Source organism: Burkholderia sp. MSMB617WGS (assembly GCF_001532025.2).
In the GTDB taxonomy this organism is placed as follows: Bacteria; Pseudomonadota; Gammaproteobacteria; order Burkholderiales; family Burkholderiaceae; genus Burkholderia; species Burkholderia savannae.
Map to the genome: position 1 here is coordinate 1,369,418 of NZ_CP013458.1, position 461,373 is coordinate 1,830,790.

The 461,373-nt window shown below is 67.2% G+C and carries 395 protein-coding genes, 1 tRNA gene, 23 pseudogenes and 1 riboswitch (2 of these 420 only partly in view); of the genes and pseudogenes, 165 read left to right on the forward strand and 254 right to left on the reverse strand.

What is annotated here, in order from left to right; translation table 11 throughout:
- From WT60_RS26600 to WT60_RS26635, 8 genes and pseudogenes are all read right to left on the reverse strand, one after another.
- A protein-coding gene (locus WT60_RS26600) for an SUMF1/EgtB/PvdO family nonheme iron enzyme (protein WP_060356182.1) crosses the window boundary here: on the reverse strand, window positions 1–964 show its 5' portion. It extends 20 nt beyond the left edge of the window; 964 of the gene's 984 nt are visible here — the first part of the coding sequence; it begins with the start codon at window positions 962–964; its stop codon lies off the left edge, out of view.
- Window positions 965–979: 15 nt separating this feature from the next.
- Window positions 980–1,672 (reverse strand): 1,6-didemethyltoxoflavin N1-methyltransferase, encoded by a 693-nt coding sequence (locus WT60_RS26605; protein WP_038745328.1) that lies wholly within the window; start codon window positions 1,670–1,672, stop codon window positions 980–982.
- Window positions 1,669–3,366 (reverse strand): WD40 repeat domain-containing protein, encoded by a 1,698-nt coding sequence (locus tag WT60_RS26610; RefSeq protein WP_060356181.1) that lies wholly within the window; start codon window positions 3,364–3,366, stop codon window positions 1,669–1,671. Before WT60_RS26610 ends, WT60_RS26605 begins: the two co-directional genes overlap by 4 nt.
- Complete coding sequence (gene ribA, locus WT60_RS26615; RefSeq protein WP_052145026.1) at window positions 3,363–4,007, reverse strand: GTP cyclohydrolase II; 645 nt, start codon at window positions 4,005–4,007, stop codon at window positions 3,363–3,365. The genes WT60_RS26610 and ribA (WT60_RS26615) overlap by 4 nt, the downstream gene beginning before the upstream one ends.
- Before the next feature lie 18 nt (window positions 4,008–4,025).
- Window positions 4,026–4,228: pseudogene (locus WT60_RS35405) on the reverse strand (hypothetical protein); the annotation flags it as partial.
- Between the two features lie 31 nt (window positions 4,229–4,259).
- Window positions 4,260–5,888 (reverse strand): efflux transporter outer membrane subunit, encoded by a 1,629-nt coding sequence (locus WT60_RS26625; protein WP_236860932.1) that lies wholly within the window; start codon window positions 5,886–5,888, stop codon window positions 4,260–4,262.
- Window positions 5,885–8,995 carry an efflux RND transporter permease subunit gene (locus WT60_RS26630; RefSeq protein WP_038744921.1) on the reverse strand — a complete coding sequence of 1,037 codons (3,111 nt, stop codon included), beginning with the start codon at window positions 8,993–8,995 and terminating at the stop codon, window positions 5,885–5,887. Before WT60_RS26630 ends, WT60_RS26625 begins: the two co-directional genes overlap by 4 nt.
- Window positions 8,992–10,089: an efflux RND transporter periplasmic adaptor subunit gene (locus tag WT60_RS26635; protein WP_059641333.1), complete on the reverse strand. Its 1,098-nt coding sequence runs from the start codon at window positions 10,087–10,089 to the stop codon at window positions 8,992–8,994. The genes WT60_RS26630 and WT60_RS26635 overlap by 4 nt, the downstream gene beginning before the upstream one ends.
- A gap of 150 nt (window positions 10,090–10,239) precedes the next feature.
- Here WT60_RS26635 and WT60_RS26640 point away from each other — a divergent pair, with 150 nt between their 5' ends.
- Complete coding sequence (locus tag WT60_RS26640; RefSeq protein WP_038744919.1) at window positions 10,240–10,938, forward strand: metalloregulator ArsR/SmtB family transcription factor; 699 nt, start codon at window positions 10,240–10,242, stop codon at window positions 10,936–10,938.
- A 56-nt stretch (window positions 10,939–10,994) separates the two neighbouring features.
- On the opposite strand, the gene WT60_RS26645 is transcribed toward WT60_RS26640, so the two are convergent.
- Window positions 10,995–12,749, reverse strand: a complete 1,755-nt coding sequence (locus tag WT60_RS26645) for an amidohydrolase family protein (RefSeq protein ID WP_060356631.1) — start codon at window positions 12,747–12,749, stop codon at window positions 10,995–10,997.
- Window positions 12,750–13,467: 718 nt separating this feature from the next.
- On the opposite strand from WT60_RS26645, the gene WT60_RS26655 reads away from it, so the two are divergent.
- Together WT60_RS26655 and ftsH are read left to right on the forward strand one after the other, a co-directional pair.
- A complete protein-coding gene (locus WT60_RS26655; RefSeq protein ID WP_060356661.1) occupies window positions 13,468–13,983 on the forward strand; it encodes a BCAM0308 family protein in 516 nt (171 codons plus the stop codon).
- A 55-nt stretch (window positions 13,984–14,038) separates the two neighbouring features.
- Complete coding sequence (gene ftsH / locus WT60_RS26660; RefSeq protein ID WP_038744916.1) at window positions 14,039–16,006, forward strand: ATP-dependent zinc metalloprotease FtsH; 1,968 nt, start codon at window positions 14,039–14,041, stop codon at window positions 16,004–16,006.
- Between the two features lie 49 nt (window positions 16,007–16,055).
- Here the strand turns inward: ftsH and WT60_RS26665 are convergent, their stop codons facing one another.
- Window positions 16,056–16,655: a rhomboid family intramembrane serine protease gene (locus WT60_RS26665; RefSeq protein WP_038744915.1), complete on the reverse strand. Its 600-nt coding sequence runs from the start codon at window positions 16,653–16,655 to the stop codon at window positions 16,056–16,058.
- Between WT60_RS26665 and WT60_RS34765 the strand changes: the two genes are divergently transcribed.
- Both WT60_RS34765 and WT60_RS26670 read left to right on the forward strand, forming a co-directional pair.
- Window positions 16,642–16,956 (forward strand): hypothetical protein, encoded by a 315-nt coding sequence (locus WT60_RS34765; protein WP_157131076.1) that lies wholly within the window; start codon window positions 16,642–16,644, stop codon window positions 16,954–16,956. The two genes, WT60_RS26665 and WT60_RS34765, sit on opposite strands and share 14 nt — an antisense overlap.
- A riboswitch (TPP riboswitch) is annotated at window positions 16,924–17,030 on the forward strand. Its footprint overlaps the gene before it by 33 nt.
- A gap of 89 nt (window positions 17,031–17,119) precedes the next feature.
- Entirely contained in the window at window positions 17,120–17,956 is an 837-nt protein-coding gene (locus WT60_RS26670) for a DMT family transporter (RefSeq protein ID WP_038744914.1), read from the forward strand.
- A gap of 173 nt (window positions 17,957–18,129) precedes the next feature.
- On the opposite strand, the gene WT60_RS26675 is transcribed toward WT60_RS26670, so the two are convergent.
- Window positions 18,130–19,287 (reverse strand): TauD/TfdA family dioxygenase, encoded by a 1,158-nt coding sequence (locus WT60_RS26675; protein ID WP_060356632.1) that lies wholly within the window; start codon window positions 19,285–19,287, stop codon window positions 18,130–18,132.
- 35 nt (window positions 19,288–19,322) lie between these two features.
- A complete protein-coding gene (locus WT60_RS26680; RefSeq protein WP_059582846.1) occupies window positions 19,323–20,117 on the reverse strand; it encodes a methyltransferase domain-containing protein in 795 nt (264 codons plus the stop codon).
- A gap of 560 nt (window positions 20,118–20,677) precedes the next feature.
- On the opposite strand from WT60_RS26680, the gene WT60_RS26685 reads away from it, so the two are divergent.
- The 6 genes from WT60_RS26685 (at window position 20,678) to bcmE (ending at window position 25,886) form a co-directional block, all read left to right on the forward strand.
- Complete coding sequence (locus WT60_RS26685) at window positions 20,678–21,157, forward strand: NUDIX hydrolase (protein WP_038744911.1); 480 nt, start codon at window positions 20,678–20,680, stop codon at window positions 21,155–21,157.
- Window positions 21,154–21,609 (forward strand): nucleoside 2-deoxyribosyltransferase, encoded by a 456-nt coding sequence (locus WT60_RS26690; protein ID WP_038744910.1) that lies wholly within the window; start codon window positions 21,154–21,156, stop codon window positions 21,607–21,609. The genes WT60_RS26685 and WT60_RS26690 overlap by 4 nt, the downstream gene beginning before the upstream one ends.
- Before the next feature lies 1 nt (window position 21,610).
- The gene (locus WT60_RS26695) at window positions 21,611–22,597 is read left to right on the forward strand and encodes a thymidylate synthase (RefSeq protein WP_060356633.1); all 987 of its coding nucleotides are present in this window, start codon (window positions 21,611–21,613) and stop codon (window positions 22,595–22,597) included.
- Between the two features lie 15 nt (window positions 22,598–22,612).
- On the forward strand, window positions 22,613–23,353 hold the full coding sequence (locus WT60_RS26700; protein WP_038744908.1) for a class I SAM-dependent methyltransferase: 741 nt from the start codon (window positions 22,613–22,615) through the stop codon (window positions 23,351–23,353).
- 236 nt (window positions 23,354–23,589) lie between these two features.
- Window positions 23,590–24,390 carry a bifunctional hydroxymethylpyrimidine kinase/phosphomethylpyrimidine kinase gene (gene thiD / locus WT60_RS26705; protein ID WP_038744907.1) on the forward strand — a complete coding sequence of 267 codons (801 nt, stop codon included), beginning with the start codon at window positions 23,590–23,592 and terminating at the stop codon, window positions 24,388–24,390.
- 65 nt (window positions 24,391–24,455) lie between these two features.
- Window positions 24,456–25,886, forward strand: a complete 1,431-nt coding sequence (gene bcmE / locus WT60_RS26710; protein WP_060356634.1) for a thiamine pyridinylase — start codon at window positions 24,456–24,458, stop codon at window positions 25,884–25,886.
- Between the two features lie 78 nt (window positions 25,887–25,964).
- Here the strand turns inward: bcmE and WT60_RS26715 are convergent, their stop codons facing one another.
- Together WT60_RS26715 and WT60_RS34770 are read right to left on the reverse strand one after the other, a co-directional pair.
- Complete coding sequence (locus WT60_RS26715; protein WP_060819989.1) at window positions 25,965–26,774, reverse strand: class I SAM-dependent methyltransferase; 810 nt, start codon at window positions 26,772–26,774, stop codon at window positions 25,965–25,967.
- A 214-nt stretch (window positions 26,775–26,988) separates the two neighbouring features.
- Window positions 26,989–27,465 carry a hypothetical protein gene (locus tag WT60_RS34770; RefSeq protein WP_186448660.1) on the reverse strand — a complete coding sequence of 159 codons (477 nt, stop codon included), beginning with the start codon at window positions 27,463–27,465 and terminating at the stop codon, window positions 26,989–26,991.
- 703 nt (window positions 27,466–28,168) lie between these two features.
- Here WT60_RS34770 and WT60_RS26725 point away from each other — a divergent pair.
- The 6 genes from WT60_RS26725 to WT60_RS26750 all read left to right on the forward strand — a co-directional run bounded on the left by WT60_RS26725 (window position 28,169) and on the right by WT60_RS26750 (window position 32,948).
- Window positions 28,169–28,588 (forward strand): archease, encoded by a 420-nt coding sequence (locus WT60_RS26725; protein ID WP_038744901.1) that lies wholly within the window; start codon window positions 28,169–28,171, stop codon window positions 28,586–28,588.
- A 13-nt stretch (window positions 28,589–28,601) separates the two neighbouring features.
- Window positions 28,602–30,035, forward strand: coding sequence for an RtcB family protein (locus WT60_RS26730; RefSeq protein ID WP_059670332.1), 1,434 nt, complete (start codon window positions 28,602–28,604; stop codon window positions 30,033–30,035).
- A gap of 57 nt (window positions 30,036–30,092) precedes the next feature.
- Entirely contained in the window at window positions 30,093–30,353 is a 261-nt protein-coding gene (locus tag WT60_RS26735; RefSeq protein ID WP_038744900.1) for a hypothetical protein, read from the forward strand.
- 141 nt (window positions 30,354–30,494) lie between these two features.
- The gene (locus WT60_RS26740) at window positions 30,495–31,199 is read left to right on the forward strand and encodes a hypothetical protein (RefSeq protein WP_038744899.1); all 705 of its coding nucleotides are present in this window, start codon (window positions 30,495–30,497) and stop codon (window positions 31,197–31,199) included.
- A 198-nt stretch (window positions 31,200–31,397) separates the two neighbouring features.
- Complete coding sequence (locus WT60_RS26745) at window positions 31,398–31,679, forward strand: GYD domain-containing protein (RefSeq protein WP_231751981.1); 282 nt, start codon at window positions 31,398–31,400, stop codon at window positions 31,677–31,679.
- 48 nt (window positions 31,680–31,727) lie between these two features.
- Entirely contained in the window at window positions 31,728–32,948 is a 1,221-nt protein-coding gene (locus WT60_RS26750; protein ID WP_226383214.1) for a CapA family protein, read from the forward strand.
- Window positions 32,949–33,014: 66 nt separating this feature from the next.
- On the opposite strand, the gene WT60_RS26755 is transcribed toward WT60_RS26750, so the two are convergent.
- The 4 genes from WT60_RS26755 to WT60_RS26770 form a co-directional block, all read right to left on the reverse strand.
- A complete protein-coding gene (locus tag WT60_RS26755; RefSeq protein WP_060356637.1) occupies window positions 33,015–35,825 on the reverse strand; it encodes an Hsp70 family protein in 2,811 nt (936 codons plus the stop codon).
- 3 nt (window positions 35,826–35,828) lie between these two features.
- The gene (locus WT60_RS26760; protein WP_038744896.1) at window positions 35,829–37,676 is read right to left on the reverse strand and encodes an Hsp70 family protein; all 1,848 of its coding nucleotides are present in this window, start codon (window positions 37,674–37,676) and stop codon (window positions 35,829–35,831) included.
- Complete coding sequence (locus WT60_RS26765) at window positions 37,673–38,248, reverse strand: DUF2760 domain-containing protein (protein ID WP_059641298.1); 576 nt, start codon at window positions 38,246–38,248, stop codon at window positions 37,673–37,675. Before WT60_RS26765 ends, WT60_RS26760 begins: the two co-directional genes overlap by 4 nt.
- A gap of 437 nt (window positions 38,249–38,685) precedes the next feature.
- Window positions 38,686–39,447 carry a fumarylacetoacetate hydrolase family protein gene (locus WT60_RS26770; RefSeq protein ID WP_060356638.1) on the reverse strand — a complete coding sequence of 254 codons (762 nt, stop codon included), beginning with the start codon at window positions 39,445–39,447 and terminating at the stop codon, window positions 38,686–38,688.
- A 576-nt stretch (window positions 39,448–40,023) separates the two neighbouring features.
- Here WT60_RS26770 and WT60_RS26775 point away from each other — a divergent pair.
- Both WT60_RS26775 and WT60_RS26780 read left to right on the forward strand, forming a co-directional pair.
- Window positions 40,024–40,491: a ProQ/FinO family protein gene (locus WT60_RS26775; protein ID WP_038744893.1), complete on the forward strand. Its 468-nt coding sequence runs from the start codon at window positions 40,024–40,026 to the stop codon at window positions 40,489–40,491.
- Between the two features lie 61 nt (window positions 40,492–40,552).
- Window positions 40,553–40,882, forward strand: coding sequence for an H-NS histone family protein (locus WT60_RS26780; protein WP_038744892.1), 330 nt, complete (start codon window positions 40,553–40,555; stop codon window positions 40,880–40,882).
- A 211-nt stretch (window positions 40,883–41,093) separates the two neighbouring features.
- On the opposite strand, the pseudogene WT60_RS35410 reads toward WT60_RS26780, so the two are convergent.
- Window positions 41,094–41,252 (reverse strand): annotated as a pseudogene (locus tag WT60_RS35410) (ISNCY family transposase); the annotation flags it as partial.
- Between the two features lie 234 nt (window positions 41,253–41,486).
- On the opposite strand from WT60_RS35410, the gene WT60_RS34775 reads away from it, so the two are divergent.
- Entirely contained in the window at window positions 41,487–42,023 is a 537-nt protein-coding gene (locus WT60_RS34775; RefSeq protein ID WP_186448661.1) for an IS21 family transposase, read from the forward strand.
- Window positions 42,024–42,033: 10 nt separating this feature from the next.
- On the opposite strand, the gene WT60_RS26795 is transcribed toward WT60_RS34775, so the two are convergent.
- The 14 genes and pseudogenes from WT60_RS26795 to WT60_RS35415 all read right to left on the reverse strand — a co-directional run.
- On the reverse strand, window positions 42,034–43,134 hold the full coding sequence (locus tag WT60_RS26795; RefSeq protein ID WP_060356639.1) for a phage late control D family protein: 1,101 nt from the start codon (window positions 43,132–43,134) through the stop codon (window positions 42,034–42,036).
- Window positions 43,134–43,559 (reverse strand): phage tail protein, encoded by a 426-nt coding sequence (locus tag WT60_RS26800; protein ID WP_060356640.1) that lies wholly within the window; start codon window positions 43,557–43,559, stop codon window positions 43,134–43,136. Before WT60_RS26800 ends, WT60_RS26795 begins: the two co-directional genes overlap by 1 nt.
- A gap of 17 nt (window positions 43,560–43,576) precedes the next feature.
- Window positions 43,577–46,456 carry a hypothetical protein gene (locus WT60_RS26805; protein ID WP_059641283.1) on the reverse strand — a complete coding sequence of 960 codons (2,880 nt, stop codon included), beginning with the start codon at window positions 46,454–46,456 and terminating at the stop codon, window positions 43,577–43,579.
- A 2-nt stretch (window positions 46,457–46,458) separates the two neighbouring features.
- Window positions 46,459–46,575: a GpE family phage tail protein gene (locus tag WT60_RS26810; protein ID WP_009914998.1), complete on the reverse strand. Its 117-nt coding sequence runs from the start codon at window positions 46,573–46,575 to the stop codon at window positions 46,459–46,461.
- 8 nt (window positions 46,576–46,583) lie between these two features.
- The gene (locus WT60_RS26815) at window positions 46,584–46,928 is read right to left on the reverse strand and encodes a phage tail assembly protein (protein ID WP_059641280.1); all 345 of its coding nucleotides are present in this window, start codon (window positions 46,926–46,928) and stop codon (window positions 46,584–46,586) included.
- A 57-nt stretch (window positions 46,929–46,985) separates the two neighbouring features.
- Window positions 46,986–47,495 carry a phage major tail tube protein gene (locus WT60_RS26820; protein ID WP_014696837.1) on the reverse strand — a complete coding sequence of 170 codons (510 nt, stop codon included), beginning with the start codon at window positions 47,493–47,495 and terminating at the stop codon, window positions 46,986–46,988.
- Between the two features lie 15 nt (window positions 47,496–47,510).
- The gene (locus WT60_RS26825; protein WP_059641277.1) at window positions 47,511–48,683 is read right to left on the reverse strand and encodes a phage tail sheath protein; all 1,173 of its coding nucleotides are present in this window, start codon (window positions 48,681–48,683) and stop codon (window positions 47,511–47,513) included.
- Window positions 48,684–48,739: 56 nt separating this feature from the next.
- Complete coding sequence (locus tag WT60_RS26830; RefSeq protein ID WP_059641275.1) at window positions 48,740–49,408, reverse strand: tail fiber assembly protein; 669 nt, start codon at window positions 49,406–49,408, stop codon at window positions 48,740–48,742.
- Window positions 49,409–49,424: 16 nt separating this feature from the next.
- Window positions 49,425–51,758: a phage tail protein gene (locus WT60_RS26835; RefSeq protein ID WP_060356641.1), complete on the reverse strand. Its 2,334-nt coding sequence runs from the start codon at window positions 51,756–51,758 to the stop codon at window positions 49,425–49,427.
- A gap of 10 nt (window positions 51,759–51,768) precedes the next feature.
- Complete coding sequence (locus WT60_RS26840) at window positions 51,769–52,323, reverse strand: phage tail protein I (protein ID WP_059641269.1); 555 nt, start codon at window positions 52,321–52,323, stop codon at window positions 51,769–51,771.
- Window positions 52,316–53,221, reverse strand: coding sequence for a baseplate assembly protein (locus WT60_RS26845; RefSeq protein ID WP_060356642.1), 906 nt, complete (start codon window positions 53,219–53,221; stop codon window positions 52,316–52,318). Before WT60_RS26845 ends, WT60_RS26840 begins: the two co-directional genes overlap by 8 nt.
- A complete protein-coding gene (locus WT60_RS26850; RefSeq protein ID WP_060356643.1) occupies window positions 53,218–53,580 on the reverse strand; it encodes a GPW/gp25 family protein in 363 nt (120 codons plus the stop codon). Before WT60_RS26850 ends, WT60_RS26845 begins: the two co-directional genes overlap by 4 nt.
- On the reverse strand, window positions 53,577–54,257 hold the full coding sequence (locus tag WT60_RS26855) for a phage baseplate assembly protein V (protein ID WP_059641262.1): 681 nt from the start codon (window positions 54,255–54,257) through the stop codon (window positions 53,577–53,579). Before WT60_RS26855 ends, WT60_RS26850 begins: the two co-directional genes overlap by 4 nt.
- Window positions 54,182–54,412, reverse strand: a pseudogene (locus WT60_RS35415) (hypothetical protein); the annotation flags it as partial. The gene WT60_RS26855 and the pseudogene WT60_RS35415, both read right to left, overlap by 76 nt.
- An 18-nt stretch (window positions 54,413–54,430) precedes the next feature.
- Here WT60_RS35415 and WT60_RS26865 point away from each other — a divergent pair.
- Window positions 54,431–55,207, forward strand: a complete 777-nt coding sequence (locus tag WT60_RS26865) for a site-specific DNA-methyltransferase (RefSeq protein WP_060356662.1) — start codon at window positions 54,431–54,433, stop codon at window positions 55,205–55,207.
- Window positions 55,208–55,367: 160 nt separating this feature from the next.
- Entirely contained in the window at window positions 55,368–55,763 is a 396-nt protein-coding gene (locus WT60_RS26870; protein WP_076830964.1) for a hypothetical protein, read from the forward strand.
- A 31-nt stretch (window positions 55,764–55,794) separates the two neighbouring features.
- On the opposite strand, the gene WT60_RS26875 is transcribed toward WT60_RS26870, so the two are convergent.
- The 13 genes and pseudogenes from WT60_RS26875 to WT60_RS26935 all read right to left on the reverse strand — a co-directional run bounded on the left by WT60_RS26875 (window position 55,795) and on the right by WT60_RS26935 (window position 62,234).
- On the reverse strand, window positions 55,795–56,262 hold the full coding sequence (locus WT60_RS26875) for a phage virion morphogenesis protein (protein ID WP_082744901.1): 468 nt from the start codon (window positions 56,260–56,262) through the stop codon (window positions 55,795–55,797).
- Window positions 56,259–56,675 carry a phage tail protein gene (locus tag WT60_RS26880; protein ID WP_006027252.1) on the reverse strand — a complete coding sequence of 139 codons (417 nt, stop codon included), beginning with the start codon at window positions 56,673–56,675 and terminating at the stop codon, window positions 56,259–56,261. Before WT60_RS26880 ends, WT60_RS26875 begins: the two co-directional genes overlap by 4 nt.
- Window positions 56,668–56,943 (reverse strand): Rz1-like lysis system protein LysC, encoded by a 276-nt coding sequence (gene lysC / locus WT60_RS34970; RefSeq protein ID WP_222430148.1) that lies wholly within the window; start codon window positions 56,941–56,943, stop codon window positions 56,668–56,670. Before lysC ends, WT60_RS26880 begins: the two co-directional genes overlap by 8 nt.
- A pseudogene (lysB, locus tag WT60_RS35420) lies at window positions 56,864–57,220 on the reverse strand (Rz-like lysis system protein LysB); the annotation flags it as partial. The pseudogene lysB and the gene lysC, both read right to left, overlap by 80 nt.
- Window positions 57,217–58,029 carry an N-acetylmuramidase family protein gene (locus WT60_RS26895; protein ID WP_059641255.1) on the reverse strand — a complete coding sequence of 271 codons (813 nt, stop codon included), beginning with the start codon at window positions 58,027–58,029 and terminating at the stop codon, window positions 57,217–57,219. The pseudogene lysB and the gene WT60_RS26895, both read right to left, overlap by 4 nt.
- The gene (locus WT60_RS26900; RefSeq protein ID WP_004524440.1) at window positions 58,026–58,298 is read right to left on the reverse strand and encodes a phage holin family protein; all 273 of its coding nucleotides are present in this window, start codon (window positions 58,296–58,298) and stop codon (window positions 58,026–58,028) included. The genes WT60_RS26895 and WT60_RS26900 overlap by 4 nt, the downstream gene beginning before the upstream one ends.
- Before the next feature lies 1 nt (window position 58,299).
- The gene (locus tag WT60_RS26905; RefSeq protein ID WP_004553021.1) at window positions 58,300–58,644 is read right to left on the reverse strand and encodes a putative holin; all 345 of its coding nucleotides are present in this window, start codon (window positions 58,642–58,644) and stop codon (window positions 58,300–58,302) included.
- A gap of 14 nt (window positions 58,645–58,658) precedes the next feature.
- On the reverse strand, window positions 58,659–58,865 hold the full coding sequence (locus tag WT60_RS26910; RefSeq protein WP_010112635.1) for a tail protein X: 207 nt from the start codon (window positions 58,863–58,865) through the stop codon (window positions 58,659–58,661).
- Window positions 58,862–59,113, reverse strand: a complete 252-nt coding sequence (locus tag WT60_RS26915; RefSeq protein ID WP_004524437.1) for a hypothetical protein — start codon at window positions 59,111–59,113, stop codon at window positions 58,862–58,864. The genes WT60_RS26910 and WT60_RS26915 overlap by 4 nt, the downstream gene beginning before the upstream one ends.
- A complete protein-coding gene (locus tag WT60_RS26920) occupies window positions 59,113–59,592 on the reverse strand; it encodes a head completion/stabilization protein (protein WP_060356645.1) in 480 nt (159 codons plus the stop codon). Before WT60_RS26920 ends, WT60_RS26915 begins: the two co-directional genes overlap by 1 nt.
- Before the next feature lie 99 nt (window positions 59,593–59,691).
- Window positions 59,692–60,381, reverse strand: coding sequence for a terminase endonuclease subunit (locus WT60_RS26925; RefSeq protein WP_060356646.1), 690 nt, complete (start codon window positions 60,379–60,381; stop codon window positions 59,692–59,694).
- Window positions 60,378–61,391 (reverse strand): phage major capsid protein, P2 family, encoded by a 1,014-nt coding sequence (locus WT60_RS26930; RefSeq protein ID WP_060356647.1) that lies wholly within the window; start codon window positions 61,389–61,391, stop codon window positions 60,378–60,380. Before WT60_RS26930 ends, WT60_RS26925 begins: the two co-directional genes overlap by 4 nt.
- 33 nt (window positions 61,392–61,424) lie before the next feature.
- The gene (locus tag WT60_RS26935) at window positions 61,425–62,234 is read right to left on the reverse strand and encodes a GPO family capsid scaffolding protein (RefSeq protein ID WP_060356648.1); all 810 of its coding nucleotides are present in this window, start codon (window positions 62,232–62,234) and stop codon (window positions 61,425–61,427) included.
- Between the two features lie 144 nt (window positions 62,235–62,378).
- On the opposite strand from WT60_RS26935, the gene WT60_RS26940 reads away from it, so the two are divergent.
- Both WT60_RS26940 and WT60_RS26945 read left to right on the forward strand, forming a co-directional pair.
- The gene (locus WT60_RS26940; protein ID WP_060356663.1) at window positions 62,379–64,148 is read left to right on the forward strand and encodes a terminase ATPase subunit family protein; all 1,770 of its coding nucleotides are present in this window, start codon (window positions 62,379–62,381) and stop codon (window positions 64,146–64,148) included.
- A complete protein-coding gene (locus WT60_RS26945) occupies window positions 64,145–65,200 on the forward strand; it encodes a phage portal protein (protein WP_060356649.1) in 1,056 nt (351 codons plus the stop codon). The genes WT60_RS26940 and WT60_RS26945 overlap by 4 nt, the downstream gene beginning before the upstream one ends.
- Before the next feature lie 43 nt (window positions 65,201–65,243).
- Here the strand turns inward: WT60_RS26945 and WT60_RS26950 are convergent, their stop codons facing one another.
- The 18 genes from WT60_RS26950 to WT60_RS27060 form a co-directional block, all read right to left on the reverse strand.
- Window positions 65,244–65,600: an addiction module antidote protein gene (locus WT60_RS26950; RefSeq protein WP_060356650.1), complete on the reverse strand. Its 357-nt coding sequence runs from the start codon at window positions 65,598–65,600 to the stop codon at window positions 65,244–65,246.
- A gap of 2 nt (window positions 65,601–65,602) precedes the next feature.
- Entirely contained in the window at window positions 65,603–65,899 is a 297-nt protein-coding gene (locus tag WT60_RS26955) for a type II toxin-antitoxin system RelE/ParE family toxin (RefSeq protein ID WP_006027262.1), read from the reverse strand.
- A 645-nt stretch (window positions 65,900–66,544) separates the two neighbouring features.
- A complete protein-coding gene (locus tag WT60_RS26960; protein ID WP_059641242.1) occupies window positions 66,545–67,660 on the reverse strand; it encodes a DUF3396 domain-containing protein in 1,116 nt (371 codons plus the stop codon).
- Window positions 67,661–67,674: 14 nt separating this feature from the next.
- Complete coding sequence (locus WT60_RS26965) at window positions 67,675–68,412, reverse strand: VRR-NUC domain-containing protein (RefSeq protein WP_060356651.1); 738 nt, start codon at window positions 68,410–68,412, stop codon at window positions 67,675–67,677.
- A complete protein-coding gene (locus tag WT60_RS26970) occupies window positions 68,409–68,942 on the reverse strand; it encodes a PAAR domain-containing protein (protein WP_006027265.1) in 534 nt (177 codons plus the stop codon). Before WT60_RS26970 ends, WT60_RS26965 begins: the two co-directional genes overlap by 4 nt.
- Before the next feature lie 102 nt (window positions 68,943–69,044).
- A complete protein-coding gene (locus WT60_RS35425) occupies window positions 69,045–69,326 on the reverse strand; it encodes a BrnA antitoxin family protein (protein WP_226383203.1) in 282 nt (93 codons plus the stop codon).
- Window positions 69,327–69,400: 74 nt separating this feature from the next.
- Window positions 69,401–70,054 (reverse strand): AAA family ATPase, encoded by a 654-nt coding sequence (locus tag WT60_RS26980; protein WP_009914986.1) that lies wholly within the window; start codon window positions 70,052–70,054, stop codon window positions 69,401–69,403.
- An 89-nt stretch (window positions 70,055–70,143) separates the two neighbouring features.
- Window positions 70,144–70,350, reverse strand: coding sequence for an ogr/Delta-like zinc finger family protein (locus tag WT60_RS26985; protein WP_004532731.1), 207 nt, complete (start codon window positions 70,348–70,350; stop codon window positions 70,144–70,146).
- Window positions 70,347–70,613 carry an ogr/Delta-like zinc finger family protein gene (locus WT60_RS26990; RefSeq protein ID WP_059641237.1) on the reverse strand — a complete coding sequence of 89 codons (267 nt, stop codon included), beginning with the start codon at window positions 70,611–70,613 and terminating at the stop codon, window positions 70,347–70,349. Before WT60_RS26990 ends, WT60_RS26985 begins: the two co-directional genes overlap by 4 nt.
- A 15-nt stretch (window positions 70,614–70,628) precedes the next feature.
- Window positions 70,629–72,422, reverse strand: a complete 1,794-nt coding sequence (locus WT60_RS26995; RefSeq protein ID WP_059641234.1) for a replication endonuclease — start codon at window positions 72,420–72,422, stop codon at window positions 70,629–70,631.
- Window positions 72,422–72,544 carry a hypothetical protein gene (locus WT60_RS35430; protein WP_006027270.1) on the reverse strand — a complete coding sequence of 41 codons (123 nt, stop codon included), beginning with the start codon at window positions 72,542–72,544 and terminating at the stop codon, window positions 72,422–72,424. Before WT60_RS35430 ends, WT60_RS26995 begins: the two co-directional genes overlap by 1 nt.
- Before the next feature lie 83 nt (window positions 72,545–72,627).
- A complete protein-coding gene (locus WT60_RS35435; RefSeq protein WP_236860887.1) occupies window positions 72,628–74,025 on the reverse strand; it encodes a hypothetical protein in 1,398 nt (465 codons plus the stop codon).
- 10 nt (window positions 74,026–74,035) lie between these two features.
- Window positions 74,036–75,445: a DNA cytosine methyltransferase gene (locus WT60_RS27020; RefSeq protein ID WP_186448606.1), complete on the reverse strand. Its 1,410-nt coding sequence runs from the start codon at window positions 75,443–75,445 to the stop codon at window positions 74,036–74,038.
- Between the two features lie 252 nt (window positions 75,446–75,697).
- Window positions 75,698–75,916, reverse strand: coding sequence for a hypothetical protein (locus WT60_RS34975; protein ID WP_006027273.1), 219 nt, complete (start codon window positions 75,914–75,916; stop codon window positions 75,698–75,700).
- Between the two features lie 157 nt (window positions 75,917–76,073).
- A complete protein-coding gene (locus WT60_RS27035; protein WP_006027274.1) occupies window positions 76,074–76,211 on the reverse strand; it encodes a hypothetical protein in 138 nt (45 codons plus the stop codon).
- A 227-nt stretch (window positions 76,212–76,438) separates the two neighbouring features.
- Window positions 76,439–76,660: a hypothetical protein gene (locus WT60_RS27045; protein WP_009897093.1), complete on the reverse strand. Its 222-nt coding sequence runs from the start codon at window positions 76,658–76,660 to the stop codon at window positions 76,439–76,441.
- A gap of 212 nt (window positions 76,661–76,872) precedes the next feature.
- Entirely contained in the window at window positions 76,873–77,373 is a 501-nt protein-coding gene (locus WT60_RS34010; RefSeq protein ID WP_144411887.1) for a hypothetical protein, read from the reverse strand.
- The gene (locus WT60_RS27060; protein WP_059641219.1) at window positions 77,370–78,239 is read right to left on the reverse strand and encodes a dATP/dGTP pyrophosphohydrolase domain-containing protein; all 870 of its coding nucleotides are present in this window, start codon (window positions 78,237–78,239) and stop codon (window positions 77,370–77,372) included. Before WT60_RS27060 ends, WT60_RS34010 begins: the two co-directional genes overlap by 4 nt.
- Before the next feature lie 379 nt (window positions 78,240–78,618).
- On the opposite strand from WT60_RS27060, the gene WT60_RS27070 reads away from it, so the two are divergent.
- A complete protein-coding gene (locus WT60_RS27070; protein ID WP_059641215.1) occupies window positions 78,619–78,957 on the forward strand; it encodes a DUF3693 domain-containing protein in 339 nt (112 codons plus the stop codon).
- Between the two features lie 629 nt (window positions 78,958–79,586).
- Here WT60_RS27070 and WT60_RS27075 read toward each other — a convergent pair.
- From WT60_RS27075 to WT60_RS27090, 4 genes are read right to left on the reverse strand one after another with little or no spacing between them, the layout of a single operon-like run.
- The gene (locus tag WT60_RS27075) at window positions 79,587–80,825 is read right to left on the reverse strand and encodes an MFS transporter (protein WP_059645659.1); all 1,239 of its coding nucleotides are present in this window, start codon (window positions 80,823–80,825) and stop codon (window positions 79,587–79,589) included.
- Between the two features lie 12 nt (window positions 80,826–80,837).
- Complete coding sequence (locus tag WT60_RS27080) at window positions 80,838–82,403, reverse strand: carbamoyltransferase C-terminal domain-containing protein (RefSeq protein ID WP_082758429.1); 1,566 nt, start codon at window positions 82,401–82,403, stop codon at window positions 80,838–80,840.
- 11 nt (window positions 82,404–82,414) lie between these two features.
- Window positions 82,415–82,771: a nitroreductase family protein gene (locus WT60_RS27085; RefSeq protein WP_082717418.1), complete on the reverse strand. Its 357-nt coding sequence runs from the start codon at window positions 82,769–82,771 to the stop codon at window positions 82,415–82,417.
- Window positions 82,768–83,700 carry a LysR family transcriptional regulator gene (locus WT60_RS27090; RefSeq protein ID WP_038744889.1) on the reverse strand — a complete coding sequence of 311 codons (933 nt, stop codon included), beginning with the start codon at window positions 83,698–83,700 and terminating at the stop codon, window positions 82,768–82,770. Before WT60_RS27090 ends, WT60_RS27085 begins: the two co-directional genes overlap by 4 nt.
- 164 nt (window positions 83,701–83,864) lie before the next feature.
- Here WT60_RS27090 and WT60_RS27095 point away from each other — a divergent pair, with 164 nt between their 5' ends.
- The 4 genes and pseudogenes from WT60_RS27095 to WT60_RS27110 all read left to right on the forward strand — a co-directional run.
- Complete coding sequence (locus WT60_RS27095; protein WP_038744888.1) at window positions 83,865–84,326, forward strand: cupin domain-containing protein; 462 nt, start codon at window positions 83,865–83,867, stop codon at window positions 84,324–84,326.
- Between the two features lie 52 nt (window positions 84,327–84,378).
- Entirely contained in the window at window positions 84,379–85,182 is an 804-nt protein-coding gene (locus WT60_RS27100; protein WP_052145019.1) for a glucose 1-dehydrogenase, read from the forward strand.
- A 26-nt stretch (window positions 85,183–85,208) separates the two neighbouring features.
- A complete protein-coding gene (locus WT60_RS27105; RefSeq protein ID WP_060356653.1) occupies window positions 85,209–86,180 on the forward strand; it encodes an aldo/keto reductase in 972 nt (323 codons plus the stop codon).
- A gap of 274 nt (window positions 86,181–86,454) precedes the next feature.
- Window positions 86,455–87,251 (forward strand): annotated as a pseudogene (locus WT60_RS27110) (IS3 family transposase); the annotation flags it as partial.
- 45 nt (window positions 87,252–87,296) lie between these two features.
- On the opposite strand, the gene WT60_RS27115 reads toward WT60_RS27110, so the two are convergent.
- From WT60_RS27115 to WT60_RS35590, 13 genes and pseudogenes are all read right to left on the reverse strand, one after another.
- Window positions 87,297–88,145: an alpha/beta fold hydrolase gene (locus WT60_RS27115; RefSeq protein ID WP_060356655.1), complete on the reverse strand. Its 849-nt coding sequence runs from the start codon at window positions 88,143–88,145 to the stop codon at window positions 87,297–87,299.
- Entirely contained in the window at window positions 88,142–89,062 is a 921-nt protein-coding gene (locus tag WT60_RS27120) for an alpha/beta hydrolase (protein ID WP_038744885.1), read from the reverse strand. Before WT60_RS27120 ends, WT60_RS27115 begins: the two co-directional genes overlap by 4 nt.
- 66 nt (window positions 89,063–89,128) lie before the next feature.
- Window positions 89,129–90,034, reverse strand: a complete 906-nt coding sequence (locus WT60_RS27125) for an NAD(P)/FAD-dependent oxidoreductase (protein WP_059643847.1) — start codon at window positions 90,032–90,034, stop codon at window positions 89,129–89,131.
- A gap of 81 nt (window positions 90,035–90,115) precedes the next feature.
- The gene (locus WT60_RS27130; RefSeq protein ID WP_038744883.1) at window positions 90,116–92,347 is read right to left on the reverse strand and encodes an alpha/beta fold hydrolase; all 2,232 of its coding nucleotides are present in this window, start codon (window positions 92,345–92,347) and stop codon (window positions 90,116–90,118) included.
- Complete coding sequence (locus WT60_RS27135; RefSeq protein WP_059643852.1) at window positions 92,344–93,312, reverse strand: phosphotransferase family protein; 969 nt, start codon at window positions 93,310–93,312, stop codon at window positions 92,344–92,346. The genes WT60_RS27130 and WT60_RS27135 overlap by 4 nt, the downstream gene beginning before the upstream one ends.
- Window positions 93,309–94,481, reverse strand: coding sequence for an acyl-CoA dehydrogenase family protein (locus WT60_RS27140; protein ID WP_060356656.1), 1,173 nt, complete (start codon window positions 94,479–94,481; stop codon window positions 93,309–93,311). Before WT60_RS27140 ends, WT60_RS27135 begins: the two co-directional genes overlap by 4 nt.
- Complete coding sequence (locus WT60_RS35440; protein WP_236860933.1) at window positions 94,474–96,870, reverse strand: SDR family NAD(P)-dependent oxidoreductase; 2,397 nt, start codon at window positions 96,868–96,870, stop codon at window positions 94,474–94,476. Before WT60_RS35440 ends, WT60_RS27140 begins: the two co-directional genes overlap by 8 nt.
- Before the next feature lie 795 nt (window positions 96,871–97,665).
- Window positions 97,666–99,042: pseudogene (locus WT60_RS35445) on the reverse strand (polyketide synthase); the annotation flags it as partial.
- Window positions 99,039–109,991 (reverse strand): non-ribosomal peptide synthetase, encoded by a 10,953-nt coding sequence (locus WT60_RS27150; RefSeq protein ID WP_060356658.1) that lies wholly within the window; start codon window positions 109,989–109,991, stop codon window positions 99,039–99,041. The pseudogene WT60_RS35445 and the gene WT60_RS27150, both read right to left, overlap by 4 nt.
- Window positions 109,988–113,545, reverse strand: coding sequence for an SDR family NAD(P)-dependent oxidoreductase (locus tag WT60_RS27155; protein WP_038744878.1), 3,558 nt, complete (start codon window positions 113,543–113,545; stop codon window positions 109,988–109,990). The genes WT60_RS27150 and WT60_RS27155 overlap by 4 nt, the downstream gene beginning before the upstream one ends.
- A complete protein-coding gene (locus WT60_RS27160) occupies window positions 113,542–118,224 on the reverse strand; it encodes an SDR family NAD(P)-dependent oxidoreductase (RefSeq protein WP_236860934.1) in 4,683 nt (1,560 codons plus the stop codon). Before WT60_RS27160 ends, WT60_RS27155 begins: the two co-directional genes overlap by 4 nt.
- Complete coding sequence (locus WT60_RS27165) at window positions 118,221–123,302, reverse strand: amino acid adenylation domain-containing protein (protein ID WP_236860888.1); 5,082 nt, start codon at window positions 123,300–123,302, stop codon at window positions 118,221–118,223. Before WT60_RS27165 ends, WT60_RS27160 begins: the two co-directional genes overlap by 4 nt.
- A 321-nt stretch (window positions 123,303–123,623) precedes the next feature.
- Window positions 123,624–123,749 (reverse strand): hypothetical protein, encoded by a 126-nt coding sequence (locus tag WT60_RS35590; RefSeq protein ID WP_257790886.1) that lies wholly within the window; start codon window positions 123,747–123,749, stop codon window positions 123,624–123,626.
- 1,169 nt (window positions 123,750–124,918) lie between these two features.
- Here WT60_RS35590 and WT60_RS27180 point away from each other — a divergent pair.
- The gene (locus WT60_RS27180) at window positions 124,919–125,830 is read left to right on the forward strand and encodes an AraC family transcriptional regulator (protein ID WP_235363998.1); all 912 of its coding nucleotides are present in this window, start codon (window positions 124,919–124,921) and stop codon (window positions 125,828–125,830) included.
- A 437-nt stretch (window positions 125,831–126,267) separates the two neighbouring features.
- On the opposite strand, the pseudogene WT60_RS27185 reads toward WT60_RS27180, so the two are convergent.
- Both WT60_RS27185 and WT60_RS27190 read right to left on the reverse strand, forming a co-directional pair.
- Window positions 126,268–127,452, reverse strand: a pseudogene (locus WT60_RS27185) (type VI secretion system Vgr family protein); the annotation flags it as partial.
- A gap of 150 nt (window positions 127,453–127,602) precedes the next feature.
- Entirely contained in the window at window positions 127,603–128,694 is a 1,092-nt protein-coding gene (locus WT60_RS27190; protein WP_059646534.1) for an IS5 family transposase, read from the reverse strand.
- 4 nt (window positions 128,695–128,698) lie between these two features.
- Here WT60_RS27190 and WT60_RS27195 point away from each other — a divergent pair, with 4 nt between their 5' ends.
- Window positions 128,699–130,108, forward strand: a complete 1,410-nt coding sequence (locus WT60_RS27195) for an amidase (protein ID WP_060355732.1) — start codon at window positions 128,699–128,701, stop codon at window positions 130,106–130,108.
- A 536-nt stretch (window positions 130,109–130,644) separates the two neighbouring features.
- On the opposite strand, the pseudogene WT60_RS27200 reads toward WT60_RS27195, so the two are convergent.
- Window positions 130,645–130,752: pseudogene (locus WT60_RS27200) on the reverse strand (transposase); the annotation flags it as partial.
- A gap of 84 nt (window positions 130,753–130,836) precedes the next feature.
- Here WT60_RS27200 and WT60_RS27205 point away from each other — a divergent pair.
- The 3 genes from WT60_RS27205 to WT60_RS27215 are packed head-to-tail and all read left to right on the forward strand — an operon-like array spanning window position 130,837 to window position 133,190.
- Complete coding sequence (locus WT60_RS27205) at window positions 130,837–131,265, forward strand: transposase (protein ID WP_231752061.1); 429 nt, start codon at window positions 130,837–130,839, stop codon at window positions 131,263–131,265.
- 32 nt (window positions 131,266–131,297) lie between these two features.
- Complete coding sequence (gene tnpB, locus WT60_RS27210) at window positions 131,298–131,606, forward strand: IS66 family insertion sequence element accessory protein TnpB (protein WP_348982041.1); 309 nt, start codon at window positions 131,298–131,300, stop codon at window positions 131,604–131,606.
- A 30-nt stretch (window positions 131,607–131,636) separates the two neighbouring features.
- On the forward strand, window positions 131,637–133,190 hold the full coding sequence (locus WT60_RS27215) for an IS66 family transposase (RefSeq protein ID WP_059584212.1): 1,554 nt from the start codon (window positions 131,637–131,639) through the stop codon (window positions 133,188–133,190).
- Window positions 133,191–133,225: 35 nt separating this feature from the next.
- On the opposite strand, the pseudogene WT60_RS27220 reads toward WT60_RS27215, so the two are convergent.
- A pseudogene (locus WT60_RS27220) lies at window positions 133,226–133,354 on the reverse strand (hypothetical protein); the annotation flags it as partial.
- Between the two features lie 65 nt (window positions 133,355–133,419).
- On the opposite strand from WT60_RS27220, the gene WT60_RS27225 reads away from it, so the two are divergent.
- Both WT60_RS27225 and WT60_RS35760 read left to right on the forward strand, forming a co-directional pair.
- Window positions 133,420–134,507 (forward strand): IS3 family transposase gene (locus WT60_RS27225; protein WP_100185219.1). Its coding sequence is split into 2 segments (ribosomal slippage): window positions 133,420–133,681 and window positions 133,681–134,507, totalling 1,089 coding nucleotides; the frame shifts between segments, so codons are not numbered across the junction.
- Window positions 134,508–134,645: 138 nt separating this feature from the next.
- Entirely contained in the window at window positions 134,646–134,894 is a 249-nt protein-coding gene (locus WT60_RS35760; RefSeq protein WP_317135481.1) for an SET domain-containing protein, read from the forward strand.
- Window positions 134,895–135,022: 128 nt separating this feature from the next.
- Here the strand turns inward: WT60_RS35760 and WT60_RS27235 are convergent, their stop codons facing one another.
- A complete protein-coding gene (locus tag WT60_RS27235) occupies window positions 135,023–136,039 on the reverse strand; it encodes an AraC family transcriptional regulator (protein ID WP_060819968.1) in 1,017 nt (338 codons plus the stop codon).
- Window positions 136,040–136,057: 18 nt separating this feature from the next.
- Window positions 136,058–136,510: a GNAT family N-acetyltransferase gene (locus WT60_RS27240; protein WP_059646546.1), complete on the reverse strand. Its 453-nt coding sequence runs from the start codon at window positions 136,508–136,510 to the stop codon at window positions 136,058–136,060.
- A 535-nt stretch (window positions 136,511–137,045) separates the two neighbouring features.
- Between WT60_RS27240 and WT60_RS27245 the strand changes: the two genes are divergently transcribed.
- Genes WT60_RS27245 through WT60_RS27255 form a run of 3 tightly spaced genes read left to right on the forward strand, consistent with a single transcriptional unit; the run spans window position 137,046 to window position 139,760 of the window.
- Window positions 137,046–137,891, forward strand: a complete 846-nt coding sequence (locus tag WT60_RS27245) for an ABC transporter permease (protein ID WP_059646543.1) — start codon at window positions 137,046–137,048, stop codon at window positions 137,889–137,891.
- Entirely contained in the window at window positions 137,878–138,732 is an 855-nt protein-coding gene (locus tag WT60_RS27250; protein WP_059646540.1) for an ABC transporter permease, read from the forward strand. The genes WT60_RS27245 and WT60_RS27250 overlap by 14 nt, the downstream gene beginning before the upstream one ends.
- Complete coding sequence (locus WT60_RS27255) at window positions 138,729–139,760, forward strand: extracellular solute-binding protein (protein WP_059646537.1); 1,032 nt, start codon at window positions 138,729–138,731, stop codon at window positions 139,758–139,760. Before WT60_RS27250 ends, WT60_RS27255 begins: the two co-directional genes overlap by 4 nt.
- A 762-nt stretch (window positions 139,761–140,522) precedes the next feature.
- Here the strand turns inward: WT60_RS27255 and WT60_RS27260 are convergent.
- From WT60_RS27260 to WT60_RS27270, 3 genes are read right to left on the reverse strand one after another with little or no spacing between them, the layout of a single operon-like run.
- A complete protein-coding gene (locus WT60_RS27260) occupies window positions 140,523–142,076 on the reverse strand; it encodes an IS66 family transposase (RefSeq protein WP_059584212.1) in 1,554 nt (517 codons plus the stop codon).
- 30 nt (window positions 142,077–142,106) lie between these two features.
- Window positions 142,107–142,415 carry an IS66 family insertion sequence element accessory protein TnpB gene (gene tnpB, locus WT60_RS27265; protein WP_348982041.1) on the reverse strand — a complete coding sequence of 103 codons (309 nt, stop codon included), beginning with the start codon at window positions 142,413–142,415 and terminating at the stop codon, window positions 142,107–142,109.
- 32 nt (window positions 142,416–142,447) lie between these two features.
- Window positions 142,448–142,876: a transposase gene (locus WT60_RS27270; RefSeq protein WP_231752061.1), complete on the reverse strand. Its 429-nt coding sequence runs from the start codon at window positions 142,874–142,876 to the stop codon at window positions 142,448–142,450.
- A 32-nt stretch (window positions 142,877–142,908) separates the two neighbouring features.
- Here WT60_RS27270 and WT60_RS35450 point away from each other — a divergent pair.
- Window positions 142,909–142,998 (forward strand): annotated as a pseudogene (locus WT60_RS35450) (PKHD-type hydroxylase); the annotation flags it as partial.
- A 254-nt stretch (window positions 142,999–143,252) separates the two neighbouring features.
- On the opposite strand, the gene WT60_RS27275 reads toward WT60_RS35450, so the two are convergent.
- The 7 genes from WT60_RS27275 to WT60_RS35595 form a co-directional block, all read right to left on the reverse strand.
- On the reverse strand, window positions 143,253–143,600 hold the full coding sequence (locus WT60_RS27275; RefSeq protein ID WP_231751999.1) for a LysR family transcriptional regulator: 348 nt from the start codon (window positions 143,598–143,600) through the stop codon (window positions 143,253–143,255).
- Between the two features lie 68 nt (window positions 143,601–143,668).
- Window positions 143,669–144,448, reverse strand: a complete 780-nt coding sequence (locus tag WT60_RS27280) for an ATP-binding cassette domain-containing protein (RefSeq protein ID WP_059670082.1) — start codon at window positions 144,446–144,448, stop codon at window positions 143,669–143,671.
- 12 nt (window positions 144,449–144,460) lie between these two features.
- Window positions 144,461–145,213, reverse strand: a complete 753-nt coding sequence (gene modA / locus WT60_RS27285; protein ID WP_059646555.1) for a molybdate ABC transporter substrate-binding protein — start codon at window positions 145,211–145,213, stop codon at window positions 144,461–144,463.
- A 17-nt stretch (window positions 145,214–145,230) separates the two neighbouring features.
- Complete coding sequence (gene modB / locus WT60_RS27290) at window positions 145,231–145,905, reverse strand: molybdate ABC transporter permease subunit (protein ID WP_059646558.1); 675 nt, start codon at window positions 145,903–145,905, stop codon at window positions 145,231–145,233.
- A 75-nt stretch (window positions 145,906–145,980) separates the two neighbouring features.
- Window positions 145,981–146,973, reverse strand: a complete 993-nt coding sequence (locus WT60_RS27295) for an LLM class flavin-dependent oxidoreductase (protein ID WP_060356095.1) — start codon at window positions 146,971–146,973, stop codon at window positions 145,981–145,983.
- A gap of 49 nt (window positions 146,974–147,022) precedes the next feature.
- Window positions 147,023–147,316, reverse strand: a complete 294-nt coding sequence (locus tag WT60_RS27300; RefSeq protein WP_059646564.1) for a DUF2325 domain-containing protein — start codon at window positions 147,314–147,316, stop codon at window positions 147,023–147,025.
- Window positions 147,277–147,411, reverse strand: a complete 135-nt coding sequence (locus tag WT60_RS35595) for a hypothetical protein (RefSeq protein WP_257789118.1) — start codon at window positions 147,409–147,411, stop codon at window positions 147,277–147,279. The genes WT60_RS27300 and WT60_RS35595 overlap by 40 nt, the downstream gene beginning before the upstream one ends.
- Before the next feature lie 29 nt (window positions 147,412–147,440).
- On the opposite strand from WT60_RS35595, the pseudogene WT60_RS27305 reads away from it, so the two are divergent.
- Window positions 147,441–147,569: pseudogene (locus tag WT60_RS27305) on the forward strand (ferredoxin family protein); the annotation flags it as partial.
- A gap of 225 nt (window positions 147,570–147,794) precedes the next feature.
- On the opposite strand, the pseudogene WT60_RS35455 reads toward WT60_RS27305, so the two are convergent.
- From WT60_RS35455 to WT60_RS27315, 3 genes and pseudogenes are all read right to left on the reverse strand, one after another.
- Window positions 147,795–147,981, reverse strand: a pseudogene (locus tag WT60_RS35455) (integrase core domain-containing protein); the annotation flags it as partial.
- A 221-nt stretch (window positions 147,982–148,202) separates the two neighbouring features.
- Window positions 148,203–148,688: a YbaK/EbsC family protein gene (locus WT60_RS27310; protein WP_038744870.1), complete on the reverse strand. Its 486-nt coding sequence runs from the start codon at window positions 148,686–148,688 to the stop codon at window positions 148,203–148,205.
- A gap of 99 nt (window positions 148,689–148,787) precedes the next feature.
- Window positions 148,788–149,762 carry a cysteine synthase A gene (locus WT60_RS27315; RefSeq protein ID WP_038744869.1) on the reverse strand — a complete coding sequence of 325 codons (975 nt, stop codon included), beginning with the start codon at window positions 149,760–149,762 and terminating at the stop codon, window positions 148,788–148,790.
- Between the two features lie 187 nt (window positions 149,763–149,949).
- On the opposite strand from WT60_RS27315, the gene WT60_RS27320 reads away from it, so the two are divergent.
- Window positions 149,950–150,438: an adenosine-specific kinase gene (locus WT60_RS27320; RefSeq protein WP_081989383.1), complete on the forward strand. Its 489-nt coding sequence runs from the start codon at window positions 149,950–149,952 to the stop codon at window positions 150,436–150,438.
- Between the two features lie 460 nt (window positions 150,439–150,898).
- On the opposite strand, the gene WT60_RS34790 is transcribed toward WT60_RS27320, so the two are convergent.
- Complete coding sequence (locus tag WT60_RS34790; protein WP_186448670.1) at window positions 150,899–151,327, reverse strand: hypothetical protein; 429 nt, start codon at window positions 151,325–151,327, stop codon at window positions 150,899–150,901.
- Between the two features lie 166 nt (window positions 151,328–151,493).
- Between WT60_RS34790 and WT60_RS27335 the strand changes: the two genes are divergently transcribed.
- The 6 genes from WT60_RS27335 (at window position 151,494) to irlS (ending at window position 160,354) form a co-directional block, all read left to right on the forward strand.
- Window positions 151,494–151,775, forward strand: a complete 282-nt coding sequence (locus WT60_RS27335) for a hypothetical protein (protein ID WP_060356094.1) — start codon at window positions 151,494–151,496, stop codon at window positions 151,773–151,775.
- Window positions 151,776–152,116: 341 nt separating this feature from the next.
- The gene (locus WT60_RS27340; RefSeq protein ID WP_060356093.1) at window positions 152,117–153,484 is read left to right on the forward strand and encodes a TolC family protein; all 1,368 of its coding nucleotides are present in this window, start codon (window positions 152,117–152,119) and stop codon (window positions 153,482–153,484) included.
- 24 nt (window positions 153,485–153,508) lie between these two features.
- Window positions 153,509–154,969 carry an efflux RND transporter periplasmic adaptor subunit gene (locus WT60_RS27345; protein WP_060356092.1) on the forward strand — a complete coding sequence of 487 codons (1,461 nt, stop codon included), beginning with the start codon at window positions 153,509–153,511 and terminating at the stop codon, window positions 154,967–154,969.
- A gap of 73 nt (window positions 154,970–155,042) precedes the next feature.
- The gene (locus WT60_RS27350; RefSeq protein WP_060356091.1) at window positions 155,043–158,276 is read left to right on the forward strand and encodes a CusA/CzcA family heavy metal efflux RND transporter; all 3,234 of its coding nucleotides are present in this window, start codon (window positions 155,043–155,045) and stop codon (window positions 158,274–158,276) included.
- Between the two features lie 6 nt (window positions 158,277–158,282).
- Complete coding sequence (gene irlR / locus WT60_RS27355; protein WP_060356090.1) at window positions 158,283–158,966, forward strand: heavy metal response regulator transcription factor IrlR; 684 nt, start codon at window positions 158,283–158,285, stop codon at window positions 158,964–158,966.
- Window positions 158,963–160,354, forward strand: coding sequence for a heavy metal sensor histidine kinase IrlS (gene irlS / locus WT60_RS27360; protein WP_059646581.1), 1,392 nt, complete (start codon window positions 158,963–158,965; stop codon window positions 160,352–160,354). The genes irlR and irlS overlap by 4 nt, the downstream gene beginning before the upstream one ends.
- Window positions 160,355–160,486: 132 nt before the next feature.
- Here irlS and WT60_RS27365 read toward each other — a convergent pair whose 3' ends face one another.
- Together WT60_RS27365 and WT60_RS27375 are read right to left on the reverse strand one after the other, a co-directional pair.
- Window positions 160,487–160,759 (reverse strand): DUF4148 domain-containing protein, encoded by a 273-nt coding sequence (locus tag WT60_RS27365; protein ID WP_038744862.1) that lies wholly within the window; start codon window positions 160,757–160,759, stop codon window positions 160,487–160,489.
- A gap of 335 nt (window positions 160,760–161,094) precedes the next feature.
- Window positions 161,095–162,315: an ISL3 family transposase gene (locus tag WT60_RS27375; RefSeq protein ID WP_085740685.1), complete on the reverse strand. Its 1,221-nt coding sequence runs from the start codon at window positions 162,313–162,315 to the stop codon at window positions 161,095–161,097.
- Window positions 162,316–162,814: 499 nt separating this feature from the next.
- On the opposite strand from WT60_RS27375, the gene WT60_RS27385 reads away from it, so the two are divergent.
- The 3 genes from WT60_RS27385 (at window position 162,815) to WT60_RS27400 (ending at window position 166,757) form a co-directional block, all read left to right on the forward strand.
- A complete protein-coding gene (locus WT60_RS27385; RefSeq protein ID WP_060356610.1) occupies window positions 162,815–163,063 on the forward strand; it encodes a hypothetical protein in 249 nt (82 codons plus the stop codon).
- Window positions 163,064–163,391: 328 nt separating this feature from the next.
- Window positions 163,392–164,843: an MFS transporter gene (locus tag WT60_RS27390; protein WP_060356540.1), complete on the forward strand. Its 1,452-nt coding sequence runs from the start codon at window positions 163,392–163,394 to the stop codon at window positions 164,841–164,843.
- Window positions 164,844–165,494: 651 nt separating this feature from the next.
- Window positions 165,495–166,757 carry an acyl-CoA dehydrogenase family protein gene (locus WT60_RS27400; RefSeq protein WP_038744860.1) on the forward strand — a complete coding sequence of 421 codons (1,263 nt, stop codon included), beginning with the start codon at window positions 165,495–165,497 and terminating at the stop codon, window positions 166,755–166,757.
- Window positions 166,758–166,844: 87 nt separating this feature from the next.
- Here the strand turns inward: WT60_RS27400 and WT60_RS27405 are convergent, their stop codons facing one another.
- The 3 genes from WT60_RS27405 to WT60_RS34795 form a co-directional block, all read right to left on the reverse strand.
- A complete protein-coding gene (locus WT60_RS27405; RefSeq protein ID WP_059582318.1) occupies window positions 166,845–167,168 on the reverse strand; it encodes a hypothetical protein in 324 nt (107 codons plus the stop codon).
- 295 nt (window positions 167,169–167,463) lie between these two features.
- Window positions 167,464–168,177, reverse strand: a complete 714-nt coding sequence (locus tag WT60_RS27410; RefSeq protein ID WP_059582322.1) for an isoprenylcysteine carboxylmethyltransferase family protein — start codon at window positions 168,175–168,177, stop codon at window positions 167,464–167,466.
- A 213-nt stretch (window positions 168,178–168,390) separates the two neighbouring features.
- Window positions 168,391–168,738 carry a hypothetical protein gene (locus WT60_RS34795; protein WP_186448610.1) on the reverse strand — a complete coding sequence of 116 codons (348 nt, stop codon included), beginning with the start codon at window positions 168,736–168,738 and terminating at the stop codon, window positions 168,391–168,393.
- Window positions 168,739–168,810: 72 nt separating this feature from the next.
- Here WT60_RS34795 and WT60_RS27420 point away from each other — a divergent pair, with 72 nt between their 5' ends.
- From WT60_RS27420 to WT60_RS27435, 4 genes are read left to right on the forward strand one after another with little or no spacing between them, the layout of a single operon-like run.
- Window positions 168,811–169,842 (forward strand): sugar ABC transporter substrate-binding protein, encoded by a 1,032-nt coding sequence (locus WT60_RS27420; protein WP_052145016.1) that lies wholly within the window; start codon window positions 168,811–168,813, stop codon window positions 169,840–169,842.
- Window positions 169,839–171,692 carry a sugar ABC transporter ATP-binding protein gene (locus WT60_RS27425; protein WP_060356541.1) on the forward strand — a complete coding sequence of 618 codons (1,854 nt, stop codon included), beginning with the start codon at window positions 169,839–169,841 and terminating at the stop codon, window positions 171,690–171,692. The genes WT60_RS27420 and WT60_RS27425 overlap by 4 nt, the downstream gene beginning before the upstream one ends.
- Window positions 171,689–172,768: an ABC transporter permease gene (locus tag WT60_RS27430; protein ID WP_038746782.1), complete on the forward strand. Its 1,080-nt coding sequence runs from the start codon at window positions 171,689–171,691 to the stop codon at window positions 172,766–172,768. Before WT60_RS27425 ends, WT60_RS27430 begins: the two co-directional genes overlap by 4 nt.
- Window positions 172,761–173,738, forward strand: coding sequence for an ABC transporter permease (locus WT60_RS27435; protein ID WP_060356542.1), 978 nt, complete (start codon window positions 172,761–172,763; stop codon window positions 173,736–173,738). Before WT60_RS27430 ends, WT60_RS27435 begins: the two co-directional genes overlap by 8 nt.
- Before the next feature lie 150 nt (window positions 173,739–173,888).
- On the opposite strand, the gene WT60_RS27440 is transcribed toward WT60_RS27435, so the two are convergent.
- The 7 genes from WT60_RS27440 to WT60_RS34800 all read right to left on the reverse strand — a co-directional run bounded on the left by WT60_RS27440 (window position 173,889) and on the right by WT60_RS34800 (window position 181,529).
- Entirely contained in the window at window positions 173,889–174,758 is an 870-nt protein-coding gene (locus WT60_RS27440) for a hypothetical protein (protein ID WP_100185449.1), read from the reverse strand.
- Window positions 174,759–174,847: 89 nt separating this feature from the next.
- The gene (locus WT60_RS27445; RefSeq protein ID WP_060356543.1) at window positions 174,848–177,508 is read right to left on the reverse strand and encodes a TonB-dependent receptor; all 2,661 of its coding nucleotides are present in this window, start codon (window positions 177,506–177,508) and stop codon (window positions 174,848–174,850) included.
- Between the two features lie 114 nt (window positions 177,509–177,622).
- Window positions 177,623–178,627 (reverse strand): FecR domain-containing protein, encoded by a 1,005-nt coding sequence (locus WT60_RS27450; RefSeq protein WP_060356544.1) that lies wholly within the window; start codon window positions 178,625–178,627, stop codon window positions 177,623–177,625.
- A complete protein-coding gene (locus WT60_RS27455) occupies window positions 178,624–179,133 on the reverse strand; it encodes a sigma-70 family RNA polymerase sigma factor (RefSeq protein ID WP_060356545.1) in 510 nt (169 codons plus the stop codon). Before WT60_RS27455 ends, WT60_RS27450 begins: the two co-directional genes overlap by 4 nt.
- A gap of 891 nt (window positions 179,134–180,024) precedes the next feature.
- Entirely contained in the window at window positions 180,025–180,849 is an 825-nt protein-coding gene (locus WT60_RS27465) for an anti-sigma factor (RefSeq protein ID WP_059582355.1), read from the reverse strand.
- Window positions 180,846–181,367, reverse strand: a complete 522-nt coding sequence (locus WT60_RS27470; protein WP_038746811.1) for a sigma-70 family RNA polymerase sigma factor — start codon at window positions 181,365–181,367, stop codon at window positions 180,846–180,848. Before WT60_RS27470 ends, WT60_RS27465 begins: the two co-directional genes overlap by 4 nt.
- 15 nt (window positions 181,368–181,382) lie before the next feature.
- Window positions 181,383–181,529 carry a hypothetical protein gene (locus WT60_RS34800; protein ID WP_060820438.1) on the reverse strand — a complete coding sequence of 49 codons (147 nt, stop codon included), beginning with the start codon at window positions 181,527–181,529 and terminating at the stop codon, window positions 181,383–181,385.
- Between the two features lie 443 nt (window positions 181,530–181,972).
- On the opposite strand from WT60_RS34800, the gene WT60_RS27480 reads away from it, so the two are divergent.
- Together WT60_RS27480 and WT60_RS27485 are read left to right on the forward strand one after the other, a co-directional pair.
- Entirely contained in the window at window positions 181,973–182,902 is a 930-nt protein-coding gene (locus tag WT60_RS27480; protein ID WP_059582366.1) for a helix-turn-helix transcriptional regulator, read from the forward strand.
- A 160-nt stretch (window positions 182,903–183,062) separates the two neighbouring features.
- A complete protein-coding gene (locus tag WT60_RS27485; RefSeq protein ID WP_038746816.1) occupies window positions 183,063–183,767 on the forward strand; it encodes a fumarylacetoacetate hydrolase family protein in 705 nt (234 codons plus the stop codon).
- A 145-nt stretch (window positions 183,768–183,912) separates the two neighbouring features.
- On the opposite strand, the gene WT60_RS27490 is transcribed toward WT60_RS27485, so the two are convergent.
- Together WT60_RS27490 and WT60_RS34015 are read right to left on the reverse strand one after the other, a co-directional pair.
- Entirely contained in the window at window positions 183,913–184,137 is a 225-nt protein-coding gene (locus WT60_RS27490; RefSeq protein WP_038746973.1) for a GDCCVxC domain-containing (seleno)protein, read from the reverse strand.
- Complete coding sequence (locus WT60_RS34015; protein WP_145986885.1) at window positions 184,134–184,484, reverse strand: hypothetical protein; 351 nt, start codon at window positions 184,482–184,484, stop codon at window positions 184,134–184,136. Before WT60_RS34015 ends, WT60_RS27490 begins: the two co-directional genes overlap by 4 nt.
- Window positions 184,485–184,539: 55 nt before the next feature.
- On the opposite strand from WT60_RS34015, the gene WT60_RS27495 reads away from it, so the two are divergent.
- Entirely contained in the window at window positions 184,540–185,448 is a 909-nt protein-coding gene (locus WT60_RS27495) for a CPBP family glutamic-type intramembrane protease (RefSeq protein ID WP_348982046.1), read from the forward strand.
- Between the two features lie 191 nt (window positions 185,449–185,639).
- On the opposite strand, the gene WT60_RS27500 is transcribed toward WT60_RS27495, so the two are convergent.
- Both WT60_RS27500 and paaK read right to left on the reverse strand, forming a co-directional pair.
- Entirely contained in the window at window positions 185,640–186,311 is a 672-nt protein-coding gene (locus WT60_RS27500) for a MarC family protein (protein WP_038746822.1), read from the reverse strand.
- Window positions 186,312–186,631: 320 nt separating this feature from the next.
- Window positions 186,632–187,969 carry a phenylacetate--CoA ligase PaaK gene (gene paaK, locus WT60_RS27505; RefSeq protein WP_060356547.1) on the reverse strand — a complete coding sequence of 446 codons (1,338 nt, stop codon included), beginning with the start codon at window positions 187,967–187,969 and terminating at the stop codon, window positions 186,632–186,634.
- A 270-nt stretch (window positions 187,970–188,239) separates the two neighbouring features.
- Between paaK and WT60_RS27510 the strand changes: the two genes are divergently transcribed.
- Window positions 188,240–189,325, forward strand: a complete 1,086-nt coding sequence (locus tag WT60_RS27510) for an ionic transporter y4hA (RefSeq protein WP_038746828.1) — start codon at window positions 188,240–188,242, stop codon at window positions 189,323–189,325.
- A 464-nt stretch (window positions 189,326–189,789) separates the two neighbouring features.
- Here the strand turns inward: WT60_RS27510 and WT60_RS27520 are convergent, their stop codons facing one another.
- Window positions 189,790–190,761 carry a LysR family transcriptional regulator gene (locus WT60_RS27520; protein ID WP_038746831.1) on the reverse strand — a complete coding sequence of 324 codons (972 nt, stop codon included), beginning with the start codon at window positions 190,759–190,761 and terminating at the stop codon, window positions 189,790–189,792.
- Window positions 190,762–190,782: 21 nt separating this feature from the next.
- Between WT60_RS27520 and WT60_RS35460 the strand changes: the two are divergent.
- The 5 genes and pseudogenes from WT60_RS35460 (at window position 190,783) to WT60_RS27545 (ending at window position 195,184) form a co-directional block, all read left to right on the forward strand.
- Window positions 190,783–191,046: pseudogene (locus tag WT60_RS35460) on the forward strand (hypothetical protein).
- Window positions 191,047–191,106: 60 nt separating this feature from the next.
- On the forward strand, window positions 191,107–192,285 hold the full coding sequence (locus WT60_RS27530) for an HPP family protein (RefSeq protein ID WP_060356548.1): 1,179 nt from the start codon (window positions 191,107–191,109) through the stop codon (window positions 192,283–192,285).
- A 127-nt stretch (window positions 192,286–192,412) separates the two neighbouring features.
- Entirely contained in the window at window positions 192,413–192,826 is a 414-nt protein-coding gene (locus WT60_RS27535; RefSeq protein WP_038746834.1) for a MarR family transcriptional regulator, read from the forward strand.
- 31 nt (window positions 192,827–192,857) lie between these two features.
- Window positions 192,858–194,789: a chloride channel protein gene (locus tag WT60_RS27540; protein ID WP_060356549.1), complete on the forward strand. Its 1,932-nt coding sequence runs from the start codon at window positions 192,858–192,860 to the stop codon at window positions 194,787–194,789.
- Window positions 194,790–194,869: 80 nt separating this feature from the next.
- Complete coding sequence (locus tag WT60_RS27545) at window positions 194,870–195,184, forward strand: hypothetical protein (protein ID WP_060356550.1); 315 nt, start codon at window positions 194,870–194,872, stop codon at window positions 195,182–195,184.
- Window positions 195,185–195,473: 289 nt separating this feature from the next.
- Here the strand turns inward: WT60_RS27545 and WT60_RS27550 are convergent, their stop codons facing one another.
- Together WT60_RS27550 and WT60_RS27555 are read right to left on the reverse strand one after the other, a co-directional pair.
- The gene (locus tag WT60_RS27550) at window positions 195,474–196,205 is read right to left on the reverse strand and encodes a LytTR family DNA-binding domain-containing protein (protein WP_060356551.1); all 732 of its coding nucleotides are present in this window, start codon (window positions 196,203–196,205) and stop codon (window positions 195,474–195,476) included.
- Between the two features lies 1 nt (window position 196,206).
- A complete protein-coding gene (locus tag WT60_RS27555) occupies window positions 196,207–197,217 on the reverse strand; it encodes a histidine kinase (protein WP_038746976.1) in 1,011 nt (336 codons plus the stop codon).
- Between the two features lie 593 nt (window positions 197,218–197,810).
- Here WT60_RS27555 and WT60_RS27560 point away from each other — a divergent pair.
- The 3 genes from WT60_RS27560 to WT60_RS27585 all read left to right on the forward strand — a co-directional run bounded on the left by WT60_RS27560 (window position 197,811) and on the right by WT60_RS27585 (window position 200,440).
- Complete coding sequence (locus WT60_RS27560; RefSeq protein WP_060356612.1) at window positions 197,811–198,353, forward strand: hypothetical protein; 543 nt, start codon at window positions 197,811–197,813, stop codon at window positions 198,351–198,353.
- Window positions 198,354–198,618: 265 nt separating this feature from the next.
- On the forward strand, window positions 198,619–199,227 hold the full coding sequence (locus tag WT60_RS27565) for a pyridoxamine 5'-phosphate oxidase family protein (protein ID WP_059582384.1): 609 nt from the start codon (window positions 198,619–198,621) through the stop codon (window positions 199,225–199,227).
- A gap of 943 nt (window positions 199,228–200,170) precedes the next feature.
- Window positions 200,171–200,440, forward strand: a complete 270-nt coding sequence (locus WT60_RS27585) for a hypothetical protein (RefSeq protein WP_317135480.1) — start codon at window positions 200,171–200,173, stop codon at window positions 200,438–200,440.
- 137 nt (window positions 200,441–200,577) lie between these two features.
- On the opposite strand, the gene WT60_RS27590 is transcribed toward WT60_RS27585, so the two are convergent.
- Together WT60_RS27590 and WT60_RS27595 are read right to left on the reverse strand one after the other, a co-directional pair.
- Window positions 200,578–201,327, reverse strand: a complete 750-nt coding sequence (locus WT60_RS27590; protein WP_059582394.1) for a DUF6683 family protein — start codon at window positions 201,325–201,327, stop codon at window positions 200,578–200,580.
- Window positions 201,328–201,507: 180 nt separating this feature from the next.
- Complete coding sequence (locus WT60_RS27595; protein ID WP_059646651.1) at window positions 201,508–202,011, reverse strand: GFA family protein; 504 nt, start codon at window positions 202,009–202,011, stop codon at window positions 201,508–201,510.
- A 240-nt stretch (window positions 202,012–202,251) separates the two neighbouring features.
- On the opposite strand from WT60_RS27595, the gene WT60_RS27600 reads away from it, so the two are divergent.
- On the forward strand, window positions 202,252–203,553 hold the full coding sequence (locus tag WT60_RS27600) for a UDP-N-acetylglucosamine 1-carboxyvinyltransferase (protein WP_038746860.1): 1,302 nt from the start codon (window positions 202,252–202,254) through the stop codon (window positions 203,551–203,553).
- A 60-nt stretch (window positions 203,554–203,613) separates the two neighbouring features.
- Here the strand turns inward: WT60_RS27600 and WT60_RS27605 are convergent, their stop codons facing one another.
- The 8 genes from WT60_RS27605 to WT60_RS27640 form a co-directional block, all read right to left on the reverse strand.
- Entirely contained in the window at window positions 203,614–204,381 is a 768-nt protein-coding gene (locus WT60_RS27605) for an ATP-binding cassette domain-containing protein (RefSeq protein WP_038746863.1), read from the reverse strand.
- Window positions 204,382–204,445: 64 nt separating this feature from the next.
- Window positions 204,446–205,159 carry an ABC transporter permease gene (locus WT60_RS27610; RefSeq protein WP_038746864.1) on the reverse strand — a complete coding sequence of 238 codons (714 nt, stop codon included), beginning with the start codon at window positions 205,157–205,159 and terminating at the stop codon, window positions 204,446–204,448.
- Entirely contained in the window at window positions 205,156–205,845 is a 690-nt protein-coding gene (hisQ, locus tag WT60_RS27615) for a histidine ABC transporter permease HisQ (protein WP_038746867.1), read from the reverse strand. The genes WT60_RS27610 and hisQ overlap by 4 nt, the downstream gene beginning before the upstream one ends.
- Before the next feature lie 557 nt (window positions 205,846–206,402).
- Window positions 206,403–207,518 (reverse strand): porin, encoded by a 1,116-nt coding sequence (locus tag WT60_RS27620; protein WP_060356552.1) that lies wholly within the window; start codon window positions 207,516–207,518, stop codon window positions 206,403–206,405.
- Window positions 207,519–207,570: 52 nt separating this feature from the next.
- Window positions 207,571–207,984 (reverse strand): DoxX family protein, encoded by a 414-nt coding sequence (locus WT60_RS27625; protein ID WP_038746872.1) that lies wholly within the window; start codon window positions 207,982–207,984, stop codon window positions 207,571–207,573.
- 186 nt (window positions 207,985–208,170) lie between these two features.
- Entirely contained in the window at window positions 208,171–209,541 is a 1,371-nt protein-coding gene (locus WT60_RS27630; protein ID WP_060356553.1) for a cytochrome c, read from the reverse strand.
- Window positions 209,541–211,154, reverse strand: coding sequence for a GMC family oxidoreductase (locus tag WT60_RS27635; protein WP_038746878.1), 1,614 nt, complete (start codon window positions 211,152–211,154; stop codon window positions 209,541–209,543). Before WT60_RS27635 ends, WT60_RS27630 begins: the two co-directional genes overlap by 1 nt.
- Window positions 211,154–211,669: a sugar dehydrogenase complex small subunit gene (locus WT60_RS27640; protein ID WP_038746880.1), complete on the reverse strand. Its 516-nt coding sequence runs from the start codon at window positions 211,667–211,669 to the stop codon at window positions 211,154–211,156. Before WT60_RS27640 ends, WT60_RS27635 begins: the two co-directional genes overlap by 1 nt.
- A 178-nt stretch (window positions 211,670–211,847) precedes the next feature.
- Here WT60_RS27640 and WT60_RS34020 point away from each other — a divergent pair, with 178 nt between their 5' ends.
- From WT60_RS34020 to WT60_RS27665, 4 genes are all read left to right on the forward strand, one after another.
- A complete protein-coding gene (locus WT60_RS34020; protein ID WP_059669955.1) occupies window positions 211,848–212,204 on the forward strand; it encodes a hypothetical protein in 357 nt (118 codons plus the stop codon).
- A 1,338-nt stretch (window positions 212,205–213,542) separates the two neighbouring features.
- Window positions 213,543–215,150 (forward strand): S8 family peptidase, encoded by a 1,608-nt coding sequence (locus WT60_RS27655; protein ID WP_081989496.1) that lies wholly within the window; start codon window positions 213,543–213,545, stop codon window positions 215,148–215,150.
- Between the two features lie 767 nt (window positions 215,151–215,917).
- Window positions 215,918–218,704, forward strand: coding sequence for a magnesium-translocating P-type ATPase (mgtA, locus tag WT60_RS27660; RefSeq protein ID WP_060356555.1), 2,787 nt, complete (start codon window positions 215,918–215,920; stop codon window positions 218,702–218,704).
- A gap of 71 nt (window positions 218,705–218,775) precedes the next feature.
- Window positions 218,776–219,519, forward strand: a complete 744-nt coding sequence (locus WT60_RS27665; RefSeq protein WP_038746891.1) for a transporter — start codon at window positions 218,776–218,778, stop codon at window positions 219,517–219,519.
- A gap of 275 nt (window positions 219,520–219,794) precedes the next feature.
- Here WT60_RS27665 and WT60_RS27670 read toward each other — a convergent pair whose 3' ends face one another.
- Both WT60_RS27670 and WT60_RS27675 read right to left on the reverse strand, forming a co-directional pair.
- Complete coding sequence (locus WT60_RS27670) at window positions 219,795–220,205, reverse strand: DNA-binding protein (RefSeq protein WP_082759488.1); 411 nt, start codon at window positions 220,203–220,205, stop codon at window positions 219,795–219,797.
- A 53-nt stretch (window positions 220,206–220,258) separates the two neighbouring features.
- Complete coding sequence (locus WT60_RS27675) at window positions 220,259–221,677, reverse strand: PLP-dependent aminotransferase family protein (protein ID WP_038746896.1); 1,419 nt, start codon at window positions 221,675–221,677, stop codon at window positions 220,259–220,261.
- A gap of 177 nt (window positions 221,678–221,854) precedes the next feature.
- Here WT60_RS27675 and WT60_RS27680 point away from each other — a divergent pair, with 177 nt between their 5' ends.
- Both WT60_RS27680 and WT60_RS27685 read left to right on the forward strand, forming a co-directional pair.
- Window positions 221,855–224,179, forward strand: coding sequence for an FdhF/YdeP family oxidoreductase (locus tag WT60_RS27680; protein WP_060356556.1), 2,325 nt, complete (start codon window positions 221,855–221,857; stop codon window positions 224,177–224,179).
- A 12-nt stretch (window positions 224,180–224,191) separates the two neighbouring features.
- A complete protein-coding gene (locus WT60_RS27685; RefSeq protein WP_060356557.1) occupies window positions 224,192–225,100 on the forward strand; it encodes a bestrophin family ion channel in 909 nt (302 codons plus the stop codon).
- 75 nt (window positions 225,101–225,175) lie between these two features.
- Here WT60_RS27685 and WT60_RS27690 read toward each other — a convergent pair whose 3' ends face one another.
- From WT60_RS27690 to WT60_RS27700, 3 genes are all read right to left on the reverse strand, one after another.
- The gene (locus WT60_RS27690; RefSeq protein WP_060356558.1) at window positions 225,176–225,823 is read right to left on the reverse strand and encodes a hypothetical protein; all 648 of its coding nucleotides are present in this window, start codon (window positions 225,821–225,823) and stop codon (window positions 225,176–225,178) included.
- Window positions 225,824–226,113: 290 nt separating this feature from the next.
- Complete coding sequence (locus tag WT60_RS27695; protein WP_186448612.1) at window positions 226,114–227,427, reverse strand: Nramp family divalent metal transporter; 1,314 nt, start codon at window positions 227,425–227,427, stop codon at window positions 226,114–226,116.
- Between the two features lie 130 nt (window positions 227,428–227,557).
- The gene (locus WT60_RS27700) at window positions 227,558–228,814 is read right to left on the reverse strand and encodes an oxalate decarboxylase family bicupin (RefSeq protein WP_038746910.1); all 1,257 of its coding nucleotides are present in this window, start codon (window positions 228,812–228,814) and stop codon (window positions 227,558–227,560) included.
- A gap of 284 nt (window positions 228,815–229,098) precedes the next feature.
- On the opposite strand from WT60_RS27700, the gene WT60_RS27710 reads away from it, so the two are divergent.
- A complete protein-coding gene (locus WT60_RS27710) occupies window positions 229,099–230,688 on the forward strand; it encodes an ABC transporter substrate-binding protein (protein WP_038746912.1) in 1,590 nt (529 codons plus the stop codon).
- A 235-nt stretch (window positions 230,689–230,923) separates the two neighbouring features.
- Here WT60_RS27710 and WT60_RS27715 read toward each other — a convergent pair whose 3' ends face one another.
- Window positions 230,924–231,538, reverse strand: coding sequence for a 2OG-Fe(II) oxygenase (locus WT60_RS27715; protein WP_060356560.1), 615 nt, complete (start codon window positions 231,536–231,538; stop codon window positions 230,924–230,926).
- Window positions 231,539–231,695: 157 nt separating this feature from the next.
- Window positions 231,696–235,025, reverse strand: a complete 3,330-nt coding sequence (locus WT60_RS27720; RefSeq protein ID WP_236860936.1) for an autotransporter domain-containing protein — start codon at window positions 235,023–235,025, stop codon at window positions 231,696–231,698.
- Here WT60_RS27720 and WT60_RS35465 point away from each other — a divergent pair.
- The 10 genes and pseudogenes from WT60_RS35465 (at window position 234,913) to WT60_RS27770 (ending at window position 243,465) form a co-directional block, all read left to right on the forward strand.
- Window positions 234,913–235,338, forward strand: coding sequence for a hypothetical protein (locus WT60_RS35465; RefSeq protein ID WP_236860942.1), 426 nt, complete (start codon window positions 234,913–234,915; stop codon window positions 235,336–235,338). The two genes, WT60_RS27720 and WT60_RS35465, sit on opposite strands and share 113 nt — an antisense overlap.
- Before the next feature lie 226 nt (window positions 235,339–235,564).
- The gene (locus WT60_RS27725; protein ID WP_038746922.1) at window positions 235,565–236,455 is read left to right on the forward strand and encodes a MurR/RpiR family transcriptional regulator; all 891 of its coding nucleotides are present in this window, start codon (window positions 235,565–235,567) and stop codon (window positions 236,453–236,455) included.
- 20 nt (window positions 236,456–236,475) lie between these two features.
- Complete coding sequence (gene ddpX, locus WT60_RS27730) at window positions 236,476–237,045, forward strand: D-alanyl-D-alanine dipeptidase (protein WP_060356613.1); 570 nt, start codon at window positions 236,476–236,478, stop codon at window positions 237,043–237,045.
- A 130-nt stretch (window positions 237,046–237,175) separates the two neighbouring features.
- Window positions 237,176–238,777, forward strand: a complete 1,602-nt coding sequence (locus WT60_RS27735; protein WP_060356562.1) for an ABC transporter substrate-binding protein — start codon at window positions 237,176–237,178, stop codon at window positions 238,775–238,777.
- Between the two features lie 20 nt (window positions 238,778–238,797).
- Window positions 238,798–239,868 (forward strand): ABC transporter permease, encoded by a 1,071-nt coding sequence (locus WT60_RS27740; RefSeq protein WP_060356614.1) that lies wholly within the window; start codon window positions 238,798–238,800, stop codon window positions 239,866–239,868.
- A gap of 43 nt (window positions 239,869–239,911) precedes the next feature.
- Window positions 239,912–240,853: a nickel transporter permease gene (gene nikC / locus WT60_RS27745; RefSeq protein WP_038746928.1), complete on the forward strand. Its 942-nt coding sequence runs from the start codon at window positions 239,912–239,914 to the stop codon at window positions 240,851–240,853.
- Entirely contained in the window at window positions 240,843–241,736 is an 894-nt protein-coding gene (locus tag WT60_RS27750) for an ABC transporter ATP-binding protein (RefSeq protein ID WP_186448618.1), read from the forward strand. The genes nikC and WT60_RS27750 overlap by 11 nt, the downstream gene beginning before the upstream one ends.
- Window positions 241,733–242,500, forward strand: a complete 768-nt coding sequence (locus WT60_RS27755; protein ID WP_186448620.1) for an ABC transporter ATP-binding protein — start codon at window positions 241,733–241,735, stop codon at window positions 242,498–242,500. The genes WT60_RS27750 and WT60_RS27755 overlap by 4 nt, the downstream gene beginning before the upstream one ends.
- Before the next feature lie 51 nt (window positions 242,501–242,551).
- Window positions 242,552–242,659 (forward strand): annotated as a pseudogene (locus tag WT60_RS35470) (LysR family transcriptional regulator); the annotation flags it as partial.
- A gap of 470 nt (window positions 242,660–243,129) precedes the next feature.
- Complete coding sequence (locus WT60_RS27770) at window positions 243,130–243,465, forward strand: type 1 fimbrial protein (RefSeq protein ID WP_038746934.1); 336 nt, start codon at window positions 243,130–243,132, stop codon at window positions 243,463–243,465.
- Window positions 243,466–243,620: 155 nt separating this feature from the next.
- Here WT60_RS27770 and WT60_RS27775 read toward each other — a convergent pair whose 3' ends face one another.
- From WT60_RS27775 to WT60_RS34805, 4 genes are all read right to left on the reverse strand, one after another.
- Window positions 243,621–244,493 (reverse strand): LysR substrate-binding domain-containing protein, encoded by an 873-nt coding sequence (locus tag WT60_RS27775; protein ID WP_038746937.1) that lies wholly within the window; start codon window positions 244,491–244,493, stop codon window positions 243,621–243,623.
- Window positions 244,494–245,239: 746 nt separating this feature from the next.
- Window positions 245,240–246,127, reverse strand: a complete 888-nt coding sequence (gene blaPEN-bpc, locus WT60_RS27785) for a PEN family class A beta-lactamase, Bpc-type (protein WP_038746943.1) — start codon at window positions 246,125–246,127, stop codon at window positions 245,240–245,242.
- Window positions 246,128–246,336: 209 nt separating this feature from the next.
- Window positions 246,337–247,305 carry a peptidoglycan DD-metalloendopeptidase family protein gene (locus tag WT60_RS27790; protein ID WP_060356564.1) on the reverse strand — a complete coding sequence of 323 codons (969 nt, stop codon included), beginning with the start codon at window positions 247,303–247,305 and terminating at the stop codon, window positions 246,337–246,339.
- A gap of 174 nt (window positions 247,306–247,479) precedes the next feature.
- Window positions 247,480–247,743, reverse strand: a complete 264-nt coding sequence (locus tag WT60_RS34805) for a hypothetical protein (RefSeq protein ID WP_186448621.1) — start codon at window positions 247,741–247,743, stop codon at window positions 247,480–247,482.
- A gap of 175 nt (window positions 247,744–247,918) precedes the next feature.
- On the opposite strand from WT60_RS34805, the gene WT60_RS27795 reads away from it, so the two are divergent.
- Window positions 247,919–248,830 (forward strand): LysR family transcriptional regulator, encoded by a 912-nt coding sequence (locus WT60_RS27795; RefSeq protein WP_059669963.1) that lies wholly within the window; start codon window positions 247,919–247,921, stop codon window positions 248,828–248,830.
- Window positions 248,831–249,643: 813 nt separating this feature from the next.
- Here WT60_RS27795 and WT60_RS27800 read toward each other — a convergent pair.
- Window positions 249,644–250,798, reverse strand: a complete 1,155-nt coding sequence (locus tag WT60_RS27800) for a porin (protein WP_059669964.1) — start codon at window positions 250,796–250,798, stop codon at window positions 249,644–249,646.
- Window positions 250,799–251,241: 443 nt separating this feature from the next.
- Here WT60_RS27800 and WT60_RS27815 point away from each other — a divergent pair, with 443 nt between their 5' ends.
- Together WT60_RS27815 and WT60_RS27820 are read left to right on the forward strand one after the other, a co-directional pair.
- Window positions 251,242–252,390, forward strand: a complete 1,149-nt coding sequence (locus WT60_RS27815) for an OpgC domain-containing protein (RefSeq protein WP_038746955.1) — start codon at window positions 251,242–251,244, stop codon at window positions 252,388–252,390.
- Between the two features lie 64 nt (window positions 252,391–252,454).
- On the forward strand, window positions 252,455–253,300 hold the full coding sequence (locus tag WT60_RS27820) for an alpha/beta hydrolase-fold protein (RefSeq protein WP_060356566.1): 846 nt from the start codon (window positions 252,455–252,457) through the stop codon (window positions 253,298–253,300).
- Here WT60_RS27820 and WT60_RS27825 read toward each other — a convergent pair.
- Entirely contained in the window at window positions 253,272–254,282 is a 1,011-nt protein-coding gene (locus tag WT60_RS27825; RefSeq protein ID WP_060356567.1) for a delta(1)-pyrroline-2-carboxylate reductase family protein, read from the reverse strand. The genes WT60_RS27820 and WT60_RS27825 overlap by 29 nt on opposite strands.
- 603 nt (window positions 254,283–254,885) lie before the next feature.
- Complete coding sequence (locus WT60_RS27835) at window positions 254,886–255,284, reverse strand: carboxymuconolactone decarboxylase family protein (RefSeq protein ID WP_060356568.1); 399 nt, start codon at window positions 255,282–255,284, stop codon at window positions 254,886–254,888.
- Window positions 255,285–255,695: 411 nt separating this feature from the next.
- Here WT60_RS27835 and WT60_RS27845 point away from each other — a divergent pair, with 411 nt between their 5' ends.
- Entirely contained in the window at window positions 255,696–256,586 is an 891-nt protein-coding gene (locus tag WT60_RS27845) for an alpha/beta fold hydrolase (protein ID WP_059669967.1), read from the forward strand.
- Between the two features lie 46 nt (window positions 256,587–256,632).
- Here the strand turns inward: WT60_RS27845 and WT60_RS27850 are convergent, their stop codons facing one another.
- Both WT60_RS27850 and WT60_RS27855 read right to left on the reverse strand, forming a co-directional pair.
- Window positions 256,633–257,742: a potassium channel family protein gene (locus tag WT60_RS27850; RefSeq protein WP_038744149.1), complete on the reverse strand. Its 1,110-nt coding sequence runs from the start codon at window positions 257,740–257,742 to the stop codon at window positions 256,633–256,635.
- 187 nt (window positions 257,743–257,929) lie between these two features.
- A complete protein-coding gene (locus WT60_RS27855; RefSeq protein ID WP_038744147.1) occupies window positions 257,930–259,258 on the reverse strand; it encodes an FAD-binding oxidoreductase in 1,329 nt (442 codons plus the stop codon).
- Window positions 259,259–259,490: 232 nt separating this feature from the next.
- Here WT60_RS27855 and WT60_RS27860 point away from each other — a divergent pair, with 232 nt between their 5' ends.
- Entirely contained in the window at window positions 259,491–260,345 is an 855-nt protein-coding gene (locus tag WT60_RS27860; protein ID WP_038744145.1) for a helix-turn-helix domain-containing protein, read from the forward strand.
- A 649-nt stretch (window positions 260,346–260,994) separates the two neighbouring features.
- On the forward strand, window positions 260,995–262,668 hold the full coding sequence (locus WT60_RS27870; protein WP_038744142.1) for an ATP-dependent helicase: 1,674 nt from the start codon (window positions 260,995–260,997) through the stop codon (window positions 262,666–262,668).
- Between the two features lie 125 nt (window positions 262,669–262,793).
- On the opposite strand, the gene WT60_RS27875 is transcribed toward WT60_RS27870, so the two are convergent.
- A complete protein-coding gene (locus WT60_RS27875) occupies window positions 262,794–264,350 on the reverse strand; it encodes a methyl-accepting chemotaxis protein (RefSeq protein WP_082759479.1) in 1,557 nt (518 codons plus the stop codon).
- 231 nt (window positions 264,351–264,581) lie between these two features.
- Here WT60_RS27875 and WT60_RS27880 point away from each other — a divergent pair, with 231 nt between their 5' ends.
- The gene (locus WT60_RS27880) at window positions 264,582–266,096 is read left to right on the forward strand and encodes an MDR family MFS transporter (protein WP_038744140.1); all 1,515 of its coding nucleotides are present in this window, start codon (window positions 264,582–264,584) and stop codon (window positions 266,094–266,096) included.
- A gap of 34 nt (window positions 266,097–266,130) precedes the next feature.
- Here WT60_RS27880 and WT60_RS27885 read toward each other — a convergent pair whose 3' ends face one another.
- Window positions 266,131–267,354: a hypothetical protein gene (locus WT60_RS27885; protein ID WP_145986889.1), complete on the reverse strand. Its 1,224-nt coding sequence runs from the start codon at window positions 267,352–267,354 to the stop codon at window positions 266,131–266,133.
- A 342-nt stretch (window positions 267,355–267,696) separates the two neighbouring features.
- On the opposite strand from WT60_RS27885, the gene WT60_RS27890 reads away from it, so the two are divergent.
- From WT60_RS27890 to WT60_RS27930, 8 genes are all read left to right on the forward strand, one after another.
- Window positions 267,697–268,266, forward strand: a complete 570-nt coding sequence (locus WT60_RS27890; protein ID WP_038744211.1) for a GNAT family N-acetyltransferase — start codon at window positions 267,697–267,699, stop codon at window positions 268,264–268,266.
- Between the two features lie 27 nt (window positions 268,267–268,293).
- On the forward strand, window positions 268,294–269,151 hold the full coding sequence (locus tag WT60_RS27895) for a MerR family transcriptional regulator (RefSeq protein ID WP_038744137.1): 858 nt from the start codon (window positions 268,294–268,296) through the stop codon (window positions 269,149–269,151).
- A 124-nt stretch (window positions 269,152–269,275) separates the two neighbouring features.
- Window positions 269,276–270,259 (forward strand): sulfonate ABC transporter substrate-binding protein, encoded by a 984-nt coding sequence (locus WT60_RS27900; RefSeq protein ID WP_059582495.1) that lies wholly within the window; start codon window positions 269,276–269,278, stop codon window positions 270,257–270,259.
- Window positions 270,260–270,414: 155 nt separating this feature from the next.
- Entirely contained in the window at window positions 270,415–271,071 is a 657-nt protein-coding gene (locus tag WT60_RS27910) for a lysoplasmalogenase (RefSeq protein ID WP_060356569.1), read from the forward strand.
- A gap of 239 nt (window positions 271,072–271,310) precedes the next feature.
- Entirely contained in the window at window positions 271,311–272,900 is a 1,590-nt protein-coding gene (locus WT60_RS27915; RefSeq protein WP_060356570.1) for an NAD(P)/FAD-dependent oxidoreductase, read from the forward strand.
- A gap of 26 nt (window positions 272,901–272,926) precedes the next feature.
- A complete protein-coding gene (locus WT60_RS27920) occupies window positions 272,927–273,856 on the forward strand; it encodes an SDR family NAD(P)-dependent oxidoreductase (protein WP_038744131.1) in 930 nt (309 codons plus the stop codon).
- Window positions 273,853–274,767, forward strand: a complete 915-nt coding sequence (locus tag WT60_RS27925) for a metal-dependent hydrolase (RefSeq protein WP_059582496.1) — start codon at window positions 273,853–273,855, stop codon at window positions 274,765–274,767. Before WT60_RS27920 ends, WT60_RS27925 begins: the two co-directional genes overlap by 4 nt.
- Before the next feature lie 11 nt (window positions 274,768–274,778).
- Window positions 274,779–275,714 (forward strand): alpha/beta fold hydrolase, encoded by a 936-nt coding sequence (locus WT60_RS27930; RefSeq protein ID WP_038744127.1) that lies wholly within the window; start codon window positions 274,779–274,781, stop codon window positions 275,712–275,714.
- Here WT60_RS27930 and WT60_RS27935 read toward each other — a convergent pair.
- The 3 genes from WT60_RS27935 to WT60_RS27945 all read right to left on the reverse strand — a co-directional run bounded on the left by WT60_RS27935 (window position 275,672) and on the right by WT60_RS27945 (window position 278,179).
- Window positions 275,672–276,229, reverse strand: a complete 558-nt coding sequence (locus WT60_RS27935; RefSeq protein ID WP_038744125.1) for a putative glycolipid-binding domain-containing protein — start codon at window positions 276,227–276,229, stop codon at window positions 275,672–275,674. The two genes, WT60_RS27930 and WT60_RS27935, sit on opposite strands and share 43 nt — an antisense overlap.
- Before the next feature lie 265 nt (window positions 276,230–276,494).
- Window positions 276,495–277,349: an arylamine N-acetyltransferase gene (locus WT60_RS27940; protein WP_059646713.1), complete on the reverse strand. Its 855-nt coding sequence runs from the start codon at window positions 277,347–277,349 to the stop codon at window positions 276,495–276,497.
- Between the two features lie 116 nt (window positions 277,350–277,465).
- Complete coding sequence (locus tag WT60_RS27945) at window positions 277,466–278,179, reverse strand: hypothetical protein (protein ID WP_060356571.1); 714 nt, start codon at window positions 278,177–278,179, stop codon at window positions 277,466–277,468.
- Between the two features lie 486 nt (window positions 278,180–278,665).
- On the opposite strand from WT60_RS27945, the gene WT60_RS27950 reads away from it, so the two are divergent.
- Window positions 278,666–278,890 carry a hypothetical protein gene (locus WT60_RS27950; protein ID WP_038744118.1) on the forward strand — a complete coding sequence of 75 codons (225 nt, stop codon included), beginning with the start codon at window positions 278,666–278,668 and terminating at the stop codon, window positions 278,888–278,890.
- Between the two features lie 197 nt (window positions 278,891–279,087).
- Here the strand turns inward: WT60_RS27950 and WT60_RS27955 are convergent, their stop codons facing one another.
- Window positions 279,088–280,389: a cystathionine gamma-synthase family protein gene (locus WT60_RS27955; protein ID WP_038744117.1), complete on the reverse strand. Its 1,302-nt coding sequence runs from the start codon at window positions 280,387–280,389 to the stop codon at window positions 279,088–279,090.
- Between WT60_RS27955 and WT60_RS35765 the strand changes: the two are divergent.
- Window positions 280,369–280,565, forward strand: a pseudogene (locus WT60_RS35765) (hypothetical protein). The gene WT60_RS27955 and the pseudogene WT60_RS35765 overlap by 21 nt on opposite strands.
- A gap of 16 nt (window positions 280,566–280,581) precedes the next feature.
- Window positions 280,582–281,061, forward strand: coding sequence for an Lrp/AsnC family transcriptional regulator (locus WT60_RS27965; RefSeq protein WP_038744207.1), 480 nt, complete (start codon window positions 280,582–280,584; stop codon window positions 281,059–281,061).
- Between the two features lie 210 nt (window positions 281,062–281,271).
- Here the strand turns inward: WT60_RS27965 and WT60_RS27970 are convergent, their stop codons facing one another.
- On the reverse strand, window positions 281,272–282,756 hold the full coding sequence (locus WT60_RS27970; protein WP_038744115.1) for an amidase: 1,485 nt from the start codon (window positions 282,754–282,756) through the stop codon (window positions 281,272–281,274).
- Window positions 282,757–283,256: 500 nt separating this feature from the next.
- Between WT60_RS27970 and WT60_RS27975 the strand changes: the two genes are divergently transcribed.
- Window positions 283,257–283,691, forward strand: a complete 435-nt coding sequence (locus WT60_RS27975; protein WP_038744113.1) for a universal stress protein — start codon at window positions 283,257–283,259, stop codon at window positions 283,689–283,691.
- A 198-nt stretch (window positions 283,692–283,889) separates the two neighbouring features.
- On the opposite strand, the gene WT60_RS27980 is transcribed toward WT60_RS27975, so the two are convergent.
- From WT60_RS27980 to WT60_RS28060, 16 genes are all read right to left on the reverse strand, one after another.
- Entirely contained in the window at window positions 283,890–284,720 is an 831-nt protein-coding gene (locus tag WT60_RS27980) for an OmpA family protein (RefSeq protein WP_038744111.1), read from the reverse strand.
- A 67-nt stretch (window positions 284,721–284,787) separates the two neighbouring features.
- Complete coding sequence (locus tag WT60_RS27985; RefSeq protein WP_060356572.1) at window positions 284,788–287,253, reverse strand: YadA family autotransporter adhesin; 2,466 nt, start codon at window positions 287,251–287,253, stop codon at window positions 284,788–284,790.
- Between the two features lie 569 nt (window positions 287,254–287,822).
- Window positions 287,823–289,226 carry an MFS transporter gene (locus tag WT60_RS27995; protein ID WP_038744203.1) on the reverse strand — a complete coding sequence of 468 codons (1,404 nt, stop codon included), beginning with the start codon at window positions 289,224–289,226 and terminating at the stop codon, window positions 287,823–287,825.
- A gap of 35 nt (window positions 289,227–289,261) precedes the next feature.
- Entirely contained in the window at window positions 289,262–290,509 is a 1,248-nt protein-coding gene (locus WT60_RS28000; protein WP_038744108.1) for an FAD-dependent oxidoreductase, read from the reverse strand.
- Window positions 290,502–291,467, reverse strand: coding sequence for a VOC family protein (locus WT60_RS28005; protein WP_059582507.1), 966 nt, complete (start codon window positions 291,465–291,467; stop codon window positions 290,502–290,504). Before WT60_RS28005 ends, WT60_RS28000 begins: the two co-directional genes overlap by 8 nt.
- Before the next feature lie 16 nt (window positions 291,468–291,483).
- Window positions 291,484–292,974, reverse strand: coding sequence for an aldehyde dehydrogenase (locus tag WT60_RS28010; protein ID WP_060356573.1), 1,491 nt, complete (start codon window positions 292,972–292,974; stop codon window positions 291,484–291,486).
- Window positions 292,975–292,995: 21 nt separating this feature from the next.
- Window positions 292,996–293,811: an aspartate dehydrogenase gene (locus WT60_RS28015; protein WP_038744102.1), complete on the reverse strand. Its 816-nt coding sequence runs from the start codon at window positions 293,809–293,811 to the stop codon at window positions 292,996–292,998.
- Window positions 293,804–295,477, reverse strand: coding sequence for a thiamine pyrophosphate-binding protein (locus WT60_RS28020; RefSeq protein ID WP_059582509.1), 1,674 nt, complete (start codon window positions 295,475–295,477; stop codon window positions 293,804–293,806). The genes WT60_RS28015 and WT60_RS28020 overlap by 8 nt, the downstream gene beginning before the upstream one ends.
- Entirely contained in the window at window positions 295,470–296,267 is a 798-nt protein-coding gene (locus WT60_RS28025; RefSeq protein ID WP_038744098.1) for an SDR family oxidoreductase, read from the reverse strand. The genes WT60_RS28020 and WT60_RS28025 overlap by 8 nt, the downstream gene beginning before the upstream one ends.
- Window positions 296,264–297,118 carry an IclR family transcriptional regulator gene (locus tag WT60_RS28030; RefSeq protein ID WP_038744096.1) on the reverse strand — a complete coding sequence of 285 codons (855 nt, stop codon included), beginning with the start codon at window positions 297,116–297,118 and terminating at the stop codon, window positions 296,264–296,266. The genes WT60_RS28025 and WT60_RS28030 overlap by 4 nt, the downstream gene beginning before the upstream one ends.
- Window positions 297,115–298,011, reverse strand: coding sequence for an alpha/beta fold hydrolase (locus WT60_RS28035; protein ID WP_060356574.1), 897 nt, complete (start codon window positions 298,009–298,011; stop codon window positions 297,115–297,117). The genes WT60_RS28030 and WT60_RS28035 overlap by 4 nt, the downstream gene beginning before the upstream one ends.
- Window positions 298,012–298,027: 16 nt before the next feature.
- Window positions 298,028–298,555 (reverse strand): cupin domain-containing protein, encoded by a 528-nt coding sequence (locus WT60_RS28040; protein ID WP_038744200.1) that lies wholly within the window; start codon window positions 298,553–298,555, stop codon window positions 298,028–298,030.
- A 31-nt stretch (window positions 298,556–298,586) separates the two neighbouring features.
- Entirely contained in the window at window positions 298,587–299,357 is a 771-nt protein-coding gene (locus WT60_RS28045; protein ID WP_038744092.1) for an SDR family oxidoreductase, read from the reverse strand.
- Window positions 299,354–300,421, reverse strand: coding sequence for an aromatic ring-hydroxylating dioxygenase subunit alpha (locus WT60_RS28050; RefSeq protein ID WP_060356575.1), 1,068 nt, complete (start codon window positions 300,419–300,421; stop codon window positions 299,354–299,356). Before WT60_RS28050 ends, WT60_RS28045 begins: the two co-directional genes overlap by 4 nt.
- Window positions 300,422–300,455: 34 nt before the next feature.
- Entirely contained in the window at window positions 300,456–300,767 is a 312-nt protein-coding gene (locus tag WT60_RS28055) for a recombinase-like helix-turn-helix domain-containing protein (RefSeq protein WP_038744087.1), read from the reverse strand.
- 1 nt (window position 300,768) lies between these two features.
- Window positions 300,769–301,086: a non-heme iron oxygenase ferredoxin subunit gene (locus WT60_RS28060; RefSeq protein ID WP_038744084.1), complete on the reverse strand. Its 318-nt coding sequence runs from the start codon at window positions 301,084–301,086 to the stop codon at window positions 300,769–300,771.
- A gap of 434 nt (window positions 301,087–301,520) precedes the next feature.
- Between WT60_RS28060 and WT60_RS28070 the strand changes: the two genes are divergently transcribed.
- Window positions 301,521–302,609 carry a porin gene (locus WT60_RS28070; RefSeq protein WP_038744082.1) on the forward strand — a complete coding sequence of 363 codons (1,089 nt, stop codon included), beginning with the start codon at window positions 301,521–301,523 and terminating at the stop codon, window positions 302,607–302,609.
- Between the two features lie 309 nt (window positions 302,610–302,918).
- Here the strand turns inward: WT60_RS28070 and WT60_RS28075 are convergent, their stop codons facing one another.
- Both WT60_RS28075 and WT60_RS28080 read right to left on the reverse strand, forming a co-directional pair.
- The gene (locus tag WT60_RS28075; protein WP_038744080.1) at window positions 302,919–303,869 is read right to left on the reverse strand and encodes an IclR family transcriptional regulator; all 951 of its coding nucleotides are present in this window, start codon (window positions 303,867–303,869) and stop codon (window positions 302,919–302,921) included.
- 78 nt (window positions 303,870–303,947) lie between these two features.
- The gene (locus WT60_RS28080) at window positions 303,948–304,574 is read right to left on the reverse strand and encodes an alpha-ketoglutarate-dependent dioxygenase AlkB (RefSeq protein ID WP_038744079.1); all 627 of its coding nucleotides are present in this window, start codon (window positions 304,572–304,574) and stop codon (window positions 303,948–303,950) included.
- A 132-nt stretch (window positions 304,575–304,706) separates the two neighbouring features.
- On the opposite strand from WT60_RS28080, the gene WT60_RS28085 reads away from it, so the two are divergent.
- The 3 genes from WT60_RS28085 to WT60_RS28105 all read left to right on the forward strand — a co-directional run bounded on the left by WT60_RS28085 (window position 304,707) and on the right by WT60_RS28105 (window position 307,816).
- The gene (locus WT60_RS28085) at window positions 304,707–305,291 is read left to right on the forward strand and encodes a malonic semialdehyde reductase (RefSeq protein ID WP_038744198.1); all 585 of its coding nucleotides are present in this window, start codon (window positions 304,707–304,709) and stop codon (window positions 305,289–305,291) included.
- A 60-nt stretch (window positions 305,292–305,351) separates the two neighbouring features.
- Window positions 305,352–306,515 (forward strand): metallophosphoesterase, encoded by a 1,164-nt coding sequence (locus tag WT60_RS28090; protein WP_038744077.1) that lies wholly within the window; start codon window positions 305,352–305,354, stop codon window positions 306,513–306,515.
- Window positions 306,516–307,099: 584 nt separating this feature from the next.
- Window positions 307,100–307,816 (forward strand): MgtC/SapB family protein, encoded by a 717-nt coding sequence (locus WT60_RS28105; protein ID WP_038744074.1) that lies wholly within the window; start codon window positions 307,100–307,102, stop codon window positions 307,814–307,816.
- Window positions 307,817–307,836: 20 nt separating this feature from the next.
- On the opposite strand, the gene WT60_RS28110 is transcribed toward WT60_RS28105, so the two are convergent.
- Window positions 307,837–308,556, reverse strand: a complete 720-nt coding sequence (locus WT60_RS28110; RefSeq protein WP_060356577.1) for an autoinducer binding domain-containing protein — start codon at window positions 308,554–308,556, stop codon at window positions 307,837–307,839.
- Between the two features lie 73 nt (window positions 308,557–308,629).
- On the opposite strand from WT60_RS28110, the gene WT60_RS28115 reads away from it, so the two are divergent.
- The 3 genes from WT60_RS28115 (at window position 308,630) to WT60_RS28130 (ending at window position 310,801) form a co-directional block, all read left to right on the forward strand.
- Window positions 308,630–309,073: a DUF4902 domain-containing protein gene (locus tag WT60_RS28115; protein WP_038744070.1), complete on the forward strand. Its 444-nt coding sequence runs from the start codon at window positions 308,630–308,632 to the stop codon at window positions 309,071–309,073.
- Between the two features lie 217 nt (window positions 309,074–309,290).
- Window positions 309,291–309,902: an N-acylhomoserine lactone synthase BspI1 gene (gene bspI1, locus WT60_RS28125; protein WP_059582528.1), complete on the forward strand. Its 612-nt coding sequence runs from the start codon at window positions 309,291–309,293 to the stop codon at window positions 309,900–309,902.
- 86 nt (window positions 309,903–309,988) lie between these two features.
- On the forward strand, window positions 309,989–310,801 hold the full coding sequence (locus WT60_RS28130; protein WP_038744193.1) for a hydroxymethylglutaryl-CoA reductase: 813 nt from the start codon (window positions 309,989–309,991) through the stop codon (window positions 310,799–310,801).
- Here WT60_RS28130 and ribA (WT60_RS28135) read toward each other — a convergent pair.
- Window positions 310,764–311,417: a GTP cyclohydrolase II gene (ribA, locus tag WT60_RS28135; RefSeq protein WP_038744066.1), complete on the reverse strand. Its 654-nt coding sequence runs from the start codon at window positions 311,415–311,417 to the stop codon at window positions 310,764–310,766. The genes WT60_RS28130 and ribA (WT60_RS28135) overlap by 38 nt on opposite strands.
- A gap of 176 nt (window positions 311,418–311,593) precedes the next feature.
- On the opposite strand from ribA (WT60_RS28135), the gene WT60_RS28140 reads away from it, so the two are divergent.
- On the forward strand, window positions 311,594–312,058 hold the full coding sequence (locus WT60_RS28140; RefSeq protein ID WP_038744064.1) for a CBS domain-containing protein: 465 nt from the start codon (window positions 311,594–311,596) through the stop codon (window positions 312,056–312,058).
- 201 nt (window positions 312,059–312,259) lie between these two features.
- Here the strand turns inward: WT60_RS28140 and WT60_RS28145 are convergent, their stop codons facing one another.
- Complete coding sequence (locus WT60_RS28145) at window positions 312,260–312,601, reverse strand: DUF4148 domain-containing protein (RefSeq protein ID WP_038744062.1); 342 nt, start codon at window positions 312,599–312,601, stop codon at window positions 312,260–312,262.
- Window positions 312,602–313,122: 521 nt separating this feature from the next.
- Here WT60_RS28145 and WT60_RS28155 point away from each other — a divergent pair.
- The gene (locus WT60_RS28155; protein ID WP_038744060.1) at window positions 313,123–313,521 is read left to right on the forward strand and encodes a GreA/GreB family elongation factor; all 399 of its coding nucleotides are present in this window, start codon (window positions 313,123–313,125) and stop codon (window positions 313,519–313,521) included.
- Between the two features lie 248 nt (window positions 313,522–313,769).
- On the opposite strand, the gene omp38 is transcribed toward WT60_RS28155, so the two are convergent.
- Window positions 313,770–314,894 carry a porin Omp38 gene (gene omp38 / locus WT60_RS28160; RefSeq protein WP_038744058.1) on the reverse strand — a complete coding sequence of 375 codons (1,125 nt, stop codon included), beginning with the start codon at window positions 314,892–314,894 and terminating at the stop codon, window positions 313,770–313,772.
- Window positions 314,895–315,481: 587 nt separating this feature from the next.
- Here omp38 and WT60_RS28165 point away from each other — a divergent pair.
- The 3 genes from WT60_RS28165 to WT60_RS28175 all read left to right on the forward strand — a co-directional run bounded on the left by WT60_RS28165 (window position 315,482) and on the right by WT60_RS28175 (window position 317,695).
- Window positions 315,482–315,898 carry a YXWGXW repeat-containing protein gene (locus WT60_RS28165; protein ID WP_038744056.1) on the forward strand — a complete coding sequence of 139 codons (417 nt, stop codon included), beginning with the start codon at window positions 315,482–315,484 and terminating at the stop codon, window positions 315,896–315,898.
- A 380-nt stretch (window positions 315,899–316,278) separates the two neighbouring features.
- Complete coding sequence (locus WT60_RS28170) at window positions 316,279–316,584, forward strand: helix-turn-helix transcriptional regulator (RefSeq protein WP_038744054.1); 306 nt, start codon at window positions 316,279–316,281, stop codon at window positions 316,582–316,584.
- A gap of 49 nt (window positions 316,585–316,633) precedes the next feature.
- On the forward strand, window positions 316,634–317,695 hold the full coding sequence (locus tag WT60_RS28175; protein ID WP_038744052.1) for an alkene reductase: 1,062 nt from the start codon (window positions 316,634–316,636) through the stop codon (window positions 317,693–317,695).
- A 283-nt stretch (window positions 317,696–317,978) separates the two neighbouring features.
- On the opposite strand, the gene WT60_RS28185 is transcribed toward WT60_RS28175, so the two are convergent.
- Window positions 317,979–318,458, reverse strand: coding sequence for a GNAT family N-acetyltransferase (locus tag WT60_RS28185; RefSeq protein WP_038744190.1), 480 nt, complete (start codon window positions 318,456–318,458; stop codon window positions 317,979–317,981).
- Between the two features lie 172 nt (window positions 318,459–318,630).
- On the opposite strand from WT60_RS28185, the gene WT60_RS28190 reads away from it, so the two are divergent.
- Window positions 318,631–319,242 (forward strand): LysE family translocator, encoded by a 612-nt coding sequence (locus tag WT60_RS28190; protein ID WP_038744186.1) that lies wholly within the window; start codon window positions 318,631–318,633, stop codon window positions 319,240–319,242.
- Here WT60_RS28190 and WT60_RS28195 read toward each other — a convergent pair.
- From WT60_RS28195 to WT60_RS28260, 12 genes are all read right to left on the reverse strand, one after another.
- Window positions 319,239–319,772 carry a GNAT family N-acetyltransferase gene (locus WT60_RS28195; RefSeq protein WP_145986890.1) on the reverse strand — a complete coding sequence of 178 codons (534 nt, stop codon included), beginning with the start codon at window positions 319,770–319,772 and terminating at the stop codon, window positions 319,239–319,241. The two genes, WT60_RS28190 and WT60_RS28195, sit on opposite strands and share 4 nt — an antisense overlap.
- Before the next feature lie 148 nt (window positions 319,773–319,920).
- Window positions 319,921–321,123 carry a porin gene (locus WT60_RS28200; protein WP_060356578.1) on the reverse strand — a complete coding sequence of 401 codons (1,203 nt, stop codon included), beginning with the start codon at window positions 321,121–321,123 and terminating at the stop codon, window positions 319,921–319,923.
- Between the two features lie 249 nt (window positions 321,124–321,372).
- Window positions 321,373–322,311, reverse strand: coding sequence for a helix-turn-helix domain-containing protein (locus WT60_RS28205; protein WP_059582582.1), 939 nt, complete (start codon window positions 322,309–322,311; stop codon window positions 321,373–321,375).
- A gap of 91 nt (window positions 322,312–322,402) precedes the next feature.
- On the reverse strand, window positions 322,403–323,023 hold the full coding sequence (locus WT60_RS28210; protein ID WP_060356579.1) for a DUF3156 family protein: 621 nt from the start codon (window positions 323,021–323,023) through the stop codon (window positions 322,403–322,405).
- Window positions 323,020–324,510: an APC family permease gene (locus WT60_RS28215; RefSeq protein ID WP_059582554.1), complete on the reverse strand. Its 1,491-nt coding sequence runs from the start codon at window positions 324,508–324,510 to the stop codon at window positions 323,020–323,022. Before WT60_RS28215 ends, WT60_RS28210 begins: the two co-directional genes overlap by 4 nt.
- A gap of 140 nt (window positions 324,511–324,650) precedes the next feature.
- Entirely contained in the window at window positions 324,651–325,997 is a 1,347-nt protein-coding gene (locus WT60_RS28220) for an aspartate aminotransferase family protein (RefSeq protein WP_038744043.1), read from the reverse strand.
- Window positions 325,998–326,034: 37 nt separating this feature from the next.
- Window positions 326,035–327,537: an aldehyde dehydrogenase family protein gene (locus WT60_RS28225; protein ID WP_038744041.1), complete on the reverse strand. Its 1,503-nt coding sequence runs from the start codon at window positions 327,535–327,537 to the stop codon at window positions 326,035–326,037.
- 480 nt (window positions 327,538–328,017) lie between these two features.
- Entirely contained in the window at window positions 328,018–328,728 is a 711-nt protein-coding gene (locus tag WT60_RS28230) for a helix-turn-helix transcriptional regulator (protein WP_059670566.1), read from the reverse strand.
- Between the two features lie 485 nt (window positions 328,729–329,213).
- Entirely contained in the window at window positions 329,214–330,065 is an 852-nt protein-coding gene (locus tag WT60_RS28235; RefSeq protein WP_038744035.1) for an SDR family oxidoreductase, read from the reverse strand.
- Entirely contained in the window at window positions 330,062–330,907 is an 846-nt protein-coding gene (locus WT60_RS28240; RefSeq protein ID WP_038744033.1) for a molybdenum cofactor biosynthesis F family protein, read from the reverse strand. The genes WT60_RS28235 and WT60_RS28240 overlap by 4 nt, the downstream gene beginning before the upstream one ends.
- Before the next feature lie 409 nt (window positions 330,908–331,316).
- Window positions 331,317–332,264: an aldo/keto reductase gene (locus tag WT60_RS28245; RefSeq protein ID WP_060356580.1), complete on the reverse strand. Its 948-nt coding sequence runs from the start codon at window positions 332,262–332,264 to the stop codon at window positions 331,317–331,319.
- Window positions 332,265–332,797: 533 nt separating this feature from the next.
- On the reverse strand, window positions 332,798–333,481 hold the full coding sequence (locus WT60_RS28260; RefSeq protein WP_100185401.1) for a DsbA family protein: 684 nt from the start codon (window positions 333,479–333,481) through the stop codon (window positions 332,798–332,800).
- A gap of 95 nt (window positions 333,482–333,576) precedes the next feature.
- On the opposite strand from WT60_RS28260, the gene WT60_RS28265 reads away from it, so the two are divergent.
- Window positions 333,577–334,476 (forward strand): LysR family transcriptional regulator, encoded by a 900-nt coding sequence (locus tag WT60_RS28265; protein ID WP_060356581.1) that lies wholly within the window; start codon window positions 333,577–333,579, stop codon window positions 334,474–334,476.
- A gap of 353 nt (window positions 334,477–334,829) precedes the next feature.
- On the opposite strand, the gene fliD is transcribed toward WT60_RS28265, so the two are convergent.
- The 3 genes and pseudogenes from fliD to WT60_RS28290 form a co-directional block, all read right to left on the reverse strand.
- Window positions 334,830–336,368, reverse strand: coding sequence for a flagellar filament capping protein FliD (fliD, locus tag WT60_RS28270; protein ID WP_059581691.1), 1,539 nt, complete (start codon window positions 336,366–336,368; stop codon window positions 334,830–334,832).
- A 330-nt stretch (window positions 336,369–336,698) separates the two neighbouring features.
- Entirely contained in the window at window positions 336,699–338,003 is a 1,305-nt protein-coding gene (locus tag WT60_RS28280) for a Zn-dependent hydrolase (RefSeq protein ID WP_282558684.1), read from the reverse strand.
- 385 nt (window positions 338,004–338,388) lie between these two features.
- Window positions 338,389–340,309, reverse strand: a pseudogene (locus WT60_RS28290) (ABC transporter substrate-binding protein); the annotation flags it as partial.
- Window positions 340,310–340,456: 147 nt separating this feature from the next.
- Here WT60_RS28290 and WT60_RS28295 point away from each other — a divergent pair.
- Window positions 340,457–341,365, forward strand: a complete 909-nt coding sequence (locus WT60_RS28295) for a LysR substrate-binding domain-containing protein (protein WP_038744020.1) — start codon at window positions 340,457–340,459, stop codon at window positions 341,363–341,365.
- A gap of 383 nt (window positions 341,366–341,748) precedes the next feature.
- On the forward strand, window positions 341,749–341,883 hold the full coding sequence (locus WT60_RS35475; protein ID WP_231752032.1) for an HHHH-motif protein: 135 nt from the start codon (window positions 341,749–341,751) through the stop codon (window positions 341,881–341,883).
- A gap of 97 nt (window positions 341,884–341,980) precedes the next feature.
- On the opposite strand, the gene WT60_RS28300 is transcribed toward WT60_RS35475, so the two are convergent.
- The 3 genes from WT60_RS28300 to WT60_RS28310 form a co-directional block, all read right to left on the reverse strand.
- Window positions 341,981–344,248, reverse strand: coding sequence for an ATP-dependent DNA helicase (locus WT60_RS28300; RefSeq protein WP_060356582.1), 2,268 nt, complete (start codon window positions 344,246–344,248; stop codon window positions 341,981–341,983).
- Window positions 344,245–345,936 carry a VRR-NUC domain-containing protein gene (locus WT60_RS28305; RefSeq protein ID WP_059581698.1) on the reverse strand — a complete coding sequence of 564 codons (1,692 nt, stop codon included), beginning with the start codon at window positions 345,934–345,936 and terminating at the stop codon, window positions 344,245–344,247. The genes WT60_RS28300 and WT60_RS28305 overlap by 4 nt, the downstream gene beginning before the upstream one ends.
- 262 nt (window positions 345,937–346,198) lie before the next feature.
- Window positions 346,199–346,684, reverse strand: coding sequence for a hypothetical protein (locus tag WT60_RS28310; RefSeq protein ID WP_059581701.1), 486 nt, complete (start codon window positions 346,682–346,684; stop codon window positions 346,199–346,201).
- 64 nt (window positions 346,685–346,748) lie between these two features.
- On the opposite strand from WT60_RS28310, the gene WT60_RS34810 reads away from it, so the two are divergent.
- Both WT60_RS34810 and rbsK read left to right on the forward strand, forming a co-directional pair.
- Entirely contained in the window at window positions 346,749–346,919 is a 171-nt protein-coding gene (locus WT60_RS34810; RefSeq protein WP_186448622.1) for a hypothetical protein, read from the forward strand.
- Between the two features lie 94 nt (window positions 346,920–347,013).
- Window positions 347,014–347,946, forward strand: a complete 933-nt coding sequence (gene rbsK / locus WT60_RS28315) for a ribokinase (protein WP_060356583.1) — start codon at window positions 347,014–347,016, stop codon at window positions 347,944–347,946.
- 34 nt (window positions 347,947–347,980) lie between these two features.
- On the opposite strand, the gene WT60_RS28320 is transcribed toward rbsK, so the two are convergent.
- The 3 genes from WT60_RS28320 to WT60_RS28330 form a co-directional block, all read right to left on the reverse strand.
- Complete coding sequence (locus WT60_RS28320) at window positions 347,981–348,952, reverse strand: nucleoside hydrolase (RefSeq protein WP_038744011.1); 972 nt, start codon at window positions 348,950–348,952, stop codon at window positions 347,981–347,983.
- A gap of 571 nt (window positions 348,953–349,523) precedes the next feature.
- Complete coding sequence (locus WT60_RS28325) at window positions 349,524–350,870, reverse strand: LLM class flavin-dependent oxidoreductase (RefSeq protein WP_059670550.1); 1,347 nt, start codon at window positions 350,868–350,870, stop codon at window positions 349,524–349,526.
- Window positions 350,871–350,986: 116 nt separating this feature from the next.
- A complete protein-coding gene (locus WT60_RS28330) occupies window positions 350,987–351,331 on the reverse strand; it encodes a DUF3088 domain-containing protein (RefSeq protein ID WP_038744008.1) in 345 nt (114 codons plus the stop codon).
- 585 nt (window positions 351,332–351,916) lie between these two features.
- On the opposite strand from WT60_RS28330, the gene WT60_RS28340 reads away from it, so the two are divergent.
- From WT60_RS28340 to WT60_RS28355, 3 genes are all read left to right on the forward strand, one after another.
- Window positions 351,917–352,801, forward strand: a complete 885-nt coding sequence (locus WT60_RS28340) for a metal-dependent hydrolase (RefSeq protein WP_060356585.1) — start codon at window positions 351,917–351,919, stop codon at window positions 352,799–352,801.
- Window positions 352,802–352,924: 123 nt separating this feature from the next.
- Window positions 352,925–353,422: a DUF6632 domain-containing protein gene (locus tag WT60_RS28345; RefSeq protein WP_060356618.1), complete on the forward strand. Its 498-nt coding sequence runs from the start codon at window positions 352,925–352,927 to the stop codon at window positions 353,420–353,422.
- Between the two features lie 584 nt (window positions 353,423–354,006).
- Entirely contained in the window at window positions 354,007–355,323 is a 1,317-nt protein-coding gene (locus tag WT60_RS28355) for an acyl-CoA dehydrogenase family protein (protein ID WP_060356586.1), read from the forward strand.
- Between the two features lie 384 nt (window positions 355,324–355,707).
- Here the strand turns inward: WT60_RS28355 and WT60_RS28360 are convergent, their stop codons facing one another.
- Complete coding sequence (locus tag WT60_RS28360) at window positions 355,708–355,998, reverse strand: H-NS histone family protein (RefSeq protein ID WP_060819919.1); 291 nt, start codon at window positions 355,996–355,998, stop codon at window positions 355,708–355,710.
- Between the two features lie 150 nt (window positions 355,999–356,148).
- Here WT60_RS28360 and WT60_RS28365 point away from each other — a divergent pair, with 150 nt between their 5' ends.
- Complete coding sequence (locus WT60_RS28365) at window positions 356,149–356,391, forward strand: helix-turn-helix transcriptional regulator (protein WP_038743998.1); 243 nt, start codon at window positions 356,149–356,151, stop codon at window positions 356,389–356,391.
- 521 nt (window positions 356,392–356,912) lie between these two features.
- Here the strand turns inward: WT60_RS28365 and WT60_RS28375 are convergent.
- From WT60_RS28375 to WT60_RS28415, 6 genes are all read right to left on the reverse strand, one after another.
- Complete coding sequence (locus WT60_RS28375) at window positions 356,913–358,298, reverse strand: amino acid permease (RefSeq protein ID WP_038744173.1); 1,386 nt, start codon at window positions 358,296–358,298, stop codon at window positions 356,913–356,915.
- Window positions 358,299–359,033: 735 nt separating this feature from the next.
- Window positions 359,034–359,894 carry a CmcJ/NvfI family oxidoreductase gene (locus WT60_RS28385; RefSeq protein ID WP_059581738.1) on the reverse strand — a complete coding sequence of 287 codons (861 nt, stop codon included), beginning with the start codon at window positions 359,892–359,894 and terminating at the stop codon, window positions 359,034–359,036.
- A gap of 15 nt (window positions 359,895–359,909) precedes the next feature.
- Window positions 359,910–360,674: an SDR family NAD(P)-dependent oxidoreductase gene (locus WT60_RS28390; RefSeq protein ID WP_060356587.1), complete on the reverse strand. Its 765-nt coding sequence runs from the start codon at window positions 360,672–360,674 to the stop codon at window positions 359,910–359,912.
- A gap of 685 nt (window positions 360,675–361,359) precedes the next feature.
- On the reverse strand, window positions 361,360–362,568 hold the full coding sequence (locus tag WT60_RS28405; RefSeq protein ID WP_060356589.1) for an MFS transporter: 1,209 nt from the start codon (window positions 362,566–362,568) through the stop codon (window positions 361,360–361,362).
- A gap of 115 nt (window positions 362,569–362,683) precedes the next feature.
- On the reverse strand, window positions 362,684–363,703 hold the full coding sequence (locus tag WT60_RS28410; protein ID WP_038744170.1) for a VTT domain-containing protein: 1,020 nt from the start codon (window positions 363,701–363,703) through the stop codon (window positions 362,684–362,686).
- A 243-nt stretch (window positions 363,704–363,946) separates the two neighbouring features.
- Complete coding sequence (locus tag WT60_RS28415) at window positions 363,947–364,987, reverse strand: zinc-dependent alcohol dehydrogenase family protein (protein WP_038743984.1); 1,041 nt, start codon at window positions 364,985–364,987, stop codon at window positions 363,947–363,949.
- 235 nt (window positions 364,988–365,222) lie between these two features.
- Between WT60_RS28415 and WT60_RS28420 the strand changes: the two genes are divergently transcribed.
- The 3 genes from WT60_RS28420 to WT60_RS28430 all read left to right on the forward strand — a co-directional run bounded on the left by WT60_RS28420 (window position 365,223) and on the right by WT60_RS28430 (window position 367,556).
- The gene (locus tag WT60_RS28420) at window positions 365,223–366,062 is read left to right on the forward strand and encodes a universal stress protein (RefSeq protein ID WP_038743982.1); all 840 of its coding nucleotides are present in this window, start codon (window positions 365,223–365,225) and stop codon (window positions 366,060–366,062) included.
- A gap of 163 nt (window positions 366,063–366,225) precedes the next feature.
- On the forward strand, window positions 366,226–366,723 hold the full coding sequence (locus tag WT60_RS28425; protein ID WP_038743980.1) for a universal stress protein: 498 nt from the start codon (window positions 366,226–366,228) through the stop codon (window positions 366,721–366,723).
- Window positions 366,720–367,556: a universal stress protein gene (locus WT60_RS28430; protein ID WP_059646765.1), complete on the forward strand. Its 837-nt coding sequence runs from the start codon at window positions 366,720–366,722 to the stop codon at window positions 367,554–367,556. Before WT60_RS28425 ends, WT60_RS28430 begins: the two co-directional genes overlap by 4 nt.
- 379 nt (window positions 367,557–367,935) lie before the next feature.
- Here WT60_RS28430 and WT60_RS28435 read toward each other — a convergent pair whose 3' ends face one another.
- Complete coding sequence (locus tag WT60_RS28435) at window positions 367,936–368,394, reverse strand: universal stress protein (protein ID WP_038743976.1); 459 nt, start codon at window positions 368,392–368,394, stop codon at window positions 367,936–367,938.
- A gap of 568 nt (window positions 368,395–368,962) precedes the next feature.
- Here WT60_RS28435 and WT60_RS28450 point away from each other — a divergent pair.
- On the forward strand, window positions 368,963–369,610 hold the full coding sequence (locus WT60_RS28450; protein WP_038743971.1) for a response regulator transcription factor: 648 nt from the start codon (window positions 368,963–368,965) through the stop codon (window positions 369,608–369,610).
- A 99-nt stretch (window positions 369,611–369,709) separates the two neighbouring features.
- Here the strand turns inward: WT60_RS28450 and WT60_RS28455 are convergent, their stop codons facing one another.
- Together WT60_RS28455 and WT60_RS28460 are read right to left on the reverse strand one after the other, a co-directional pair.
- Window positions 369,710–369,946 carry a hypothetical protein gene (locus WT60_RS28455; RefSeq protein ID WP_038743969.1) on the reverse strand — a complete coding sequence of 79 codons (237 nt, stop codon included), beginning with the start codon at window positions 369,944–369,946 and terminating at the stop codon, window positions 369,710–369,712.
- 60 nt (window positions 369,947–370,006) lie between these two features.
- Complete coding sequence (locus WT60_RS28460) at window positions 370,007–370,297, reverse strand: DUF1488 domain-containing protein (protein WP_038743967.1); 291 nt, start codon at window positions 370,295–370,297, stop codon at window positions 370,007–370,009.
- Window positions 370,298–370,502: 205 nt separating this feature from the next.
- On the opposite strand from WT60_RS28460, the gene WT60_RS28465 reads away from it, so the two are divergent.
- On the forward strand, window positions 370,503–370,952 hold the full coding sequence (locus WT60_RS28465; protein WP_038744168.1) for a hypothetical protein: 450 nt from the start codon (window positions 370,503–370,505) through the stop codon (window positions 370,950–370,952).
- 225 nt (window positions 370,953–371,177) lie between these two features.
- Here the strand turns inward: WT60_RS28465 and WT60_RS28470 are convergent, their stop codons facing one another.
- The gene (locus tag WT60_RS28470) at window positions 371,178–371,366 is read right to left on the reverse strand and encodes a DUF2964 domain-containing protein (RefSeq protein WP_038743965.1); all 189 of its coding nucleotides are present in this window, start codon (window positions 371,364–371,366) and stop codon (window positions 371,178–371,180) included.
- Window positions 371,367–371,726: 360 nt separating this feature from the next.
- Between WT60_RS28470 and WT60_RS28480 the strand changes: the two genes are divergently transcribed.
- The gene (locus tag WT60_RS28480; RefSeq protein ID WP_038743963.1) at window positions 371,727–372,476 is read left to right on the forward strand and encodes a cupin domain-containing protein; all 750 of its coding nucleotides are present in this window, start codon (window positions 371,727–371,729) and stop codon (window positions 372,474–372,476) included.
- A 343-nt stretch (window positions 372,477–372,819) separates the two neighbouring features.
- Here the strand turns inward: WT60_RS28480 and WT60_RS34040 are convergent, their stop codons facing one another.
- The gene (locus WT60_RS34040) at window positions 372,820–373,023 is read right to left on the reverse strand and encodes a hypothetical protein (RefSeq protein WP_145986892.1); all 204 of its coding nucleotides are present in this window, start codon (window positions 373,021–373,023) and stop codon (window positions 372,820–372,822) included.
- A 158-nt stretch (window positions 373,024–373,181) separates the two neighbouring features.
- On the opposite strand from WT60_RS34040, the gene WT60_RS28490 reads away from it, so the two are divergent.
- Window positions 373,182–374,348 carry an FAD-dependent monooxygenase gene (locus WT60_RS28490; protein ID WP_060356590.1) on the forward strand — a complete coding sequence of 389 codons (1,167 nt, stop codon included), beginning with the start codon at window positions 373,182–373,184 and terminating at the stop codon, window positions 374,346–374,348.
- 680 nt (window positions 374,349–375,028) lie between these two features.
- Window positions 375,029–375,346, forward strand: coding sequence for a DUF4148 domain-containing protein (locus tag WT60_RS28500; protein WP_060356619.1), 318 nt, complete (start codon window positions 375,029–375,031; stop codon window positions 375,344–375,346).
- 275 nt (window positions 375,347–375,621) lie between these two features.
- On the opposite strand, the gene WT60_RS28510 is transcribed toward WT60_RS28500, so the two are convergent.
- The 14 genes and pseudogenes from WT60_RS28510 to WT60_RS28580 form a co-directional block, all read right to left on the reverse strand.
- Window positions 375,622–377,565 carry a collagenase gene (locus WT60_RS28510; RefSeq protein WP_060356592.1) on the reverse strand — a complete coding sequence of 648 codons (1,944 nt, stop codon included), beginning with the start codon at window positions 377,563–377,565 and terminating at the stop codon, window positions 375,622–375,624.
- 234 nt (window positions 377,566–377,799) lie between these two features.
- The gene (locus tag WT60_RS28515; protein ID WP_052144992.1) at window positions 377,800–378,834 is read right to left on the reverse strand and encodes an acyltransferase; all 1,035 of its coding nucleotides are present in this window, start codon (window positions 378,832–378,834) and stop codon (window positions 377,800–377,802) included.
- An 830-nt stretch (window positions 378,835–379,664) separates the two neighbouring features.
- The gene (locus WT60_RS28525; RefSeq protein WP_060822893.1) at window positions 379,665–380,219 is read right to left on the reverse strand and encodes an acetyltransferase; all 555 of its coding nucleotides are present in this window, start codon (window positions 380,217–380,219) and stop codon (window positions 379,665–379,667) included.
- 524 nt (window positions 380,220–380,743) lie between these two features.
- Window positions 380,744–381,371 (reverse strand): annotated as a pseudogene (locus WT60_RS28530) (chemotaxis protein CheC).
- Window positions 381,364–381,732 (reverse strand): response regulator, encoded by a 369-nt coding sequence (locus tag WT60_RS28535; RefSeq protein WP_038743949.1) that lies wholly within the window; start codon window positions 381,730–381,732, stop codon window positions 381,364–381,366. Before WT60_RS28535 ends, WT60_RS28530 begins: the two are co-directional and overlap by 8 nt.
- 10 nt (window positions 381,733–381,742) lie before the next feature.
- Window positions 381,743–383,137, reverse strand: coding sequence for an ATP-binding protein (locus WT60_RS28540; protein ID WP_060356595.1), 1,395 nt, complete (start codon window positions 383,135–383,137; stop codon window positions 381,743–381,745).
- Window positions 383,138–383,603: 466 nt separating this feature from the next.
- Window positions 383,604–385,049, reverse strand: a complete 1,446-nt coding sequence (locus WT60_RS28545; protein ID WP_186448666.1) for an MFS transporter — start codon at window positions 385,047–385,049, stop codon at window positions 383,604–383,606.
- A gap of 211 nt (window positions 385,050–385,260) precedes the next feature.
- Window positions 385,261–386,094 (reverse strand): aldolase/citrate lyase family protein, encoded by an 834-nt coding sequence (locus tag WT60_RS28550; protein ID WP_052144989.1) that lies wholly within the window; start codon window positions 386,092–386,094, stop codon window positions 385,261–385,263.
- Window positions 386,084–387,157: an Ldh family oxidoreductase gene (locus WT60_RS28555; RefSeq protein WP_052144988.1), complete on the reverse strand. Its 1,074-nt coding sequence runs from the start codon at window positions 387,155–387,157 to the stop codon at window positions 386,084–386,086. Before WT60_RS28555 ends, WT60_RS28550 begins: the two co-directional genes overlap by 11 nt.
- Complete coding sequence (locus WT60_RS28560) at window positions 387,154–388,536, reverse strand: AMP-binding protein (protein WP_161788628.1); 1,383 nt, start codon at window positions 388,534–388,536, stop codon at window positions 387,154–387,156. The genes WT60_RS28555 and WT60_RS28560 overlap by 4 nt, the downstream gene beginning before the upstream one ends.
- Window positions 388,533–389,225, reverse strand: coding sequence for a hypothetical protein (locus tag WT60_RS28565; RefSeq protein ID WP_145986894.1), 693 nt, complete (start codon window positions 389,223–389,225; stop codon window positions 388,533–388,535). Before WT60_RS28565 ends, WT60_RS28560 begins: the two co-directional genes overlap by 4 nt.
- An 8-nt stretch (window positions 389,226–389,233) precedes the next feature.
- Entirely contained in the window at window positions 389,234–390,304 is a 1,071-nt protein-coding gene (locus tag WT60_RS28570) for a hypothetical protein (protein WP_052144987.1), read from the reverse strand.
- A gap of 40 nt (window positions 390,305–390,344) precedes the next feature.
- Window positions 390,345–391,916 (reverse strand): hypothetical protein, encoded by a 1,572-nt coding sequence (locus tag WT60_RS28575; RefSeq protein WP_186448623.1) that lies wholly within the window; start codon window positions 391,914–391,916, stop codon window positions 390,345–390,347.
- A 12-nt stretch (window positions 391,917–391,928) separates the two neighbouring features.
- A complete protein-coding gene (locus tag WT60_RS28580) occupies window positions 391,929–392,639 on the reverse strand; it encodes an AraC family ligand binding domain-containing protein (protein ID WP_082759486.1) in 711 nt (236 codons plus the stop codon).
- Between the two features lie 239 nt (window positions 392,640–392,878).
- Between WT60_RS28580 and WT60_RS34045 the strand changes: the two genes are divergently transcribed.
- The gene (locus WT60_RS34045; RefSeq protein ID WP_145986895.1) at window positions 392,879–393,172 is read left to right on the forward strand and encodes a hypothetical protein; all 294 of its coding nucleotides are present in this window, start codon (window positions 392,879–392,881) and stop codon (window positions 393,170–393,172) included.
- 173 nt (window positions 393,173–393,345) lie between these two features.
- Here WT60_RS34045 and WT60_RS28585 read toward each other — a convergent pair whose 3' ends face one another.
- From WT60_RS28585 to WT60_RS28600, 4 genes are all read right to left on the reverse strand, one after another.
- Window positions 393,346–393,561, reverse strand: coding sequence for a hypothetical protein (locus WT60_RS28585; protein ID WP_145986896.1), 216 nt, complete (start codon window positions 393,559–393,561; stop codon window positions 393,346–393,348).
- 758 nt (window positions 393,562–394,319) lie between these two features.
- Window positions 394,320–394,709, reverse strand: a complete 390-nt coding sequence (locus tag WT60_RS28590) for a DUF488 family protein (RefSeq protein ID WP_038743932.1) — start codon at window positions 394,707–394,709, stop codon at window positions 394,320–394,322.
- A gap of 291 nt (window positions 394,710–395,000) precedes the next feature.
- On the reverse strand, window positions 395,001–396,203 hold the full coding sequence (locus tag WT60_RS28595) for an amino acid aminotransferase (RefSeq protein ID WP_038743930.1): 1,203 nt from the start codon (window positions 396,201–396,203) through the stop codon (window positions 395,001–395,003).
- A 32-nt stretch (window positions 396,204–396,235) separates the two neighbouring features.
- On the reverse strand, window positions 396,236–397,621 hold the full coding sequence (locus WT60_RS28600) for an amino acid permease (RefSeq protein WP_060356600.1): 1,386 nt from the start codon (window positions 397,619–397,621) through the stop codon (window positions 396,236–396,238).
- Window positions 397,622–397,947: 326 nt separating this feature from the next.
- On the opposite strand from WT60_RS28600, the gene WT60_RS28605 reads away from it, so the two are divergent.
- The 3 genes from WT60_RS28605 (at window position 397,948) to WT60_RS28615 (ending at window position 401,821) form a co-directional block, all read left to right on the forward strand.
- The gene (locus WT60_RS28605) at window positions 397,948–398,415 is read left to right on the forward strand and encodes an Lrp/AsnC family transcriptional regulator (RefSeq protein WP_038743926.1); all 468 of its coding nucleotides are present in this window, start codon (window positions 397,948–397,950) and stop codon (window positions 398,413–398,415) included.
- Between the two features lie 1,032 nt (window positions 398,416–399,447).
- Window positions 399,448–400,512, forward strand: a complete 1,065-nt coding sequence (locus tag WT60_RS28610; RefSeq protein WP_060356601.1) for an S-adenosylmethionine:tRNA ribosyltransferase-isomerase — start codon at window positions 399,448–399,450, stop codon at window positions 400,510–400,512.
- 4 nt (window positions 400,513–400,516) lie between these two features.
- Window positions 400,517–401,821 (forward strand): NAD(P)/FAD-dependent oxidoreductase, encoded by a 1,305-nt coding sequence (locus WT60_RS28615; protein WP_060356602.1) that lies wholly within the window; start codon window positions 400,517–400,519, stop codon window positions 401,819–401,821.
- A gap of 295 nt (window positions 401,822–402,116) precedes the next feature.
- Here the strand turns inward: WT60_RS28615 and WT60_RS28620 are convergent, their stop codons facing one another.
- Window positions 402,117–403,580, reverse strand: a complete 1,464-nt coding sequence (locus tag WT60_RS28620; RefSeq protein WP_231753805.1) for a radical SAM protein — start codon at window positions 403,578–403,580, stop codon at window positions 402,117–402,119.
- A 302-nt stretch (window positions 403,581–403,882) separates the two neighbouring features.
- Window positions 403,883–405,355, reverse strand: coding sequence for a hypothetical protein (locus WT60_RS28625; RefSeq protein WP_226377310.1), 1,473 nt, complete (start codon window positions 405,353–405,355; stop codon window positions 403,883–403,885).
- Between the two features lie 638 nt (window positions 405,356–405,993).
- Here WT60_RS28625 and WT60_RS28630 point away from each other — a divergent pair.
- Together WT60_RS28630 and WT60_RS28635 are read left to right on the forward strand one after the other, a co-directional pair.
- On the forward strand, window positions 405,994–406,824 hold the full coding sequence (locus WT60_RS28630; protein WP_059581801.1) for a hypothetical protein: 831 nt from the start codon (window positions 405,994–405,996) through the stop codon (window positions 406,822–406,824).
- 642 nt (window positions 406,825–407,466) lie between these two features.
- Window positions 407,467–407,988 (forward strand): hypothetical protein, encoded by a 522-nt coding sequence (locus tag WT60_RS28635; protein WP_038753203.1) that lies wholly within the window; start codon window positions 407,467–407,469, stop codon window positions 407,986–407,988.
- Window positions 407,989–408,075: 87 nt separating this feature from the next.
- Here WT60_RS28635 and WT60_RS28640 read toward each other — a convergent pair whose 3' ends face one another.
- Entirely contained in the window at window positions 408,076–408,696 is a 621-nt protein-coding gene (locus WT60_RS28640; protein WP_038753201.1) for a hemolysin III family protein, read from the reverse strand.
- Between WT60_RS28640 and WT60_RS28645 the strand changes: the two genes are divergently transcribed.
- A complete protein-coding gene (locus tag WT60_RS28645; protein ID WP_145986897.1) occupies window positions 408,691–409,086 on the forward strand; it encodes a hypothetical protein in 396 nt (131 codons plus the stop codon). The genes WT60_RS28640 and WT60_RS28645 overlap by 6 nt on opposite strands.
- An 84-nt stretch (window positions 409,087–409,170) precedes the next feature.
- Here WT60_RS28645 and WT60_RS28650 read toward each other — a convergent pair whose 3' ends face one another.
- Window positions 409,171–410,268 (reverse strand): branched-chain amino acid ABC transporter substrate-binding protein, encoded by a 1,098-nt coding sequence (locus tag WT60_RS28650; RefSeq protein WP_059581812.1) that lies wholly within the window; start codon window positions 410,266–410,268, stop codon window positions 409,171–409,173.
- A gap of 172 nt (window positions 410,269–410,440) precedes the next feature.
- Window positions 410,441–410,878, reverse strand: a complete 438-nt coding sequence (locus WT60_RS28655; protein ID WP_038753195.1) for a hotdog fold domain-containing protein — start codon at window positions 410,876–410,878, stop codon at window positions 410,441–410,443.
- Window positions 410,879–410,993: 115 nt separating this feature from the next.
- Here WT60_RS28655 and WT60_RS28660 point away from each other — a divergent pair, with 115 nt between their 5' ends.
- Window positions 410,994–411,608 (forward strand): TetR/AcrR family transcriptional regulator, encoded by a 615-nt coding sequence (locus WT60_RS28660; RefSeq protein WP_038753194.1) that lies wholly within the window; start codon window positions 410,994–410,996, stop codon window positions 411,606–411,608.
- Between the two features lie 128 nt (window positions 411,609–411,736).
- Here the strand turns inward: WT60_RS28660 and WT60_RS28665 are convergent, their stop codons facing one another.
- Window positions 411,737–412,555 carry a hypothetical protein gene (locus WT60_RS28665; protein WP_038753192.1) on the reverse strand — a complete coding sequence of 273 codons (819 nt, stop codon included), beginning with the start codon at window positions 412,553–412,555 and terminating at the stop codon, window positions 411,737–411,739.
- A gap of 375 nt (window positions 412,556–412,930) precedes the next feature.
- On the opposite strand from WT60_RS28665, the gene WT60_RS34050 reads away from it, so the two are divergent.
- On the forward strand, window positions 412,931–413,407 hold the full coding sequence (locus tag WT60_RS34050; protein WP_145986898.1) for a hypothetical protein: 477 nt from the start codon (window positions 412,931–412,933) through the stop codon (window positions 413,405–413,407).
- A 500-nt stretch (window positions 413,408–413,907) separates the two neighbouring features.
- Here WT60_RS34050 and WT60_RS28680 read toward each other — a convergent pair whose 3' ends face one another.
- From WT60_RS28680 to WT60_RS28705, 5 genes and pseudogenes are all read right to left on the reverse strand, one after another.
- Window positions 413,908–415,632 carry a tannase/feruloyl esterase family alpha/beta hydrolase gene (locus tag WT60_RS28680; RefSeq protein WP_060356620.1) on the reverse strand — a complete coding sequence of 575 codons (1,725 nt, stop codon included), beginning with the start codon at window positions 415,630–415,632 and terminating at the stop codon, window positions 413,908–413,910.
- A pseudogene (locus tag WT60_RS34820) lies at window positions 415,629–415,967 on the reverse strand (hypothetical protein); the annotation flags it as partial. The pseudogene WT60_RS34820 and the gene WT60_RS28680, both read right to left, overlap by 4 nt.
- 100 nt (window positions 415,968–416,067) lie before the next feature.
- The gene (locus WT60_RS28695) at window positions 416,068–417,831 is read right to left on the reverse strand and encodes a feruloyl-CoA synthase (protein WP_236860937.1); all 1,764 of its coding nucleotides are present in this window, start codon (window positions 417,829–417,831) and stop codon (window positions 416,068–416,070) included.
- A gap of 110 nt (window positions 417,832–417,941) precedes the next feature.
- Window positions 417,942–418,229 (reverse strand): annotated as a pseudogene (locus WT60_RS28700) (aldehyde dehydrogenase family protein); the annotation flags it as partial.
- A gap of 151 nt (window positions 418,230–418,380) precedes the next feature.
- Entirely contained in the window at window positions 418,381–419,208 is an 828-nt protein-coding gene (locus WT60_RS28705) for a p-hydroxycinnamoyl CoA hydratase/lyase (RefSeq protein WP_038753182.1), read from the reverse strand.
- Window positions 419,209–420,189: 981 nt separating this feature from the next.
- Here WT60_RS28705 and WT60_RS28710 point away from each other — a divergent pair.
- The 3 genes from WT60_RS28710 to WT60_RS28720 all read left to right on the forward strand — a co-directional run bounded on the left by WT60_RS28710 (window position 420,190) and on the right by WT60_RS28720 (window position 422,078).
- Window positions 420,190–420,274: transfer RNA gene (locus WT60_RS28710), tRNA-Leu, on the forward strand.
- A 579-nt stretch (window positions 420,275–420,853) separates the two neighbouring features.
- On the forward strand, window positions 420,854–421,435 hold the full coding sequence (locus WT60_RS34055; protein WP_145986899.1) for a hypothetical protein: 582 nt from the start codon (window positions 420,854–420,856) through the stop codon (window positions 421,433–421,435).
- Window positions 421,436–421,661: 226 nt separating this feature from the next.
- Window positions 421,662–422,078 carry a DUF1801 domain-containing protein gene (locus WT60_RS28720; RefSeq protein ID WP_038753179.1) on the forward strand — a complete coding sequence of 139 codons (417 nt, stop codon included), beginning with the start codon at window positions 421,662–421,664 and terminating at the stop codon, window positions 422,076–422,078.
- A gap of 48 nt (window positions 422,079–422,126) precedes the next feature.
- Here the strand turns inward: WT60_RS28720 and WT60_RS28725 are convergent, their stop codons facing one another.
- Window positions 422,127–422,543 (reverse strand): cupin domain-containing protein, encoded by a 417-nt coding sequence (locus tag WT60_RS28725; protein ID WP_059582721.1) that lies wholly within the window; start codon window positions 422,541–422,543, stop codon window positions 422,127–422,129.
- Window positions 422,544–422,987: 444 nt separating this feature from the next.
- A complete protein-coding gene (locus WT60_RS28730) occupies window positions 422,988–423,470 on the reverse strand; it encodes a MarR family transcriptional regulator (RefSeq protein WP_038753175.1) in 483 nt (160 codons plus the stop codon).
- Between the two features lie 551 nt (window positions 423,471–424,021).
- Between WT60_RS28730 and WT60_RS28735 the strand changes: the two genes are divergently transcribed.
- Entirely contained in the window at window positions 424,022–424,918 is an 897-nt protein-coding gene (locus tag WT60_RS28735; protein ID WP_060356607.1) for a helix-hairpin-helix domain-containing protein, read from the forward strand.
- Here WT60_RS28735 and WT60_RS28740 read toward each other — a convergent pair.
- The 3 genes from WT60_RS28740 to WT60_RS34060 all read right to left on the reverse strand — a co-directional run bounded on the left by WT60_RS28740 (window position 424,888) and on the right by WT60_RS34060 (window position 429,223).
- Window positions 424,888–427,725, reverse strand: coding sequence for an AMP-binding protein (locus WT60_RS28740; protein ID WP_060356608.1), 2,838 nt, complete (start codon window positions 427,723–427,725; stop codon window positions 424,888–424,890). The genes WT60_RS28735 and WT60_RS28740 overlap by 31 nt on opposite strands.
- A gap of 386 nt (window positions 427,726–428,111) precedes the next feature.
- A complete protein-coding gene (locus tag WT60_RS28750) occupies window positions 428,112–428,333 on the reverse strand; it encodes a hypothetical protein (protein ID WP_038753207.1) in 222 nt (73 codons plus the stop codon).
- A gap of 122 nt (window positions 428,334–428,455) precedes the next feature.
- Complete coding sequence (locus tag WT60_RS34060) at window positions 428,456–429,223, reverse strand: hypothetical protein (RefSeq protein WP_145986900.1); 768 nt, start codon at window positions 429,221–429,223, stop codon at window positions 428,456–428,458.
- A 206-nt stretch (window positions 429,224–429,429) separates the two neighbouring features.
- Between WT60_RS34060 and WT60_RS28760 the strand changes: the two genes are divergently transcribed.
- The 3 genes and pseudogenes from WT60_RS28760 to WT60_RS28770 all read left to right on the forward strand — a co-directional run.
- Complete coding sequence (locus tag WT60_RS28760) at window positions 429,430–430,068, forward strand: response regulator transcription factor (RefSeq protein ID WP_038753166.1); 639 nt, start codon at window positions 429,430–429,432, stop codon at window positions 430,066–430,068.
- Window positions 430,069–430,128: 60 nt separating this feature from the next.
- Entirely contained in the window at window positions 430,129–430,407 is a 279-nt protein-coding gene (locus tag WT60_RS34825; protein WP_059582737.1) for a hypothetical protein, read from the forward strand.
- Window positions 430,408–430,444: 37 nt separating this feature from the next.
- A pseudogene (locus WT60_RS28770) lies at window positions 430,445–430,936 on the forward strand (transposase); the annotation flags it as partial.
- A gap of 199 nt (window positions 430,937–431,135) precedes the next feature.
- Here WT60_RS28770 and WT60_RS28775 read toward each other — a convergent pair.
- Genes WT60_RS28775 through WT60_RS28790 form a run of 4 tightly spaced genes read right to left on the reverse strand, consistent with a single transcriptional unit; the run spans window position 431,136 to window position 436,733 of the window.
- On the reverse strand, window positions 431,136–432,248 hold the full coding sequence (locus WT60_RS28775) for a Rieske 2Fe-2S domain-containing protein (protein ID WP_060355569.1): 1,113 nt from the start codon (window positions 432,246–432,248) through the stop codon (window positions 431,136–431,138).
- Window positions 432,249–432,272: 24 nt separating this feature from the next.
- A complete protein-coding gene (locus WT60_RS28780; protein WP_059644483.1) occupies window positions 432,273–433,973 on the reverse strand; it encodes a tryptophan 7-halogenase in 1,701 nt (566 codons plus the stop codon).
- 58 nt (window positions 433,974–434,031) lie between these two features.
- Window positions 434,032–435,117 (reverse strand): monodechloroaminopyrrolnitrin synthase PrnB family protein, encoded by a 1,086-nt coding sequence (locus WT60_RS28785; protein ID WP_060355568.1) that lies wholly within the window; start codon window positions 435,115–435,117, stop codon window positions 434,032–434,034.
- Complete coding sequence (locus tag WT60_RS28790; RefSeq protein ID WP_060355567.1) at window positions 435,117–436,733, reverse strand: tryptophan halogenase family protein; 1,617 nt, start codon at window positions 436,731–436,733, stop codon at window positions 435,117–435,119. The genes WT60_RS28785 and WT60_RS28790 overlap by 1 nt, the downstream gene beginning before the upstream one ends.
- A gap of 890 nt (window positions 436,734–437,623) precedes the next feature.
- On the opposite strand from WT60_RS28790, the pseudogene WT60_RS35480 reads away from it, so the two are divergent.
- Window positions 437,624–437,905, forward strand: a pseudogene (locus WT60_RS35480) (transposase); the annotation flags it as partial.
- 159 nt (window positions 437,906–438,064) lie between these two features.
- Here the strand turns inward: WT60_RS35480 and WT60_RS28805 are convergent.
- Entirely contained in the window at window positions 438,065–438,664 is a 600-nt protein-coding gene (locus WT60_RS28805; RefSeq protein ID WP_060355566.1) for a LysE family translocator, read from the reverse strand.
- Between the two features lie 591 nt (window positions 438,665–439,255).
- Here WT60_RS28805 and WT60_RS28810 point away from each other — a divergent pair.
- The 4 genes from WT60_RS28810 (at window position 439,256) to WT60_RS28825 (ending at window position 442,507) form a co-directional block, all read left to right on the forward strand.
- Window positions 439,256–439,684: a transposase gene (locus WT60_RS28810; protein ID WP_231752061.1), complete on the forward strand. Its 429-nt coding sequence runs from the start codon at window positions 439,256–439,258 to the stop codon at window positions 439,682–439,684.
- Window positions 439,685–439,716: 32 nt separating this feature from the next.
- The gene (tnpB, locus tag WT60_RS28815; RefSeq protein ID WP_348982041.1) at window positions 439,717–440,025 is read left to right on the forward strand and encodes an IS66 family insertion sequence element accessory protein TnpB; all 309 of its coding nucleotides are present in this window, start codon (window positions 439,717–439,719) and stop codon (window positions 440,023–440,025) included.
- Between the two features lie 30 nt (window positions 440,026–440,055).
- Complete coding sequence (locus WT60_RS28820; protein WP_059584212.1) at window positions 440,056–441,609, forward strand: IS66 family transposase; 1,554 nt, start codon at window positions 440,056–440,058, stop codon at window positions 441,607–441,609.
- An 88-nt stretch (window positions 441,610–441,697) separates the two neighbouring features.
- A complete protein-coding gene (locus tag WT60_RS28825) occupies window positions 441,698–442,507 on the forward strand; it encodes an IS5 family transposase (RefSeq protein ID WP_060356789.1) in 810 nt (269 codons plus the stop codon).
- A gap of 181 nt (window positions 442,508–442,688) precedes the next feature.
- Here the strand turns inward: WT60_RS28825 and WT60_RS28830 are convergent.
- From WT60_RS28830 to WT60_RS28850, 4 genes and pseudogenes are all read right to left on the reverse strand, one after another.
- A pseudogene (locus tag WT60_RS28830) lies at window positions 442,689–443,183 on the reverse strand (transposase); the annotation flags it as partial.
- Window positions 443,184–443,344: 161 nt separating this feature from the next.
- The gene (gene hpaI / locus WT60_RS28835) at window positions 443,345–444,139 is read right to left on the reverse strand and encodes a 4-hydroxy-2-oxoheptanedioate aldolase (protein ID WP_059670539.1); all 795 of its coding nucleotides are present in this window, start codon (window positions 444,137–444,139) and stop codon (window positions 443,345–443,347) included.
- Entirely contained in the window at window positions 444,108–445,451 is a 1,344-nt protein-coding gene (locus tag WT60_RS28840) for an MFS transporter (RefSeq protein ID WP_038753809.1), read from the reverse strand. The genes hpaI and WT60_RS28840 overlap by 32 nt, the downstream gene beginning before the upstream one ends.
- A 177-nt stretch (window positions 445,452–445,628) precedes the next feature.
- Window positions 445,629–447,176 carry an altronate dehydratase family protein gene (locus tag WT60_RS28850; protein ID WP_060356539.1) on the reverse strand — a complete coding sequence of 516 codons (1,548 nt, stop codon included), beginning with the start codon at window positions 447,174–447,176 and terminating at the stop codon, window positions 445,629–445,631.
- 38 nt (window positions 447,177–447,214) lie between these two features.
- Between WT60_RS28850 and WT60_RS34065 the strand changes: the two genes are divergently transcribed.
- From WT60_RS34065 to WT60_RS35770, 6 genes and pseudogenes are all read left to right on the forward strand, one after another.
- Complete coding sequence (locus WT60_RS34065) at window positions 447,215–447,733, forward strand: hypothetical protein (protein ID WP_145986902.1); 519 nt, start codon at window positions 447,215–447,217, stop codon at window positions 447,731–447,733.
- Window positions 447,734–447,885: 152 nt separating this feature from the next.
- Window positions 447,886–448,854, forward strand: a complete 969-nt coding sequence (locus WT60_RS28860) for a LacI family DNA-binding transcriptional regulator (protein ID WP_038753852.1) — start codon at window positions 447,886–447,888, stop codon at window positions 448,852–448,854.
- Between the two features lie 81 nt (window positions 448,855–448,935).
- Window positions 448,936–449,940, forward strand: a complete 1,005-nt coding sequence (locus tag WT60_RS28865; RefSeq protein ID WP_038753815.1) for an alpha/beta hydrolase — start codon at window positions 448,936–448,938, stop codon at window positions 449,938–449,940.
- 454 nt (window positions 449,941–450,394) lie between these two features.
- Complete coding sequence (locus WT60_RS28875; protein WP_059578468.1) at window positions 450,395–452,062, forward strand: alkaline phosphatase family protein; 1,668 nt, start codon at window positions 450,395–450,397, stop codon at window positions 452,060–452,062.
- A gap of 142 nt (window positions 452,063–452,204) precedes the next feature.
- Window positions 452,205–453,695 (forward strand): cytochrome c peroxidase, encoded by a 1,491-nt coding sequence (locus tag WT60_RS28880; RefSeq protein WP_226383195.1) that lies wholly within the window; start codon window positions 452,205–452,207, stop codon window positions 453,693–453,695.
- Between the two features lie 467 nt (window positions 453,696–454,162).
- A pseudogene (locus tag WT60_RS35770) lies at window positions 454,163–454,476 on the forward strand (H-type lectin domain protein).
- Window positions 454,477–454,870: 394 nt separating this feature from the next.
- Here WT60_RS35770 and WT60_RS28890 read toward each other — a convergent pair.
- Window positions 454,871–456,211 (reverse strand): chloride channel protein, encoded by a 1,341-nt coding sequence (locus WT60_RS28890; protein WP_060356537.1) that lies wholly within the window; start codon window positions 456,209–456,211, stop codon window positions 454,871–454,873.
- Between the two features lie 347 nt (window positions 456,212–456,558).
- Here WT60_RS28890 and WT60_RS28900 point away from each other — a divergent pair, with 347 nt between their 5' ends.
- The 4 genes from WT60_RS28900 (at window position 456,559) to WT60_RS28915 (ending at window position 460,683) form a co-directional block, all read left to right on the forward strand.
- Entirely contained in the window at window positions 456,559–457,275 is a 717-nt protein-coding gene (locus WT60_RS28900; protein WP_038753823.1) for a GntR family transcriptional regulator, read from the forward strand.
- A gap of 104 nt (window positions 457,276–457,379) precedes the next feature.
- Window positions 457,380–458,177, forward strand: coding sequence for an SDR family oxidoreductase (locus WT60_RS28905; RefSeq protein WP_060356536.1), 798 nt, complete (start codon window positions 457,380–457,382; stop codon window positions 458,175–458,177).
- Between the two features lie 72 nt (window positions 458,178–458,249).
- Window positions 458,250–459,182, forward strand: coding sequence for a 3-keto-5-aminohexanoate cleavage protein (locus WT60_RS28910; RefSeq protein WP_060356535.1), 933 nt, complete (start codon window positions 458,250–458,252; stop codon window positions 459,180–459,182).
- Between the two features lie 196 nt (window positions 459,183–459,378).
- Complete coding sequence (locus WT60_RS28915) at window positions 459,379–460,683, forward strand: MFS transporter (protein WP_060356534.1); 1,305 nt, start codon at window positions 459,379–459,381, stop codon at window positions 460,681–460,683.
- A gap of 45 nt (window positions 460,684–460,728) precedes the next feature.
- On the opposite strand, the gene codA is transcribed toward WT60_RS28915, so the two are convergent.
- Window positions 460,729–461,373, reverse strand: the 3' portion of a protein-coding gene (codA, locus tag WT60_RS28920) for a cytosine deaminase (RefSeq protein WP_060356533.1). Its footprint extends 612 nt past the window's final position; the window shows 645 of its 1,257 coding nt (coding positions 613–1,257); its start codon lies beyond the right edge, outside the window; it ends in the stop codon at window positions 460,729–460,731.

Genomic DNA, 461,373 nt, shown 5'->3' on the forward strand with positions numbered 1-461,373 from the left:
GGAAGCCCATTGCGTAGATGTCGCGCTGATAGCGGCCGTGACGGCGCGCGCAGCGCGCGAGATCGCCGAAGCGCGTGAAGCTGCCGCCGCGCGCGATCCGGTAGCTGCCTTGCGTGACGGCGAGGTCGTCGTCGATCGGCGCGCCGCCCGGATACGGGCGATAGTCGTCCGCGACATATTCCTCCACGTTGCCGGCGAGATCGTCAATGCCGAACACGCTGCGGCCGAGCGGGAAGATGCCGACGGGCGTCGTCGACAACGGTCCGGCCTCGACCGTGTTCGCCGCGCGCGGATCGAACGCGTCGCCCCACGGATACTCGACGCCCGCGCCGCCGGACGCCGCGTACTCCCATTCGGCCTCGGTCGGCAGCCGGAAGCGCCGCCCGGTCGCTTCGCTCAGCCAGTGCGCGTACGCATCGGCCGCCTCGGCGGGCACCGTCCAGACCGGATGGTTCGCGCGCTCGACCGGATAGACGCCGAACGTCCACGACGTCGGCAGCCACGGCGCGTCCGTCTCTTCGAGGAAGAGCCGGTATTCGAGGTTCGTGACCGGATAGCGCATCATCCGGAACGCGGCGAGCTCCGTCGTGTAGCGCGGGCACTCCTTCGCGATCCACTCCTCGATCACGCCAACGCGCTCCCATTCGGCGACGACCTGCGGCACCCGTTCGGGCTCGGTGCCGAGACGCGCCTGCGCGGCGGGCACGTCGCACATCGCCGGATCGAGCGGGCGGATTCGCGTGTCGCCCGCGAATCCGAGCAGCGTGCCCGCCGCGTAGCGCCGCTCGAACGGCGCGTCCGGGTTCTGCGCGATCGCGCTCCACTGCTCGGGCGCGGCGCGCAGCAGGTCGAGATGCGTCGAAAACACGGTCGCGCTCGTACGCGCGACGAACAGGTTCTCCGGCAGCGCCATCGCCGCGCGGTCGCTGAGATAGTTCGGGTTGTCGGCCAGCTTGAGCGTCATAGGCATCAACTCGCGTCAGTCGGTTCGGGTTTTGCGAACCGTCAGCACCAGGTAGTGCAGGCCGGCCTTCGGCCGCGGCACGCGGTGGCTGCTGACGGGCGTGAAATGCGCGGCGGCCAGCAGTTCGACGAGCTCGGGCTCGGTGAACTCGCGGTAGAGGCGCTGCGCCTGGTTTGCGTACAGCCGCCCCGGGCCGTCGGACTCGAACACCGAGATCGTGAAAAGCCCTTCGGGGCGCAGCAGCGCATGAACGCGCGCGAGGTACGCGCCGTACGCGTCAGGATGCTGATGGTGCAGGCAGCCGTTGTCGAGCGCGCCGTCGAAGAGCGCCGCGCCTTCGAATTCGGACACGGCGCGCGTCACGAAACGCACGCGCTCGCCCCAGCGCTGCGCGAGTTGCGCCCACTCCGGCGGCTCGACGAGATCGACCGCCGTCACCTGGTGCCCGTGCTCGAGAAAGTACGCGGTGTCCCGGCCGCGGCCCGCGCCCGCGTCGAGAATGTCGGCCGGGCGGCCGAGATGCTCGTGCAGGATCGCGCTCGCCGGGCGCATCGCGGCCTCGTCGGTCCAGACGTCGCGCCCGTCGTGGTAGCTCGACACGAAATCCGAGCGCAGCACCGCCGCGTACTCGCGCGGCGCGGCGAGCGGCCCGTCGACGGGCGCGATGGTGCGCTGCGCGTCGATGTAGTGCGGTTCGGCGGCGCTCATGCGCGCTCCAGCGGGATGCGATAGACGTTGCCGTCGTACGAGCTCGCGAGGAACGCGCGCGCGGCCGGGTCGTAGGAGAGCGACGACACGCCCGCGGTCGTCACGCGCACGTCGAGCGCCCAGCGCTTCTCGATCCGGTCGTAGACGGCGACGCGGCCGTTGTAGCTGCCCGTCGCGACGTGGCGGCCGTCGGCGCTCGCCGCGACGCACTTGATCGAGTGCGTGTGCGGCGTCGCGATCACGTCTGCGTGATGGTCGGGCGACCAGATCCGCAATTTCAGGTCCCGGCTCACGGACGCGAAGTAGCCGCCGCCGAGGCCCGCGCAGCCGTTCGCGATCTTGTCGTGCGCGCGCTTGAGCTCGAACACCGGCTCGAGCGTCGATGCGCTATACCAGGTCGCCGACGCATCGGCCGCGACCGAGAAAATCTGATCGTCCGAGACCGCGATGCCCTTGACCGCGTTCGCGTGCAGCGGCAGGTCGGCGACGTGCGTCGCCTTCGTGCCGTCGATCCGCAGCACGATGCCTTCGCCCGTGTACGCGCCGATCACCGCGTGCGCGACGCCGTCGCGCTCGAACGACGCGCCGCAGTTCAGCGGCGAACGGTGCTGGTGCAGCTCGCGGCCGCTGCGCGCGTCGAATACCTTGCCGAGCTGGCCGCCCGTCAGGATCAGCTCGCCCGCCGGCGTGAGGAAATTGCACAGGCTGCCCGTGCGCGCATGCTCGCGCTGGTCGACACGCACGATGCCCGCATCGCCGATCGTCCACAGATGGCCGTCGACGGGCTCCACCGCGTTCACGCCGTGCGTCGGCGGCAGTTCGGCCGCGTCCCAGTGCTCGGTCTTCCAGTTGTAGCGGCGATAGCTCGAATGGAACGTCGAGAACACGATGTGCTCGTCGCCTTCGAACGAGCACGAGCGCGGCCACACCTCGGGCGGCAGCGCCGCGCCGCCGAGTGCTTCCGGCTGGCCGGACGCGCCGATCCTCCAGAGCCGCATCGTGCGGTCGTACGACAGCGACACGAGCAGGCCCCGGTCGCCGTCGAGCACGAGCCGCTTCACGCCCGCGTCGTGCGCGTCGATCGTCGCGCGCGCGCCGTCGACGCCGATCGAGATGATTTCGCCCTCGTCGTTGCCCGCGAAAATGCGGCCGTCGGCGGCGATCGCGATCGTGTCGGTTTCGATGCCGTCGAGATCGATGTCGGCGACGAGGCCGTTCTTCGCGAGCGACCAGCGCTTGATCGTGCCGTCGTCGCTCGACGACACGATCTCGTCGGTGCCGCGCATCCATTCGACGGAGATCACGTCGGCGGCGTGGCCGCCGAACGTGTTCAGCAGCTTGCCGCTGAAGTTGTAGACCCGCACGCGATGATCGCGCGACGCGGTCGCGACGAGCGGCTTGTCCGGATGGAACGCGCTCATCTCGACGTCGTCTTCCTGGTCGGCGAACACCGCGACGAGCCGCAGATCGGGCACGGTCCAAAGGCGCGCGCTGTAATCGGACGACGACGTGACGACGTACGCGCCGTCCGGCGAGAACGCGCCCTGGTTCGCGAGATGGTCGTGCATCGCGCGGGCGAGCGGACGCTGGGTCTTCGCGTCCCACAGGATGACCTGGTTGTCGTAACCGGCAGTCAGAACGTATTGGTCGCGGTGCGCGGCAATCCCGCTGATCGGTGCGCGGTGAGTGATCATTGCAGTTCCTGGCTGAGGTTGATGGCGTGACGGTGGTGATCGATCTTCGCGCGCAGGTAGCCCTGGTTCGTGTGGTTGACGAACACGCCCGTCTGCCGCACGCGCTTGATCTGGATGCCGTGCTTCTCGATCTGCGAAATCTTGTCCGGGTTGTTGGTGACGAGCGAGATCTCGCTGACGCCGAGCGCCTGCAGCATCTGCGCGGCGACGCGGAAATCGCGCAGGTCGTCGGGGAAGTTCAGCGCGCGGTTCGCGGCGAACGTGTCGAGCCCTTGCGAGATCTGCAGGCGGTATGCGTCGAGCTTGTTGTACAGCCCGATGCCGCGGCCTTCCTGACGCAGATAGAGCAGGATGCCGCCTTCGCGGCCGAACATCGCGACCGACTCGTCGAGCTGCTCGCCGCAATCGCAGCGCGCGGAGCCGAACACGTCGCCCGTCAGGCACTCGGAATGCACGCGCACGAGCGGCGCGTCGGTGAGCGGCCCGAAGACGAGCGCGAGATGCTCGGCGCTGTCGCAAAGGCCCTGGAACGTCACCATCTCGGCCTCGTACCGCTGCTGGTCGGTGCGCGGACGGATGGGTACGTTGACGCGCGTACGGACGGACGCGCTCAGCGTTGGGGGGATACGACGATCATTCATGCTGTGCCTCAAGGTTATTCAACATTGAGATACGCATCGCGAAGAACACGGAAGTCTTGTTGCTTTGTTGTTATGTCTGCTGGGTGAATCGATTTCCGTTTTGTTGCTGTCTCTCGGGTTCTAGGCGAGCTCTTGATTGGCTGCTGCGTCCGATTGTGCAAAAGCTTCGCCGATTGTGCATCCGTACCGATTACGGTATCGCCGGTCATTGTTCGATTCGTATCGCCGTCTCTTAATTGGTTGCGTGCTCAACTAATTTTGGGTGGACAAAATCGCTACCGCCATCGCCGCCGCGGGCGCCGCCGCACGTCCGTAGTCGACGGGCGCATCCGCTGGGCGCGGCGTGTCGCCCGCGCGCTCGATCCAGCCGCCGCCCAGCGCGCGGTACAGATCGACGAGGTTCGTCCAGCGCGCGAGCCGCGCGCTGATCAACTGCTGCTGCGCCGTGTACAGATCGGTCTGCGCGGTCAACACCGACAGATAGCTGTCGACGCCGTTCTTGTAGCGCAGGTCCGACAGATCGTAGCGGCGCTGCTGCGCGTGCTCGTTGCGCTCGAGCGCCGCGATCTGCTGATCGTACGTGCCGCGCGCGGCGAGCCCGTCCGACACCTCGCGGAACGCGCTCTGGATCGCCTTCTCGTAGTTCGCGATCTCGATGCGCTTCTGCACGTGCGCGAGATCGAGGTTCGCGATGTTCTGCCCGCCCTCGAAGATCGGCAACGCGATGCTCGGCGCGAACGACCACGCCGCCGTGCCGGCCTTGAACAGGCCGCCGAGCGTCGGGCTCGCGGTGCCGAACGCCGCCGTCAGCGAGATCTTCGGGAAGAACGCCGCGCGCGCCGCGCCGATGTTCGCGTTCGCCGCGCGCAGCGCCTCCTCGGCCTGCATGATGTCGGGGCGCCGCGTCAGCAGATCGGACGGCAGCCCGGCCGGCACGTCGGTCAGCAGGTTCTGCGCGTTGAGCGGCAGGCCGGCCGGCAGATCGTCGGGCAGCGGCTCGCCGATCAGCAGCACGAGCGCGTTGACCGCCTGCGCACGCGCGCGCGCCTGCGCCTGCTGGTTCGCGAGCGCCGTCTCGACGACCGTCTGCGCCTGCCGCAGATCGAGCTCCGAGCCGGTGCCGTTGTCGAACTGCAGCTTCGTGAGGTCGTACGACGCGCGCGCCGTCTTCAGCGTGTTCTCCGTGACCTGCAGCAGGTCGTCGGTCGACAGGAGCGAGAGGTACTGATCGGCGACGCTCGCGACGAGCGAGATCTCCGCGGCCTTGCGCGCCTGCGCGGTCGCGAAGTATTGCGCGAGCGCCTGGTCCTTCAGGCTTTGCACGCGGCCGAACAGGTCGAGCTCCCACGACGCGGACACGCCGACGTTGTAGGCGCGCGAGATGAGCGGCTGGCGCGTCGTCGACACGCCGGCGGGATAGCGCTGGATCGAGCCCGTGCCGGTGCCGTCGAGCGTCGGGAACAGGCCGGCGCGCGTGATCTGATACTGCGCGCGCGAGGCCTCGACGTTCAGCACCGATACGCGCAGATCGCGGTTGTTCCTCAGCGCGATCTCGATGAGCCGCTGCAGGCGCGGATCGACGAAGAACTCGCGCCAGCCGATGTCGACGGCCGACTGGCCGTTCGCGCTGCGCGCGCCGGACGCGGCGCCCGGCTGCGCGGCGTAGACGCCGTCGGTCGGGAACGCGCCCGACACGGGCGCGGCCGGACGCTCGTAGCGCGGCGCGAGCGTGCAGCCCGTCGCGAGCAGGGCGGCCGCGACGGCGATCGAGCAGGCCGCCGAGCGCGTGATCGAGGCGGCCGCGCCCGGCGCGCGGCGGTGGCGGCGCGCGTTCGGCGCCGTATCGTTGGGAAAGCGATGCATCGTGTCGTTCATGGTCATCGGATTGCCGCGAGGAGTTGCGCGCGCTCGCTGCGCATCGCCGCGCCGTGGTCCTTCGCGACGAACGTGTAGACGGTGGGGAGCACGAACAGCGTGAAGAGCGTGCCGACCAGCATGCCCGTTGACACCGTGATGCCGATCGCGAAGCGGCTCGCCGCGCCGGCGCCAGCCGCGAACACGAGCGGCACGAGGCCCGCGACCATCGCCGCGGTCGTCATCAGGATCGGCCGCAGCCGCACGGCCGCCGCCCGCTCGATCGCGGCGCGCCGGTCGAGCCCTTCGTGGCGCTGCAGATCGTTCGCGAAGCTGACCATCAGAATCCCGTGCTTCGAAATCAGGCCGATCAGCGTGACGAGCCCGATCTGCGTGTAGATGTTGAGCGTCGCGAAGCCGAGGTAGAGCGGAGCGAGCGCGCCGCAAATCGACAGCGGCACCGACACCAGGATCACGAGCGGATCGCGCAGGCTCTCGAACTGCGCGGCGAGCACGAGGAAGATCACGATCAGCGCGAAGCCGAACGTGACGGCGAGCCGGTTGCCTTCCTGCACGTACTGTCGCGATTCGCCGAGCCAGTCGATCGAGAAGCCGGACGGCAGCTTCTGCGCCTCGAGGAACGCGACCGCTTCGCCCATCGTCACGCCCGCCGCTGGCACGGCGGAAAACGTCGCCGAATTCATCTGGTTGAACTGGCTGAGCGCGTTCGCCTGGCTGCCGTTCGTCACGTGGATCACCGTCGACAGCGGGATCATCTGGCCGGAGCCCGTCTTCACGTAATAGCGGCTCAGCATCTCCGACGACAGCCGCTCGCCGCGCGACACCTGCGGAATCACGTCGTACGAGCGGCCCTTGAAGTTGAAGCGGTTCACGTAGTTCTCGCCGACGAGCACGGCGAGCGTGTCGGCGATGTCCTTCATCGTCACGCCGAGCGTGTTCGCCTGATTGCGGTCGATCGTCACGCCCACCGCGCGGCTGTCGAACGTCAGATCGCTGTCGACGACCGCGAAAAGGCCGCTCTTTTGCGCCGCCGCCTTGATCCGCTCCATTTGCGCGTAGAGATCCGCGAAGCTCGACGGCGCGCGCAGCACCATCTGGATCGGCAGCCCGCCGCTCGACGCGGGCAGCGCCGGGAGCTGGAACGCGAACACGCGGTCGCCGCGGATCTGGTCGCCGCGCGCCTGGATCAGCGCCTGCAGTGTCGACGCGCTGCGCGTGCGCTTCTCCCAGTCGACGAGGTTCACGCCGGCGAAGCCGAGGTTGCTGCCGCCGTAGCTGTTGAGGATGAAGCTCGTGTCGGCTTCGGGCAGCGTGCGGAACACGCGCTCGATGTCGGGCGCGTAGCGCTCCATGTAATCGAGGTTCGCATACTGCGGCGCCTTCACCGCGACCATGATCGAGCCTTGGTCCTCCTGCGGCGCGAGCTCGCGCTTCACGCCGGAGAAGAGCAGCACGATGCCCGCCAGCACGCCGACGCCGATCAGGAGAATCGCCGGCCGCGCGGCGAGGCTCGCGTGCAGGCCGCGCTGATAGACGCGCGTGACGCGCTCGAGCGTGTGCTCGATCGCCTTCGCGACCCGGCCTTCGGACATCTTGCTCGTCAGGAGCAGCGAACCGAGCATCGGCGACAGCGTGAGCGCGACGATCCCCGACACGAGCACCGCGCCCGCGAGCGTGAACGCGAACTCCTTGAAGAGCGAGCCCGTGAGGCCGCCCATCAGCCCGATCGGCGCATAGACGGAGATCAGCGTCGCCATCATCACGAGCACGGGCGACGCGATCTCGCGCGCGCCGATCAGCGCCGCGCGCACGGGCGGCTCGCCTTCCTCGATGTGCCGGTGAATGTTCTCGACGACGACGATCGCGTCGTCGACGACGAGCCCGATCGCGAGCACCATCGCGAGCAGCGTCAGCAGGTTCAGCGAGAAGCCCGCCGCGAGCATCAGCGCGGCCGAACCGACGAGCGACAGCGGAATCGTCAGCACCGGAATGATCACCGCGCGAAACGAGCCGAGGAACAGGAAGATCACGACGACGACGATCGCGATCGCCTCGGCGAGCGTCGAGCGGACCTCGGCGATCGACGCGTTGACGAAGCGCGCGCCGTCGAACATGTTCGCGATCTGGATGCTCGCCGGCTTGTTGCGCTCCATCGCCGGCAGCACCGCGCCGACGCCGCGCACGATTTCGAGCGGATTGCCGGCGGGCGTCGCGTTGACCGCGATGTACACCGCGCGCCGGCCGTTCATCAGCGCGCTCGAGTTGTAGTTCTCGCCGCCGATCTCGACCGTCGCGACGTCCTTCAGCCGCACGAGCCCGCCGCCGTTCGGATCGTTCTTCACGACCATCCCGTTGAACGCGCCGACGTCGGTCAGATCGGTGTTCGCCGAGATATCGGCGATCGTGAGCGATCCCTTGACTTGACCGGGCGCCGCCTGCACGTTGTTCGCGCGAATCGCCGCGGCGACGTCGCCGGCGGACAGCCCGTGCGCGGCGAGCCGCGTCGCGTCGAGCCAGACCCGCATCGCGAGGTTCTGGCCGCCGAGGATCTCGGCCGACGCGACGCCCGGCACGGTCGTCACGAGCGGCTGCGCGACGCGCACCACGTAATCGGTGATCTGCGGGATCGACAGCGTGTCGCTCGCGAAGCCGAGGTACATCACGGCGGTCGGCGCGTCGGTCAGCTTCGTGATCACCGAGTCGTACGCATCCGCGGGCAGCTTGTACTTGACCTGCTGGACCTTCGCCATCACCTCGGTCATCGCACGGTCCGCGTTCGCGTTCAGGCGCAGCCGCGCCTTCACGACGCTCTTGCCCTGCGTCGTCGTCGACGTGATGTATTCGATCCCGTCGGCCGTCGCGATCGACTGCGCGATCGGCGTCGTCACGAAGCCCTGCATCAGATCCTGCGACGCGCCGGGGTAGTCGGTCTCGACGCTGATCGTCGCGCTCTCGAGCGCGGGATACTGGCGCACCGGCAGCGACATCAGCGCGCGCAGGCCGACGAGCAGGATCAGCAGGCTCATCACGAGCGACAGCACCGGGCGGCGGACGAATACGTCCGTGAAGCGCGCGCGGGTTGCGCCCGAATCGTGAGGCGTGCCGGCGTTCATTGCTCGGCTCCCGACGATGCGCCGTCCTCGAGCGCGACCTTCACCTTGTCGCCCGCCGCGAGCCTCACCTGGCCCGACGTGACGACCACGTCGCCCGGACGCAGGCCCTCGGCGATCGCGATGCGGCCTTCGGCACGCCGGCCGGTGCGCACGGGCTGCAGCCGCACGACGCCGAGGCCGTCGCGGCCCGGCTTGCCGACGACGAGCACCGATTCGCCGCGCTGCGACGTCTGCACCGCGGTGTCGGGCACCGTCAGCGCGCGCTCGCGCGGCGGCAGCTCGAGCCGCGCCTGGATGTACATCCCCGGGCGCAGCAGGTGACCGGGGTTCGCGAGCGTCGCCTGCACGGCGACGTTGCGCGTGTCGGCGCCGACCTGCGGCTCGATCGCGCTCACGCGGCCGACGAGCGTGCGATCCGGATACGCGTCCGTCGTGATCGACACGTTCTGGCCGAGGCGCAGCTGGCTCAAGCTCTTCTGCGGCACCGTGAAGTTCGCGTACAGCGTGTCGAGATCGGTCAGCGTCGCGATCGCGTCGCCCGCGTTCAGGTATTGGCCGAGGTTCACGCGGCGCAGGCCGAGCACGCCGTCGAACGGCGCGCGCACCGCCTTTTGCGTGATCACCGCCTGCGTCTCGCGGATGTCGGCCGCGGACGCGTCGAAATCGAAGCGGTGCTGGTCATAGATATTGCGCGGCTCGGCGCCCGTTAGCGCGAGCGCCTGCGAGCGATCGAGCTGGCGCTTCGCGAACGCGGCCTTTGCCTGGATCGACGCGAGCTTCGCGCGCTCGGGCTCGTCGAAGAGCTGGACGATCAGTTGGCCCTTGCGCACCGTCGTGCCGGCCTCGAAATGCAGCGCGACGACGCGACCGGCCACTTCGGGCGCGAGCGTCACCTGGCGGACCGCGTCGAGCGAGCCGACCGCGTCGATCGACACGCGCTCGGGCGCGGCGCGCACGGCGACGGCGGAAACCGTCAGCGCGGGCGGGGGAGCGGGGGGATGATCGGCGGCCTGCACGCGGCTTTCCCGCCACAGAAACAGCCCGCCGAAAATGAACGCCAATAGCGCCAATGCAAGCAATAGCCGACGGCCCATGGAAATCTCTCAGTCATTTTGTAAGAATCGGGGACATGATTTGTCTGACAACGGAATAAGTCAAGAATATCCTTGGTTTATTTGGGTGATTGGCGTGGCCGGCTTGCGTTATCGTTGCATTGCGCAAGCCCAACATTTGATAATGCAGCGATGGACGATACTTTTTCGAAGCAGGAAATCCCGGTTTCCGAGCGCGTGCTGAACGTGCTGAAGCGCCGCGGCCCGTTGCAGGCGGCCGAGCTCGGCGCGTATCTCGGCACGACGGCCGAGGCCGCGCGGCAGCAGTTGAAGAAGCTCGAGGCGGACGGGCTCGTCGAGGCGGAGAACGTCGCGCAGGGCGTCGGGCGGCCGGCGCGGATCTGGCGGCTCACGCCGCTCGGCCACGGCCATTTCCCGGACGCGCACGCGGACATGACGGTCGACCTGATCCGGATCATCCGCACGACGCTCGGCCAGCCGACGCTCGATCTGCTGATCTCCGCGCGCGAGACGGAGATGCGCCGCACGTACACGCAAACGCTCGAGGGCGTGACGGACCCGCAGACGCGCATCGCGCGTCTCGCGGAACTGCGCGACCGCGAAGGCTACTTCGCCGAATGGTCGCGCGCGCCCGACGGGGACGGCTGGCTCTTCATCGAGAATCACTGCCCGATCTGCGCGGCCGCCACCGCGTGCCAGGGCTTCTGTCGCTCCGAGCTCGAGATCTTCCGCGAGATGCTCGGCGATGCGCTGACGATCGAGCGCATCGAGCATATTCCGGTCGGCGCGCGCCGCTGCGCGTACCGGATACGGCCATGCGCCGCCGGGGAGCCGGATGCGGAAGGGCGCGCGCCGTCGCGCGACGAATGACCGGGCGCGTCGCGATTCCGCCCCGCGCCGTCCTTCGCGCCCGGGCGGCCTGACGCCTAACGCGTCGCGGCCCGCAGGAAATGCCCGGCGCGCCGCGTTTCGCCGAAGCCGTCGGCGAACGCGCCGTCGCGATACACGACCTGCCCGTTGACGAGCGTCGCCGCGACCGCCGCGCCGCTGCGGTTCACGAGCCGGCGCAGCCCGCCGAACACGCTCATGTCCGCCTCGTGACAGGCGTCGACCGACGCGTCGAGATGCGCGGGATCGACGATCGCGACGTCCGCCCGATCGCCGACGCGCAGCGTGCCGGCGTCGATCCCGAAGTACCCGGCGAGCTCGCCCGTCAGGCGATGCACCGCCCGCTGCACCGACATGAACGGCCGCCCGGCGCGCTCGGCCTCGCGCACGCGGCGCAGGAAGCGCACCGGCGCGTTGTAGAACGCCATGTTGCGCAGGTGCGCGCCCGAATCGGCGAAGCCGATCTGCAACGCGGGATGCGCGGCGATCTGGTCGAGCACGTCCGCGCGGTGATTCGCGATCGTCATGCACCAGCGCACCTTTTGCCCGTGCGCGACGACGAGGTCGAGGAACGCGTCTGCCGGATGGATGCCGCGCTCGTCGGCGACCTGGCCGAACGACTTGCCGACGACCGACGCGTCCGGGCACCCGACGATCCGCGTGTCGTGCAGATCGCGCGTCCAGAGCCTCAGGTCGAGCCCCTTGCCGACCTGCTTGCGGAACTCGCGCCGGTAGCCTTCGTTCTGCAGCAGCCTGTTGCGCTCGAGCGCGTCGTTCAGGTGCAGCGCCGCGCGGCCCGCGCCGAATTCCTCGAAGATCACGAAATCGATCCCGTCCGCGTAGACCTGGAACGGCACCGGCAGATGCTGCCAGACGAGCTCGCCGCGAAAGAGCGCATTCGCGAGCCGCACGCCGTTGAGCAGCACGTCGACGGTGCCGCGCGGCGCGGCCTTGCTGTCCGCCGCGACGAGGAGCGACGTGCGCAGCGGCTTGCGCACGAAGTAGCCGCAGCTCGCGGCCATGAAGAGCAGGCCGTTCAGCGGATTCGTCGTGTTCGGCGCGCTTTGCAGCACGCGGCCGCGGCGGCGCAGCACGCGGTTCAGCCGCCGGTATTCACGCCACGTCGCGAACGTCGACGGCAGCGACTTCGACCGGTAGCGCTCGCCGTCGAGCTTGTCCCACGGCGTCGTCATCGACGACAGCCCGACGAAGCCCGCGTCGAGCGCGTCGTCGAGCAGCCGCTCCATCCTTTGCAGTTCGGCCTCGTGCGGCCGCACGCGGTCGTCCACTGCGCGCCCGAGGCCGAGCACGTGCGTGCGCAAGTCCGAATGGCCGAGGAACGCGGCGACGTTCGGGCCGAGCGGCAGCGATTCGAGATGGCGGACGTACGCGGCCGCGGTGTCCCAGGTCTTCGCGCGCGACAGCACGGCGAGCATCTGCTCGCGCGGCAGCGCCTCGACGCGGCTGAAGAGATCGGTGCAGTCGAGCGCGTCCGCGTGAACCGTCGACAGCGAGCACGAGCCGAGGAAAACGCTCGTCACGCCGTGCCGCACCGATTCGGGCAGCCCCGGCGACACGAGGATCTCGGCGTCGTAATGCGTATGGATGTCGACGAAGCCGGGCAGCACCCATTTGCCGGCCGCGTCGATCACGTCCGCGCCATCGGCCGCGAGCGGTGCGTCGGACACCGTCGCGACCCGGCCGTCGCGGATGCCGAGGTCGCGCGCGCGGGGCTCGGCGCCCGTGCCGTCGAACCATAGGCCGTTGCGGATGATCGTGTCGTAGCGCGCCATCTTGAGGTGTCTCCGTATCGTGTTCTGGACGCACGGGCGGCCCGCACGCGATGCTTGAGCCGCGATGCGAGTTGCGCGTCGCGCGTTGGCTTGCGCCGGGCATCGGCGTTCGTCGTCAAAACGTTACATTGATTGATGTCAAGATGAATTGCAATCGAGTATTGCCTCAACTGCGAGCGGCGGCCCGCAAGCGTCGCTCGCGCCGATGACGGGCGTTGCCGAAAGGATCAGACACGCCTCTCGAGGCGCGATCGCGTATTGCGGCGCGTCACCGTGTCGTCGTTCGGCGTCTTCCGTCGACATCCGCGCGATCGTCCAGCGGGCGCCGCCGGCAAGCGGCGCGAATTGCCGTGGCCATGCTGCGCCACGGCAATCGCGGCACACGCGCGGCCGTTCACGAACGGCGGCGACGCGCGATATGCCGCCCCCCACGACATATGGCGCCCCGCGATCCGCCCAAGCGCGCCGTTCGCCTGCCTGGGCCGATCGTATCGGCCTTCGCCCATTGGCTACGGTTCTGTACCAATCGGTGCGCGCGAGGCGGCAAGATTTCGTCAAGCGTTGATCGGCGTCAACCGCACGTGCGGGCGATCGCCGATGCTCGCTCATGTACGTCGCGCCCCGGCCGCGCGCCGCCATTCCCACGATGCAAGCGCATGCCGCCGACGAGCGCCGGGCGCCGCACGCGAAACGTACGACATATCGACAAGGAAAGACGATGATCTACGGATCGAACGAACTCTATGCGGCGATGAGGCTGCGCCGTGATCGGGACGCGCCGCGCGCGCACGCGGCGCACGGCTACGGCGCGCCGGCTCGCCTGAAGAGCGGCATGGGCTGCACCGAATGCGGCGCGCTGTACGACGGTGGCCGCTGGACTTGGCATGCGGCGGCGGGCACGCTGCTGCAGATCGTGTGCCCCGCGTGCCGGCGCATCCGCGAGCGCGCGGGCGCGGGCGAACTCGTGCTCGAAGGCGGCTATTTCGCGCGCCATTGCGACGACATCGTCGCGCTGCTGCGCCATCGGGCGGGCGGCGAGCGCCACGACCGGCCGTTCGAGCGCATCGTGTCGATCGACACGCGGCCCGCAGGGATGACCGTGCGCACGACGGGCTCGCACCTCGTCCACCGGCTGAGCGAGGCGCTCGTGCGCGCGCATCGCGGCGAGCTCGAAATCGACTATCGTGAAGGAGAGGACGTGCTGCGCGCGCACTGGATGCGCGACGCCGCCTAGCGCGTGCGCGTCCGCCGACCACTTCGTACCGCCGAACACACGCCGAGGCATCCCGATGAAGAGCGAAACCGGATACTTGGGCTTCGTCGTCGTGCTCGTTTTCATGGTGCTGCTCGCGCTGCAGCTCGCGACGCTGAGCGCGCCCGCGACGCAAATCGCGTACAGCGACTTCCGCAAGCTCGCGACGGCCGCGCAGGTCGACGATCTCGAAGTCAGCCCGACGCGGATCACGGGCGTCCTGCGCAACAGCACGGCCGCGGCGGCGCTGCCCGCGTCCGACGCCGACGCGATCAAGCGCGCGGGCGCGCCGTGGCGCTTCACGACGAGGCGCGTGACCGACGAGCGCCTGATCGACACGCTCGCCGCGACGGGCACCCGCTACCGTGGCGCGGAGGACGACACCTGGATCGGCACGCTCGCGTCGTGGATCGTGCCGATCGCGGTGTTCGCGATCGTCTGGAACGTGATGTTGCGGCGCCCGCGCGGCGGGCTGCAGGACTGGTCGGGCGTCGGCAAGAGCAAGCCGCGGGTTTACGTGGAGGCGAAGACCGGCATCGATTTCGACGACATCGCCGGCATCGACGAGGCGAAGGCCGAGCTCCAGCAGATCGTCGCGTTCCTGCGCGCGCCCGCGCGCTATCAGCGGCTCGGCGGCAAGATTCCGAAGGGCGTGCTGATCGTCGGCGCGCCCGGCACCGGCAAGACGCTGCTCGCGAAGGCGGTCGCGGGCGAGGCGGGCGTGCCGTTCTTCTCGACGAGCGGCTCGTCGTTCGTCGAGATGTTCGTCGGCGTCGGCGCGGCGCGCGTGCGCGACCTGTTCGAGCAGGCGCAGCAAAAAGCGCCTTGCATCATCTTCATCGACGAGCTCGACGCGCTCGGCAAGGTGCGCGGCGCGGGCATCACGTCGGGCAACGACGAGCGCGAGCAGACGCTCAACCAGCTGCTCGTCGAGATGGACGGCTTCCAGGCGAACTCGGGCGTCATCATCATGGCGGCGACCAATCGTCCGGAGATTCTCGATCCCGCGCTGCTGCGCCCCGGCCGCTTCGATAGGCATATCGCGATCGACCGGCCGGATCTGACCGGGCGGCGGCAGATTCTGTCGGTGCACGTGAAGCACGTGAAGCTCGCGGCGGACGTCGATCTCGGCGAGCTCGCGTCGCGCACGCCGGGCTTCGTCGGCGCGGATCTCGCGAACATCGTCAACGAAGCGGCGCTGCACGCGGCCGAGCTCGACAAGCCGGCGATCGAGATGTCGGATTTCGACGAGGCGATCGACCGGACGATGACGGGCATGGAGCGCAAGAGCCGCGTGATGAGCGAGCAGGAGAAGGTCACGATCGCGCATCACGAGGCCGGGCATGCGCTCATCGCGCAGACCCGCGCGCACAGCGATCCGGTGAAGAAGGTGTCGATCATTCCGCGCGGAATCGCGGCGCTCGGCTACACGCAGCAGGTGCCGACCGAGGATCGCTACGTGCTGCGCAAGAGCGAGCTGCTCGATCGGCTCGACGTGCTGCTCGGCGGGCGCGTCGCCGAGGAGATCGTGTTCGGCGACGTGTCGACGGGCGCGGAAAACGATCTCGAGCGCGCGACCGAAATGGCCCGGCACATGGTGGCCCGATACGGGATGAGCGAGCGGATCGGCCTCGCGACGTTCGGCGACGCCGACAGCCGCGGGCTGCCGCCCGTCGTCTGGCAGCCGGGCGGCGAGCGCTGGAGCGAGAGCACCGCGACGCGGATCGACGACGAGATCCAGCGGCTCCTCGCCGAGGCGCACGATCGCGTGTCGCGGACGCTGAAGGAGCGGCGCGACGCGCTCGAGCGGATCGCACAGTATCTGCTGAAGCACGAAGTCGTCGATCACGAAATGCTCGTGCGGCTCGTGAACGACGAGCCGCTGCTGGACGACTCGGCGGCGGGCGGGGGCGCGGCGAAGCGCGGCCGCGACGATTCCGGCGCGCCGAAGCTGGCGACGCAAGCCGGCCCGGCGAACAAGGCCGATCATTCGGTGCCGCAGTGACGGCGCGGCAGGCCGTGCCGCCCGTCGCGCGACAGAGTGCGGGCCGCGCTCACTCGATCGGCCACTCCCTTTTCGGCCGCGTCCAGAACAGCATCAGCACGAGCGCGCCGAGCATCCCGCCCAGATGCGCGAAATGCGCGATGCCGCTCGCCGCGCCCGCGACGCCGAGCAGCAGCTCGATGCCCGCGTAGCCGAGCGCGAACACCCACGCGGGCATCGGAATCGGCGGAAACAGCAGCACGACGCGGCGCGACGGATACAGCAGCGCGTACCCGGCGAGCACGCCGAACACGCCCGCCGACGCGCCGATCGTCGGCGCGGCGCCCGCCGCCGTGTAGCGCGCGACGACGAGCTGCGTAAGCGCGCCGCACACGACGCTCGCGACATAAAGCGTGCCGAAGCGCGCGCGGCCGAGCGAGCGCTCGACGTCGCGGCCGAACATCACGAGCCCGAGCATGTTGAAGAGCAGGTGCGACAGCCCCGCGTGAAGCATGCTGTACGTGATGATTTGCCAGAGATGGAACGCGGGCACGGCGGCGCCCGCACCGTTACGCGGCGGCCACAGCGCGAACAGCGAGAGCACGCGGTCGGGATCGGCGAGCTCGACGAAGAAGCCGATCAGGTTCAGGACGACGATGGCAAACGTCATGGCGGCCGCGGGCGAAAGAAGTGGGGGCGTCGGCGTTCATTATGCCGGCATCGCGCGGCCGCAGCCTGCTCGCCGCGCGCTTGGCGACATGCGCGGCATCGGTCGTGCGTCGCGGTCGGCCCTGTTGCTCCATTGCTCCATTGCCACGCCGTCCCATTGCCACGCCGTCCCGTCGCCCCATTTTCCCGCGTCGACCGACACGCTCGCAGACGGCGAACGAATCAACCCGCGTCGGCTTGTCGGCCACCGGGTTCTTGCCGATAATAGCGCGGCCATCAGGGGGAGCCGGGCGATCGGCTGAGAGGTTCCGCGCAAGGAACGACCCCTAAACCTGATCCGGGTAATGCCGGCGTAGGAATGAGGTCCGCCATGATTTGTCCGCAATCCGCCCGCCGCCGCGCCGCAGCGGGGCTTCCTGCATCTTGCGCGTCTTGCGCGTCCCCCGCTGCGTTCGCCGCGCGCCGATGACGCCGTCCGTCATCGCGCTCGTGCTGTTCGCGGCGATCCTGCACGCGACCTGGAACGCGCTGCTCAGAAGCGGCGCGGATCGTCTGCGGAGCATCACCGTGATGAGCTTCGCGACGACCGCCGCGGCGCTCGTCTGCGCGGCGCTGCTGCCGCTGCCCGCGCGCGCGAGCTGGCCGTACCTGGCGGCGTCCGCCGCGTTGCAGGTCGGCTACAGCGTGTTTCTCGCCTACGCGTATGAAGGCGCGGCGCTCAGCCAGGTCTATCCGGTCGTGCGCGGCGCGGTGCCGCTCCTCGTCACGCTGGGCGGCTACGCGTGGGCGGGCCAGCGTCTCGGCGGCGCGCCGCTCGCGGGCATCGCGCTCGTGTCGGGCGGCATCGCGAGCCTCGCGCTCGGCCGCTCGCGGATTCGTTCGCGCTCGTTCGCCGCGGCGCTCGCGACCGCGCTCTTCATCGGCGGCTACGTGACGGTCGACGGCGTCGGCTCGCGCGTCGCGGGCCATCCGCTCGCGTACGCGGCGTGGATCTTCATCGCGTATGGCGTCGCGATGCCCGCCGTGTTCCTCCTCGTCGGCGGCCGCTTGAACGCCGGCTTCACGCGCGCCGAAACGTTGAAATCCGCGGCGGGCGGGCTGATCTCGCTGATCAGCTACGCGGCGGTCGTCGACGCGCTGTCGCGCGGCCCGGTCGGCCCGATCGCCGCGCTGCGCGAGACGAGCATCGTGTTTTCGGTGCTGATCGGCTGGGCGTGGTTGGGCGAGAAGCCGAGCGGACGGCGCTTCGTCGCGTGCGCGGCGGTGGCGGCGGGCGCGGCCTGCCTCACGTATCCCGCTTGATGCATTCAGGCTCGCGCGATGCGAGCCGGCCGGCGACATCCGAGCGGGCATGCGCGCGCGGGCCGTCTCATGCCGTCTCATGCGCGCGCAGGCGAGCGCGGGGTTCGGCGCTTCGGCGGCCGCGACGGCCATGCGAACAGCGCCGCGCGCGCATCGACGACGCGCCGCCGCGCTCAGCCCTCCGCGCGCCGCGCGGCCGCGGCGATAAACGCCTCGCGCGCCCGCAGCTCGCCTTCCTTGAAATATCCGCCGCGCAGCGTGCGCACGATCCCGGGTGCGCCGAAGTCGCCGCGTCCGTGAAAGATCCGCCGGTTGTCCCAGACGACCATGTCGCCCTGCGTCCATGTGTGCAGATACGATCGCCTCGTCGCGACGAGGCGCGCCTTGAGCGCGTGATACGCGCGGAAGAACGGCATCAGATCGTCGAAGCCGATGCCGTCGAAGAACATCTTCGTCGGATTGTTGATCAGGCGCTCGACGCAACCGTCCGGCCGCAGCCGGACGATCGGCGTCCGATGCTCGTAGCGCTTGCGCGCGTTCGGATATTCGGCGCGATAGACGACGTTCGTGTGCGCGAGCCGATCGAACATGTCCGGCGACGCGTCGCGCAATTCGGACAGCACCGCCCAGCCGTCGACGAACCGCGTGCAGCCGATTTGCTCGCGCGCGCAGCGCGGATCGACGTCGAGGCCGAACAGGAACTGGTAGTCGGGCGGCGGCGAGCAGTACGGAATGTCGGTGTGCAGCGGCAAGGCCTTCGTGCTGAACGACACGCTGTCGGTCGCGTCGTCCGACTTGATTTCGAGATCGAAGAATTCGCCGAAGTACGACGGATCGAGAAAGCCCGCGAGACGCTCGCGAACCTCGTCGAAAGGCCGCGTCGCGCCGCCGTCCGCTTTCAGCACGACAAGGCCCGACTCGAACAGACGATTCAGCGCGAGCCGCAGCGCGGCGTCGCTTTCCAGCACGTCGGCGAGGCTGAAATGGCTCGACGCCGGCGCGCCGCGCTCGGGCCACGGCGTCCAGGGCGGGCCGGCTTGCGCGTCGGCCGCGGAATTTCCGTCGCGGTAGTCGTCGCGCGCGAGCCGGTCGAGCGCGTACGTGCTCACGTGCGCGTCCTGCCAGACGATCCGCAGCCCGTGCGCGCCGAGCGACACGCGCTCCGGCCGGATGCCGGGCGCAATCGCGCCCGGATCGAAATGGCGCTGCCGGCAGTGGCCGTTGAAGCACTCTGCGCACTCGCAGGCCTGGCGCAGCCACACCCAATGATAGCGGCCCGTTCCGCCGGTTTCCCAGTCGATTTGCAGATGATCGGAATGCGATGTCAGCATGTCGGCTTCTCCTGAATGACCGTCGAACGGGCGGCCTATCGGCGCTGCGCGACGAAGAGCCCTTGCAGCAGGCTCCCTTCATCGACGAAGCGGATCTTGCGCCGCCAGCGCTCGACGATGTGCTCGGCGTCGGGTGCATCGATCGACGGATCGCGCGACGCGACGCGCGCCTCGTAGCGATGCAGATCGTCGGTCAACTGGCGCCGCGCGTCGTCGCTGACGTCGGTCGCGGTGAGGACGTCGAAGCCCGCGTCCTCGACGATCCGCGCGTACTCGTCGATCGTCCTCAGGTCGTAGCCCGACACCGACACATATGCGTCGAACGCGAGCGACGCGCGGCCGCGGCAGAAGTCGGTGATGTACAGGCGGCCTTGCGGCGCGAGGAGCGCGTGGCAGCGCGCGAACAGCGACGCCTTGTCGTGCACGTACATCAGCGCGTCGCGCGAATAGATGATGTCGAAACGCTCGCCGGCAAGCGCGTCGCCGTGAATGTCGCCGTTGACGAAGCGCACGCGCCCGCGCGGATCGAGCGCCGGCTGCCGGGCCGCCGCGAGCTCCGTCATCCGCGGCGCGGTGTCGAGCCCGACGATCGTCACGTCGTAGCGGCTCGCGAGATGGAACGCGGCGCCGCCCAGGCCGGAGCCCACGTCGAGCAGATGCATGCCGGGCTCGATCGGCATCTTGTCGGCAAGCATCGTCCTGAATCCTTCGATGCCGCCGGGGCTTTGAAACCCGTCGCCGTAGATAATTTCGGATCTCAGAATATTGCGCGCGTTTGAATAGCGCTGCGCCTCGTATTGACTGGACAGCCCGTCCGGATGCGTTTGCATAATCGATCACCTTTTTTGTGTTTCAGTTGCGTGACGATGAGAGTTCCATATCGGACGACGATACGGAGTGGTGCGGCGTTACGGATTACCGCAAATGCAGGCTGATTCGAAACCGGATGTGCCGACGGCGTGCGAAAGCGAGGCGATTACCGCGCCGCGCGGCAGTCGGGCGCGGCGCAAACGTATGGCGGGGCGCTTCGTCGATTGATGCGCGGAATCGGCAACGGTTAATAGGTATAGCAACGGCCGGTTTCATTTGTCAATCGACCAGCGCAATAAGTATGGAATGCGGCCGAATAATCAGGGGGCGGCGATTTGGTTAATAAAATCGCATTCGAGCGAATCGTCAGGGTTGTGTTAGGCTAGGCGCTTTGCGAAATTTCCGAAAACGGAAAGGCCGCTGAATCGCGAATCGAAAATATTCATTCGCAAAATCCGAGCAAATTCGAGCGGATTGTTTCATCCATTAATCACCGAGGCGGCCGATTACCGTCGTTTTGCGCATGCGGGCCGAACGAACGGCGCGCGAAGAGAGAGGGCGAAGATGCGGAGCATCGACGATGACTGATCCGAAAGGCACCGGCCGCGCGGCGGCGCTCGCGGCGCCGCGCGTCGCGGTGATCGCCGTCACGTTTCGCGGCGACGAAGTGATCCTCGTTCAGCGCGGCAAGGAGCCGCAAAAGGGCACGTGGGGCTTTCCGGGCGGCTCGGTCGAGCCGGGCGAGAGCCTGCGCGACGCGGCCGCGCGCGAGCTGTTCGAGGAAACCGGCGTGCGCGCCGAGATCGGCGAGCCGTTCGACGTCGTCGAGGTGATCGGCTTCGATCCGGCCGGCCGGCATCATCACTACGTGCTGATCGCGATGCTGTGCCGCCATGCCGAAGGCGCGCTGCGCCCGGGCGACGACGCGGCGGATTGCCGCTGGGTCCGCGTGCCGGACGGCGTGCCTCAATTCCCGGGCGTCCTCGCGGACCACGTCGCGCGCGTGGCGCTGCGAGCGCACGCCCTCCATCATTCCAACCGAAAGGAAGACAGCCGATGAAGCGTATGTTCTTGGGCGGACCGTTCAAATCCCTGGTCGACAAGCACACCGGCGTGATGCCGGAAGAGAGCATCAACCTGTTTCGCCACGTGATCGATCATTTCGAGGCGCGCGGCTGGGATGTGCACTGCGCGCACCGGCGCGAGCACTGGGGGCGCGAGTTCATGACGCCCGCCGTGTGCACGAGGACGGACTACGAGCAGATCAGCCTGTGCGACTACTTCGTCGCGTTTCCGGGCGCGCCGGCGTCGCCCGGCACGCACATCGAGCTCGGCTGGGCGTCGGCGCTCGGCAAGCCGATCGTGCTGCTGCTCGAAGCCGACAAGGAATACGCGTACCTCGTGCGCGGGCTCGACGAGATCACGCACATCGAGCGCGTCGAATACAGCGGCGGCCGGATCGATCCGGCCGCGATCGAAGCCGCGATCGACCGCATCGGCGCGAGGGTCTGACATGCGGCGCTATCCGGGTCTCAGCGAGCTCTATCTCGCCACGTTGAGGGACGTCTGCGGCGCGTACGAATACCGGAGCGCGCCGCGCGGGCACGCGGAGCGCGAAATCATCGGCTACGGCGCGCGCATCGACGATCCGCGCGCGCGCTTCTGCCGGCACGCCGCGCGCAGGCAGAACGTCGTTTTCAACTATGCCGAGGCGCTGTGGTATCTGTCCGGCCGCAACGATCTCGCATTCATCGAGCACTACGCGCCGTCGATGGCGCGCTACAGCCCCGACGGCAAGCATCTGCCCGGCACCGGCTACGGCGCGCGGCTGCTGCATTACGGCGAGCGTTCGCTCGACCAGATCGAGCGCGCGCTCGACATCCTGTCGCGCGACGACGCCGAGAGCAAGCGCGTCGTGCTGCAGATCTTCAGCGCCGACGAGGATCTGTACCGGCGCAACGTCGACGTGTCGTGCACGCTCGGCCTGCAATTGCTGCTGCGCGACGCACGGCTGCACGCGGTCGCCTTCATGCGCGCGAACGACGCGTACATCGGGCTCCTGAACGACGTGTTCTCGTTCACGTTCCTGCAGGAATACCTCGCGTCGCGGCTCGGGTGCGAGCTCGGCACGTACTCGCATCACGTCGGCTCGATCCACGTGTACGACGACAACCTGCCGCGCGTGCAGGCGCTGCTCGACGAATGCGACGCGACGATCGTCACGAACGAAGCGCCGCCGCGCATGCCGGCGGGCACCGGCCCGGCGACGATCCGGCGCGTGCTCGACTACGAAGGCCGGATTCGCGCCGGAATGCCGCTCGCCGCGCTGCAGGACGTCGATCTCGATCCGTACTGGCGCGACGTGCTCGGCCTGTTCTGGATCTATCGCGAAATCAAGGCCGGCAATCCGCCGCCCGACGACGCGCTCGCGCTCGTCGGCCCGTTCCATCGCGCCTATCTCCTGAACCGCTGGGACATGGCGTCCGCCTCGCTTCAATAACGCACGAGGACCCCGATGAAGACCGACTGGACCGAACACGAGGTTTCGCAGCGCTTTCACGCATACGACGACCGGATCGAGGAGCGCTTCGGCTACCGCCCGCTCATCGCCGAGCTCACGGGCACGCACGGCACGGCGATCCGCGTGCTCGACTACGGCTGCGGCGGCGGCAAGGTATCGCGGCGGCTCAAGGCGGCGGGCGTCGAGCACGTGACGGGCGTCGACATCGCGCCGACGATGATCGACAGCGCAAACGCGGCCGGCACCGGCGCGGGCCTGCAGTACGCGCACATCGACGGGCCGTCGCTGCCGTTCGCCGGCGCGAGCTTCGATGCGGCGATCAGCTGCTTCCTGTTCATCAACATCGCGGAGCGCGCGGAGCTCGCGCGCGTCGCGGCCGAGGTGCTGCGCGTGCTGAAGCCGGGCGGCACGTACTACGTCCTCGACACGAACCCGCGCACGACGGGCGTGCAGTATCCGACGTTCCGCAACGGCGAGCCGGGCATCGTCTATCGCGACGGCGACGCACGCCCCGTCTATCTGCGCGTGCCGGGCGAGGGCGTGTTCGACGTCGTCGACACGCACTGGGACATGCCGACGTACCGCGAAGCCCTCCAATCGGCGGGCTTCGCGCTTGCCGCGACGATGGAACTCGGCTTCCGGGCGGACGAGGCGGGCGGCGCGCCCGGCGCGCATGCGCACGCGGACGGCAGCAAGCCGTTCGTGCTGTTCAAGGCGACGAAGCCGCCGCGCTGAAGCGGCCGCCGCGCGGGGCCGTGCGCGGCGCGGCGTTCGATTCGCGGCCCGCACGGCCCGGCGCGCAGGCTTGCGGCCGAACGCCGTCGCCGCGCCCGCTCGCCGGCCGCGGCCGCGCGGAACGACACAAGCACGCGAGCATCGCCCGCGCGGCCGGACGAAAGGGCGGCGCGGCCCGCCGAAGCGCGCCGCGCCGCGCGACTATCGATGACAAAACGACACAATCACGAGGGAACATGATCGCGAACGTACTGACGATCGCCGGCACCGACCCGACGGGCGGAGCGGGCATTCAAGCCGATCTCAAGGCATTCTCGGCGATGCGCGCGTACGGGATGGCGGCGATCACCGCGGTCGTTGCGCAGAACACGGTCGGCGTGCGCAGCTTTCGCGCGCTCGATCCGGCGTTCGTCGCCGATCAAATCGACGCGGTGTTCGACGACGTCGCCGTGCACGCGGTCAAGATCGGCATGATCGCGACGGCGGCGATCGCGGAGGCGGTCGCGGCGGCGCTCGTCAGGCATCGCGCGGCGCCCGTCGTGCTCGATCCGGTGATGGTCGCGAAAAGCGGCGACCGGCTGCTCGATCCGGACGCGGTCGATGCGATCCGCGACAAGCTCGTGCCGATCTCGACGCTGATCACGCCGAATCTGCCGGAGGCGGGCGTGCTGCTCGACCGAGGCGAGCCGCGCACGCTCGCTGAAATGCACGCGGCGGCGGCCGAACTGCACGCGCTCGGCCCGCGCTGGGTGCTGCTCAAGGGCGGCCATTTGCCGGGCGAGCGCAGCGTGGATGTGCTGCGCGGCCCGGCGGCCGCGACGGTCGAGCTGTCCGCGCCGCGCGTCGCGACCAAGAATGACCACGGCACCGGCTGCACGCTGTCGGCCGCGATCGCCGCGCTGCTGCCGGCCCACTCGGTCGAAGACAGCGTGTGCCGCGCGAAGGCGTACCTGAGCGACGCGCTCGCCGCGTCGGGCAGGCTCGACGTCGGCCACGGGCACGGCCCCGTCCATCATTTTCACGCGCTATGGAATTGACGCTCGCGCCGCTTGCCCGCGGCAGCGCGCGTCGGTTCGCACGATTCATTCGACAAGGATTCATCATGCGTCGCCTTTTGTATTGTTTCATGATCGTTCTGGGCTTTCTGTTCGCGGCGCCTTCGCACGCAGGCAACGCGGCCGCCGTCGCGCAGTTGACGGTCGCGCTGTATCCGTGGGTGCCGCGAGTCGATCAGTTCAAGTCCGCGATCGAGACCGAATGGAAGAAGGTGCAGCCGGCCGTCGCGCTGCAGTTCGTGTCCGCCGACGACTGGGACGGCGGCTACAGGAAAAATCCGCCGGCGAACGTTGACGTCTACGTGTACGACGCGATCTTCTTCGATTACTTCCGCAGCCAGAACTGGCTCGAGCCGCTCGCGGCGAACGAGATCCGGAACATCGACGATTTTCTGCCGTACGCGATCGACGGCGTGAAGGCGGGCGACCGCTACTACAGCATCCCGCAGCTCGGCTGCGCGAACGTGCTGTTCTACCGGAAGGACGACGCGGCGCTCGCGGCCGCGACGACGCTCACGCAAGTTCGCAGCGCGCTCAAGCAATGCACGTTCACGAGCGAGATTCCGCCGGACAAGCGCGGGCTGATGATCGACATGTCCGGGCGCACGACGAACGCCGCGCTCTATCTCGACGCCGCGCACAGCCGCACGGGCGCGTATCCGCTGCCGCTGCCGTGGAGCGCGAACGACCTGGACGGCGATGCGCTCGCAAGCCTGCGCTCGCTGATGGCGATGTCGAGCTGGCCGAACGCGACCGCCGAGCTCCCCGGCCAGTACGACCGTTCGGTGTGGTTCAGCGACGGCGACGGACGCGCGGTGATCGGCTATTCGGAATCGATGTCGGCGATGAGCGAGGCCGCGCGGCAGAATCTCGACTTCAAGTTCCTGCCGTTGTCGGACGAGCCGCAGCCGCCGCTCTTCTATGCGGACGTGATCGGCGTGAACACGACGACGCATGCGCGCGGCACGCGCGCGCTCGCGGTGCAGCTCGCGAACGTGATCGCCGCGTCGTCGACGATGGTGCAAAGCGTCGGCCCGGACGGCAGCGGGGTGCCGCAATATCTGTTCTCCGCGCGCCGCAGCGTATTGCAGACGCTTGCGCAGCGCTATCCGCTCTATCGGAAGATGGTCACGCTGCTCGACGCGCGCCAGCCGGTGATGTTCAAGATCGATGCGCAGTCGCGCAACTGGCTCGCGTCGATGAGCGCGCCGATCGCGCAGAGCGCGCGCGCCGACTATCCGTGCGGCTGCGACATCGACACCGCGTTGCCGATCGCCGACTATCGCGGCGCGCAGGCCGTGTGCCCGACCGTCTGCGCGGCGCAGGGCGGCTGGAACGGCCAGTGGACCAATCAATCGCCGGCGGCGCCCACCGGCACGTCCGCATGCGGATGCAACGCATGCCCGACTTCGACGTCCGCAAAAATGCCGCGTTCATTGGCAACCCGCATCGACCGCGCGGATCGGGCGAAGCGGTGAAGAGCGCGTCCGGCCGTGCCGACTGGGCCGGCCGGACGCCCGATGCGCGCGACGCCGGCTACTTGCCGACGCGCGCGCCTACAGTTGCGCCCACGCGCACATCTGCCCGAAGAACTCGACCTGCGCGCGCGATTCGTGGACTTCGCATTGCAAGTCTCCGCTCAGCCGGTCGAATTCGAGCCGCTTGCCGTTCGCGAGCACCGTGGAGTCGGGATCGTTCGACAGCGCCCGCAGCATTTCCGCGAGCCACGAGCTGAGCTTCATCGCGGTCCCGCCGTCGACCGGCACCTCGTACGACATTCTCGGCAGCGGCAGCCCCGCGGCCGCGAACAGCTTGACCATCCGGTGCGCGACGTCGGACGACGGGAACGTCCGCTTGCCGCGCTCGAGAATCTCGTTCGCCACCGAGTCCCACAGATTGATGGCCGGCATCGACATCGGCTTGCGCACGAAGTCCGGCTCGTGCAGCGCGAGATATCCGCCGGGCTTCACGAAGCGCGCCGCGTGACGAATGAGCTCGGCCGCGTGCAACTGGTGGATCAGCACGTAGCGGGCGACGACGACGTCGAAGCTGTGCGCGCCCTCGACCTGATCCAGGCCGCACGCGCGAAAGCGGATGTTGTGCAGCCCCGCTTGCTCGGCATTGGCGGTCGCCGCGTCGATCGCGACGTCGCTCGCGTCGATCGCGACGACGGTGCCGGTCGGGCCGACCGTCTCGGCCGCCAGCATGCTGACGCCGCCCGTCCCGCAGCCGACGTCGAGCACGCGCATCGAAGGCCGAAGCCGCGCGGACTCGAGCAGACGCCGCGTGACGGGCTTCAGCATTTCCGACTGGAAATCCAGCCGGCGGAGTTCTATCGGCGAGTGGCCCAATGCGTATTTGGACATGGTGGGTCTGATCTCCTCTTATTGATTCGTGGGCGGTGGCGGAAGCGCCGGGCGTTGCGCGGCGTGTTTCGTTGATGCGGCGCGTGCTTGCTTGCGGCGAACGGCCGGCGCAGACGCGCGCGCGGACAGCGCGGCGCGTCCTTTGCCGATCCGAAGCCGCCGTGCCAAGCCGATTCCCGGCGACGGCGGGGCGGCGCAACGCGATGCCGCGCCGTCACGCGGCTGCGCCGCGACCGGGCAGGCAATCGGCGCGCGCGCAGGCGGCGTCGATCGCGGTGCGTGCATCCGTGTCGCACCGCGCACGCCGCGAACCGTGACGAAACGTCGTTGATGCCGGCCGTTCGTTCAGACGCTCGCGCGCAAGCGCCGATGTCCCGTTCGACCGATCAATCGGGCCGCTTCGCGAAACGGCTCGCGAGATCGTTTTCTGTCCGGCAACGCCTGATGTCGTCGATACCGCCGGTACGGCTAGCGAATCGATGCGACCGTTCTTTTCCGACACCGTGCGAATTCGCCGCGGCGCGCGTGTTGAAACCTCGCGCTTCGTGGCGAATCCTGCCTTGATAGCACGCGCATACGCGCGCGCAAAGCACGAAGCTTCGGAGGCCGGTCGATAGCCGAGCGATCTCGCCCCGACACGCGAACGCGCGCGTTGCGCGACTGCCCACGAAAGTTGACGATTCGTCGGCATGCGCACGCATTGTTTCGGCGTCGCCGCGAGCGACCTCGCTTTCTATTCGCGGATCGTGGCGGCATGCGCGTCCGCATCATCGATGCGACGGACTTGATGCGACAGACGCGTTGCGCGAGCCAAGCCGTACGAGCGAAGCGAACATTGGCGCAGCCCGGCCGCGTCGGGGCGAGCGTCTTCGAGTGTATTTCGTCACGCGGGCGTCTAGCGTCGAAGCGCGATCGCCGCGAGCGTCGCGGACAGCGCGCTCATTCGCGCAATCGCCGCGGATGAAGGCTGCCGACACGAACCTTGCGCCTGCGCGCGCAAAGCCGCCGCAATCGCGCTTCCGGCCCCGCTTGGCCGGCATTGAACCGGCGAATCCGACGATCGCCGGCGCCTCGCATTCGTTGGACAAGAGAAGAGGTGCGCGCCGCTACGCGGCGATTTCACGCCGGCCGCGCCGGCCGCCCCGGCGATGCGCGTCTGCGTCGATTCGCCTCGGCCCGCGCATCGGCACGGGCCGAATGCAGGCGCCCGGCGATGCGGTCGCTATCCACTTGCCGATGATCGCCGCGGCGCTCGCGTCCGCGCTCGCCGGTTTCGATTCCGAGCGCGCGGCCCCGGCGCGGCGATTGACGCAGGTCAAGGCCCGTGCGGGCGTCGCGCCTAGGCTTGTTTCGCATGCAGTCAGTGCGGCGGGGCACTCGAGGAGCGACGCGAAATGACCGCATTCTGGGAACATTTCCAGCATGGCGCGGATATCGGCGTGCGCGGCGTCGGCGACACGCTCGCGCAGGCTTACGAGCAGGCCGCGCTCGCGCTGACGGCGATCGTCGCGAATCCGGCGTCGATCCGGCCGCTGCGCGACATCGAGATCGCCTGCGCGGAGACGGACCGCGAATTGCTGCTCGTCGACTGGCTCAACGCGATCGTCTACGAAATGGCGGTGCGCAAGATGGTGTTCGGCCGCTTCGACGTGACGCTAGCCGAAGACGGCCTGCGGGCGCGCGCCGCGGGCGAGCCCGTCGACGTCGCGCGGCACCGGCCGGCGGTCGAGCCGAAGGGCGCGACCTACACCGCGCTGCGCGTGGACCGGCTCGACGACGGCGCATGGATTGCCGAATGCGTCGTCGACGTGTGAACGGAGCATGGCGATGGACTTGACCCGGCTCGAGCAGCACGGCGAATTCGAATGGCACATTCCGCCTGTGGGCGCGATGCGCGTGCCGGGCATCATCTATGCGGACCGCAAGCTCGCCGCCGGCATGGACGACAAAGTGTACGAACAGGTCTGCAACGTCGCGACGCTGCCGGGCATCGTCGGCGCGTCGTACGCGATGCCGGACGCGCACTGGGGATATGGCTTTCCGATCGGCGGCGTCGCGGCGTTCGACGCGCACGCGGGCGGCGTGATCTCGGCGGGCGGGGTCGGCTTCGACATCTCGTGCGGCGTGCGCACGCTGCACACGGGGCTCGAGCGCGAAAACATCGAAGCGGTGAAGAAAAAGCTCGCCGACGCGCTGTTCGCGCACGTCCCGGCGGGCGTCGGCAGCACCGGGAGGCTTCGGCTGTCGGCCGCGAAAACCGACGACATGCTGACGGGCGGCGCCGCGTGGGCCGTCGAGCAGGGGTACGGCGCGCCGCTCGATCTGGAGCGCATCGAAGAGGGCGGGATGGTGCGGCACGCGAAGCCGTCCGCGGTGTCGGCGCTCGCGAAAAAGCGCCAGCGCGACGAGATGGGCACGCTCGGCTCCGGCAACCACTACCTCGAAGTGCAGGAGATCGCGGACATCTACGATCCGGCGTGCGCGCAATGCTACGGGCTGCGGCCCGGGCAGGTCGTCGTGACGATCCACTGCGGATCGCGCGGGCTCGGCCATCAGATCGGCACCGAATTCCTCAAGGAGATGGTGGTCGCCGCGAAGCGCCACGGGATCACGCTGCCCGATCGCGAGCTCGCGTGCGCGCCGATCCTGTCGGAGCTCGGCGAGCGCTATCTGGGCGCGATGCGCGCGGCGATCAACTGCGCGCTCGCGAACCGGCAAATCCTCACGCATCTGGCCCGCGAAGTCTTCGCGAAGGTGCTGCCCGCCGCGCAACTGACCCTGCTTTACGACGTGTCGCACAACACGTGCAAGATCGAGGATCACGTGATCGACGGCCGCCGCCTGCAACTTTACGTGCACCGCAAGGGCGCGACGCGCGCGTTCGGGCCCGGCCATCCGGCGCTGCCCGACGCGCTGCGCGACGCGGGCCAGCCGGTGCTGATCGGGGGTAGCATGGGAACGGCGTCGTACGTTCTCGCGGGCGCGGACGCGGCGGGCGGCGAGCGCGCGTTCGGTTCCGCGTGCCACGGCGCGGGACGCGCGATGAGCCGCTTCGCGGCCGCGCGGCGCTGGCATGGCCGGGCGCTCGTCGACGAACTCGCGGCCCGCGGCATCCTGATCCGCAGCCCGTCGGAGCGCGGCGTCGCCGAGGAGGCGCCGGGCGCTTACAAGGACGTCGGCGCGGTCGTCGACGCGGCCGCCGAGGCCGGGCTCGCGCGCAAGGTCGCGCGGCTCGTGCCGATCGTCTGCATCAAGGGTTGACGCATGGCGTCGGCGCGAAGCGAAGCAATCGATCTGAACCGGAACGGGAGAAAAGCCATGTCAACGAAGCTCAATTCCGCATCGCCCCCCGCCACCGCGACCGAGATCCGCGATATCGTCGGGCCGATCGAGGACGACGTCATCGCGAAGATCCTCGACATCGAGCCGACGAGCGCCGAGGTGCTCGACGCGTACACGTGGTTCAGATCCGACGAGCGGCTGCAGTTCCGGCTCGATCGCGAACCGCACGGCCGGACCGCGCGCGTGCTCGAGATACTGGAGCGCGAGGAGGCGGACGGCGACGACATGCGCCGGTGAATCCGTCGCGTTCGCGCGCAGGCGGCGACGCCGGAAGGCGCGGCGACGCAGGCGCCCGTACCGCGCGAGGGCGCTCGCGCGACCGATGCCGTCATCCGAAGCCGTCATGTCATTCATCGTCGGAAACGCAGGCGAATCGTCATGGTCAAGGCGAACCGTAACTTCCGGACCACGTCCGCCGGGCAACCGGCCATTGCGGCCATTCCTGCCGTCGCCCGCCCGCGCGCGCCCGACAAGCCGCCGCGTCAGCGGGCGCTGCGGGCGTTCCTGTCCGCGCGCGTCGGGCTCGCCTGGGCGCCGGTGCGCACGGAGCTCGCGCAACGCTTTCCCGAGCTGTCCGACGTCCCGGCGAGCCTCGTGGCGACGCACACGTCGACGAAGCACGGGCGCGTTCGCGTCCATGCCGCGCATGGCGTCGTCGCGCTCGAGGAGGCGGGCTGCGCGTTCTACGTTCACCCCGAACTCGGCACGCTGATGCGCAACGCCGCGCTCGCGTCGCGCTTGCAGCACGAGAAGGAGCGCGAAGCGCGCCGCGCGGAGGAGCTGCACGCGCGAATGCGCCCGGTGTCGGCGCACACCCAGGCGCACAAGATCGGGCCGACGTGGTATCTGGTCGAGCTCGACTATCTGCCGTTTCCGCGCCGCGAGGCCGCCGACCCGGCCGCGCGCCACGCGCCCGAGCACGCGACCGTGTTCGATGCGGTGCTCGGGCGCGTCGTCGACGCGTCGGACCGCTTCGACCTCGAACACATCTACGGCCGCCGGGGCGTGTACGGCGCACGCAGGCGCGAACTGTCGTATCGCGAGTTGCGCGACCTCGGCCTGCTCGCGCCGGCCAGGACGTGATCGGCGAATGCCGCGTCGGCGCGGCATTCGACGTTCGGCGTTCGGTGTTCGGTGTTCGGTGTTTGGCGTTCGACGTTCGGCATGCAGCAGGCGGACGCGCCCGGACCTTGATCGTGATCAACGGACGCCCGCTCCGATGCGCAATGCTTCAAGCATGTCGATGCGCGCGAGGAGACGATGATGCCGGACTTCGTATTGTTGACGCGTTTGTCCCCGGAAGGGCTCAAATCGCCGTCGAGCATGGAGGCGCTCGAGAAGCGCGCGGTCAAGGAGATCGAGCAGGCGTGCCCGGGCATCGAATGGCGGCACAGCTACGCGATCCTCGGGCCGTACGATTACCTCGACGTGTTTTCCGCGCCGGACATCGCGACCGCGTTCAAGGTGTCGGCGATCCTGCGCACGCTCGGACGCTCGCACGCGGAGGTATGGGCCGCGACCGAATGGCGCGCGTTCAAGGAAATCATCGATTCGATCGGCTGATGCGGGCCGATCCACGCACGAGCGATGCGCGACGAGCGGCGTCGCTCGATGCTCGGCGGCCGGCGTCGCCGGGCGATCCGCAACGGGCTGTTTCCTCGGAGGAGCGCGCGCCGGGCCGGCGCGCGCGTTGATGCGATGAATGAAGCCGACGACACGCCGCCTGACGGCCACGTGCGCCTGTTTCTCTGCGGCGACGTGATGACGGGCCGCGGAATTGACCAGATGCTGCCGCATCCGAGCGATCCCCAACTGTACGAGCGCTATTGCCGGTCGGCGCGCGATTACGTGCGCCTCGCCGAACTCGCGAACGGCAAGCTGCCGGCGCGCGTCGATTATGCGTATCCGTGGGGCGACGCGCTACCGGAGCTCAATCGCATGCGGCCGCACGCGCGGATCGTGAATCTGGAAACGGCGATCACGACGAGCGACGAGCATTGGCCGGACAAACCCGTGCTGTACCGGATGCATCCGCGCAACGTCGACTGCGTGTCGAGCGCGCGCATCGATTGCTGCGTGCTCGCGAACAACCACTCGCTCGACTGGGGGCGCGCCGGCCTCGCCGACACGCTCGACACGCTGCATCGGGCCGGCATCCGGACCGCCGGCGCGGGCGGCGACGACGCGCAGGCGGCCGAGCCCGCCACGCTCGCGCTCGCGAACGGGCGGCGCGTTTGCGTCTACGCGTTCGCGGCCGAGACGAGCGGCGTGCCGCCGTCGTGGGCGGCGACGCTGCGGCGCAGCGGCCTCAACTATCTGGCGAATCTGTCGCCCGAGCGGGCGACGCAGATCGGCGAGCGAATCGCCGCGCGGCGGCGCGACGGGGATCTCGTCGTCGTCTCGCTGCATTGGGGCGGCAACTGGGGCTTCGAGATCGGCGGCGACGAGCACGCGTTCGCGCATCGGCTCGTCGACACGGGCGCGGCCGACGTCGTCTACGGCCATTCGTCGCACCACGTCAAAGGCGTCGAGATCTATCGCGGGCGGCTGATCCTTTACGGCTGCGGCGATTTTCTGAACGACTACGAAGGCATCCACGGCCATCAGCAGTTCCGCCCGGACCTCACGCTGATGTATTTTCCGGTGCTCGATGCGGACAGCGGGGCGCTCGTCGAGATGTCGGCTGTGCCGATGCAGATCCGGAACCTGCGGCTGCAACGCGCGCCCGCCGAAGGGCGGACCTGGCTGCACGCGGTGCTCGAGCGCGAAAGCCGACGGTTCGGCACGCACGTGTCGGCGTGCGACGCCGACGTGATGCATCTGCATTGGTGACGCGGTTCGAGCGGTCCGCCGCGCGGCTCCGGTCGAAAAGCGCATGCCGCCGGCCGCCCCGATCGGTCAGCCGGCGACGAGCTTCAGCCCGGCCGGCAGCGATTCGCCGAACGCGCGGCCGGTGTCCGCGTTGTCGAGCGTCACGACCTCGCGCACCATCCGCAGCCACGCATCCGGCGCGTTGATCGCCGCGAGCCGGCGCACGACCGGCTCGCGCACGTCGAGCGCAAGGTCGTTGGTCCGGTCGCCCGTCATGCGCGCGATCTGCACGGCCGCGAACGCGGCCGGCTCGACCTTCTTCCAGTCGATGGCGAGGATCGCGTCCAGCCAGCGGCTCGCCACGTCAGGCGGCACCACGCCGTGCGCGCTGCCGTACAGCGGCCGCCGCGCGCCGATGCGCCCGATCGCCCACCAGCACTGGTGATTCTCGGCCGGCCGCCGCAGCCGTTCGAGCAGCCGCTCGCCGAGCTCGATCTTGCGCTCGACGGCGACGCGCTCGAGCGACGCGGACAGACGCACGATGTCCATGTCGCCGATCTTCGCGGGATCGAACGGCAGCTTCGGCCGCTTCGCGCCCGCCGCCTCCTGCAGCCAGGCCATCGCGTCGAGCGCCTGGCGCTGCGCATCGTCGTCGAGCCCGCCCGCCGCGCGCCGCCAGAGCGTCCACCATTCCGACCAGACCTGCCCCTCGTTCACGTACTGGATGCCGTCGTCGAACAGCGTCCAGAGCTGCGCGACGCGCCAGTCGTCGAGCGGATAGCCGAAGCCCGGCCGCACGCAATAGCCGGCGAGGTTCAGCCAGACGCGCTCGTGGTCCGCCGAGCGCCGCCGCCGGCCCGCGCGCTCCCACAGCGCGCCGAACAGCTCGCGCAGGAGGGCGATGTCCCAGTTCTCGCGCGCGCCTAGCAGTTGCTCGAGCTGCGCGCGCAGACGCCGGACTTCCTTCGGATCGACGTTCGCGAGCCGCGCGCCGAACGAGCGGTCGATCAACTCGATCGCCTTGTCGAGCGACGGATGGCGCGACGCGTCGGCCGCGTCGCCTTGCGCGCGCTCGCGCCGCAACTGGAATTCGAGAAGCCAGCGTTGCGACGGGTCGTCCGTCGCGATGCAGTGCATGTCGAGCGTGCCGACCTCGGTGAGCGACGTCGTCAGCTTGACGAGCCGCTCGCGCGACCCGCCCGCGTCCTGCTGCCGGACGACCGTCGCGACGGGCGGCAGCCGCACGAAGTCGCCCGCGCCGAGATCCGCGAGCTCGCCGGGGCGCCACGCATGGTCGGAAACGGTCGAGACCAAATGGAAGCGCACCGGATGGCCGAGCCGCAACGCGAACGTGCGATCGTCGAGGCGCACCTCGTGCCCCTCCGCCGTGCCGCGCGGCAGCACGCAGACGCCCCGCGACGCGCGCGCGCCGTCGTCGCCGTCGTCGTCGACGACGAGAAAGTAGCTGCGCGGCGAGCCGCCGCCGATCCTCGGCGCCCGCCCGGCGCGCGCGAGCCCGTACGCGACCGCGCCGCGCGCCACCGCGACGTCCGGATGATCGTTGTGCAGCACGTGCAGCGGCTGGCCGCGCCAGTCGCCGAGCACGCCCGCGAGGCGATCGGCGAGCGCCTGCGAGCGGAACACGCCGCCGTTGAGCAGCAGCGTGTCGGGTATCGGCAAACCCGCATCCGCCGCATCCGTTGCGCCGGCCTTCGCCGGCGCGCCGAGCGCGTCGCGCGACTGCGCGGCGAGCCGGTGCAGGAACGCCGCGACGTGCCGCGTGACGGCCGGATCGGCGGCATAGGGCAGGCCGAATTCGACGAGCGCCGCGCGCGAGCGCCGCGGCAAATCGTCGGGGCGGCCAGCGGGGAAGAATCCGTCGACGACGATCCGCTCGACCTCGTCGCGGCTCAACTCGGTCTTGCGCGCACCGCCGACGAGCCGCGCGCCCGAGCCGAGCAGCGTCACGCCGACCGCGTCGGGCGCATCCGCGTCGAGCAGGCGCTCCTTCGCCGCGCGGCACCGCTCGACGAGCTGCGACAGGCTCGCCGCCGACAGGCGCGCGCCGTCCTGCGCGATGCGCGTCTCCGCAACGCGCGCGAGCGCGAGATCCATGTTGTCGCCGCCGAGCATCAAGTGATCGCCGACGCCGATGCGCGTCAGTTGCGGCTCGCCGCCCTCGACGTGCACCTTGACGAGCGTGAGATCCGTCGTCCCGCCGCCGACGTCGCACACCAGCACGAGCCGCGTTTGCGCAAGCTCGTCGCGCAGCGTGTCGCGATGATGAAACAGCCAGTCGTAGAACGCGGCCTGCGGCTCCTCGAGCAGGCGCAGCGCGGGCAGCTTCGCGATCCGCGCCGCTTCGAGCGTGAGCGCGCGCGCGCCGTCGTCGAACGATGCGGGCACGGTGAGCACGACGTCCTGCGCCTCCAGCGGCGCGTCCGGAAAGCGGCGGTTCCACGCGGCGCGCACGTGCGCGAGATAGCTCGCGCTCGCCGCCACCGGCGACACCTTGTCGTCGGCGTCGGCCGCGCCCCACGGCAGGATCGGCGCGAGACGATCGACCGACGCGTGCGACAGCCAGCTCTTCGCGCTCGTCACGAGCCGGCCCGGCACCTGCGCGCCGAGCGCGCGCGCGAGCGTGCCGATCACGGCGGGCGGCGCGCCGTCGGCGTCGGCCGCTTCGGCGTCGCGCCACGGCAGCCGCAGATCGCCGGGCGCGAATTCGCCCGGCACCGGGTGATAGCGCGCCGACGGCAGCAGCGGCCGCGCGCCGAACTCGCCCGGCGCGACCAATTGGTCGACGTCGAGCACGCGAATCGCGTCGCCGCCTGCCTCGACGTACGCGACGACGGTGTTGCTCGTCCCGAGATCGATGCCGACGATGAACTGTTTCATCGGTTACGCATTCGCGCCGCCGCGCACGTCGAATTCGACTTTCCAGCGCTCGTTCGCGCCGCTTTGCACGGCCTCGAGCTCGAGCGTGCCGGCCTCCGTCACGCGCGCATGCAGCTTCACGGGCACGATTTCGCCGGGCGTGCGCCCCTCGGGCGGCAGCGTGGCCTCGATCGCCTCGAGCTCCTGGAGTTCGTCGGGCGACCAGAAATCGAGCAGCGTGCCGACCTGATCCTGGCGGCGCACCGACGAACCGAAAAAGCGGAAATGCACCGGTTCGCCGACCACGAGGCCGAATTCCTGCGGCGGCAACGCGGCGTCGGAGCCTTCCTCCATGCCGAACGGCGCGACGCACAGCGCCTGGATCGGCGGCTCGAGGCCGGGCACGGCGGGCATCGCCGATTCGACCGCGATGTAATACGCGCGCGCCGTGCCGCCGCGGATGCGTACGCCTTTGCCGCGCTTCACGTAGCCGTAATACGCGGCGCCGCGCGCCACCGCGAGGTCGAGATCGGCGCCGCCGAGCAGCCGGGCGGGCGCCGCGCCGTCGGTGGCGAGCCAGCCGTTGAGCGTGCCGAGAATACGCTCGACGAGCAGCGGCGACTTGAACACGCCGCCGTTGAACAGCACGGCGGTCGGATGCAGGAAGCTCGCCGACGCGTCGTGCACGTCCCGCAAGCCGTCGAGTTCCGCGAGCGCCGCCACCTGCCGGCCGAGAAACGCCGCGAGGTGCCGCGTGACGCCGGCATCCTGCGCGTACGGCAGGCCGAGCTGCGTCAAGCCCGCGCGCGTGCGGCTCACGGGCCGCGCAGACGCGTCGACTTGCGGGAAGAAGCCTTCGAGGATCGTCTGCGTGAGCTCCGCGCGCGTGAGCTCGGTGCGGATCGAGCCGCCGATCAGCTTCGAGCCGCGGCTCGGCACGACGAGCGGCGCGGCGTCCGTCGACGGATCGCCGAGCAGCGTCTCCTTCGCGGCGCGGCACGCGTAGGTGAGGGCGCGCAACTGCCACGGGTCCGCCTGCGTGCCTTGCGCGGCAAGCTTGCGCGCGACCACGTGCGCGAGCGCGAGATCCATGTTGTCGCCGCCGAGCAGGATGTGTTCGCCGACCGCGACGCGATGCAGCTCGAGATTGCCGTCGCGCTCGACGACCGCGATCAGCGACAGGTCGGTCGTGCCGCCGCCGACGTCGACCACGAGGATGATGTCGCCGACCTTCACCTCCTTGCGCCATCCGCCGCCGCTTTTCTCGATCCAGCTGTAGAGCGCCGCCTGCGGCTCCTCGAGCAGCGTCATGCGCGCATAGCCGGCCGCCTGCGCGGCCTCGGCCGTCAGCTCGCGCGCGGCCGGATCGAACGATGCGGGAATCGTGACGGTGACGTCCTGCTGATCGAACGGCGCATCCGGATGCGCGTGGTTCCACGCGTCGCGCAGATGGGTCAGATAGCGCACCGAGCTTTCGAGCGGCGACACGCGCGCGACTTCCGGCGGCGCGTCGCTCGGCAGGATGCCCGCGCGGCGATCGACGCCCGGATGGCACAGCCAGCTCTTCGCGCTCGATACGAGGCGAATCGGCGTGCCCGCGCCGCGGCTGCGCGCGAGCTCGCCGACCGCGAAATCGCGCTCGGGCGCCCACGGCAGCGCGAGGTCGCCCGGCGCGAGCTCGCTCGGATGCGGCAGGTACAGAAAGGACGGCAGCAGATTCGGCGACTCGATCGCGCCCGGCGCGGTCAACTGCGCGATGGGCAGCACGTCGAGACGGGTTTTCTCGCCGTCGCTCGACGCGAGATCCACGTACGACAGCGCGCAGTGCGTGGTGCCGAGATCGATGCCGATCGAATAACGCGGCTCGCTCATAGCTCCACCTCGGCAGGAGCGATGACCGACGCGTCGTGGCCCGGGTTCAGCTTCGGCAGCCGGACGGCGTCGACGCGCCAGCCGCGATGGCTGATGCTGCCGCTGAACGGCGGCTTGCCGACGACGTTGCCCGTCAGGCGGATCGCGGTCGCGTCGAAGCCTTCGCCGATCGTCACGCGCGCGCCTTCGGCCTCGTCGCGCACCGGGCGAATCGCGAAGTGCTCGCGCAGCGTGGCGCGGCAGCCGTCGTGCACGAGGCGCGCGGCGGCGCCGATGTCCGCGTCGGAATAGCCGGCGATGTCCTCTTCGACGAAGTCGATGAGGCGCGCATCGCGCTGGAGCAGCCCGAGCAGCTGGAGCGCCGCGTCCGGGGTCGCTTCCTTGACGATCTCGCGCGCGGGCGCCGCCGCGGGTTGGGGCGGCGCGACGGGCGCCGCAGCCGGCGCCGCGGGGGCTTCGCCGTCGCGCAGGCGGCGTGCGCGGCTCGCGAGCTCGCGGTCGCCGAGCACGGAGAAGAACAGGCCGAAGGCGAGCGAAAGCCGGCCGGCGAATGAAATGTTCGGTTCGGTCATGAGGAGAAAGCTCCATTGGGCCCGCCTGAACGGCGAGCTATCCTGCCGGACGCAGGGCGGGACGAGCCGCGAGCGGGCGTCGCGCATCCTGTTCCGGCATCTCGTATCTGAGCCCGACGGGCGCAAAACCCGTATTTTGCCTTGATCTGATGTCGAGCCGGCCAAGGCACGCATGCAAACGGTCGCTTTTTGCGAATTTTTCGCGCCGATCACGCACGGGAACGCATGCGGCGCAAGGCGCGGGCGGGTGTCGGCGCGGCTTCGGCGCGGCTTCGGCGTAAGTCAGCGCGATCCCATGCAATTCGGGGCGATTCGGGGCGATCCGGGGCGAGCGATCGCGCAGCCGAGCCGTTTCCGGCGCGGCCGCCTTCGTCGAAAGCGCGCAGCATGCCCGGCGGATGTCCTCCGAGGGCGCGCGCGTCGGGCTTGCGCTGCGCTTATGCCAGCTTCACCGAGACGCTGCCGAGCTCGCCGAACCGCACAGTCAACGCCTTGCCGAGCGGCACCTCGATCACCCCCGCATACGATCCGGTGGTCACGATCTGTCCCGCGTGGAGCGTTTCGCCGCGCGCCGCCAGAAAATTCACGAGCCACAGCAAAGGCTTGAACGGATGCCCGTCCGGATGGCGGCCATCGGCCGCCCGGTCGACGCCGCCCTGAAACTCGAGCGCGATGGCGTCGAGCGGCGCGTGGAGGCCGTCGCGCACGACCGGGCCGACGCACAAGCCCTGATTGAATTGCCCATCCGCGAGCAGCTCCGGCACGGTCGCGCGCGACGGCTCCGCGTACCGGCAGCCGAGCACCTCGAGCGCGAGCCGGACCTCGCGGATCGCGGCGCGCACCTCGTGCTCGTCGTAAGGCCGGTCGCGCGGCGGCAGATCGCGATCGAGCACGAACGCGATTTCCGGTTCGATCCGGACCGTCCGCGCATCGGCGACGGCCCGCAACGGCTCGGCCGACGCATGGATCGTCGACGCGAAGATCGGCGCGACGACGACCCGGCCCGGCGGCGGCAGCGCGCATTTCCATCCACCGATCGGCTCGCCGAGCAATTCGGCGACGCGTTGCTGGATCGCGAGCGCCGTCTCGATGTCGTCGGGACGGCACGCATCCGACAGAAGCGCGCCGGCAACGCCGGCGCGGCGGGCCGCGACCAGATGCCGCGCGGCGCCGTCCACGCGTTCGGGAGTGTTTGTCATGTCGTTCTCGCGAAGAAAAGGGCGGCAAAGGGAGCACGCCGGGATCGGCGCAACGGAAGCGATGATAACGGTTTCATCGCGATCGCATCGCCCGGCGGCCGCGCGGCATCGAGGCATTGCATGATCGATGCGCTCGCGGATCGATCCGCCAGCCGGCATCGCGGACAACCCGACACCGGCTGGCGCGCCGGATGTGTGCCGCGCCGGCTCGTCGCCATGCCATCCTGATGCGCGCGGGCCTGCTGCCAATAGGCACCGCTCGGCGCCGTTCGGCGCCGTTCGACGCGGCTCCACGCCGCACGCACGACGGCCGCTAGCGCTACGGGGCGCCCGCCGTCACGGCTTGTTCCGCTACGCTCTCGGCGTGCAATCCCCGGCCTCGGCGGCCACGCGAGACGCGCGCTGCATGCGGCCCCAACGTCGGCGGCGAGATCGCCTCTCCATCGGCCTGACGCCCCGGCGCTTTTCGCCGGAAACCGCCGCCGTCGCCGGCATGAACGCCCGGCGACGGAATTGCAAAAACACCCGGCCGTCGGCTGCTACAATCTCGGCTTATTTTTCAGTGGGCTGGAAGTTATGGGCTTTGAGCAACTTGCATCGTTGCGCGATCAACTTGCGAGAGACGCCGCGCGGGAGCGGTCGGAGAAGAAAGCGCAGAAGCGGGACACCAAACCGGCGGCTTCGCCGAGCGCGACGGACCCGGTGGTGCTGACGATCGCGAAACTCCAGAAGCGCTTTCCGCTGGCGTTTCCGCGCAATCCTGCGCCGAAGGTGCCGTTGAAGGTCGGCATTCTCGAAGACCTGATCGGCCAGGCGCAGGCGCTCCGGTCGAGCGAGGCCGAGTTGCGCGACGCGATGAAGACTTGGTGTCGCGGGAACCGCTACTGGACGTGCCTCGTCGAAGGTGCCGTGCGCGTCGATCTGGCGGGCGGCGAAGCAGGGCAGGTATCGGCCGCCGATGCGAAGCGCGCGCGCATGCTGAAGGGGCGTCGCCCGGCGAAGCCCCGGCCGCAACAGGCCAAGCCCGAGCAGGCTCCACAATAGCGACCGACATCCGCGTGCCCGCCGAACGGTGGGCAGCGCATCGATTGAAGACACACATCACGTGACGACCAGCAAAATTCAGACGCTGCAAAAGCAGCTCGGCCACCTCAATTTGCTCCTCGAGGAAGCGAAGAAGAAAGAGAAGGCCGACGTGCTCGCCGCCATTCGGGAACAGGTGAAGCAATACGACATCACGGAGGTGGAGCTGCTGCGGGCGGCGGGCTTCGTGAAAGACAAGCCGAAGAAATTGCCGGCGAAATACTATGATCCGTCGTCGGGCAAATCCTGGACGGGCCGCGGCGCCTGCCCGAAATGGCTGACCGGCAAGAACCTCGACGACTATCTGATTCGGCCGGAGCCGGAGCCCTGGTGGCCTGGGGAGAACGCATAGACGGCGGGGGCCGCACGCGGCAGGCAGCGCCGAGCGCCGCGGTCCGGCATCGTTCCAAAGCCGTTGCTTGCATTCGCCGTGAAACCCGTGGCCTGCGGCCGCGCGACGATTGCTCGTCTTCGCACGCCCGATGCTCCCGCGCAAGACATTCGCGCGGCAGTGCGATGCCGTCCGTCGACGGCGTCGTGACCTCGAAAGAAACTGCGCACCCGCGCTGTCGACCGACCAGCCGGCGAATCTGCCGCGTCGTCAGCCCGAGCCGCTCAGCCGCGCGCCACGGCTTGAGCTTGCCGTCCGCCACGTCCTGAATGGCCTTCTTGGATCGATCCAATTCTCGCATCGTCATGATGATCCGTTCCGTCGCTGCCATCGAAGCCTCCAGCGCTGGATTCCCAGCGGCCGATCAGCTTACGACGGGGCGAAAAGCGGACATCTGAACTTGGCCGGAAGCGGACATTACAACTTAATTACTATAGCTATTTATGTCGATAATTTACCTTATGTCAAATTGGATCGCTAGCTGAACCTGTCGGACCTGTCAGGTTGATTCACGAATTTGTAAACATATTTACAAATCGTTACAGAATCCCACGCAGTCCACATAATGAATCCCACCGCGCCCCGTCATGGGACGGTCTCCGACTTTCTCGCGCTTACAGACGGCCTCTCCATCCGCCAAATTGCCGAAGCGCTTCGTTGCTGTACGCGTAGCGTCCGCAACTACTTGGCCGGCCGCTCGCCGATCCCGTGGCATCGCGTCGAAATACTACGCCTGCGCCAAGTCGAGATAGACGCAGCCCAAGCGGCCGCGCAACAATTTATCAGCGAAATTCCCGTGGAGTCGACGATCGGGCCGGACGTATCCGCTCCTGACGTGACACCCACCGAAATTCTCGCTTGGGTCGGCGTTCATGCTCCGCACTACCTGTCCAGCCAGAGAAGCTTTCGCCAGTACGTTCGTGGTTGGAACGTTGTAGACAAGATCCGAAACTCAAAAGCGAAAGGCACGTTCGCCGCCGTGCTGACGAAATGGCGCGTGCTCGTCGTCGATCTGCCGCGCTCGTGGAAGTCATGGCGATCGGGCGGCGTTTTCGCGGACACCGATCCGCCGGCCTACCGCTGGCGCAGCAACTCGTCCTGATCGCCCTACGCTACTTGCCGGAACGCCGGAAATGCGACCTGTGCCTGTCGGTCGTCGGATCGTCGCGCATTTCGAGCTCGAGCGCGGTCGTGAATCCAACGTCGCCGATCGCATGCGTCGCCTTCTTCACGAGCCACGGCGTCTCGTCGATTTCCGGCTTGAAGCCCGACACCGTAACGGGCATCTCCGGGAACAGCTCGGCACGGCCGCGCGCGAGCGTGTAGCTCATCGTCGCCTGGCTGCGCTGCATCCGCTTGAACTCGGCTTGCGCGGCCGCACGCGCTTCCGCCTCCGTTGCGTAATCTTCCGGCAGCACCTTCACGTTCTTGTTGTTCTCGCCCCCGACGATGACCGACTTGCGCTTCGCGCGGCCGGTCGAATGGTAGTGCGCGCGCACGGCTGCGTAGTTCTCGCGTTCGGACACGTGGTAGCGATGGCTGTCGCCGCTCGCGCGCGTCAGTTCGAGCACGTCGAGCTTCTTCCCGCTTGCCGTCTGACCGGTGCCGATCGGCATGAACAGCAGGCGTAGGTCTTTCACGTTCATCACGGCGTCATAGCGTTTCGCGAGGCGCGTGAGAAACGACATGTCCGATTCGTGCGTCTGGTCGATGTGTGCGATCAGGATTTTCGCGAGCGCATCGCCGACGGTCGGCGCGAGCGAGTAGCGGCCGGCGATCGCATGCACGATCGAGCCGATCGTCTGCCGATGCCAGCTCTTTTCGCGGCGCTCCTGCATGCCGCTCGTCATCGCGGCCGAGCGCGCGCGCACGGTAATGATGTCCGGCGCGCCGCTGTGCTCGACTTCGTTCACGACGAAGCTGCCCTTGTCGACGAGCGGCTCGCCGGCCCATCCGATCGACGCCTTGATCGTGGCGCCGCGCTTCGGAATGTCCAGATCGTTTTTCGAGTCGTCGAGCACGATATCGATCGTATCCGCCTCGTCGGAGCGCGACTCCGAAATCGACAGCGACACCAGCCGCGGCGCGAACAGGCGCGACAGATCGCGGCCACCCACCGAAATGCGATAGTCCGGTTGCGGATGCAGGCGTGCGACGCGCGGCGCGTCGTGCGATTCCGGCCGCGTGGTGCGTTCGTTCGTCGACGTAGCCATCAGCGCTTGTCCTTCCGCGCGTTCTTCTCGCGCGCCGTGCGCAGCACGTCGTCGTCGACGCGCTCGATCGTGAGCTGAAACTCGATGCGCCGCGGCGTGCCGTCCGCCGTGTGATAGCTCTGCGTCTCGTTCAGCTCGGCGATGACGTACGCGCCGTAGACGTTGCCGGCGCCGTCGACGAGCACGTACGCCTCGCCCGTGTCCGCCATCGCGGCGAGCTCGCGAATCGAAGCGATCGAACCGAACGTCTCGGGCGCGACCAGGCCGTTCAGCGTGATCGTGTCATCGCCGACGCCGGCGAACTGGCGGCCGTCGCGCGCGCCGACGCGCGAGCTCGTCGGATGCTTCCACGTGCGCCGGCGCTGCAATTCGCGGAACGGCGCGCTCGTGAGACTGAAAACGAATTGGTCGAGGGACATGAGCATGCGTGACTCCGTGTGCGTCAGTCCGACAGGCGCGAGCCGATGCGCGACTGCTTCGCGCGCTCGCGGCGATCGAGTGCGGCCTCGACGGCGCGCGCGATCGCGTGCGGGTCCTGCCCGGCCTGCGGGTAGATGTTGATGACGATCGGCGACGCCGGGGTGGCCGCCGAAGATGCGGCGGTTGCCGCCGCAAGCGGCGCGCGGCGATCGATCGGCACGGTTGGCTGCACGAGTGGCGCGATTGGCTTGGCGAGCGCCGCGCCGGCGGCGAGCACGGGCGAGCCGAACGATGCAACGACAGCCGTCGCAAGGCCGAGCGCCGCGTTCGCGACGCGCCGCTGCTCGCTCTCCATGCCCACCGCCGCGCCCTCGCTCACGAACCCGCCGAGCGTGGCAAACACGCGACTCGGGCTGTGGATGCCGAGCTTTTCCTTGAACCACGCGACGGTCGAATCGGCGACGCTCGAGATCGTGTCTTTCACGTTGCCAAGGCCGTTCTTGATGCCGTTGACGAGCCCGTCGATCAGGTGGCCCCCGATTTCGGTAAAGCGCGCGCCGATGTCGCCGAACCAGTCGCCGATGCTCACGAGCTTCGATTTCACGCCCTCGACCGTTGCGTCCCATTTCGACTTGATCCAGTCGCCGGCCGTGCCGAACGCGCCCTTGATCGTCTCCCACAGGGCGGCGAACTTCGGTCCGAGCGTATCCCAGTTCTGCCAAACGTAGACAGCCGCGATGGCAAGGAGCGCGATGAAGGCGAGCAGCGGATTGGCGAGCGCGAGGCGGCCGAGCACCATGATGGCCCGACCGAGCATCGCGAGCGCGCGGCCGGCCATCGCGACACCTTGGACGAGACCGACGCGCAGCAGCGCAGCGAGGATCGAGAGCCCGCGTCCGAGGACAAGCCCTGCACGCGAGACAGCTATGACGCTGCGCACGGCTGCGCCGCGCATGAATCCGGACATGACGTGCAGCCCACGCCAGAGCATCCGCGCGCCGCGAGATGCGAGCGAGAAACTTCGAACGACGCTGCCGCGCAGTAGCGATGCGAGCCCGCCGAATACGGTACGCAACAGCCCGCCCTTCATGCCGAGCGTCGTCATGCTGAACCGCACGACGGCGAGCGGGCCGAGCACGCCGGCGAGAACGATCGTGAACGTGCCGAGCACCACGAGCAGCGCCGCGAAGCCGGCAGCGAGCGCGATGATGACCTTCGTCGCTTGCGGATGCGCCTGAATCGTCTTCAGCAGTTTGTCGGCGAGCTCGCGCGTCTTGTCGAGCGCTGCGTTGTACATCGGCGCGATGCGCTCGCCGATTTCGTTCAGCAGGTCGCGCAGCTTCGCGCGCGCGTCGAGCTCCTTGCCGGGCGTCTGTTCGGACGCGAGCTTGTGCATTTCGTCGATGCCATACGCGCCCTTGTTCAGCCGCTCGTTCTTGTGAATCTGGTCGCGTTGCAGGTAAAACGTCGAGTACAAGTTGGCCGCGCTACGATTGGTAAACATCGAAGCGATTACGCTGAGCACCTGCTTTTCTTCGGTGATCCCCTTCTTCTTAAGCGCCGGCAACAGCGTTTGTTCCAACCATTCAAGCGGCGACGCCTTGAACTGTTCCGAATTGAGCAGCGCTCCGTCCGCAAAAGCCTTGACTCGTCCGAGCTTGTCATATTCGACCTTCTTCCGGTCGAGCAAACCCAATGACATCAGTTTGCGCGAGGCGCGCACCGTCGTGCGCCCTTCGATCAGGTTCTGGTAGCCTGACATAAGTGCTTGACCGACCGAATTTCCTCCCATTTCCTGAACCAGCGGCTCTAACTGGAAGTAGAAGGCGTCCGGGCGCATCTGCTTCGCGGCGACACCGCCACGCTGGATGACGTTTCGCCACTCGTCGCCACCGACGCGGCCGCCCGTCGCGGACAACACCTTCTGCACGTAATTGGCTTCGCGTTCGAACGTCGCTTTGTCCTTTGTGCCGTTGCGCAACTCGATGACCTTCAGCATGTTCATGAACTTCTCTTCGTTCGCGTGCGCATCCTCCGCGCCGAACATCGCCTCGTTCGAGAACTTCATCTTCGCGAGGGTCGGCATCACCATCTGCGCGTGATGCTCGTCCGCGAAGATCGACAGTGCGTCGCGCATCAACGTCATGTTGTCCGACGTGCTCACGCCCATCATCTTCATCGAGCGCACGTACTTCTCGGCGTCCTTCGTCGCCTGGTCGCCGAGGCCAAGCGCCGTGATGCGCGCACGCTCGTTCTGGATCGTCTTCGTTTCGTCGAGCGCCTCGCGCAGATCGCCGAGCGCGTGCGCGCCGGTCGAGCGCGCCGCGTAACCGCCGATCGCCATGCCGCCGGCGACGCCCTGTAGCGCCTGCATCTTGCCGCGCGCCGCGCCGAGCTTCTTCTCGCGCTCGGCCATGGCTTCGAGCTGGCGTGTCTGCGCCTGCATCGCCGCCGTGGTCTGCGCGATGTTTGAGCGCAGCGTGCGCTCGTGCTCGGCGAGCTGGCGCGTGTCGATGCCCGTGCTCGCGAGCTGCGCGCGCAACTCACGCACGCGGGCGGACTGCTTCTCGTGCTCGATCGACAGCCGCGCCGCGGACTGCTTCGCCTTCTCGAATTTGTCGATCATGTCGCGCGACGGCGGGCCGAACGCACGCAGCGAATCCGCCAGCCGCTTCACGCGCGCCTGCGCCCGGTTGAGCTTCTCCGCGGTCCCGACGAGCCCGGTTCGCATCTCGCGGAACGAGGCGACGGCCTTCTGCTGCTTGCCGAGCTCGGCGAGCTCGCCGCGCGTCTGCTTGAGCGCCTGCGCAAGCCCCTTGTTGCTGTTCAGCACGTTCTTCAGGGGCTTCGTGAAGTTGTCGATCATGTCGAACATCACGCGCAGTTTCAGGGCGTTGTCCATCGTCACTCGTTTCCGCTACGTATCCGGGCGCGCTCGCGCCAGTCCATCAGTTCGGCCAGGGAGAAGCCGTCCATCACGGCCGGCGTCCATCCGCCAAACACCGTCGCGATATCGGCCATCGCGTCTTCTACGCGGGCCGGGATTCCATGCTCGCTTTCAGCGCCTTCGGCATCAAAAAACCGGCGAAGATACCCCCCAACGCCACGAGGTCGGCCGGGTCCATGCTGGCCACGTCGAATTCGGTCAGCGTCGGCGTGCTGATGCGCGGCAGCACCTTGCGCAGCGCGTCGACATCGAGATTCACGAGTGCGGCGAGCGACGTGCCGCGCAGCGCGCCCGCGGCTGGCTTGCGCAACGTCACCTGCGTAATGGTCTGCCCTTCGCGCTCGATCGGTGTGTCGAGCGTGTGCGTGTTCTCGTCGGGCGCGGCGTGGCCCGTCGTTTCGATGTGAGCGGTGTCGATGGTCGTCATGGTGTTTCCTGGGTTGGATGTGAAATTGGAATGGCCCGCGCTCGACGCGGGCGTCGATTACAGGCCCATCGCGCGGCGAAGGTCCGACGCGAGGTCCATGCCGTTGATCTTCTCGACCGCGTTCACGAAGTCGAGCTCGATGAGGTCGCGCCCGTTCACGGTCAGCTTGTAGTAGCTGGCGTTGGTCGTGATCTTGAATTTCGTGTCTTCCTTCGCCTTCGCGGTGCCCATGTCGATTTCCTCATGTCGGCCCTTCACGACCACTTCGATCTGGTCGTGCTTCTTGCTGTCCTCGCGCCGATAGCCGCCGGCGAAGCGCAGCAGCACGCCGTCGTGCTGCACGGCGCCGTACTGTTCGAGCACTTCGACCATGAAGCCGCCGCACGTCCATTCGAGCTGAAGCTCTTCGTTGCCGAAATCGATCTTCACGGGGCCAGTCATGCCGCTGCCCTGCCACGCTTCCATCTTGCGCTTGAGCTTCGGAAGGTTGAGCTCTTCGACTTCGCCGACGAAGTTCGCGCCGTTGTGAAAGACGTTGAAGCCCTTCAGTTTTCGAGGCATACCCATTGCGTTTGACTCCTGTTAGCCCGCCACGCGCGCCGGGAAATCGGCGAGGAAGCGGTCGGTGATGCGCTGGCGCAGCACCAGATTTTCGAGAGGGGGAACCGGCGTGTAGTCGTAATCGATGTACGCCTTGCCGGACGCGAGAATGTCGGCCGTGTTCGGCTCCGGATCGATCCACGCGCTACCGCCGATCAGGTAGCCGTTCGCGACCTGCTGCCGGAACCAGCCGTTGATGCTTTCCACGATGTCGCGCGCGAGCGACGGATTCAGCGGGCCGTCGACGACGGGCATCTGCGCTTCGGCGATCGAGTCGGCGGCGACCTGCGCCGTGCGCGTGTAGTTCTCGAATGCGAACTTCGGATCGTCCGAGCACGTGCGCGAGCCCCAGAACCGGAAGCCGTTGCGGTTCACGAGCGTCGTCACTTCGTGCTCGTTCAGGTAGCCCGCATCGGTCGCCGGGTCCTGCAAATCCCACGACACGTCGGCGCTGATGCCGGACACGCCGTTGACGACGACATTCGAAATCGTCTTGTGCCAGCCGATGTCGTTGTCGATCTTCGCGCGCAAGCCGGCGGCGATCGCCGGCGCCGGAATGACGGCCGTCGAATTCGTCGTGTCGTCCCAGCCGAGCCAGTCCGGCCAGATCACCATGATTTCGCGTTGGCCGAACTGCTTGCGGTACGCGGCGGCTTCTTCCTTCGTCTTGCAGCCGGACGCCGACACATAGGCCATCGCGCGCAGCGACTGCGCGGTCGCCGCGAGCGCGGCCGCGACCGGCTGCGTATCGAGGCCGGGCGCCGCAAGAATGCGCGGCTTGACGCCGAGCGCGGCCTGCGCGGCGAGCAGCGCCTTGATGCCCGTGTATTTGCCTTCCGGCGTCACGGTGCCGATGACGTTCGAGGTCGTCTCCGCTTCGTCCTTGCCTTCGGCGACGCGCACGACGACGGTGAGCGGCTTCGTCTGCTGGCCGATCGCGTCGAGCGTGCGACGCAGCGTGCCTTTCTTGCCGGCCTTGCCGAGCGCGGCGACGACGTTCGTCAGCAGCACGGGCGTATTCAGCGGAAACGCGCTCGCGTCGGCGTCGGCCGCCGTGCAGACGACGCCGAGCACGGCCGTCGACACCGAGCGAATCGGTCGGCCGCCTTCGTTGATTTCGATGACGCGAACGCCGTGGTGGTAATCCTGCGGCATGGTGTGCAGCTCCTGTTACGTAAAAATCGGGAGGATTCCCGGTGATCGATGCGGCGTCACGCCGGGGTGCGTTCGGTGTACAACTGCGCCGCCGGTTGCGTTGCGTCGTCGGCGGGCGGCATGCCTTCGGGCGCGATCGGCTCGGGCGCCGGCGGCACGTACGGCGCGGGCGTGTCGGGCCAGGCGATCGCATCCGGGAACATGTCTTTCTGGATCGCGGCGACGAGCGCCATCTGGTAGGCCGACCACGCTTTGAAGTAGTACGTCTGCTCGTCGTCGAGCTGGCCCGCCGCGTACGCGTCGGCTTTGCCGAGGTTCTCCCGGCGCGCGATCGCCAATCGCCGCTCGAATTCGGCCATCGCCGCGTCGCGCTTCTCGCGCGCGATCAGCTCGGGCGGCACGGCCCACGCGCCGTCGAGCCACGCGTGACGCTCGGACGGGCGCGGCTCGGTCGCGAGGCCGAGGTCGGCGGGCGTCTTGCCCGCGATCGCGATTTCGGCCGGCTCGCCCGTGTCCGTCCGATAGCAGACGCGGCCGCGGTAGTCGGGCAGCAGGAACCACGCGCCGTCGCGGTAAAACGGCCACGTGGTCGGCGTGCGCGCGGGCGGGGCGTCGAGCGTCGCGGACGCCGGGATCAGCCAGCGGCCGTCGTTGCGCGGATCGGCGTCCGGCTGGCTGCTGCTCAGGTATTCGCCTGTTGCCGGGTTGTAGTGATGAATCAGCATGTCGTGTCTCTCGTGGTTAGTAGGCGCGAATCATCGCGAGCAGCGCGACGTTGCGCGGGCGGGATTCGTCGCCGCCGTCGCCGTTGATCGCAATCGCGTGCGAGTGGCCCCCGGCGGCGCCCACTCCGACGTTGTGACCGTGATTGCCAACGCCGGGGATTTGGTGGTTGTGCCCGCCTGCTACCGCCGTGTGATACCGACGGCCAGTAGCGAAATCGCTGATTGCCATCGGGTAAGTCGAACCGACGGTCGACCCTGCGTAATCGTTGCCAAGGTCGTGACTGTGGTCGCCGCCCCACGTGGTTGAGCCCCCGTGATCGTGCCCGCCTTGCCCATCGGTCCATGCGTTGTGCGCGTGGTCGCCGACCGCGCTTGCGCTCGCGCCGTGCGCGTGAAAGTGGTTCTGGTCGCCCTGGAACGCGCCAATCTGGCGGCTCGCGTCGACGCCGCCGCGCGCGTCGGACCAGCATCGAATGAATTCGCCGCGCAGCTCGGGCAAGCGGAACGTCGTCGCGCCGTCGCCCGTCGAGAAGCAGCCCCACCGATCTTGTGCCCACTCGGCGTCGGACACGAGCGCGCCGCTCGCCTGCGCATATGCCCATAGCTCCGGGTAGTCGGCCCGGTTCACGAGCACGCCGTTTGCCTTGAGAAAGCCCGGCCGCACGGTCGTCCGCGGCTCGAACACGATCTGACCAATGGTCGTCGTCGACAGGACGGACCGAACCCATTCGGTCGTCGCGAGACGCGTCGAACGATCGGCGGCCGGCGGCGTCGGGCCGGTGACGGGCTGCTCGAACACGGCAAGCGTCGGCGAGAAGCGCACGACGACGCTCGTGTTGCACGTCACGCCAAACTCGCCGTCCGCCGCGTGATAGAGACCGGTATCCGGCGCGCCGTCGTTGGCGAACGTGAGCGACGGCACGGACGGGCTGCCTTCGGCGAGCACGAGCCGCTTGCCCGGCGCGAACGACACATCGCCGGCCAGCGTGCCGCCCTTGCTCTTGTCGAGCGGGTCGAGGTTGCCTTCGTGCCACGCGATCCGCCCGTCGATGCGGAACGTGTGGTCGGCAAAGATGTATTGATATGACGATCCCGACGGCGACCACCAGCCGGTGCTGACCTGGTTCGCGTAGAGATAGCCGTCGACCGGACCGAGCTTGATATGCCCTTCGTTTGCCTGCCGCCCGACTTGGAGATCGTCGGCGATGTTCACGGCGCCGCCGAAGACCGCGCCCGCTCCGCTGCCGTCGACGATCACCTGCCCCGTCGTCAGCGACCACGAGAACGGCCGATAGTCGTTGAAGCCGCCGTCCGCGGTGCCCTTCGGCGTCGATAGCAGATACACGCTCCATCCGTCGTTGCGGATGAACGCGCCGTAGCCGTCGCAGACCGCGCGGAGCTGCCCGCCGGCGCCGTCGGCGTCGATCGCGCGCGCCGTGACGCCTTCCGTCGCGTCGATGCCGCCGCGAACCTGCAACGCGGCCTTGCCGTCGTCCGCGCGATCGCCGATCAGCACGCGGCCGCCCGACGTGAAGCGCGCCACGCGCTTCTGCTTCGCGTCGCTGCCCGTGTCGTTGCTCGCGCCGTTGTTCACGCAAACGTCGACGTATTCGGTGCCCCATGCGCCGCCGTCGAATCCGGCGCGCAGCGTCGCGACGTGGCGCATATCGTGTTCGGGTAACGACGGATCGCCGAACGTGCCGAACAGGCGAACCTTGCTCACCTGGCCGGGGGCCGCTGTCTTCGGCGACACGTCGAGCTGCGCGGCGCGATCGTCGGCATCGGCGACGACACGCACGCGGCCGTCGAACGTCGCGCCCGACAGTGCGGCGTAACGCCGCTTCGCCGTCTTCGGCGTGACGGCGCGCGTGTCGTCGTCGCCGGCGTCGACTTCCGCCTGCGAGGCGAGCTCGACCACGCCCTTGCGCTCGGTCGTCGCCGGCGGATTCAGGAACGTCGCCGGCCCGAACTCGAGCTTCGTGGCGTCGATCGTCTCGAACACCGTATCGGCCGCGAGCAGCATCATCGCCGCGGGGGACTTTTCGAGAATCGGCGTCTCCTGCACGTAGACGCCGAACAGCACGCCGTTGTCCAGGTACAGCCCGAACGCGTACAGCGAGTATTGATCGTCCGTGTCGTCCTGAATCACGACGTGGACCGTATCCGGCGCCACGTTGTCGCCGCCGAACGTCGTCACGCGCTTGCGCTCGCCCGGCAAGGCCTTCATGCCGCGATCGAACGCGAACGGCGCGGCGCCGAGCCCGATTTCGACGACGCGCTGCGCGGCCGTGCCGGTGTGGCCGTCGGCGACCAGCGCCGCGCGGCCGGCGTCGGTGATGTGGATGTGCATTCCAGCCATGTCAAATATCCGTGAGGGACAGGCGGCGATACACCGCCGCGCGCGCGCCCGCGCCGATGCGCTGCGTGCCGGTCGCGCTGAAACCCTGCGTGAACGTGTAGTGCGCCGTGCCGCGCTTCGCCCGGTCGACTTCGGCGATGATGTCGGCGACGTATTCGGCGGTCGCCGGGATGCCGTCGCGCGCGCCGACCGTCAACAGGATTTCGAACGTGCCCGGCCGGCCCTTCGGCGTCTTCTCGAACCACTCGCGCATCACGACGTTCGCGCCGAACGACGCGCACACGTCGCGCACGGCGGCGGCCGTGCCCTTCTTGCGCGCGATCCGGATCGCCGCTTTCACGCGCGCACGCTTCACCTGTTCGGGCCAGTAGTCCTTCCACGTCTCGACGCCGAGGTGCCACGCGAGCCACGGCAAAAACCGCAGCGGGATCGTGTCGGGGTTCATCAGCGTGCCGATGTCGACCGGGATGTCGCTGATACGCGCGTTCGCCTCCGCGAGCCGGCGCTCGAGCGCGGTCGCGTTCGGGGGCAGCAGCGAGGTTGCCAACTTAGTCATCCGCGACCCCGCCGTCGATCAGTTCGATTCCGGTGCAGTACGGCGCCTGCTCGGGCGTCACGGGGACGCCGCCGGCGGGCGAGTCGAGCAGTACCTTCTGCACGCCGGCGACGCGCATCGCGGCGTGCAGGCCGTCGACCGTGATTTCCATGCCGATGCGCCGCATGTCCGCCGCGAACTTCTCGGTGCGCTTGCGGGCTTCCGCGAGCGCGACGCCGCGATCCGGACCGGAGAAGAAGCGCAGCGTCGCGCGGATCGCGTACAGCACGACTTTCGCGCTCTGCACGATTACCTGGTCGGTTTGCGGGCGCACGCCTTCGAGCGCCGCGCCCACGATGCTGATGAGCGCGTCGCTCGCCGTGCCGTCGCCTTCGCGCGACAGCACCGTGACGACCATCACGCACGGTTCGGGACTGCGGGCGGACGCGGACAGCACGCGGCCGTCCGCCGCGCGCGCGTGGAACACATACGCCTCTTCGGGGCCGGCGACGGAGAAGCCGCGCGGCGCGAGCTGCACGCGTTCGCGCAGACTGTCGTCATCCTCATAGACCGCATCGATACCGTTCTCCGGATCGGCCGCGGTGATCACGAGCCGCTCGACATCGAACAGCGCGGCGATGTGTTCGAGCGTCGTGCCGCGCGCATACGCGAGCAGCACGCCGCGCGACTTGTCGTTGATGAGCTGGCGCAGCAGCACTTCGCGATACGCGTTCTCCTGGAGGACGCGCGTCATGGGCTCCGATTCAAGTTCGAGCGTCGCGGCGATTTCCGCCTGGAATTGGACGGGATACAGCGACACGAGCCGCGCTTTGCGTTCGGCGAACAGCGTCTCGAAGTCGAGCGGCTCGACGATATCCGGCGCCGGGAGCTGCGAGAGGTCGATGGGCGTACTTCTCACGGTGTTCCTCCGTTCGTCATCGGTGCGCGCAGCGAGACGAGCTCGTCGCGCTCGTCGGTCCAGCCTTCGATGTCGACGAACTGTCGCCCGGCGAACGCGTCGCCGGCCGCCGCCGAAAGCTGAACGCGCGTGACCGTCATGCGGGGTTCCCATCGCATCAACGCGGTTGCGATCGCCGCGTACAGGCGAATCCGGGTCGCGCCGTTCGCCGGCGCGTCGATCAGGTCGGGCAGCGCCGAGCCGAACGTGCGGCGCTGGATGCACGAGCCGAGCGGCGTCGAGACGATTCGGCCGATCGACTGCGCGAGGTGGTCGAGCCCGGACATCGCGCGGCCCGTTTCTGCGTTCATGCCCCTCATAGCGGCGGGCTCACTTCGGCCGATTCGCCGCGCGCCTGGTGCGTGTGGTGCGGCACGCTCTTGCCCATCGAGCGCACTTCGCCCGTGAAATCGGCGGCGCCGTCGATGCGCATCACGTTGCCGCCGCCGGCGCTGCCCGAGCCCGTCATGCCGGACTCGAACGTGAGCGATCCTTTCACGAGCAATGCGCCCGTGCAGGTGGTCTGTTCGGCGTCGAGCGTGACTGACGCGGCTTTCACGATCGCCGATTCCGTCTCGACCGTGACCGACACGGGCGCGACGACGCGCACCGTCGCGCCGGCGGGCAGCTCGGCCGTGAGCGCGTGTGCGTCGTGGTCGTAGCTCACGCGTGCGCCGTCCGCATAGATTCGGGTGTGGGTGTTCGGCCGGTTGTCGGGGGCGGGGAACGCGTCGGAGAAAACGCCGCGCAGCACGACGCCTTGCGCAAGGTCGCCCATCGCGCCGAGCACGACGACTTGCTCGCCCTTCGTCGGCGGCAACCATTCACGCGTCTTGCCAGCCGCGGGCGTGAGCCAGGGAATCCAGTTTGTTTGCAGGCCGTCGTCGTCCGATTCGCCGACCGACACGCGGCAGAGGCCGGCCGCGTGATCGACATCGAGAATCGAGCCTTTGCGCACGGCGTTGCGTGCTTGCCGTTGAATTTCGTTCGCATCCATACCGGCAATGGTGCCGGTCGCCCGCGCGGGGCGCGAGCGTTCGCCTTTGTCGTGCCGCCGGGTACAGCGTGCTCGTGATCCGCGCGGCGAATCGTGCGTCGACAATGGCCGCTCGATACACACGACGACGCGTGCGGCTCGTGCCGCGCGCGCATTTTTACGTTCGCAACACGATGACGATTCAACCTACCGATGCCGCGCCCGCGGCCGATCTTGCTCCGCTACTCGACCGACTTCACGCAACGGATGCGCTCGCGCTCGCGCGCATGCTGCCCGACGCTTCAATCGATATGGTGTTCACCGATCCGCCGTATTCGTCCGGCGGGCTGCACACGTCAGCGCGCACGCGGCCGCCGAGCGAGAAGTACATCAACAGCGGCGTGAAGGTCGAGTACGAGAATTTCGACAGCGACAACATGGACCAGCGCGCGTGGGCGTTCTGGTGCCATGCCTGGCTGAGCGAATGCCGCCGCGCGTTGAAGCCGGGCGGGCTGCTCGTGAGCTTCATCGACTGGCGGCAGCTTCCGACGCTCACCGATGTCGTGCAGGCCGCAGGCTTGATCCTGCGCGGCGTCGCGGTATGGGACAAGACGCCCGGCCGCACGCGGCCGAGGCGCGGCGGCTTCGCGCAACAGGCCGAATTCGTCGTATGGGCGAGCCGCGGCGCAATGCGTGACTGCGATGTGTATCTGCCGGGCGTGTTCCCGTGCCGCTTGCCGTTGCCGAAGCAACACGTCACCGAGAAGCCGCTCGATATAGCGCGCGAGGTCGTGCGGCTCGTGCCGGCCGGCGGTGTCGTGTGCGATCTGTTTGCCGGTTCCGGCACGTTTCTCGTTGCGGCGCGCGAGGCGGGGTTGCATTGGATCGGGGGCGAGACGAACGCGGCTTATCACGCGATCGCGTCCAAGCGGCTCAGCGCCGCTGACATTTTGATGACGCAGGCGCTATAGCAGCTACGCGCGCAAATGCGGCATGCTGCGAGTCCGACCAATCAGCTTCCTCGCTCGTGCAGCACTTAGAATTATTCTCCGAATTGCGCAAGCGTCTCTACCCTGACCCGCAGACGGCGGACTCGGGAAAGAACGTCGGCAACAGCAAGGAGAATGAAAGATGAGAGATTTCAAAGCGGGGGGCGATATCAACGTTGGGGGCAACGTGTACATCCACGACCAGTCCTCACAACCAAAGCTCCTCGTCCTGTGCACAACCGAAGAACTGTTTGAAGAGCGCGAGCATCGTAAGGCCCTGCTTTCCGACGAGAGATGGCGAAAGACCAAAAAAATCGGGCTCTTTTGGTTAATTGCCGGTAGCTGCTTGGCGCTCGCAGCAGTGTACTTCTATGTCGTTGGCAAGGAGAAAATTGTGCCTCTGCTGCTCGGATTGGGAGGATTGGCGCTCGTGCTCGTCACATCCAAAGTGACAGATGAGCCTACCGAATTTGAACTGCGTCAGCTCGGAGCATTGAAAGAGATTCACCATATTCTGCGCGAACGAGGCGTTGAATAGAATCGGTGCATCGTTTCGGCGCTATCACTCCTCATCGATTCAGATAACGTAACAATCGATCGCGCACGAGCTCACGATCGGCATCCGCGAAACCGAGCACGACGCGAACCGGATACTGCGCGAGCGGCCCGCCCGGCTCCACGGGCGCTTTCTGGCCCTCCTGGTGGACACGTGCGATGCGCGACAGTCGATCGTTGAAGCCGATCGCGAGGCCCGTGTTGTCGACATCGATGCGCAGATAGCGCGCGGTGCGCAGCTTCCGGAACATTGCCTCGCGCTTCACGCGGCCGGCCTTCTCGCGCAAGCGCTTGCTGCCCGCCTTCGCCTTCCGCGGCGCATACGCGGACCCGTCCGGATTCCGCTGCGCGGCCACGCGCGATTGCTGCGCGCGCCGCAGATCGCGGCCGAGCTCGCGCAGCAGTTGACGGCGGGCCGCCGGCGACAGCTTCGCGAGCAGCCCGCCCGCCCACCGTTCGAGCGCCTGAAGATCGTCCGTCATGAGAGCCACTCGTCGGCTGCGTCGTCGATGTGCTCGACCGTCCGGTTGCCGGCTGCGTCGGTTCCGACCACGACGCTTTCCGACAGCTTCACTTTGAGCCCGAGGTCGACGGCATTGTTTGACAGGATGTCGGCGACGAACGTCATGCCGTTGCGGCGCTCGTCCCGATTCGTCACGAGGTCCGGCTGATTCGCGCGCGCCCATTCGACAACGGCGATCATCACGTCATCCGGGTTGCCGATGAAGTCGCGAATGATGATCTCGCACTCGTATTCATAGTCGAACGACGCGGTTCGCGTGCCCGTCGCCTCGATCCGGCCCTCGTTGACGAACACGAGCAACTGGTCCGGCGAGGCGTTGAGCTGCGGCAACGCGGCCACGAGCGCCGCGCGTAGGCTACTCGGCTTATTCATGGCCGTCCGTCCGCCGCACGCGCGCCTGACACGTCGCGATCATGTCGACTTCGGACGCGCAGCGCGCCCACGCCGCGCGCGCGACGTGCAGCGCGTCGCTGAGTTCACCGTTGGTTCGCGGCGCCATCGCCGGCATCGTGCACGGCGTCACCGCCGCGCATTCGTTGAGCGAAATCGTCGGCGCCATTGAGGGCGGGGCTTGCGTGCAGGCGCACAACATCGTCAGGCAGAGCGCCAGCAGCCCAGGCGCGCACGGCGGCGTTTTCATCGATCAGTCTCCGCAGTTCGTTTCGATAGGTCGCGAGCGTCGCGTCGACGCCGGCGCGTGCGCGTTCGAGTTGCGCGCGCTGCGCGTCTTTCGCCTTGGCATCGGCCAACAGACGCTCGATGACGGCGGCGCTCGCCTGCGCTTCGTGTTTCGCGCGGCGCGCGTCGTCGGTCGCCCGGTCGAGCTGCGCGCGCAGCGCGCGGCCGTGCTGGCAACTCGCGACCAACGCAATCAGCGCGATCAGCGCCAGCCACGGCGTCAGGCGCGCGAAGCTCATGCGGCCGCCTTGCCCGCGCCGGCGTACTTCGCATACGCGCGGTCGAGCTTCACGTCATACAGGTTGATCGCGAATTCCGGGCCGTTGTAGCCTTCCGCGAACGCCGCCCACTTCCGGGCACGAAGCGCGACCAACAGTTTCTTATCGGCCGCGACGTACCGCACGAACGCGTCAAGGTGCTCGGCTTCGCCCAGCTCCATACGGGACACGAATTCGTCGACGCTCGCGTAGTTCAGGCGCTTCCAGTGATACGCCATGATCTGGAACGCGCCCCAACTCGCGGACTCGTAAGCGGATGCCGCGTCGATGCGCGCCGCGGTGTCGAGCCGCACGTATTCGGCGGCGCCGCCCTGGTAGCCGCCGCGCTTCGGATTGACGACGCCCGGCCAACGCGCGGCGGCCGCATCCGCCGCTTCCTTGCCGACATTCACGACGAGCCGCTGATACATGACGTGCCGCTCGAACAGGATCTTCGGCCGGCCGTCGTCCAGAAAGCCGACGCCGCGGGACTCAACTTCGTTGACCGCCCGCACGCACGCGACGGACACGCCGAGCGTCGCGGCCGCGCGCGCGAGGTCGGCGTCCGTCAGGTGCTTGGGGTCGCGCTGCCCGCTGGCGAGCACCCGGTACGTTTTCGGTCCGGCGATGCCGTCGACGACGAGACCCGTGGTCGCCTGCAACGTCTGAACGGCGCGCTCGGTCTGTTCGTCGTAAAGGTGCGACACGTCGACCGGGTAGCCGGCGCGCACGAGGCGCTGCTGCAGCAGCCCGACTTCCGCGCCGTGATCGTTGAATCGAAGGATGTTCACGCTTCGTCACTCCGTAGAAGGCGCGCGACGTTGCCGCGCGCGAGGTACACCAACACGGCGAGCAGAACCGCGAGCGCCGCGTGAAAGAAGCCGGTCGGCTTCGGATGAAACAGCAGTTCGATCGCCGAGCCGCCGGAAATCGCGACGATCACCCAGGCTGCCCACGCGACGTGGAAGCGATGCCGCGCGCCGTTCTTGCGGTAGGTCAGCACGCGCACGATGACGGCCAGGTGCGCGGCGAGCGCGACGAGTGCGGACGAGACATGCACGTCAGTCTCCCTTGCGAAACAGCGCGAACAGGTCCATGCCCTTCACGCGCTCGATCAGCGTGAGCGTGACCGCGATCACGAGCGCGGCCGCGAAGAACGCGGCGACGCCCGTCGAGCGGATCGGCACGGCGTGGATGATTTCGGGCGCGGCGAGGTAGCCCATCACGAGCGAGATGAGCATGTACGCGGCGCGCTTCGCGAGGCCGAGGTCTTTCGACGTGACGACGACGAGCGCCGCGCCCGCGAACGCGCCGATTAGCGCGTCGCCGTCGACGCCCGGCGCGATGCCGGCGAGGCCGACCGCGGCGAACAGCGCCGCGGCCGAGGTGGTGTTCGGTTCAGCCATTCATTCGGCTCCGGTCAGTCAAACAGTTGCAATAGCGGCGTGGTCGTCTCGATTGCGCTGCGCTCGGGCATCTCCACGACGGTTCCCATCGGCAGCACGACGCCGAGCTCGGCGAGGCCGGGGTTCGCTTCGAGCACGGCTTCAACCGTGCCCGCCGTGCTGCCGTAGTGCCGCCAGCACAGCGCGTCGAGCGTCTCGCCTTGCAGCGCCGCGATCTTCATTGCCCGAGCGCCTGCCCGTCACGATCGAACAGGCCGAGCACGCGCGGCTTGAGCCGGGCTCGCCGGCGCGCGATCACGGCGGCTCGTATGGCCGCCTCCGCGCCGGTGCGATCCGAGCAATAGGCAATCTCAAGCCAGAACAGGCCAGCGACGCGCTGCTGCACCTGGCACGCGCCGGCGCAGAACAGCTTCCCGCCGCGCACGCGGGACTGCGCAAACTGACGAATGCGGTACAGGGGGCGGGCCATCAGATCAGCTCCACCGTCGAGCGCGCGAGGCCGAGGATGTCGCTGATGGCCCATCGCGCGGCGCGGCGTGCGTCGTCGACCGTCGCGGCCAGATCGGCCGCGACCTGGCCGCCGCTCTTCGTCGTGTCGTAGCCGCGGTACTTCTCCGTCACGTCCGCGTGCGTCAGGTGGTACACCGCGCGCCGGTAGCGGGCCACGTGTGCCGATTCGCCATCGATGCGCGGCGCCGGCACGTCGGCGAGCGTCGCCGCACCCGCCGCGCGCTGCCGGGCGCGCCACGCGGCAAGCTCATCGTTCACGGTCAGCATCGCGTCGCGCGCGGCGTGCCGCAGCCGCTCGCCCGTCACGGTGCCGTCGAGGCGCATCGCATCGCGCAAGGCGGACAGGTCGATGTCCGGGAAGAAGCCGTCGTTCGTCAGCGCGCCGTCGATCGGTGTGGCCGCGACGGCGGGCGCGGCAGTGGCAACAAAGCTGTTCATGGTCGATTCGGAATGAGGTGGCGGTGGACCGGCGCACAAGGCCCGTCACCGTCAGGCGGAGGACCTGGGCGCCGGTGCCGCCATGCCGAGGTGGGCTCTTTACGTGCCGTCGGCGCCGTCGCCCTGACGGCCCGCGGCTTCGACCTGCTTCGTCAGTCGGTCGATGTCCTTTTTCACGCCAACGCGATCGTTCAGCGCGACCGCGCGGCGCAGATAGTCGAGCGCGCGCGCCGGCGCGTCGGCCTGCGTCGCGTAGCCGAGCGCCTTGCATAACTTCGCGCGCACCTGGTCGTGCATGTCGGCGTCGCGCGTCAGATCGTCGACGAGCTCGAGACTCGCCGCGTCGAACGTCCCGTCGTCCAAGAACGACGACAGCGCGGCGTCGGCGAACTGCTCGGCGACGAGCGACGCGAGCGAGCGCTCGAACTGGTCGGGCAGCGTCAGGCCGTGCGAGAGCGCATAGGCCGCGATCGCGAGCGCGCCGTCGAAGTCGCCCGCGTCGATGCGCCAGACCATCACGGTCACGAGCACGTCGTCCTGCGCGCCGCGGCCGCCGCTCAACACGCCCGCCACGTAGTCGCCGTACTCCGGCAGCAGCTTGCGTTTCAGCTCGACTTTCCGCTCGATCGATTGAATGCCCTTGAGTGCGCGGCGGTCGATCGCCAGCTTCGCGAGCATCAGCTCATAGGCGGTCGCGCCTTTCATCGTCTCGCCGGGCGACGCAGCGGCCGCCGCGCGCGCGGCCGAGACGCGTTCGAAGTGCGCGCGGGCGGGCGTGTTGATCGTCATGCGGTCACCAGTTCGATGTTCTCCGCGACGCAGCCGCAGCCGAAGTCTTCGACGACGTAGGCGTCGTTCGACGATTCGTAGTTCTCGATGCGGTCGCGTTCCGGCACTTCCTTCAACGTGCGCCGACGCGCGCCTTCCTGGTAGTAGATGGACAGGTTTGAGAGCTTCGTCACCATCAGCGCGCGTTTCGGGAAGAACGGCACGCGCACGGCGGGCAGATTGCCGATGCGCTTCTGGCTCACGATCAGGTCGGCCGCGAGCCGCTCGGTCGGCGCCTGCGTCGCGTTGACGATCGGGAAATACTTGTCGTGCAGCAGCTCGCGGCCGCAGATCGCGACAAGGCCCGTGTCTTCCTGAAACCACGGGTCGATCATCGACGAGACGATGTCCATCACGAGCGCGTCGAGGTTCTCGTAATCGCCTGCCTTGCCGACGAGCACCTTGCCGGCCTGCTTCGCGCCTTCGTGCAGCACGCGCTGCGTCGCGCGTTCGCGGTACTGTTGGAGCCAGCCGATATTGACGTCCTGCAACAGCGGGTTCGCCTGCCGGTCGGTTGTCGCGGCCGCCTTCACGCCGTTCCAGCCGATCATGATGCGGTCGAGCGCTCCTTGGTTGAGGATCACGTCGCGGATGCGCTGCTGGAAGTCCGGGAATTTCGCCCACATGTCGAGCTTGCGATACGGAATCGCCGTGTCGTAGTCGGTCTTCTCGCAACGGTAGCGGTTGCTGTCGAGCGCCGTCGGGTCGATCGGTTGACGCGCGGCCTTCGTGGTGTCGGTGCGGCTCGCGATCGGGCCGGACACCGACAGGCCGAGCTTTTCGCCTTCGAGCTCGGTCACGGGCAACACGTTGATGCGCGCGAGAAACTCGCTCGATTCCTGCATTTTGGTTTCGAGCTTCTGTTGCACGGTCGGCTCGACCGCGAATTTCGTCGACACGTCGCCCGTGTCGTTCAGCTTGGCGATTTGCGCGGCGTACTTTTCATACGCCTTGCGCGTTTCCTTTCTCATCGGGGAATGCTCCTGTGTGGTGTGCGGGATGGGTCAGCAGTCGGTGACGAGCTCGCCCGTCGAGCCGGTCGACGGCGGGCGCTGCGGCGCGCCGTTGTCGGTGTTCGACAGCTTCTCGGTGAGCGCCTCGACGGCGGCGAAGGCTTCGTCGGCGCGCTTCTTCGCGTCGGCCGCCGCGCTCGTGGCGCTCGCAACGGTCGTGCTCAGCGTCGCGACTTCGCGGCCCGTGTTGTGCGCATGGGTCGCGATCTGTTCGACGGCTTCGCGCACGTCGGCGAAGCGCTCGTCGTCGTTCTCGCGGTTGCGGGCAAACAGGCCTTTGACCCATTCCTTGAGGCCGGCCGTTTCGGTCGCGCCTTCGAATTCGATCGCCGTTTCGCACGCGGGCGAATAGAGGTTGTTCGAGCGCTTCGCGGCGAATTGCAGCGCTTCGGTGCCGAGGCTCGCCGGGTCGTCGGTCGCGGCGAGCCCGACGAGATACGCCTCGCCGATGTCGGCGAAGTCGGGGTTGATTTCGATCGACGTGAAAATCTTCTGGCGCTTCTTCGACAGCGCGACGAGCTCGTCGGTCGGGTCGATCTGCGCAAACAGCGCCATCTTCCCTTTCAGCGGGCCGTCTTCGATTTCGGCCGTTTTCAGCGCGATCACGTCGCCGTATGAACCGAACGGGTTGGTGGACGACAGCGGCGCCCAGCCCTTCAGGTGTTCGAGATTGACGCGTGCGTTGTACAGCGTCGGGTCGTAGTGCTTCGCCATCTGCGAGAGCCACTCGCGTTTGATCTCGCGGCCGTCGACGGTCGCGCCTTCCACTGCGACGCGGAAGAATTTCGTTTTGCTTGCCATAGAGAGGGTCGAACGTGGGTTGAGTGAGCGTGGTTCTCATGTTCGGCGTTCACGCGCTACGGCTCAACGAGCGGCGTTTGTGGATCACGCCGGTACAGTCCGCTGCGCGTGCTCGCGCGCACGCGGCGGCCTACGCTTGGCCGCATGCTAGAAACTACGGACTCCCATCAGCTCGAAAACGACGTGCGCAAGGTCGCGCGCACGCTCTATTGGCAAGGCTGGCGCCTCTCGTCGATCGCCCGCCATCTCGACGTGAAACCCGCGACCGTCGCGTCGTGGTGCCGCCGCGAAAAGTGGAAGGATGCAACGCCCATTGAGCGCATCGAGGCGTCGCTCGAAGTGCGCATGATGGTGTTGATCGCGAAGGACAAGAAGGACGGCGCGGACTACAAGGAAATCGACCTGCTCGGCCGGCAGGTCGAGCGGCTCGCGCGCGTGCGCAAGTACGACGAGACGGGCAAGGAATCGGACCTGAACCCGAAGATTGCGTCGCGCAACGCCGGCCCGAAACGCCGCGCGCCGCGCAACGAAATCAGCGAGGAACAGCACGAGCGCATCGTCGAAGCGTTCCGCGAATCGCTGTTCGACTATCAGAAGGTCTGGTACCGGAACGGCGATCAGCGCACGCGCAACATCCTGAAGTCGCGGCAGATCGGCGCAACGTGGTACTTCGCGCGCGAAGCGCTCGTCGACGCGCTCGACACCGACCGCAACCAAATTTTCCTGTCGGCCAGCAAGGCACAGGCGCACGTCTTCAAGCAATACATCACGCAGTTCGCGCGTGACGCCGCCGACGTCGAGCTCACGGGCGATCCGATCATCTTGCCGAGCGGCGCGACGCTGTACTTCCTGGGGACGAACGCGCGTACCGCGCAGTCGTACCACGGCAACTTCTATTTCGATGAATACTTTTGGGTGCCGAAGTTCCGCGAGTTGAACAAGGTAGCGTCGGGCATGGCGATGCACAAGCGCTGGCGCAAGACCTACTTCAGCACGCCGTCGAGTGTCACGCACGAGGCGTTCGCGTTCTGGAGCGGCGCGCACGCGAACCGCGGCCGCGCCGCGAGCGATCGCATCCAGATCGACACGAGCCACGAGGCGCTCGTGCGCGGCATGTTGTGCGAGGACGCGCAGTGGCGGCAGATCGTGACCGTACTCGACGCGATCGCGGGCGGCTGCGACCTGTTCGACATCGACGAGCTGCGCCGCGAATACAGCGCCGAGGAATTCGCGAACCTGCTGATGTGCCACTTCATCGACGATTCGCTGTCGGTGTTCAAGCTGTCGGACCTGCAACGCTGCATGGTCGACTCGTGGGAGGAATGGGCGGACGACTTCTCGCCGCTGCTGCTGCGCCCGTTCGGTCATCGCGAGGTGTGGGTCGGCTACGATCCGGCGCTCACGGGCGATTCGGCGGGCCTCGTCGTCGTGGCGCCGCCGCGTGTCGACGGCGGCGCCTTCCGCGTGCTCGAACGCCACCAGTTCCGCGGCAACGATTTCGAGGAACAGGCCGCGGCAATCGAAGCGATCACGCAGCGCTACAACGTCGGCTACATCGCGATCGACACCACGGGCATGGGGCAAGGCGTCTACCAGCTCGTGTGCAAGTTCTTCCCGGCCGCCGTCGCGCTGAACTACTCGCCCGAGGTGAAAACCCGCCTCGTGCTCAAGGGCCAGTCCGTCATCCGCAACGGCCGCCTGCAATTCGACGCGGGGTGGATCGATCTGGCCGCCGCGTTCATGGCGATCAAACAGACGATGACGGCGAGCGGCCGCCAAGCAACCTACACCGCTGGCCGCAGCGAAGAGACGGGCCACGCCGATCTGGCGTGGGCCTGCCTGCACGCGATCGACCGCGAGCCGCTCGCCGGCGGCGGCGGCAATTCTTCTTCTTTCACGGAGTTTTACTCATGAGCAAGCGCCGATCGCGCGCGCCGCGCACGTTCGCGGCCGCGCCCAATTCGAGCGCCGGCAGCGCCACGCCGGCGCGCGCCGAGGTTTTCACGTTTGGCGAACCCACGCCCGTTATGGACCGAGCCGAGATTCTCGATTACGTCGAGTGTTGGTCGAACGGCGAGTGGTTCGAGCCGCCCGTCAGCTTCGCCGGCCTGGCGAAATCGTTTCGCGCGAGCACGCACCACAGCTCGGCGCTCTTCTTCAAGGCGAACGTGCTCGCGTCGACGTTCCGCCCGCACCGCTGGCTGTCGCGGCACGCATTCGAGCGGTGGGCGCTCGACTTCCTGACGTTCGGCAACGGCTACCTGGAGCGCCGCCGCAACATGGTCGGCGGCACGTTGCGATTCGAGCCCGCGCTCGCGAAGTACGTGCGACGCAAGGCCGATTTCAGCGGCTTCGTGTACGTGAACGGCTGGCAGGATCGGCACGAGTTCGAGCCCGGCAGCGTGTTCCAGCTCGTGCGGCCGGACATCAACCAGGAGGTCTACGGCTTGCCGGAGTACCTGAGCTCGCTGCACTCGGCCTGGCTGAACGAATCGTCGACGCTGTTCCGGCGCAAGTATTACGAGAACGGCAGCCACGCCGGCTTCATCCTGTACATGACGGACGCCGCGCAGAAGCAGGACGACGTGGACAACATGCGCGACGCGTTGAAGAACGCGAAGGGGCCGGGTAACTTCCGCAACGCGTTCATGTATGCGCCGGGCGGGAAGAAAGACGGCATTCAGCTTATTCCCGTGTCCGAGGTCGCGGCCAAGGACGAGTTTTTCAACATCAAGAACGTGACGCGCGACGACCTGCTCGCCGCGCACCGCGTGCCGCCGCAGTTGCTCGGTATCGTGCCCAGCAATTCGGGCGGCTTCGGCACGCCGGACACCGCCGCGCGCGTGTTCGGGCACAACGAAATCAGGCCGCTACAGGCCCGCTTCGCCGAGCTGAACGACTGGCTCGGCGACGAGGTTGTGACGTTCGACGATTACGAGATTCCGCCGGCACCGGTCGCGGCGTAGCGCGCAGGCCAGTGCAACGCCGCGCATCCGGCCGTCGATGGCGTTACGCGTGCGCAGCCGTGCGAACGCGCGAGCGTACACGCGTTGTTGCCGGCGCGGGCACCGGCGCAGGTTCGGCCGGCGCAACGGTCAGGTGCAGCCCCAACGCGCCCACAACTTTCATGATCGTTGCGAATTCCGCGTTCCCACCTTCCGACAGCGCGCGGTAGAGCGCTTCACGCTTCACGCCGGACTCGCGCGCGAGCGCCGTCATGCCGCGCGCCTTCGCAACGTTCCCAAGCGCGGCTTGAATCAGGCGCGGATTTCCATCCTCGAACGCTTGCGCCAGGTAGTGACGAATCGTTTCTTCGTCCTTCAGGTACTTCGAGCCGTCGAACTCGGCCAGTTCGCTGATTTTCATACTCAATCCTCCAGTTCGCCGGCGATTTGCTTCGCTAGCTTGATGTCCTTCTTCTGCGTCGACTTGTCCCCACCGCACAACACCACGACGATAATTTTTCCGCGTCGCACGAAATAGGCCCGATATCCCGGCCCCACATCAATCTTCATTTCGTTGACGCCGTCGCCGACTGCGCGCCATTGGCCGAGATTGCCAAGCTTTGCCCGCTCGATGCGCAGGTTGATCGCCGCGCTACCGACCGGGTCGCGAAGCCCGTCGAGCCATTTGTCAAACTGGGGGGTCGTCAGAACTTTGAACATGCGAGAATTGTAACCCATAAGGGACAATTCAGCTACGGCTGTGAAGGAGTGGCTCAAGTCGCACAAGCCGGTGTAACGAAGCGCATTCGCCACGCGAAGGGCCGCGCACCGGGCAACCGGGCGCGGCCCTTTTTGCGTCTGACGAGCGCGAGCTGCGGAGTCGCTCGGTGCGACGGCGCATAGGGCATCCCGTCGCTGTCCCATTCGTGTCCCGACTAGCGTCCCGTTGTCCCGTCTGGCGTCCCATTGTCCCGAACACTGTTGCCGCGCGGCCGCGAAAGCGGTATAGGGCGAATCCGTCGGTGCGGATAGAGGGCCTACAGCGGCTTGGCGTTGGCAGGGTGGCCCGCGTTCGGGTCGAGCGCCGCGAGCGACTCTGCAAGGCCATGACGCGGCTGCACGGGGGCGTTTGAGGGTCCGGCCCGCCCGCACCAGCAGGCCGCCGCGGCGGCCTTTGCGCGGTCCCCCTCCTCGCCCGCGGTCTTTCTTGATGGGGCACATTTCATGCATTCGCCGCCCACCGCGCGAGTGCCTACTGGCGCGGGCTTCCGGCGATTTCGCATCGTGGCAAATTCGTGCGTTTTCATGCACTTTCATGCGGAATTTGGCACCACTACTGCGCCTTGCGCAACGATGCCAAATGCGTCAGGGGGACGGCGGTAGCTTCGGCGTCTTGTGCAGCGCTTCCCAATAGCCGTAGATGCGATCGGGATCGATATCGAATCGGTGCAGCCAAGCCTCTGTCGAGACTTCGGTGTTTAAAAGCGGCGCGGTGCTACTCGGCGTGCCGCTCTGAAGCGTGCCAACGGCATCGGCAATGAGTGGACGCAGCGCCTGATTCACGAGTACATATGCTGGCGGCGGTTCGGGCGCTTGCCCCTTCTCCCCTGCGATTCCCGTTTGCGGTGCCACTCCTGCTTGAATGAGCAAGCCGTCGTTACCGTAGGACCGCAGCCCGAACCAATCGGGAGGGAGAGCCAGACTCTGCCGGCCGCCGAGCTCGCGTACCATATCGGCATTGATTGCCGTGAGCCAGTCGACCGTTTTGATACGGTTCGTGAGTCGGCGCACGCCTCTTCGAACTGGGTCGCCTACATCGAGCCCCGGACCATAGCGACGGGCCAGAAAATACTCCGACGCCTCGTTTGGATCGCGCCGCAGCAGTGACAGATTCACCGCATACCCGGCGTGCCCGTGTACGGCGTCCAGATCGTCGGCCGCTTGTGCGAAAAGTGGCTGAAAAACATCCGGGCACAACGTCAGGAACGCCGGCGGGACTGAGAACGACAGCACATCGAGCCCGCGATTCAGCGCTGCTTGCCAGTCTTCGAGACAGAACGTCACAAACTCCATCGCCCCCGCGCCTTCTTTCTCTTCCGCATCTGACAACCCGACGACGAGTAGATCATCAGACGGAATGTCCTTCGCGAGCGAGGAAAACGACGGAGCTTTTTCAATCGCCGTCGGTTGCTTCCCCTCCTGATACAGCCAGCGGAGTGGCGTGCCCTTCGATGGTTCGCGTCCTTGCGATTGCTCAAGTGCGCGCTGATATGTGCGAAGCGCAGCGTCGTAGCGTTCGAAGCAGCGAGTTAGCGCCTCGCGCCTCTGCGGCGTGTGCCCGTCTCGGAAGTACAGTACGCCGCGGACGGCCAAAATCGCGCCCACGATCTTGCGTTGATGGTTTGGCTCAAACAGCCCATAAGGGAGTGATCCGGCCCGGCCCGGATCATTCGCCCATGCGGCCAGTTCATCTTGCGTCATTGCCATAGTTCGAATCAGGGAAGCGGTAACGGTACGGGGGGGATCGGCGGCATCAGCGGCATGATACCGCCCGACGACGGCAGCTTGTCGCCGAACATGTCTTCCAGACTGGGTTGCTTTTGAGCGGAGGTCGACGGCTGCGATAGACGATCCGCATCGCCGCACCGGCAATCTTCCGGCCCAATCGCCGCAAGCTTTCGGTCATCGCCGGCGATATCCAGATACGCCTCGCGCTGGCCCTTCGAAAAGTCGTCGGGCGGAAACTTCATCTCGACGACCTGCTTAATGTTGGACTGGATCGGCGGCTGGCTTGGATCGTTCACGATCACGACATCAGGCCGGCGGAAGTACGTCTTCTTCGCTTGCTTGTATGAGTCCATGCCGCCCGGAAAATACTTCTGAATCCATGCGGGCAACCAGCTATGCGGCGTGAGCGAGTCGGCACTACTCATCACGGGCGCGGGGGGAGATTGCCGCATGTCGTAAGTGACTTCCGGAAGGTACTGCGTCGGCGCGCCGGTCAGCCCTTTGGCGACCAAGTTTTTCGCCTTCAGCCGTTGCGATACGCATGCCTGGCGCAAAATCTTGCCGTCCGTCGTCGCGACGCCGACACGGCTGCAACGGCAAATCGCATCACATAACACAGCATGATCCTGCGGCGACAATTGCCCGCGGCTCAACCCAACTCGCGTGGTTTGGCCTTCGCCCGTCGACATGCCGCCGACGGCGTTGCTTGTTCCGTAGTCGCTCATGCGGGGCTCGCGCCCGAGTTGGTGAACGTCAGCGACGAAACTTCGTCACTGTCGAGCCAGCTTGTGAATCCGTTCGCGTCGGTTTGGCCGTGGACGGTCCGACCGTCCGCGGACGTGATCGTATATGCGTGATTCGCGAGTGGCTCGCGTGTATGGTCATCGAGCAACTGGAAGCGGCCGCGATACGGTTCATTCGGCGCCGAGCGCGCCTGCGCGATGACGCTCTTTCCGCCGCCAATCGGTGAACCCTGGCCCGCGGTGGGCGCAACCGTTGCGGTGCCTTGCGAAGCGATCAGCGTCGCACCGCATGCCGTCTTGTCGCCATCGGTCGCGACCGGCCGGTCGCCGAACGTCATGTTGAGTCCGCTTTTCACGCTCACGATCGGAAAGATTCCGCCGCAGCGCGGGCACGTCACCATATCACCGAGCAGCGCGATTGCCTTGCCGTAAGCGGTATTGGCCGTGTTACAGCCGACGACGCGGCCGCCGTGCGTCGTCGTGTCGCCTTCGCAGATGAATGCAAATCCCATGTTGACAACCCCCGGAGTATTTCGCAGGGAATGTAGCATGTACTCCAGAGCACCAATCCTGTCAGTTTTGTCAGGGCTGCTGCGCTCATGATGCGAGCGTCGTCAATCGCGCATCGTCCCGTCAACGAAGCGCGACGCGCCCAAGGCGAGCACGGCGTTTCGCGATATACCCATTGCATGCGCCGCACGGTCGACGCGCTCGAGCAGTTCGGCATCGATATCCATGCTGATTTTTTTCTTTCTCGGCCGGCGCGGTGTCGTCGGGCTCTGCGGCTCGACTGTTACAACAGGCGGTGCCGCCGGCCGCGCGTCAGGTGCACCCGAAATGAATGCGGCAATCGCCGCCTCGCCTTGAGAAAGCGTCGGTCTTTTCGTAATCGACATGTCAACCCCTATCTATTAACTATCCTCTCGATACCATGTCGATATCCTTTCGATATCGACATGATGTCTTTTCACTAGCTCGCGAGCGCCCCGCTTGCTCGCAGCACGGCATCCTGCACACGCTCGATTTCTGCACACGCTACGGTGTCGCGGCGCGGCATTTCTTCGACGTGCAACCCGGCCGCGCTCGCGTTCGAGAACGCTTTGCGACGATGCAGACGGCACGGCAGCAATTCGATGCCCGCGTAGCCTGCGATGATCGACTCGGCATCGCGATTGTCCGCCCCTTGCACATCCGCGGCGTTCAGAAAAGCGAATGCGCGCAGCTCGCGCACTGCGCGAGCCTCATCGAGCAATTTCGCCATGTCATCGAGCGCCCACACGTCGAAGGATCGCGGGAGAACCGGAATCAGCACCGCGTCGGCGACGGTCAGGGCCGCCCGGAACGCGCCGGAGTCGCGCCCGCCAACGTCGATCACGACCTGATCGAACTGCACGCACTGCTGCAGCACTTGGGCCCGCAACGACGGGCCGTCCGCATAGGCCGACGCCGCGATCAACGGCCGGCCCGTGTGCGCGCGAGCCGTGATCGCCGACAGGCTCGTTCGCTGACTGTCACCGTCGACGAGCCAGACGCGCGCGCCGTCGAGCGCCAGACCAATCGCGAGCTGTACCGCAGTCGTCGACTTTCCGACGCCGCCCTTCGGGTTCCCCACTGCCAGAATCATCAATCACCCCTATCTCTGTTCGATATCGAATCGATATCGACTCGATGCCGTTTCGACACCATGTCGATACCGCTCCACTTCGCAGCAGCTCAGACAGCGAGCCGCATCTGTTCGCCGACGCGCTCGCGCCGCTGCACGGGCGCCGTCGGCGTCATTTCGAGCCGTGCGCGGTACGTATGGCCGCACACTACGTCGTCGCACTGGTAATCGATCTCCCACGCCAGCGCGGACTTCTGTTCCAGCACGCGGGCGATGCCGCGCGCGCCGCAGTGAGGGCAAGCAATCGTGAATCTCACTTCGCCGCCTCCATCAGCCGGAGCGTCGTGCGCGAATCGACGAAGCCGCGCAGTCGATCCGATGGCCGCACATCGAGCGCGACGTCGGGCCGCGGCCGCGCCGGCGGCGACAGCGAGAACAGGATTTCGAGACCGGCCGGCGTTCGAAAGCCGCATTCGTCGCACACGAAGTAGAGGCGGCGCAGCGTCGCCGACATCCCCTCCGTGTGGCGTGCCTCGATTTCGCCCCCGCAGCACGGGCATTCGATCGTCATATGCGTCATAGGGTTTTCCTCGCTCTACAGGTTCCGATGACCCCGTTTCGCGCCGTTCCCTACCCCGCCGGCACCGATCCGTACAGCTTCCGCGGCTATCTCGGCCACCCCTGGCCGATCGTCCCGCGTACAGTTATTGACACGAGTCCAAGGGCGGGCGGCTCCGCCGCCACGCCGAACGACCCGCCACTCGTGCCGCGTCGACGGGACGAAAATCTTCGTCTCGCGCGAGTACGAGCAGAGCCCATCGACGATGTGCGCAACGCCGAGCGCCTCGACGCCGTGCGGCACTCGCACCGGGCCGATGCCGTACCGCCCTTCGCGCTGCTCGATCGTGTGCCGGACATAGACCATGCGCGCCTCGCCCGCGATGCCGCCCATTGCACGCGAGTACGCCGCCCAATCCGCCGGCCGCTCGTCTGTCTTTTGCGCGGCCGCCCATGCAGCGCGGATTTGCGGAGACTCTGCCTCGCTCGGTAGGTCCTCTTCCTTCACGCGACGCAGCTCGCGCCATACGCCGACCGGCGCCCCGCCGAACTGCTGAAACTGGCGAATGCCCCACAGCGCCGCCCACGCCTCAACGCGCTGCGATGGCGTGATTTCGTCGCCGTCCCACATATCCGCCTGAATGACGTAGCCATCATTCGTCTTGTGCTCGCCGACCGCGTAGCCGTCGATGTTCTTCGAGATGTACTTCGCGACGTAGCCGACAGCCGACCCTTTCGCCTTGTCGATCACTTCAAACCGAACGCGATGGAGCTGCGCGCCCGGCTCGTCGCTGGAATCCCGCAGCCCGTGTTTGCGCATCACCGCGCAAAACCGCTCCACCTTGTCGCTGAACACGAGCCCATGCCAATGCGGGCAGCCGTCGTGGTGGGGCTCCGCAACGCGCATGCCGAAAAACACGATGCCTTCGCGCTTCAGCTCTGCGCGGATGCGCTGCCACACCTTGCGCAGATAGGCTTGCGCTTCCCGCGGCGACGCATCGGCGTACACCGGGTTCGGTTCGACTACGCCCCCTGTCGTTCGGACGCAATGAAATCGGCTCGGGCAAGTCAGCGTGAACATGACACCGCGAAGCTTCGCGTCGTCGGCGAGTTCTTCCAGGCCGCGCAGACGCGTGAACAGCTCGCCGCGCTTCAGTGCCTTGTTCGAAATGCCCTTGGCCGCCAGTTCGGCAAGCGTGAATTGCTGACCGTTCTCGTTCTCGACCGTCACGGATTTGAGCGTCCGGTCGTTGCGGCGATTCTGCGCGACGCGGCGCCGCACCGCGTCGTCGCTGGCGTATGGCTCGGCTTTGCGATGAACGTAATGCAACCGGATGTTGCTATGTTCCAGCGCGCGGATGTGCTTCTTGCGCAATTGTCGCCGCCACCACAACTCGCAGCGCACGCGTGCGACGCGTTCGGCCGGATGCTCGAAATTGGGTATGTCGACGCCATACATCGCGCACGCATTCTCCGCGACAATATGCGCGTCAAGTACCGACAGCCCGTGCGACCGCAGCGAGACATCGTTTGCAATTCGACGGGCTTTCAGACAGATTTCGAAATCGTTGGCGTCCGGCCGGACAGGGAAACTGTCGGGGGCGTGCTCGTCGAGAAACTCGCGAATTGCACGCGCAGCTTCCGACACGTCGAACATACGATCCGCGACCTGCTGGTCGGGCCGTGCAAACTTCACGGCGCTCGCATGGCCGGCCGCTTCCGCGTGGCTCAGCGCGCGCCGATACCAACGCGCCGGCAGGCGCTTCGCGGCGGCCTTCGCTTCGGGGATTCCGGGCAGGAAATCCGCTACGTCGTACGCGTAGATCCACATTATCGAGCCCTCGCCGCTGCCGTCGCGAGCTGTTCGACGAGCTCGATTCGCTCACCGATCCAACGCATCACGGACACCGCCATGCTGTTGCCGAGCGCCTTGTAGCGCGGGCCGTCTTCCACGTACGCTGTCCACGAGCCGTCCAGATTGGGCGCAAAAAGGTCCGGATATTTTCGGCACCGTTTGGCGCTCGGCCGCGCCCGCATTACACGCGTGCCTCTGCCGGTGCGTAGGCCTGCGCGCGGTAAAGATTGACTTCGAGCCGGAGCACCTGAGCAGCACGCACGACGCGCTCGATAGCGTTGAGGCCGTCGTCGGCGTCGACTTCATCGTCCCCGATGATCGTCGTGTAGACGGTCGCCAGCGTTTCGGCCATGCGCTTTGCGACGTATGCTTCTTCATCCGGTGCGTCGGCCTGCGCGGGTTGCGGGGCGGCGTAGAGCGCGCGAATTTCGTGATCTGCTGCGTACTCAGGCGCTTGCAGGCGCTTCGCGGTTTCTTCAGAGCAGTTGCGCCATTGCCCTGCCGGAAGGTCCGCGACGATCCGGTATTGCCACTGAGCCACCGCCTTCGCAGCGGGCGATGCTGCCGCGCGGGCTTGCCAAGCAGACCAGTTCCGAAGCATCCGGAACAACCATTCCCGGTCGATTTCATCTGCTGCATCGACATAATGCTCGCAGAAAGCCTCGAACGCCGCCCGCTCGTCGGCCGGCGCTGCTGCCGCCGTAGCGGGGGAGCTAACGAGGGCCGCGAGCTTCGGGAACCATGCGCCGATAATCGGCAGCAGGTCGTCGCCGGGCCGCGCGTCGAATTGACCGGGGTGCGCCTGAATGTAATTGAGGGCAGGCACCAGACTGTGCATGCATTGCTCGAAGCGACGCGCCCATGAGTCCGACGTTGCGCCTTCCGCACCTGTCTCATTGGCAGAGGTGGCGACCTGCACACTGAACACTTCGCCTTCGAGTGGCTTCTTCGGTTCCTCGGAGCCGAGCACACCGCCGCAAAGTGCAGCCTTCGCGATGCTGCCGTCCTCGATCATCGTTATGTCGTCGTCGCGCTCGCTATACAGCCAGTTCACTGGCTCGCCACTCACCGTGTCAAAGTCCTGGTGATCGCGGTCGATGTAGAAATGGTGGCCGTTTGCGTAGAAGCGAAGCGCATCGAGCACGGGCTGCGGCAGCGCTGCTACGGGCTGCGAGGATGTGGCACCTGAACATGCTTCGTCGAGACGACCGGTGTAATACCAACGGAATGCGTCCGCTGAATCGGGATGGCAATACTCTCCTCCCCATTCCTCACGGGATAGGTCAAAACCCGCCGCGCTTGTTTGTCGCTCGAAATCTCCGCGCCAATCTGCATGCTGTTCAGCCTGCGCCGTGAGCGGTGCGGGCTGCTCGATAGGGGACGCGGCGATCAGGTCGAGGTCGTGCGCGATGCCTTGCAGGATTTCGACGTCTTCCTGAATCCGTTCTGTCTCGGCGCTTGCGCCGCCTTCTCGCTGGTCGATGATGTCGAGCTTGAGCAGAATTTCATGCGCGCATTGGCTCAGCATGCGGCTGTGGTCCGTCAGCGCATCAGTGCGGCTCTGTTGTTGGTCGTTCATGGTGGTGTCCTCAGGTAGTCAGTGATTGGACGAGCTCGATTCGCGAACCGATCCAGCGCATAACAGGTACGGCCATGCTGTTGCCGAGCGCCTTGTAGCGCGGGCCGTCTTCCACGTACGCTGTCCACGAGCCGTCCAGATTGGAAGCAAAGAGGTCCGGGTATTTTCGGAACCGTTTGGCGCTCGGCAGCGCCCGCATTACACGAATGGGAATCCGCGTGTAGTCGTCCGGGAAGCCTTGCAGGCGCTCGCATTCGCGTGGCGTCAGCCGCCGCACCGTCGACCCGATCATCGCGTGCGCCTTGTCGCTTCCGCCCTGGCTTGCCCGAAGCGCCGGCGTGACGCCCTCCGACAACTCCGGGAGATTGGCGCCGTCACGTCCGCGCAAACTCAACGCGACGGCCGCATGTCCGCCGCCGAACCCCTCTCCGCGCAACGTGCCCGCGATTTCGCCGATACTGAACGACGTGTCGCCGCCGGCCTTGCAATCGAAGGCGATCACCGGCTCACTGGTAGCTGCAAGCGTGAAGCACGGATCGGTCGATTGTGGGTTCGACCGATTACTAGGGTTTGTCACCTGCTGAAGGTCATACGCACGCGCGACGAGCGGTACACCGCGGCCAGTGCCATCTTCGCTCGCGTCATAGCCACTTCCCTTCAACGTATGTGCAACGAGCGTTTCCGTCTCGAAGTCCTGCCGGCTCATCCCGCCCGCATTCAGGCAATACGATACGTCGCCCGTGCTTGCGATCAGTCCGCCGTCGTACTCGAAGTCGGTTCCGGGTCCGCCGCCGCTCTGAGGGCGTGCGCTAAGGCAGGCGGCAACACCTTCCCGCGCTTTGCGGCGCGGCGCCGGATACCCGAGCATGCCTTCGCGCTCAAAAAGAACCGCTGCGGCACGTCGCCAGTCTCCAAGATGTCCGACAACGAAGACACGCCGTCGTCGTTGAGGGACGGCGCGAGGGTGTGATTCCACTCGGACGTACTGAGCGTCAAGAACCCGGTATGCGAACCCATACCCGAGTTCTGCCAAGCCCCCGAGGAAGGTTCCAAAATCCCGTCCGCCGTTGGACGACAGGACACCGGGGACGTTTTCCCAGACCAGCCAGCGGGGAGCGTAGCGGCGAGCAATCGCAAGATAGGTGAGCATGAGGTTGCCACGCGGATCGTCCAGCCCCTTTCGGAGTCCGGCGACGCTGAATGACTGGCAGGGAGTTCCTCCGACGAGAAGATCGATAGCTGCATCAGGCCATTCCTTGAAACGCGTCATGTCCCCGAGATTGGGCACCGTTGGGTAGTGGTGGCGCAAGACAGCGCAGGGAAACCGCTCGATTTCGCTGAACCATGCTGGCCGCCAGCCGAGCGAATGCCATGCAACCGTAGCCGCCTCGATGCCTGAACAAACGGAGCCGTAGATCATTCGCAGAGCCCGGATGCAGACGCGCACGGGGCCGGTGGCTCGGCGAAGGCGGTCGAAGCGCTCATGCGTCTGCCACCTCATGCAAATGAATCAAGTAGTCAACGACCGGATTCCCGGTTGGCGTCTCCGTCCCCGCACGCGCCAGATCAATCGCGATATGCGCCGGAATTGACGCTCTACGCCAATACCTATAGAGCCCACTTTTCCTACCCGCCAAAATCTGGCGCATCTTCGGTGCGTCTTCCATCGTCATCACCCGCGAAACCACGTGTAGCGCGCTGCGGCGAATGGCCCGAGCCATTCGGACTCTCCCTCCGGATCGATGCGCAATGTCGATCCAGCCGGCGAGCGATTCGGTGCGTCGAGCGAGCACGCCGCGTCTTCGCTGCGGAACGGGTTGCCCTCATCGAGCGCCGCCCACGTGAACGTCTCCCGGTCGCTGTACGGACTTGTGTTTGAGATTCGGATCATAGTCACCCCCTCACGCGTGGACGCCGCAACGCATCCAGCCTGTGAACTCGAAAAAAAACGGGGCGCTTTGGAAGCCGCCCCGCCCAAAACTCGCCGTGCTATCCGAGGCCGAAAGTTTGCACGGCGAGTGACCACACGACAGCCCGGCTGCCGCGTGCTAAGCGCACGAAACCGGGCGAATCTCCTGCTGCACCGGCTGTTCCGGCTCGCCATGTACACCGCACCAGGCAATGACCGCGACGAGCGAAATCAACCAGATCGCCCAAAGCGGCAACGTCTTCTCGTTCCTTTTCATCCGCACTCCTATCGCTGAGTCGACCGACGCCGCGCGAGCTTCGCGAGCAGCGGTCGTAATTCGTTCATCGCATTGGCCGCCGCTTGATCGCCACGCGCCGTACGCGGTGGGGTGTACACAACAAAAGTCGGCACGCAAACGCCCGCGCCTATCCCAAGTTCCGCGAGGTCTTCGAACAGCGCTTCTCGCCGTTCAGCGACCCCGCGCTCATTCGATTGCTCCATGCCCTACCACCGATGCGAAGCAAGCTGTAACGCTTCATCGCGCGTCATCATGACCGTTGTGTCGCTCGCGTCCGGCTGCTCGCACCAGTGATATTCCCGGCAACCCGACGGCGTTTTCACGATGAAGTAGCCGCCGCGCATATACCGCTCAAAGAAAGGGCCGACTTCGACCACCCCCGGCGCAACGACGCGCGGCTGTGCTTGCGCGATATCGAAATCAGTCACGCGAGCCTCACAATCGAATGCACCCGCCCGATGCGCTTCAACGTCGCGCGTGGTCGATCGACATCAGCCGCATCGCTCGCGCGACGGCGTGCCATCTGCTCCGCGTTGCTCGCGCGAATCGCTCGCCGAATCGCAGTCGCTTCCGCCTCTTGTTGATTAGGAATGCTATAGACAATAGCCATTTCATCATCCCTCGATTGAATTCATTCGCGTCAGGAGCTGGCGTCCGCCGTCGCGCGGCTCGCCTTCAGTTGCGCGATATACTCACTGACTTTCGACAACCATTCAGCGGAAGCAGGCACACCATCGAATCCGCCTTTCGAAATCCACTTCAGGAAATAGGACAGTTCTTCGATCGGATCGCGCCGGTTCGTTCCGCCAAATCGCCTATGAAAAAGCTTGATCGCGCAGGGGCTTGGGACCCGATCACTACCACTATCGACGCGCAGTTCGAGCCACCCATATTCGATGCAGAACTGGTTGAATGTCTCGGCATCGCTCATGCGGACACACCGCGCGAATTCCGCAGATGTGCACCGCGTTTCGTGATTGGCGTCAGAAATGAGGCAGGCGCGATTTACCGCCGCATTGGCGCATACACCATTCACGATGCTCGCGACGTTCGAAACTGGTTCCTCGACAACGGCTTTACCGACGAAATCGGCATGGCGCACATTGCCGTGGAAGACTGCGATCACGTCTTTCGTCGTCATGCCTGACCGCCTTCCGTCGCTTGGTCGATATGCTCGATCGCGCGATTTGGATCTGACGTGCGCCAATCCGGCCACACGCGGCCTTCGTTCTCTGCCAGCTTCGCCGAAATCGCGGCCGTGATCTGCTCGGGCGTCGCATCGGTACGCCATGCACCATCGAGCCCGAGCAGAATCACATCGACCCATTCACGCAGATCGTCCGGCGCAGCCTCGACTTCCGCCAATTCCTTGCGAATGTGATTGCACACGCCGGCTGTGCGGCGCCCCGGCCCGAACGTGTGCTCCGAGAACGCGCGCTGCCGCCGCAGAAGCGCATGCATGTCGAACTCCGACTTGATCAGCATGCCGCGCGACTGTCCGGCATGACTTTCGACCACGCGTCGCAGCGCCGCCACGTCGTCGGGCGACAGTTCGCGAATAGGCTTGATCACGACGACGGTTCGGCCGCCATCGCAATCACCCACATCTAACCCAATCCTCGCAACGGCAAGTGCGTTCGCCGCGCGGGCCAACACATCACCGCGCACTTCGTCCCACGCCTGGCGCCGCGATACCACGCCCGCGTGGCGAATCGCGACATCCCATAGCTCGCACTGGTGCTCCGACAGCAACGCCTTGGCGTTCTCGATGATCCGATCTGCGCAGGTCAACTCGCGACACAGCGCATCGACGCTGCCACCGTCAATCGCCGCTTGCCGTTCGTTGGCACGCGTGATGCCCTCTCCGATCACGGCGTCACGCTCGTTCATGTTCGCCCATTCCATCTTCTGGTCGAACGTGGCAACTGAAAGTGCGCTGCGGATGATGATGTGCGCGACGCGCAACTCGTCGCGCAGTTCGTTCATGATCGTCTTCATGCCGCCCATCCCCCGCGGACCGCGACCGGCGTTCGCGTCCACTTTTGGACTAATCCGATCATTGCGTCCATGAACGCACGGAAATACGGCTCGATCGTCTGGCGCACCAGCGCCGAAGGTGTAAGCGTTTGTTGCAGCGAAACGTGCATTTGACTTCCCCTTTCTCAACCCCTTGAACGGTTACGGCTTGAAAGTCGACCGGCGGCTGGATAGCTAGTCCAGCACCGGCGGGGTTGGGAACCGGCTGCCGAGTCGACAGGCGGAGAATAGTCTCATTTGATGAAACGTGTCAACTGATGATACGTCTCATGCACAGTGACAGTTGCATCTGGTGAAGCGTCGCAGTACCTTTGACGCCGGGTTGACTTTGATTCGATAGGGGTTGTCTATGAAAACGACAGTCGATTGGCTCGACGCGGTGAAAGCTCGCCTCGACCTTCCCTCCGATTACGCAGCAGCGAAAGTGCTGGGAGTGACGCGTGGCGCGGTCAGTAAGTACCGCAACCAGCAATCAGTGTTCGACGAGAAAACAGCTATCCGCGTTGCGGAAATTCTGGGCGTCGATCCGTTCGAAGTGATCGCCACCGCGCATGCCGAAAGCTCGCGCGACGATCGCACGAAGGCAATTTGGGTTCATGCATTGGAAGTTTTTTCCAAGGGCCTCCAGGGTTTTCGGTGGCTGGCGCTACCCGCTAACGCTTGCGGGGCCTTGGTCCCGCAGGTGTAACGCCAGCTAAAGTTAGCGATCCCTTTTTACCTTATGTCAAATTATCGACGTAAGGTCCAGCGAACCACGCGCACCCGTTGGTTTGCATGAATTTGTTCCAAAAATTTGCGTAAATTTGTTCCAAGCCATATTGGTCGCCCTTTCGCGCATCATGCCGGCAGCCGACTTCACTCGGAGAAGGCCTTTGGGGATCAATGAAACGGAAAGTGCACTTAAGGGTAATCAGGTCGCCTTTATTGGGGCCGCCGTGGTGGCTTTCAGGCATGACAAGGGTTAGGGCCAGCCCCTCTCGAGTCGCCCATTAGCAGGTCCGGTGTCAAGCAACCGCTCCCCTCGACTGCCTGAACAAACGATTCCCGGATTCTTTTAATGACCGGATGTGGTTGCCGATCACGCCCGTTTCTTCATTCCATCGACGGATCGCGCGAGACACCCATCAGGATCAAGCGATTGGCATACAGAGATTGCCTGTCGGCCTAGTGGTTTCACCACCCCAGAAGAACGTTCGCGCCACAACGTGTGCAATGGAATCGCGCAGGACTGTGGTTGCCGGCTAACCGGTACCGACCAAATCCGCAGCTGGCGCGCGTTGCGGAGCCCATATAGTCGCTTCTCAGCCTGTAGGCTGCCTAATCAGGTGTGCTGCCTGCCTGTGTACGAGACAGGACGTCAGTGCACGTGAGCATTGCGTAGGCTGCTGCTGCAAGTCCAAATGTTCCTGACCCGATGAATGTTGTTGCGAGGCCAAAGCGTAGGGCAATCCATGCCCCGATCACTGGTCCGATCACTAGAGCAGCCAGTTGTAAGCTTCGCCCCGACGTTGAAAACACGCCAAGTGCGTCGCGTGGCGCTTCTCGTTGCATCGAGATGGAGTAGCACATTACACCACCGCCGTAGCAGAAACCATTGACGTACCAAAGAGCGCACAACACAACGAGGTTCAAATTCGTGGTGAGGAGGGCTAGCAAGCCTGCTACAACGACCGTACCGCTGAAGCCGGCTAGGAAGGCCGCCATCGATTTAGCTTCGCTAATACGCGCCAGTACCTTTTTCAATAATGTGGCACAACTGATTGCACCGATTGCGGTGAAACTGACGATCGTGCCAAACGCGGCAGCAGGCAATCCGTGATCGCGTAGTAGCACGACCACGATCGAATCGTACATGCCAAGGATTGCCGAAAACGTCAACATCAGGCCAAGTGAAGTCGCCAGCGCAGGGTGTTCGGCCAAGACGCGACGGACTAGCTTGAAGTCCGGATAGCGCCGCTGCGCTTGCCTTGCTACGTCCCGCCAGCCCACGGTTTGGGCGACGACGATTGCGCAAACTGCGGACGCAATCGCCAGACAAGCCGTCAACGCGAACCCGCCTCGAGAATGCAAAGCGAACGACAGTCCTGCGCCGAGCAGAGGAGACAGGATCTTCGTACACTGATCAACGACGGAGGTCAGCGCGACGGTTGAGACGATCTGTTCATCGGATAAGAGACGCCGGATCACGATCTGTTCAGCCGGTATCGTGCCGAGATTACTGATACCTTTGATCAATACCCAGGCAACGAAAACGCTCTCATTGGGAGCAAACGCAAGTCCCAGCGACGTTACGAGACGAGCGAGTGCACTAATGACCATGATCAACGCGGGTGACTTCCGATCGGCGAGAGCGCCGATGAAAGGTCCCACAAGCAATCCAGGAAGTCCGTACAATGCGGCGGTCAGGCCTAGCATGCTGGTGTTCGCGTGATAATGAAACGACATCAGCGAAAAGATCAACGTGAAGTCGACCCAAACAGCGATGGAATTGAAGATACGTCCGAAGAAGAACGGCGGATAACCTCGAACCGAGAATAAGGCAATAGTCGAACGCATAAGCTCCACGCTTCAAAGCGGTTTGTTCTTGACGTACAGTTTGTCGTTCACCACAAAGCCGTCCAGTCCCGTCTCGACAGCATATCGTGCGAGATCGCTGGTCCGGTTGATGAAACCTGCGCCATTGAAGTTCAGTGATGTGTTGCATAGTACGCCGGTTCCGGATTCCCTCTCAAACGCCTCAAGCAAAGCATGAATCCGAGGATTTTGGCTGGGATTGACTGTTTGGGGGCGAGCGGAACCGTCGACATGCGTGACAGCCTGTAGGTCGTTATGTTTGACCCGTGCAAAATACAGCATGTGCGGACTGGGCGCATGCAGGTCGAAGTGATCTTGCGCGCACGCCTCCAGGCAGATTGGAGCGATCGGCCGGAACGACTCCCGGCGTTTGATCGTGTTCAGACGGGTGAGCGCAGTCTTCGCAAACGGAGCAGCCAGGATCGAACGATTTCCCAGTGCTCGCGGGCCAATTTCCGCCCTGCCGCTTGCCCATCCGAGGATAGAGCCTTGGTTTAATAGTGCGGCGACCTCACGATAGCCCATCACCTCTTGACGCCAGCCATCGATGTTGTCCAGATCGTCGATAAATGCTTGACCTCGATACACATCCCATTCGATTTTCGCGTGGCCCGTCAATGCAAGCTGAGCGTCAACCGCAGTGCCGATTGCCGATCCGACATCGTTCGGACACGGAGGTACAAACACATCGGGAAAAAGGCCACTATCCACCCAAGCTCGATTCCAATCGCAATTCAGCCCACATCCGCCACTAATCAACAGCGGAATCGTTCGATTGACAAGTGGCCTTATGCGCTCGAGGAAACGCTCAAAAATGCCATCTGATAGCGCACGTGCGAGATTTTTGAATGCAGGATGCTCAACGCCAATGTTGAAATACTCGGATTCTGCGAACTGTCTTTTGTCGAGCGCATCAAGCGTCAGGGTACTCGACAACATATTCGAAACGAACTCGCGCTCGCCTCTCGATCCATCCGCGCGTTGGCCGAATGCAGCGAGTGCCATCATTTTGCCCGCATCGCCCAATCTGACCTGCCCACTGCGAAAATTAAAGGTAGGATCGGCAACACCATATGCGAACGCATATCGAATACCTGGGTAAGGCATGACATCGCACAGTCGTTCGATATTGACATATTCATCTACAAAGTAAAATGAGCCGATATATCCTTCCCAGACCAATACGTAGCACGCTTGCCCTTGAGGAAACGGCGACATGCCGTAAGCACACATGATATGCGAGCGCTCGTGAGAGTCCGTTATCCGACGAATTTCGTTGCCGAAAAATGAGGCTGGCAAAACCTGCGGCCGAGCGAGACCCAGATAGCCACCGCCAATTGGCGCACCTTGATCAGGCCGAATCCCTTTGCTCCACCCGCTCACGGCAATCACATCCGGGATCCGATCAACTGCTCTGCAAGCGTCGATCAGCAGATCGACATCGACAGGGGCATAACGCGGATTGGTATCTTTTTCCGCTTCATACGAAAATTTCAGGACGCCATTTTCAAGGCTCGCAATGTGCCCGTCGTGTCCAGGCTTAAAGCCGAGAATGAGCATGGGAATGTCTCTCAGGACGCGTTTCTGAGCTTTTCGACAGCAGTCAGCACCTCGGGGGCGAAAGGCGTATCGGCCCCCTCGCCAGCCCCCACAAAAAACAGTACTGATTCATTGATTTCGTCCACGGCCAGCAGACGATTGATTTCTCTGTCAAGGAAGTAGCCTGTCAGCCAAGATTTCAGGCCAAGGCCGGTAGTTACGAGCTGGAAAGTCTGGGCAAGGCAGCCCATATCCAAAAGCGCGACGCGGTAGGCACGGGAGTGCGGGTACTTCCACCACATCTTGTCGAAACGGGACCAAACAACCGGAGCCGGTACATCGGCAGTCAGGCGAACCAACGCGATTGATGATTTGACAAGGCGCATCATGTCGACTCGCTCCCCAATGGGAGCGGCGCAAGCTCCGGGTGTTCGGCTAGTCGCGTAGCTAGAAAATCCATCAACAGCCGGTTCCGTCGCGGCAGATGCGTTCGCTGCGGCATGCACAGGTAGAGCCCGTACCGGCAGGTCGCATGCTTCGTCAGCAGCGGCACGAGCCGGCCCTCGCGCACGTGCGCGTGGACCGAATAACCGAAGAACTGGCCGATCGCGGCGCCGCTCAGCACGATGTCGAGTTCCGCGTCGATGTCGTTGGTCGCGATGAACGGGCGGACCTGTTGCGTATCGACGCGGCCGTCGACGAGGAACTCCCACGGAAACGGCTTGCCCGTGCGCGGATACAGGAACGCGGTGCAGCGGTGCTCGCGCAATGCATCGATCGTGCGCGGCTCGCCGTGGCGGCTCAGATACGCCGGCGCCGCGCAGACGACCAGTTGCAGATCGGCAACCCGCCGTGCAACCAGCCCGCTGTCGGGCAAATCGCCGGTCCGCACCGCGATGTCGATGCGCTGCTCGACGATATCGGCCATGTCGTCGCTGACGATCAGCTCCGCGGTGACGCCCGGCTGCCGATCGCAAAACTCGCCGAGCAACGGCGCGAGAAAGCGCCGCGCCAGCGAGTAAGGCGCCGCGACGCGGATCGTGCCGACCGCTTGCGCGCGATCGTCGTCGAGCATGCGCAGCGCGGTCTCCAGTTCCCCAACCGCGCCGCGACATTGCGCGAGCAGGCGCTCGCCCTCGGCCGTCAGCGCGATCCGGTGCGTCGAGCGCTGGAACAACCGCACGTTCAGCAAAGCTTCCAGCGCGGCGACCTGCTTGCTGACCGCCTGCGGCGTCATGCCGAGCTCGCGGGCGCCCGCGCTGATCCCGCCCGCGACCGCCACGCGGACGAATACCGTCAGCGCCTTCAAACGATCCATTCGGTACTCCCGTCGAACCCGGAACGTCCGGGTGTCCATCAATGGCGTCGAGACGCCGGTCGGTCAAGTTGAATCGGTTTCAACCAAACCGGCGCTATTCGCATGCCGATCCGCTTCGCACAATGACGCTGTCCTGAACGATCCGCCCGAACGGGCCGCACGCCATGAAGCCGCGCTTGTTTTCCGTCGCTTTCCGGGCCGCCACCGCGGCCGCGTCGATCATTGCCGGTACGTCGTCGCCCGCGCTCGCGCAAGCGTCCGACGCCCGCCCCCGCGCCGCCGAAACGGTGCTATTGCAAACCACGCACGCGTGGGACGGCTCGCCGTATCGCGCATACCCGATACATCAGCCGGAAGTGACGGTCGTCCGCTACACCCTCCCGCCGCACGCCGTACTGCCCTGGCATACGCATCCGTCGATCAACATCGGCTACGTGCTGTCGGGCCACCTGACCGCCGTACGCCGAAGCGACGGCAAGCGGCTGGCGCTCGGCCCGGGCGACGTGGTGCCGGAAATGGTCGATGGCGCCCATCGCGGCGAGACCGGCAACGAGCCCGCCGAGCTAATCGTGTTCTATGCCGGCACGCCCGGCGCGCCGCTGACGATCCCGGCCGGCGAAGACTGAGCGCCGGCCAGCCGGCCGGCCCGTTTCACCCTGACGTGGAGCAACACCCATCATGTCCGATTCACGCATCTTATCAACCCCTTCTACCCCGACGCGGCCCCGGCTCGACGGACGCGTCGCGCTCGTCACCGGCGGCGGCACCGGCATCGGCCGGGCGGCCGCGCTCGCGTTCGCGCGGGATGGCGCCCGCGTCGTCGTCGCCGGGCGGCGCGCGGCCCCGCTCGACGACACCGTGCGCGCGATCGCCAAGCGCGGCGGCGAGGCCTTCGCGATCGCCGTCGATATCGCCTCGGCCAATGGCGTGCGCGCACTCGTCGACGCGACGGTCGAGCGCTACGGCGCGTTGCACGCGGCATTCAACAATGCCGGCACGGAAGGCACGTTCGCGCCGATCGTGGAGCAGACCGAAGCCGACTTCGACGACGTGATCGACACCAATCTCAAGGGCACGTGGCTGTCGATCAAATACGAGATGGAAGCGATGCTCGCGCACGGCGGCGGCGCGATCGTGAATACGTCGTCCTGGCTCGCGAAGGGCGCGCTGGCCGGCTCGTCGACCTATTCAGCGAGCAAGGGCGCGCTCGATGCGTTGGTGCGCGCGGTCGCGCTCGAAGGCGGCCCGCACGGCATCCGGATCAACAACGTGAACCCCGGCATCATCGATACGCCGATGGCGCGCCGCTTTGGCGACGACGAGATGTTTCGACCGTTCGCCGCGTTCACGCCCGCGCGGCGGATCGGCACCCCCGAGGACGTGGCCGACGCGGCCGTCTGGCTGTGCAGCGACGAAGCGCGTTTCGTGACCGGCGAATCGATCCTCGTCGACGGCGGCTATACGATCGGCGGCATGCGCTGACCGCTATCGCCACACAGGATGAACCGATGGAATACGTGAGACTGGGAACCACCGGGCTGAAGGTATCGAAGCTGTGCCTCGGCTGCATGACCTACGGCGATCCGTCGTGGCGGCCGTGGGTCGCGACCGAGGACGCGGCTCGCCCGTTCATCCGCGCGGCGCTCGATGCGGGCGTGATGTTCTTCGATACGGCGGATATCTACTCGAACGGCGAGAGCGAACGCATTCTCGGGCGCGCGCTGCGCGACTTCGCGGTGCGCGACGACGTGGTGATCGCGACCAAGGCGTTCTTTCCGACCGGCGACGGCCCGAATGCGCGCGGGCTGTCGCGCAAGCATCTGTTCGCGAGCATCGACGCGTCGTTGCAGCGTCTCGGAACCGATTACGTCGATCTCTACGTCGTCCACCGCTTCGACCCGGACACGCCGATCGACGAAACGCTCGAGGCGCTCGATGACATCGTGAGGAGCGGCAAGGTCCGCTATCTGGGCGCGTCGTCGATGCACGCGTGGCAGTTCATGAAGATGCTCGCATTCCAGCGGCATCACGGCCTCGCCCGGTTCGCGTCGATGCAGAGCCAGTACAGCCTGATCTGCCGCGACGACGAGCGCGACATGCTGCCGCTGTGCATCGAGGAAGGCATCGCGTATACGCCGTGGTCGCCGCTCGGCCGCGGGCTGTTGGCCGGCTCGCGCGATGCCGGGACGACGCGCGCCGCGACCGACCGGCAGATGGTGTCGTGGTACGACGGCCGCGACGCGGTCGCGGCGACCGTCGAAGCGGTCGGGCAAGTAGCGCGGGCGCGCGGGCTGCCGCCTGCGCGGATCGCGCTCACCTGGGCGCTGCGGCGGCCCGGCGTCACGGCGCCGATCGTCGGGTTGTCGAAGCCGCATCACGCGGCCGATGCGCTCGCGGCGCTCGACCTGACGCTCGACGATCGCGAAACCGCGTTGTTAGAGGCAGCGTTCGACGGAACGGTCGGACCGGTTCAGTGGTGACGATGCTACGCATCGCCGTCGCTACAAAATGGTAGTCCGTGTGGGACGTGTTGGAGGCAGCCGAAAAAGCGCTCTGTTGCAATAGCGGGTCGCCCGGGATTCACGAATAATCGATCACATATCGACATAAATGTCGTGTGATTCTTAAAGAGAATCACGCGTCTCCACGAACGTAACCGGTGGAGCGACCCCACGTATCTGAGAACACGAGGACTCTCTTAAAATAACGGATAGTCTTGTGCCTATCAGTAAGCCTAGTCATGACGTGGAAAGCATCGAAATTCTGACCGAGCCGGAGCGCCGTCGTCGGCGCACGGCGCAGGAAAAAATCGCCATCGTGCAGGAAACACTGGAGCCGGGAGCATCGGTGTCGGCCGTGGCGCGTCGACACGGCGTCAACGCCAACCAGGTGTTCGGCTGGCGCAAGCAATACCAGGAAGGCAGTCCGGCGGCGGTGAAGGCAGGCGAAACCGTTGTGCCGGCATCTGAGCTGGCCGCCGCCATCAAGGAAATCAAGGAACTGCAACGGCTACTCGGGAAGAGGACGCTGGAGGTCGAAATCCTGAAAGAAGCCGTGGACTGGGGCCGCTCAAAAAACCTGATTGCGCGCTCGCCCTTGCTGCCAGGGGACGACCGATGAAGACGGTCTGCGAAGTTCTCGGCGTGGCGCGCTCTGCCGTGGTGGTGAAGCAGGCGCGTTCGTCTGACTGGCGCGATGGCCGCCGTGCCCGCCCGACTGACGATACCGGGTTGGTCGAGGAAATTCGGGGGCATGTAGCGCACCTGCCGATCTACGGCTATAGGCGTATCTGGGCGCTGCTGCGTCGTAGTCGAGAGCAGACCGGCGCACCATGCGTCAACGCCAAGCGCATGTATCGGGTTATGCGCGAGTACCGGTTGCTGCTGCGCCGCCCTGGCGTGCGGCGAGACAAGCGGCGCCATGACGGCCGCGTTGCTGTGGACCGCAGCAACGCCCGCTGGTGCTCCGATGGCTTTGAGTTCCGGTGCGACGACGGCATGCCGCTGCGCGTAACGTTCGCGCTGGACTGCTGCGACCGGGAGGTGATTAACATGATGCGTATATCTGGAGGTGTTGCGTTCCGAGCCTTGGTGCGATCACTTCCGCACGTCACATGAATCTGTGAATGGCTGATGCACCGGTGTTGCTAACGGTGTTGCCAACGGGGTTGCGGCGCAACGCAGCGCATCCGTCAATTCCTCGCTGAGAACCGAAAACAGTTGCTCAGCATTGCCATGTATAAAAAAGTGATCGCCGGGAAGGATCTCGCCGCGAAAGCCGCCGGTAGTGTAAGTGCGCCACGACTCCACCGCCTCCGCGCTGCCTGGTTCGCCACTGCCTCCCAATGCAACGATCCGGCAGTTCAGAGGGGGATGCGGTTTTGCCCGGTAAGTCTCCACCGCCTTGAAATCGGCACGAAGAATCGGGAGTAGCAATGTGATCACTTCGGGATGAGCGAGAATTTCAGGCGGCGTGCCGTTCATGCGTATCACCTCGTCGAGAAATTGATCGTCCGGCAAATCGTGGATCGGCCGTCCCTTCGTAGGCAGATGCGGAGCGCCGCGGCCGGAAACGATCAAACACCTCGGCTCCCGCAGGCGGCGGGCCTGGATGCGCCACGCCACCTCGAACGCCACGCTGGCGCCCATACTGTGGCCGAACAGGGTATAGGGCCGGTCGAGTAGCGGCGCGATCGCCTCCGTCACCTCGTCGGCGATCAGGTCCACCCGATATAGCAACGCATCGCGGAAACGGCGGCCTCGCCCAGGCGGATGCAGCGGACGGACGTCAACCGTCGCCGCAAGCCGTGCCTGCCAGCCGCGGAACACGGATGCGCCGCCGCCCGCATAAGGGATGCAGAACAACCGCTGCATGGCGTTCCCGGCCGACGATGACGGCTCGATCCAGCGGCCGGCGCCGGCTTTCTCCGTCAATTCGAAGCTCACGGCACCACCCTCCGAATAAAGTCGGTTGCCTCTTTTACGGCCGCCTTCGCTTCGGGCAGATAAGGCGTCAGCGTAGGCCAGGCGTGCGGAACCCGATGCCAGACCTTGAAGTCCACCGCGACGTTGGCAACGCGGGCCTTTTCCGCGACCCGTGCGGCGTCGTCCAGCAATACCTCCGTGTCGCTCGCCTGGACGAACAAGGGCGGCAAACCCGAATATTCGCCATAGAGAGGTGAAGCAATAGGGTGATCAGCAGCTGTGCCGCCCAGATAGTACTGGGAAAAATTCGCTACGGCGGCCGCGCTCAGCATGACATCGGCTTCGTCATTCGCCTTCAGGGACGCGCCGGTCGCGGCCAGATCCGTCCACGGAGAAAATAATACTGCGCCAGCCGGCAACGGATCGCCGGCATCGCGCAATGACAGCAACAGAGCAAGCGCGAGCCCCCCGCCGGAGGAATCCCCACCGATGACAATCCGGTCTGAAGATGCGCCATCGGCGAGAAGTTGCCGATAGGAGGCCAATGCATCCTCCACCGCGGCGGGAAACGGATGTTCCGGAGCAAGCCGGTAATCCAATGAAAAGGTACGCGCATCCGCCCCTTTGGCCAACGCACCGGCAATCGTTCGATGCGTGCGGGGAGAACAAAAGCAATATCCTCCGCCATGCAAATAAATGACGATGCGGCGAAGCGAGTCGCGGCGAACCGGATCCGCCGGTTCGATCCATTCGCCGCATAGCGGCCGTGCGGTCATTTCGCGTACGCGCCAGCCCCGGGGAGGTTTCACGCCACGGCTGGACCATTTGGCGCTGTGCGCTCGCATGTCGTGAGCGGACAGCGCCGGTTTTCTGGTCAGGGACTTGGTCGTTTTACGCGATAGCCAGGAAAAGCACCAGTTTTGCCAACTCACGATCATGTTCCCGGTAGATGAAGAAAAATCGGTTGCTCGAAAAGTTGTAGTCCGAATGGATTCTCCTGCGCATCAGGGAATGACCAGCTTTCGATGCGCGACGATGCCCGCGAGCGCACCGCTGCCCACGGCGAGCGCCACGCTGCCGCCTCGCTGCGTGGCGTCGCCGCATGCAAACACGCCCGGCACGGAAGTTTCCATGGATTCGTCGGCACGGATATAAGGCCCCAGCGGCCCGTCTTCGATCGCACACCCCAATTGTTCCGCGACCGGACTCGACAGATGGGTGCGATTCATGGTGAACAGGCCATCGAGCACGATGCACCGTCCGTCGGCGAGCTCGACGCTCGCCGTATCGACGATGCGCGTCACCCGTTCGGGCTCGATCGCGACGCCTCGCTCGGCCAGCGCGTCGCGTTGCTCGTCGTTTGGCTCAAATGTTCCGTTGGTCAGGAGCACGGTCTTGCCCCAGTCCGGCATCAGCAGCGCCAGCAGAGGCGAAATCGAGCCGTTCCCGAGCACGCCGATGCGCCCCTGGTCCAATTCGTAGCCATGGCAGTACGGGCAGTGGTATACACTGCGCCCCCATCGTTCGGCCGCGCCTTCCAAATCCGGAATCTCGTCCACCACGCCGAACGCGAGCACCACGCTGCTCGCGTTGAAGTGCTGCCCCAATGCACTTCGAAAAACAAAACCGGCATCGGTGCGTTCAGCGTGAATCACGGTGTCTTCCAGCCACTGCACGTTCGGATACGCAAGAAGCTGCGCCTTGCCGTTTGCCGCGATCTCTTCGGGCGGACGCCCGTCCTGCCCGATCAAGCCGTGCGAGACCAGGGAGAAGCGGTTGCGGCGCAAGCCGGCATCCACCACGAGCACACGCCGACGCGCACGGGCAAGCTGCATGGCGGCCGATTGTCCCGCATAGCTGCCACCGATCACGACGACATCGAAGCGCGTCGAGGAACGTTCCGTATTCATGAATGATTCATCCTTTGACAAGGGGAAAACCGCGTTTGAGAAAAGCGGATGCGCGGCACCGGGCCGCACTGCCCGCGAGCGTCAACCTTCCCGTTGACGCAGCCAATGCCCGATCCGCTCGGCCAGAACTTCGACGGCGGGCTCGGCCATCATCGACAGATGGTCGCCGTCGATGCAATCCACATGGACATTGCGGCAGAGCTCAGTCCAGCCATAGGCGGAATCGCTTCTGTCCCAGCCGTCCTCGGGGTGCGCGCGGGCGGCGCGAAACAGCGCGAGCGGAAACTCGGCCCGCGCGGACGGCGCATAGGTCGCGCGCCGCGCGGCGGCATAGACCGCGAAAGCTGCGGGCGTGACATGGATAGCGAAGCCCGCGTCGTTGGCGCGAGACGCGAGCCTCGCGACTTCGGCTCGCAAACCCGCATCGCCGACATCCCCGCGTGAAGTCAGCCGATGTGGGGCGAGCGTGTCGAGCAGGATCACCACCGCTGCCCGGCCGCTCGCCTGCAAGCGCAGCCCCATCTCGAACGCCACCCACCCGCCGAACGAATGGCCGACCAGCACGGCCGGATCGTCGGCGTCCGACAGACTGGCCAGATGGTGCTCGGCGAGCGCTTCGACGCTCGGCAGCGGCGCTTGCGCGCCGTCGAGTCCCGGCGCTTCAAGGCCGTGCAGGCGCCAGCCGTTCGGGCCGCCCAGATGCGCGGCGAGGCGAGCGGCGTACAACGGCGAACCGGGGTTGCCGGGAACGAAGAAAATCCGTGGTGCACTGGAGGAGCCGGCGTTGCCCGCGAGGTTGTCGGCGAGCGCCTGCGCGATCGCACCCAGGCGAGCGTCGTGCAATAACTGAGTCACGGGCAAGCGCACCCCGGTTGCGTTCGCGATGCGATGCAGGAAGTCGACGGCGAGCAGCGAATGCCCGCCGAGATCGAAGAAGCTATCGTCGAGCCCCGCCTGGCCGCCGAACAGATCGCGCGCCAGCGCGACGACCACCCGCTCTTCCGGGGTTTCAGGCGCGCGCGACGCGGCCGGCTGCGCGACGGCGAGCGGGATTGCCGGATCTTCGAGGCGCGGCAGGCCATCGTCCGCCGCCAGTCGCGCCGCCGCTTCGCTCAACAGCGACGCCAGCCCGGCCGCCGTTGCGTCGTCGATGAAGCGCCGGTTGTACAGCAAGCGCGCGATACCGTCAGGCGAGACGCGCAACAGCAACGGATGATGCGAGCGCGCCCCACTGCCCGCCTCGGCCGCGACGGATATACCGGCATCGGCGGGCGCGTCTTGCTGCGGCAGATGCTCGACCACCACCAAGGTATCGTAAAGACGCGTGGCAACGGCGGCGGCCCGATGCACTTCGGCGGACGACAGATATTCGAACGGGCGCTGCTCGCGCTGCATCGCCTCGATCCGGTCCAGCAACTCGCCGACCGTCGCCATATCGGTCATCCGCACATGCAGCGGAAAGGTCGAGATGAACGGCCCGACGATGCGCTCAACTCCCGCAAGCGTCGCGGGACGGCCGTGAGTGGTGACGCCGAAGACCACGTCGTCGGTCGCGCGAAACGCGCGCAGGATCAGCGCCCATGCGGCGAACACCGTAATCGCGAACGCGACTCCGTGGGAGCGCGCGACGTCGAGGAGCGCGCTCGCGTCGATGTCCGTGACCTCTGCGAAGCCGTCGCCCGACGCGCGCCGCGCCATCGGGGACAGGCGGGGCAATGCGCTGAGGCGCTGACGCCAGAACGCGGCCGCGACCGCCGCATCCTGCGCGTCGATCCAGTTGACGTAATCGCGTAGCGGCCGCGCCGGCGGCACTGGCCGAACACCCTCGTAGCATGTGAGCAGATCCGAAAGCACCACCGCGATCGACCAGCCGTCAGTGATGAGATGGTGGTGAGTCCAGACGACCCGGTATGCGTCATCACGCAGCCGGATCACGGCGAAGCGCCACAGCGGCGCGCGGTTGACAGCGACGCCTCGCGCGCGATCCTCGTCCAGCCAGGCCGTCAGCGCCTGCGGATCGTCCGCGTCGTCAGTGTTTCGCCAGTCCTCCCACGCCAGTTCGGGCTGAATCCGCTCGAACACCACCTGCACCGGCTGCTCGGCGTCCCATGCGAAACAACAGCGCAGGCTCGCGTGAGTCTCGGCGGTGCGCTCGACGGCCGCGAGGAAACGGTTGCGATCGAGATGCCCGCGAACCGACAGCACGGTCTGCTCGATGAACAAGCCGCCCTTGATCGCGCCGTGCGCGCTTTCGAGCAGCATCCCGCGCTGCGACGGCGCGAGTGCGTGAATGTCCTGAACTTTCGCCTTCATAGCCGTGCGCTCCCGCAAACTTCCGATGCGCGGCTCAGCAGCCAGCGCACGATCAACCGACTGCGCGGCACGCGCTGCCCGTCGCGGCGGTGGCGCAGCGCGAGCTGCTGCGTGACCACGGCGAGTCGCAGCAGGCCATAGGCATACCAGTACGCCGGTTGCGCCACCTCGCGCCCGCCGGCCTCGGCGTACAGGTCAACGAGTGCCTCGCGAGTCGGAGCGCCCGGCGCGCAGCTCGGCCCCGGCGCATCGAGACGCAGCAGCGGCGGATCGCGACTCTCGATCCAGTAGGCCAGCGCGATCCCGAGATCGGCGAGAGGATGGCCGATGGCGGCCAGCTCCCAATCCACAACCCCGACCACCCGCGCCGGATCGCCCGGATCGACGAGGGTATTGTCCAGTTTGAAGTCGTTGTGCAGGAATGCCGCCGGCGATGCATCAGGAAGCCGTTCCGTCAGCCACCGCGCGACCGCCTTGAAGTCGCCGTCGGCGCCCGCGGCTTCTTCCTCGTTCCAGCGCCGTCGCCATTCGCCGAGGCTTCGGCGCAGATAATCGGGCGGCCGCTCGGCCGGCGCGATTTCGACGGCATGCAACGCGGCGAGCGCGGCGATGAAATTCTTGGCGAGGCGGCGCACGATGTCGGGCGAAAGCGGCCCGCACGCGGCCGGCAAGACGCCGTCGAGCCGTTCGACCAGCAGCAACGTCGAGCCGTCGTCGGCCCCGCCGCCAACCGCGAGCGGCTTCGGCGCCAGCGGAAAATGCTCGCCGATTCGCTCCAGGACGCCGAATCGGCGCTGCGCTTCTCTCGGCGCTCCCGCAGGCAGCAGGTAGGCAATCACGTCGCGATTGCCTGTCTGCACGAGAAAAACCTCGCTGGCCCGTCCGCCGCCGATGCGCGTCGCCTGAGCGGGGCCGCCGGGGCGGCCGAGCGCCGCCATCGCACGCTGCGCGATTTCGGCGCTCATCGGGCTTCCCCCCGAAACGCGGCCAGTGCATGGCGCGCCACGAGCGCCTTGTGGACTTCGTCGGGACCGTCATAAATGCGCCCCGCTCGCTCGTGGCGCCAGAGCACGTTGAGAATCGTGTCGCCGCTGACGCCGAGCGCGCCTTGTACCTGCAACGCATGGTCGAGGACGGTTTGCGTCACGCCTGCCACGAAGAATTTCGCGATCGAGATGTCGATCTGAGCGCGCTCGTGCCGGCTTTGCAGACGCGATGCCGCCTGGGTGACGAGGAGCCGCGCGGCATCGATCGACGCGCGGCTCTCGGCGATCCAGTTCTGCACCGTTTGACGCGACGACAGCAGTTCGCCCGCAGCCAGTTCGCGGCGGCACGCTCGCCGGCACATGATCGCAAACGCGCGCTCGCACACGCCGATCCAGCGCGCGCAATGATGCAGACGCCCGGTTGCCAGGCGCGCCTGCAATACGATGAACCCCTCGCCGGGCTTGCCCAGCAGCGCATCTTCGCCCACCCGGCAGTCGTTCAGCTGGAGTTCGCCGTGACTGGCCCAGCCGCAGCCTTCATCGCCCATCACGCGCAGGTTGCGAACATGCCGGTAGCCCGGCGCGTCAGCGGGCACGATGAAGGTGCTGGTGCGAGCATGCAATGGCGCCGTCTCGTCGGTAACGGCCAGCACGATCGCGAACGCCGCCTGATCGGCGCCGGACGCGAACCACTTCCGGCCGCTCAGATACCATGCTCCATTCTTGAAAACCGCCTTCGACTCGAGAGACGCGGGATTCGAGCCGGCGGAGTCCGGCTCCGTCGCCGCGAAGCAACTGCGGATCTCGCCGCGCAACAATGGGGCGAGCCAGCGCGCTTTCTGCGCGGCCGTCGCATACTCGAACAGCACCTCGATGTTGCCGGTGTCGGGCGCCTGATAGTTGACCGCATAGTGACCGAGCGGCGATCGGCCGAGGATTTCTCCGGCCTCGACCAGTTCGAGCAGGCTCAGCCCCATGCCGCCGTCCGCGCGCGGCGCCTGCGGAAGCCAGAGGCCTCGCGCCCGGTTGGCCGCGCGAACCCCGGCCATCAACCGCTCGACCGCTGCGAAGTCGCCTGCCGCCAGTGCCGCCTCCGGTTCCGCGAGCGCCGCTTCGACGTCCCGAAATGCTGCGACCCGTTCAATCATTGGTTGCCTCCGACATGTCCAACTGCGCCAGGATGGTGCTCATCCTGGCCTTTCCTCCCGTCGCCAGCGCCCGCAGTTCGTCCATGGCCCGTGCGGCAATGGTGTCGAGCGTCACCCCGTCGAATGGCTCGTCCTGGCCGTGCCACACGATGTGCAGCGCGCCGCCCTCGATCGTCGCTGCGAGCGCGATCGCGTGCGGCGCCGGCATTTGCTCCGGCGCGGACAGGATTGCGGCGATCGGCCACGCCGGCACGGCTGATTCCGCAGGGAAGAACGCGATCGATACCGGCGCGTCGCTTCGCAACGCTTTGGGCAGGCGCTCCGGCGCGGCCTGGCGCAGCACCGTGTAGGCGACGGCGCGACGTCGGGCGTCGGGCAACAGCGCCGCGGCATGCGTCGCGGCGGCCTCGATGTCCGCCGATGTGTCCACGACGAGCGGATGAATTGCGGTGAACCAGCCGATCGCGCTTGAAACGTCGCATGGCACGCGAGACCAGCCGCGCCCGAAGGACTCGATGTCGACCGGAACCCGGTCCGATTCGCCCGCGCAACGGATCGCACGCGCGACGGCAACCGCGAGAAGCGCTTCGAGCGGGCGACGGGTGGCGCTCAGCGCAAGCGTCTGCTCGACCGGGAGCGTCGAATTCAGGGAGCGGCGCGCACCATCGCGCCGTGCGACGGGAAACGCATCCGGCGGCGTATCGAGCGATGACCAGAACGCCGCATCGTCGTCGAGCTCCCCTGCCGCGGCGACGCGTTCGAGCGCGATCGCCCATTGGAAGAACGACTCATCGGCCGCCGCCCGTTGCTGACCTGCCGCCGACGCCGATGCGCCGACGCGCCCGTGGAGGTCGCCCAGCAACATTCGCCAACTGAATGCATCGATCAGCAAATGATGGACGACGAGGACCAGCATCGAGCCGGCCGGGCCCAATACGAGCGCGGCGCGCAGCAACGGCGACGTCCGGATGTCGAGCGAGCACTGCAACGTTGCGCCGATCCCCTGTGCGAAACCGAGTTGCTCGTCGGCCGGCCCCGAATGCCGATGAACGGCGACGACAACAGGCGCGGGCGTGCCGAGCACCTGCTTCCAGCCGGCTTCCGTTTGCTCGAAGCGCGCCGCCAGCGCCGCGTGGTGCGCAATCGCGGCGTCGATGGCGGTGCCGAGCGCCGTCGCATCGATCTCGGCCGGCACGCTGACGACCACGCCTTGAACGAAGCGGTTGATGTCGCCCGATCCGCAATTGAACAACCACTGCTGGGTTGGCGAGAGCGGCAGCGGCGTTTCTCGCGGCACGGCCTGCGCCGTCCGCCCGGCGCCGGCGGCGGCAAGTTCTTCGATCGTGTGCGCGCCGAACGCCAAATGCGTATCGAGATGAATGCCCTGCTCCTTCGCGCGCGCGACGATCTGCAAGGTGGCGACGGAATCGCCGCCGAGGTCGAAAAAGTCGTCGATGACGCCGATCGGCTCGAAGCCGAGCACATCGGACCAGATCGTCGCGAGCCGGGCTTCGAGCGCGGTTCGCGCCGGTACGTAAGGTACCGCGAGCACCGGCCTCGGATGCCGCGAGCCGGCGGCCGGCTGATGCGCGTCGGCCGCACGCTCCAGCGAAAACGCTTCGCGGGCGCGGGCCTTCAGCGGGTCCAGCTTGCGCGTGCTGACGGCGATGCGCGGCGATCCGCAAGCCGACGCCATCTCGAGGACCCTGACACCCTCGTCGGCGCTCAGGCCCGCCGTGCGCAGATCATCCGGCACGAAGCGTTCGTCGGACACCGTCGCCATGCCGATCTCTTTCCATGTATCCCACGCGATCGCACGCACGCGTGTACCGTCGGCCGCCCACGAAGCACCCAGCGCTTCCAGCGCGAGGTTGGCAGCCATATAGTCGCTCGCGCCCGCGGCCGGCACATGCGCGCGCAGCGACGAGCACAGCACGACGAAATCGAGGGGATCGGCGCATAGCACCTGCCGCAGATTGCGCGCGCCAAGAAATTTTCCCGCCAGCACATCGCGCATCGCGGCATCGGTCGCCGTGCGCAGCAATGCATGCGGCGGCATCCCCGCGCTATGCACGACGCCGTTGATGGGGCCATGCTCGGCGCGGATCTGCGCGACTGCTCGCCGCAACGCATCGAGGTCGCTCACGTCGACCGCGATCGCGGTCAGCCCGGGAATCGATTGGCCGCCGCGCCGGCTCAACGCGACCACGCGCGCACCGCGCTCGACCAGATGCCGGCCGATTGCGAGCCCCATGCCGCTGTTGCCGCCCGTGACGACGTAGACGCCGTCGCGACGGATCGCCATCGCCTGCGTCGTCGCGGCCCCGATGGGTTCCAAGACTTCGACCCAGCGCGATCCGTGCCGATGGATCGCCGCGTCGTCGGCCATCCGCGCGCACGCTTCGGCGACGATGCATTCGACGAGATCGGCCGCGGCGGCGTCGACATCCGCAACCCGCGCGCGCCAGCCGGGATATTCGGCCGGCAGCGCGCGCGCGAGGCCGAGCAGCATCGCTTTTTCCGGCGCGGCCGGCGCGCCGAAACCGGCCAGCGCGCCGTCGGCGAAGAAGGTGACGTCCACGTCGGCGCCCGTGCGGTCCGCCCACGCGCGCAAGAGCTGCGCCGGGCGGATGTAATGCCGTTTCAGCATCGAATCGTCGTCGCGGGCGGGTTTCGCGGCGAGGCTCCACAGCGCGATGATGGAGGAAGGACGATCTGCGGCCGCCGCGGCGACGGCATCGATCGCTTGCGCGTCCATCTCGTCGGCATACGCGATTTCCGCCACCTGCGCGCCTGCCTCACGCAGCCTCGTCGCGACGCGCGCGCCCACGCCATGCTCGTCGAGCAGCACCAGCCAGTGCCGCCGAGTGTCGATCAGTGCCCGCTCGAGCGGTGCGCTTTGGCGCAAGCGTGGCGCATACAGCCAGCCGACCGGGTCCGCGACGCGTGCGAGCGGCGACGGCGGATCGATCCAGTAGCGCTGATGTTCGAATGGCGTCGGCGGCAACGCAACCCGGCGTCCGCGCGCGGCGACGGCCGCCGCGCCGGCCGCGGCGCGCGTCACCGGGAGATCGCTTCTGAGGATCTCGATCGCCTCTTCGAGCGACGCGCACTCGCAGGCGATCCGCCATTCGAACGCGCCGCGCGACATCGCGAGCGTGTATGCGACATCCGCGAGCGGCGGCCGCTCGCGCTCGAGATGATCCGCGAGATCCGTCGCGAGCCGCCGCACAGCCGCCTCGGAACGCGCCGACAGCAAGAGCGGCCACGGGCCGCCGGCGTCGCCGCCGGTCGCTTCGGGCTGCGGCTCGGTGGCGGACTCCAGCACGAGGTGCGCGTTGGTGCCGCCCATGCCGAACGAGCTGACGCCGGCACGCCGAGTGGCATCGGGCCACGGGCGTGCGGCGGCGTTCACGAAGAACGGCGAGTTCGCGAGGTCGATGCGCGGATTGGGCTCGTGAAAATGCAGCGATGGCGGAATCACGCGATGCTGCAGCGCGAGCACCGTCTTGATCAGACCTGCGATGCCGGCGGCCGCGTCGAGATGGCCGATGTTCGTCTTGACCGAGCCCAGCGCGCAGAAGCCCTGTCGCGCCGTACCTTGCCGGAACGCGGCGGCCAGCGCCTCGAATTCCACCGGGTCGCCCAGCGCCGTCGCGGTGCCGTGCGCCTCGATCATGCCGATCGAATCGGGCGGCACGTCGGCCAGCACTTGCGCTTCGCGAATCGCGCAACGTTGCCCGTCGACGCCGGGCGCGGTGAAGCCGACCCGGCGCGCGCCGTCGTTGGAAACCGCGCTGCCGAGAATGACCGCGGCGACGGGGTCGCCGTCGGCCAGCGCGTCGTCCAGACGGCGCAACACCACGGCGCCGGCGCCGTTGCCGCCGACGGTGCCGTTGGCCGCGCGGTCGAATGCGCGGCAATGGCCGTCCGGCGAGCCGATGCCGCCGGGCTCGTGGCGGTAGGGGCGGCGTTGCGGCGTGGTGATGCGAACCCCTCCGGCGATGGCCGTGTCGCATTCGTCGGCGAGCAGCGCCTGAACGGCCAGATGTACGGCGACGAGCGATGTCGAACAGGCGCTCGACACCGAGACGGCCGGGCCGGTGCAACCCAGCAGATAGGCAAGCCGCGACGGCAGGAACGACGGCTCGTTGGAGAGCAGCAACGACAGATCGTCGTGCAGCGCCGACGGCACGAGATTGCGAATCAGGTATTCGTTGAAGCCGGCGCCGGCAAATATGCCGGTGCGTCCCGGCAGCCGCCTCGGATCGTAGCCGGCGCGTTCGGCCGCCTCCCACGCGCATTCGAGCCATACGCGATGCTGAGGGTCCATCCGTTCGGCTTCCCGCGCGCTGAGCCCGAACAGCGCCGCGTCGAACCCGGCGACATCGTCGAGGATGCCCGCGGCATGAACCTCGTATCCGGCGTCGGTTGGCGTGACGGGGCCGAAGAACGTGACGGACTCGACGCCGTGCACCAGGTTGTTCCAGAACTGCTCGGGCGAGCTCGCGCCCGGAAACCTGCAACCCATGCCGATGATTGCAACGTGCGGAGTGCTCATTCGTGTTCCCTCTCGATCTTTTGACGGCGTTCCATGGTCCGGCGACGGCGGCGCAGTGCGCGCTCGTCCGGTTCGTCGGCGGTGGCTTGGCGGGTTTCGCCGGCGGCGATTTGCGAAGCGATCGCGGCGATCGTGGGTTGCTGGAAGAGATCGACCACGCGCAGACTTTCGGCGCGTGGCAGGCGAGTGCTCATCAGGCCGTGCGCCCGGACGATCGCGAGCGAGTCGCCACCCGCGTCGAAGAAGTTTTCATCGACACCGATCGCCTCGCGGCCCAGCACCTCGCACCAGATCGCGGCGAGCGCTTCTTCAAGCGCGTTGCGCGGTCCCTGCGCCGGTGCCGTCGGCGCGCTCTCCCGGGGGAGCGCCCGCCGGTCGATCTTGCCGTTCGCCGTCAGCGCAAATCCGTCGACCCGAATCAGTGCCGACGGCATCATGCTGTCCGGCAGCCGCTGCTTGAGTGCCGTGCGAACCCGTTGCGCATCCACGTCGGCGGCCGCCGCATACCAGGCCACCAACTGACGGCCGCTTGCGCCCTCGCGAACGTCGGCCACCGCGCCGCCGATTCCCTCCAGCGAAGACAGCGCGCACTCGATCTCGCCCAGTTCGATCCGGTAACCGCGAATCTTGACCTGTCGATCCGCCCGACCCAGCGACTCCATACGTCCGCCCGGCAGGAATCGTCCCAGATCCCCCGAGCGGTACATCCGCTCGCCGGGCCGATACGGATCCGCGACGAACCGCTGCGCCGTCAGCGCTTGCGCGCCCAGATAGCCGGCCGCGATGCCTTCGCCCGCAACGTGAATCTCGCCCACGGCGCCCGGCGGCACGAGGCGCCCATGCCTGTCCAGCAGATAGATTCTCTGGCCCGGAAACGGCCGTCCGATGGTCACCGGCTGGCCGCGCCCCAGCGGCTCGAACGTCGTGATCACCGTTGTCTCGGTGATGCCGTACACGTTCGCGATGCGCGGGTATTGGGCGGGATCGGCGCTGGCCGGCAGCGAGGCGTGATAGGTCTCGCCGCCCACGACCGCCCATCGCAGCCGCACGCCTCGATGCGGCACCGCCACAAGCTGCTGGAAGGCCGCCGGCGTCTGGCACACGATCGTCGCGCCTTCCGTGCGCAGCAATTCGTGAAACGCTTCCGGCGAACGGGTGACCCAATACGGCACGGGCACCACCGTCGCTCCCGTCATCAGCGGATACCAGATCTCCAGGATCGAGTAGTCGAACGCGTAGGAATGGAACGCCGTCCATACATCGGTTTCGCTCAGCTCCATCCGCTCGCGCAAACCGTCCAGATGCATCACGTCACCGTGCCGCACCATCACGCCCTTTGGCCGGCCGGTCGATCCCGACGTATAGATCACGTACGCCAGATCGTCCACCGTCGCCTGACATGGCGTGAGCGCCGCGTCAGGCGTGACTTCAAGTTCCCCCAATTCGACCTGCCGCACCGCGCCGCACCATGCCCCGCTGCCTCCGATGACCATCAGCGGCTGCGCGTCCTCGATCACGAGCGCCTTGCGTTCGTCCGGCCAGTCGGGGTCCAGCGGCACATAGGCGGCGCCGCTTGCCAGAATCCCGTACATCGCGGCGATCGTCTCCATCGTCCGCTCGCCGACTATCGCGACGCGTCCTCCCACGCCCACGCCTTGACCCTGCAGCCAAGCCGCCATCCGTCGGCCCCGCGCCGTCAGTTCCGCATAACTGAGCCGCCGATCGCCAAGCCGCAACGCCGTAGCTTGGGGCCGCGCAAGGGCCTGCTCGTCGATCCGCTCGACGATGGTCCGGCACGGCGGCGGCAGCACCTGGTCCCCGCCGCTCCAGTGAACCAGCAGCGTCTCGCGCTCCGTGTCATCGAGCATCGCCGCCGCCAGGTCGCCGACCGTCGCCGCTTGCGCCGCCGCGCTCAACAACCGCGCCAGATGCCCCGCCACCTGCTCGATCGACGCGCGCTCATAGCGCGCCGGGTCGTACAGCAACGTCAGCTTCAAGCGCCCGCCTTCCGGCACCGCCACTACCGTTAGCGGCCAGTTCGTGCGCTCCACCGCACGCACCGACACCACGCCGATCCCGCCTCCGAGCAAATCGCTCGGCTTCGCCATCGGATAGTTCTCCACCACCACCAGCGTATCGAACAGCCGGGTACCGCGTTCCGCCTCGCCCCAGCCCTCGATCTGCGCAAGCGACACCGCGCCCGCCTCCTCCCGTCTCGCCTCCGCCTGCATCACCGATCTCAGCCACGCGCCGAGCGGCGCCTGCCCGTCCACCTTGATCCGCGCCGGCCGCGTCTCGATCAGCACCCCCACCATCGACTCGCTGCCGCTCACTTCCGCCCGCCGCCCCGAGCTCGTCATCCCGAACAGCACGTCGTCGCTTGCGCCGTAGCGGCTCAGCAGCACCGCCCAGCATCCGGCCACCACGCTCGCGAGCGTCACCCGCTCGCGCTTCTCCAGCGCTTCCAGCACACCGCGATCGACTTCGACCGTGACCGGCGCGCCGTCTTCGCCACCCGGCAATGGCGTCGGCAGCACCAACTCCCGCGTGCCTTCGAAATCGCCCAGTTCCGCCCGCCAGAATCCCTCGCCCGCGCCTTGCTCCCAGATCGACCGAGACCACGCCACATAGCCGCTGAACGGGCTGCGAGGCGGCCGCTGCGCCACATCGCCCGCCACCCGCGCCGCATACGCGCGCACGAGCTCGCCGATCAGCAGCGACAGCGACCAGCCGTCCAGCAACAGGTGGCTGTACGTCACCACCAGTTCCCATCGATCCTCGTCCGTTTTCAGAAGCGCGCAGCGCAGACATGGCGCCGCGCGCAAATCCAGCCCCCGCTCTCGATCGGCACGCAGCCACGCGTCCAGGTCCAGCCCCCGCGGCCACGACTCCTGCTGCCACGGTACCGACACCGACGTGTGCACGATCTGAACCGGCTGCGCCACGCCCTCCCAATGAAACGAGGTACGTAGCACCGGGTTCGACGCGACCACGTCGCTCCAGGCGCTCCTCAGCGCCTGCTCGTTCACGGCGCCGGCCAGCGTGCAGGTCAGTTGCTCCACATACATCCCGTCACCGCCGAGCGCGTGGTACAGCATCCCCTCCTGCATCGGCGTGAGCGGGTAAACGTCTTCCACGTCGATGCTCGACGAATCGCCGAGCGCCGTGCGGGAACCCAACTCGTCTAGCGTCGTGCGGATGTCGTCGAGCAGGCTCGCGATGGTGTCGTCGCGATGCGCACGGGGGTTGTATTCGATACTCACGTTCAGTGAGCCGTCGATGATGGCCGCCCCTATGTCGAGCAGATGCGAGCGTGGTGTCGAAGGCGCGCGGTCGCTCCCGATTCCGGCGCGCAGCAGTCGCCATTCCCCCGCCTTGGCCTCCAGTCGTCCCAGAAAGTTGAACAACAGCGGGCGCGGCGACCAGTCGGCTCGCCCCTTCAGATAGTGCAGCGCCTGATAATCGGCGCCGTGCTCGCTGCTCGACCGGATCGCCGCGCGCACGCTCTGCAGCGTTTCCTTGAACGTTCCGCCGCGAATCACGGTCGGCATGATGGTCGTGAACCAGCCCACGGTGAACGGAACCTCCGGATCGTCGGCGAAGCCGTTGCGTCCGTGCGATTCCAGATCGATCACGACTTCGTGCCGTCCGGACCAGCGCATGATCGCGCCGGCGACAACGGCTGCCGTCACCTCGTCGATGCGATAGCCCTCGGCAGCGGCAAAGCCGCTGATGATCCGCGACGTGGTCGCCCTGTCCAGCGCGCAGGATTGTTCGCCGGATGCCGCCACGTCGCCGGCGTCGTCCGTGCCGTCGAGCGGCAGCGACTCGGACGACGCCGCGCCGCCGAGCAATTCGTCGATGAGGCCCGCGGGCGCCGCGGCCGCCCAGTCGATGCGACGCCGGGTCCAGCGCCGCATCGTCGTCGGCACGGCGCCAAGGTCGTTGCCCGCGCAAAGCGAAGCAATCTGGTCAATGATGATCTGCCAGGACACCGCATCGACGGCGAGATGATGCGCGACGAGCAGTAGACGCCGCGAATCGTCCGGGAATTCGAGCAGCCCGGCGCTGAGCAACGCGGCGTGCTCGATGCGGATCGATGCCCGAAGCCGATCCGCGGCCTCGTCAATCGCATCGTCTTCGGCGACGGCAAGCTTCACGGTTTCAAAGACGGGCTTCACCCGCTGGATCACCCGCTGCCGCCATTCACCCTCTTCGCGAAAGTAAGCGGTCCTCAAAGCCTCGTGAATCGTCACCAGCGTTTCCAGCGCGCCGCGAATGGCCGAGGTTTCGGTCTGCGCCGGCACCTGCAACAGGACCGATTGGTGAAACCAGTCAGGCTCCCGCGGTTGCTGCAGGAAGAACCAGCGAGCCATCGGCGGTAACGGAGCGGCGGTTTCGCCGTCCGGCTCGACGACATCGGAGGCCGCTCCCGCGGCGGCCGCGATCTTGGCAATCGTCTGCAACTGGAGCACGTCGCGCGGCATGATGTGAATCCGCTGCTCCCGTGCGCGGGTCACGATGCGAATGGCAAGCATCGAGTCGCCGCCGGCGTCGAAGAAATTTTCGTGAACGTCGATGGCTTCGCGACCCAGGACCACTTGCCAGATCGACGCGAGTGCTTTCTCGACGGCGTTTCGCGGCCCCTCCGCCGGCGACGTCTGTGCACGCACCTGCATGAGTGCGCGTCGATCGATCTTTCCGTTCCGGGTCAACGGCACGCTGTCGATCGACACGATCGACGCAGGCAGCATGTATGGCGGCAGGCGCCGCGCGAGCGCGTCGCGAATCTCGGCATGGTCCAGCACGGCGTCGGCGCGGGCCACTACATATGCCGCGATCGTCTGGCGCCCATTGTGCTCGACAATCGTCGCGACGCCGCGCTCAACGCCGGGCGCCGCGCCGAGCGCCGCCTCGATTTCGCCGATTTCGATGCGAAAGCCGCGGATCTTGACCTGGTCGTCGATCCGCCCGAGGAATTCAAGGTTGCCGTCGGCGAGCACCCGCGCGCGGTCGCCGGTGCGGTACATCCGCTCACCCGGCACGTGCGGATCGTCGACGAAGCGATAGGCGGTCAGGTCCGGCTGGCCGAGATAGCCGCGCGCGACGCCCGCGCCGGCGATCCAGAGGTCGCCGGGCACGCCGATCGGCAAGGGTCGCAGCGACGACGACAGCACATACAGCCGTTGCCCCGGGAGGTGCCGCCCATAAGGCACGAAGGAGGCGTCGGGGGAAAGGTGGCGCGTGTCGTAGTAACACGACCAGATCGCCGCCTCGGTCGCCCCGCCGAGTGCGATCACGTGCAGTTCGGAGGTCGCGGCTTCTCTGATTCGCGCGGGCAGATTGACGGGCACGCGGTCACCGCTCAGCATCACGAGCTTCAGCGAAGGCGGCAGCTTTCGCCGGCTGTTGCGGCACTCGAGCAGCAGCAGCTCCATCACCGCCGGCACGGACTCCCACACCGTCGCCCGCTCACGCTCCATCAGGTCGAGCCAGACGTGCGGCTCGACGTTCGACGATTCCGGCGCCAGCACGACCGCGGCGCCCGCCGCGAACGCGCCGAAGAAATCGAACACCGACAGGTCGAATCCCACGGACGACACGCACAGCAGCCGGTCGGCCGGGCCGATCGCGTAACGCCTGAGAATGCTCTCGATAGTTAGCGAGGCGGAGCGATGGTCGATCATCACGCCTTTGGGCTTGCCGGTTGAGCCGGACGTGAACATGACATAGGCGAGATCGCCGAGCGCGACCGTCGGAGGCGCGACATCGGCGGGCGCGGCCTCGTCGACGAGGATCACCCGCGCGTCGATGCCGTCAAGCGCCGCGGCGAGTTCGCGCGTCGTCAGCACGTAGTTGAGCGTGGCGAGCACGTCGCGCATGCGCTCCGGCGGCGTCGCCGGGTCGATGGGCACATAAGCGCAACCTGCACGCATCACGCCGGAATACGCGGCGATCGCGCCGACCGAGCGCGGCAGCAGCACCGCGACCGGTTCACGCCGCGCACCAGCCGCAACGACCGCGCCGGCGACGCGGCGCGTTTCTGCCGCCAGTTCGCGATACTGCATGCAGCCCTCGGCGCAGATGACCGCGGGCGCGAGCGGCGTGAGCGCGGCGTGGCGCTCGATGCCGGCGTGCAGCAGATAACCGTCGCCTTCCGGCGGCGTGGCGTTCAGATCGTGAATCAGGCACCGTTCTTCCTCCCGCGACAGAATGGACAGGCTCAGGATCGGCCGTTGCGGTTCGGCGGCCAATGCCTCGACCAGGCCACGCATGGCAGTCGCCAGGTAGGCGGCCATCCGGGCCGGGTCGATGCCCGCAACCGTCTGGGCGGTCAAGCCAAAGCCCTCGCCCAGGTCATCCACCGAGAGCGTCACCGGATAGGTGGTGCGCTCCTCCGAGTGAAGCTGGCGCATTCCCTCCCAGGTCCCGTCGGCTATGCCGGCGGTACTGTGGCGATAATTGAGCAAGGTGCTGAACAGCGGCAGCGGCGGCACCACCCCACTGCAGCGCTGAACCAGCGACAGGGGCGCTTGCTCGTGTTCCAGCAGCCCCGTCAAACCGTGATAGGCGGCCTGAACCACCTCCTGCACGCTGCGCTCCGCCAGGCATATCCGTACCGGAAGGGTATTGATAAGCACCCCCATCACCCGATCGGCGCCGGCCAATTCCCGCAGACGACCCAGCAGCACCGACCCGAAGACCACGTCGTCGCGGCCGCTGGTCTGCACCAGCACCTGGGCCCAGCCGACATGGAACAGCACGCCCGGACTCATACCCAACCGCCGCGCCTGATTGCGGATCGCCCGAGCCAGGTCGTCGGCCAGCGCGAGATGGGCCTCGGTTATCTCCTTTCCGTCGTCTCGCGCCTCGAGCACGCCGAAGGGAGCGGTCGGCTCATCGACGTCGCCGAGCACCTCGCGAAAGTAGGTCTCGTGCACATCCGCCGGCACGCTCGAGACTTGCGCGATGAAGTTTCGGTAAGGCAGCGCCGCCGGAAGGGCTTCGGCCTGCCCGTGCAGAATCGCGGTAATTTCGGCGACGATGAGTTCCAGCGTCAGATGGTCGGCGATCAGATGGTGGAAGGTCAGCGCCAGCAGCCACTCGCCCCGCTCCGGATCGTGAGCGATGTCGAGCGCGAACAGCGGCGCACGGCTCAAGTCGAGGCGGCGCGCGCGCGGATCGGTATGCCTTAGCAGCTGGGTGGGAACATGGCCCTCCTCTGCGGGACTGAAGATCTCGGCGTGCAGTGCCGCCTGACGCCAAACGACCTGAACCGGCTGCGCCAAGTCCTTCCAGCAGGCGGCGGTGCGCAGGATGTCATGACGATCGATGACCTGTTGCAAGGCCGCGAGAAAGGCGTCGAGACGCGCGCGGGTATCGAAAGCCAGCAGGCTGCGCAACAGATAGGCATCGCCTTGCGTCTGCTGCAAATGATGAAACAGGATGCCTTCCTGCAGCGGCGCCAGCGGATAGATGTCCTGCACATTGGCTGCCCCGCCGGGAACCGCGTCGACGACGGCGTCGATCTCGGCCTGGGAAAGTGCCACCAGCGGCAGCATGGCCGGCGTGATGGCACCGCAACCGTTGGGGATGCGGTTGGGCGGCACCACAAAAGCGGGCGCGTCGCTGCGCCGGGTGTCGATGGCCCGAGCCAGATCAGCGAGCACCGGCGCGACGAACATGCTGCGCACGTCGAGCGACCAGCCGAGGCTCCGCAGCCGCTCGATCATGCTGACGACCAGCATGGAATGGCCGCCGAGCTCGAAGAAATGGTCGTTGCGGCCGACCTGTTCCAGGCCCAGCAAGTCCTGCCAGATCCGCGCCAGCGCCGTTTCCACTTCGCCCGTCGGCGCTTCATAGCCACGGGACGCGACCGCCGCCAAATCAGGCGCCGGCAGCGCCTCGCGGTCGAGCTTGCCGTTGGGCGTGAGCGGTAATGCATCCAGTATCACGAAGGCACTGGGCAGCATGTACTCGGCCAGTTGCCCGGCGAGTTGCCGACGCAATTCGCCGGGGACGAGCGCGACGCCGGACTGCGGCAGCACATAGGCGACGAGGCGTTTGTCGCCCGGCGTGTCTTCGCGAGCGATCACCACCGCGTCGCGCACGCCGTCGCATCGCGCGAGGCGTGCTTCGATTTCGCCCAGTTCGATGCGGAAACCGCGGACCTTGACCTGGAAGTCGTTGCGGCCGCGGTATTCGATGGTGCCGTCGGGCAGCCAGCGCCCGAGGTCGCCGGTCTTGTACATGCGCGCGTTCGTGGCGGCCGCGAACGGATCGGACACGAAGCGTTCGGCGGTCAGCTCGGGACGGTTCAGATAGCCCCGCGCGACGCCGGCACCGGCAATGTGGATCTCGCCCGCCACGCCGATCGGCACCGACTGGCCGTGCGAATCCAGGATATAGATCCGGGTATTGGCGATCGGGCGGCCGATCGGCGCCGCGCGATCGTATTCCCGCATATCGAGATAGCAAGTGCTGAAGACCGTCGTCTCCGTCGGCCCATACCCGTTAACGACGGTCAGCTCGGGCAACAGCCTTTCAAGCCGATAAAGATCCTTTTCACGCAGCGGTTCGACGCCGACCAAAATGCGACGAAGCGACAGCGAGGCTACCAACTCATCCGGGTACTCGCGCAAACGCCGAACAAGAAATGGCGGCAGATACGCGATCGCGATACGTTGCGCGATCAACCATTGGAAAAAACCGTCCGCACTGATACGCACGCGATCCGGCACGATATGGACTGCGCCGCCCATCGCGAGCGAAATGAATATTTCGAAAACGGAAACATCAAAGCCGAAGCTGGTCCAGCAAGACGTGCGTGCGTGGCTGACTCCCGAAAAATGCTGCCAATTCGATTGGATCAAATTGACCAAACTGTCGTGCTCTACCATGACCCCCTTGGGCTGCCCGGTAGAGCCCGAGGTGTAGATCACATACGCCAGATGGCACGAAGTCAGCCCCAGTGCCGCGGTGTCGGGATTGTCATTCGACTGCGACTGGAAAGACGCATTTTGAGCGTCGAGCAGTATCGTCGGCAGCTTGAACGCCAGCTCATCGGCCAGCGCTGCCGTGGTCAGCACCGCCACCGGCGCCGCGTCGTCGAGCATGTAGGCAAGCCGCGCGGCCGGATATGCCGGGTCCAGCGGCACATAGGCGCCGCCCGCCTTGAGGACGCCGAGCAAGCCCACCACCGTCTCCAAGCCGCGTCCCGTACATATCGCCACACGGTCGTCCGGTCGCACCCCCAGTGCAATCAGATGGTGCGCCAACCGATTGGCCCGGCGGTTCAGTTCCGCATAGCTCAGCGCCCGGTCCTCGAACACCACCGCAGTGGCGTCGGGCGTGAGCTGCACTTGCGCCTCGAACAACTGGTGGATCAGCACACCATGCGAGAAGTCGGCCCGGGTCGCATTGAAGTCCACCAGCAGTTGCGCGCGTTCCGCGTTCGACAGTATCGGCAGCGCATGCGCATTCGCCTCCGGTGACGCGAGCGCCGCGCGCAACAACGCGACGTAGTGCGCGCCGAGCCGGCAAACCGTCTCCGCGTCGAACAGATCGGCGTTGTATTGCCAGACCGCGAACATCCCGCGCTCATCCCCCTCGATCGACAGATAAAGGTCGAAGCGCGCGAACGGACTGTCGAGATCGAACGGCGTCGCGGTGCCGCTCGCGGTGCGCACCGCCGGTAGACGTACGTTCTGGAATGCGAACGCCGTCTGCGCGAACTGATCGTGCTGCGGGCCGCCGCGCGCGCGCAACCGGTCGACGATCGCGTCGAGCGGCACGCCCTGATGCGCGAACGCGCGCGCCGTCGCCTCACGCATCCGCTCGACCAGCGAGCTGAAACTGTCGTCGTCGCGCACGCTCGTCGCGAGCGCGATGAGATTGACGAAATAGCCGGCGATGTCCTCGGCCGCCTGGAACGGCCGGTTGGCCGCGGGCGTGAGCGCCACGACGCGCGGATCGCCGGTATACCGATGCAGCAGCAGCGCGAACATGCTGAACAATGTCGTGAACAACGTCGTGTTGCGCGTGCGCGAGAACGCCGCCGCCGCCTCGATGCAGTCTGCTGGAATCTCGACGCGTTCGGTGCCGCCGCGCCAGCTCGGAACGGAGGCGCGCGGGCGGTCGCCGCGAATCGCCGGCACCTCATCGAGGTCCGCCAGCGCCTCGAGCCACGCGTCCAGTTGCGCGGCGTAGTCGGGCGTCTCCATCCAGCGGCGCTGCCAGGCCGCGAAGTCGCGGTAGCTCAGCCGGCCCCCCGGTGCATCGCTTTCGTCCGGAGAGGCGAGATACGCGCTGAAGTCGCGGATCAGCACGCTCATCGACCACCGGTCGAAAATCGCGTGATGAATCGTCAGCACGAGCACGAGCGGCCGCTCGGGCGTCGAGAACAGGTCGATGCGCCACAACGGCCGCCCGGCGGCGAACGGCAGACGGGCAACCTCCGCGGCGCGCGCGCGCAACGCACCGTCGCCGTCGACCGACATCCGCTCGATCTGCACCACCGGCTCGGGCAGCACGGTCTGCTGCATCGGCTCGCCGCCGACGAACACGGTGCGCAGGATGTCGTGCCTGCGCGCGAGCGCGACGAACGCACGGCCGATTGCCTGCGAGTCGACGGCGTCCGCCAGTTCGATCGCCATCTGCTCGTTGTACATCGCCGGATCGCCGAGCCGCGTCGCGGCAACGAGGCGGGCCTGTCCCGGCGACAGCGCGCCCGCGTCGCCGCCCTCGCCCGGCAACGGCGGCGGCAGCGGGGGCGCGCGCGATGCGTCGTCGTCGAGCATCGCCAGCAGCGCATCCTTCGCGTCGCGCAGCCGCGAGACAAGCGCGCCGTCAAGCGCGCCCGGCGGTCCCTCCACGTGGAGCCGGTCGTCGCGGCGGCGCAGCGTGATCCCCGCATCGGCCAAATCGGCCATGAGCCGAACGATATTCATAGCGTGATTTCCTCCGTTTCGGCTCCGGTCGTCGAGCTGTGTTCAGTGACGAGTCGCCGCTCGATCTGCGCCGCCACGGCTTCAATCACGGCGTCGAGCGACGAACCGTCGACCAGGTTCGAAATCGACACCGATACGCCCATCGAGCGCTCGATCGCATTGCGCAGCTCCGAGCCGGTCAGCGAATCGACGCCGAGCTCGATCAGCGACGCCTGATGCGAGAACGCCGAGGAACTGGACAGCACCGCCCGCAATTCGGCGTCGAGATAGCCGGCGATCAGCGCGCGGCGGGCGGCGGCCGGGCGGCCGCGCAGTTGCTCGATGTCGAAGGCGCGTGCGCGCGGGGCCTGGGCGCGGCCGGTGATGCCCTCGATCGCGCGCGGAAGATCCGGCTGCGCCGCGATTCGATCGATGTCGATCGCCGCGACGATCACGTGCGGCTCGCCCGCGAATGCCTGCTCCAGCGACGCGAACGCCTCGACCTCGGTGAGCGGATGGAGGCCGCTCGAGCGGATTCGCTCGGCCGTCTTCGCATCGGCCGTGCCCATGCCGGACGTCCATAGTCCCCAGCCGATCGACAGCGCGGGACGCGCGCGCACGCGGCGCCGTTGCGCGAGCGCGTCGAGATACGCGTTCGCGGCAGCGTACGCGGCCTGGCCGTGGCGGCCGACCACGACGGAGATGGACGAATAGAGCAGGAAGAAGTCGAGCGGCTGTGCATCGGTCAGGCGGTCGAGCAGCGCCGCGCCGCCCACCTTCGCGCGCAGCACGTTCGCGAATGCGGCGGCATCCAGCGTGGCGAGCGGCGCGTCCTGAACGATGCCTGCGCAGTGCACGACGCCGCGGATCGGCCGCGCGGCCGCCGCGAGCGCACCGCGCAGCGATGCTTCGTCCGCGACATCCGAGGCGACGGCCTGCACGTCGACGCCGTCGCCGCGCAGGCGTTCGCAGGTTGCCCGCACGCCGTCGCCGACCTCGCCGCGCCGGCTGATCAGCAGCAGATGGCGTGCGCCGCGACCCGCGAGCCAGCGGGCGGTCGCGAGACCGAGCGCGCCGGTGCCGCCGGTCACGACGTAGGCGGCGTCTCCGTCGAGCGCCGGAACCCCGCCCGCCGCGCCCGCTCCGGCGTGGCGCAGCCGCGGCACGAGCACGGTCGCGCCGCGTACCGCCATCTGCTCGTCGCCCGGTTCGTCGCCGAGCAGCGCGGCAAGCGTCTCGAACGACGCCGCCGATCCGTCGATATCGATCGTGCCGCGCCATGCACGGCCCTGCTCGCGCCGCGCCACGCGAACGGCGGCGTTCATGGCGGCGGCGACGGGATCGACATCCTCCGCGGGCCCGGTGGCAACCGCGCCGCGCGTGACGAGCGTCACCGGCCCCGCCGCAGGCGCCGCCGCCAGGCGGTACGCAAGCGCGCCGACTAGCGCGCCGCGGCACGCCACGGCCTCGACAGGCTCGCCGTCATGCACCGCGCTGTCGAACGCGAGCACGATGCCAAGGTCGGCGGGTCCGGCTTGCAGGATCGCATCGGCGTCGGCGGCCACGATCGAGCAGCGTTCACCCGAGGCTTCGAGCGCGCGCGCGACTTCCGCGCAGAGCGCCGGGTCGCCCGCAATGACGCGCGCACCCGTGCGGTGCGCGCCCGCCGGCGTCGAGGCCGGTTGCCATGCGATCCGGAAGAGCTGCGACGGCGCCCCGACGGCGCGCTCGTCGACCCAGTAGCGCTGGCGGTCGAACGCATAGGTCGGCAACGGCGCGAGGTGGCGGCCAGCGCCGCCTAGCGCCGCCCAGTCGACCGGCAAGCCCGCCGCGTAACGCTGCGCGAGCGACGGCAGCAGGTCGAGACCGTTCGCGCCGCCGGCAAGGTCCGGCGACGACTCGCGTCCGAGCGGCATCGCGCCGCACACGCCGGCGCTGACGGCCGTGTCCTCGCCGCGCGCGAAGCGGTGCAGCTCGCGCGCCATGTCGTCCGCGCTTTCCGCGACGGCCGCGAGCCGGTGCGGGAAATGCGAGCGTGCGACGCGCGACGCGTGGCAGGCGGCCGCGAACGCGCGCGCATCGAGGCCCGCCAGGTGATCGGCGTATCGCGCCGCGTTCGCCCGCAGCGACGCATCCGATTTGGCGGACACGGTCAGTAGTTGTTGCGCGCCGGGCCGGTCGTCCGGCTGAACCGCCTGCTCGACGCGCGGCGGCGCGACGACGAGCGCGTGCGCGTTGGTGCCGCTGAAGCCGAACGAGCTGACGCCCGCGATGCACGGCCCGGCGTCCCGATCGATCCGCTCGTTGCCGAGCGCGAGCCGCAGCGGCAAGTTGTCCCAGTCGATGCCTCGGTTCGGTTGCGTGACGTGCAGCGTGGCGGGCACGACGCCGTGGCGGACCGCGAGGATCGCCTTGATCAGTCCGGCGATGCCGGCCGCGCCTTCGAGATGCCCGAAGTTGCTCTTGATCGAGCCGAGCAGCACGCGCGCGTCCTTCGCACGGCCCGCGAATACGGACGCGAGCGCCGCCGCCTCGATCGGATCGCCGAGCGCGGTGCCGGTGCCGTGCGCCTCGACGTAGCGTACCTGCGACGCATCGAGGCGCGCGGCCCTCAATGCGCTGCGCACCAGTTCGCGCTGCGCGTGCTCGTTCGGCACGGTCAGGCCCGCGCTGCGGCCGTCGTGATTGACGGCCGAACCCGCGATCAACGCGTCGATCGTGCGGCCCGCGGCCTGCGCGTCGCCAAGCCGCTGCAGCACCACCACGCCGCATCCCTCGCCGCGTACGAAGCCGTCCGCGCCATCGTCGAACGACCGGCAGCGCCCGCTCGGCGACAGCATGTGCGCCCGGCACTCAGCAGCGGTCGACAGCGGCGACAGCACGACGTTCACCCCGCCGACGATGGCGATGTCGCATTCGCGCACGCGCAGCGCATGACAGGCGAGATGCGCCGCGACCAGCGACGACGAACACGCGGTATCGACCGTGAGCGACGGCCCGTGCAGGCCGAGCACGTGCGATACGCGACCGGCGAGCACGCTGGGCGCGTTGCCCGCGGCGGTGTAGAGATCGACGTCGGCCGCGCGGCGGAACCGGTGCGCGTAGTCCTGATGCATCACGCCGGCGAACATCCCCGTCGCCGTGCCTTTCAGCGCGGACGCCGGAATGCCGGCGCGCTCGATCGCTTCCCACACCACCTCCAGCAGCATGCGTTGCTGCGGATCGAGCATCACCGCTTCGCGCGCGGAAATTCCGAAGAAGCCGGCGTCGAACGAGGCGATGTCGTCGAGAAAACTGCCGGCCCGGCAGTAGATGCGGCCGGCGGCATCCGGATCGGAGTCGAAATATCGCTCGGCGTCCCATCGATCGGGCGGCACCTCGCGAACGCCATCCGTGCCGTCCAGCAGCAGTCGCCAGAGGTCGTCCGGCGAATTCGCGCCGGCGAACCGGCAGCCCATCCCGATCACCGCGATAGGCTCATGCAGCTGCTGCTCGAACTTGCCGAGTTTGTGTTGCAGGCGCTCGATTTCGAGCAGCGCGTCCTGCATCAGCGCAGTGGGATCGATCGGATTCATCGCGAGTCCGCCCCCCGAAGCTCGTCCAACTTTGCGGACAGCAGTTCGACGATCTCCTCTTGCGACAGCCGCTCCGCCGGCGCCTGCGGTTGCGCGTCGCCGGGCGCGGGCGCCGCCGTAGCCGCGCCTGCTCCGGCGGCGGGAGCGTCGAGCGCGGCGCCGAAGATCGTCCGAGCCAGGTAGTCGGCAAGCGCGGCAATCGTCGGGTTCGAAAAGATGACCGTGGTGGAGATCGTGCGGCCGAAGCGCTTTTCTAGCCGCACGCGCAGGTCGGTGATCAGCAGGGAATCCAAGTCGTAGTCGAACAGCGAGCGTTCCGGATCGAGTGCGGCGAGACTCGTGCCGGTCACGGCCGCCGCATCCTCGGCGAGCAGCCGGAACAATCGATGCCGGCGATCGGCTGCCGGAAGCGCCAGCAATTCGCTGACCGACGAAGTGAGCCCGGCGCCGGGCCGCGCGGTGGCGATGCCGTCGAAGCGGCTTGCGGGAACGTGCGGCGGCCATTGATCGATGAGCCGCTGCCAGTCGATCGGCAACAGCACGACATGCGGCGGCAAATCGGCGGCCAGCGCGATCTCGAACGTCGCGCGCCCGCACTCGGTTTCGATCTGCCCGATGCCCAGTTGCGCCAGCCGGCGCTTGGCGCTCGCCGCCGTGCGGGCCAGCATGCCGACGTCCTGCCACGGCCCCCATGCGAGGGACAGCGCAGGCAGGCCCTGAGCGCGGCGATGCGCGGCCAGCGCGTCCAGGTACGCATTCGCCATCGCGTAGCTCGCCTGCCCCGGCGCGCCGAACGCGGCGGCCGCGGACGAGAAGAGCACGAAGTGTTCGAGCGCATGGCCGCGCGTGCGCTCGTGCAGCAGCCACGCGCCCTGAGCTTTTCCGGCGAAGGTCGCGGCGAGCGACGCCGGCGTGACGTCGCTCACCAGCCGGTCTTCGACGACGCCCGCGAGATGGCAGATTCCGCGTAGCGGCGGCATCGTCGCGCCGATGTCGTTCAGCAGCGCGTCGACGTCCGCTTCCCGCGACAGGTCGGCCTGCCTTACCTGCACATCGACGCCGTCCCGCCGCAATACGGCCAGCGTCTCGTCGGCCGCGTCGCCGGGCGGCCGGCGGCCGACGAGCATCAGCGAGCGCACGCCGAGTGCCGCGAGCCAGCCCGCGACTTGCAGCCCGAGATCGCCCAGGCCGCCCGTAATCAGCCAGGTTCCGTCGCCCGCCGGCGCGTATTCGGCGCGCCGGGGCAGCGCGCGCTCGTCGAGGCGCGGCGCCGTGACCTCCGCGCCGCGGATCGACACCTCGGTTTCCCGATCGAAGCAGTCGAGGCCGCGGCGAATCGCGCAGGCGTCGTCCGCATGCAGCGCGAGCGTGCGCAGGTGCGGGGTTTCCATCGCGGCCGCTCGCGCCAGCGCCTGCAACGGTGCCGACGCCGGCGCTTGCGGCGCCAGGACGACGGCGATACGGCAGGGCTCGTCGCGCCGGGCGGCCGCCGCGAACAGCGCAAGGGCGCCCTCATAGAGCGCCGGGGCCGGCGCGGCCGAGCGCGCGTCGATGCCCCGGCAATCGACGATCAGGCCGGCCCGCTCGAACGGGATCTCGTCCGGCGTCGCGACGACGAGCGTCTCTTTGCCCTCGTCGCGCAAGATCGACGCGAGCCCCGATGCGACCTCGCCCGCATCGCGCACGACGACGATCGGCTCCGGCAAGGCGAATGGCGCACTGTCCGTCACGCCCCGCCATTGAACCGCGTAGCCGTCGCGCAGCGGCTCGATCCGCAGCAGTTCGTTGCGGCTGACCTCGCGCGATTCGAGGCCCGTCAGCTCGACGAGCGCGCCGTTGCCGTCGAACACGCTCGCGTAACCGCGGTCGGCGGCTGCATAGCATCGCATCTGCGCGCCGGCGCGCCCCCGGATCGTCAACCGCGCGATGCGGGTCGGCACGAACGCGTTGCTTCCGTCGGGCCGCGCGGCGGCCGCGACCAGTTGCAGCGCCGAGTCGAGAATTCCGGGGTGCAGCGACCAGCCCGCGTCGCCGGGATCGGCACGCATCGCGCAGGCAGCCTCGCCGTCGCTCACGACGATCTCCGAGAGCCGGCGGAATGTCGGCCCCATGACGACGCTGCGAGCGCGCAGCCACGTATCCAGCAAATCGGTGGAGATCGCTTCGCCGCGCACCTGCGCCGATGGCGCGGCGTCTTGATCCGCGCCCGCTTCGACGCGTGCCGTCGCATGGGTTTCGAAGGGCTCGGGCGTGAGCACGGCCGCCTCGAAACCGTCGCCGTCCCGCACCAGTTGCAGTTGCACCCGCCGCGCCGCGCCCGCCGGAATCACCAGTGCCGCCGGAAAGCGCAGGTCGCTCAACACGCAAGCATCCGCCCCGGTGAGCTCCCGCACGCCGTCGGCGATCATCACCGCGAGGGCCGCGCCCGACACGACGATCTTTCCGTAGATCACGTGATCCTGGAGAAACGGCAGCGTCGCCACACTCCAGTCGGCGTCGAAGAACGTCGCATCCAGCGCGGGCGCGTCGGTCCGCCGGCCGAGGAACGGCGACACGCCGCTTTCGGCGAAGCGTGGCGCGCGGTCGATCCAGAAGCGCTGACGCTGGAACGGATAGGTCGGCAGCATGACCCGGTTGCCGTCGCGATAGTGTTGCGTCAGGTCGAGCGCCACGCCGGCCGTCCACATGCGGGCGATCGCCTCCGGCGACGCCGGATCGAGCGACACCACGCCCGCGCCCCCCGCGCCCAATGCCACGTCGCCGAATTCCAGCACCAGCGCGGCGCCCGCGGCCTCCAGCGCCGCCGCGGCATCGTACGCGGCGTCGTTCGCGCACGCCAGTTCGTCGCGCACCGCCGCCGGGCTGTCGATGGGCAAGCCCGACGATGCGCTGATCCACAGCAGCGCCGGCGCGGCGACGTTGTCCGCGCGACGGTTCCGTACGTCGTCGAGACTCAGCGCGCCGGCGGCGAAGGCCGCCGCGAACACGCCGTCGCCCGTCGCGCACACGCTCGCCGGCACGACGCCGCACGCCCGCACGCGGGCGAGGACCGCGTCGAGATCGCGTGCGCCGCCAAACGCGAAGCTCACTTCCGGCACGCGGGCCGGCACTTCGGCGCTGATCACGTCGGCACCGGAATCGCCCGCGGCGAATGCCCGCAGCGAACCGATCAACCGCTCGCGGGATTCGGCGCGAAACGCCGCGCGCTGTTCCCAATGGCGGCGGCCTATGGCCGCCGTCAAGCACACGTCCTCGAGCCGCACGTCCGGGTTGCCTTCGAGAAACGTCGCATAATTCGCGCACAGTTCGCGCAGCGCAGCGTCGCCGCGCGCCGACAGCAACAGCAGCGGCACCGTTTGCGGCGTCCTGGGTTCGCGCGGCGGCGCGGCCTCCACGATCACGTGCGCATTGGTGCCGCCGATGCCGAACGAACTGACGCCCGCACGCCTGAGCGGCGCGTCCCACGGCACCGTGTTCGTCGGCAGGTAGAACGCGGATTCGCCGCGCAGCGCCGCGATCGCCTGCTCGGCCCCCACCGCCGCCGGAATCTGCGCGTGCTCCACTGCAAGCGCGGCCTTGATCAGGCCGCACGCTCCCGCGGCCGCGTTCAGATGCCCCACGTTCGCCTTGAGCGATCCAAGCGCGCACCGCGCGTCGCCGGGCCGTCGATCGCCCAGCGCGGCGGTCAGCGCCGCCAGCTCGACCTCGTCGCCGATCGCCGTGCCCGTGCCGTGCGTCTCGACATAGCCGATCGACGCGCCGTCGACTTCGCTCAACGCCAGCGCGTGACGGATCACCTCGCTTTGCCCCCGGCCGCCCGGCGCGGTGAAGCCGACCTTCGCCGCCCCGTCGTTGTTGATCGCGCCACCGCGAATCACCGCCAGAATCGGGTCGCCGTCGTCGAGCGCATCCTCCAGACGCCTCAGGACCACGACCCCCGCGCCGTTGCCGAAGACGGTGCCGCTGCTTTCCGTCGTGAATGGCCGGCACGCGCCGTCGGCGGACAGGATGCTGCCCTCCTCGTACACATGCCCTTGCCGCTGCGGCAGCGCGATGCTGACGCCGCCCGCCACCGCGAAGTCGCACTGGAAACTCAGCAGCCCATGCAGCGCATGGACCACCGCGACGAGCGAAGTCGAACAGGCCGTCTGCAGCGTGACCGCGGGCCCGCCGAAATCCAGCCGGTACGCGACCTGCGTCGCGAGATAGTCCTTGTCGACGCCCACCCATTGCTGCAGGAAGCGGTTCGGCGACGCGCGATCGAGCCGGTCGCGCACATGGTCGACCAGATAATCGACGGTGGCCGACCCGGCCCAGATCCCGACGCGAGGGCCGCGCACCGCGCCGTGGCCGGCGCGCTCGAGCGCCTCGTGCACGCATTCGAGGAAAATCCGCTGCTGCGGGTCCATCGCCGCCGCCTGCGACGGCGCAATGCCGAAGTACGCCGCGTCGAACAGGTCGACGCCTTCGAGCGCCCCGCCCGCCCCGACGAAGCCGGGCTGCGCCAACACTTCCTCCGGCACGCCCTCGCGGCGGGCCGCATCGGTGGTGAAGCGCTCGATCGCGATGCGGCCATCGGCGATCAGCGACCAGAATTGTTCCAGCGTGGTCGCGCCCGGCAGCCGACAGCTTGCGCCGACGATCGCCACTGCATCCACGGGTGTTTCGTAAACAGTCACATAGCCTCCTTGCGTGCGCGTGCGCGCTGTCTGTAGGCGCGCACGCCGGCGACGTCCTTCGTGTCGAGCGTGTCTGCGCCGCTCGCGGCGGAGCGCGAGGCGAGCGCGCGAATCGTGGCGAGCGAGAAGAAATCGACGAGCGGCGCAACCGCCACGCCCCGCGACGCCAGCAGCGCGCGCAAGCGCACGATGTGCATCGAGGTCGCGCCGGCGTCGAAGAACCCTTGTTGCGGATCGATGTCGACGCCGACCACCTCGGCGAACGCATCGAGCATCGTCGCTTCGAGCGACGCGTCGCGCCGCGCCGCGGCCGCGACCCGTGCCGCCGGGGCCGGGGCCGGCAGCGCGGCCAGCCGCGCGCGATCCACCTTGCCGTTCGCCGTCAGCGGCAGCGCGTCGAGCACGGCGACGTGGTGCGGCTGCATATAGGCGGGCAAATGCAAAACCAGCTCGGCGCGCACCGCCGACACAATGTCGCCGCGCCGCTGCGGCAACGCGACCACGTGCAACTGAATCACCGTCGCGCCGCTGCGCCGGACCACCGACGCCACCGCGCGCGAGATGCCGCCCGCGCGCATCGCGGCGGCCTCGATCTCGCCCAGCTCGATCCGGTATCCCTGCACCTTGACCTGGCCGTCCATCCGCCCCAGCAACTCGAGTTCCCCATTGGGCAGCCAGCGCGCGAGATCGCCCGTCCGGTAAAGCCGTCTGCCATCCCCATCGACGAAGAAACGGCGGGCGGTTTCCGCCTCGTTGCCGAGGTAGGCGAGCGCGAGGCCGCATCCGCCGAGCAGCAGTTCGCCGGCGACGCCGTCGGGACGCTCACGCCCGTCGGGCGCGCGCACGAAGCACTGCTGGTTCGACAGCGGCTTGCCGTACGGAATCGAAGCCAGCGCCGCGTCGGCCGGCGCGATCGGGTGGACGACCGACCAGATCGACGCTTCCGTCGCACCGCCGAGGCTGATCGGCTGGACGTTCGGGAACGCGTCGCGCAGCCGCTCGGGCAGCGTCGGCGCGATCCAGTCGCCGCTCAGCAGCGCGAGCCGCAGGTGCGGCGAGCGCGGCGCGGCCACGTCGAGCAACAGTTCGAGCACGGCCGGCACGGAATTCCAGATCGTCACCTCGGCATCGCGCAACGCCTGCGAGATCGCATCAGGATCGCGCGCGCGCTCGGGGAACACCACGGTGCCGCCTGCCCCGAGCAGTCCGAATATGTCGTAGACCGACAAGTCGAAAGCAAGCGACGATACGCAGAGCGCCCGATCGGCCGGGCCGACGGCGAAACGCGCATTGATGTCGTCGATCGTGTTCGCCGCGGCTTCGTGCGTGATGACCACGCCCTTCGGGCGGCCCGTCGAGCCGGACGTGAAGATCACATAGGCAGCGTCGTCCGGGCCCGCATCCGCCACCGGCGCGGGCGCGACGCGCGCGAGCGGACGGTCGAGGCGCAGCGACGGCACCGGCAGATCGATGTCGCCCGTCGTCACGACCGCGTGACGGGCGCCCGCCTCACGCAGCAACTCGTCGATGCGCGCCGACGGCCAGGACGGCTCGACCGGCAGATAGGCCGCGCCGGCCAATTCGATGCCGAGCAGCGCCGCAATCGCGCGCGGCCCCGGCTCGACGACGGCCGCCACGACATCGCCGCGCGCGACGCCGAGCCGCTGCAGCGCGCTGCCGATGTCTTCTGCGTCGCGCAACAGCGCGCCATAGGTCAGTGCCGCACCGCCCTGCCTCACGGCGACGGCATCGGGGCGCGCATTCGCTTGCCTGACGAACGCCGCCTCCAGACGACGCGGCGCGCGCTCGACCTCCGTCGCATTGGTCGCCGCACGCCGTGCGGCCTCGTCCGGCGCAAGCTTCGCAACCACGGGCAGCTCGACGGCCGACGGCTCGGCCGCGATCGTCGCAAGCGACTCGACGAACGCGGCGAACATCGCGTCCACCATCCGTTCGGGAAACAGCTGCGTGACGTATTCCCACATCACGACGAGACGCTCGCCGCGCCGACCGAGGATGGCATGCAGCGAGACCTGCGGCGTCGGATTGGCCATGTCGACCACCCGCCCGAGCGCGTCGAGCACTGCCAGATCGTCCGCCGGGTCGCCCGACAGCAGGCTCGTCAGGACCACCGGCATCAGCACCGGCGCGCCGTTGCGGCGACCGAGCTCGCGCAGGATCGCCACGCCGGAGCACCATGGCTCGTCCAGGTCGGCCCAGACTTGCCGCTGCACCGCCCGGGCAAGCTCGACGAACGAAGCGTGACGCTCGCGCAGGGAAAGCAAGGTATTGCTGGTGTAGTCGCCGATCGCTTCCCCGGCTTGTGCCGCCCTGGCATTGCAGGTCACGTTGAGCGTGAACTCGGGCGCCGCCGACCACAACCGCACGACGTCGGCGAACGCGGCGGTGCACAACGAAGCGAGCGTGACGCCCAGCGCCTGCGCGCGCGCCGTCAGCGCCGCGGACAGCGGCTCCGGCAATTCCCGGCGAAGATTGACAAAACGTGGGTCGACGACGTCGGCGAGCGCCATCGCCGCCGGCAACTCCGGCGCGGGCGCAATCGACTCGACGCGGCGCAGCCACGCTTCGCGGCGTTCATCGGGCAACGGCGGCGGCGCGGGCGGCACGATGCCGGGAGACGGCTCGCGAGACGCGCCGTGCGCCAGTTCGCGCACCAGCCGCAAAAAGCTGCGCAGGTCGCCGGCGAGCAGCCCCAGGCGCACATGCAGAACGGACATCGTGTCCGTGATGCGGCTGAAGCATGCGGCGACGGGGCGTCCGTTGCCGTCGGCCAGTTCCGCACGCACGGCGCACAAGCGCTCGGCCAATGTCGACTCTTCCAGATCGCGCAGGTCCTGCTGAGGCAGGACCGGATCGTAGGCGTGCGCCTCGAAGACCGCGCGCCCGTCGCCGCGCACCGCCATCCGCAGCGCGGGGTGGCGTTCGACAAGCTGCGCCAGCCGCCGGCTCAGATCGGGCACGCGGGCGTGGTCGACTTCGAAATCGACGCGAATATGCGGTTGGACACTACCGAGCGGCACGCCACTTTGCTGGCCGATCCAATAGGCCTGCTGCATCTCGGACAACTCGAACGGCTGGTCAGCCTCGTAGTGCCTCGGCGCCGCGGGGGCCGCAGTCTGCGCGCTGTGCCCGTCGCTGATTTCGCGCCTCAGACTATCGGCCGAAGCGGCGAACAGCGTCGCGAACGTCAGGTCCACACCGTGGCGCGCGCGCACCGACGCGGCCAGCCGCGCGGCCGACAGCGAATCGAGCCCGAGGTCGATGAGCCGGCTGGCCGGCTGCGCCGCAGCCCCCGGCACAAATCGCGCGATCTCGGCCAAGATAGCGTCGCCGGCCATGCCGCCACCGTCATCGGCAACGATCTGCAAGTCGCCGCGCGCGAGCGCGTCGCGCGTCGCCGCCCGGCGGGTCTTCCCGCTCGACGTACGAAGGATGCTCCCCCGCCGCAGCAACACGATGCGCGCCGGCGCGACGCCGTGTTCGTTCATCAACGCCGAGCGGATCACCGGAATGATCGCGCGGGCCGCCGTCTCGTCGCAGCCGCTGCGCACCTCGGCGCCGACCAATATCCCTTCGCCGTCCGCGCCTTCGATCGCCGCGGCGAATACCCGCCCCATCCGGATGGCGGGGTGGCATCCAGATATGGAGTCCTCAATATCATGGCAATAAAAATTCCGGCCGCCGACGATGATCAGATCCTTCAGCCTGCCTGCGACGAACAGCGAGCCGTCGTGCACGAAGCCGAGATCGCCGGTCCGCAGCCACGGACCTTCGCCGTCGTCGAGTCGCGCGCGAAAGATCCGCTGCGTTTCTTGAGGACGACGCCAGTAGCTCCCGGCGACGGTTCGCCCGCTCACCCAGATTTCGCCGATGACATCCGGCGCACACGGCCGGCACGTTTGCGGATCGACGATTCTCACACGCGTGTCGATCAGGCTGGTGCCGCACGATGCGAGTTCGACACCGTCCCGATGCGGGACGACGCGGCCGAGCGCCAGCGCATCGCGCTCGAAACGCGCGCTGCGCATCCCCTCGCCACTGCGTCCCGACGCCACCTTCAGGGTCGCTTCGGCCAGCCCGTAACCGGGGGTCACCACCGATGGCCGCAAGCCGAACGGCGCGAACGCCGCCTCGAAGCGGCGTACCGTCTCGCAACGAATCGGTTCGGCTCCGTTGAGCGCGAAGCGCAACGAAGAAAGATCGGTTTCGGGCGCGAGATCGGCCGCTCGGTCCGCGCACAACGCGTACGCGAAATTGGGCGCCGCCGTGTGCGTGCCGCGCACGGTCGCGATCGCCCGCAGCCATGACATCGGTTGTGCGATGAATTTTTCCGGCGGCATTAGATACGCGGTGAAGCCGCAGTACAACGGCGTGAGAATGCCGTAGACGAGGCCCATGTCGTGGAAATACGGCAACCAACTGACCATGACGCTGTCGGGGTCGTGCAGCGCGGCGCTGTCGAGGTCCCTGATCGTCGCGCGCAGCCCCGAGTGCGTCACGGCGACGCCCTGCGGCGTTCGCGTCGAGCCGGACGTGTATTGCAACAGGGCGGGATGGTCGTCGGTGACCACGCTCAGGAACGGCGCGCGACGTTCACCGTCGTCCGTGCGCATCCACTGAATACCCGGCAGCGCCTCACGCTCCTCGGCGGTCAACGCGATAGCCGCGCCGCAATCCTGCGCGATCGCGAGCATCGTGTCGCGGCCATGCCGAGGCGCCACGGGAACAGGAATCGTGCCGGCCAGGCAACAGCCGAAGAAGGCGGGAATGAAATCGAGAGGATTCCGAAAAGCCAGCATCACGCGATCGCCGACCGACGCGATGCGCGCCAGGCGGAAAGCAATCGCGGATGCGCGTTCGCATAGACACGCATTGGTCAAACAAACGTCTTCCGATGAGCCGACGGAAGCGAACGCAGGAAAATCGGGGGCCGCTTCGGCACGCGACATCAATTGCCCGGCGATCGACTCGGCGCCGGAATACGTGGAAGAGCGACCGTTCCGAGCCTTGTCGTCGACGGGAGGCGGGGGCGATGCGCCGATACGAGAGGTGCTCATGACGTCGCTTTCCTATTTCGGCTTTCGTTTCGGCTGGCGGTGCAGACGCGCCGAAGGGGGCCGCATGCCGCCGCGCGCGGAGGATGAAGCGCGCGCCATCCTCTTCGCTCAGCGCGGCGCGCGCTGGAATCATCGGGCTTCATGCGCTGGCGCCCGATCACGCATCCGCCCGTCGGTAGTTCTCGGCTGACACTGCAAACTTGCCGGCTCACATCGGAAATCATCGAGTATCTCCTTGTCACATCTACATCGATATCCGGCTGCGCAAGAACATTCACGATCACGTCGACTGCGAGCTGCTGTCGCCCGAAATCGGACATGTCACGTGCCGAGCATCGACAGATTGCCGAACGCCCCCTCGTGAATGACCGGGCTGTCGGCGAAGGCCTCTTGCCAGGAATGGCCGCGGTACGTGAGTCTCGATGCGTGCGCTGCGGGAAAAGACATGTGCCGTCACGCGTACGAACATAATGCGAGCGGCTCCGACTTGACCTCGCTTTTGATATAAACATCGCCTCCGTGCTTGACCGCTTGAGCAACTCTTTATCAACGCTCGGATATGCGCTCACATTGTCTATATCCGCGTTTCCTCGTCCCCATCACCATTGCGGAAATTTGATCAAAATTGCTTTCTATCTGTCCCGATTCCTTGGAAACATGCGCATAACCAACATCTAATCGATCATCAATTGACGACGATTGGAAACAAATCGAAAATTATTTTCGATGTTCAGGTCAATTATTTCCCGTTTGGCATATACCGCCTTTCGTTTAGCGATGGCATTTCCGGCCACTCGTGGTGCCCACGATTCAGCGACGCTGCGTCGTCCAGCGTATCGAAATCCCGCAGCTGCCTCGCGCCTCCCTACGCTGCCAGCGCACCAGCCCCGTGCGCTGCAAGACGAACGGAACGCACGCTCGGGCTGATCGATGGACGAACCGGGAAATCGGCGAGAGAGCAACATTGCCTGCCCTTGTGGCGATTGCACGAGGGCGCATGCCGACATGGCGCAAAGTCTATCGAAATTGGGGCATGTCCCATCAATGCATGCGCACGGCTTCATCGCATCCATATTGCATTCTGAATAAGAGAATGCAATCGGCAAAAGTCATTTTTATCTCGTGAGACGACCATCCAATTTATTCAACTCTGATTCCGATTTGAACGTTTTTTGTTTATATAAGTCACATGGCGCTGAGGGTCGCGAACCAACAGGAAAATGCAAAACGGCTATCGGAAGCCGTTCGGCGATATGCGCCATTGATTCCCGTCTGTTAGCGAATGAAAAGTGATTCTTCGCTTTCCCAATCAAGGAGCCAGAAAGATGCGCACAGCGATTTCTTAAATCAAGCATTCGCTTCACCCACGTCACAGCGAGTTCGCGCGAGTCCGCGGGAAGCGCCTCCGCTCGCCCACCGCCTTCGAATCCGGCCGCATAGCATTGGATCATGTGCAACAACATTACACATTCCGCCCGCACTCCATCCGGCGCCTCCCGGCTCTGTTCAAGCGCTTCCTTGCGGAACACGTCGAGCATCACGCAAAGCGCCCCTTTTCGCTCGAGCTTTCACCCGTGACTCCGTTTGTTGCAAGCATAAGAAACTTGAGGCCACCCATGCATTCCGTCACTACCCGCGACAACTTCCCCGTCTCAGCCGATGCGCCCACATGGCTTCACTATCAGGACCGCGATCATGCGAGAGTGACTCCGCTCATGCAGACCGACGTATGCGGCATGTACCGGTGCGAAGTATTGTCCGAGACATACCAGGTCGAGATCGAAAGCAATCGCCACCTGTTTTTCCTATATGACCGGCACGCCGTGTCCACGGGCGGCACGTGGATCGACGGACGGCGCGTCGCAGGGCCACGCCGGCTCGACGTCGGGCTCGACTACTTGCCGCCGCTGCACACGCTCAGTTGCAAGGGCGGCTCCGGTGGGAAGGTCAGCTATTTCATATTTGCCGTGGATGCTCGCGAAACGGGCTTCATGGACAGTGCGTCATCGATGCTCAAGCCGGCGATGAACGTCACCGGCGAGGTGTTGCTCAAGCTCATGCGACACGTCGTGGACACATCAACCAATCGCCATAGATGGCCGTACTTTCACGATCACATGGCAGTCGCGCTGCTGTCCGAGATGCTCCGGCTTCAATCGACCGAAGACAACGCGAGCGGCAAGAGATTCTCCAGCGCGCAGCACCGCAGACTGACCCATCACATCGACGAAAATCTGAATTCGTCGATCACTTTGAGGGACCTGGCTGGCGTGGTCGGGCTAAGCGTGTACCATTTTTCCCGTACGTTCAAGCATCATTTCGGCGTGCCGCCGTGCAAATACATCACGGAAAGGAGAGTCGAGAAAGCTAAACGGCTGATGCGCCGGGGAAATATGCGGCTGCTGGACATCGCGATCGAAGTCGGCTTCCAAAGCAACACTCAGCTGTCGCGCTCGTTCCGCCGGGTCACCGGCCAATCTCCGCGCTGCTATTTGATGTCCGTTGACGAAGTCGCACAAAGTACGTAGAGCGAAATACAGTCGTCACGATTTGGCTGACAACGATGTTGCCTCGCGTCGCAGTCGCTCGTGCTGCGCGACTCATACCGTTCGATCAACGATTCGCCACAAGCGAAACGGAGTCGTCGCCAGCACGAGGGCCGCGTGGCCGTCATAGCGGGCTCAGCAAATGGGCGCTTGTTGGGCCGGCGGAATCCAGAATGAGCCCGAGGCCGATCGCGATTGCGTGCCGCGAACGCCTCCGGAGGAAGTTGAGGGTCGGCCGGGATTCGAAAATATGCGAATCCTGGCCGACCCTCAGGGAGGTCCGCAATCGACGTGTGCGGATTCGCGGGCTGCTGGCGCCAGCGCCGAGGCGTCCCTGCAGGAGTGCGTGAAGTGATCACGTTGTCGGCTGGCGCCCGCATCCGGCTTGCGATAGTTAGCGTGTCCTTCCTGCTATTCGATGTGTCGTCGAGGCGCAGCTGGTTGTACCGCTGCCCCTTGATTTCCTTCGTCTTGATGCCGGACAGGTAACGGTTGCCCGGCAGCCGGCCCGTGTGGCTGAACGTCGCCGGCGGATGCGCGCCGTTGCTCAGCACCCCGATGATCACCAACCGGTCCGGATCGCCGCCGACACAACCGAGAAGGACTTCCATGCCGACGCGCGGCAGAAACGATGCCCCAAAATTCGTTCCCGCGAGACTCGTCGCGACGCGAATCGGCGCGCTATCGCCCGCATTGTCGTTGGTGCCCGCGCCCTGCGCGTGCGCGTGGTCCGCCGGATCGAGGCCGTGAATCCGCACGCGCACGCGGCCGTCCTCGTCGCAGAACACTTCATCGTCCTCCGTGCCGACGATCGTGCCCGTCAGCAGATGCACTGGCGGCAAGTCCGTTCGCGGATCGTACGCGGGCGCGAGCGGCACGCCGCGGCGCACACAACCGAACGCGTTCTCGTAACGCGTATCGGCATCCTTCGCGAGCGCGGCCGGTAATGCAGGAGCTGCCTGCGCGAGATTGCGGCTCGCCGCGAACAGCGCCTGCACGCGTTCGTTGAACCCCTTGGGGAGGTTGTTCCAAATATCGTGGTCGATCGACGTGATCACGAACTGGCGCTTGTCGGCAAGTTGCACGTCCCAATCCGGATCGCCAGTCAGCGTGATCCACGCGCCGACGGCGAGATCCCGCACACTGCTGACGCCGTCGTAGCGTTCGGCTTCGAACTCGTGCGCAAGCATGCGCGCGCGCGTGAGTCGCTCGTGGTCGCTCCACGAATCGCCCGCGTGCGGGATGTCGATCGCGACGTCGGTGAGCAACCTGGCCAGGTCGTTGCCTGACTCGCCCTGATCGAGACTCGAGCCGACGGTCGATTCGTCTATCCTCGCCTTCTTGTAGTCCCACGACGGCCGGCCGGCCTTGCCCGGAACCAGTTGCCGGTGCAGCGCGAACAGCGTGACCGTGTCGCGTTGCTCGGTGCCGCCGTCACGCGGATGCAATCGAACCGTGCCGGCGGGCGCTTGAGGCAGCGACATCGGATCGTCGCAGCATACGAGCGTATGCACCGGCGTTTCGTCGTGAACGTTCTGCATGCGCTTCGCCGGGCCGGCCTTCACAAACACGGTGATCCCTTCGCGACGCAGCAGGCGACGCACTAACAGGCCGTTGAATTACTGTCCGTCCTGACGTATTTTCCCTTCCGCCGTTCACGACGATCACCGCGAAGCGTTCGATTTCGGCTCGCTCTGCCGATTTCAATGCGAATGGATCAACGTCGTGGGCTTCCCGGTGCCCACTCTGGTACCTCAGGCGCTCTGCGGGCGCAACGCGGCCAGCGATCTCAACCGCGTCAGGTTGTAGGCTGCCATCGTCAGAGTCAGCAGTTGGTCCACTTTCTCGAGACCACGAACCATGACCTGTCGCAGCGGGCCTATCGTCTTGCCCCAGCCGAAGCACTGCTCAATGCATTTCCGTTTGCGCTGGCTCAGCGCGTAGCCCAGGTGCCGCGTCGTGCGTTTATCGATCGCGCTGCCGCCGCTGCGTTTCGTGTTCCGCGCCACATGCGGCGTCACGTTCGCGTCCCGGCAAGCCTTGATGAACCCGCGCGTGTCGTAACCCTTGTCGGCCCCGACCGTGATGCGTCGATCTGGTCGCGCGACGTCCTGCAACATCTCGGCGGCAACGTCGCGTTCGGCTCGGCCATTCGCCCGGCTGGCCTGTACATTGACCACCAGACCGTGCCGATTGTCGGTCAGCACATGACCGAGATAGCTCGGCAGCGCCGGTGCAACATTGCTCTTTCGGTACAGGCGGCTGTCACCGTCGCTCTTCGATTCATGCGTTTCGTTGCTGCGCGGCTGGCCGTGCCAGTTGCCTGGCGGCCGGTCGTCGTCGCTACCATCTTTGCGACGGATGCTCTTGTGGCTAGCCCAGGCCTGAATCAGTGTGCCATCGACGCTGAAATGTTCGCCCGACAGCAGGCCCCGTTTCTGCGCCGTTTCCACCGTCGCGTTGAACAGCTCCGTCACCGCGTCGAATTCCAGTAGCCGATCCCGGTTCTTGCTGAACACCGAGTGGTTCCAAACCGCATCCTCGATCGACAGGCCTACGAACCACCGGAACAGCAGGTTGTACGAGATCTGCTCGACCAGTTGCCGCTCGCTGCGGATGCTGTACAGCACCTGCAACAGCATCGCCCGCATCAGTTTCTCAGGCGCGATGCTCGGTCGGCCTCCCTTCACGTCGACTTCGTACATCGCCGAGAACTTCGCATCCATCTTCGACAGTGCTTCGTTCAGCCACGTCCGGATCTGGCGCAGCGGATGCGCCTGCGGAACAAATTCCTCTAGCCTCACCGTGCTGAACAACGATTCGTTGTAACCGTCCGCGCCTCGCATCTGCCTGCTCTTCCTTGATCTCGGGAGCCTACATCGTGCAGGACGGACCGACGTATTTCAACGGTCTGTTAAGCGGCGGCTTCTCTCCGCGGTTGAGTTGACTCGGATCATGCTTTCTCGCATTGATACAGTCGACCCAATCATGCAGGCATACATCCGGGTAACGGAAGCTTCCGCGCTCGCCGAAGCGAACCGAGCCGAGCGGGAAATCGCGCGTGGGATAGATCGCGGGCCCTTGCACGGTGTGCCAGTGGCAGTGAAGGACATTTTTGACATGAAGGGAGTGCCAACAACGGCAGGCATGGCAATTCGCGCCAATGCCCTTGCGACGGAAGACGCCACAGTCATTCGGCGATTGCGCGAAGCAGGTGCTGTGATACTCGGTAAGTTGTCTATGACGGAGGGCGCTTACGCGGAACATCGGGCGCCGTTCCCGACACCACGTAACGCGTGGCACGCCGACTATTGGCCTGGTGCGTCGTCGAGCGGTAGCGCGGTTGCCGTATCCGCCGGTCTCTGTTACGCAGCGCTCGCATCCGAAACTGGCGGCTCGATCCGCCTGCCCGCCGCTGCCAACGGAGTTACGGGTATCAAGCCTACTTGGGGACGTGTGTCTCGCCATCGAACGTTCGAGCTTGCCTCGACCCTCGACCACGTTGGTGTGATCGCTCGATCGGCTGCTGACGCTGCGGCCGCTCTTGGAATTGTCGCCGGCCGGGACCCCGCCGACCCGACTACGTCGCTCCGCGCAGTGCCTCAATTTTCCGTCGAGCCGTGCCATGACCTCGAAGGCGTTCGGCTTGGCGTCGACACGTCGTGGCTCGGCGCGCGCCTCAGCAACGTGATGTCCCTGGCGATCTCCGATGCCATTGCGACGCTCTCTGACCTCGGCGCGACGATCGTGGAGGTTGCGCTGCCAAATGTCGAAGAAATGATCTGGGACTGGTTTCCGGTATGCGCGGTACAAGCGGCAGTCGCACACGATACGACCTACCCATCTCGCAGAAGCGAATACAGTCCGAGTCTCGCGACGCTGATTGAGCAAGGACGCGCACTGCCGGGCACGCAGTACCAACGATTGCTGTTGCGCCGTCAGGAGTTCCGAGGCAGGCTGCTGGCGTTGTTCAGTCAAGTCGATTTCGTCGCGCTGCCTGTATTGCCGGCTGGCGTTCCGACGATCGAACGCATGTCTAGAATTGACGACGAACTTATTGCGGACATCCATCGATTCACATGCCCATTCAATATGGCCAGTTTGCCTTCCGTGGTCTTGCCCTGCGGATTTTCTGCAGACGCGATGCCGCTGGTTTTTCAGTTGATCGGTGCACCATTTTCTGAAGCAGAATTGGTGAACGCATCCAACGCATTCCAATCCGCGACTGACTGGCATGCGAAACACCCGGTAGGCGCGTGAGAGGGCCAGAATTCTCCAGGAAATTCCAAATAATTTTTGCCAAAGCTCGTGCCCATGATTCCCGTGGATTGGCCTAACCTTAATGTCACGACGTGTCTCCCACGATATTTCGTCAGTACACACATCAAATTCATCACAAGTTGTCGCAGTACATATCATATTGAATGCGTCCTCGAGATACGACGACGGTGGTCGATGCACTTGCATGTTGAGTTGATGCTGACCAACATCTCGAAATAAAAGAGTGATCGCCGTTTCGGCGATCGCGCCCCCCTCTGAGGAAAACCGGATAGAAGCAGGCGGTGGTCTGAGACCAGTAAATACGTTTCTCTGCCTCGTGTCCGCAGATGCCCATGACGCCCCCCCAATTTGATGGCATGGCCTATCGATCGGCAGATGAGACAATTTCAAGTGCTTTAAGGACTATCGGTTTGTCGACCATCGTCCCGTCAACGGAGACTGCTTCGCCACCACTCGCCTGCGCGGCTCTTACGACACGGCGTGCCCATTCCGTTTCCTTGTCGGAATAGGCGAATGGCCTCGGCGCGGCTGCGGAACCATTCCCGGTTCAGCAATTCGTCACGCAGCTTGCCGTTGAAGCTCTCGACAAACCCGTTTTGCCACGGACTGCCCGGTGCGATGAAGGCAGGACCGATGGCTACAAGAAACGTCTCAAGGTAAGCGCCTCACGGCGACCGTCGTAGACGAGGGCGAGAAGCGACATCAAAGTGGTGCCCATCATTTTCGATTTGATGGACATCACCGTGACAGAGCCGGAAGCCAAGCCCGGGAGCCGCAAGGGGCGCCCAAACTATGATCGCGAGTTTCGACGCCGTCTTGCGGCCGCGGCATGCGAGCCGGGTGCTTCGGTCGCAAAGCTGGCGCGCGAGAATGGCATCAATGCAAACATGCTGTTCACGTGGCGGCGTCGCTATCGCGAGCAATTGCTGGCCCAAACGACGTCGCTGATTCCGGTGGCGGTGGTCGATGAAACGCCGGCGCAGCGCGTGACCATGCCCTCGGAAGCTCGGGCAGTGGGCAACCGCACTACTCGAGCCGGGACAATCGAGATTCGATTCGGTGAGGTGGTCGTCAAGGTGGACGGCATTGTGGACGCCGACACGCTACGTGTTGTACTGGGGAGCATGCAATCGTGATCTCTCTTCCCACGGGTACCCGAGTCTGGCTGGTGGCCGGCGTCACCGACATGCGCTGCGGATTCCAAGGGCTGGCGGCGAAGGTGCACACGGCGCTCGAGGACAATGCGCTCAGCGGCAACGTGTTCATCTTCCGGGGCCGGCGCGGCGATCTCGTGAAGCTCATGTGGGCAACCGAGGACGGGCTCTGGCTTCTTGCGAAACGGCTTGAGCGTGGTCGTTTCGTCTGGCCGCAGGCCGATGGCGGCAAGGTTCATCTGACGGCAGCGCAATTGTCCATGTTGCTCGAAGGCATCGATTGGCGGCAACCGCGTCGCACCGCTGCACTGTCGATGTTGTAAACCGAGCAGAAGGCTCGTAAACTGCGCCGCATGTCGAACGGCGCCGAACTTCCTGACGATGTTGAAACGCTGCGAGCATTGCTGCTCGAGGCTCGTGCTCAGCTTGCCGAGCGCGATCTGGAGATCGAGCAACTCAAGGCTCAGCTCGACAAGCTTAGGCGCATGCAATTCGGACGCAAGTCCGAGCAGTTGGACCGCGAGGTTGCACGGCTAGAAACAGCGCTCGAGGACCTGACGGGCGAGCGTGGCGTCGCCGATGTGCGGCGCGCCCGCCAATCAAGCGCAAGCACGCCTGTGAGCGACGCATCGCCGAAAGAAGCGCTGCCGCCGCATCTGCCACGCGAAGAACGTGTACTGGAGGCTGACGCAACGTGTCCGAAGTGCGGCAGCGCAATGCAGCCGCTCGGAGAAGACGTGTCCGAGCAGCTCGCCCGCGTCGCGGCGGTGTTCAAGGTGATTCGTACGATCCGGCGCAAGACGGTTTGCCCGTGCGGCCACCACTTCTCGCAGCCGGCGATGCCCGGCCTGCCGATTACGCGCAGCATCGCCCATCCGAGCCTGCTGGCCGACATCCTCGTCTCGAAGTACGCCGACCACGCCCCGTTGTACCGCCAGTCGCAGATAGCCGCGCGCGACGGCGTGAAGCTCGACCCGGCCAGCATGGGCCGCTGGGTCGGCCAGTGCGAGGCCCTTTGCGATGCGCTGACCGAGGCACTGCGCCGCTACACGGTGGCGCCGTCGAAGCTGCACGCGGATGACACGCCTATCCCGGTACTCGAGCCGGGCAAGAAGAAGACGAAGACGGGGCGCCTGTGGGTGTATGTGCGCGATGACACTCGTTCGGGCTCGACCGAACCGGCCGCAGTGTGGTTTGCTTACTCGCCGGACCGCAAAGGCATTCATCCCCAGACCCACCTGGACGGATTCAAGGGTATCTTGCAAGCCGACGCCTACAGCGGCTTCAACGAACTGTACGAGAGCGGCAAGATTCGCGAGGCGGCATGCTGGGACCACGCGAGACGGTACATATACGACGTGCATGCCCGAACGCCTGCCGAGGCGACCCGGGAGGTGCTCGAGCTGATCGGTGCACTTTACGCGATCGAGGCCGACATCCGCGGCAAACCCGCCGCGCAGCGGCTGCGCGTGCGCCAGGAGAAAAGCATCCCGCTGCTCGCGGCCATCAAGACGTGGATGACGGACAAACTCGCGACGCTGTCGAAGAAATCCGAATTGGCCAAAGCGATCCATTACTCGCTTAATCAGTGGGATGCCCTCGTGCTGTACTGCGAAGAGGGCCGTGCCGAGATCAGCAACGCCCTGGCCGAAAACGCGTTGCGCTGTGTGAGTCTGGGTCGAAAGAACTTCTTGTTCGCCGGCTCCGACAGTGGGGGGAAACGGGCCGCGGCGATGTACAGCCTGATCGGCACGTGCAAGCTGAACGGGATCAACCCGCGCGCTTACCTCGAATACGTGCTGACCCATATCGCTGATCACCCCATTAACCGCATCGACGAATTACTACCCTGGAACGTGGCAAAAAAGCTGCCAGGGAAGTCTTGCCCACCTGCCTCCACGGGCTGATTGCCAGCGGGCCAACATGAGCGCTCGATAACCAATCATGCCTCACGTGCGCGCCGGATTGCGGACGGCCTTCGCGAGGCGCTTACATCGCGCCCGCCTTTGTCTGCGGTCAATTGCTGAATCTGCGTGTCGAGCTGGAACAGCAGCGTGCGGTCCGCGTCGTCGGGTAATCCTCCCGTCCAGTAGGTGGGATCAGAAGTAGAATTTCCAGCAAAGGGAGTTCTACGCAATGAAGAAGTCGAAGTTCACGGATAGCCAGATCATGGATGCGCTCAAGCGCGCGGAGGCTGGCGTGGCGGTGCCGGAGATTTGCCGGGAGCTGGGTGTCAGCACGGCGACGTTCTACAACTGGCGCAGCAAGTACGGCGGGATGGACGTGTCGCTGATGGCCCGGATGAAGGAGCTGGAAGCGGAAAACGCGCGACTGCGCAAGATGTACGTGGAAGAGAAGATCAAGGCGGAGATCGTCGCAGAGGCGCTGGCAAAAAAAGACTGAGGCCATCTACCCGCCGCGAGATGGCCAGAGAAGCAGTAGCGAGCCGGGGCGTGTCGATCCGGCTCGCATGCGAGGCATTTGGCGTAAGCCGGACGTGCTACCGCTACGAGCGGCAGCGCAATGCAGGGAACGAGCAGATTGCCGACTGGCTGCTACGGCTGACCGACAATCATCGCAACTGGGGCTTTGGGCTGTGTTTCCTGTACCTGCGCAACGTGAAGGGCTTCGGCTGGAACCATAAGCGCGTGTACCGGATTTACCGAGAACTGGAGCTGAACCTGCGCATCAAGCCTCGTAAGCGGCTTGTACGGCAGGCGCCGGAGCCGCTGATCGTGCCGGCGTCGGTGAATGCGGTGTGGTCGATGGACTTCATGCACGACCAGTTGAAGGACGGCCGCAGTATCCGACTGTTCAACGTGATCGACGACTTCAACCGCGAAGCATTGGGCATCGAGATCGACTTCTCGTTGCCCTCAGCGCGCGTCATCCGGGCTCTGGAGCAGATCATCGGCTGGCGAGGAAAACCGATGGCGATACGGTGCGATAACGGTCCCGAGTACTTAAGCGAGGCAATCACGCAATGGGCAGCCAGGCATGGCATCGCGTTGAACTACATTCAGCCGGGCAAGCCGCAGCAAAACGCCTATGTGGAGCGATTCAACCGGACGGTGCGCTATGAGTGGCTGTCGCAGTACTACTGGGACAACCTTGCGCACGTGCAGAGCTTCGCGACCGAATGGATGTGGCAATACAATCACGAGCGCCCTAACATGGGCCTTGGCGGCATGACGCCGAAACAGCGGCTCATGGCCGCGGCATAGTCTCTACTTCTGACTCGCGTTAAAAGCGGGGGGATTACCGTCGCGCACCATGCCCTGAATCCAGAAAAACGACGCGATCCGCGCGCCGCGCGTCACGGGCGAGGCGTATTCGCGCTGTGGTCTATTAAGGCGGGCGAGTTGCTGCTCGAGTACAAAGGCGAAGTTATTGCGTGGCGAACTGCAGTCCGGGCACACCGTCGCAGTGGACTGGCCGAGCATACCTTCTACTTCGGGCTTTCCAATGGACGCGTCATCGACGGCGGCAGTGGCGGTAACAACGCCCGATGGTTCAATCACGCATGTGAACCAAATTACCATGCCGTCGAAGCAAACAATCGCATCTACATCGAAACGATCAAAAGCATCGCTCCAGGCGACGAACTCTAGATCGACTACTCGTTGGATCTCCCAGAACGGGCAACCAACCAACTACGCCGACAGTATGCCTGCCATTGCGGTGCCACGCGATGCCGTGGCACGATGATCGGACTCAGGTAAGCGGCCGCTAAGCTGGGTCAGTCTCCAGCGAGCTTTGACCAGCGCTTCATTGCCCGGCTGAAAGCCGAGGTATTTTTGTATCCCAGTCTTGCTGCAATTTCCTTGGTCGATTTATTCTCCGAAAGATACCGCGAGGCAATATCGCGTCGCACCAAATCATGCAAGGCACTAAAGGATGTACCCATCTCCTTTAATTTGCGCTGTAAGCTCCGCGGTGACATTCCGAGCTTTCCAGTGAGCTTGACGACATCCTGGCACATCGGATTGTCGTACATTATTCCAAGCAAGCGCCCGACAAGGTCAGCCGGAACCCAGTGCGATAATTCGAATTCACGTTTTTCACACGCCCTTTTTGATATCTCGAACTCGATAGAATGTGCAAGCGGTAGTCTTGTGTCTAGCAAATCAGCGTCGAATTCCAAGAAATTTTCCTTGGTGCCGAATATCACCTCGCAGTTAAATATATCGGAATATACGTTGGCATGAGCCGGCGGCGGAAAGGCGAGTCCCAGTCGTCTAAACGTTGGAACTCTACCTATGAGATCGATTATTTCACGTCTGACTGCGGCGAGGCACATATCTGTATTGAGAACCAGAAGATCTGCTCGGTAGGTGTACCCACCGACTGTAACGCGAGCAAGGTCGGCATTCACCCTTAGCGTAATCTGAAAATAGCTGATGGCCATCAGCGGATGCTCGTACGCAAGGCGCATCGCGTCGCCCAAGGTTGGGCTGACTAGCATCGCGTGCCCCCGGAGTCCATATGCCGTCACCGGAATTGAATTGCCAATATGAAGTCCGATAGCCGAATTCCCGGTTGCCTCAAGAGCATTGGCGAACAAGACCATTTCTTGAGCATGCGTTACCATCGCATTGGCTTTCTCAATTTCCTCCGGCGATATCCCTGTACCTCTCAATATCACTTCGGCAGAAACTCCCATTTCTTTCATCACATTGAGCGCAATGACGATGGTATGGAGGGGCGCGGGGCGCTGCGCAGCAGTGCGACTGAACACGTTGGCTACCGGCTTCATCCGAATCCTTGCTCTGGTTCAGTTTTTCAACGACTTAGTGAACACAACTTGGCATCCGTATTCATCCAGGCCCTCGCGTTTCCAGCCAAGCCGCTGGTAAAAGCCGTCCGCTCGCGAACCTGGGTCCGTGACCAGTTTGACCTGCTGTACGCCTTGACCTTCCAACCATTTGATCGCGTGCTCAAGTAACTCACGCCCAATGCCGTGCCCGTGGAAGGATGGCTTCACGAACAGTGCGCAAATAAACGGCATGTCGGTCACGACGGGCAAACAAACACCTACCGCCTCGCCCCGGTACTCACAGATCCAACCACCTCCTTGACGAATTTGCTCTATCAGAAGATCGCGATCAAGTAGGTGGATCTGGTGCGGGTGAATCCGATTCTCTTTCACGGAGAAGCGGATGTCGTAAAACGCCCCGATGTCGGTCACCCTCATCGGGCGGTATTCTAGTCTGTCGGCCATTGTCATATTGGCTAGCCACTCTGATTTTACATTGTGAAATACGTCGGCGCGCAACATTACAATGTCGGCGTCGGCATCACTATTGTTGCACATTTGCCGCCACGTCCTCGTGGTTGCCTTTCAGGGCGCTGGGTCCGTTGGCATTATGATGAACGTAGGTGGCGGAGTGCGCTGAAGGTACGAATGGCATGCAGTCATTGTAACGGCATGCTTGCAAGCGAGACACAACATTCAAACTGTTAATAAACGAATCAACATAGAGCGACTCCTAAGCTTTATGATGATAATCGGCATCCGTTCGTTTCGTCATGTGAAATGATGATGGTGTTCGATGCGAGCACATAACCCTGTAACAAACTTGGCGCTTTGAGATAACAGATTGGCGCGTTCAGCACGCATGCGATCTATAAATATGGTGGACAATTTGTTACGCTTTATCTCCGGTAAGCTGATCGATTCGAGGTAATCGGTGAATTTTCGAATCCCTACTCTAGAGAAGTTTAAATCATGGCGAGCGGTTTACGAGCCGACCTCGCTTGTTATGATTTTGGGCGTAATACTACCCCTCGCGGTTCTCGCAGTCATATCGTTGAGCGCACCGCTCGAGTTCGGCGGAGTTTCGTGGGGGGATTTCACGATTCGTGCCTATGAGCGCGTAGTGTTTGATCGTGACTGGGACGGCTCGCTGGTACTTCAACAAGGCTACGTGAGCATCTTCCTGCGGTCTGCGACCATGGCGTTACTGGCGACTTCCGGGTGCGTGCTCCTTGGATTTCCAACCGCTCTATTTATCGCAACCCGTGCACCGATTTGGAGGGCCGTCCTGTTGGTGCTCGTGACCATACCATTCTGGACATGTGTCGTGGTGCAAATGTGCGGTTGGATTATCGTCATGGCGGACAATGGATTACTTAACCGTGTCCTTGCCGTGTTAGGCCTCCTTCGAGGTCCACTAGGACTACTTTACACCGACATCGCGACTCTGGTCGGTCTCGTCTATGCATTCACTCCTTTTATGGTTTTGCCGATTTTTGCGGCCCTCGACAAATTTGACTGGCGATTGGTCGAGGCGGCTTACGATCTTGGTGCCAATAAGGGAGGGGCGCTTCTGCAAGTGATCGTCCCAGGCTGTCGTCCCGGCATCATGGCTGGCATCGGGCTCGTCTTCGTGCCAGCACTAGGTTCGTACGCGATTCCTAGCTTGCTTGGCGGCAATCACGCATTCATGGTCGGGAACCTGATCGATTTCCAATTCGCGGGTGGCCGCGATTGGCCGTTGGGCGCAGCTATGTCGTTTGTCCTCCTCGCTGTCGTTCTTCTGGCCATGCTCACGCTGCGGCTGACATCCACCCTCCAGCGACGGAAACTTGCCCATGACCTCGCGTGAACTGCGCCACTTTCCGATGACGGCAGGACTCGCGATTGCTGTCCTCTTGTTTCTCTATCTGCCGCTGGCGGTTGTCGCATGGATGAGTTTCAATCGGGGGCCGTCGGCCCTTGTGTGGGAAGGTTGGAGTATCCAGGGATACCTCGAAGCATGGTCTGATCCGACGCTCATCCGTGCAACGCAAAACTCCCTGATCTTAGCTGTGTCGTCTATGGTTATTTCGACCGCGCTCGCAACGAGTGCGGCGGTTGCTGCATGGTCACGGCAGGAGGCGTACAACTTCGATCTCCGCGGATCTGTAATTGCTTTGCCGCTCGTCATACCGGAGGTTGTTCTCGCGATCGCTACCGTGATGGTGTTCTCGATGTTTGCATTCGAAATCGGGTTCGTTGCCGTCCTGTTTGCGCATGTGGTGTTTTGTGTCCCACTCGCATATCTTCCGATCAACGCGCGTCTGAAGACAATCGATCGAACATTGCTTGAGGCAGCAGCCGACTTGTCGGCCCCGCCATGGGCGGCATTCCGTCAAATAACGGTTCCTTTGGCATTGCCCGGTATCGCCGCCGGTGCGCTGCTTGCCTTTGTCGCGTCCATGAACGACTACGTCACCAGCTACTTCTTGGCTGGTGCCGGCATGACCACCTTGCCCGTGTACATCTTCAGCGCATTGAAGATTGGAATTACGCCAAAGGTGAGTGCGATCTCGACAGCCGTCATTGGGCTATCGTCGATTCAACTACTGACGGTCTGGGTTCTCGGCAGGGAGGGGGCAGGGCAGACTGCCACGCTGGGGCAATCCGAGTCGTATCACACGAACATTCAAACGATAGGAACCGTATGAAAAAAGTAGTCGGAGCAATGCTGTTGCTTGCTGTTGGTCATGCCGTCTCAGCCGAGCTCCACATCGGAAGCTGGCCGGACTACCTGCCCGATACGCTGATCAAGAAGTTCCAGGCGGAAACCGGCATCAAGACGACGCTCGACACCTACGCGAGCGATGCAGCCCTGACTCAAAAGCTGCAGTCGGGCGGAGGCGGCTACGACGTAGTGATCGCAGGGGACTATTACGTTCCGGTGCTTGTGAAGTCCGGACTCCTGCAAAAGCTTGACAAGAGCAAGCTGCCGAATATCGCCAACATCAAACCCGAGTATCGCCATCCGTCATTCGATCCGAAACGGGACTACGCAATGCCATACACCGTCGTGCTGACTGGCTTCGCGTACGATAGCGCGCGCGTTCCCGGTGGGAAACTCGACGAGAGTTGGAAGTCGTTCTTCGATCCGCCGGCGGAGTTGCGCGGACAGATCGGCGACCTGGACGTCGAAGAGGAACTGTATATGGCCGCGAGTTGGTATCTGGGACAGGATGAATGCACAGAAAATCCCGCTGATGCGAAGCGGGTGCTCGACGTTCTGCAAAAACAGAAACCGTTCGTGAAGACGTACAGCAATGACGGGACCATAGATCGTCTCGCATCCAAGCAGATCGCAGTGCAGCATATCTGGAGCGGCGCCGCTGCGCGTGCGCAGGACCGCCTTCCCAGCATCACGTTTGTATACCCGAAGGAGGGCGTCCGTCTGTTCATGGATAGCTTGCTTATCCCGGTAAAGGCACGAAACAGCGACTCGGCATATCAATTCGTCAACTGGATGATGCGCCCAGAGAACATTGCACAGGTTACAAATGCCGTTCGCTACAACAACGAGATCATCGGCTCCGAGCGGTATATCGATGCCGCACTATTGAAGAACCCAGCGATCAAAACCCCGGAGCAATACAAGGTAAGGCTCCGCCCTTACAAAATATGTTCGCCGGGTGCGATTCAGTTACGAAACAAAGTCTGGCTAAAGTTGAAGGGAAATCGCTGATACACCATAGGCCCAACGAGCTCCAAACCGGCGAATAATCGAAGGAAAGAAAAATACAAGCTTAAGACGGCATGCCTGGATGTTCTGGAAAGGGCCGTCGATCCTGGCGTACTGAAATGATGCGGCCGTGGGCAATGCTGCGAACATTACCCACGACCTGACCTAGGTGTACACACTGAGAGACCACCATGGCTGAATCTATTCTACGGGAACATCGGGACACTTGTCGTTTCGATATCTCAACGCTTCCTTTCGTGACGACGCACGCAAGGCCGCACACCATGAATCGCCAGCGCCCGTGCTCGTCGCGCACGAACATTAGGCCTCCATTAGAAAACCAAAAGACCTCAGGCAGTCGGATGTTCGGGCGCCGTTTAACGCCCCACAGTGGCCGACCTTCGATCGGCAATTCGACCGTTTCTTCGAACACCGCTCGCTGGAATTCAATCCGATACGTGAGCGACACCTGATGGTTAAAACCGCTTAGGCCACCGCCTTCTGCCCTCCGATCTGCCTCGGAGCAGGCGGTTTTTGCGATCGTCGATATCGACGATCGCCTTTTTATTCTCATCGTGTCGTCGAATGCATGGCGCACGATACGCGCCCCTGACGATGCGCGGTACTCGGATGTGCACGTTTAACGTAATTCTATTGGAGAGACATTGTGACTTGAGACGTAAGCGCCTCGCGAAGGCCGTCCGCAATCCGGCGCGCACGTGAGGCATGATTGGTTATCGAGCGCTCATGTTGGCCCGCTGGCAATCAGCCCGTGGAGGCAGGTGGGCAAGACTTCCCTGGCAGCTTTTTTGCCACGTTCCAGGGTAGTAATTCGTCGATGCGGTTAATGGGGTGATCAGCGATATGGGTCAGCACGTATTCGAGGTAAGCGCGCGGGTTGATCCCGTTCAGCTTGCACGTGCCGATCAGGCTGTACATCGCCGCGGCCCGTTTCCCCCCACTGTCGGAGCCGGCGAACAAGAAGTTCTTTCGACCCAGACTCACACAGCGCAACGCGTTTTCGGCCAGGGCGTTGCTGATCTCGGCACGGCCCTCTTCGCAGTACAGCACGAGGGCATCCCACTGATTAAGCGAGTAATGGATCGCTTTGGCCAATTCGGATTTCTTCGACAGCGTCGCGAGTTTGTCCGTCATCCACGTCTTGATGGCCGCGAGCAGCGGGATGCTTTTCTCCTGGCGCACGCGCAGCCGCTGCGCGGCGGGTTTGCCGCGGATGTCGGCCTCGATCGCGTAAAGTGCACCGATCAGCTCGAGCACCTCCCGGGTCGCCTCGGCAGGCGTTCGGGCATGCACGTCGTATATGTACCGTCTCGCGTGGTCCCAGCATGCCGCCTCGCGAATCTTGCCGCTCTCGTACAGTTCGTTGAAGCCGCTGTAGGCGTCGGCTTGCAAGATACCCTTGAATCCGTCCAGGTGGGTCTGGGGATGAATGCCTTTGCGGTCCGGCGAGTAAGCAAACCACACTGCGGCCGGTTCGGTCGAGCCCGAACGAGTGTCATCGCGCACATACACCCACAGGCGCCCCGTCTTCGTCTTCTTCTTGCCCGGCTCGAGTACCGGGATAGGCGTGTCATCCGCGTGCAGCTTCGACGGCGCCACCGTGTAGCGGCGCAGTGCCTCGGTCAGCGCATCGCAAAGGGCCTCGCACTGGCCGACCCAGCGGCCCATGCTGGCCGGGTCGAGCTTCACGCCGTCGCGCGCGGCTATCTGCGACTGGCGGTACAACGGGGCGTGGTCGGCGTACTTCGAGACGAGGATGTCGGCCAGCAGGCTCGGATGGGCGATGCTGCGCGTAATCGGCAGGCCGGGCATCGCCGGCTGCGAGAAGTGGTGGCCGCACGGGCAAACCGTCTTGCGCCGGATCGTACGAATCACCTTGAACACCGCCGCGACGCGGGCGAGCTGCTCGGACACGTCTTCTCCGAGCGGCTGCATTGCGCTGCCGCACTTCGGACACGTTGCGTCAGCCTCCAGTACACGTTCTTCGCGTGGCAGATGCGGCGGCAGCGCTTCTTTCGGCGATGCGTCGCTCACAGGCGTGCTTGCGCTTGATTGGCGGGCGCGCCGCACATCGGCGACGCCACGCTCGCCCGTCAGGTCCTCGAGCGCTGTTTCTAGCCGTGCAACCTCGCGGTCCAACTGCTCGGACTTGCGTCCGAATTGCATGCGCCTAAGCTTGTCGAGCTGAGCCTTGAGTTGCTCGATCTCCAGATCGCGCTCGGCAAGCTGAGCACGAGCCTCGAGCAGCAATGCTCGCAGCGTTTCAACATCGTCAGGAAGTTCGGCGCCGTTCGACATGCGGCGCAGTTTACGAGCCTTCTGCTCGGTTTACAACATCGACAGTGCAGCGGTGCGACGCGGTTGCCGCCAATCGATGCCTTCGAGCAACATGGACAATTGCGCTGCCGTCAGATGAACCTTGCCGCCATCGGCCTGCGGCCAGACGAAACGACCACGCTCAAGCCGTTTCGCAAGAAGCCAGAGCCCGTCCTCGGTTGCCCACATGAGCTTCACGAGATCGCCGCGCCGGCCCCGGAAGATGAACACGTTGCCGCTGAGCGCATTGTCCTCGAGCGCCGTGTGCACCTTCGCCGCCAGCCCTTGGAATCCGCAGCGCATGTCGGTGACGCCGGCCACCAGCCAGACTCGGGTACCCGTGGGAAGAGAGATCACGATTGCATGCTCCCCAGTACAACACGTAGCGTGTCGGCGTCCACAATGCCGTCCACCTTGACGACCACCTCACCGAATCGAATCTCGATTGTCCCGGCTCGAGTAGTGCGGTTGCCCACTGCCCGAGCTTCCGAGGGCATGGTCACGCGCTGCGCCGGCGTTTCATCGACCACCGCCACCGGAATCAGCGACGTCGTTTGGGCCAGCAATTGCTCGCGATAGCGACGCCGCCACGTGAACAGCATGTTTGCATTGATGCCATTCTCGCGCGCCAGCTTTGCGACCGAAGCACCCGGCTCGCATGCCGCGGCCGCAAGACGGCGTCGAAACTCGCGATCATAGTTTGGGCGCCCCTTGCGGCTCCCGGGCTTGGCTTCCGGCTCTGTCACGGTGATGTCCATCAAATCGAAAATGATGGGCACCACTTTGATGTCGCTTCTCGCCCTCGTCTACGACGGTCGCCGTGAGGCGCTTACGGCGCGATGCCAGCGTGATCGCGCTCACCGGGATTTATCACAATCTGCTGCGGCGGTGGGCCGATGCGTGACGCGAACTGGTAACGCTGCTTTCAATAGTCGGTAAGCACCCGAAATTCCCTTCCAAGCCTGAACCCCAGCGTAGGTTTTGGCATAGGTTTTTTGGAGGAAAAATCGAAATTTGATGCAAGCGAGATAAGGAAGATGTCTCCGGAGACTGATGAGGCAATCGACGGCTTCGTTGGACTTCGGATCGTCGTAACGACAAAGCGCGAAACTTGGGTCTATCGATATAAGTCGCCACTCGATGCCAAGATGAAGCACATCAAGCTTGGGGAGTTGCGATTCTCCTGAGAAGGCCGGACAGTGCCGGCAATCGAACGAGCCATGCCTCCTGTTCGCGCAGGAACCGTCGCGCCTGGGCCTGCAGCTCTCGCCACGCGGACAGCAGTTCGTGCGCGGCCTGCGTGAGGCGCGTACCGCCCCCGCCCTTGCCGCCCGTCTCAGTCGTGAACAGCGGTTGATTCGCCAGGTTCGCGGCGCTCTCCTGCAGCAGCCACGCACCCTTGTAGCTATAGCCGGCCACGCGCGCGGCGCGGTTGATCGAACCCGTGTTGTCGATCGCCTCGAGCAGCGCGAAAAACCGCTCGTCGAAGCGACCCGCGAGCTTCATGTCGCCGCCCAACAGCGTCGCATCGTCGCGCCCGTCTCCCGCGCACGGCCTCCGTCAGTCGGCCTCCGTCAGTCGGCCGCGGGCACGCGCAGCAATTCGCGGATGCGCTGCTCGCGCGGCGTGGGCCGCAGCGCTTCCCGACGCCCGCACTCGAGCTCGGTCGCAATCCCGCGCCGCACGTCGACCTCGCGCACGGCCCGGCCCTGGTCGATCACGAATGCGACGTCGGCCAGCGCCGTCACGTCGTCGACATCGTGCGTGATCATCACGACGGGTATCTGCCATTCGCGGAGCACCTCGCCGAGATAGCGGCGCAAGTCGTCGCGCAGCGACGGATCTAGCGACGAGAACGGCTCGTCGAGCAACAGCAGATCGGGCCGGCACGCGAGTGCGCGCGCGAGCGCGACGCGCTGCCGTTGTCCGCCCGACAGCCCGTCCGGCCGGCTGCGGGCCAGCGGTGCGAGACCGAAGCGCTCCAGCAGGCTCTCGACGCGCAGGCGCGCCTCGTTCGACAGGCGAGCGCGGTACCAGGTCGTGAGTCCGAACGCGACGTTCTCGCGCACCGGCAGATGCGGGAACAGCGCGTAATGCTGGAACAGGCAGCCGATGCCTCGCCGCTCGGGCGGCACATCGATCCCGTGGGCCGCGTCGAACAGCGTGCGCCCGTTGACGCGCACGCGCCCGTGCCGCGGCGTGAGCAGCCCCGCGATCGTCCGCAGCGTCAGCGACTTGCCTGCGCCGGAAGGTCCGTACAGCGCGACCACGCGCGCGTCGGACGCGAAGCGCATCGCGAGCGCGAAATGCCGCGCGCCGTCCGACACCGCCGCCTCGAAATCGACGTCGATCACCGGCGCGCTCCCTCACGCATGCGCGAAGCCGTAGCGTTTCAGGATCGCCTGCGCGGGCGGGCTGAACAGATACGCGATGAAGGCCTTCGCAAGCGCCGGTTCGCGGCTCGCGCCGACCGCGACGACCGGATAGCTCACGGGATCGTGATCGTCCACCGTCTGCACGATCGCGACCCGATCCGGCATCAGCATCGCGTCGGTGCGATAGACGAAGCCCGCGTCGGCCTCGGCGCGCGCGACGTAGTCGAGCACTTGCCGCACGCTGTCGGACTCCACGATCTTGGGCTCGAGCGGCCCCCAGAGCTTCGCGCGCTCGAGCGCCTGCTGCGTGTAACGGCCGCACGGCACGGTCGCCGTCTTGCCGATCGCGATCCGCTTGACGGCCGGGTCCGCGAGCGCGGCGAGCATCTTCACGCGCGACGCCTGACCGGCCGGCACGACGAGCACGAGCGTATTCGACGCCAGCGTCTGCTTCGTCGCCGGATCGAAGATGCCCGCGTCGATGCCGCGCGTGACGCTCGCCTCGTCCGCACTGACGAATACGTCGACCGGCGCGCCCATGCGAATCTGCTGAAGCAGCACGCCCGACGCGCCGAAGTTCAGGCGCACGGTCACGCCGGGATGCGCGGCCTCGAAGTGCGTCCCGATCTCCTTGAACGCATCGGTCATGCTGGCGGCGGCGGATACCGTCAGTTGCTGCGCGAGCGCGATGACTGGCGCGAGGGCACAGAACACGCAGGCAAAAAATCGGAGAGCGGATTTCACGAGGCGGTCTCCCGGGATCAACGTAGCGTGAAAAAGCGTTTGGACAGCACGAGCACCGCGATCGACAGCCCGGACGTGACGCACGCGAGAAAGAACGCGGTGCCGTCGCGGCCGTCCTGCATCGCGTCATAAATGGCGAGCGACAGCGTCTGCGTCTGCCGCGGGATGTCGCCCGCGATCATCAGCGTCGCGCCGAACTCCCCCATCGCGCGCGCGAACGCGAGCAGCGCGCCCGCCAGAATCGCCGGCCACGCAAGCGGCAGCGTGACGCGCACGAACGTCGAGAACGGCGACTGCCGCAGCGTGCGCGCGGCCGCCTCGAGCGACCCGTCGACGCCGGCGAACGCGGCGCTCGCAGACTTCAGCACGAGTGGCAGCGCGACGATCGCGGACGCGAGCACTGCTCCGTGCCAGTTGAATACGAACGTGTACGCGAAATGCGTATAGATCCACGCGCCCAGCGCGCTGCGCCGGCCCGCCGCGACGAGAATCCCGTAGCCGATCACGGTCGGCGGCAGCACGAGCGGCAGCATGCACGCGGCCTCGCAGATCGCGTGTCCCGGAAAGCGGCGGCGCGCGAACAGCCAGCCGAGCGCGATGCCGACGATCGACGCGAGCACGGTCGCGATCCCTGCGACTTTCAGCGACAGCAACAATGGCGGCCAATCGATGCGTTGTAGGAAATCCGACATTCGCGACAACCTCCGTTATGTAACGGTCTACATCAGGATTTCAGCAAGATGCGGGCCATGCGACGACATCGATCGCTATCCGGCGGAGACGCCGAGATGCGCCGCGAGCCGCGCGAGCGCCGCCTGCCTGCGCTCCGGATCGTGAGCGGCAGGCTTGAGCAGCAGCCGGTGCGGCCCGAGCAACGCGGCAAGCCGGCGAATCTGCGCCTCGCAGCGGGCCGGGTCGCCGAACACGGCGTTCGCGGCGATGTCGGCGCCGCTCGCACCGGGCTCGAACATCGGCGGCAGCTTGCCCGGCGGAAACTGCGCCTGCATCAGCCGCGGATATTCGCGCACCCCCGCGACACCCGTGTCGACCGCGCGGCGATCGTCGTCCTCGCAATGAAAGAACCGGACAATCGCGAACGGCAGATCGGCGCGGCGCGTGCGCTCGGCGCTCACCTGCCCGGCGACCAGTTCCAGCGGCACCGCCGGCGTCGCCATCAGGCCGAAGCCCTGCTCGGCCGCGAGCCGCCACGCGTCGCCGCTCAGGCTCGCGAGCCAGACGGGTACGGGCCGTTGCAGCGGACGCGGGTGGATCGCGATGTCCTCGTACCGAAAAAAACGGCCGTCGAAGTGCGTGGCGGGCTCATGCCACAACCGGCGAACCAGCTCCAGCGCCTCGAACGTCCGCTCGCGCGCGGCGTCGGCCGACGGGATGCCCGCCTGCCGGTACTGGTCGGGGAACGGGCCGCCACGCGCGACGCCGAATTCGATGCGCCCGCCGCTCAACAGATCGAGCGTCGCGACGTCTTCCGCGACCCGCACCGGATCGTTCAGCGCGAGCAGCGACGCGCCCGTGCCGAGCCGTATCCTCGACGTGCGCGCGGCGATCTGCGCAAGCAGCACGGTCGGCGCGCTGCCGATCGCGAAGCGGCTGTGATGGTGTTCGGCGACCCAGACGTCGTGAAACCCGAGCGTCTCGGCAAGCACGCCGGTTCGGATCGTCTGCTCGAGCGCGACGCGCTCGTCGCCGTCCTGGTTCTCGACGTTGAGGAAGACGCCGAGGCGAGGTAATGAAGTAGACATGTCGGGTTCGTGACGTGGAACGAAAGATAGGTTGTGCCAATGGGACCCGTCAGCCATGACGCGGGCACGCACATGCCGGGACGGCCGTGCCTCGCCTCGTGCGCTGCACTCTCTGCAGGCCGGCGATGAAACTCGCGACGCCCGAGGTTCGCAGCGCGAACCAGCGCACGCGATGACGCGCGCAGTGCGCGCGCAGCGCGGCGAGCGACTCGGGATCGATCGTGTCGAGCGGAACCAGCACTGCATCGGCCTGTTGCAGCAGCGACGCGAATCGCTTCGCCCGCGCGCCACCGTCGTCGTCGATCAGCGCGACGTGATGGACGAACTCGCCGCGCGCAGCCATGCGCGCAACACCGCGTTGCTGCCCGGCCGGCCGCCGACGTAGACGTAGCGGCGGCCGACCAGCGCCGCCATCAGCAGGTCGCCGTCGAGCAGCACCCGCTCGACGGCCTGCAGCTCGTGCGCGAGGCTCGGTGACGCTGATCACCGACGGCTGCCTCGAATGCGGAAGCTGCCGCATCCTGTGCAGCGACCATCAAAACATCGAATGGGAGTATCCGCGGGGCGGCCACGGGGTGCTGTTCAAGTTCGGTTGAGGGAACACTGCCGCCAGCCGAACATAGCCTGTTATGGTGCGCCAGACGCCTCGTCCATCTGCCGGTAACGTTTGATCCCAAGAGCGGCATTTGAACGGACAAGAAACCATTATCCCGTCGCGATTTGCCGCAACGAGGGGCGGGACCGAACTACCTGGAGTGATGTCGAGGGACGATACTGACCTGCCCCCTCGGTAAGGCCAACGGGCGTCTAGCAAAGTCCCTTCAAACCAGCTCCCGGAAAGCGGCAGGCGCATCCGCCGTTGCCGGAAGTTTCGCCGCGAACGCTGCAGGCGAAAGGCAATCCATCCAGTGCGCCGTGTCGCCTTTACTCGTTGTAGTCCAGGCGCCGGGCGGCGATAGGCACCTGGGCATGCGCGAGGCTCGTGAACCAGTGCTCGCTTAGGCAATCGAGCGCGCGAAGAACGACGAGGCGCGCGCTGCCCGAGCGGGCCGACCGACAATAATCTCCCGAGGATTTCCGGCGGCTGGCGCTACCCGCCGATGCTTGCGGGGCGTTGCTCCCGCGGGTGCGACGCCAGTCAAATCGAACGGGGCGACGGGCCCCTCCGAGCCCGTCGCCCCGCGCCCGCTGCTCGGCCTCGGCTCGAGGGCCGAGGCCGGCCAAGTCGTTCACGAAACCACGCCCTGAATCTTGTGCGAGAAGCTCGCCCGTTCCGCCTTGTCCATCAGCGAGAGGAACTCGTCGCGATCCATGTGGACCAGCTCTTCATGGTCGCCGGCCTCGAAATACACGTCCGGCTGCTGCGCGAGGCTCTCGTCGAGGAACGTCTGCATCCCGTAGGCCATGCACACGGGCGGCAGCGCGCCCACGTCGCAGTCCTTGAACAGTTCGCGCAGTTCGACTTCCTTCGCGAGCACGAGATGGCGTCCGGTCTTCGCCCAGAGTTCCGAAAGCCGCACCGCGTGCGTGGTCGGCAGCACGGCCGCGACGTAGCCCTGTGCGTCTTCGAGCAGCACGGTCTTCGCGAGACGGTCGCCTGGAATGTGCGCCGCCGCGGCCGCCTCCATGTTCGAGTGGCTGTAAGGATGATGGATGACTTCGTATCGCGAAGCCTTCTGGCGCAGGCAGTCCTGCAAAGTGACGGACATCGACATGGCACACCTCCGTCTAACAAACGTTGATCGCCGCCGGTTGGCAGGATGTCTCTAGAATAGGTCGCGCTCGCTCGTCCGAACAATGCGGCGGCGCCGCACCTACGACGGCTCGAGCCCTCTTTCGCGCAGCCACTCGCGGTTGAAGAGCCGCGTGCGGTAAATGTCGCCGCGATCGCACAGCAGCGTCACGATCGTATGCCCCGGCCCCATCTGCCGTGCGAGCCAGACGGCCGCCGCGACGTTGATTCCGCTCGATCCGCCGACGTACAGCCCCTCTTCGCGCAACAGCCGGTAGACCATCGCCACGCACGCCGGATCGTCGATGCGCACCGCGTCGTCGATCGGCGCGCCTTCCAGATTGGCCGTCACGCGGCTCGATCCGATGCCTTCCGTGATCGAGTTGCCCTCGACCTTGATCTCGCCCGTCTTCACGTAGCTGTAGAGCCCGCTTCCGCACGGGTCCGCGAGCACGATGCGGATCTCGGGATCGCGCTCCTTCAGATAGCGGCTCACGCCCGCGAGCGTGCCGCCCGTTCCCGTCGCGCAGACGAACGCATCGACCGTGCCCGCCGTATCGCGCCAGATTTCCGGGCCGGTCGTCTCGTAGTGCGCCTGCCGATTGACGAGGTTGTCGAACTGGTTGGCCCAAATCGCGTTGTCCAGCTCGGCGGCGAGCCGCCCGGCGATCTTCTGATAGTTGTTCGGGTCCTTGTACGGCGCGGCCGGCACGGAGCGCACGTCCGCGCCGAGCGTGCGCAGCAGCGCCATCTTTTCCGGCGACTGCGTCTCGGGAATCACGATCACGCAGCGGTAGCCGCGCGCCGCGCAAAGATGCGCGAGCCCGATGCCGGTGTTGCCGGCCGTGCCCTCGACGACGGTGCCGCCCGGCTTCAGCGCGCCGCGCCGCTCGGCGTCTTCGATGATGTAGCGCGCCGCGCGATCCTTGACCGATCCGCCCGGGTTCATGAATTCGGCCTTGCCGAGAATGTCGCAGCCCGTCTCCGCGCTGAGCTTCGCCAGGCGGATGAGCGGCGTGCGTCCCACGCAGTCGACGAAACCCTGCCGCACGTCCATGATCGTTCCCCCTTCCCCGCCCGCGCGCCGGCGGCTCGACCTACATCAAGGATAGGTGACGGCGCCGGCCGGCACCGCGCTTTCGCCGCCGCGAGCCGCGTACTAAGCTGGAAAGCGGCCCGAAAGCGACCGGGCCTGCGGCGCTCGCGCGCCGGTGCATTCGCGTCGCCACGAGACGAGGTGCGACATGCTGCAATTGCTTACCGTTGCGATCGACAAGCCCGAGACGACGAACTTCATTCTCGGTCAGACGCATTTCATCAAATCGGTGGAGGACATCCACGAGGCGCTCGTCGGCACCGTGCCGGGCATTCGGTTCGGCCTCGCGTTTTGCGAGGCGTCCGGCAAGCGCCTCGTGCGCCGCTCCGGCACCGACGGCGAGCTGACCGAGCTCGCGTGCCGGAACGCGACCGCGATCGGCTCGGGCCACTGCTTTCTCGTGTTTCTCGGCGAGGGCTTCTATCCGGTCAACGTGCTGAACGCGATCAAGGCCGTGCCCGAGGTCTGCCGGATTTTCTGCGCGACCGCGAATCCGACCGAGGTCGTCGTCGCGCAGACCGATCAAGGACGCAGCATCCTCGGCGTCGTCGACGGCTTTGCGCCGCTCGGCGTCGAAAACGACGAGGATGTGAGCTGGCGAAAGGCGCTGCTGCGCAACATCGGCTACAAGGCGTAGCCGCCGGGCGGCGAACGACGCTTTGGGCCGATTTTCGGCCGATTTCGGGCTGATCGCGCGCTGCGTGGGATCGATGCGTTCGCGGGCACTTCGCGGGCACTTCGCGGGCACGTTTACCGCCCCGTTCACGGGCACGATGCGGCGTGCCGGCGTGCCTGCATGCCGGCTCGAATCAGACGCTCGCCGCGCCGGCAATCGATGCCCGCCGTTCAACCGAGCGAGCCGCCCCGGCGCGCGCCGAACCGCTCGCCGCGCGGCAGACAAAACCGCGACGGATCGAACGGGAACGCCACGCGCCGCGTGCGCCCCATGATCTCGCCGCCCCCTTCCGTCACCCCGCTCCATACCGCCGATTTCCGCTGAGGATTGCGTAGGAAAACGCCGACAAACCGCTGCAGCGGATGACGCGAAGTTCGTCGTCGGCTGATTGGATCGGTGCGGCCCGTGGACGATACTTGGGTCACAACAAAGAGAATTTCATGTTTTGCGGCGGCGCTCGAGAAGCGCCGCAGCGAAGGAGACCAACATGAGCCTCGCCGCGCAAGATCTGATCGAATTGCTCCGTCTCGCCCAAGGCGGCGCCGGCGCGCTCACGCAACACCTGCTGCGCGAAGTCGCCGGAAATCTCATCGCATGCGGCGTCGCCGACTGCCGCGAAGGCTGCTGATTCGGCGGCGATCGACCGATGCGGGCGCGGGCGAGCGGCGCGCCCGCCTGTCGCCGAACGGGTGTCGAATCCCGGTTTTCGTTCGATCGACGATTCGCCGCGGCGGTTTGCATGCGTCGCCGCGATTGCATTGCATGCGATGCGCGTGTACTGACGCAATGCTCCGCCGATCGGCGCGGCGCGCGCCGCGCGGATCAACGCCGAAACGCATGACGACCGCATGACGACGACGTCCGACGCCGCTCCTCTGCCGCGGGAAGCCGCCTGAATGCCGCGGCTCGCCCGGTTCCTGACAGACTTGTCACCGCGCGGTCATCGCCACGCACCGCGCCGTCGTCACACTGGCCGGGTCCGCCGTTCCGGCGGCGACCACCAAGCGAGACATTCGATGAAACGAGCAACATCCATGGCCGTCGCGGCGCTTTTCGCCGTCGCCGCCTCATCCGCGTTCGCGCACGGAATGCCCGAGCGCGTGTTCAAGGAGCGCAAGCCGATTCGCGCCGAAACGCCGCAACAGCCGCAGCGCGACGCGCCGTCGCCCGCCTGTGCGCGCGACTGCGCGGCCGGCGCGAAACTCTCGCAACGCAACGACGGCGCGCCGGGCGCGAACCCGCGTCCCGTCAATATCGAAAGCGCCGCCGGCGCGCATTCGGCCGTCAGCGGCGGCTGAGCGGTCGAGCGACTGAGCGGCGATCCGGCGTCACTGCATTACGGCATCACGGCATCACGGCATTACGGCGTCACGGCGTCACGGCGTCACGGCGTTCGACTCCAGCGCGCGTCCGCGCGCCGTCGCGACACATCCTCCATGTCCGGCTCGGCCGATGCGTTCCACCGCATCGACCGCATCTGCCGCATCGGCCCTCGACACGCACTCCGCACGCCGACACGCCCCGCCGCACCGATCGCCCCCCTCCCGCGCGAACGTGACAAAAATGTCATGTTCGCCTCATGTTTGCATTGCGGCACGCCCCGTAGCATCGATCGCGTTTCACCCAAACTCGATCACCCATGCCCAAGCGTATCTTCGCCGCACTCGTGTCGGCCGCGATCGCGGCGTCGGCGGTGCAGGCGCAAGCGCAGTCCGCACCGCCCGCCGTCGCGCCCGGCCGGCCGACCGCCATGCCCGCCGACGCCGGCGCGCCTTCCGCGCCGACGCCGCCCGCGTCCACCGCCGAGTCCACCGCCGCCCCGCCCGCGCTGTCGCTCGACGACGCGCTGAACCTCGCCGCGGCGAACAACCCGCTGCTCAAGAGCGCGCAATCCGACGCCGATGCGTCCGTCGGCGCGCTCGTCCAGGCGGGCGCGCGGCCGAATCCAAGCGTGTCGCTCCTGCAGGAAGGCTTCGAGCGGCAGGAGCGGACGACGACCGGCCTCGTCAACCAGACGATCGAGCTGGGCGGCAAGCGGCGCTCGCGCGTCGACGCCGCATCGTACGGCCGCGAGTTCGCGCTCGCGTCGCTCGACGGCCGCGCGAGCGCGCTGCGCGCCGATGTGACGAGCGCGTTCTACGGCCTGCTCGCCGCGCAGCGTCAGTTGCAGGTCGCCGAGGAATCCGCGGCGATCGCCGCGCGCTCGGCCGACATGGCGGACAAGCGCGCGCGGGCCGGCAAGGTGTCGCCCGTCGAGGCGACGAAGGCGCGCGTCGCGCAGACGGCCGCGCAGATCGAGCTGTCGAACGCGCAGACGCGCGTGACGGCGGCGCTCGCGCGGCTCGCCAACGTGACGGGCAGCGCCCTCGTGCGCGAGCGCGCCGCGTCGGGCGACCTCGATGCGCTGCCCACCGTCGAGCCGTTGCCGCAATTGCTCGGACGGCTCGACGACGCGCCGCTCTCTCGCGCGGCGAAGGCCGCCATGCTGCGCACGAACGCGCAGATCGCGATCGAGCGCGCGAAGCGCGTGCCGGACATCACCGTGAGCGCGGGCGTCAAGCGCGTCGTCACGGGCGGCGCGCCGGACAATCAAGCAGTCGTCGGCATATCCATTCCGCTGCCGCTGTTCGATACGAACAAGGGCGCGATTCTCGAAGCGGTCCACAAGGCCGCGAAGGCGAGCGCCGATTTCGACGCCGAGCGCGCGCGCCTGCGGCTCGATCTCACGCAGGCCTACGCGAACTTCGAGCGCTCGACGAATGAAGCGCGGCGGCTGAAGGCCGACGTGCTGCCGGCCGCGCGGCAATCGCTCGACGCGATGTCGCGCGGCTACCAGCTCGGCAAGTTCAGCTTCCTCGACGTGCTCGACGCACAGCGCACGCTGTTCGACGCGCAGTCGCGCTACGTGCTGGCGCTCGCCGACGCGCACCAGTCGTACGCGGACATCGATCGCCTCGTCGGCGCGCCGTCGCGCGACGCGTCCCGCCCCCTCGCCCAACTTCGCTGAACCCATTTCACTGAAGAACTCGCCATGCAACGCAAGCAATTGATCCTCGCCGGGGCGGCCGCGGCCGGCGCTCTCGCCATCGCGCTGGCGCTCGCGCGCGCGCCGTCCACGTCGTCCACGCCGGCCGGAGCCGCCGCCGCTCCCGCATCGGGCGCGGCCGGCCGGCACGGCGGCACGGTGCTCGCGCAAGGCGCGCTGTCGGTCGAAATCGTGCTGTCGGAAAAGCCCGACGACGCGCGCCTCGTCGTCTACCCGTTCGCCGACGGCAAGCCCGCGCCGAAAGGCGCGAGCGTCTCCGGCACGCTGACCCGCTACGACGGCAGCCGCGTCGCGCTGCAGTTCTCGGAAGCGGGCGCGAAATACACGTCGGCGCAGGCGATCGCGAAGCCTCACGTATTCGACGCGTCGATCGACGTGAAGATCGGCGCGCGGCGCGCGTCGTTCCCGTTCTCGCGCGCCGACGGCGCGATCGCGCTGAGCGACGAGCAGATCGGCGCGGCGAAGATCGGGGTCGCGCGCGCGGGCCCCGCGCAGGTGGTCGCGAGCTTCCAGTTGCCGGGCGAGATCAAGTTCAACGAGGACCGCACCGCGCACGTCGTGCCGCGCGTCGCGGGGATCGTCGAGCGGGTCGCCGTGTCGATCGGCGAGAACGTCAAAGCGGGGCAGGTGCTCGCCGTGATCGCGAGCACGGATCTCGCCGACCGCCGCAGCGAGCTGATGACGGCCGAGCGCCGGCTGGAGGCGGCCCGCACGTCGTACGCGCGAGAAAAGACCTTGTGGGAAGAGCGGATCTCCGCCGAGCAGGACTATTTGCTGGCGCAGGTGCAGTTGCGCGAGGCGGAGATCGCCGCGGCGAACGCGCGGCAAAAGCTCGCCGCGCTGAACGCGAGCGCCGCGTCCGGCGCGCTCAACCGCTACGAGCTGCGCGCGCCGTTCGCGGGCACGATCGTCGAGAAGCACATCGCGCCCGGCGAGGCGATCGCCGCCGACGCGAACGTGTTCGTCGTGTCCAATCTGTCCTCGGTCTGGGCCGAGATGGCCGTGCCCGCGCAACGCCTGAACGACGTGCGCGTCGGCCGCCACGCGAGCGTCAACGCGGCCGCGTTCGAGTCGAAATCGAGCGGGCCGATCGCGTACGTCGGCGCGCTGCTCGGCGAGCAGACCCGCACCGCGCCCGCGCGCGTCGTGCTGCCGAACCCCGACGGCGCGTGGCGGCCCGGAATGTTCGTCAACGTGACCGTCGACGCGGGCACGCAAAACGTGCCGGTCGCGGTCGCGAGCGACGCGCTGCAGGACATCGACGGCGCGCCCGCCGTGTTCGTGCGCACGCCGAAGGGCTTCGTCGCGCAGTCGGTCGAGACGGGCCGGCGCGACGCCGGGAGCGTCGAGGTCGTCAAGGGCCTCGCGCCCGGCCAGATCTACGCCGCCGCGAACAGCTTCGTGCTGAAGGCGGAGCTCGGCAAGGGCGTTGCCGACGAGCACTGACGCGCCGCACGCGCCGCGCTCCGCCCCGCGCCGGCGCGCAGCGCTTTTTTTCGCATTCCAGAGGACTGTCACCATGTTTGAGCGCCTGATCCGCTTTGCGATCGCGCACCGCTGGCTCGTGATGCTCGCGATCGTCGCGGTCGCGTCGCTCGGCGTCTACAGTTACCAGAAGCTGCCGATCGACGCGGTGCCCGACATCACGAACGTCCAGGTGCAGATCAACACGTCCGCGCCCGGCTATTCGCCGCTCGAAGCCGAGCAGCGGATCACCTATCCGGTCGAGACCGCGATGGCCGGCCTGCCGAATCTCGAGCAGACGCGCTCGATCTCGCGCTACGGGCTGTCGCAGGTCACCGTGATCTTCAAGGACGGCACCGACATCTACTTCGCGCGCCAGCTCGTCAACGAGCGCATTCAGGAGGCGAAGGACAAGCTGCCGCCCGGCGTCGCGCCCGCGATGGGGCCGACCTCGACGGGCCTCGGCGAAATCTACCTGTGGACCGTCGAAGCCGACGCCGACGCGCGCAAGCCGGACGGCACGCGCTACACGAGCGCCGATCTGCGCGAGTTGCAGGACTGGGTCGTGCGGCCGCAGTTGCGCAACGTGCCGGGCGTGACCGAGGTGAACTCGATCGGCGGATACGTGAAGGAATACCGCGTCGCGCCGAATCCGACGAAGCTGATGTCGTACGGGCTCACGCTCGCCGACGTCGTGCGCGCGCTCGAGCGCAACAACGACAACGTGGGCGCGGGCTACATCGAAAAGCGCGGCGAGCAGTATCTCGTGCGCGTGCCGGGCCAGGCGCGCTCGGTCGACGACATCGCGAACATCGTGCTCACGAACGTCGGCGGCGTGCCGGTGCGGATGAAGGACGTCGGCGCCGTCGACATCGGCCGCGAGCTGCGCACGGGCGCCGCGACGGCCAACGGCGAGGAAGTCGTGCTCGGCACCGTGTTCATGCTGATGGGCGAGAACAGCCGCACGGTCGCGAAGGCCGTCGCCGCGAAGATGGTCGACGTGAACCGCACGCTGCCCGCCGGCGTGCGCGCGATCCCCGTCTACGACCGCACGGTGCTCGTCGAGAAGGCCGTGCAGACGGTCAAGAAGAACCTGCTCGAAGGCGCGGTGCTCGTGATCGCGATCCTGTTCCTGTTCCTCGGCAACATCCGCGCGGCGGTGATCACCGCGCTCGTGATTCCGCTGTCGATGCTGATGACGTTCACCGGAATGGTCAACGCGAAGGTCAGCGCGAACCTGATGAGCCTCGGCGCGCTCGATTTCGGCATCATCGTCGACGGCGCGGTCGTGATCGTCGAGAACTGCATACGCCGGCTCGCGCACGCGCAACACGCGGCCGGCCGCCCGCTCACGCGCGACGAGCGCTTCGCCGAGGTGTTCGCCGCGTCGCAGGAAGCGCGCCGCGCGCTGATCTTCGGGCAACTGATCATCATGGTCGTCTATCTGCCGATCTTCGCGCTCACGGGCGTCGAGGGGAAGATGTTCCATCCGATGGCGATCACCGTCGTGATGGCGCTCGCGGCCGCGATGGCGCTCACCGTCACGTTCATTCCCGCGGCGGTCGCGCTGTTCATCGGCCGGCGCGTCGAGGAAAAGGAAAACCGGCTGATGAGCGCCGCGAAGCGTCTGTACGCGCCCGCGCTCGACGCGTTCGTCGCGCGGCCGAGGCAGGTGCTCGCGGGCGCGGCCGCCATCGTCGCGTTGACGCTCGTGCTCGCGACGCGGCTCGGCAGCGAGTTCATTCCGAGCCTGAACGAAGGCGATCTCGCGGTGTCCGCGCTGCGCATTCCGGGCACGAGCCTCACGCAGTCGATCGAGATGCAGCGCTCGATCGAGAAGACGCTCAAGGCGCGCTTTCCCGAGATCGAACGCGTGTTCGCGCGCACCGGCACGGCGGAGATCGCCGCCGATCCGATGCCGCCGAACATGTCCGACGGCTACATCATGCTGAAGCCCGTCGACCAATGGCCGAATCCGCGCAAGTCGCGCGACGCGCTGCGCCAGGAAATCGAGGCCGCGCTGGCCGGGCTGCCCGGCAACGCGTACGAGTTCTCGCAGCCGATCCAGCTGCGCTTCAACGAGCTGATCTCAGGCGTGCGCAGCGACGTCGCGGTCAAGATCTTCGGCGACGACATGGCGACGCTCAACGCGACCGGCGAGCGGATCGCGGCCGCGCTGCAGAAGGTGCCGGGCGCCTCCGAGGTGAAGGTCGAGCAGACGACCGGCCTGCCCGTGCTGACCGTCAACCTCGATCGCGACAAGCTCGCGCGCTACGGCGTGACGGTGGGCGACGTGCAGGACGCGGTCGCCGCGGCGGTGGGCGGCCGCAAGGCGGGCCTGCTGTTCCAGGGCGATCGCCGCTTCGACATCGTCGTGCGGCTGCCGGACGAGCTGCGCACCGACGTCGAGGCGATCAAGCGGCTGCCGATCGCGCTGCCGTTCCCGGCTTCGGCGGGCGCGAGCGGCCCGGTCGTCCAGGCGCCGTACGTGCCGCTCGCCGAGCTCGCGACGGTCGACCTGTCGCCGGGGCCGAACCAGATCAGCCGCGAAAACGGCAAGCGCCGCGTCGTCGTCAGCGCGAACGTGCGCGAGCGCGACGTCGGCTCGTTCGTCGCCGACGCGCGCGAGCAGATCGCGGCGGATGTCCAGGTGCCGGCCGGCTACTGGCTGTCGTGGGGCGGCCAGTTCGAACAGTTGCAAAGCGCGAGCGAGCGGCTGAAGATCGTCGTGCCGCTCGCGCTCGCGATGGTGTTCGTGCTGCTGTTCGTGATGTTCAACAACGCGAAGGACGGCCTGCTCGTGTTCACCGGCATTCCGTTCGCGCTCACGGGCGGCGTCGTGTCGCTGTGGCTGCGCGGCATTCCGCTGTCGATCACGGCCGCGGTCGGCTTCATCGCACTGTCGGGCGTCGCCGTGCTCAACGGCCTCGTGATGATCTCGTTCATCCGCAATCTGCGCGACGAAGGCATGCCGCTCGACGCCGCGGTGCGCGAAGGCGCGCTCACGCGCCTGCGGCCGGTGCTGATGACCGCGCTCGTCGCGTCGCTCGGCTTCCTGCCGATGGCGTTCGCCACCGGCACCGGCGCGGAGGTCCAGCGGCCGCTCGCCACCGTCGTGATCGGCGGCATCCTGTCGTCGACCGCGCTGACGCTGCTCGTTTTGCCGGTACTCTATCGGGTGGCGCACTCGGCGTCGCTGCGCGCCGCGCTCGGCGAGCGGTTCGCCGGGCGGCTCGCGAAGCTCGCGCCCGCGGCCGTCCTGCGCCGGCGGCGCGAATCATCGAGGTGAAACCAGATGCGAATACTGATAGTGGAAGACGAGCCGAAGACGGGCATGTATCTGCGCAAGGGGCTGACCGAAGCGGGCTTCATCGCGGACTGGGTCGATGACGGCGTGACGGGCCTGCATCAGGCCGAAACCGAGGAGTACGACCTGATCATCCTCGACGTGATGCTGCCGGGCCACGACGGCTGGACCGTGCTCGAGCGGCTGCGCCGCGAGCACTCGACGCCCGTGCTGTTCCTCACCGCGCGCGACGACGTCGGCGACCGCGTGAAGGGGCTCGAGCTGGGCGCCGACGATTACGTCGTCAAGCCGTTCGATTTCATCGAGCTCGTCGCGCGCGTGCGCTCGATCCTGCGCCGCGGGCAGGGGCGCGAATCGACGATCCTCAAGATCGCCGATCTCGAGCTCGACCTCACGCGGCGCAAGGCGACCCGCCAGGGCGACGTCGTGCTGCTGACCGCGAAGGAATTCGCGCTGCTGTGGCTGTTGATGCGCCGCGAAGGCGAGATCCTGCCCCGTGCGACGATCGCGTCGCAGGTGTGGGACATGAATTTCAACAGCGACACGAACGTCGTCGACGCGGCGATCCGCCGGCTGCGCTCGAAAATCGACGACGCATACGAGCCCAAGCTGATCCATACGGTGCGCGGGATGGGCTACGTGCTCGAAGTGCGGAGCGCGCCGAGCCGATGATCAAGCGCCTGTTGCCCCGCACGCTGCGCGCGCGCCTGACGGCGCTCATCATCCTGTCGACCGCGGCGACGCTCGCGCTGAGCGGCATCGCGCTCTACAGCGCGCTGCACAATCGGCTGGCCGGCATGTCGTCGTACGAAATGTCGGCGACGCTCGCGGCGATGCGCACGCATCTCGTGAACGTGCGAAGCGTCGACGAGATTCCGCGCAAGTCGGATCTGTGGATCGATCAGCTGCACGGCCATCAGAATCTGGATCTGGCGATCTACGGCGCAGACGGTCGGATGCTGTTCGCGACGCGCGGCTTCGTCGCGACGCAGCTCGCGCTCGGCGCGCCGCAAGCGCGCGTGCCGGCGAGCGCGACGCACGCCGGCACGACTTACAGCTATCTCGCGGGCGACGCGCCGCTTCGCGACGCCAACCGGACGGCGCGCATCGTCGTCCAGTACGACGGCAGGAACGATCACGCGCTGCTGCGCGCGTATGCGTACACGGTGGTGGTGATCGAGGTGCTCGCCGTCGCGCTGACCGCGGCGCTCGCGTACGGCATCGCGATGCTCGGCCTGAGCCCGCTGCGCCGGCTCGTCTCGCGCGCCGAGCAGATGTCGTCGAGCCGGCTCGCGCATCCGCTGCCGGAGCTCCACACGTCGGGCGAGCTCAAGGAGATGGAGCATGCGTTCAACGGCATGCTCAAGCGGCTCGACGAATCGTTCGTACGCCTGAGCCAGTTCTCGTCGAATCTCGCGCACGACATGCGCACGCCGCTCACGAATCTGCTCGCCGAAGCGCAGGTCGCGCTATCGAAGCCGCGCACGGCCGACGAATATCGCGACGTGATCGAATCGAGCATCGACGAATATCAGCGCCTGTCGCGGATGATCGAGGACATGCTGTTCCTCGCGCGCTCGGACAACGCCGAGAGCCATCTGGCGATCCGCACGCTCGACGCGGCCGCGGAGGCCGAGCGCGTCGCCGGCTACTACGAGCCGATGGCGGAGGACGCGGAGGTGAATATCGTCGTGCGCGGGCAAGCGGCCGTGCAGGCGGACGCGCTCCTCTATCACCGCGCGCTCAGCAACCTGATCAGCAATGCGCTCAATCACGCGCCGCGCGGCTCGACGATCACGATCGAATGCCGGCAGGCGGGCGGTGCGACGACGATCAGCGTTTCGGATACGGGCCGCGGGATCGAGCCGCAGCATCGCGAGCGGATCTTCGAGCGGTTCTACCGCGTCGATCCGGCGCGGCACAATTCGGCGTCGGGCACGGGGCTCGGCCTCGCGATCGTCCGCTCGATCATGGACAACCACGGCGGCGCGTGCGGCGTCGACAGCGAGCCGCACGTGCGCACCACGTTCTGGCTCACGTTCCCCGCGCACGCGGCCTGACCGGCTGCGTCGCGCGACGCGGCGCAGCGCGCGGCCCCTGCGGCCCCCGCTTCGGCCCCTACGGCCGCTATCGGGTGCGCGGGGTGCGCGGCCCGCGCGACGCGGCCCGCGCACGCGTCGATGGTCCGCGCATCAGCGCGCAACCGTGCGGTCATGCTGATCGAGCGCCACGTTCGTCTTGCCGCCGTGAACCGAGATCGCATGCAGCTGCTTGTTGCGCTCGACGAGCGCCGGGCTCGGCGGATAGTCGTTCTTCCCCGCGGGCACGATGCCTTCGTGCTGCGCGCGGATCAGCTCCTGCCGGACTTCGGCGCGCGTCTTGCCTTGCGCGAATGCGGCGGGCGCGACGGCCAGCGTCGTCAGTGCCGCGGCGGCGGCCCATGCCATGAGTTTTGTCGTGTTCATCGTTCGTTCTCCATCGAGTTGATCACTGTCGTGCGACAGTAGCCTCCACTTTGAACGCCGAACGGTACGCGGCCATGAGCGCGCGATGACAAATTCGTCATCCGCGCCGTGCTCGGAATCAAGCGTGCGCGACGCGCGCGCATGACGAAAATTTCACGTTCGCGTCAGCGTGGCGCTGTGTCGATCCTTTAGCATCTGTATTCCAAGATCGCCGATCAGACGAGATTGGACCGAGGTGCTTGGTTCCCCCCCTCGAGCACGCGAGGCGCATTGGCACCAGCAGGTGCCGTCGCACTTATGCCGGACAGTCTCCCCCTGTCCGGCATTTTTTTGGTTCATCGCGGAATTCCGGGGAACGCGGCGCGGATCTTGAGGAAGAAGTACTCCTCGTCACGGTACCCGTAGGCCCTGCGCTTGATGACCTTGATCGTATTGTTGATGCCTTCAACGATGCTGGTATTGAGCGGATGGCGGCAGCGGGCCACGATTCCGTGCCAGTAACTCTGCAAGCGCTCGGCGAACTTTTGCAAGGCGGCGATCCCGCTTTGCTGAGCCTGTTCGATCCATTGCCCCCAGGCCTTTTCCGCCCAGGCTGGCTTGCGGTAGAACCAGAGCCGTTTGAGTTCGTCGCGCAGCACATAGACGCATAACAGCGACTGATTGGCGGCCAGCAGCTCCTTCAGATGCACGGCCTGTTCTGGCTTCAGGTTATGACGGTTGCGCAGTAGCAGCCAGCGACTGGACTTCAGGACCTTCCGCGCCGGCTTGTCATGCCGGAGTTGATTGGCCTGATCCACCCGTACCCGATCGATCACCTCGCGCCCGTACTTGGCCACGACGTGGTACAGGTCGAAGACGATTTCCGCCTGCGGGCACTGTTCCTTGATCTCCAGTTCATAGGCCGTGGTCATGTCGATGGCGACCGCTTCGATGCGCTCGGCCACGCCTTCAGGGAGTTGTTCGAAGAAGGCTCGCGCCGTTTCGCGTGAACGTCCGGGCCCGACCCAGAGCACCTGCCGGCCGATCGGATCAACCACCACCGTGGCGTAGCGATGGCCCTTATGAAGCGCGAACTCGTCCATCGCCAGATAGCGGATCGCCGACCAGTCCGGCTCGGCCACACGCGCTCGCAAGCGCATCTTGTCGATCGATTTGACCGTGTGCCAGCCCAAATCGTAAAAGGCCGCTACCGCCTGCACGCTGGCGGCCTGCAGCAGCTTCTCGCAGGCTTTGGCGAACCGCTCCGTCACTCGCTGGTAGCGGCCCAGCCACGCCAGCTTCTCCAGTCGCGGGCCGCCGCAGTGTTCGCACCAGACCCGGCGACGGGGAACGTGCAGCACCACCCGGTATTCGAACAGCGGCAAATCGCGCACTCGACGAACCGTCGTCTCGTGGATCTGCTGGCAGCGTGCACCGCATTGCTCGCAGTACATGACCTTGCTGACCGGCTTCAGATACAGCGATAGCGTGCGCTCTTCTCCTTGTGGCCATTCCACACGTTCCAGCCGATAACCTGTCCAGCAGCCCAGTGCCTGAAGTGCCTTTCGATCGAGCAATTGCTTCCTCCGACATCCTTAAAATCAGGTGTCAGATTATGCAATCGCTCGAAAACCCTCCACGGTTTCCTGCGATGAACCATTTTTTTGCGCGCATACGTGGCAAGGGCGCGGCTTGCGGATGCGCGCCGCGCGTGTCGATCGGCGGCGACGCGAAGCGATCGGCGGCGCTTTCGCTTTCATGTTCACTTGCGTTTGCGCTTGCGTCTTCGGCGAAGGCCCGGCGTCGCGTTCGCCGGGCCTTCGCCGAAAGCGCTTTGCTTGGTTCTCCGATGCATCCGCATCGCTCACGTCGAACGCGTCTAGCCTCGCTTCGCCGACAACTTTGTCATGTTCGGATCACGTCCGCGCAGCGTCGCCCGCGCAACATGTGAGCACATCGAACGACGCGCTCCGCATCCGGCGATTCGCGCACCCGGCGGCCCGAACCGGCGCCGACGCGATCGCCTCGCAGCGAGCGCCGAATTCGAATCGAACGACATACGACAAGAGGAACATCATGAAAGCGCCGATCATCGCAGTCGCGTTCGGCATCGCGCTGGCAGCCTGCGCCCCGCTTCGCCAGGATCTCCGGTCCGGCGAAGCGGGGCCATCCGTCGCATCGTCGAAGCCCGGCGACGACGGCGGCGTGAAACGCGAATCGCGACGCCCGGCGAACGAGGTCGTCGACTACGCCGGAGGCCCGTGCGTCAATCAAACCCTGTACGTGAAGATGCATCCGTGCATCTTTCCGCGGTTGCAGCGCTGAACCGCCTGGCGCGTGCGGCGTACCGCACCGCACGGCGCGTCGCCGCACGCCGTCGCGAGCCGATGCACGAAGCGATGCGCTGGCCGACCGCCGCGCCGCGCGCCCATCCGACGTCGCGCCGCGCGAACCGCCCGCGCGCGGCTTCTCCCCGATCTCCGGCCTCGAACCACGGCCGCTTTCCCGCTCCCCCTCGCTTGCCGCCCGGCCGCGTCGATTGCTTATCGCCTTGCGCTTCATAACGAATCGCAAACTGCTTCTTTGTGTTTTGCGGGCCTGCTTCGTATAACTGCGACTTCCCGTCCGAACCGCCCCGACCGAAGAGCATCCCTTGAGCACACTCGATCTCGACGCGCCGATCTCGACGCCGATCCGTTCCGCGAGCGACGTCTCGCGCCTCATCAACTCGTCGGGCTCGCGCTCCGGCCATGCGCGCGTGATCGTCCTGCTCGCGCTCGGCGGCGTGTTCCTCGACGCGTACGATCTGACGACGCTGTCGTACGGCATCCAGGACGTGACTCGCGAATTCGCGCTGACGCCCGCGCTGAGCGGGCTCGTCAGCTCATCGATCATGATCGGCACGATTCTCGGCAGCCTGATCGGCGGCTGGTTCACCGACAAGATCGGCCGCTATCAGGTGTTCATGGCCGACATGCTGTTCTTCGTCTTCGCGGCGATCGCCGCCGGGCTCGCGCCGAACGTGTGGGTGCTGATCGCCGCGCGCTTCGTGATGGGGCTCGGCGTCGGCATCGATCTGCCGGTCGCGATGGCGTTCCTCTCCGAGTTCTCGAAGTTCAGCGGGCGCGGCAACAAGGCGTCGCGGCTCGCCGCGTGGTGCCCGATGTGGTACGCGGCGTCGTCCGTATGCTTCCTGATCGTGTTCGGGCTGTATTTCCTGCTGCCCGCCGAGCACGCGGGCTGGCTGTGGCGCGCGTCGCTGATCTTCGGCGCGGTGCCGGCGCTCGTCATCATCATGGTGCGCAGCCGCTACATGAACGAATCGCCGCTGTGGGCCGCGAATCAGGGCAAGCTGAGCGACGCCGCGCGCATCCTGCGCGAATCGTACGGAATCCGCGCGCATGCGGCCGACGACGACGCGCGCCCCGCGCCGACGCAGCCGCGCGTCAGCTTCCGCGAGCTGTTCAGGCAGCCGTATCTGCCGCGCACGCTCGTCGCGAGCGCGATGAATCTGTGCATTCCGTTCGAATACACGGCGATCGCGTTCTTCCTGCCGACGATCCTGTCGCAGTTCCTCGGCGCGGGCGTGTTCGAGACGATCGCCGCGACGCTCGCGCTCAACGTGCTGTTCGCGCTGACAGGCGGGCTGCTCGGGATGCGGCTCGCGTACCGACAGCCGTCGCGGCGCGTCGCGATCGCCGGCTTCGCGCTGCAAGTCGTCGCGCTCGTCGCGCTCGCGCTGCTCGGCCATCCGCAGACCGCGCTCGGGATCGGCGTCGCGGTGCTGATGCTCGGGCTGTGGCTCTTCGCCGAAGGCTTCGGCCCCGGCGCGCAGATGATGATCTATCCGGCGTTGTCGTATCCGACGTCGATTCGCGGCACGGGGCTCGGCTTCGGGCGCTCGCTGACCGGCATCGGCAGCGCGTTCGCGCTCTTCGTGCTGCCGATTCTCAACGCGCGCCTCGGCACCGGGATGTTCTGGATCGTGTCGATCGCGGCGTTCGTGCCGATCGTGTTTCTGGCCGCGATTCGCTTCGAACCGACCGCGCGCGACGTCGATATCGATGTCGAAGACGATCGCGAGATCGCGCGCGAAGCGGCATAGGCGATGTCGCCGCGCGGTGTTCGGTGTTCGGTGTTCGGTGTTCGGTGTTCGGTGGTCGGTGGTCGGTGGTCGGTGGTCGGTGGTCGGTGGTCGACGTTCGACGTTCGACGTTCGACGTTCGACGTTCGACGTTCGACGTTCGGCGTTCGGCGTTCGGCGTTCGACGTTCGGCGTTCGGCGTTCGGCGTTCGACGTTCGACGTTCGGCGTTCGGCGTTCGACGTTCGGCGCGACGGCACCGCGATGTGTTCGCGACATCCGTGGCGGCTGCCGTGGCGGTCCCGACTTCTTCGCGATGCCGCCACGACGTCGCGCGATCCGCATGGGTCGAGCGTCGCTTACCGCCGCATCCGGCATTTCGGCGGCGTCATCTGCGATACGCGATACGCGATTCGTGCGGCGCATCGCGACACATCGCGACGCGCCGCATACGGCAAGCGCCTTACGGAGAACGATGCATGTGCATTCGCCGTCGATCGTCCGCGCGTCTGCGCCCTCAACGACGGCAACGCCCGGATGCGCGAAAGCCGGATCGCCGAACCGCCCGATGCCGCCCCGCCGCGCCCGATTTCTCGCCCGGGCGACGCACAACACGCAAGCCGCCCCGCGGCCGTCGAATCTCCTTTTCGATCATTCACCCGAGGACCCAGCCATGCCCCAGACACTTCCCGATCATCCGCTCTCGACCGGCACCGACTACGAAACGCTCGCGGCCCGCTTCCGCCCGATCTTCGCGCGCATCGCCGCAGGCGCGATCGAGCGCGACCGCACGCGCACGCTGCCGCACGAGCCGATTCGCTGGCTGAAGGAAGCCGGATTCGGCGCGGTGCGCGTGCCCGTGCAGGCGGGCGGCGCCGGCGCGTCGATTCCGCAGCTCTTTCGCTTGCTGATCGAGCTCGCCGCCGCCGACTCGAATCTGCCGCAGGCGCTGCGCGGCCACTTCGCGTTCGTCGAGGACGCGCTGAATGCGCCGCCCGGCCCCGCGCCGCAGGCATGGTTCGACCGCTTCGCGAGCGGCCAGCTCGTCGGCAACGCGTGGACCGAGGTCGGCGACGTCGCGCTCGGCGAAGTGAAGACGCGGGTGTCGAAACGCGACGGCCGCTGGGTCGTCAACGGCGCGAAGTACTACAGCACCGGGACGATCTTCGCCGACTGGATCGACGTCTACGCGCAGCGCGCCGACGACGGCAGCCCGGTGATCGCCGCGGTCGCCACGCATCAGGCCGGCGTGATCCGCGACGACGACTGGGACGGCTTCGGCCAGGCGACGACGGGCAGCGGCACGACGCGCTTCGTCGACGCGCACGTCGACGAAGCGCACGTGACCGACTTCGCGCGGCGCTTCAAGTATCAGACCGCGTTCTATCAGCTGTTCCATCTCGCCACGCTCGCGGGCATCGGCCGCGCGGTCGAGCGCGACGCGAGCGCGCTCGTGCGCGAACGCAAGCGGATCTACAGCCACGGCAACGCGCCGCGCGTGAGCGACGATGCGCAGATCCTGCAGGTCGTCGGCGAGATCTCCGCGTGGGCGTACGCGGCCGAGGCGGTCGCGCTGCGCGCCGCGCAGCCGTCGCAACGCGCATACGAGGCCCGCTTCGGCGGCGACGCCGCCGCCGAGCACGATGCGAACGTAGCGGCCGAGATCGAATCGGCGCAAGGGCAACTGGTCGTGTCGGAGCTGGTGCTGCGCGCGGCGACGCATCTGTTCGACGCGCTCGGCGCGTCGGCGATCAGCGCGGCGAAGGCGCTCGATCGTCATTGGCGCAACGCGCGCACGGTCGCGTCGCACAATCCGCTCGTCTACAAGGCGCGGATCGTCGGGGACCGTGCCGTCAACGGAACCGAGCCGCCGTACGTATGGCAGATCGGCGCGGGGGCCGGCAAGCGAGAAGAAGAAAAGGAAAAGGCGGCGTGACGCGCGCAGGCGCTGCGGCGTGCGCGCCGCGCATGCCCGCCCGGCGCCCGTGCGGCGCCAGGCGGGCCGATCGCTAGTGCCGCGCCGTCACGTATTGGAGCCGACGACGTTCAGCCCACCCGACCCGCTGAACGTCAGCGTGTTGTTGGTGTTCAGCACGTTGTCCCAGGTGCTGCCGCGCGCCGTCACGATCTGCGCGCCGTTCGAGAACGCGCCGTTCGCCGCCGACGTGATGACGAGCCCGTTCAGGTACGGATTCTGACTGTTGCCGTATTCGACCGTCTGCTTTCCGTTGGCAGCCAGCGATACGGTGATCGTCGCGCCGGATTGGCTGGGATCGGAGCCCTGACGGGTCACCAGTTCGATGCTGAGCGGCAATCCACTTTGATTGACGAGATTCTTGTAAGCCATGTCGCATCTCCCGAGGCGGGCCAGGTCATGGCGGCTGGCGGCGCCGGCCCGCCGGAGCGCGCCCCGCCAGTCCGTGAAGCCAGTACGAATACTAGGTCACATCGCCCGCGGCGCGAACCTAGCATTTCTGGTAGGTGTCCGAACGCGTCGCGCGCGAACCGGCAACGCGCGGGCGCGGCGTTTCGATTCGGATAGCGAGCGCCGGCCCGGCGCGCGGCCGGCGAAAAGATGAAACCGCGCGATGTCGATCGGCGCGATCGGCGCGATCGGGCCGGCCGATGCGCGCCTGCGCGCATCAGAAGATGCCCGGGATCACCCGATAGCGGACCGAACGCCGGTAAGCGCGATACGCGGCGTCCTCCGACAGGACCCGCTCCTCGCGATGGATTCGGCCGACCTGCAAGCCGATCTGCAGCGCGACCGCGATCAGGTTGCGCACGCTGAAGTTCGTCAACAGGAAGCCCGTATCGATGATCAGGTACCCGAGATACATCGGGTGCCGAACGAACCGGTATGCGCCGCGCGACACGACGCCGCGGTTCGCGGGCAGGATGCCGAACGATTTTCTCAGCGACGCCTTCGCGAACAGTTGCCAGAACAGGCCGAACAGCTGGATCGCCGCGCCGATCGTCTCCGGGATCAACTGGTGGCTCGCGCTCAACTGGAAGACGAGATAGTAGAACGTGCCGCCGAGCGAAAAGAACAGCGCGACCGGGCTCCAGTCCCGCTGTTTCGGCGGCTCGGCGAACAGCGACAAGCCGACCGTCAGCGTCGTCGAGACCGCGAGCAGGATCAGCGTGATCCGCGACGGATCGAGCCGCCATTGCATGTACGCCGCATACGCGAAAATTCCTAGCGCGAGCGCCGCGGCGACGCGCGCGAACACTTCGATCAGGATGCCGGCGAAACCCTCGGCGCCGTGCGCGGCGCCCGGGCGCGCAGCCGCCGCAAGCACGGCCGCCGCGCCGTGCCGCTTGGTGGCCCTCAGTGGCCGGATATCGTGTTCCATCGCGAGCCCCCCGTTTCGTCGCCTCATTGTTTTCTGTCGATCGAGCTTATCACGCGGCTCGCGCACGCCGGCATGCCGAATCTAAAAATTAGGTTAAGTCCTTCGATAATAAATCGATGGTTTTCCCGATTCGATCAAATACAATCGTTTGCGAATGAACCGAAGAATCCGAGCGCATGATTCTCTTGCCAAAAAGCGCCACGCTCACGCCGCTCACTCGGGTTTTCCAGAAGCGAGCGCGCCTGTTCCGCGCCGCTCCGGCCAAGGCTTCGGCGGCTTCCTTTCATCGGATCTTATTCGCGCGACGCCATTTTCCCATTCGCTTTCATTCATTCCATTTTGATTTATCGGATCGCCGGACAATTCATTCAGCATTGCTCCGGCATCGGTTTTCATTACCCTGACAAAATCCGGATGACGGTCGAGGGTTAACGCCGAGAGCCTAGCGCCGAAAGCGTCCGCTTTGTCGCGGGTTCGCCGTCCGCGTCGATTCCCGCTCCGCATCTTTGCTTGTGCGGCCCGCGCATTTGCCGCAATCCCATAACCAAAGCACGAATCCATCGTTCCCTTCGCCGCCGCCGTTGCACAGAATCGTTCGTTCGTCTCAACGCCCGCACCGAACGCTCACGCACCATGTCACGCCCGCTCCCGCCGCTCGCCCGCCTGCTGTCCACGCTGTTCGCCGCCGCGCTCGCGCTCGGTCTGGCCGCCGCTTCCGTTCGCGCCGCTGCGCCCGAGCAGCCCGATCGCGCGCCGCCGCTCGCCGGCAAGCGGATCGGCATCACGGTAGCCGGCACCGATCATTACTGGGACTTGCAGGCGTACCAGGGCGCCGTCGACGAAGTGAAGCGCCTCGGCGGCACACCGATCGCGCTCGACGCCGGCCGCAACGACAGCCGCCAGATCGCGCAGATCCAGACGCTGATCGCGCAGAAGCCCGACGCGATCATCGAGCAGCTCGGCACCGCGTCCGTGCTCGAACCGTGGCTCAAGAAGATCCGGCAGGCGGGCATACCGCTCTTCACGATCGACACCGCGTCGCCATCGAGCCTGAACGTCGTCACATCGGATAACTTCGTGATCGGTTCGCAGCTCGCGCTCAAGCTCGTCAACGACATTCGCGGCGAAGGCAACATCCTCGTCTTCAACGGCTTCTACGGCGTGCCCGTCTGCGCGATCCGTTACGACCAGCTGAAGGCCGTGCTGAAGTGGTATCCGAAGGTGAAGATCATCGAGCCCGAACTGCGCGACGTGATCCCGAACACCGCGCAGAACGCGTATGCGCAGATCAGCCAGTTGCTGCAGAAGTATCCGAAGGGCTCGATCGCGGCGATCTGGGCCGCGTGGGACATCCCGCAGGTCGGCGCGACGCAGGCCGTCGACGCGGCCGGCCGCGGCGAGATCCGCACGTACGCCGTGGACGGCAGCCCCGAGGCGGTCGCGCTCGTGAAGAATCCGAAATCGAGCGCGGCGGCCGTCGTCGCGCAGCAGCCGGCGTTGATCGGGCGAACCGCCGTGCGCAACGTCGCGCGCTATCTGGCGGGCGACCGGTCGCTGCCGGCGTATACGTTCGTGCCGTCGGTGCTCGTCACCAAGGACAACGCGGGCGGCGCGCCGCGCACGCTCGGGCAGGCGTCCGCCGACGCCGAGGTCGCGCGGCGATGACGGCGGCGCTTCCCGACGTATCCGCCGTATCCGCTGTATCCACCGCGTCGACAGCCACGGCCGACGCGGGCGCCGCACGCGCGAAGAGGGACGCCGGCGCGCCGCTCGCGCTCGACGTGCGGCGCGTCGTCAAGCGCTTCAACGGCGTCGCCGCGCTGCGCGGCGCGTCGCTCGCGGTGACGCGCGGCACCGTGCACGGGCTGATCGGCCAGAACGGCGCGGGCAAATCGACGCTCATCAAGATGCTCGCGGGTCTCCACGCGCCGGACGAAGGCGAGATCGCGGTCGGCGGCGCGCCGCTGGCGACGCTCTCCGCCGCGGCGGCCGGCTCCGCTCGCGAGCGGCCCGCCCGCATCGGCTTCATCCATCAGGAACGCCTGCTGCCCGCGACGTTTACGGTCGCCGAGGCGCTGTTCTTCCCGCGCCCGCCGACGCTCGGCGGCGCGTCGCGGCTCGCCCGCCTGCTGCCGCTCGACGTCGGCCGGATGCGGCGCGACTGCCGCGCGGTGCTGCACGAGCAGTTCGGCGTCGATCTGCCGCCCGATCGCCTGATCGGCGAGCTCTCCGTCGCGGAGCAGCAGATCGTGCAGATCACGAGCGCGCTGATCGGACGCCACGAGATCCTCGTGTTCGACGAGCCGACCGCCGCGCTCGTGTCGAGCGAGGTCGACCGGCTGCTGCAGACGATCGAGCGGCTGCGCGCCGGCGGCCACACGATCCTCTACGTGTCGCATTACCTGAACGAGATCGCGCGCGTGTGCGATCGGGTGACCGTGCTGCGCGACGGCGTCGACGTCGCGCATCTCGACGCGCGCGACGCGTCGCGCGATGCGCTCGTCGCCGCGATGATCGGCGCGCCGCAAAACGCCGACGGCGATGCTACCGATGTCACCGATGCTGCCGATGCTGCCGATGCTGCCGATGCCGCCGATGCCGCCGATGCCGCCGATGCCGCCGATGCCGCCGATGCCGCCGCTCGCGGCGCGACGCCGCGCCGCGAGCGGGCCGCGCCGCGCACGCCGGGCGAGGTCGCGCTCGACGTGCGCGACCTCGCGCTGCCCGGCCGCTTCGGCCCGCTGTCGTTTGCGGTGCGGCGCGGCGAGGTCGTCGGCCTGACGGGCGTGCTCGGCTCGGGCGGCAAGGACGTGATCCGCGCGCTCTTCGGCCTCGCGCGCGGCGTGCGCGGCGGCGTCGCGCTCGACGGCCGTCCCGTGCGCGTGCGCCGGCCGCGCGACGCGGTCGCGCACGGCATCGCGCTGGTGCCGGAGAACCGCGTCGCGCACGGCGTCGCGCTCGCGTTGTCGGTGCGCGAGAACGTCGTGCTCGCGAGCCTGCCGCGCGTGTCGCGCTTCGGCTTCGTGCGCGGCCGCCGCGAAGCCGACGCCGCCGACGCGCTGATCCGCCGGCTCGACATCCGCCCCGCGCGCGCCGACTGGCCGGTGCGCTTCCTGTCGGGCGGCAACCAGCAGAAGGTCGCGCTCGCGAAGTGGCTCGGGCGCGCGTCGTCGGTCTATCTGCTCGACGAGCCGACGGTCGGCGTCGACGTCGGCGCAAAGGCCCAGATCTACCGGCTGATCGACGAGCTCGCGCGCTCGGGCGCCGCCGTGCTGCTGTTTTCGAGCGACCTGACCGAGCTGCTCGACGTGACCGATCGCGTGTACGTGATGGCGCGCGGCGAGATCGTCGCGGCGCGCGCGTCCGCGCAAACGACGACGCAGGACGTGCTCGCGTGGGCGACGCTCGCGCGCGAGCCGCGGCAAGGCGATGCCGGCGCGCACGATGCGGCGGCCGCCGCCGACGCGTCGCGCGACGAGAAGCCGGCGCCGCCCGCCGCGGAGGCGGCGGCATGAGCCGCGGCGCATTCGATCTCGGCCGCCCGGCCACGACGACGCGGCGCGCGAATGACGCGGCGGCCGCGCAACGCCCGCACGCGCGCGGCCGCGCCCTCGGCCATGCGCTCGACCGCCGCGCCCTCCTTCGCGGCGGCGCATGGCTTGCGCTCGCTTTCGTATTCGCGGGCTTTTCGATCGGCTCGCCGCTCTTCCTGACATTCGCGAACCTCGGCAACGTGCTGCAGCAAAGCGCCGTCACCGGCCTGCTCGCGTTCGGCCTGACGATCGTGATGATCGGCGGCGGCGCGGACGCGGTCAAAGGCGGGCTCGACCTGTCGATCGCGGCCAATCTCGGCCTGTGCGCGGCGGTGTTCGCGGTCCTCACGCGCGACGGGCACGGCGACGCGTTCGCGATCGCCGCGACCTGCGCGACGGGCGTCGCGGTCGGCGCGGTGAACGCGTGGGCGGTCGCGTGGCTGCGAATCCTGCCGCTCCTCGCGACGCTGACGACGATGAACGTCTGCGCGGGCCTCGAGCTCGTGCTGACCGAGAACACGCCGGTGCCGTCGGCGAGCCCGCTGCTCGGCGCGCTCGTCGGCGCGGGCCCGTTCGGCGCGGCGTGGCTGGCTTACGCGCTCGTCGGCGTCGCGGCCGCGCTCGGCGTGCTCGTTCACCGAACCCGCTACGGGCTGCGGCTGCACGCGGTCGGCGCGCATCGCGCGGCGGCGCTCGCCGCGGGCGTCGACGCGCGCCGCCACGTCGCGTCGAGCTATCTCGCAAGCGGCCTGTCCGCCGCGCTCGCCGCGCTCGCGTCGTCGGCGCTCCTGAGCGGCAGCGCGCCCGGCGCGGGCGACTACCTGCTGCCCGTCGTCGCCGCGGTGCTGCTCGGCGTGGCGTTCTCGCGGCGGCTCGTGCCGACGATCCCCGGCACGCTCGTCGCCGTCCTGTTCGTCGGCGTGCTCGCGAACGGCTTTCAGTTGAACAACGTGTCGAGCTATTGGGTGAGCGGCGTCGAGGGCGCGCTGATTCTCTTCGTCGTCGCGGCCGTCGCGCTGCTGCGCCGGCGCCAGTCGGAGGGTCCCTTCGATGCATGACGCATTCGATCGCCTGCAACGCTTCGCCGCCGTCGGCGCGCTGGTCGCCGTTCTCGCGTTCTTCGCGGTCGCGGCGCCCGGCTTCGCGACGCTCGCGAACGTCGAGCGCGTGCTCGTCAACAACTTCGCCCTCCTCGCGATCGCCGCGCTCGGGATGACGCTCGCGCTGTCGATCGGCGCGATCGATCTGTCGCTCGGCACCGCGATCGACGTCGCGAGCCTCGCGTTCGTCGCGGCGCTCGCGCATCGCGCGGGCTTCGCACCCGCCGCGCTCGCGGGCCTCGGCGCGGCGCTCGCGGTGGGCGCGGGCAATGCGCTGCTCGTCACGCGGCTCGGGATCGCGCCGTTTCTCGCGACGCTCGGCACGCTCTTCATCGGCCAGACGATCCAGCAGCTCGCGACGGGCGGCGGACAGCCGATCTACCTGCTGAGCGCCGCTCCGCCGCCCGCGTTCGACGCGCTCGCGCACGGCGTCTGGTTCGGCGTCGCGCTGCCGCTGTGGATCGTCGCCGCGCTCGCGATCGCGCTGCATCTCGCACTCGAGCATTCGACGCTCGGCCGGCAGGCACGCGCGCTCGGCGCGCAACCGGGCGTCGCGCGCTACTCGGGGCTGCGCGTCGGCGCGCTCGCGGCGGGCGCGTTCGTCGCGAGCGCGCTGATCTACGGCACCGCCGGGCTCGTGTTGTCGTCGACGGTCAAGTCGTACGCGCCGCAAGCGGGCAACGCGTATCTGCTGAACGCGATCGGCGCGACGTTCATCGGCGCGACGCTATCCGCGACGCGCCGGCCGAACGTCGTCGGCACGCTGGTCGGCGTGCTGCTCGTCAGCTTCGTCGCGAACGGGCTGCTCCTGATCGGGTGGAATTTCTACTGGCAGCAGGTGGCGAGCGGCGCGCTCGTGTTCGCGGTGCTCGTGCTCGGGTCTGCATTCGGGCGCGGACGCCTCGCGCGCGAGGCGGGCCACGCGTGAAGCGGCGGGCGCGACGTCCGCTGATGGCGAGTTGCCGGATGGCGAGTTGCGGAACGGCGAGTTGCCGAATTGCCGGATGCTGAGTCGTCGGATGGCGAGTTGCCGGACGCCGAGTCGTCGGCTGCCGCGCTCCGCCTCCAGAGCCGCCGCTCAGCGCAAGCCCGCCGCCCAGTCGATCGCCGCGTCGAACAGCGCGACGCCCTCCGGCGACAGATTGCCGAACGTGTCGTTGTTCAGGAAGAACATCACGCGCCGCGCGGGCGCGAGCGATTCGTAATCCATCGTCGCGCCTTTCTCGTAGGCGAAGATCGCCGCCTTGTCCGGCTCGCCGTAGACGGTCGCGACGATGCTCGCGCCGAGCCCGGGCTTGCCCCAGCTCATCGACGCCTGCCGGCCGTAGACGTTCGTCGTGCCCGCGGGCAGCCCCGCCGCGATCGGATGCGGCGCATTCACGAGCCACAGATAGCGCGCCTTGCCCGTCTCGCCGAAATCGACGTCGTGGCGCTTGCCCGTCATCGCGAAATCGTCGAGCAGATCGTTCTCCCACGTCAGCAGCGGCTTCGCGAGCGTGCGCCAGCCGCGCGCGACGCGCTTGCTCGACACGCTCGACGACACGATCACGAGATCGGCGTCGGCCGCGGCGTCGACGGGCTGCGCTTCGTCGACGAAGCGCACCGCGTAGCCGCGCGATTCCAGATGCGCCTTCGCCCGCTCGTCCGTCTTCAGATTGGGCCCGCCGAGCTGGACGAGCATCGCGACGCGCTTGCCGGCAGCGAGCTTCGGCGAGCCGCCGGGCGCGCGCTGCGGCTGCCCGGCGGACGCGGGCGTCGCCGCGGCCGCGGCTGACTGCGTGACCAACTGCGTGGCCGGTTGCGCGGTCAACTGCGTGGCCGGTTGCATGGCCGGCTGCGCGACGACCGGCGTCGCCGCGCCCGCAAGGCCATATGCGAGCACTGCGCCGCCGAGGCCGCGCAGCACGCGGCGGCGCGCCTGCGCCACACGATCGAATCGTTGCTTCATCGGTTTCTCCCGCGCGCCCGCGCCGTGCGCCGCACGGCACGAAGCGCGCTTCATCGATTCAAAAAATCCGCGATGGAAAACGCCGCCGCTCAGAACTGCAGCGTCGTCAGCAGCGACACCTGCCGCGCGTCGCCGATCGACACGAAGTAGCGGTTCACGCTCGACGGGTAGTAAGTCCGGTTGAACAGATTCTTCACGTTGAGCTGGAACTGCAGCTTCTGCTTGCCGATCCGCGTGTCGTAGGTCGCGAACGCATCGGCGGTCGCGTACGCGGGCAGCGTGAAGCTGTTCGCCGAATCGCCCGGCCGCGCGCCGACGTAGCGCCCCGCCGCGCCGATCCGCAGATCGTCGCCGCCGAACACCGTGCCCACGTCGTAGACGGCCGCGAGCGAGGCCGTGTGCCGCGCGACGTTCCACAGCCGGTTGCCCGCGTAGAGCGGGTCTTCGGTCGTCTTCGCGTCGATGTACGCATAGCTCGCGATCACGTTCCAGCGCTCGCCGATCCGCCCCGACACGTCGAGCTCGATCCCGCGCGAGCGCGCGCGGCCGGACGTGCGCCAGTCGGTCTGGCTCGTCGCGTCGTTGTACTGCGACACGAGCACGTTCTTCTTGTCGATGTTGAAGAACGCGAGCGTGCCCGTCAGGCCGCTCGGCATGTCGAGCTTCGCGCCGAGCTCCCACGACGCGCCCTCCTCGGGCGCGGTCGAGCCGTCGATCACGTAGCCGCCCGTCATCGGCGCGATCTTCGAGGTCGGCTTGAGCGACTGCGTGTAGCTGCCGTACAGCGACAGCGCGTCGTTCCATTTGTAGACGATGCCCGCGCGCGGCAGCCACTTCGTGCCGCTCAGGTTCGTGTTGACCCAGAACGGCCGGCCGCGTCCCGCGATCTGGCTGTAGCGCACGAAGCGCGCGCCGCCGACGAGAATCCACTTGTCGGTCAGGTGAACGCTGTCCTGAAAGAACAGCGACGCGGTGTGCAGCGTGTCGCTCTGATCGCTGTCGGACGCCGAGACGGTCGTCGACGGCGGAATCAGCCCGTACGTCGGATTCAGATAGCTGAACGGCGTCTTGATCGACTGGCGCAGCATGTCCGCGCGATAGACCTGCCGGTATTCGCTGTCGACGCCGAACTGCACGTCGTGCCGCATCCCGGCGAGCGTGACGCGGCCGTCGACGTACGCGATCCCGTAGCTGTCGGTGCTGCGCGAGCCGTGCGTCGCGTCGTTGCTGCGCGTGAGCGTGCCCTTGAGCGGATCGATCGCCGTGATGCGAATCTGGTTCGCATCGTAGGTCTCGCGGTTGTAGCTGTAGCCGAGGTGCACCTTCCAGTCGGGCGCGAGCCGATGGTCGACCGTTAGTTGCGCAAGATTCGATTCGCCGCGCATGTCGTTGAACGGCTCGTCGAGGCGCCGCCGCGCGGGAATCGCGAGCGGCTCGCCGGTGCGCGGATCGAGCGCGGTGCCCCGGTCGAACGGCATCAGGAAGCGCCGGTACTCGTACGACAGCACCACCTGCGTATCGCGGCCGTACCACGCGAGCGACGGCGCGACGAGCGTCTCGCGATGCTCGCCGTAGTTGCGCCAGTACTGTTCGTTCGTCTGATCGACGATCAGGCGGTACGCGAGCCGCGAATCGCCGATCGCGCCCGTCGAGTCGAACGTGACTTCGCCGCCGTTCCTGCCGTGCCCGTAGGTCGAGCCGAGCACCGAGATCGCGTTGTAGCGCGCGAGCTGCGGCTGCTTCGTGACGACGTTGATCACGCCGCCCGGGTCCATGATCCCGTACAGCAGCGACGCCGGCCCCTTCAGCACTTCGACGCTGTCCGTCGTCGCGTTCAGCGAGCGCCCCTGCACGATCGGCATTCCGTTGCGCATCACCGAGCCGTCGCGGTTGTCGCCGAAGCCGCGCTTCATCACCGTGTCCTGCGTGCTGCCGAGCGTGTTGCCCTGCGTGATGCCGCTCACGTTCGCGAGCGCGTCGTCGAGGTTGCGCGGGCGCTGGTCGCGCAGCACCTGCTGCGGCACGATGTTGACGGCCTGCGGCACCTCGGCGAGCGGCGCGTCGCTGCGCAGGCCCGCGGCCTCGCGCGGCGGCCGGTAGCTGTCCGCGTGCAGGCCGCTCGCGCGCACCGAGACGGTGGGCAGCGTCGTGTCGGCCGCGAGCGCGGCGCCCGCGCCCGGCGCGGCCGGCGCGGCGGACAGCTTGACGAGCGTATAGCCGCCGCTCGGCTGCGTCACGGCCACAAGGCCCGTGCCCGTCAGCAGCCGGTCGAGCGCCGCCGCCGTGTCGGCGCGGCCGTGCAGGCCGGGGCTTTGCAAGCCGGCCGCCAGCTCGCCGGGGAACGACAACAGAATGCCCGCCTCGCGGCCGAAGCGGGTCAGCGCGGCGTCGAGCGGGCCGGCCGGGATGTCGTACGCGCGCATCGCGGCGGCCGGCTCGGCGGCCTTCGATGCGGCGGGCGCGGCGAACGCCGCGAACAGCGCGGCGGCGGCGACGCTCGTGACGATGCGACGGGGCGCGAACTGCGGCGCGGGCGCCTCGCTCCGCCGCTGCTCGCTTCGCTGCGCCGCATGCGCGCGGCCATGCGCACGAGACGGACGCGCGGCGTGCGCCGCCGGTTCAGCGGGTTCAGCGGGTTCAGCGGGTTCAGCGGGTTCAGCCGGTTCGGCCGGCACGAGCGCCGGGGCGGCGAACGCGCCGCCGCGCGCCTGGCGATATTGGCGATATTGGCGATTGCAGAATGAATCCATGATCGATGACTCGTTGACGATGGGTGGAATGCAGCCTTCACTTCCCATGTCACGCGAACATCGAAAACGGCTCAGGCCCGGCGAGATTTTTTTGTCCGAAGCGCTCGCAAGCGCTCATTCGCGCGCCGCGACGACCGTCACCCAGTAGCGGGTCACGTATTCGACGTCGAGGGGCAGCGTCTCGCGCAACGTGTCGAGGATGCGGTCGGTATCGTCGAGCGGATACGTGCCCGACACGCGCAGGTTCGCGACCGCCGCGTCGCAGCGCACGCGGCCCGCGCGGTAGCGGTCGATCTCGGCGAGCAGATCGGCGAGGCGCAGGTTCGACGCGACGAGAATCCCGTCGGCCCACGCGCCCGCGCCGCCGCCGATCGCGCGCGGCGGCCCGGCGAGCGCGTCGCGCGTGAAATCCGCGCCGTGCCCGGCCGTGACCCATGGCGCGTCGCCCGCCGCGCGCAGCGGCGCGATCCGCACCGCGCCCTCGAACACGTCGACGCGCGTCGCGTCGCCGCGCTCGCGCACCGAAAAGCGCGTGCCGACCGGCCGCACGTCGCCGTGCGCGGTCGCGATCACGAGCGGACGGGCGACGGCGCGCGCCGCGTCGTCGCCGCTCGTCACCATGATCTCGCCACGCAACAGGCGCACGCGGCGGGTTGCGTCGTCGAAGCGGACGTCGATCGCGCTGGCGGTGTTCAGGACGACTGTCGTGCCGTCCGCGAGCGTGATCGTGCGCCGTTCGCCGATCGCCGTGCGCACGTCGGCGCCCCACGCGCGCCACGGCGCGTCGACATCGGCCATCCATGCGGCGCCGCCCGCGAACAGCAGCACCGCGAGCGCCTTGACCGCCGCGCGCCGCTCGCGCGAGCGCGGCGGCAACAACGCGGCCCGGGCGGCCTGCGCGCTCAGCGCGTCGGCGACGCGGCCGAGCCGTCCGTTGACGGATTCGATGTGGCGCCACGCGGCGTCGTGCGCCGGATCTTCCGCGCGCCAGCGCGCCAGGCGCGCGCGCGTTGCGTCGGTCGCATGCCCGGAGCCGAGCTCGACCCACCATTGCACCGCGCGGCGCGCGACGGGCGCGGGCACCGCGGGCGAGCCGCACGAGCGCTGCGCCCCGCTCATGCGGCGATCGCGAAATAGCACTGCGCGCCCGCCTTCACGAGGTAGCGCTTGACGGTCGCGAGCGACACGCGCAGCTCGGCCGCGATCTGCGCATGCGTCATCCCGTCGAGCTGCGCGAGCAGGAACGCGCGCCTGACCGCGGCGGGCAGCCCGTCGAGCATCCGCTCGATCTCGACGAGCGTCTCGAACAGGATCGCGCGCGTCTCCGGCGACGGCACGACCTCCTGCGGCAACTGCGCGAGCGCATCGAGATACGCGCGCTCGAGCCGCTCGCGCCGCCAGTGGTTGTACAGCACGCGCTGCGCGACCGTCGTCAGGAACGCGCGCGGCTCGGCCGCGTCGATTGGCTCGTCGCGCGCGAGGAGGCGGATGAACGTGTCGTGAACGAGATCGGCCGCGCGATCGCCGCAGCCGAGCTTCTTCGTCAGCCAGCCGTGCAGCCAGCCGCGATGGCCCGTGTAGAGCGCAGCGATCTCTCGCTGCAAAGGCAGAGTGTTGGCCGGCATGGGCATGATCCCCCCGGACCGTCGCGCCGGGATGCGGTTTTGTAAATGAGAATGATTATTATATACAAGCTTGTAATCGGACAGTTAGCATGGCCGCGCGATCTGTGGGGCCGCCGCCACTTTCCGGCGGCGGCGGCGGGCATTCGTGATCCTTGATTCGTCGCTTGATTCGTCGCTTGATTCGTCGCGATGGCCGGCCGATCCCGATGCGCGTCGCGCCGATACGGCCGCCTCGCTCGTCGCATCAGGCTGGCGATTTACGGGGCCGACGCCAACGCGTACGAGCGACGGGCGCCGCACGCGCGAGCGCGTGCCCCCGCCGACGGCCCCCCGATGAGCCATGCGATCGAATGCCCGACGCAGCCTCGCATCGACGTTCGCGACGGCCGCCGCGCCCGCTCGGCGCGCCGATGCGCGATCAGCCGCGCCCCCATCCGCCGCGGATCGACGCAGGCCGCATTCCGGTTGAAGCGTGAACACGTGACGAGCGAGCGCGTCATGGCGATCGTCGGCGTGCGGGCGGGCGCCCGGCGCGTCTCGAGCAGCCGCCGTGGTTCTGGTTCGACCCGTGCGATCGCCGGCTTCAGGCGGCCGGCAGCCCCTCACTCGGCGAACGCACGGCCGCAACGCCGGAATCCGTTTTCATTTCGCCGCGCGCGAGCGGCTCGCGCCGAGCGCGGCCTCGGCCCGGCTTGCGGATTCGTCGACGCAATGACGCTCGCGCGGATGATCGTCGGGCACGGCGATGCGATCGCGCAGGACAAGCCCGTCGCTCCGACGATCCGACGATCCGAGATCGATGAACGGCGGTCGAGACGCGAGCGCGACGACGACCGCGCCATTTTCCCTTCGGAGCGCCTTCGCGGCATCGACGCCGGCCCCGGTTCGCGCCTACCGCCATTGCTCCGGATGGCCGCCGAGCTCGCCGCAGACGTCGACCGCGATCGCACGCAGCCGGTCCTCGGCGATCTGGCCCGAGAGCGCATACGCGGTGCGGTCGCTGACCCAGTAGAACGTGCGCCGCTCGCCGTCGCGCAGCAGCCGGACCGCCGTCTCGCGCTGCGCGGACGCGCTGACGTAGAGCGCGAGCCGCCCGCCCGCGGGGCTTTCGTACATGAACTGCGCGGCGGGGCCGGCCGTGCCGGGCAGCAGCCGGCCGCCGAGCAGCGCGAAGCCGTATTCGTCGAGCGACGGCGCGGCGATCCGCCGGCCCACGCGCGCCGACAGCCATGCGCCGAGCGCGCCGTCGCGGCCGGCCGCGATTTCGACCGGGTGCCGCGCTTCGGGCGCGTAGACCGCGTAGGCGAGATTCGCCTGGCGCGCGAACGCAGTCTGCGCGGCCGCGGGCGCGGCGAACGGTAATGCGAACTGCGGCGCGAGCTCGGGCGCGAACGCGCCGCCCAGCCAGCCGAGCGCGACGCCCGCCGCCAGCGCGCCGCCCGCGAGCGCGGCGCGCCGCCACCACGGCGTGCGCACGCGCAGCACGATGCACGGGCCGCTCGTCTGCGCGACGGGATCGGCGAATAGCGCGCGCAGCGCCGCACGCTGCGCGCGATAGTGCGACACGACGCCGGCCGCACGCGAATCGCCCACGAGCCGTTCGGCAACCGCGCGGCGCTCCGCCTCGTGCAGCTCGCCATCGACGAACGCCGACAGCGAGAAGAGCCCCGGCTCGTCGGAATCCGGCGCGACGGTGGAATCGAAATCGTCGCTCATCGATGATGTCCCATCGTTGTGAAAGACACCGGCCGTCGAAGCGGCGCGTCGGTCAGCAGCGCGCGCATGCGCTCGCGTGCGCGCGAGAGCCGCGACATCACCGTGCCGACCGGCACGCCGAGCACCGCCGACGCCTCCTGATAGCTCAGCTCCTCGACGCAGACGAGCAGCAGCACCTCGCGCTGCTCGAGCGGCAGCCGGTACAGCATCCGCTGCACGTCGCGCAGCACGAGCGCGTCCACCTGGCCCGCCGGCGCCTCGAGCGTGCGCCACGGGCCCTCGTCGTCGTCGACGGCGAATTCGCGGCGCGCGCGCAACTGGTCGATGTACAAATGGCGCAGGATCGTCAGCAGCCACGCGCGCAGGTTGCTGTCGGGGCGAAACGCGCGCATCCGCGCGAGCGCTCGCTCGGCGGTGTCCTGCACCAGGTCGTCGGCCCATGCGGGGTCGCCCGTCAGCGCGCGCGCATAGCGCCGCAGTTGCGGCAGCCAGCCGACGACGTCCGTTTCGAAGCTCACGCGCGGCGCCGTCGTTCAATAGCCGCCGCCACTGCCTCGGCCGTAGCCGCTCGCCGGCGCCGCATGGCCGGACGGCGACATGTCGTCCGACGACGCGCAGCCCGCGGACAGCATCAGCGCGAGCAGCGCGCATACGACCGAAAGTATCCGCGTCGATTTCATTTCCGCCTCCGGGCGGCGCGCCAGTCGGGTCCGGGCGTCGCGCGCACGCCGCGGCGGACGGCGCCCCATGTGTACGAGAACGATCACCGCGCTTGTTTTATTCCGTTGTTTGCGGGACGCACTCACAACCACTCACAACGATACGCGGCTTCGCGGGCGTTGCACGTGCTGGAAAACGCGGTGGAACCGTTTCGGGATCGGATGGCGGGCGTTCCTGCGCGTCATCCCGCGCCGACGCGACGCCGATGCAAGCAAGCTGCGAGCGCGCCCGCCGCCGCGCGCCCAAACACGCGGCCGGCCCATGCCGCTCCCCCCGCGGCCCTTTTTTGCGACAATTCGACGATTGCCCGCCGCGCCGCCGCGCGCGGCCGACCGCACCATCCGCATCACGACAGCCCCGACCGCCCATGCCGCCCACCCCAGCCAAGCCGCGCACGTACGCGATGCCCGAGCGCAGCGACCGCCTCGACTTCTACATCCGCGACGAGGCCACGCGCCAGGCGATCACCGAGCCGCACCGGCATGCTTACTTCCAGATCCAGTTCAACCTCGGCGGCGACACCGAGCAGCAGATCGGCGGGCTCACGCGGGCGTTCCCGCGCGGTGCGCTCGCGTTCGTGCTGCCGTACCGCGAGCACCTGATTGCGCATCCGCCGGGCGCGCACTTCGTCGTGATCAATTTTTCGCAGACGTTCCTGCGCGCCGATCTCGACGTCGACCCGCTCGATCTCGAAGACGTATCCGCGCAGCGCGCGCCCGAGCTCGCGCCGTTCCGCTTCCAGGAGCACCTCGACTTCATCCTGACGGGCGCGGCGTTCGACGACGCGCGCCGCCTCGCGCAGCGCATGCTCGAGGCCGACCGCGCGCGCACGTTCGGCTCGGTGCCGCTGCTGCGCGGCTATCTGCTGCAACTGATCGGGCTCGTCTGCACGCAGTACGCGGGCCCGCTCACGAAACTCGCGCTAAGCGGCGCGCACCGCGCGGGCCGCCGCGACGCGTTCGCGCGCGTGCTGCGCCACGTGCGCGCGAACCTGACGAACGACGAGCTGACGCTCGCGGGCACCGCCCGCGCGGCGTTCCTGTCGCCGAACTACCTCGCGCACCTGATCCGCAAGGAAACGGGCAGCACGTTCACCGATCTCGTCACCGAGCGGCGGATCGCGCTCGCGCAGTCGCTGCTCGCGCACACGACGCGGCGGATCGCCGACATCGCGCACGCGGTCGGGTTTCGCGACGAAGGCTATTTCTCGCGGCGGTTTCGCGCGTGCGTCGGGGTGTCGCCGAAGGAGTACCGCGAAGCGAACGGCGCGGCCGGCGCGGCCGGCGCGGCGAAAAGCGTGGCGCGGAGGGCCGCGAAACCGCGCGCGTCGTAGTTTTGTCCATGAACGCGACACATCCGTCGCATCGGCGTGCGCGCCGCATTGGTATCGTCGACGGGTCGACGACGCCCGCCGCGACGCACGAGCGGACGTCCCGCCCGCGAAGGCCGCTGCTAGCGCTTTCGCTTTCCGAACCCTTTTCCGAGACCACAAGATGACCGATTACGTTTTCGCGCCGCCCGCCGCTCCGTCCGTCGAAGTCGCCGGCTCCGCCGCGCGCTTTCCGGTGCGCCGCGTGTTCTGCGTCGGCCGCAACTATGCGGACCATGCGCGCGAGATGGGCGCCGATCCGAACCGCGAGCCGCCGTTCTTCTTCACGAAGCCGGCCGATGCGATCGTGCCCGCGAGCGGCACGGTGCCGTATCCGACGCTCACGTCCGACCTGCACCACGAGATCGAGCTCGTGATCGCGATCGGCCGCGGCGGCCGCGCGATCGCCGCCGACGCGGCGCTCGATCACGTGTGGGGCTACGGCGTCGGCGTCGACCTGACGCGGCGCGATCTGCAGGCGCAGGCGAAGAAAGCCGGCCGCCCGTGGGACTGGGCGAAGGGCTTCGACGCATCGGGCCCGTTGACGGCGCTCCTTCCGGTCGCGTCGATCGGCCATCCGCTGCGCGGACGGATCTGGCTCGCGGTCAACGGCGAAACGCGCCAGCAGGGCGATCTCGCCGACATGATCTGGCCGATTCCGGACGTCATCGCGTACGCGTCGCGCGCGGTCGAGCTGCGCGCGGGCGACCTGATCTTCACCGGCACGCCGGCGGGCGTCGCCGCGCTGCAGCCGGGCGACCGCGTGACGGGCGGCGTCGACGGCGTCGCGTCGTTCGAGTTCGTCGTCGGGGAAAAGCCCGCGGCGTGAGCGATTCCGCGCTCGCGCGGCGCGCGCCTTCGCGTGCGCCGTGTCGTGCAGCGCGTCGTCCGCGCCGGCATTCGGGCAACGTCGCGCGCAGGGTCGAGCCGGACCGCGGCGGCGGCGCTGACGTCAGTGTCCGCGCCGCCCGACGTCACGCCCGATCCGGCCCCTCGGCTTGCGATCGTCTTTGCATCGACGGGCAACGCACCGAGCCGTACGAGCAGAACACGCAGCAGTCGCCCGGCTTCGGACGCAGCAGCGCGCCGCACGCGCCGCATGCGTAATAGAACAGGCAGACGTCCTCGGGCATCGTCTCGCGCCGCGCGAAGCCGCAGTGCGGGCAGGTCAGCACGGATTCCCGCACAATCTCGTTCATCGCTCCCTCCTCGATACGCGGCGTCGCGCGGCGCGGCCCGCGCGCGAACCGCGCCACACCGCGCTGCATCGCATCGCATCGCATCGCATCCAGAATATCGCCGCCGCCGCGAGCCACCACGCAATCGCAATACGCCGTGTCGCGAGGCTCTCGCCGACGCCAGCGGCGGCAACGGCAGCGGCAGCGGCAACGGAGACGGCCCGCGCACACTCGGCGTCCGCCGTCGCGCTCGCGCCGCGCGGCGATACGGTGGCCTCGGCGGCCATGATCCCGATGCGCCTCAAATCAACGTCGCGGCGCCGTCGCCGGTCGCCCGCGCGCGGCGTCGACGGCAGTTGCTCGGACAAACGGCGCGTCGAACGAAGCCGCGTGGGCGGCCCGCGATTCCAATCGCGTTATGATGTGCGGCCTTTCATCAGATCATTCGTGGTTCTATTCATGTCTGGCAACACCTTCTGGCTCGCGGCTCAGTGGGCCGCACTCTTTGTCGCCGCGCTCGCGGCCGTCTGGTTTCCTAAGCTGCGCGCGGCAAGCCTCGGTTTCGGCGCGCTCGGCTATGCGGGCGCGTTCGCGACCGGCCTGATGGCGCCCGTCGCGCTCGCTCCGATCGCGCTCCTCGCAGCCGCCGCATACGCGGCCGCGCCGCGGCGCCACGCGGCCGTTCGCGTCGCGGGACACACCGTCTTCGTCGTGCTCGCGATCGCGCTGATGCTTCACTGGCTGCCGGGCTTTCACAACCCGCGCGTGATCGGCCCCGTGCGCTACACGCCCGACGCCGTGCCGTTCTCGATGTACCTGAATCTCGACAAGCCGCTCGTCGGCTTCTGGCTGCTGTGGGCGCTGCCGTGGCTGCAGCCGATCGACGATCGCGCGCGCGCATGGCGCACCGGCATCGTCGCGGCGATCGCGACGTCGGCGGTCTGCCTCGTGTTCGCGCTCGGCGTCGGCCTCGTCGGCTGGGCGCCGAAGTGGCCCGAATCGGCATGGCTCTGGTTCGCGAACAATCTGCTGCTCGTCTGCTTCGCCGAAGAGGCGCTGTTCCGCGGCTATCTGCAAGGCGGGCTGAGCCGCCTTCTCGCGAATCGCGTACCGGCGTCGGGCGCGGTCGCGCTCGTCGCGGCCGCGCTGCTGTTCGGCGCCGCGCACGCCGCGGGCGGCTGGCAGTGGGTCGCGCTCGCGACCGTCGCGGGCATCGGCTACGGAATCGCGTATCGCTTGGGCGGACTGCAAGCCGCGGTGCTCGCGCACGTCGGGCTCAATCTCGCGCATTTCGGCCTGTTCACGTATCCGATGCTCGCGGCCGCGCGCTAAGCGCCGTCCCAAGCGGGCCGAACCGGCCGCGCGTTGCGTGAGTCGCACGCGCGCTCGCACCGGCCGCGCAACGCGCCTTGATGCGAGGCCGAGTCTGGCTGCCCGTCACGGCCTTTCGTACGCGCGCCGACCGGCCGTCACGCCGTTTCCCGCGCGGCCGCGCCGGCCGCGCGCCGCATCGATCGATGCCGTCACTTCATCTGATCGGCGATCGGCTGCAAGAATTCCGAAAATCCCGTCAGCATGATCTGCACGCCGACGCACAGCAGCAGGAACGCCGACACGCGCATCGCGACCTTCGTCCCTTCGGTGCCGAGGTAGCGCGCGAGGAACGCGGCGCGGCTGTACGTGAGCCAGATCACGAGCGCCGCGAGCGCCGACACCGCGACCGACACGATGCTCGACAGCAGGAACTCCGACAGCTTGTGCGTGCGGTTCGCGTTCAGCGCGATCGCGGTCGCGATCGAGCCGGGGCCCGTCGTCAGCGGAATCGTCAGCGGGAAGAACGCGCGCGCCATCGCGTTGCGCGGCTCGACGGGCTTCGCCGCAGAATCGCCTCCGCTCGGCACGTCGGGCTCGTTGAGCATCTGCCAGCCGGCCACCGCCACGGCAAGGCCGCCGCCGATGCGCAGCGCCTCGAGCGAGATTCCGAAGAAATGCAGGATCGGCGTGCCGACGAAGAACGCGGCGAGCAGCACCATGAACGCGTTGATCGCCACCTTGCGCGCGAGCGCCGCGCGCTGCGCCTCGGTCAGCGACTCGGTGCGCTCGAGGAACAGGAACGCGATGCCGAACGGATTGATGATGCCCATGAGGCCGGTGAAGCCGAACAGGATTTCGGAGATCAGGCGGTCGACGATCATCGGGAAGCGGGAAGAACGAAGAAGGGTTATGGGGCGCCGCTCGCGCGGCCGCGCCATTGTAGAGCATGCTCGCCGCGCCGCGGCCGACGGCACGCACGGCGGCCGAGCCGCACCGACGGCCTCGGCATTCCCGCCGCCGTTGCGTGTTGCGTGTTGCCTTTGCGTGTCGACTTTACCCTTTGCGCGTCGCCTTTACGCATCCCCTTTGCGTGTCGGCTTCGTGCATCACCCTTGCACGCCGCCTTTATGAGTCGACTTTACGCGCCGCCTTTATGCGTCGACTTTGCGTGCCGACGTCACCCGTTGCCGTCACGCGCCGCTCACGCCGCCTTCCCGCGCGTGTCGATCACGCGCCTCGCCTTGCCCGTCGCGGTCGTCGAAATCCCGCCCGCCGGCAGCACCGCGACGCCCGCCGACACGCCGACCATCGTCTTGATCCGGTGCCGCAGCTCGTGCGCGAGCGCCGCCCGGGCGTCGCCGCGCGCGCCCTCCGACGCGCCCGCCAGCGCGTCGGCGCGCAGCTCGACCGCGACGTCGAGCCGGTCCATGTGCCCGTCGCGCGAGACGGTCAGCTGGTAGCGGCCGGACAGTTGCGGCAGCGCGACGACGAGCTCCTCGATCTGGCTCGGAAACACGTTGACGCCGCGGATGATCAGCATGTCGTCCGAGCGGCCCGTGATCCGCGCGAGCCGGCGCATCGCGCGCGCGGTCGGCGGCAGGAGCGCGGTCAGGTCGCGCGTCCGGTAGCGGATCACGGGCAGCGCTTCCTTCGTGAGCGACGTGAACACGAGCTCGCCCTCGCTGCCGTCGGGCAACACCTCGCCCGTCGCCGGATCGACGATCTCCGGATAGAAGTGGTCTTCCCAGACGGTCGGCCCGTCCTTCGTGTCGATGCACTCGCACGCGACGCCCGGCCCGATCACCTCGGACAGCCCGTAGATGTCGAGCGCGTCGATGCCCGCGCGCGCCTCGACCTCGTCGCGCAGCGCCTGCGTCCACGGCTCCGCGCCGAACACGCCGATCGCCAGCGACGACTTGGCGGGGTCCATCCCCTGCCGCGCCATTTCGTCGAGCAGGTTCAGCATGTACGACGGCGTGACGAGGATGATTCGCGGCTCGAAATCGCGAATGAGCTGCACCTGCTTCTCCGTCTGCCCGCCCGACATCGGCACGACCATGCAGCCGAGCCGCTCCGCGCCGTAATGAATGCCGAGCCCGCCCGTGAAGAGCCCGTAGCCGAACGCATTGTGCAGCGTGTCGCCGGGCCGGCCGCCCGCCGCGCGGATCGAGCGCGCGGTCACGTTCGCCCACATGTCGATGTCGCGCGCGGTGTAGCCGACAACCGTCGGCTTGCCCGTCGTGCCGCTCGACGCGTGCACGCGCACCACCTGCTCGCGCGGCACGGCGAACAGGCCGAACGGATAGTTGTCGCGCAAGTCTGCCTTCGTCAAGAATGGAAATTTCGCGAGATCGGCGAGCGTCGTCAGGTCGTCCGGATGCACGCCCGCCGCGTCGAAGCTGCGGCGATAGTGCCCGACGTTGTCGTACGCGTGGCGCAACGACCACTTGAGCCGCGACAGCTGCAGCGCCTGCAGCTCGTCGCGGCTCGCGGTCTCGATCGGCTCGAGTGCGCCGGCCGGGTGGGACGGTCGAGTCATTGGGGTCGCTCCTCCGATGGAGTGATGTCGTTCTGCGTTGTCGAGCGCGAATTATAAACCGACCAGTCGGTCGACAATAAAGAAGTATTCGCGGGCCGTTCCGCAAGGCACTTTTACCGTCCGCGCAAGCATCGGCGGCATGACGGCGGCGCTTCTTTTGCCTGTCCGCCGGCCGCTCGCCGAAGCGCCGCACGGCCCGCACGCCGGATTTCGGTGCCGGACCGCCTGTTAGAATCCCTGCTCGCGCCCCGCCACGACCAAGGACCCGCCATGCCGATCTCTTCGCCCGCCCTCCCGCGCTGGACGCTCATCGCCCCGCTCGCCGCCTGGCTGGTGCTCGCGCTGTCGCGCGTCGTGCCGGCCGAAGGCTTCGCGATCGCATTCGTCGCCGCCGCGCTCGCGGGTGCCGTGTTCTCCGCCGTTCACCACGCCGAAGTCGTCGCGCACCGCGTCGGCGAGCCGTTCGGCACGCTCGTGCTCGCGATCGCCGTCACCGTGATCGAGGTCGCGCTGATCGTGTCCGTGATGTTGTCGAGCGGCCCCGAGAAATCGGGCCTCGCGCGCGACACGGTGTTCGCCGCGGTGATGATCGTCTGCAACGGGATCGTCGGGCTGTGCCTGCTCGTCGGCGGCTGGAAGCACGGCGAGCAGGATTTCCAGGGCCGCGGCGCGACCAAGGCGCTCGCGGTGCTCGCGTCGCTGTCGGTGCTCTCGCTCGTGATGCCGAACTACCTGAGCGCCGCGCCCGGCCCGCGGCTGTCGACGTCGCAGCTCGCGTTCGCCGGCGTGTCGTCGCTGGTGCTGTACGGCATGTTCGTGTTCGTGCAGACGGTGCGCCACCGCGACTACTTCCTGATCGACGGCAGTGCCGACGAATCCATCCATGCGGTGCCGCCGAGCGGCCGCACCGCGCTCATGAGCATCGTGTTCCTGTTCGTGAGCCTCGTCTCGGTCGTGCTGCTCGCGAAGCTCCTGTCACCCGCGGTCGAGCGCACCGTGTTCAGGCTCGGCGCGCCCGAAGCGGCGGTCGGCATCGTGATCGCCGCGCTGGTGCTGCTGCCGGAAGGGCTCGCCGCGGTCGGCGCGGCGCGCGCGAACCGGCTGCAGACGAGCATGAACCTCGCGCTCGGCTCCGCGCTCGCGAGCATCGGCCTGACGATTCCGACCGTCGCCGCCGTGTTCATCTGGACGGGCGACCCGCTCACGCTCGGCATCGGCGGCATGGAGACGGTGCTGCTGTCGCTCACGCTGCTCGTCAGCACGCTGACGCTGAGCATGGGGCGCACGACCGTCCTGCACGGCGTCGTGCACCTGTCGCTGTTCGCCGCCTATCTGTTCCTGTCGGTCACGCACTGACACGCGTCGCCGGCTCGGGCGTTCCGCGGGAAGCTTCGCGCCGATCCCGGATGGCGGCGGGCAAGCTTGGATTTACGTCGCGTGTCGCGCGCCCTTACGCGCCGCGGTTCGTGTTGCCGGAAAGAATCGGCGGCGGATAGAGCGGCCATCGCGCCTGCGTGCTTCGAGCGTGCTTCGAGCGTGCTTCGAGCGTGCTTCGAGCGTGCTTCGAGCGTGCTTCGAGCGTGCTTCGAGCGTGCTTCGAGCGTGCTTCGAGCGTGCTTCGAGCGTGCTTCGAGCCGCTCGCTGCCACGAGCGGCTCGAAGCACCGTGCCGGCCTTCCGTGCGCGACGGCCAACGAGCCGCACGTCCCTGCACGTCGCCGCCCGGCTCGATCGCCTAGTCGTCTCGATCGGATTGGCCGCACCGCGCGTCATCCGGCGCGCGGCGCATGATGCGCGATACGCTCACCGTCGCGGCAGCGGCTACGCGACTTCGCGCAGCTTCTTCCCCGCCGCCGCGCCGTTCAGCCGATTGAGTTCCTTCAAATCGTTCTCGAGCGCGGGCGCGAGCGTCGTGCGCAGGTGATCGAGAAACGTGCGGATCTTCGCATCGAGATAGCGGCGCGTCGCATAGACCGCGTACACGCTCAGCGTGTCGAGCCGATAGTTCGGCAGCACGCGCACGAGCCGCCCTGCGCGGATGTCGTCGAGCGCCGTGTACAGCGCGATCGAGCCGATCCCGCGCCCCGCGCGCACGGCCACCGACAGCGCATCCGGCACGTTCGCCTGGAACGGCGCGGGCGGCAACGCGTACACGGTCTCGTCGCCGTCGTCGCGCTCGAGCCGCCATTCGCCGCCCGGCGACGCCGGCGTATCGAGCCGCAGGCACACGTGCTTCGCGAGATCCTCGGGCGTCGTCGGCGTGCCGTGCCGCGCGAGATACTCCCGCGACGCGACGAGCACGCTGCAGCTCGTCCCGCAGGTCTGCGCGACGTAGCCCGAATCGGGCAAGTGCGACGCCGACACGATCGACACGTCGTAGCCCTCCTCGACGAGGTTCGGCATCCGCTGTGCGAGCGTGAGCTCGACCGACACGTCCGGGTTGTCTTCCTGATAACGCACGATGGACGACACCACGTGGCTCTGCCCGAGCCCGGTCATCGCGTGAATCCGCAGCTTGCCGCTCGGCCGCAGCAGCGCGTTGCGCGCCTCGGCGTTCGCGTAGTCGATCTCGGCGAGAATCGATTTCGCTCGTTCGAAGTAGCGCTGACCGCTTTCCGTCAACCCGAGATGGCGGGTCGTCCGGTGCAGCAGGCGCGTCTGCACGTGCGCTTCGAGGTTCGAGACGGCGCGCGACACCTGGGCGGTGGTCGCGTCGATTTCCTTCGCGACCGCGGTGAAACTTCCGGCTTCGACGACGCGCACGAACAGGCGCATGTTATCGAGCATGTCCATGGGGATTGGCTTCGGGAATGAATGGGAAACGATGGCCGGCGAGACGCGGCTGGCGCCGCCGAGCGCGGCCGGGGACGGCTGATCGACCGGATGCGCGGGCCATGAGACAGGCTAGGTGCGGGCATCGCGGGCGGCAAATGTCGTGATTCGTCGAGATCAGTTCGGGCGAATTGTACGCCGATGCGCGCCGGCGCGCTCGCTCGCGCCCATTTTCCGCATCCTGAAACACCGACGGCCGGCCCCGCCATCGTCGGGGTCGGCAATTTATATCACAATGACATATAATTTCGCGTTCGTCGCGCGACCGATCGGCGCACCCTCCATTTACGTTACGGCACTCCGACCTTGTCTTCGTCCCACGCGTTTCGTCATCGCCTCTTTCAGTGGCTCCTGCGCTTCGTCCCGATTCCCGTGACGCTCGGCTGGCGCGAGCGCCTGCGTTCGTGCGCGGGCGCGCTCGCCGGGATCGGCTGCGTCGGCGTGACGATGCGCGCGCTGCCGGGCATCCCGGGCGACATGCCGCTCCTCGTCGCGCCGATGGGCGCCTCCGCCGTGCTGCTGTTCGCGGTGCCGGCGAGCCCGCTCGCGCAGCCGTGGTCGCTGATCGGCGGCAACCTCGTCGCGGCAATGGTCGGCGTCGCGTGCGCGCGGTGGATCGCCGATCCCGTGCTCGCCGCGTCGCTCGCGATCGCGTGCGCGATCGGCGCGATGTTCGCGCTGCGCTGCGTGCATCCGCCGTCGGGCGCGGTCGCGCTGACGGCGGTCGTCGGCGGCCCGGCCGTGCATGCGCTCGGCTTTCGCTTCGTCGTCGAGCCGATCGCGCTGCAATCGACGGCGCTGCTCGGCACGGCGCTCGTCTATCACGCGCTCACCGGCCACCGCTATCCGCACGGCGGCGCGCGCAAGCAGCCCGAGACGAACGCGCACGCCGCCGCGCCCCCGCTGCACGCGCGCTTCGTGCGCGCCGATCTCGAAGCGGCGCTGAAAAGCCGCGGCGAATGGCTCGACGTCGCGCCGGAAGACCTCGAATCGCTGTTGCGCGAAACCGAGCTGCGCGCGTATGCGCGCACGTTCGACGAACTGTCGTGCGCCGACATCATGTCGCGCCACCCGATCAGCATCGCGCCCGACACGCCGCTGCCCGCCGCGCTGACGCTGCTCGAGCGGCACCGGATCAAGGCGCTGCCCGTGGTCGACGCGGATGCGCGCGTCGTCGGCATCGTCACGCGCGCGGACTTGTCGAAGGCCGCGCCGCACGCGACGCCGGGCCTGTTGCGCCACCTGTCCGCGCGGCTGCCGCGCTCGCTCGTCGGCCCGGCGTTCGTCGCGCGCGCGGTGATGAGCGCGCGCGTGCGCACGGCGCGCACGACCACGCCGATCGCCGAGCTCGTGCCGCTCTTCGCCGATCACGGCCACCACCACATTCCGGTCGTCGACGCCGAGCAGAAGCTCGCCGGCATCGTCACGCAGGCGGACCTGATCGCCGGGCTCTACCGGCAATCTCAGGAGCGGCTCGCCGCGTAAGCGCAGAGAGCCGAAGCGAAGAAAACCGAGACGGGACTCGACACCATGAGCACGAACGCGCCGGACACCGCCCAAATACATCACAACATGATATATTTTCGCGCTTTCCGATCACGTTGGAGCGTCGATGACGAAACCGGCACGCGAGCTGCGCAAGGCGGATTTTGCCCAGCTTTCCGAATTCCGCTACCAGATGCGGCGCTTCGAGCGCTTCTCCGAGCGGGCCGCGCAAAGCGAGGGCATCACGCCACTGCAATACCTGCTGCTGCTGCACATCAAGGGCTATCCGGAGCGCGACTGGGCGACGGTCGGCGAGCTCGCCGAGCGGCTGCAGGCGCAGCATCACGGCGTCGTCGCGCTCGTCACGCGCTGCGAGGCGCTCGGCCTCGTGCGGCGCAAGACGAGCGAAACCGACCGGCGGCAAGTGGAAGTGCATCTGGAGCCGGCGGGCGAGCGCGTGCTGGCCCGGCTCGCGGAGCTGCACCGAGCCGAGCTGAAATCGCTGCGCGGCGCGTTCCAGGTGCCGCAAATCGATTACTGATCCGACAATCAACGCAATCTCCCCCGACACCATGAGCATCGCCGATCCACACAAACGCGATTTCGCGACGAACGCAAGACTGCCGCGCATCGCGCTCCTCGCGCTCGCGATCGGCGTGCTCAGCACGTTCGCCGCGTTCGCGCTGCTGAGCCTCATCCATCTGTTCACGAACCTGTTCTTCTTCCAGCGGCTCTCGTTCGCCGACCGCTCGCCCGCGCTGAACACGCTCGGGCCGTGGGCGGCCGCGGTGCCGGTCGCGGGCGGCGTCGTCGTCGGGCTGATCGCGCGATTCGGCTCGGAGAAGATCCGCGGCCACGGCATTCCCGAAGCGATCGAGGCGATCCTGTTCGGCAAGAGCCGAATGTCGCCGAAGGTCGCGGTGCTCAAGCCGCTCGCGTCCGGCATCGTGATCGGCAGCGGCGGGCCGTTCGGCGCCGAAGGCCCGATCATCATGACGGGCGGCGCGATCGGCTCGCTGATCGCGCAGTTCGTGAAGGTGACGGCGGCCGAGCGCAAGACGCTGCTCGTCGCGGGCGCGACGGCCGGGATGACCGCCGTGTTTGGCACGCCCGTGGCCGCCGTGCTGCTCGCCGTCGAGCTGCTGCTGTTCGAATGGCGGCCGCGCAGCTTCCTGCCCGTCGCGCTCGCCTGCGCGGTCGCGGGCTTCGCGCGGGCCGCGTTCTTCGGCGTCGGGCCGCTGTTTCCGCTCGTGACCGCGCCGCCGTCGGCCGCAGCGCTCGGCTCGTGCGCGGCGGCCGGGCTGCTGTCGGGCGCGCTCGCATGCGCTCTGTCCGTCGCGCTCTACAAAACCGAGGACTGGTTCGGCAAGCTGCCCGTCCACTGGATGTGGTGGCCCGCGATCGGCGGCCTCGCGGTCGGGATCGGCGGGCTGATCGAGCCGCGTGCGCTCGGCGTCGGCTACGACGTGATCGGCGATCTGCTTCACGGCAACATCACGCTGCAGTTCGCGCTCGCGATCCTCGTCGTCAAGGCCGTGATCTGGGTGATCGCGCTCGGCTCGGGGACCTCGGGCGGCGTGCTCGCGCCGCTGCTGATGCTGGGCGCGGGGCTCGGCACGCTGCTCGGGCCCGTGCTGCCGGGCGGCGAGCCGGCGCTATGGCCGCTCGTGTGCATGGCCGCGACGCTCGGCGCCACGCTCGGCGCGCCGCTCACCGCGATCGTCTTCGCGCTCGGCCTCACGCACGATGCGAACGCGCTGCTGCCGCTCCTCGCGGCGACGCTCGTCGCGCACGGCTTCGCGACCGTCGTGATGAAGCGCTCGATCATGACCGAGAAGATCGCGCGGCGCGGCTATCACATTTATCGCGAATACGGCGTCGATCCGCTCGAGCGTCATTACGTCGACGAAGTGATGACGCGCGACGTCGTCACGATCGACGCGGACCTGAGTGTCGGCGTCGTGCGCGCGCGGTATTTCGGCGCGACGCAGGCGCACCGCGCCTATCCGGTCGTGCGCGACGGCGTGCTGATCGGCCTGCTCGATCGCGCGACGCTCGATCGCGGCGGCGACGCGCACGCGGGCGATGCAAACGGCGGCGAAATGCGGGCGAGTGACGGGCGAGCGAAGCGAGAGCCGATGGCCGACATGCGGGTGGCCGACATGCGGGTGACCGACATGCGGGTGGCCGACGCGCGGGTGGCCGACGCACGAGTACCCGACCTGCCGGTGGCCGACCTGCTGCCGCGCCGCGCCCCGCCTTTCTCGCTCGCCGACGAAACGTGCCGCCTCGTCGCGACGCGGCTCGCCATGCATCGGCTCGAGCGCCTGCCCGTGGTCACCGATCCCGACACGATGCGGCTCGTCGGCATCGTGTCGCGCAGCGATCTCGTGAAGCCGGCGCTGCGCCACTTCGACGACGAGCACAAGCGCGAACGCTTCCGCCGCGCGCATCCGGCCGCGTTCGTGAGGCGGCGCTTCGCGCCGGCGCGCAAGACGGGCTGAGCGGCGCGCTCGCGCATGGCACATGGCGCCGGCGATCGCATCGGCGGATAATTCCCCGCTGCGAATCCGGCTGGCGCGCGATGAAAGACGAACTTGAGAATCAGATCGAGACACTACGCAAGCGCATCGTCAAAACCGGGGTGTCGAGCAAAACCCCGGATGAACGGTCGATCTGGCTTCGCGCCCGGGCGCGCGAAGTCGACGATTGGAAAAATCGGCTCGGCGGAGTCGATTTGACGCCGCCGGTCATTCAGGCGCTGCAAGCCCGGGCGGACGCATGCCTGCGTTGCGCGCAGCGCAAGGTTCGAACCGCGAACGAGGCCGACGAGCTGCGCGCCGAGGCCGGGGCGGTCATGCCGGCGCATCCTCCGCGCCTGCGACGCAAGCGGCTCTGATCGGCCGCGCGCGGACGGCGAATCTGGCGCATTCCGTTTATCGATTCGCTTTCGCCTCGCCGCCGGGCGACGCCGCGCATCGGCGCCTCGAGTGAAGAGCGCCGCGACCGGCGGGTGCACGCCCACGTTCGGCGCATCGCGCGCTGCGCGTTGCGGAACGTCGGCTTCCCAACGTCATCGCGCATCCGGCGCGCGAGCGAAAAACGCAGCCGTCCGGCAAGCCGCGCCGCCTGCCGATCCGATTCGCTCGTGCGAGGCCATCTCCCGCGACGACCCGACGCCCAACGCGTCACATATGCTTGAACCGCCCCGCATACGCGCGGCTCACCGGCAGCACATCGCATCGGCCGCGCAGATGAATGCGCAGACGCCCGAGCAGATCGCGCTCGATCCGGTCGATCGCCGCATACGAGACGATCACGCCGCGATGCACCTGCGCGAAGCGATCCTGATCGAGCCGCTGCAGCAGTTCCTTGAGCGGCGTGCGGATCACGTGCCGCTCGCCCGCCGTCACGACCTCCGTGTATTTGTCGAGCGCCCGGAAATACAGCACGTCGTCGACGGACACGAGCCGCGTCGTATCCTTCAGCCCCACCGTCAGCCAGCGGATCGGCGTCGCCGCCTGCGACATCCGCGCGCCAACGAGCGCGTGTGCGCGCGCCGGCGCGAAGCCGCCGCGCTGCAGCTTCGCGATGCAGCGCAGAAGACGTTCGTCCGTCACTGGCTTCAGCAGGTAGTCGACGGCCGATCGATCAAATGCCTCGACCGCATGCTCGTCGTACGCCGTCACGAACACCACGCGAACGTCGGGCACGAGGCTTGCAAGCTTCAGCCCGTCGATGCCCGGCATGCGAATGTCGAGAAACGCGACGTCGGGGCGCGACGCGTTGAGCGCCGCGAGCGTGTCCACGCCGTTGCGCGGCATCGCGACGATCTCGAGCTCCGGCCACAACCCGGCAAGGCGCTCGGCGAGTTCGGCGGAGAGGTTCGGTTCGTCGTCGGCGATGAGCGCGGTCGGCATGTCAATCGATCGGAATGTGCAAGGTCGCGGTCACGCCCCGCGCGGCGCCGGCCGTCGCGCCTACCGACACGCGGCCGTGCTCGCCGTAGAGGCGCTTGACGCGCGCGACCACGTTGGCGAGCCCGACGCCGCCGTGAAGCTTGGTTTCGCCGTTGCCGAGGCCGACTCCGGTGTCGATCACGCTGAGTTCCAGCGTCGCGCCGTTGCGCACGCCGCGGATGCGAATCTCGCCGCCGTCGATCGACGGCTCGATGCCGTGCAGCAGCGCATTCTCGACGAGCGGCTGCAACAGAAGCGGCGAAAACGCGAGCTCCCGCAACGGCGCGGGCACGTCGATCGCATAGCGCAGCCGCTCGCCGAGCCGGATCGACGCGATCCGCAGCAGCGCATCGACGAGCTCGAGCTCCTCGCCGAGCGTCGACGTCGCCCGGCGGGTGCGGCCGAGGCTCGCGCGCAGGTAGCGGTTCAGGCTGTCGAGCATCGTCGACGCGCGGACCGGATCGCGCTCGATCAGGCTCTGCACGTTCGCGAGCGTGTTGAAAAGAAAATGCGGCTCGATCTGCGCCTGCAGCAGCGCGAGGCGCGCGGCCGTCTCGGCCTGACGCGCCTCGGCGGCTTCGCGGCGCTGCGTCTCGAGCGATGCGCGCATCCTCGCCGCCTGCACGAACAAGATGAAGAACGCGCAGGCGACACTGGTGAGCGCGAGCGACGAGCCGTACGCGAACCATTCGCGGACGCTCGCCCGGCCGATCAGATGCGGCACGTGCCCGATCGTCGACGCCGTGATCTCGAAACCGGCGAAGACGCTGACGGGCGCGACGATCAGCACCTTCGGCAGCACCCCGAGCTTGCCCCGCGTCAACTTGTCCGCGCACCAACAGAGCAGCAGCGCGGACAGGCCGATGCCGTTCGCGAGCACGAGGTACGGCAGCACCGCGTCGTCGCGACGGTTCGCCCACGAGCTCAGGCCGATCACGCAGTTGAACAGCACGAGGCCGAACAGACCGAGCATCCTGCGGCGCATGGTTCGCGGAACGCCGGAATCGGTCGTCCGAGCGAACAAAAATGGATGAGGCCGGCTTTGCATGGTGTCGAGCGAGCGAGAACGCGAACGAAAGCGATGCCACGACCTTGACGCCAGGCGCGCGCAAACGGCGCCGCGTGCGACGAACGGCGCCGACGCGCGACGAAACGCCATTGCATCCGACGCGCGGCGACGCCTCGGTCACGATTGTAGTGGAACGCCGAGTCGAGCGGCCGGCCTTGCCGAATGCGGCGAGCCGATCGTGCGCGCCCCGCCCGTTCGCGCATTGCAATCGCATTGCCCGCCGTCGCGGCGTCGCATCGTCGCGCCGATCGACGAACGCGGCTTGCGGCGACGCAACATGCCGGGCAAAACCCGCTCGCAGCAAACGCCGCTCAGGCCACGCCGGGCCGACCGCGATGCCGCGTGAGACGTGCCGCGCCGCCGTATGTTGCCCGCCCGCTCGTCGCACATCGATGCCGTTCGTCGCCCGGATTGCGCTGTCCGTCGCAAACAACTGCGCACGCAATCGAGCGCGCCTATTGTGGTCGACAAGCCGACCAACGATTGCGATCTCGATCATGTCCTCGATACCCCGCCTCCCGCCCTACGTCTTCGTGCTGTTTTGCGCACTGGTCTACGTCGGCGTGAAACGCTGCTTCCCGCGCGAAGTGACGCCGACGCGCCCGCTTCTAACGCCGATCGTGTTCGCGATGCTCGGCATCACGAGCCTCAATTCATTGTTCCCGCGCGCGGGCACCGGCGCCGACGCCATCGCGCTGACAAGCCTTGCCGCCGGTGCGGCGATCGGCTGGCTCCATGCGCGCCGCTGGAAACTGCAATTCAACGTCGAGAAAACGCGTCGGCTCGTGCGCCTGCCGGGCGACGCGAGCCTGCTCGCGACGCTGATGCTCACCTTCGCCGCCGAAACCTACATGCATTACGCGGTCACGGCCGCGAAGCCGTGGGCCGTGACGAACGCCTTCGTCATCGCGTCGTTCGCGGTCTGGGGCATCCTCGTCGGCATGCCGCTCGGCCGCGCGATTAACGTGGTCGCGCGCTGCGTCCGGCACGCGAACGAATCGCGCGGCAAGGACGGCGCATACACGTTCGATTCGAACTGACCCGATATGCGCGAGAACGCGGCGGTGCGCAATCGGCGCGATCGGCGCGATCGGCGCAGTCGCCGCGCGGCGATCGCGCCAGGCGCGCGGCGGCGTTCGGGCGAGCCGCGCCGGCCGATCGACGGGCTCGCGTCGAGCCCGCGCCCGCCGATGCGCGCCCGATCGCACCGAATGCCGGCCGGCCGAGCACCTCGACACCGAAGACAGGAATCCCGCGCGGCCCGCATAATGACGAACCCATCGGCCGGATCACACAGGATCAACGATGCTTCTCACGACCCTCGAACAACTCGAAGCGCACTACGGCAAGCCGAGCGACCGCTCTCTTTGGAAGGAGATCCCGCATTTGAGCGACGACTACCGCGCGTTCGTCGCGAAATCGCCGTTCATCGTGCTTGCGTCGTCGGGCCCGGACGGCCTCGACTGCTCGCCGCGCGGCGATCGCCCCGGCTTCGTCCGCGTGCTCGACCCGCACACGCTCGCGATCCCCGATCGCCCCGGCAACAACCGCGTCGACACGCTGCGCAACATCGTCGCGAACGGACGCATCGGCGTGCTGTTCGTCGTGCCGGGCATAGGCGAGACGCTGCGCGTGAACGGCCGCGCGAAGGTGTCGATCGCCCCCGAGCTGCTCGCGTCGTTCGCGGTCGACGGCAAGCCGGCGAAGGCGGCGATCGTCGTCGACATCGAGGCCGTCTATTTCCATTGCTCGAAGGCATTCCTGCGCTCGCAGCTGTGGGATGCGTCGCGACACGTGCCGCGCGCGGAACTGCCGTCGCCGGGCGCGATCCTGAAGAAGCTCGCTCCCGCCGGATTCGACGCCGAGCAATATGAGCGAGAACTCGAGGAGCGTAATCGCACGCGGCTTTATTGATACCGCTTAGTCGATGCGGCTCTGTTGATTCGGCCACGTCGATTCGATCGACCGACACGCGCGGTGCGGACGAAGCGCGCCGTACCGCATCGCACGTGACGCGGCGCGGCGCTGCACGAGACGGCGGATGCCCGCGAACACACCTGCATCGACACGCACCGACACGAGATGCGCAAGCGAAATGATCGCGATGCGCACCGTTCGCCCGAAGGCGAAACGGCGGCAAGATGAAACGGGAGCGCCGGCGGACGTTCCGCCTGTCAGACAGGAAGACTGCTCGGAGATCGACTTTCGCTGTCCAAAGCGTCGGTCCCGTGAGTTGAAAGCATCGTCTGTTCAATGAGGGCCGCTTGCCCCGTCAAACGAGCGGCGCGCGCCAAACAATCTATGACAATCTTTTGCCGTCGATTTGAACGTGCTTAACAGTCATCGAGCGCATCCTTTGCCATCATGAACTCAACGAATACGAACGCGACGGGGCCACCGTTAGCATGCACCCTGCGCCAAGCGGCCGCAGAGCCGCGCGGCGCAGGCTGACGGTTTCAAAAGCGCGCCGCATCCGGCGCGACGGGTCGCACAGAATTCCCCGCTTCACTCCTTCGCAGCGCCAATCCATTCATCCCATTCGTCCGCAAGCACGCGCGCGGCCTCGGCGACGCCGGGTCGTCGCGCGTGTGTGTGCGCCGCAGCAATCTCGCTGCGACACTCTCGCGACGTGCGCAACGCACCCGGTTGCGATTGGCAAGCTCCTTAACATCTTGTTTCCGAATCGTCGGAACATCGCCGACGATGCGCACTCAGACTGGATCGTAGTACCCGTTGAAACCCGATTCACGAATCACGACCAGAGGGAGATAACGTGAAATACTCACCGTTCATCGCATTGATCATGGCAGCTTCGGTGGCAACTTCGGCCAGCGCCGCAGGCACCGATGTCCAAAACGTGGGACAGAGCCAGAAGCCTGCGCAGGACGTCGCAACCTGCATCGCGAAGACCTGGGCCGACAAGGCGCAGCAGCAGGTCGTCACGCAGGAAGTGCTCGCGAACGGTCTCGCCGCTGACGTCTACGTGCCGGGCCAGCAGCCGCCGAACGGCGCAGCCGCGGTCGTGCGCCCCGCGCCCTCGGGCAACGCGAAGACCTGGGTCGGCTTTCGCGCGGGCAGCGGCGCCGCGGGCGGCGCTGCCGCGAGCGACATCAATAGCTGCCTGTAACGCCTGACCTGCCGGCGACGCCGGCATGCGCCGAACACGCCGGCGCGGCGGAAGTCGCGCCGGCGTGTTGCGCGTTTACCGCTCCCTCGCACCGCCCCGCCCCCTCGCGCGCCGACCGATCCGCATGCGCGACGCCTTCATCGAGTCAGCCCGTTTTCCGTCAGCCGCAGCCCTTTCACGTCGATGCCGATCATCTTGCGCGTCGACTGCCGCACGCCGTCACGCAACTGTTCGAGCGCGGGCGCGTTGCCGCTGCGGCGCAAGTCGTTCTGCGCCGTGACGGCGATCATCGCCAAATAGGCAAGCGTCTCGGCGAGCCGCTGCTTGTCGGCGTCCGACATCGCGCGAATGCGGTCGTCGCGAACCAGCGTCGCGCTCGACTTCGCGCGCAGCGCATCGACGCCCGCTTGCCGTCCGCGCGCGTCCTCTCCGTTGACGACCTCCCACGACATCACGACATACGCGGCGAACACGTCGCCCAGATTGCGGCGATCGAACGCGCGGCGCGACGCCACGCGCTCGAACGCCTCGAGCAATTCGCCCTGCTCGACCACGCGCTTCGCCTCGTCGCGCCTGGACGCGTCGCCGTGCGCGAGGAAGTTCACGATATCGGCCTGCACCTGCCGGTGGACGGCGGCCGTCTCGGCGAACGTCAACGCCGCGGGCGCCGCATGCGGCGAAGCGGAACGCGCGCGATCGGCGCCGCCGCGCGCATCGCGCCCGGGCACCTGCGAGCCGCCCCCGAGATTGCCGCCGAGGTCGTCGTTCACGATCATGCCCCGCCCGAGATCCGCCGTCGCGCCCGGATCGTATTGTGCGAATGCGGGCGCCGCGACGAGCGAGGACAGCAGTTTCAGCGCGGCGGCGAAGCGAATGATTTTCTGCATGAGCAACCCTTCTCCTGTTTCGGGAATCTGCGTAGACGCAACGCCTCGTGTTCGCGCATGTCGATCGCGCAGCGGCACGTCGACGCATCGGCGCGCCAATCCACGCATGTCTCGAGCATTGCGCGCCGCGCGCCGAGCATGCCGCGCCGAACACGCGGGCGGCGAGCGCCGTGGCCGCCGCTACTGCGCGCCGCGATCCCGCCTCGCGCGCAGCACGGCGCGCCGCTCGAGGCTCTCGGCCGACCACACTTCGTCGGACGCATAGTATTCGGGCACGGCGCGCGCGTCGGGCGGCAAGACCACCCACGGCTCTTTCGACGACGTGAAGATATGAATGTCGGGCGGCAGGCGGTCGGGATCGTCGAGCGTGCCGACGCGAACGAAGCTCACCGCGCCGCCGCCGCCCGCGTAATGACTCCACACCGCGATGCGGCAATGCGGACAGCGCGCGATCTTCTGGCCCTTGCCGCTGTTCGACGGCGTATCGACGATGTCGACTTCGCCGCGCAGCAGCAGCAAGCGGTCCGATTCGATCAGCGCGTTCAGCGCGAACGCGGTGCCGGTTTCCCGCTGACACCAGCGGCAATGGCAGCAATGCACGATGAGCGGCCGGGACGTCATCCGGTAGCGCACCGCGCCGCACGTGCAGCCGCCTTCGTAGATCGGGGATTCGTCGGTTGGCATGCGTCGCCTCGCTTGAAAGGGGCACGATCGCCTGTGCGTCGCGCCATCCGATGATCGCCCTTCGCGCGATTCGTGTGAAGCGCCTTCTCTTGCTTCGCCCGGCCGAACCCGCCCGCGTCCGACGTCGCGCGCCCGTCGCGCCGCCGCGCCGCGCTGCGCCGCGCAACGAATCTGCGAAATCCCCGCGAACGGTGGCATGATAACGACCTTGCGCGTCATTACACCCACCTGCATCCGAACATGTCGAACCTGATCGTTCACGGCGGCGCCCCGCTTCGCGGAGAAATCACGCCGTCCGCCAACAAGAACGCCGTCTTGCCCATCCTGTGCGCGACGCTCCTCACCGATCGGCCGCTGCGGCTCGTCGGCGTGCCGGACATCACCGACGTCCGCAAAATCCTCGACATCTTCCGCACGCTCGGCAGCGACGTGTCGATCGACTACGCCACGGGCGTGCTCGACCTGCATCACCGCGCAACGGCGTTCGATCCGGCCGTCCACCGGCTGCCGGAGGAAATGCGCTCGTCGATCATGCTGGTGCCGCCGCTGCTCGCGCGCTTCGGCGTCGCGCGGCTCGAGAACGACGTGAAGGGCTGCACGCTCGGCGTGCGCGAGATCGACCCGCACGTCGAGGTGTTCGAGCGCTTCGGCGCACGGATCGAGCGCACGTCCGATTCGCTGATCGTGCGCGCCGACGGCCCGCTCACGCCGAATCATCACTGGTTCGACTACGCGTCCGTCACGACGACCGAGAACTTCGTGCTGTGCGCGGCGTCGGCGAACGGCACGTCGACGCTCGTCAACGCAGCGTCGGAGCCGCACGTGCAGGAGTTCTGCCGGTTCCTCGCGATGCTCGGCGTGCCGATCGAAGGCATCGGCACGTCGCATCTGAGCGTTCAGGGCGGCCGCGCGCTCGCGGGCGGCGAGTACCGCTTCAACGAAGACTTCCACGAGATCGCGACGTTCCTCGCGCTCGGCGCGATCACGGGCGGCGACATCGCCGTGCGCAACGGCTCGCCCGAGCAGTTCCCGCTGATCGACCGGACCTTCGCGAAGTTCGGCGTGCAGGTCACGCACGAAAACGGCTGGTCGCACGCGCTGCGCGACGGTCCGCTGAAGGTGAAGCAGCCGTTCACGCGCAACATCCTGACGAAGGTCGAGGCCGCGCCGTGGCCTTACCTGCCCGTCGACCTGCTGCCGATCTTCATCGCGCTCGGCGTGCAGGCGCAAGGCAGCGTGATGTTCTGGAACAAGGTCTACGACGGCGCGATGGGCTGGACGGGCGAGTTGTCGAAGTTCGGCGCGCACGTGTTCCTGTCCGATCCGCATCGGCTGATCACGTTCGGCGGGCTGCCGCTCAGCCCGGCGCGCGTCGAGAGCCCGTACATCATCCGCGTCGCGATCGCGCTGCTGATGGTCGCGGCTAGCATCGACGGGCGCTCGGAGATCCTGAACGCGCAGCCGATCCGCCGCGCGCATCCGCACTTCGTCGAGAATCTTCGCTCGGTCGGCGCGAACGTCGAGTGGACGAGCGGCGAGTAAATCGATGCGCCGCGCGGGCGCTCGCGCAATCGCGACGCGCCCGCACGGCTTGCCGGCCGCCTACTTGAGCCGGCCGGACAGGAACTGCGCCAGCCGCTCGCTCTTCGGATTGACGAGCACGTCCTGCGGATGCCCCTCTTCCTCGATCCGCCCCTGGTGCAGGAAGATCACATGATTCGACACGTTGCGCGCGAAGCCCATCTCGTGCGTGACGACGATCATCGTGCGCCCTTCTTCCGCGAGCGCCTGCATCACCTTCAGCACTTCGCCGACGAGTTCCGGATCGAGCGCCGACGTCGGCTCGTCGAACAGCATCACTTCGGGTTCCATCGCGAGCGCGCGCGCGATCGCGACGCGCTGCTGCTGCCCGCCCGACAGATGCGACGGATATTTCGCCTCGACGCTCGGCGCGAGCCCCACCTTCCGCAAATACTCGCGCGCCCGCGCCTCGGCCTCGGCGCGCGGCAGGCCGAGCACGCTGACGGGCGCCTCGATCACGTTCTCGAGCACGGTCATGTGCGCCCACAGATTGAAGTGCTGGAACACCATCGAAAGCTTCACGCGCATCCGCTGCAATTGCTTCGGATCGCCGATCTTCGGCGCGCCGCGCCTGTCGCGCGTCACGCGAATCGATTCGTCGCCGAGCGTGATCGTGCCCGCGCACGGCTGCTCGAGAAAGTTGATGCAGCGCAGGAACGTGCTCTTTCCCGAGCCGCTCGAGCCGATGATGCTGATCACGTCGCCCGCCTTCGCCTGCAGCGAGATTCCCTTCAGCACCTCGTTGTCGCCGAACTTCTTGTGCAGGTCGTCTACCGTGAGCTTGTACATTCGCCGTCGTCCTTGATCGTCGTGGAATTTCGTTGCTCGATGCCGCTGCGCGCCGCGTCGCGCATCAATGCCCTTGGGGCTTCAGGAACGCGAGCCAGCGCGCCTCCATCCGGCGGAACAGCCAGATGAGCGCGAACACGACGATCGCGTACAGCGCGGCCGCGATGCCGTACGCCTGAAACGATGCGTAGGTGGCCGAATTGACGTCGCGCGTGACCTTGAGGATGTCGGGCACCGTCGCCGTGAACGCGAGCGTCGTCGCATGCAGCATCAGGATCACTTCGTTGCTGTAGCTCGGCAGCGCGCGGCGCAGCGCCGAGGGCAGGATCACCCGCGTATACAGCTTGAACGGCGACATCCCGTATGCAAGCCCCGCCTCGATCTCGCCAGGCGACGTCGATTTGATCGCGCCCGCGAAGATCTCGGTCGCGTACGCGCATTCGTTCAGCGTGAACGCGAGCAGCGTGCAGTTCATCGCGCTTCTGAAGAAGCTGTCGAGCCACGCATGATCGTGCACGACGCTCAGGCTGTAGATGCCCGTGTAGCAGAGCAGCAGTTGCACGTAGAGCGGCGTGCCGCGAAACACGTACGTATAGAGCCAGACCGCGCCCGACAGCGCGCGGTTGCTCGACGCGCGCGCGATCGCGAGCGGCACCGCGAGACCGAAGCCGAGCCCGATCGACACGACGAGCAGCCACAGCGTGATCGCGAGGCCGCTCATGCGGTAGCCGTCGCTGAACAGGTAGTTCTGCCAATATTGACCGATGATCTGAATCACAGCGCCAGCCTCCGCACACCCGCCGAATAGCGTTTTTCGAGGTACATCAACACGAGGTTCGACAGCGTCGTGATCGCGAGATAGATCGCGCCCGCCGCGAGCGTGAAGAAAAAGAAGTTCAGCGTGCTCTTGCCCGCGTCCTGCGCGGCTTTCACGACGTCGGCCAGGCCGATGATCGACACGAGCGCAGTGGCCTTCACGAGCACCTGCCAGTTGTTGCCGATGCCGGGCAACGCGAAGCGCATCATCTGCGGGAACATGATTCGTGCGAACACGCGCCACGAACTCATTCCGTATGCGAAGCCCGCTTCGAGCTGGCCGCGCGGCACCGCGAGAAACGCGCCGCGAAACGTCTCGGTGAAGTACGCGCCGTAGATGAAGCCGAGCGTGACGATGCCGGCGACGAACGGATCGATGTCGATCTGGTCGACGCCGAGCATGTCGGTCGCGTCGTTCAGCAGGATCTGGATGCCGTAGAACAGCAGCAGCATCAGCACGAGATCGGGCACCGCGCGGATCAACGTCGTATAGAACGTGCCGATGCCCGCCAGCATGCGATTGCGCGACAGCTTGGCCGCCGCGCCGGCGAGCCCGAGCGCGAGCGACGCGGCGAGCGAAAACACGGCGAGCTTGATCGTCTCGAGCGTGCCGGCCCACAGCAGCGGGCCGAAGCCTTGAAAGAGCATCTGCGATTTCCTCGATGTGCGCGGGCGCAGCGCGCCGTCGCCGTGGAGCGCGCGCGCAAGCTGTCCGTCTGGTTTCAGGGGGATTACGAATCGCTTCGGCACGGCGATTTCATGCCGCCGAAGTTGTATGTACAACTTTGCTTCGACCGAATTCGGCCGGCAATCAGTGTTTTTCTCTAATGTCCGGCCGGCCGCATCATGCTCAAGCGCGATGCGCGGGCCGCAGCGCGCGATCGTCGGGAGCGCGAATGAAATTCGTCACGGGATGGACGAGTCGGTTCGTTCGTACGCACCTGCGCGCGGCCGTCTCATGTCTGACGTAATGGGTTCATCGCCTGTTCACCGGGATTCGCGGCAAAGCCCCTCGAGAGCGGTCGGCGATGTTCGGCGGCAGCGCAAGACAACGGCCCGCCGCTTTCGGCCGGCTCCGGACGACCGACGGATGCGGGAAGCCGAATCGTCGACAATCGGCGCGCCGCCATCATTGGCGGAAAGCGCGGAACAACGGGCTTCGACCGATGAGCCGAAGCCTCGTTTCCCGCAACGCGCGACGTGGGTCAGAAAGTATGCATCATCCCGACGTACGCGCCCGTCTGCGATTCACCCGCGAGCGGGCTCGTGTTCGGCGTCGCGTCGCGCGGCGTCGCGAGCAGCGAGAAGTTCGAATTCCCGCCGTTGCGCATGTAAGCGACCGTGCCGTACAGAAAGGTCCGCTTCGACAGGTTGTAAGTCGTCCCGAGCGCGTACAGGATCGCGTGGCCGGACGGATCGTGCGCCGCGTCGCTGCCGTCGCCGCCGCGCACGCGCACGTAGTAGCCGCCGCCCGTCACCGCCCACTGCGCCGTGGCCTGATAGGTCGCGCCGAGCCAGAAGTGATCGGCGCGATCCGCAAGGCCCGCCGGCGTGTCGGGCGCCGAATAATGCGTATAGGCGCCCTGGATCTTGAACTTCTGCACCTTCACGTTCGCGCCGATGAAATACTCGCGCGAGCTCGAGAAGATATTGCTCATGCGGCCGTTGCTGTCGCGCAGTTCGTCGTACATGCCGCGCACGTCGAGCATCGGCGAGTGATACGAGATCATCACGCCGTCCGAGCGGCCGAAGTCGCCCTGCGCGCCGTAATTGAAGCCGCGCGACTGGTTGCCGAACGCGTACTGCGCCTGCACGTCGAAGCCGCCGAACACCGGGCTGTGATACTCGACGTTGTTGCTCGTCTGCTGCCAGTTGCGCCCGCGCACGAGCGACGCCGACGAGAACGCCTGCTGGACGAACGGATCGAATTCCCACACGCCGTCGCTGTCGATGAAGAGATTGCGGCCCGCCTGCAGCTTGCCCCACGTGTCGTTCTTCAAGCCGACGTACGCGCGCCGCGACCACATCCGGCCGCCGCCCGTCGTGCCGTTCATCACCTGGAACGCGGTCTCCAGGTTGAAGATCGCCGACGTGCCGCCGCCCAGATCCTCGACGCCCTTCAGGCCGAACATGCTCGTGCCCCAGTCGCCGCTCTCGGCGCTCCAGCGCGACGAGCTGCCGCCCGAGGGATTCGCGATGTGATTCAGGTATTCGACGCCGCCGTCGACACGGCCGTACAGCGTGACGCTCGTCTGCGCGCAAGCGAGCGCGGGCCCGGCCGCGACGAGCGCGGCCATCATTTTCTTCGAATGAAAAACCATTGTTCTCCGCCTGTTGTCTTCTCTCAGGTTCAACACACGTCCGGCACGCCGCTCAACCGCGATCGAGCGAATAGCGTCCGGGGCCAGCCGCGCACAGAGCGAACAAGCCGCCCGTGATCGCGATGTTCTTGTAGAAATGGATCATCATGTTCATCTGCTCGGCGGCGGCCATCGACCAATAGTGATGGCCGATGAACGCGGTGCCGATCGTGTAGAGGCCGAGCAGCAGCGCGAGCGGCCGCGTGTAGAAGCCGATCAGGATCGCGATGCCGACGAAGAATTCCATCACGATCGCGACGACCGCCGCGATCGAGGGCAGCGGCGTGCCCTCGGAAGCCATGAACTGGGCCGTGCCCGAGAAATTCAGCAGTTTCTCCCAGCCGAAAATCACGAACAGGATGACGATCAGAATGCGGGAAAGCAGCAGCAGAGCGTCTTTTTGACGCGCAAGGAAAGTTTGTCTCATCGTCGTGCGGAGCGGGAAGCGGGCGTCGCGCGCGCTGCGACGACGCGTCGCGCACGAGCCGGTTGCGAACCGAGGCGGCCCACGGCGCGCGCCGCGCGCCGCCTCCCTGTCGACTGCGACCTGCCACCGGACGGCCGCCCGGTGCGATGCCGTCCTCCTCGATCGCCGGATAACCCGACCCGTACGTTACTGCGCGGCGCGCAGCTTCGCAACGTCCTGTTCGCTCACCTTCGCCGCCGGATTGCCGAACTGCCCGGTCAGATAGTTCGTGAGCGCGGCGATCTGCGCGTCCGACAACTCGTGGCGGAACGCCGGCATGCCGACGTCTTCCTTGCCCGCCTTGCGCGCGACGCCGTTCAGGATCACCTGCATGAGATTCGTCGGGTTCGGCGCGCCGACCGTCGAATTGTGGAAGAGCGGCGGATAGTAGCCGTCCGGCGTGCCCTTGCCCTGCATCTGGTGGCAGCTCGCGCAGTTGCCGAGATACAGACGCGCGGGATCGACGCCCGTCGACGCGAGCGCGACCCCGCGCAGCCGGATTCCGTCCTCGGCCGGCTTGCCCCATGCGGCGCGCGCCTTCGCGCTGCCGTCGGCGACGGCGGGCACCGTGCGGACGTACGTCGCGATCGCGCCGATGTCCGCGTCGGTCATCTGCGAGAAGCTGTGCTCGACCGCCTCGGCCATCGGCCCCGCCGCCTGCGCGAGACCCGGCACGCTGCCCGTGCGCAGGTACTGCACGAGCTGCTGCTGCGTCCAGCCGCCGATCCCCGCGTTCGCGTCCGACGTGATGTTGTAGCCGTCCCAGCCCGAGAGCACCGAGCCCGCGAGGAAGCTGCCGCCCGTCTCGTCGAGCGATTTCTCCTGCAGCGCGACGCCGCGCGGCGTGTGGCACGTGCCGCAGTGCGCGAGGCCCTGCACGAGATACGCGCCGCGGTTCCATTCGACGCCGCGCTCCGGCTTCGGCTGGTACGCGCCGTCCTTCAGGAACAGCAGGTTCCAGATCTTGAGCGGCCAGCGCATGCTCAGATACCACGGGATCTCGTTCTTGCGCGCAGGCTGCCTGACCGGCTCGACGCCGTGCATGAAGTACGCGTAGAGCGCCTTCACGTCGTCGTCGCTGACCTTCGCGTACGACACGTAAGGCATCGCCGGATACAGGTTGTCGCCGCTCTTCGCGACGCCGTGACGCACCGCGCGCTCGAAATCCGCGAACGTCCAGTCGCCGATGCCCGTTTCCTTGTCGGGCGTGATGTTGGTCGTGTAGATCGTGCCGAGGACGGGCGCGCGCATCGGCAAGCCGCCCGCGAACGGCTTGCCGCCCTTCGCGGTGTGGCACGCCATGCAGTCGCCCGCGACGGCCAGATAGCGGCCGCGCTCGACGAGCGCGGCGTCGGCGGAAGGCGCGGATGTCGCCGACGTCGCAGATGCGGCGGCAGCGGCCGGCGAGGACGAAGCCGCAGCGGCCGGCGCGGCGGCAGCGCCGGCGTCCGCCGCGCTCGACAGGCCGGGCAACGCGAGGCAGCCGGCCAGCATGAAGGAAAGCGTTCGTTTCAGCATCAGATTTCCTTCTTCAACTGGTCCGAGATCCGCAGCGCGAGCGCCGCGATCGTCAGCGTCACGTTCACCGTGCCGACCGTCGGCATCGTCGCGCTGCTCGACACGAACAAGTTCGGATGGTCGAACGTGCGGCAGTCCTTGTCGACGACCGAATCGCGCGGATCGGCGCCCATGATCGTCGCGCCCGTGATGTGGTTGTTCGGCGCGAATTCGTCGTTGAACACGACGTCGGTGCCGCCCAGCACTTTCGCCGCGGTCGCGTAGACCTCGCGCGTGTGCACCGCGCCGCGCTTCACGTAGTCGTCGATCGCATAGGTGATTTCCGGGCGCGGGATGCCGATCGCATCGGTCGCCGTCTTGCTCGGCACGATGCGGTTCTCCGGTTGCGGCAGGATTTCGTGGAAGCAGTCGAACTGCACGTAGCGCGCGGAGCGGTCGCGGATCTGCGCGTCGAGCTCGGCGGGCTTCAGCAGCTTGCCGGCCTTGAAGATCTTCTGCGTTTCCTGATCGATGCGCGACAGGTTCGACAGGTGGATCTTCTTCGCCGCCTCGGTCGCGCGGAACGGGCCGTCGCGGAAACCGATCAGCGACGTCATCTCCTGCGGGCCGCGCCCCGGCCACAGCTTCTCGCTCGCGTAGAAAGACACGCCGGTGCCCGGATGGTCCATCAGGTTGCGGCCGACCATGTCGGAGCTGTTGCCCACGCCGTTCGGGAAATCGTGGCTCGTCGACATCAGCATCAGCTTCGGCGTCTCGATGCCGTTCGCGGCGAGCACGAAGTACTTGCCCTCGACGCGGTGCTCGACGCCCTTCGGGTCCTTGTAGAGCGCGGCGACGATCTTCTTCTGCGGGCCGACCTCGAGCTTGTGGACGACCGCGTTCTCGACGAGCTTCGCGCCCGCCTGCTCGGCCTTCTCGACGTGAACGATGCCGTTGTACATCGCGCCGATCGGACAGATCGGCATGCAGTTGTTGTTGCCGCAGCAGGTCGGACGGCCGTCGTACGGGCGGCTGTTGCGCGCGACCGGCTCGGTCACCACGTGGAATTTCGGGTCGTGGTTGTTGAGCGCGGTCTTGATCGTGAGCTCGTTGTAGGACAACGGCAGCGGCGGCATCGGGTACGCCTCTTTGCGCGGCGAGAACAGGTCTTCCTCGGGGCCGGGGCCCCAGACGCCCAGCTCTTCCTCGGCGCGCTGGTAGTAGTGCTCGAGATCGTCGTACCGGATCGGCCAGTCGCGGCCGACGCCGTAGACGGTCTTCATCTTGAAGTCGTTCGGGATGAAGCGCCACGCGGACGCGGCCCAGTGCCACGTCGTGCCGCCCACCGCGCGGATGTACTGCGAGTTGAACTTGTGCTCGCCCTTCAACACCAGGTAGTCGTTCGGCGGACCGTATTCCGGATGCGGCGCCCACGGGCTCGACGGATACGGCGCCATGAAGTCCATCTTGTCCGGCTGGTTGCGAAAGCGCTCGACGATTTCCCAGCGCGGCATGCGCGGGCCGGCCTCGAGCAGGATCACCGACTTGCCCGCCTTCGCAAGCTGATGCGCGACGATCGCACCCGCGACGCCCGAGCCCACGACGACGACGTCGGCTTGTTGTGTATCGGACATCAGGCTTGCCTCTCGATCGGTTTGTCGGCCCAGAAGCCGGGTTTGTTGGGGCAGTACGAGCGGATCACGAGCGTGTCCGACACGACGCCGAACATCAGCGCTTCTTCATAGGTGATCACGACGTTGTCGACGATGCCGAGATACCACGCTTCGAGAATGCGCAGCGCGAGGGCTTCCTGATCGGGCGTGAGCGTATTCGCGGCGAGCGCGCCGGCGAGCTTCGGCAGCCCGTCGCCGAGTTCGAACGAGCCCTTCTGCAACGCGTGCAGCAGCCGTTCGCCGACTGCGCGGTTCAGGCCGGTCTTGCCGGTCAGCGCCTCGGACAGCGTCATGAACGCGTCGAGCGGCGCGGCGCTCGGCGCATCGGCGAGCGCGCGCAGCGTGAGCGATCCCGCAAGGCCCAAGGCGCTCAGCGCGAGCGAGCGCTGCAGCCATTGGCGTCGGGTGAGCCCCCCACCCATGGGCTCGACCGCGTCGCTCGGGCGACGCGCGTGGGGATTGGTGTCGTTATTCATCGTTCCTTCTCTCAAGCGTCGGGTTCGGGAAAACGAGTGTTGATATTTCTCAAACTACGGCGCGGCTCCGAAATGTACGCGTTCGCCGCCAATTGAACAATCCCTTTATAGTTCATCGAATCGTTTTGCACTCCCTTGCAATGCGGGTTCCGGCGGCTTTTTCAGTTTTCGCAAAAAATTGTTTCTCAATGCGGCGTTGCGGCGTGCGGACTATCTGGAGTACGCAGCAATAAGGCGTGGCGCGATCACGGAGGCGCGCGCCGATGACTTGAACGAACGGCGCGGCGCAAACGGCGTTCGGAGGCTGCCGGAATCGATGGCGGAAGCCGCGCCGCGGCGCGGCGCGGCTGTTCCGTTGACGCTCGATCGGCCGCGCGGTCGGTTCGACGCGCCGGCGCATCGCACCGACCGCCTCCGCGCGCGCCGATGCCAGTCATTCGTACGATTGCCCGGACTCCTGAAGAGCGCGCGCATTTCAGCGCCGACAACGAATGGTTCAGTTCACGAATTCGGCCAGCTTGGCGGAATCGTCTGAATGAGGTGTTTGCCACGGCGCTTTTCCGCTCCCCCTATGCCCGCCGCCGCGTGATTGCCGAATCGAGGAACGTTTTGCACGCGGAAACGTTCCGACATATCGTGCCCGCATCGTTATCGTGGATACGCGGCGCACGTGCGGCCATCCATACGCCGAAGAAACGCTTTTCATTCACGAACGCGCCGCACGACGGCGCCCGGCCATCGCGAACGCTCGCGCTCGATCGCCCCGCTCCTGGACGGTTCGGCGCGCCCCCGCACGCCGACGATCGTCATACTCATACGTTTGCCTTCGCTCGACTTGCGCAACGCACGCGCGCCGCACGTGCCCGCCGCCGTCGCGAAGGTCTTGCCGCGAGACCGCTGAAATCCTCGATGCCCGAATCCCTGCGCGTGCGAAAGCGAATGCCCGCCGGGAGGAAACATTTCGCTCGGCCGCGCCGCCCGCTTCTGCCGCTCATGCGTATTCGTCATTGCTGCGGCTCCAACGGTCGCTCGTGTGGTTCCGCACGAGCGAAATGCGGTTCCGCGACGAGAACGAAATTGCGTTGACGACGAGCCCGGTGCGTTTCATCGGCCGCTCGAATTCGCCTGCTATCTTCGTCGCGACGTCGCGCGAATAGCCGACGCCCCTCCACGGTTCGTCGGAATCAGAAACGGCATCGGCGCTTCGCGAGCGCCGAGTCGCGCAACGCCCGCCCCGTCGATATTCCCGCGCGCTCCCGCAAGTTCGCGCGCATCCACCGAATGCGCCCGCGGCCGAGCCGGCACGCGCATGCGGCGGCAATCCGTTTGAAACGAACGCACATGCTTTTCGCGGGGAAAAGCCGGAAGAAATGCGATCGTAATGCGATCAAAAACTTCGAACCCCGACGCGCGGCGGCCTCGCCTTTCCGCTCGATGACGCGCCCGCATGCCGAATATGCGCCGAGCGCGCATCCGATTGGCCGTTTTATACGGTCGTTCTCCGTTTCCCCCGCTTATCTCAAAAAATAATCTCGAACCAGGCCGCTTCGTACACCAAAAATGCTCGTGATTTTGTGCGGCAAGCGACTATATTTTCCGAAAGACTATCAAGAATTGTTAAACGCAGCCGTTACTCACACCAGTAACTCCGATCGGGCGCGCACGAGCCCGACGGATTCAGGACAAGACCTGGCGACGTACGGGATGCAACGAGGACGAGGATGCTCAGCGACCTCCCGCGCCATGGCCTTGACCGCGTTGACCGCGCATGCGGTTTCGAACCCACGGGTGGAGAGGCACCATGTACAACAAACGTAGCAATCCTGACAAGACGCGGTTTGGCCAGGCCCGCGCAGTGGCCGGCATTCTCTCCATGTCCTTCCTCGTTCCGCTCGCCGGTTGCGGCGGCGGAGGCGGCGGAGGCGGAAGCAGCACCCCTTCGGCAGCCGCACAGCCGACGCCTGCTCCGGCGCCGACACCTGCCCCCTCATCGGGTTCGTCGCAATCCGCGACTTCGTCGACATCGACAGCCGCTTGCCCCGTCACGCAAGCCGCATCGACAGCCGCAAGCGCGCAGCTCGCCTCCAGCGCCGTTTCGCAGGACGCGCCCGTCGACCACCTGATCGTCAAGCTGCAGGACGCGGCGGCGACGGCGGGATCGGGCGCGCGCATCATGGCCGCGACGAACGGCGCGACGCGACTGGATGCGGTGATCCAGCGCGTGATGTCGCAATGGAACACGAAGAGCGGCGCCGCTCGCGCCTATGCGCAAAACGTCGCGCCGACGAGCGCCGTGCAGGTCGAGCGGACGATGTCGGGCGGCGCCACGCTGCTCGCACTCGGACAAAAGATGAACGCGGATACGGCCAGCGCACTCGCGCAAACGTTCGCGGCCGACCCCGACGTTGCGTACGCGGAACCCGACCGGCGTGTGTTCGCCCGCACGGTGGCGAACGATCCGGACTACGCGCAGCAATGGAACTACTTCGATCCGACGGCCGGCATCGATCTGCCGAACGCATGGAACGTGACGACCGGCTCGCCGGGCATCGTCACCGCGGTGCTCGACACCGGCTATCGCCCGCATCCGGACCTCATCGCGAACCTGCTGCCCGGCTATGACTTCATCACCGACATCAACACCGGCAACAACGGCCACGGCCGCGGCCCGGACGCGACCGATCCGGGCGACTGGGTCACGCAGCAGGAGCTGACCGATCCGTCGAGCCCGTTCTATCAATGCGCGAGCGGGCCGTCGAACAGCAGTTGGCACGGCACGCAGGTCGCCGGCATCATCGGCGCCGCCGCGAACAACGGCATCGGCATCGCGGGCGTCAACTGGTACGGCAAGATCCTGCCCGTGCGCGTGCTCGGCAAGTGCGGCGGCGCGACGAGCGACATCGCCGACGCGATGCGCTGGGCGGCGGGCCTGCCCGTCGCCGGCGCGCCGACGAACCTGACGCCCGCGAAGGTGATCAACCTGAGCCTCGGCGGCACCGGCACGTGCGGCGACACGTTCCAGCAAGCGATCAACGACGTGATCGCGAAAGGCGTGAGCGTCGTCGTCTCGGCCGGCAACGACGGCCAAGCGACGACGCTCGATCGCCCGGCGAACTGCCAGGGCGTGATCGCGGTCGGCGCGACCGACAGCACGGGCCAGCGCGCGTGGTACAGCAACTTCGGCACGGACATCACGCTGAGCGCGCCGGGCTCGAACATCCTGTCGACGACCAATGCGGGCACGACGGTGCCGACCACCGACGCGTACGGCACGCACAGCGGCACGAGCCTCGCCGCGCCGCAGATCGCAGGCATCGCATCGCTGATGCTGTCGGCGAATCCGAACCTGACGCCCGCCCAGATCGCCCAGAAGCTCGCAGGCACCGCACGGCCGTCGCCATCGACGACATCCTGCCTCGCGCGCGCGCCGGGCGCGGGCATCGCCGATGCGGGCGTAGTGGTTGCGTCCGCAACGAAATAGGCGAGCGCCGCACTCACGCGCGCATGCGGCGGCCGCCCGAACGGGCGGCCGCTCGCGCTTGCGGCCACGCATGGCCGCCGTCGCCCGGCACGAATCGCACATCGCACCGCCCGCGAATATGCGCGCAAGTCGCGTAAGCGCGCTGTAAAAAGCTTGACGCTTCGTACGCCGACCCTTTACCATCGCCCCCGTCTTGATACTTGGAGTGTTCCGTGAACACCGATGCGAGTTGTAGTCGGTCCTGCACCGGCTTGACTGCTGACTGAGGCATTCGCGCAGAGCCCCCAACGCTTCTGCCGCATCCCGGCCAGCAGGATGCGGCGTCTTTCCGGCCGTCTCGGCCCGATCTTCCCGCCACGAATTTTCCGAACGAACGACGCATGCGCCGCCATGCGCGCGTCGTGCACGCTCGTTCGCACGATGTACGGCCTGCGCCGTGCACGCGGGCGCATGCGCTCGCGCGCCGCCCCCGCGTGCGTGTGCGCGCCGATTTCGCATGCGCCCGCCGTGCGCAGTCCTCCTCCCGGACGCCGCCTCGCGTCCGGCCCACGATCGACAGGAGTCCAGATGGAAGCAGACGACAGTAGCCGATTACCGCTCGCCGGCGTCATGCCGCGCGACGCGCGCGTCGCGTCGGCTGCGCCGGCGAGCGATCCCGATTTCCCACTCACTCAGCCGAACGCGCGCGACGCGAGGCGGCGGGAGACGCTCGGCCCTCGATGACGCCGGCGCTCCCCGCCCGCCGCGCGCGGCACACGGAGCGACCGATGACACAACGCACTCCTTCAAAAAACAAGCAACGCGGATTCCTCCATTACGGCGCGCGAGGCGACGGCGACGATCGCCGCCCGATGCGCATCGAATACGAATCCGCTCGACCGCTCGCCGACACGCTCGCCAATCTGCGCACGAGCGAGCGCGGCCTCACGACCGCCGATGCGAAGGACCGCCTGCTGTGCGACGGCCCGAACGAAATCGCACACGACAAGCCGCCGCACTGGACCCGGCAGCTGTTGAGCTCGTTCAACAATCCGTTCGTCTACGTGCTGCTCGTGCTCGCCGCGATCAGCTTCCTCACCGACGTCTACTTCGCCGAGCCGGACGATCGCGACTACGTCAAGATCACGATCCTGCTGTCGATGATCACGATCAGCGTGCTGCTGCGCTTCGTGCAGGAATTCCGCTCGCTGCGCGCGGCCGAAAAACTGAAGGCGATGGTCCGCACCACCGCGACCGTGCAGCGCCGCACCGACGATGCGAATGGGCCGATCAAGCACGACGTGCCGATGCGCGACGTCGTCGTCGGCGACATCGTGCATCTTTCCGCCGGCGACATGATCCCCGCCGACGTGCGGCTCATCTCGTCTCGCGACCTCTTCATCAGCCAGGCCGTGCTGACGGGCGAATCGCTGCCCGTCGAGAAATACGACACCCTCGGCGCCGTCGCGCAGAAATCCGCCGAACCGGCGAGCGGCCCCGGCGGCGGCGCGTCCCGCGCCGAGCACGCCGCACACGACGGCTCGCTGCTCGATCTCGCGAACGTGTGCTTCATGGGCACCAACGTCGTGAGCGGCACCGCGACCGCGGTCGTCGTCGCGACGGGCGCCGATACGTATTTCGGCGCGCTCGCGAAGAACGTCGTCAGCCACAAGCGGATCGAGACGAGCTTCGATCGCGGCGTATCCAGCGTCAGCTGGCTGCTGATCCGCTTCATGCTCGTGATGGTGCCTGTCGTCTTCATGATCAACGGCTTCACGAAAGGCGACTGGCTGAGCGCGCTCACGTTCGCGCTCGCCGTCGCGGTGGGCTTGACGCCCGAGATGCTGCCGATGATCGTGAGCGCGAACCTCGCGCGCGGCGCGGTCGCGATGGCGCGGCGCAAGGTCGTCGTCAAGCGGCTGAACTCCGTCCAGAACTTCGGCGCGATGGACGTGCTCTGCACGGACAAGACGGGCACGCTCACGCAGGACAAGATCATCCTCGAGCATCACCTCGACGCATCCGGCCGCAAGAACGAGGACGTGCTGCGTCTCGGCTGGCTGAACAGCTTCCATCAGAGCGGCCAGAAGAACCTGATCGACATCGCGATCGTCAATCGCGCGAACCAGCTCGGCGACTGGATCAAGCCGCAGGGCTATCGCAAGATCGACGAGCTGCCGTTCGATTTCGTGCGGCGGCGCCTGTCCGTCGTCGTCGAAGATCCGCGCGGCACGCACCTGCTCGTCTGCAAGGGCGCGGTCGAGGAAATGCTCGCGGTGTCGACGCATGTTCAGGACGACCAAGGCGTGCGCCCGCTCGATTTCGTCGAACGCAAGCGGCTGCTCGCGCAGGCGAGCGCGTACAACGAAGACGGGTTCCGCGTGCTGATCGTCGCGACCCGCGCGATTGCGCGCGGCGACGAACGCGAGCAATACCGGACGGCCGACGAGCGCGACCTCGTCGTGCGCGGCTTCCTGACCTTCCTCGATCCGCCGAAGGAATCGGCGGCGCCTGCGCTCGCCGCGCTGCGCGAGAACGGCGTCGCCGTGAAGGTGCTGACGGGCGACAACCCGACCGTCACGCTGAACGTGTGCCGGCAAGTCGGCCTCGAGCCCGGCAAGCCGCTCGTCGGCGCCGAAATCGAGGCGCTCGACGACGCGGCGCTCGAAAAGGCGGTCGAGCGCACGACAGTGTTCGCGAAGCTCACGCCGCTGCAGAAGGCGCGCATCGTGAAGGCGCTGCAGGCGAACGGCCACACGGTCGGCTTCCTCGGCGACGGGATCAACGACGCGCCCGCGCTGCGCGACGCCGACGTCGGCATCTCGGTTGACAGCGGCGCGGACATCGCGAAGGAAACCGCCGACATCATCCTGCTCGAGAAGAGCCTGATGGTGCTCGAGGAAGGCGTGATCAAGGGCCGCGAGACGTTCGGCAACATCCTCAAGTACCTGAACATGACCGCGAGCTCGAACTTCGGCAACGTGTTCTCGGTGCTCGTCGCGAGCGCGTTCCTGCCGTGGGAGCCGATGCTCGCCGTGCAGATGCTCGTGCTGAACCTCATCTACGACACGTCGCAGATGCTGCTGCCGTGGGACAAGATGGACCCCGAGTTCCTGAAGAAGCCGCGCAAGTGGGAAGCGAAGAACATCGGCCGCTTCATGCTGTGGGTCGGACCGACGTCCTCCGTGTTCGACATCACGACGTACGTGCTGATGTGGACCGTGTTCGGCGCGGGCGCGCTCTACCACGCGCAAGGCGGCGCCGCCGGCCAGCTCGTGATGAACTCCGGCTGGTTCGTCGAGAGCCTCGTGTCGCAAACGCTCGTCGTCCATCTGCTGCGCACGCAGAAGATTCCTTTCCTGCAGAGCACCGCATCGCTGCCCGTGCTGCTGTCGACGACGACCGCGATCGCGATCGGCTGCTGGCTGCCGTTCTCGTCGTTCGGGCAAGCGCTTGGCTTCATCCGCCTGCCCGGCGACTACTGGCTGTGGCTCGTCGCGACGATGGCCGGTTACATCGCGCTCGCGCAGATCGTGAAGACGCTCTACGTCCGTCGCTACAAGCAGTGGTTCTGACGCGACGCCTCCACGCTGCATCCGGCCGCGCGCCGCGCGCGCCGGCCGCTCGTTTCATCGAAGGTGACGATATGAAAAGAATGCTTCCGCTCGCGGCCGCGGGCGCCCTCTTCACGCCCGCCGGCGCGCACGCCGACCACCCGTTCACGTCCGACGACACGAACACGCAGGGCGACGGCAACTGGCAGTACGAACTGAACGTCGAGCGCACGTCGAAGCAGCCCGACATCGGCCGCCAGCAGCTATGGAACACGACGCTCACGCGCGGCTTCGGCGAGCGCGTCGACCTGTACGTGCAGGCGCCGTACACGCACGTGCAGACGCGCTCCGACGAGCAGGGCTCCGGCTTCGGCGACGTCGAGATCGGCGCGAAGTGGCGCGTGCTCGAACATGGGCCGTTCAGCATCGCGGTGAAACCTCGCTTCACGATGCCGGCCGGCCACGACGCGCGCGGACTCGGCAACGGCCGCGTCAACGCCGGCGCGACGCTGCTCGCGCAGTACGACATCGCGCGCGTGCAGTTGCTCGCCAACGCGGGCCTCATGTACCAGTCGAATCGGCAGGACAACCTCACGTCGATCTGGCAGGCGTCCGGCGCGATCATCTATCGCGCGACGGACAAGCTGCGGCTCGGCATCGACATCGGCATCTCGCGCAATTCCGAACGCGGCGCCAGCGCGAATCCGGCGTACGTGATCGCGGGCGCGATCTACACGCCGCGCGACTGGCTCGATCTCGACGTCGGCTATCGGCGCGGGCTCAACGATCAGATCTACGATCATTCGTTGATGGCGGGGATCACCGTGCGGTGGTGAGCCGCGTAGCCGCGGCAGCGTGACGGCGGGGCGGGCTGTCGGCCGCCCCGCTCTCTTTTGTATCGCCGGGCTTGTATCACTGGCCTTGTATCACTGGCCTTGTATCACTGGCCTTGTATCACTGGCCTTGTATCGCCGGCCTTGTATCACTGGCCTTATATCGCCGGCCCCGCTTCGCCGGTCTCGTTTCATCGCGCGAACCGCATCGCGCGTGCGTCGGCGCTTCGTGACGGCCGCGCGCCCTCCTGCGCTCATGCGAGCCACCCACGGCCGCGTCAGCCGTCGCCGCGCGCCGCCGTGCCGCCGCCGAAAAGCGCATCGCACAACTCGCGCCCCTGCGCGGTCAGCGCCGCGCGCCCCGTGCCGTCGTCGCGCATTGTCGTCTCGGTGAGGCCTGACGCATCGAGCTGCGTCAACGTGCGTCGCAGCACGCTCATCGGCACGCGTGCGCGCTTGCCGAGCTTCGCGAGCGACCACGGCGCGCCGCGCGCGTCGTCGGCCGCTTCGCGCAATTGCAGCAGCACCGCGACGATCGCCGGATCAAGGCCGTCGTCGCCGTTCGGCGACGTCGAGCGTTCATCGCCTGCCGGACGTTCGCCCCGCTTACCGCTCTCGCCGTATTCACCGCATTCAACGCATTCAACGCATTCAACGCATTCAACGAGTTCACCGCGTTCGTCGCGCACGTCGCGCACGTCGCGTTCGTCGCCCATCGCATCCGTCATCGCCGCCTCGGCCGTCATCGCTTCGCACACACCGCGGCCAGCCTGCCGAGCGTCTTCACGGCCGCCTCGATCTGCGGCGACCACGGATAGCTGTAGTTCAACCGGATGCAATGCCGGTACGCGAGCGTCGTCGAGAACATGTGCCCCGGCCCGAGCGTGATCTTCTGCGCGAGCGCGAGCCGGTACAGCTCCATCGCATCGACGTCGTGCGGCAGCTCGACCCACAGCACGTAGCCGCCGCGCGGCTGCGACAGCCGCGTGCCGTCCGGAAAGAAGCGCCGCACCATCGCCGCCATCATGCTCGCCTGCTGCGCATAGAGCTTGCGAATCCGCCGCAGATGATGGTCGTAGCCATCGTGCTTCAGATATTCGGCGATCGCGAGCTGGTCGATCGCGGGCGTCGCGAGCGTGTTCAGGAACTTGAGCTTCTCGACGCGATCGCGGTAGCGCCCCGGCATCGCCCAGCCGATCCGGTACGCAGGCGACAGGCTCTTCGAGAACGACGCGCAATGCAGCACGAGCCCGCGCGAATCGAACGCCTTCAGCGTGCTCGGCCGCGCGGCGCCGTAATACAGCTCGTGATAGACATCGTTCTCGATCGCCGGCACGTCGTGCCGCGCGAGCAGCTCGACGAGCGCGCGCTTGCGCTCGTCCGGCATCAGGAAGCCGAGCGGATTCTGGAAATTCGGCATCACCATGCACGCGGCGACGCGCTCGCGCGCGAGAATCCGCGCGAGCGCGTCGAGGTCGATGCCCTCGCCCGGATGCGTCGCGACCTCGATCGCGCGCATCCCGAGCCGCTCGATCGCGTGCAGCATCGCGTAGAACGTCGGCGATTCGACCGCGATCGTGTCGCCCGGCTTCGCGACCGCCTGCAGGCACAGATTGATCGCCTCGGTCGCGCCGATCGTCACGACGATCTCGTCCGGATCGACCGCGACGCCGCCTTCCAGGTAGCGGCGCGCGATCTGCCGGATCAGCTCCGGATTGCCGGGCGGCAAATCGTCGATCACGCCCCAGCGCGTACGCCGCCGCGCGATCGCGTGCGCGTGCCGCGCGATGCGCTGCGCGGGAAACGGCGTCGCGTCCGGGTACGGCGAGCCGAGCGGCACCGCGTCGTCGCGCGCGATCGAGCGCAACGTCGACAGCACGAGCCGGCTCACGTCGACGGCCGACGGCACCGCGACGGGCGCCGACGCATGCAGCTCCAGCTCCGGCGCCTCCTGCCGCGCACGCACGAAGTAGCCGGACTGCGGCCGGCTTTCGATCGCGCCGCGGCTCTCGAGCACCAGATACGCGCGCACGACGGTCGTGACGCTCAGCCGGTGCTGGCGGCTCGCCTGCCGCACCGACGCAATCCGCTCGCCCGGCCGGTAGACGCCGCGCCGGATCATCGCGTCGATGTCGTCCGCCAGTTGTTCGTAGCGCTTCACCGCTCGCCCCGTTCATTCATTTGTCGATATGAAAGAGTACAGTTTATTGACGCAACGCACCAGAATTGCGAACTGTATTCTTTTTCTTTCCGGGGAGGTGTGCTCCCGGGCCGCGCCGCCGTGCGCGTACGCTTCGTTCCGTCGCCGTCCCCAACCGGCGCTCGGACTCTCGAAGACATGAAAATCAAGGAACCAGACGCGCGCATCGCGCCGTACGCCCACCCGGCGGGCGGCTGGGGCGCGCTCAAGTACGTCGCGATCAACCTGTTCAAGGAAAAGGTGCCGGGCGGCAACTACCGCGCGCTGCTGCGTCAGAACCAGCCGGACGGCTTCGACTGCCCCGGCTGCGCATGGCCCGACCGCGAGCATGCGTCGACGTTCGAGTTCTGCGAGAACGGCGTGAAGGCGGTGGCCGCGGAGGCGACCGCGAAGCGCGTGACGCCCGCGTTCTTCGCCGAGCACACGGTCACGTCGCTCCTCGATCAATCCGATTACGAACTCGAGCAGCACGGCCGCCTCACCGATCCGATGGTCTACGACGCCGCCAGCGACCGCTACGTGCCGATCGCATGGGACGCCGCGTTCGAGCTGATCGCGAAACGCCTGCGCGCGCTCGACGATCCGAACCGCGCGGCGTTCTACACGTCGGGACGCGCGAGCAACGAGGCCGCGTTCCTGTACCAGCTGCTCGTGCGCTACTACGGCACGAACAACTTCCCCGACTGCTCGAACATGTGCCACGAGGCGACGAGCCGCGGGCTGCCGGCCACGGTCGGCGTCGGCAAGGGCACCGTCACGCTCGACGATTTCGAGCTGGCCGACACGCTGCTGATCTTCGGCCAGAATCCGGCGACGAACCACCCTCGGATGATGGGCGAGCTGCGCGCGTGCGCGAAGCGCGGCGCGACGATCGTATCGGTCAACCCGCTGAAGGAGCGCGGGCTCGAGCGCTTCGCGAGCCCGCAGCATCCGGCCGAGATGCTGACGCTGTCGAGCACGCCGATCGCGTCGACGTTCGTGCAGCCGCAGGTCGGCGGCGACTTCGCGCTGCTCAAGGGCGTCGCCAAGCGCGTGCTCGAGCTCGACGACGCGGCCCGCGAGCACGGCGACACGCGCGTGCTCGACGTCGCGTTCATCGCCGCGCACACGGCGGGCTTCGACGCGTTCGCGGCCGATCTGCGCGCGGAAAACTGGGCCGCGCTCGTCGCGCAAAGCGGCGTGCCGCGCGAGCAGATCGACGCGCTCGCGCAAATCTACGTGCGCGGCGAGCGCGTGATCGCGACGTGGGGCATGGGCATCACGCAGCACAAGCACTCGGTCGCGACCGTGCACATGCTGTCGAACCTGATGCTGATGCGCGGCAACATCGGCCGTCCGGGCGCGGGCCTTTGCCCCGTGCGCGGGCACTCGAACGTGCAGGGCAACCGCACGGTCGGCATCGAGGAGAAGCCGTCCGACGCGTTTCTCGACCGGCTCGGCCGCACGTTCGATTTCGCGCCGCCGCGCGGCCACGGCTACGACGTCGTCGAGACGATCGAGGCGATGCTCGACGGCCGCGTCAACGTGTTCATCGGCCTCGGCGGCAATTTCGCGATGGCCACGCCCGACACGCCGCGCACCTGGCAAGGCCTGCGCAATTGCGGCCTGACCGTCCACGTCACGACGAAACTCAACCGCAGTCACCTCGTGCACGGCCGCGAAGCGCTGATCCTGCCGACGCTCGGCCGCACCGAGATCGATCGGCAGAACGGCGTCGCGCAGGGCGTGAGCGTCGAGGATTCGATGTCCATGGTCCACGTGTCGTACGGGATGAATCAACCGGCGTCGCCGAACCTGCTGTCGGAGATCGCGATCGTCGCGCGGCTCGGGCACGCGCTCTTCGGCGGCGACAAGATCGACTGGCTCGGCTACATGAACGACTACGCGAAGATCCGCGACGCGATCGAGGCGAGCATCGAAGGCTTCGACGGCTACAACGCGCGGATCGCGCGGCCAGGCGGCTTCCATCTGCGGATCGCGTCGCGCGAGCGCGAATGGCTCACGCCGAGCGGCCGCGCGAACTTCATCGCCCACGCGCTGCCCGCCGACACGCCGATCCAGCGCGCCCGCGCGCGCCACGGCAAGCGGCTGATGACGCTGATGACGACGCGCTCGCACGATCAGTACAACACGACGATCTACGCGCTCGACGACCGCTATCGCGGCGTGTTCGGGCAGCGGCGCGTGGTGTTCGCGAACCCCGACGATCTCGCGATGCTCGGCTTCGAGGCGGGCGAGCGCGTCGATCTCGAGACGGTGTGGGACGACGGCATCGAGCGGCGCGTCGAAGGCTTCCTGCTCGTCGCGTACGACATTCCGCGCGGCTGTCTCGGCGCGTACTACCCGGAGACGAATCCGCTCGTGCCGCTCGACAGCGTCGGGGACGTCTGCAACACGCCGACGTCGAAGTCGATTCCGGTGCTGATGCACCGGTGCACGGCCGACGCGCCGCGGGCGGCGTAACGCGGGCTCCGCATGATCGTCAGGCCGCGCGAGCACTGGTTCCGGATGCTGTTCGTCTGGAACGGTTCGGTGCTCCCATCGATACTGCCGCAGCTCGCGCTGATGAGCGCCGTGAGCGTCGTCGCGCTGCTGACGGACGGGCGCATTCTCGGCGAGAAGGTGCCGCTCAATCCGACGCCGTTCACGCTCGCCGGCCTCGCGCTCGCGATCTTCGCCGCGTTCCGCAACAACGCGAGCTACGACCGCTACTGGGAGGCGCGCAAGCTGTGGGGCGGCGTGCTGACGGCGGCGCGCGCGCTGACGTCGCAGGCGATCGGCTACGACGCGACGGCCGACGGCGCCGCGTTCGCGCGCGCCGCCGTGGGCTTCGTATACGCGCTCAAGCATCAGTTGCGCGGCACCGATCCGGCGGACGACCTGCGCCGCCGCCTGCCCGCCGACTGGATCGCGCCGACGCTCACCGCGCAGTTCCGCCCGAACGCGATCCTGCACGCGCTGCGCGGCCGGCTCGCCGACCGGCATCGTCGCGGCGCGCTGACCGACACGCAGCTGTGGATGCTCGACGCGCAACTCAACGAGCTCGGCGCGAAACTCGCGGGCTGCGAGCGAATCGCGTCCACGCCGATCCCGTTTCCGTATCACGTGCTGCTGCACCGGACCGTCTACGCGTACTGCGTGATGCTGCCGTTCGGGCTCGTCGATTCGATCGGCATCGCGACGCCGTTCGTCTCGGTATTCGTGTCGTATACGCTGATCGCGCTCGACGCGATCGCAGGCGAGATCGCCGATCCGTTCGGCGACGGGCCGAACCATCTCGCGCTCGATGCGCTGACGCGGCAGATCGAGCGCTCGCTGCTCGAATTGGCCGGCCTGCCGCTGCCGGACGAAATGCGCGCCGGGGAGAGCCACCGGCTGACGTGACGGAGGCGATGCGCCGCCCGGACGCGGTGCCGATCGAATCGGCGCCTGCCGATCACGGCGACGCTCGCGCGTTGCTCAACGAGCGTCGCGAGTCAGCTTGATCAGCTTCGTGCCCTTGAACCGGCCTGCCCGATCGAAATCGAACGCGACATGGGCGACATGCTGGGTGCCGCACGCGTGACAGCCGTCCACGAGCTCGTAGGCGAACACGAAACGCTGCCCGTGCCCGCGCGTATCGGCCGCCGAGACGAAGCGCGCGCCGGCGCCCCACATCTCGAGCGCGCGATACTTCTTCTTGAGTGCGCTGTAGCCCCGCGCACGACTGATATCGACCGAGTCGATCAACTCGGTCGTGACGAGCGGCGGCACGCCGTTCAGCAGCACGTACGCTTCGTTCGTGTTCGCCCGCCCCGGATAGGTGACCACGCCCAAATCGACACGCCCCATTTCCTTGAACGAACTCAGATATCCGCCGTCGTTGTCGGCCTCGAGAAATGCGATCGCCTGCCGGCTCGCGCCCGATTTCTTCAGATAGTCGATCAGGCAGGCCTGATTGCCGGTGCAGGTTCGCCAGCCCGAGAAATCGTCTCCCTTCGGGGGCGTCCATACGGTCGCGGGCGAGTATTCGTCCGCTTCACCGCCGATCGGCGCCGCCTGTGCGACCACGGAACTCAGCACGCCGAATAATGCGCATAGCAGAATCCGCTTTTTGAATTTTGTCATTGGGCCATCTTATAAATAAATAGAGTGAAATCGATGCATTGCCGAAGCCGCAGTTTCGGCCGCTTTTCGGCCGATTTCATCGATTCGGCGTCGATCGGACATCGACGATCGATGATGCCATAGAATCAGAGTCGATCGCGCATACGACGCGTTTTATCCATGATTAGTCGATAAACAAGAATTCATCGATAACGATGCTTTGATCATTGGGACTACTGCGAGAAGCAATCGGGAGCCGACATCGGACATCGCGCCCGCGCCGATTGCCCCGATCGACACGCGATGCCGCGTCAATGGCACGCCGCCCAGATCAGATACACGTTCAGCGCGACGATCGTCGCGGCCGCCACGCTCGCCGCGACCCGCATCGGCATGCGCAGCGCGTAGTCGCCGAGCACCGCGCGCCGGCTCGACAGCAGCAGCAGCGCAACCATCGGCAGCGGCAGCACGAGGCTCAGCACGACCTGGCTCATCACCATCGCGCGCGTGACGTCGCAACCGAGCGCGACGATCGCGAACGCGGGCGCGATCGTCACGACGCGCCGCACCCAGATCGGCACCTGGCGCCGCAGGAAGCCCTGCATCACGACCTGCCCCGCGAGCGTGCCGACGACCGAGCTCGACACGCCGGACGCGAAGAGCGCGACGAGAAAGAGCGCGCCCGCCGCCGGCCCGAGCAGCGGAATCAGCGTGTGATACGCGTCGCCGATATCGGCCATGCCCGGCATCGCCTCGTGGAACGCCGACGACGCCATCATCACCATCGCGATGTTCACGAAGCCGGCCGCGCCGAGCGCGAGCGCCACCTCGCGGTTCGAGAAACGCAGCAGCAGCCGGCGCTCGCGATCGTCGCGCGGCGTCGTGCGCCGCTGCGTGAGGCTCGAGTGCAGATAGAGCGTGTGCGGCATGATCGTCGCGCCGATGATGCCGACCGCGAGCGTGAGCGCCGCGCCGTCCCGCAATTGCGGCGTGACGAGATGGTAGGCGGCCGCGTGCCAGTCCTGCGGCGCGATCAGCAGCTCGCCGAGATAGCTCGCGCCGATCACGCCGACCAGCGCCGCGATCGCGGCCTCGAGCGGCCTGAAGCCGCGCTTCTCGAGCGTGAGGATCGCGCAGGTCAGCACGGCCGTCGCGCCCATGCCGACGACGAGCGGCAGATGGAACAGCAGGCCGAACGCGAGCGCGCCGCCGAGGAATTCGGCGAGGTCGGTCGCCATCGCGGCGATTTCCGACGCCGCCCACATGCCCCAGACGACGGGCTGCGGAAACTGCTCGCGGCACAGCTCGGCGAGGTTGTGGCCCGTCACGATGCCGAGCTTCGCCGACATCGCCTGGAACAGCATCGCGATCACGTTCGCGGCCAGCACGACCCACAGCAGTTCGTAGCCGTATGCGGCGCCCGCCTGGATGTTCGTCGCGAAGTTGCCGGGGTCCATGTAGCCAATCGACGCGATCACGGCCGGGCCGACGAACGGCAGCGCGGCCGCGACGCCCTTGCGGCGCCCTTCGAGCGCGTCGCGCGCCGCGCGGACGGTGCGCGAGCTCGCCTCGCCGGCCAGCGCGAATTCGCCTGCGGATTTGCTCATCGTGGTGGAGAAAAGCATGGTGTTTGTCCGTTCGAGTTCTGAAGCGTTCTGAAGCATTCCGAAGCGCTTGGAAGCGTTCGGAATGCGCGGCGCGGCGGGCCACGAGACCCGCCCGCCCCACGACCGCGCGGCGCGGCCGGCGCCGCGCCTACGCCGGCACCACGTCCGGCCGGTTGCGCGGAAAGCGCGCGATCACGTCGGGCGCGACGTTCAGATGCGCCTCGACGAGCTTCGGCGGCGTGTGCGCGAGCCAGTCGGACAACGACACTTCCGCGTAGCGGTCGGCCTTGAAGATCTCGAGGAACACGAGATCGGTCGCGCCCGTGTTCTGCACGTAGTGGCCGAGGCTCTTCTTCACATAGCCGACGTCGCCCGCGCGGAAATCGGCCGTCTGCGCCTTCGGGCCCGTGTCGAACACCGTCATCCGCGCCTCGCCCCGGATGTAGTACTGCCACTCGTCCGCGTTCGGATGCCAGTGCAACTCGCGCATGCCGCCCGGCTTCACCGTGACGAGCGCGGCGGCGATCGTCCTCGACACGTCGAAGTTCGCGCTGTCGACGATCCGCACCTCGCCGCCGCGCGTCTGCACGTTCGGCTTCATGTCGCCCATCGAGAAGATGAACGGATGCCTCGGCGCGCCGCGCGACGAAGCCGACGCCCGCTGCGCGTCGGCAAGCGGCCCCGGATCGTCGCCCTGAAAAATCCACAGGTCGTCGAGCGGAATGTTCGAGAACGCGCCGGCGGGCACGCCGAAGTTCAGCGCGAGCACGTCGGGCGGCGTGTGGGCGATCCAGTCCGTCACCAGCAGCGTGTTGAATTCGGACGCGCGCCCGTTGTCGAACGCGAGCAGGAATTCGGCGCCGTCTACGCCGAGCCCCTGCAGCGAATGCGGCAGCCCGGGCGGGAAATACCAGAGGTCGCCCGCCTTCACGTCCTGCACGGACGGTCGCCCTTCCTCGTCGAGCACGGTGATCCGGCAGCGGCCGTCGAGCATGAACGCCCATTCGGCTTGCTGGTGCCAGTGCATCTCGCGAATGCCGCCGCGCGTGAGCCGCATGTTGACGCCGGAGATCGTTTCGGAAATCGCGAAATCGTCCTGCGTGACTTCGCGCGCCCAGCCGCCGTTCTGAATTCGCTTGTGCGAATTATTGAATGACGCCCAGAAAATCGGCATTCCGTTGATATCGGTGGCCGGCGGATTCTGAATAGACGGAAATTCCTTCATCAGCGCCGGATTTTTCGGCCCGGGATCGGTCAGGCTCTGCGAATTGCGCGCATTCACCGCGCCCTCGGGCGGGCTGTCCGGATTGCCGAACGAAGCGGCCTTCGCGGAAACCGCGATGCCGGCTGCGGCGAGCGCGCCGGCCGTATTGGCGAGCATCTTGCGTCGGGACAGGTTCGTCATGTTCACCTCTTCGATCGTCTTAACAAAAAAATGAATGCCACGGAATATCGATTCGACTTTCTTTAAATCGACATCCCGCCATGCAAGTTAAATACAAATAATCAAAAAAATTAAATGACTTGTTAACCTGAACCGATGAATTAATCTGATTCCCTTTAAGTTTGTAATATTCGGACGGCCGCGCGGCGGCGGTTGCCGCTCCGCGGCATCCCGGCCGCCGAGGTTTCTGAAACACGCCCGACAATGAGAGAATCGGGCTCGACACCCTTACCGACGGAGTCTCGATGAAGCACTTGCTGTCCAAGCTCGCGGCGAGCGCCGCGCTCGTCGCGCTGGCCCCCGCGTTCTGCGCGCACGCCGCCACCCCGCCCGGCATCTTCGTGATCGCGACGCAGCTCGGCGAGTTCACGACGCTCGATCCGAGCGAGATCTACGAGCTCGTGCCGTCCGAATACGTCGCGAATGCATATGAACGGCTCGTGCGCGTCGATCTGCGCGATCCGTCGAAGTTCGAAGGCAAGATCGCGCAGTCGTGGAGCGTCGGCGCCGACGGCACCACCTACACGTTCAAGCTGCGCGCCGGCCTGAAGTTCCACTCGGGCAATCCGGTGACGGCCGACGACGTCGCGTGGTCGCTGCAGCGCACGGTGCTGCTCGACAAGGGCCCGGCCGGCGTGCTCGCGGACCTCGGCCTCACGAAGGACAACGTCGCGCAGAAGGTGAAGAAGATCGACGACATGACCGTATCGATCCAGACCGAGCGCAAGTACGCGCCGAGCTTCGTGCTGAACGTGCTGAGCGCCGATCCGGCGTCGATCGTCGACAAGAAGCTGCTGCTCGCGCACGAGAAGAACGGCGACTTCGGCAATGCGTGGCTGAAGAACGCGGACGCGGGCTCGGGCCCGTACCGGCTCGTCAAGTGGACGCCGAACGAGAGCCTCGTGCTGCAACGCTTCGACGGCTATCGCACGCCTTATCCGATGAAGCGCATCGTGCTGCGGCACGTGCCCGAAGCGTCCGCGCAGCGCCTGCTGCTCGAGAACGGCGACGTCGACGCCGCGCGCAACCTGAGCCCCGACAGCCTCGACGCGCTGTCGAAGGCGGGCAAGATCAAGGTTGCGTCATGGCCCGTGTCCGCGCTGCTGTATCTGAGCCTGAACACGAGGAATCCGAATCTCGCGAAGCCCGAGGTGCAGGAGGCGATGAAGTGGCTCGTCGATTACGACGGCATCCAGCGCGGCATCGTCAGGACGACGTACAAGGTGCATCAGACCTTCCTGCCGGACGGCTTCCTCGGCGCGCTGAACGCGAATCCGTACAGGCAGAACGTCGCGAAGGCGAAGGCGCTGCTCGCGAAGGCCGGGCTGCCGAACGGCTTCGCGGTGTCGATGGACATGCCGAACGATTACCCGTACGTCGAGATCGCGCAGGCGCTGCAGGCGAATTTCGCGCAGGGCGGAATCAAGGTGAAGCTGATCCCGGGCGACGCGAAGCAGGCGATCGGCAAGTACCGCGCGCGCCAGCACGACATCTTCATCGGCGAATGGTCGCCGGATTACATGGACCCGAACAGCAACGCGCGCGGCTTCGCCTGGAATCCCGACAATTCGGACAACGCAACGCACAAGCTGCTCGCATGGCGCAACGGCTGGGACGTGCCGGAGCTGACCGCGAAGACCGACGCCGCGCTCGCCGAGCCGTCGACCGCGAAGCGCGCGCAGGAATATCAGGCGCTGCAGAAGGCGGTGCTCGCGAATTCGCCGTTCGTGATCATGTTCGAGAAGGTCGTGCAGGTCGCGACGCGGCCGGGCGTCACCGGGCCGGAGATCGGGCCGATCAACGATCTCGTGTCGTATCAGACGCTGAAGAAGTAGCGACGTCGGCGCGCGCGCATGCCCGTGCGGCCGTATGCCGGTATGCCGGTATGCCGGTATGCCGGTATGCCGGTATGCCCGCGTTGCCGCGCTCCGTCGCGACGTCACGACGTCGCGATCGTCGCCGGTCTCGACATCCGGCATCGCATCGCCCCGCGTGTCAGTCCTGTCGGGAAACCGCGGCCCGCTCGCGGCGGCGCATGCGTTCGCCGCCGCGCCGCGAAACCCGCGCGCGTCACGTGCGCGGCGGCAGCCACTGCGTCTTGAACATCAGCGTGATGCGCATCGTCGGACATGCGCGCGACACGCCCCGCGCGACGTGATAGACGAAGCCCGGAAAGATCAGCAGCCGGTTCGGCTTCGGATACACGGCGCTCAGGATGTCGCTGCGGTCCTTGTTGAAGAGGACCGTCTCGCCGCCCCAATCGGGGTTCCAATGCTCGTGCGGGTAATAGACCGCCGTGCACGCGCCCGCGGCGAGCGAATCCGCATGCACCGAACCGTCGGCGCCGTACGGCAGACCGTTCGCGTAGCAGCTCTGCAGCGCGTGCTGCTTCAGGTGCGTCTGCGCGAGCCGCCGCCAGCACGCGTGCAGCGGCGGCGCGGCGCGCGCCAGCTCGTCGGCGGCACCCGGCCCGACATGCGGCTGCGCGGGGTCCGTCGCACCCGCGAAATGCCTGTTCCAGAAAGGCTGCGCATCCGCGCCGCCGTGCGAGCGCCAGCCGTGACGCCACTCGCCCGTCGACAGAAACCGGTAGATCTCCACGTGCTCGCGCGGCGGCAGCAGATCGTCGACGATCGTGATGTCCTGCCACGCGTGCGGCGCGCGCGGCGGAGTTGAAATGTCCATCGTGTCTCCGTGAATGTCGATGACGGCTCGATGCGACGCGCGCGCCGCCGAAGCTGCCGCGCACGCGCCACCTGATGCCTGATGCCTGATGCCTGATGCCTGATGCCTGATGCACGACGCGCGGAACGCGGGCCGGCCGTCCCCCGCGCCGCGCGCGTCAGAACTTCCAGTGCAGGCTGCCTTGCACCGCATGCTCCGATTGACGGCTCGCGAGCGACCCGGCGTAACCGATGCGCAGCAGCCCGTTCTTGCCGAGCTCGAGCCCCGCGCCGAGGTTCAGCACCGCCGCATCCTTCGCGACCGGCACGCCCGACACGGAGAACGCGCTGCTTCCCGTCGCAAACGCGAGCGAGCCGACCGGCTGGCCGCCCGTCAGCGCGTGCTGCCATCCGGCACTGCCTTGCAGCGTCAGTTGCAGCCGCGGCGTCAGGCCGACGCGCGTCTCGCCGCGCACGCCGAGCGTCGAGAACGTCACGTCGTGATTGCCTTCCAGAACGCGCAGCGCCGCCGCGCCGCCGGTTTCGGTCGTCCCCTGATTCTTCAGATGCACGTACGCGAGGCTGAAGAAAGGCTCGATCGTCGCGGCGGCGCCGAGCGCGAATCGGTAGCCGGCTTCGCCGAACACTTGCGTCGACTCGGCGTTGAGCGTCGTCGTCTCGCTCTCGGCCGCCGCGCCGTATTGCACGGCGCGGTCGACGCCGCCTCGGTGCCACGCGTGCGCCGCGCCGACGCGCACGCCGAATGCGCCCGGCTGCCAGCCCGCATACGCGCCGACGTGGAAGCTGTCGAACGACGCGGACGACGGCTGATTCCTCAGGTTCACGCCGGTGTGACCGTAGCCGGCGAAGCCGCCCGCGCGCACGCCGTCGCGCAGCGCCGCGTCCGCGCCGGCGAGGAAGCCGCCCGTCGAGCTCGTATAGCCGTTGACGTCGCCGCTGCCGCTCGCGCTGCCCCACGAGCCGAGCAGGCGCGCCCACGCACCCGGGCGAGCCGGCGCGCCCCGCACCGTCCACAGCCGGTCGAGCGCCGCGTCGCGCACCTGTCGGCTCTCGTTGATGAGCGCCGCATAGGCGGCCGGGTAGATCTCGCCCGTCAGTTGCGCGAACGTCGCCTGCGGCGCTTGCGCCGACGCCGCGAGCAGCACGCTGTTGTAGACGGCGCTGCCCGGATTCACCGTCTCGAGCGCGGCGGCGACGCTGCGCTCGTTGGCGGTGCGCGCGACGCTCGCGAACGGCGTCGCATTGCGATCGATCGTGAGGCTTACGCTCGTCGGCCCATAAGCCAGCACCGGATCGACGAACAGATAGCGGCCCGGCGCGTCGAACCGGCCTTCGACGCCGCCCGCCGCATTCAGGATCTCGAAGCGACGCCCGAGCACCGAGCGCGACTGCTCCGGCGTGAGCGCGGGCGGCGCGTTCTCGAGCGCGAGCGTCACCGCGCCGCCGTCGATCCGCGCGCGGCCGCCCGCGACGATCCGGTCGCTCGCGCCGCCCGGCGCCACCTCGACCGCATAGGTCGAGCCCGGCGCGAAGCGCGCGTCGCCCGACACCGTCAGCACACCGACCGAATGGCCGGGCGCGACAGTGCCGTTGGCCGCGGCCGTGAGCGTGCGCACCGTGCCGTTGCCGTTCACGATCCCGCCGTTGCCGACCGACACGTCGCCGCTCGCGCCGTCGAGCGACGCCCGGCCGCCGTCGACCGACACGTCGGCGGTGCGGCCGGTGATCGCCGCGACGCCGAGCGCGCCCACCGCGACATTGCCGCTCGTGCCGCCGAGCGACGCAAAGCCGCTCGCGACGCGCACGTCCGCCGTCGTGCCCGTCACGGCCGCCTGCCCCTGCCGGTCCACCGACAGGTTCGCGCTCGTCCCCGCGATCGTCGCGACGCCGCCGTTGACCGCGATGTCGGCCGCGCGGCCGTTCACCGTGAGCCGGCCCGCCGGATTGACGACGGCGCCCGCCGCGATCGATCCGTCGATCCTCAATTCGCCGCCGTCGACGGTCGTGAGCCCGCGATAGGTGTTCGCGCCCGCGAGCGTCAGCGTGCCGCCGCCCGACTTCACGAGGCTGCCCTGATACTCACGCGCCCGATACGCCGCCTCGCGCGCGACCCCGAGCGCGTAGTCGATCCTCTCGCCATCGCTCGCGCCGGCGGGCAGCCCGCGCTCCCACCCCTTCGTCTTCAGCGTGTCGAGCCATGCCCGATGTTCGGCGTCGTCCTCCAGCTTGCGCGCGGCGAGCGCGACGTCGGAGATGTCGTTCGACCACACGTCCGCGACGCCCGACGGCAGCGCCGCATTGAACGTGCCGAGCAACTGGCCCGGCCCGTTCATCGCCTTCTTCAAGTCGACCAGCCCCCAGCCGCCGAACCCGTTCGGCGCGTTCGACGCGCCCGGCTTCGCCGGATGCACGGTCGAGAACAGCCCGTTGTTCGTGTAGTCCGGCCGGCTCGGGTCCGGCTCCATGTTCTGCGCGGTCGAAAACAGCACGGACAGCGCCTGCTCGCCCGTCATGTACGGAAACCGCTCCATGATCAGCGCGAGCGCCGCCGACGCGTGCGGCGCGGCCGCCGACGTGCCGTTGAAGTTCGCATAGGTCGCGCCCGTCGGCGCCGCCGCGCCGCCCGTGTACGTCGTCGACGGCACGCCCGTCGGCGCCATCACGCACCACCATTTCGCTATCCCGCACTGGTTGTAGACCTGGCCGCTCAACTCGTCGTAGCCCGTCGTCGTCATCCAGCGCCCTTCGAGCTCCGGATGGAAGTACGCATACGCGCCGCGCAGGCTCGCGTTCCCGTAGCCGGTGTTGCCCGAGCTGAAGTTGTTGATCACGCCGTCGCGCGACACCTTCGCCGCCGCGTCGAGCCACGTTCCCTGGCCGGTGGCGGTGCGCACCGCCTCGTGCAGCTTGTATGCGTCGGTGACGTTCGCGAGCGTGCCGTAATTCTCGTCGACCGGCTGCGAGCCCCAGCTGTTGCTGATGATGCGCACGCCCTTCGCGGCGAGCGCGTCGTAGACGTCGGCGAAGTACTTCGCGTCCGACGCGGGGAACTTCGGATCGGACACGCCGAACCGGAAGCCGTCCGTCGCGTTCGTGTTGCCGACGTACACCGTCGCGTCCGGCGCGACGCCGTGCATGCCGACGCCGTCGCGCGCCCCGCCGACGACGCCGCTCACGAGCGTGCCGTGGCTGTTGTTGCTCGGGTTCAGCACGCCGGAGACGCCCGCCGCCGTCACGGGAACGAACCGGCTGCCGGGCAGCTCCGGATGCTGCGCGTAATAGCCGGAGTCCAGCACGCCGATCGAGACGTTCGCGCCGGTGTAGCCGGCCGCGTACGCGTACTCTGCGTGCATCGCGCCGAGCCCCCATTCCTTCGTGAATTCCGGCGTGCGCCAGTTCGCCGGATCGCCGCGCCGGCCCGGGTCCTCGTATGGCTCGGCCTGCGCCCAACCTGGGCGGGCAACGGCCGCGGCGGCCGCGACGACCACCGGGACCAGCAGCTTCGACCCGGCGCGCTTCATCGTTTTCGAATTTTTACGCCGGGCCATTCGGTTTCTCCTCGATTTTCAATTTATTCTTCCTGCCAATATGGATCATCGGTTTTCTCCTTTTTATTTATTGGCGGCGCAATTGCGCCGCCTCGCTCTCTTCGCACGCATGCCGGGCCATGCGACGACCGGCCTTGTCGCCGCAGCGGCCCGATCCGGCGCGGCGCGCGCCCATGGCCAATGGTTCACCGCGCCGAACCGGCATCGCCGCTCCGCTTATTCCTTCACGGAAAAACGATTAAACGGGCGATGATTTTAATTTCAATGTAATGTTCAGTAATGCAATAGAAATGAGACACGAACAAAATCATCTGCGCAATACTTCGCATGGCGATTCATCGCGTCGGATTCGGGTCGCCGATAATAGAGCGCTATGAATATACGGATTCGATAGATTTTTTGATGTGGCGCGCGTTATTTTGTTTTTGTTAGATAAATGTCATGTCTATCGATTTCGACAGATAACTAACAGCGCATTCATGCCCCCCGCCTTCGTCCAGACCGTCGAAGCACGCTTTGCCGAGCTCACGCCCACGGCGAAACGCATCGCGAGCTACATGCTCGCGAACTTCGAGCGGCTCGGCCTCGAAACCGCGGACCAGATCGCCCGCCAGGCCGGCACGAGCGGCATCTCGGTCGGACGCTTCCTGCGCAGCGTCGGCTATCGCAACCTCGACGACCTGAAGCGCGAGCTGCGCGGCACGGCCGAGCGCTCGTGGATGATCACCGACCGCCTCGACGAATACCGCCGCGTGACGGGCGCGTTCGCGCCGGCAAGCGCGCGCGCGGCGCCGGACGGCGCGCACGCCCCGCTCGACGACGCGCTCGCGCGCGAGCTCGACGCGATCCGCCATGCGTACCGGCTCGCGCGCACGCCGGCGTTCGCGCAGGTCGCCGATCGCGTCGCGCGGGCCGACGCGGTGTTCATCCTCGGCATCCAGTCGACGCGCGGGATCAGCAACGCCTTCCACAGCTATCTCGAATACCTGCGCCCGCGCGTGTTCTATTCGGACGGCATGTCGGGCTCGTACGTCGATTCGCTGAACTCCGAATTCGCCGATCCGTACTGCATCGTCACCGACACGCGCGCGTATTCGCGGATCGCGCGGCGCTATTGCGAGGCCGCCGCCGCGCGCGGCGTGCGCTTCGCGCTCGTCACCGACGTCTACTGCCCATGGGCGCGCGAGCTGCCGTGCGATCTGCTTCAGGTGAAAACCGACGTCGGCCAGTTCTGGGATTCGCTCGCGCCGCTCACGTGCCTGTTCAACCTGCTGATCAGCGCGGTCGTCGACCGGCTCGGCGATGCAATCGACGCGCGCGTCGCGCGCAACCGCGAACTGCAGCGCGCGCTCGATCAATTCGAATCTTGAAGCCGCCGGAGACGCCGCCCGTGAAGACCTCCGCCCATCGCCTCGTCGAGATCACGCCGGACACGCACGGCGTCGACATCGATCTCGTCTACGCGACCTGCCGCAACCTCACCGGCAAGCCGATCTACCGGCGCTCGCACTGCCTGCTGCTCGAGCCGGCCGAAGCCGCGCTGCGCCGCGCGGTCGCGGTCGCCGCGCAGATCGGCCTGCGGCTGCGAATCTTCGACGCGTACCGGCCGCCGCGCGCGCAGCAGGTGCTGTGGGACTTCCTGCCCGATCCGAACTTCGTCGCCGATCTCGGCCGCGGCTCGAACCACAGCCGCGGCGCCGCGCTCGACCTGACGCTCATCGACGCGAACGGCGCCGCGCTCGACATGGGCACGGGCTTCGATGAGATGGTCGCCGCGTCGAACCACTTTCACGACGGCCTGCCCGAGCCCGTGCAACGCAACCGGCTGCTGCTGCTCGGCGTGATGCACGCGGCGGGCTTCACGCACATCGCGAGCGAGTGGTGGCATGACGAGCTGCCGGGCTCGCGCGCGCTGCCGCTGATCCATGACGACGCGAGCGCGCCGTGGCGGTTGATGTGACGCCCGCCCGCGATACATGCGATACATGCGATACATGCGATACATGCGAAGCGCATGCGGCGCGCGACGCGGCCCGCCCCCGCGCCGGAGCCGCCGCCCTCACCTCGAATCCCTGCCCCATGGAGCGCGTATGAAACTCTCGATGCCCAAGCTCGCCGTGGCGCTCGCCGCTGCCTGCGCGTTCGCCGCCGTCCCGGCGCTCGACGCGCGCGCCGCGCCCCCGAAGGACATGTTCGTGATGGCCACGCTGCTCGACGAATTCATCTCGCTCGACCCGGGCGAAATCTACGAGCTGGTGCCGCAGGAATACGTCGCGAACACATACGACCGGCTCGTGCGGGTCGATCTCGCCGATCCGTCGAAGTTCAACGGCGACGCCGCCCAGTCGTGGACCGTGAGCCCGGACGGCCTCACGTTCACGTTCAAGCTGCGCGCCGGCCTCAAGTTCCACTCGGGCAATCCGGTGACGGCCGACGACGTCGCCTGGTCGATCCGGCGCGCGGTGCTGCTCGACAAGGGGCCGGCAGCGGTGCTCGCGGGCATCGGCCTCACGAAGGCGAACGCGCTCGCGAACGTGAAGAAGCTCGACGACGTGACGGTGTCCGTGACGACCGACCGCAAGTACGCGCCGACCTTCGTGCTGAACGTGCTCGGCTCGTGGCCCGCGTCGATCGTCGACAAGAAGCTGCTGCTCGCGCACCAGCAGGGCAGCGACTTCGGCAACGGCTGGCTGAAGACCCGCGAGGCCGGCTCGGGCGCGTACCGGCTCGTCAAGTGGACGGCGGGCGACAGCATCGTGCTGCAGCGCTACGACGGCTACCGGCTGCCGCTCGCGATGAAGCGGATCGTGCTGCGGCACGTGTCGGAGGCGGCGAGCCAGCGGCTCCTGCTCGAAAGCGGCGACGTCGACGCGGCACGCGACCTGAGCCCGGACGATCTCGCGGCCGTCGCGAAGAGCGGCAAGGCGAAGGTGACGCCGTCGCCGCAAGCGACGCTGCTGTACCTCGGCCTGAACACGAAGAACCCGACGCTCGCGAAACCCGACGTGCAGGAAGCGCTGAAATGGCTCGTCGACTACAGCGCAATCCAGAGCCACGTCGTGAAGACGACGTACAAAGTCCATCAGACGTTCATGCCGGAGGGCTTTCTCGGCACGCTGAACGCGAATCCGTACCGGCTCGACGTCGCGAAGGCGAAGGCGCTGCTCGCGAAGGCAGGCGTGCCGAACGGCTTCACTGTGACGATGGACGTGCGCAACGACTATCCGTACACCGAAATCGCGCAGGCCGTTCAGGCGAACTTCGCGCAGGCGGGCGTCAAGGTGCAGTTGATTCCGGGCGACAACAAGCAGACGCTCGCGAAGTACCGCGCGCGCCAGCACGATATCTACATCGGCGATTGGTCTGCGGATTACATCGATCCGCACAGCAACGCGCAAGGCTTCGCATGGAACCCGGACGATTCCGATCAGTCCAGCTACAAGATGCTCGCGTGGCGCAACGGCTGGAACATCCCGCGGCTCACCGCGCAAACCGACGCGGCGCTCGCGGAACCGTCCGCAGCGAAGCGCGCGCAGTCGTATCAGGCGATGCAGAAGGAGGTGCTCGCGAAATCGCCGTTCGTGATCCTGTTCGAGAAAGTCGCGCAGGTCGCGACGCGGCCCGGCGTGAGCGGCCTCGAAGTCGGCCCGATCAGCGACCTCGTGTCGTATCGTAATCTGAAGAAGCAGTGACGCCGCACCGGAACCACGACATGTCGACACCCGCCTCCTCCCTCGAAGCGCTCCGCACGCTGCCCGCGCGGCGGCCCGGCGTGCGCTGGGCGCTGCGCGTCCTGCGCTGGGCGCTCACGCTCGCCGTGACGTTCGCCGGGCTCCTCGCGCTCACGTTCGTGATCGGCCGCAAGGTGCCGATCGATCCGGTGCTCGCCGTGCTCGGCGACCGCGCGTCGGCGCAAGCCTACGCGGCCGAGCGCATCGCGCTCGGGCTCGACAAGCCGCTTGCCGCGCAGTTCATGATCTACGTGCGCGAGGTGCTGCACGGCAATCTCGGCATGTCGCTGCTGACCTCGAACCCGGTGCTCGACGACATCAAGCGCGTGTTTCCCGCGACGCTCGAGCTCGCGACGCTCGCGACGCTGATCGGCGTCGCGCTCGGCGTGCCGCTCGGCGTCGCGGCGGCCGTCGGGCACAACCGGCCGATCGATCATGTCGCGCGCTTCGTCGGGCTGATCGGCAGCTCGGTGCCGGTGTTCTGGCTCGGGCTGATGGGGCTGCTGCTGTTCTACGCGCGGCTGCACTGGGTCGCGGGGCCGGGACGGCTCGATCCCGTCTACGACGGCATGGTCGACACGCGCACGGGCAGCCTGCTGATCGATTCGGCGCTCGCCGGCGAATGGGACGTGTTCGGCAACGCGCTGTCGCACATCGCGCTGCCCGCGGCGATCCTCGGCTACTACTCGGTCGCCTACCTGAGCCGGATGACGCGCTCGTTCATGCTCGATCAACTGAGCCAGGAATACATCGTCACCGCGCGCGCGAAGGGGCTCGCCGAGCGCCGCGTGATCTGGCGGCACGCGTTCGGCAACATCGCGGTGCCGCTTCTGACCGTGATCGCGCTCACGTACAGCAACCTGCTCGAAGGCTCCGTGCTCACCGAGATCGTGTTCGCGTGGCCCGGCATCGGCTCGTATCTGACGGGCGCGCTGCTGAACGCCGACATGAACGCGGTGCTCGGCTGCACGCTCGTGATCGGGATCATGTTCATCACGATCAATCTGCTGACGGACGCGCTCTACCGCGTGTTCGACCCGCGCGCCCGCTGACCCGCCGCGCGCATCCGACCGTTTCCGCCACGAACACGCACACATGAACGCTTCACCCCACCGCTCCACGCCGAATCCCGCCGCGCCGACGCTGCGCGCGTGGCTCCTGTCCGACGCGCCCGCGTCGCGCCGGCAGGCGACGCTCGGCCTCGCCTACCGCCGTTGGCGCCGCTTTGCCGGCAATCCGCTGAACCTCTTCGGGCTCGCGATCCTCGCCGCGCTCGTCGCGATCGCGATCGTCGCGCCGCTCGTCGCGCCGCACGATCCGCTACGCCAGGTGCTCGCCGACCGGCTGCTGCCGCCCGGCTCGCCGTCGCACTGGCTCGGCACCGATCAGCTCGGCCGCGACATCCTCTCGCGCCTCGTCGCCGGCTCGCGCGTCACACTCGGCATCGCGATCCTCGTCGTCGCGATCGTCGTGCCGATCGGGCTCGCGATCGGCACGACCGCCGGCTACTGCGGCGGCTTCGTCGACAGCGCGCTGATGCGGATCACCGACATCGCGCTCGCGTTCCCGAAGATCGTGCTCGCGCTCGCGTTCGCGGCCGCGCTCGGGCCGAGCGTCGTCAACGCGGTCGTCGCGATCTCGATCACCGCGTGGCCCGCGTACGCGCGACTCGCGCGCGCGGAGACGCTGCGCATCGCGAACGCGGACTTCATCCACGCGGCGCGCCTGCAAGGCGCATCCGATCTGCGCATCGTGCTGCGCTACGTGGCGCCCCTTTGCCTGTCGTCGGTGATCGTGCGCGCGACGCTCGACATGGCCGGCATCATCCTGACCGTCGCGGGCTTGGGCTTTCTCGGGCTGGGCGCGCAGCCGCCGAGCCCGGAATGGGGCTTCATGGTCGCGTCGGGCCGCAACGTGCTGCTCGACGCCTGGTGGGTCGCGACACTGCCGGGCGCGGCGATCCTCATCGTCAGCATCGCGTTCAACCTGCTCGGCGACGGTCTGCGCGACGTCTTCGATCCGCGCCATGGAGCCTGACATGTCCGCTCGCCCCGGTTCTCCGAACACGCCGCCGCTCTGCGAAATCGAAGGTCTTCGGATCGGCTTTCGCACGCACGACGGCACGCTCGTCGAAGCCGTGCGCGACCTGTCGCTTTCGCTCGCGCCGGGCGAGCGGCTCGGCGTCGTCGGCGAATCCGGCTCCGGCAAGTCGCTGACGGGCCGCGCGCTGCTCGGCCTGCTGCCCGCCGCCGCGCAATGGCGCGCGAAGGCGCTGCGCTTCGACGGCCGCGACCTGCTCGCGCTCAACGCCCGCGAGCGGCGCACGCTGTGCGGCGGCGCGATGGGCATGATCCTTCAAGATCCTAAATATTCGCTGAACCCCGTGATGACGGTCGGCAAGCAAATGGCCGAGGCGTTCCGGCTGCGCGAGCCCGGCCTGCGCGGCCGCGCGCTGCGCGAGCGGATCGTCGGCGCGCTCGCGTCGGTCGAGATTCGCGATCCGGCGCGCGTCGCCGACGCGTATCCGCACGAGCTGTCGGGCGGGATGGGCCAGCGCGTGATGATCGCGATGATGGTGTCGACGGGCCCGCGCCTGCTCGTCGCCGACGAGCCGACGTCCGCGCTCGACGTCGCGGTGTCGATGCAGGTGCTCGCGGTGCTCGACGACATGATCGCGCGCCATCGCACGGGCCTCGTGTTCATCAGCCACGACCTGCAGCTCGTCACGTCGTTCTGCGATTGCGTCGCGGTGATGTACGCGGGGCGCGTCGTCGAGACGTGCGCGGCGCGCGATCTCGCCCGCGCGTCGCATCCATATACGCGCGGCCTGCTCGCCGCGACGCCGCCGCTCGTGAATCCGCCCGACGAGTTGCCGGTGCTCGAGCGCGATCCCGCGTGGCTTGCGGAGGCGGCACGATGAGCGGCGCACCGATGATCGACATCCGCGACGCGTCGATCCGCTTTCCAACCCGCACCGGCCACGTGGACGCGGTGCGCGGCGCGAATCTCGCCGTCGCCGCGGGCGAGGCGTTCGGGCTCGTCGGCGAATCCGGCTCCGGCAAATCGACGCTGCTGCGCGCGCTGACGGGCCTCGTGCCGCTCGCGGGCGGCGCGCTGTCGATCGACGCGCGCCCGATCGAGGGCAAGCTCGACCGCGCATTCCGCCGCGACGTGCAGATGGTGTTTCAGGACCCCTACGCATCGCTGCATCCGCGCTTCACCGTCGACGAAACGCTGCGCGAACCGCTCGCGATCCACCGGATGCCGGATGCGGACGAGCGGATCGCGCGCGCGCTCGCCGAGGTCGGGCTCGGCCCCGCGTTCCGCTTTCGCTATCCGCATCAATTGTCGGGCGGCCAGCGGCAGCGCGTCGCGATCGCGCGCGCGCTGATCGTCGAGCCGCGCGTGCTGCTGCTCGACGAGCCGACGTCGGCGCTCGACGTATCGGTGCAGGCGGAGATCCTGAATCTGCTGAAGCGGCTGCATCGTGAACGCGGGCTGACGATGATGCTCGTCAGCCACAATCTCGCGGTCGTCGGGTTCCTGTGCAGCCGCGTCGCGGTGATGCGCGACGGCGCGCTCGTCGAACAGCTCGGAATCGAGGACGTGCGCGCGGCGCGCGTCGGTTCCGAGTACACGCGAACGTTGCTGCGCGCGACGCAAGGCTATCGGCGAGCGGGTTGACGGGCGAGCGGGTTGCGCCGACCCTCGGCGGCGCTCGTGCGCGGGCGGCACGCCGCGCATTGCTTCGCCGATTGTCTGCTTCAGGTGATTCGCCGTCGCCCGCACTCCGCCAGGCACGAGGATCTCGCGTTGTTCGGCACGTTGACGATGCTCGCTTGATGCGTTCCCGACTCGTGCGGCGCGGCACACGACGCTCGGCGCAACGTGCCGCCGTCACGCCCGATGCGGCAGCCGTGGTCCGTGGTCCGTGATCCGTGACCCGATCGACCGGCATCGCGCGAAACCGTCTCCGTCACGAACGCGCACCCAATACGTCGCGCCGCTAACGACGCGTCCGCATGCGTCCGTTCGACGCAGCGCGCCGACGCGCCATCGCGGCCCTCGCATCACCGATGCACCGACGCCCCCCGCGCCCGCCCGCACGCCGCCTTGCATTCGCGGCGCGACGCTTCTATCTTGAAAGCGTCGGCGTCGTTCGAACGATGCCGAGCCGTTCGTTGTCGACGCAACCTTCTAATCCGTCCGCATCAAGTTTTCGCATGCACTGCCGTTTACGCAATTAGCTTCGCAGCGTATCCGCAGCACGCCGTTCGGAACGTTGCGCAGCGCCCATTCGCGTGGAGCACTCTATGCAACGTTCATCGCTCATTGCGTCCAGCCTGTTGGCCGTGTCGATGTTTGCGCTTTCCTCCGCAGCCCACGCCCAGCAGACCGGGATCATCCGCTTCAGCGGCATGATCGTCGAGCCGCCGTGCTCGTTCTCGATCACGAGCGGCGCCGGCGCGCAAGCACAACTGCAGCCCGCCTGCCCACGTCCGGCCAAAGGCGACGTCACGTTCGTCGATCCTCAAAGCGGCGCCGCGCTGCGCACGGTGAAGTTCACCGAGCAGTCGCGCGCGATTCCGCTGCCCGCGGGGCGGCCCGGCGAAACGTCGCGCATCGTCGCCGTCGTGTCGTATCTGTAGCGGCCCGCGCGAAACGAGTGTTCGCCGTTGCACGGATTGCGGCACGCGGCAGCATGCGGTGTTCGGTGTTCGGTGTTCGGTGTTCAGCACTCGGCGCACGACGTTCTCCATCGGTCAAACGACACGACCGCCATCGAACCCGACACCCTGTCTCGTCAGTCGCGATTCGCGTCGAGCCATGCGCTGAAACGCTGGATCTTCTGCTGTTGCGCGACGCTGTCCGGATAGACGAAGTAGTAGCGCGCGCCCGTCTTCTGCACGATGTCGAGCGGCATCGCGAGCCGCCGTGCGGCGAGATCCTCTTCGCTCAGCGTGAGGTCGCCCAGCGCGACGCCGAAGCCTTGCGTCGCGGCGCTCGTCGCGAGATCGAGCGAATCGAAGCTCGGCCCGCGGTCCGGGTCCACGCCGGTCACGCCCGCATAGTCCAGCCAGCGGCGCCAGTCTCGATGATCGCGCGTCGGATGCAGCAGCGTGTGGCCCGCGAGATCGTCGACGCCCGCGAGCGGCTTGTCCTTCAGCAGCTCCGGCGAGCATACGGGCGTGAGCCGCTCGTCGAAGAGCGGCACGGCCGTCACGTCCGGGCCGGGCGACATCCCATAGACGATCGCCGCGTCGAACGGCTCGCTCTTGAAATCGACGTCGTGCCGCCAGGTCGTCGTCATCTGCACGTGCAAATCCGGATGCTCGCGCTGGAAGCGCATGATGCGCGGCAGCACCCAGCGCATCACGCAAGTCGGCACCTTCAGCGCGAGATCGGTGCGCTGCCGCGTGAGCTTCAGCGAAATGTCCTCGATCCGCGCGAAGCTCTCGACGACGACGGGCAGCAGTTGCTCGCCCTCCGCCGTCAACGTGAGCCCGCGCGCGTGGCGCATGAAGAGCGGGAAGCCGTAATGCGCTTCGAGCGACTGGATCTGGCGGCTAATCGCCCCTTGCGTCACGCACAGCGCTTCGGCTGTACGCGTGAAGCTGCGATGGCGCGCGACCGTCGCGAAGATCTGCAGGGCATTCAAGGGCGGGAGGCGGCGCATGGCGGTCGACGGCTGGACTGAAGTAACTCGGCGATTCGGAGACGCGCGGGCGATTCGACGAGCGATGCCTGCGGGCGAGCCGTCACGATAAGCGAAATGCGGCTGTTGCGCGAGCATGGACGCCGCATGCCGTTGCGCGACGCGTCCGGCGAAACGGCTCGGCGCGCGCCGAGCTCGCCGAGGCGGCCATTGCGGCGAGCCTCATCGGAGCGATTCGCGCGTCGCCGACTCGCATATCGTTCGCGCCGAACTCACGTCGAAATCATGCGGAAATCGCGTCGACATCGCGCCGTTATGACAGACGATTATCGGCGTCAGCGTCATGAAGCGCGAGACGGGCGACAAGCATGCCGCGCTGTCCGCCCGAAGCGGCGAACGCGCTTCGCGCTTCGTATTGTCGATTCGATGTCGACGGCGAACCGGCGGCCGGTGCGCGGCGCGCCCGCATTCGACATGCGCCGATGCCGACACGCGCCGCCCGCAGCACACGCGCAGCATCTACCACGCCTCTACCGGGCGGCCTCATGACGCGCGCAGTCCGGCGGACTGCATCGCTGCAGCGCCACGGCGCGCGGCCATCAACGCCGCGCCGATCCATGCATCGAGCGCCGAATTCGCCCGCACCCCGCACATTCGCCGGCGCATCGGCCCCGCGCCGCCCGGCGCAACCACCCAGCCGCATGCGCCGCGCAGGCCGCCGGGCGGTTCACGTCGAGCATGCCGAAACGGCTTGCTCCGCGACGCCGTCAGGCAAACGCCCGCGCGGCGATGCGCGCCGCCGAAGCGATCACGTCGCTGCGCGCCTGCGCGTTCTTCTCGCGCATCGTCGTGTAGACGACGAACACGATCGGCGCGCGGTTCGGCGGATATGCGACGCCGATGTCGTTGCCCGTTCCGTAGTCGCCCGTGCCGGTCTTGTCGGCGACGCGCCAGTCGGCCGGCACGCCCGCGCGAATCCGCGCGTCGCCCGTCTTGTTGCCGAGCATCCACGCATCGAGCTGCGCGCGCTGCGCGGCGCCGAGCGCGTCGCCGACGAGCAGCCGACGCACGCTCGCGGCCATCGCGGCGGGCGTCGTCGTGTCGCGCTCGTCGCCGGGAATCGCCGTGTTCAGCTCGGTCTCGCGGCGATCGAGGCGGAACGTCGTGTCGCCGATCGAGCGCGCGTACGCGGTGACGGCCTGCGGACCGCCGAGCAGCGCGATCAACAGGTTCGCCGCGGTGTTGTCGCTGTACTGGAGCGTCGCCGCGCACAGCTCGGCGATGGTCATGCCTTTGCCGACATGCTTCTCGGTGATCGGCGAATAGTTGACGAGGTCGCGCTTCGTGTAACGGACCCGGCGCTGCAGCAACTCGGCGTCGCCCGCGCTGCGCGCGAGGATCGCGGCCGACAGCATCGTCTTGAACGTGCTGCAAAACGGGAAGCGCTCGTCGGCGCGATACGCGATGCGCGTACCCGTCGCGGTATCGAGCGCGACGAAGCCGAGGCGACCGTCGAACGTCGACTCGAGTTCGCGCAATTGCCGCTCGGCGGCGGTAACGCCGTTCGAATCGCCGCGCAGCGGCGCGCATGCGCCGACGAGCGGCACGGAGACGGCCGCGGCGAGCAGCGAACGGCGCAACGGAGAATGGTTCATAAGCGGATAGCGAGAAGATTGAACAGAAGCGGATCGGGCCGCGCGGCACTCGCGCCCGCGATCTCGCGGCCCACGAGCGTATCAGTTCTCGTCGCACGAATCCGTGTGAAATTGTGGCCGTCCCGTGCTCGCCCACGCGTACGGCGACGCGCGCTCGCGGCCCGCTCGCCGCCCCACTTCCGTTCGCTTGCCCCCGGCGTGCCCGGCCGCTATCCCTGCTGCCGGCCCGGCAGATACTGCATCGGATTGACCGGCTTGCCGTCGCGCCGGACTTCGAACAGCATCCCCGCGCGCGCGCCGTCGCCCGTGCCCATTTCGGCGATCTGTTCGCCCTGCTGAACAACGTCGCCCGTCTTCACGAGCACCTTGCGGTTGTGCGCATATGCGGTCAGGAAATCCGCGTTGTGCTGGACGAGGATCAGCGTGCCGTAGCCGTTCAAGCCCGTGCCCGCGTACATCACGCGGCCGGACGCCGCCGCGCGCACGGGGTCGCCCGCATGTCCGGCAATCCGGATGCCGCGATTGCGGCCGGGCTGGAAGGTTTCGACGATCGCGCCCTTCGCCGGCCACGCGAGCGCGATCGACTGCGCGTGGCGCTTCGTTTCCTGGACCACGCGACGGTCCGCCGCGCGATCCGCGGCGCTTTCGGGCGCCGAAGCAGGCTGCGGCGCGCCGGCCGAGGTCGCGCCGCCGGCGGGCGCCGCGCCCGCGCTGCTCGCCGCATCGGCTGCGCGAGCGGCGTCGGCGGCATTGCCGGGCGCACGCGCGGCATCGGCACCGCTCGCCGCCTGCGAAGCGGCCGCGTTTTCCGCGCCGGGCGGCGCGATCCGCAGCGTTTGTCCGATGGCGATCCGGGTCCGGCGCCCGAGGCGATTCCAGGTTTGCAGATCGCGCACGGTGCACCCATTCGCTTGCGCGATCGCGGATAGCGTATCGCCGCGCTTCACGACGTAGCGTGTCACGACGGGCGCCGGCGCGGCGGCCGCGTCCTGATGCTGCGCCGCATCGCCGGGCTGCGGCGCGGACGCCGCCTGCGCGGCGCTCGCCGACGACGCGGCCGCGCCGGCGAGCGTATCGGTGGGCGCGACGGGCGACGTGGTCGCGCAGCCCGCGACCACGAGCGCTGCCGCCACGCCGGACAGCCACGCGACACTGCGGTCGATCTCGCTCTTGCTCATGCTCGAGACAACTCCGGTCATGGAATTTTTCGAGCATCTCAAAAATCGCCGGAAGCGCGTGTAACCGGATGCAAGAATGATGACAAAATCGCAACGAGCATTGCCGATGCTGGAATTGAATCGATCGAGTCTCACGGCGAACGAAATAATTCGCCGGCACGGCGACACGAACCCTCATTTGACGCCGAGCGAAAAATACATGTTCAGCGCCCAAAAACAGGCGATCCAAGCCCATTTCCGCCGATCGATCGCGTTTTCAGGCACGCCGCTCGACGGCTCGCACAACCGCCGCCCGGCGCGCCGCATGATGAATTCGCGCGCCGCGCCGGCCTCGGTCACGCGCGTCACAGGTACTGCACGCTCAGCGTCGAAAACGCGAAAGCGATGCCGCAACAGAGAAAGAAGATGTGCAATGCGATCTTGAACGCCAACAGCCAAGACGGGTTGCTACCCATGCGCGCCTCCGGGCCGACGAACGAGTGGACATGATGCGCGGCAATTCGTCGCACGAAAATGCGGAACCGGCGAAGCGGGCCTCAGGCACCGCCTGAACGCGGCGCCCCGCAATCCTGTTACCGTATCGGCCATTACAACGACAACGCAAGCAAGCTCCATGCGATTCGACTTGACCGATCTGCGACTTTTCCTGCACGTCTGCGAGGCCGGCAGCATCACGGGCGGCGCCGAGCGCGCGCACATGACGCTGCAATCCGCGAGCGAGCGCATTCGCGGCATGGAGGAAGAGCTCGGCGTGCCGCTTTTGCAGCGCGCGAAGCGCGGTACGCGCGCGACCGAAGCCGGCCGCGCGCTCGAGCACCATGCGCGCGTCGTCCTGCAACAGATCGACCATATGCGCGGCGAACTGCAACAGTTCGGCGCCGGGCTGCGCGGCCACATCCGCCTCCTCAGCAACACCGCCGCGCTCAGCGAATATCTGCCCGACGCGCTCGCCGAATACCTGCCGCGTCACCCGAAGCTGTCGGTGAGCGTCGAGGAGCGGTCGAGCCAGGAGATCGTTCATGCGATCCGCGGCAAGACCGCGGATTTCGGGATCGTCGCCGATTCGGTCGGGCTCGACGGACTCGAGCAGATGCCGTTTCGCGAGGACTGGCTGATCGCCGTCGCGGCGGTCGACCACCCGCTCGCCGCGCGCGAGCGGGTCGCGTTCGCCGAGCTCGTCGACGCGGACTTCATCGGCATGACGGACGGCAGCGCGCTGCAGGTCCACCTCTCCGAGCAGGCGAAGGCGCTTGGCAAACGGATCGACTACCGCGTCCAGTTGAAGAGCTTCGACGCGATCTGCCGGCTGATCGCGCGCGGCGTCGGGATCGGCATCGTGTCGCGCCACGCGGCGCTGCGCGCGCAGCAGACGATGCAGATCCGCCTGATCGAGCTCACCGATCCGTGGGCGCACCGCCGGCTGACGATCTGCGCGCGCAGCTTCGACGAATTGCCCAAGTACACGCGCGACTTCATCGCATTTCTCGCGCATGATCCGGGCAAGAACGAGTCGTGCGCGGCTTGAGCTCGGCGGCGGATAGGCGGATAGGCGGATAGGCGGATAGGCCGCGGTGCGTCGGTCGGCGGCCGCTCGTCGCCGCGCAAGCGCCGGCCCGCAAAGCCGCGCGATCGGCGGTGCGGCGCTTCCTTTCGCCGCGCGCCCGCGATGCGACATGCGGCGCACTCGCGGACGTTCGGTGGCCGCTCGTTCGAGTCGAACCAACAGATCGACCGCAGTGCGCAGCGAGTCGACGCGAGCATTTCAATTCCGATACGCACGATCCGAATTCGCAGGCGGACATGAACGGCGCATACGCGCTGCGATTGATCTGCGTCGCGCAGCAAACGCAAATCTGACGCGTCGGCCGAATCACTCGATTCTCGAATCGGCCTGCACTGGATCGGCAGTCGCTCGAGATGGACAAGGCAGGCCCCGCGGGCGGGTCGTTTTACGATCGTCGCACGCCGCTTCGAGCGTCAGCGAACAGCCGGATACACGGCGAGGCGACAGCCCGCCGACGCGCGTCCCGCATGGCGCACGCGCCTGCCGTCAATCAGGAGGAAATGGAGGAAAACGAAGTGAGGCTCGGCGGCCCCGAGCGTCGGCGATGTCGCGAAACATCGATTGAAACGCCCCCGCGACGGCACACATCGGGCCGTTTCGCGCCGGCCGCGCCCGCAAAAGCAAAACCCACGCATCAGGCGATGCAGCCGTCCCCGCCTGATCGATAAAGCCGTTCAGCCGGCCCGAACGAGCCGGCTGAATGCAAAACTCCAACTTGAACCGGCCGGCGGCGGCACGTCGATCGATCGCGCGCCGCCCGCTTGGCCGGTGCGATCAGAACTTGTGGCGGATCGCCGCGCGGACCGCGAACTGGTTCGCCGACGCCGACGGGCCGTCCGTGCCGACGACATAGCCGCCGTCCGCGATGGTGCCCGTCTTGTCGCCCGCGACCTTCTGCCATGCGCCCTGCAGATAGACGTCGGTGCGCTTCGACAGGTTGTAGTCCGCCATCAGGCCGACGGTGTGGTACTTCGGCTTCGCGGTGCCCGCGGCCGCGTCGAACTTGCCGTCCGTATACACGTACTGCGCGCCGATGAAGAGCGCCGGCGTCAGCTGGTACTTGCCGTTGATTTCGAAGTTCTGGAACTTCGTCGCGGTCAGGCCGAGGCCCGTGAACGTCGACGACGGCAGATACACCGTCGAGACCGGATTCTTGATGTCCGCCTTCGTGTACACGAAGCCGACCGTCGCCGGGCCGAACGTGTAGTTGACGCCGCCGCCGAAGATACGCAGGCGATCGGCCGTGAAGTTCGCGTCGTTGTCCGCGATCGCGCCGCCCGCCGTCTTGCCCGGGTTGTTCGCCTGCAGATATGCGGCGGCGAGTTGCAGGCCGCCCAGCGTATAAGCGGCGCCGATGCTGTACTGACGGTTGTTCGAGAAGCCGGTCGCGTTGCTGAAGCTGTACGTGCCGCCGACTTGCAGGCCGTTCCAGTCCGGGCTCGCGTACTTGATCGTGTTGTTCACACGGAAGGAGTTGTCCGTGTTGTCGTTGTCGAACGGGTGCGAGAACAGCGTGCCGCCCCAGTTGCCGTTCGCGGTCAGCGGCGCGAGGTAGTCGACGACCGAATCGTACTGACGGCCGAGCGTCAGCGAGCCGAATTGCGTGTGCGACAGGCCGACGAACGCCTGGCGGCCGAACATCCGGCTGCCCTGGCCGAGCTTGCCGCTATTCAGGTCGAAGCCGTTTTCCAGCGTGAAGATCGCCTTCAGGCCGCCGCCCAGGTCTTCCGAGCCGCGCAGACCCCAGCGGCTGCCTTGCGCGAAGCCGCTCGCGAGCTGGTAGTTGCTCTTGCCGATGCCGTTGACGTTCACGTTGCTCGTGTAGTTGAAGCCCTCGTCGATCACGCCGTACAGCGTGACACTGCTTTGAGCGAAGGCCGGCGCGGCGAACGCGAGCAGTGCGGCGGCGGAAATGGCTTGCTTTTTCATTATCGATATCTCCAGACCTTGTGTTCGGCGGCCTCGCACATGCGAAGCCGCCACGACGCATGTGACGTTTCGGCGCCCCCTTTCGGGGCGTTTCATTTCGGGGGGCATCTCGGGCGCATCCCGCCTCGTACGGCCGACGCCTCGGGATTGCTGCACTGGGGGAAATACTGTCATGCAAAAAATGCAACGTCCATGTTGGTGCATCACTTTTTTACATTTCGTTGCGTATTGCCAACTGCCGTGTCGGGAATTCGTCAGACTCGTCCGTAACTTCGCGTAAACCCGTAACCCTCGCCATCGATGGCACAATGCGCGAGCATCGTTGTCTGAATCCGATCATGTAGCGTGCCGCCCCCCACCATGCGCCATTTGTCCGCCCCCGTTTTCGCCGTTCGAGCCACGCACCGCGTCCGCCGCGCGTCGCCGCGCGCCCGCGACGCCGCATGAACGCCGCGCCAGCCCAACGTTACGCCGAGCTCGACTTTTTTCGCGGTCTCGTGCTGCTCATCATCGTCGTCGACCATATCGGCGGCAGCATGCTGTCGCGCGTCACGCTGCACGCCTACGCGCTCTGCGACGCGGCCGAAGTGTTCGTGTTCCTCGGCGGCTTCGCGACCGCGATCGCGTACAACTCGCTCGCCGCGCGCCACACCGAGTCCGCCGCGCGCCAGCGTTTCATCAAACGCGCGTTCGAAATCTATCGCGCGTTCCTGTTCACGGCCGGCCTGATGCTTTTCATCACCGCGATGCTCAACGCGTTCGCGATCGACGCGCCGAACATGCCGACCAACGATCTCGACGGGCTGATGCACGCGCCGCTCGCCGCGCTGCGCGACATCCTGCTGCTACGGCGCCAGCCGTATCTCGCGTCGGTGTTGCCGATGTACGCGTTCTTCGCGCTGCTCGTGCCGCTCGCGCTGCCCGTCGCGCGCAGCCGCTGGTGGTGGCTGCTCGTCGCCGCCAGCGCCGCGCTGTGGCTCGCGGCGCGCAAGATCGCCGGCTATCTGCCGACCGTCGACGGCGTGCCCTGGGACTTCAATCCGTTCGCATGGCAGTTCCTGTTCCTGCTCGGCATCGTCGCGCGCTGCCAGCCGATCTACCCGGTGCTCGCGCGGCGGCCCGTAGGCTGGTTCGCGACCGCGGCCGCGATCGTGGTGGTCGCGGCCGGCGCGTACTACCGGCTGCGCATCGAGCCGTTCCCGGCCGATCCGTCGATCAAGCAGAATCTCGGCGTGCTGCGGCTCGCGAATTTCATCGCGATCGCGTGGCTCGCCGCGAAGCTCGTCCACCTCGGCTGGATGCATCGGATCGCGCAGGCGATGCCGTGGATCGGCACGATCGGCCGCCAAGGCCTGCTCTGCTTCGTCGCGGGCACGGGCATCTCGCTGCTCGTCGATTCGCTGCTGTACGCGGCGACGGACGGTTATCTGAACGTGCCGCTCGGCCTCGTCGCCGACGCCGCCGCGGTCGGCCTGCTGTACGTCGTCGCGAAGCTGTACGCACCGCTCGTCGCGCGGGCGTCCGAGTTCGTCAGGCAATGGCGGCTCCCGCAGCGGCCGCCCCGGCTGCCGCTGCGCCGCCCGCGGCGCTGAAAATCCGCATACGGCCGTCATTCGCTGCTGCTAGCATATCGGCGCCCATTCCCATTACGCCGTCATGCGCCGATTCGTCTTGCCTCTCGCCGCGCTGCTCGCCGCCGCGCTCCATCTCGCCGCGCACGCGGCGCCCGCCAGCAGCATCGTCACCCGCACGTTCCGCTCGCAAGCGCTGCACCGCGACTGGTCCTACACCGTCTACCTGCCCGCGGGCTACAACCCGGAAGGCGCGCGCTATCCGGTGCTGTATCTGCTGCACGGCAACGCCGGCAACGCGAACGACTGGATCACGCAGGGCCGCCTGCAACTCACCGCCGACGCGCTGATCGAGCGCCGGGACATTCCGCCCGTCGTGATCGTGATGCCGCAAGGCGGCACCGACTGGTACGTCGACCGCAAGGAAAAGATGCAGAGCGCGTTTCTCGACGATCTGATGCCCGACGTCGAAGCGCATTACGCGGTGTCGAACCAGCGCGCGGGACGCGCGATCGGCGGCGTGTCGATGGGCGGCTTCGGCGCGCTGCGTTTCGCGTTCCTCGAGCCGGAGCGCTTCTGCGGCGCGATGCTGCTGAGCCCGGCCGTCTACGCGAACGAGCCGCCCACGGGCTCGGCCGCGCGTTACGTCGGCGTGTTCGGCGACAAGCAGTTCGACCCGAAGGTCTGGCACGAGCTCAACTACCCGGCGCAGTGGCGCAGCTACTTCGCGCAGCCGCTGCGGCTGCGGATGTTCATCGCCGCCGGCGACGACGATCTGTCGATCCAGGCCGAGTCGAGCGTGCTCTACACGAGCCTGCGGCGCGCGCAGAATCCGGCCGCGCTGCGGATCGTCGACGGCGCGCACACGTGGGACGTGTGGCGCCGCCTGATCGCGCCTGCGCTCAAGTACACGCTCGAGTGCGTGAAATGAGCGCGACGCGGCACGCGGCGAGATCCCAGGCCGCGCAGCCGACGCTCTTGAAGAAGACCGGGGTGCCTTGCAACGGCTCGCTCGGTGTCGGTGTCGGTGTCGGTGTCGAAGCTGATGCGGTCGCGGACGCGGTCGCGTACGTTTGCTCCTTTGCGCGCAGCGCGTCGGCAAGCGAGCGCACACGCGTCCAGTCGACGCCCGCGACGATCAGGTCGCCCGCTTCGTGGCGCGCGCCCGCCGGATCGTCGACGTAGAGCGCGCTGCCCGCGATCGTCCGCGCGCCGACCTCGGCCGCGTCGGGCGTGAACGCGCCGACGCCGACGACGAGCCTCCCCGCTCGCGCCGCCTCGTCGTAGACGGGCGTGGCGCTCGTCGTCGACGTGATGACTGCGTCGAGCGTGTCGGGCAACGCATCGCCGTCGAGCGGCTCGGACGGCTCGAACGGCTCGAGCGTCGGCAACACCGCTCGCAGACGCGCGCAGAACGCCGCGGCCTGCGCGGCCGTTCGCGCCTTCACGCGCACGCGCACGCCGGGAAACAGCGCGGCGAGCGCGTCGACGTGGTGCGCGGCCTGCGTGCCGGTGCCGATGAGCAGCACGTCGCGCGGCGCGGCGCGCAGGAACGTGCGGATCGCGAGCAGCGTGACCGCGGCCGTGCGGCGGCCCGTGACGGTCGGGCCGTCGAGCGCGAAGAGCGGCTCGCCCGTCGTCGGCTCGAAGACGCTCACCTGCCCCTGGATCGTCGGCAAATCGCCGCCGCGATTGCGCGGACACACGGTCACGAGCTTGTGGATCGCGAGATCGCTCGCCGACGCGGGCATCGACAGCATCGCGCCGCCTTCGTTGAGCGGCACGACGAGCCGCGCGGGGCTCGCGATCCGGCCGTCGGCCGCGTCGAGCGCCGCGGTGCGCAATGCGTCGACCAGCTCGGCGAACGGCGTGAGGCGCGCCGTCTGCGCCGCGTCGAAAACCGCTGTCGTCATCGTTTGTCCTCTCGAAGGGGCTTCGGAGTCGGAGGCTTTGCTTCTTCGGTTCTTCGGTTCTTCGGTTCTTCGGTTCTTCGGTTCTTCGGTTCTTCGGTTCTTCGGTTCTTCGGTTCTTCGGTTCTTCGGTTCTTCGGTTCTTCGGTTCTTCGGTTCTTCGGTTCTTCGGTTCTTCGGTTCTTCGGTTCTTCGGGGCTTCGGGGCTTCGGGGCTTCGGGGCTTCGGGGCTTCGCGCACTTCGAGTTCCCATGTGCGTTTCGGTGCTGCTATCCGACTTCGCGTTTCGTGTCGTCGACGTCGGCGTTCCCGGCTTCGTCGATGCGTCGGCGTCGGTTCAATGATTCGGCGATTCGCCTCGGCGCCTCGCCTCCTAGCCCCTGAATCTCCGAGCCCCAAACTCCAAACCCAGAATCACGCATCTCCGAATCGACAAATCGCCGAACGCCCAACCCCGAAACATCAGCATTGACGACGAACGTCGATCGGCGCGCGTTCGGCCTCGACCGCAGCGATCGCGCCCGGGCGGCGCCACCCCGCCGCACCGCCCGGCCTCGGACCCGGCTCGCACGCGGCCAACACACTGCCCGACGCCATCACACGCCATCACACGCCATCGTCGGGCACGTCGAGCCCGAGCGCGTCGATCACCTCGCGCGCGTTGCGAAACGCCTCGACGGCCGCCGGCGCGCCCGCGTACAGCGCGCTGTGCAGCAGCACCTCGCGAATCTCGACGAGGCTCGCGCCATTGTTCAACGCACCGCGAATATGCCCCTTGAGCTCGTGCCCGCGCCCGAGCGCCGCGAGCATCGCGCACGTGCAAAGGCTGCGCGTCTTCAGGTCGATGCCGCCGCGCTGCCACGCGCTGCCCCACGCGTGCTCGTTCAGCCATTCCTGCAACGGCCGCGAAAAGCCGTCCAGATCGCTCATCGCGCGCTCGACGAACGCGTCGCCCATCACCTGCGAGCGGCGCGCCTTGCCCCGCTCGCGGTCTGCTTCGCTCATGCCGCTCTCCTGTCCTGAATGGGATGATCGTAGTGGAATCCGGTTCGGCTCAGATGCTACACGGCTTCAATCCCGTCGCCCGCCCTTCGCGCTCGAGGTCTTTCCCCAATTGCGGCGACGTCGTCGCTCGCGTGCGTTGCGCACGCCGCCACGCGCCCCCCGCAGGCGAATTCCGGATCGTCAATGAATCACATCACGAATATCGAATAGGCAAACCGGCAATCGCCGTCTAGACTTTCTGCAGCTCGTGCGTCTGCGACGCACACCTGCGCCGACCGCCGGGCGCACGATGACGGCAGCCGCACGCGAGCACGCCGGCCGTCGGCTGGCGGCCGACGCTTCGAGCGCGTCGCGAGCGCCGCTCGCGTGTGGAAGACAAGATACCGAAGTCAAAATTCAGGAGATCCGACCTTGGATGATGCACGCCGCGTGACTTCGTTCAGTCACGACGAATTGACTTTCGACGTCGTCGATACGGGCCCGATCGACGGCGAGATCATCGTGCTGCTGCACGGCTGGCCGCAGACGGCGAAATGCTGGGCGCGCGTCGCCGCCGCGCTCAACGCCGACGGCTACCGCACCGTCGCGCCGAACCAGCGCGGCTATTCGCCGGGCGCCCGCCCGCGCCGGGTCGGCGCATACCGGATGCAGCATCTCGTCGGCGACGTGGTCGCGCTGATCGAGCGGCTCGGCGGCGGCCCGGTTCACGTCGTCGGGCACGACTGGGGCGCGGCCGTCGCGTGGGCGCTGGCGGGCCGGCATCCGGCCGCCGTGCGCACGCTCACGACCGTGTCGGTGCCGCACTCGGGCGCGTTCATGCGCTCGATGCTCAGCAGCGACCAGTTGTTCCGCTCGTACTACATGGGCCTGTTCCAGTTGCCGAAGCTGCCGGAACTGTTCGTCACGCGCTGTCGCGGGCTGTTCGGAAAAATGCTGGCGAGCACCGGGATGACGCGCGACGAAGTGGACACCGTCTATGCCGACATCGTCGATACGGGCGCGCTGACGACGTCGCTCAACTGGTATCGCGCGATGGCGCTGACGCCGCCCGGCTACCTGACCCGCAAGGTGCCCGTGCCCGTCATGCATATCTGGGGCGCGCGGGATGCGGCGCTGTCGCGGCGCGGCGCCGAGCTCGCGCGCGATTTCGTGAGCGGGCCGTATCGGCTCGAGGTGCTGCCGCACGCGACGCACTGGATTCCCGAGCACGACGCGGACAAGCTCGCCGCGCTCGTGCGCGAATCGATCGCGGTGCGGCCGGGCCCGGCGCCCGGCCCGCTCGCGCCCGCGCCGGCGAGCTGATCGGCGGTTCGCCGGGCGCGCGGCGCGGCGTGCCGCAGCGCCGGGCTCAGTCCGTCGGGGCGATGCCCGCGCGCTCCATCGCGCGCGTCGACTGGATCACGACGAGCGTATCGCCCGCCTCGATCCGGCACGGCGAATCTTCGTAGAACGACAGGATCTTGCCCGCGCGGTCGAGCCCGACGACGAGCGCGCCCGTCACCTCGTTCGACATGCAGCCGATCTCGTGCGCGGCGGCCGGCCGCTCGACGAGCGTCGCGCGGCCGCGTGTCGACAGCATGTCGTTGACGAACGGCACGATGTAGCGGCTCGCGACCGCATCGGCGAGCAACAGCGCGCCGATCTTCGTCGACGACACGATCACGTCGGCGCCCGCCTGCCGCAATTGCCGCTGATACAGGTTCTCCTGAATCCGCACGACGATCTTCGTATCGGGCGCGATGCTGCGCACGGACAGCGTGAGCAGGATCGCGGTCGGATCGTCGGTGACCGAGATGATGACCGCCTTCGCGCTGCGCACCTGCGCCTGCTGCAGCAGGTCCTCGTGCGCGGGGTCGCCGCAAAGCCCCGTCACGCCGAGCGCGGCGGCCGCCTCGAGCGCCTGCTCCTGCGAATCGATGACGATCAGCGTCGCCGGATCGACACCGCTTTCGAGCAGCTCGCGCACGGCGATCGAGCCGCTCAGCCCGTAGCCGCAAATCACGATGTGATCGCGCAGATTTTTTTGCAGGCGCTTCATGCGGAACTCCTCGATGACCCGTTGAATCACGAATTGATAAGCCGTGCCGAGAAAAATGAACCAGATGCCGATGCGGATCGGCACGATGAAGAACGCGTCGATGAGCCGCGCGCGCGCGGTGACGGGCACGATGTCGCCGTAGCCGACCGTCGCGACCGTGACCATCGTGAAATAGACGAGATCCGCGATGCTCATCGGCACGCTCTTCGTCGAGTCGCGCAGGCCGTCGCGATCGAGATACAGCACGAGGAACGCGAGCGTGCACAGGCCGACGACGAGCGCGAGGCGAAACGTCAGCGTGCGCAGCGGCGACGCGGCGGGCCGCGTGAACAGCGTGCGCGCACGCGGCGCCGTCCACGGCGCGCGCGCGCGGCGCAGCCGAAAGCGCAGCGACTTGCGATGATCGGATGGCGACGGCAAGTATTTTCTCCAGAACGGGGCGTCGCGATTTTACGCCGCGAAACGCCGCCGCGCGCGGCGCAAACCGTCGTCGCGCGGCGTGCGCCGCGTGCGAACGCCCAAGGTTTGACGATCTTTGACGTGCGCCGCGCCGACGGCGACGCCGCCGTTATCATGATGGCCGTCGCGCGCGCTCCTCTCGCCGACGTTACAGCATGCTCGTCGGCCGCCGCATCGTGCCGTCGACGAAGCGCGCCGCGCGAAACGCGGACAGATCGAGCGACGTCGCGCCGGTGTCGACCCACTCGGCGAGCAGGCGGCCGACGATCGGCCCCATCGCGAAGCCGTGCCCGCAGAACCCGGTCGCGACCGCGAGCCCGTCCGGCGTGCGCGGCGCGTCGATCACCGGAATGCCGTCGGGCAGCACGTCGATCAGGCCGGCCCACGCCTCGACGATCTGCGCGTCGCGCAGCGCCGGAAAGATCGCCTTCAGCTTCGCGAGCGCGCGCGGCGCATGAGCCGGATTCGGCTGCGGATTCGGATCGCGCGGCTCGATCGCCGATGCGCGGCCCGCGACGCGCGTCGTCAGATCGCGCCACGCCGCGCCGTTCAGATGGAAGCGGAATTTCTCGCGCTGCGCCCACAGCTCGGGCAGGAACAGGCTCAGCCCGCGCAGATGGCCGAGCGTGACGTCGACGTCGACCTGCATGTCGTCCGCGAGATTGATCGCGCCGTTCGCGCGCTGCCGGATGCCGAGGCCGTGCCCCCAGATCGTCGACGCGGACACGGCGGGCAGCGCGTTCGTACGCATGCAGGTGCCGCGCACCGCCTGCTGCGGCAGCCGGATGCCGACGCCGTCCAGCAGGCGAAAGCTCGTCGCGCCCGCTGCGCAGATCACGCGCCGCGCCTTCACGACGCCGCGCTCGGTGACGACGCCCGTCACCGCGCCGCTCGACGTATCGATCGCGGTCACGCCGCAGCCTTCGAAGAAGCGCGCGCCGGCTTCGGCCGCCCGCGCGGCGAACGCGGCGGCGACGCGGCGCGGCTCCGCCTGGCCGTCGCTCGCCGTGTAGAGGCCGCCGAGCGCGGGCGCGGCGAGGCCGCTTACGCGCGCGTCGATCTCGGCGCGCGCGAGCGTGCGCGTGTCGAGCCCGTGCGTGCGCGCGATGTCCGTCCATTGCTGGAACGACGCCCAATCGTCGTCGTTGCCGGCGATATAGAGACAGCCGCCCTGCCGCCATTCGAGATCGGCGTCGAGTTCGCGCTCGAGGCCTTCCCATAGGCGCATGCCGGCCATCATCAGCGGCACTTCGGCGGCTTCGCGGCCCTGCTGGCGCACGAAGCCCCACGCGCGCGTCGACTGCTGTCCCGCAATGCGGGATTTGTCGAACACGACCGCCTTTATCCCGCGCAAACCGAGATAATAGGCGGCCGCGCAGCCCATGATGCCGGCGCCCGCGATCGCGACGTCGGCTTGCGACGGAAACGGCTCGTCGGCGCGAGCGAGCGTGTTGTAAAGCGGATAGGTCGTGGTCATGTCGGTAGTTCTGACGAAAGCGCCATCGGCGAAAACCCGTCACAGTAACTTGAGGAAACACCTTTCACAGAAAAACGCACACTAGTGCGCAGGACGAACTTTGTTTTGCGGTAAAGTTATCTTTCTACGCGTGGCCGGTCGGCTCGCCTCATCCGACGGCATCGAACGATGCCGTACCGTGCGCCATCCGGCGCTCCGTTCTGAATTATTCGAACCGATCCGTTCCCGCAGTATGGCCAACGAAGCAATCACCACGGATTCCCTTGCGGTCGCCGAGCGCGTGCGCGAGCTGATGACCCGACACGGCATCGGCAAGCGTCAGCAGACGACCGAGCTCTGTCGCATTCTCGACCTGAGTTTCTCGCAAGGGCATCGCAAACTGCGCGGCAGCAGTCCCTGGACGCTCGCGCAAATCAAGAAAGTCGCCGAAGCCTACGGCGAGCCCGCCGCGCAGCTGTTCGGCGCGCAGGCGCTCGACCCCGGCATGGTCGGCGCATGCGCGCGCGACGCGGTGCTGTATGCGGGCATCGCCGAGATTCCGTGCACTGCATGGATCGGCGGCCTGCTCGACTCCGGCGCGCGCCCCGAGTTCGTCGCGTACGAGCAGCAAGGCCGCTGGCGCGTGCTGCGCCACACGGGCGTGCTCTACCAGAACGCGTACGACGTTCACAAGATCGAAATCTATCCGCGCCGCGCGGAAAGCGACAGGCTGCTCGTCGCCGTGATCGACGCCGACAGCGTGAGCGCCGACGAAGTCTGCCGCTATCTCGACGAGCAAGGCTTCGTGACGGCCCGCTTCGGCAGTGTCGGCACGTTCGTCGACGCGCTGCAGGGCCAGGCGTTCGACGCCGTCGTCACCGAGTGGATGTTCGACGGCCGCAGCGCCGCCGACGCGATCCAGGCCGTGCGCGCGTCCGACAATCCGGGCGCGCCGATCTTCGTGCTGACGGGCGATCTGCTGACGGGCCGCGCGAGCGAGACCGAAATCAGCGAAGTGATCCGCGTCTACGACGTCGTCTGCTACGAGAAACCCGCCCGCATGGCGATCCTGAGCGCCGATCTCGCGAAGCGTCTGTCGCGCGCGTGACGACGAAAGCGCGCGGCATGCGCGCCGGCCCGCGGATGTCGGGCATGCCGCGGCGGCCGTCGCCGCGACGAATTTTGAGATTGCGCCCCTTTCCGTGAAATCGCGACGTTCGTCGCCAACTCATCGCACCTCACTTCGCATTCGCGCCCGCACGGCTTGCGTCGCCGTTCCACGTCGTTCGATTCCCGTCCCGCTTGCGGCTGGTCGCGTCGATCGGCGCGCGCGCCCCGCGCCGCGCCGGCAGCGCCCGCGCGTCGAAACGCCCACATCGACGATATGTCGCGCACATGACATACCCGCTTCGATCGACACGATTATTCGTCCGTCGACATGCGGCCGTCGCCGCATCGAATTCGATCCGCCGCGTGTGCCGCTGCGCGCCCCGCCGCGAGCGTGTGCGTGACGCCTGCGCGCCGACTTCATCGCCGGCACCCGGGCGCGCCGCCGCGAACGCGCGCCCGACGAACGCGCATCGGCACATGCGCGCGTCGCGCATGCAAGCCGATTCATGTCGACCGCGCTCGCCCGCCCGTCGCGGGCCCGACCCGCCGCGCATCCTGCGAACCGAACCGCCGTGCGCCCGCTGCGCACGCGTCTGCGTACAATAGCCGGCGATCCTTGCCCATCGCACGCACTGCCAGGACCCGACATGGCCCGCATCATTCCCGAAGACTGGAAGAATCTCGCCGCCACGGGCGCGGCGCAACGCGAGCGCGAAACGCTCGCGACGCTGGAGCGGACGCTGCCCGACGCATACACCGTCTACCACGGCGTGCACTGGACGCGCGCCGACCAGAATTTCTCGGTATTCGGCGAAGCGGACTTCGTGATCGTGAGCCCGGCCGGGCGCGTGCTCGTGATCGAGCAGAAGGCGGGCTTCCTGCGCGAGACGCCGAAAGGGCTCGTCAAGGTCTATCTGCAGACCGAACGCAACGTGTCGATCCAGCTCGCACGCACGCTCGAAAACCTGCATCGGCGGCTCACCGCCGCGCTCGGCGCGGGCGCGTACGGCGTCGAGGAACTGCTGTATTGCCCGGACTACACGGTGAGAAATCCGGCGATCGCGGGCGTCGCGCCCGCGCGAATCGTCGACGCGACGCGCAAGCACGAACTCGCCGCGCGCATCGTCGACGCGCTGCCCGCCGACGAGCCGCCCTTTCCGAGCGCGGCGAAAATCCACCATTTCCTCGCCGACGAGCTGTCGCTGACGCCGGACACGAGCGCGCTCGTCGGCCAGGCGGACACGCTCGTCACGCGGCTGTCGGGCGGCCTCGCGGCCTGGGCGCGCCGGCTTGAGTTCGCGCCGTTCCGGCTGCGCGTGATCGCGACCGCGGGCTCCGGCAAGACGCAGCTCGCCGTGCAGGCGATGCGCGACGCGATCGCGGCGGGCAAGCGCGTGCTGTACGTGTGCTTCAACCGGCCGCTCGCGGATCACGTCGCACGAATCGCACCCGGGGGCGCGAAGATCGCGAACTATCACCAGCTCTGCGACTGGGTCGCGCGCGACGGCGGCCACGTCCCCGATTTCGGCGCGCGCGACGCATTCGGGCAACTCGAGACGCGCTTCGCGCAGACGCCGATCGCCGAGCGCTGGCAGTTCGATACGCTGATCGTCGACGAAGGCCAGGACTTCCAGCCGCCGTGGGCGGACGCGCTCGAGCGGCTCGTCGCGCCGGGCGGCGCATGGTGGTGGCTCGAGGACCCGCTGCAGAATCTCTACATGCGCGACAGCGTGCCGCTGCCCGGCTGGGTGACGCTCAAGGAAACGACGAACTACCGCAGCCCGCGCGATATTCTCGATTACGTGCGCGACGTCGTCGGCGGCGTCGAGCCGCTCGCCGCCGAACTCACGTCGGGCAGCCCGTTCGGCGGATCGGAGATCGCGATCTCCGCGTACGACGCGACGGACGCGGAATCGGCCGCGCAAGCGTGCATCGACGCGACGAAGCGCGCGATCACGCAGGCGCTCGCGCTAGGCTTTCGCAAGCAGGACATCGCGGTGCTCTCGTTCAGGGGGCGGGAGGGCTCGGCGTTCACGGCGCTCGACCAGCTCGGCCCGCACCGCGTGAAAAGCTTCACCGGCAAGTACGACCTGTTCGGGAATCCGGAATATCGGGAAGGCGACGTGCTGCTCGATTCGATCTATCGCTTCAAGGGGCAGGCGGCGCCGTGCGTGATCCTGACCGAAGTCGACTTCGACGCGTTCGACGCGCGAGCGGCGCGCAAGCTGTTCGTCGGCGCGACGCGCGCGACGATGAAGCTGATCGTCGTCGCGGCGCAGCGCGCGGCGCAACGGATCGCGCCGTCCGCGCCGTCCGCTTGACGGCGTCGACGCCGCATTCGCGCCGGACGCGGCCGAATCGCTTCGGCTGAGCAACGCGCGTGGATCGGCCGCCCATGCGGGCCGCATGGGCCCGCGATCGGCCGACGCGGGCCGACACTAAAACGTCAGACGACGACGCGAAACACGCCGACCGTGCGGCGCAGCCCGTCGGCCTGCTCTTCGAGCGACGCGGCGGCCGCCGCCGCCTGCTCGACGAGCGCCGCATTCTGCTGCGACACCTGATCCATCTGCGACACCGCGCGGTTCACCTGCTCGATGCCGTCGCGCTGCTCGTTCGACGCGGCCGAGATCTCGGTCATGATGCCCGTCACGCGCGCGATCGCGCGCTGGATCTCCTGCATCGTGTCGCCCGCCGAGCCGACGAGACGCGAGCCCGTCGCGACCCGCTCGACCGATTCGCCGATCAGCGCCTTGATCTCCTTCGCCGCCGACGCCGAGCGCTGCGCGAGCGTGCGCACTTCGCCCGCGACGACCGCGAAACCGCGGCCCTGCTCGCCCGCGCGCGCCGCCTCGACGGCCGCATTGAGCGCGAGGATGTTGGTCTGAAACGCGATCCCTTCGATCGTGCCGATGATGTCGGCCACCTTCTGCGAGCTCTGGTCGATCTCGGCCATCGTGCCGACCACTTCGCCGACGACGGTCGCGCCCTTCGTCGCGATGTTGGTCGCGCTGTCCGCGCAGTTCTGCGCCTCGCGCGCGTTGTCGGCGTTCTGCTTCACCGTCACGGTCAGCTGCTCCATGCTCGCCGCCGTCTGCTGCAGCGCGGCCGCCTGCTCCTCGGTGCGCTGCGACAGGTCAGTGTTGCCGGCCGCGATCTGGCGCGTCGCGGTCGCGATCGATTCGGAGCCGTCCGTCACCTTGCGCACCGTGTCCGACAGGCTGCGCTGCATCGTCGTCAAGCCGCTCACGAGCTCGGCCATTTCGTCGTGCGACGTCCAGTGCAGCTCGCTCGTCAGATCGCCGTCCGACAGGCGGCGCAGGTGCCCGAGAATCCGCACGAGCGGCTGCGTGATCGCGAAGTGCAGGCCGATCGCGCAGCCGAGACACGCGACGAGACCGAACACGATCAGGCCGCCGAGCGTCAGCCGCAGCCAGCCGTACATCTGCTCCGCGTCGTCGTACGCCGCCTTGCCGTACGCGGCGCGCGCGTCGGCGAGCGCGGTCGTCGCCTTCGTCCACGCGACCGACAGCGGCGGCGCGGCCATCATCATCAGGCGATCGGCGTCGTCGTGGCGGCCCGCCTTCAGCGCGTCGATCATCGGCTTGATCGCCTCGTCGACGAGCGCGCGGCGCGCCGCGTTCGCCTGCGCGGCGAGCGCCTTTTCGTCGTCGCTGCGGGGCAGCGCGTCATAATCGCCCCAGCCGCGGTCCGACGCGGCCAGGTATTGCTCCGCCTTCGCGATCGTGTTCGCGGCGTCGGGCGCCTCCGGATGCAGGATCACGCGGTCGAGCGTCGTGCGCGTGATCGCGAGATTGAGGCTCGCCGACGCGAGCGCCGTCTTCGCCGCGAGCTGGCGCGTATAAGCGTCGTCGAGCGCGGCGTTCGAGTTCTGCATGCTGAAGAAACCGATCACGCCCGTGATCGTGAGCAGCGCGGCGACGAGCCCGAGCGTCGAGAAGATCCGGGTGCGAATCGAAAAACGGGAGAAAAAAGCGTTCATGACCAGGGAGAGTCGCAAATGGTAGCCGCCGGTTTGGGGGACAGTCGCCGGTATTACGGCCCGGCTTCCGAAAACTTGAGACGCCTCGCGGGGTGCGGCGACATGCCGCCCCGCCCGAACGCAGCCGTTACGACTCGTAACCGATGGAAATCTTTGTGACGAAGCAGATATTGACTAGTCAATCGATTATTTCTACATTCCGACTCGCTCCCAACGACAATGCGACTCCCCATGCATACCGACTCCTCCGCGCCGCCCGACCACGCCGATGCCGGAGGCCAGCGCGCATCCGTGCGGCTCACGGTCGCCGCGCTGCTGCTCGTGCTGCTGCTGTCGGCGCTCGATCAGACGATCGTGTCGACCGCGCTGCCGACGATCGTCGGCGAGCTCGGCGGCCTCGAGAAGCTGTCGTGGGTCGTCACGGCTTACCTGCTGTCGTCGACCGTCGTGCTGCCGCTCTACGGCAAGCTCGGCGACCTGTACGGGCGCAAGATCGTGCTGCAAGCGGCCATCGTGCTGTTCGTCGTCGGCTCGGCGCTTTGCGGACTCGCGCAGGACATGACGCAGCTGATCCTGCTGCGCGCGCTGCAAGGGCTCGGCGGCGGCGGGCTGATGGTCGTCACGATGGCCGCGATCGCCGACCTGATTCCGCCCGACGAACGCGGCCGCTATCAGGGGATGTTCGGCGGCGTGTACGGCATCGCGACGGTGATCGGGCCGTTGCTCGGCGGATTTCTCGTCCAGCACCTGTCGTGGCGCTGGATCTTCTACATCAACCTGCCGCTCGGCGCACTCGCGTTCGCGGTGATCGGCGCGGCGTTCAGGCCGCACACCGCGCACGTGCGGCACCGGATCGATTACGCGGGCGCCGCGTTCCTCGCGACCGCGCTCACCTGCGTCGTGCTGTTCACGAGCCAGGGCGGCACGATCCTGCCGTGGTCGTCGCCGCAGTTGTGGTTCACGCTCGCGTTCGGCATCGTCGCGACCGCGGGCTTCGTCTACGAGGAACGTCTCGCCGCCGAGCCGATCATGCCGCTCGAGCTGTTCCGCCATCGGACTTTCGTGCTGTGCAGCCTGATCGGCTTCGTCGTCGGCCTCTCGCTGTTCGGCTCGGTCACGTTCCTGCCGCTCTATCTGCAGGTCGTCAAAGGCTCCACGCCGTCGGAAGCTGGCATGCAACTGCTGCCGCTGATGGGCGGCATGCTCGTGACGTCGATCGCGAGCGGGCGCCTCATCACGAAGCTCGGCAAGTACCGCCTGTTCCCGATCGCGGGCACCTTCGTCGCGGGCGCGGCGATGCTGCTTCTCGCGACGCTGTCGCTCGACACGCCGCTGCGCGCGATGTATCTGTACATGGCGCTCCTCGGCGGCGGGCTCGGGATGGTGATGCCCGTCATCGTGCTCGCGGTGCAGAACACCGTCGAGTTCCGGCACCTCGGCGTCGCGACGTCCGGCGCGACGCTGTTTCGCTCGATCGGCGGCTCGCTCGGCGTCGCCGCGTTCGGCGCATTGTTCTCGAACGGGCTGCATGCGCGGCTCGCGGCCGCGCTGCCGCCCGACACGGAGCTGCCGCCGTCGCTCGGGCCGTCGGCGGTCCGCCAGTTGCCCGACGCCGTGCGCGGCGCGTATCTGCACGCGTTCGCGAGCTCGCTGCATTCCGTGTATCTGTGGGCGGCGGCGGTGATCGCGATCGCGTTCGCGCTCGCGTGGTTCGTCGAGGACGTGCCGTTCAGGAAGCGCGCGTGATTCGAGCCGACGGCGCGCGCGTCGGCCCGATCGATCACTTCGCGCCCTTCTTGCACGGCTGCGGGAAGAATTTCAGCTCGGCGCCGACGCGCAGCGCGTACACGATGTTGTCGTCGTCGAGGAACGCGACCCGCGCGCCGGCCGGCACGTCGCACGGCGCCTTCTCGTACATTTCGAGCTGATAGATCGACTGCTCGGCGGTCTGCGTCATGAAGCGGTCGTAGTCGACGAGCTTCTGCTTCGCGAAAAAGATCACGATGCCGACAAAGACGAAAAAGCCGACGAATCTGAGAATCCCGGTGATCACTGGATACGCGCTTTCGTCCTGTTTAATCAGGCCGGCGGAAAAGAAGGCCTTGGCCTTCGCGTCCATCGCGAAGAAAAAGAAGCCGTAGACCGGCAGAAACAGCACGGACGCCGCATACAGCGTCATCAGGATCAACAGCCCGATGAACGGGATCGACAGAATCGCGACGAAGATTTCCGTATGAGGAAACTTCGACGGATCGACGCCGGCGATGCCGTTGATCCGCAAATTCGCGAGCGCGATCGACAGATTCGTGAGGCCCGTGAACGCGAGCAGCAGCAGGCCCTTGCCGATGTGCGTCGCGTAGATCCGCTTGTAGAGCGTCAGCGCGTCGTAGACCATCCCCGCGAACCAGAAGACGATTGCGAGCATCAGCAAGCCGACGAAGTTCCACCAGCGATGCAGCGGAAACGTCACGAAGTACAGCAGCACCGCGAGCGCGCAATTCAGGTAGAGCCTTTGCCCCGTGTCGAGCTTCTGATAAGTGCCTTGCAGCCACGTGATCGCGCGATACAGGCGGGGCATCCGCACGCCGGCCCGTGCGGCCGGTCGGCCGGGCGTGGACGAAAGCTCGGGCGATGCGGCCGGAGCGGCCGGAGCGGCCTCTTCCGTCGAGCCACGCATGCCGGTCGAGCGAGTGGAATCGGTCGAGTCGATCGGCGCGGAAGCCGGCGCAGCCGCCTCGGTTGCCGCGGGTGCCGTGGTTTTCGTGGGCGCAGCGGTTGCAATCGCGGGCCTCGGTTGCGACTCCAACGATCGCGCGGGTTGCGCCCGCAGCTCCGGCACCACATTCGTCGCAACCTCTGCGGTTGCGACATCTTCATGCGCGTGCCGCACGCCATGTTTCGATTCAACCGATCGCGAAACGGGCTTCGCTTCTCGCGCGCCGGACGTGCGGCGCGCGTCGGTCTTCTTCTGGAAATCGGCGGGCCTCGTGTTTCGCTTGTTCATCGTGTCTTGATTATTCGGCTCGCCCAAATCGTCGCGAGCATTTTTTCATTACGCATTCGTATCGAGCGACGGCGTCCGCTTTCGTCGTTATCGTCGCTTTCGTCGCTACGCTACGCGCCTCGGAACGGCTGCGGATTATAAGATCGCCGGCGGCTTCGGACGCAACCGTCGAGGATCGCCGATCGAATGCGTTTCTCGGCGGCCGCGATCATCGCGACGCGCATCGTCATACATCGCACGCATCGTCCGCAATTCCGGCGCGCTGCGATCGAAGCGCTCGCTTTGCGGACATTTTTGAATGCGAGCATAGTAACGATTCCGCCATTCCCGCCCCGTTTTGCAATGAAGACATCCGGCGCTCCCGCCCTTTCCGCCGCGATCGTTCGCGACGCCACCGAGCAGGACCTCGCAGCGATCCAGGCGATCTACGCGCATCACGTGCTGACGGGCGTCGCGTCGTTCGAGGAGACGCCGCCGTCCGTCGACGATCTGCGCGCGCGGCGCGAAGCGGTGCGGCGACACGGCCTGCCGTATCTCGTCGCGGAGCTCGACGGCATGGTCGCGGGCTACGCGTACGCGACGCCGTACCGGCCGCGCAGCGCGTATCGCTATGCGATCGAGGATTCGATCTACGTGAACGACGCGTGCCGCGGCCGCGGCATCGGCCGCGTGCTGCTCGCCGCGCTGATCGAGCGCTGCGAAGCCGGCCCCTGGCGGCAGATGATCGCGGTCATCGCGGACGGCGGACGCGGCGGCTCGACGTCGCTGCATCGCGCGCTTGGCTTCGAGCCCGTCGGCACGCTGCGCGGCGTGGGCTTCAAGCACGGCCGATGGATCGACACCGCACTGATGCAACGCGTGCTCGGAGACGGCGCGCGCAAGCCGCCCTCCGACGACGACGCCTCGCACTGAAGCGCGCGGTCGCGCTAAAATCGTCGCATGCCGAAATCGAACTCAACCACCCCCGCCGACGCCGCTCCGGACGCGTCGACGTTGAACGAATACACGGTCGACGAGCTCGCGCGCGTGTCGGACACGACGGTGCGCAACGTGCGCGCCTATCAGGATCGCGGCCTGCTCGCGCCGCCGCGCAAGCGCGGCCGCGTCGGCATCTACGACGATACGCACGTCGCCCGCCTGAAGGTCATCAATCACCTGCTCGCGCGCGGCTACACGCTGTCGAACATCCAGGATCTCATCAAGGCGATCGACGACGGCCACGACCTTCGCTCGATCCTCGGGCTCGAAAACGCGATCGGCGGCCGCTGGTCCAACGAGCGCCCGCAATCCTTCTCGCTCGCGCAGCTGATCCAGATGTTCGGCCCGCAGACGCCCGCGTCGCTCGGGCGCGTCGCCGAGCTCGGCCTGCTCGAGCGGCGCGGCATGTCGTTCGTCTCGAAAAGTCCGGCGCTTCTCGAAGCCGCGGCCGCGATGGTGCGCGAAGGCATTCCCGCGCGCGAACTGCTCGACGCGATCAGCATCACGCGGCCGTATTTCGATGCGATCGCGCGCGTGCTCGTCGAGCTCGTCGTGCGCCGCCTCGACCGCTACGACGAAGGCTCGCTGCCGCCGCCGACCGACGTGCCGGCGCTCGTCGACGCGATCTGGCGGCTGCGCCCGCTGTCGTCGGTGTTCGTCGAGGGCGAGATGAACCGGGCGCTCGAAGCGGCGTCGAGCGCGTACCTGGGCGGCCGCGTCGCGACGATCCTCGACAAGAAGCTGAGCTCGCAGGCCGCGCGCGACCGCGAATCCAAGCTCGAGCGAGCGGCGGCGAAGGACACGCCCAAGAAACGTTAGGCGCGCACGCGTCATATTGATATCGGCAATGCTTGGTTCGCGCGGGCGGCTGCCCGTGCGACGATTTCCCGACCCGAGCGGCGTGCGCGCCGCTCGCTTCTTTTCAACGTCGTGGAGATTGCCGATGATTCGCCCTGCCCGCTGGATTCCCCGAACCGTAGCCGCCGCGCTCGCGTCGCTCGTCGCCGTCGCCGCGTTCGCGCAGGACGACGCGGGCGGCAAAGTGTTGCGCGTCGGCTACCAGAAGGCGGGGCTGCTCGCGGTCGTCAAGGCGCAGGGCTCGCTCGAGGCGCGCGTGAAGCCGCTCGGCTATGCGGTCAAATGGTTCGAGTTCCCGGCCGGCCCGCAGTTGCTCGAGGCGCTGAACGCGGACAGCATCGACATCGGCTACACGGGCGCGCCGCCCGCCGTGTTCGCGCAGGCGAGCGGCGTGCGCTTCGTCTACGTCGGCGCGGAGCCGCCGTCGCCGCACAACGAGGCGATCGTCGTGAAGGCCGATTCGCCGCTGAAGACCGTGGCCGACCTCAGGGGCAAGAAAATCGCGCTGCAGAAAGGCTCGAGCGCGAACTACCTGCTGCTCAAGGCGCTGCAGAAGGCTGGCGTGCGCTACGACGAAATCCGCCCGATCTATCTGCCGCCCGCCGATGCGCGCGCCGCGTTCGAAAGCGGCACCGTCGACGCGTGGGTCGTCTGGGACCCTTACTACGCAGCCGCGCAGCAGGCGCTGAAGGCGCGCACGCTCGCCGATTACACGGGCCTGCCCGCCGCTTATAACTTCTACGAGGCGACGCGCGAATTCGCGACACGTCACCCGGACGTGGTCGGCGCGGTATTGCAGCAACTGCGCGAAACCGGCCGGTGGGTCAACGCGCATCCCGCCGAGACCGCCTCATTGATCGCGCCGAAGATCGGGCTCGATCGGGCGCTCGTCGAAACCTGGGTGAAGCGCGTGCCGTACGGCACGACGCCGCTCGACGAGAAGATCGTCGCGTCGCAACAGGGCGTCGCCGACGCGTTTCACGCCGCGAAGCTGATTCCGCAGAAGCTGACCGTCGGCGACAACGTCTGGACCGAGCGCGACGCCGCCGCCGCGCTCGCGGCGAAGTAGGCGCGACGCCTCGCCCGCAGCCCGGTTAGAAGGATTCGTCCGTCCCCGATAACGCCTTCTTGCCGATAATGGACGGCCGCGCGGACATTGAGCGTCGCCCGAGACGCCGCACCGCGCACCCGACGACACGCTGCGTGCGAGGAGACCGTCCGACCATGTTGTCCAACCTGCCCGCGCGCACGCGCGGCTTCTGGCTCGCCGCCGCGCTTGCCGCATTGCTGTACGGGCTGTCGCTCGGCCATGCTCCCTATCCCGGCCAGCCCGCCGCCAAGGCGGCGCTCGGCGTCCTGCTGTTCGCCGCGGCGTTGCGGCATTCGCCTGCGCGCGAGCGCGCGTGGCTCGGCGCCGCGCTCGCCGCGTCGGTGCTCGGCGACGTGCTGCTCGCGCATCCCCAATGGCCGCCGTCGTTTATCGCCGGCCTCGGCGCATTCCTGCTCGCCCATCTCGCCTACTGCGCGCTGTTCGCGCCGTGGCGCGCCACGCCGCGCGGGCCGCGCGCGATCGCGCTCGTCGCGCTGTGGATCGCCGCCGCCGCGCTCTATGCCGCGTTCCTTCCCCATCTCGCCGCGCTCGCGGCGCCCGTGGCCGTCTACGTCGCCGTGCTCGGCGCGATGGCGAGCCTCGCGCTTAGCGCACGCACGCCCGGCCCGCAGATCGCGGCGGGCGCGCTGGTGTTCGTCGCATCCGATGCGCTGATCGGCATCGATCGTTTTCTCGGCGCGTTCAGCGGCGTCGATTATTTCATCTGGTTTTTTTATGCGGTCGCGCAATTGACCATTGCGTTCGGCGTGTTGCGGCGCAAAACGAACTAATCGAATTCGCATCGCAATCCTTAATTTATTAGGGACTGCGAGCGATTCCGCAACGCAACATCAGAATTCCGCGCGGCGCCGCGCTTTTTCTCGCACAAGCCCATCCGGCGGGCTTCGGCATCCGTTGAATCCCGCGCTTAGAGGGCTATGTCTACCCGGCTTGCGGTTTCGGTTTTCACGAACTATTGTTACATCCATCAATGTAACAGTAAAAAATGAGCCCAAATGGAGACGCTTGGATGAACGCGCGCAATATGTCCTTCGGTCCACTCGACAGCACAAATCACGAAGAAACCATCGATATCGCCATCATCGGCACCGGCTTTTCCGGGCTCGGCATGGCGATTCGCCTCCGGCAGACCGGCAACCAGGACTTCGCGGTGTTCGAAAAAGCCAGCTCGGTCGGCGGTACCTGGCGCGACAACCACTACCCCGGCTGCGCGTGCGACGTCCAATCGCATGTCTATTCGTTCTCGTTCGCGCCGAATCCGCGCTGGACGCGGATGTTCGCGCCGCAGCCGGAAATCCGCGCGTACATGGAAGACTGCGTGCAGCGCTTCAACGTCGGCTCGCACCTGCGTTTCAATCATGAACTCGTCAACGCGACCTACGACGAAACCGCGCATCGCTGGCGCCTGACGTTCGAGAACGGCAAGCGCGTATGCGCGCGCGTGCTCGTGTCGGGCATGGGCGGGCTGTCGCGCGCGGCGTACCCGAACATCCCCGGCATCGAGACGTTCAAGGGCGAAGCGTTCCACTCGCAGCACTGGAAGCACGACTATCCGCTCGAAGGCAAGCGCGTCGCCGTGATCGGCACGGGCGCGAGCGCGATTCAGTTCGTCCCGCAGATCGCCCCGCGCGTCGCGAATCTCGCGCTCTTCCAGCGCACCCCGCCGTGGATCATGCCGAAGCCGGACCGCTCGGTCAGCGGCTTCGAGCAGTGGCTCTTCCGCAATCTGCCGTTCACGCAGAAGCTGATGCGCGGCGGCATCTATTGGATGCTCGAATCGCGCGTGCTCGGCTTCGCCGTGCATCCGTCGACGATGAAGCTCGTGCAGAAGCTCGCGCTGCGCCACATCAGCCGGCAAATCTCCGAGCCGGAACTGCGCGCCGCGGTGACGCCCGACTACACGATCGGCTGCAAGCGAATCCTGATGTCGAACGACTACTATCCGGCGCTCACGCGCAAGAACGTCGACGTGATCACGACGGGCATCGAGCGCATCGAGGAAAACGCGGTCGTCACGACGGACGGCAAGCGCCATGAAGTCGACTGCCTGATCTACGGCACGGGCTTCCAGATCAACAACCCGTTCCCGCGCGGCACGATCGTCGGCCGCGGCGGCGTCGACGTCGTCGACGCATGGCGCGACGGCCTGCACGCGTATCTCGGCGCGACGGTCCCCGGCTATCCGAACTGGTTCATCCTGATGGGCCCGAACACCGGCCTCGGCCACAACTCGATGGTGTACATGATCGAATCGCAGATCGAGTACGTGCTCGGCGCGCTGAAGGCGATGCGCACCGAGCGCGCCGAGGCGATCGAAGTGCGTCCGCTCGTCGAGCTCGAATACAACAACCGCATCCAGAACAAGCTGAAGGGCACGGTCTGGTCGACGGGCGGCTGCAACAGCTGGTATCTCGACCCCCGCACCGGCAAGAACACGACGCTCTGGCCGACCTTCACGTGGCGCTTCCGGCAGGAAACGGCGTTCTTCTCGATGGCCGACTATCACGCGTACTACGCGAACCCGCGCCAGAACGGGCAGCCGGCCCCCGCGCTGCCGAACCCGGCTGTCGCGCAGACAGCCGCCGAGACGACCGCCTGAGCCCCGAACCCACACGAGCCTACGACATGAAATCCTTCTCCAACAAAGTCGCTGCGATCACGGGCGCGGGCTCCGGCATGGGCCGCTCGCTCGCGGTGCAGCTCGCGCAACAGCAATGCCACGTCGCGCTCGCGGACAGGAACGCGGCCGGCCTCGCCGAGACCGAGCGGATCGTCCGCGCGCTCGCGCCGTCGGTGCGCGTGACGACCTGCGTGCTCGATGTCGGCGACCGCGCCGCGATGCACGCATGGGCCGACGAGACGGCCGCCGCGCACGGCCGCGTGAACCTCGTCTTCAACAATGCGGGCGTCGCGCTGTCGAGCACGATCGACGGCATGGAATACAGCGATCTCGAGTGGATCGTGAACATCAACTTCTGGGGCGTCGTGCATGGGACGAAGGCGTTCCTGCCGTATCTGAAGGCGTCGGGCGACGGGCACATCGTCAACACGTCGAGCATTTTCGGGATCTTCGCGCAGCCCGGCATGAGCGGCTACAACGCGACGAAATACGCGGTGCGCGGCTTCACCGAATCGCTGCGCCAGGAGCTCGACTTGATGAAGAGCGGCGTGTCGGCCACCTGCGTGCATCCGGGCGGCATCCGCACGAACATCGCGCAATCGGCGCGGCTCGCGCAGAACATGGTCGGCTTCATGGTCGAGAGCGAGCAGCAGGGCAAGGAGGATTTCGAGAAGTTCTTCATCACGACGGCCGACGAAGCGGCGCGCGTGATCTTGCAGGGCGTGCGCAAGAACAAGCGCCGCGTGCTGATCGGCCGCGACGCGCGCGGCGCCGACTGGCTCGCGCGCACGCTGCCCGCCGCGTACCAGCCGCTCGTCGTGCTCGCGACCAAGCTTCAGAGCGCGCGAGCGCGCCGCCGTGCGGGCCGTGCAACGCCGGCGCCCGCGCAGGCAACCTACAACACCGCTGGCAACCAGGGAGGAGAGCAATCATGACGACACCGCATATGATGCCGGTCCGGCGCGACATCCGCTTCGCGCTGCCCCCCGACCGTGTCTACGACTGGCACGTCCAGGGCGCGCCCGTCACGCACTTCATGAACGCGCTGTCGCTGCTGTTTCCGGCGGGCGAGCGCTTCTTCATGGATTCGGTGCGCAACTACCGCGACCAGATCCACGACCCCGAGCTGAAGAAGCAGGTCGCGGGCTTCATCGGCCAGGAAGCGATGCACACGCGCGAGCACATCGAGTACAACGATCTGCTGCAATCGGCCGGCCTGCCCGCGCACAAGCTCGACAAGCGCCTGTGGGCGCTCCTCGGCTGGGGCAAGAAAGTGCTGCCGCATTCGATGCAGCTCGCGATCACGATCGCGCTCGAACACTACACGGCGATTCTCGCGAACCAGCTGCTGTCGGGCCACGAACACCGGATCGACGGCTCGGTCGAAGGCTACAAGCAGATGTGGATGTGGCACGCGATGGAAGAAACCGAGCACAAGGCGGTTTCGTACGACGTGTGGACGGCCGTGATGAAGCCCGGCGTGAAGACCTACCTGCTGCGCACGGGCACGATGCTGCTGACGACGCTGATCTTCTGGACCGTCGTGTTCGATTTCCACGTGCGCCTGATGTTCGCGCACCGGATGCGCCACGGCAAGCTCAAGGGAATGTGGCGGCTCGTCAAGTATCTGTACAGCCCGAAGAACGGCGTGTTCGCGAACATCGCGCTCGAATGGCTCGACTACTTCCGGCCGGGCTTTCATCCGTGGGACCACGACAATCGCGTGTACCTGCAAGACCTCGACGCGCTGCTCGCGAACATCGACGCCGCGAACGAGCGCTACGCCGACCAGGTCGCGCCGCGCCGCGTGCCGCTGCACTCGTCGCCCGCGCATCAGCACGCGTAAGCGAACGAGCGATGGCGTCCGTTCGCGACACGCTGACGGTCCGCTCGGGCGACGTGCGCCTTGCCGTCTACCTGAGCGGGCCGCGCAACGCTCCGCCCGTGATTCTCGTGCACGGTTATCCGGATTCGGCGCGCGTGTGGGAACGCGTGCGCGAGCATCTCGACAAGCGCTTTCGCGTGATCGCGTACGACGTGCGCGGCGCGGGCGCATCGGATGCGCCGAAGCGCCGCGCCGACTACAAGCTGAGCCTGCTCGCGCAGGATCTGCTCGCCGTCGCCGACGTGACGTGCGGCGATCGCCCGTTTCACCTCGTCGGCCACGACTGGGGATCGATTCAATGCTGGGAAGCGGCGACCGATCCCGCGATCAACGGCCGGCTCGCGTCGTACACGTCGATCTCGGGGCCGTGCCTCGACCACGTGTTTCGCGCGCCGCTCAATCTGAAGCAGACGCTGAAGTCGTGGTACATCGCGTTCTTTCATCTGCCGCTCGTGCCCGAGCTCGTGTGGCGGCTGGGCGGCGCGAAGCTGTGGCCGCTGTGGCTGCGCAAGACCGAGCGCATCGCCGTCGACGCCGATCCGGATCAACTGCGCAACGGCCTGAACGGCCTCAAGCTCTACCGCGCGAATTTCATCGAGCGCGCCCGTCGGCCGCGCGAGCGCTACGCGCAGGCGCCGGTGCAGATCATCGTGCCGCGTTACGACCGGTATGTGACGCCCGCCCTCACCCGCCATCTCGATCGCTGGCTCGGCGCGCATCGCCGCGACGAAATCGCCGCATCGCACTGGACGGTGATTCGCGACGCGGCGCTGATCGCCGCGCGAATCGGCCGGTTCGCGACCGCGCACGAGCCGAAGCGGCATGCGGCCGCCGCCGCGAAATCCGGCGGCCAGCAGCGGGCGAATCAGCGCGCGTCGGCCGGCAAGCGCCTGAAAAGCGCTTCGTAGTCGAGCACGAGCCCGTCGCGATCGATTTCCAGTTGCGCGGTGAAGCCGCTCGCGACGCTTTCGTAGCGATAGACACGATCCGGCTCGATGCATCGGTACGCCTGTCGCATGCGGCCGACCGTCAGATCGGGGATCGAAATATAGACGACATCGATCGGCCGCCGCTCGTCGCGCGCGAGCCTCAGACGGCGGATCGGCAGCGTGTTCGTATACGGCGTCGCGGCGATGTCGACGTCGATGCTCCCGTCAAGCATCGCGAGCGGCTCGTCCGCCCCGTTGCGCCAGCGGCCCTCCCCGTCGCCGCGCAGCTCGAGCGCGCCGCCGCCCATCACCGTCACAATCACGTGCTTCGCCCGCCAGCCCTCGTCGCAGACGACGCGATAGGCGACACCATACGCACGCCCTTCGTCGCGCCCGACGACCACGCTCTCCGCGATGCTGCCGAATGCGTGTCGCTCGAACGCCAGATGCTCGATCCCGTCGTGCTCGAGCGACGCCCAACGCACTTCACGCATCGGATTTCTCCTCGATTGTCTCTGTTTTGTCTCTAACCTTCGATCGCTTGCGCCAATGCGCGCGGGCGAACATGGATGCGTTCGTCGTCGCGCGAGTGCCGTGCGTCGCTTTGCGTCGGCGGCCTCATGCGCTTCGTGACGCCAAACGGCGCAGCGGCCTTCATCGGCATTCGCAGCACACGCGAGCCCATTCACTGAGTCGGTCCGCGCCTTCGGCAAATAGCATCGCGCCCCAACTTACCTGCGTCCGGCCGGCAACGCCGATTCAAGTCGTCTCGTCGCTCTCGCGCTCGTCGGCGGCGCGCGCGACCGCCCGCGCGTAGAGCGCCGCCACATCGAATCCGCTCAGGTCGAGGCCGAAGCGCTCGCGCACGCACGCCGCCCATGCGTCGACATCCGGCAGCCGGGTCGTTTGCGCCGCGCCGTCCGTCGTCCGCAGCGTCACCGCATCGTTGAAAAGCAGCGCGCGCGCATCGGGCAGGATTCGGCACACGACGAGGTCGTGCGTGAAGAACGAATCGGGATGACGCGACGTGTACCAGTTCGCGACCTCGTAATCGACCCACTCGACCGGCTTCAGCGAAAAGCGATACAGCGGCTGCCAGCCGGCCGGCGTCTCGCACTCGATTTCGAGCTCGCCCGCGACAGGCGCGTCGACGACGCGAAACGTCCCGTGCGGCGTGGATTGCGCGACGTTCGGATCGAAGCGCAGCGGCGCCGTCAGCGTCGTCGAGCCGAAGCCGACATCGGCGAACCACGTCGCGCCGTCCAGATCGACGCGCAGCAGCATGTGCGTCTGCGGCGTCGACACGTCGGGCGGACGCTGCCAGCGCACGCGCGCGATCAGCGGCGTCACGCGAAAGCCGAGCTGCACGAGCACCGTGTAGAAGAGCTTGTTCTGCTCGAAGCAGTACCCGCCGCGACGCCGCTCGATCAGCTTGTCGACGACCGATTCGAGGTCGAGCGCGACGCGCGCGCCCGTGTACGGATTGAGGTTCTCGAACGGAATCGACTGCGGATGCAGCAGTTGCAGCTCGCGAAGGACGTCGAGCGTCGGCTGCGCAGGTCCGCGATAACCGATGCGGGCGAAATAACGGGAAAGATCGACTGCGTCGCGCATGTAGGCAATCCGAGGATAACGAATCGCGTCACCATAGCATTACGCGGATAACCCCATCCGACGCGGGGAAAAGCGCGCGCCGGCCGTCGCGGCGGCGCGCGCATCGACAACACGCGTTACGGCAGCAGCTTGAGCGCCGCGGATGCGACGGACGGCACCGAAATGCCGTGGCTCGCCGCGAACTGCACGGCCGCGCCGAGCGTGCCGCCGATCGACTGCAACTGGTTCGGCGCATTCTGCGCGATGTACGACGCGGCTTGCAGGTTGTTCGGGTCCAGCCCAGCCTGCAGCAGCGACGCCGGGTTCGATGCGCCGAGATTCCCGAGCCCGGATTGAAGCTGCGAATACTGGGTGACGCCTTCGCCGAGCGACGTGAGGCCGCGGGTGAACGCCGCCTTGTCGACGCCCGCGCCCGGCGCGGCGCCGTTCGCGCCGCCCGATGCGAACGCTTGCGTCAGCGCCTGCGCGACCGACTGCTGCGCGCCGCCGACCTGCGACAGCGCGCCGGGCGTCAGCGCGTTCGCGCCGCCGTTGGTCAACAGGCCCGCAGCGTGCTGCGCCTGCCCGGCCGCGCCCGAGAGCCCCATCGCCGACGCGAGACTCGCTTGGCCGGCAAGCACCTGCTGATTTGCGCCGACGTACGACTGCAGCAACTGCGACATGCCGGATGCGCCGGACGTGCTCGCCTGCTGCGTCGCACCGCCGCCGCCGAGCAGCGATGCACCGAGGCTTTGCAGATCGACCTGTGCGAACGCAGCGCCGCTCGCGAACGCGCCGCTTGCGCAGCAGACGAGCGCCGCGCGCTTCGCGAAGCGATTGATTGATTTCATCGAATCTCCCTGTGAATCCTGCCAGCAGAATTGTCGAGGCGAGCATGCGGCGAATGCAATCACGGATACATATCGAAACGTATTGACGGGCCATGTTGCGGGGACATGCATGCGGCGGCGCCGCCGGATCTGTTGCACGGCACACGCGCGGCGAATCGACGTTCGCCGGCTCGCGCAGTTGAACCGCGATTGAACGGATGTGGCGTGATCGATGACCTGCGGTCCGCGGTCGGCGGTCGGCGGTCGGCGGTCGGCGGCCGAAACCGATGCCGTGCTTGCGGTGACGGCAACTGTTCCATGCGCACGGCATCGCGCGCTCCCGCAGCAAAATTCAACATCTGATTTCTTTCGAATGCCTTATTGAATTCGACACCGCCCCATTTTAAAAAATAGATTAATCGAGCACTCAAAAAACATCGGCCGACGAATTGACCAATCGCCAAAAATTACCTAGGTTAACCACATCGATTACTTGAAAACTTCATTATGGATACCTCAACAATCGACGCGGAAATCATCGCCGCAAAGCTCGTCAGAGAGATATCGCCACACCCGCCTCAATGGATCGTCGATCTGTACGCAGCGACGCTCGTGCCGAAGATCGGCTTCGCCAAAACGGGAGAGGAAATCAAGCGAGTGCAAAAAGACTTCATCGAATCGAGAAACGCGATCATCGCTGCGCTGTCGACGTACCAGTCCCATTCCAATTGACTGGAATGGAAACCGGAGCCGATCGATAAAAATCGATCGACTCCGATCAACGGCGCGCCGCCATCCGTCGAAGCCAAATTCCGGCATTCTTCGGATATCGCGCGACGTTATCGACGAACGCAAACGAGCCCGGCGCGTCGATCGCTCAGGATCACTGACGACGCCGATTCATCCCCCACACACTCGCCGCAGGCGCGTCAGCCGCCCGCCGCGAGGCCGGACCGGCGAAACGCGTTGTCGAGATCGGCGATCAGATCCTCTTCGTGCTCGAGCCCGATCGACACGCGAATCAACCCTTCCGACACACCCGCTGCCTTGCGCGCCGCTTCCGGAACGCCCGAATGCGTTGTCGACGCCGGATGGCAGATCAGCGACTCGGTGCCGCCGAGACTCACCGCCGACTTGAACAGATGCAGCGCGTTGATGAACCGGAACGCTTCGGCGCGGCCGCCGTTCAGCACGAAGGCGAACGTCGAGCCGGCGCCCTCGCATTGCCGCTTGTACACGGCCTGATAAGCATCGTCGACGATCAGCTCCGGATGATAGACGTCGACCTTCTGATACGGATTCGTCGCGAGCCACTTCGCAACCGCCGACGCCGTGCGCGCCGCCTGCTTCATCCGCAGCACGACCGTTTCCATCGAACGGATCAGCATCCACGACGAGTGAGGATCGAGTTGCGAGCCGAACGCGCTGCGCACCGCTCGAACCTTCGCGACGAGATCCCGGCGTCCCGTCACGCCGCCCGCGACGAGATCGCTATGGCCGCCGACGTACTTCGTCAGCGAATACACCGACATGTCGACGCCGTGCTCGCTCGGCTTCTGGAAGATCGGCCCGAGCAACGTGTTGTCGCACACCGAAATCGGGCGATAGCCGTGACGCGCTTCGAACGCGTCGAGCTCGCGACGCATGCCGTCGAGATCGATCAGCGCGTTGGTCGGGTTCGCCGGCGTCTCGACGTAGCAAAGCCGCACGGGGCCCTGCTGCGCGGCGGCCTCGAGCGCCGCGCCGATCGACTGCGGCGACAGGCCGTCCTGGATCGGGTGCGCAGCGACGCCCCATTCGCGAAAGTACTTCGCGATCAGCGTTTCCGTGCCGCCGTACAGCGGCACCGACTGAACCAGTTGATCGCCCGGGCGCAGGAACGCGAGAAAAATCGAGCTGATCGCCGACATCCCGCTCGACGTGACGACGGCCGCCTCGGAGCCGTCGAGCAGCGCGAGGCGATCCTCGACGATCTCGAGGTTCGGGTGATTGAAGCGGCTGTAGACGAGGCCCGCCGCCTCGCCCTGCGGCAGCGGCTTGCGGCCCGACACGACGTCGAAGAAATCGGCGCCGTCCTCCGCCGAGCGGAACGCGAACGTCGACGTCAGAAACACCGGCGGCTTCACCGCACCTTCGGACAAAAACGGGTCGAATCCGTACGACATCATTTGCGTTTCCGGATGCAACGGACGACCGTCGATGTCCTTCTTGTGATAGCTCGAATACGTCATGCGGTGGCTCCTTTTTACGATGAATGCGAAGCGGATCGCCGGCAGGCGGCAGGCCGGGCGCGGCGCCGATCGCCAATCGAATTAGTGTAAAAAAGCTAGCAGGAAATATGCTTTCCATTTCATTCCCGCTCGCCCCTATAATCAAAAGAATCTTTCTTCTTTCATTTTCCTCATAAAAAAATGGCGATCGGCATGAAGCTGGACGAGACAGATCTGAAGATCCTGAAGATCCTGCAGGAGAACGGACGCCTCAGCAACGCGGAGCTGGCCGATCGCGTCGCGCTGTCGGCGGCGCCGTGCTGGAAGCGCCTGCGCCGGCTCGAAGCCGACGGCTTCATCTCGGGCTATCAGGCGATCCTCGATCGGCGCGCGCTCGGCTACGAGATCGTCGCGTTCGTCAACATTTCGCTCGACAGCCACACCGAAAAAACCTGCCGCGCGTTCGAGGCGGGCGTGATGGCGATGCCGGAAGTCGTCGCGTGCCACAACACGACCGGCCAGCACGACTATCTCGTGCAGATCGTGGCGAAGAATTTCGATACGTTCTCGAGTTTCGTGTTGAATCGGCTCCGGTCGTTGCCGGGCGTCAAGGAACTGCTCAGCACCATTTCGATGCGCGAATTGAAATCGACGAGCCGGCTGCCGGCGAACGAATTGAGGATGACGAAGTGAATCTGTTTAATTGGCGCGGCCTACCCGCCCCAAACAATTCAGCATGACAAAATAACTTCGGGTATCGTTCCGCGCCCGTCACCAACAGCCGTCAGTCGGGACAGTCATCACCCGGCTGCGGCCAGAATAGATCTCGCCACTTGCGCAGAGCGACTCTGCGTGCCGCCCGTCGACCGCATCGGGCGAGCGGCTGCGCCGCATTCTTTTGATTCAAGCGCCGGATAACACGGGCCGGCGCGCATTCACCCAATCACGCTCCTTTTCGTATGCGCGCGCGAGCTGAAGCACCGCGAAATCGCCGCGGGGCCGGCCGATCAGTTGCATGCCCATCGGCAATCCCGCCGCGTTGAATCCGACCGGCACGCTGATCGCCGGGCAGCCTGCGAGGGTCCACGGCACGACCGTCTCCATCCAGCGGTGATAGGTATCCATCGAGCGGCCGGCGATCGTCCGCGGCCAGCGCAGATCCACGTCGAACGGAAAGACCTGCGCGGTCGGCGCGGCGATGTAGTCATACCGTTCGAAGAACGTCATCAGCGCCTGATACCATGCGCTGCGCGCGGCGCTCGCGTCGTATACGTCGGACGCGCCAAGCTCAAACAGGCCTTCCACTTCGTAGATCGCCTCCTGCTTCAGCAGCGCCCGCCGCGACGGCTCGCGGTAATGCGTCAGCAGATTCCCGCCCGACAGCAGATGCCTGTGCACGAGCCACGTCTGCCAGATCCGCTGCGGCGAGAACGACGGCAGCGCCGCGTCGACGTCGCAGCCGATCGCGCGCAGCGCGTCGAAGCTCGCCTCGCACAGTTCGAGCACGCCCGGCTCCGTTGCGAGATAGCCGTTCCAGTCGCCGACCCATGCGATCCGCTTGCCGCGCAAGTCGGCATCGAGCGCTTGCGCGAAGCGCCGCGGCTCCTCGGCGAGCGACAGCGGATCGCGCCGATCGTAACCCGCCTGGATCGCAAGCAGCTGCGCGACGTCGACGACCGTGCGCCCCATCGGCCCTTCCGTGCCGAGCTGCTGGATGAATACGTCGACGCTCGGCCAGCGCGGCACGCGCCCTTGCGACGGGCGAAAGCCGTACACGTTGCAGAACGCGGCCGGATTGCGCAGCGAGCCGCCGAAGTCGCTGCCGTCGGCGACGGGCAGCATCCGCGCGGCGAGCGCGGCCGCCGCGCCGCCGCTGCTGCCGCCCGCGCTCTTCGACAGATCGTACGGATTGCGCGTCGCACCATAAACCTCGTTGAACGTGTGCGAGCCCAGCCCGAACTCCGGCGTGTTCGTCTTGCCGATGAACACGGCGCCCGCCGCGCGCATCCGCTCGACGACGATCGCGTCGGCCGACGGCTTCATCGCGCGAAAGATCGGCGAGCCGAGCGTCGTCACGATGTCCTTCGTCATCGCGAGATCTTTCGGCGCCTGCGGCATGCCGTGCAACCAGCCCGCGTATTCGCCGCGCGCAAGCGCCGCATCTTTTTGCGCGGCCTCGGCAAGCAGCACGTCGGGCTCGCGCAGCGCGACGATCGCATTGACGTCGCCGTTCACGCGCTCGATGTGGGCGAGATACGCGCGCATCGTCTCGACGCACGAAACGTCCTTGCGCCGGATCGCTGCGGCAAGCGCATGAGCGGGCATTTCGACGAGCGGATCGAACGGCGCGGGAGATGCGGCGGGAGACGGGGGAATGCCTGCTGACATGCGGAACTCCGTGCGGGTCGATGGGGCGATCGGCGGCAACGCGGGCGACCATGCTCGGCGGCGTCGCGTCGAACGATTGCAGACGATTATATAAACGCATGGGATCGCACTGCGCTACGGCCGTGAACCGCGCATAGCCCGCTGCACCGCAACATCCCCTGAGACGTCCGACAGACGATTCGGATTACGATCCAATCGACGCATCGAACCCGCAGCGCCTTGCGGCGGCGCACAAGCGCGTTGCCCATGGTCACGCGCCAACGTTGCCGCACTCACCGCGCAACGGCGCGCCTCGATGCGCGCCGGGCGCAGAAGATCCGAATCCGTCACCGGCTGAACCCGCCCCTTTATGCGCATAAACTTATTTTTCTTATATTTTTTATTAAGCGAATGCGCACCGGGCGTTTACGACATTTTTACGCCGTCCCCAAAATTCTTTAGGCCATGCCGACGAGGACAGGACTAGCCTATCGTCATCGCATCACCGAACAGGTTTTCTCATGCTCAAACTCCTGGTTCCCGTCGGTCACTCGCAGCGTTCGCTGCAGGCCGTACGGCACGCCGCGTTTCTGTATCACGAGCGATGTGCGTCCGAAGTCGTGCTGGTCAACGTGCAGCCCCCTCTCGAATCCACCCGCCTCGAAGCCTTCCACTCGCTCGCGAAGCTCCGCCAGATCGAGCATGATTTCTCCGAGGGCGAACTCGCCCAAGCCATCGGCATCCTCAAGGACGCCAACGTCAAATATTCGGTTGCGATGAAAGTCGGCCCGATCGCCGACACGATCGCCGCGTGCGCAACGGAAAACGGCTGTGACGAAATCGTCGTCGTCGCCCCGCGCCGCGATCCGCTCCACGCGATCACCCACTTCTTCCACCAAAGCATCCTCGACCGCCTCGTGCGCATCGCGAGCGTGCCCGTCACCGCCGTGCGCTGAGTCGCGCGCCGGGTCGAGGCGATGCTTGCGATAATTCGCGCTTGATCCGCCTTCAGCGACTGCCGGACGTCGCGCCTGCGCACGGCCGAACCACCGCACCATCGAACCACCGCACCATCACATAGACGCGCAAACGCGGCATGCGCCGGCGCCGTCATGGCCGCCGATGCATGCCGACGCAAGCGATTCGCCGCGAAACTAGCGCCGCTCTCCGGCGACGTCGATCCTCACGCGCCGATCCGGCGCGAGACAGGCGATCGCCTCGGCCGAACGTCCGGCAGGACAGCCGGCGCTCACCGGATCGGCCTTGCCGAAACCTTGCGCGACGATCAGATCGCCCGGCAGCCCGCGCGTCGTCAGGTACGAGCGAATCGTTTCGGCCCGCGCATGCGACAACTGGCGGTTGTATTCGTCCGTGCCGAGCCGATCGGTATAGCCCGTGACCCGTACCGAACGGATGTGCTGGTATTGCTGCTGCAGCGTGGTCGCGATCCGGTCCAGTTCCGCGCGCCCGCTCGGCAGCAGATCGCGCAGCGCCGATTTGTCGAACGGAAACAGCAGGTGGTAATCGAGCGTGAATTGCTTCACTTCATCGCTCGGCGCCGTCTGCGCCACCGGCGGCGGCTTCGGGCCGTCGGCCAGCGCCTTGCATGCCGGGTCCTTCCAGTACGTCGCTTTCACGCGATAGTGATCGTCATACTGGATTTGGTACTGGCAGGTCACGACGTCCCCCGGCCCTTGACCCGTGCGGAAATTGAACACGTAGTTCCACACGTGCACGCCGACGATGCCTTCGCTGAAATGCGGCTCGCCGATCAGCGCATAAACCTGGTTCTTGTCGAGGCCGGGCCCGATCTGCCGCAGATTCTCGGCGTTCACGAACGTACCTTCCTTCAGCCACGCGCTGTTGCGCGCCGGGAACCCGACCGAGCCGTCCGGCGCGGTGGTCGGCGCCATTCCGCATCCCGCCAGCAGCGCCCCGCAAAACCCGGCAGCCGCCACATATTTCGATATCCTGTTCATTTTCATATTGGATTCCTTATCGTTTGGACAGCCGGCGCGAAACCGGCCGTCATGCGCGACTCACCTCACCCCATCACCACTGATAGCCTGCCCCGAGCACCGCGCCCGTGCCGCCGCGCGTGCTGGTCGTGAGCGACCCCTTGTACAACCACTTGCCGTTCTCGGAAATCGTCGACACGCCGAGCGCGAAACCTTGCTGGCCCTGCCACGTCGAGCCCGCGACCGCCACCATGCTCTTGCCCGGCGCGGTCGGCTGCGGCAATCCGGCCACGGCCATCGCCGCCGCCACGCCGCCGTTCATCTCGCGCCGCAGGTGGTCGACCTTCTGATCCGTGTACTGATTGGCCTGCCCCACTGCATTGCCGATGCCGCTGTTCAACTGGTTCACGTTCACCGCATCGGTGCCGTTGACGCCCGGCGCGAGATTGGAGATCGTCCGCTCGTTGCCGGCCGAGCCGACCGACACCGTGTTCGGCGCAGTCGCGACCGAATGCGCGCCGAGCGCGACCGAGTTGTTGCCGGAAGCCGTCGCGCCGTCGCCGATCGCCACGCTGTTCGCGCCGGATGCGACGCTGCTGCTGCCCGCGGCTGTCGAGCCGACACCGCTCGCCACCGGCGGCGTATAGGTCGACGGATTGCCGGTGATCCACTGGCCCGACACGGTCTGCCCGGTGTTATTGCCGTTGTTCCCGTTGTTGCCCGAGTTCGACCCGTTCGTGATGTTCTGGATCGTTTGATTGAGCTGCGCAATCGCGCCTTGCAACTGCCCGACGTTCACCGCGTCCGTCGCCTGCGTGCCTGCCGCGACGTTGGTGATCTGCCGCAGCGAACCTTCGAGGCCGACCGACACCGCGCCGAACGCCGTCGTGAAGCTGCTGCCCGTGATCGGATCGGTGTACGTGCCGGCCGCGCGATTCGCGACCGAACCCGCGCCGAGCGCGACGCCGCCCGCCGTGTTGACGGTCGCGTTCGCGCCGAGCGCGAGCGAGCGTCCGCCCGTGGCCTGTGCGCCGCTGCCAAGCGCGACGTCGCCCGCAATCGCCGGATTGCCGCTCACGCCCGCCGTCGCGTTGTTGCCCTCGGCGATCGAGTCCTGGCCGTACGCGACGGCAGCAGGCCCGATCGCGACGCTGTCCGTGCCCGCCGCCGTCGAATCCGGCGCGGTCGAATTCGCGTGGAAATACTTGATCCCGCCGCCGTTCACCGCGTTGTCGATGGTGCTCGCGACCGCATACAGCTGGCTGCCGTTGACGGCGTCCGTCGACGTCGCCGTGATGCGTCCCGCCGCGACGTTCGTGATCTGGCGCTCGGCGCCGGGCGCGCCGACGCTCACGACGCTCGTCGGATTCGCGCCGGCGAAACCGGATAGCGTCAGCTGGCCGCCAGACATCGTCGTGATCGTCGCGCTGCTGGTCGGGTTGGCCGCCGCCACCGTCGTGCCGTTGCCGAGCGCGACGGAGCCGTCGAGCCCCGAGCCGATCGTCACGTTGTTGCCGAGCACGAACGCGTTGTTCGAGTTGATCGTGTTGTTGTTGCCGAACGAGTACGAGCCCGTGCCCGTGACCGTCGACGGATCGCCGAACGCGCCGGCGTTCGCCCCCGACACGACGTTGCCCGTGCCGATGCTGATCGACTGGCTGCCCGTCGCCTGCGCGCCGGAACCGATCGCGATCGCATTGACGCCGCTCGCGCTAGCAAAGCCGGACAGTGCGGTCGCGTTGTTGACGCCGGTCGCGCCGCCGATCGCGACCGCGCCTTGAGCCGTCGCTTGCGCGCCGCCGCCGACCGCGACCGCGCCGGCGCCCGACGCCTTCGAATACGAGCCGAGCGCGTTCGCGTAATAGGCGGTCGACGCGGCGCCCTCGCCGAGCGCCACCGCGCCGCTCGCCGTCGCAGTGGTGTAGCCGCCGAACGCATTCGGCGCGGCGACGTGCAGCGGATCGCTGTTGTCGCCCTGCGCGAGCGCGCCCGCGCCGATCGCGATGGTGCCGATGTCTTCGCGGCCCGAAATCGATTGCCCCGTGTCCTTCAGCGCCTGCGCGTTCGCGCCGATCGCGAGGCTGAAGTCCGGCAGCGCCCGTGCGCTGGCGCCGATCGCGGTGCCGCCGTCGCCGGCCGCTTCCGAATAGACGCCGACCGCGGTGCCGATGCGCCCCGTCGCCGTCGCGTGATCGCCGTAGGCCGAGCTGCCTTCGCCGTTCGCGTGCGCGTAATTGCCGACCGCCGTGCCGTACAGCAGCGCGCCCGGGCTGAAGGCCGGGTTGTAGAACGCCCACGGGCCCGTATTGCTGCCGGGGCCGGCGTAGGCGTTATAGCCCGCCGCATAGCTGACCTGCGCGGCGGCGTCAGCCGCCATCCAACCCATCGCCGCGCTCACCGACAGCGACATCAGCCCGAGCTTCGCCCACGACAGGCGCGACGCCCGCGAGGCCGCGGCACTTGCGCCGATGCGAGGCGCCGCCGTGACGACGCGCGTCGTCGATCCCTTGCTTCCATTCGACCCGGCAAATTCAGAAACCGCAATCAACTGGCCTCGCACCCGACTCCAGACAACATTGTAGATTTTGTTCACTCAATATCCCCTGTGAATTTAATTCGCACGGGTCGTCAGCAGGGTTGAATTCCGAGCGCGCGGTTCGCACGACGTTGCCGCCGAATACGAAATCACGCATTGCGATTAAAATGTAAAAACCATATATATGATTTCCCGCATATCAATCGCGAACCCCGATCACGCCTCGCAGGCAGGGATATTAATAACTTTCCACCCGACCAAACTTCAAATAATCAAAAACAGTAACCCATCGAACACTAGCGAAAGAATGTGAGAAATGTAATCCACCTAACATTTCCATAAATCCCACGTCGCCAAATTTATATTCACTAATAAATGTTTTAAACTCGCCATTAATAAATCCCTGGAATGTCAGTTATCGAATGCGCGCAGCGGCCCGCCCTTGGCCGGTCCGCGCGGAATCGCCGGATGCGCCGATCGCCGCAATCGATGCATCCCTTTTGCCGCTTTCGAGCCGATGCGCGCCAAAGAAAAACGGCCCGGAATGTCCGGGCCGTTTATGTTGCATTGCCAAACGTCGCGAAAATGCCGCGCTATGCCTCGAGTTTCTCGAGCACCTGCCCCTTCGTTTCGATGCCGACGAAATGCACGGTCAGCGCGGCGACGAGCGGCACCGCCGCGAGCAGGTAGAACGCCGGGCTCAGATCGCCACCGACGATGGCGCGCGGCACCACCATCGGCGCGACGAACGACGCAATCTTCAGCCACGCGCTGCCGAGCCCGCAGCCGGCCGCTCGGATGCTCGTCGGATACTGCTCGGGCGTGTATACGTAGGACGTGATGAAGCCCGATGCCATCAGCCCGAGCGCGAGCGAGCAGAACGTCGCGACGACGTACACCGACGACGCGTGATAGATCCCCGCGAACGCGAGCGACAGCGCGCACAGCACGAACGACCAGACGATCACCGGCTTGCGGCCGACCACGTCGACGGCGAGCGCCGACACGAGCGAGCCGACCACGCCCATCACCGAGCCGATCACCGCCAGGTTCAGCGCGAGCTGCAGCGGCGCGTGGTAGAAGTTCTTGTAGATCGTCGGCAGCCACGTCGACAGCCCGTATTGGATGAAGCCGCACGTCGCCCACAGCGTCGCGATCGCGAGCGTGCGCTTCAGGTAGGCCGGCCCGAACAGATCGACCATCCGGCGCTTCGGATGACTGCGCACGAGCGCGTCGAACTCGCTCGCATGCGCGACGGGCGGCAGCGGCCCTTTCACCGCCGATTCGAACACGTGCAGCGCGCGCCCCGCCTCGTCGAGCCGCCCCCGCGACGCGAGCCAGCGCGGCGACTCCGGCACGAGCCGCGTCAGCACGAACGCGAGCGCAAGCGGCATTCCTCCGATGAAATACATCACTTCCCAGCCGAAGCGCGGCACGAGCCACGCGCCGAGCGCCATCGACGCGAGCAGGCCGATCGGAAACACGATCTCGTACAGCAGCACGAAGCGGCCGCGGCCGTGCGCGCGCGTGATCTCGTTGATGTAGGTCGCGGCGACCGGCAGCTCTCCGCCCAGGCCGAGGCCCTGCAGGATGCGCAGCAGTACGAATGCTTCGAATGTCGAAGCGAATCCGCAGGCGATGCTCGTCACGCCGATCACGGCCGAACTCCACGCGATCGCGCGCACGCGGCCGTGCTTCTCCGCGAGCGCCGGAAACAGGAACGCACCGAGCAACTGGCCGATCGCGCCGGACGCGATCAGCATCCCGACCTGATTCGGCGACAGCCCCCATTTGTGGATCAGCAGCGGCAGCGTCGCGGCGATCGTGATCACGTCGAAGCCGTCGAAGAAGGTGGCGGTGCCGATCAACACGCGCGCGCGGATCTGCATCGCGTTCGCGGGCAGCCGCTCGAGGCGGGCGATGATCGCGCCCGGGGTCGCGGCGGTCGCCGCCTGCGCCGCGGCCCCGCCCGCGACGACGCTTTCCAGTGTGCTCATGCGTGTGTTCTCCTCCATGTCGTCGTTCTCGTCGGTCAGGCAAGCGCCTTCGTCGTGTCCGCCAGCGCGGCGACGTCGATCGCGCGCCCCTGGTTCATCCATTTGCGCGCGAGCTTCAGCTCGCGCGCCGAGTTGATCGCGATCACGCCGCGCAGCGCGCCGTCCGTCAGGAAGAACAGCGTCGCGCGCTTTGCGGCGACGTCGCCGCGCACGACGAGCTGCGCATCGGCCGGCAGGTCGCCGAGAATCTGCAGGTTCACGTCATATTGATCGGACCAGAACCACGGAATCTCCGCATACGGCGCGCGCACGCCGAGCACCGCCTTCGCGGCCGCGATCGCCTGGTTCTGCGCGTTCGCCCACGATTCGAGCCGCACGCGGCGCTTGAGCCACGCGTTCGGATGATTCGCGACGTCGCCGCACGCGAAGATCGCCGGATCGCTCGTCGTTCCGTATTCGTCGACGACGATGCCGTCTTCGACGTGCAGGCCCGCCTCGGCCGCGAGCGACGTGTTGAGCGCGAGGCCGATTCCCGCGACCGCGAAATCCGCATCAACGGTCGTGCCGTCGGCGAGCGCCGCGCGCACGCGGCCGGCGTCGTCCGGATGCGCGCCGAGCGACGCGAGCGACGCGTTCAACCGCACGTCGGCGCCGTTCGCACGATGCAATTCGAGGAGAAAGTCGGACACGGCGTCCGGCACGGAGCGCGCGCAAAGGCGCGGCGCGCCTTCGACGACGACCGCGTCGACGCCTAGCTTGCGCGCGGTCGCCGCGACCTCGAGCCCGATCCAGCCGCCCCCGATCACGAGCACGCGACGGCTCGCGCGCAGCTTCTCGCCGAGCGCCACGGCCTCGTCGAGCGTGCGCAGATAATGAAGGTTAGGCGTCTTGACAATCGATTCCGGCAGACGGCGCGGCGCGCCGCCCGTCGCGATCACGAGCCGATCGTATTCGACCTCGCGGCCCGACGCCGCGCGCACGACGCGCCGCACGCGATCGATCGACGCCGCGCGCTCAGGCTGCCATGCTTCGACGCCGAGCGCGCCGAATTCGTCGGGCTGCACGACGCGCACGGTCGAGAGGTCCGCATCGCCCGCCAGCACCGCCTTCGACAGCGGCGGCCGCTCGTAAGGCAGATGCGTTTCGTCGGCGATCATCACAATGCGGCCGGCGAAACCTTCGCCGCGCAGCGTCTTCACCACCCAGCCCGCCGCCTGCCCGCCGCCGATCACGACGACGGTACGCGGCGCGGCGAGCGCTTCGGCATTCGCTTGCTCAGTCATCCTTACGCTCCGTCATGAACTTGCCCTCCGGCGCCTTCGCGTTCTTCTGCCGGCGCGTGTTGCCGTCGAGGCCGCCGTCGATCGCCCACTCTGCGAACACGGTCGGGCCCGGCTCGAACTCGCGCGGCTGCCACGCGGGCGTCAGCATGTCCTCGTCCGCGTAGTATTCGATGAGGCCGCCCGCCGGATTGCGGAAGTACCAGAAATACGCGGACGACACCGGATGCCGCCCCGGCCCGAGCTGCGTCTCCCAGCCGCAGCGGCTCACGTGCATGCCGCCGCCGAACACTTCGTGAATGTCGCGCACCGTGAACGCGACGTGATTCAGGCCGCGCTTGGCCGTAGGCAGCGCAAGCAGGAACAGGTCGTGGTGGCCGCCGTGCGGCGCGCAGCGCATGAACGCGCCGCGGCCCGGATAGCGGTCCGACGTCTCGAAGCCGAGCAGCTCGTGATAGAACGCCTCCTGCTCCGCGAGCCGGTTCGTGAAGAACACGACGTGCCCGACTTCGATCGGCTCCGCACGCTCGTAGATCGCGGCCGGCTGATCGACGCGCAGCGTCTCGCCCCACACGTTCGGCAGCGAGCCCTTCACGTCGATCGCGCGCTTGCGCGTCACCTCGATGCGGATCGCCATGCCGTTCGGATCGATGCAGCCGATCGCGTCGTCGGTCTCATAGTGGCCCGGCTGGCCCGCGAGCCTGCCGCGCAATGCGTCGAGCTCCGCCCGCGTGCCGACGCCCCACGTCACCTCGCGCAGCGTCGGGCCGGCTTCGAACGCGGGCGGCAGCGACGGCTCCCGCGCGTCGACGGCGAGCACCGTGCAGCCGTTCATCGTTTCGAAGCGCGCGTGCACGTCGTCGCACGCAATCTCCTTCAACCCCCAGTCCGCGAAGAAGCGGCGGCACGTCGCGAGATCGGTCACGCCGTAGGTAATCTGTTCGATGCCGAGAATGCTCATTCGATGATCCTTTGCGTCAGTTCGCCCACGGCAGCGGCGATTCGTTCAAGCCCCAGTAGAGGCTCTTTTGCTGCATGTACTCGCGAATCCCGAGGCTGCCCTTCTCGCGGCCCATTCCGCTTTCCTTCCAGCCGGAAAACGGCGTCGAGATCGAGAACTGCTTGTACGTGTTGATCCACACGGTGCCCGCGTCGAGCGCGCGCGCGATGCGCCATGCGCGCTTGTAGTCGCGCGTCCAGATGCCGGCCGCGAGGCCGAACACGCTGTCGTTCGCTTCGGCGACGAGCGACGCCTCGTCGTCGAACGGCAGTGCGACGAGCACCGGCCCGAAAATCTCTTCCTGGCAGATTCGCGCGTGGTTCGACAAGCCGTCGAGGATCGTCGGCAGATAGAAGAAGCCCGCGTCGCGGCCTTCGCCCGTCGGCCGCTCGCCGCCGCACAGCACGCGGCCGCCTTCGTCGCGGCCGAGCGCGACGTAACGCTCGATCGTGTCGCGATGCTGCGCGGTGACGAGCGGCCCCATCTGCGTGCGCTCGCTCGCCGGATCGCCGACGCGCAGCTTGCGCGCCGCGTCGACGAGCCGCGCGACGAACGCGTCGTAGATCGCGCGCTGCACGAACAGGCGCGAGCCCGCGATGCACGATTCGCCCGACGAGCTGAAGATCCCGAACAGCACGCCGTTCACCGCGTGATCGAGATCGGCGTCGTCGAACACGATCGTCGGCGACTTGCCGCCCAGCTCGAGCGACAGCGGCATCAGCTTCTCGGCCGCGAGCCGTGCGATCCCTCGGCCGACTTCGGTGCCGCCCGTAAACGACACCTTCTTCACGAGCGGATGGCGCACGAGCGCGTCGCCGATCACCGAGCCCTTGCCAGGCAGCACCGAGATCACGCCGGGCGGCACGCCCGCCTGCTCGCAGAGGCGCGCGAGCGCGAGCGACGCAAGCGGCGTCACCTCGGCCGGCTTCAGCACGGCCGCGTTGCCCGCCGCGAGTGCCGGGCCGAGCTTCTGCGCGTCGGAGGCGATCGGCGAATTCCACGGCGTGATCGCCGCGACGACGCCGAGCGGCTCGTGCACGCTCATCGACAGATAGTCACCGCGCGACGGCGTGAGCGCCTCGTCGAGCGTCTCGGCGGATGCGGCGAAGTAGCGAAACGTGTTCGCCGCGCTCGCGACGAGCGCGCGCGTCTCGCTGATCGGCTTGCCGTTGTCGCGCCGCTGCAGTTGCGCGAGCGCCTCGTGATTCGCGTGGATCAGATCGGCGATCCGGTACAGCACGCCGGCGCGCTGATGCGGCTTCAGGCCCGACCAGTTCGCGCGGCGCCATGCGGCGTCGGCGGCCTCGACCGCTTCGTGCGCGTCGGCCGCGCCGGCCATGTGGATCTCGGTGTTGAGCGAGCCGTCGGCCGGATAGAAATTCGGCGTCGTCGCGCCGCGGCCGCGGCGCCATTCGCCGCCGATCAGGATCTCGCCCGTCGGCACGAGGGAAGAGTCGAATGCAGTCATGATGATGGGTGTCCTAACCGTTCAGATCACGCAGTGCGACGCGCGGTTGCGCAGCGCGCGAATCGCGCTGAACGCCGTCAGCGCGGACGTCTTCGGGTTGTCCGGCAGCGGCTTGCCGCTCATCTCGATCGACATCTCGCCGAACGCGCCGCGCGCGACGATCCGGTGCACGTTGCGCGTGAGCGCCGGATCGGCGATCAGGCGCACCTTCGTCGCGTCTAGCCCGACGCCCGCGAGCGCGACCGTCGCCGCGACGTTCGCGTTTTTCGGATAGAGCCGCGCCGCGTCGCGTGCGCTGCCTTCGAAGATCGTCTGCTCGGACGTCATCGCGCGCAGGTCGCAGAGCGCCTCGGCCGGCGTGCCGAGCCAGCCGAGCGGCGGCTTGCGGCCGATGTACAGCACTTCGTCGAGGCCGCCCTGCTTCGCGGACGCGAGCGCGTCGACGCCGCCGATCGCGCCCGACAGCAGCGTGAGCGTCGCGCCGCCTTCATCGGCCGCCTCGGACAGCGCGTCGAGCAGCGCGAGATCGGACAGCGCGCCGATCGACGCGACCGCGCAATCGGTGCCCGCCTTCAAGAGCGGCACGACGTGGTCGACGAGCGCGCCGTGCCCCGCGCATTCGAGCGCGAACTGCGGACGGTACGCGAGGGCTTCGACCGACGACACGACGTCGACGCGCTCGCCGAGCGCGCCGCGCACCGCGTCGCATTGATGCTCGGGCACGATCACGTGCGCGACGCGCAGCCCGGCGTCGTGCTCCACCGCGCGATAGACGGCCGCGCCGATCGCGCCGAAGCCGATCATCGCGACGTCGACGGGAGCGTGTGCGTTACGCATATTGGCGCTCCGCGGGCGTGTCCTTCTTCACGGGCGGGCCCGCGAACGCGGTCGCGAACGAGCCGATCGACAGCATGTCGACTTCGACGAGCACCGGGCCTTCGTGCGCGAGCCCTTCGCGAACGATGCGCTCCGCGTCGTCGAGCGACGTGATCCGGTGATGCGCGAGGTTCAGGCTCGCGCAGAACTGCGCGAAATCCGGCTGATGCAGATCGACGTAGCAGCGGCGGCCGCCGTACTGCGCGTCCTGGATGTTGCGGATCACGCCGTAGCACTGGTCGTTCATCAACACGATCATCACGTTCGCGTTTTCCTGCACGGCGGTCGCGAGCTCGCCGACGTTCACCATCAAGCCGCCGTCGCCGACGAGGCACACGGTCTTCGCCGCCGCGCCCGAGAGCGCCGCGCCGATCGCCATCTGCATGCCCTGGCCGATGCCGCCGCCCAACGCGTGCACGCCCGCGCGCGGCTCGAAGATCTGCAACAGGCGGTTGCCCCACGTGCTGTTCGAGATCGTCACGTCGCGCACCCAGTTGTAGTCGCGGCCGACCGCCTGCTGCAGCGTGTCGACGAGACGCTTGTACGGGCCGAGCCCCTTGCCCACGTCGGCCGCCGCCGCCTCGCGCGCGGCCGCGAGATCGTCGACGAAGCGCGGATCGACGGCGAGCTTGCCTTCGAGCCGGTCGGCGAGCTCGGCGAGCACGCGCTTCGCGTCGCCGTGCACGAACAGATCGTTGCGATAGCCGCGGTTGTCGGCGAGCGCATCGGCATCCACGCGGAAGAGCGGACGCGGCAGCGCGAGCTTGTACTTTAGCGTCTCGTTGCCGCGCAGCCGCGAGCCGACGACGACGATCGCGTCGCAGGTCCTGTAGAAGCTCTCGACGGCCGCGTGCACGTTGAACGCGCCGAGCGTCGCCGGATGGTCTTCGGGCAGCACGCCGCGCCCCTGCACGCTCGTGACGACGCCGAAGCCGAGCGCGACGAGCCGCTCGACCTCCGCGCGCGCATGCCGCGCGCCGCCGCCGAGCCACAGAAGCGGCCGGCGCTTGTTCGCAAGCGCGTCGGCGAGCTTCGCGACGCGCGCGCTGTCGTGCTCGCGCACCGCGACGTGCGGCGGCGCGAGATCGTCCGGCCATTCGATCTCGGCCGCCTGAATGTCGATCGGAATCTCGACCGACACGGGGCCGCTCGGCGCGGTCATCGCGACGCGCACGGCTTCGCGGATCGTCGGCAGCACGGTCTCGACCGTGCGCACGCGATACGCGGCCTTCGAGATCGCGTTGAGCATCGACAATTGATCCGGCGCTTCGTGGATGTACGCGAGATCCTGATCGAGGTAAGGCGTCTCGATCTGCCCGGTGATATGCAAGAGCGCGGTGCCCGCCGTCAGCGCTTCGACCATCGCGCCCGCCGCGTTGCCGGCGGCAGTGCCCGTGCTCGTGAACGCGACGCCGAGGCCGCCCGACACGCGCGCGAGGCCGTCCGCCATGTTGACGGCGCCGGCTTCGCCGCGCGCGCCGACGTAGCGGATCTTGCCGCGCGTATGGATCGCGTCGAGGATCGGCATGTTGTGAATCGAGATCACGCCGAAGGCGGTCTTCACGCCGCATTGTTCGAGGAAGGCGGCGATCAGCTCGCCCACCGTGGTCGTGGTTTTGTTAGACATGGCGTGCAAAGCCTCCTGATACGTCGATATGGCTGCCCGTCGTGTACGACGACAGATTCGTTGCGAGATAAAAGAGCGCCCAGGCGGCCTCGTCGGGCCGGCCGAAACGCGCAAGCGGAATGTTCTTCTTCGCGGCGAGCGCGGCCGTCCACGCTTCCCACGATTCGCCCGGCCGCGCCTGCGCCTCGTGGCGCCGCCGCCACTGCCCCGATTCGACGATGCCGATCAGGATCGAGTTGACGCGGATGCGCTCGGGCGCGAGTTCGGTCGCGAGCGACTTCACGAGGCTCAGCACGCCCGCGCGCGCCGACGACGTCGCGACCATATGCGGCTCCGGCTGCAGCGCGAGCAGCGAATTCACGCAGGTGATCGTCGGCGCGGCCGATGCGCGCAGCAGCGGCAGGAACGCGCGCGTCGGGCGGATGATGCTGAAGTACTTCAGTTCGAGCTCGTCGCGCCATGCGTCGTCCGTCGTGTCCGCGAACGTCGACACGCGGCCCTGGCCCGCGTTGTTGACGAGCATGTCGGCGCCGCCGAAGCGCTCGGCGACGGCCTGCGCGAATGCGTTCACGTCGGCCTCGTCGAGCACGTCGCAGCGCGCGGCGAGCACGCGCTCGCGCGGGAATTGCTGCACGAGCCGCGCATGCGCGCTCGCGAGCCGCTCGTCGCTGCGGCCGCATATCGCGACCGACGCGCCCGCGCGCAGAAACAGCTCGGCGCTCGCGTAGCCGATGCCGGACGAGCCGCCCGTCACCACCGCCACCTGCCCGCTCAAATCGATCTGGATCATCGCAATCCCAAAGCCTTCAAATAGGTGTTTTCGTCGTCGGAACGGTAGTTGAGCCGCCGCGACAGCTCCGCCGCCGCGCGCAGCACCTTGTCGATCAGCCCGTCGGCGACGAGCGATGCGTCGATCTCGGGCCTCGGCACCGTCACCGTGACGACCGCGACGATCTTCCTCGCGTCGTTGCGCACGGGCGCGGTGACGACCGAGATGTCGCGCTCGAACGCCGAATTGCCGATCCCGTAGCCGCGGCGCGCGTCGTCGCGAATCACGTCGAAGAGCGCGTCGAGGGTTTCCGGCGTCGCCTTCGTCACGCGCTCGAGCTCCCGTTCGGGGTACAGCGCGCGCAACTCGGCGAGCGACAGGTCGCCCATCAGCACGTGACCGTGCGTCGTCGCATGCGCGGGCAGGCGCGTGCCGACGTTCACCCGCACCGAGCCGAACGCATGCCCCGCGTTCTGCGCCTTCGCGACGAACACGACGTCGCGGCCGTCGCGGATCACGATGTGCGTCGTGAAGCCCGTCGCGTCGCGCAGCCCTTCGATCACCGGCAAGCCGAGATCGGTCAGCTCGAGCGAGCTCAGATACTCGAAGCCGAGGCGCAGCACCGCAACCCCGAGGCGATAGTTGCGATCCTTGTCCGCGCGCTCGAGAAAGCCGAGCGATTCGAGCGTCTGCAGCAAGCGGAACACCGTCGTGCGCGGGATGCCGAGCCGCTTCGACAGCTCGGGCGCACCGAGCACCGGCTCGCGCGGCGAGAATTCGGCGAGAATCCGCAGCCCGCGCTCGAGCCCAGGTACTACGTAGTTCGAATCATTCTTCGCGTCGTCGGCGTCTTTCAGCAGCGGCTCGCTCATGGCGCACCTCGCGATCCGTCGCATTGACGGCAAAATGCGTCGATCAACGCGCTGTACGCATCGGGCGCTTCGACATAGCCCGCGTGGCCCACGCGCGGAATCACCTGCAACCCGACGCCCGCCGCCTGTGCGATCCGCTCGCATGCGGCGGGCGGCGTGATCGCGTCGTTCGCGCCGGCCGCGACCGCGATGCGGCCGTGATAATGCGAAAGATCGGACGCGAGGTCCGCGTTCGCGAGCAGGTGCGTCGCCTGCGCATAGCCCGCGGGCACGATGCGCGCCATGTTCCAGCGCACCCACGCGCGCGCCGCGTCGCTCGCGTACGCGGACAGCATGTTCGCGCTGCGCTCGTCGGCGAGCCCTTGCGGGCCGAGCGCCGCGAGCAGCGCGAGCCGGCTGTCGCGCCGCTCGGCGCGCACGTCGGCGGGCGCGCTGCCGTAGCCGCCCGCGGGTGAAATCAGCAGCAATCCTGACAGACGCTCGCCCGCGCGCCGCGCGAACGCGCCCGCGACGATCGCGCCGAGCGAATGGCCGACAAGCACGCAGCGCCCGATCCGCAACGCATCGAGCCATGCGCCGAGCGCCGCCGCGTAATCGGCCGCGACGGGCGAATCGGCCGCGACGCGCGACGAAGCACCATAGCCGGGCGCATCCCACGCGAGCACGCGGCGCGTCGCGCCGAGCGCATCGAGTTGACGCACCCACGACGCCGCGCCCGATCCGATCCCGTGCAGCAACACGACGGGACAGCGCTCGCCGTGCGCGTCGCCCGCCTCGCGGTAGCCGATCGTGCCCGCGGCGCCCGCGTCCGCGCGGCGCTCGGCAAAGCAGCCGAGCAGCTCCGCGAACGGTTTCGCGCTGGCGTCGCCAGCCGGCGTGGAAATTGCGCTCATCGTCGTCGTCCGTGCCTCAGCGCTTGATCTTCGCAAGCGGCGAATCCGGCGGATACGTCGGCGTGATCGGCTTCGGCGAGCCGAGCATCACGCACATCAGCGCGTCCTCCTCGCCGACGTTGATTTCGGTCCGATAGACGCCCGGCGGCACCGAGATCAGATCGCGCTCGCCGAGCACGGCTTCCCAGATCTCGCCGTCGCGCTCGCAGATCACCTTCATCTTGCCGCGCAGCACGAAGAAAATTTCCTCGACGTCGACGTGGATGTGGCTCGGGCCGACGTTGCCGGCCGGAATCACCATCGTCGAAAACGTGAAGCCGCCCGCCGGCACCGTGTTCGTATCCTTCGCGACGCCCGTGCCGCCCGTGCCCACGTAACGCATCTGCGCGCGGCGGTACTTCGGATCGAAATCGGCCTGGAACTTCAGCGCGTCCCAGTCGTAGCGGCGCGTCGCGAAGCGCGCGACGCGCCCGTCCATCCACTCGGCGAAGCTCGCGCTCGCCGGCTGGTCCCACGATTTACGCTCGATATCGGCGTCCGCCATCGTCATCTCCTTCAAGAGTTCTAACAATCGGTCAATGCATCACGAAGCCGCCGTTCACGGGCAGCAGCTGGCCCGTCACGAAGCGCGCGGCGTCGGACAGAAGGAACAGCACCGGCCCCGTCACGTCGGCCGGCGCCTGCGCGCGCGGCAGCGCGCGGCCCTGCAGGTAATACTGGTGGCGCTCGGCGGGTACGTAGGCCGTCGCCTCGACTTCGGTCAGGCCCGGCGCGATCGCGTTGACCGTCACGCCGTGCTCGCCGAACTCCCGTGCGAGCGCATGCGTCATCGCGATCACCGCGCCCTTGCTCGCGACGTACGCAAGCAGTTTCGGCGCGCCCCACAACGCGGTATCGGACGCGAGATTCACGATCGCGCCGCGCCCCGAGCGCGCGAGATGCGGCAGCACCGCGTTGCACGCGAGCCAGACACCGCGCGCGTTGACATTCATCACCGCGTCCCACGTGTCGATCGAAAGCTCGGCCGCGAGCTTGCCGCCCGAGTTCGTGATCGCCGCGTTGTTGACGAGGCCGTCGACGCCGCCGAGCACGTGCGCGCCTTCGTCGACGAACGCGGCGACGCTCGCCGGGTCCGCCAGATCGAGCGCAATGAAGCGCGCGTCGTGGCCCGCGCCGCGCAAACGCTGCTCGAGCGCGCGCCCTTCCACGTCGAGCACGTCACCGAATGCGACCTTCGCGCCCGCCGCGACGAGCGCCTCGACGAACGCCGCGCCGAGCCCGCGCGCGCCGCCCGTGACGAGCACGCGGCGGCCGGCGAGCGCGACCGCTTGCACGGGCGCGCTCATGCGCGCTCCGCCGCTTCGGCCTGGGCCGCGCGATGCGCGTCGAGCGCCGCGAGATGCTCCTGCGCGCGCTGGCGCAGCATCCGCCGCGCGCGCGTGATGCCGACGTCGTGCTGATACAGGTATTCGTGATCGCGCGCGTTCGGCGCCATGCTCTCGAGCACGTAGCGGTCCTGTTCAAGCACCGCCCAGTGCAGTCCTTCGAGGCGATTGCGATACAGGAAGCGCCACACGTCGCGCTGCCAGCCATCGACCTTGCGGGTGCGCCAGAAATAGACCTGGCAGTGGTCGTCGTCGATCGGCGTCGCGAAGCCGACGATCCCGAAGCTGCCGCCCGGGCCGAACTTGCGCTGGTACGGAATCGCGAGGCGCAGCCAGATGCAGCCCGTCTCGCCGAGCTCGACCCAGTCGAAGTTCACGTCGCGCTGGTTGACCTTCTCGAACATCAGGCCGGTCTCGGTCTTGCGCACGCGCATGTCGGCCTGCTTGTCGCCTTCGGCCATCGAATGCGACGTCGCGTGCAAGTACGCGCCGTGCATCGGGTCCATCACGTTGTCGATCGCGTACTGGTAATTGCAGGTCCAGTTCGACACGCACACGAACTGCGCATACTCGGGCGCGACGAGCTCGTCGGGCAGCACGAGCGGCGCGGGCTCGCGATGCGCGTCGTCGCCGAACCACAGGAAGATCGCGCCCGCGCGCTCCTCGACCGGATACGATTTCACGCATGCCTGCCCTTCGAGCGGACAGTTCGACACGGCCGGCACCTTCGTCACGGTGCCGCCGCCGTTCACTTCGACGCCGTGATACCAGCACGCGACGCGATCGCCGAGGTTCCAGCCGAGCGACAGCCGCGCGCCGCGGTGCGGGCAACGATCCTCGAGCGCCTGCACCTTGCCCTGCTGATCGCGCCACAGCACGATCTGTTCGGATAACCGAGTAATGCCGACGGGCGCGCTCGACACTTGCCAGCTCGGCGCGACGGGGTACCAGTAGTTACGGATGCCGCGGTCGAGATACTCGCGGATCGGATCGGCGCCGGCGTTCGTTTGGGCGGAAGACGTCATCTGTTTGCTCCGGAAGCGTTTGAGGGCGGCTGCGTCATTCGGCGAGCGCGGCGAGTTCCGCGCAGAAGCGCTCGGCGGTCCACTCGGCGCCGTCGGGCGCGCGAAAGCCAATGCGGTTCAGGCCCGCGACGACGTCCGCCAGCTCGGTCGCGCCGCCTTCGAACACGCGCTCGAGCGCGTCGCCCAGATCGTTCTCGTACTGCGTCGGCTCGGCCTTGCGCGTCTGCCACACGAGATTCGGCATTTGCCCGGGGGTCTCGATCTGCCCCTTGCCCGCGACGTTGTTCGGCTGCGGCGCGCGCCACGGCATGAGGAACGGGTTGAAGTTCACGGTCGTCTCGTTCATGTCATTCCACCTTGATCTGGATTTCTTCGCCGGCGAGCCGCACCGCGTATGTCTTCAGCGCGCGGCCGCCCGGCCCCTTCAGGCACTGGCCGGACTTGATGTCGAACACGGCCTCGTGCAGCGGGCACTCGACCGTGCCTTCGTCGACGAAGCCTTGCGTAAGAAGCGCATACGCGTGCGGGCAGACGTTCTCGAGCGCGTACACCTCGTCGCCGACGCGATAGATCCCGATCTCGACGCCGTCGGTGCGCTTGAACTCGATCGGCGAATCCTCGGACAACGCGCCGGCATGTCCGGCGCAAACCCATTGTTCAGACATCTCACACCCTTCCTTCAAGTCGGCCTGTCCGTTTGTTCCACATGCGGAACATCAGTTTATGGATGGTGATTATAGGAGTGCGTCTCGAAGATCAAAATAAAAAGCTGCAGCTCCTAGGGAAAACACCGATGCGGGGATTCCGTGCGATGCGCCGCAACCCAGGCCAGCCGGGCACGAGATGGGAATTTCGGGTTTTCCCTCGATTTTTCATGATGTTACGAGTGTGTCGTCGGACGAATCGCGCGCGCCGTTCCGATTCGAAAATTTATTTTGTTCCTGTCAATTTTCGCCCCTATACTCCATTCCACCAAAGGCACAAAGTTCCATATATGGAACACAAGAAGGCCAAATACTCAGCCGTGGGAACGCGCGTGGCCGACTCTTTCGCGCGCGGCCACCGCCCGCGTCATTCGAAGCGAAGGTCAGGAGATCAGATGGTCAAGCATGCGGTAGCAGCATTACTCGGGGCGGGCGTCGCCGCCGGCGCGTGGGCGCAGAGCAGCGTCACGCTGTATGGCAGCCTCGACGCCGGCGTCGCGTACGTGAACAACGCCGGCGGCGGCGCGAAGTGGTCGATGATTCAGGGCAACACGCAGCCCGACCGATGGGGCCTGAAAGGCGTCGAGGATCTGGGCGGCGGCCTGAAGGCGATTTTCCAGCTCGAAAACGGCTTCTATACGAACAGCGGCCAGATGGCGGCGGCGGGCACGATGTGGAACCGCCAGGCGTTCGTCGGCCTGAATTCGGACAAGCTCGGCACGCTGACGCTCGGCCATCAGACGCCGTTCAACTTCGACTGGCTCGACCCGCTGTCGACCGCGTTCCTCGCGCAGAGCTGGTACGCGTTCCATCCGGGCAACCTCGACCAGCTCGCGGACACGAGCACGGTGCCGTTCAACAACTCGGTCAAGTACCGGTCGCCCACCTACGCGGGCTTCACCGCGGGCGCGATGCTCGGCTTCGGCAACACGACGAACTTCTCGACCGGCCGGACAATGAGCTTCGGCGTCAACTACGCGAACGGCCCGTTCAAGGCGGCCGCAGTCTATTCGAACGAGCACGACCAGGCGTTCTCGATGGCGACCGTCGGCGGCATCGCCGGGCCGGGCGGCACGTTCCAGGGCATGCCCGTCGCGAATTACGTCGCAAAGAAGGCGGAGAACATGGGCGCGGGGCTGTCGTACCAGTTCGGGCCGCTGCTCGTGCACGGCCTCTACACGCGCGTGAAGCTGCAGGCGAACGGCCACTCGGACACGTTCCAGAGCTACGACACCGGCGCGAACTATCAGACGTCGCCGTTCAACGTGATTGCGGGCGGCGCGGCGACATCGACGCTCGCCGGCCGCCGCTGGACGCAGTTCGAGCTCGGCGATACGTATTCGCTGTCCAAGCGCACCCAGCTCTATGCGAACGTGCTCTACGAGCACGCGAGCGGCAATGCGAAGGCGGCGTTCTTCACGGCGGGCGTGTCGAGCACGGCGAACCAGGTGATCCTTCTGGCGGGGATTCATCACTCGTTCTGACGTTGCTCCGATCGCGGCGTGACGCCGCGCGGGCGCGCCGAGCACCCGTCGCGTGACGAGCGGGCGGCGCGCAACGCGGCTTCGCCGCGGCGGCCCAGCACGCCGCAGCGGCAGCGCGCGGATGCAAAAAAGCCCTCGCTTCGTGCGAGGGCTTTGTCTTTTGAAGCGTCGTCGAGAAGAACCTCAAAGACCGATCAGCCAGTTCGAACCGCCACCGCCGCAGCCCGATTCGCCTCGCGCCGCATCGTGCGCCGCCCGCGCTGCCCGCACATCCCACGCGCCCCGCGCCGCCCGAGACGAACGAAGCGATCAGAACAACGCGACCTTGTGCCGCGCGTGCGCGACGGTCGGATCGCTGTCGAGCGGCCGATAGTTCAGGCGCTGCGACAGATCGACGGCCGCGCCGCACACCACTTCGACGAGCCGCTCCTTTTCATCGGCCGAGCCGATCTCCGAGCGCGGCACCGTCGCCGTGATCGCGGCGACGATCGAGCCCGAGTGATCGCGCACGGGCGCCGTCACCGCCGAGATTCCGCTCTCGAACGCGCCCTCGCTTACCGCATAACCGAGGCGCGCGTAATGGCGCACGCGCTCGTAAAGCTCGTCGACGGTCGCGGGCGTATGCTCGGTGAACGCTTCGAGCCGCTTTTCCGGATAGAGCTGGCGCATCGCGTCGCGCGTCAGGTCGCCCATCAGCACATGGCCGTGCACGGTCGCGTGCGCGGGCAGCCGCGTGCCGACGTGCACCTTCACCGAGCCGAACATCGGCGCGTTGCTCTGCGCCTTCGCGACGAACACGACGTCGCGCCGGTCGCGGATCAGCAGATGCGCCGACAGGCCGGTCGCATCGCGCAGGCGCTCGAGCACCGGCGTGCCGAGGTCGGTCAGTTCGAGCGAGTTCAGATATTCGAAGCCGAGTCGCAGCACGCCGACGCCGAGCCGAAAATGACGGTCGCCGTTCGCGCGCTCGATGAAGCCGAGCGCCTCGAGCGTCTGCAGCAGACGGAACGTCGTCGTGCGCGGAATGCCGATTCGCTTCGACAGCTCCGGCGCGCTCAGCACCGGCTCGCGCGCGGAAAACTCGGCCAGGATGCGCAGCCCGCGTTCGAGCCCCGGAACGAGATAGGACGACGCGCCGCCCGCGGCTTCGTCGTCGGCCGCGTCAGGCGCTGCGGCCGCAGCGGCCGTGGCGTGGCGCGGATTGCCCGTTGCGGCGTCGGCGGCACGCTTCGCCGCGGCTGTCGTGGTGGTTTTGGCCATGTCGGCTGCAGTGGACGGAAAGAAACCGAATCATAACGCGAAGGCTGCCCGGTTTTGACGCACGGGCAGCGCCCGCCGTCATCCGCCCGCCAGCGGCCGGACGCGCCGCGCGGCGGCGGGCGGCGCGCTCACCCAGCGAAACGTCAGGTTGATCCGCTCGCCCTGCACGGCGGGCTCCTTCGGCACGCGGTGCCGCCATTCCTGCTGGGTACGTCCGCGCATCACGAGCAGGCTGCCGTTCGTCAGACGATATGCATGCGCAACGCCCGTCCCGTTGTGCCGCAAATCGAAAATGCGCGTCGCGCCGAGGCTCAGCGACGCGATCACCGGCTCGGCGCCGAGCTCCGGTTCGTCGTCCGCGTGCCAGCCCATGCTGTCGAAACCGTTGCGATAGCGGTTCAAAAGCACGCTGTTGAAGCGCGCGCGGCTCGCCGCCTCGACCATCCGCTTCAGCTCGAGCACGGCGGGCGTCCAGGGCGCCGGTTCGTTGCGGATACCGGAGTACACGTAGATCGCCTGCGGTTCGCCCTGCCACGCGGTCAGGCGCGGCAGCGGCAGCAGGCCGCGCGGCGTGCGCATCGTGTCCTGCCGCCACGCGACCTCGTCGACGAGGCGCGCATGGAAACGGTCTGCGTCGGCGGGCGCGAGCCAGTCCGGATGCCAGTCCACATCGGGTTTCGGCAGGTCGTCGAACAAATCGAACATCGTCGGTCAAAATCTCCGCATCCGGCTATCATCGCGGAATGGCGCGCATCGCATCGTGCGGCGCCGCGCCGCCCTGTTCAAATTCTAGCCGCGCAAACGCAAAGCCGTTTGCGCGCTCATCCGGATCTCGACATGACTCTTTCCGATTCCGCCCTCGATCAAATTTTCCGCACCGCGCGCACGCACAACGCGTGGCAGCCGAGGCCCGTCGACGACGCGCTGCTCCACCAGCTGATCGACCTCGTCAAATACGGCCCGACGTCGGCGAACTCGAGCCCCGCGCGCTTCGTGTTCGTGAAGTCGCCGCAAGCGAAGGCGAAGCTCGAGCCCGCGCTGTCCGAGGGCAATCGCGCGAAGACGATGGCCGCGCCCGTCACGGTGATCGTCGGGATGGATCTCGCGTTCTACGATCATCTGCCGAAACTCTTTCCGCACGCGGACGCGCGCAGCTGGTTCGCGGGCAACGACGCGCTGATCGAAGCCACGGCGTTCCGCAATTCGTCGTTGCAAGGCGCGTACCTGATCGTCGCCGCGCGCGCGCTCGGCCTCGACGCGGGCCCGATGTCCGGCTTCGATCAGGCGGCCGTCGACGCCGCGTTCTTCGCCGGCACGTCGATCAAATCGAACTTCCTCGTGAACCTCGGCTACGGCGACCCCGCCGGCCTGTTCCCGCGCAGCCCCCGCTTCTCGTTCGACGAAATCGCGCGCATCGCATAATCGTGCAACGGGCGGCGCGTGCGCGCGCCGCCTTCTCCCCAGTTCCTCCCGTTCCCGCCCATGCGACGCGTTTCATCGTTTCTGCTGCGCCTCACGATCATCGGCGTGCTGCTGCACGTGTACGTCGGCTTTCGCCTCCTTCCCGACCTCGCGTCGCCCGCCGCCCGCTACGCGGGCGCGCTGTGGCTCGTCGCGTCGTGCTTCCTGATTCCGCTCGGGATGCTCTCGCGCGTGTTCGAGCGGCAGCCGCTCGGCGATCGCATCGCATGGGTCGGGCTCGTCGCGATGGGCTTCTTCTCGTCGCTGCTCGTGCTCACGCTTGCGCGAGACGTGCTGCTCGCGTCGCTCGTCACCATCGACGCGCTCGCGCCCGGCGCGGTGTCGCTCGCGCACTGGCGCACGCAGACGGCGGCCGGCGTGCCGCTCGCGGCGCTCGCGGTCAGCGTCGTCGGCTTCGTCAATGCGCGACGCCGCGCGCGCGTCGTCGACGTCGACGTGCCGATCGACGACCTGCCCGCCGCGCTCGACGGCTTCACGATCGTGCAGATCAGCGACATCCACGTCGGCCCGACGATCAAGCGCGGCTACGTCGAGGCGATCGTCGACGCGGTCAACCGGCTCGAGCCGGACCTCGTCGCGGTGACGGGCGACGTCGTCGACGGCACGGTCGCGCAGCTCGCGGGCCACGCGGCGCCGCTCGGCGGGCTGCGCGCGCGGCACGGCGCGTACGTCGTGACGGGCAATCACGAGTACTACTCGGGCGCCGACGAATGGATCGCCGAGTTCCGTCGCATCGGCCTCGACGTGCTCCTCAACGAGCACCGCACGCTCGACCACGGCGACGGCAGGCTCGTGATCGCGGGCGTCACCGACTACTCGGCGGGCCACTTCGATCCCGCGCATCGCAGCGATCCGGACGCGGCGCTCGCGGGCGCGCCCGTCGACGTGCGCATCCGCGTGCTGCTCGCGCACCAGCCGCGCAGCGCGACCGCGGCGGCCGATGCGGGCTTCACGCTGCAATTGTCGGGCCACACGCACGGCGGCCAGTTCTTCCCGTGGAATTTCTTCGTGCGCCTCCAGCAGCCGTTTACCGCGGGGCTCGCGCGGCTCGGCGGGCTGTGGGTCTATACGAGCCGCGGCACCGGCTACTGGGGGCCGCCGAAGCGGCTCGGCGCGCCGTCGGAAATCACGCGATTGCGTCTCGTGCGCGACGACGGGAACTAAGCGTGCGCGCCGTCGATGCCGAATGCCGAATGCCGAATGCCGAATGCCGAATGCCGAATGCCGAATGCCGAATGCTGAACGCCGAAGGCAGAACGCGATTCGACGGACCATAGAAGAGACGAATGTCGAGGCAAACGCCCACGCTCGCCGTCGCCTGCCGGATCGATTCATGCGGAATCCCGACGATATCCACTCCGCAACGTCTGCACCCCGCCCGCGTTCGCGCATCGCCGCGGCCGTCACGGAATGTCGCCGGACGTCGCCCACCCGAGCGCCCGCGCAGCCGCTCTTGCGGGTTGACTCGCGCGACGGGTCCCGCCTAGAATGCCGGCCATCCATCCTTTCAGGAACCGTCGTGGACAGTAGCAGCGCAACGTCCGCACGCCGCTTCGCCTGAACGCCCGCCTGCCGGCCCAGTCGCCGCCGCGCGCGTTCATCGGAACGCGTGCGATTTCCCGATTCACACAAACGCATCGATTCGCGCGCTAAAGTGGCGTGCGGCGCACGATGCATGCGCGCCCGCTCGGGACGCTCGCGCCGCCGCGCTCCGTCGCGCGCCGCGCACTCGGCATGGCAGAACACCAATGACTTTCGAATTCGCACTTCGCCTCTTCACCGCATTCGCCTGCGGGGTCGCCATCGGCCTCGAGCGGCAAATCCGCCAGCGCACGGCCGGCCTGCGCACGATCACGCTCGTCGCGAGCGGCGCGTGCCTCTTCGTCACGCTCGGCGTGCTGACGGGCAACGGGATTCCCGGCGTCACGCAGATCGCCGCTTACGTCGTGTCCGGCGTCGGCTTTCTCGGCGGCGGCGTCATCATGCGCGACAAAGGCTCAATCCAGGGCATCAACACCGCGGCGACCCTCTGGTGCTCGGCCGCGGTCGGCGTGCTGTCCGGCGCCGGCCACTACATGCCCGCGCTCGCGGGCACGGGCGTCGTACTGCTGACGAACACGCTGCTGCGCGGCGTGAGCCAGGCGATCAACGCGACGCCCGTCTCGAACGCCGATCTCGTGCGCGAATATCAGATCATCGTGATCTGCCTCGCGTCGGACGAAGTGCACATCCGGACGCTGCTGTCGAATTCGATGTATGCGAAGCCGCTGTCGTTCCAGAGCCTGACGAGCGAGGACGTGCCGCGCGAGCCCGACGCGCCCGAGCGCATCAAGGTGACGGCGACGCTCAAGCTGCACCCGAAGGATCAGCAGAAGCTCGAGCAGATCGCGAGCCGCATGAGCATGGAAAAGAGCATCTCGAGCGTGAGCTGGACGGCGAAGGAGGCCGAGCCGATGATGGAGTGACGCGGGCGCGCCCGCGCCGCTCACGGCGCCTCGATGAGCCCCATCGCGATCGCCTTCACGACGGCCTGCACCTTGTTCGTCGCGCCGAGCTTGTCGAGGATGTTGTTCACGTGGAAGTTCACGGTGCGCTCGGAGATGTTGAGGATCTGGCCGATCTCGCACGCCGTCTTGCCCTCGCCCGTCCAGCACAGCACTTCGCGCTCGCGATGCGTGAGCGACACGCCCGATTCGGGCGCGAGCTTCGGCACGAGGAAGCGGCTCATCAGCGAGTGCGACATGTTCGCGAGCCAGTTCGCCTGCAGCGTCAACTGATTGATCTCGGCGGGCGTCAGGCGATCCGTGTGCCGCGCGATCGTCAGGAGCCCGAACACCCCGCGCGGCGCCCAGCTCGACTGCGCGACGCCGACGGCCAGCCCGTGATCGCGCGCGTCGCGCCATAGCGTCGTCTCCTCGACGCTGCTCGCCTCGGGCCAGACGATCATGTTCGAGCAGAGCGCGCCGTCGCGCACGGTCGGATCGACCTCCAGGTAGTTCATCTCCTGATAGCGCTCCATCCAGCCGTTCGGATAGGTGTCGAAGATCGCCACCGCCGGCTTCGAGATCGGCAGCGGCACGCGTATGCCATAGCAGCAATATTCGAAGCCGAGCCGCTTCGAGTACGCGGCGATCTGTTGAAAGAGCTGCTGCTCGTTTTCCGCGGCGCTAAATTGAAGATAGGCATCTTGCCAGCGCAGTTCCATTCGTTCTCCAGCAGCTTCACGCTGTCATACTTGCTAGGTTTCAGCACGCGCGCGGACTGATACATTCCGCGGCATGAATTCACCATTGCTCCACCGCTTTTGCGGCCCATCCACCGACGGCTACGTGCGCCTTCCCGTGCACGCGCTCGCGGAGCTGCAGCTCGTGCACGTGTCGTCCGGAATCGATTCCGGATTGCTCGTCGAGCTGCGCGCGAGCGAAATCGACGCCCGTCTCGCCGGCTACACCGAATGGGAGCGGCCGTCGAGCACGTGCGCCGCGCACGTCACCGTCGGCTGGGACTGGTACGTCGACGGCTCCACGGGCGCATTCGTCATAGCATGGGGCGACGTGCGCAGCAACGTGATGGGCGTGGACGGCAACGGTCTCGACATCGGGATGGACCCGACGTCGGCCGCGCTGTCACGCCGGCTCGCCCAGTTGAACTGGCCGTCCGCAGTCGCCGCCGCGATGTTTCGTCGCGGCGATTTTTCGCACGCGGGCCCCACTCTGCAATGATGCGCATTGGTGCAATTAGTGCATATTGTCCAATTTTCCTCGAACGTTGCGGATTGACAAGCAAATTATTCAATCTTTGCAACCCGGCACTGACGAAATCCGCCAAAGCTCCCCCACCCGCCTCGCCATCCCGACCCTGTAAGGGTTAACAGTTACTTGTCCTCGGAGCGCGCGATGTAATGCGCCCATTCCAAAGTACACGCACGAGGACGACACCATGCGAACTTTCGTTCATGGCGACGGGCGCCTGCCGAGCGACTTGGCGGCTGATCTGGGCCTTTATCGGCACCGCGTTTTCGTCGAGCAGCTCGGCTGGAAGCTACCGTCGGCAAGCGAAGGGTTCGAGCGGGACCAGTACGACCGTGACGACACCGTCTACGTGTTCGCCCGCGACGACGACGGCGAAATTTGCGGTTGCGCGCGGCTGCTGCCGACCACCCGCCCGTATCTTCTGCAGGAACTGTTCCCGAGCCTCGTCGCGAACGACATGCCGCTGCCGCAGGCCGCGGCCGTCTGGGAGCTGTCGCGCTTCGCCGCGAACGCGGAAGATCCGGCCGGAAGCGGCAATCCGGCGTGGGCAGTGCGGCCGATGCTCGCCGCCGTCGTCGAGTGCGCGGTGCGGCGCGGCGCGAAGCAGTTGATCGGCGTGACCTTCCTCAGCATGGAGCGGCTGTTCCGCCGGATTGGCGTGCACGCGCACCGGGCCGGGCCCGCGCAACAGATCGACGGGCGCATGGTGGTCGCGTGCTGGATCGATCTCGATGCACAGACGCTCGCCGCACTCGGCCTCGATCCGCTGCTGTGCGCGCCGCGCGCCGAAGCGGCCTGAGCGCGCGATTGTCGGCCCTCGGAACCGTGCCGTTCGCCATTCAAGGAGATATATACACCGTGGACCATTCATCGGTATTTCGCGCGATGCTGCCCACGTTCGATGCCGGCGAAACCCGCATCGCCGTCGCCTTCCCGTCGTTCGCCGGGCGCCTGCCGCTCGTGCGGCTCGGCAGGCAGGGGCTCGTCTTTCGCGCGCGCGGCGCGATGCCGCCCGTCTGCGGACTGCCCCGCTCCGCGACGCTGTATCTCGACGACGAGCCGCTCTGCACGCTGCGCCTCGTGATCCGCGAAGTCGACTCGTGCGACGACGGCGCGCACGACCTGACGATGCAGCCGTCGGCCGCGAACGGCGACGCGCTCCTCTGGCATGCGCTGCGCACGCGTTGCCGGCATGCGCGGGCGCCGCTCGCGCAACGCGCACCGGGCGGCCGAGCGCCGTCGGCGGCCAACGCGCCAGCGGCGTCGCGCCGGCGCGACGCGTCGACGCGCGACGAACCGTGCGGCTCGCAAGCGGCCGGGGCCGGCATGCGCGTGACGCGCAGCGCGGCGTTCCGGCTCGCGGACCGCGGCGACGCCCTCTTTTTCGCCGATTGGCTCGAATACCACTTCGACGAATTACGCGCGCTCGCGCAAGGCCTGTCGCCGCGGCTGCACCTGAACGAGCTCGAGCGGCACCTGACGGGCGACGAGGTCGACGTGCGCTTCGTCTACGACATCGACGGCCACGCGGACCGTAGAATGCTCACCGATTGCGCGCGGCAAGCATGCGAGTGGATCGCGGCCGAGATGCGCCGCCGCTTCGATCTACCGATTGCCGAGCAGCGCTTCGGCGCGCGCAAGCCGCGCCGCGCAATGCGCTCTACTCGTTTTCGTCGAAATAATAGTGGCCGAACTTGAGCTGCTTCGTCCGAATATAGCGCTCGTTCTCCTCGCGCACCGGCACCGCGAGCGCGACACGCTCGCAGACCGGGATGCCGTGCCGCACGAGCGTGTCGAACTTCTTCGGGTTGTTGCTCATCAGTCGGACCGACGTGACCTTCAGTATCCGCAGGATCGCGGCGGCGGAATCATACTCGCGCGCATCGTCCGGCAGGCCGAGGTCGAGGTTCGCCTCGACGGTGTCGCGCCCCTGCTCCTGCAGCGCATACGCGCGGATCTTGTTGCTCAGGCCGATCCCGCGGCCTTCGTGTCCGCGTAGATACAGCAGCACGCCGCGCCCCTCGGCCGCGATGTAGCGCAAGGCGAGATCGAGTTGCTCGCCGCAATCGCATCGATACGAGCCGAACACGTCGCCCGTCAGGCATTCGGAATGAAGCCGCGTCAGCACCGACGGCTGCTCGGCGACATCGCCCATCACCAGCGCGAGGTGCTCGGCATCGCCGCCCGCGACGCGAAACGCATACGACGTGAAGGTGCCGTAGCGGGTGGGAAGCGTCGCCGTGGCGACGAGCGTCACGCACTCGGGCACGGCGCCGTCGTCGGGCTGCGGCGATTCAGGATGCGAAGACTTCATGGAATGCATCAAACGAAAGAATTAAGGAATGTTCTGGATGGCGAGTGGACGGAGTTTACCGCTAATCTGCGAACTGAACGCACCCGCCCGCGGACGCCGATCTATACTGGATTCTTCACCCGACGCGGCGGCCGCGCGCCGCCTTCCGTGAATCGCCCAGCCAAGGGAGACAGCGTATGAGCCTCACCGTCGCACAGATTCTCAGGTCCAAGCCTGATTCGGGACGCACGATTCACACGATCGAGAAGTCCGATTCCGTCTACAACGCGATCAAGCTGATGGCCGAAAAGAGCATCGGCGCGCTGCTCGTGATGGACGGCGCGGACATTGCCGGCATCGTGACGGAACGCGACTACGCGCGCAAGGTGGTGCTCCTCGACCGTTCGTCGAAGGCGACGCGCGTCGAGGAAATCATGACGTCGAAGGTGCGCTACGTCGAACCGACGCAGACGAGCGACGAGTGCATGGCGCTGATGACGGAACACCGGATGCGCCACTTGCCCGTGCTCGACGACGGCAGGCTCATCGGGCTCGTGTCGATCGGCGACCTTGTGAAAAACGTGATCGCCGATCAGCAGTTTACGATCGATCAGCTGGAGCATTACATCCACGGAATTCCGGCTGCCGTGCACCCGCAGTAGACACGCGCCACGGCGCCTATCAAAAAATGCCCAAACGCATCGCGTCTGGGCAAAGCCGCCGAAGTGCGGCGACGGAGGTTCGGCTCTGCACTCGCGAGCCTCGCGCATCGCACGGGCTCGCGGTTTATGGAATCGACCTCTTCAGGGTTGCCGGCGGCGCTCGGCGCTGCCGGGTGCATTCAGTACGACGTGCCGATCCAGTCAGTTGCCGAAGTAGACCGAATGGCCAAACGAAGGCGAAGTCGGCGACATGCTCGCGCGGCTGCCGGATTCCGATGCGCCGGCCGGCTGCACGCCATAGCCGCTCGTGTCGGCGTGCGTGAGCGTTTGCTGCGCGGGGCGCATGCGTTGCGAAGCAGCCTGGACATTCGCCGGATACTGGGTCTCGCCGGATTCGGGCTTGTAGCCGTTCTGCTCGAGCTGGACGAGCTCGGACTTCACTTGCTCGCGGGTCAGCGGCTGTTGCTGGTCGGCTTGCGCGAAAGAAGCGAGCGGCGCGACGAGCATCGACGCGGCAACGGCTGCATAGACGAACGATTTCATGATGGACCTCCGGAATGTTGTATTGGCGTCGCTCCAGGCACCGTTGTCCGAAGCGATTGATTCCAGTCTAGTCACCGGCATTACAAGGGGAAACCCCTAGTTTAAACATACAGCGTTGCATCAATAGCAATAATTTCAGGCTGTATTGCAGCCGAAAGCCAGTCAAAAGCATCACGACGGCAACAATGGGAAGCGACGCCACAGGCTCGCTCGCCTGCTGTCCGGTTCGTCGTTTTGTTGTATATTTGTAAAGTTTGTCCCGTCTTTCGTCTTTCGTTTCATTGCCTCGATCATGCGCACGCAGACCTTCCACGCCAATATTGCGCACCGCCCGCGCGGTGCGCGCGCGGCCGTGGTCGCCGTCGCGACGCCTCCCCTCCTTCGAAGCACGCTTGCAGCGCCGCTCGCCGCGGCCCGGCGCTTGACCTGACAGCAGCCTCCATCCCGGAGCCGCGTCAGCCAGGCTCCGGGCGATCCCGCAGGTTGGCCACGCCACCCAAGCCGATCATTTGGAGACTGTCATGAAGAACAGGATTTATCAGCTCACCGAACTCGACGTCGCGCGCCTCGAAAAGCACGCGGAACGCAACCCTCGCTACCAGGAAATGCTCGACACGCTGCTAGAGCGTGCGGATATCGTCGAGCCCGACAAGATTCGGGCAAACGTCGTCACGATGAACTCGCAGATCAAGCTGATCGACGAAACGGCCGGCCAGGACATGACCTGGACCATCGTCTATCCGGATGCGGTCAACTTCGAACAGGGCCGGCTGAACGTGTTTTCTCCGGTCGGCATGGCGCTGCTCGGCGCACGCTGCGGCGAAAAAGTGAAAGTCACGCTGCCGGGCGGCGCGGACGCGACGCTGAAAATCGCCGAGATCGTGTACCAGCCGGAAGCGAGCGGCGATTACACCTACTGAACGGCGGCGAATCGCCGGATGCGGCACGGTAGCCGGGCAAGCACGGCCGGCTAGCCAGCCGGCCGCACAGCACGAATGCCGAAGAACGGGCGCGCCGCCCGTCGACGTCGACCCACCAAGAGAAAAGCGAGGATGCATGTGCAACCCTCGCTTTTTTCTTTCACCTCGACGCGCATCGCATCGGCGTCGCGCATAAAAAAAGGCGCCCGAAGGCGCCTTTTCGAGACTGGACAAGCCAGCCGTCAAGCTTAGAAGCGGTGACGCAGACCAACCGTTGCCGCGGTTTGGTTGATCGACGTGCTGAACGGCGTGCTGAGGTCGCCGTTGTAGATCGACGCGTTCGCGTTCTTCGACGAACGTTGGTACACAGCTTGTGCATACACGTCGGTGCGCTTCGACAGAGCGTAGTCGGCCTGGACGCCAACTTGGTTCCAGTGCTGGCTTTCGCCGTTTGCCTTCGCGTTCGTGTACGTGTAAGCAACGCCCAGACCCAGTGCCGGCGTCAGGTTGTACTTCACGTTGGCTTCGTAGTTGTCGGCACGGATGGTCGGCGTGCCGTTTGCCAGGTTGTCGAGGCGCGATTGCGTCCACAGCACGCCGCCTTGCAGCGGGCCGTACGCGTAGCTTGCGCCAGCGCCGTACACGCGCGAACGGCCTTGGATGTTCGCCGCGTTCGTGCCGCCGATGTTGAAGCCGGTCAACGGATCCGTTGCGCCCGTGGTGTTCGCGCCAGCGTTGTTAGCTTGCGAGTACGCAGCACCGACCTTCAGGCCTTGGAACTGGTACGAAGCGCCCGCGCTGTATGCACGGTTGTTCGCGAATTGCGAGTTGTTCGAGAACGAGTACGTGCCGCCGAATTGCAGGCCGGCGTAGTTCGCGCTCGTGAACTTGACCGTGTTGTTCACCGCGACGTCGCCGTTCGTGTTCAGGCGGTCGTTGTTGAGCGGGTGAGCGAAGTACGTGCCGCCCCAGGTGCCCGTTGCCGACAGCGGCGACAGGTAGTCTTGGGTTGCGTCGTACTGACGGCCCAGCGTGACGGTGCCGTAGTTGCTCGACAGGCCGACGAACGCTTGACGGTTGAACATGCCGCCACCGTTGTTGAAGCGGCCGTTACCGATGTTGAAGCCGCTTTCCAACGTGAAGATTGCCTTCAGGCCGCCACCCAGGTCTTCCGAGCCGCGCAGACCGAAACGGCTTTGATCGACGCCCGAGCCGACCGACCACAGCGACTTGCCCGAGCCCGACGGCGTCGCGACGTTGCTTTGGTACGTGATGCCTGCGTCGAGCACGCCGTACAGCGTGACGCTGCTTTGCGCGTGTGCGACGGTGGCGAACGATGCAGCAACTGCTGCAACAATCAGAGTCTTGTTCATGCGTGGAGCTCCCTTTTAAAAAAGGTAGGCCTTGCGACCTCGTTTCGATAAACGGTCTGCAACCGCCCGGAAGCGCCATATCGGCTTGCGAAACTTCCTGCATGGCCGCGCCCGGATGGTTGCCCGTTCTGGGAACCGTGAGTTTAGGGGTGTACCCTAGGGGCGCCATTCGCGAATAAAGAAATAAGCTTTTCCAGAACTAGAAATAATAGAAATGCCGACCTCTTATAAGTATTTGTTTTGTCGCAAGTTTTTGACCTCTTGACACCTCCTTTTTGGCGGTCTCGCCAAGATCATTCCTCTGTGTCAGCGTCTTGACGGTTGCGTATAAACAACAAACGCCTTCCAGTAAAACCGGCGGATTCGGTATTTTTTACTCATTTAAGCGCACTCGGCGTCGCCAAAACGAAAGACTATCGCCAGCATACTTTCGATAGATCTCGTTCGCTCCACCAGTCCGCACCACGGTTGGGCGCCGTAACAGCCGTTACAGGGTTCGTAACGATAGCCTGCTTGCAACGCGTTAGGGTCGAACCTGCGGCGGCGCTTCGGCTTGCGCCGCTTCCGGTTCACTCCATGGAGCAACCATGAATCGACGTCAATTTCTCCACACGCTTTCGCTCGGCGGCATCGCACTTGCCGGCGGCCTCGGATTCGGCACCGCCGCAACCGCCCAGCAGCCGCCCGGGCCGCCGCAATCGCCACAGTCGCCGCCCGGCTATCGGCCGCCCGACTACCGCCCGCCGATGCAGCCTCAGCCCGCCAGGCCGCCGTACCATGGTCGCCCGGACCGTCCGCCGCCGCCGCTTCGGCACGAGCGCCGCCCCGCGCCGCCGCGCCCGCGCGGTTATGTATGGACGAGCGGCTATTGGGGCTGGCGCGGCGGCCGGTATGTATGGATTCCGGGCCGCTGGATCGCGGCGCGCCCCGGCCACCGCTGGGTGCCCGGCCATTGGCAGCAACGCTCGGGCGCCTGGATCTACATCGAAGGGCGATGGAATTGAGCGCGTCTCGCGGGCGCGCGAATGCCGGCCGCGACGCGGATCGCTCGAGGAGCGCGGCTATTCGGCGCGTTCGATGAACGGCAAGCGAACTCGCGGCCGGCGCAGCGGTTCGTCGGAGCAGTTCGTCGGAGCAGTTCGTCGGAGCGGTTCGTCGACCGATACGGCGATGCGGATCGCCGTGCGATGGTGCGGGCGCGATTGCGGGAAGCGCAACGCAGGCAATCGTCCGCCCGCCTCCCGCCGAGGCGGGCACCACGGACGCTATCGCGCCGATTGCGAACATCAATCGCCCCTAGTCAATAGAGTGTTGCTGTCTATATCGTCATTGACCGATCTAAGCTTCGGGGACCGACGATCCGCACGATTGCACCGCCCTGCCGATGAATCTCGACGCCGACGCCATTCACAAAGCGCTCGCGAGCCCCGTGCGCCGCGCGATCCTCGCGTGGCTCAAGGAGCCGGACAAGCACTTCCCGGCCTCGCACGCAGGACCGTTTCCGCACGGGGTCTGCGCAGGCCAGATCGATGCGCTGTGCGGACTGTCGCAATCGACCGTGTCCGCGCATCTCGCCGCGCTCGAGCGCGCCGGGCTCGTCACGTCGACCCGCGTCGGCCAATGGGCGTTCTTCAAGCGCAACGACGCGGTGATTCAAGCGTTTCTCGATTCGCTGCATCGCGGCCTTTGACACCCGCCCGTTCGCCGCAAGGGCTTAGCCACACTCGATGAGGTCCCTCATGCCTTCTCTGTTCGATCCGCTGACCATCGGCGACCTGACGCTGCCGAACCGCATCATCATGGCGCCGCTGACTCGCGCCCGCGCCGGCGATTCGCGCGTTCCCAACGCGCTGATGGCGCGGTACTACGCCGAGCGCGCGTCCGCGGGGCTCATCATCAGCGAGGCGACATCGGTCACGCCGCAGGGCGTCGGCTACGCGAACACGCCCGGCATCTGGTCACCCGAGCAGGTCGAGGGCTGGCGGCAAGTGACGGACGCCGTTCATGCGGCCGGCGGCCGTATCTTCCTGCAGCTCTGGCACGTCGGCCGCGTATCCGACCCGGTCTTTCTCGACGGCGCGCTGCCCGTCGCGCCGAGCGCGATCGCGCCCGGCGGCCACGTGAGCCTCGTGCGCCCGCAGCGGCCCTATGTGACGCCTCGCGCGATCGAGCTCGACGAGATCCCGGGCGTCGTCGCCGCATTCCGCCGCGGCGCGGAGAACGCGCGCGCGGCCGGCTTCGACGGCGTCGAGGTGCACGGCGCGAACGGCTATCTGCTCGATCAGTTCCTGCAGGACGGCTCGAACCGCCGCACCGACGCGTACGGCGGCTCGATCGAGAATCGCGCGCGCCTCTTGCTCGAGGTGGTCGACGCGGCGATCGACGTCTGGGGCGCGGCGCGCGTCGGCGTGCACCTCGCGCCGCGCGGCGATTCGCACACGATGGGCGATTCGAACCCGGCCGCGACGTTCGGCTACGTCGCGCGCGAACTCGGCCGACGCAACATCGCATTCCTGTTCGCGCGCGAATCGCTCGGCGGCGACGCCATCGGCCCGCAATTGAAGGAAGCGTTCGGCGGCCCGTTCATCTCGAACGAGAAATTCACGCTCGAAAGCGCGCAAGCGGCGCTCGAAGCCGGGCAGGCGGACGCGGTCGCGTGGGGCCAGCTCTTCATCGCGAATCCGGACCTGCCGCGTCGATTCGAGCTGAATGCGCCGCTCAATCAGCCGAATTCCGCGACGTTCTATTCGGAAGGCGAAACGGGGTATACGGATTACCCGACGCTCGAAAGCGCGGCGTGAGGACGTTTGTGGACCGGGGCGGGCCGATCGCGGGTGGTTGAGCGTCGGCTCTTCCGGTTTTCGGAATTCGGCGTGGCGGCCGGTGTTCGGTGTTCGGTGTTCGGTGGTCGGTGTTCGGTGGTCGGTGGTCGGTGGTCGGTGGTCGGTGGTCGGCGGTCGGCGGTCGGCGGTCGGCGGTCGGCGGTCGGCGGTCGGCGGTCGGCGGTCGGCGGTCGGCGGTCGGCGGTCGGCGGTCGAGCATGGTCGGTGTACCGTTCGTCGAATTCCAGCGCCGATGCCGGCGCTACTCGCCGACGGGGCGGCTCATGAACACGCGCTGCGATTCGTCGAGCCCGTGCGCGACGTGCGCCGCGCGTATCGCCGCCAGCACGGGATCGAGCATGTCGTCGTCGAGATCGACGAAGCCGAGGCGGCGGTAATACGGCGCGTTCCACGGCACGTGCCGGAACGTCGACAGCACGATCTGCCGCACGCCCGCGCCGGGCGCGCGCGCCGCGACGGCCTCGATCAGCGCGGAGCCGATTCGCCGCCCCGCATGCTCGGGCGCAACGTCCAGTTCCTCGAGATAGAGACGCGACGCGTCGAGCATTCTGTACATCGCAAAGCCGACGATGCGTCCGCAGGCGTCATCGACGGCGACGAGCGCGCGATCGCCGTCGATCCGCGCGCGCAGATCGGCCAGGTCGGTCGGCGGGCTTGACGCGATGTGCGGCATGCCGACATCGCCGAAACGGCGCGCGGCGGCGGCTTCGATGTCGGCCATCAGCGGCGCTTCATCGATGCGCGCGGCACGGATGCGGATCGGGGTTCGTTGCGCGGTGGAGTCGGATTCGGTCACAGTCGAATGGCCAATCGGTCGGTTGGATGCGAGTCGCCGCCACTATAATGAATTCTTCGCGTCGTTTGCCATCGTGCATCGCACCGGGAGATTCGACATGCCGCTTTCCAGCCTGGCCGTCTTCGCCGCCGCACTCCTGATCGCCGCCGGCTCGCCGGGCCCGAGCATCGCCGCATTGGTCGCCCGCGTACTGACGAACGGCATGCGTGATGTCCTGCCGTTTCTCGCGGCGATGTGGCTTGGCGAAGTGATCTGGCTCACGTGCGCGGTCGCGGGGCTCGCCGTGGTCGCGCGCACGTTCGCGGTCGGCTTTCTCGTGCTGAAGTTCGTCGGCATCGCCTACCTGCTGTTTCTCGCGTGGAAGATGTGGTTCGCGCCCTCCGACGTACAATCCGGCACGCTTCCGAGCGGACAATCGCCGTTGCGCATGTTCCTGGCCGGTCTCGCGGTTACGCTAGGGAACCCGAAAATCATGATCTTCTACGTCGCATTACTGCCGACGATGGTCGATCTGTCGCACGTCGGCGCCGTCGCATGGTTCGAGTTGACGCTGACGCTGCTGGTCGTATTGATCGCGATCGACTGCACATGGGCGTTGCTCGCCGCGCGCGCCCGAGCGCTGCTGACGAGCCGTCGCGCAGTGAAGGCCGCCAATCGAGCGAGCGCGGCCGCGATGGCGGGCGCCGCCGCCGCGATCGCGACGCGCTAGCCGCGCGGCAAAACGATGCGCCTGTGCGCCATTTCGCGCAGGCAGCGCCGCCAGACCGCGCGCCGCGCGTCAGCAACGCTTGGAGAAATGCACGAGGTGTCCGCCTTTGAACGCCTCTTCGCGATCGATCCCACAACCTGGCCGACCGCACATCTCGACGTTCCGGACAAACAACGTGTTCGTGTAGCGGCGGATCTCCACGCGGCCGCGCGACGCCGCCCCCCCCGTTGCGCGAAGTCCGGCAATCGGCGAGCGAGGCCCCACCCTTGATACGCCGGCAGAACCGCGACGTTCTCGATCGCCACGTGATCGTCGTTGAGCACCAGTTCGATCAGCGCGACCGGAATTTCGCCGGCCTCCATCAAATGAACGAGAGGATTCGCCACCGCCTCGGCATGATCCGCCGTCATCCGCTTAGACTCACGGCCGACGAGCGGCACCCGTTTCGCATGCGCCGCTCGCGTCAACGCGCGAATCGCGGACACGTCCCGAGGGGCCGCCCGCCTCGGCGCGGAAATCGCTGCGTTCATTGCAGCCTCTGCCGATAACACGCAATCGCTCAATCGCGCGTTGCGACAACGTGGCGAGCACAGCCGCATTCGCTCCTTCCCGCGCGGTTCGCGCAGAAATGAAGCGCCTCCTCGGCGCTCGCGCGCACGTTCCCGCATTCGCCGTGTGTCAGAAATCCACCTTCACCCCCGCCATCACCGCGAGTTGTCGATTCGAGTTGCTGTTCGCGAGCACGGGAATCTGCGCGTAATTCGCGGGGGCGCCGTTCGCGTCGCTGCCGAGCCCGCGCCCCGATGCGATCTGGCCGATCGCGACCGCGTAGAGCACAGTCCGTTTCGACAAGCTGTAGTTCGCGCCGACATTCAGTTGATGAAAGCGCGTCGTCCCGCGCGGGTCGGCCTTCGCATTGTTGAAAATGTACGCGACGCCGCCGCGCAGCATCGGCGTGAACGCATACGCCGCGTTCAGCTCGGCGATGTCGAACGCGATCGACGCGCGCGACGGATGCGCGGCAGCCGCAAAATACGCGCTATCGCCCAAACGAGTATGCGTGTACGTGAGCGCGATGGTCGCTTCGCCGAACGCGATCGATCCGCCGACGCCGAACGCCTGCATCGACACCCCATCCTGAAGCAAGCAGTACATCGCGCCCGCGTTGCCGCACGCGAAATCGCCGATGTATCCGCTCGCGCCGCCGAGCGCCGCGTCGAGCGGCTGCCGCAAGTTCAAATAGCCGATGCCGAACGATACCGGCGCGCGGTTGTATGCGGCCGCGACCGCATAGCCGCGATGCGCCGAAAAATCCCCCGCCCGGCCGCCGAAGCTGAACGTGCCGCCGAACGTCAGTCCGTGAAAATCGGCGCTCGTGAACTTGATCGCGTTGTTGAAGTTGAACGCCGCGTTCAGATTGTCGACGTCGCCGAGATGCGAGCCGTACGGGGTCGCCCAGTTGTTGCTCGAAACATATGCGCCGAGCGTATCGGTGTACGAATCGTATTGGCGTCCGACGCCGAGCGTGCCGTACGCTTCGTGACGCAGGCCGACCCACGCCTGGCGGCTGAACGCCGCGCCGCCCTGCAATGCCTGGCCGTTCGCCGACAGGAACTGCTGCTCGAGCGCGAACACTGCCTTCAAGCCGCCGCCGAGCGCCTCCGCGCCTTGCAAACCCCATCGCGACGGCACCAGGTTTCCGCCGCCCATTAGCCATGCGTGGCCGCCGCTCACGCCGCCGTCCGCGTGCGTGACCTGCTGATTGGTCGAATAGATGACGCCGGTGTCCACCGTGCCGTACAGCGTGACGCTGCTTTGCGCGCAAGCGGGCGCGACGGCTGCGCCGGCGACGCCGGCCGCGATCCAGGCTTTGATCCGCATGTCCCCCACTCCCGTCGTTGATTTGGATTGCCAATCGACTGGTCGACGCGGCTCGATCGGCGGCAGTGGTGGAACTCTATCCAGCGAAAATCTTGGCCCTGTATCCCAAATCGGCAAATGCGTCGCCGCGATGACGGGCGAGGTCGGGATTGCGAACGGACAGACGTGCGCACGGGCGCTTCGCGCACGCAGCGGACGCGGCGCGGGCGGCGGACGCGGCGCGCACGCAACGCGCCATGCCGACGACGTTCAGGACGAGCGCCGCGTCTGCGACGGCAGCTCGCCGAACAGGCCGCGATACTCGCGTGCGAAATAGCCGAGATGCGTGAAGCCCCAACGCGCGGCGGCCTCGCCGACGCATAGCGCATCGGCGGACGTCGTGCGCAGCAGGCGGCGCACCGCGTTCAGGCGGATCGTTCGCAAGTAGGTGACGGGCGTCACGTCGGCGACGCGCTGGAAGCTCGTCTGCAGCGTGCGCCGGCTGCAGCGCAGCGCGCGGCACAGCTCGAGCACCGTCACGGGCTCTTCGGGCCGCGCCCCCAGATAACGCTCGCAGCGCCGGACGATGTCGCTGTACGTCGCATGCGTGATGTCTCGCCGCTCTTCGCCCACCGCGCTCGCGAGCGCATCGAGGAACACGCCGAGCATCGCATCGCGAAACATCTTGCGCGTCGCGTCGTATTCGAGCCACGCCGGGTTGCGCTGCGCCTCGTCGATGTACGTCGACAGGCGCGCGCCGAGCGCCGCGCCCCGCTCGTCCGCGAGCCGGATCACGTGTCGCGGCGCGCGGCTGTCGCGCGTTCCGAATTCTGCCTCGCACAGCTCGTCGATCATGTCCGGTGCGGCGCTGATGCCGACGAGCCGCATCCCCTCCGGCGTGTAGAACTCGAAATCCTCGCTGGGGCGCAGCGCGAGAAGCGCGTAGCCGTCGACGTGCTGCCGCTGGAACGTCCCCGACAGCGGCGCGAGCACGGGCACCGCGAGCGACATGCGCCCCTCCGGCGACATGCCCGTCTGCGCGACGCGGCGGTTCGTCGTTTCGCGGAAGAAATGGAAATCGTCGTACAAAACCTGCGTGACCGTGCCCTTGAAACGGCCGGGCGTCATCTGCCGGTAGACCTGACGCCAGCCGGCGATGGCGAGCCCGTGGTCGTGGACGTCTTCGAGCGAACGCGACTGGAACAACATCGATGCCTCCAGAGAATTCCGATGCGGCGTGACGGCGGCGGCGACAGCCACCCGCGCGGCGGTGCGCACGCGCTCGGCCGACGGCCCGTCGTCAATCGCCCGACGCACGCGCAAGCGCGGCTTCGAAACCGGCGAACGCCGCACGCAGCGCTTCGCACTGCGTATCGGCGAGACGCACGTAGCGCCGGAACGACGGCATCCTGCCGACCACTTCGCTGCCGCCGAACGGCACGATGCTGAACACCCAGCGCGGGCCGCGCGCGGCGATTTCACAGTATGTCAGATCGAGCGCCGCGAGCGGCACGCCGAGCGCGGGCGTGGCGAGCAGCGCCGCGACATGCGCGGCGAATTGCGCGTCGGCGTCGCGCGCGATCGCTGCCTCGACCGGCCCGCGGCGCACCCAGCCGCGCGCGGCGATCGACGCCGATCCGTTCGCCACGGGGCCGGCGAGCGTCCGCTCCAACCGCACGCTGACCGTATGCAGCAGAAATTGCCGGTCGACGCGCTCGGCCGCGTGCAGTTCGATGCCGTCGTCGAGCAAGATCCGCGCGGCGGCGGGCTCACCGTCGACGGCGAGCATTGCGCGCAGATCCGCGGCGACGCGCGCGAGCGTCGCGCCGCACCGATAACCGGGCACGGGCGCCGGCGCGAACCAGCGCCGCCACCCGGCCGCGGATGCGGCGCGGCCGGCCGCCGTCGCGCGCCCGCTCATCGCACGTGCTCGTTGTGCAGCACTTCCTCGACGGGCACCGGCCTGAACGGATGCTTGCGCTGCACGACGACCGTCCAGAACAGCGCATAGAGCGCGGTGCATCCGAGCATCGTGCCGAACGGCACGTAGACGTCGCGGCTGTTCATCCCCGGCGGCGCGATGTACCAGATCGCGAGCACGATGCCGACGCTCGACACGATCTGCGGCAGCGGAAACCACGGCGACCGGTACGGCCGCGGCAGGTCAGGGCGGCGAATTCGCAGCATCACGACCGACAGCGTGACGAGCAGGTACGCGGTGCCCCACGCGCAGGTCGCGGCGAGCACGAGGTGCATGATGCTGTCGAGGTCGCCGTGGATGATCCACGCGTGCGCGATCGGCACGACGGCCGCCGCGACGATGCCGACGACGGGCGTTCTGAAGCGCGGATGCAGGTAGGCGAAGCATTTCGGCAGCGCGCCGTCGACGGCCATTCCGTACAGGATGCGCGGCAGCCCGGCCATCAGCGTGTTGATCGTGGCCGCGCCCGCGAACAGGAACGCGACGCCGAACCACACGCGCCCGAACGGGCCGAGCACCTGCAACGCGAACGCGGGAATCGCGCCCGGCGTGTCGAGCAGATGCGTGAGGCCGTCGGCCGTCACCGCGACGTTCGGCACCTGGCGCTTGATCGCCGCGCCGTAGAGAAACATGCAGACCGCGACGCCCGCGAGCCCGAGCGCCATCGCGCGCGGAATCGTCTTGCCGGGCGTCTTCATTTCCGGCGCGAGCGGCGTGACGAACTCGCAGCCGACGAACATGAACATCGCCATCCCGACGAGCGACAGCACGGCCGGCACCGACGCGCCGATTTCCGAGCGCCCGAACCAGCCGTCGAGCTGCACGGCGGGCGCCGCCGCGAGCCCGAGCACGCCGAAGATCATCAGCGACAGCCACATGCCGATCGTCAGCACGACCTCGAGCTTGCTGAACACCTTGATGCCGATGATGTTCGTGACCGCGAACGTCGCGACGAGGCCGACGCCGACGAGCCACGCGCTGTTGTGCCGCTCGAACGCGGCGTTCAGCGATTCGAAGTTGACGAGCGCCATGATGCCGCTCAGGATCGTCTCGGCCGTGCCCGCGAACACGTGGACGAGAAAGTACGCGGAAATCGTGCCCGTGATCGCCCAGAAACGGCCGAGCCCGCACGACAGGTAATCGTAGACGGAGCCGGCCGTCGGCAACATCGCGGCCGCCTCGGAGAACGTCGTCGCCTGCGCCTGCATCATCACGAACGCGATGATCATCGCGACCGCGAACGCCCAGCCGCCCATCCCGAAGCCGGACGTCGCGGTCAGGATCACCGGGCTCGCCATGATGAGGCCGACGGCGCTCGCGAGCGCCGTCGGAAAACCCACCGCGCCCGCCGCCAGCGCGGGCCGGCCGCTCGCGCCGCCCGCCGCCGATCCCGCCCCCGCATTCGAATAGTCTGACAAATCCGACATCCTCGTCTCCTTTGCGATGCGTCAATGTCGAGAAAATACGGAGGCCAAAATTCCTGCATGTAGCGCAAATTGGCAAAACGGCCGGGGCTGCGCGCACGCCGCCCCGGCCGTCGGCCATCCGTCGCCTGCGATCGTCGCGATCAGCCGCCCGCGAACGGCGTCGCCTCGAAGCCGGCCTCGAGGCCCGCGACGATCCGCTCGATCTGCTCGCGCTCGATCACGAGCGGCGGCGACAGGATGATCTTCGTGCCGACCGGCCGCACGAGCACGCCGTGCTCGCGCGCGACCTCGGCAACCGCGTTCGCGTAGCCGGACATCGGATCGATCGGCGTGCGCGTCGCCTTGTCGGCGACGAGATCGAGCGCGACCATCAGCCCCTTGCCGCGCACTTCGCCGACCGAACCGAAGCGCTCGACGAACGGCTGCAGCGATTCGAGCAGGTGCGCGCCCTGCTTCGCCGCGTTCGCGGGCAGATCCTCGCGCAGCACGATGTCGAGGCTCGCGAGCGCCGCCGCGCACGCGACCGGATGCCCCGAGTACGTGTAGCCGTGCATGATCGCGCCGCTGAAATCCGCGTTCGACGCGAACGCCTCCTCGATCCGCGCGTTCACCGCGGTCGCGCCGAGCGGCACGTAGCCGGACGAGATGCCTTTCGCGAGACACATGATGTCGGGCTTCACGCCCCAGCCGCGGCTGCCGAACAGGCTGCCGCTGCGCCCGAAGCCCGTCACGACTTCGTCGGCGATCAGAAGCACGCCGTAGCGATCGCAGACTTCACGCACGAGCGGCCAGTAGTTCGCGGGCGGCACGATCACGCCGCCCGCGCCCTGGATCGGCTCGGCGATGAACGCGGCGACGGTGTCCGGACTCTGGAACAGGATCTCGCGCTCGAGCAGCTCCGCGCAGATGCGGCCGAGTTCTTCGGGGTCCTGCGTGAACGGATTGCGGTAGATCCAAGGCGTCTCGACGTGAAAGCAGCCGGGCAGGTTCGGCTCGTAGTTGCGCCGGAACACCGTGTTGCCGTTCACCGACGCGCTGCCGAAATGCGTGCCGTGGTAGCCCTGCTTCAGCGAGATGAACTTCGTGCGATCCGCTTGCCCGCGCACTTTCCAGTACTGGCGCGCGATCTTGAGCGCCGTCTCGACCGAATCCGAGCCTCCCGAGCTGTACAGCACGCGGCGCATCCCTTCGGGCTCCATCATGTCGATCAGCCGCTTCGACAGCTCCTCGGCGCGCGGATGCGTGATGCCGTCGAACAGCTGGAAGTATTCGAGCTCGTCGAGCTGGCGCACGATCGCCTGCTTGACCTCGGCGCGGTTATGGCCGACGTTGACGTTCCATAGGCCCGCGACGCCGTCGACGAGCTGATGCCCGCGCTCGTCGTACACGTAGCAGCCCTCGCCGCGCACGATGCGGATCGGCTCGCGGCGCTTCATGTCGTTCGGGTGCAGCATCGGGTGCCAGAAACGGGAATCGTTGTAGCTCATTGCATTGCTCCGGGGAAGAATCGAGCCGCCCGCGCGTTCAGTGCGCGATGCAGACGGATTTGGTTTCGGTGAAGCCTTCGATCGCATGATGGCCGAACTCTCGGCCGATGCCCGACTGCTTGTAGCCGCCGAACGGCATCGACGGATCGAGCGGGATGTGGCAATTGACCCAGACCGTGCCCGCCTCGATCCGCGGCACGAGATCCATCACCGCCTTCAGGTCGTTGCTCCAGAGGCTCGCGGCGAGCCCGTACGGCGACGCGTTCGCGAGCCGCACCGCGTCGGCCGGATCGTCGAACGGCAGCACGACGACGACCGGGCCGAACACTTCGTCGCGCACGATCGCGCTGTCGTGCGCCGCGTCGGCGATCACGGCCGGGCGCACGAAGTAGCCGGGCAGATCGTCGGCGGGCGAGCCGCCCGCGAGGAACGTGAGGCCGTCGCGGCGCGCCGCCTCGATGTGCCCGACGACCTTGTCGCGATGGTGCGCGGACACGAGCGGGTTGATCTGCGCGGCGGGATCGAGGCCCGGGCCGAGCCGCATCGACGCCGCAATGCCGGCGAGCCCGTCCGCGAGCCGGCGAAACTTGCTGCGGTGCACGTAGATGCGCGACGCGGCCGCGCACACCTGCCCCTGGTTGAAGAACGCGCCCGCCGCCACGCCGCCGAGCGCTTGCTCGACGTCGACGTCCTCGAGCATCACGATCGGATTCTTGCCGCCCAGCTCGAGCGAGAAGCGCGTCATGTTCTGCACGGCGGCCGCGCCGACGAGCTTGCCCGTCGCGGTCGAGCCGGTGAACGAGATCTTGCGGATCGACGGATGGCTCGCGAGCGCGGCGCCGCATTCGCGCCCGCCCGTCACCACGTTGAACACGCCCGCCGGCACGCCCGCTTCGAGCGCGAGCTCGGCAAGCCTCAGCGCCGTGAGCGGAGTCTCGGGCGACGGCTTCAGGACGACCGTGCAGCCTGCCGCAAGCGCCGGCACGAGCTTCCAGACGGCGATCATCAGCGGGAAATTCCACGGCACGATCGCGGCGACGACGCCAACCGGCTCCTTGCGCGTGTACGCGGTGTAGCGCGCGCCGGGCGGAAACGGGATCGATACGTCGAGCGTCTCGCCGGTGATCTTCGTCGCCCAGCCGGCCATGTAGCGAACGTACTCGATCGTCGCGCCGACCTCGACGCCGCGCGATACCAGAATCGACTTGCCCTGGTTCAGCGTTTCGAGCTGCGCGAGTTCCTCGGCATGCGCGTCGAGCACGTCGGCGAGCTTCAGCAGGATGCGCTCGCGATCGGCGGGCCGCAGCCCGCTCCACGCGCGCGCGTCGAATGCGCGCTTCGCGCTCGCGACGGCGGCGTCGACATCGTGCGCGTCGGCGTCCGGCACGCGCGAAAGACGCTCGCCCGTCGCCGGGTCGAACACGTCGAGCCGGCGCGGCGAATGCGCGGCACGCATCGCGCCGTCGACGAAGATCCCGAATTCGCGCTCGGTGAACGCGCGCACCGCATCGGTCACGGTGACGATGTCCGTCTTTGTCATAAGCGTCTCGCAATGGTGGTTTGACCGTTCGACGCCCGCGCGAAAAGACGGCCGCGCGGGCGATTGCGCACCACTGTAGCGACCGCGTTTCGCGGCGGGTTAGCGCAAATTGGCAGGTTGGCGGGGGACGGCGCGACGCCGGGGAGGAGGCTGTGTTTGGGCTTTGGGCTTTGGGCTTCGGGCTTCGGGCTTCGGGCTTTGGACGCTCGGCTCAGGTCTTTACTCATCCAACCTTTGCCGTTTCGGCTTTCGGCTTTCGGCTTTCGGCTTTCGGCTTTCGGCTTTCGGCTTTCGACTTTCGACTTTCGACTTTCGACAGCCGGCAGTCGGCAGTCGGCAGTCGGCCGGGAATTCAAGACACGTCGCTTCCGCGAATCAAGCGGCCACGCTCCGCATTCTTCGCCTCGACCGCCTTCGCGGCCACGCGAACAGCGCCGCGCGGCGGCCGCATCTTCCGCCTCCGCGCCACCCGAGCGCCAGTCAAAGGAACAGCGCGCCGACGAGCTCGGTCCGGTTCGATACGCCAAGCTTGCGAAACATCCGCAGCAAGTGCGTCTTGACGGTCGGCTGGCCGAGCGATAGATCGCGCGCGATCTGCTTGTTCGAGCGCCCGTCACGCACGAGGCGTGCGATCTGCTCCTCGCGATGCGTGAGCCGCGCGTCGCATGCGATCCGCCGAATCCCGCGCACCGCACGCAACGGCGGCAGCAGCGCCACCTCGATGACCGGCTGGATCACGCGCAGCGCCGCAATCTCGGCTGCCGAATAGCGACCGCCCCCCTCCAGACGCAGCAGCGAGAACGCGGCAATCACCGCGCCGCCGTCGCGCAGCAGCACCTCGACGACGTCGGCGACGCCGTGCCGCCGCAGGAAGCCCGTCCAGTAAGACGACGCGTCGCGCCGTTCGTCCGGCAACTGCGACGCGAGCGTGACCACCGCGCCCGGCTGCGCCGCGCAACGCGACGGATGCAGCGGATCGAGCGGCCGGTAGCGGCTCACGTATGCGCGGTGCATCCCGGCCGTCATCCCGAACAACTCGAAATCGACGGGCTCGCCGCTCGCGTCGATCCGGTAGAACACCGTCGCCGTCGGCCGCGCGAGCGCCTGCAGCGAAGCCACGCAGGTTCGCAACGCATGCGCGTACGACGCGCAGTGCACGTCGGCATCGGGTTCGGCTGGGTCGTGCGTCACTGGGTCGTGCGTCATGGCGGCGGGCATCTCGATCGCGAGCGGGCGACTCCGGCAGCATGGGCGCGCCGCCGTCGCAACGGTGAGCACGGATCGGCAAATCGTACGGGCGTCAAGTCAGCCGAGCGACAAATATCGCGCCGCGCGTGCGATCCCTACACTCGTTCTGCAGTCACGGCCATCGATCACCGATTCGAGGAGGACCGAGCATGAAAACCGCTTCACCGCGCGCCGTCGTCGAGACGGGCGCCGAAACCTGCATCGACGCCGCTTGCGCCGCACGTTTCGCGACTCAGGGCGGACGAGTCGCGCGAATCGGCCGTCCGCAGGTGCCGCCCGGCTCGCACGCCGTGCAAACCGCCGCGGACACGAGCCGGCGCTCGCGCGCGAGACATCCCGGCGACTTCCGACACCAGGCCGCTCGCCGACGCTGCCCGCTCGTCGCGCCGGCGCACGCCGGCGCTCGTCCCCCGCCGTGCCATTCGACGCTATGCGAGCGTCGCGCCGGTCTCCGGCAGCGTCGCGCCGCCGTCGACGACGATCGTCTGTCCGGTGATGTAGCCGGCCGCGTCCGACGCGAGGAACAGCATCGCGGCCGCAATGTCCTCCGGCTCGCCAAGACGGCCGAGCGGCACGCCGCGCGCGATCCGCTCGCTGTGCGCCGCATCGCCGAGATTGCCGGCGGCCGGCGTGCGGATCATGCCCGGCTCGACGCCGTTGACGGTCACGTTCCGGCTCGCGAGCTCGAGCGCCGCCGCGCGGATGAAGCCGTTCACGCCGGCCTTCGACGACGCGTAATGCGCGAGCCCCGGATATGCGACGCGCGGGCCCGTCACCGACGACGTCGCGAGCATGCGCCCCCGCCCGACGCGCTCGAAGGCAGGCAGCGCCGCCTGCGCGAGCCAGAACAGAGCGGACAGATTGACGGCGAGCGTGCGCTCGAGCACGTCGTGTGAGATCGCGTCGAACGGCGTCAGCGGAAAATACGCGGCGTTGTGCACGACGACGTCGAGCCGCCCGCTGTCCGCCTCGACCTGCGCGACGAGCGCGAACAGCTCGTCGCGCCGCGCGGCGTCGACACGGTACGCGCGCACCGCCTGCTCGCCCCGAGCCGCGCGGCCGCCCTCGCGCCCGCGCGCGGCGAGCCGCGCGGCAAGCGCGGCAGCCGCGTCGTGCTGCAAATCGGCGATCGCGACGGTCGCGCCGGCGGCGGCGAACGCTTCGGCGATCGCCGCGCCGATTCCCTGCGCGCCGCCCGTCACGAGTACGGTGCGGCCGCCGAAATCGGCAACGAGCCGTCCGCGCGGAAGCGTCGCGTGCTTCGAGTCGGCGCCGTTCATCGCGCGAGCGGGTGCACGGTTTCGTTCAGCACCTGTGCGCGAGCGCCGATCGGGAAATTCGACAGTGCGCCGAAGTCGCCCTCGCGGTAGCCGAAGATCTTGCCGTCCGTCTTGCACCGGTCCAGATCGATCAGCACGACGCCGAGCGTCGGCACGATCTTCTCGCGCCAGACGAACAGGTACAGCGCGTCGGCGAGCTTGAAGTAATGGCAGCGGTCGACGTCCGCGAGCCCGCGCTCGACGCCTTCCAGGCAATGCCACGCGTAGAAGTCGTCGTTCAGGTAGATGTGCTCGTAGCACTCCGTCGGGCTGTAACGGTACATCGTCCGCTTGCCGATCAGCTCACGCGTCGGCGCGTGCAGCGGGCCGGGCGCCGCGGCACCCACGATCGCGCCGTGGCGGAACGCCGCCTCGACGCCCGTCAGCGGCAGCCCGCGCGCGACACGCGAGAATGCATCGATGCGCACGTCGCCCTCGGTCGGCAGCACGCCTTCGACCGACGTCCAGACGGCCCGCGGCAAATCGAGCACGATGCTGACCGACGTCGCGCGGCGGGTCGGGTCGACATAGTCGACGAAGTAGATGCCGTCGCGCAGCTGCGTCGCGCGGTACGCGGCCTCGCCGCCTGCCCCGGCGGCATCGCTTGCGTCGCGTGCCGCCCGCTGCTCGCGCCAGTGCAGCGTCGATCGGTCGGCGAACGTGTATTCGCGCGTCGCGCCGTCCGTCGCCGTGAGCGTGAGCGTGCGCCCCGCGAGATCGTCGACGGGTTCGAGTATGTGGCTGTCGGGCGCGAAGCCTTCGGCCAGCGCGCCGACTTGAATGAAGACCGGATCTGCTCCCATGCTTTCCTCCGATTGAGCGACGCGCCGGCGGGCGCGATCGCGAAACAGGAGGCTATGGTGCCCGCGCGCCTGACGGCGCGGTATCGACCGAATGGATGAACGGCGGCAGCGGCGGCGGTTGCCAAGCGGATGCGTTTCGCAAGCGCGCCGCACGCACGACGCGATCCAACCATGCGGCAAACGGCAATCGACGCCCGTTCCACGACGTCGCGCAGCATCGACAGCCCCGGCGCCGTCGGAACGGCGCCGGCAGGCTCACGCACAGCGGGCCGCCCGCCTCCCGACGGCGATGCGCGCGCGCTGATTCGCGTTTCAGCGCCGCGCCCGCACGCATCCGCCCCCCGGGCCGTCGCAACCGCGCGTCACGATCCGACCCGGCGCGCTCCGCCGCGCCGACGGGATCGCCCGCTTACGGCGCGCTCGCGTCGTCGAGCCGCTTGACGTCGTCCGCGTCGAGCCGCAGCCGGATCGCCGCGCCGAGCGCACCCAATTGCTCGACCGACGTCGCGCTCGCGATCGGCGCGGTGACGCTCGGCCGCGCGATCTGCCACGCGAGCGCAACCGACGTCGGCGTCGAGTCGTGCTTCGCCGCGACCTCATCGAGCGCCTCGAGAATCCGCAAGCCGCGCGGGTTCAGGTATTGCTCGACGCGCCCGCCGCGCGCGCTTTTCTTCAGGTCCGCCTCGGTGCGGTACTTGCCCGACAGGAAGCCGCTCGCGAGCGCGTAGTAAGTGACGACGCCGAACTTCAGCTCGGTCGCGACCGGTTCGAGATCGCGCTCGTATTCTGCGCGGTCGTACAGGTTGTATTCGGGCTGGATCACCTGATACGCGGGCAGGCCGGCGCGGCGGCTCAACTCGGCCGCCTCGCGCAGCCGCGCGCCGCTGTAGTTCGACGCGCCGATGATCCGCACCTTGCCCTGCTCGATCAGCGTCTGGTATGCGCCGAGCGTTTCTTCGAGCGGCGCGGTGTCGGCAAGATCGCGGTGCGAGAAATAGAGATCGATGTAGTCGGTTTGCAAGCGCCGCAGCGAATCGTCGGCGGCCTTCAGGATGTTCTCGCGCGACAGGCCCGCCCGCGCTTCGAGCAACCCGACCTTCGTCGCGATGACGACCTGGTCGCGCTTGCCCGAGCGCTTGAGCCACTTGCCGATGATCGTCTCCGATTCGCCGCCTCGGTTGCCGGGCGCCCAGGCCGAGTAGACGTCGGCCGTGTCGATGAAGTTGATGCCGGCGTCGGCGAGCGCGTCGAGCAGCGAGAACGACGTGTTCTCGTCGGCGGTCCAGCCGAACACGTTGCCGCCGAACACGAGCGGCGAAACTTGAATCGTCGAGGTGCCGAGTGAGCGTAGTGCCATGTTTTCTCTCCATTCGATGATGAGCGTCCGGCCGGCATGCACGGTGCGGTGCGACAGGCCTGGATTCGACGGTCGATGCTAACGTGCGGCCGGCGCGGTTCAAACCGATTAAACCTGATTTCCAAAGACCGTGCGCAGACAAGGGATTGGCGACATGCGCAGCAGCCCGCCGCAATCGCGGTCCGGCACACATCGCTTGCCGATGAGCGCCGTGCGCGGCGGAAAGCGCCGCGCCCAGCCGACGAAGGCCGGCCGCTGCGATCGGCCGCCCCAACCGGCTTCGCCGGCCCGCGGCGGAACCGGCATAAAGCGCTCGAATAAAGCGCTCGACGAGCGCATCGATCGTCACGCGCACCTTCGGCGCAAGCGCGCGCGAATGCGGCCACAGCACGTTGATCGCCATGTCGTCGGCCGCGCGGCCGGTCAGCACGGTCTCGAGCCGGCCTGCGCGCAGTTCGCCGGCCGTGAGCCATGTCGACACCGTGCGCACCGTGCGAGCGGCGGAACGCCCCGCCCGCCGCCCGCCGCTGGCGTTACGCGTCCTGCAACACGCGCTCGACCGCCGCGACCGCCGCGTGCGCGCCGCCGTACAGGCTCGCGCCGTGCAGCACGTAGCCGCGCTCGCCGACCGTCAGCAGCAGTTGCGGCACGCCCGACGCGCCGAGCTGCCGCATCGTCCGCTGCGTGTCGGCGATGCGCTCGGCCGTCGCGTCCGCAAGCGCCGCGTCGCTGTCGATGCGGCGTGCGAGCGCGCCGGCGTCGACCGTCGCGCCCGCCTTCGTCGCGACGTCCGCCGCGACGCGCGCCAGTACGTCCGCACGCGCGGTATCGAGGCCGTCGACGTAACGCGCGAGCTGAATCGCCTCGAGAAGCGGCCGCTCGAGCCGCGCGTCGACGCCGCGCAGCGCGGTCAGCGCGCGGTTCGCCGGCCCCGAATCGAAGCGCACGCCGCCGCGCAGCAGCACCTGCTCGCGATACGCGTGCGTGAAACGCTGCCCCGTCATCTGCTCGATGCGCTGATCGTTACGCCACGCGTACTCGCCCCATTCGGGCGTCAGATCGCGCGCGCCCTCGTCGGCGAAGAGCCCCGACGGCATCAGCTCGAGCACGCCCGGATAGGCGTCGTCGAGCCCGGCGAGCGCCGGCGCGCTCGCATAGCACCAGCCGCAGAGCGGATCGAAAAAATATTGGAGTCGGAAGCTGTTCATCGTGTGCAAGCTCGTTCGTGAAGAAAGTGGAGCGAGTCTATTCGATATCCGATCGATCAAATACAATGCAGCGATCGACAATTTGTTGCATCAATTGAGCGAATATGGATCGAATCACCGCGATGCGAGTGTTCGTCGAGACCGCCGAGCGCGGCAGCGTGTCGGCGGCCGCGCAGCATCTGGACATGTCGCGCGCGATGGCGTCGCGCTACGTCGCGTTCATGGAGCAATGGACGGGCGCGCGCCTGCTGCACCGGACCACCCGCCGCCTGACGCTCACGGCGGCCGGCGCGCAGATGCTGCCGCTCTGCCGCGACATGCTCGGACTCGCCGATCACGTCGCGACGGTCGTCGCCGAGCCCGGCGACGCGCCGCGCGGCGCATTGCGGATCACCGCGAGCGCGATCTTCGCGCAGACGCACGTGACCGACGCCGTCCTCGACTATCTGGCCCGCTACCCGGCCGTATCGGTCGATCTGCTCGTCACGGACCGCACCGCCGATCTCGTCGACGAACGCATCGATCTCGCGATCCGCATCACGAACGAAGTCGATCCGAACCTGATCGCTCGCCGGCTCGGCACGTGCCGCTCGGCGCTGTGCGCGTCGCCCGGCTATCTGGCCGCGCACGGCGCGCTGAAGCGGCCGCACGACCTCGCGCGGCACAACTGCCTCACGTATGCGTATTTCGGGCAGAGCCTGTGGCACCTGGCGCGCGACGGCGAAGCCGCGACCGTGCCGGTGCAAGGCAATCTGAGCGCGAACGACGCACTCGTGCTGCTGCGCGCGGCGATCGCGGGCGGCGGCATCGCGCTGCTGCCGACGTTCGCGGCGGCGGAGCCGATCCGCGCGGGCGCGCTCGCGCGCGTGTTGCCCGACTACGCGGCGCCCGATCTCGGCATTTACGCGGTCTATGCGTCGCGCAAGCAGATGCCGCTCGCGATGCGCACGATGATCGACTTTCTCGCCGAGCGATTCGGCGACACGCCCGCCTGGGACGCGTAGGCGCGCCGAGCCGCGTTCGGCGACGAAACAAAGAACCCAGCGTGATTGGAATTGCAGCGCACGCAAGCGCCCGGACGGACGCCAAGTATGCGAACCGGGGCAAAGCGGGACGAATCGGGGCAAAGCGGGGGCAAACTGAACCGAACCGTAGCAAAGCCAAGCGAGACGGCGGCGAAACAACAGCTCGACGACAGCGAAGCGGCAACGGGTCGGCGGCGAATCGCCAAGAATAACGGCGACGGCACGCGCATTGCCGCCGCGCGCGCCGTCGCCGTCGCCGTCGTGAGAAGCGGGAGGCGCGTCCGCCCGCGCGGGCCGCCGCGGGCGGCGGATGCGCCGCGCCCCCGTTCGCGTTATTTGTTGTTCGCGAGCGCGCCCGAGCTGTTTGCGCCGCCGAACAACTGCGTCAGATAGTTGTTGTTCTGCTGCATCCGCGCCATCAGCGCGTCGAGCGCGGTGAACTGCGCCTTGAACTGCGCTGTGAGCTGCGCGGAAAAGGTCTCGAGCCGCGCCTGCCGCTGCGCGATGCTCTTCATGTCGAGGTCGATCGCGTTCGAGCGGATGTCGAACGAGCCGTCCTTGCGCAAGTGCGTGTCGAGCGCCTTCGTGATCTGCGCGCCGATGCCGTTCGTCTTGTTGAACAGCGCCTCGACCGCTTGCGGATCTTTCTCCAGCGCCGCGTTCAGCTTGTTCTTGTCGACGATCAGCGAGCCTTCCGGCTGCTTGTCGCCGGGCCGCGCGAACGTGATGCCGAGCGCCGCGAGCGACGCGCGCTTGTTGTCGCCGTGCGGCACGCCGCCGCCGACGATGTGCGCGAGCGAATTGCGAATGCCGTTCAGCATCGAATCGCCGATCAGCGGGCCGCCCTGCTGCCCGGGTTTCGCGGTCTTGTCGAACGACGTGAGCTGCGACATCGTGCCGACCATCGAGTTGTACAGGTCGACGAAGTTCGTCACCGTGCGCGCCTGCCCCTCGATGTCGCGGGTGATCGACAGCGTCTGCGGCGCGCCGATCGCTTCCTCGGTCACGTTGATCGTCACGCCGGCCATCACGCCCTTGACCGCGTTGTCCGCGCTGCGCGCGGTGATCACGCCGCCCACCGTGACGATCGCGTCCTGCGCGAAGTCGCTCTGCTTCCACGCGCCGCTCGGCGACGCGATCTCCGACTTGCCGCCCTTGTCGTCGGCCGTCGACTTGACCTCGAGGCCCGACAGGCCGGCGTCGTCCTTCACGTTCGAGACGCTCACGTCTATCACGTTCGCGCTGCCCGGCGCCGTCGAGCGCAGCACGAGATGCGCGCCGTCGGTGCCCGTCACGACCGTCGCGGTCACGCCGGGGTTGTTCTTCGCCGAATTGATCGCGGCCGCGATGCCGGCCGGGGTGTTGTTCGTGGCGTCGATGCCGACCGACGTCGAGCGGTCGCCGATCTTGAGCGTGAGCGTGCCGGAGCCGAGCTGCTGCTTCGGATCGAAGCCGCCCGACACGAGCGTCTGCGAGCGCGCGACCTGCTTGACCTCGACCTGATACGTGCCGGCGACGGCGCCCTTGTCCGTCGTCGCGGTGAGCCCCTTGCCGCTCGCCTTCGACGCGAATTTCTGCGCGAGCGTGCCGTCGGACAGCGGCTCGACGCCCGTCTGCAGGTTGCTGAGCGCGAGCTTCAGCGCGCCGAGCGCGGAGATCTGCGTGTTGTTCCACGTCACCTGGTTCTTGATCTCCGCCGCCTGGCCCGCCGTCTTCGCGTTGACGAGCACCGAAACGAGCCCGTTCACGTCCAGCGCGGACTTGCCCGTGGTGCCGTTGATCAGCGACTGCGCGGCGTCCTGCAACTGCGACCACGGATCGCTTTGCGTCGCCGCGAGAAGAGAGCCGGTCCCCGTTTGGGTGATCGCCATCGAATTTCCCCCGTTTATGTGATTGGTTTATTTCATGATCATTCGTAATATGAAAGCATATCGCAATTATTGGAACCTGTTTGTGAAGATTGTTGTAAGCGTTGATCCGACCGGAACGAAGGCCGGGGGCCGCGGCGCGCGAATTCGCTGATTCGCTGATTCGCTGCCGCGCGCGTGCGGTGTGGACGGTGAACGGTGAACGGTGTGGACGGTGTGGACGGTGTGTGCAGTGCGCGCGGCGGCCGAAGGCGCACGGCGACAGCGCGGCGGGCGCGGCGCATCCGGGGCGCACGCCCCGGCCGGGCCGCGCGCCGAAACGCGGCCCGGCCGCTAGACGTCCCGCGCGCTCGCGAGCACCGCGTGCAGCAGCACGTTCGCGCCCGCCTCCGCCCATTCCGGTGTGATCGCCTCCGCCTCGTTGTGGCTCAGGCCGTCGACGCACGGCACGAAAATCATTCCGGTCGGCGCGACGCGCGCGAGATGGCATGCGTCGTGCCCCGCACCCGACACGATGTCCGCGTGCGGCAGGCCGAGCGCGGCCGCCGCGTCGCGCACCGCCGCCACGCACGCGGGCGCGAACGGCACCGGCGCGTAATCGGCGATCTGCTCGATCCGCGCGGCGAGGCCCGACGATTCGGCGATACGCTCGAGTTCCTCGCGCAGCGCGGCGTCCATGTCGGCGAGCGTCGCGGCGTCCGGGTGCCGGCATTCGATCGTGAAGAAGCACGCCCCCGGCACCGTGTTGCGCGAATTCGGGCGCGCTTCGATCATCCCGACCGTCGCGCGGCCGTGCGGCGCGTGACGGCGGCCGAGCGAATCGACGAAACCGATCATCCGCGCGGCGCCGACGAGCGCGTCGCGGCGCAGCGCCATCGGCGTCGTGCCCGCGTGCGCGTCGACGCCCGTGAGCGTCGCCTCGTACCAGCGTTGCCCCTGCCCCGCCGTCACCACGCCGATCGTATGGCCGCCGCGCTCGAGAATCGCGCCCTGTTCGATGTGCAGTTCGTACGCCGCGTGCACCGGCGCGCCGCCGACGGGCGCGTCGCCCGCGTAGCCGATCCGCGCGAGCGCGTCGCCGAGCGTCACGCCGGCCGCGTCCGCGCGCGACAGCCCGAAATCGAGCGAATAGACGCCGGCGAACACGCCGGAGGCGATCATCGGCGGCGCGAAGCGCGAGCCTTCCTCGTTGGTCCACACGACGACGTCAATCGGCCGCCGGGTCTCGACGCCCGCGTCGTTCAGCGCGCGCACGACCTCGAGGCCGCCCAGCACGCCGTAAATGCCGTCGTAGCGGCCGCCCGTCGGCTGCGTGTCGGCGTGCGAGCCCGTCAGCACGGGCGCAGCAAGCGGATCGCGGCCCGCGCGGCGCGCGAAGAGGTTGCCGATCCGGTCGACCCGAACCGTGCAGCCCGCGTCGCGCGCCCATTCGACGAACAGGTCGCGCGCGCGACGATCTTCGTCCGTCAGCGCGAGCCGGCACACGCCGCCTTTCGGCGTCGCGCCGATTTCCGCCATCCGTTCGAGCGACGCCCACAGGCGCGCGCCGTCGACGCGCAGCGCCGCATCGCATCCCTTGTCGCATGACTTTTCGCGCGCCTTGTCGCGTGCTTCACCACGTGCCTCACCGCGTCGCATCGCTCGCCTCGGGCTTCGCTTGCGCGCCGGTGAGCGGCGATGCGGCGGCGTCCCGATCGGACGCGGACAGCGACGAAGGCCCCGGTGGCGCGTCGCCGGGCGACCGGGATTCCGTCCGGGATTCCGCCAAAGGGGCTGGCGAAGGGTCCGGCCGCACCGCCGACTCGTGCACAGGCGTCCGCGCTTCGCGCCCGTCGCCGGAAACGTCGCCCGGCGCCGCCGTTGCGTTTCGCGCCACGCCACTCGCTTCACGCGCCGCCTCGATTTCGCCTGTCTCTCGCGCCTCTCCCGCCTCTCGCGCCCCTCCCGCCTCTCGCGCCTCGCCCGCCTCTCCCGCCTCGCCGGCCTTTCCCGTCTCGCCGGCCTTTCCCGTCTCGCCGCGCGCCGGCTCCGTCATCCGATACCGAAAATCGCAATGCGTGCCGCCCTGCATCAGCGTGCGCGTGCGCGTCAGCTCGATGCGCGGGTCGTAGCCCTCGATGAACACGCTGTCGCGCGCGCAGCTCAGCAGATGTCCGATCTCGCCCAGCCCCATCTCGCGATACATCTGCGCATAGGCGCAGCGGCGCACGTCGTAGTCGTAATGCGCGTCGTCCGCGCGGCGCACGTCGACATCGAGCGCGTCGTCCTTCTCCCACAGCACCTGCAGCGCGACGAACGACGCGATGCTCGTGCCGCCCGGCTCCTTCGCGGCGAACGAGCGCCCCGCGTCGAGCGCCGCGCCTCGCACCGCCTCCGCGATCACCGCCTGCGCGCGCTCGATGCCGAATTCGCGCTTCATGATCTCGTAGATCGGCTTGATGATCTGCGCTTCGATGCGCCGCCGCGCGAGGATGCCGAGCGGCTCGTCGTCCGCCGCGCCGCCTGCGACCGGATGAATGGGGATGATCGTCATCAGCATGTCTCCTGGTTCGATGTTATTTCGATGCGGTCGATGCTGTCGATGCTGTCGATGCTGTCGATGAGGCAGATACGGCAGATGCAGTCGATGTCGCCGATACAACCGACGCATTCGGCAGGCTCGCCGTCTTCGACGCCATGCCGGCCGAGCCGGCCGCGGCGCCGGCGCCGCCGAGCACGTCGACCGCGGTCCATTTGCCGCCGCCCGCGCGGTAGATCGTGAACGCCGGGTCCCGCAGATTGCCTTCGGCGTCGAATGCGATCGCGCCCGTCACGCCTTGCCGCCGCAGCACGTGCAGCACCGCCGGCAGACGCGCCGCGTCCGTCGAGTTCGCGCGCTCCGCAGCGGCGATCAGCGTCGCGGCCGCGTCGTACGCGAACGGCGCGTGCAGCTCGATCGGCGCGTGATAGCGCGCGCGATAGCGGGCGTCGAACGCCGCGCCGCCCGGCATCCGCGCAAGCGGCAGTCCCGGCTCGAGCGCGGTCACGCCGTCGCCGTCCGGCCCCGCGAGCGACAGGAACGTCTGCGTGACGAAGCCGCCCGCGCCGACGAGCGTCGCGTTCAGCTTCAACTGGCGCATCCGCCGCGCGAGCGGCGCGGCCTGCGCGTCCAGGCCGCCGAAGAACACGACGTCCGCGCGCTTGGCCTTGACGGCCGTCAGCACCGCGCTGAAATCGGTCGTCTTGTCGTTCACGTACTGGCGATCGACAATCGCGCCGCCGCTCGCCTCGACGCCCTTCGCGAACTGATCCGCGAGCCCCGCGCCGAACGCGGTGCGATCGTCGATCACCGCGATCCGCTTCGCGCGCAACGTCTTCACGACGTACGCGCCCGCGTATGCGCCGCTCGCGTCGTCGTGGCCCACGATCCGGAACGCGGTCGGATAGCCCTGCCGCGTGTACTGGCGGCCGGTCGACGCGGGCGCGATCTGCGCGATGCCGGCGTCTCGATAGATTCGCGACGCCGGCACGCTGCAGCCCGTGTTCCAGTGCCCGACGACGCCGATCACGCGCCGCTCGACGAGCTGCTGCCCGACCGTCACGGCGGTGCGCGGGTCGGACTGGTCGTCGACCGCGACGAGCTTGTAGACGACCGGCCTGCCGCCCACCGTCGGATGGCGGCTGTTCGCGTCGTCGAGCGCGAGCTGCGCGCCGTTCTGCAGATCCTTGCCGATTCGCGCGGAGGGGCCCGTCAGCGGCGCGGCGAGCCCGATCAGCACGGTTTGCGGCACGGATTGGGCGGGCTGCGCGGGTGGGTTGGCCTGGACAGGCGCCGCCGCTTGCGCGGCGGACGCGGAGAGCATGGCGGCGGCCGACAGCGCGGCGCCGAGCGACAACATGACAGGGAATTTCATCGAAGAGCGGGACCTGAAGATCGAAGGGGAATAAAAACGCGCGCCAAACATGAAAAATATTAAATATTCGTCTTCAATGGCCGCAAATATTCAATTGTTCGATACTTATGCCGATACCGCGCGTACTTGATAACGCATTGTATTCAAGTCAACTTTTTTCATTTCCGCAACGAAATATGATTCGATAAAATTCGATTCATGAAAAATATCGAACGATTGATCAACGATCCGCCGCTGCGCGCCGTGCGCGCGTTCGAAGCGTTCGCGCGCGTCGGCTCGGTCACGGCCGCCGCGGCCGAACTCGACATCACGCCGTCCGCGGTCAGCCATCAGCTTCAGTTGCTGGAGTCCTTCGTGCAGACGCCGCTCACGGTCCGCGAAGGCCGCACGCTCGCGCTCACCGACGAGGGACGCGACTACTATCGGTCGATCAGCGCGGCGTTCTCGGTGCTGCGCAGCGCGACCGGGTTCGTTCGCGACCGTTCGTCGCTGCGGCAGATCACGATCAGCCTGATTCCGCTGTTCGGGATCGGCTGGTTCATCCCGCGCCTGCACGCGTTCCTCGCGGACAATCAGGACCTCGACGTCACCGTGCTGTACGCGCACCACCGCAACTACCTGAGCGACGCGTCGGATCTGTCGATCCGCTTCGGCGTCGGCGACTGGCGCGGCTACCGCTGCGAGCGGCTGCTGTCGGGCGCGGTCGCGCCCGTGTGCAGCCCCGCGTTCGCGCGCCGCCACGGGCCGTTCCGGCGGCCGGCCGATCTCGCCTTCGCGCCGCTCGTGCACGACGAGGATCGCAATGCGTGGGTCAACTGGTTTCAGGGCGCGGGCGTGAAGCACGTCACGCACGCGGTCGGCCCGCTTTTCGAGGACGGCCAACTGACGCTCGCCGCGACGCGCGCGGGGCTCGGCGCGGCGCTCCTGCGCACGCCGCTGATCGAGCGGGAACTGCTGAACGGCGAACTCGTCAAGCTGTTCGACCACACGCTCGACGACGGACGCGACTACTACCTGTGCACCCGCGCGGACGCGGACCTGCCTGACGGCGCGCAGCGGCTCGCCGACTGGCTGCGGCGGTCGATGGGCGCGCGCGGGGCGACGTGAGCGGGAAAGACGACGCGAGCCGCGACGCGCGAATGACTTGAATGACTCACGTGGCTCAAACGGCGCGATCGGCGCGATCGGCGACCGTGTCACGGCCAACGCCGGCGTCGCCGAAAACGACGGATGCAACCGGGCCAGCGGGCCGGCTCGCCGGCCGGTCCGGCCGCCGGGCGAGCGGGCCGAGCCTTCCAATTCGCAAGACAGCCGAGCCGCGCGGCGGTTTTCTTTCCGTCGATTACCGCTTGCTCGATCCGTCATCGGCCGTAGCAACTCATTACATGTGAAACGGCGCGCGTTCGTATGATGGCCGTCAGCGGTCGCGCGGCGGCGTGCGGCGCGACCGCTCCGCCGCACGCTCATTCGCTCGGGAAAAGGACCGAAACATGAAGAGCCTGCTGATGTCGGCGCTCGTCGCCGCCGTTGCCCTCGCCGCGCTCGTGCCGTCGGCCGAAGCGCATCCGCATCGCGCGTGCCGCTTCGATCACCACCACCATCGCGTGTGCCACTGGGTGCGTTGATCGCCGCCGTCGGGCCGGCCGACGCACGACGTCGCCCGCCGGCCCCAAATGGACACGGTGATGCCGCGCCGCGCGCGCGGCTCCGCCATCCGGCCGGTCAGATCAACCGCCACCACCGCGGCAGCAGCCGGCGCACCTCGCCGCGCTGGAACCGGTCGTCGATCAGATGCACGACGCCCTCGTCGCGCTCGGTGCGGATCACCCGCCCCGCCGCCTGCACGACCTTGCGCAGCCCCGGAAACAGATAGATGTAGTCGTAGCCGCAGCCGAAGCGCGCGTCCATCGCGCGACGCATCTCCTCATTGACGTCGTTGACCTGCGGCAGGCCGAGTGTCGCGACGAACGCGCCGATCAGCCGGTCGCCCGCGAGATCGATTCCCTCCGAAAACGCGCCGCCCAGCACCGCGAAGCCGATGCCCCGCCCGTTCGGCTCGAAGCGCGCGAGGAACGCGTCGCGTGCGGCCTCGTCCATGCCGGGCGCCTGCTCCCAGACGGGCAGCGCCGGATGGCGCTCGCGCAGCCGCGCGACGACCTGCTGCAGATACTCGAAGCTGCTCAGGAACCCGAGATAGTTGCCCGGGCGCGCCGCGTACTGCGCGGCGATCAGCTCGACGATCGGCTCGAGCGAGCGCTCGCGGTCGCGCCAGCGCGTCGACACGTGCGACGCGACCTTCACCGTCAACTGCTCGGCGCGAAACGGCCCCTCGACATCGAGCAAGCCCGTGTCGCCCGGCAGCCCGAGCGTGTCGCGATAAAAATCGAACGGGCTCAGCGTGCCCGAGAACATCACGGTCGCGCACGCGGCGTCGTGGCGCGGCGCGAGGAAATCGGCCGGGATCACGTTGCGCACGCACAGGATCGATGCCTTTGCGCCGCGACGCGGCGCGCTCGCGCGCACGCGCGTCGCGTCGAAGATCGAATGCGTGTCGAACTGCTCGGCGAGCGCGACGAAGTGAATCGCGTCGAAGCAAAAGCGCAGCACCGCGTCGTCGAACACGAGCGGAGATTGCGCGGCGAGCTCGGAAAACCGGCCGACAAGATTCTGCGCGGCCGACAGCACGCGCGGCGGCACGCCTGCGTGCACCGCATACGCGGCCGCCTGTTCGCGATTGAGCGCGTTCCATTCGCGGTTCAGGCGCTCGAGCGCCTTCGCGATCGGCGCGGGCGCGAGCTTGCGGACTGCGGCGATCTCGCGCTGGTCGAGCGCCGCGCTGTACATGCCGCGCGCGCGGTCGAGCAGGTTGTGCGCCTCGTCGACGAGCACGCCGACGCGCCACTGGTTCTGCTGCGCGAGCGCGTGCAGCAGCGCGCTGCCGTCGTAGTAGTAGTTGTAGTCGCCGACGACGACGTCGCTCCACCGCGCGAGCTCCTGCGCGAGATAGTACGGGCAGACGTCGTGCGCGAGCGCGGCCGCGCGCACGGCCGCCCGATCGAGCCGGCCGTGTTCGAGCGCGGCGGCGCGCGCGGCCGCGAGCCGATCGTAGAAGCCGCGCGCGAGCGGACACGATTCGCCGTGGCACGCGGCGTCCGGATGCTCGCACGCCTTGTCGCGCGCGACGAGCTCGAGCACGCGCAGCGGCAGCGCGCCGCCCGCCGTCGCGCGCAGCGTGTCGGCCGCGTCGAGCGCGAGCGCGCGGCCGGGCGTCTTCGCGGTCAGGAAGAAGAGCCGGTCCAGGTGCGCCTCCCCGCATGCCTTGAGCAGCGGAAACAGCGTGCCGAGCGTCTTGCCGATGCCGGTCGGCGCCTGCGCGAGCAGCGCGCGGCCGTCGCGCGCGGCGCGATACGCGGCGACCGCGAGCTCGCGCTGCCCGCTGCGAAACCGCGCGTGCGGAAACGCGAGCGCGCGCAGCGCCGCATTGCGCGCCGTGAGATGCGCGTCCTCGCGCGCCGCCCACTCGACGAAGCGCTCGCACTGCTCGACGAAGCACGCCTTCAGCGTCGCGGCCGTGTGCGCTTCGGTCAGCACCGTCTCGCGCAGCGTGCCGACGTCGAAGTAGACGAGCGCGACCGTCAGCTGCGCGAGCCCGCGCGATTCGCACAGCAAATGCCCGTACACGCGCGCCTGCGCCCAATGCAGCGCGCGCTGGTTCGCGGGCATCCTGTCGAGATCGCCGCGGTGCGTCTTGATCTCCTCGACGCGGTTCAGCGCCGGATCGTAGCCGTCCGCGCGGCCGCGCACCGTGAGGCCGCGATGCTCGCCCGCGAGCGCGATCTCTTTCTCGTAGCCGGCGCCGCGCCGCGATGCGACCGTCACGTGCCCGGCGATTCCTTCGAGCGCGCTCGGCGCGGGCGTGAAGCGAAGATCGAGATCACCTTCGCGCGCGGTGAACTCGCACATCGCGCGCACCGCGACGACGTACCTCACGTGAGCGCCTCCTCGCCTTTCCGCGCCGGCGCGGCGTCCGCCCAGCGCACGTCGAGCACGCGCACCGGCATCCGGTGCCGCACGCAGTAGTCGAGCCAGCGAATCTGGTTGTCCTGCAGCCGGTCGCCCGGCCCTTTCACTTCGATCAGCTCGTAGCGCCGCTCGCCGGGCCAGAAGCGCACGAGATCGGGCAGCCCCGAGCGATTGCCGCGCACGTCGTCGAGCAGCCGCTCGAACCACAGCCGCAGGTGCTCGGCGGGCAGGCATGCGAGCGCGTGCTCGAGCAGCGCGTCGTCGAGCGCGCCCCAGAACACGAACGGCGACTGCACGCCCATCTTCTGCGCGTAGTGCCGGCGGATCGTGTCGCGGTATTGCGCGCCGTCGAGTTGCGCGAGGCATGCGTCGAACTGCGCGGCGCGGCGCGCGCGGAAGTCGGGCGCATGCAGATCGGCCGGCCCGCGCTGAAACGGATGGAAGAACGCGCCCGGCACCGCGGCGAACACGGGCTCCCAGCACAGGAGCCCGAACAGCGAGTTGATCAGCGCGTTCTCGACGTAGAAGACGGGTGCGTCCGCGCGGCTCAGATGATCGCGCGCGACATATTCGACCGGATACGGCGCGCCCGGAGGCGCGAGTTCGATGCAGTCGCGCGGAATCGCCGGCGCGATCGTCGCGCGCGCGGCCGGCAGGCCGACGCGCCGCCGCAGCCGCGGCAGCATCCGCGCGATCTGCTGCGCCTGCGCGTCGTTTTCGGGCGTGCGCATTGCGTCGTCGGCGAGCGCGAGCGCCGCGTCGAAACGCCCGCAGCGTTCGAGCACGCGCACGCGACGCTGCCGGCTGCCGGGCCATGCGCTCGAGGCATAGGCGGCGAGCGCGCCGTCCCAATCCGCGCGGCGCTCGCAAGCCTGGCCGATCGCGAACGTCAGCTTCGCGCGCCGCATCGCGAGCCATGCGTTCCCGCAGTCGATCCCGGCCGCAACCGCGACGAGGGGTGCGAGCGGCGCGTCGCCGGGCCACAGATCGAGCTGCTCGCGGCACGCGTGCAGTTGCAGATACGCGTCGACATCGTCGCGCCGCTGAAACGCGCGCGACGACGGCTCGAACGCGACCGTCTCGTACTGAAGCAGCCCGAGATCGGCAAGCACGAACTCCGACCAGTCCTGATGCAGGTTGCCGAAGAACATGAGCCGCAGCCGGTCGCAGAGCGCGCCGACCGTCACGCGCAGCACGCGATCGTCGATCGACGGCAGCCATTGCGCCCACGGGCGCGCGCCTTCGTGGCTCGCGCGCAGCGCGTCGAGCCAGTCGGCCTTGCGGATCGCGCCGCCCGCCGATGCGCCGGGGAATGCGCCGCGCAGCTCGGGCTTCGTCGCGAGCGCGAACAGTTCGTCGAGCGCGAGCAGCGGCTCCGGATCGATCCAGCCGAGCTCCGCGAGCGGCGCCGCGGCCGCGCACGGACAGCCGATCTCGTCATAAACGAGCTTGCTCGCGCGAAAGACCGGCCCCTTGCGCATCAGCATGCGCACGAGCAGCGCGCGCGACGCCCGCGGCAGCGCGCCGAACGCGGCGACGAACGCGCGCTCGTCGGCGTCGAGCACGTCGTCGTAGCGCTCGACGAGCCACGCGAGCGCGCGCTCGAAGTTCGACAGGTAATAGAACGCGGGAGGAGACGACGAATCGGGCGGCACGGGCTTCGGCGATGACGGACGGCCGGTGGCGCTCGCCCGATTACGGGGACGGAAGGCCATGACCGAACAAGGGATTCGCAGATGATAGCGCACGGCCGGCCCGCCGCGCGTGCGCGCAGTGCGTCGCGCTCACGCACACGCGATGCGCTCGCCCTCCTGGCTCGACGAAGCCCGCCAGCGACGCGGCGCAGCTCGGCGCAACGAGCAACGACACGCGGCTACGCGACGCGCGCCGCGGGCGCGCCCGATGCCGCGCCTGCGTTCAGAACCCCCTGCTGCACCCGATCGAGTTGTCCGTGCCGCTCGCGCACACGACGCCCGGCACGGGTTTCTCGATCGCGATGTCCGGACGGCTCGGCATCCCGGACGGCACAGCCTGGCTCGGCCATCGGCCGCGCCCGTCGTATCGCGAATCGCGCAATCGCTGCGCGGCCCGGTCTTCCTCCGCGAGCCGCTGGCGGCGCTCGGCCGCACCGAGCTCGTCGGCGAAGCCGGCTGCGCCCGCACCGTTTTCCCGCGTCGCTTCGAACGAACGCGACGCGCCCTTCGCCTCGCCGAACACCGAAGTCACGGGCGATCCGTAGCTACGTGCATCGGCCGTCGAGCGGCCAATCTCCTTCGCGGTGAACGTGTGCGACGACACGGCGGCCGCATCGAGCGGATGCGGTCCGTTCGCCCAGCTCGTCGCCGCCTGAACGACGATCAGTGATGCAAACGGCCATTTGAGCGGGAGCGACAACCTATTCATACGCTGACAACGACATCGGCAACAAAGGGCGCCACTATATCAGCCGATGCGCCGAGCACCACGAATGCCCCTGCGCGCGCTGCGCGAACGTAAAGATGTCGGAAACCGAAACGTCTTTCGGGTCTCGCGCGAGCAAACGGGCTGCCGCGCGGATGCGGCGTCGATCTCGCGGATCGCGCGGATCGCGCGGATCTCGTCAATCTCGCCGATCTCGCCGGGTCGCCGGGACGATTGAGCGCGCGCGCCCGATGTGATTCCATTCGGATGCGGGCGACCGCACGCGCTCACCCGTCGAACACGACAACACTTCACTTCCGAGGACACAACAGATGGAGACGATCGCCGTAATCGGCAGCAACATGGTCGACCTCGTGACCTACGTCACGCGGATGCCGGCCGACGGAGAAACGCTCGAAGCGCCGAACTTCGAGCTCGGCTGCGGCGGCAAGGGCGCGAACCAGGCGGTCGCCGCGTCGAAGCTGGGCGCGCGCGTCGTGATGGTGTCGAAGGTCGGCGACGACCTGTTCGCCGACAACACGCTGCGCAACTTCGAGCGCGTCGGCATCGACACCGAGCACGTGCGCCGCGTGCCCGGCGTGTCGAGCGGCGTCGCGCCGATCTTCGTGAGCCCCGATTCACGCAACCGCATCCTGATCGTCAAGGGCGCGAACCGGCATCTGAAGCCGGCCGACATCGACGCGGCCGCCGCGAAGATCAAGGCGAGCCGCCTCGTCGTGCTGCAACTCGAGATCGACATCGATACGGTTTACTACGCGATCGACTTCGCCGCCGCGCGCGGCATCCCGGTGCTGCTCAATCCCGCGCCGGGCGCGCCCGGCCTCGACTTCGCGCGGCTCGCGAAGCTCGAGTTCCTCGTGCCGAACGAAACCGAGCTCGCGCTCGTGTCGGGCATGCCGACCGACTCTCCCGACGCGATCGAGCGCGCGGCGGAATCGCTCGTCGAGCGCGGGCTGAAGAACGTGATCGTCACGCTCGGCGACAAAGGCTCGCTCCTCGTGTCGCGCACGGGCGTCGTGCGCGTGCCGCCCGTTGCCGCCGACGCGCGCGACACGACGGGCGCGGGCGACGCATACATCGGCTGCTTCGCGCGCCACTACGTCGCGACGGGCGACGCGCCCGCCGCTATGCGGCTCGCGTCCGCGTACGCCGCGCATTCGGTGACGGGCCTCGGCACGCAGAAGTCGTACGCGGACGCGGCGACGTTCGAGCGCTTCCTGCAGACGATCGGCTTCGACGCCTGACGGACCGCGGGCGGCGCGGGTGGCGCGCGGCCCGTCAGCCGACGAGCGTCTTCCGATAGAGCGCGAGCATCGCGTCCGCGTCGACGCCGACGCACACGTCGCGCGGCGGCCGGCCGTCCCAGTCCGGCGCGGGCACGGTCATCGTCGACGGCTTCTGGATCGTCTCGCCGGCCGCGATGCCGCTCGTCAGCACGCGCACGGGGCCCGTGCGCGTCTTGTACAGCTGCGGCGCGACCACGTACGCAACCGCCGACGAATCGTGCACGTAGATGCCCGCGAGCCCCGCGCTCGCGCGATGAAACGCCTCGTAATGGCGCGACACGTCCCAGACGAAGCGGCCCGCGTCGCCCGCGTCGTCGCGCAGCGCGGCGAGATAGTCGGTCGTCATGATCGTGGCCTGCGTGACGTCGAGCCCGACGACCGCGAGCGGCCACGACGCCGACATCACGATGTCCGCCGCGTCCGGATCGCCCGCGATGTTCGCCTCGGCGGCGGGCGACACGTTGCCGAGCACGCCCGCGGTGCCGAATGCGCCGCCCATGATGACGACCTGCTTGACGAGCGTCGCGACCTCGGGGGCCTCGGCAAGCACGTGCGCGAGATTCGTCAGCGGGCCGACCGCGAGCAGCGTGACTTCGTGCGGATGCGCGCGCACCGTGTCGATGATGAAGCGATGCGCGGGCCGCGCGTCGAGGTTCGGCGCGCGCGCGACGTCCACGGGCTGGCTGAGGCCCGTGTTGCCGAGGCCGTCGTCGCCGTGGATGCCGCCGAGCGGCTCGGGCGCGGGCCGCCGCAGCGGCGCGGCCGCGCCGCACGCGACGGGCACGCCGGGCGCGAAGCGGCCCGCGAGATAGAGCGCGTTGCGGGTCGTCGTGTCGATCGTCGCATTGCCGAACACGCTCGTCACGCCGAGCAGTTCGATGTCCGGATGAAGCACCTGGAACACGAGCGCCATCGAATCGTCGACGCCCGGGTCCGTATCGTAGATGATCTTGTGCAGGCTCATGGGTATCTCGTCGTGGGCGCGACAGGAAACCGCCGCGCGATGGTGGGAAGCGTCGAATGATACCCGTGCTGTCGTCTTGGACGCGCGAACACAACGAATTAACAACCCCGCAAATCATTGTGTTGGGGCAACACTGGCAGCCCCGCAAACCCTTGTCGGGTCGTGCTCAGTAGCGTGAATCTGGTCTTTAATCAGCGTTTCCTTGGGGCTTTTTGCGGCGCGCCGGCTTTGCGCTGCGCCGCGCGCCGCCCGCGATCGCTCGGCGCATCGGCGATGCGAGCGACGTCGTGCGTGATCCGGAGCGTGGAATCGGCGAGGCGTTCGGAAGCGCTCCGAGGCACGTCTTTTGCCTGCGGGTCCGGCCGGATGCGGCGGGAAAGCGAATCGCCCGAATCGCCTCGACTCGACTCGCCGTATCGAGCCGTATCGAGCCGTATCGAGCGGTATCAAGCGGTGTCGAATCCCGTTCAGGTTCGGTCGCGCATTCGTCCGCCGAGCGAATCGCGCCGCTTCATGCGATCGCATGCGCGGGCGTCGCGCGCGCCGATCGAACCGGCGCGCCTCACACACCTCACGCACGCTCAGACGCACACTCTCGCTCCGGCCGCGGCAGGCCGAGATGGTCGCGCAACGTCGTTCCTTCGTATTCGGTGCGAAAGAGGCCGCGCCGCTGCAGGATCGGCACCACGCCGTCGACGAAATCCTGCAGGCCGCCCGGCAGCACGTCCGGCATCAGGTTAAAGCCGTCGGCCGCGCCGGCTTCGAACCAGTGCGCGATGTCGTCGGCGATCTGCTCGGGCGTGCCGACGATCACCCGGTGCCCCCCGCCGCCCGCCATCTCGCGCAACAGCTCGCGCACCGTGTAGCGATGCCGCCGCGCGCTCGCGAGCGTCGCGTGAAAGAACGTGTGGTTGCCGTTGCCGCCGTCGGGCAGCGCGAGATCGTCCGGCAGCGGCGCATCGGGCGCGAGCCGCTCGACCGGCACGCCGAGCGTGCCCGCGAGCCGGTTCAGCCCGTAGCGCAGCGGGATCAGGTCGACGAGCGCGTCGCGGCGGCGCAGCGCGTCGGCCTCGGTCGCGCCGATGATCGTCGTCAAGCCCGGCAGCACCTTCACGTCGCCGCGACCGAGCCCGGCGGCGGCCGCCTTCAGCTCGCGCGCGTAGCCGAGCGCCTCGTCGAACGATTGCGATGCGCAGAACACCGCCTCCGCGTGCCGCGCGGCGAACGCGCGCCCGTCGGCCGAGCCGCCCGCCTGCACGAGCACCGGATGCCCTTGCGGCGGACGCGGCAGATTCAGCGGCCCCCGCACGCGGAAATGCGCGCCGCGATGCGCGATCGGCCGCACCTTGGCCGTATCGACGAAAACGCCGCGCGCCTTGTCGGCGACGAGCGCGTCGTCGTCCCAGCTGTCCCACAGCGCCTTCACGATTTCGACGAACTCGGCCGCGCGCGCATAGCGCTGCGCATGATCGGGCACCGCGTCGAGGCCGAAGTTGCGCGCGGAGCCGGGATCGGCCGTCGTCACGATGTTCCAGCCGGCGCGCCCGGCGCTCGCGTGATCGAGCGACGCGAAGCGGCGCGCGAGATTGAACGGCTCGTTGTAGCTCGTCGACGCCGTGCCGATGAGGCCGATGCGCGTCGTCGCGCCGGCGATCGTCGCGAGCAGGATCGTCGGCTCGAGCGCGGTGATCGGACGGAAGTCGATCTGATCGACGATCGACGCGTTGTCCGCGAGAAACACCGCGTCGAACTTAGCGGCTTCGGCAATCCGCGCGACGCGCACGTAGTGCGCGACGTCGACGAACGCGCGCGGATCGGCGTCGTCCACCCGCCATGCGGACGGCACGAAGCCCGAATGCAGGATGTTGACGTTCAGATGCAGCTGGCGGCGCGACGGCTGTTTGAGGATCGGCGTCATCGATGAAGTCGGGCGGCGGCGAATCGGCGATGCGGCGGCGGCATGCCCGGGCCGATGCCGCGCCGGGCCGCGGGCAAGGCGACCGAGGCCGCGTCGGCATCCGGCCGCCGGGCCGCTCAGTGCAGTTTCGGAAAACCGTGCCGCTCGGCGAGCAGCTCCAGGATGCGGCGCGAATCGGTGACGAAGCGCTTGTCGCCGAGCGCGAGCGCGTCGTCGGGCGGCGGCGCGTCGTCGCCCAGCACGAGCACGGGCAGGCCCTGATGCTCGGCGTCGAGCGCGGCGATCGCCGCCTCGCGCGGCCGCGCGAACGGCAGCCGGCGAATGTCGAGGCGCGCCTGCCTCGACGGATCGCTCGCGAGCAGCCCTTCGATCGGCACGCTGCCGGGACAGACGAAACGCTCGCCCGGGTGTTGGGGATCGGCGAATCCGGGTTCCAGCAGGAGCAACAGATCTCGGCTCATCGGCGGTCGGCCTCGCTCGCGAGGCATGTCGTTGGGAATGCCGGCGATTCTGTGCCGATCGGATGCGCGTCGCCACGAATTTATCCGCAAATCGTTATGCGCGGCGGCGCTAAGCGGGCGGCGGCGATGTCGCCGGTGCGCGGGCACCTCGCGCGGCGCAACAAGAGGCCGCACGACGCGCGGCGGCGCGCCGCGGCGGCGCGCCTTGCCGCATCGCAATATGACTCAACGCGGCGCGGCGTGCCGGGATGCGTCGCGCCGCGCGGCGATGCGGCGATGCACAACGCATCCGGCGCACGCGGATCTCCGCGCTCCGCCGGCTTCGCGTTTCCCCTCACCCCCAACCGCCCGCCCGCGCCCGGCTTGTCTTATCGCGTCGCCCGGCACGCCTCAATCAATACATTGAACAATGACTCAGTTGACAACGATCAAATCGCGGCGTAGCGTTCATTCCATAACGATCGTTATTTAAAGAGCCGCCGCATTGCGTCGAACGGAACGCGGACGGCTCGACCGCTCGCGTCCGCCCGTGATCGCTCAATCGATGCGGACGCGCCGCTGATTCGCAAAACATGGAGAGACCCGATGTCAGCCATAATCCGCCGTGACGTTCGCTTCGCCCTCCCGCCCGATCGCATCGGCGATTGGCACGTGAACGGCGTGGCCAACACGCACTACTTCAACGCGCTGTCGCTGATGTTTCCCGCGGGCGAGCGCTTTTTCATCGATTCGGTTCGTCATTACCGGGATCGCATTCAGGACCCCGAACTGCTGGAGCAAGTCCGGGGTTTCATCGGACAGGAGGCGATGCACAGCCGCGAGCACGTCGAGTTCAACGACGTCGCCGAGGCTGCCGGCTATCCCGCGCATCGGCTCGACCGCGGCTTCTGGAAGTTCACGCAGTTGATGTGGAAGATATTGCCGCCTCCGCTGCGGCTCGCGCAGACGATCGCGTTCGAGCACTACACGGCGATCATGACCGACATGCTGCTCAGCAACTTCGAGCACTTCCACGACTCGGCCGACGCGTACGCGAACATGTGGCTCTGGCATTCGATGGAAGAGACCGAGCACAAGGCGGTCGCGTTCGACGTGTGGAACGCGGTGATGAAGCCGGGCCCGACGCGCTATCTGATGCGCGTCGGCTCGATGCTGATGACGAGCGCCGTGTTCTGGGGAACGAATTTCCATTTCCACATCGCGTTCATGAACGCGCACCGGCGAATGCACGGCAAGGTCACCGGTAAGTGGGCGTTCGCACGGTTCTTCGTGAAAGGCCTCATCCGTCTGACGCCGAGTACGCTCGCGTACTTCAAGCCCGGCTTCCACCCGTGGCAACACGACAATCGCAGGCACTTCGCGCAACTCGACCGGCTGCTCGAGAACATCGACGCAAGCAACGCGCGATACGCGGCGAATGCCGCGCCGCGACGCATTCCGCTGCATCCGATGACGGCACAAGCAAGCTGAACGCCGCGCGCATCGCCGATGCGTCGCGCATCGGCGATCGGCCCGCGCCTTTTGCAAGCGCGAGCGCTTCGACCGTGCGTCGGCGCGCTCGCGTCGATCAATCTCACACGGACGGTGCATTTCATGTCTTCGACTTCGACCCGGCAGCACGACCGGCCGCAAGCCTCCCCATGGCTCTCGCTGATCACGCGCCTGCTCGGCGCGGCCTTCGTTCTGTTCTTCGGCGCGGCGATCGTCACGATCCTGCTCGGCATCGACCATCAGATCGCGGGCGATCCGATCGGCCTTCTGGTGATGCGCCTCGTGCGCTGGGGCGGCGTGCACGGCGGCGGCGAGCACTACGAACTGATGATCTCCACCGTCTATGTCGTGTGGGGCATTTTCCTGTGGGAAGCCGCGAACGATCCGTTCGAGCACCGGCTGTTTCTCGACTTCACGGTCGTCGCGAATGCCGCCCACTTCGGCCTGATGTTCGTGCAAGGCCTGATGATGCCGGGCGAGCTCATCCATCTCGTCGGCGACGTCGCGCTCGGCTGGTTCGCGCTCGCCCTCTTCGCCGCCACGTGGATTCCCGCGCGGAGCAAGGCGGCGAAGCGGCAGATTGCGAAGGTCGGTCGTTAGCGGTTTGCGGTTTGTCGTTTGTCGTTTGTCGTTTGTCGTTGCCGGCTCGTGCACGCGTACGAACGATTACGGGAACTCCGCCGTGTGCGCTTCCATCGCATCGCATCATGCTGTGCGCATCATGCTGTGCGCATCATGCTGTGCGCATCATGCTGTGCGCATCATGCTGTGCGCATCATGCCGTGCGCATCATGCCGTGCGCATCATGCCGTGCGCATCATGCCGTGCGCATCATGCCGTGCGCATCATGCCGTGCGCATCATGCCGTGCGCATCATGCCGTGCGCATCATGCCGTGCGCATCATGCCGTGCGCATCATGCCGTGCGCATCATGCCGTGCGCATCATGCCGTGCGCATCATGCCGTGCGCGCCGTCGCGAGACGCGACGGCGCGCCGATGCGCATCGCGTCAACCGGCACCGCGTCGATCGCCGCGCGACGCTCGTCGCGCGGCAACGTCGAACGGCGCACGCCGTCGCGCGAACCCGCTCGGCCGCATAAGCATCGCATGAATCGTTTGTTGTCCGGGCGGGCTCGCTCCGTTTAACGTCTTTTCTTGCGCCCACATCCCGCCAGGACCTTCGATGGCCATCTCCACGCCCGATTTCATGCTGCGGCGCGCCGCGACGCCCGCCGCCCGGCAGCACGCCGACACGCCCCACGCCGACACGCACGAACGCGCGACCGCCGACGCCGCCCTCCTGTTCGACGACGATCCGCTGATCCGCCGCTTCGCGCCGGTGTTCGATCGGATCGCGCAGGGCGCGGTCGCGCGCGATCAGCATCGCGACCTGCCGTACAAGCCCGTCGAATGGCTGCGCGACGCGGGCTTCACGAAGCTGCGCGTGCCGAGCGTCGCGGGCGGCGGCGGCATCGGCCTCGCGCCGTTCTTCGCGTTGATCGCGCGGCTCGGCGAAGCCGATTCGAATCTGCCGCAGATCCTGCGCGTGCACGGCGGCTTCGTCGAGATGCTGCACGAGAGCCCCGAAGCCACGCTGCGCGAGCGCTGGTTCGCACGCATCGCACGCGGAACGATCGTCGGCGGCGCGACGGCCGAGCGGAGCGCCGTCACGAGCAACACGGTGCGGCTGTCGCGCGAAAACGGCAGGCTCGTGCTCGACGGCGAGAAGTACTACACGACGGGCACGCTGTATGCAGACTGGATCGACGTGACCGCGAACGATGGCGACACGGACCTGCGCGTGCTCGTGCCGGCCGACACGCCCGGCGTCGAGCGCATCGACGATTGGGACAGCTTCGGCCAGCGCCTGACGGGCAGCGGCACGACGCGCTTCACGCGCGTCGAAGTCGAGCCCGACAACATCTATCGCCGCTTCGACGCGTCGGCGCCGCGCACCAACAGCCTGCTGACCGCGTATTTCCAGACGCTGCACCTAGCGAATCTCGCGGGCATCTCGCGCGCGGTGCTGCGCGACGCGGTAGCGTTCACGCGCGAGCGCACGCGCACGTTCGGCGTGCCGGGCGAATCGAGCCCGCGTCACGATCCGCTCGTGCAGCGCGTGATCGGGCGGCTCGCGAGCCTCGCCTATTCGACTCAGAGCATCGTCGCGGCGATCGCGCGCACGCTCGACGACGTCAGCGCCGCGCGCGCGAACGGCAATGCGACCGACGACGCGTACGTGCGCGTCGACATCCAGGCGTTCCAGGCGCAGCAAATCGTGCTCGCGCAGACGCTCGAGGCCGCGACGCTGCTGTTCGAAGTGGGCGGCGCATCGGCGACGAGCGAGACACGCCGCTTCGACCGCCACTGGCGCAACGCGCGCGTGCTCGCCTCACATAATCCCGCGGCCGCCCGCGAAGCGGTGATCGGCAATTACTATCTGAACGGCGCCGGACACAACGAGCGCTTCGGGGTCGCACGGACGGACGCCGCGCGTTGACGCCCGCGCCGTCGCGCCGCGTCGCATGGCGCGAGCGCGGCGGCCGACATGACAATGGATATCGGTTCGGCGCGCTTCGATCGTTTCAAACAAGACGAACGACGACGATCGAACGCGCGCCGTGCGATCGAACGCGCGCCGTGTTGATGAAGATACCCGGCCGCGCAGCGCGTCACGGCGATCGAAACCTGCCGCGACGCCGCACGGGCGGCGCACATTCAAACGCACATTGCGCGCGAATCGGCGATCGCGTGAACCGACGATCACAAGAACGTACGACTCGCGAACGCACGAACGCAGACGAGCCACGACGAACCGGCGGCAACGAATGCCGCGCAACCGGTTCGCCCGCGACCCTCGCCGCGTGCGATCGCAGCAAGCACGCTAATCGATCAGGAACGGATCGCGGTCCTGCCCCGCGATCCACGCCGGGGCTCGACCGCGTCCCGTCCACGTCGCGCCCGTCTCCGGATCGCGATAGCGCGGCTTCGGCAGCAAGTCCTCTTTCTTTGGCCGGCCGAGACGAGGCGGGAACAGGTCCTTTTGCGTGAGGCCGTACTCGTCGATCTTTCTACGCAACTCGACGAGCACATCGGGCAGTTCGACCGCGCGCGCGGTCTTCGCCTGATGCTTCAAATCATCCAATTGGGCAAGCAATTCCTTGTATGTTGCCATTACCATTTCCCCGTATGATTCCACTGCCTCTTTTCGACCGACAATCGAATACCATGTTGTTATGTTGAATAGTGCCGAAGTCAGTTTTCAGCTATCATAGCCCAATTAGGCCAAGGTGGACTATTTGGATTCAGCAGGGAGCATTCGCCCATGCTCCCTTCCATTCATCACCCTCGTTATGTCGTTCTGCGCACGCATCTGCGCGCGTTGAGAAGAGCGGCGGGTCTCACCCAGACGCAATTGGCCGAGCGCCTGAGCATCGACCAGTCCTATCTCTCCAAGATCGAACGCGGAGAACGCTATGTCGATATTCTCCTTTATCTCGATTGGTGTCGTCATTGCGGCGTCGAGCCGAACCTCGCGGTATCCGAATTAATCGACGCCGGCGTCTGAATGAAGGGGGCGGCTTCAGCGCGCCATTTGAAGCGATTTGAATCCCGCGCGGCGTTCGTCGCTTCGTTTGTCGGTGCGCTCGTTCGCATATCTTCCATCTTCCGTCGCATCGCGTATCGCGTATCGCACCCATGAATCGCGCGGGTTCGCAGCATGCATGGCGCGCGAAGTGAGTCGCACGCGGATGTTCTTGCGTCGTTTTCGTCGCGTTCCCATTGCGGCCGGCCGGCATGGCATGCGCCGCCGCGCGCGGAATCGCGCACCAAATCGCTCGCACGCCAGTGCATGCCGCATCGCACCTCACGCGGCGAAATCGAAAGCGCCCGCAATACGCGAAACGCGCCCCCATCCGAAGCGGAAAATGAAATTCCAATGGAACCGGCACGTGCCGACGTGACGCGCCGCCACACGCGCTCGCGCGCGCACCGGCCCGCCGAATCGACGACGAACGCCCCGCCGCGATCGACGGCAGGCGCGCGCACGCCTCTCGTCGTCCGCCGTCGGCCAGCGCCTTGCAGCGCTCAACCGTCCGTCGGCGACGTCATCTGAGCGCGCCGCCCCGCCTGGCTCACGTAGTAGTACACGGTCAGCGCGACGATCCACAGCGGCCCGATCACGAGCGCGACGCGCGTGTCGGGCGAGAACGCCATCAGCACGACGACGAATGCGAGAAACGCAAGCGCGACGAACGACGACGCCGGATAGAGCGGCACGCGCAGCGGCAGCCGCGCAAGGCGCTCCGCCGGCACGCGGCGGCGAAAGCGCAGTTGCGCGATCAGGATCACGCACCACGTCCAGATCGCGCCGAACGTCGACACCGACGTGAGCCACACGAACACCTTCTGCGGCGCATAGTAATTGAGCGCGACGCCGACGAACAGCAGCGCCACCGAAATCAGCACGCCCTGCACCGGCACGCCGCGCCGGTTCACCGACGCGAGCCGCTCGGGCGCCTGCCCCTGCTCGGCGAGATTGAACAGCATCCGCGCGGTGCTGAAGATTCCGCTGTTGCACGACGACAGCGCGGCCGTCAACACGACGAAGTTGATGATGCCGGCCGCGGCCGGGATGCCGAGCCGCGAGAACGTCATGACGAACGGGCTGCCCTGCGTGCCGATCTGGTTCCACGGATAGATCGACATGATCACGAACAGCGCGCCGACGTAGAAGATCACGACGCGCCAGAACACCGAATTCACGGCCTTCGCGAGCGACTTCTCCGGATTGCGCGCCTCGCCCGCCGTCAGCCCGAGCATCTCGACGCCGAGATACGCGAACATCACGATCGGCAGCGCGTCGACGACGCCCGACCAGCCGTTCGGCATGAAGCCGCCGTGCGCCCACAGGTTCGAAATGCCGGTCGGCACGCCGCCGTTGCCCACGCCCGCGACGATCATCAGGCCGCCGCCCGCGATCATCAGCACGATCGTCACGATCTTGATCAGCGCGAACCAGAACTCGAATTCGCCGTACAGCTTCACCGCGATGAAGTTCACCGCGCCCATCACGATCAGCGCGGCGAAGGTCCAGATCCAGTTCGGCACGCCGGGAAACCACATGTGCATGTAGACGCCGACCGCCGTGATCTCGGCCATGCACGTGACGATCCACATGAACCAGTAGGTCCAGCCCGTCAGATAGCCGGCGAGCGGCCCGATGTAGTCCTGCGCGTAGCGGCTGAACGCGCCCGCGACCGGATTGTCGATCGCCATCTCGCCGAGCGCGCGCATGATGAGAAAGATCGCGATGCCGCCGAGGACGTAGGTCAGCAGGATCGCCGGGCCGGCCGCGCGGATCGCGGAGGCGGAGCCGAGAAAGAGCCCGACGCCGATCGTCGCGCCGAGCGCCATCAGGTTGATGTGCCGCTCCTCCAGGCCGCGGTGCAGCCGTTCGTCTTGTGAAGTCACCGATGTCTCCTGGCGGCGCGCGAGTGTGCCGCTGTCATGTTCGTGTCGAGGAAAGACCGTTGCGTGCGCCGCCGCGGGCCGCTGCGCGAAGACGGCGCGACGCGCCGGCTCCGATGAACGCGCACGCGATCCGTGATCGCATCGGCGTCGAAGCCGAATCGCGCCGACGATCGCAACGATGCGGCTCGGCGGTGCGAATCGCTCGCGTATCACGTATCGCTACACGCGCCGGAAGCTGCTTCGGGTCGCGTCGAAGCAATGCGCCGCCGCCGCGCCGCACGCGCATCGACGAACGCGCGTGTCGCACGCGCGCGTTCGCTTTGCTTGAAGCGGGCAATCGACGACGATCGGACAAGCGACGCAAGACGCGCCGACGCCCGGATCGACATTGCACGCCCGGCCGAAATGCAGCGGTAATTATATGAAGAATACGGCGCTCGCCGCCAGCCGTTTGTGCCGCGTGCGAGCGGCAAGGCGGCCATGCGCACGCTGCGCTGCGCGCATGGCCGAGGATGCGGCCGATGCCGCGGCAGACTTGCGGTGCGGCGGCGGCTTGCGGTGCGGCGGCGCACGGCGGCCGGCGCTTGGCGGGCCCGCCCCGCCATGTGCGCCATGCGCCGCGCCGCGCCCCGCGCGCGCCGCCGACGCGCGTCGCAAGCGCAATGTGCGCCGGCAGCCCGACCGAGGCCCCGCGCTATTCGCCGCGTCGCCGCCGCAGGCCGCTTGCCGCTCGGCTCACGCGGCCGCCGGCCAGAACACGAGCGCGCGCACCTCGATGCTCCGGCGCGGCGCGGCGGTCGCGGGCGTCGTCGGATCGTCGAACGCGGTGTGCGCGGTGAGGCGCGCGCGCCCGTCGTCGAGCGAATCGTAGATCTTCAGCAGCAGCACCTCGTCGGCGCGCAGCCGCGGAAAGTAGAGCCAGCGATGCGCGGGATTCGCGAGAACCGAATACGTCTCGCCGACCTTGTCGCGATAGACGAGATCGCTCGGCACGAGATCGTCCGGCGCGATCGTGCGCGCGTCGCATAGCGCGAGCGGCAGCCGTTCGACGACGTCGAGCGGACGCCACACGTTGACGATCGCGAAGCGGTGCCGCAAGCGCGCCTCGGCTTCGTCCGCGGGCAGATGATCGCGCACGCGGCGCGGCGCCGACACGAACGTCTGATCGTTGTGCACGCGCCGCACCGGCTCGCGCAGCGCGGCCGTCGCGCGCGAGCCTTGCGCGCTGTCGCGCAGCGTGTGATCGAAGATGACGACCTTCTCGGCGCCCGTCGCCGCGCGCAGGAGCGCGTCGACTTCAGCGTAGTAGCGCGAGCGGATCGCCGCGTCGTCGGCAAAATCCGCGAGCGCGCTGCGATGCGCGACGAGCTCGAAGCCGCTCGCATCGAGCCCGAGCGCGCCCGCCGCCGCGAGCGGCCGCGCGTCGCGAATCTTCACGCGCCGCGGCGCGAGCTCGCCCGTCGCCCACGGCGTGCCGGGCGGCGGCTCGAACGTGTACGCCACCGGGCGCGCGACGCCCTTCGCCAGATAGTTGACTTCCGCTTCGATCTCGCCGCCTTCCTGCACAAGCGGCCGCTGTTCGATGACTGTGCTCATCGCGACTACTCCTCGTCAGAACGCTTCGTTGTACGGACGCAGATCGAGCTCCTGCGTCCACGCACTGCGATGCTGCACGTGCAGTTGCCAGTAACTCTCGGCGATCGCGTCGGGCGACAGCAGCCCGTCGGCGCCCGCTTGCGCGGCGCGCTCGGGCGCGGCGCTGCGCAAGCGCTCGCCATCGATGCCGCCGTCGATCACCGCATGCGCGACGTGAATGCCGCGCGGCCCGAACTCGCGCGCGAGCGTCTGCGCGAGCGCGCGCAGGCCGGCCTTCGCCGACGCGAACGCGGCGAACGGCGGGCGGCCGCGCAACGACGCCGTCGCGCCCGTGAACAGCAGGCTGCGGGGCGCGTCGTTGCTTGCGTCGAGCAACTGCTGTGCAAGCGCGGCCTTCGCGAACAGGAAACCGCCGATCACGTTCGTGCGCCAAGCGTTCTCGAACTGCGCGACGCTCAGTTCGAGCGTCGGCGCGCGCACGGCGTTGCCCGCGTTGAACACCCCCGCCCGCAGCGTGCCGAGCGTGCGCACTTCGACGGCGAGCCGCTCGACGTCGGACTCGCTCGCGATGTCGCCGCTCGCGACGTGCGCGACGCCGCCTTGCGCGCGGATCTCGTCGGCGACGGCCGCGACGCGCTCGTGCGTGCGCCCCGTCTGCACGACCGCGAAGCCCTCGCGCGCGAAGCGCCGGCCGACGGCCGCGCCGAGCCCGGCGCTCGCGCCGACGCCCGCGATCCACGCGAGCGGAATGGAAGTGGATGACACCGTATCGATCGTCATATCGGCGAACCCTATATCGTCTGTCGCGCGTGCGAAACGAAGAAAACGAGATATGTTTATCCGGACGGTTGCGAACGCGCTCGTTGATGGAGCGTTGAGCATAGAGCGTTTTTAAAACCCTGTCGGCCGCGCAGTTTTGCGGGTGTTTTACCGGGGTTTCGCAGCAGTTTCGCAGGGGTTTTGCAGGGGCTTTGCGAATGATCGGCGACCGGGAAGGCGACCGGGAAGGCGATCGGACGGCGGCGCACGATCGGCGGGAAGAGCGAGCGCGGCGCTCGGCATGTTCGTCGATCGCTGCGCGCCGGCGCGCAGCGTTTCCGATCGCCGTGCGCGGATGGTCGGTCGCGTCCGGCGACGAACGCGTTCGTGATGCGCGATGGCGATGCGCGACGCAGCGTTGACGCCGCGCGATCAGGCAGGCGCTTCGTGCGGCAACGTGTGCGCGATCGGCGCAATCGACATGCGTCACGCTCACGCTCCGCACGCCCCCATGCTCGAGCCCATCGCTCGTCACATCGTCGCCATCGTCATCCTTGTCGCTCTCGTCGTCGCCCTTGTCGTCGCCATCGTCGTCGCCGCCGACGCTACCGCTGCGTTCGATTTCGACTTCGCCCTCGTCTTCGCCGCCTCGATCTCCGTCAACGCCGATCGATCCGGCGCGTCACCGAACATCGAACGGCCGCCGTCACTCCGCGTATTGCGCCCGCCGCCGAACGAAGCCGCACATCGCGAGCGCGACGGCCGCGAGCGCCGCGCCCGTGAAGAACGTCGTCGGTGCGCCGTGGCGCTCCCACAGCCAGCCGGCGAGCGCGCTCGCCGCCAGCATCGCGATCCCGCCGGCGAGATTGAACACGCCGAACGCGGTGCCGCGCAGGTCCGGCGGCGCGGTTTCCGCGACGAGCGCCGCCAGCATCCCCTGCGTAAAGCCCATGTGCAATCCCCACACGGCGACGCCTGCGAACAGCGCCGTCAGCGACGCGCTCGCGCCGAGCACCAGATCGGCCGCGACCAAGAGCAACATGCCGGCCGCGAGCGGCACGCGCGCGCCGAACCGGTCCGACACGATGCCGACGGGGTACGCGGACGCCGCGTACGCGACGCTCATCACCACCATCACGGCCGGAATCCACGCAACGTCGAGGCCCGCCTGCTGCGCGCGCAGCACGAGAAACGCTTCGCTGAAGCGCGCGAGCGTGAACGCGGTGCCGATCAGCACGACGAACCAGTAGCGCCCCGAAAACGCGCGCAGCGCGCGCCAATGCAGCGGCGAGCGGAACGCCCGCGCGGCGGCGGGCGCGGGCGCCGGCTCGTCGACGCCGAACACGATCAGCGCGACCGCGAGAAACGCCGGCACGACCGCGAACCACAGCACGACGCGAATGTGACCGGCGAACGCGAGCATCAGCGCGATCGCGAGCAGCGGCCCGGCGAACGCGCCGACGGTATCCATCGACTGGCGCAGCCCGAAGCACGCGCCGCGGATCTCGGGCGGCGCGATGTCGGCGACGAGCGCGTCGCGCGGCGCGCCGCGGATGCCCTTGCCCACGCGATCGAGGAGCCGCGCGGCGGCCACCGTCGCCGGGCCGCCCGCAAGCGGGAACAGCGGCTTCGTCAGCGCGGCGAGCCCGTAGCCGAGCAGAAGCAGCGCCTTGCGCCGGCCGAGCCAGTCGCTCAGCGCGCCCGAGAAGATCTTGACGATCATCGCGCTCGCCTCGGCCGCGCCTTCGAGCACGCCGAGCGCCGCGACGCTCATCCCCATCGTCGTCACCAGATAGATCGGCAGCAGCACATGAATCAGCTCGGACGACACGTCCATGCACAAGCTGACGAAGCCGAGCGCCCAGACGGTGCGCGGAATCGGCGGACGAGCGGAGGAAGCGGGACGCGCGGGCATGGGCGGGTTCGTGATCGGTCGTCGAAATGGAATGCGCGCGAAGCGTCGAAGCGATCCGGCCGGACGATGAAACGGCGCGGCGGCGGCGCGCCGGGCCGCCGCGCTCGCCGCGCGGCTAGTCCGTCACGCCTGCGCGCATCGGAAAGCCGCCGTCGCCCGGCACGACGGGCGGCGCGACGTAGCGAGCCGCGTCGAAATCCGCGGGCAGCGGCTCGACCGGATAGCCGAGCTTCTCCCATGCGTCGAGGCCGCCCTTCAGCGCGAGCGCGTGGCGGATCTGCTTGCGCTGCAGCTGGCTCACGATGCGCTTGGCGGTTGCCTCGTTCGGGCACACGCAGTAGACGACGATCGCACGTGTCGTCAGGTCCGGATGCAACGAATCGGGCGAATCGAGATCGAGCGGATACGCACCCGCGATCCGGTACGCCTCCTTCTCGCGCACCGCGCGCGGCCGCGCGTCGAACACGACGGGCGGCGCGGCCGATTTCAGCATCGCGTCGAGCTGCTGCGGGCTGATGCGGATCTTCGCGAGCCAGCGGCGAAAGCGCACGCGCATCGCCCAGCGGTACAGCAGGAACGTGACGAAGATCGCCGCGAACGCGTCGAACAGCGTGCCGCCGCTCGCGCTCACCCACTGCATCAGCCGCACGATCTCGTCGTGCAGCGCCGCGCCGCCGAAGAGCCACACGCTCGCCCACAGCGACGCGCCCGCGACGTCCCAGAGCAGGAACACCCACACGGCGACGGCCGTCGTGCCGAGCAGCGGCGCGGACACGAGCCCGAGGCCCGGCAGGAATTTCGCGAGCACGAGCAGCGGCGCGCCGTGCTTTTCGAACACCTTGCGCGCGACGCGCAGCGTCGCGTCGAGCGACAGGGAGAAACGCACGAGCGCGTTGAGGAGCCGCCGGCCGCGCGCGCGCCCGGCGAAGAACCACATCGAATCGGCGAGCACCGTCGCGGCGACCGCCGCGCAGAGCATGCTCGCATAGGACGCCTGCCCCATCGCCGCCATCGTGCCGCCGATGATCAGCATCGGCACGGCAGGAACGGGCATGCCGAGTTGCGTGACGAGGACGCTGGCGAACACGGCCCACGGACCGAGCGACGCGGGAATAGCCTGGGGAAAATGCCACACGGGCGCACCTCGAACGCGACGAATGCCGAGCCGGGTGGCGTCGGCGCGCGCGGACCGCCGCGGCGCCGGCCGCGAAGCGAGCGCGGCGTGAATCGGCATCCCGCATTCTAAACGCGTTTCGTGACCCGTTCGCGCGGACGAGCGCGCCCCCGCCCGGCTTCGGAAAACCGGGCGCATCGCGACGGCCGTCGAAGGCGGCGGCGTCCGCGGCGCGCAAGGCCCGCGCGCCGCCCGGCCGCCAGCCTATTCGGACACGTCGATGATGACCTTCAGCGCGCGCGTGTTCGCCGCGTGGCCGAACGTCTCGTACGCCTGTTCGATGTCGGCGAGCGGAAAACGGTGCGTGATCAGTTGCTTCGGATCGAGCCGCCCCGCGCCGACGGTCTTCAGCAGCATCGGCGTGCTCGAGGTGTCGACGAGCCGGGTCGTGATCGTGATGTTGCGGTCCCAGAGCGTCTCGAGATGCAGGTCCGCCTTCACGCCGTGCACGCCGACGTTCGCGATCACGCCGCCCGGCGCGATGATCTGCTGACACAGCTCGAACGACGCGGGAATGCCGACCGCCTCGATCGCGCAATCGACGCCGTCGCCCGTCAACGCCTTCACCTCGGCGATCGCGTCGACCTGGCCGTTGTCGATGCACGCGGTCGCGCCGAAGCGCTTCGCGACCGCGAGCCGGTTCGGGTCGGGATCGATCATCACGATCTGCGCGGGCGAGTAGAACTGCGCGGTCAAGAGCGCCGCGAGCCCGATCGGCCCCGCGCCGACGATCGCGACCGTGCCGCCCGGCTGCACGCGGCCGTTCAGCACGCCGCATTCGAAGCCGGTCGGCAGGATGTCGGACAGCATCACGAGCGCTTCCTCGTCGGCGCCCGGCGCAATCCGGTACAGGCTCGTCTGCGCGTGCGGAATCCGCACGTATTCGGCCTGCGTGCCGTCGATCCGGTTGCCGAGAATCCAGCCGCCCGTCGTGCAGTGCGAATACATCCCGCGCCGGCAGTATTCGCACTGCCCGCACGACGAGATGCACGAGATCAGCACGCGGTCGCCCTCCTTCAGCGTGTTGACCGCAGCGCCCACGCGATGCACGACGCCGACGCCCTCGTGGCCGAGAATGCGCCCCGGCTCGCAGCTCGGCACGTCGCCTTTCAGGATGTGCAAATCGGTGCCGCAGATCGTCGTGCGCGTGACGCGCACGATGACGTCCGTCGGCGCCGCCAACTCCGGCATCGGGCGCTCGTCCAGCGACTTGCCGCCGGGCCCGTGATACACCAGCGCTTTCATGTCGTCTTCTCCGCTCGCGGGGCGTGGGATGCCCCTCGCGCCTCACTCTAGGCGCTTGCCGCGCACGCCGGTTGACGCGCATCAAGCGGCGCGGCCCGCCCGCGTGCGGCGCCCGGGCGCGGGCGGGCGGCCGGACGGGTTTTGATCTGAGTCAAGCGCCCCGCCCGCGCGCTTCATAGACTGGGGGCATACGCACAGACGGCGCCAGGCGCGCCGGTACCAAGGAGAACGAGCGATGAGCTACAAGAGCATCCTGGTCCATCTCGACACGAGCGACCGCGCGCGCACGCGGCTCGAAACCGCGCTGACGCTCGCGCGTCAGTTCGGCGCCCACCTGACGGCGGTCTTCGCGATCTACACGCCCGAGCCCACGTCGTTCTACGTGATGGCGGGCACGGCCGACTACTTCGCCGACCAGGAGAAGCGGCGCGGCGAGAAGCGCGCGGCGCTCGAGCGCCTGTTCCATGCGGAACTCACGCGCGCGAACGTGCAGGGCCAGTGGATCGTCGCCGACGCGCGCGCGAACGACGCGGTGCCGCACTACGCACGCTACGCGGATCTCGTGATCGCCGGCCAGACCGATCCGGACGATCCGGAAACCTACGTCGACGACAGCTTCCCCGATACCCTCGTGCTGTCGGCGGGCCGCCCGGTGCTGCTGCTGCCGTACGCGGGCATGCCGTCCGCGATCGGCACGCGCGTGCTCGCCGCGTGGGACGGCAGCCGCGAGGCGACGCGCGCCGTCCACGACGCCGCGCCGTTCCTCGCGCTCGCGACGAAGACGACGATCGTCACCGTCAACGGCGCCGCGCAGGAGCCGCCCGGTGCGCGGATTCCGGGCGCCGACATCGCGCTCACGCTCGCACGGCATCACGCGAACATCGACGTGCGCGATCTCGAACGCTCGCGCGACTCGTCGATCGGCGACGTGCTGCTGTCGCACGCGTACGAATCGGGCTCGGATCTGCTCGTGATGGGCGCATACGGCCACGCGCGCTGGAAGGAGCTGATTCTCGGCGGCGTGACGCGCACGATCCTGGCGTCGATGACGGTGCCGGTCCTGATGTCGCACTGAGCGGCGCAAGGCGCGCGTTCGCAGCCGCCCGAAGAGGCGCGCGGACGCAAGGCCGCGCGGGCGCGCATCGCGCGGCCCGCAGTTCGCGCTGGGTAATGGCCGTTCCGGCGCGCGATGTGCGACCGGAAACGGCCGAAAACGAAACGGGTGTTGGGAGACAGACATGTATTCGATCATTCTTGTCGCGCTCGACGGCAGCGAGACGGCGTCGCACGCGCTCGACGCGGCGCTGCAGCTCGCGGTCGACACGAACGCGCGGCTCGTGCCCGTCTACGTCGTCGACATGCCGGTGTTCGCGTTCGACACGCCGGGCTACGACCCGTCGATCCTCATCGACGCGTTCCGCGAGGAAGGCCGGCGCGTGCTCGACGACGCGCAGGGCCGGATGACGCGGCGCGGCGTCGCCGGCGCGCCGCGGCTCGTCGAGGTCGAGCCGCCGGGCGAGGACGTCGCCGAGCGCCTCGAGCGCGCGGCGCGCGAGATCGGCGCGAGCCTGATCGTGATGGGCACGCACGGCCGGCGCGGCGTCCGGCGGCTGATGCTCGGCAGCGTCGCCGAGCGATTGCTGCGGCACGCCCGCTGCCCCGTGCTGATGATTCCGGCCCGCAGCGCGCCGGCCGACGACGCGAACGCCATTCATCCGACGGAGGCCGTGAGATGAAATTCAAGACTTTGCTCGTCCATGTCGACGACAGCCGCCAGAGCGACGCGCGCACCGAGTTCGCGCTCGACCTCGCGCGGCGCTGGGACGCCCACGTGATCGGCCTGTACGTCGTGAGCCAGGATCTGATGCGGCCGCTCTTTCGCAGCGACGAAAGCCTGCGGCTCGCGGCGAACGAGGCGCAGCACGCCGCGCGGCGCGACGCCGCGCAGGCGCGCTTCACCGCCGCGGGCGCGCGCGCGGGCGTCGGCTTCGAATGGCGCGCGCCGGCCGGCCCGCCCACCGACGTCGCGACGCTGCATGCGCGCCACGCGGACCTCGTGGTGCTCGGCCAGCCCGATCCCGGCGACGACGCTGCACACATCGAGCCGCATTTCGTCGACGACGTCGTGATGAGCTGCGGGGTGCCCGCGATCGTGCTGCCGTTCACGGGCGCGATGCGCACGTTCGGCGAGAACGTGCTGGTCGGATGGGACGGCAGCCGCGAAGCCGCGCGCGCGGTCACCGATGCGCTGCCGCTCCTCAAACGCGCGCGCTTCGTGACGGTGGAGAGCGTGCTGCGGCGCCGCAAGACGGGCGCGGATCTCGCGCCCGCCGGCATCGACGTCGCGGCGTACCTCGGACGGCACGGCATCCAGGCGTCGTTCTCGGCGTCGGCGCACGTGCCGGGCGTCGAAACGGGCGCGGCACTGCTCAACCGCGCCGCCGACCTGCATGCGGACCTGCTCGTGACGGGCGCATACGGCCACACGCGCACACACGAGCGCGTGCTGGGCGGCGTGACCCGGACGATGCTCGAATCGATGACGGTGCCGGTGCTGCTGTCGCACTGACGCCGCGCCGTCACGGCGCCGGCGAGCGGCATGGTCGCCGGCGCCCCTGCGTCAGGCCGGGCCGGGAGCCCGGCGCCTGAGTTCGCCGATCCGGCGCCGGCCGATATGCGCGAAAAGGCTCGATTTCCGGCCCCGTTTCCGGTTACCGTCCGTTGTCGTTCGTTGCCGTTCGTCCGTTGCCGTTCGTGCGCGGCGGGCGTTGCATAGGTTGCACATCGCATCGCCCGCGCGACTTTCGTCATATGCCGAAGCCGACGATTCGCACGGCCGCCGCGCTCGGCGAATCAGCGGCTTCGCGACCGCGCGCCTTCGCTCGCCGCGCATGCCGTTTCCGCGGCGCACCATCCCAATGCGGCCGATCGCGTCGCGGCGATCCGCGTCACGACGCGAGTTCGTCGTGGCGACGCAGCAGCACCGGCCGGTCCGCCATCCGGAGCAGCGATTCCGCCACGCTGCCGAGCAGCAGCCTGCGTATCCCGTGGCGCCCGCTCGTGCCCATCACGATCAGGTCGGCATCGGATTCGGCGGCCGTGCGCATCAGCACCGCCGCGACATCCTCGCCATACGAATCGATCGCTCGCACCGAGCCCTCGACGTGCTGCTCCGCGAGCCGCCCCTTCGCGTCGGCGAGCACGCGAGTCGCGATGTCGGCCGCCGAGTTGTCGTCCTCCTGCGGCTCGATGTACGCGGCGTTGACGTCGACGAGCTGCGGCTTGTGCTCGACGACGCAAACCGCCGTCACCGTCGCGCCGAACGTCTTGGCGATCTTGATCGCTTCGTCGAGCGCGACGCTCGCGCTGCGGCTGCCGTCGAGCGCCGCGAAGATTTTTTTGTACATGGTCGACACCTCCGGAAAACCTCACTCGAATCGCGTGCGAGCACGCCCTGCGGAGAGTCTCGCGCGCCGCGAGCAGGCCACCGTTGACGAGGATCAAGCGCGCGCTCGGGCACGCGCATGCGCCGGCACATTGCGCGGCGCGCATGCGGCGCTGCCGCATTCGCGGCACGCATTGCGTCAATCCCATTAGCCAAAAGCAATCAAATCGAGCACAATTTCGTCTCAATATTGATGAAATGAGGCTGCGGCACTCTTGCGACTGCGTCCGAGCGTTCGGGACGCCGCGTCGCTGCCCGCCTCGACCGGGGAGGATCTTGACGACCGCTCATACGACGGTTCGAAACGAACGCGCGCACGCCGCGCCCGGCGCCGGTTCGCCCGCGCGGGCACGCGCCGCCGCATTCGCGGCTGCCGACGCCGGCACGCCTGGCGCCGGCCGGGCCACGCGCGCGCCGGCCCGCACGCGCGGCGCGCGGCCGCGCGTGCGCACGACGCCTCGCGCCATCGAAACCGCCGTCCGCCGGCCGCCTTCCCCGATGCAATCGATTCGACAGGAAGATTTCCACCCATGATCAAGGTTCTGATTGCCGACGACCACGCGCTCGTGCGCGACGGCTTGCGCCACATCCTGCAGAACGCATCCGGCTTCGAGGTCGCGGGCGAAGCGTTCGACAGCGCGACGACGATCGCGCTCGTCCGCTCGACGCCCGCGCAGGTGCTCGTGCTCGATCTGTCGATGCCGGGACGCAACGGCGTGGAGCTCATCAAGCAGATCAAGGAAGAAAAGCCCGCGCTGCGCATCCTCGTGCTGACGATGCATGCGGAGCAGCAGTACGCGGTGCGCGCGTTCCGCGCGGGCGCGTCCGGCTATCTGACGAAGGAAAGCGCGAGCTCGGAGCTCGTCGGCGCGGTGACGAAGGTCGCGTCTGGCGGCGTCTACGTGAGCCTCGCGATGGCCGAGCGCTTCGCGCAAAGCCTGAACGAGCCGGCGGAAACGCTGCCGCACCACCGCCTCTCGGACCGCGAATTCGATGTGTTCCGCCGGATCGCGTCGGGGCAGACGCTCACGCAGATCGCCGACGAGCTGTGCGTGAGCGCGAAGACGGTCAGCACGTACAAGACGCGGATTCTCGAGAAGATGCAGATGCCGCACGAAGCGGCGCTCGTGCGCTACGCGCTGCGGCACAAGCTGATCGACGACCCGGACGAGGATTGACGGCCGCCGCCCGGGCCGGCGCGCGGCGTCGATGCGGCGCTTCCACGCGCGACGGAGCCGCGGCACGCGGACGCGCGCCGTGTCTTGCCGTGCTCGGGCCTACATGTTGAATGCTTTCGACATCTTCAGCTCGATCCAGGTCATGCCGGCGCGCAGCCCCTCGACCATCGCGTCGCGCTCGGTCGGAAATGTCCGGCCGTGCCGGAACGCGTGTTTGAACGCCCCGCCCGGCGCGCCGTGCATCACCTTGATGTCGCACACGTAACCGCCCGGCACCGGCGACGTCGTCACCTCGACCGTCCAGTCGCCATCCTGAATGTTGCCTGACAACGTCATGTCGTTCTCCTGCCGAACCGGCCGCCGCGTCGCGTCGCGAAGCCGCGCGGCGCGCGGGCGCTACTCGTAAAGAAATCGAAAGAACCCGCTGTGCAGCAGGACCGGCTTGCCGCCGATCTCCGTGAGCATCCGCTGCGCGGCGTGCTCGATCTTCTTGCGGTGCAGGTTGAACGCCGCGAGCAGATCGTCCTCCTTCAGCGATTGCGCGCCGAAATGATCCTCGAGCGCCTCGGCCGTGATCGCGCACTGCACGTACGCCTCGTCGACGAGCGCGGGAAACGCGACGACGAGATCGCGCGCGCAATATTCGGGCGGTGGATCCTGTGGAAACGAAACCTTCATGACCGACATGACAACCTCCTGTAGCCGCTGCCCGGCCGGGCAGCGGACCCATCGATGCCTCAGCATAGAGCCGCGGCGCCGCGCACGCTTGACCCACGTCAATCGGCCGCGCACGGCGCACGGTTGATCTGCGTCAACCCGCCGGCACGCCGCGCAACGATGATCGTTTCATCGCTCGCGCCGGCGCCGCGAGCGTCGAACGATGGGGCGAGCGATGACACTGAAAGCGAATCTCGAGGGCGTGCGCGACACGTATCGTCTGTGCTTCGTGCGCAGTCCGTGGGCCTATTTCACGTGCCTGCCGCTCGATCGCCAGTGCGGCGACCGCTGGAGCGAGGCGCCTTACGAGCTGTACGCAGGGCCGCCTTACGGGGACAGTCCGGACCAGATCCTGCGCGTCGCGTTCGACGGCCCGCTGCTGCCGCCCGAGGCCGGGCGCGGCGCGCTCACCTGCAGCGTCGTCGACATCAACGAAGGGCTCGCGCCCTGGCTTCGGACCGAAAGCTATTTCGGCGGCGAGCCGCTGTCGATCGCCGCGGGCGCGACGCTCGGCACGTTCGTCGAGACGATCGAGAAAGCAGGCGGCACCGTGTTCATTCCGCTCGCGTGGGGAGAATTGCCGCTCGCGGACAAGCGCGCGCATTCGGCGGTGGAGCCGGGCTGAACGGCGAGCCCGCGATTCGGGCAACCGGAATGCGCCGGGCGGGCGGGCCGCCGGCGATCGCTCTCGGCCCCGAACGCCGCGACAACTGAGCTCTTGCGACGATCGCGCCGCGCGCGGGCGCGGCATGGGCAAGCGCCCGGGTGCACGCATTCCTCGGCGAGCGTGCCGCTCGATGCGCAACACACGCCAGCGCGCGCCGCGTGCAAAACGTGCGCTTCAATACGCTCAGCGCTCGTCCTTCGGCGTCGGATTGAGCAGCACGACAAACGCGGCGACGCCGAGCGACAGCGCGACCACGCCATAGAGAAATTCGGCGTTGCTGTCGAACAGCAGGCCGCGAACCGCCTCCATCATCCCCGCGAGCGAAATGAACACGGCGATGGTCGCGAGAACGACCCGATATTTGCGCACCATGACGGTCTCCTGGCTTCGTGTGAGCGGCCGCTCGATCCTGCGCGGCCGCGCCGCCGGTGTCGTCACGCGCGATCGACGCTCGTGCTTCCTATCCAGCCTTTGCGTATGATCGCCCGTCGCGCGACGGCGGCCTTGACCTGAGTCAAGCGCCGCCCGGGCGCGCGAACGTGCCGGGCGCAGCGTCGGAAACGCGCGTAGAAATGCGCCTCCACACGCGTAAAAAGCGAAAAGCGTCGCTGTACAATGCACGGGCATCATCGCCGCGCCGCGCCCGCGCGAACGGGCGCGGACGATGCAATCGCCAACGCGCGCCGCGCGTTTGTCTGCGTCGAACGGCAACCGTAGCCTCGTGGGAGATTCATGGATTCGGACATCATGCACATCGGCGGACGCATCCGCCGCCTGCGCCGCGAGCTGAAGAAAACGCTGCTCGAGATCGCCACCGAGGCAAACCTGTCGGTCGGATTCCTGTCGCAAGTCGAACGCAACCTGACCGGCATTTCGATTTCTTCGCTCGTCAACGTCGCCAAAGCGCTGCGCGCGCCGCTTGCCGCACTCATCGACCAGCCCCGTCAGGATCAGCCGGATTCGCACCAGGGCAGCCGCGAGTCGTATTCGATCCGTCCGACGCAGCAGCGCTACGAGCGCCTGTCGACCACCTTCGCGGGCAGCCAGCTCAATGCGGTCAAGGTGTCGATGATGGAAGGCTACTGCTCCGAATGGGTCGCGCACGCCGGCGACGAATTCGTGTTCGTGCTGTCGGGGCGCGTCCAATACACGGTCGGCAAGCGGGACTACCCGCTCGGCCCCGGCGATTCGCTGCACTTCAACGCGCACGAGCGGCATCGCGTCGTGAACGTGGGCAACGAACCCGTCGAGCTGATCGCGGTCGGCACGCTGCCGCTCTTCGGCGACGGACAGCCCGCGTTCCCTTCGCTGCCGGGCGAGCAGAAGCGGCCGCGCGCACGCGCGGCGCGCGGGAAGGTCGAGCCGACGCAGGCGCAGGCGCCTTCGACGCAAAAGGCCGGACGACGCAAGCAGGCGCCGGCCGCGCGCACGGCCGCGACGAACGGCGCCGTGCGTCGCGGCGCGAAGAAAACCGCCCGCTGAATGCCGAGCAAGCGATGCCGGCACGCCGGGGCCTATCCTTGTAGCGCGTGCGGGCTTCGATTCCGCGACGCTCGGGCGCGCGTCGCCGTTGAACGGCACGCGCGCGCACGGCAATCGCGCCCACCGCTCGCATAACGCTCGGTCGTCCGTATCGCATCACGATTCGCATGCGGCTGAACGCATGCTCGAACGCGTCGCGCGACGCATGCGCTGCGTCATCGCGAATTTCCGCATCAGCGATCGATTCAATCATCACATTCATTTCAATTTCAATGAAATGAATCGCTATATTTTTCAATAATTCAAAACAAATAATCCGCCCCATCCTAAACGCGGTTCCCATTCAATTTTTATTTCCCGCCATCATATTTATTTGCATATTTTTTGCATCTTTAATACGATTTCCCGCGCGGACGGCGAGCGATGCATTCATTTCGCGGCGCTCGATCGCCGGCCCGCCGTGGGAAGCTGCCTGTCGATCCCGGACGAACGCAACATTCATCGCGAACCGGATCGACAAGAATGCCGACAAAATCGTATCAATCATTAATTTGGCGACTTAAAAATCACGAATAAAGCATCGTAAAAAATCGAAGCGGCACACGGATATCGCTCATAGACCCGCGTCGAAATTCGCCTGACGGGGCCCGCTCGGTGCCGGGAAGCGCCGTCGACGGCGATCACTGGAAAAAAAACGAACCCACTATGGAAAACAAGCAAGTCGATGTACTGATCAACGGCAGCGGCATCGCAGGCGTCGCACTGGCGTACCTGCTCGGAACGCGCGGCCACAGTGTCACGGTAATCGAGCGCGTGGCACGCAACCGCGCGCAAAACGGCGCCGATTTGCTGAAACCTTCCGGCATCGACGTCATTCGCAAGATGGGGTTGCTCGACGACGTCTTCGCCGCCGGCGGGCTCAGGCGCGACGCGATGAAGCTGTTCCACGACAAGGAACCGATCGCTTCGCTCGACTATCGCGCGTCCAGCGCGCTCGGCTTCTTCATCCTGATTCCGTGCGAGCAGTTGCGACGCCTGCTGCTCGTCAAGCTCGACGGCCTGCCCAACGTGGATTTGCGCTTCGAGACGTCGATCGAGCGTATCGAGCAAGATGCCGCCGGCGCGGTGACGTCGCTCGGGCTGAGCGACGGCGGCACCGTCGCGCCCAAGGTGCTGATTGGCGCCGACGGAGCGCGCTCGACGGTCCGCACCGACATCCTGCGCATCGATGCCGAGCGCATTCCCTATGCGACGCCGATGGCGTTCGGCACGATTGCGCTGACCGACAGCGTTCGCGCATGCAACCGGCTGTACGTCGATTCGAGCCGGGGCCTCGCGTATTTCTATCCGATCGGCAGCGAAGCCACGCGCATCGTGGTCAGCTTTCCCGCCGACGAAATGCAGGGCTATCTCGCCGACGCCACGCGCACGAAACTGATCGCGCGCCTGAGCGAGTTCGTCGGCGACGAGAGCGCCGACGCGATGGCCGTGATCGGCGCGGAAACGCCGTTCCCGTTGATCCCGCTCGGGCGGATGAACGTCGACTGCTATCACAAGCAGAACGTCGCGCTGCTCGGCGATGCCGCGCACAGCATTCACCCGATCACCGGCCAGGGAATGAATCTCGCGATCGAGGATGCCGGCGAGCTCGGCCAGTGCCTCGACGCGTACTTGAGCGGACAGTCCACGCTCGCCGATGCGCTCGGCCGGTTCGAGCGCGCGCGGCATCCCGTCAACGAAGCGGTGATTTCCTACGGCCACGCGCTGGCGACCACGTACCACGATCGCTCCGCGCTCCTTGCGAGCTTCCGTTCGCAATTGCAGACGAGCGGGCGCGATTCCGCGTTGCTCGGGACGGCCGTCGAAGCGTGAGCGAGGATGACCGGATATTCCGAGTAATCGCTGCGGATGTGTCGTGGTGTCGTGGTGTCGTGGTGTCGTGGTGTCGTGGCGTCGTGGCGTCGTGGCGTCGTGGCGTCGTGGCGTCATGTCGCGTCGCCATGTCGCGCCGTTGAGTCGCTTCGCCTCGTGGAGCGAGCGGACTGCGCGAAGCACGGCTCCCGCGATGCCGCGCGAGCGAATCGCCCCACCGTGACGGGGATGCATCGGCATCAAAGCCGCAACGACTCGTACCGGCGATTCGTCCTGGCCGAGCGCCGGCGAACGGGAGGCGGCCCCATGCCGCCCGTTCTCGCCCTCGGCCGGACGAACGGCGCGATGCGCGCGGATACCGCGCATGCGCATCGAACGCCGCTTTCGCCAGTCCGGTCGCGGCGTTGCGGCGTTGCGGCGTTGCGGCGTTGCGGCGATTGTCGTGTCGCGCCCGTCGTGCCGCTCGATCGCGCATCGCCGCGCGCCATCGCGGGCCGGCTTTCGCGACCGCACGTCGGCCGCGCGACGTCTCTCACCGTCCGATCGCGCACTCGTACCGCATGACATGCGGCAGCATTCGATGCGACGCCGTTAACTCTCTCTTAAGGCGGATTTGTCAAGCTTCAGTGGCCGGCTGCGAGCACGCCTGCCCGCAGCGGCGACAAATGGAGGTATGCATCGTGAAATCCGCTCTGAAAACGGCCGCACTCGCGCTCGCGCTCGCCGTTCCGGCCCTGTCGTTCGCGCAGCCGTCGTCCAACGGGCCGCTAACGCGCACGCAAGTGCGCGACGAGCTGACTCAACTCGAAAGAGCCGGCTATCAGCCTTCGAAGAACCAGTATCCGGCCAATATCCAGGCGGCCGAAGCGCGTATCGCGCCCGCCAACGGCCACGCCGACCTGTCCGGCTACGGCGGCTCCGCCGGCGGCGCGATGCAGTCCGGCCAGCGTGTCTCGCCGACGTCGGGCGGCTGGGACGCACCCTATCGTCATCACTGATCGACGCGCGGGCCGGCTACGCCGGCCGCGATAGGCGCCGCCCATCGACGGCGCTCGCCCGATGCGCTGACGACAACCGCGCACACCGCGCGCTCTCGCGCGTTGGCTGAGCGAACGCGCCGCGGGCGGCAGGCATTCGTGCCGTCGCCGGCCGCCGGCGCGCCCGCCCCGAACTCGACGGCGCGGGTGAACAGCGCACGATCATCGCGCCCCATCGGGTTCGCTTCGTTCGCGCCGCCGTCGTCCCGCGCGCGTGCTCAGGCAGTCGCGCCGGCCTATCTCGCCGTCGGCAGCGGCGGCTCGCCCGCCGTCGTCGCATCGCGGGCCCAGTCGGCGAACTCGTTGTCGTAGCGGCCGCCGATGTAGGCGACGTAGTTCTCGTAGCCGTCGTAATCGCCCGCGCGGAAGCGCGACACGATCGTATCGACGTCGGCGCGATGGCGCTCGAACATGAAGCGCGTCGCCATGTAGCCCCACCGGTATGCGCGCGCGACGTAGTCGCTCGACGAGTAACGCGTCGCGAGCACGTCCGAGAAACGGTATGCGCCCGTGCCCGCGGCGTCGATCGATTCCTGATCGTCGTTCTTCCTCGACAGATATTCGGCGACGCCTTCGATCCACCAGACGGTCGGTTTCACGGTGCTCGCCGCGAAATCGCCCGCCATGTCGTAGCGGCCATCGAGATAGTGCGTGAACTCGTGCTCGAGGTTCCAGACCTTGAACTCGGGCCGCAGCCACGACGCCTCGTGCGCGATGAAGCGCGCCTGATTGCCGGGCGCCGACGGATCGCCTTCGAGATACATGCCGCCGTTGTCGGTGCTGATTCCGTAGATTACCGAAGCATATTTTCGGTAGTTCTCGTAGTCGTCGAAGATCACGAGCTCGATCGTGTCGTTGCGATCGCCCGCGACCGGCTTGCGCCCGGTCTTCATCATCCGGTGGAAGTAATCGTCCTGCTGCGCGACCGCCGTACACACCGACTGCAGCTGCGGCCCGGTCATGTCCTGCGCGAGAATGCGCACGCTCGCGCTGCATGCGTGACGGTGCGTGAGCACCGCATCGGTCAGCCGCTTCTTGTAGTCGCAGGTGCCGTAGTCCGCGCAGTTGCCCGCGTCGCCGTAGTCGACCGCCTCGGCCGCCGCCAGCCACAGGTCGCTGCCCGCGCCCGTCATGCTCGTCGATCCGAGCATGTCCTGGATCATCTTCTTCACGCGCGGCTTCTGCGCCGGATAGCGGAGAAAGCGATACGTTTCGCGCGACGCATCGGCGAGCTGGTAGGCCGCGCTCGTGTTCGACAGGCTCGCGCGGTTCGCGGTGACGAAACGATTGAGCGTCTCCGGCAGTGTCGCGTCGCTGTCGAGCATCTGCTGCGCGCCGCTGCGCTGATGCGCGTAGAAGAACACCGTCAGCAAGCCGGTGAAGCCGCCCGCCGCGCTCCGCTGCAACAGCGGCGCCGCCGCTTGCGGGTTCGTCGCGCTCGCGGTGTAGAACGCGATGCGATCCTTCAGCGTCGGCAGGTAGTACGCCTCGTCCCGCATGTTCGTGATGAGCTTCATCAGCTCGTTCGCGGTGCTCGGCGCACGCGAATTCTCACGATAGAGCGCGTCGCCCTCGAGGCTGTGCCGGATATACGGGCGCAGCCGATCGGCGAGTTCCGGAAACGGATTGACGAGACCCGATACATCATATTGGTAATAAGCGGAACGCAAATAAATCAGCAAATTGACAAAAATCAAATTGCTCGCGTCGTAGCGAGATGCCTCCTGTGTAAAACGGCTCGCCACGGCATACACGTTTTCCGCGCTGAAAATCTGCGTGGCCAGCGATTTATCGACCGAGAACAAACCGTAATGGCATTCATAATCCGGGAGATTCGCGATGTAATCGGCGAGCGCCGCGCCGCGATACTGGGTCATCGCCGACATGTCGCGGCAATCGGCGCCCGGCGCCCCGTGCTTGCCGTTCTTGCCGTTCCTTGTCGCCTTATTCCGCCGCGACGGCTCGATCAGCGTCGCGCGATCCTGCTTGCTGAGCGGCAAATTGTATTCGGCCTGCTCGGGCGAGACCGGCAGGTTCTGCGGCACGCGCGGCATGCGCGCCTGCTTTTGCGGCGCCGGCTGCGTATTGGCCGCCGCCGATCCGATCAAACCCGCGAATACCGACATCGCGACGACGGCGGACCAGCGACGGGTCTTGCGACACACCTCCGTTATTAGCATTTGACTTGCCCTCGGTTATTTTGGATCGCCGAAGATATAACACCGATGATTAACAAGTCAATTTAATGATCGAGCAAATTAATGCATTTTAACAGACTGAATTATTCAAGCATTAAAATCGATTTTTATAACAATCCAGCCGGAAGCATCGCCGATGCGCGAATCAAGTCGCCACGTGAAGCCGGCTCGCGTGAAGGCGACTCGTGCGCATTCGCCGGCCGCCGGCTCATCGCTTCAATTCGCCCGCGCGCTCATCGGGCGTTCCGCGCTCGATCGCCACCTCAACGCGGATTGAATCGGCATCTCGACATACCTGTAGCAGACCCATCCCGCCGCGCAGACGACGAGCGCCACCGCCGCCGCCGCGCACCATCCGCCGACCGTGCCCGCGCCCGGATGAATCTTCAGGATCTTCTCGGCCACGCCGATCACGTACGGATGCAGCAGATAGATCGAATAGCTGGCCGCGCCCAGATTCGCGAGGATCGCGTTGCGGCTGGACACGCCCGATTTCTCGAGCCCGAGCAGCGAAGCAATCAGCACGAACGCCGGGACGCCGTACTGCAGCACGCGCTGGAAACCGACCGGATCGCCGAATTCGGGATACAGCGCGACGACCAGCAACGGCGCCGCGATCGCGCCCGCGCCGAACAACCCGCGAGGCGCCGCGTCGAAGGCGCGCGCGCGGGTGATCCAATAGCACGCGACGCCCAGGCAGAATTCGATCACGAGCGGCTGCGCCAGATAGTCGGCCACCTGGCTCCCGGCGCCGACCGCCTGCGAGGACAGGCAGAACACGATCAGCGCCGCCGAGGCCGCGATCGTCGCGTATTGCCGCCTGACGACGACGAGCGCCGCCGCCACGACGACGTAGAAGAACATCTCGAAGTCGAGCGTCCACCCGTTTCTCAACAGCGGCCCCCAGTTCCCGTTTTCCTTGACGTACGGCACGAAGAACATCGACTTGAAAAGATAGGCGACGCCGTCCGTCGTCGTGTTGAGCCATTGCGGCCTTACAACGGCAATCGCATACACGCCGATCGTCAGCATCCAGTAAAGCGGCACGATCCTGATCACGCGCTTGATGAAGAACGCATTGCCCTCCTTCGGCGCGACATAGGACATGATGAAGCCGCTGATCACGAAGAAGACGTCGACGCCGACCTGCCCGAACGGCATGACGCCGAGGTGATACGCAACCACGCACAAAGCGGCGACGGCTCGCGCAGCCTGAATGTTGCTCAGCAATGGGCCGGCGGGATTCTTCATGATGCTCTCGACTCAAATCGTCGGAGCGTCGCACGATTCGCCTGCGCGCACGCGACAAAACCCGGTGCGGATTCGCCAATTTTCGGCGCGCGCCGCGTTTGGCGCGTCTTCGCCAAGCACGCATGCGTGCGCGCCTGCGTGCCGGCAGGCCGCTCCGACTGGGACCGACGCGGGCCAACGACGGGGCGGTGCAGGCGCTCGCGGATCAGTGGATCGACAACATCGTCGCAATTCGCGACGGCCGGCGGCGCAACGCCGGACATCGGAAAAACAGCAGGGTTTCGCATCGCCGCGCTTATACCAACGGCGATCGACGGCGATCAACGGCGAACGTGAGCCGAGACGGCCGCCAGCCTGCGCAGCCGCCTCGGAGCCCGGAACGTCGAATCCAGGGCGTCAGACTCTGCGCCGACGCTCAGCCGTCTACGCCATTCGGCCCGCTCACGGTCAGGCTGCCTGCGACAAGGCTGGAATCGACTGCGAGACCCGTTGCGCCGCAAGCGCCACGTGGGCCGCGTGCTCGCTCAACTCGGTCTCGCGCTGCACGCGTGCGGGTAGCGCCGTCGCGGGTGGCGCCGTTGCGGGTGGAATACCCAGCAATGGCACCGCGTTGCCCACCGGCGTCGCAGAGGCTTCGCTCAAGCGCTCGACGACTGGCGCCAGCGACGCCTGAACCACCTTGAACCACCTTGAACCACCTTGAGCCGCTAGTGATCGAGCATTCCCGCGGCATCGTCACGCTCTTTATTGTCGACGGACAAATGGCGGCACACCTGACAGGATTCGAACCCGCATTCCCCAGCCCCCCTCCCAAAGGGGGCCTTTCTCACTCAAACGAAATCGACGGTCAGCGCGTGATATTCGCGCTCGCCGGACATGAAGCGATGGGCGGGTTTATATCCGAGTTTTGCAACCGCATTGAGCGATCGCTCGTTATCGACGGCAATGAAGCTGATCGCGGCACTGAAACGCGTTTTGGCCGACGCCGTTGCAAGATCGATCATTTTCTCGAGAATGCCTTTTCCGCGCGCCACCTGGCTCAGGCACATCGGCCCGAATAGGCAGGCGTTTCCTGAAAAATCGCTGGAGGCGGCGTCGCGCTCATCTTCGAACGATGCGGCGAGCGCGTCGATGATCGCATTGCCGCGCCATTGGTCAAGACGCGAAATGCAGAAAAAGCCGGCGAATTCCGCCTGTTCGTATGCGACGACGATGCCGGCGTCGGTCGCGAGCGCCTCGATCTTGGCCTCGGGAATCTCGGCGGACAGAAAGCCGTTCTTGCGCTCGGCTTCGGAGAGATTCGCGATTTGATTCGCTTTTTGCAGAGAAATAATGTTCGGATAATCGCCAGAACGGGCCATTCTAACCACGGTCGCTTCAGTCATTTCGGTCTATTTTTGTTTTAAACGAAAACTGATATTTTATAGACAATTACACATAGACATCTAGAATATTCATACAAACTCAATGGCGATGGTACGTATTTTATACGGTTGATTTTTCAAAAAATTAGCCAAAGCGCCTTGATTTCGATTCATCCATCGCCCGAGCACGTTGCGGCGACCTCGGCGCGCCTGTCAAGCCCCGCTCGGCTCCACGGAAAACCCCGCGCCGCTCATCGCCAGCCAGCCCGCCATTTCCATTCACATCGGTCGGTTGGAATTCTCCGTGCGATTAGATCAAGAGCTTCCGTCAGAGGGCAATCGGGCGATTAAGCAGAACGACGAGCACGACGAACCGAACCGATCGACCACCCGCCCGCTCTCGCGCACCGGCGCCGCCGCTCGACGGGCGGGCTCAAACTAGCTCGCGCCCAAGCCGAACGCCCCGTTTCTCTGCTGGCCCGCGCACCGTCGCGCCCGACGCATCAGCTCGCGATCGCCGGATTCCCGAGCGAAGCGGCACGCACTCACAGCGCATCGAGAAACTGCTCGAGCGCCGCCTTCATCTTGTGGATCGCCGCGTCCGGCAGCAGCATCACGAGCTTCGCGACAAAGCCGCCATGCTCCAGCGTGAAGTGCACTTCGAGCAGCAGCGCGACGTCCCATCGGCCGAGATGCGCGTCGCCGAGCGCCGTCGCGAGCGAGCCGGGCGGCACGAACGTCGGGCGGCACGAACGTCGGGCGCAGGAACGTGAGCCGCCGATCGAGCTGCTCGAACACGCCGTGCACGCACGCGCCGACTAGCAGGCTCGCGATGTCGGACAGCGCTTCGTCCTCGATATCGTCCGTCGCATCGTCGTAGCCCATCAGCTCCTTTAGCTCGCGGCGTCCGTCGCCGCCGAACAGCACGAGCGCCTCGCCGCAGATGTCGGACTGGAACGACTGCCGCACGGGCCGCGGCGTGTCGGCGCGCCGCTCGCACTGCTGCAGCTCGTCGAGCAGCTCGCGCGCGCTGACGAGCTTGATGTCCGGCACCGACAGCGTGACGAACGCGCCGAGCAGCTTCGCGAGCGCCGCGCCCGCCCGGCCCATGCCGATGTTCGAGATCTCCTGAAGAGCGTCGCGATGCGCTTCGGTCAGCGCGATGTCATTCATACAGGCCATACCCTTTGAGGATCGGGACGATTCGCTCCGGGCTCACCGGCTTCGCGACGAAGCCGATCGCGCCGCACGCCTTCACCCGCTCGCGCGCGCCGGACTGGATGTCGGCCGACACGACGATGACGAACGCGTTCAGGCCGTCGTCGCGAATGCGCTCGAGCACCTGGAAGCCGTCCATCACCGGCATCGTGAGGTCGAGAAAGATCACGGCACCCTTGCCGGCGCGGTATTGCGACAGCGCCTCCGCGCCGTTCGACGCCTGCGTGATCTCCACGTCCCAGTCGGGCGGCAGCGACTTGATCAACAGCTTGCGGGCCAACGTCGAATCGTCGACCACCAGCACGGGCAACGCCATGATGTCCTCCTCAGGAAGCGGCGCGGGCGGCGGCCGGCGCGGAATCGGGCTCGACGCCGGCTCGCTCTACCGGCAGCGTCACGCGAAACGTGGTGCCGGCGCCCAGCCCGCTCGACACCGCGATCTCGCCGCCATGCGCGCGCACGATGCCGTAGGCGACCGACAGGCCAAGCCCCGTGCCCTTGCCGACCGGCTTGGTCGTGAAGAACGGCTCGAAGATCCTCGGCAAGTGCTCGGGCGCGATGCCGCAGCCCGCATCGGCCACCTCGAACCAGACGCGCGGCGGATCGCGCGCGTCGACGCCGGTGCGGATGCCGATCGTGCCGCGCCGCGCGTCGCCGTGCGCGCCGTCCGCGCGCATGATCGAATACGACTGCGCGGCGTTGACGACGAGGTTCAACACCACTTGATTGATGTGCGAAGGAATGCATCGGACGAACGGAAGCTGCGCGTACTCGCGCACGAGATCCGCCGCGTATTTGATTTCGTTGCGCACGATGTTGAGCGTCGATTCGATGCATTGGTGGATATCGACCCATTCCCACTGATGCGCGCTGTCGACGCGAGAAAAATCGCGCAGGTCGACGACGATCTTGCGCACGCGCGCGAGCCCCTCCTTCGATTCGTCGACGAGCGTCGGCGCGTCTTCGCATAGATAGTCGAGATCCGCGTCCCGCGCGAGCGCGGCGAGCGCCGGCCCGAGCTGCGGCTGCCGCTCGGCGACGAGCCGCTCGATCGCGTGCGCGTGGTCGATCAAAGTACCGAGATAGCCGCCGAGCGCATTCAGGTTCGACAGCACGAACCCGACCGGATTGTTGATCTCGTGCGCGATGCCGGCGGCGAGCTGGCCGATCGCCGCGAGCTTCTCCGATTGGAGCAATTGCTGATGCGCGTGCGCGAGCTGGCGGTTCAGCTCGGACATCTCCGCATGGCGCGCGGTCAGCTCGGCGAGCGCGTCGGTCAGCCGCTTCTCGCGATTTTGCAGCGCATCGTGCGCGATGCAGATGTCCGTCACGTCGACGATCGTCACGCCGACCGCGGCGACGCCGCCGCTCCCGCCGTCGAGCGGGATGAAGCTGCAGTTTTGCCGCATCGCGTCGATCGTGCCGGTGATCGGCCGCGAATGATCGAAGCGGAACAGATACGGGCGATGCTCCCACGCCGTGTACATCGCGACGCCGAGCACGAACACGCTTTCCAGCTTCTTGCGCAGCCAGCGCTCGGGCAGCGCAGGGAAGAGCGAAAACAGGTCCTGGCCGATCGCGTCGTCGCGCGATCGGCCCGTGTGGTACTGCATGAAGCCGTTCCACGCGAGGATGCGCATGTCGCGGTCGACCGAGAACACGCCGCAGTTGAGCTGCTCGACGATGGCTTCGGACATCTGCAGGCTGGCGGACTCGGACATGGCTCGGGTTCGGTTGGTGCGAAACGCGAAATCGGGCGGCGGATGGGCGGCGGGCGGGCGGCGGGCGCCGCGCGAAGCGCCCGGCGCCGGACACCGCTTCCGATAATCCGGATTACGGACGGGCCGCGCGTCGGCCTCATGCGGGGAATCCCTGCATCGGCGCGCGCCGCTGCGGCGCGGAAAAAGCGGGCCGGACCGGCGCAACCGCGCGCTCGCGGCGATCCACGCGGACTCGCGCACCGCTGTAGCGTCCGGGGTCTCGAGATCCGCTGCAACATGTCGCATCCGACCGAACGCAACAGCGCATCCCGCCGCGCCGTCACCTCCGACCCGAGACGATCGCCCGCGGCGCGCGGTGCGGCCAAATGCTTGGCAGCCGTTGCGCCGAACGCTGATTCGCAGAGCCTCTCACCGGTACATCGCTGCACCGCAGGTCGACAACATCGCGTCCCCGGCGATGTGTCCGCTAGCCCGCTCGACGCTCTTCGGCGAATATCGCGCGACGCTCCAGCAGCCGGCTGATCAGCGCGGCGAGCGCGACAACCGTTGCGCCTATCAGCAGCGCCAGGCGGTAGCCATCATTGAGCGCCGTAGCCGCAGCCGCGTACTCGATGTGCCCGGCATGCGCGTTCGCGCGAGTCGCGGCGACGCTCGCAAGAACGGCCAGCCCCATCGCGCCCCCCAGCATGAACGTGGTGTTGATCACCCCCGATGCGACGCCGAGTTCAGCGGGGTCGACATCCGTCATCGCAGCCAGAAGAATCGGGTTGGCCGCCACGCCTGCGCCCATGCCGATGAGCAGCATGCCGGGCAGCACGTCTTTCACGTAATCGCCATGAACCGGAATATGCGCGAAATGCACGAGGCCGGCCGCGATGAGCAACAGCCCGATCGTGATCGGCTCGCGCGCGCCGAGCCGGATCACGATTCTCGCGGATAGACCGAGAGCGAACACGCCCATGACGAGATCTACCGGAAGGAACGCAAGGCCGATCTCGAGCGGATCGTAGCCGAGCGCGCGCTCCATGTAGAGCGCGGTGAGAAAGAACCACGCGAAAACTGCTCCGGACCATATCGCACGAACGACATTCGCCACCGCTATGTTGCGCTTCGCGATCATTGCCAATGGGATCAACGGGTGGTCGACATGCGTTTCGCCGTAGACGAACAGCGAAAAGAGGACAACCGCAATCGCGATGCTCGCGAGCGTCTCGGTCGATGCCCACCCGGCGCCGTTGCCCGCCTTCACGAAACCGTACACCGCCGCCATCAACGAAGCGGTGATCGTGATCGCTCCCGCGCAGTCCAGCTTGATCCGCCGCGAGTTCGGGACGGCATCGCACGCCGGCAACAGCCTGATGCTCAATACGCACACGATCGCGCCGAGCGGAAGATTGATGAGAAAGATCCACCGCCAGCCAAGCACGCTGGTCAGGATTCCGCCGACCAGCATGCCCAAGGCTCCGCCAAACGCACAGACGAACCCGTACACGCCCATCGCCTTCGCGCGGTCCACGCCTTCTCTGAACAGGAACATGATGAGCGACAACGCCGTCGCCCCGACGGCAGCTCCGCCGATCCCCTGGGCCGCACGTGCGACGATCAGCAATTCGCGCGATTGCGCGACGCCACAGGCGACCGAGGCGGCCGTAAATAGCGTCAGCCCGACGAGAAACATCTTGCGATGTCCGTACAAGTCTCCGAGCCGGCCGCTCAGCAGCATGCAGCCGCCGAACGTCAACGTGTATGCATTGACGACCCATACGAGAGAGGCGTCCGAGAATTCGAGATCGGCCTTGATCGCCGGAAGTGCGATATTGACGACAGTGGTGTCGAGCACGATCATCAACACGCCTGAACACAGGACATAGAGCGCCATCCAGCGCCGCTTTTCGAGAATGTCGGAGGGCAAGAAACGATGGTTTGTCTGGGACATGGGACCCCGTTGGACGCACGTCGGCCGGCGTCGTGAAGCGATGCGCACGAATGGACGAAAATCCGGAGAACGAAGACGGCAACCCGCGCGCCGGATACGCAGTACGAAGTAAAAGATCTCTCGGCGATCGAGCGGAAAGACACGCTGCGGGCACCTCGCGCCACGCGCCTCGCCGAGAGGCAACCGTTCAGTCGCCGGGGATGGCGAGCACCGGGTCGCGCGACGCCGCGATGTCCTCCAGCGCGCTCATCTGCTGCTCCAGCGATTGCGCCAACAGTTTGAGATCATTGCCGAACGCGATGAAGCGGAAGCCCTGGCTCGCATAATGCCGCGCCAGATCGAGGCTGTAGGCAAAGATTCCGGGGATCTTTCCATGTCGCCGGCACGCATCCAATGTCCGCGCGATGGCTTCGTCCATGCGTGGCCCCGTAACCTGGCCGGGTTGCCCCAGATCGCAGGCAAGGTCGCCGCAGCCGACGAACAACACGTCGATGCCGTCCACCGCCGCAATATCGTCGGCCGCCTCGACCGCCTCTGCGGTTTCAATTTGCGCGATTATCAGAAGCGAATCGTTGGCGGTGGCGAAATAGCCGGGCAAGTTGCGAAAATACCCGGAGCAACGAATGGGATTGACGCCGCGCCGGCCCTTCGGCGGGTAATACGCGCTGTCCACGATCGCCCTGGCCGCCGCGGCCGAATCGACCTTGGGCACCATCAACCCCAGCGCACCACTGTCCAGCGCGGCCTCGATCAGTTGCCTGTCGTTGCGTGCGACGCGAACCATGCCTGTCGTACCGGAGCCGTTCAGCGCCTGCAACACATGAACCAGATCCTTGCGGTCGGCCGGCGACGCCTCCATGTCGACGAGGAGCCACGGCAAGCCGCGGGTCGCGCAGCACTCGGCGATCAACGCATTCGCGGACACGAGGAACAGGCCCAGGCTGACTTCGCCGGCTCGCAATTTCTCCTTGTTCGGATTGCGAAGCAACAGCAACGGGTGATGCCGAGCGTCATTCGACATGATCGCCTCCTTGAATTGCGTGGCCGGCCAACGCTTCGATGGCCGCCAACGTGGTCGTGGGTAGTGTGAGAACCGTCTGCGCGGCGGCAACCCGGCTCCGCTGATTCGCGCCCTCTCCCGCCATTCTCGCCGGCTGGCCGGACAGGCCCGTTTCCCGGCAATGCGCGGCAATGGCCGAGGCGGCGGATCGAGCCGCGGCGAGGCCGGGAGGAAGGCGTGCGGGGTCGATTGCGATGAACATGCCGCCATTTCCCGGCTCGCCCGGCTGGGCGACATGGTCGGCGCCCGCCAACGCGCCCGCGAACATCTCCATCGCGACGGCCAGCGCGTAACCTTTGTGGCCCGCCAATTTCCCGCCGAGCGGCTCCATCGTGGCCTGCGGCGGAGTCGCATAAAGCGTGGACGGGTCGAGTTCCGATTGGCCTTCCGCGTTCGTGAGGCAGCCCGGCGGCAGCGGCCGGCCTTCCAACGCCGAGCGCCGGATGTAACCTTCCGACACGGCGGACGTGCTCATGTCCAACACGATGGGGTCCGCATCGTCGGAAGGAAAAGCCAACAGCAATGGATTGGTGCAAAGCCGCGCCAGCTTGCCGCCGGGAGCGGCGACTCTCAGGCCCCGCCCCCGGAAATTGCAGAACCCCATGACGGCAAGCGGATGCTCGCTCGCACCGGCGAGCGCTCGGCCAATTGCCGCCAAGCGGCCCAGATGGGGCGCTTCACGAAGGCAAACCACGGCCACCGCATGGTCACATGCCTGCTGCCGCAGCGCGTCGACGATCGCTCGACGCACCAGAACGCCGAATGCGCGATGCCCGTCGACGATGGCGACATTGGCGTCACATCGAACAATCCGGGGGCGCGCGGCGGGGTCCAATCGGTTGGCGCGAATGTCGTCGACGTAGTCGACCAGTCGAAGCAATCCATGCGACGGATAGCCGACCAATTCGTTTTCCAGCAAATCGGCGACGACCTGCGCGCTCAGCTCGCTCGATACGCGATGCCGGATGAGCGCGCGTTGCGCCAATTCGCGCATGCCGGCGACGGAGATGACGGCGGCGCTCATGAGAAGACGGTCTGGCTCGTTCCGACATCGCTCAACGCCGACACGCATAGGCGAAATTTCCCGGTAGGCGACTCAGGCATTCGGTCCAGCTGTTCGAATTCGATGCGAAACGGATAGCCCGTGTGATGATGAATGCGCTCGACGATGGCGTCGCGCCGCTCGCGGGTGATGCCCGCTGGCGCGAGCAGCCGGATTCGCAGTTGATCGGCGACCTCTTGCACCACCTGAAACCACTCGATCTCCTCGAAGCTCATGATGAGGAACGAGAAGAAATACGCATCGACATAGGCGCCGTCCGGCGTGACGATCAGATCCTGCTGCCGGCCCGCCACGTGGCTCATGCGAGGCAATCCCATGCCGGATGCGCAGTGGCCGGACACGGGCGACGCGAGATCGCTGGTTTCATATCGGATCAGCGGCATCGCGAAATTGTTCAGCGTGGTCAACACGACTCGCCCGACTTCGCCCGGCGCGCAGGCTGCACCATCGTCGCGAATGAACTCCTCCGCGACGTTTTCCACCTGGATGAGCATCCCGTCATGTCTCGGACTTTCGTGCGAGACGATATTGGATTCGCGTGAACCGTACTTGTCGTAGATCTCGCATCCAAAAATTCTCTTCAGCCGTTCGCGAACGATGGGAGGAAGCGGCTCCGAGGTGCCCTGAATCGCCCTCAATGCCGGAACGGCCAGAGATTCCCGCTCGGCTTGCCGAGCGATGAGGTGCATCGCGTTGGTATAGGTGCTGATCAACACCGGATTGAAGCGCGCGAGGCTGCGCGTGAATTGAGCGATCAGGTCCGGCGACAGGCGGAACGTGTTGAACTCGCGGCGATTGCTCAATACGTTCCTCAATCGGTCGGACACGCTCTTCAAATCCCAGTAAATCGAGGACCCCCATAGGAGCGCGAAAGGCTCGCCGATTTTCCAGTTCGCGCACCACTGATAGGTGCGTAGCTGATGGGCCCTCATCCACAATCGAAAGTTGCGGTCCTGCACGAAACGCGCGCGCCTGCCGGTCGAGCCGCTGCTGTAGTTGACCTGCAGGCTGCCGCGATCGGCGCGACTCGAAATCAGATCGTCCTGATGGGTGATGAGCGCCTGGCGAGTCAGCAGCGGTAATTTCCGTAAATCGGCGAGCGAACCGAAATCGTCGGGCACGAGGCTGCGCTCTCGGAAGATGCGCGTGTAGTAAGGCACGCTCTCGTAAGCATGAGTCAACAGCGCGTGCAGCTTCTTCATCTGAAGCTCGCGGCAATCCCTCGGCGACAGATACTGGGTCTCCTCGAGCCAGCGCAGACGATGGGCGACATCCGATCGCCCTTGAAATTTTTCACATCGCCAATACAGATTACGAGCCAAATTCGGATTCAATGTCATGATTGATCTCGATTGAAGTCGCGATAGCGTCCGAGCAACGCATCCACTCCGGCTTCGAAGATCCGCCAATCGGATCTCGACAGGCATTGCCGCGCCGCGAAGAAGTACTGTTCTTCCAATGAGCCGTTGAACCACGACGCGAGAATGGCCGAGTGACTGAACGACGCGGACGTATCCGTGATGTCCTGGTTGGCATCCCAGTCATAGAACAATACCGGCCCGACATGGTCGATGTGATCGCGCAACGCTCGCAACAGCGTTTCCGGCGCGAGCTTGTCCAGCACGAACAAGTAGCTCGGCAGGTAGATCAGGAAGCGCGCCGCCAGCAGATCGAGCCTTCGGTCGCCATAGGCAAAGCAGCTGTCCTGGTAGCGGTAGCCGGCAAGCACGCGCCGTTCGGCGTCAGTCGGACGTTTGCGCGGGGTCGACGAGAACTGATCGAATTCCGTCCGGCCATCGACGAGCTTCAATCCTTGCCATATCGACTCGACGGAACGGGCCAGCCGCCCCGGCTGGCCCGGCACCGGAATAGCGGGCTCGGGCCAACACAGGAACGGGTTGAAAAAGCGATATGGCCGCATGTTCGCCGGCGCGCCGTTGAAGCTGTCCACCATCAGGCAGGCTGACGCATCGTCCAACATGACGGCAAGCGCATCCTGGCGCGACAGGGAAAGAGCCGGACTGGGCATCGGCTGGCTCAATCGGCGGCGGCGTCGCCCGCGCGATAGACGCGACGCTCGTCGCCACGCTGATATACGTGCGCGTCGCGCCCGTGTTCAGTCAGCCGCCATTGCGGGCGGGCCGTGCGATATTGATTGTTTCTTTCCCAGTCTTGCAGCTTGAGGCCCTGCCGCTGAGCCTCGCTCAGCAGATAATCCGGAATGACGGCAAACGGAACGACCACGAAACGCGCGCCGGTGGAGGCATAAAGCGCCAATTCGTCCAGCCGCGGCAAATCGCTCAGGTAAATGACGAGATTTCCATCCTCGCCGCCTTCGTGCGTCGCTAGCAGGTTGAGCGCCACGTTCCAGTCCGCTCCTTGCCACTCGGCCACGACGGCCTGATTGTCCTTGACGATGCAGGCCGCGAATGAGTCGGGATGACCATCCACCTTGTCTTGCAATGGGCGCAGCCACTCGCTGTGCGTCTTGAAGCTCCACTGATACGCGAGATCCTCCTTTTCGAGCATCATGGTGGCCATGTTGTATCGCGTGAGCGGCGCCTCGATCTGATCCCGCTCGACTTGAAATCCCTCAGCGCGAAGAAAGGCAAGCCGAGCGCGGTTGTTGGACATCAGCAGGATCTTCTCCACGTCCAGAAAGCGGAGGATTGCCGCAACCGCTTCGTAAGACCGGCTGTCCAAAGGCGCATGAAAGCGTTTATAGACTTCGTCGGTGTCCAGATGATGGTTCTGCCGGTAGTCGTAAATTCTGAAGTGCTTTTCTATGCCCAGCCCTCGCGCATCCTGATCGATGCCGTAGATGACGAGTCCCCCGTTGCGCTGCACGATGCGGCGAAAAGCCTCGTCGAGTTGGAAGCCGCAGTCGCATTGCTGCGAATGCATCACGTGGCCAAAAAAACAGGCGGACTCGATGCGAAGCGGGACGGCATCCAGTTCGGACAGATCGTTGAGCGCGGCGCTCGCCCAACGCTTCCCCTGAAATTCGAAGTAATGCAGCGAGAAATAATGAACGGAATCCTCGATCTTCAGCGGCAAGCGAACCGGCCCCACGATCAACTCCAATTGATCGACGGTGTTGACAGTCATTGTCTTCTCCTTTCAGCCATGAATTTCGTGAAGTTGGATGTCAGATGCGGCGCGACAGAAGTGCGCGAGCGCGAGTCGGCCTGCCTGAAAAAATGCAGGGCGCAACGTCTTCCGCGGCCGCGAAGCTGCACAGTTCTCCCATGCGCCAGTTCGCGACTGCCTCGACATTCGCTCGGGTGGGCGCAATCGGAGCGATCACGCACTTGCGCGCAGCCAGCATCTCCTTGGCTTGCGCCTCGGTTTGCGCGAAAGAGACCAGTGAACGCACTTGGGAATGGACGAGCCGATTCACCGATGCTTCGACGTCGGCCAGCGCCTTCGAGAGCACTTCGGGGAGATCGTCGTTTTCGTCGATCGCCAGCTCCTGCTCGTTGTCCGGCCGGCATAGTCGGATTCGGGCGGCGTCCTGCACGTGGCGTCGGCCAAAGTAAAGCAGCAGCAGCGGTACCCCCCGAGCGCGCAACTGCTTGATGCGCGCTTTCATCACCTGTGCGTCGGCCACGAAATCGATCGTCGCGCGAAGCCCGCGGGATTTGATTTCGTCGAATGTCGATCGCAGCGCTTGACGTTCGTCCTCGAATTGACTCCGAGCCAATACCGCGATCTGGATCGGAGCCAGATTCGGATGAACGATCAACGATCCATCGGCAAGCGTGGACAAGCCAAGCTGCGCATACATCATGCGTCGGCTGACGAACCCGTCGACCTGCCACGCATGCCGGCGCTGCTCGTTCTTGCCGAAGCCGATATCGTAGCGGCGCGATATCCTTTGCCCTTGGCAATACACGGCGGACGTTTGCACGCATTCGCCGCTGAGCAATGGCGTGTCGCCGCCGACACCCCATTCATACAAATCGTTGCGATTGCCCCATGGAGGGCGAACGCCGATGAACTGGGGAAGCGGCAGCGCATCGCTCATTTCCAGCAGGCCTCGGGCCAGCCTCCGAATGTCGTCCGACGCGGCCGCTTCAGTCGCATGACAACAGTGAAACTCGAATACGTCAGGCGCCTCGAGCGCCGAAAATACCCCCTTGCCGCTTCGATCCGCGGAGCTGATTGGCCGGAAGTAACGTGCGCGCTGGTATAGCCGAATCGGCAACGTATCGAATCGGCTAACCATATGCCGCCAATGATTCGCGATCACTTGCTCCCCGGTCGGTGTCAGGACGCCGCGCGTTCGGCCCTCCTTCGAGTCCTGTTCGGTTCCGACGCGCAGCAAGCAACGCCGCAGATCCAGCAGGTCGGCCATGGGGCTGAAGCAACTCTCGGGAACCACTTGCGGGTACGCGTATTCCTGAAGTTCCAGCTCTCCATAAATACCCCGAACGAGTTGCGCGAACCGCTCGCACAACTCGACGCCCCATGGAAGAACAACGACGGCGCCGGGCACTGCGATTATGTCGCTATCGCAAATCTCGGCCTGTTTGAGCCTTCGTGTGAATTCACCCAGACTGAGTTTGGTCGAACCGGCGATTTTCCCCTCGGACCAAGGCAATTGGGACGACTCCTGCCGAATGTCATTCAGCCAGGAAGGTATTGAGGGTAATTCACCAGTCAACGCGTCATGAGTGACTTGGACGGATAAAGATCCGGGACGAACATCGCTCTGCATGGGATGGCGATCTTATTCGGTGACGAGTCTTTGAATCTTGCGGGTTCGATATTGGTTTTCCCCTGCCAGGGATTCTCCATTCACCAACGTTCGATTTATCATCGGGTGAGTTTCGTGAGTAGGTCCGAAATCGGAATCCGGGTGATATACGACGATTCTCAGACAATCCTCTTCGGTATGGAAGCTATGAACCTCGTCACGCGGCAAAATGAATATCTTGCCGGCGGTTAGCTCGTGCCTCTCGTCCTTGGACAAACAATAGCCGCAACCATCGATCACAACGCCGATCCGTACGGATGGATGGGTATGCGCCGTCTGATCGAGATGAGGCGGGACATACAGATAGTTGAGGCAGGGATCGCCTTTGATGACCGGCGCGACAAGCAAGCTGTCCGAGCATCCGTCGATATATTTGAGCCGGCCCAGAATTTCGACCGGGCCGCCGGACATGTTGACGCCCTGATACTCGTTCCGGATGCACGCCATGCCGATAAACGGACTGAGGCGCGCGGGGCCCGGCACTGAAAAGAACATGCCGGACGTCAAATCCTGCGTGAAACAGGGATGATAAATCGTCAGCATTCCCTCTTGGACATAGCCGTAAGCGGTACTTCCGTCATCAACGTCTATTTCATGTCCGCCGGCCGAAACTTTAAGGTCCGTTGGAAAATCTTGATCCAGATCATGAGATGTCGCATGCACTTCCACATCCAAAAGATTCATGTGAACTCCATTTTCCCTGGTTGAAGATCGTTTATTTCTCGTCGAGAACTAGTACCCCCACCCCTCCAATAATGCACATCGGCAGTTCATAGTTCTTAGTTCTTATCCAATTGAATTAGCAGTCAACCAAATCTAAAGGAATTGAAATCACGTTGCAAGCATTGCTTTTGATATTTTCCGTATTAAGTACATCATGCAATTACCGCACAACAAATACTTCTTTAAATCGATACGCATTTATGAACTTCCTGAAACCCGGATATCTCGCGAATGATATTGATGTTCCGAATGAATTCGGCTGCACCGCCGTTGCTTCCGGAACATTGCTCCCGGAATATCGCGGTTCATTGAGTGAAACCGCCGAGAACGTGAAGGCGACCGCGCGCGCCGACATCCGGCGGCAAGGCAGCCGGGAGGAGGAAGCGCATGGACAAAGCCTGCTGCGAGCGTGGGGATGCCAGGCCGGCTATCGACGGAGTCGAGTGCAATGGTCGAAAGGAAAAGTCGCGCACCGTCGCGATATCCGAACCTGATCGGCCGCTGCGAATAGGACGGAGCGCGCGGCCGACGGCCCGTCAAAGGGCAGATCGGCACGTACGTCCGCCGCCATTCGAGCGCCGGGTGGCGCCGAGCGTCCGGCAAGACGCATCCGCAGCAAACGCTTTAACGGTTCGCGGCCGAAGAAGCCGGGCTGACCGACCCGCGATCAACGAACGCTCAAGCGCGCCTCGAGCAACTTACCGAATGCGTCGCCGAACGCATCAGAGCCGTCGCGAACGATACGGCTGCCGTCTGCGGCCTGGAAATCGACGCGCGTTGCACGCAAGCCGAAGCGCGCGACGACCTGCTCCGAACTCCGGCCACATACGGGCAAGAGGCAACCGGCCGGTTGCGCACCGATCAGGCCAATCAGGTTCGTCATCGCGGGCCTTCCCGGCAAGCCTTGGCGCTCAATTGCCGACGGCCTCGGCGCCAACGTCGCGTCCCGATTCCGCAGCGGGTCGCGCATCCGGGCGATACCGCTCGCCGCCGGTTGACCATGATCGTGAGGCCGCGCGCCAGGCAACGAGCCAACGAGCCCGACTCGATCAGCAGCCAGGGAGCTTGGAGTCAAGGGTTCAAGCAAACCTACTGAGGCGGAACCGCTGGCCGACTGCAGTTCGGCCGAAAGTCGGCAACGCCAAGGGCAGCGAATCGTGCCGCATTGCCGGAATCGAATGGAGTCAAACCGGATGAGGGCAGCCGTGCCGGGCGAAATCGAGAAGCACGTCGCAAGCTACGCGAGCGCGAGCGACAAACGTGGCGTCGTCGTCCGCCCACCGCCCGGCATCGCATTCCCACGCAACCTGCTCGATGCGCGCCGAGTGGCCGGTCGGCACGTGCGCCGTTGGCATCCATGGTCATCAGTCGCGACAGCGAATTGGATCAGCGCATCCTTCGCATGACGCGCCGGACGCAAGGCGATCGATGTACGGCTCCGCTTCGCAAAGCACATTGCACAGCCACTCGCCGCGTGTTTCGCAGGTGCCGATGCATCCGCGTCCGGTGAAAGCGGACACCCCGTATCCGACGAGTGCCCACGATTGCGATCGCAAAGTCTGCGCCCTCGCATGAGAGGCGTCGCGGATGACGCCGCGATCGAGTCTCGCGCGCAACGTCCCGCGCCCCAAACCCCGCCGATCACGAACGAATCGACGCCCCGCGCTCCGCGAGCAGCTCGCGCAGGATACCGCGGTGACAACGCGCCTCGTTGTCGCAATAGCAACCGATCGCGAAATTCGACGTCGCCGACAACGCGGCGAGCACGTCGAGCACCTTGCTCGCGTCGCCATGCTTCATCTCGGCGCGGAACTTGCGCGCGAACGCCTTCCATTCGGCGTCGGTTTGCGCCGCCAGCGCTTCGGAGACGAGCTCCGGACTCGGCGACAGCGTCGGCAGCCAGACGTCGTAATAGTCGCGCGACGCGAATTCTTCCTTCGGCACGCCGCGCGGCGGACGGCGCACGGTGCCGATCCGCAAGCCCTCGTCGCCGGCGCGCGGCTTGCCGAGTTGGACGATGCTGATGCTCATGCTGGACTCCCGTTCAGAGTGGCCGGCGCGCACACGTTCACGCAAAGCCCCGGCGGACGATGCACATCCATCGCCGCCGGCCCACGGCTCATCGTCTTACGCAAACGGCGACACGACAGCGACACGACAGCGGCACCGAGGCGGCAGCCACGTCGCGCCGCCGCCCGCGCCTGTCGATGCGGCACCGGCGCGCGGCCGAAGGCACGCAGCGCAGCGCCGCTCCCCAAACACGCCGGGCGCGCCGCAACCCGGCTTCCCGACCGGCCCCGCGCGCCCGCGCGCGTCACCGCGTCAAACGCCGCTCGCGATCACGGCGCCGATCGCTTCCGCGACGATGCCGACGTTCGCTTCGTTCAGCCCGGCGACGCACATCCGGCCCGAGCGCAGCACGTACACGCCGTGCTGCTCGCGCAGGCAATCGACCTGCGCTTCAGTGAGCCCCGTATACGTGAACATTCCGCGCTGCTTCACGTAGCGCGACAGCGCCTCGCCGTGCACGTGCGCGCGCAGGCCGTCGTGGATCGCGCTGCGCATCTTCGCGATGCGCCGGCACATCGCCGCGAGCTCTTCCTCCCATTGCGCGCGCAGCGCGGGCGTCGTCAGCACCCGCGCGACGATCTTCGCGCCGTAGGTCGGCGGATTGCTGTAGTTCGACCGCACCGCGCCCGCGAGCTGGCCGAGCACGCGCTCGGCCGCCGCCGCGTCGTCGCAGATCACCGACAGCGCGCCCACGCGCTCGCCGTACAGCGAGAAATTCTTCGAGAACGAGTTCGCGACGAACGCAGGCACGCCGCGGCGCGCGAGCTCGCGGATCGCGAACGCGTCGGCCGCGAGACCCGCGCCGAAGCCCTGATACGCCATGTCGACGAACGGCAGCAACTCGCGCGCCTGCAGCACGTCGATCAGCTTCAGCCACTGCGCGTCGTCGAGATCGACGCCCGTCGGGTTGTGGCAGCACGCGTGCAGCAGCACCACGCTCTTCTTCGGCAGCGCGTCGATCGCGGCCAGCATCGCGTCGAACTTCAGGCCGCCCGTCGCCTCGTCGTAGTACGGGTACGTGTTGACCGTGAAGCCCGCGCGCTCGAAGATGAACCGATGATTCTCCCAGCTCGGATCGCTGATCCACACCTGCGAATCCGGGAAATAGCGCTTGATGAAGTCCGCGCCCACCTTGAGCGCGCCCGAGCCGCCCAGCGTCTGGACCGTCGCGACGCATCCGGCCGCGCGCGCGGCGCTCTCCTCGCCGAACACGACCGCCTGCACCGCGTCGCGATACGACGCGAGCCCCGTCATCGGCAGATACGGCTTCGGACCGGACTCGCGCTGCACGGCGGCCTCGGCCTCGCGCACGGCGCCCATCACCGGAATCCGGCCGTCGTCGTCGAAATAGATGCCGATGCTCAGATTGACCTTGCGCGTGCGCGGATCTTTCTGAAAGTTCTCGTTCAGCGTGAGAATCGGATCGCCGGGGTATGCATCGATGTGTTCAAACATGGCGGTTTCTGACTGATGAAGAAAAATCGGGGTCAACGGGCCGAGACGCCGTCGCCGAGCGCATAGCCGGCGCCGCGCTGGCGGAACCGGTAGCCGATCGCGAGCACCGCGAGCCACACGGGGATCAGGTAGACCGACAGGCGCAGATCGGGCGTCCGGAACATGACGACGAGGATGGCCGCCATGAATGCGAGACAGAGATAGTTCGTCAGCGGATAGCCGAGACTCTTGAAGCGCGTCTGCTCGCCCGCCGCGCGCTTGGCCTGACGGAACCGCAGGTGGATCACGCTGATCATCGCCCAGTTGATGATGATCGCCGATACGACGAGTCCCATCAACAGCTCGAACGCCTTGCCCGGCATGAAATAGTTGATCACCACACAGAGCGCGGTCGCGAACGCGGACATGCCGAGCGCCGCGATCGGGATGCCGCGCCGGTTCACGCGCGCGAGCGCCTGCGGCGCGTTGCCCTGCCGCGCGAGGCCGTACAGCATCCGGCTGTTGCAATAGACGCAGCTGTTGTAGACCGACAGCGCGGCCGTCAGCACGACGACGTTCAGCACGTTCGCGGCGACGTCGCTCGACAGCGCGTGGAAGATCAGCACGAACGGGCTGCCGCCCGTCACGACTTTCTGCCACGGATACAGCGACAGCAGCACGCCGAGCGCGCCGATGTAGAAAATCAGGATGCGGTAGATCACCTGGTTCGTCGCGCGCGGGATGCTGTGCGACGGGTCGTTCGCCTCGGCGGCCGTGATGCCGACGAGCTCGAGCCCGCCGAACGAGAACATGATGACCGCCATCGCCATCGCGAGGCCGCCGATGCCGTTCGGGAAGAAGCCGCCGTGCCGCCACAGGTTCGCGACGCCGGCGTCCTGGCCCGCGTGCCCGGCCAGCAGCAGATAGCCGCCGAAGCCGATCATCCCGACGATCGCGGCCACCTTGATGATCGAGAACCAGAATTCGGTTTCGCCATACGACTTGACGCTCGCGAGGTTCACCGCGTTGATCGCGACGAAGAACACGAGCGCCGAGATCCATGTCGGCACGCCCGGCCACCAGTACTGGACGTAGATGCCGACCGCCGACAGCTCGGCCATGCTCACGAGCACGTACAGCACCCAGTAGTTCCAGCCGGACAAAAAGCCCGTGAAGTGCCCGCAGTATTTGTTCGCGAAATAGCTGAACGAGCCGGCGACGGGCTCGTCGACGACCATCTCGCCCAGCTGCCGCATGATGAAGAACGCGACGACACCGGCGATCGCGTAGCCGAGCAGCACCGACGGCCCCGCCATCTGAATCGTCTGAGCAATGCCGAGAAAAAGCCCCGTGCCGATCGCGCCGCCTAGCGCGATCAGCTGGATGTGGCGGTTCTTCAGCCCTCGCTTCAGGCCGTCGTTGTCCTGTTCTGAAACCATGTCTTCTCCGTCTCATCCGCCCTTTCTGGAGGCGGTGCGCCTTCGGACCCGGCCGGGCGCCGTGTACTTGTTTCCGGCCGCGCGCGGATGTCGCGGCGAGCGGCCGGGCTGTGGATGCCGAATTCCTGCGCGGCGTGCGTCGTCGTGCGTCGGGCGGGAAAACCGCTCCCCGCCCGTGCGTGCGCGCACCGATTTTTCATTGATCTCACGCAAAAATCGGGGCTCAGTTTATCGCCGGCAGGATGAAATGGGGTTTCGTAAGCCCTTCATGCAAACCCTACATTATGAGATAAAATTGCATCCGGGAGACAACTAAGGAAACAAAAATGCAAGAACCGCTTCTTGATCGCATCGATCGCCATCTGCTCGAGATCCTGCAGGAAAACGGCCGCATCTCCAATCTGGAGCTGGCCAAGGCCGTCGGGCTGTCGCCCGCGCAGACGCTGCGGCGGCACCGGCGCCTCGAGGAACTCGGCGCCATCAAGCGCTACGAGACCCGGCTCGACGCCGACACGCTCGGCTTCGGCGTCACCGCGTTCGTCCAGGTGACGATGGAGCGAGGCCACATTCGCGACTTGTCGACGTTCCAGAAGCTCGTCTCCGAGCTCGCGCAGATTCAGGAGTGTTTTTCGGTCACGGGCGATATCGACTACGTGCTGAAAGTCGTCGCCGCGGATCTGAAGGGTTTGTCGACGTTCCTGCTCGACACGCTGATGCGCATCCCCGGCGTGAGCGGCGTGCATTCGAGCGTGTGTCTCGACGAGATCAAGTGCACGAGCGCGATGCCGCTGTAGCCGCGCGAACGGGCGCGGAAACGCGCCGCGCTCGAGAGAAGCGCGCGCCGCGAATGCACGCGGGTCGACCGATGAGGCTCGTCGGGGAGAACGGTAGGGTCGCGGCCGGCTCCTAGGGGGAAATGGCCGCGGCCGGCAATCGTCGCGATGCATAAGCCGCCCGCATCAGCGCCGATCGATCGAGCGATGTCTTGATGTCCTGCTGTCCTGAATCGGGCCGCGGCTCGCACCCGCAATCAACCGCGGCGTGATCCTCGCAGTCGGCAGCCGACGCCGACGGTCCGGCAGCGCGACCGCGCAATCCCGAGCCGACCCGGCGCGCCATTCATTTCCGTGATGCATGCGCCCATAGACCCGCCGCAATTCGCGCCGGAAAAAGTCTGTGGCCGAGCCCGTGGCGCTCATGGGAAATTGCTCGATCAACTCTCATCGCCACGGCTTGCCCTTCGAATATTTCGTCATGCCGACGGCTTAATTCTCGACGCCTCGATATATTCAACTCGGCATATGCGCTTCTTCCCCAATACGCCAGACCACCGCCGATTCCGATAGAAGAGGATCGTCGCGGCCGGCGCAATGGCGTTCGGAGCATATTACTCATCCACTCTCGAAATCGTTCCTGTCGAGCCCGAATGGGGACTGCCGGCCGATCACGCATTTCGGTTCGTCGCCCCGCCCCGGAGCGTCCATGCCGGCGAGCGGCCGCAAGCATTCGCCGACCGTCCCGGCATGCCGTAAGCAACCGAATGACGCCAATTTCGCGAGTGACGCAAACCCCAATAAAAGCGCGCTTCGATTTCTCTATTTATTTGAAAACGGATACGGCATGTCCTAGTCTGTAAATGACCAAGACACCGAAAGCTCCGGCCTGTTTCAACGCCTTCCTTCGGTTAGATCTGCATGGTTCAATTCATCTTGCGGCGCCGAAGACAATACAACGACGCGCATCGACCAAGAATGATTGCCGCGCATACGCGCATGCCGACTCATCGGATTCAGTTCAAAAAAATGAACTACAAAGGACAATAAACGATGAAAACCGACGATTTTGATTTCGGCCTTGATCGGAATGCCATGCCGAACGATCCCGCCGAATTGCGCGGTAGGCGTCGCGACAGCGGCAAAATGATCGTTCTCGATCGCGCGGCGGCAACGATCGAGCACACGGTCTTCTCGACGATTTCCGACCATCTTCATCCGGGTGATCTCCTGGTGTTCAACGACAGCTACATGCTGTCGAACACGTTGTCGTTCCAGCATGCCGACGAATCGGCCCATGTGATCGTGTACGGTCACGAGCCGGACGGAACCAACATCGTCGAGCTCCGGTCTTCCCTGTCGCCGAAAGCCGGCCTCACGCTGACCTCCACCGACGAAGACCGCCTCACCTGCACGCTGCTCGCTCCGCAGCCGGACCGACTCTGGCGGGCGCGATTCGAACCCGCCGAGGAATTGGCTCGCGTCCTCGATCGATACGGATGGCGCTGCGACGACGAGCTCCAACTGAACCCGGCTTACTGGAGCACCAGGCGCGACGCCTACCGCTCCGTCTATGCCAAGAAGCCCGGCTCGCTGGAAATTCCTTCAGCAGGCCTGCATTTCTCCGCCGACGTGCTAAAGGAAATCGCCGAAAAAGGCGTGGAATTCGCTTACGTCACGCTGCATGTCGGCGCGACGGAAATCCTCGCGGTTCGCCATATCAGCGAGGACGAGATCGAGCATCACAAGGTGAGGCCCGAGTACTTCGAAGTGAGCGCCGAGGCAGCCGAGCAAATCAACCGCGCGCGCGCGGAGAAGCGCCGCATCATAGCCATCGGCACGACGGCCATGCGAACGCTGGAATCGCTCGCGGCGCATGGCGAGCCGGGCGCCGCCCTCCGCGCCCAAGCGGGATGGACCGAGCTCTACATCTATCCCGGATTCGAGTTCAAGATCGCGGACGGGCTGCTCACGAACCTGCATCGCCCGCGATCGAGCCACATCGTGCTGACCGCGGCTTTCGCGGGCAAGGATCTCCTCATGCGCGGCTACGCGGAGATTCTCGAGATGGGGGAATACGAATTCGACATGTTCGGCGACAGCATGCTGATTCTGTAACGGCATGACACGGTCGACGGAGAGCACGCGACGAGACAAGCGCATCGACACCGTCGTGATCGGCGCCGGTCACGCGGGCCTTTGCATGAGCTACGTCCTGCAGCGCGAGAGGCGCGAACACGTGGTGCTGGAGAAGGCGCGCGCACTCGAACAATGGCGCTCGGCGCGCTGGGATTCGTTCAGAATCAACTCTCCGCTCGCCTATTCACGGCTGATGGGGCAAACCGACGGATTTCCCGGCACCCGGCGAAGCATCCCGCTCGAAGAGATCGTACGGATGTGGGACGCATGCATCGCACAGCGGCGCTTTCCCATTCGCGAGCACTGCCGGGTCTGCTCGGTCGAGCGGATCGAAGGCGGGCGTTTCCGGATACACGTCGAAAGCGACGATGGCCCGCAGCGCTACGACGCGCTGAACGTCGTCGCCGCGCCAGGCAATTATCAACTCGTGAGCATTCCCGACTTTGCGCGGCATCTGCGCACCGACGTGCAACAACTTCACGTCGGGACATATACGAACCCTTCGGCCGTCCGGGACGGCTCGGTTCTGGTGGTCGGCGGCGGACAAACGGGCGTGCAGCTCAGCGAGGAACTGGCCGGGGCCGGCCGCCGCGTGTACCTGGCGACGTCGAGAGTCGAGGGAACCCCACGCAGCTACCGCGGCGAGGACATCATGTTCTGGCTGGACCGCATCGGGCTGCTGCGCGCGCCGGCGAGCCCATTCGCGCATTCCGCCGGGCAACACGACCGCATGCCCATCGTCGGCCACGATCATCCGATTTCTCACCATTCATTGGCTCGGCTCGGCGTTCAATTGTTAGGGCGACTGAACGGCATCTCGCCGGACGGCGCAATCGCGACGTTCGACGAGGATCTGCACGCCAACGTTGCATGCGCATCGCAAGGCTGCCGGGAACTGATCGATCGCATCGAGCGCTGGATCGCAAGCCGCAACGCGAGCGAGCGGGCACGGTATCCGCCACCGACCATCGAGCCGGCATGGCAGCCCTATCCCCCGCTGCTCGCATCGACTCCTCCCGCGCGCCTGGCGCTGCGCGAGCACGGCATCCGCGCCGTCGTGTGGGCGACAGGCTGGCGCACCGACCTGAGCTGGCTGCGGATCGACGCGGTCCGCCTGGCACTGAATTCTCGCGGACTGCCCGCATCCTGCGAAACGCCGGTCGAAGGCTTCTTTTGGCTGGGCTTCCACGGACTTCGTACGCAGTCCTCGGGAACGGTAGCCGGGTTCCATCTCGACGCGCCTTATATCGCCGCCCGGCTGCGACGCCGCGCCGACACGCGATCATGATGCGCGGCTGCGAGCACGTCATCGTCGACGCGGGGCGCGTCGGCGCCACCGTCCGGCGTTGCTTCGGCATCGTATCGAAACGCGCCGCGGCCATCGGCCCCGACGCGTTCGACGAGCCCGACAGTGGGCCCACGCATCGGCCCCCCCTTCGCCCGCCATGACGACGCTGGCGGTATCGCGACGCAGCTTTCTCTCGATCGCGTCCGGGCAAGACTCGTCCGTCGCTCGACGGCCGAATGCGCGCGGCTTCAACAGGCCGGCGGGGCGCGGCCCCATCGCGTGTTCGGACAACCGCTCAGCGAATCTCCGTGTTGACGATGGCCTCGACCAGCGTCTTGCCGACGCCGGTGAGCGCGACCGTGCCCTCCGCGGGTCGCATCGTCGCGAGCCCTCGCTGCTCCAGGCTCTGAAACACCGGTTTCCAGCGCTGATCGAAGAGCGAGCTGCCGGCGAACCTCGCGCGATGCCAATCGTCTCGAAGCGGCTGGCACGTGGTGAGCGCGCGGCGCATCGAGCTGGCGATCTCCTCTTCCGCGCTCATTTCCGACTGCTCGAGCGGCAATTCCCCGCTTGCGATCGCATCGACGTACTCTCCCGGCCGCGTCACGACGTTAGCCGCGCAACGCCGAGTCGCGGAACTGCCCCCCAACCCGATTCCGACTTCGGCGAACTGCTTGTCCTGATCGAGGACGAGCGACTTCCATCGTCCGCATCCGGTTTGCGGCTTCTGGAAATACATGGTCGGATACTCGAAGAGCCCGGCGTCCTCCAGCAACGCGACTGCCGCCTCGCGCATCTGATATTGCTCGCCCAAGCTCGGCCAGCGATGGCCCTCCCGCGATGCGCGCGCCCTGCTCGCCGGGCTCTGCCACCTGGCGGGAACGCCCGCGATCGCGGTGCCGGTTTCGCCGAACGCGCGAAGGTGCAGCTTCGTCATCACGACCGTGCTGTAACCCAGTTCCAGCATGCGCCGAACGTCATGACAGAAACCCGCGACACGTTGATCGAGCAATCCGTAGATCAGATCGCCGTCCACCCGCTCGAAGCCCAACCGGAACGCGTCGCGAATGACCGCCCGGGCTTCCTCGGCCGTGTGTTCTCGCCCGGCGAGCGCAACCAGCCGATCGTCGAAAGACTGAATGCCGTAGGTGATCTTTCGGCATCCTTTTTCATGGAGAAGCGCGAGCTTGTCGCTCGTGAGGCTGTCTGGGCTGCCCTCGATGCGAATGGTGGTGCCGGCGTTGAACCCGAAATTCGACCGGTAGAAATCGAGAAGCTCGGCCAGCAGATCGTCGGGCAAAAGAGTGGGCGTTCCGCCGAACAGGCAAAACTCTCCAACCGGAGCGTCGCGTAACGCAGGCACCCGCGTCAGCCACAGCCTGGCCTCGGCGATGTTCAGCTCGACCCAGTTTCGAGCCTGCTCGCGAAACGCCGCCGCATCGCGCTTGCGCATGACGATGGGAAATTGACAGAAGTAGCAATGGTATTGGCAAAGCGGAATCGTCGCCCACAAAAAATAGGGATTTCGTTCCTCCAGCTCGGCCTGAAGATTTTGAAGAAACCGTTCGCGGGAGCACGCCCTCGTACCCGGAAACACGTGCGAGCCGAACGGGTCGCTCACGACGTATCGAAGAAGATGATCGTTCTCGGGCCGGCACAACACGTCCGCCGCACGCGGCCGCGGATAATCCCCGTCGACGATCATCAGGCTCTCTCGAGGACTCACACGTTCTAGCATCAGGATGGGCGAGCTGGACATCGATGGCACCTCCTAGGGCCTGTTCCCGCTAATAACGGGCTTGCGCTGGCCGCCAGAAGGGCCGAGCGCAAGGATTGCGACGAAGCGAATACTCGACGTATTCGCGAGGAGCATGACGCAGCGATCGGCCCTTCTGGCGGCCAGCCCCTCGACGGATTTTTTTCAGTCACGGGAACGTGCCTTTGCGCCCGCATAGCGGCGTCGTTCGTCGTTGCAATAGCCGACGGCTATTGCGCCTCCTCTCTCCTTGCCCTGCGGGCGCAAAGGCACGTTCGCAAGCCCGTGATTAGCGGGAACAGGCCCTAGGCACTGATTGCATCACGCATCGTTTCGGATGACGCACTATCGAGCGCGCCGGGCAGGCATGCGCGAAGCCGGCGCCGCAAGAACTCCAGGGAAAAGTGCCTTCTGCCGAGCTCGAAGTTGAAACGAGCCCATCGTTGCCGCCGTCGTTCGTCGAGCAGAAGCTCCCGCACGGCGTGCGCATAGGCGCCGTCGGGCATTCCATCCCAATCCTTCCGCGTGCGCAAAAGCAGGCTCTTGAATCCCTTTTCCCCGTATACCTCGTCGTACAGCTCATACGTGCTGCTGATGAACGGGCGCTGTTGGGCGCTGGCCTCGGCGGGAGGATTGCCGAAGCCTTCGTAATCGTACGAGGTCAGAAACGAACTCAGATCGGCGTGCGCCAGAAGATCACCGACGGAATACTGGGGCTCCCGCGACGCGCGATTCGACGGGCGACACAGCGCCGAGCACGGCAACAGTCCGTTTCCGTAGATGACCTGTGCGTCGACTCCCAGCTCGATCGCCATGCGGGACAGTCGGCCATGCTCCTCTTCGTGTTCGCCGGTCGGCCCCGTCACGAAGAGATAAACGGACCGCTCGCTGCCCGACGAACGCATCGATTCGCGCAACGCATGCAAAAGGAAAATGTCTCTATCCAGCCTTTTTTGCGGAATGACCCGAGTACACCGCGCGATCAGCAGCGCATCGGCGGGAATGCCGTAGTGCGCACGAAAATGCCGATTGGCGTCGTCGATTGCGGCTTGCTCGAACCGAAAGCAGTTCGGCAACACGGTCGCATCGATGTGCGGGGCCCACTCGTTGAACCGCTTTCTGGCGGTGTTCGTGAGGGTCGCGTATCGGATGTACTTCGAGACGGGCGGCTTCGGAATGTGTTCGAACGCAGGCCCTCCGTATTTCTCGCTTTCGCTGAACCACATCAGATCGTGATCCCGCCAGAGCACGAACGGCCCCTTGCGCTTTTCGCGCCCGTACTGCTCGATTGCCAGACGCAAAGCCTCGGAGAACAGCAGATTCTCCGGCAGCGACCCGTTCTCCACGATGACGACCGAAACATCCAGACGCCGCCAGGTATCCACGATCGATGCGGCAATCCGAGGCACGATGGCTCCGCCGAGGCATCGGCGTATTCGCTCGCCGTCCCCATCGCGGATCTGCTCCAGCATTTCCCGGACCAGACGCTGCGTGTAGCCTCTCACCTCGGCGAGACCTCGGATGCGCGCCAACGCGAGCCAATCAGGCAACGCCTCGGCTTCGTTCGCGTAAGGCCGAAAGAAATCGCCCTTATCGCTCCTGATGTCATAGCCGAGATCGAGATACGTTCGATAGCCGTGCCCATTGAAAATCGACGCGACTTTCAAAAACTCCTCGGTGATGCCGGAAGCCAGCACGCCGTCCATTGAAATTCCGAACAGGACTTTTTCCCGATGAGCGGCTTGCGGTTCCTCTCGAATGGCACCGGACGAATTCATTAGGCATCCCATCCATCGTTTTTGAAGTATGCGAAAGTCGCTCTAGCGGATGATGCACATGGCGCGCCGCACGCCCACACCGGAAAAAGTTCGGTGTCGAAGCTGATCTGATGCGCCGATGCGCCGGCGCGCGCGTGATATGACGAGTACCGGTGCCGACTCGAAAGTTCGCACGCGAGGCCAGGTGAAATGAGTGAAGTCTAGGCCATCGCTCGAGGACAGGCGCCTCTCAGTAATGGTAGGTATCTCGCGGAGCGATGCCCTGCCGTGCGTTCGATTCGGCCTCGGCCCGGCACCGGTGTCAGGGCAGCCACGCCATCGCGGAGCCCGCCGCATACCTACGGGTTCTAGTAGTTGTGAGAGGGTCGAAGCTGAACTACTTTTTTTGAGAACGAGCCGCAGCGTCGATCGCCTGCGAGAAACAAATCGACTCATCATGCAGGTAGATCGTGGCCATCTCGTTTGATCGGCCGTGCAATTGCAAAAGCGCCCGTGCCTTGCCCATAGTCGATCGCGCTGCCACGGCGCTCGCCTTCTGGAACAGGACGACGGGCGCAACAACGACAATCCATGTGCAAGGCCGTTCTCCGCACGCGGGTTGAACTCCCGCGTCACCCGTACTATCACCGGAGATAACAATGGCAAAGACCAGCAAGGGCTTCAACAATCTGCAGCACGTACAGAATCAATGGGGCGGCTCGTCGGCCCAGTGGCATGAGGGTGGCATGTGGGTGCTCGGATGCCGTTCCGGGCAGAACGTCGTGGCGATCGACATCAAATCCGCTGATGGCGGAAGAACGCTCACCGGCACGATGACCTATGCCGGCGAAGGCCCGATCGGCTTCAGGGCGACGCTCACGCAATGCAATACGTACAACGTCGAAAATCAATGGGGCGGAAGCTCGGCGCCCTGGCACCCGGGCGGCACGTGGATCATCGGCGGGCGCTCCAATCAGAACGTGGTGGCGCTCAAACTCGAATCCGGCGACCAGGGCGCGAATCTCGCGGGCACGATGACCTATGCGGGCGAAGGCCCGATCGGCTTCAAGAGCCAGCAGGCCGACGGCGGCGTGTACGCGGTCGAAAATCAATGGGGCGGCTCGACAGCGCCGTGGCACAACGGCGGCGTCTGGGTGATCGGCGCGCGTGACCAGGCCGTCGTCGCGGTGAGCATCGGCTCGACGGACAACGGCAAGACCCTGAACGGGAACATGACCTATGCCGGCGAGGGCCCGATCGGCTTCAAGGGGAATGCGGTCACGGGCAACAACTACGCGGTCGAGAATCAGTGGGGCGGCACGTCCGCTCCGTGGCATCCGGGCGGCGTCTGGCTGCTCGGCTGCCGCTCGGGCCAAAACGTCGTCGAGCTCTACATCACCTCCGGCGACAACGGCAACACGTTCCACGGCACCATGACCTACAGCGGCGAGGGCCCGATCGGCTTCCGCGCCACGGCATTGCCGCAATAACGTCGGCAAGGCTCGAGGTTACACCGCTCCAGTCGTCCCGCTCGCCCGCCGGCGTCATGGCGAACGGGGCGATTCACGAGGCCGTTGCTTCGGCGTTCCGGGCGCGCGTCTGCGGACGGCGCTCGAGAACGTCGTTTTCGTATCCGCGGCTCGCGGGAATCCATCGATATCTCGATCGCGCGATGCCGACGCACGCAGGTGTGCGTTCGCCTTTCCCAAAACCGGAGACGCGTAAGGCTCGTTGAAACGTGTCGTACGGAAGCTCGACGCCGCGGGGTTCGGCCCGCTTGCGGGCACACGACGTTCTTGGCCGCAACGCACGCATGCGCGCACGGCTGCTCGGCGTACACGCCGTCGCTCGCGAAAACCTTCGCGCGCCGCTCGGGCTGCTTCATTGCTTCATTGCTTTATCGCTTTACTGCTTTACTGCTTTACCGCTTCGTCGCCTTACCGCTTCGCTGTCTCGCTGCTTCGCGAGCGGTCCCGCCAGTGAGCCCATCCCGCCATATCTGATCGCGTCAGGATGTTCGCGTTTCGCGACGTGACTTCCGGCACGGCGAATCGATCTGCGCCCCCCCGGCGATACTCGCAACACCATATCTGTCGCTGCGCGACGGCAGGCGACACAATCAAGGAGATGGCATGGGCTCGAGTATTTCAACAAGCGGCGGATCGTCGGTCACGTCGGTATCCGCCACCGATTCGAATTCCAGGACGAACGCTGATTCGAAAGCACCGGCGCATCAGATTCAACGCAAGCAATCGGACGGCGCGCTGAGCGGACTGATGCCGCTTGCCAAGAGAGGCACCGTCGGCGAACTCCAGAACGCCGCGGCTGCGGCGTTTGCCGCCACGACCGGTGCGTCGCCGGCGTTGGTCGACGCGGCGCACGACAATCCGGCGATGGCGGAATTGCGCGAGCAGCCGATGACGAGCGAGAACCTGACCGAGCTATGCCGGATGGAAACCGAGGCCGCTCGGAACGGCGATCAGTCCATTTGGCAAAACCGGCTGGCCGCAAGCGGAATCGCCGATATGGGACGTCACGCCGCCGCGCAGATCACAGGGCTTCACGCTTCACTGGGTCGCGACGGCGCGGCGAAAACGCACGTGGAAGGCGGATGGAACGTGCACGAGGACGTTATCGGCGTTCATGGCGGGTGAACCGAGCGCGGCGGCGCCCGCACGAGCCGCACGAGCCGCACGAGCCGCACGCGCAGGCAAATCGGCGATCGGGCGCCCCGCTTCGCGTCACGCGACGTAGCCCGCAACGCTGACGAACTGGCACAGGCTGCCCGCCAGAACGAACAGATGCCAGATGCCGTGCCCGTGACGGATGCGCTCGTCGTTGATGAAGAAGTAGATGCCGGCGCTATAGATGACGCCGCCCGCGACGAGCCACGCCGTTCCCGCCGCAGGAAGCGCGTGGATCAGCGGGCGGATCGCGACGAGCGCGAGCCAACCCATCAGGACGTACAGCGCCATCGAAATGCTGCGCGTGCGCCGTCCGAGCGTGAGCTCCTGCACGATGCCGAGCGCGGCGAGCCCCCAGCTCACGCCGAACAGCGACCACCCCCACGGCCCGCGCAGCGTGACCAGCGTGAACGGGGTGTAGCTGCCTGCGATCAGCAAATAGATCGCCGAATGATCGCACTTCTGCAGAATGGCTTTCAGGCGCGGGCCGCGCACGCTGTGGTAGAGCGTCGAGATCGCGTAGAGCACGCACAGCATCGCGCCGTACACGCTGAAGCTCACCACCTTGTATGCGTCGCCGTCGAGGGCGCCCATCGTCACCAGCGTGGCGAGCCCCGCTACCGACAACACCGCGCCCACGAGATGGGTAATGCTGTTGAAACGCTCACCGACATGCACGACGCCAATCCCCCGCACGGTTTCGCCAAGACAAATAGCTCAGATGATACCGGTCCCGAGAAGAAAGCGGTGCGGCCTGGTTCGCCGAAGGGGCTTCAGATCAAATCGATGCGCGCCGACGCCCGTCCGGCGAGCCGAGAGCCCGCCGTGCGGGGTCCGGATGCGGCCGGCCCAGGCCCGCGCGATGCCGTCGACGTGCGCGGCCGCCGTCGCTTCGCGCTCCGCCCGACACGCGGCTTCGCGATTTTCGTGCTCACAGCGCGCGCGGCGCCGACGAAGCGGGTGGCCGGCCGCAAGGCGTCGAACGAATGTGCGCGCCCCTTGACGGCGGCGTCGATCGGCGTGGTTGCGCGTCGGCGGCGCATCCTCTTCGCCCCGCCCGCCAGATGAAAAAAACGGGCGGGCGCCACGTCCGGCGCCCGCCCGTTTCGTGCCGCCGGCAAACCCGGCGGCCAACGCCGCCGCGCGGCTCAACTACATCGTGACCTGATCGAGGAAGGTCTTCTTGCCGCCCTTGAAGTCGTACAGCGAAATCACGCCGTGCTGCAGGTCGCCCTTCGCATCGAAGACCGTCGTGCCGATCACGCCCGTATAGTTCGTCTTCGGCATCACGGCGAGAATCTTCGCCGGATCGGTCGAGTTCGCGCGCCTCATCGCATCGACGACGATGTACACCGCGTCGTACGTGAACGGCGCGTCGAAGCGGATCGGCTGGTTGAAGCGCTTCTCGTACTTCGCCTGGAACGCCGCGCCGCCCGGCATCTTCTCGAGCGCCGCGCCCGCTTGCGAGCACACGACGTTGTCGGCCGCGGCGCCCGCGAGCGCGGGCAACTGCTCGGTGCACACGCCGTCGCCCGAGAAAACCTTCGCGCGCAGGCCGAGTTGCTTCGCCTGCTTCGCGAACGGGCCGCCCGTCGCGTCCATGCCGCCGTACATGATCGCGTCGGGATTCGTGCCCTTGATCTTCGTCAGGATCGCGCGGAAATCGACCGCCTTGTCGTTCGTCGCGTCGTGCGACAGCACCTTCAGGCCGAGCGCCTTCGCCCGCTTCTCGAATTCGTTCGCGAGCCCCTGGCCGTACGCCGTCGAATCGTCGACGATGGCGACCGTCTTGATCCCCTTCGAATGCGCGTAGTTCGCGAGCGCCGGGCCTTGCTGCGCGTCGGTCGCGACGACGCGGTACGTCGTCTTGAAACCTTGCTGCGTGTAGGCCGGATTCGTCGCCGACGGCGAGATCTGCACGATGCCCGCGTCGCTGTAGATCTTCGACGCCGGAATCGACGTGCCGGAATTCAAATGGCCGATGACCGCGACGACCTTGCCGTCGACGAGCTTCTGCGCGACTTGCGTCGCGGTGCGCGGGTCGGCCGCGTCGTCCTGCGCGTCGAGCTGGAGCGTGATCTTCTGGCCGCCGATCGTGAGGCCCTTCGCGTTGATCTCCTCGATCGCGAGGCGCGCGCCGTTCTCGTTGTCCTTGCCGAGGTGGGCGATGCCCCCCGTCAAAGGCTCGGCGCTGCCGATCTTCACGACCTGGTCGGCCATCGCATGAGTCGCGGCAACGGCCATCACCATCGCAGCCGCGCTGATCGGCAACAGTTTGTCGGTTTTCCTTCTCACTGCAGTCTCCTTGTTGGTCGGGCGTTGATCATATGATCGGATGATACCCGGTCAAAATTCGTTGCAGCGAGCCGCGCGGAGCGCCTTCGCGCCGCAGGCGCAGGCGCCCCGCGCGGCGCCGGAAGCGTCAGGCCTTGATGTTCATCGTGATCCGCGCGGTGAACACGGTGTTGCCGTCGGCGTCGGTGATCTCGACCGGCACGATCTTGTCGCCTTCGCTCTGCCAGTCGACGGCCGCGCCGTCGGCCACGGCCGTCACGTCGGTCTTCGCCTTCGCCAGGTATTCGACGGTCATGCCCTTCGGAATCCAGCGCAGGCCGTCCGGGATCGACACCTGGGTCATCAGCCCCGCGACCAGCTCGGCCGCGTTGCACAGCGCGATCGCATGGACCGTGCCGATGTGATTGGTGATCTCGCGCCGGAAGCCGACCTTCGCCTCTGCGCGCCCCGGCTGCAACCCGACGACCTCCGGCTCGATCGTGCCGAAATACGGCGCCATCTGACAAACCATCTTGCTGAATTGCGCGGCCCCGGCCGCGTTGAACATATCGAGAACCTGGCTCATGTCGTCTCCTGTATCGGCAAAACAGAACAATGTTCTGTTGCGGAAGAATATTCTGTTTCCGCGACCGGCGTCAAGGTACCATTGCGTGACCCTCGTTTTTCCTTCGCGACCCAGCTTGCCTACCCTCGACATCCTGACGCGGCAGTTTCCCGGCCGCCGCGCCACCCTGAAGCGCACGATCCTCGCGACCTCGCTCGCCTGCTTCAACGACCACGGGCTCGAACCGACGACGATCGAGATGATCCGCGAGCGCTGCGACACCAGCGTCGGCAACATCTATCACCACTTCGGCAACAAGGACGGGCTGATCGCCGCGCTCTTCCTGTGCGCGATCGAAGATCAGGCGCAACTGCTCGCCGACTATCTCGGGCGCGCGACGACCGCGCGGGAAGGCGTCACCGCGCTCGTCCACAGCTATGTCGACTGGGTCAGCGCGCAGCCCGAGTTCGCGCGGTTCCAGTTCATGGCGCGCACGGCGGTCGCGTCGGGGCCGCGCGCCGACGAGCTGGCCGAAAAGAACCGCTCGCGCAATCGCCGCGTGCTCGCCTGGTTCGCGCAGGCGCCGGGGCGCGACGAGATGGCGCAATGGCCGGCCGAACTGCTGCCGTCGCTGATCGTCGGCCAATCGGAGAATTACTGTCGCGCGTGGCTGAGCGGCCGGGTCAAGGCGACGCCCGTCAAGTATCGGGACGAGCTCGCCGTCGCGGCATGGCGGTCGGTGTCGAAGTAAGGCGCCGGTCGTGCGGCCGCCGCCGCGCGTGGCTCATTCGTAGCCCATTCGTAGCCCGTTCGTGGCCTGATCGCGGCGGCGACGGCGGCGACGGCGACGGCGGAGGCGAAGGTGAAGCGGCGCGCGGGCTACCCCTGATGGACCTCGACCCAGCCGTCGAAGCCGTTCCCGGCCGCGGGCGGGCAGTCGCCCGGAAACGAGCCGAGCACCGGATCGCCCGGGCGCTCGCCGAGCGGCAGCGTCGGACTCGGTCCCCACGCGCGCGCCGGCGGGGCAAACGGAAGCACCGGCGCAGCATTCAGCGCGCCGGCCGTCAATTCGTTGACCGCCAGTTGGGCCACGCCGAGCGCCGTGCTGCCGCCGACCGGCTTGTCGATACGCACCGCGCGCCAGCCGATCCGGATGAAGCTCGGCGCATACGTGTACAGATCGGTCGCGCCGGGATTCAACGCGAACGGGTCCGCCGCGCACTGGACGCAGTAGTAAACGCCGTACCATGCGTCGCGCCGGCCGCTCGCCTCGTACTGGCGGCTCAGTTCCAGAAAGTTGTTGATGTACGTCTCGACCGTCTTGTGATTCATGTTGGCCGAATGAGTCAGCGGCGTGAGATTGCGCCAGTCCCGGCCCGAGCCGCCCCAGCCGCCGTTGATCAGGTGCCCGCGCACCCACGGCCGGTAGCTCGGGTTCTCGTCCTGAACGAACGTCAGCGCCGGGCCGCCCGCCATCACGACGTCCCACGGCGCGCCGCCCACTTGCGGCGGGTTGTGACGCCCCTGGCCGGGCATCTTCAGATCGGGTCCGAGCAACACGGATGCGCACGACGCGCCGAATTGGCGCCCCGGAACATACGTCGCCTGCCGGCCCTGACGGGCGCGCACGATCGTGAAGATCGGCTGGTCGATCGTCCAGCGCGGGGTCGTCCGGGTGCCGTAGTTCAGAAAACTCATCGCGGTCCTCCACTGTAGAAAGTGCGGTTGCGCGGCTTCTGCCGATTCAATCGAATGCGGCGCCGATCGGCGCCGACGTTCAGCGAGACGCAACGGTCGGTTCGCATCCGACGGCGCTGCGATTGCGTTCTCTTGCGATGCTTCGCCGCTCCTCGTCGATCTTCGTCGCCGTTCGTCGCCCTTCATCGCCGTTCGTTGCTCCCGGCGGCGCATCGATGCGCTCAATCGCCGGCCGGCGTGCGGAGCCGACGGCGTCGTCGCGCACTCCGTTGCCGCGACCGCCCGGCCGAATCGACCGAATCGACCAAATCGACCGCGTCGGCCGCGCCGGCCGCGTCGATTCGAACGATACGGCGATGCCCGCGCAGCCGGCGCGTGACTGGCGTGGCCGCACACGCCGGAAGCCGCCCGGCGAACGCCCGAACCGGATGCCCGACGGCCATCGCGCGCATCGAGGCCCGCAAGGAGCCGGACATCGCAGCTGACGGCGAGCGCCGCGCATTACAGGCCGCTCACCACCCGCTCTCGAAACCGCTTCGAATCGGCGGCGTCGATTCGAATCCCGATCAAGCGGAAAGCACACCGAGGCCCCGCTCGGCGCCGGCTCGCATGCGCCGGTCCGCATCGCCGCCGCGACGCGAACTGGCGCGTCGCATCGGCGAATTCGAATTCGAGAACAATCTCATTCGCGAGATCGCCGCACGCCCGCTTCCGTCTCCGCCGGAAGCCGCCTCGCCCCGCGACGGACTGGCGACGGCGCATCGCATCGCCCCAAAACAGTCGAGCGCCTCGCCGCGGATTTTCAAGAGTGGTCGAAATATCGGCGAGAATCAATGTCGCATGCCGATATGATTTTGGCCGCCAATAACGCGGGCCGAGGGTCATGCCGATGCTCCGCGACCTGCGCGCCGACGCATATCGGCAAGGAGCGCGACGACACCGGGTCGACTGCTGGTCTGGTCGTCCGGTCGTCGACATTCACGCGCCGACCGCGCCCAGCCCAGCCCAGCCCGGTGAAGGATGCGCATTCCGCCGCAGCCGCGCGTCACGGCCTCGAAAAATCGAAGACCCGCGCCATCGGCGCCCGCTTCGTGCCGGCGAGCGTCCATGGCGCCGGCTGCTGGAGCGCGCTCGTCAACGCTTCCCATTCGACGAACCTCACATCGGCGGGTCCGGCGGGTCCGGCGCGATCGTGTCGATGCGCGCGGCGGCCGTCGCGGACGCGGCGCTCGGCTGCCCGCCGACGCGCACGTTATAAGCGGCGCGCAAGAATTCGAGCGTGCGAATCCGGACGCGCCCCATGGCCGCCGCGCGCCCGCCCGCGCGGCGCTCGGCGCGTGCGCGAACCGCCGCTATCGGCAACTGAAGCTCGCCGCCGAATTCACGTCGCCCCCGTCGTAGCGCGCGACGCGCGGATAAGGGCACAGCGGCCGCGTGCGCCCCGCGCCCCACGACGCCGGCACGTCCGGATTCGGCGCCGCGTTCGACGCGCCGCGCGCGGTCGCGACGATCGCGTCGGGCGCGCGGCCCGCCTCGACCCACGCAACGAGCGGCGTCAGCATGTCGAACTGGTCGGCGGCCGGCCCGCCCGAGCAATGGTTCATCCCCGCGACGCGAAAAAAACGCGCGAAGTCGCTCGCGTCGCCGCCGTTCGCCTGCATCACGCGCGCGTACCAGTCGGTCGTGTCGTTCGAAGAGAACACCGGGTCGCTCGTGCCGTGATAGACGATCAGCTTGCCGCCGCGCCGCTTCAGCGCGGACAGGTTCGCCTCGTCGGGCGGCGTCATGAACGACCACGCGGATTCCGCGTACACGCCGCTCGTCGCGAAGATCGCCGGCGCGTCGCGGTCCATGTCGAAGCCGAGCGCGTACGCCTCGAGGTTCGCGAGCACCGGCGCGGGCCGCGGCGGCGTCGTGAACGTGAACGCCGCCGCGCCCGGATCGAGCGTCACCGAATTGCCCTGCTTCCATTCGGCCCAGTTGCCGCCGCTCACGCCCGCGTCGAACGGGAAGCTCGCGTACAGCGCGTCGCCCGCGCCGTTGCGCGCGCCGGCGAACACGTTCGCGAGCGCGCGCTTCTGCGCGGCGCTCAGGCATTGGCCGGTGCGCGCGCCGTTCGCGCAAGGCGGCACGTCGGCGTTCAGATCGAAGTGCGCCTGGCAGGCGGCGACGTCCTCGACGAGCCCGTCGGCAACGCCGTCGAGCGCGTCGCACTTCGCGAGAATGCGGCTCGCGACGAACCGCCGCTCGGCGTCGGTGAAGCCGCTGCGGAGGTCCGGCTGGCCCGACGCGGTCGTCGCGGTCGCGATCCGCGCGAACTGCTGCGCGCCGAACATCTCGCCGATCGCCGCCTTCGGCAGATGGAAGCCCGGATCGCCCGCGATGACGCCGTCGTAATCGCCCGCGTTGCGCGCCGCCGCGACCATCGCATGCCGGCCGCCGTTCGAGCAGCCGACGAAGTAGCTGCGCTCCGGCGCCTTGCCGTACGCGATCCGGATCACCTGCTTCGCCATCGGCGTCAGCGCATCGACCGCGCGATAGCCGTAATCGAGCCGCGCGCCGGGATCGACGCCGAAGCGCGGATTCTGCTTCGCGCCGTGCCCCGCGTCGGAGCTGATCACCGCGAAGCCCATCCTGAGCGCGTTGTCGAGCGGCCCGCCGCCGCCGATGTCGCCCGTCGCGGTCACGACGTTGCCGTCGAGCCCGCCGTTCGCCTGATGGAAGAAGCGGCCGTTCCACGCCTTCGGCAGCCGCATCTCGAAGCCGATCGCATACGTCTGCCCGTCGACCGCGCTCACCCGCTCGTTCATCTTGCCCTCGATCACGCAATGCTCGCCGATCGGCTTGCCGGCGATGCGGAGCGCGCCCGCCGCCGCGGTCGCGACCGACGTGAACGCGGTGTTCGGAAAGCGCAGCTTCGCGGCGAGCGTGCCGCAGGTTTCGGTCATCGCGGCGGGCGTCGCGGCGGCGAGGCGCGGCAGCGCGGAATCGACGACGCCGCCGCAGCCCTGCAGCGCGGCGCATGCGAGCGGCGCGGCGAGCAGGCGAACGCGACGCGCGATGTGCTTGGATTTCATCTTCGGCTCCATGCGAAAAATTCGGATGACAGACGAATGGCGCGGGCTCGGAACAGCTGGCGAATGCCTGCCATTGCGCCGAGCCGGCCGATGCCGGGCGCGTGCTTCGTGCCGCCACCGCCGCTCACCGAGTAGCGCGCGTGCGCGCCGTTCCATAGATGCGCGGTCCGCGCGTAGACGGCCGTGCGCTTCGACAGCGAGCAGGTCGCGCGCGGCATCGCCAACGTGGCTCGCGGGTGGTGCCGCGCATCGACGATCCGGTAGCCCTCGCCGTCGAGTGCGCGCAACGGCGCGGCCCGGTACGCGGCGCCGACGAAGAACGGATCGGTGCGCATGCCGGGCAGGCGGTCTCGGCGCGCGCCGCATGCGACCCGACTTGCCGATCCGGTTCGATTCGATCCGGTTCGGCTCGATTCCACTCGGCGCTTCGGTCCGCTACGCGACGATCGCGAGCGGATCGGCCTGCGCCTGCGCGTACAGCGCGTCGATCAGCGCCGCGCGATGCCGCTGCACGGACGCCTGATTGATCGAGCCTTTGTCGGTGATCTCGCCGAGATCGAGCGACGGCGGCGCATCGAGGAGGCGCACGCGCGCGACGAACGACGCGCTGCCCGTCGCCGCTTCGTTGAGCCGCGCGAGCCATCCGGCGAACTGCGCGCGCACCGCCGGCGACGCGAGCACCTGCGCGGCCGGGGCGTCGCCCGCGATCCCCGCGAGCCGCCGGCACGCGTCGAGCCGCGGGAACACGAGCAGGCCGATGTCGTCGCGATTCAGTCCCGTGACGACCACGTCCTGCACGTACGGCGCGCCCGCCGACACCGCCCGCGCGCGCAGCGGCCCGACGCTCACGAACGTGCCCGAGCTCAGCTTGAAGTCCTCGGCGAGGCGCCCGTCGAACATCAGCCCGAGCTCGGGGCGCGCGGGATCGACGAAGCGCGCGGCGTCGCCGCTCCTGTAGTAGCCGTCGCCGTCGAACACGCCGCCCGGATCGGCCGGCGCGCGCCAGTAGCCGCGCATCACGTTCGGCCCCTTGAAGCGCAGCTCGAGCTTGTCGCCGCAGCGCGCGAGCTTCACGTCGCAGCCGGGCGCGGGCAGCCCGATGTAGCCCGCGCCCGTGACGGGCCCCGTCGTGAACAGGCACGACGGCGATGTCTCCGTCATCCCGAGCCCGGCGAGAATTCGAATCCGCTCGCCGCAATGCGCCTGCGTCACGCGGTCGAGCCGCTCCCACGCGGCTTGCGACAGCCCCGCGCCGCCGAAGAAATACAGCTTCACGCGCGCGAAGAACGACGCGCGCAGCGCGGCGTCGCGCTCGAGCGCGGCCGTCAGCTCCTCCCAGCCCTTCGGCACGTTGAAATGGATCGTCGGCGAGATCTCGCGCAGGTTGCGCACCGTCTCGCCGAAGCGCTCGGGCGTCGGCCGGCCGTCGTCGATGTACAGCGTGCCGCCGTTGTAGAGCGCGATGCCGACGTTGTGGCTGCCGCCGAACGTGTGATTCCACGGCAGCCAGTCGACGAGCACGGGCGGCGTGCGCGCGAGCTCCGGCATCGTCTGGCGCAACATCTGCTGGTTGCTGCACATCATCCGGTGCGTCGTCGGCACCGCCTTCGGCTGCTTCGTCGAGCCCGACGTGAACAGGATCTTCGCGAGCGTATCGGCGGTGACGCGCGCGTGCGCGGCGTCGATCGTGCGCGGCCGCGTGTCGAGCAAGCGCTCGAACGGCGCCGGGCGGCCTCGCGGCGGCGGCGCGCCGCGCGCGACGATCACCGCGGCGTCGGCCGGCGCGGCCGCGGCGAGCGCGGCGGCGAACGCGTCGCCGTCGGCGGCGAACACCGCGCCCGGCTTCAGCACGCCGAGCGTGTACTGGAGCTTGCCGAAATCGGTCGACACGAGCGAATACGCGGGCGACACCGGCGCGTACGGAATCCCCGCGAGCATCGCCGCGAAGCCGAGCTGCAGATGCGCGAGATCGTTGCCGGACAGGATCGCGAGCGGCCGCTCGGCGGACAGGTCGAGCGCGAGCAGCCCTTCGCCGAGCGCGCGGGCGCGCTCGAGCATCTGCGCGTACGTGATCTCGATCCAGCGGCCGTCGGCGCCGCGCTGCGCGGCGAGCACGCGCGCCGGATGATCGCGCGCGCCCGCGGCGAGGCAGTCGGTCAGGCGCTCGGGGTACGCGCCGAGCGGCTCGGCGGCGCGCATGCGCCAGCCGTCGCCGTCGGGCTCGACGTGCGCGGCGCCGCGCGCGACGTCCGCGCTCCGATAGCGCGGCGCATCGGAGAAAAGACGGGACACGGCGAAGCCCTCCGCGCTCATATCGGAAACGCGCGCGGCGCGGTCTGCGCGGTGATCCGGCGCAACCCGATGAATTCCGCGATCGACGCCGCGCCGTCGAAGCGCCCGTAGCCGCTCGGCTTCACGCCGCCGAACGGCATCTGCGCTTCGTCGTGAACGGTCGGCCCGTTCACGTGGCAGATTCCCGATTCGATCCGCCGCGCGACGGCGAGCGCGCGTGCGACGCCCGCGGCCGGCGCGCGCGACGCGAGCGTGCCCGTCACCGAATCGTGCCGCTCGAACGTCGCGCCGTCTTCGGCCGCGCGCCATGCGCCGCCGATCAACATCCGTCTGTCGGTCATCGTTGTCTCCAGTCCGTCTCGTTTCGGCGCCGCGTGTCGCGTTGGCGCGTTGGCGTGCTGTCACGCTGTCACGCTGTCACGCTGTCGCAAGCGCGGCGCCCCGTGAGGCTTCGGCTCAACGTTTGTACGCCTGCAGCCCCGGCTTGATCGACTTGTCGTCGAGGAATTGCTTGAGCCCCTGCTCGCGCCCGCGCTCGGGATCGCGCAGTTGCGCCTGATCGAGCTTCGCGTACAGGTAGTCCTCGTTCTGCTCCCACGTGAGCTCGCGGCAGCGCTTGAAGCCGTGCTTCGCGTTGCGCAGCACGACCGGATTCTTGTCGAGCAGCTTCGCGGCGAGCGCGCGCACCTCGTCGCGCAGTTGCGCGCGCGGCACGCTCTGGTTGACGAGGCCCATCTGCGCGGCCTGCGGGCCGGTGAAGGTCTCGCCCGTCATGATGTAGTACAGCGCCCGACGATGACCGACCGTGTCCGCCATCGCCTTGCTGACGAGGTTGCCGGGCGGAATGCCCCAGTTGATCTCCGACAGGCCGAACACCGCCTCGTCGGCGGCGATCGCGAGATCGCACGCGACGAGCGGCGAGAACCCGCCGCCGAAGCACCAGCCGTTGACCATCGCGATTGTCGGCTTCGCGTACATGCGCAGCAGTTGCCACTGCCAGCGGCTCGCGTCGCGGCGGATCTTCTCCTGCAGGATTTCGGGGCCGGCGTCGACTTCGCGGAAGTACTCCTTCAGGTCCATGCCGGCCGTCCACGCGTCGCCCTCGCCCGTCAGCACGAGCACCCGCGCCTCGGCGTCCAGCTCGAGCGTCTCCAGCACGTCGATCATCTCCGCGTTCAGCGCGGGATTCATCGCGTTGCGCTTGTCGGGACGATTCAGCGCGACCCACGCGATCCCCCCCTCGACGACCACCTTGACGGTTTTCCAGCGACCTTCATAACTCATCGATCTTTCTCCAATGACATCGTCGCGATACGCGGCTCGACGCTCATTTAATATCAGGTTACCTGACATGTAAAGCTGTATCGACGGAGGCTCGGACAAACACTCGATCGGACGAAGAACGATGGCGGGAGACCGGCGGGGACATTCGGAGACGCGCAAGTCGACATGCTGCGTGCGAGGCGCGCGAGGCGTAGCGAGCCCGAGCGAAAAGCCAAGCGAGAGGCCGATTGAGAAGCCGGCCCGCGAGTCGATGCGACCGCGCTCCTTGTTGACTATCCGTCCTGCCGAGCACGGCTTGATCGCCGCGCGACCGACCTGCCGAAGGAAGGGCGAAACGGACATTGGCGAACATCGCGGCCGCATCAATCAACGCGCCTTTCCGACGAGCCGCCGACCCGAGCGCTACGCCGCGACCGACATCGGTGCATCGCAAGAACAGCAGCTTGCGCTCCGAAGCCGCCCCATCATGAACGTCGCGACAAGGAGCCGCTCGGATCGCGCGACCGCGCTCGCGCGGCGGAACACTTCACGACGAATCGAAGCGGCGGGAGCAAGTTGCCCGGCTGGACACGTGAGTCGAATGACGCGCTCCCTGCCGGCTTCATGAATACCGGAACAAGGTGAAAGACGAAAGGTGGACGGTGGATCGGACGGCGGCCCGAATTCCGGCCCATGCCGCCATTCCGCCCGACGTCGCCAACGCAAAGACAATCGCGTCGCCGCTGCGGAACGCATGGCCAGGTCGCATCGTCTTGCTTTCCCGCTGCGAGACAGTTCACAAGAATTCATTTAGCCGCTACAATTGCGCCCCTTGCCCAGGTGGCGGAATTGGTAGACGCACTATCTTGAGGGGGTAGCGCCGAGAGGCGTGCGGGTTCTTATCTCAACATGCCCTTGGTGCACAATACAATGCCGTGCCTAAGTCCTGGCTGGCAAGGCTGTCGCGATACGGGACCTAGTGCATCCCGGTTGCATTGAAATGCCGACGTGGTGAAATTGGTAGACACGCTATCTTGAGGGGGTAGTGGCGAAAGCTGTGCGAGTTCGAGTCTCGCCGTCGGCACCAAAGTATTTGCACGCTCATGCGCTTTGAACATGAGCGACACTCGGGGAAGCTAGCGCTAACGCGAGACGGAAGGTTATGGTCGGAGTTGCTCTTCGAACAAAGTGAAGATACCCCGAGAGCCGGCAGTGCTACGGACCATTATTTTCAACGCAGTGGTCTGAGGTGACAGGTTCTCACCCGCACATAAGCCGGCATGGACATCCCCCCCCGGAATCGATAGCCTATACACATCGTCATGGTGTGTGAGCTTGTGTTTCTGAAAGACGAGTAACAGAGCGCACCCGAACCTGACTCTGAGCGCAGGGCAACACGCGCCAATCGGTCGATGACCGCTTCCTCGGGTTGGACATTCCATTTTTTCAAATTGGCAAGCGGGCAGAGCCGGCGCGTCAGACATCGAGCGCGTGGAACTCTGGTACTGCCCGAAGGACAGCTGTCCACCCCCGTGTGGCGTGGACAGCAGAGTTGTGCTCGAGGAACTGGCACGCTCCGTCCTTCGCGGCGACTTCAAATCATCGCCAGACTTTCCGACCTTCGCAAAAACTCAGCCCTTGGGCTCGCGAGATGATGGCAGCCTGCATGGCTACTGGTTTCGCAGCGATTCGCCAGCCCAACCCGCCCCAACGCGCCGAGGCGAGGTTCTGGACGAGAGCCGTCGGCCACCATGCGAGCGCAGCGCAGCCACGACAAGGCGCAGCGGCGCTGCACGCGTCGCCGCCGCACGCTTCAGCGGCAGTTCGCGCGCCGCCGTCTGCAGTGTTCGCGGCTCAAGCGGGCGGTGGAATCGAGATCGCCGGACATCGAATGCGCAACCGCGACGAGCGACTTGCGACGATCGCCGTGGTGCACGCGGTCTTTTCTGATTCGGCCCGCGTGATTCACGCGTGCAGAAGCGCGTGCGCAATCAGTCCTTCCGCTTATCGCGCGATGGCGAAGCTGTCCGTTCGCCCGCGTTGGGCCGCGTTGGGCCGCGCGCCTCGTTCGACGGGCGAGGAAACCGTATCGCGGCCGCCTTCCACCCATTTCGCGGCCATTTCGCGGCCATTTCGCGACGATCTGTCGGCAATTTCCCGCCCATTTTTCGATGATTGCGCCGGCAACGGCGTCACACCGCCCCCGCACGCCCTGTCGACGAAACCCGGCGCGCTTCGCGCCCGATAAACGAATGTCGCGCGGCCGTGCCGAGGATCGCGTATCGTGACGGACGCGCCGTCGACCGCCGAGCCGCATTCGCCGACGCCGCCGTCCGGGCGGCGACAGCGCCGATGACCATGAGAGCGCGTCGGCCGAACATGCCGCGGCAGCGAGACGAAGGCGCCCAACGCCGCGACCGCAACGCAAAATCGCGCCGAACGCCCAAGAGTCCCGACGTCTTCAGGAGGAGAACATGAAGAAGACCGATTCGACGGAAAGCCCGTCGGCTTCCGAGCTGATCGACAAACGGATCGCCGAGCTCGGCGACTGGCGCGGCGACGCCTTGAGCCGGGTGCGCGAGCTGATCCGCGACGCCGCCCCGGACGTCGCCGAGGAATGGAAGTGGATGGGCACGCCCGTCTGGTCGCGCGACGGGATCATCTGCACCGGCGAATCGTACAAGTCGATCGTGAAGCTGACCTTCGCGAAGGGCGCGTCGCTGGAGGACCCGGCCGGGCTCTTCAACTCGAGCCTCGACGGCAACGTCCGGCGCGCGATCGACATCCACGAAGGCGAGGCGCCCGACGCCGACGCGTTCAAGGCGCTCGTGCGCGCCGCGATCGCGCTCAATGCGGCCGGCCAAAAAGCGAAGGCCAAGCGCGCGAAGTAGGCAGCGCAAGCCGCGCGCGCCGCTGCGCGCCCGCCCGCCGCGCAAGCGTCACCGCAGCGTGCTGCTCAACCTGCGGACGACCTTGTGCACGAACAGCACCGGCTTCGGGATATGCGGGCGCAGGATCGCATGCTTGCGCACGTACTGCGGCACGTGCCACTCGGCTCGGCTGCCGGCGTGGAACAGCGCGGCGTCGCCGGCGCGCAGCGTGCGCGGCGCCTGGCCTTCCGAGGTGACGATCACTTCGCCTTCGATCACGTGAATGGTTTCGTCGCAGTCGAAGTGCCAGTTGAAGCGCCCCGCGGTGCAATCCCAAACCCACATCGACGTCGTCGAGTCGGGGCTGCACGACCACTGGCCGCTGCGCGCGACGGGATTGCCTTCGAGAACCCAGGCCGGGTTGATGGGGGACGGCTGCAATACGACGTCGTCCAATCGTACGGCCTCGAAAACGGGACGGGACATGGATCTACCTTGGCTGCGGTTCGATTCGCGGATGGTGAGAAAACGCGGCGGCCGGGGGCGGCCGATCCGTCACCGGACGCGCCCCCGAAAGGGCCGACGGCAGCCATTTTGTGAGATTCGATAGGTCAATCGCAAGAAATAATTCGGTAATTTGTATGAAATTAACAAGACATTGCATGCACGGGAAGTCGCTCGCTCGCAACGCAATGATTCTGAATGATTTTTTCAGCGGAAGATCGGCGCTCGATGCGCTGTCGCGCCGCGCAACGATGCCGCGGCAGCGCCGGGACGCGCGCTTCAGCGGCGCGCGACGGCAGCTCGTGACCAACAGCGGAAAACCTCGCCGATGCGGCGGGGCCCGACGCAACTCGACGCGGCGCGGCGGCAAGACAGTTCCGGCCGTCGAAGCAACTCGATTCGGCCAACGAAAGCGCGCGACGCGAATCAGCCGCGCAGATTGCGCACGAAAATCTCGAGCCAGCGCTGCGCCGCTTCGGCGTCGGCGTGCGGCACGCCGTCGAGCATCCGGCTTTCGAGCGGCCGCAGCGCGGCTTCGCATTCGCGCAGCATCGCGACGCCGCCGGGCGTGACGCGCAGCAGGATCACGCGCCCGTGATTCGGATCGGCTTCGCGCATGATCCAGCCGCGGCCCGCCATCGCGCTCATCACCTCGTTCGCCGACTGCGGCGTGATGAACGAGCGCTCGGCGACCTTCGCATTCGACGACGGACCGCGCGCCTCGAGCACCGACAGCGCCGTGTACTGCGCGAGCGTGATGCCGAGCGGCGCGAGCGCATCGGTCATGTGGCGGCGGAGCAGCCGGTCGAGATTGCCGATGACGTACGTGAGCCGCTGCGGCGCGCGCGCTTTCGCCGCGGCGCGAGCGGCGTCGGCTGGCTTCGTCGAACGCTTGACGGCGGGCTTCATCGGGCGGCGGGCTCTCGGCGGTGGGACAGGATCGGGCGGTATCTTACCAGCGGCCGCGCACGTCGTCGGCCATCCACGATGGTCTCCGCCGTTCCGGCCGCCGCCAAGCGCGGCGAACACGTGTATCCGCAAACGGCGCGCGGCGTCGCGCCGCGGAATCGCTTCCATCGTGCGTGCGTCGCATCGCGCGACGACGCGCGCCACGAATCCTGCCAACCTCGCGCCGCATGCCGTGCGCGCTCGGATCACACACCATTGACGCGCGTCAATTTCCCGAGCATTCGTTCCGTGAGAATTTTCTGGAGAGCCGACCGATCGCGGCGTGAAGCGATACGCGTGCAGGTACGCGCGCGGGCACAGGCACGGCGCCGCCTGATTCGCCCCGCCGCCTGCGCCCCGACCGCGCTCCCCGCGCTTTCGTCGGACCGCTCGGCGCACGCGGCACGCCGCGCGCGCCGAAACCATGCCGCTCGATCGGGCCGCGCGACGAACGCTCGCGCCGCCCGCCGATGCGGGCCCGGCCCCGCCGCGCAACCCACCGCCTTCGAACGATGCAGACTGCCCCACCCACCGCCGCGACGGACAACCGGCACATCGCGGACCGACTGCTCGAGGCGGCGGAGCTCCTCGAAACGCAGGGCGCCAATCCGTATCGGGCCGGCGCGTACCGGTCGGCCGCCGAGACGGTCGCGAGCCTCGATCGCGACGTCCGCGAGTTGTTCGACGCGGGCGGCATCGACGCGCTCGACGCCCTGCCCCACATCGGCCTCGGCATCGCGCGCGCGATCGCCGAGATGCTGATCACCGACCGCTGGCGCCAGCTCGACCGCCTGCGCGGCTCGGCCAGTCCGACGCTGTCGTTCCAGATGGTGCCGGGCGTCGGCCGCGCGCTCGCCGAGCGCATCCACGAGGCGCTCCACATCGACACGCTCGAGGATCTCGAGCTCGCCGTGCGCGACGGCCGCCTCGCGACCGTCGAAGGGCTCGGCCCGCGACGGATCGCGGGCATCCGCGCGGCGCTCGAGAGTCTGCTGAGCCGCCGGCGCGGCCGGCAGGCGCTCGTGCGCCGCGCGACGCCCGCACTGGAGCCTTCCGTCTCCGTGCTGCTCGATGTCGACCGGCTCTATCGCGAGAAGGCCGCGGCCGGCGCGCTGCCGAAGATCGCGCCGAAACGGCTGAACCCGCGTCAAGAAGCGTGGCTGCCCGTGCTGCACGCGACGCGCGACGACTGGCACTTCACCGCGCTCTATTCGAACACCGGCCGCGCGCACGAACTCGGCCGCACCGTGGACTGGGTGATCCTGTACTTTTACGACAGCGATCACGACGAGCATCAGCGCACCGTCGTCACCGAGACGCGCGGCGCGCTGATCGGCAAGCGCGTGGTGCGCGGACGCGAAGCGCAATGCCGCGCGTATTACGCGACGGACGCGAACGCCGCGCGCTGAGCGCGGTCGTCGCGCAAGTCGGGCTCGCCGCAGTGCGCGAGAATCGCCCCGCGCGCGCGATCGCGAAGCCGCGCCATCGCGCCGAAGTCCTCGCCGTCCGGCAGGATCGGCGCGAGCATCGTCACGGTGATCTCGCCGCGGCGCGGCGCCCATTCGCCGTCGCGCAACACGGCGCGCGCGCCGCTCACGACGACGGGCACCACCGGCCGCCGCGCGGCGCACGCCGCGCGAAACGCGCCGAGGCGGAACGCGGCGAGCCCCGCCGCGCGCGTGAACGTGCCCTCCGGGAAGAACAGCAGCGTTTCGTCGGCGGCCGCCTGCGCGACGAGCCGCGCTTCGTCCTCGACGCTGCGGCCGTACTCGCGCCGCTCGACGAAGCGCGTGCCGAGCGCGCGCAGGAAGCGCCCGACGAACGGCCGCGCCGCGAGCTCGCGCTTCGCGACGAAGTGCGCCGGATACGGCAGCAGCGCGAGCAACGCGACGACATCCAGGTAGCTCGTATGATTCGCGACGACGATCGACGGCCCGGCCGCAAGCGCGTCGGGATCGGCGATCAGGTTCGTGCGCACGTCGGCGAAACGCAGGAACGTGCGGCACGCATACGCCGCGAGCTGCCAGTTGTCCTGAAGATCCTTCCGATACGCGACGAGCGCCCATAGCGCGGGCGCGAGCAGCGCGACGAGCCACCAGCAGTACAGCCCGCGAAGCGCCCGCGCCGCGCGCCGCCACGCGCGCCCGCAGAACGGCGCGACGCTGCCCGCCGCCAGATCGGCGAGCTGCCGCCACGACGCGCTCGCTTGCGGCAGCCGTCCGGCGTGGCGCTCGAACTGCGCGAGCGTCGCGGCATGGCGGATCTTGCCGCTCGGCGTCTTCAGGATGCCGTGCGGCGCGACGATGCTCACCTGCTCGGCGGGCGCGCCCCAGAGCGCGGCCGTCACGTCGTTGACGCTCGTTCGCAGCCGCTCGCACGCGGCGTCATCGGTCGCTTCGCTTTCCACGAGAATCACGACGCGCTCGGTGCCGCTGACGGGATCGGCGCCGCCGCACACCGCGACGCCGCCCGTCACGACGCCCGGCAGCCGCTCGATCGCCTCTTCGAGTTCGTACGGGAAGAAATGCCGGCCGCCGCGAATGATCATGTCCTTCACGCGCCCGGTGACGTACAGTTCGCCGTCGGCGACATAGCCGAGATCGCCGGTATCGCGCCATGCGTCGCGGAACAGGCGCGCGGTCTGCGCGGGATTGCGATAGTAGCCGCGCGTCGCCGACGTGCCGCGAAACTCGATGCGCCCGACCTGCCGCTGCGCAAGCTCGCGCTCGTCGTCGTCGACGATCCGCAGCTCGGTGCCGTCGAGCGGATAGCCGCAGCTCGGCACGTCGAGCGCGTTCGCGCCGCCCGACTCGGGCACCGCGCGGCCGCCCGCGTTGAGCGGCTCGCGCGCGATCCGATCGACGCGCAGCCCGCGCGCGGGAGGCGGAAACGTCAATCCGAGCGTGTTTTCCGCGAGACCGTAGACGGGCGTCAGCGCGCGCGCGTCGAAGCCGCACGACGCGAAGCGCGCGGCGAACGCACGCAGCGTGTCGGCGTGGACGGGCTCGGCCCCGCAGCACGCGAAGCGCAGCGACGACAGATCGAATTCGGTCGGCTCGAGCGCGGCGAGATGACGCGCGCAACGCTCGTAAGCGAAGTTCGGCGCGGCGGTGATCGTGCCGCGATATCGCGAGATCGCGCGCAGCCAGAGCGCCGGGCGCGCGAGGAACGCGACGGGCGACATCACGATCGCCGGGATGCCGAAATAAAGCGGCGCGAGCCACGCGCCGATCAACCCCATGTCGTGATAGAGCGGCAGCCAGCTCACGAGCACGTCGGTCGCGTCGACCCGCATCCGCTCGCCCATCGCGCGGATGTTCGCGAGCAGATTCGCATGACTGAGCATCACGCCCTTCGGCGTGCCGGTGCTGCCCGACGTGTACTGAAGCAGCGCGATATCGCTCGCTGCCGCGCGAAACGGCGGCAGCCGCTCGCGGCCTTCGATCTGCCCGGGCGTGAACACGTGCTGCAGCGTGCTCACGCGAAGCTTCAGAAGCTGCGCGACCGAGACGGCCTGGCGAAACGCAATCAACGCCTTGATCTGCGCATTCTCGAGAATCGGCACGTGACGCACGACGTGCTCGTCGAGCTGCGCGAGACTCGCGGGCGGATAGATCGGCACCGGAATCGCGCCGCAATACAGGATCGCGGCGAACGCGACGAAATAGTCGAGCCCCGTCGGCAACATCAGCGCGACCGTGTCGCCCGGATCGATGCCGCGCTCGCGCAAGCCGCTCGCCAGATCCGACGCGCGCCGGTGCAGTTCGCCGTAGGTGAGCGGCGTCGCGCTCAGGCCGTCTTCGAGCAGCCGCAGGTGGACGCGATCGGGATGTCGCTCGGCGTGCCAGCGCAACACGTCGATCAGCGTATCGGCTTCGACGGGCCATGCGGCGGCAGCGGCGGCCGGCGGCGGCTGCGCGTCCTCTTCCGGCGCGGCTTGCGGTTGCGCGTGCGCGTCGGCGAGCGCGCGCGCGACGTCGGCGGGCGTCGCCGCGGACGCAAACACGTCGACGGGCAAGCGCACGCCGAACGCGCGCTCGATCCGGTCGAACAGCTCCGCGCGCGTCAGGCTGTCGAAGCCGAGATCGCGCTCGAACTGCGCGTCGAGCGTCGCGCGACGATGACCGTTGCGCTCGCCGTACAGCTCGGCGAGCAATGCGTCGATCAACGCGAGCAGACGCGCCGCGTTGTCGGAGAGGCGGTGCGGGTGTTCCATGCTTGTCGCCCGTTCAATGATCGCAGACGGCGCGCGCATCGCGCGGCGCGTGTCGGCTCGCTTCGTTCGCCCGATGCCGCATGGCCTGGCGTCGCGCGCCGCGCGAATCGCACCGCGCGCGGGCCGTTCTTCACACGGCCAAACGCGCGCTGCGCCGATGATCAGCGTGCGCCTTCGCGCGGCGAACGGACTTGAGTTGCGTCAACGCGCGACGCGAACGCGAATGCGCGGCATCGCGCGAGAGATCGCGCACGAAATCGCGCCGCAGCGCTTTGCGCCCGTCGACAACGGCAACGTTCGTCGATCGGCCGGCGCCGCCGTCGTGCGCTGCAACCGTCATCCGGCCATGCGTCTACGTCGCATGCGCCGGAATCGAACGGCCCCGCTCAAACCCTCTGCACGGCCGCCGCCTTCACGCACACGATCCGCTCGAGCAATTCGCGGCCGCGCGACGTCAGCAGCGAACCCGGCACGATCGGCTGCCCTCGGACCGCCGTCATCGCGAGGCCCATTTCGACGAGAGAAACGAATTCCGGGTCCGCCTCGTCGACGTCCTGGGGCGAACGCGCAATGCACAACAGCGTTGAGAATTCATGGGGCGTCAACATGGTCATGTCTCCGGCATCGAGCGACGTCGGCCCGCCTCGGCCGCTCCGCTCTCGCTTCGTCCGCGATCGAAACTGCGTTCCATCGCACTGTGCAAGTCGAGACGGCGAAAGAAAATCGGCAATTACGAGATAAGCACACAGCGTCCGCGCGCCGGGCTGTAGGAATTTTCCGATTCCACTGCGGATTCGATCGCCGAGCGCGCGAAGATGCGCCGCGGTTCGGCAATTCGCGCGGATGCGCCGATGCGAAACGCGAGCGTTTCGAAAACGTTTTCCCCGTTCCGACCCGGGCTCGCGTGCGCGCACGTGTCGCATCCTGCGCCAGGAAGACACGCGAGCCCGTGACGCCTTTCGCCGGGGGCCGCCGCGATCGGATCGGGCGTAAGCGCTTCATTAGCGATTCGTTTTCGGGCGGCCCGAAACGTGTCGACCGTCGTTCGCTCGCACGCGGTGCGCGCAATCGGATCGCCGGGTCGCCTGCGCTCGGCAAACGATGCGCCGCGCAGCGGCTCGCGAGGATCGCCATCGAATGCGCATCGCGCGCTTCTTCGCCCGAGGCCGATCGCATCGAATCGGAAACGGCCGGCGCTCGAACCTCCGTCGCGCACGCGCCCAGTCGTCGTACGGTATGACCAATCCGCAAAGCCGCGCGGCGTAACGTCATCCGCGATTTCACCGATGCGATTGCGTGCGCAACGATCAGGAATGCGTAAGCATGCCGGCATAAGATTGAAACGTGGCGCTCGCGACGGCCACGCGTCCGCCGCCCGGCGGGCGACGATCCCGATGACGTGAACAACACCCCGAGCGGCGTGCGTCGCATCGCGCGCGCGGCCGGGCATCGTCGCCGCCGCGCGGCTTGCGCGAAGCGGCGGCCTCGATTCTTTCAAGCCGTGGCGACCAGTCGCGACGCGCGTGACCGGGCCCGGCGATCGCCGATCGCCGCCCGGCGCGACGCAACGGTCCGGGGAACAAGCGTCCGGAGTTCGGCCGGATCGCCGCATGCGTTCGCGCGCCGTCGCGACGCACGGCGGCGTACCCGTCGACCACCGGGACACGAAGGCCATAAACAGGTTCGCGCTACGAGGCTTCGCCGATGATCAGGCTGTTGGTGGTGGACCGTCACGCCGTGCTGCGCGACGGCTTGCGACATATTCTCGAAAAATCGGGCGACTTCGCGATCGACGGGGAAGCGGGCGACGCGGCGTCCGCGTTCGAGCTCGTCAAACAAGGCCGCGCCGACGTCGCGCTGCTCGATCAAGACACGCTCGGCCGGGAATGCGTCGACCTGATGCGTCGCATTCGTCAGGCCGCGCCGTCGATACGCATTCTGGTGATGACCGCGCGCGCCAACCAGCGGCACGCGGCCGACGTGTTTCAGGCGGGCGCGTCGGGCTATCTGACGAAGCAAAGCGGCTGCGACGAGCTGATCGCCGCGCTTCACAAGATCGCGTCGGGCGGCGTGTACGTGAGCATGCGCGTCGCCGAGCAACTCGCGGGGAACCTGCATTCGCCGTCGGGCGCGCCGCCGCACGAGCGCTTGTCGAAACGCGAATTCGAAGTGTTCCGCCATCTCGCGTCCGGCGACACGCCCGTCGAGATCGCGCAGGCGCTCGGGATCAGCGCGAAGACCGTCCGGATCTACAAGGCGCACGTGCTCGACAAGCTGGAGCTGCCGAACGAATCGGCGCTCGTTCGCTACGCGGTCGCGCATCGGATCGGCGATCCGCCGTGAACGCCGCCGGGGCGGCAAGCGCGTGGCGTTATCCGTGCGAAGACCGTTCGGATCTGCCGGGTGCACGTGCTCGACAAGCGGGAGTGGCCGAACGAATCGGCGCTCGTTCGTTGCACGGTCGCGCAAAGGATCGGCGATCCGCTGCGCATGTCGCGGATTCGCGAATCGTGCGGCGACGCGCGGTTCTTCACGTGCGCGGCGCGACACCTCACCTTGTCCGCGATTCGTCTTTTGACGCACCTTCGCCGCAAGACTTCATGTCGCGCGCGACTGCGGCCCACACGAAATTCCGCGCACGCACTCGGCTCTATCAGGCTGTTGAAATTGGATACGGTGTAAACGAGCGCTGTGGGCGGTGCGTTAGAGATATCGTGTTCATGATCTCGAAACGTTCTTTACCGAAGTCATGAGTTTGGCCGACAAGCAAGGGCTGCTCTCCAGAGAACACTTCTCGGTGGATGGCACGCTGATCCAGGCATGGGCCAGCCACGCCGACGGTTTCGGCGAACGCGCGAGTGCATTGCGCCTGCTCGACTGCGTGCCGGGTCGTCACGCCAAGACGCTCGGCGCCGACAAGGCTTACGACATGCGCGACTGCCGAGCGCGTAAGGTGACGCCACACGTCGCGCGCAACGACGCGCATCAAGGCGGCAGCGCGATCGACGGCCGCACCTCTCGGCACGTCGGCTATGGCATTAGCCAAGTGATTCGCAAGCGCATCGAAGAGCACTTCGGCTGGGGCAAGAGCGTCGACAGGATTCGACAGACCGCGTATCGCGGCATCACGCGAGTCGACCAGCACTTCAAGCTGACGATGCTGGCGAGCAACCTGACTCGAATGGCTCGAATACTGGCAGCGGTGCCCAAGGGGCAATGCGATGAGCCGCCCAAGCGCAGCCGTTGCGCGGCAACGCGCCGGCCGGCCCGCTCGCAAGCGGGGCATCCGGCACGATCCATCGGCAACTCAGCGGCCAATCGCATACGAAACCCTTTTAAACAGTGCCCCGATCGTCAAAACAAGGCGCTTTTCAACAGCCTGCTAGAGCCGCCGACTCACGCATCGCCGCTCACTCGCGGCGGCCCGGTCGAGCGGTTGCCTCGGCGACGCGGTCGACCCAGCCCCGGTAGAACGCGCGGTACTTGAGCACGAGCTTGTCGTACCTGCTGTACGCGCCGCCGCCGTCCGGCTTCATCCCGTTCCAGATTTTGACGTCGTACCCCGCGGCCTGTCTGGTCTGCAACCCGAACAGCACGAAGTCGGTCGCGCGGCGCAGGACGCCGCCCACCTTCTTGATCGAGATGAGCATGTGCATGACGTTTTTGCCGTCGCTCACCGGCGTCACGCACTGGAGCAGCTTGTATTTGACGTCTCCGTCCAGCGCGACGGTCATGACGCACCCGCCGGGGTAGCCGTCGAAGTGCAGGTTCATCTGCGACATGTTCAGGCCGAACGCGCGCGACAGCATGCCGAGGGGCCCGAAGTAGCGGTTCACGGTGAAGTCAATCCCGGCACCGAACCACGCGCCCGCCCGGGCCAGCGACTCGACCTCCGGCCACTGGCGCCAATCGTCGAAGATCTTGAGCTCGAAGGCCGAGATCGGGAGCGCGTGCACGGGGGTCGCGTGCTGCGCGTCGTAAAAGTTCTCGACGATCCGCAAGACCGCAGTCGTCGTCTCGAACGCGATGTGCAGGTGCATGAAGTCGCCGTTGTCGACGTCGGCCGCGGCGATTTCAGGCAGCGGATGCAGCGGCTGCGGGGAGCCGTACCAGACCCACACATAGCCGTATCGCTCAGCGGTGACCAACGTCGGCTGGCGCGCGCCGCGCGGGACGGGCTCCAGCTGGCGCACCGCCTGGCTGTGGCCGGGGATGTGAACGCACTGGCCGTGCTCGTCGTACCGCCAGTGGTGAAACGGGCACTGGATGCACCCGTCCTTGACCCGCCCGTCGGCCAGGTTCGCGCCGAGGTGCGAGCAGTGGCGGTCCATCACCACGGCCCGCCCGGTCGCGCCGCGCCACGCCACGCACGGACGGCCGAAGAGCGTCAACTCCGTCGGCTTGTCCTTGAGGTCGTCCGAGCGCATCGCGACGTACCAGCTCGCGGCCACGCGCGTGGTCGCGTCGTACGCCCCCGGGGCATGCTCCTTGGTGCCCGCTTGATCCAATTGAACGTCGTTCATCGTTTTCGTGTCGTTGTCGGCCGACTACTTCAGCGCGAGGCCGATGCGGGTCGTGATGTACGCCCTGAGCAGCGCGAACATCGGGTTGTAGTCGAAGTACTTTTTCACCTCTGCCGGCGCGCTGGTTTGCGTCCAGTGCAGCAGCTTCATCGCCGGCAGTAGGCTGTACTTCGAGTTGTTGAGCTGCGGCTTGGCCCCGGTGATGCAGTACCCGAAGCCGAACATCGGCCTGGCGAAGTCTCGTTCGTCGATGAGGGCGTGAATCCGTGCCGCGGCCTCCTCGGCCGGTTTGCGCCCGGCGCTCACGGCCTCGACCTCGGCTTTGGCGTCGTTGAACAACTGGTAGTACCCCTCCATGTCCGCGCACAGGTACCCGAGGTACGGGGGGTTGTTGTCGAGGTGATCGAGGTCGCCCTCGTCGCGCGATGCGCGGAACCTCGCGTGGGCTTGCACGATCCGGAACTGCCCGAGGATCGTGCCGACCGCCCACAGCCTGTGAAACGCGTCCCACAGGCGGAAGTCCGAGAACGCCGTGTAGCAGCAGCTGACGAAGTCGTCGTTGTGGTCCAAAAGCTTCTGCTGCAGGCGCTCGATGTACTCGAAGCGCTCGGGGGAGAAGTCGTCGTCGCGCAGCGCCTTGATGAGGCGCGCCGCGAGCGCGTGGATGGTCACCGCGGTGTTCTCGAGCCCCCGGGAGAAGAGCGGGTCAATGAACCCGTTCGCGTGCAGCATCAGGCAGTAGCGGTCGCCGACGCAGGCGCTCGACGAGAATTGCAGGCGGTCGGTCTTGACCCAGTCGCGCACCGGCACGGCGTCCCGGAACTGCGCCCCGATGCTCGGGAACCGCGCGAGGAACTCGTCGAATTCCTGCTGCGCGGAGATGTCCGTTTTCGGGTAGATACGCGGGTCGAGCTGCAGGCCGACGCTCACCAGGTTGTTGGTCGACCGCGGGTGGTTGTTGAACGGAATCACCCAGAGCCAGCCGCCCGCGAACATGTGGTGCAAGGTCCCCTCGTGCCAGCGCCAGCGCTGCCCCTTGACCTTGAAGATGTCATCGAACGGCTTGACCCCGAGCATGTGCGTGTAGAGGCTGCGTGAGTGCGTCTTGAAGCGACACGGCTCTTCACGGAGCTTGAACTTGGTCGCGAGCGGCGCGCGGGGGCCTCCGCAGTCGATCATGTACCGGCCGGTGAACCGTTCGCCCTGGGCGGTGGTCACCGCGACGCCGTCCTTGTCGGCGTGGTATTCGGTCACGTTCGTCTTCTGGCGGACCGTGCAGCCGTATTTGATGGCGGCCTGCAACAGGTAGGCGTCAACGTCTTGCCGGTAATAATGGCTCTCCGGACCCCACGGCAGCTCGGGAATCACGCACTGCGTGAATTCCTTCGGGTCGTGCTCCTGGCCGGGCTTGTGGAACACGAAGCCGAAGTTGCGCTTGATGCCCGTGCTCGACGCGACGTAACGCTGCGTCGAGTAGAACGACGTGATGCGGTCGAGCTCCGGAATGCCGTAGCGATCGGCGATGATGCGGTTCATGAGAGACGTCTCGGGGATCGACGATTCGCCGATCGTGAACCGCGGGTGCGACGACTCCTCGATGATCAGCACGCGAAACTGTTGGTTGGCCAGGATGGCCCCCATCTGGGTGCCGGACATGCCCGAGCCGAGGATGATCACGTCGAAGTGGTTGTTGTCGCGCCCGTTCGCGGGGCTCTTCTGAGTCATGGGGGCACACTCTCCTTGTGAGATGGAACACATGGCCGCACGCGTCAAGCGTCAGGTGTCAGGGCTCGTCGAGCGCGGCGCGAAGGCGGGACCGCGCGGCACGCGTGAGCGTGAGTAGATCGCCGAGCATGCTGGGCGCGTACCCCCCGCTGCCGATCGTGGGGCCGCTTCGCCCGACTTCGTACGCCCGCTCCGCCAATTTGAGGTGAGGCGCCCGGAAGCGCAGCAGGACCTCGAAGACCCGGTCGAGGGCAGCCAGCCCGGCGCCGACGTGCTCGCCCCGCGCGCCGGCCGCTTGCGCCTCGCCGAGCGCGCGGTCGACGAGCGCTGGCCCCCCGGCGAACCGGGCGTAGACCGCCCTGAACGCGGGAAGCACGTAGGGCAGGTACGTCTCTTTGAATTCTCGATAACCTTGGTGGTCCGATTGCGAACCCCACAGCACGTGCTCCAGCACGAAGAGGGGCATTTCCACGGCACCGGGGCCGAGGTAGCTCTGGCCCCCGACTCGAATCGGTTCGTAGAAGGGGCGGAGCTCGTCGTAGAAGACCTGCACCGAGATGAAACGGTAGGCGTAAACGATCGATTCGACCATTTTATGAAGACAGGCCGCCAGCTCGTCGCACCCTTGCGCGAACGCGGGCGACCGCAGGGGCACGTCGTAGAGCTCGACGGTCACCGCGATGGCCGCCTCGAGGGCCGCCATCGAGATGCGCACGCTCTCGAGCAGGTGCGCTTCGTCGCGCAGCCCGGTGTAGCTCCGCTGCGCGTCGGCCGCCGCGGGGTTCCAGACCGTCACATGCAGGAGCGTCTCGCGCGGCGGCAGGTCGGTCGCGCGCGCCAAGTCGAGCAGCACCGGCTCGAGCCCGGGCACCACGTCCGCGGGCTCGTGTCCGTGCCGCTTGAGCGACCCCAGGAAAAACCCGATGTCCCGCATCGCGGCGGCGGCCTCGACGAAGCCCCAGCCGGAGGGCACGCCACGCGCCGGGAGGAACTCGCGCAACAGGCCAACGATGCCGGGCACATCCTTTTTACGGTTCAGGCCCGGCAGCTGCAGAACGAGCGAGCGCGCCTGCAGCGAATCGCAGGCCGCCACCGCGGCGTGCGTGGCCGCGAATTTGCATACCCGGTCCAGGGTGCGCTCCACTACAGGATTTCCGGCGCCGCGAGCGTCGGCCCGGGCTGGCTGCGAGACCGCCCCGCGTCGCCCTCACGCAGTGACCGCAGGTAGTCGTAGTTCGTCGGCAGGCTCGTCCGCAGACGCTCGGCCTCGCGCCGGATGCGGGCGAACATCGCCTCGGCCTTATCGATCGACTCCGGTCGGTGCCGCAAGAGCGGCAGCGACCGGTCGGGCAGCATGCCCAAGCCGGCAAAGATGCAGTAGTAGTTTCCGTTCAACCAGAAGTTCTTGAATTCGTAGTCGAACGTTTCGTAGTACGTGGAATCGTCGAACGACGTGGTGGTCAGCGGCAGCCCCGCCTTGTAGCGCTGAACCTTCTCCTTGATGGCGTCCGAGAGCCGCAGGTCGTGCCGGTTCGCGAGCCAGAACGGCGTGTCGTCGCGCGACGTGGTGAAATAGTGCGCCTGGACGAAATCCCGGCAGTCGTCGAACATGTGGACGATCTCGGCGTTGAATGCGTCGGCCAACCGCGGGTCGAACGAGGTATCGGGAAAGTGCTTCACGAGCTGGTAAAGCGCCGCGTAGATGAAGTAGATTCCCGTCGATTCCAGGGGCTCCAGAAAGCACGACGACAGCCCGATCGCGACGCAGTTGTTGACCCACGCCCGCCCGTTGCGCCCGACCCGGAACTTGATCTGGTTGAGCGGTTGCTTGTCCGAGAGGCCCCAGAGGTTGAGGAAATCGGCGGTGGCCTGGTCGCGCGAGGTGAACTTGCTCGAGAAGACGTAGCCGCTGCCGAACCGGCCCAGCATCGGAATCTTCCAGGTCCACCCCGAATTCATGGCGATCGCGGAGGTGTACGGCTCGACCCCCACGCGCGCATCGGCGTTGGGCACGGCGCTGGCGACCGCGCTGTCGCACAGCAGGTAGTCGGACATGTCGATGAAGGGCTCCTTCAGGGCCTGGTTGATCAGGAGCCCCCGCATGCCGGAGCAGTCGATGAACAGGTCCGCCTCCAGCGTCCGCCCCTCCTTGGTGGACAGGCTGGAGATGTAGCCGCGGTCGTTCAGGCGAACCTCCACGACCTCGTCGACCATCTGTTTCACCCCGCGTTCGATCGCCCAGCGCTTCAGGAAGTCGGCCACCAGGTGCGCGTCGAAGTGCCACGCGTGGGACATCTGGCGGGTGCCGTCGGGCAGGCACGGCGCCAGCTTGTCGTCGAGCGCCCCGGGCTGCGGGTAGCAGGCGTACTCCATCGGCTGCTGGAAGCCCTGTTCGCGCTTGCGCAGCCAGTAGTGGGTAAGCGGCACGCCGTCACAGTTCGGCACGCTGCCGAACAAATGGTAGAAGTGATCGCCGCGCGAGCGGTCGGGAGACTTCCTCCAGTTCACGAACTTGATGGCGGCCTTGAACGCGCCGTTCACCTGGGGCATCCACTCCCGCTCAGGTATCCCGAGGAAGTCGAAGAACACCTTCTGCAAACTCGGGATGGTCGCCTCGCCCACGCCGATCCGGGGGATCGCCGCAGACTCGATGAGCGTAATGTTCGCCTGCTGTTGGAGCGCCCGGACGAGGTACGAGGCGGCCATCCAGCCCGCGGTGCCGCCGCCCACGATGACGATATGCTTGATCGGGTTGCTCATGACACGCTTCTCATGGGATTTGAAACCTGAATGGATAGTGCCGCCTTATCGAGCTGAACTCGCAACTCGTCCGATAACGCGTCATAACGTGTCTGGCTCATCACGACTAATGACACCGGGAAGGCATAGTGAATCGCAGCGAAGCTCGGCAACTCTCCGTGAAAAGACCTTCCAACCGCCCCATCGCCTGACGACAGCACACCGTCCAGCGCACCGGTCCGCAGCGGCGGACGGACTGCCCCCCCCGACAAGGCTGCCTTGCGGGCGCCAGCCACCTCTCCAGGGCCATGGAGGACGTCCCTCTACGCAATATCCGGGCATCCTTGGCTGCATCCCCGGAGTTTGATCTGAGGCTGTTCCCCTCTCGGTTCAAATAGAAGCGAAATCGAACAATGCGAGGCGCTCATCGCATCGGCGGCGCACCGCGTAAGGGATGCCGCATCAACAGATTGACTTGCCGATGCGGCAATCTCCATTAGCGCATCGAGATGCTCGGACAACGTCAGCTTCCCGAGGCTTGCCGTACCATGCACGTAACCTCTCCGATACACCATAGCAGTGTTCACGATGGCACACCTCGCAAAATTTCATATCAACCTCAATTCATCCAGAGAAATACTTAATCCTTAAAAATATCGACGAATTTTTTCCAAAAACTATTTTATTTTTCAAAAAAATAAATTCACTTTTTCATTTATAGCGTGCGTGCCGATGAAATTATTGAATAAAAATGCGAAATGAACATCTAAATTCACAATAAAGAAATAACGTCGACACCATTTTCGAAACAAATATGTCAATCTTTGCTCATTTAGGTGGTCTTGACCTGCTCCCTGCGTTTAGCAGGGTGTTATGAACTTTGCCGCTGATAAGACAGCCAGAGCGTGGCGCTTGCGTACGTGGATCAGGGCTATACAGGCGAAGCGGCTCGTCAGGCAGCACAAAGCCACGGCATTGAGTTGGAGGTGCTCAACCACACCGAGGCCAAGCGCGGTTTCGTGTTGCTGCCCAGACGCTGAGTGGTCGAGCGCAGCTTCTCATGGGCTGCGCGCTTTCGACGCCTCGCGCGCGACGATGAACGCTTGCCTCACACGCTGGCCGGATTCCATTTCCTCGCCTTTGCCTGTCTAATGCTGCCCAAAATCATCGACTTCATTCATCTAGGTTCATAACAGGCTCTAGCAGGCTGTTGAAAAACTACTTTGAGGGGGATCGCAGATGGTTTTCGCGGGTCGTCCACCTCTTCCCGAAGTCGCGCGAGCGGTTTGTAGAGCGTTTACGAGGTCGGAAATTTTCAGCCGTAGTCCTCGCGAGAGAATTTCAACAGCCTGCTAGCGGTTGAGTACGGAAAACACCAGCGTGCCCGCGAACATCAACAGCACGACCGACGCACCGCGAAGCAGCGTTCCGGTATGTGTGGCCAGAGATCGGCGCGCCGTCAAGACGCCGCCGATGGTAAGCCACATCGAACCGATCGTCACGGTGAGCGCCGTGAAGACCACGATCGAGCAGAGATAGAACGGAACCAATACGAAAGCCTGCGGGGGAAAGATCGCAGTGGCGAACAATAACGCCTTCGGGTTCATGGTCGTCGCGACGAACATGTCGCGAAAGCCGATGGTACCCGACTGGATGTCTTCAAAGCGTGGGCTTTTCCATAGCTGCAGGGCGAGATAGAAAATATAGGCCGAGCTCCCCAGCTTCAGCGCATCGTAAAGCCACGGCCGTGTGGCCGCGAATGTCGCCAGGAAGAAACCCCACAGTGATATCGCGATGCCATAGCCCGATGCCTCTGCAACCAGGAGAGGCGACGATTGCCGGAAGCCGACCTTGATTCCTGAGGACAGCAGCAGGGTATTTGTCGGCCCTGGCGTGGCCAGGACCAGCGAAACGTAGAATGCCATCTTCAACATCACCTGGAATGTCGGCATCTTGCTTCCTTGGTGTCGATGACGGTCGCCACGCGTCGGGGCGAACTGTCGTATTAGTTGCTAGTCATTCTGCATTCGGGCAGCTGTTGGCGTTCACAATAAGCGCTAGTGGTGCTCAGTAACCATGCTAACGGCGATCAAGCGAAAACCGCCTGGTTTCAAGGGGTTGGAGGGGGAATAGCGCATTTGTCACAGCGTTGCCGTTGTGCAACAAATTGTACGTCGCCGACCCGAATGATGCCGCGCATGGAAATTCCTGCTCCTGATTCAAAGTCGACGCAAACACTGTTACCCAATCACACCGATTTTCGCGCCGCAAAGTAAAGCGGCAATTGCCGCGTGCCTGGTTCAATCGCGCGCCCTGAATCGTTTAATTGGGCCCACTACGATCAGGATGACTCCAACAGCCGCGATAAGAACCGGCACGATGAAAACAAACATCACCTGCGTTTCACTTTGAATATGCCACTGGTCAAATCCGCCAATGGCTAGAGGGTGTTATGAACTTTGCCGCCGATAAGACAAGATGTCGGGATGAAAGTAAGCGCCTCACGGCGACCGTCGTAGACGAGGGCGAGAAGCGACATCAAAGTGGTGCCCATCATTTTCGATTTGATGGACATCACCGTGACAGAGCCGGAAGCCAAGCCCGGGAGCCGCAAGGGGCGCCCAAACTATGATCGCGAGTTTCGACGCCGTCTTGCGGCCGCGGCATGCGAGCCGGGTGCTTCGGTCGCAAAGCTGGCGCGCGAGAATGGCATCAATGCAAACATGCTGTTCACGTGGCGGCGTCGCTATCGCGAGCAATTGCTGGCCCAAACGACGTCGCTGATTCCGGTGGCGGTGGTCGATGAAACGCCGGCGCAGCGCGTGACCATGCCCTCGGAAGCTCGGGCAGTGGGCAACCGCACTACTCGAGCCGGGACAATCGAGATTCGATTCGGTGAGGTGGTCGTCAAGGTGGACGGCATTGTGGACGCCGACACGCTACGTGTTGTACTGGGGAGCATGCAATCGTGATCTCTCTTCCCACGGGTACCCGAGTCTGGCTGGTGGCCGGCGTCACCGACATGCGCTGCGGATTCCAAGGGCTGGCGGCGAAGGTGCACACGGCGCTCGAGGACAATGCGCTCAGCGGCAACGTGTTCATCTTCCGGGGCCGGCGCGGCGATCTCGTGAAGCTCATGTGGGCAACCGAGGACGGGCTCTGGCTTCTTGCGAAACGGCTTGAGCGTGGTCGTTTCGTCTGGCCGCAGGCCGATGGCGGCAAGGTTCATCTGACGGCAGCGCAATTGTCCATGTTGCTCGAAGGCATCGATTGGCGGCAACCGCGTCGCACCGCTGCACTGTCGATGTTGTAAACCGAGCAGAAGGCTCGTAAACTGCGCCGCATGTCGAACGGCGCCGAACTTCCTGACGATGTTGAAACGCTGCGAGCATTGCTGCTCGAGGCTCGTGCTCAGCTTGCCGAGCGCGATCTGGAGATCGAGCAACTCAAGGCTCAGCTCGACAAGCTTAGGCGCATGCAATTCGGACGCAAGTCCGAGCAGTTGGACCGCGAGGTTGCACGGCTAGAAACAGCGCTCGAGGACCTGACGGGCGAGCGTGGCGTCGCCGATGTGCGGCGCGCCCGCCAATCAAGCGCAAGCACGCCTGTGAGCGACGCATCGCCGAAAGAAGCGCTGCCGCCGCATCTGCCACGCGAAGAACGTGTACTGGAGGCTGACGCAACGTGTCCGAAGTGCGGCAGCGCAATGCAGCCGCTCGGAGAAGACGTGTCCGAGCAGCTCGCCCGCGTCGCGGCGGTGTTCAAGGTGATTCGTACGATCCGGCGCAAGACGGTTTGCCCGTGCGGCCACCACTTCTCGCAGCCGGCGATGCCCGGCCTGCCGATTACGCGCAGCATCGCCCATCCGAGCCTGCTGGCCGACATCCTCGTCTCGAAGTACGCCGACCACGCCCCGTTGTACCGCCAGTCGCAGATAGCCGCGCGCGACGGCGTGAAGCTCGACCCGGCCAGCATGGGCCGCTGGGTCGGCCAGTGCGAGGCCCTTTGCGATGCGCTGACCGAGGCACTGCGCCGCTACACGGTGGCGCCGTCGAAGCTGCACGCGGATGACACGCCTATCCCGGTACTCGAGCCGGGCAAGAAGAAGACGAAGACGGGGCGCCTGTGGGTGTATGTGCGCGATGACACTCGTTCGGGCTCGACCGAACCGGCCGCAGTGTGGTTTGCTTACTCGCCGGACCGCAAAGGCATTCATCCCCAGACCCACCTGGACGGATTCAAGGGTATCTTGCAAGCCGACGCCTACAGCGGCTTCAACGAACTGTACGAGAGCGGCAAGATTCGCGAGGCGGCATGCTGGGACCACGCGAGACGGTACATATACGACGTGCATGCCCGAACGCCTGCCGAGGCGACCCGGGAGGTGCTCGAGCTGATCGGTGCACTTTACGCGATCGAGGCCGACATCCGCGGCAAACCCGCCGCGCAGCGGCTGCGCGTGCGCCAGGAGAAAAGCATCCCGCTGCTCGCGGCCATCAAGACGTGGATGACGGACAAACTCGCGACGCTGTCGAAGAAATCCGAATTGGCCAAAGCGATCCATTACTCGCTTAATCAGTGGGATGCCCTCGTGCTGTACTGCGAAGAGGGCCGTGCCGAGATCAGCAACGCCCTGGCCGAAAACGCGTTGCGCTGTGTGAGTCTGGGTCGAAAGAACTTCTTGTTCGCCGGCTCCGACAGTGGGGGGAAACGGGCCGCGGCGATGTACAGCCTGATCGGCACGTGCAAGCTGAACGGGATCAACCCGCGCGCTTACCTCGAATACGTGCTGACCCATATCGCTGATCACCCCATTAACCGCATCGACGAATTACTACCCTGGAACGTGGCAAAAAAGCTGCCAGGGAAGTCTTGCCCACCTGCCTCCACGGGCTGATTGCCAGCGGGCCAACATGAGCGCTCGATAACCAATCATGCCTCACGTGCGCGCCGGATTGCGGACGGCCTTCGCGAGGCGCTTACGGATGAAAACCCGCAAGCCTTATCCGAGCGATGTCAGCGACGAAGAATGGTCGTTCGTTGTGCCGTATCTGGCGCTGGTGCGAGAAGACAGCGAACAACGCCGCCACGAGCTTCGCGAGGTCTTCAATGCGCTGCGCTGGCTGATCAGAAGCGGCGCGCCGTGGCGCATGTTGCCTAATGACCTGCCCCCGTGGGAAGCGGTCTATCAACAGACGCAGCGCTGGATGCGAGCGGACTGTTTCGAGGCGAACGTGCATGATCTGCGAGAACCGTTGCGCGTGTGCGATGGACGCAAAGCGCAACCCAGTGCCACGATCCTGGACAGCCGTACATTGCAATCGACACCGGAATCCGGCTCGCGCACCGGCTACGACCGCGCGAAGCGCCTCAAGAGTTCGAAAGTGCATCTGGCGGTCGATACTCCGGATCAGTTGCTGGCACTGCATGTGACACCGGCCAATGAGCAGGATCGCACACAGGTCGAGCAATTGGCCCATGCGGTACAAGAATTGACCGGCCAGAGCGTGGCGCTTGCGTACGTGGATCAGGGCTATACAGGCGAAGCGGCTCGTCAGGTAGCACAAAGCCACGGCATTGAGTTGGAGGTGCTCAAGCACACCGAGGCCAAGCGCGGTTTCGTGTTGCTGCCCAGACGCTGGGTGGTCGAGCGCAGCTTCTCATGGGCTGCGCGCTTTCGACGCCTCGCGCGCGACGGTAAACGCTTGCCTCACACGCTGGCCGGATTCCATTTCCTCGCCTTCACCTGTCTAATGCTGCCCAAAATCATCGACTTCATTCATCTAGGTTCATAACAGGCTCTTCTATGAGGGCGTTGAAAAGCGCCTTGTTTTGACGATCGGGGCACTGTTTAAAAGGGTTTCGTATGCGATTGGCCGCTGAGTTGCCGATGGATCGTGCCGGATGCCTCGCTTGCGAGCGGGCCGGCCGGCGCGTTGCCGCGCAACGGCTGCGCTTGGGCGGCTCATCGCATTGCCCCTTGGGCATCGCTGCCAGTATTCGAGCCATTCGAGTCAGGTTGCTCGCCAGCATCGTCAGCTTGAAGTGCTGGTCGACTCGCGTGATGCCGCGATACGCGGTCTGTCGAATCCTGTCGACGCTCTTGCCCCAGCCGAAGTGCTCTTCGATGCGCTTGCGAATCACTTGGCTAATGCCATAGCCGACGTGCCGAGAGGTGCGGCCGTCGATCGCGCTGCCGCCTTGATGCGCGTCGTTGCGCGCGACGTGTGGCGTCACCTTACGCGCTCGGCAGTCGCGCATGTCGTAAGCCTTGTCGGCGCCGAGCGTCTTGGCGTGACGACCCGGCACGCAGTCGAGCAGGCGCAATGCACTCGCGCGTTCGCCGAAACCGTCGGCGTGGCTGACCCATGCCTGGATCAGCGTGCCATCCACCGAGAAGTGTTCTCTGGAGAGCAGCCCTTGCTTGTCGGCCAAACTCATGACTTCGGTAAAGAACGTTTCGAGATCGTGAACACGATATCTCTAACGCACCGCCCACAGCGCTCGTTTACACCGTATCCAATTTCAACAGCCTGATAGAGCCGCGACGCATGGAACGCGTCGTGCGTCGTGCGTCGAACGCTGCACCATGCACGACGCGCAACGCAAGACGCTCCGAGCAATCGTCCTCCTCACCCCTCCGCGCCTCCGAGAAACGCGCCCGCCAGCCTGCGCGCGCCGCCGGCGAACATCAGGATGTCGACGCCGACCGCGACGAACGTGCAGCCGAGATCGAGATAGCGCCGCGCGAGCGCCGGCTCCGACGTCAGCGTGCCCGCCGCCTTCCCCGAAGCGACGATCGTCCGGATCGCCGCCTCGATCGCACGCCGCACGTCCGGATGCGCGGGATCGCCGCGATGCCCCATCGACGCCGCGAGATCGGCCGGGCCGATGAACACGCCGTCGACACCGTCGACCTCGCAGATCGCTTCGAGGTTCGCGAGCGCGGTCACGGTCTCCGCCTGCACGAGCAGGCAGGCCTCGTCGTCCGCGATGTCGAGATAATCGGTGCGCGCGCTCCAGCGCGACGCGCGGCCGACCGCGCTGCCCACGCCGCGCACCCCGCGCGGCGGATAGCGAACCGCGGCGACGAGCGCGCGCGCGTCGTCGGCAGTGTCGACCATCGGCACGAGCAGCGTGCGCGCGCCGATGTCGAGCAGGCGCTTGATGAGCGCGGGGTCGCCCGTCACGGGGCGCACGATCGGCTCCGCGCGATACGGCGCGACGGCCTGCAACTGCGCGAGGATGCTGCGCACGTCGTTCGGCGCGTGCTCGCCGTCGATCAGCAGCCAGTCGAAACCGGCCGTCGCGCTCACTTCGGCGAGATACGGGTCACTCATCGCGAGCCAGAAGCCGATCTGCCGGCGCTTGCCGGCGAGCGCGGCCTTGAAGGGATTAAGTGCGGGCGTTGACGTTGTTGCGTTCATGAAGAGCCGGTCCGGAAACGTTGCGGTTGAAAACGATGGGCTCGACCTTGCCGAGCAGGAACAGGTAATTGACGATCGCGACGCCGATCAGCGCGGCAGAAAACACGAGCGCGGGCATGAACGAGCCGGTTGCGCCGACGATCGCGCCCGTGACGATCGGCCCGACGACGCCGCCGAGGTTCGACACCATGTTCTGCAATCCGGCCACCATCGACACGGAGTTGCCCGGCGCGACGTCCGCGGGCAGCGCCCACACCTGCGACGCGGCGACGGTCATCCCCGATTTCGCCACGCACAGCAGAAACACCGCGAGCGCCGCCGACTGCGCGAACGCGGCGAGCCCGATGCTCGACGCCATCACGAGGCCGACGACGAGGAACAGCTTGCGCGTCGCGGTCAGCGACAGCCGGCCCGACGCATGAACGCGGTCCGACGCCCAGCCCGCGAGCACCTCGACGAACATCGACACGAACAGCGGCAGCGACGCCATGAAGCCCATCTCCATCAGCCCCATCCCGCGCTCCTTGACGAGATAGGTCGGCAGCCACGTGATGAAGAAGTACGAGTTGTAGTTGATCATGAAGAAGCCGATGCACATCGCGCAGACGTTGCGGTGCGCGAGCAGCCGATACCACGGCATGCGCGGCGCGCCGGCGTCCGTGCGCGCGGCAGGCTGCCCGCCGCGGATGTGCGCGAGCTCGGCCGCGTTCACGCGCTTGTGCCGCGCGGGAGAATCCTTGAACACGACGAACCACGCCGCGCTCCAGACGATGCCGAGCGCGCCCGTCGCCGCGAACGTGACGCGCCAGTCGAACGCCGCGATCAGCCACGCGATCAGCGGCAGCGCGATCGCGCTGCCGAGCTTCGAGCCGCTGTCGAAGATCGCGGCCACCGTCGCGCGCTCCGCCTTCGGAAACCAGCGCGCGGTGATGCCCGCGTTGCTCGGGTACGCGCCCGCCTCGCCGACGCCGAGCGCGACGCGCAGCGCGACAAGCGACTTGAAGCCGTTCGACAGCCCCGTCACCGCGGTCGCGAGCGACCACCACAACACCGCGAAGCCGAGCACCTTCTTCTGCCCGCAGCGATCGGCGAGCATGCCGGCCGGCAATTGCAGCAGCGCGTACGACCAGAAGAACGCCGACATCACGATGCCCATCTCGACCGGGCCCAGATGGAATTCCTTCTGGATGTGCGGCGCGGCGGCCGACAGCACGGTGCGGTCGATATAGTTGATCGCGATCGCCGCCCACATCAGGCCGGCGACGATCCAGCGCACGTTCGAGCGCGTGCCGCGTTGCGGGGTGTGCTGCATGGTGTGTCTCCGAGATTGTCTTGATGCTTCGCGTACTTCGCCGCGTATTCGCTTTACCGATTTGCCGATTTGCCGATTTGCCGCTTTACCGATTTGCCGATTTGCCGCTCGACCGCTCAGTCGCCTTGTCGCCTTGCCGATTCGCCGCCGCACCGACCGTTCGCCGTGCCGCGCCGCCTAGCTGACGATCCCGAGATGCCACGGCACGAACTCGTGATCGCCGAGCCCGAGCAATTCACTCTTCGTCCGCGCGCCGGACGCCGCGCGCAGGATGTGCTCGAAGATCTCGCGCCCCATCTCCTCGACCGTGCGCTCGCCGTCGAGAATCCGCCCGCAGTTGATGTCCATGTCCTCCCCGAGCCGCTCGAACATCGGCGTGTTGCTCGCGAGCTTGAGCGTCGGCGCGGGCTTCGAGCCGAACATCGAGCCGCGGCCCGTCGTGAAGCAGATCAGGTTCGCGCCGCTCGCGATCTGCCCGGTGACGGCCACCGGGTCGTAGCCCGGCGAATCCATGAACACGAAGCCCGCGCGATCGATCGGCTCCGCGTATTCGTAGACGGCCTGCAACGGCGTCGTGCCGCCCTTCATCGCCGAGCCGAGCGATTTCTCGAAGATGTTCGCGAGGCCGCCCTGCTGGTTGCCGGGGCCGACGACGCCGTTGAACTGGCCGTTGTGGCCGCGCGTGTAGCGTTCCCACCACGCGAGGCGCTCGAGCAGCTTGCGGCCGACTTCCGGCGACACCGCGCGGCGCGTCAGCATGTATTCGACGCCGTGGATCTCGGGCGTCTCCGACAGGATCGCGGTGCCGCCGTGCCGCACGAGCAGATCCATCGCCGCGCCGAGCGCGGGGTTCGCGGTGATGCCGGAAAAGCCGTCGGAGCCGCCGCATTCGAGGCCGATCTTCAGATGGCTCGCCGGCACCGGCCGCCGCACGACGTCGTTCGCGGCGGGCAGCATCGCTTCGATCGCGGCGACGCCCGCTTCGATCGTCGCGCGCGTGCCGCCCGTCTCCTGCATCACGAGCGTGCGCATCAGCCGGCCCGTGTCGAGCCCTTGCGACGCGATCAGATCCGCGACCTGGTTGCGCTCGCAACCAAGTCCGACGATCAGGACCCCTGCGAGATTCGGATGGCGCGCATAGCCCGCGAGCGTGCGGCGCAGCACGTCGAAATGCTCGCTCGGCGACGACATCCCGCAGCCGCTCGTCTGCGCGAACGCGACGACGCCGTCGACGTTCGGGAACGCGGCGAGCCGCTCTTGCGTGAATCGCGCGGCGATCTGCCGGATTACGGTCGCCGAGCAGTTCACCGACGCGAGGATGCCGATGAAGTTGCGCGTCGCGACGCGCCCGTCCGGGCGCACGATGCCGTCGAACGTCGCGCGCTCGGCGGCGGCCACGTAGTCGACGGGCTGCACGTCGAGGCCGAAGCCCGGATCGCGCGCGAAATCGACGAGCTCGACGTTGTGCGTGTGCACGTGCTCGCCCGGCGCGATGTCGCGCGCCGCACGGCCGATCACGGCGTCGTACTTGCGGATCGGCTCGCCGCGCGCGATCGGCGCGGCCGCGACCTTGTGGCCGGGCGGCACCTGCGCGCGAATCCGCACCGCGACGCCGTCGAGCGCGAGCGTCTGGCCAAGCGACAGCGCGTCGCGCGCGATCAGCACGTTGTCGGCCGCGTGCAGCCGGATCAGGGGACCGGCGCCTGCCGGGCGTTGCTGCGACATTCCTGCTCCTTCGTTCTTTGTCGGCGGGGCGCGCCGACGTGGGTTGCGGCTTCGGCTTCGGCTTCGGCTTCGGCTTCGGCTTCGGCTTCGGCTTCGGCTTCGGCTTCGGCTTTCAGCATCGGCTTTCAGCATCGGCCTTGGCGTCGATTTCGGCCTCGATGTCGAGGCCGGTCGCGACGTCGGCGGCGCGCATCGGCATTGCCGTGGGCGCTCGCGCACCGCATCCCGATGCGACGTCGCATGACAGATCAACCTCGCCTCGAAGCGGCCCCCAAAGCGGCCCCAAAGCGAGCGGCCTCAAGGCACGCCTCCAAGCGAGCCGCCTGCAACCTTCGTCCCGGACCGACGGCTCCGTTCCCGCATCGGGCAAAACACACGCCGTCCAACCGGCTCGTCCATACGTCGCGGTACGCGCACGGTTCGGCCCGCCCGCCTTCCGCGCCGCCGCGAAGCGACGCGAGCACATGCACGCGATGCCCCGACGACGCCGGCCGCGCTCCAACGCCCGTCGCCCCGCGATTCTCCAGATCTATGTTACCGGTTCATGTAACCGGTAACATAGCCGCGATCGTAGCCGCCTTTTGCGATAATGGCTACCCTCCATAACCCGAATCGAACCACCTTGCCCGTGACGAAACCCCAGCCCGCCCCCGCCGCCGCGCCGAGCCCGCCCGCCCGCCGTGCACGCAAGAACACCGGGCGCGTGACGCTGAACGATCTCGCGAAGCTGGTGGGCGTCACGAAAGTCACGGTGTCGCGCGCGCTGAACACGCCCGAGCTCGTGTCGGCCGACACGCGCGAGCGCGTGCTCGCCGCGGTCCGTCAGACGGGCTACACGCCCGATCTCGTCGCCGGCTCGCTCGCGTCGAACCGCAGCCGGCTGATCGTCGCGCTGATCCCGACGATCGCGGGCAGCGTGTTCCAGGAGACGGTCGCCGCGCTGACGAACGAGCTCGCGGCGGCCGGCTACCAGTTGCTGATCGGCCAGAGCGGCTACGACGATTCGCGCGAGGACGCGCTCATCGACGCGGTGATCGGCCGGCGCCCGGCCGGCATCGTGCTGACGGGCGTCGCGCATTCGGAGCACGCGCGCGGCAAGCTGCGCGCGTCGGGCATTCCGGTCGTCGAGACGTGGGATCTGACGCGCTCGCCGCTCGACATGCTAGTCGGCTTCTCGCACCGCGAGGTCGGCGAAGCCGCCGCGCGCTATTTGCAGCGGCGCGGCGCGCGCCGGCCCGCCGTCGTCACGCCGAGCGACCGGCGCGCGCAAGTGCGCACGCAAGCGTTCGTCGACGCGTTCGGCGCGGCGGCCGCAATCCCGGTAATCGCCGCCGAATCGCCCGCGTCGCTCGGCGACGGCCGGCGCGCGCTCGGCGAGCTGCTCGAACGCATGCCGGACGTCGACGCGATCTTCTGCGGCGCCGACGTCCTCGCGCTCGGCGTGCTGATGGAGGCGAGCCATCGCGGAATCGCGGTGCCGCAACGGCTGCGCGTGCTCGGCTACGGCGACCAGACCTTCGCGAAGGACACGACGCCCGCGCTGACGACGATCCGCATCGACGGCACCGGCATCGGCAAGCTCGCCGCGTCGCTCCTGATCGAGCGGATCGAGCGCGATGCCGACGAGCGGCGCGTCGTCGACGTCGGCTTCACGCTCGTCGAACGCGACAGCGCGTAGCGACGCACGCGGACAATTCGCCCCCGACGCCGACGCCGCTCGAACGGCGTCGCCCTCTGATTCCGATCCGGAGCCTTCGACATGGACTTCACCCGACGCAGCCTGCTCGGCGCCGCGCTCGCCGGCGCGCTCGACGCGGCCGTGCCGTGCGCGCGCGCGCAGGCCGCCGGGCGCGCGACGCCAACGCCGACATCACCGTCGCCACAGCCGGACGACGCGCCGCGCGCCGCTCCCGACGAAACGATTCCGCTGTGGCCCGGCCCCGCACCCGACCCGATCGCGACGACGGGCGCGGGCGACGGCGAGCGGAGCGGCAAGCACGGCAGCGTGTCGCATGTCGCGCGGCCGCGGCTCAACGTCTATCGCCCCGCGCGCGGCACCGGCGGCGCGGCGCTCGTGATCGCGGGCGGCGGCTACGACCACGTCGAGCTCGGCAACGAGAGCACGCCGATGTGCACGTGGCTGAAGGCGCTGGGCGTCACCGCATTCGAGCTCGTCTACCGGCTTCCCGAGCAAGGCTGGTCCCGGCTCGCGCCGCTGCAGGACGGCCAGCGCGCGATGCGCGTGATCCGCGCGCGCGCGAAGCGCGACGGCTTCGACCCCGCGCGGATCGCGATCGTCGGCTTTTCCGCGGGCGGGCATCTCGCCGGGATGACCGCCGTCGAGCCCGACGCACGACGCTACGCGAGCGTCGACGACGCCGATCGCGAATCCGCGCGCCCCGATCTCGCCGCGCTGCTCTATCCGGTGCTGACGCTGATGCCACCGTTCGACCGCACGCGCACGCGCCTGCACATCGTCGGCGCGCATCCGGCGCAGGCGGACAGCGAGGCGCTGTCGGCGAACCTGCACGTGAGTCCGCGCACGCCGCCGACGTTTCTCGCGCACGCATTCGACGATCCGATCGCGCCGATCGACAACAGCCTGCTGATGGCGAGCGCGCTGCGCGCAGCGCAGGTGAGCGTCGAGCTGCACGCGTTCCAGACGGGCGGCCACGGCTGGGGGATGGGCAAGCCCGGCAGCGCCGTGCGCGCATGGCCCGCGCTCTTCGAGCAATGGGCGCGGCTGAACCGGTTGCTGCCGTGACGCGACCGCGTGCGGCGTACATCGCGCGGCGCGCGATGCGGCGCACGCGATCGCGCGAGGCGAAGCCGCGCGGCCGCGCACGCCGCCCCACACGACATGCGCGCCGCGCTTTCGCCGGCGCAACGCAACGCGACACGACCCGACACGCATCGCAACTCGCACGCCGCACAACGCGAAACCACGCGGCGCGCCCGCACGCGCGCTCGATCGATCCAACACGCGGCCCGCTCTCCTACGATCCGCTTTCCATCCGTAACGCCGCCGACATCGACCTGTAATTGTGTCGAAGGCGCATCGCCTCCATAGCTTCATACCAAACTGGTCCAATGCTGCCGTTTCGTTTCCAGCGCACGGCGCGTCCCCGACGCCCGCGCTTCCCGCGCGACCGGTTCCCGCCGCGCGATCCGCCGCGGATTCGCGTCATCCGAACAGCCTTTCCTGGGAGTCCCACCTGATGTTTCGTCGAGCCTTGATCGCCACCGCGTGCGCCGGATCGGCCATCGCCCTCCATGCCTGCGGCGGCACCGACAGCTCCGCGCCCGTCACGTCGCAGAACGCGTTGCAAACCGCGACGCCGATCAAGCACCTCGTCGTGATCTACGGCGAGAACGTGTCGTTCGACCACTACTTCGGCACCTATCCGAGCGCCGCGAACCCGCCGGGCGAGCCGGCGTTCAGCGCGGCGTCGGGCACGCCGTCGGTCAACGGCCTGTCGGGCCTCCTGCTCACCGCGAATCCGAACGCGACGAATCCGGCGAACGGCACGGGCGCGACGAATCCGTTCCGCCTCGACCGCACGCAGGCCGCGACGGCCGACCAGAACCATGCGTACACGGCCGAAGAGCAGGCATACGACAACGGCCTCGCCGATCTCTTCCCGAAATACACGGGCAACGGCTCGAGCGGCGGCGCGGGCGCGTTCGGCACGACGGGCCAGGTGATGGGCTACTTCGACGGCAACACGGTGACGGCGCTGTGGAACTACGCGCAGCGCTTCGCGATGAGCGACAACGCGTATACGTCGACCTACGGCCCGTCGACGCCGGGCGCGCTCAACGTGATCGCCGGCCAGACCAACGGGATGCAGATCGTGAAGACGTCGAAGGCCGCATCGACGCTCGCGAAGACGTCGTACTACATCAACGACGGCCAGGGCGGCCTCACGATGATCAATGACGTCGACCCCGGCTACGACATGTGCTCGAGCCAGACCGATCAGGCGATGATGTCCGGCAAGAACATCGGCGATCTGCTGAACGCGCGCAACATCACGTGGGGCGGCTTCATGGGCGGCTTCAACCTGTCGACGACGAACGCGAACGGCACGACAGGCTGCAAGCGCAGCACGATCGCGACCGCCGTGAACGCGGCGACGACCGACTACATCCCGCACCACAACTGGTTCCAGTATTACGCGTCGACGGCGAACCCGCAGCACACGCGCCCGAGCTCCACCGCGGCGATCGGCTCGAGCGTGCAGACGGACGGCAAGACGCCTGAGCCCGCGAACCATCAGTACGATTCGGACGACTTCTTCGCGGCCGTGAAGGCGGGCAACTTCCCGTCGGTCAGCTTCCTGAAGGCGCCCGCCGCGCAGGATGCGCACGCCGGCTACTCCGATCCGCTCGACGAGCAGCAGTTCGTGACGAATGTCATCAACTTCCTGCAGCAGCAGCCCGACTGGCAGAACACCGCGGTGATCATCACCTACGACGACTCGGACGGCTGGTACGACCATGCGTACGCGAGCCCGACGCGCGCGTCGTTCGACGCGGTCGATCAACTGAACGGCAACGGCGCGTGCGGCTCCGGCACGGCGACGACGGGCATCAACGGCGCGCCCGTCAACGGCCGCTGCGGCCCGGGCACGCGGATTCCGTTCGTGGTCGTGTCGCCGTGGGCGAAGCAGAACTACGTGAGCCACACGCTGATCGATCAGGCGTCGGTGGTCCGCTTCATCGAGGACAACTGGCTCGGCGGCCAGCGGATCGGCGGCGGCTCGTTCGACGCGACGGCAGGCGACATGCGCGATCTGTTCAACTTCACCGGCACGGTGAACGCGGCGCCGCTGTACCTCGATCCGACGCTCGGCACGAAGGTCGCGGCGGCGCCCTCGATGTGACCGGTCCGGATGTGTCGCGCGGCGTGCCGCCGCGTGACGCCCGACACGCGGCCGGCCGGCGCGCAGCGCGTCGGCCGGCCGTCGCTCCGGCGCGCCGCGCGCCGGATTTTTCGTTTGCACGATGACGACCGAACGTTCCAGCATGGCCGAACCGCTTTCCGCGCAATCCGCGTCGCCCGCCCGATCCGCCGCTGCCGCGCGGCCTTGCCGCCCCGCCCGGCCCGATGCGCGCGCGGCGGCCGCGCCTCCCGCCGGCTCGCCCCACGTGCGCCGCCGCAATGCGCGCGCCGTGCGCCACGCGCTGTCGCTCGCCGCATTCGGCGTGCTCGGCTCCGCTGCATTCGCGCTCGCGTTTCCGGAGCATGCGCCGGACGCGGTCGGCGCGATCGTCGAAAACCTGACGGGCGCGAATCCGCATCCGGTCACGCTGCATCGCCCGAGCGCCGAACCGCTGAGCGCGGTCGCGCAACTCGGCCGGGCGCTGTTCTTCGATCCGGCGCTGTCCGCGTCGGGCCGCCAGTCGTGCGCGTCGTGTCACAGCCCCGACCGCGCATACGGGCCGCCGAACGATCTCGACGTGCAGTTGGGCGGCGCCGCGCTCACGCGGCCCGGCTACCGGCCCCCGCCGTCGCTGATGTACCTGTACCGTCAGCCGAATTTCAGCATCGGCCCCGACTCGTCCGAGAGCGACGATGCGGCGAGCGTCGCGCAGCAGGCGGCCTCGGCGGCGGGCGTCGTGCGCGAGCAGAAGACGGCGGGCGCCGCCGCCGCGCCGCAACTCGTGCCGCAAGGCGGAATGTTCTGGGACGGCCGCGCGGACACGCTGCAGCAGCAGGCGTTCGGCCCGCTGCTCAATCCCGTCGAAATGGCGAACGCGAGCATCGACGACGTCGCGCGCAAGCTCGCCGACGCACGGTATGCGGCGCAGTTCCGGCAGCTGTTCGGCCCGCGCATCTTCGACGACGCGCGTCTTACGGTATCCGAAGCAATGTTCGCGATCGCGCGCTACCAGGTCGAGGACCCGTCGTTCCATCCGTATTCGAGCAAGTACGACCTCTGGCTCGAAGGCGACGCGCGCCTCACGCAGGCCGAACTGCGCGGGATGCGGCTCTTCAACGATCCGGCGAAGGCGAATTGCGCGGGCTGCCATCTGTCGAAACCGGCCGCGGACGGCTTGCCGCCGATGTTCACCGATTACCAGTACGAAGCGCTCGGCGCGCCGCGCAACCGCGCGCTTGCGCAGAACCGCGATCCGGCGTTCTACGATCTCGGCATCTGCGGGCCGTTCCGCGAAGACCTGAAGACGCAGACGCAATACTGCGGCATGTTCGCGACGCCGTCGCTGCGCAACGTCGCGACGCGACGCGTGTTCTTCCACAACGGCGTCTATCACTCGCTCGATCAGGTGCTCGCGTTCTACAACCTGCGCAGTGTCGATCCGGGCAAGGTGTATCCGCGCGACGCGAGCGGCCGGGTCCGGCAGTACGACGACATTCCGCCCGCGTATCGCGCGAACGTCGACGTCGCCGACGCGCCGTTCGATCGCAAGCCCGGCGACGCGCCCGCGATGACCGAGCAGGACATGCGCGACATCGTCGCGTTCCTGAACACGCTGACGGACGAGAAGCGCTGAGAGCCCGTTTGGAAATGCAAATTTCCGCCCTCGTAGCCACGCTGATGTAGCGCGCTGCTTTGAAAGTAGCCCGTCGGCAAGGAATGCAGGCGTGGACCAGATGAGCTGGAATTCGCCATTCATCAATTTTCAAACGGGCTCTGAGCTTCGTCCGATGTGCGGCGGGCCCGGAATCGCGCACGCCTGCTTGCGCGGATTCCAGGCCCGCCCGTGTCGACGATCCGGGCCCCGCGCGCGGCGCGCCGCGCGCGCCGCATCGCATTCGCCTTGGCGCGCGATTCGTCGCCGCGCCGGACCGCGCCCGCCCCGCTACGCATTCGCCGTCACCGGCGGCCACCGACGTTCGCAAGCCAAAAAATCTCCGAGTTGTTCGTCGCGTCGTGCGGTTTCCATCACGCACGTGCGGCCGTCCGTCATTGACGAGCTCGTGCTTCGCGCCACATCGACAACACGATGGAGAATCCGACATGACTAAAGAATTCGTCGGTACGCACGTCGTCGGCCCGCGCGAGAAATTTCCGGCCGGCAAGCCATGGACCAATGCGCCGCTGACCGTCAAGGTGCCGTTCCCCGCGGCGCTCCCCTCGCGTCCCGTCGTCGTCGCGTGCGCGTTGCAGGACCCGAAACACGCGGCCCCTTGTCCGGACACGCTCGCGCTCGCCGTGATCAGCGTCGCCAACACCGATCTCACGGTCAACATCTACCGCACCGATTACGCCGGCGCCGATGATACGACGAGCGGCCGGGGGCAGAACCGTGCATCGCCGAGACGCCGGCCTGATGCGGCGTCGGGCGCGGCATGCGCGTCGCGCGATGCGTCGGCGATCTTCGCGCAGATGGCCGCGATGCCTGCCGGCGCGAACATGCGACAGGCATCGCCGGGCGTCGGCGCGCATCGCCGCAGGTGCGCGCGACGTCGCCTTCCTCCCAGCCGCTCGCCGCGGCGCACGCGACGTGCGGCGAGCCATGTCGCATCGCGCACGGCATGCCGAATCCGCAGTCAGAATCAGCGGTCCGCGATCCGCGATCCGCACGCGGTACGCCATACCGCACGCGGCGCGTCACGCGATACGCTGCGCGTCGTCGTTAGGGCTTCGAATAAAACGACATCGCAAATCGAATTTGCCCTTCCGGATATCGTCTCGCGGCATCGTCGATGGCCGCCGATCCGCCCGTCACGCCCGCTTCTCTCTATACCGCGCGATCAAGCGAAACGCCGCGACCGAACCCGCCACCGCGATCAGCATCGGAATCAGGAAATCATGCCCGACGCGCGTGAACTCGACGATCAGCACGGTCGCGGTGAGCGGCATCTGCATCGACGCGGCGAGAAACGCCGCCGCGCCGACGATCGCGCACGCACCGGCGGGCATGCCTGGCCAGGCGACGCTCCATAGCCCGCCGAGCACGATCGCGAGCAGCGCGCCGTTCGCGAGCCCCGGCGTCAGCAGCCCGCCTTCGGCGCCCGCGCGCAGGCTGCCCCACGTGATCGCCACCTTCAGCACGAGCAGCGTCGCCGCGAGAGCGATCGCGAGCTGTCCGTCGAAGCCGAGCGCGGCCGGCCCCTTGCCGTTGCCGAGCAGTTGAGGAAAGTGCATCGCGAGCGCGCCGACGACCGCGAAATTGACGAGCGCGAGCACCGGCAGCCGCCCATCCTTCGGCGCGCGCGCCCGCGCGTGCGCGGTCAGCCGAGCGAAGCCGTATGCGGCGGCGCCGAACAGCGGCCCGCAGACGACCGACCACGCGACCAGCGACGCATCCGCCGCAAGCGGCGCGACGTGATACTGCTGCTCGTTGCCAAGCCCGATCCACGCGACGAACGCCGCGATCGCGGACGTCGCGACGGCCGGCACGAGCGCGCGCCACGCGAACGTGCCGAGCAGCACTTCGAGCACGAAGAGCGCGCCGCCGAGCGGCACGTTGTAGACGGCGGCGAGCCCCGCGCCGGCACCGCACGCGACCATCACGCGCGCGTCCGCGGCGGGCAACCCGGCGCGATGCGCGAGCCAGCCGGCCCACATCGCGCCGATCTCGCGCGGCGCGACCTCGCGGCCGAGCGGCGAGCCGAGCGCGACGGTGACGATCTGCAGCAGCGCATGCACGGTCGTGCTGACCACCGGCATCCGCGAATCGTCGGCGCGCACCGCGCGGCGAATGCTGACGAGCGGCGCGCCGAACCGGTACAGCGCCCACCAGCCGCCGCCCGCGACGACGCCGCAGCCGATCAGCACGGCAAGCCGACGCAGCGGCGGCGCGGCCGTCACGCCCTGCAGAAAGCTCTCGTCACCGATCATGTGCGCGACGTCGTACCCGTACGCGGCGTGCTGGATCGCATGCAGCAGCAACGCAAGCAGCATCCCGCCGAGGCCCGCGCCGACGCCCGTCAGCAACGTGACGGCCGCGAGCTTGACGAGCGGGCTGCGCGCGGCGGCGGCCGCCGTCGGCGCGGATTCGGGCGACGTCGACGAAGCGGCTGAAGCCGCGGAAGCGGAAGCGGATGCGATCGGAGCGGACATGGGCGATGGCGATTCGAATGGGCAAGCCGGCGCGCGTCGGCGAAGAGGCTCGGCATGAACGAATGGCGCCATCGTATGCGTCGGTCAATCATGAAACAAATGGATTTTTCTTCTTTATTGATGAATTCAACGCACTCGTCGCTGCGCGACGCGTGGCGAACCGACGGGGTCGCCCTTCCCCGAGGCCGCCCACGTCACGCGGCTCCGCTCGGCGCCCGACGTTGCAAGCCACCGCCCCCGCGTTTTCCCTGATCGCTTCGCACTTGACTGCATGCATCGCATCGACAACACTGCGTGACATCGCAAGTGTGATCACGGATCACACATTAAACCCAAAGGAGCCCGACTTGGCACCGCGCATCGTCCCGCCCGCGCTCAAGGCCATCGAACAGGAAACGATGGCCGACAAGGTCTACCAGCAACTGCGCGAGGCGCTGATGAGCGGCCGCTTCGCGCCCGGCCAGGCGCTCAGCCTGCGCAGCGTCGCCGAGGCGGTCGGCTCGTCGACGATGCCCGTGCGCGCCGCGCTCACGCGCCTGCGCGCGGAGCGCGCGCTCGCCGACGGCCCGAACCGGGCGCTCGTCGTGCCGCCGATGACCGTCGAGATGCTCGACGAGCTGCGCGACGTGCGCATCGCGCTCGAAGGCTGCGTGGCCGAGCGCGCGGCGGCGCGGATGACCGATGCGCAGATCGCCGGCGTGCGGCGCATTTGCGAGACGATGAACGCGCACGTCGAAGCCGGCCGAAGCCGCGCGTACCTGCAGAGCAACTTCGCGTTCCACAGCGCGATCTACGCGCACGGCGCGAGCGAGAACACGCTCGCGATCATCCAGAACCTGTGGATGCGCATCGGCCCATTCCTGAACATGGTCGCGCTCGACGTCCCGCACATGCGGCGCTCGATGGACGCGCACCGCGCGATCGTCGACGCGCTCGAGCGGCGCGACGGCGCGGGCGCGCGCGCGGGCATCGCGCTCGACATCGGCGGCGCCGCGCACGATCTCGCCGCGACGCTCGCGGCCGAACGCGAGCGGCTCGGCCCGCGCCGGCTCGCGAACGAATAAGCAGTCCAGCCTTCGAGGCAGCGCGCGCGGCGCGCAGCCCGTCGAGCATCTCGCCCGTCATCGGCGACATCAAAAAAATACAGACATCACAGGAGACAGACATCATGACTGCACTCGATCTGCTGAAACCGTACGCGGGGCTGCGCGTACTCGTGACCGGCGGCGCGTCCGGCATCGGGCTCGCGATCGCCGACGCGTTCGCCGAATCAGGCGGCAAGGTTCACGTCTGCGACGCGTCCGAGAAGGCGCTCGCCGTGCTCGCCGGCCGGCCGTCGCGCGCCGCGCTCGGCACGACGCTCGCCGACGTCGCCGATCCGGCCGCCGTCGAGCGCGTGTTCGCCGACATCGCGCGCACGCTTGGCGGGCTCGACGTGCTCGTCAACAACGCGGGCATCGCCGGGCCGACGGGCGGTATCGACGAGATCGATCCCGCGCAATGGGAGCAGACGGTCGCAATCAACCTGAACGCACAGTTCCAGTTCGCACGGCGCGCGGTGCCGATGCTGCGCGACGCGCCGCACGGCGGCGCGATCATCGCGCTGTCGTCGGTCGCGGGGCGCCTCGGCTACGCGTTTCGCACGCCTTATTCGGCGACCAAGTGGGCGGTGGTCGGTCTCGTGAAGAGCCTCGCGATCGAGCTCGGCCCGCTCGGCATCCGCGTGAACGCGATCCAGCCGGGCATCGTGCGCGGGCCGAGGATGCGCCGCGTGATCGAAGCGCGCGCCGCGCAGCTCGGCATCGACTACGACCAGATGGAGGCGCGCTATCTCGAGAAGATCTCGCTGCGCCGGATGACCGATCCGGACGAAATCGCCGCGACGGCGCTGTTCCTCTGCTCGCCGGGCGGCCACGGAATTTCCGGGCAGGCGATTTCCGTCTGCGGCAACGTCGAGACGCTCTGACCCGCCGCTCCGTCATCGCCCTTCATCGCCCTTCATCGCCCCTCACCGCCGAGCATGGAAAGGAGCCCTAACGTGGCCAGCACCCGCAAAGTCATCGTCACCTGCGCGCCGACCGGCGCGATCCATACGCCGTCGATGTCGCCGCATCTGCCGGTGACGCCGCGCGAGATCGAGGAAGCGGCGGTCGCGGCCGCCGAAGCCGGCGCGGCGATCCTGCACCTGCACGCGCGCGATCCCGCCGACGGCAGGCCGACGCAAGACCCGGCCGTATTCGCCGAATTCCTGCCCCGCATCAAGGCGCGCACCGACGCGGTGATCAACATCACGACGGGCGGCAGCCCGCACATGACGGTCGCCGAGCGGCTGCGCCCCGCGCATCATTTCCGGCCCGAGGTCGCGTCGCTGAACATGGGCTCGATGAACTTCGGCCTCTATCCGATGCTCGAGCGCTTTCGCGAATTCCGGCACCCGTGGGAACGCGAGCATCTGGAAAAAAGCCGCGATCTCGTCTTCAAGAACACGTTCGCGGACATCGAAGCGATCCTGACGAGTTGCGGCGCGAACGGCACGCGCTTCGAATTCGAGTGCTACGACGTCTCGCACCTGTACAACCTCGCGCATTTCGTCGACCGCGGGCTCGCGAAGCCGCCGTTCTTCGTCCAGAGCGTGTTCGGTCTGCTCGGCGGCATCGGCGCGCATCCGGAGGATCTCGCGCACATGCGCCGCACGGCCGACCGCCTGTTCGGCGCAGATTACGTGTGGTCGATTCTCGGCGCGGGCCGCAACCAGATTCCGCTCGCGACGATCGGCGCCGCGCAAGGCGCGAACGTGCGCGTCGGCCTCGAGGATTCGCTGTGGATCGCGCCGGGCACGCTCGCCGAATCGAGCGCTGCACAGGTGCGCAAGATTCGTCAGGTGCTCGAAGGATTGTCGCTCGAGATCGCGACGCCCGCCGACGCGCGCGCGATGCTCGCGCTCAAGGGCCGCGACGCGGTCAACTTCTGACACGGCGCCGCCCGACCATTCGACACGCAAGCGCAGAAACGCGGCATCGGCATGCGCCGATGCCCGGCAGGCCGCCTTTCGCCCCGCTCCCCACGAGCGCCGCCGGCGCGCGACCCGCGCATCTGCCCGTCACCTGCTGAACGCGGAGCGCCGTGCTTGCCGTGCGCTCCGGCTCGTCCCTACCGGAGTCGCATTCATGTCCGCTCAACACGCCGAAGCCCTCTGCCCACCCGCGGGCGACGCCCGCTCGTCGCTGAACCGCCTGCTGTTTCGCAAGCTGATGCCACTCTTGATCGCGGCCTACGTGATCAGCTTTCTCGATCGCACGAACATCGCGTTCGCGAAGCATTCGATGAGCATCGATCTCGGCCTTTCATCGGCCGCGTACGGCCTCGGCGCGGGGCTCTTCTTCCTCACGTACGCATTGTTCGAAATCCCGAGCAATCTGATCATGCATCGCGTCGGCGCGCGGTTCTGGATCACGCGGATCATGATCACGTGGGGAGCGCTGTCCGTCGCGATGGCGCTCGTGCGCGGCGAGACGTCGTTCTACGCGATGCGCCTTCTGCTCGGCGCCGCGGAAGCCGGGCTCTTTCCCGGCGTGATGCTGTATCTGACCTACTGGTTCGGCGGCGAGGAACGCGCGCGCGCGACCGGCTATTTCCTGCTCGGCGTGTGCGTCGCGAACATCGTCGGCGGCCCGCTCGCGGGCGCGCTGCTCGAGCTAGACGGCGCGCTCGGGCTGCACGGCTGGCAATGGCTCTTCATCGTCGAGGGCATTCCGGCGATCGTGCTCGCGTTCGTCGTCTGGACCTGCCTGCCGGACCGGCCGAGCGACGCGCGCTGGCTCGCGCCCGAACTCGGCCAAGCGCTCGAGCGCGCGCTCGCGAGCGAGCAGGCGCAGAGCGCGGCGGCGCACGGCGCGCACGCGTTCGGGGCCGCGCTGCGCGATCCGCAGATCTGGCTCGCGATCTTCGTGTACTTCTGCCATCAGTTGACGATCTATACGATGATCTTCTTCTTGCCCGGCATCGTCGGCGAATCGGGGCGCTTCACGCCGGTCGTCGTTGGCCTGCTGACCGCGATGCCGTGGATCGCCGCGGCGCTCGGCGCGGCGACGCTGCCGCGCTTCGCGCGCGATGCGTCGCAATCGCGGCGGATGCTGTGCGCGGGGCTCGTCGTGATGGCGGCGGGGCTCGTCTGCGCCGCGTACGCGCCGCCCATGGCCGCGCTCGTGAGCGTGTGCGCGGCCGCGTCGATGTTCTTCGTCGTGCAGTCGATCGTCTTCACGTTCCCCGCCTCGCGCCTTTCCGGCAGCGCGCTCGCGGGCGGGCTCGGGCTCGTCAACACGTGCGGCCTGCTCGGCGGCTTCGTCGGCCCGGCCGTCGTCGGCGCGATCGAACAGGCCACCGGCCACGCGAAGAACGGCCTCGCGTGGCTCGCGATCGCGCTCGTCGTCGCCGCGCTCGCGAGCCTGCGGCTCAGGCACGGGCGCGAGTGACGGCATCAAGAGCGGCGGGCCGCATGCACCCGCCGCCTCCATGCGTCAGCGCGCGGCCGGATAGTCGATGCGCTCGGGCGCGCGGCGCATGATCACTTCGCCGCCGCGAATCGACAGCAGCGCCTTCGCCTGCCGCCGCAGCGCCTCGTAGTCGTCGCTCGCGTCGAGCACGACGAGGTTCGCGGGCCGGCCCGGCTCGATGCCGTAGCGCTCGCCGAGATGCATCGCCCGAGCGCTGTGGTCGGTGACGAAGTCGAGGCTGCGCGCGAGATCCTGATAGCCCATCATGTGGCAGATGTGCAGCCCGGCGTCGAGCACGCGCAGGATGTTGCCGTTGCCGAGCGGATACCAAGGATCGCGAATCGAATCCTGCCCGAAGCACACGTTCATGCCGGCGCGGTCGAGCTCGGCGACGCGCGTGACGCCCCGGCGCTTCGGGAACGTGTCGAAGCGGCCCTGCAAATGGATGCTTTCGGTCGGGCACGAGACGAAATTGATTGCCGAGCGCTTGAGCAGGCGAAACAGCTTCGAGCAATACGCGTTGTCATACGAGCCCATCGCGGTCGTGTGGCTCGCCGTCACGCGCGCGCCGACGCCGCGCACGCGCGCTTGCTCGGCGAGCACTTCGAGAAAGCGCGAATGCGGATCGTCGGTTTCGTCGCAGTGCACGTCGACGAGGCAGCCGGTGCG

Excerpts from the sequence above, each read along its gene's own strand:
- WT60_RS27750 (WP_186448618.1), top strand. The coding sequence starts at position 240,843 with ATGGAGCCTGACATGTCCGCTCGCCCCGGTTCTCCGAACACGCCGCCG.
- WT60_RS27925 (WP_059582496.1), top strand. The coding sequence starts at position 273,853 with ATGACGACACCGCATATGATGCCGGTCCGGCGCGACATCCGCTTCGCG.
- WT60_RS28575 (WP_186448623.1), bottom strand. The coding sequence starts at position 391,916 with ATGCAGAGCGATGTTCGTCCCGGATCTTTATCCGTCCAAGTCACTCAT.
- WT60_RS28310 (WP_059581701.1), bottom strand. The coding sequence starts at position 346,684 with ATGAATAGGTTGTCGCTCCCGCTCAAATGGCCGTTTGCATCACTGATC.
- WT60_RS27775 (WP_038746937.1), bottom strand. The coding sequence starts at position 244,493 with ATGCGCCGCCTCCCGCCCTTGAATGCCCTGCAGATCTTCGCGACGGTC.
- WT60_RS34775 (WP_186448661.1), top strand. The coding sequence starts at position 41,487 with ATGAATCCCACCGCGCCCCGTCATGGGACGGTCTCCGACTTTCTCGCG.
- WT60_RS27970 (WP_038744115.1), bottom strand. The coding sequence starts at position 282,756 with ATGTCAGCAGGCATTCCCCCGTCTCCCGCCGCATCTCCCGCGCCGTTC.
- WT60_RS27975 (WP_038744113.1), top strand. The coding sequence starts at position 283,257 with ATGCTCAAACTCCTGGTTCCCGTCGGTCACTCGCAGCGTTCGCTGCAG.
- WT60_RS27855 (WP_038744147.1), bottom strand. The coding sequence starts at position 259,258 with ATGACCACGACCTATCCGCTTTACAACACGCTCGCTCGCGCCGACGAG.
- WT60_RS28325 (WP_059670550.1), bottom strand. The coding sequence starts at position 350,870 with ATGACGCCGATCCTCAAACAGCCGTCGCGCCGCCAGCTGCATCTGAAC.
- WT60_RS28865 (WP_038753815.1), top strand. The coding sequence starts at position 448,936 with ATGGACTTCACCCGACGCAGCCTGCTCGGCGCCGCGCTCGCCGGCGCG.
- WT60_RS28235 (WP_038744035.1), bottom strand. The coding sequence starts at position 330,065 with ATGAACGGCGCCGACTCGAAGCACGCGACGCTTCCGCGCGGACGGCTC.
- WT60_RS26670 (WP_038744914.1), top strand. The coding sequence starts at position 17,120 with ATGACGCCGTCCGTCATCGCGCTCGTGCTGTTCGCGGCGATCCTGCAC.
- WT60_RS28190 (WP_038744186.1), top strand. The coding sequence starts at position 318,631 with ATGCCGCTTTCCAGCCTGGCCGTCTTCGCCGCCGCACTCCTGATCGCC.
- WT60_RS27365 (WP_038744862.1), bottom strand. The coding sequence starts at position 160,759 with ATGAACACGACAAAACTCATGGCATGGGCCGCCGCCGCGGCACTGACG.
- WT60_RS26990 (WP_059641237.1), bottom strand. The coding sequence starts at position 70,613 with ATGACGCATATGACGATCGAATGCCCGTGCTGCGGGGGCGAAATCGAG.
- WT60_RS28695 (WP_236860937.1), bottom strand. The coding sequence starts at position 417,831 with ATGCGCGCCGCCGAGCCGCTCGGCGCGTACCCCGAGCGCCTGACCGAC.
- WT60_RS28115 (WP_038744070.1), top strand. The coding sequence starts at position 308,630 with ATGAATTCACCATTGCTCCACCGCTTTTGCGGCCCATCCACCGACGGC.
- WT60_RS28790 (WP_060355567.1), bottom strand. The coding sequence starts at position 436,733 with ATGAGCAACCCGATCAAGCATATCGTCATCGTGGGCGGCGGCACCGCG.
- WT60_RS28550 (WP_052144989.1), bottom strand. The coding sequence starts at position 386,094 with ATGTCGAATGACGCTCGGCATCACCCGTTGCTGTTGCTTCGCAATCCG.
- WT60_RS27510 (WP_038746828.1), top strand. The coding sequence starts at position 188,240 with ATGCCGATCTCTTCGCCCGCCCTCCCGCGCTGGACGCTCATCGCCCCG.
- WT60_RS27620 (WP_060356552.1), bottom strand. The coding sequence starts at position 207,518 with ATGGTTTTTCATTCGAAGAAAATGATGGCCGCGCTCGTCGCGGCCGGG.
- omp38 (WP_038744058.1), bottom strand. The coding sequence starts at position 314,894 with ATGAACAAGACTCTGATTGTTGCAGCAGTTGCTGCATCGTTCGCCACC.
- WT60_RS27215 (WP_059584212.1), top strand. The coding sequence starts at position 131,637 with ATGTCGAACGGCGCCGAACTTCCTGACGATGTTGAAACGCTGCGAGCA.
- WT60_RS26645 (WP_060356631.1), bottom strand. The coding sequence starts at position 12,749 with ATGGCGCGCTACGACACGATCATCCGCAACGGCCTATGGTTCGACGGC.
- WT60_RS26905 (WP_004553021.1), bottom strand. The coding sequence starts at position 58,644 with ATGGCTGAACCGAACACCACCTCGGCCGCGGCGCTGTTCGCCGCGGTC.
- WT60_RS28205 (WP_059582582.1), bottom strand. The coding sequence starts at position 322,311 with ATGTTGTTCCAGTCGCGTTCGCTCGAAGACGTCCACGACCACGGGCTC.
- WT60_RS27130 (WP_038744883.1), bottom strand. The coding sequence starts at position 92,347 with ATGAAGGCGAAAGTTCAGGACATTCACGCACTCGCGCCGTCGCAGCGC.
- WT60_RS26775 (WP_038744893.1), top strand. The coding sequence starts at position 40,024 with ATGGGCTTTGAGCAACTTGCATCGTTGCGCGATCAACTTGCGAGAGAC.
- ribA (WP_052145026.1), bottom strand. The coding sequence starts at position 4,007 with ATGAATGATCGTCGTATCCCCCCAACGCTGAGCGCGTCCGTCCGTACG.
- hisQ (WP_038746867.1), bottom strand. The coding sequence starts at position 205,845 with ATGCTCTTTCAAGGCTTCGGCCCGCTGCTGTGGGCCGGCACGCTCGAG.
- WT60_RS27240 (WP_059646546.1), bottom strand. The coding sequence starts at position 136,510 with ATGACAATGGCCGACAGACTAGAATACCGCCCGATGAGGGTGACCGAC.
- WT60_RS28020 (WP_059582509.1), bottom strand. The coding sequence starts at position 295,477 with ATGTCTAACAAAACCACGACCACGGTGGGCGAGCTGATCGCCGCCTTC.
- WT60_RS27090 (WP_038744889.1), bottom strand. The coding sequence starts at position 83,700 with ATGGATCGTTTGAAGGCGCTGACGGTATTCGTCCGCGTGGCGGTCGCG.
- WT60_RS27155 (WP_038744878.1), bottom strand. The coding sequence starts at position 113,545 with ATGAATCCGATCGATCCCACTGCGCTGATGCAGGACGCGCTGCTCGAA.
- WT60_RS28215 (WP_059582554.1), bottom strand. The coding sequence starts at position 324,510 with ATGTCGGATTTGTCAGACTATTCGAATGCGGGGGCGGGATCGGCGGCG.
- WT60_RS26830 (WP_059641275.1), bottom strand. The coding sequence starts at position 49,408 with ATGCTGATTCATCACTACAACCCGGCAACAGGCGAATACCTGAGCAGC.
- lysC (WP_222430148.1), bottom strand. The coding sequence starts at position 56,943 with ATGAAAACGCCGCCGTGCGCGCCTGGGCTGCTGGCGCTCTGCCTGACG.
- WT60_RS26755 (WP_060356637.1), bottom strand. The coding sequence starts at position 35,825 with ATGAAACAGTTCATCGTCGGCATCGATCTCGGGACGAGCAACACCGTC.
- WT60_RS28140 (WP_038744064.1), top strand. The coding sequence starts at position 311,594 with ATGAGCCTCACCGTCGCACAGATTCTCAGGTCCAAGCCTGATTCGGGA.
- WT60_RS27930 (WP_038744127.1), top strand. The coding sequence starts at position 274,779 with ATGGCGTCCGTTCGCGACACGCTGACGGTCCGCTCGGGCGACGTGCGC.
- irlS (WP_059646581.1), top strand. The coding sequence starts at position 158,963 with ATGATCAAGCGCCTGTTGCCCCGCACGCTGCGCGCGCGCCTGACGGCG.
- WT60_RS27710 (WP_038746912.1), top strand. The coding sequence starts at position 229,099 with ATGAAGCACTTGCTGTCCAAGCTCGCGGCGAGCGCCGCGCTCGTCGCG.
- WT60_RS26700 (WP_038744908.1), top strand. The coding sequence starts at position 22,613 with ATGAAGACCGACTGGACCGAACACGAGGTTTCGCAGCGCTTTCACGCA.
- WT60_RS28420 (WP_038743982.1), top strand. The coding sequence starts at position 365,223 with ATGAGCTACAAGAGCATCCTGGTCCATCTCGACACGAGCGACCGCGCG.
- WT60_RS28005 (WP_059582507.1), bottom strand. The coding sequence starts at position 291,467 with ATGAGCATTCTCGGCATCGAACAGATTACCTACGGCGTGACCGATCTC.
- WT60_RS27735 (WP_060356562.1), top strand. The coding sequence starts at position 237,176 with ATGAAACTCTCGATGCCCAAGCTCGCCGTGGCGCTCGCCGCTGCCTGC.
- WT60_RS28740 (WP_060356608.1), bottom strand. The coding sequence starts at position 427,725 with ATGGAACACCCGCACCGCCTCTCCGACAACGCGGCGCGTCTGCTCGCG.
- WT60_RS27725 (WP_038746922.1), top strand. The coding sequence starts at position 235,565 with ATGCCCCCCGCCTTCGTCCAGACCGTCGAAGCACGCTTTGCCGAGCTC.
- mgtA (WP_060356555.1), top strand. The coding sequence starts at position 215,918 with ATGACACAACGCACTCCTTCAAAAAACAAGCAACGCGGATTCCTCCAT.
- WT60_RS27600 (WP_038746860.1), top strand. The coding sequence starts at position 202,252 with ATGTCGAACCTGATCGTTCACGGCGGCGCCCCGCTTCGCGGAGAAATC.
- WT60_RS27835 (WP_060356568.1), bottom strand. The coding sequence starts at position 255,284 with ATGAGCGAAGCAGACCGCGAGCGGGGCAAGGCGCGCCGCTCGCAGGTG.
- WT60_RS28600 (WP_060356600.1), bottom strand. The coding sequence starts at position 397,621 with ATGGTTTCAGAACAGGACAACGACGGCCTGAAGCGAGGGCTGAAGAAC.
- WT60_RS28555 (WP_052144988.1), bottom strand. The coding sequence starts at position 387,157 with ATGAGCGCCGCCGTCATCTCCGTCGCCGGCATGCGCGAATTGGCGCAA.
- WT60_RS34770 (WP_186448660.1), bottom strand. The coding sequence starts at position 27,465 with ATGCCGACGAATCGTCAACTTTCGTGGGCAGTCGCGCAACGCGCGCGT.
- WT60_RS34975 (WP_006027273.1), bottom strand. The coding sequence starts at position 75,916 with ATGATCCGAATCTCAAACACAAGTCCGTACAGCGACCGGGAGACGTTC.
- WT60_RS27565 (WP_059582384.1), top strand. The coding sequence starts at position 198,619 with ATGCTTCTCACGACCCTCGAACAACTCGAAGCGCACTACGGCAAGCCG.
- WT60_RS26940 (WP_060356663.1), top strand. The coding sequence starts at position 62,379 with ATGCTAGAAACTACGGACTCCCATCAGCTCGAAAACGACGTGCGCAAG.
- WT60_RS26915 (WP_004524437.1), bottom strand. The coding sequence starts at position 59,113 with ATGGCCCGCCCCCTGTACCGCATTCGTCAGTTTGCGCAGTCCCGCGTG.
- WT60_RS26955 (WP_006027262.1), bottom strand. The coding sequence starts at position 65,899 with ATGTTCAAAGTTCTGACGACCCCCCAGTTTGACAAATGGCTCGACGGG.
- WT60_RS28560 (WP_161788628.1), bottom strand. The coding sequence starts at position 388,536 with ATGACATTGAATCCGAATTTGGCTCGTAATCTGTATTGGCGATGTGAA.
- WT60_RS28220 (WP_038744043.1), bottom strand. The coding sequence starts at position 325,997 with ATGAGCTACAACGATTCCCGTTTCTGGCACCCGATGCTGCACCCGAAC.
- WT60_RS26695 (WP_060356633.1), top strand. The coding sequence starts at position 21,611 with ATGCGGCGCTATCCGGGTCTCAGCGAGCTCTATCTCGCCACGTTGAGG.
- WT60_RS27875 (WP_082759479.1), bottom strand. The coding sequence starts at position 264,350 with ATGAACGCTTTTTTCTCCCGTTTTTCGATTCGCACCCGGATCTTCTCG.
- WT60_RS34010 (WP_144411887.1), bottom strand. The coding sequence starts at position 77,373 with ATGACGACGAAAGACGTGATCGCAGTCTTCCACGGCAATGTGCGCCAT.
- WT60_RS28590 (WP_038743932.1), bottom strand. The coding sequence starts at position 394,709 with ATGAGCATCAGCATCGTCCAACTCGGCAAGCCGCGCGCCGGCGACGAG.
- WT60_RS35475 (WP_231752032.1), top strand. The coding sequence starts at position 341,749 with ATGAAGAGCCTGCTGATGTCGGCGCTCGTCGCCGCCGTTGCCCTCGCC.
- WT60_RS27150 (WP_060356658.1), bottom strand. The coding sequence starts at position 109,991 with ATGAATATCGTTCGGCTCATGGCCGATTTGGCCGATGCGGGGATCACG.
- WT60_RS28010 (WP_060356573.1), bottom strand. The coding sequence starts at position 292,974 with ATGACTGCATTCGACTCTTCCCTCGTGCCGACGGGCGAGATCCTGATC.
- WT60_RS28320 (WP_038744011.1), bottom strand. The coding sequence starts at position 348,952 with ATGAGCCTGCACAAGATCATCTACGATACGGACCCGGGCGTCGACGAT.
- WT60_RS27935 (WP_038744125.1), bottom strand. The coding sequence starts at position 276,229 with ATGCGTGAAGTGCGTTGGGCGTCGCTCGAGCACGACGGGATCGAGCAT.
- WT60_RS26665 (WP_038744915.1), bottom strand. The coding sequence starts at position 16,655 with ATGACGTTTGCCATCGTCGTCCTGAACCTGATCGGCTTCTTCGTCGAG.
- WT60_RS28455 (WP_038743969.1), bottom strand. The coding sequence starts at position 369,946 with ATGACGTTGTCAGGCAACATTCAGGATGGCGACTGGACGGTCGAGGTG.
- WT60_RS26935 (WP_060356648.1), bottom strand. The coding sequence starts at position 62,234 with ATGGCAAGCAAAACGAAATTCTTCCGCGTCGCAGTGGAAGGCGCGACC.
- WT60_RS34800 (WP_060820438.1), bottom strand. The coding sequence starts at position 181,529 with ATGAAATCGACGCGGATACTTTCGGTCGTATGCGCGCTGCTCGCGCTG.
- WT60_RS28605 (WP_038743926.1), top strand. The coding sequence starts at position 397,948 with ATGCAAGAACCGCTTCTTGATCGCATCGATCGCCATCTGCTCGAGATC.
- WT60_RS26735 (WP_038744900.1), top strand. The coding sequence starts at position 30,093 with ATGTCAACGAAGCTCAATTCCGCATCGCCCCCCGCCACCGCGACCGAG.
- WT60_RS28280 (WP_282558684.1), bottom strand. The coding sequence starts at position 338,003 with ATGCGACGCGGTGAGGCACGTGGTGAAGCACGCGACAAGGCGCGCGAA.
- WT60_RS27260 (WP_059584212.1), bottom strand. The coding sequence starts at position 142,076 with ATGTCGAACGGCGCCGAACTTCCTGACGATGTTGAAACGCTGCGAGCA.
- WT60_RS27885 (WP_145986889.1), bottom strand. The coding sequence starts at position 267,354 with ATGAACAAGCGAAACACGAGGCCCGCCGATTTCCAGAAGAAGACCGAC.
- WT60_RS28480 (WP_038743963.1), top strand. The coding sequence starts at position 371,727 with ATGGATTCGGACATCATGCACATCGGCGGACGCATCCGCCGCCTGCGC.
- WT60_RS26810 (WP_009914998.1), bottom strand. The coding sequence starts at position 46,575 with ATGGCCGATATCGCGACGGTGTTTGGCGGATGGACGCCGGCCGTGATG.
- WT60_RS28490 (WP_060356590.1), top strand. The coding sequence starts at position 373,182 with ATGGAAAACAAGCAAGTCGATGTACTGATCAACGGCAGCGGCATCGCA.
- WT60_RS27430 (WP_038746782.1), top strand. The coding sequence starts at position 171,689 with ATGAGCCGCGGCGCATTCGATCTCGGCCGCCCGGCCACGACGACGCGG.
- WT60_RS26625 (WP_236860932.1), bottom strand. The coding sequence starts at position 5,888 with ATGACCATGAACGACACGATGCATCGCTTTCCCAACGATACGGCGCCG.
- WT60_RS27540 (WP_060356549.1), top strand. The coding sequence starts at position 192,858 with ATGAGCATCGCCGATCCACACAAACGCGATTTCGCGACGAACGCAAGA.
- ribA (WP_038744066.1), bottom strand. The coding sequence starts at position 311,417 with ATGAAGTCTTCGCATCCTGAATCGCCGCAGCCCGACGACGGCGCCGTG.
- WT60_RS27120 (WP_038744885.1), bottom strand. The coding sequence starts at position 89,062 with ATGATCGTGAGTTGGCAAAACTGGTGCTTTTCCTGGCTATCGCGTAAA.
- WT60_RS28045 (WP_038744092.1), bottom strand. The coding sequence starts at position 299,357 with ATGAGCGCGCCCGTGCAAGCGGTCGCGCTCGCCGGCCGCCGCGTGCTC.
- WT60_RS27685 (WP_060356557.1), top strand. The coding sequence starts at position 224,192 with ATGATCGTCAGGCCGCGCGAGCACTGGTTCCGGATGCTGTTCGTCTGG.
- WT60_RS28090 (WP_038744077.1), top strand. The coding sequence starts at position 305,352 with ATGCGACGCGTTTCATCGTTTCTGCTGCGCCTCACGATCATCGGCGTG.
- WT60_RS27770 (WP_038746934.1), top strand. The coding sequence starts at position 243,130 with ATGCAACGTTCATCGCTCATTGCGTCCAGCCTGTTGGCCGTGTCGATG.
- WT60_RS26995 (WP_059641234.1), bottom strand. The coding sequence starts at position 72,422 with ATGTGGATCTACGCGTACGACGTAGCGGATTTCCTGCCCGGAATCCCC.
- WT60_RS28265 (WP_060356581.1), top strand. The coding sequence starts at position 333,577 with ATGGATCGAATCACCGCGATGCGAGTGTTCGTCGAGACCGCCGAGCGC.
- WT60_RS28345 (WP_060356618.1), top strand. The coding sequence starts at position 352,925 with ATGTCTTCGACTTCGACCCGGCAGCACGACCGGCCGCAAGCCTCCCCA.
- WT60_RS27500 (WP_038746822.1), bottom strand. The coding sequence starts at position 186,311 with ATGATCGTCGACCGCCTGATCTCCGAAATCCTGTTCGGCTTCACCGGC.
- rbsK (WP_060356583.1), top strand. The coding sequence starts at position 347,014 with ATGGAGACGATCGCCGTAATCGGCAGCAACATGGTCGACCTCGTGACC.
- WT60_RS28595 (WP_038743930.1), bottom strand. The coding sequence starts at position 396,203 with ATGTTTGAACACATCGATGCATACCCCGGCGATCCGATTCTCACGCTG.
- WT60_RS28225 (WP_038744041.1), bottom strand. The coding sequence starts at position 327,537 with ATGACAAAGACGGACATCGTCACCGTGACCGATGCGGTGCGCGCGTTC.
- WT60_RS28155 (WP_038744060.1), top strand. The coding sequence starts at position 313,123 with ATGAAGAACAGGATTTATCAGCTCACCGAACTCGACGTCGCGCGCCTC.
- WT60_RS28565 (WP_145986894.1), bottom strand. The coding sequence starts at position 389,225 with ATGCCCAGTCCGGCTCTTTCCCTGTCGCGCCAGGATGCGCTTGCCGTC.
- WT60_RS27790 (WP_060356564.1), bottom strand. The coding sequence starts at position 247,305 with ATGAGCAAGAGCGAGATCGACCGCAGTGTCGCGTGGCTGTCCGGCGTG.
- WT60_RS28840 (WP_038753809.1), bottom strand. The coding sequence starts at position 445,451 with ATGCAGCACACCCCGCAACGCGGCACGCGCTCGAACGTGCGCTGGATC.
- WT60_RS35435 (WP_236860887.1), bottom strand. The coding sequence starts at position 74,025 with ATGAACGACCAACAACAGAGCCGCACTGATGCGCTGACGGACCACAGC.
- WT60_RS28650 (WP_059581812.1), bottom strand. The coding sequence starts at position 410,268 with ATGGTGATGGCCGTTGCCGCGACTCATGCGATGGCCGACCAGGTCGTG.
- WT60_RS26630 (WP_038744921.1), bottom strand. The coding sequence starts at position 8,995 with ATGAACGCCGGCACGCCTCACGATTCGGGCGCAACCCGCGCGCGCTTC.
- WT60_RS34040 (WP_145986892.1), bottom strand. The coding sequence starts at position 373,023 with ATGATTGATACGATTTTGTCGGCATTCTTGTCGATCCGGTTCGCGATG.
- WT60_RS26855 (WP_059641262.1), bottom strand. The coding sequence starts at position 54,257 with ATGGATGCGAACGAAATTCAACGGCAAGCACGCAACGCCGTGCGCAAA.
- WT60_RS28610 (WP_060356601.1), top strand. The coding sequence starts at position 399,448 with ATGAAAACCGACGATTTTGATTTCGGCCTTGATCGGAATGCCATGCCG.
- WT60_RS27550 (WP_060356551.1), bottom strand. The coding sequence starts at position 196,205 with ATGCCGACCGCGCTCATCGCCGACGACGAACCGAACCTCTCCGCCGAA.
- WT60_RS28000 (WP_038744108.1), bottom strand. The coding sequence starts at position 290,509 with ATGACTGAGCAAGCGAATGCCGAAGCGCTCGCCGCGCCGCGTACCGTC.
- WT60_RS27755 (WP_186448620.1), top strand. The coding sequence starts at position 241,733 with ATGAGCGGCGCACCGATGATCGACATCCGCGACGCGTCGATCCGCTTT.
- WT60_RS27400 (WP_038744860.1), top strand. The coding sequence starts at position 165,495 with ATGCCCCAGACACTTCCCGATCATCCGCTCTCGACCGGCACCGACTAC.
- WT60_RS26730 (WP_059670332.1), top strand. The coding sequence starts at position 28,602 with ATGGACTTGACCCGGCTCGAGCAGCACGGCGAATTCGAATGGCACATT.
- WT60_RS28730 (WP_038753175.1), bottom strand. The coding sequence starts at position 423,470 with ATGAAGCCCGCCGTCAAGCGTTCGACGAAGCCAGCCGACGCCGCTCGC.
- WT60_RS27255 (WP_059646537.1), top strand. The coding sequence starts at position 138,729 with ATGAAAAAAGTAGTCGGAGCAATGCTGTTGCTTGCTGTTGGTCATGCC.
- WT60_RS26675 (WP_060356632.1), bottom strand. The coding sequence starts at position 19,287 with ATGCTGACATCGCATTCCGATCATCTGCAAATCGACTGGGAAACCGGC.
- WT60_RS27740 (WP_060356614.1), top strand. The coding sequence starts at position 238,798 with ATGTCGACACCCGCCTCCTCCCTCGAAGCGCTCCGCACGCTGCCCGCG.
- WT60_RS28585 (WP_145986896.1), bottom strand. The coding sequence starts at position 393,561 with ATGACGAACCTGATTGGCCTGATCGGTGCGCAACCGGCCGGTTGCCTC.
- WT60_RS27435 (WP_060356542.1), top strand. The coding sequence starts at position 172,761 with ATGCATGACGCATTCGATCGCCTGCAACGCTTCGCCGCCGTCGGCGCG.
- WT60_RS26865 (WP_060356662.1), top strand. The coding sequence starts at position 54,431 with ATGACGATTCAACCTACCGATGCCGCGCCCGCGGCCGATCTTGCTCCG.
- WT60_RS27965 (WP_038744207.1), top strand. The coding sequence starts at position 280,582 with ATGAAGCTGGACGAGACAGATCTGAAGATCCTGAAGATCCTGCAGGAG.
- WT60_RS34790 (WP_186448670.1), bottom strand. The coding sequence starts at position 151,327 with ATGCGGTCGTCATGCGTTTCGGCGTTGATCCGCGCGGCGCGCGCCGCG.
- WT60_RS28240 (WP_038744033.1), bottom strand. The coding sequence starts at position 330,907 with ATGGGAGCAGATCCGGTCTTCATTCAAGTCGGCGCGCTGGCCGAAGGC.
- WT60_RS28175 (WP_038744052.1), top strand. The coding sequence starts at position 316,634 with ATGCCTTCTCTGTTCGATCCGCTGACCATCGGCGACCTGACGCTGCCG.
- WT60_RS28165 (WP_038744056.1), top strand. The coding sequence starts at position 315,482 with ATGAATCGACGTCAATTTCTCCACACGCTTTCGCTCGGCGGCATCGCA.
- WT60_RS27690 (WP_060356558.1), bottom strand. The coding sequence starts at position 225,823 with ATGACAAAATTCAAAAAGCGGATTCTGCTATGCGCATTATTCGGCGTG.
- WT60_RS27490 (WP_038746973.1), bottom strand. The coding sequence starts at position 184,137 with ATGAACGAGATTGTGCGGGAATCCGTGCTGACCTGCCCGCACTGCGGC.
- WT60_RS28570 (WP_052144987.1), bottom strand. The coding sequence starts at position 390,304 with ATGACTGTCAACACCGTCGATCAATTGGAGTTGATCGTGGGGCCGGTT.
- WT60_RS27405 (WP_059582318.1), bottom strand. The coding sequence starts at position 167,168 with ATGGCTTACAAGAATCTCGTCAATCAAAGTGGATTGCCGCTCAGCATC.
- WT60_RS27020 (WP_186448606.1), bottom strand. The coding sequence starts at position 75,445 with ATGATCTACGGCTCCGTTTGTTCAGGCATCGAGGCGGCTACGGTTGCA.
- WT60_RS27340 (WP_060356093.1), top strand. The coding sequence starts at position 152,117 with ATGCCCAAGCGTATCTTCGCCGCACTCGTGTCGGCCGCGATCGCGGCG.
- WT60_RS28890 (WP_060356537.1), bottom strand. The coding sequence starts at position 456,211 with ATGTCCGCTCCGATCGCATCCGCTTCCGCTTCCGCGGCTTCAGCCGCT.
- WT60_RS27605 (WP_038746863.1), bottom strand. The coding sequence starts at position 204,381 with ATGTACAAGCTCACGGTAGACGACCTGCACAAGAAGTTCGGCGACAAC.
- WT60_RS27665 (WP_038746891.1), top strand. The coding sequence starts at position 218,776 with ATGAAAAGAATGCTTCCGCTCGCGGCCGCGGGCGCCCTCTTCACGCCC.
- WT60_RS27590 (WP_059582394.1), bottom strand. The coding sequence starts at position 201,327 with ATGCAGAAAATCATTCGCTTCGCCGCCGCGCTGAAACTGCTGTCCTCG.
- WT60_RS26980 (WP_009914986.1), bottom strand. The coding sequence starts at position 70,054 with ATGATTCTGGCAGTGGGGAACCCGAAGGGCGGCGTCGGAAAGTCGACG.
- WT60_RS26795 (WP_060356639.1), bottom strand. The coding sequence starts at position 43,134 with ATGGCTACGTCGACGAACGAACGCACCACGCGGCCGGAATCGCACGAC.
- WT60_RS28620 (WP_231753805.1), bottom strand. The coding sequence starts at position 403,580 with ATGTCCAGCTCGCCCATCCTGATGCTAGAACGTGTGAGTCCTCGAGAG.
- WT60_RS27625 (WP_038746872.1), bottom strand. The coding sequence starts at position 207,984 with ATGAGACAAACTTTCCTTGCGCGTCAAAAAGACGCTCTGCTGCTGCTT.
- WT60_RS28635 (WP_038753203.1), top strand. The coding sequence starts at position 407,467 with ATGGGCTCGAGTATTTCAACAAGCGGCGGATCGTCGGTCACGTCGGTA.
- WT60_RS27070 (WP_059641215.1), top strand. The coding sequence starts at position 78,619 with ATGAAAACGACAGTCGATTGGCTCGACGCGGTGAAAGCTCGCCTCGAC.
- WT60_RS28080 (WP_038744079.1), bottom strand. The coding sequence starts at position 304,574 with ATGTTCGATTTGTTCGACGACCTGCCGAAACCCGATGTGGACTGGCAT.
- WT60_RS26760 (WP_038744896.1), bottom strand. The coding sequence starts at position 37,676 with ATGAGCGAGCCGCGTTATTCGATCGGCATCGATCTCGGCACCACGCAC.
- WT60_RS27335 (WP_060356094.1), top strand. The coding sequence starts at position 151,494 with ATGAAACGAGCAACATCCATGGCCGTCGCGGCGCTTTTCGCCGTCGCC.
- WT60_RS35425 (WP_226383203.1), bottom strand. The coding sequence starts at position 69,326 with ATGTCGATTACGAAAAGACCGACGCTTTCTCAAGGCGAGGCGGCGATT.
- WT60_RS28540 (WP_060356595.1), bottom strand. The coding sequence starts at position 383,137 with ATGTCCGAGTCCGCCAGCCTGCAGATGTCCGAAGCCATCGTCGAGCAG.
- WT60_RS35440 (WP_236860933.1), bottom strand. The coding sequence starts at position 96,870 with ATGGCCGACGACGCGGCGATCCATCGGCACGGATCGCGCTGGGTCGAA.
- WT60_RS28355 (WP_060356586.1), top strand. The coding sequence starts at position 354,007 with ATGGCCATCTCCACGCCCGATTTCATGCTGCGGCGCGCCGCGACGCCC.
- WT60_RS28470 (WP_038743965.1), bottom strand. The coding sequence starts at position 371,366 with ATGGTGCGCAAATATCGGGTCGTTCTCGCGACCATCGCCGTGTTCATT.
- WT60_RS28725 (WP_059582721.1), bottom strand. The coding sequence starts at position 422,543 with ATGTCCCGTCCCGTTTTCGAGGCCGTACGATTGGACGACGTCGTATTG.
- WT60_RS27140 (WP_060356656.1), bottom strand. The coding sequence starts at position 94,481 with ATGATTGAACGGGTCGCAGCATTTCGGGACGTCGAAGCGGCGCTCGCG.
- WT60_RS28805 (WP_060355566.1), bottom strand. The coding sequence starts at position 438,664 with ATGCCGACATTCCAGGTGATGTTGAAGATGGCATTCTACGTTTCGCTG.
- WT60_RS28085 (WP_038744198.1), top strand. The coding sequence starts at position 304,707 with ATGACTCTTTCCGATTCCGCCCTCGATCAAATTTTCCGCACCGCGCGC.
- WT60_RS28580 (WP_082759486.1), bottom strand. The coding sequence starts at position 392,639 with ATGAATCTTTTGGATGTGGAAGTGCATGCGACATCTCATGATCTGGAT.
- WT60_RS26685 (WP_038744911.1), top strand. The coding sequence starts at position 20,678 with ATGACTGATCCGAAAGGCACCGGCCGCGCGGCGGCGCTCGCGGCGCCG.
- WT60_RS27310 (WP_038744870.1), bottom strand. The coding sequence starts at position 148,688 with ATGTCGATGTCCGTCACTTTGCAGGACTGCCTGCGCCAGAAGGCTTCG.
- WT60_RS27275 (WP_231751999.1), bottom strand. The coding sequence starts at position 143,600 with ATGAAGCTCGCGGGTCGCTTCGACGAGCGGTTTTTCGCGCTGCTCGAG.
- WT60_RS27630 (WP_060356553.1), bottom strand. The coding sequence starts at position 209,541 with ATGCTGAAACGAACGCTTTCCTTCATGCTGGCCGGCTGCCTCGCGTTG.
- WT60_RS28025 (WP_038744098.1), bottom strand. The coding sequence starts at position 296,267 with ATGATCCAGATCGATTTGAGCGGGCAGGTGGCGGTGGTGACGGGCGGC.
- WT60_RS28630 (WP_059581801.1), top strand. The coding sequence starts at position 405,994 with ATGGCAAAGACCAGCAAGGGCTTCAACAATCTGCAGCACGTACAGAAT.
- WT60_RS26930 (WP_060356647.1), bottom strand. The coding sequence starts at position 61,391 with ATGAGAAAGGAAACGCGCAAGGCGTATGAAAAGTACGCCGCGCAAATC.
- WT60_RS28295 (WP_038744020.1), top strand. The coding sequence starts at position 340,457 with ATGAAAAATATCGAACGATTGATCAACGATCCGCCGCTGCGCGCCGTG.
- WT60_RS26870 (WP_076830964.1), top strand. The coding sequence starts at position 55,368 with ATGAGAGATTTCAAAGCGGGGGGCGATATCAACGTTGGGGGCAACGTG.
- WT60_RS27680 (WP_060356556.1), top strand. The coding sequence starts at position 221,855 with ATGAAAATCAAGGAACCAGACGCGCGCATCGCGCCGTACGCCCACCCG.
- WT60_RS28615 (WP_060356602.1), top strand. The coding sequence starts at position 400,517 with ATGACACGGTCGACGGAGAGCACGCGACGAGACAAGCGCATCGACACC.
- WT60_RS27870 (WP_038744142.1), top strand. The coding sequence starts at position 260,995 with ATGGCCCGCATCATTCCCGAAGACTGGAAGAATCTCGCCGCCACGGGC.
- WT60_RS26825 (WP_059641277.1), bottom strand. The coding sequence starts at position 48,683 with ATGCCGCAGGATTACCACCACGGCGTTCGCGTCATCGAAATCAACGAA.
- WT60_RS26765 (WP_059641298.1), bottom strand. The coding sequence starts at position 38,248 with ATGACCGAACCGAACATTTCATTCGCCGGCCGGCTTTCGCTCGCCTTC.
- WT60_RS27945 (WP_060356571.1), bottom strand. The coding sequence starts at position 278,179 with ATGAAATCAATCAATCGCTTCGCGAAGCGCGCGGCGCTCGTCTGCTGC.
- WT60_RS26960 (WP_059641242.1), bottom strand. The coding sequence starts at position 67,660 with ATGACGCAAGATGAACTGGCCGCATGGGCGAATGATCCGGGCCGGGCC.
- WT60_RS27445 (WP_060356543.1), bottom strand. The coding sequence starts at position 177,508 with ATGGATTCATTCTGCAATCGCCAATATCGCCAATATCGCCAGGCGCGC.
- WT60_RS27535 (WP_038746834.1), top strand. The coding sequence starts at position 192,413 with ATGACGAAACCGGCACGCGAGCTGCGCAAGGCGGATTTTGCCCAGCTT.
- WT60_RS26950 (WP_060356650.1), bottom strand. The coding sequence starts at position 65,600 with ATGAAAATCAGCGAACTGGCCGAGTTCGACGGCTCGAAGTACCTGAAG.
- WT60_RS26910 (WP_010112635.1), bottom strand. The coding sequence starts at position 58,865 with ATGAAGATCGCGGCGCTGCAAGGCGAGACGCTCGACGCGCTGTGCTGG.
- WT60_RS26880 (WP_006027252.1), bottom strand. The coding sequence starts at position 56,675 with ATGAATAAGCCGAGTAGCCTACGCGCGGCGCTCGTGGCCGCGTTGCCG.
- WT60_RS27235 (WP_060819968.1), bottom strand. The coding sequence starts at position 136,039 with ATGAAGCCGGTAGCCAACGTGTTCAGTCGCACTGCTGCGCAGCGCCCC.
- WT60_RS27085 (WP_082717418.1), bottom strand. The coding sequence starts at position 82,771 with ATGATGCGCCTTGTCAAATCATCAATCGCGTTGGTTCGCCTGACTGCC.
- WT60_RS26610 (WP_060356181.1), bottom strand. The coding sequence starts at position 3,366 with ATGATCACTCACCGCGCACCGATCAGCGGGATTGCCGCGCACCGCGAC.
- WT60_RS27915 (WP_060356570.1), top strand. The coding sequence starts at position 271,311 with ATGAACGCGCGCAATATGTCCTTCGGTCCACTCGACAGCACAAATCAC.
- WT60_RS27315 (WP_038744869.1), bottom strand. The coding sequence starts at position 149,762 with ATGGACGTGCGGCAGGGTTTCGTCGACTGCGTGGGACGCACGCCGCTC.
- WT60_RS28880 (WP_226383195.1), top strand. The coding sequence starts at position 452,205 with ATGGCCGAACCGCTTTCCGCGCAATCCGCGTCGCCCGCCCGATCCGCC.
- WT60_RS28330 (WP_038744008.1), bottom strand. The coding sequence starts at position 351,331 with ATGAGCCGAGATCTGTTGCTCCTGCTGGAACCCGGATTCGCCGATCCC.
- WT60_RS27890 (WP_038744211.1), top strand. The coding sequence starts at position 267,697 with ATGAAGACATCCGGCGCTCCCGCCCTTTCCGCCGCGATCGTTCGCGAC.
- WT60_RS27465 (WP_059582355.1), bottom strand. The coding sequence starts at position 180,849 with ATGAGCGACGATTTCGATTCCACCGTCGCGCCGGATTCCGACGAGCCG.
- WT60_RS26800 (WP_060356640.1), bottom strand. The coding sequence starts at position 43,559 with ATGCTCATGTCCCTCGACCAATTCGTTTTCAGTCTCACGAGCGCGCCG.
- WT60_RS26835 (WP_060356641.1), bottom strand. The coding sequence starts at position 51,758 with ATGCACATCCACATCACCGACGCCGGCCGCGCGGCGCTGGTCGCCGAC.
- WT60_RS28665 (WP_038753192.1), bottom strand. The coding sequence starts at position 412,555 with ATGAGTTTTCTGAACTACGGCACCCGGACGACCCCGCGCTGGACGATC.
- WT60_RS28130 (WP_038744193.1), top strand. The coding sequence starts at position 309,989 with ATGCTGCCCACGTTCGATGCCGGCGAAACCCGCATCGCCGTCGCCTTC.
- WT60_RS27440 (WP_100185449.1), bottom strand. The coding sequence starts at position 174,758 with ATGAAGCAACGATTCGATCGTGTGGCGCAGGCGCGCCGCCGCGTGCTG.
- WT60_RS28905 (WP_060356536.1), top strand. The coding sequence starts at position 457,380 with ATGACTGCACTCGATCTGCTGAAACCGTACGCGGGGCTGCGCGTACTC.
- WT60_RS26925 (WP_060356646.1), bottom strand. The coding sequence starts at position 60,381 with ATGACGATCAACACGCCCGCCCGCGCGCACTTCGAACGCGTCTCGGCC.
- blaPEN-bpc (WP_038746943.1), bottom strand. The coding sequence starts at position 246,127 with ATGAACCATTCTCCGTTGCGCCGTTCGCTGCTCGCCGCGGCCGTCTCC.
- WT60_RS26750 (WP_226383214.1), top strand. The coding sequence starts at position 31,728 with ATGCTCGGCGGCCGGCGTCGCCGGGCGATCCGCAACGGGCTGTTTCCT.
- WT60_RS26690 (WP_038744910.1), top strand. The coding sequence starts at position 21,154 with ATGAAGCGTATGTTCTTGGGCGGACCGTTCAAATCCCTGGTCGACAAG.
- WT60_RS27485 (WP_038746816.1), top strand. The coding sequence starts at position 183,063 with ATGACCGATTACGTTTTCGCGCCGCCCGCCGCTCCGTCCGTCGAAGTC.
- WT60_RS27100 (WP_052145019.1), top strand. The coding sequence starts at position 84,379 with ATGTCCGATTCACGCATCTTATCAACCCCTTCTACCCCGACGCGGCCC.
- WT60_RS27800 (WP_059669964.1), bottom strand. The coding sequence starts at position 250,798 with ATGAAAAAGCAAGCCATTTCCGCCGCCGCACTGCTCGCGTTCGCCGCG.
- WT60_RS28365 (WP_038743998.1), top strand. The coding sequence starts at position 356,149 with ATGCTCCCTTCCATTCATCACCCTCGTTATGTCGTTCTGCGCACGCAT.
- WT60_RS28030 (WP_038744096.1), bottom strand. The coding sequence starts at position 297,118 with ATGAGCGAGCCGCTGCTGAAAGACGCCGACGACGCGAAGAATGATTCG.
- WT60_RS28915 (WP_060356534.1), top strand. The coding sequence starts at position 459,379 with ATGTCCGCTCAACACGCCGAAGCCCTCTGCCCACCCGCGGGCGACGCC.
- WT60_RS27250 (WP_059646540.1), top strand. The coding sequence starts at position 137,878 with ATGACCTCGCGTGAACTGCGCCACTTTCCGATGACGGCAGGACTCGCG.
- WT60_RS28655 (WP_038753195.1), bottom strand. The coding sequence starts at position 410,878 with ATGAGCCAGGTTCTCGATATGTTCAACGCGGCCGGGGCCGCGCAATTC.
- WT60_RS28170 (WP_038744054.1), top strand. The coding sequence starts at position 316,279 with ATGAATCTCGACGCCGACGCCATTCACAAAGCGCTCGCGAGCCCCGTG.
- WT60_RS26635 (WP_059641333.1), bottom strand. The coding sequence starts at position 10,089 with ATGGGCCGTCGGCTATTGCTTGCATTGGCGCTATTGGCGTTCATTTTC.
- WT60_RS27300 (WP_059646564.1), bottom strand. The coding sequence starts at position 147,316 with ATGGCTGCGCGCGGCGAGTTCGTCCATCACGTCGCGCTGATCGACGAC.
- WT60_RS27455 (WP_060356545.1), bottom strand. The coding sequence starts at position 179,133 with ATGCCGGCCAACACTCTGCCTTTGCAGCGAGAGATCGCTGCGCTCTAC.
- WT60_RS28145 (WP_038744062.1), bottom strand. The coding sequence starts at position 312,601 with ATGAAATCGTTCGTCTATGCAGCCGTTGCCGCGTCGATGCTCGTCGCG.
- WT60_RS26680 (WP_059582846.1), bottom strand. The coding sequence starts at position 20,117 with ATGCAAACGCATCCGGACGGGCTGTCCAGTCAATACGAGGCGCAGCGC.
- fliD (WP_059581691.1), bottom strand. The coding sequence starts at position 336,368 with ATGGCGATCACCCAAACGGGGACCGGCTCTCTTCTCGCGGCGACGCAA.
- WT60_RS28750 (WP_038753207.1), bottom strand. The coding sequence starts at position 428,333 with ATGTTGACGCCCCATGAATTCTCAACGCTGTTGTGCATTGCGCGTTCG.
- WT60_RS26715 (WP_060819989.1), bottom strand. The coding sequence starts at position 26,774 with ATGTCCAAATACGCATTGGGCCACTCGCCGATAGAACTCCGCCGGCTG.
- WT60_RS28510 (WP_060356592.1), bottom strand. The coding sequence starts at position 377,565 with ATGCTAATAACGGAGGTGTGTCGCAAGACCCGTCGCTGGTCCGCCGTC.
- bcmE (WP_060356634.1), top strand. The coding sequence starts at position 24,456 with ATGCGTCGCCTTTTGTATTGTTTCATGATCGTTCTGGGCTTTCTGTTC.
- WT60_RS27815 (WP_038746955.1), top strand. The coding sequence starts at position 251,242 with ATGAACGCCGCGCCAGCCCAACGTTACGCCGAGCTCGACTTTTTTCGC.
- WT60_RS28760 (WP_038753166.1), top strand. The coding sequence starts at position 429,430 with ATGATCAGGCTGTTGGTGGTGGACCGTCACGCCGTGCTGCGCGACGGC.
- WT60_RS27545 (WP_060356550.1), top strand. The coding sequence starts at position 194,870 with ATGAAAGACGAACTTGAGAATCAGATCGAGACACTACGCAAGCGCATC.
- WT60_RS34765 (WP_157131076.1), top strand. The coding sequence starts at position 16,642 with ATGGCAAACGTCATGGCGGCCGCGGGCGAAAGAAGTGGGGGCGTCGGC.
- WT60_RS28735 (WP_060356607.1), top strand. The coding sequence starts at position 424,022 with ATGCAGACTGCCCCACCCACCGCCGCGACGGACAACCGGCACATCGCG.
- WT60_RS27950 (WP_038744118.1), top strand. The coding sequence starts at position 278,666 with ATGGATACCTCAACAATCGACGCGGAAATCATCGCCGCAAAGCTCGTC.
- WT60_RS28245 (WP_060356580.1), bottom strand. The coding sequence starts at position 332,264 with ATGGCACTACGCTCACTCGGCACCTCGACGATTCAAGTTTCGCCGCTC.
- thiD (WP_038744907.1), top strand. The coding sequence starts at position 23,590 with ATGATCGCGAACGTACTGACGATCGCCGGCACCGACCCGACGGGCGGA.
- irlR (WP_060356090.1), top strand. The coding sequence starts at position 158,283 with ATGCGAATACTGATAGTGGAAGACGAGCCGAAGACGGGCATGTATCTG.
- WT60_RS27655 (WP_081989496.1), top strand. The coding sequence starts at position 213,543 with ATGTCCTTCCTCGTTCCGCTCGCCGGTTGCGGCGGCGGAGGCGGCGGA.
- WT60_RS27700 (WP_038746910.1), bottom strand. The coding sequence starts at position 228,814 with ATGACGAACCTGTCCCGACGCAAGATGCTCGCCAATACGGCCGGCGCG.
- modB (WP_059646558.1), bottom strand. The coding sequence starts at position 145,905 with ATGTCGGATTTCCTACAACGCATCGATTGGCCGCCATTGTTGCTGTCG.
- paaK (WP_060356547.1), bottom strand. The coding sequence starts at position 187,969 with ATGACTCGACCGTCCCACCCGGCCGGCGCACTCGAGCCGATCGAGACC.
- WT60_RS26965 (WP_060356651.1), bottom strand. The coding sequence starts at position 68,412 with ATGAGCGACTACGGAACAAGCAACGCCGTCGGCGGCATGTCGACGGGC.
- nikC (WP_038746928.1), top strand. The coding sequence starts at position 239,912 with ATGAACGCTTCACCCCACCGCTCCACGCCGAATCCCGCCGCGCCGACG.
- WT60_RS28385 (WP_059581738.1), bottom strand. The coding sequence starts at position 359,894 with ATGAGCACAGTCATCGAACAGCGGCCGCTTGTGCAGGAAGGCGGCGAG.
- WT60_RS34795 (WP_186448610.1), bottom strand. The coding sequence starts at position 168,738 with ATGGATTCGTGCTTTGGTTATGGGATTGCGGCAAATGCGCGGGCCGCA.
- WT60_RS28645 (WP_145986897.1), top strand. The coding sequence starts at position 408,691 with ATGCACGACGCCAATCCCCCGCACGGTTTCGCCAAGACAAATAGCTCA.
- WT60_RS27920 (WP_038744131.1), top strand. The coding sequence starts at position 272,927 with ATGAAATCCTTCTCCAACAAAGTCGCTGCGATCACGGGCGCGGGCTCC.
- WT60_RS28460 (WP_038743967.1), bottom strand. The coding sequence starts at position 370,297 with ATGTCGGTCATGAAGGTTTCGTTTCCACAGGATCCACCGCCCGAATAT.
- WT60_RS27165 (WP_236860888.1), bottom strand. The coding sequence starts at position 123,302 with ATGAGCACCTCTCGTATCGGCGCATCGCCCCCGCCTCCCGTCGACGAC.
- WT60_RS27125 (WP_059643847.1), bottom strand. The coding sequence starts at position 90,034 with ATGAATACGGAACGTTCCTCGACGCGCTTCGATGTCGTCGTGATCGGT.
- WT60_RS26815 (WP_059641280.1), bottom strand. The coding sequence starts at position 46,928 with ATGACGACCATCGACACCGCTCACATCGAAACGACGGGCCACGCCGCG.
- WT60_RS27180 (WP_235363998.1), top strand. The coding sequence starts at position 124,919 with ATGCATTCCGTCACTACCCGCGACAACTTCCCCGTCTCAGCCGATGCG.
- WT60_RS28105 (WP_038744074.1), top strand. The coding sequence starts at position 307,100 with ATGACTTTCGAATTCGCACTTCGCCTCTTCACCGCATTCGCCTGCGGG.
- WT60_RS27350 (WP_060356091.1), top strand. The coding sequence starts at position 155,043 with ATGTTTGAGCGCCTGATCCGCTTTGCGATCGCGCACCGCTGGCTCGTG.
- WT60_RS26640 (WP_038744919.1), top strand. The coding sequence starts at position 10,240 with ATGGACGATACTTTTTCGAAGCAGGAAATCCCGGTTTCCGAGCGCGTG.
- WT60_RS26770 (WP_060356638.1), bottom strand. The coding sequence starts at position 39,447 with ATGACAAACACTCCCGAACGCGTGGACGGCGCCGCGCGGCATCTGGTC.
- WT60_RS27420 (WP_052145016.1), top strand. The coding sequence starts at position 168,811 with ATGTCACGCCCGCTCCCGCCGCTCGCCCGCCTGCTGTCCACGCTGTTC.
- WT60_RS27095 (WP_038744888.1), top strand. The coding sequence starts at position 83,865 with ATGAAGCCGCGCTTGTTTTCCGTCGCTTTCCGGGCCGCCACCGCGGCC.
- WT60_RS27190 (WP_059646534.1), bottom strand. The coding sequence starts at position 128,694 with ATGCGAGGCGCGGACGGTTACAACGAATCGTTGTTCAGCACGGTGAGG.
- WT60_RS27595 (WP_059646651.1), bottom strand. The coding sequence starts at position 202,011 with ATGCCAACCGACGAATCCCCGATCTACGAAGGCGGCTGCACGTGCGGC.
- WT60_RS28875 (WP_059578468.1), top strand. The coding sequence starts at position 450,395 with ATGTTTCGTCGAGCCTTGATCGCCACCGCGTGCGCCGGATCGGCCATC.
- WT60_RS28185 (WP_038744190.1), bottom strand. The coding sequence starts at position 318,458 with ATGGCCGACATCGAAGCCGCCGCCGCGCGCCGTTTCGGCGATGTCGGC.
- WT60_RS27450 (WP_060356544.1), bottom strand. The coding sequence starts at position 178,627 with ATGAGCGGGGCGCAGCGCTCGTGCGGCTCGCCCGCGGTGCCCGCGCCC.
- WT60_RS27425 (WP_060356541.1), top strand. The coding sequence starts at position 169,839 with ATGACGGCGGCGCTTCCCGACGTATCCGCCGTATCCGCTGTATCCACC.
- WT60_RS28435 (WP_038743976.1), bottom strand. The coding sequence starts at position 368,394 with ATGTACAAAAAAATCTTCGCGGCGCTCGACGGCAGCCGCAGCGCGAGC.
- WT60_RS27820 (WP_060356566.1), top strand. The coding sequence starts at position 252,455 with ATGCGCCGATTCGTCTTGCCTCTCGCCGCGCTGCTCGCCGCCGCGCTC.
- WT60_RS34055 (WP_145986899.1), top strand. The coding sequence starts at position 420,854 with ATGGCTACTGGTTTCGCAGCGATTCGCCAGCCCAACCCGCCCCAACGC.
- WT60_RS28405 (WP_060356589.1), bottom strand. The coding sequence starts at position 362,568 with ATGCCCGCGCGTCCCGCTTCCTCCGCTCGTCCGCCGATTCCGCGCACC.
- WT60_RS27345 (WP_060356092.1), top strand. The coding sequence starts at position 153,509 with ATGCAACGCAAGCAATTGATCCTCGCCGGGGCGGCCGCGGCCGGCGCT.
- WT60_RS27940 (WP_059646713.1), bottom strand. The coding sequence starts at position 277,349 with ATGCGCGACGCAGTCGATCTTTCCCGTTATTTCGCCCGCATCGGTTAT.
- WT60_RS28075 (WP_038744080.1), bottom strand. The coding sequence starts at position 303,869 with ATGGCCAAAACCACCACGACAGCCGCGGCGAAGCGTGCCGCCGACGCC.
- WT60_RS27035 (WP_006027274.1), bottom strand. The coding sequence starts at position 76,211 with ATGAAAAGGAACGAGAAGACGTTGCCGCTTTGGGCGATCTGGTTGATT.
- WT60_RS27245 (WP_059646543.1), top strand. The coding sequence starts at position 137,046 with ATGATTTTGGGCGTAATACTACCCCTCGCGGTTCTCGCAGTCATATCG.
- WT60_RS26875 (WP_082744901.1), bottom strand. The coding sequence starts at position 56,262 with ATGACGGACGATCTTCAGGCGCTCGAACGGTGGGCGGGCGGGCTGCTC.
- WT60_RS26605 (WP_038745328.1), bottom strand. The coding sequence starts at position 1,672 with ATGAGCGCCGCCGAACCGCACTACATCGACGCGCAGCGCACCATCGCG.
- WT60_RS27480 (WP_059582366.1), top strand. The coding sequence starts at position 181,973 with ATGCCCGAGCGCAGCGACCGCCTCGACTTCTACATCCGCGACGAGGCC.
- WT60_RS28820 (WP_059584212.1), top strand. The coding sequence starts at position 440,056 with ATGTCGAACGGCGCCGAACTTCCTGACGATGTTGAAACGCTGCGAGCA.
- WT60_RS26945 (WP_060356649.1), top strand. The coding sequence starts at position 64,145 with ATGAGCAAGCGCCGATCGCGCGCGCCGCGCACGTTCGCGGCCGCGCCC.
- WT60_RS26655 (WP_060356661.1), top strand. The coding sequence starts at position 13,468 with ATGATCTACGGATCGAACGAACTCTATGCGGCGATGAGGCTGCGCCGT.
- WT60_RS26820 (WP_014696837.1), bottom strand. The coding sequence starts at position 47,495 with ATGGGTATGCCTCGAAAACTGAAGGGCTTCAACGTCTTTCACAACGGC.
- WT60_RS27980 (WP_038744111.1), bottom strand. The coding sequence starts at position 284,720 with ATGAAAATGAACAGGATATCGAAATATGTGGCGGCTGCCGGGTTTTGC.
- WT60_RS27995 (WP_038744203.1), bottom strand. The coding sequence starts at position 289,226 with ATGAGCACACTGGAAAGCGTCGTCGCGGGCGGGGCCGCGGCGCAGGCG.
- ftsH (WP_038744916.1), top strand. The coding sequence starts at position 14,039 with ATGAAGAGCGAAACCGGATACTTGGGCTTCGTCGTCGTGCTCGTTTTC.
- WT60_RS28195 (WP_145986890.1), bottom strand. The coding sequence starts at position 319,772 with ATGAACGCAGCGATTTCCGCGCCGAGGCGGGCGGCCCCTCGGGACGTG.
- WT60_RS28850 (WP_060356539.1), bottom strand. The coding sequence starts at position 447,176 with ATGTCGCAGCAACGCCCGGCAGGCGCCGGTCCCCTGATCCGGCTGCAC.
- WT60_RS28050 (WP_060356575.1), bottom strand. The coding sequence starts at position 300,421 with ATGACGTCTTCCGCCCAAACGAACGCCGGCGCCGATCCGATCCGCGAG.
- WT60_RS26920 (WP_060356645.1), bottom strand. The coding sequence starts at position 59,592 with ATGAACAGCTTTGTTGCCACTGCCGCGCCCGCCGTCGCGGCCACACCG.
- WT60_RS28515 (WP_052144992.1), bottom strand. The coding sequence starts at position 378,834 with ATGAAGAATCCCGCCGGCCCATTGCTGAGCAACATTCAGGCTGCGCGA.
- WT60_RS27825 (WP_060356567.1), bottom strand. The coding sequence starts at position 254,282 with ATGACGACAGCGGTTTTCGACGCGGCGCAGACGGCGCGCCTCACGCCG.
- WT60_RS28450 (WP_038743971.1), top strand. The coding sequence starts at position 368,963 with ATGATCAAGGTTCTGATTGCCGACGACCACGCGCTCGTGCGCGACGGC.
- WT60_RS34810 (WP_186448622.1), top strand. The coding sequence starts at position 346,749 with ATGCCCCTGCGCGCGCTGCGCGAACGTAAAGATGTCGGAAACCGAAAC.
- WT60_RS27135 (WP_059643852.1), bottom strand. The coding sequence starts at position 93,312 with ATGAGCGCCGAAATCGCGCAGCGTGCGATGGCGGCGCTCGGCCGCCCC.
- WT60_RS26970 (WP_006027265.1), bottom strand. The coding sequence starts at position 68,942 with ATGGGATTTGCATTCATCTGCGAAGGCGACACGACGACGCACGGCGGC.
- WT60_RS27955 (WP_038744117.1), bottom strand. The coding sequence starts at position 280,389 with ATGACGTATTCGAGCTATCACAAGAAGGACATCGACGGTCGTCCGTTG.
- WT60_RS28040 (WP_038744200.1), bottom strand. The coding sequence starts at position 298,555 with ATGGCGGACGCCGATATCGAGCGTAAATCGTGGGACCAGCCGGCGAGC.
- WT60_RS27320 (WP_081989383.1), top strand. The coding sequence starts at position 149,950 with ATGCTGCAATTGCTTACCGTTGCGATCGACAAGCCCGAGACGACGAAC.
- WT60_RS28535 (WP_038743949.1), bottom strand. The coding sequence starts at position 381,732 with ATGGCGTTGCCCGTGCTGGTGGTCGACGATTCGACGTTGGCCCGCAAG.
- WT60_RS28110 (WP_060356577.1), bottom strand. The coding sequence starts at position 308,556 with ATGGAACTGCGCTGGCAAGATGCCTATCTTCAATTTAGCGCCGCGGAA.
- WT60_RS26740 (WP_038744899.1), top strand. The coding sequence starts at position 30,495 with ATGGTCAAGGCGAACCGTAACTTCCGGACCACGTCCGCCGGGCAACCG.
- WT60_RS28210 (WP_060356579.1), bottom strand. The coding sequence starts at position 323,023 with ATGAGCGGGCGCGCGACGGCGGCCGGCCGCGCCGCATCCGCGGCCGGG.
- WT60_RS26850 (WP_060356643.1), bottom strand. The coding sequence starts at position 53,580 with ATGAGGGGCATGAACGCAGAAACGGGCCGCGCGATGTCCGGGCTCGAC.
- WT60_RS28425 (WP_038743980.1), top strand. The coding sequence starts at position 366,226 with ATGTATTCGATCATTCTTGTCGCGCTCGACGGCAGCGAGACGGCGTCG.
- WT60_RS27910 (WP_060356569.1), top strand. The coding sequence starts at position 270,415 with ATGTTGTCCAACCTGCCCGCGCGCACGCGCGGCTTCTGGCTCGCCGCC.
- WT60_RS27410 (WP_059582322.1), bottom strand. The coding sequence starts at position 168,177 with ATGGAACACGATATCCGGCCACTGAGGGCCACCAAGCGGCACGGCGCG.
- WT60_RS26725 (WP_038744901.1), top strand. The coding sequence starts at position 28,169 with ATGACCGCATTCTGGGAACATTTCCAGCATGGCGCGGATATCGGCGTG.
- WT60_RS28200 (WP_060356578.1), bottom strand. The coding sequence starts at position 321,123 with ATGCGGATCAAAGCCTGGATCGCGGCCGGCGTCGCCGGCGCAGCCGTC.
- WT60_RS28465 (WP_038744168.1), top strand. The coding sequence starts at position 370,503 with ATGACACTGAAAGCGAATCTCGAGGGCGTGCGCGACACGTATCGTCTG.
- WT60_RS27880 (WP_038744140.1), top strand. The coding sequence starts at position 264,582 with ATGCATACCGACTCCTCCGCGCCGCCCGACCACGCCGATGCCGGAGGC.
- WT60_RS26805 (WP_059641283.1), bottom strand. The coding sequence starts at position 46,456 with ATGGACAACGCCCTGAAACTGCGCGTGATGTTCGACATGATCGACAAC.
- WT60_RS28525 (WP_060822893.1), bottom strand. The coding sequence starts at position 380,219 with ATGACTGAAGCGACCGTGGTTAGAATGGCCCGTTCTGGCGATTATCCG.
- WT60_RS27695 (WP_186448612.1), bottom strand. The coding sequence starts at position 227,427 with ATGCTTTTCTCCACCACGATGAGCAAATCCGCAGGCGAATTCGCGCTG.
- WT60_RS28015 (WP_038744102.1), bottom strand. The coding sequence starts at position 293,811 with ATGCGTAACGCACACGCTCCCGTCGACGTCGCGATGATCGGCTTCGGC.
- WT60_RS28720 (WP_038753179.1), top strand. The coding sequence starts at position 421,662 with ATGAAGAAGACCGATTCGACGGAAAGCCCGTCGGCTTCCGAGCTGATC.
- WT60_RS27635 (WP_038746878.1), bottom strand. The coding sequence starts at position 211,154 with ATGTCCGATACACAACAAGCCGACGTCGTCGTCGTGGGCTCGGGCGTC.
- WT60_RS28070 (WP_038744082.1), top strand. The coding sequence starts at position 301,521 with ATGGTCAAGCATGCGGTAGCAGCATTACTCGGGGCGGGCGTCGCCGCC.
- WT60_RS27555 (WP_038746976.1), bottom strand. The coding sequence starts at position 197,217 with ATGCTCGGTCTGTTCGGCCTCGTGCTGTTCAACTGCGTGATCGGCCTG.
- WT60_RS28780 (WP_059644483.1), bottom strand. The coding sequence starts at position 433,973 with ATGACTCAGAAGAGCCCCGCGAACGGGCGCGACAACAACCACTTCGAC.
- WT60_RS35590 (WP_257790886.1), bottom strand. The coding sequence starts at position 123,749 with ATGTCTTTTCCCGCAGCGCACGCATCGAGACTCACGTACCGCGGCCAT.
- WT60_RS28825 (WP_060356789.1), top strand. The coding sequence starts at position 441,698 with ATGAAAACCCGCAAGCCTTATCCGAGCGATGTCAGCGACGAAGAATGG.
- WT60_RS28680 (WP_060356620.1), bottom strand. The coding sequence starts at position 415,632 with ATGAAATCCAAGCACATCGCGCGTCGCGTTCGCCTGCTCGCCGCGCCG.
- WT60_RS27895 (WP_038744137.1), top strand. The coding sequence starts at position 268,294 with ATGCCGAAATCGAACTCAACCACCCCCGCCGACGCCGCTCCGGACGCG.
- WT60_RS28775 (WP_060355569.1), bottom strand. The coding sequence starts at position 432,248 with ATGAACGACGTTCAATTGGATCAAGCGGGCACCAAGGAGCATGCCCCG.
- WT60_RS27900 (WP_059582495.1), top strand. The coding sequence starts at position 269,276 with ATGATTCGCCCTGCCCGCTGGATTCCCCGAACCGTAGCCGCCGCGCTC.
- WT60_RS27560 (WP_060356612.1), top strand. The coding sequence starts at position 197,811 with ATGTCCTCGATACCCCGCCTCCCGCCCTACGTCTTCGTGCTGTTTTGC.
- WT60_RS27295 (WP_060356095.1), bottom strand. The coding sequence starts at position 146,973 with ATGTCTACTTCATTACCTCGCCTCGGCGTCTTCCTCAACGTCGAGAAC.
- WT60_RS28340 (WP_060356585.1), top strand. The coding sequence starts at position 351,917 with ATGTCAGCCATAATCCGCCGTGACGTTCGCTTCGCCCTCCCGCCCGAT.
- WT60_RS27060 (WP_059641219.1), bottom strand. The coding sequence starts at position 78,239 with ATGGGCGGCATGAAGACGATCATGAACGAACTGCGCGACGAGTTGCGC.
- WT60_RS27080 (WP_082758429.1), bottom strand. The coding sequence starts at position 82,403 with ATGCTCATTCTCGGCTTTAAGCCTGGACACGACGGGCACATTGCGAGC.
- WT60_RS27860 (WP_038744145.1), top strand. The coding sequence starts at position 259,491 with ATGGCCAACGAAGCAATCACCACGGATTCCCTTGCGGTCGCCGAGCGC.
- WT60_RS27640 (WP_038746880.1), bottom strand. The coding sequence starts at position 211,669 with ATGAATAACGACACCAATCCCCACGCGCGTCGCCCGAGCGACGCGGTC.
- bspI1 (WP_059582528.1), top strand. The coding sequence starts at position 309,291 with ATGCGAACTTTCGTTCATGGCGACGGGCGCCTGCCGAGCGACTTGGCG.
- WT60_RS28035 (WP_060356574.1), bottom strand. The coding sequence starts at position 298,011 with ATGAGCGCAATTTCCACGCCGGCTGGCGACGCCAGCGCGAAACCGTTC.
- WT60_RS28430 (WP_059646765.1), top strand. The coding sequence starts at position 366,720 with ATGAAATTCAAGACTTTGCTCGTCCATGTCGACGACAGCCGCCAGAGC.
- WT60_RS27385 (WP_060356610.1), top strand. The coding sequence starts at position 162,815 with ATGAAAGCGCCGATCATCGCAGTCGCGTTCGGCATCGCGCTGGCAGCC.
- hpaI (WP_059670539.1), bottom strand. The coding sequence starts at position 444,139 with ATGAACGCAACAACGTCAACGCCCGCACTTAATCCCTTCAAGGCCGCG.
- WT60_RS28390 (WP_060356587.1), bottom strand. The coding sequence starts at position 360,674 with ATGACGATCGATACGGTGTCATCCACTTCCATTCCGCTCGCGTGGATC.
- WT60_RS27105 (WP_060356653.1), top strand. The coding sequence starts at position 85,209 with ATGGAATACGTGAGACTGGGAACCACCGGGCTGAAGGTATCGAAGCTG.
- WT60_RS28060 (WP_038744084.1), bottom strand. The coding sequence starts at position 301,086 with ATGTCTGAACAATGGGTTTGCGCCGGACATGCCGGCGCGTTGTCCGAG.
- WT60_RS27520 (WP_038746831.1), bottom strand. The coding sequence starts at position 190,761 with ATGGACATGCTCGATAACATGCGCCTGTTCGTGCGCGTCGTCGAAGCC.
- WT60_RS34045 (WP_145986895.1), top strand. The coding sequence starts at position 392,879 with ATGAACTTCCTGAAACCCGGATATCTCGCGAATGATATTGATGTTCCG.
- WT60_RS28415 (WP_038743984.1), bottom strand. The coding sequence starts at position 364,987 with ATGAAAGCGCTGGTGTATCACGGGCCCGGCGGCAAGTCGCTGGACGAG.
- WT60_RS27075 (WP_059645659.1), bottom strand. The coding sequence starts at position 80,825 with ATGCGTTCGACTATTGCCTTATTCTCGGTTCGAGGTTATCCGCCGTTC.
- WT60_RS28705 (WP_038753182.1), bottom strand. The coding sequence starts at position 419,208 with ATGAGTTATGAAGGTCGCTGGAAAACCGTCAAGGTGGTCGTCGAGGGG.
- WT60_RS28055 (WP_038744087.1), bottom strand. The coding sequence starts at position 300,767 with ATGAACGAGACGACCGTGAACTTCAACCCGTTCCTCATGCCGTGGCGC.
- WT60_RS27715 (WP_060356560.1), bottom strand. The coding sequence starts at position 231,538 with ATGGACATTTCAACTCCGCCGCGCGCGCCGCACGCGTGGCAGGACATC.
- WT60_RS28360 (WP_060819919.1), bottom strand. The coding sequence starts at position 355,998 with ATGGCAACATACAAGGAATTGCTTGCCCAATTGGATGATTTGAAGCAT.
- WT60_RS27795 (WP_059669963.1), top strand. The coding sequence starts at position 247,919 with ATGCGATTCGACTTGACCGATCTGCGACTTTTCCTGCACGTCTGCGAG.
- WT60_RS26840 (WP_059641269.1), bottom strand. The coding sequence starts at position 52,323 with ATGACTAAGTTGGCAACCTCGCTGCTGCCCCCGAACGCGACCGCGCTC.
- WT60_RS28625 (WP_226377310.1), bottom strand. The coding sequence starts at position 405,355 with ATGAATTCGTCCGGTGCCATTCGAGAGGAACCGCAAGCCGCTCATCGG.